The 453,217-nt window shown below is 59.1% G+C and carries 430 protein-coding genes, 11 tRNA genes, 3 rRNA genes, 2 pseudogenes and 1 other annotated feature (2 of these 447 cut by a window edge); of the genes and pseudogenes, 294 read left to right on the forward strand and 152 right to left on the reverse strand.

The window, feature by feature from the left end:
* The 34 genes from tuf to KHA73_RS01150 all read left to right on the forward strand — a co-directional run.
* Nucleotides 1-518 carry the end of an elongation factor Tu gene (tuf, locus tag KHA73_RS00985; RefSeq protein WP_234587542.1) on the forward strand. 667 nt of this gene lie to the left of the window's left edge, so 518 of the gene's 1,185 nt are visible here — the last part of the coding sequence; its start codon lies beyond the left edge, outside the window; it ends in the stop codon at nt 516-518.
* Nucleotides 519-651: 133 nt separating this feature from the next.
* The gene (bfd, locus tag KHA73_RS00990; protein WP_071919937.1) at nt 652-846 is read left to right on the forward strand and encodes a bacterioferritin-associated ferredoxin; all 195 of its coding nucleotides are present in this window, start codon (nt 652-654) and stop codon (nt 844-846) included.
* A gap of 74 nt (nt 847-920) precedes the next feature.
* Complete coding sequence (bfr, locus tag KHA73_RS00995; RefSeq protein WP_234587544.1) at nt 921-1,400, forward strand: bacterioferritin; 480 nt, start codon at nt 921-923, stop codon at nt 1,398-1,400.
* Nucleotides 1,401-1,780: 380 nt separating this feature from the next.
* Entirely contained in the window at nt 1,781-2,092 is a 312-nt protein-coding gene (rpsJ, locus tag KHA73_RS01000) for a 30S ribosomal protein S10 (RefSeq protein WP_001181005.1), read from the forward strand.
* Nucleotides 2,093-2,124: 32 nt separating this feature from the next.
* Nucleotides 2,125-2,754 (forward strand): 50S ribosomal protein L3, encoded by a 630-nt coding sequence (gene rplC / locus KHA73_RS01005; RefSeq protein WP_234587546.1) that lies wholly within the window; start codon nt 2,125-2,127, stop codon nt 2,752-2,754.
* A 10-nt stretch (nt 2,755-2,764) separates the two neighbouring features.
* Nucleotides 2,765-3,370, forward strand: a complete 606-nt coding sequence (rplD, locus tag KHA73_RS01010; RefSeq protein WP_004929779.1) for a 50S ribosomal protein L4 — start codon at nt 2,765-2,767, stop codon at nt 3,368-3,370.
* The gene (gene rplW / locus KHA73_RS01015) at nt 3,367-3,669 is read left to right on the forward strand and encodes a 50S ribosomal protein L23 (protein ID WP_004951179.1); all 303 of its coding nucleotides are present in this window, start codon (nt 3,367-3,369) and stop codon (nt 3,667-3,669) included. The genes rplD and rplW overlap by 4 nt, the downstream gene beginning before the upstream one ends.
* Nucleotides 3,670-3,687: 18 nt before the next feature.
* The gene (gene rplB / locus KHA73_RS01020; RefSeq protein ID WP_073534774.1) at nt 3,688-4,512 is read left to right on the forward strand and encodes a 50S ribosomal protein L2; all 825 of its coding nucleotides are present in this window, start codon (nt 3,688-3,690) and stop codon (nt 4,510-4,512) included.
* Between the two features lie 14 nt (nt 4,513-4,526).
* Nucleotides 4,527-4,805 (forward strand): 30S ribosomal protein S19, encoded by a 279-nt coding sequence (gene rpsS / locus KHA73_RS01025; RefSeq protein WP_004929772.1) that lies wholly within the window; start codon nt 4,527-4,529, stop codon nt 4,803-4,805.
* A 14-nt stretch (nt 4,806-4,819) separates the two neighbouring features.
* Complete coding sequence (rplV, locus tag KHA73_RS01030) at nt 4,820-5,152, forward strand: 50S ribosomal protein L22 (RefSeq protein ID WP_002223844.1); 333 nt, start codon at nt 4,820-4,822, stop codon at nt 5,150-5,152.
* Nucleotides 5,153-5,169: 17 nt separating this feature from the next.
* Nucleotides 5,170-5,868, forward strand: a complete 699-nt coding sequence (gene rpsC / locus KHA73_RS01035) for a 30S ribosomal protein S3 (RefSeq protein ID WP_004956187.1) — start codon at nt 5,170-5,172, stop codon at nt 5,866-5,868.
* Nucleotides 5,869-5,880: 12 nt separating this feature from the next.
* Nucleotides 5,881-6,291 (forward strand): 50S ribosomal protein L16, encoded by a 411-nt coding sequence (rplP, locus tag KHA73_RS01040; RefSeq protein ID WP_004929764.1) that lies wholly within the window; start codon nt 5,881-5,883, stop codon nt 6,289-6,291.
* The gene (rpmC, locus tag KHA73_RS01045) at nt 6,291-6,482 is read left to right on the forward strand and encodes a 50S ribosomal protein L29 (protein WP_234587547.1); all 192 of its coding nucleotides are present in this window, start codon (nt 6,291-6,293) and stop codon (nt 6,480-6,482) included. Before rplP ends, rpmC begins: the two co-directional genes overlap by 1 nt.
* The gene (gene rpsQ, locus KHA73_RS01050; protein WP_234587549.1) at nt 6,483-6,737 is read left to right on the forward strand and encodes a 30S ribosomal protein S17; all 255 of its coding nucleotides are present in this window, start codon (nt 6,483-6,485) and stop codon (nt 6,735-6,737) included. It begins immediately after the preceding gene.
* Nucleotides 6,738-6,907: 170 nt separating this feature from the next.
* The gene (gene rplN / locus KHA73_RS01055; RefSeq protein ID WP_000613954.1) at nt 6,908-7,279 is read left to right on the forward strand and encodes a 50S ribosomal protein L14; all 372 of its coding nucleotides are present in this window, start codon (nt 6,908-6,910) and stop codon (nt 7,277-7,279) included.
* Between the two features lie 10 nt (nt 7,280-7,289).
* On the forward strand, nt 7,290-7,604 hold the full coding sequence (rplX, locus tag KHA73_RS01060) for a 50S ribosomal protein L24 (protein ID WP_061800463.1): 315 nt from the start codon (nt 7,290-7,292) through the stop codon (nt 7,602-7,604).
* Nucleotides 7,605-7,618: 14 nt separating this feature from the next.
* Nucleotides 7,619-8,158: a 50S ribosomal protein L5 gene (gene rplE / locus KHA73_RS01065; RefSeq protein WP_061800465.1), complete on the forward strand. Its 540-nt coding sequence runs from the start codon at nt 7,619-7,621 to the stop codon at nt 8,156-8,158.
* Between the two features lie 13 nt (nt 8,159-8,171).
* On the forward strand, nt 8,172-8,477 hold the full coding sequence (gene rpsN / locus KHA73_RS01070; protein ID WP_234587550.1) for a 30S ribosomal protein S14: 306 nt from the start codon (nt 8,172-8,174) through the stop codon (nt 8,475-8,477).
* A 30-nt stretch (nt 8,478-8,507) separates the two neighbouring features.
* Nucleotides 8,508-8,900 (forward strand): 30S ribosomal protein S8, encoded by a 393-nt coding sequence (gene rpsH, locus KHA73_RS01075; RefSeq protein WP_137761959.1) that lies wholly within the window; start codon nt 8,508-8,510, stop codon nt 8,898-8,900.
* A 14-nt stretch (nt 8,901-8,914) separates the two neighbouring features.
* Nucleotides 8,915-9,448: a 50S ribosomal protein L6 gene (gene rplF / locus KHA73_RS01080; RefSeq protein ID WP_234587552.1), complete on the forward strand. Its 534-nt coding sequence runs from the start codon at nt 8,915-8,917 to the stop codon at nt 9,446-9,448.
* Between the two features lie 9 nt (nt 9,449-9,457).
* Entirely contained in the window at nt 9,458-9,811 is a 354-nt protein-coding gene (rplR, locus tag KHA73_RS01085; protein WP_021182221.1) for a 50S ribosomal protein L18, read from the forward strand.
* A 14-nt stretch (nt 9,812-9,825) separates the two neighbouring features.
* A complete protein-coding gene (gene rpsE / locus KHA73_RS01090; protein ID WP_004956164.1) occupies nt 9,826-10,326 on the forward strand; it encodes a 30S ribosomal protein S5 in 501 nt (166 codons plus the stop codon).
* A gap of 6 nt (nt 10,327-10,332) precedes the next feature.
* Nucleotides 10,333-10,512, forward strand: coding sequence for a 50S ribosomal protein L30 (gene rpmD / locus KHA73_RS01095; protein WP_073970395.1), 180 nt, complete (start codon nt 10,333-10,335; stop codon nt 10,510-10,512).
* A 3-nt stretch (nt 10,513-10,515) separates the two neighbouring features.
* Complete coding sequence (gene rplO / locus KHA73_RS01100) at nt 10,516-10,950, forward strand: 50S ribosomal protein L15 (protein ID WP_061800470.1); 435 nt, start codon at nt 10,516-10,518, stop codon at nt 10,948-10,950.
* 7 nt (nt 10,951-10,957) lie between these two features.
* Complete coding sequence (secY, locus tag KHA73_RS01105) at nt 10,958-12,289, forward strand: preprotein translocase subunit SecY (RefSeq protein ID WP_004929740.1); 1,332 nt, start codon at nt 10,958-10,960, stop codon at nt 12,287-12,289.
* 33 nt (nt 12,290-12,322) lie between these two features.
* The gene (gene rpmJ / locus KHA73_RS01110) at nt 12,323-12,439 is read left to right on the forward strand and encodes a 50S ribosomal protein L36 (RefSeq protein ID WP_002227352.1); all 117 of its coding nucleotides are present in this window, start codon (nt 12,323-12,325) and stop codon (nt 12,437-12,439) included.
* Nucleotides 12,440-12,585: 146 nt separating this feature from the next.
* Nucleotides 12,586-12,942 carry a 30S ribosomal protein S13 gene (rpsM, locus tag KHA73_RS01115; protein ID WP_061800472.1) on the forward strand — a complete coding sequence of 119 codons (357 nt, stop codon included), beginning with the start codon at nt 12,586-12,588 and terminating at the stop codon, nt 12,940-12,942.
* Nucleotides 12,943-12,958: 16 nt separating this feature from the next.
* On the forward strand, nt 12,959-13,348 hold the full coding sequence (gene rpsK, locus KHA73_RS01120; protein ID WP_004929731.1) for a 30S ribosomal protein S11: 390 nt from the start codon (nt 12,959-12,961) through the stop codon (nt 13,346-13,348).
* A gap of 33 nt (nt 13,349-13,381) precedes the next feature.
* Nucleotides 13,382-14,002: a 30S ribosomal protein S4 gene (rpsD, locus tag KHA73_RS01125; RefSeq protein ID WP_061800475.1), complete on the forward strand. Its 621-nt coding sequence runs from the start codon at nt 13,382-13,384 to the stop codon at nt 14,000-14,002.
* Between the two features lie 25 nt (nt 14,003-14,027).
* Nucleotides 14,028-15,017, forward strand: a complete 990-nt coding sequence (locus KHA73_RS01130) for a DNA-directed RNA polymerase subunit alpha (protein ID WP_002919219.1) — start codon at nt 14,028-14,030, stop codon at nt 15,015-15,017.
* Between the two features lie 40 nt (nt 15,018-15,057).
* A complete protein-coding gene (gene rplQ / locus KHA73_RS01135; protein ID WP_004929726.1) occupies nt 15,058-15,447 on the forward strand; it encodes a 50S ribosomal protein L17 in 390 nt (129 codons plus the stop codon).
* A 147-nt stretch (nt 15,448-15,594) separates the two neighbouring features.
* Nucleotides 15,595-15,969, forward strand: coding sequence for a DnaJ family domain-containing protein (locus KHA73_RS01140; protein ID WP_234587554.1), 375 nt, complete (start codon nt 15,595-15,597; stop codon nt 15,967-15,969).
* Nucleotides 15,969-16,400 (forward strand): Zn(2+)-responsive transcriptional regulator, encoded by a 432-nt coding sequence (gene zntR / locus KHA73_RS01145; protein ID WP_234587556.1) that lies wholly within the window; start codon nt 15,969-15,971, stop codon nt 16,398-16,400. The genes KHA73_RS01140 and zntR overlap by 1 nt, the downstream gene beginning before the upstream one ends.
* 75 nt (nt 16,401-16,475) lie before the next feature.
* Nucleotides 16,476-16,682, forward strand: coding sequence for an alternative ribosome-rescue factor A (locus tag KHA73_RS01150; protein WP_234587558.1), 207 nt, complete (start codon nt 16,476-16,478; stop codon nt 16,680-16,682).
* Between the two features lie 57 nt (nt 16,683-16,739).
* Here the strand turns inward: KHA73_RS01150 and mscL are convergent, their stop codons facing one another.
* The 5 genes from mscL to def all read right to left on the reverse strand — a co-directional run bounded on the left by mscL (nt 16,740) and on the right by def (nt 21,543).
* Nucleotides 16,740-17,156, reverse strand: a complete 417-nt coding sequence (mscL, locus tag KHA73_RS01155; RefSeq protein WP_174355450.1) for a large-conductance mechanosensitive channel protein MscL — start codon at nt 17,154-17,156, stop codon at nt 16,740-16,742.
* Nucleotides 17,157-17,295: 139 nt separating this feature from the next.
* Nucleotides 17,296-18,672, reverse strand: coding sequence for a Trk system potassium transporter TrkA (gene trkA / locus KHA73_RS01160; protein WP_061800485.1), 1,377 nt, complete (start codon nt 18,670-18,672; stop codon nt 17,296-17,298).
* A gap of 55 nt (nt 18,673-18,727) precedes the next feature.
* Nucleotides 18,728-19,999 carry a 16S rRNA (cytosine(967)-C(5))-methyltransferase RsmB gene (gene rsmB, locus KHA73_RS01165; protein WP_234587560.1) on the reverse strand — a complete coding sequence of 424 codons (1,272 nt, stop codon included), beginning with the start codon at nt 19,997-19,999 and terminating at the stop codon, nt 18,728-18,730.
* Between the two features lie 72 nt (nt 20,000-20,071).
* Nucleotides 20,072-21,016: a methionyl-tRNA formyltransferase gene (gene fmt / locus KHA73_RS01170; protein WP_234587562.1), complete on the reverse strand. Its 945-nt coding sequence runs from the start codon at nt 21,014-21,016 to the stop codon at nt 20,072-20,074.
* A 17-nt stretch (nt 21,017-21,033) separates the two neighbouring features.
* Nucleotides 21,034-21,543, reverse strand: coding sequence for a peptide deformylase (gene def / locus KHA73_RS01175; RefSeq protein ID WP_061800488.1), 510 nt, complete (start codon nt 21,541-21,543; stop codon nt 21,034-21,036).
* 132 nt (nt 21,544-21,675) lie between these two features.
* Between def and dprA the strand changes: the two genes are divergently transcribed.
* The 5 genes from dprA to aroE are packed head-to-tail and all read left to right on the forward strand — an operon-like array spanning nt 21,676 to nt 25,224.
* Entirely contained in the window at nt 21,676-22,797 is a 1,122-nt protein-coding gene (gene dprA, locus KHA73_RS01180) for a DNA-protecting protein DprA (protein ID WP_234587563.1), read from the forward strand.
* Entirely contained in the window at nt 22,769-23,242 is a 474-nt protein-coding gene (gene smg / locus KHA73_RS01185) for a DUF494 family protein Smg (protein ID WP_012147203.1), read from the forward strand. The genes dprA and smg overlap by 29 nt, the downstream gene beginning before the upstream one ends.
* Before the next feature lie 25 nt (nt 23,243-23,267).
* A complete protein-coding gene (locus tag KHA73_RS01190) occupies nt 23,268-23,813 on the forward strand; it encodes a DNA topoisomerase family protein (protein WP_234587565.1) in 546 nt (181 codons plus the stop codon).
* Nucleotides 23,814-23,820: 7 nt separating this feature from the next.
* A complete protein-coding gene (gene tsaC / locus KHA73_RS01195) occupies nt 23,821-24,390 on the forward strand; it encodes an L-threonylcarbamoyladenylate synthase type 1 TsaC (RefSeq protein WP_234587567.1) in 570 nt (189 codons plus the stop codon).
* Between the two features lie 15 nt (nt 24,391-24,405).
* The gene (gene aroE, locus KHA73_RS01200; RefSeq protein ID WP_234587568.1) at nt 24,406-25,224 is read left to right on the forward strand and encodes a shikimate dehydrogenase; all 819 of its coding nucleotides are present in this window, start codon (nt 24,406-24,408) and stop codon (nt 25,222-25,224) included.
* A 33-nt stretch (nt 25,225-25,257) separates the two neighbouring features.
* Here aroE and KHA73_RS01205 read toward each other — a convergent pair whose 3' ends face one another.
* A complete protein-coding gene (locus tag KHA73_RS01205) occupies nt 25,258-25,800 on the reverse strand; it encodes a gamma carbonic anhydrase family protein (protein ID WP_234587570.1) in 543 nt (180 codons plus the stop codon).
* A gap of 506 nt (nt 25,801-26,306) precedes the next feature.
* Between KHA73_RS01205 and KHA73_RS01210 the strand changes: the two genes are divergently transcribed.
* From KHA73_RS01210 to rrf, 4 genes are all read left to right on the forward strand, one after another.
* Nucleotides 26,307-27,846: ribosomal RNA gene (locus KHA73_RS01210) — 16S ribosomal RNA — on the forward strand.
* Nucleotides 27,847-28,051: 205 nt separating this feature from the next.
* Nucleotides 28,052-28,127 (forward strand) — tRNA-Glu (locus KHA73_RS01215).
* Nucleotides 28,128-28,361: 234 nt separating this feature from the next.
* Nucleotides 28,362-31,270 (forward strand): 23S ribosomal RNA (locus KHA73_RS01220).
* Nucleotides 31,271-31,376: 106 nt separating this feature from the next.
* Nucleotides 31,377-31,492: ribosomal RNA gene (gene rrf / locus KHA73_RS01225) — 5S ribosomal RNA — on the forward strand.
* Together the 16S, 23S and 5S rRNA genes with 1 tRNA gene alongside form the textbook arrangement of a ribosomal RNA operon.
* Nucleotides 31,493-31,924: 432 nt before the next feature.
* Here the strand turns inward: rrf and actP are convergent.
* From actP to acs, 3 genes are all read right to left on the reverse strand, one after another.
* Nucleotides 31,925-33,577, reverse strand: a complete 1,653-nt coding sequence (gene actP, locus KHA73_RS01230) for a cation/acetate symporter ActP (RefSeq protein ID WP_234587571.1) — start codon at nt 33,575-33,577, stop codon at nt 31,925-31,927.
* A complete protein-coding gene (locus KHA73_RS01235; protein ID WP_004930047.1) occupies nt 33,574-33,885 on the reverse strand; it encodes a DUF485 domain-containing protein in 312 nt (103 codons plus the stop codon). The genes actP and KHA73_RS01235 overlap by 4 nt, the downstream gene beginning before the upstream one ends.
* Before the next feature lie 92 nt (nt 33,886-33,977).
* Nucleotides 33,978-35,936, reverse strand: a complete 1,959-nt coding sequence (gene acs / locus KHA73_RS01240) for an acetate--CoA ligase (RefSeq protein ID WP_234587573.1) — start codon at nt 35,934-35,936, stop codon at nt 33,978-33,980.
* An 890-nt stretch (nt 35,937-36,826) separates the two neighbouring features.
* Between acs and gltP the strand changes: the two genes are divergently transcribed.
* Together gltP and KHA73_RS01250 are read left to right on the forward strand one after the other, a co-directional pair.
* Nucleotides 36,827-38,143 (forward strand): glutamate/aspartate:proton symporter GltP, encoded by a 1,317-nt coding sequence (gltP, locus tag KHA73_RS01245; RefSeq protein WP_234587575.1) that lies wholly within the window; start codon nt 36,827-36,829, stop codon nt 38,141-38,143.
* 246 nt (nt 38,144-38,389) lie between these two features.
* Nucleotides 38,390-39,721, forward strand: coding sequence for a condensation domain-containing protein (locus KHA73_RS01250; protein ID WP_234587577.1), 1,332 nt, complete (start codon nt 38,390-38,392; stop codon nt 39,719-39,721).
* 44 nt (nt 39,722-39,765) lie between these two features.
* Here the strand turns inward: KHA73_RS01250 and KHA73_RS01255 are convergent, their stop codons facing one another.
* Nucleotides 39,766-42,861, reverse strand: coding sequence for an amino acid adenylation domain-containing protein (locus KHA73_RS01255; RefSeq protein WP_234587579.1), 3,096 nt, complete (start codon nt 42,859-42,861; stop codon nt 39,766-39,768).
* 42 nt (nt 42,862-42,903) lie between these two features.
* Nucleotides 42,904-44,514 carry a condensation domain-containing protein gene (locus KHA73_RS01260; RefSeq protein WP_234587581.1) on the reverse strand — a complete coding sequence of 537 codons (1,611 nt, stop codon included), beginning with the start codon at nt 44,512-44,514 and terminating at the stop codon, nt 42,904-42,906.
* A 536-nt stretch (nt 44,515-45,050) separates the two neighbouring features.
* On the opposite strand from KHA73_RS01260, the gene KHA73_RS01265 reads away from it, so the two are divergent.
* From KHA73_RS01265 to KHA73_RS01275, 3 genes are all read left to right on the forward strand, one after another.
* Entirely contained in the window at nt 45,051-47,144 is a 2,094-nt protein-coding gene (locus KHA73_RS01265; protein ID WP_234587583.1) for a TonB-dependent receptor, read from the forward strand.
* A 72-nt stretch (nt 47,145-47,216) separates the two neighbouring features.
* Complete coding sequence (locus KHA73_RS01270) at nt 47,217-50,111, forward strand: condensation domain-containing protein (protein WP_234587584.1); 2,895 nt, start codon at nt 47,217-47,219, stop codon at nt 50,109-50,111.
* Between the two features lie 47 nt (nt 50,112-50,158).
* Nucleotides 50,159-51,391 (forward strand): YncE family protein, encoded by a 1,233-nt coding sequence (locus tag KHA73_RS01275; RefSeq protein ID WP_234587586.1) that lies wholly within the window; start codon nt 50,159-50,161, stop codon nt 51,389-51,391.
* Between the two features lie 847 nt (nt 51,392-52,238).
* On the opposite strand, the gene KHA73_RS01280 is transcribed toward KHA73_RS01275, so the two are convergent.
* Nucleotides 52,239-54,521 carry a TonB-dependent siderophore receptor gene (locus tag KHA73_RS01280; RefSeq protein WP_234587588.1) on the reverse strand — a complete coding sequence of 761 codons (2,283 nt, stop codon included), beginning with the start codon at nt 54,519-54,521 and terminating at the stop codon, nt 52,239-52,241.
* 284 nt (nt 54,522-54,805) lie between these two features.
* Between KHA73_RS01280 and fes the strand changes: the two genes are divergently transcribed.
* The 12 genes from fes to KHA73_RS01340 all read left to right on the forward strand — a co-directional run bounded on the left by fes (nt 54,806) and on the right by KHA73_RS01340 (nt 70,889).
* Nucleotides 54,806-56,194 (forward strand): enterochelin esterase, encoded by a 1,389-nt coding sequence (gene fes / locus KHA73_RS01285; protein WP_234587590.1) that lies wholly within the window; start codon nt 54,806-54,808, stop codon nt 56,192-56,194.
* A complete protein-coding gene (locus KHA73_RS01290) occupies nt 56,169-56,375 on the forward strand; it encodes an MbtH family protein (RefSeq protein WP_234587592.1) in 207 nt (68 codons plus the stop codon). The genes fes and KHA73_RS01290 overlap by 26 nt, the downstream gene beginning before the upstream one ends.
* Nucleotides 56,376-56,454: 79 nt before the next feature.
* The gene (locus tag KHA73_RS01295; RefSeq protein ID WP_380738657.1) at nt 56,455-60,351 is read left to right on the forward strand and encodes an enterobactin synthase subunit F; all 3,897 of its coding nucleotides are present in this window, start codon (nt 56,455-56,457) and stop codon (nt 60,349-60,351) included.
* 178 nt (nt 60,352-60,529) lie between these two features.
* Nucleotides 60,530-61,783: an enterobactin transporter EntS gene (gene entS / locus KHA73_RS01300; protein WP_234587596.1), complete on the forward strand. Its 1,254-nt coding sequence runs from the start codon at nt 60,530-60,532 to the stop codon at nt 61,781-61,783.
* Nucleotides 61,784-61,926: 143 nt separating this feature from the next.
* Nucleotides 61,927-63,132, forward strand: a complete 1,206-nt coding sequence (locus tag KHA73_RS01305) for an isochorismate synthase (RefSeq protein ID WP_234587598.1) — start codon at nt 61,927-61,929, stop codon at nt 63,130-63,132.
* A gap of 7 nt (nt 63,133-63,139) precedes the next feature.
* Entirely contained in the window at nt 63,140-64,768 is a 1,629-nt protein-coding gene (locus KHA73_RS01310) for a (2,3-dihydroxybenzoyl)adenylate synthase (protein ID WP_234587600.1), read from the forward strand.
* Between the two features lie 3 nt (nt 64,769-64,771).
* Complete coding sequence (locus KHA73_RS01315; RefSeq protein ID WP_234587637.1) at nt 64,772-65,632, forward strand: isochorismatase; 861 nt, start codon at nt 64,772-64,774, stop codon at nt 65,630-65,632.
* An 89-nt stretch (nt 65,633-65,721) separates the two neighbouring features.
* The gene (yncE, locus tag KHA73_RS01320; RefSeq protein ID WP_380738660.1) at nt 65,722-66,777 is read left to right on the forward strand and encodes a 7-bladed beta-propeller protein YncE; all 1,056 of its coding nucleotides are present in this window, start codon (nt 65,722-65,724) and stop codon (nt 66,775-66,777) included.
* Between the two features lie 570 nt (nt 66,778-67,347).
* On the forward strand, nt 67,348-67,995 hold the full coding sequence (locus KHA73_RS01325) for a carbonic anhydrase (protein ID WP_234587639.1): 648 nt from the start codon (nt 67,348-67,350) through the stop codon (nt 67,993-67,995).
* On the forward strand, nt 67,973-69,445 hold the full coding sequence (locus KHA73_RS01330; protein ID WP_234587641.1) for a SulP family inorganic anion transporter: 1,473 nt from the start codon (nt 67,973-67,975) through the stop codon (nt 69,443-69,445). The genes KHA73_RS01325 and KHA73_RS01330 overlap by 23 nt, the downstream gene beginning before the upstream one ends.
* 189 nt (nt 69,446-69,634) lie before the next feature.
* A complete protein-coding gene (locus KHA73_RS01335; protein ID WP_234587643.1) occupies nt 69,635-70,420 on the forward strand; it encodes a winged helix-turn-helix domain-containing protein in 786 nt (261 codons plus the stop codon).
* A 1-nt stretch (nt 70,421) separates the two neighbouring features.
* Entirely contained in the window at nt 70,422-70,889 is a 468-nt protein-coding gene (locus KHA73_RS01340) for a hypothetical protein (RefSeq protein WP_234587645.1), read from the forward strand.
* 70 nt (nt 70,890-70,959) lie between these two features.
* Here the strand turns inward: KHA73_RS01340 and KHA73_RS01345 are convergent, their stop codons facing one another.
* The gene (locus tag KHA73_RS01345; protein WP_234587647.1) at nt 70,960-71,721 is read right to left on the reverse strand and encodes a winged helix-turn-helix domain-containing protein; all 762 of its coding nucleotides are present in this window, start codon (nt 71,719-71,721) and stop codon (nt 70,960-70,962) included.
* A gap of 430 nt (nt 71,722-72,151) precedes the next feature.
* On the opposite strand from KHA73_RS01345, the gene KHA73_RS01350 reads away from it, so the two are divergent.
* The 14 genes from KHA73_RS01350 to KHA73_RS01415 all read left to right on the forward strand — a co-directional run bounded on the left by KHA73_RS01350 (nt 72,152) and on the right by KHA73_RS01415 (nt 85,765).
* Nucleotides 72,152-72,697, forward strand: coding sequence for a fimbrial protein (locus KHA73_RS01350; protein ID WP_234587649.1), 546 nt, complete (start codon nt 72,152-72,154; stop codon nt 72,695-72,697).
* 94 nt (nt 72,698-72,791) lie between these two features.
* Entirely contained in the window at nt 72,792-73,337 is a 546-nt protein-coding gene (locus KHA73_RS01355) for a fimbrial protein (RefSeq protein ID WP_234587650.1), read from the forward strand.
* A 46-nt stretch (nt 73,338-73,383) separates the two neighbouring features.
* Entirely contained in the window at nt 73,384-75,918 is a 2,535-nt protein-coding gene (locus KHA73_RS01360) for an outer membrane usher protein (RefSeq protein WP_234587652.1), read from the forward strand.
* Nucleotides 75,919-75,975: 57 nt separating this feature from the next.
* The gene (locus KHA73_RS01365) at nt 75,976-76,716 is read left to right on the forward strand and encodes a fimbria/pilus periplasmic chaperone (RefSeq protein ID WP_234587661.1); all 741 of its coding nucleotides are present in this window, start codon (nt 75,976-75,978) and stop codon (nt 76,714-76,716) included.
* Nucleotides 76,717-76,753: 37 nt separating this feature from the next.
* Nucleotides 76,754-77,416: a fimbrial protein gene (locus tag KHA73_RS01370; protein WP_234587663.1), complete on the forward strand. Its 663-nt coding sequence runs from the start codon at nt 76,754-76,756 to the stop codon at nt 77,414-77,416.
* Nucleotides 77,417-77,613: 197 nt separating this feature from the next.
* Nucleotides 77,614-78,507, forward strand: coding sequence for an MrpH family fimbial adhesin (locus tag KHA73_RS01375; protein ID WP_234587665.1), 894 nt, complete (start codon nt 77,614-77,616; stop codon nt 78,505-78,507).
* Nucleotides 78,508-78,746: 239 nt separating this feature from the next.
* Nucleotides 78,747-79,259, forward strand: a complete 513-nt coding sequence (locus tag KHA73_RS01380; RefSeq protein ID WP_234587667.1) for a fimbrial protein — start codon at nt 78,747-78,749, stop codon at nt 79,257-79,259.
* A gap of 11 nt (nt 79,260-79,270) precedes the next feature.
* Nucleotides 79,271-79,759 carry a fimbrial protein gene (locus tag KHA73_RS01385; RefSeq protein ID WP_234587669.1) on the forward strand — a complete coding sequence of 163 codons (489 nt, stop codon included), beginning with the start codon at nt 79,271-79,273 and terminating at the stop codon, nt 79,757-79,759.
* 55 nt (nt 79,760-79,814) lie between these two features.
* Complete coding sequence (locus KHA73_RS01390) at nt 79,815-80,339, forward strand: fimbrial protein (protein WP_234587670.1); 525 nt, start codon at nt 79,815-79,817, stop codon at nt 80,337-80,339.
* A gap of 291 nt (nt 80,340-80,630) precedes the next feature.
* Nucleotides 80,631-81,437, forward strand: a complete 807-nt coding sequence (locus KHA73_RS01395) for an MrpH family fimbial adhesin (protein WP_234587672.1) — start codon at nt 80,631-80,633, stop codon at nt 81,435-81,437.
* Nucleotides 81,438-81,701: 264 nt separating this feature from the next.
* Nucleotides 81,702-82,244: a helix-turn-helix transcriptional regulator gene (locus KHA73_RS01400; protein WP_234587674.1), complete on the forward strand. Its 543-nt coding sequence runs from the start codon at nt 81,702-81,704 to the stop codon at nt 82,242-82,244.
* Between the two features lie 421 nt (nt 82,245-82,665).
* Nucleotides 82,666-82,956, forward strand: a complete 291-nt coding sequence (locus KHA73_RS01405) for a hypothetical protein (protein ID WP_234587676.1) — start codon at nt 82,666-82,668, stop codon at nt 82,954-82,956.
* 362 nt (nt 82,957-83,318) lie between these two features.
* A complete protein-coding gene (locus KHA73_RS01410; protein WP_234587678.1) occupies nt 83,319-84,851 on the forward strand; it encodes a PglL family O-oligosaccharyltransferase in 1,533 nt (510 codons plus the stop codon).
* Between the two features lie 500 nt (nt 84,852-85,351).
* Nucleotides 85,352-85,765: a hypothetical protein gene (locus tag KHA73_RS01415; protein WP_234587680.1), complete on the forward strand. Its 414-nt coding sequence runs from the start codon at nt 85,352-85,354 to the stop codon at nt 85,763-85,765.
* 38 nt (nt 85,766-85,803) lie between these two features.
* Here KHA73_RS01415 and KHA73_RS01420 read toward each other — a convergent pair.
* The 6 genes from KHA73_RS01420 to aspA form a co-directional block, all read right to left on the reverse strand.
* A tRNA-Phe gene (locus tag KHA73_RS01420) sits at nt 85,804-85,879 on the reverse strand.
* Nucleotides 85,880-86,038: 159 nt separating this feature from the next.
* Nucleotides 86,039-86,614 carry a division control transcriptional repressor DicD gene (dicD, locus tag KHA73_RS01425; protein WP_234587682.1) on the reverse strand — a complete coding sequence of 192 codons (576 nt, stop codon included), beginning with the start codon at nt 86,612-86,614 and terminating at the stop codon, nt 86,039-86,041.
* Nucleotides 86,615-86,640: 26 nt separating this feature from the next.
* The gene (locus KHA73_RS01430; protein ID WP_234587684.1) at nt 86,641-88,347 is read right to left on the reverse strand and encodes a protein-disulfide reductase DsbD; all 1,707 of its coding nucleotides are present in this window, start codon (nt 88,345-88,347) and stop codon (nt 86,641-86,643) included.
* A complete protein-coding gene (gene cutA, locus KHA73_RS01435; RefSeq protein WP_234587686.1) occupies nt 88,323-88,646 on the reverse strand; it encodes a divalent cation tolerance protein CutA in 324 nt (107 codons plus the stop codon). The genes KHA73_RS01430 and cutA overlap by 25 nt, the downstream gene beginning before the upstream one ends.
* A 110-nt stretch (nt 88,647-88,756) precedes the next feature.
* A complete protein-coding gene (locus tag KHA73_RS01440; RefSeq protein WP_234587688.1) occupies nt 88,757-90,058 on the reverse strand; it encodes an anaerobic C4-dicarboxylate transporter in 1,302 nt (433 codons plus the stop codon).
* A gap of 125 nt (nt 90,059-90,183) precedes the next feature.
* Nucleotides 90,184-91,620 (reverse strand): aspartate ammonia-lyase, encoded by a 1,437-nt coding sequence (gene aspA, locus KHA73_RS01445; protein ID WP_234587690.1) that lies wholly within the window; start codon nt 91,618-91,620, stop codon nt 90,184-90,186.
* Between the two features lie 350 nt (nt 91,621-91,970).
* On the opposite strand from aspA, the gene KHA73_RS01450 reads away from it, so the two are divergent.
* The 5 genes from KHA73_RS01450 to KHA73_RS01470 all read left to right on the forward strand — a co-directional run bounded on the left by KHA73_RS01450 (nt 91,971) and on the right by KHA73_RS01470 (nt 97,008).
* Nucleotides 91,971-92,462 carry an FxsA family protein gene (locus KHA73_RS01450; protein ID WP_234587692.1) on the forward strand — a complete coding sequence of 164 codons (492 nt, stop codon included), beginning with the start codon at nt 91,971-91,973 and terminating at the stop codon, nt 92,460-92,462.
* Between the two features lie 190 nt (nt 92,463-92,652).
* On the forward strand, nt 92,653-92,946 hold the full coding sequence (locus KHA73_RS01455; protein ID WP_004952634.1) for a co-chaperone GroES: 294 nt from the start codon (nt 92,653-92,655) through the stop codon (nt 92,944-92,946).
* A 44-nt stretch (nt 92,947-92,990) separates the two neighbouring features.
* Entirely contained in the window at nt 92,991-94,637 is a 1,647-nt protein-coding gene (groL, locus tag KHA73_RS01460) for a chaperonin GroEL (protein ID WP_234587701.1), read from the forward strand.
* Nucleotides 94,638-94,860: 223 nt separating this feature from the next.
* Nucleotides 94,861-96,486, forward strand: a complete 1,626-nt coding sequence (locus KHA73_RS01465) for a methyl-accepting chemotaxis protein (protein WP_234587703.1) — start codon at nt 94,861-94,863, stop codon at nt 96,484-96,486.
* Nucleotides 96,487-96,663: 177 nt separating this feature from the next.
* Nucleotides 96,664-97,008: a DUF4156 domain-containing protein gene (locus KHA73_RS01470; RefSeq protein WP_234587705.1), complete on the forward strand. Its 345-nt coding sequence runs from the start codon at nt 96,664-96,666 to the stop codon at nt 97,006-97,008.
* A gap of 73 nt (nt 97,009-97,081) precedes the next feature.
* Here the strand turns inward: KHA73_RS01470 and epmB are convergent, their stop codons facing one another.
* On the reverse strand, nt 97,082-98,110 hold the full coding sequence (gene epmB, locus KHA73_RS01475; RefSeq protein ID WP_234587707.1) for an EF-P beta-lysylation protein EpmB: 1,029 nt from the start codon (nt 98,108-98,110) through the stop codon (nt 97,082-97,084).
* A 42-nt stretch (nt 98,111-98,152) separates the two neighbouring features.
* Between epmB and efp the strand changes: the two genes are divergently transcribed.
* The 4 genes from efp (at nt 98,153) to sugE (ending at nt 99,687) form a co-directional block, all read left to right on the forward strand.
* Complete coding sequence (efp, locus tag KHA73_RS01480; RefSeq protein WP_234587709.1) at nt 98,153-98,719, forward strand: elongation factor P; 567 nt, start codon at nt 98,153-98,155, stop codon at nt 98,717-98,719.
* A 72-nt stretch (nt 98,720-98,791) separates the two neighbouring features.
* Nucleotides 98,792-98,923 (forward strand): entericidin A/B family lipoprotein, encoded by a 132-nt coding sequence (locus KHA73_RS01485; protein ID WP_061800517.1) that lies wholly within the window; start codon nt 98,792-98,794, stop codon nt 98,921-98,923.
* 119 nt (nt 98,924-99,042) lie between these two features.
* Nucleotides 99,043-99,174 (forward strand): entericidin A/B family lipoprotein, encoded by a 132-nt coding sequence (locus KHA73_RS01490; RefSeq protein ID WP_234587711.1) that lies wholly within the window; start codon nt 99,043-99,045, stop codon nt 99,172-99,174.
* A gap of 195 nt (nt 99,175-99,369) precedes the next feature.
* The gene (gene sugE, locus KHA73_RS01495; RefSeq protein ID WP_061800513.1) at nt 99,370-99,687 is read left to right on the forward strand and encodes a quaternary ammonium compound efflux SMR transporter SugE; all 318 of its coding nucleotides are present in this window, start codon (nt 99,370-99,372) and stop codon (nt 99,685-99,687) included.
* A 57-nt stretch (nt 99,688-99,744) separates the two neighbouring features.
* Here the strand turns inward: sugE and frdD are convergent, their stop codons facing one another.
* The 4 genes from frdD to frdA are packed head-to-tail and all read right to left on the reverse strand — an operon-like array spanning nt 99,745 to nt 103,048.
* Complete coding sequence (gene frdD, locus KHA73_RS01500) at nt 99,745-100,104, reverse strand: fumarate reductase subunit FrdD (protein WP_234587721.1); 360 nt, start codon at nt 100,102-100,104, stop codon at nt 99,745-99,747.
* Nucleotides 100,105-100,116: 12 nt separating this feature from the next.
* Nucleotides 100,117-100,509, reverse strand: coding sequence for a fumarate reductase subunit FrdC (gene frdC / locus KHA73_RS01505; RefSeq protein ID WP_234587723.1), 393 nt, complete (start codon nt 100,507-100,509; stop codon nt 100,117-100,119).
* Nucleotides 100,510-100,524: 15 nt separating this feature from the next.
* Nucleotides 100,525-101,259, reverse strand: coding sequence for a succinate dehydrogenase/fumarate reductase iron-sulfur subunit (locus tag KHA73_RS01510; protein WP_234587732.1), 735 nt, complete (start codon nt 101,257-101,259; stop codon nt 100,525-100,527).
* A complete protein-coding gene (gene frdA / locus KHA73_RS01515; RefSeq protein WP_234587748.1) occupies nt 101,252-103,048 on the reverse strand; it encodes a fumarate reductase (quinol) flavoprotein subunit in 1,797 nt (598 codons plus the stop codon). The genes KHA73_RS01510 and frdA overlap by 8 nt, the downstream gene beginning before the upstream one ends.
* Before the next feature lie 386 nt (nt 103,049-103,434).
* On the opposite strand from frdA, the gene epmA reads away from it, so the two are divergent.
* Nucleotides 103,435-104,412, forward strand: a complete 978-nt coding sequence (gene epmA / locus KHA73_RS01520) for an elongation factor P--(R)-beta-lysine ligase (RefSeq protein ID WP_234587750.1) — start codon at nt 103,435-103,437, stop codon at nt 104,410-104,412.
* Nucleotides 104,413-104,471: 59 nt separating this feature from the next.
* On the opposite strand, the gene mscM is transcribed toward epmA, so the two are convergent.
* The 3 genes from mscM to rsgA form a co-directional block, all read right to left on the reverse strand.
* A complete protein-coding gene (mscM, locus tag KHA73_RS01525) occupies nt 104,472-107,819 on the reverse strand; it encodes a miniconductance mechanosensitive channel MscM (protein WP_234587752.1) in 3,348 nt (1,115 codons plus the stop codon).
* A 13-nt stretch (nt 107,820-107,832) separates the two neighbouring features.
* Complete coding sequence (gene asd, locus KHA73_RS01530) at nt 107,833-108,729, reverse strand: archaetidylserine decarboxylase (protein WP_234587763.1); 897 nt, start codon at nt 108,727-108,729, stop codon at nt 107,833-107,835.
* A 75-nt stretch (nt 108,730-108,804) separates the two neighbouring features.
* Nucleotides 108,805-109,854, reverse strand: coding sequence for a small ribosomal subunit biogenesis GTPase RsgA (rsgA, locus tag KHA73_RS01535; RefSeq protein ID WP_234587765.1), 1,050 nt, complete (start codon nt 109,852-109,854; stop codon nt 108,805-108,807).
* Between the two features lie 151 nt (nt 109,855-110,005).
* On the opposite strand from rsgA, the gene orn reads away from it, so the two are divergent.
* The 4 genes from orn (at nt 110,006) to KHA73_RS01555 (ending at nt 111,091) form a co-directional block, all read left to right on the forward strand.
* Nucleotides 110,006-110,551, forward strand: a complete 546-nt coding sequence (gene orn / locus KHA73_RS01540; protein WP_234587767.1) for an oligoribonuclease — start codon at nt 110,006-110,008, stop codon at nt 110,549-110,551.
* 193 nt (nt 110,552-110,744) lie between these two features.
* A tRNA-Gly gene (locus KHA73_RS01545) sits at nt 110,745-110,820 on the forward strand.
* Between the two features lie 64 nt (nt 110,821-110,884).
* A tRNA-Gly gene (locus KHA73_RS01550) sits at nt 110,885-110,960 on the forward strand.
* 55 nt (nt 110,961-111,015) lie between these two features.
* Nucleotides 111,016-111,091: transfer RNA gene (locus tag KHA73_RS01555), tRNA-Gly, on the forward strand.
* A 311-nt stretch (nt 111,092-111,402) separates the two neighbouring features.
* Here KHA73_RS01555 and queG read toward each other — a convergent pair.
* Nucleotides 111,403-112,542 carry a tRNA epoxyqueuosine(34) reductase QueG gene (gene queG / locus KHA73_RS01560; RefSeq protein WP_234587769.1) on the reverse strand — a complete coding sequence of 380 codons (1,140 nt, stop codon included), beginning with the start codon at nt 112,540-112,542 and terminating at the stop codon, nt 111,403-111,405.
* Here queG and nnr point away from each other — a divergent pair.
* The 16 genes from nnr (at nt 112,541) to KHA73_RS01640 (ending at nt 131,184) form a co-directional block, all read left to right on the forward strand.
* Nucleotides 112,541-114,055 carry a bifunctional ADP-dependent NAD(P)H-hydrate dehydratase/NAD(P)H-hydrate epimerase gene (nnr, locus tag KHA73_RS01565; RefSeq protein WP_234587771.1) on the forward strand — a complete coding sequence of 505 codons (1,515 nt, stop codon included), beginning with the start codon at nt 112,541-112,543 and terminating at the stop codon, nt 114,053-114,055. The genes queG and nnr overlap by 2 nt on opposite strands.
* A gap of 10 nt (nt 114,056-114,065) precedes the next feature.
* On the forward strand, nt 114,066-114,536 hold the full coding sequence (tsaE, locus tag KHA73_RS01570; RefSeq protein WP_234587773.1) for a tRNA (adenosine(37)-N6)-threonylcarbamoyltransferase complex ATPase subunit type 1 TsaE: 471 nt from the start codon (nt 114,066-114,068) through the stop codon (nt 114,534-114,536).
* 7 nt (nt 114,537-114,543) lie between these two features.
* Nucleotides 114,544-116,340 (forward strand): N-acetylmuramoyl-L-alanine amidase AmiB, encoded by a 1,797-nt coding sequence (amiB, locus tag KHA73_RS01575; RefSeq protein WP_234587775.1) that lies wholly within the window; start codon nt 114,544-114,546, stop codon nt 116,338-116,340.
* 22 nt (nt 116,341-116,362) lie between these two features.
* On the forward strand, nt 116,363-118,231 hold the full coding sequence (gene mutL, locus KHA73_RS01580) for a DNA mismatch repair endonuclease MutL (RefSeq protein ID WP_234587776.1): 1,869 nt from the start codon (nt 116,363-116,365) through the stop codon (nt 118,229-118,231).
* Nucleotides 118,224-119,165: a tRNA (adenosine(37)-N6)-dimethylallyltransferase MiaA gene (gene miaA, locus KHA73_RS01585; RefSeq protein ID WP_234587778.1), complete on the forward strand. Its 942-nt coding sequence runs from the start codon at nt 118,224-118,226 to the stop codon at nt 119,163-119,165. The genes mutL and miaA overlap by 8 nt, the downstream gene beginning before the upstream one ends.
* 114 nt (nt 119,166-119,279) lie before the next feature.
* Entirely contained in the window at nt 119,280-119,588 is a 309-nt protein-coding gene (gene hfq / locus KHA73_RS01590; RefSeq protein WP_004955988.1) for an RNA chaperone Hfq, read from the forward strand.
* A gap of 98 nt (nt 119,589-119,686) precedes the next feature.
* Complete coding sequence (gene hflX, locus KHA73_RS01595) at nt 119,687-120,967, forward strand: ribosome rescue GTPase HflX (RefSeq protein ID WP_234587787.1); 1,281 nt, start codon at nt 119,687-119,689, stop codon at nt 120,965-120,967.
* A 68-nt stretch (nt 120,968-121,035) separates the two neighbouring features.
* Complete coding sequence (gene hflK / locus KHA73_RS01600) at nt 121,036-122,286, forward strand: FtsH protease activity modulator HflK (RefSeq protein ID WP_234587789.1); 1,251 nt, start codon at nt 121,036-121,038, stop codon at nt 122,284-122,286.
* A 3-nt stretch (nt 122,287-122,289) separates the two neighbouring features.
* Nucleotides 122,290-123,294: a protease modulator HflC gene (hflC, locus tag KHA73_RS01605; RefSeq protein ID WP_061799878.1), complete on the forward strand. Its 1,005-nt coding sequence runs from the start codon at nt 122,290-122,292 to the stop codon at nt 123,292-123,294.
* Between the two features lie 63 nt (nt 123,295-123,357).
* Entirely contained in the window at nt 123,358-123,558 is a 201-nt protein-coding gene (locus KHA73_RS01610) for a DUF2065 domain-containing protein (RefSeq protein ID WP_061799880.1), read from the forward strand.
* A 98-nt stretch (nt 123,559-123,656) separates the two neighbouring features.
* Complete coding sequence (locus tag KHA73_RS01615; protein ID WP_234587791.1) at nt 123,657-124,955, forward strand: adenylosuccinate synthase; 1,299 nt, start codon at nt 123,657-123,659, stop codon at nt 124,953-124,955.
* A 232-nt stretch (nt 124,956-125,187) separates the two neighbouring features.
* Nucleotides 125,188-125,613, forward strand: coding sequence for a nitric oxide-sensing transcriptional repressor NsrR (nsrR, locus tag KHA73_RS01620; RefSeq protein WP_234587792.1), 426 nt, complete (start codon nt 125,188-125,190; stop codon nt 125,611-125,613).
* 59 nt (nt 125,614-125,672) lie between these two features.
* Nucleotides 125,673-128,159: a ribonuclease R gene (gene rnr, locus KHA73_RS01625; RefSeq protein ID WP_234587794.1), complete on the forward strand. Its 2,487-nt coding sequence runs from the start codon at nt 125,673-125,675 to the stop codon at nt 128,157-128,159.
* A 60-nt stretch (nt 128,160-128,219) separates the two neighbouring features.
* Entirely contained in the window at nt 128,220-128,951 is a 732-nt protein-coding gene (rlmB, locus tag KHA73_RS01630) for a 23S rRNA (guanosine(2251)-2'-O)-methyltransferase RlmB (RefSeq protein ID WP_234587796.1), read from the forward strand.
* 118 nt (nt 128,952-129,069) lie between these two features.
* Complete coding sequence (locus KHA73_RS01635; protein ID WP_234587806.1) at nt 129,070-130,698, forward strand: isovaleryl-CoA dehydrogenase; 1,629 nt, start codon at nt 129,070-129,072, stop codon at nt 130,696-130,698.
* Between the two features lie 87 nt (nt 130,699-130,785).
* A complete protein-coding gene (locus KHA73_RS01640) occupies nt 130,786-131,184 on the forward strand; it encodes a DUF350 domain-containing protein (protein WP_234587816.1) in 399 nt (132 codons plus the stop codon).
* Here KHA73_RS01640 and KHA73_RS01645 read toward each other — a convergent pair.
* Together KHA73_RS01645 and bsmA are read right to left on the reverse strand one after the other, a co-directional pair.
* On the reverse strand, nt 131,181-131,456 hold the full coding sequence (locus KHA73_RS01645) for a YdgH/BhsA/McbA family protein (protein ID WP_234587818.1): 276 nt from the start codon (nt 131,454-131,456) through the stop codon (nt 131,181-131,183). The genes KHA73_RS01640 and KHA73_RS01645 overlap by 4 nt on opposite strands.
* A 105-nt stretch (nt 131,457-131,561) precedes the next feature.
* Complete coding sequence (gene bsmA / locus KHA73_RS01650) at nt 131,562-131,870, reverse strand: biofilm peroxide resistance protein BsmA (protein WP_234587820.1); 309 nt, start codon at nt 131,868-131,870, stop codon at nt 131,562-131,564.
* 125 nt (nt 131,871-131,995) lie between these two features.
* Here bsmA and yjfP point away from each other — a divergent pair, with 125 nt between their 5' ends.
* Complete coding sequence (yjfP, locus tag KHA73_RS01655; protein ID WP_234587822.1) at nt 131,996-132,748, forward strand: esterase; 753 nt, start codon at nt 131,996-131,998, stop codon at nt 132,746-132,748.
* A gap of 104 nt (nt 132,749-132,852) precedes the next feature.
* Here the strand turns inward: yjfP and KHA73_RS01660 are convergent, their stop codons facing one another.
* Nucleotides 132,853-133,119 (reverse strand): YdgH/BhsA/McbA family protein, encoded by a 267-nt coding sequence (locus KHA73_RS01660; RefSeq protein WP_234587824.1) that lies wholly within the window; start codon nt 133,117-133,119, stop codon nt 132,853-132,855.
* A 455-nt stretch (nt 133,120-133,574) separates the two neighbouring features.
* On the opposite strand from KHA73_RS01660, the gene rpsF reads away from it, so the two are divergent.
* The 5 genes from rpsF (at nt 133,575) to KHA73_RS01685 (ending at nt 135,487) form a co-directional block, all read left to right on the forward strand.
* Nucleotides 133,575-133,973, forward strand: a complete 399-nt coding sequence (rpsF, locus tag KHA73_RS01665; protein ID WP_004933634.1) for a 30S ribosomal protein S6 — start codon at nt 133,575-133,577, stop codon at nt 133,971-133,973.
* 8 nt (nt 133,974-133,981) lie between these two features.
* Nucleotides 133,982-134,299, forward strand: a complete 318-nt coding sequence (gene priB / locus KHA73_RS01670; RefSeq protein ID WP_234587825.1) for a primosomal replication protein N — start codon at nt 133,982-133,984, stop codon at nt 134,297-134,299.
* A gap of 4 nt (nt 134,300-134,303) precedes the next feature.
* Nucleotides 134,304-134,531 carry a 30S ribosomal protein S18 gene (gene rpsR / locus KHA73_RS01675; RefSeq protein WP_000135199.1) on the forward strand — a complete coding sequence of 76 codons (228 nt, stop codon included), beginning with the start codon at nt 134,304-134,306 and terminating at the stop codon, nt 134,529-134,531.
* 39 nt (nt 134,532-134,570) lie between these two features.
* Nucleotides 134,571-135,023 carry a 50S ribosomal protein L9 gene (gene rplI / locus KHA73_RS01680; RefSeq protein ID WP_061799898.1) on the forward strand — a complete coding sequence of 151 codons (453 nt, stop codon included), beginning with the start codon at nt 134,571-134,573 and terminating at the stop codon, nt 135,021-135,023.
* A gap of 110 nt (nt 135,024-135,133) precedes the next feature.
* Nucleotides 135,134-135,487 carry a DUF488 domain-containing protein gene (locus KHA73_RS01685; RefSeq protein ID WP_234587827.1) on the forward strand — a complete coding sequence of 118 codons (354 nt, stop codon included), beginning with the start codon at nt 135,134-135,136 and terminating at the stop codon, nt 135,485-135,487.
* On the opposite strand, the gene KHA73_RS01690 is transcribed toward KHA73_RS01685, so the two are convergent.
* Complete coding sequence (locus KHA73_RS01690) at nt 135,484-136,137, reverse strand: OapA family protein (protein ID WP_234587829.1); 654 nt, start codon at nt 136,135-136,137, stop codon at nt 135,484-135,486. The two genes, KHA73_RS01685 and KHA73_RS01690, sit on opposite strands and share 4 nt — an antisense overlap.
* 258 nt (nt 136,138-136,395) lie before the next feature.
* On the opposite strand from KHA73_RS01690, the gene fklB reads away from it, so the two are divergent.
* A complete protein-coding gene (fklB, locus tag KHA73_RS01695) occupies nt 136,396-137,016 on the forward strand; it encodes an FKBP-type peptidyl-prolyl cis-trans isomerase (protein WP_061799901.1) in 621 nt (206 codons plus the stop codon).
* Nucleotides 137,017-137,061: 45 nt separating this feature from the next.
* Here the strand turns inward: fklB and KHA73_RS01700 are convergent, their stop codons facing one another.
* A complete protein-coding gene (locus tag KHA73_RS01700) occupies nt 137,062-139,014 on the reverse strand; it encodes a bifunctional 2',3'-cyclic-nucleotide 2'-phosphodiesterase/3'-nucleotidase (protein WP_234587830.1) in 1,953 nt (650 codons plus the stop codon).
* A 247-nt stretch (nt 139,015-139,261) separates the two neighbouring features.
* Between KHA73_RS01700 and cysQ the strand changes: the two genes are divergently transcribed.
* The gene (cysQ, locus tag KHA73_RS01705) at nt 139,262-140,002 is read left to right on the forward strand and encodes a 3'(2'),5'-bisphosphate nucleotidase CysQ (RefSeq protein ID WP_234587832.1); all 741 of its coding nucleotides are present in this window, start codon (nt 139,262-139,264) and stop codon (nt 140,000-140,002) included.
* A gap of 1 nt (nt 140,003) precedes the next feature.
* On the opposite strand, the gene KHA73_RS01710 is transcribed toward cysQ, so the two are convergent.
* Nucleotides 140,004-140,561 carry a YtfJ family protein gene (locus KHA73_RS01710; RefSeq protein ID WP_234587834.1) on the reverse strand — a complete coding sequence of 186 codons (558 nt, stop codon included), beginning with the start codon at nt 140,559-140,561 and terminating at the stop codon, nt 140,004-140,006.
* Nucleotides 140,562-140,888: 327 nt separating this feature from the next.
* Between KHA73_RS01710 and KHA73_RS01715 the strand changes: the two genes are divergently transcribed.
* Nucleotides 140,889-141,095, forward strand: coding sequence for a DUF1107 domain-containing protein (locus KHA73_RS01715; protein WP_234587835.1), 207 nt, complete (start codon nt 140,889-140,891; stop codon nt 141,093-141,095).
* 70 nt (nt 141,096-141,165) lie between these two features.
* Here the strand turns inward: KHA73_RS01715 and KHA73_RS01720 are convergent, their stop codons facing one another.
* Nucleotides 141,166-142,497, reverse strand: a complete 1,332-nt coding sequence (locus KHA73_RS01720) for a hemolysin family protein (RefSeq protein WP_234587837.1) — start codon at nt 142,495-142,497, stop codon at nt 141,166-141,168.
* A 177-nt stretch (nt 142,498-142,674) separates the two neighbouring features.
* Entirely contained in the window at nt 142,675-143,313 is a 639-nt protein-coding gene (gene msrA / locus KHA73_RS01725) for a peptide-methionine (S)-S-oxide reductase MsrA (RefSeq protein WP_234591165.1), read from the reverse strand.
* Between the two features lie 309 nt (nt 143,314-143,622).
* Between msrA and tamA the strand changes: the two genes are divergently transcribed.
* Genes tamA through KHA73_RS01740 form a run of 3 tightly spaced genes read left to right on the forward strand, consistent with a single transcriptional unit; the run spans nt 143,623 to nt 149,509 of the window.
* On the forward strand, nt 143,623-145,341 hold the full coding sequence (tamA, locus tag KHA73_RS01730) for an autotransporter assembly complex protein TamA (protein WP_380738453.1): 1,719 nt from the start codon (nt 143,623-143,625) through the stop codon (nt 145,339-145,341).
* The gene (tamB, locus tag KHA73_RS01735; protein WP_234587841.1) at nt 145,338-149,159 is read left to right on the forward strand and encodes an autotransporter assembly complex protein TamB; all 3,822 of its coding nucleotides are present in this window, start codon (nt 145,338-145,340) and stop codon (nt 149,157-149,159) included. Before tamA ends, tamB begins: the two co-directional genes overlap by 4 nt.
* A gap of 2 nt (nt 149,160-149,161) precedes the next feature.
* On the forward strand, nt 149,162-149,509 hold the full coding sequence (locus tag KHA73_RS01740; protein ID WP_061799913.1) for a gamma-glutamylcyclotransferase family protein: 348 nt from the start codon (nt 149,162-149,164) through the stop codon (nt 149,507-149,509).
* Nucleotides 149,510-149,562: 53 nt separating this feature from the next.
* Here the strand turns inward: KHA73_RS01740 and ppa are convergent, their stop codons facing one another.
* Nucleotides 149,563-150,093, reverse strand: a complete 531-nt coding sequence (ppa, locus tag KHA73_RS01745) for an inorganic diphosphatase (protein WP_061799915.1) — start codon at nt 150,091-150,093, stop codon at nt 149,563-149,565.
* A 254-nt stretch (nt 150,094-150,347) separates the two neighbouring features.
* Between ppa and KHA73_RS01750 the strand changes: the two genes are divergently transcribed.
* Nucleotides 150,348-151,901: a methyl-accepting chemotaxis protein gene (locus KHA73_RS01750; RefSeq protein ID WP_234587843.1), complete on the forward strand. Its 1,554-nt coding sequence runs from the start codon at nt 150,348-150,350 to the stop codon at nt 151,899-151,901.
* A 44-nt stretch (nt 151,902-151,945) separates the two neighbouring features.
* On the opposite strand, the gene fbp is transcribed toward KHA73_RS01750, so the two are convergent.
* Nucleotides 151,946-152,950, reverse strand: a complete 1,005-nt coding sequence (gene fbp, locus KHA73_RS01755; protein ID WP_234587845.1) for a class 1 fructose-bisphosphatase — start codon at nt 152,948-152,950, stop codon at nt 151,946-151,948.
* A 170-nt stretch (nt 152,951-153,120) separates the two neighbouring features.
* Here fbp and mpl point away from each other — a divergent pair, with 170 nt between their 5' ends.
* Nucleotides 153,121-154,500: a UDP-N-acetylmuramate:L-alanyl-gamma-D-glutamyl-meso-diaminopimelate ligase gene (gene mpl / locus KHA73_RS01760; RefSeq protein WP_234587847.1), complete on the forward strand. Its 1,380-nt coding sequence runs from the start codon at nt 153,121-153,123 to the stop codon at nt 154,498-154,500.
* A gap of 207 nt (nt 154,501-154,707) precedes the next feature.
* Here mpl and yhcN (KHA73_RS01765) read toward each other — a convergent pair whose 3' ends face one another.
* The 3 genes from yhcN (KHA73_RS01765) to argR all read right to left on the reverse strand — a co-directional run bounded on the left by yhcN (KHA73_RS01765) (nt 154,708) and on the right by argR (nt 156,231).
* Nucleotides 154,708-154,971, reverse strand: coding sequence for a peroxide/acid stress response protein YhcN (gene yhcN / locus KHA73_RS01765; protein WP_234587849.1), 264 nt, complete (start codon nt 154,969-154,971; stop codon nt 154,708-154,710).
* A 119-nt stretch (nt 154,972-155,090) separates the two neighbouring features.
* Complete coding sequence (gene yhcN, locus KHA73_RS01770; protein WP_234591167.1) at nt 155,091-155,354, reverse strand: peroxide/acid stress response protein YhcN; 264 nt, start codon at nt 155,352-155,354, stop codon at nt 155,091-155,093.
* Between the two features lie 406 nt (nt 155,355-155,760).
* Nucleotides 155,761-156,231, reverse strand: coding sequence for a transcriptional regulator ArgR (gene argR / locus KHA73_RS01775; RefSeq protein ID WP_234587850.1), 471 nt, complete (start codon nt 156,229-156,231; stop codon nt 155,761-155,763).
* Between the two features lie 466 nt (nt 156,232-156,697).
* Here argR and mdh point away from each other — a divergent pair, with 466 nt between their 5' ends.
* On the forward strand, nt 156,698-157,636 hold the full coding sequence (gene mdh / locus KHA73_RS01780; protein ID WP_234587852.1) for a malate dehydrogenase: 939 nt from the start codon (nt 156,698-156,700) through the stop codon (nt 157,634-157,636).
* A gap of 66 nt (nt 157,637-157,702) precedes the next feature.
* Here the strand turns inward: mdh and KHA73_RS01785 are convergent, their stop codons facing one another.
* Nucleotides 157,703-157,969: a helix-turn-helix domain-containing protein gene (locus KHA73_RS01785; protein ID WP_234587854.1), complete on the reverse strand. Its 267-nt coding sequence runs from the start codon at nt 157,967-157,969 to the stop codon at nt 157,703-157,705.
* 159 nt (nt 157,970-158,128) lie between these two features.
* On the opposite strand from KHA73_RS01785, the gene KHA73_RS01790 reads away from it, so the two are divergent.
* Nucleotides 158,129-158,479, forward strand: a complete 351-nt coding sequence (locus KHA73_RS01790) for a DNA-binding protein (protein ID WP_234587855.1) — start codon at nt 158,129-158,131, stop codon at nt 158,477-158,479.
* 50 nt (nt 158,480-158,529) lie between these two features.
* On the opposite strand, the gene ispB is transcribed toward KHA73_RS01790, so the two are convergent.
* Entirely contained in the window at nt 158,530-159,501 is a 972-nt protein-coding gene (gene ispB, locus KHA73_RS01795; protein WP_234587866.1) for an octaprenyl diphosphate synthase, read from the reverse strand.
* Nucleotides 159,502-159,771: 270 nt separating this feature from the next.
* Here ispB and rplU point away from each other — a divergent pair, with 270 nt between their 5' ends.
* The 4 genes from rplU (at nt 159,772) to cgtA (ending at nt 162,630) form a co-directional block, all read left to right on the forward strand.
* On the forward strand, nt 159,772-160,083 hold the full coding sequence (rplU, locus tag KHA73_RS01800; RefSeq protein WP_004933561.1) for a 50S ribosomal protein L21: 312 nt from the start codon (nt 159,772-159,774) through the stop codon (nt 160,081-160,083).
* 17 nt (nt 160,084-160,100) lie between these two features.
* Nucleotides 160,101-160,358, forward strand: a complete 258-nt coding sequence (gene rpmA / locus KHA73_RS01805; RefSeq protein WP_004933559.1) for a 50S ribosomal protein L27 — start codon at nt 160,101-160,103, stop codon at nt 160,356-160,358.
* 111 nt (nt 160,359-160,469) lie between these two features.
* On the forward strand, nt 160,470-161,441 hold the full coding sequence (locus KHA73_RS01810; protein WP_234587868.1) for a DMT family transporter: 972 nt from the start codon (nt 160,470-160,472) through the stop codon (nt 161,439-161,441).
* Between the two features lie 16 nt (nt 161,442-161,457).
* Nucleotides 161,458-162,630, forward strand: a complete 1,173-nt coding sequence (gene cgtA / locus KHA73_RS01815) for an Obg family GTPase CgtA (protein WP_234587875.1) — start codon at nt 161,458-161,460, stop codon at nt 162,628-162,630.
* Between the two features lie 33 nt (nt 162,631-162,663).
* On the opposite strand, the gene pmrB is transcribed toward cgtA, so the two are convergent.
* Genes pmrB through dacB form a run of 3 tightly spaced genes read right to left on the reverse strand, consistent with a single transcriptional unit; the run spans nt 162,664 to nt 165,826 of the window.
* Complete coding sequence (gene pmrB / locus KHA73_RS01820; protein ID WP_234587890.1) at nt 162,664-163,725, reverse strand: two-component system sensor histidine kinase PmrB; 1,062 nt, start codon at nt 163,723-163,725, stop codon at nt 162,664-162,666.
* Complete coding sequence (gene pmrA / locus KHA73_RS01825; RefSeq protein WP_234587899.1) at nt 163,722-164,384, reverse strand: two-component system response regulator PmrA; 663 nt, start codon at nt 164,382-164,384, stop codon at nt 163,722-163,724. Before pmrA ends, pmrB begins: the two co-directional genes overlap by 4 nt.
* An 8-nt stretch (nt 164,385-164,392) precedes the next feature.
* A complete protein-coding gene (gene dacB, locus KHA73_RS01830; RefSeq protein ID WP_234587901.1) occupies nt 164,393-165,826 on the reverse strand; it encodes a serine-type D-Ala-D-Ala carboxypeptidase in 1,434 nt (477 codons plus the stop codon).
* 256 nt (nt 165,827-166,082) lie between these two features.
* Here dacB and greA point away from each other — a divergent pair, with 256 nt between their 5' ends.
* Nucleotides 166,083-166,559 carry a transcription elongation factor GreA gene (gene greA, locus KHA73_RS01835; protein WP_234587903.1) on the forward strand — a complete coding sequence of 159 codons (477 nt, stop codon included), beginning with the start codon at nt 166,083-166,085 and terminating at the stop codon, nt 166,557-166,559.
* A 114-nt stretch (nt 166,560-166,673) separates the two neighbouring features.
* On the opposite strand, the gene yhbY is transcribed toward greA, so the two are convergent.
* A complete protein-coding gene (yhbY, locus tag KHA73_RS01840; RefSeq protein ID WP_004933536.1) occupies nt 166,674-166,967 on the reverse strand; it encodes a ribosome assembly RNA-binding protein YhbY in 294 nt (97 codons plus the stop codon).
* Between the two features lie 143 nt (nt 166,968-167,110).
* Here yhbY and rlmE point away from each other — a divergent pair, with 143 nt between their 5' ends.
* The 19 genes from rlmE (at nt 167,111) to yedF (ending at nt 186,820) form a co-directional block, all read left to right on the forward strand.
* Nucleotides 167,111-167,740, forward strand: coding sequence for a 23S rRNA (uridine(2552)-2'-O)-methyltransferase RlmE (gene rlmE / locus KHA73_RS01845; RefSeq protein ID WP_061799941.1), 630 nt, complete (start codon nt 167,111-167,113; stop codon nt 167,738-167,740).
* A gap of 56 nt (nt 167,741-167,796) precedes the next feature.
* Entirely contained in the window at nt 167,797-169,728 is a 1,932-nt protein-coding gene (gene ftsH / locus KHA73_RS01850) for an ATP-dependent zinc metalloprotease FtsH (RefSeq protein ID WP_234587905.1), read from the forward strand.
* 82 nt (nt 169,729-169,810) lie between these two features.
* Entirely contained in the window at nt 169,811-170,647 is an 837-nt protein-coding gene (gene folP, locus KHA73_RS01855) for a dihydropteroate synthase (protein ID WP_234587907.1), read from the forward strand.
* Nucleotides 170,648-170,651: 4 nt separating this feature from the next.
* Entirely contained in the window at nt 170,652-171,989 is a 1,338-nt protein-coding gene (glmM, locus tag KHA73_RS01860) for a phosphoglucosamine mutase (RefSeq protein ID WP_234587909.1), read from the forward strand.
* A 221-nt stretch (nt 171,990-172,210) separates the two neighbouring features.
* A complete protein-coding gene (gene secG / locus KHA73_RS01865; RefSeq protein WP_061799947.1) occupies nt 172,211-172,546 on the forward strand; it encodes a preprotein translocase subunit SecG in 336 nt (111 codons plus the stop codon).
* A 78-nt stretch (nt 172,547-172,624) separates the two neighbouring features.
* Nucleotides 172,625-172,711, forward strand: a tRNA-Leu gene (locus KHA73_RS01870).
* A gap of 60 nt (nt 172,712-172,771) precedes the next feature.
* Nucleotides 172,772-172,848 (forward strand) — tRNA-Met (locus tag KHA73_RS01875).
* 217 nt (nt 172,849-173,065) lie between these two features.
* Nucleotides 173,066-173,518 (forward strand): ribosome maturation factor RimP, encoded by a 453-nt coding sequence (gene rimP, locus KHA73_RS01880; RefSeq protein WP_004952852.1) that lies wholly within the window; start codon nt 173,066-173,068, stop codon nt 173,516-173,518.
* Between the two features lie 21 nt (nt 173,519-173,539).
* A complete protein-coding gene (gene nusA, locus KHA73_RS01885; RefSeq protein WP_234587911.1) occupies nt 173,540-175,048 on the forward strand; it encodes a transcription termination factor NusA in 1,509 nt (502 codons plus the stop codon).
* 24 nt (nt 175,049-175,072) lie between these two features.
* Nucleotides 175,073-177,760 (forward strand): translation initiation factor IF-2, encoded by a 2,688-nt coding sequence (infB, locus tag KHA73_RS01890; protein WP_234587913.1) that lies wholly within the window; start codon nt 175,073-175,075, stop codon nt 177,758-177,760.
* Nucleotides 177,761-177,830: 70 nt separating this feature from the next.
* Nucleotides 177,831-178,241: a 30S ribosome-binding factor RbfA gene (rbfA, locus tag KHA73_RS01895; protein WP_061799862.1), complete on the forward strand. Its 411-nt coding sequence runs from the start codon at nt 177,831-177,833 to the stop codon at nt 178,239-178,241.
* Nucleotides 178,241-179,185: a tRNA pseudouridine(55) synthase TruB gene (gene truB / locus KHA73_RS01900; RefSeq protein WP_234587933.1), complete on the forward strand. Its 945-nt coding sequence runs from the start codon at nt 178,241-178,243 to the stop codon at nt 179,183-179,185. Before rbfA ends, truB begins: the two co-directional genes overlap by 1 nt.
* A gap of 135 nt (nt 179,186-179,320) precedes the next feature.
* Nucleotides 179,321-179,590 carry a 30S ribosomal protein S15 gene (rpsO, locus tag KHA73_RS01905; RefSeq protein ID WP_004933502.1) on the forward strand — a complete coding sequence of 90 codons (270 nt, stop codon included), beginning with the start codon at nt 179,321-179,323 and terminating at the stop codon, nt 179,588-179,590.
* A gap of 256 nt (nt 179,591-179,846) precedes the next feature.
* Nucleotides 179,847-181,964 carry a polyribonucleotide nucleotidyltransferase gene (gene pnp, locus KHA73_RS01910; protein WP_234587935.1) on the forward strand — a complete coding sequence of 706 codons (2,118 nt, stop codon included), beginning with the start codon at nt 179,847-179,849 and terminating at the stop codon, nt 181,962-181,964.
* Between the two features lie 128 nt (nt 181,965-182,092).
* Nucleotides 182,093-182,977: a lipoprotein NlpI gene (nlpI, locus tag KHA73_RS01915; protein WP_099064500.1), complete on the forward strand. Its 885-nt coding sequence runs from the start codon at nt 182,093-182,095 to the stop codon at nt 182,975-182,977.
* Between the two features lie 247 nt (nt 182,978-183,224).
* Nucleotides 183,225-183,299, forward strand: a complete 75-nt coding sequence (gene yrbN / locus KHA73_RS24625) for a protein YrbN (protein WP_223499600.1) — start codon at nt 183,225-183,227, stop codon at nt 183,297-183,299.
* A complete protein-coding gene (locus tag KHA73_RS01920; protein ID WP_061799853.1) occupies nt 183,289-185,223 on the forward strand; it encodes a DEAD/DEAH family ATP-dependent RNA helicase in 1,935 nt (644 codons plus the stop codon). Before yrbN ends, KHA73_RS01920 begins: the two co-directional genes overlap by 11 nt.
* A 146-nt stretch (nt 185,224-185,369) precedes the next feature.
* Complete coding sequence (gene yedE / locus KHA73_RS01925; protein ID WP_234587937.1) at nt 185,370-186,584, forward strand: selenium metabolism membrane protein YedE/FdhT; 1,215 nt, start codon at nt 185,370-185,372, stop codon at nt 186,582-186,584.
* The gene (gene yedF / locus KHA73_RS01930; RefSeq protein ID WP_061799849.1) at nt 186,581-186,820 is read left to right on the forward strand and encodes a sulfurtransferase-like selenium metabolism protein YedF; all 240 of its coding nucleotides are present in this window, start codon (nt 186,581-186,583) and stop codon (nt 186,818-186,820) included. The genes yedE and yedF overlap by 4 nt, the downstream gene beginning before the upstream one ends.
* Nucleotides 186,821-186,828: 8 nt before the next feature.
* On the opposite strand, the gene KHA73_RS01935 is transcribed toward yedF, so the two are convergent.
* Nucleotides 186,829-187,695, reverse strand: a complete 867-nt coding sequence (locus KHA73_RS01935) for a helix-turn-helix transcriptional regulator (protein WP_234587939.1) — start codon at nt 187,693-187,695, stop codon at nt 186,829-186,831.
* Nucleotides 187,696-187,816: 121 nt separating this feature from the next.
* Here KHA73_RS01935 and KHA73_RS01940 point away from each other — a divergent pair, with 121 nt between their 5' ends.
* Nucleotides 187,817-189,259: an MFS transporter gene (locus KHA73_RS01940; RefSeq protein ID WP_234587940.1), complete on the forward strand. Its 1,443-nt coding sequence runs from the start codon at nt 187,817-187,819 to the stop codon at nt 189,257-189,259.
* A gap of 33 nt (nt 189,260-189,292) precedes the next feature.
* Here KHA73_RS01940 and KHA73_RS01945 read toward each other — a convergent pair whose 3' ends face one another.
* A complete protein-coding gene (locus KHA73_RS01945) occupies nt 189,293-190,306 on the reverse strand; it encodes a luciferase-like monooxygenase (RefSeq protein ID WP_234587942.1) in 1,014 nt (337 codons plus the stop codon).
* Nucleotides 190,307-190,535: 229 nt separating this feature from the next.
* On the opposite strand from KHA73_RS01945, the gene KHA73_RS01950 reads away from it, so the two are divergent.
* The 3 genes from KHA73_RS01950 to KHA73_RS01960 are packed head-to-tail and all read left to right on the forward strand — an operon-like array spanning nt 190,536 to nt 193,779.
* Entirely contained in the window at nt 190,536-191,507 is a 972-nt protein-coding gene (locus KHA73_RS01950) for an HlyD family secretion protein (protein WP_234587944.1), read from the forward strand.
* Nucleotides 191,489-192,643 carry an ABC transporter permease gene (locus tag KHA73_RS01955; RefSeq protein WP_234587946.1) on the forward strand — a complete coding sequence of 385 codons (1,155 nt, stop codon included), beginning with the start codon at nt 191,489-191,491 and terminating at the stop codon, nt 192,641-192,643. The genes KHA73_RS01950 and KHA73_RS01955 overlap by 19 nt, the downstream gene beginning before the upstream one ends.
* Complete coding sequence (locus tag KHA73_RS01960; protein ID WP_234587948.1) at nt 192,640-193,779, forward strand: ABC transporter permease; 1,140 nt, start codon at nt 192,640-192,642, stop codon at nt 193,777-193,779. Before KHA73_RS01955 ends, KHA73_RS01960 begins: the two co-directional genes overlap by 4 nt.
* A gap of 843 nt (nt 193,780-194,622) precedes the next feature.
* Here the strand turns inward: KHA73_RS01960 and KHA73_RS01965 are convergent.
* The 3 genes from KHA73_RS01965 to ubiU all read right to left on the reverse strand — a co-directional run bounded on the left by KHA73_RS01965 (nt 194,623) and on the right by ubiU (nt 197,541).
* Nucleotides 194,623-195,021, reverse strand: coding sequence for an Ltp family lipoprotein (locus KHA73_RS01965; RefSeq protein WP_234587950.1), 399 nt, complete (start codon nt 195,019-195,021; stop codon nt 194,623-194,625).
* Nucleotides 195,022-195,655: 634 nt separating this feature from the next.
* A complete protein-coding gene (locus KHA73_RS01970; protein ID WP_234587961.1) occupies nt 195,656-196,534 on the reverse strand; it encodes a U32 family peptidase in 879 nt (292 codons plus the stop codon).
* A gap of 11 nt (nt 196,535-196,545) precedes the next feature.
* The gene (ubiU, locus tag KHA73_RS01975; protein ID WP_234587971.1) at nt 196,546-197,541 is read right to left on the reverse strand and encodes a ubiquinone anaerobic biosynthesis protein UbiU; all 996 of its coding nucleotides are present in this window, start codon (nt 197,539-197,541) and stop codon (nt 196,546-196,548) included.
* Nucleotides 197,542-197,796: 255 nt separating this feature from the next.
* Here ubiU and ubiT point away from each other — a divergent pair, with 255 nt between their 5' ends.
* Entirely contained in the window at nt 197,797-198,318 is a 522-nt protein-coding gene (ubiT, locus tag KHA73_RS01980) for a ubiquinone anaerobic biosynthesis accessory factor UbiT (protein ID WP_420877807.1), read from the forward strand.
* Complete coding sequence (locus KHA73_RS01985; protein WP_234587975.1) at nt 198,312-198,815, forward strand: GNAT family N-acetyltransferase; 504 nt, start codon at nt 198,312-198,314, stop codon at nt 198,813-198,815. The genes ubiT and KHA73_RS01985 overlap by 7 nt, the downstream gene beginning before the upstream one ends.
* Here the strand turns inward: KHA73_RS01985 and KHA73_RS01990 are convergent.
* Nucleotides 198,802-199,098 carry a GIY-YIG nuclease family protein gene (locus KHA73_RS01990; protein WP_234587977.1) on the reverse strand — a complete coding sequence of 99 codons (297 nt, stop codon included), beginning with the start codon at nt 199,096-199,098 and terminating at the stop codon, nt 198,802-198,804. The two genes, KHA73_RS01985 and KHA73_RS01990, sit on opposite strands and share 14 nt — an antisense overlap.
* Before the next feature lie 83 nt (nt 199,099-199,181).
* Here KHA73_RS01990 and KHA73_RS01995 point away from each other — a divergent pair, with 83 nt between their 5' ends.
* Together KHA73_RS01995 and KHA73_RS02000 are read left to right on the forward strand one after the other, a co-directional pair.
* Entirely contained in the window at nt 199,182-199,622 is a 441-nt protein-coding gene (locus tag KHA73_RS01995; protein WP_234587986.1) for a YhbP family protein, read from the forward strand.
* A 30-nt stretch (nt 199,623-199,652) separates the two neighbouring features.
* A complete protein-coding gene (locus tag KHA73_RS02000; protein ID WP_234587988.1) occupies nt 199,653-200,291 on the forward strand; it encodes an NAD(P)H-binding protein in 639 nt (212 codons plus the stop codon).
* Here KHA73_RS02000 and phnP read toward each other — a convergent pair.
* Genes phnP through phnF form a run of 11 tightly spaced genes read right to left on the reverse strand, consistent with a single transcriptional unit; the run spans nt 200,242 to nt 208,545 of the window.
* A complete protein-coding gene (gene phnP / locus KHA73_RS02005; RefSeq protein WP_234588006.1) occupies nt 200,242-201,024 on the reverse strand; it encodes a phosphonate metabolism protein PhnP in 783 nt (260 codons plus the stop codon). The two genes, KHA73_RS02000 and phnP, sit on opposite strands and share 50 nt — an antisense overlap.
* 13 nt (nt 201,025-201,037) lie before the next feature.
* On the reverse strand, nt 201,038-201,640 hold the full coding sequence (locus tag KHA73_RS02010; RefSeq protein WP_234588008.1) for a DapH/DapD/GlmU-related protein: 603 nt from the start codon (nt 201,638-201,640) through the stop codon (nt 201,038-201,040).
* Entirely contained in the window at nt 201,637-202,206 is a 570-nt protein-coding gene (phnN, locus tag KHA73_RS02015; protein WP_234588009.1) for a ribose 1,5-bisphosphokinase, read from the reverse strand. Before phnN ends, KHA73_RS02010 begins: the two co-directional genes overlap by 4 nt.
* Nucleotides 202,206-203,342 carry an alpha-D-ribose 1-methylphosphonate 5-triphosphate diphosphatase gene (gene phnM / locus KHA73_RS02020; RefSeq protein WP_234588011.1) on the reverse strand — a complete coding sequence of 379 codons (1,137 nt, stop codon included), beginning with the start codon at nt 203,340-203,342 and terminating at the stop codon, nt 202,206-202,208. The genes phnN and phnM overlap by 1 nt, the downstream gene beginning before the upstream one ends.
* Nucleotides 203,342-204,046 carry a phosphonate C-P lyase system protein PhnL gene (phnL, locus tag KHA73_RS02025; protein ID WP_234588013.1) on the reverse strand — a complete coding sequence of 235 codons (705 nt, stop codon included), beginning with the start codon at nt 204,044-204,046 and terminating at the stop codon, nt 203,342-203,344. The genes phnM and phnL overlap by 1 nt, the downstream gene beginning before the upstream one ends.
* Nucleotides 204,047-204,062: 16 nt before the next feature.
* Nucleotides 204,063-204,851, reverse strand: a complete 789-nt coding sequence (phnK, locus tag KHA73_RS02030) for a phosphonate C-P lyase system protein PhnK (RefSeq protein ID WP_234588022.1) — start codon at nt 204,849-204,851, stop codon at nt 204,063-204,065.
* The gene (locus tag KHA73_RS02035; protein ID WP_234588033.1) at nt 204,851-205,711 is read right to left on the reverse strand and encodes an alpha-D-ribose 1-methylphosphonate 5-phosphate C-P-lyase PhnJ; all 861 of its coding nucleotides are present in this window, start codon (nt 205,709-205,711) and stop codon (nt 204,851-204,853) included. Before KHA73_RS02035 ends, phnK begins: the two co-directional genes overlap by 1 nt.
* Nucleotides 205,704-206,789: a carbon-phosphorus lyase complex subunit PhnI gene (locus KHA73_RS02040; protein ID WP_234588035.1), complete on the reverse strand. Its 1,086-nt coding sequence runs from the start codon at nt 206,787-206,789 to the stop codon at nt 205,704-205,706. The genes KHA73_RS02035 and KHA73_RS02040 overlap by 8 nt, the downstream gene beginning before the upstream one ends.
* Nucleotides 206,789-207,370 carry a phosphonate C-P lyase system protein PhnH gene (gene phnH, locus KHA73_RS02045; RefSeq protein ID WP_234588036.1) on the reverse strand — a complete coding sequence of 194 codons (582 nt, stop codon included), beginning with the start codon at nt 207,368-207,370 and terminating at the stop codon, nt 206,789-206,791. Before phnH ends, KHA73_RS02040 begins: the two co-directional genes overlap by 1 nt.
* A 2-nt stretch (nt 207,371-207,372) precedes the next feature.
* Nucleotides 207,373-207,816 carry a phosphonate C-P lyase system protein PhnG gene (phnG, locus tag KHA73_RS02050; protein ID WP_234588038.1) on the reverse strand — a complete coding sequence of 148 codons (444 nt, stop codon included), beginning with the start codon at nt 207,814-207,816 and terminating at the stop codon, nt 207,373-207,375.
* Complete coding sequence (gene phnF, locus KHA73_RS02055; protein WP_234588040.1) at nt 207,817-208,545, reverse strand: phosphonate metabolism transcriptional regulator PhnF; 729 nt, start codon at nt 208,543-208,545, stop codon at nt 207,817-207,819.
* Nucleotides 208,546-208,890: 345 nt separating this feature from the next.
* On the opposite strand from phnF, the gene KHA73_RS02060 reads away from it, so the two are divergent.
* The 3 genes from KHA73_RS02060 (at nt 208,891) to KHA73_RS02070 (ending at nt 210,626) form a co-directional block, all read left to right on the forward strand.
* Nucleotides 208,891-209,949 (forward strand): permease, encoded by a 1,059-nt coding sequence (locus tag KHA73_RS02060; protein WP_234591168.1) that lies wholly within the window; start codon nt 208,891-208,893, stop codon nt 209,947-209,949.
* Nucleotides 209,950-210,054: 105 nt separating this feature from the next.
* Complete coding sequence (locus tag KHA73_RS02065; RefSeq protein ID WP_013811307.1) at nt 210,055-210,342, forward strand: type II toxin-antitoxin system RelB/DinJ family antitoxin; 288 nt, start codon at nt 210,055-210,057, stop codon at nt 210,340-210,342.
* Between the two features lie 8 nt (nt 210,343-210,350).
* Complete coding sequence (locus KHA73_RS02070) at nt 210,351-210,626, forward strand: type II toxin-antitoxin system RelE/ParE family toxin (RefSeq protein ID WP_061799809.1); 276 nt, start codon at nt 210,351-210,353, stop codon at nt 210,624-210,626.
* 5 nt (nt 210,627-210,631) lie between these two features.
* On the opposite strand, the gene nrdG is transcribed toward KHA73_RS02070, so the two are convergent.
* The 3 genes from nrdG to KHA73_RS02085 form a co-directional block, all read right to left on the reverse strand.
* Nucleotides 210,632-211,096 carry an anaerobic ribonucleoside-triphosphate reductase-activating protein gene (gene nrdG, locus KHA73_RS02075; RefSeq protein ID WP_234588049.1) on the reverse strand — a complete coding sequence of 155 codons (465 nt, stop codon included), beginning with the start codon at nt 211,094-211,096 and terminating at the stop codon, nt 210,632-210,634.
* Nucleotides 211,097-211,291: 195 nt separating this feature from the next.
* The gene (gene nrdD / locus KHA73_RS02080; RefSeq protein ID WP_234588051.1) at nt 211,292-213,430 is read right to left on the reverse strand and encodes an anaerobic ribonucleoside-triphosphate reductase; all 2,139 of its coding nucleotides are present in this window, start codon (nt 213,428-213,430) and stop codon (nt 211,292-211,294) included.
* Nucleotides 213,431-213,635: 205 nt separating this feature from the next.
* On the reverse strand, nt 213,636-214,550 hold the full coding sequence (locus tag KHA73_RS02085) for a LysR family transcriptional regulator (RefSeq protein ID WP_234588052.1): 915 nt from the start codon (nt 214,548-214,550) through the stop codon (nt 213,636-213,638).
* A 104-nt stretch (nt 214,551-214,654) separates the two neighbouring features.
* On the opposite strand from KHA73_RS02085, the gene KHA73_RS02090 reads away from it, so the two are divergent.
* Nucleotides 214,655-215,179, forward strand: a complete 525-nt coding sequence (locus KHA73_RS02090) for an NAD(P)H-dependent oxidoreductase (RefSeq protein WP_234588062.1) — start codon at nt 214,655-214,657, stop codon at nt 215,177-215,179.
* A 35-nt stretch (nt 215,180-215,214) separates the two neighbouring features.
* Here KHA73_RS02090 and treC read toward each other — a convergent pair whose 3' ends face one another.
* The 3 genes from treC to treR all read right to left on the reverse strand — a co-directional run bounded on the left by treC (nt 215,215) and on the right by treR (nt 219,506).
* Entirely contained in the window at nt 215,215-216,879 is a 1,665-nt protein-coding gene (treC, locus tag KHA73_RS02095; protein ID WP_234588064.1) for an alpha,alpha-phosphotrehalase, read from the reverse strand.
* A 120-nt stretch (nt 216,880-216,999) separates the two neighbouring features.
* Nucleotides 217,000-218,415: a PTS trehalose transporter subunit IIBC gene (treB, locus tag KHA73_RS02100; RefSeq protein WP_234588074.1), complete on the reverse strand. Its 1,416-nt coding sequence runs from the start codon at nt 218,413-218,415 to the stop codon at nt 217,000-217,002.
* Between the two features lie 143 nt (nt 218,416-218,558).
* A complete protein-coding gene (gene treR, locus KHA73_RS02105; protein WP_234588076.1) occupies nt 218,559-219,506 on the reverse strand; it encodes a trehalose operon repressor TreR in 948 nt (315 codons plus the stop codon).
* Nucleotides 219,507-219,922: 416 nt separating this feature from the next.
* On the opposite strand from treR, the gene mgtA reads away from it, so the two are divergent.
* Both mgtA and KHA73_RS02115 read left to right on the forward strand, forming a co-directional pair.
* Entirely contained in the window at nt 219,923-222,631 is a 2,709-nt protein-coding gene (gene mgtA / locus KHA73_RS02110; protein WP_234588077.1) for a magnesium-translocating P-type ATPase, read from the forward strand.
* Nucleotides 222,632-222,784: 153 nt separating this feature from the next.
* Nucleotides 222,785-225,178, forward strand: a complete 2,394-nt coding sequence (locus KHA73_RS02115; RefSeq protein ID WP_234588079.1) for a beta-N-acetylhexosaminidase — start codon at nt 222,785-222,787, stop codon at nt 225,176-225,178.
* A gap of 36 nt (nt 225,179-225,214) precedes the next feature.
* Here the strand turns inward: KHA73_RS02115 and KHA73_RS02120 are convergent, their stop codons facing one another.
* The 9 genes from KHA73_RS02120 to argF form a co-directional block, all read right to left on the reverse strand.
* The gene (locus KHA73_RS02120; protein WP_234588081.1) at nt 225,215-225,943 is read right to left on the reverse strand and encodes a proteasome-type protease; all 729 of its coding nucleotides are present in this window, start codon (nt 225,941-225,943) and stop codon (nt 225,215-225,217) included.
* A 75-nt stretch (nt 225,944-226,018) separates the two neighbouring features.
* A complete protein-coding gene (locus KHA73_RS02125; protein ID WP_234588082.1) occupies nt 226,019-226,813 on the reverse strand; it encodes a transglutaminase family protein in 795 nt (264 codons plus the stop codon).
* Nucleotides 226,810-227,739: an alpha-E domain-containing protein gene (locus KHA73_RS02130; protein WP_234588084.1), complete on the reverse strand. Its 930-nt coding sequence runs from the start codon at nt 227,737-227,739 to the stop codon at nt 226,810-226,812. The genes KHA73_RS02125 and KHA73_RS02130 overlap by 4 nt, the downstream gene beginning before the upstream one ends.
* Nucleotides 227,733-229,169, reverse strand: coding sequence for a circularly permuted type 2 ATP-grasp protein (locus KHA73_RS02135; RefSeq protein WP_234588086.1), 1,437 nt, complete (start codon nt 229,167-229,169; stop codon nt 227,733-227,735). Before KHA73_RS02135 ends, KHA73_RS02130 begins: the two co-directional genes overlap by 7 nt.
* Nucleotides 229,170-229,409: 240 nt before the next feature.
* Complete coding sequence (gene ridA / locus KHA73_RS02140; RefSeq protein ID WP_095095529.1) at nt 229,410-229,796, reverse strand: 2-iminobutanoate/2-iminopropanoate deaminase; 387 nt, start codon at nt 229,794-229,796, stop codon at nt 229,410-229,412.
* Nucleotides 229,797-230,071: 275 nt separating this feature from the next.
* Nucleotides 230,072-230,536 (reverse strand): aspartate carbamoyltransferase regulatory subunit, encoded by a 465-nt coding sequence (pyrI, locus tag KHA73_RS02145; RefSeq protein ID WP_094142362.1) that lies wholly within the window; start codon nt 230,534-230,536, stop codon nt 230,072-230,074.
* Between the two features lie 12 nt (nt 230,537-230,548).
* Complete coding sequence (gene pyrB, locus KHA73_RS02150) at nt 230,549-231,484, reverse strand: aspartate carbamoyltransferase (protein ID WP_234588088.1); 936 nt, start codon at nt 231,482-231,484, stop codon at nt 230,549-230,551.
* Nucleotides 231,485-231,782: 298 nt separating this feature from the next.
* Nucleotides 231,783-233,351 carry an ABC transporter substrate-binding protein gene (locus tag KHA73_RS02155; RefSeq protein WP_234588090.1) on the reverse strand — a complete coding sequence of 523 codons (1,569 nt, stop codon included), beginning with the start codon at nt 233,349-233,351 and terminating at the stop codon, nt 231,783-231,785.
* A gap of 224 nt (nt 233,352-233,575) precedes the next feature.
* Nucleotides 233,576-234,595, reverse strand: coding sequence for an ornithine carbamoyltransferase (gene argF, locus KHA73_RS02160; RefSeq protein ID WP_234588092.1), 1,020 nt, complete (start codon nt 234,593-234,595; stop codon nt 233,576-233,578).
* Between the two features lie 162 nt (nt 234,596-234,757).
* On the opposite strand from argF, the gene rraB reads away from it, so the two are divergent.
* Nucleotides 234,758-235,186 (forward strand): ribonuclease E inhibitor RraB, encoded by a 429-nt coding sequence (rraB, locus tag KHA73_RS02165; RefSeq protein WP_234588094.1) that lies wholly within the window; start codon nt 234,758-234,760, stop codon nt 235,184-235,186.
* A gap of 42 nt (nt 235,187-235,228) precedes the next feature.
* Complete coding sequence (miaE, locus tag KHA73_RS02170) at nt 235,229-235,993, forward strand: tRNA isopentenyl-2-thiomethyl-A-37 hydroxylase MiaE (protein WP_234588096.1); 765 nt, start codon at nt 235,229-235,231, stop codon at nt 235,991-235,993.
* Nucleotides 235,994-236,009: 16 nt separating this feature from the next.
* On the opposite strand, the gene KHA73_RS02175 is transcribed toward miaE, so the two are convergent.
* Nucleotides 236,010-237,617 (reverse strand): GMC family oxidoreductase, encoded by a 1,608-nt coding sequence (locus tag KHA73_RS02175; RefSeq protein WP_234588097.1) that lies wholly within the window; start codon nt 237,615-237,617, stop codon nt 236,010-236,012.
* Between the two features lie 563 nt (nt 237,618-238,180).
* Here KHA73_RS02175 and KHA73_RS02180 point away from each other — a divergent pair.
* Nucleotides 238,181-239,200 (forward strand): acyltransferase family protein, encoded by a 1,020-nt coding sequence (locus tag KHA73_RS02180; protein ID WP_234588098.1) that lies wholly within the window; start codon nt 238,181-238,183, stop codon nt 239,198-239,200.
* A 192-nt stretch (nt 239,201-239,392) separates the two neighbouring features.
* Here the strand turns inward: KHA73_RS02180 and KHA73_RS02185 are convergent, their stop codons facing one another.
* The 4 genes from KHA73_RS02185 to pepA form a co-directional block, all read right to left on the reverse strand.
* Nucleotides 239,393-239,896, reverse strand: coding sequence for a GNAT family N-acetyltransferase (locus KHA73_RS02185; protein WP_234588100.1), 504 nt, complete (start codon nt 239,894-239,896; stop codon nt 239,393-239,395).
* A 202-nt stretch (nt 239,897-240,098) separates the two neighbouring features.
* Nucleotides 240,099-242,975, reverse strand: a complete 2,877-nt coding sequence (locus tag KHA73_RS02190) for a valine--tRNA ligase (protein ID WP_234588111.1) — start codon at nt 242,973-242,975, stop codon at nt 240,099-240,101.
* A 13-nt stretch (nt 242,976-242,988) separates the two neighbouring features.
* A complete protein-coding gene (locus KHA73_RS02195) occupies nt 242,989-243,438 on the reverse strand; it encodes a DNA polymerase III subunit chi (protein ID WP_234588120.1) in 450 nt (149 codons plus the stop codon).
* 210 nt (nt 243,439-243,648) lie between these two features.
* Nucleotides 243,649-245,160 carry a leucyl aminopeptidase gene (gene pepA, locus KHA73_RS02200; protein WP_061800569.1) on the reverse strand — a complete coding sequence of 504 codons (1,512 nt, stop codon included), beginning with the start codon at nt 245,158-245,160 and terminating at the stop codon, nt 243,649-243,651.
* Between the two features lie 281 nt (nt 245,161-245,441).
* Between pepA and lptF the strand changes: the two genes are divergently transcribed.
* The 7 genes and pseudogenes from lptF to KHA73_RS02230 all read left to right on the forward strand — a co-directional run bounded on the left by lptF (nt 245,442) and on the right by KHA73_RS02230 (nt 254,185).
* A complete protein-coding gene (lptF, locus tag KHA73_RS02205; protein ID WP_234588122.1) occupies nt 245,442-246,536 on the forward strand; it encodes an LPS export ABC transporter permease LptF in 1,095 nt (364 codons plus the stop codon).
* Entirely contained in the window at nt 246,536-247,606 is a 1,071-nt protein-coding gene (lptG, locus tag KHA73_RS02210) for an LPS export ABC transporter permease LptG (RefSeq protein WP_234588124.1), read from the forward strand. Before lptF ends, lptG begins: the two co-directional genes overlap by 1 nt.
* A gap of 232 nt (nt 247,607-247,838) precedes the next feature.
* A tRNA-Leu gene (locus KHA73_RS02215) sits at nt 247,839-247,923 on the forward strand.
* A gap of 307 nt (nt 247,924-248,230) precedes the next feature.
* Nucleotides 248,231-249,265: a DNA cytosine methyltransferase gene (locus KHA73_RS02220; RefSeq protein ID WP_234588126.1), complete on the forward strand. Its 1,035-nt coding sequence runs from the start codon at nt 248,231-248,233 to the stop codon at nt 249,263-249,265.
* Nucleotides 249,266-249,531: 266 nt separating this feature from the next.
* Nucleotides 249,532-249,858, forward strand: a pseudogene (locus KHA73_RS24630) (ATP-binding protein); the annotation flags it as partial.
* A 1,965-nt stretch (nt 249,859-251,823) separates the two neighbouring features.
* Complete coding sequence (locus KHA73_RS24635) at nt 251,824-252,471, forward strand: ATP-binding protein (protein ID WP_380738668.1); 648 nt, start codon at nt 251,824-251,826, stop codon at nt 252,469-252,471.
* Nucleotides 252,464-254,185 carry a response regulator receiver domain gene (locus tag KHA73_RS02230; protein WP_234588130.1) on the forward strand — a complete coding sequence of 574 codons (1,722 nt, stop codon included), beginning with the start codon at nt 252,464-252,466 and terminating at the stop codon, nt 254,183-254,185. Before KHA73_RS24635 ends, KHA73_RS02230 begins: the two co-directional genes overlap by 8 nt.
* Before the next feature lie 91 nt (nt 254,186-254,276).
* Here KHA73_RS02230 and KHA73_RS02235 read toward each other — a convergent pair whose 3' ends face one another.
* Together KHA73_RS02235 and KHA73_RS02240 are read right to left on the reverse strand one after the other, a co-directional pair.
* Entirely contained in the window at nt 254,277-255,038 is a 762-nt protein-coding gene (locus KHA73_RS02235; protein WP_234588132.1) for an HNH endonuclease, read from the reverse strand.
* 182 nt (nt 255,039-255,220) lie between these two features.
* On the reverse strand, nt 255,221-255,532 hold the full coding sequence (locus tag KHA73_RS02240; RefSeq protein ID WP_234588134.1) for a hypothetical protein: 312 nt from the start codon (nt 255,530-255,532) through the stop codon (nt 255,221-255,223).
* 514 nt (nt 255,533-256,046) lie between these two features.
* Here KHA73_RS02240 and KHA73_RS02245 point away from each other — a divergent pair.
* From KHA73_RS02245 to KHA73_RS02255, 3 genes are read left to right on the forward strand one after another with little or no spacing between them, the layout of a single operon-like run.
* Entirely contained in the window at nt 256,047-256,583 is a 537-nt protein-coding gene (locus KHA73_RS02245; RefSeq protein ID WP_234588136.1) for a type IV secretion protein Rhs, read from the forward strand.
* A 10-nt stretch (nt 256,584-256,593) separates the two neighbouring features.
* Nucleotides 256,594-257,019: a putative T6SS immunity periplasmic lipoprotein gene (locus tag KHA73_RS02250; protein WP_234588138.1), complete on the forward strand. Its 426-nt coding sequence runs from the start codon at nt 256,594-256,596 to the stop codon at nt 257,017-257,019.
* 13 nt (nt 257,020-257,032) lie between these two features.
* A complete protein-coding gene (locus KHA73_RS02255) occupies nt 257,033-257,452 on the forward strand; it encodes a putative T6SS immunity periplasmic lipoprotein (RefSeq protein ID WP_234588139.1) in 420 nt (139 codons plus the stop codon).
* Nucleotides 257,453-257,498: 46 nt separating this feature from the next.
* Here the strand turns inward: KHA73_RS02255 and KHA73_RS02260 are convergent, their stop codons facing one another.
* Nucleotides 257,499-258,929 carry a 6-phospho-beta-glucosidase gene (locus KHA73_RS02260; RefSeq protein ID WP_234588141.1) on the reverse strand — a complete coding sequence of 477 codons (1,431 nt, stop codon included), beginning with the start codon at nt 258,927-258,929 and terminating at the stop codon, nt 257,499-257,501.
* Between the two features lie 150 nt (nt 258,930-259,079).
* The gene (gene ascF, locus KHA73_RS02265; RefSeq protein ID WP_234588142.1) at nt 259,080-260,522 is read right to left on the reverse strand and encodes a PTS cellobiose/arbutin/salicin transporter subunit IIBC; all 1,443 of its coding nucleotides are present in this window, start codon (nt 260,520-260,522) and stop codon (nt 259,080-259,082) included.
* A gap of 283 nt (nt 260,523-260,805) precedes the next feature.
* Here ascF and KHA73_RS02270 point away from each other — a divergent pair, with 283 nt between their 5' ends.
* On the forward strand, nt 260,806-261,840 hold the full coding sequence (locus KHA73_RS02270; protein ID WP_234588152.1) for a LacI family DNA-binding transcriptional regulator: 1,035 nt from the start codon (nt 260,806-260,808) through the stop codon (nt 261,838-261,840).
* Here KHA73_RS02270 and KHA73_RS02275 read toward each other — a convergent pair.
* Entirely contained in the window at nt 261,837-262,604 is a 768-nt protein-coding gene (locus tag KHA73_RS02275) for an AraC family transcriptional regulator (RefSeq protein ID WP_234588154.1), read from the reverse strand. The genes KHA73_RS02270 and KHA73_RS02275 overlap by 4 nt on opposite strands.
* 104 nt (nt 262,605-262,708) lie before the next feature.
* On the opposite strand from KHA73_RS02275, the gene KHA73_RS02280 reads away from it, so the two are divergent.
* A complete protein-coding gene (locus KHA73_RS02280; protein WP_234588155.1) occupies nt 262,709-263,914 on the forward strand; it encodes an MFS transporter in 1,206 nt (401 codons plus the stop codon).
* Here KHA73_RS02280 and yjiA read toward each other — a convergent pair.
* The 3 genes from yjiA to KHA73_RS02295 all read right to left on the reverse strand — a co-directional run bounded on the left by yjiA (nt 263,856) and on the right by KHA73_RS02295 (nt 267,425).
* On the reverse strand, nt 263,856-264,818 hold the full coding sequence (gene yjiA, locus KHA73_RS02285; protein ID WP_234588156.1) for a GTPase: 963 nt from the start codon (nt 264,816-264,818) through the stop codon (nt 263,856-263,858). The genes KHA73_RS02280 and yjiA overlap by 59 nt on opposite strands.
* Nucleotides 264,819-264,841: 23 nt before the next feature.
* The gene (locus KHA73_RS02290) at nt 264,842-265,045 is read right to left on the reverse strand and encodes a YbdD/YjiX family protein (protein ID WP_004953088.1); all 204 of its coding nucleotides are present in this window, start codon (nt 265,043-265,045) and stop codon (nt 264,842-264,844) included.
* A 199-nt stretch (nt 265,046-265,244) separates the two neighbouring features.
* Nucleotides 265,245-267,425, reverse strand: coding sequence for a carbon starvation CstA family protein (locus tag KHA73_RS02295; RefSeq protein ID WP_234588158.1), 2,181 nt, complete (start codon nt 267,423-267,425; stop codon nt 265,245-265,247).
* 34 nt (nt 267,426-267,459) lie between these two features.
* Between KHA73_RS02295 and KHA73_RS02300 the strand changes: the two genes are divergently transcribed.
* Both KHA73_RS02300 and KHA73_RS02305 read left to right on the forward strand, forming a co-directional pair.
* Entirely contained in the window at nt 267,460-267,759 is a 300-nt protein-coding gene (locus tag KHA73_RS02300; RefSeq protein WP_234588168.1) for a hypothetical protein, read from the forward strand.
* A gap of 1 nt (nt 267,760) precedes the next feature.
* On the forward strand, nt 267,761-267,940 hold the full coding sequence (locus KHA73_RS02305; RefSeq protein ID WP_234588170.1) for a hypothetical protein: 180 nt from the start codon (nt 267,761-267,763) through the stop codon (nt 267,938-267,940).
* 169 nt (nt 267,941-268,109) lie between these two features.
* Here the strand turns inward: KHA73_RS02305 and KHA73_RS02310 are convergent, their stop codons facing one another.
* The 7 genes and pseudogenes from KHA73_RS02310 to KHA73_RS24595 form a co-directional block, all read right to left on the reverse strand.
* Nucleotides 268,110-268,385, reverse strand: coding sequence for a hypothetical protein (locus tag KHA73_RS02310; RefSeq protein ID WP_234588171.1), 276 nt, complete (start codon nt 268,383-268,385; stop codon nt 268,110-268,112).
* Between the two features lie 16 nt (nt 268,386-268,401).
* Nucleotides 268,402-268,767, reverse strand: a pseudogene (locus KHA73_RS02315) (S-type pyocin domain-containing protein); the annotation flags it as partial.
* Nucleotides 268,768-268,859: 92 nt separating this feature from the next.
* Nucleotides 268,860-269,132, reverse strand: coding sequence for a colicin immunity domain-containing protein (locus KHA73_RS02320; protein ID WP_234588181.1), 273 nt, complete (start codon nt 269,130-269,132; stop codon nt 268,860-268,862).
* Nucleotides 269,129-270,865: an S-type pyocin domain-containing protein gene (locus tag KHA73_RS02325; RefSeq protein ID WP_234588183.1), complete on the reverse strand. Its 1,737-nt coding sequence runs from the start codon at nt 270,863-270,865 to the stop codon at nt 269,129-269,131. The genes KHA73_RS02320 and KHA73_RS02325 overlap by 4 nt, the downstream gene beginning before the upstream one ends.
* A 21-nt stretch (nt 270,866-270,886) precedes the next feature.
* A complete protein-coding gene (locus KHA73_RS02330) occupies nt 270,887-271,162 on the reverse strand; it encodes a hypothetical protein (RefSeq protein ID WP_234588192.1) in 276 nt (91 codons plus the stop codon).
* Nucleotides 271,163-271,247: 85 nt separating this feature from the next.
* Nucleotides 271,248-272,072, reverse strand: a complete 825-nt coding sequence (locus tag KHA73_RS02335; protein WP_314725578.1) for a tail fiber domain-containing protein — start codon at nt 272,070-272,072, stop codon at nt 271,248-271,250.
* Entirely contained in the window at nt 272,069-272,485 is a 417-nt protein-coding gene (locus KHA73_RS24595) for a phage tail fiber protein (protein ID WP_314725579.1), read from the reverse strand. The genes KHA73_RS02335 and KHA73_RS24595 overlap by 4 nt, the downstream gene beginning before the upstream one ends.
* Before the next feature lie 603 nt (nt 272,486-273,088).
* On the opposite strand from KHA73_RS24595, the gene sfnG reads away from it, so the two are divergent.
* On the forward strand, nt 273,089-274,183 hold the full coding sequence (sfnG, locus tag KHA73_RS02340; protein ID WP_234588194.1) for a dimethylsulfone monooxygenase SfnG: 1,095 nt from the start codon (nt 273,089-273,091) through the stop codon (nt 274,181-274,183).
* A 2-nt stretch (nt 274,184-274,185) separates the two neighbouring features.
* Here sfnG and KHA73_RS02345 read toward each other — a convergent pair whose 3' ends face one another.
* The 3 genes from KHA73_RS02345 to KHA73_RS02355 all read right to left on the reverse strand — a co-directional run bounded on the left by KHA73_RS02345 (nt 274,186) and on the right by KHA73_RS02355 (nt 276,750).
* Nucleotides 274,186-274,887 carry a trehalose-6-phosphate synthase gene (locus KHA73_RS02345; RefSeq protein ID WP_234588196.1) on the reverse strand — a complete coding sequence of 234 codons (702 nt, stop codon included), beginning with the start codon at nt 274,885-274,887 and terminating at the stop codon, nt 274,186-274,188.
* 13 nt (nt 274,888-274,900) lie between these two features.
* Nucleotides 274,901-275,305, reverse strand: a complete 405-nt coding sequence (locus KHA73_RS02350; protein ID WP_234588197.1) for a GNAT family N-acetyltransferase — start codon at nt 275,303-275,305, stop codon at nt 274,901-274,903.
* Nucleotides 275,306-275,379: 74 nt separating this feature from the next.
* Nucleotides 275,380-276,750, reverse strand: coding sequence for a glutamine synthetase family protein (locus KHA73_RS02355; protein WP_234588198.1), 1,371 nt, complete (start codon nt 276,748-276,750; stop codon nt 275,380-275,382).
* A gap of 237 nt (nt 276,751-276,987) precedes the next feature.
* Between KHA73_RS02355 and KHA73_RS02360 the strand changes: the two genes are divergently transcribed.
* Nucleotides 276,988-277,287 (forward strand): hypothetical protein, encoded by a 300-nt coding sequence (locus tag KHA73_RS02360; protein ID WP_061794800.1) that lies wholly within the window; start codon nt 276,988-276,990, stop codon nt 277,285-277,287.
* Between the two features lie 424 nt (nt 277,288-277,711).
* On the opposite strand, the gene KHA73_RS02365 is transcribed toward KHA73_RS02360, so the two are convergent.
* From KHA73_RS02365 to KHA73_RS02375, 3 genes are all read right to left on the reverse strand, one after another.
* On the reverse strand, nt 277,712-278,107 hold the full coding sequence (locus tag KHA73_RS02365; RefSeq protein ID WP_025305147.1) for a hypothetical protein: 396 nt from the start codon (nt 278,105-278,107) through the stop codon (nt 277,712-277,714).
* Nucleotides 278,107-279,111 (reverse strand): hypothetical protein, encoded by a 1,005-nt coding sequence (locus KHA73_RS02370; protein WP_089192531.1) that lies wholly within the window; start codon nt 279,109-279,111, stop codon nt 278,107-278,109. The genes KHA73_RS02365 and KHA73_RS02370 overlap by 1 nt, the downstream gene beginning before the upstream one ends.
* Before the next feature lie 108 nt (nt 279,112-279,219).
* Nucleotides 279,220-280,119: a LysR family transcriptional regulator gene (locus tag KHA73_RS02375; RefSeq protein WP_234588209.1), complete on the reverse strand. Its 900-nt coding sequence runs from the start codon at nt 280,117-280,119 to the stop codon at nt 279,220-279,222.
* Nucleotides 280,120-280,287: 168 nt separating this feature from the next.
* On the opposite strand from KHA73_RS02375, the gene KHA73_RS02380 reads away from it, so the two are divergent.
* From KHA73_RS02380 to KHA73_RS02410, 7 genes are all read left to right on the forward strand, one after another.
* Entirely contained in the window at nt 280,288-280,986 is a 699-nt protein-coding gene (locus KHA73_RS02380; protein WP_234588211.1) for a CoA transferase subunit A, read from the forward strand.
* 11 nt (nt 280,987-280,997) lie between these two features.
* A complete protein-coding gene (locus KHA73_RS02385; protein ID WP_234588220.1) occupies nt 280,998-281,651 on the forward strand; it encodes a CoA transferase subunit B in 654 nt (217 codons plus the stop codon).
* A gap of 14 nt (nt 281,652-281,665) precedes the next feature.
* A complete protein-coding gene (locus tag KHA73_RS02390; protein ID WP_234588222.1) occupies nt 281,666-282,856 on the forward strand; it encodes an acetyl-CoA C-acetyltransferase in 1,191 nt (396 codons plus the stop codon).
* Between the two features lie 15 nt (nt 282,857-282,871).
* On the forward strand, nt 282,872-283,795 hold the full coding sequence (locus KHA73_RS02395; protein ID WP_234591170.1) for a 3-hydroxyacyl-CoA dehydrogenase family protein: 924 nt from the start codon (nt 282,872-282,874) through the stop codon (nt 283,793-283,795).
* Nucleotides 283,796-283,840: 45 nt separating this feature from the next.
* The gene (locus KHA73_RS02400; RefSeq protein WP_234588224.1) at nt 283,841-285,232 is read left to right on the forward strand and encodes a GntP family permease; all 1,392 of its coding nucleotides are present in this window, start codon (nt 283,841-283,843) and stop codon (nt 285,230-285,232) included.
* Nucleotides 285,233-285,244: 12 nt separating this feature from the next.
* On the forward strand, nt 285,245-286,015 hold the full coding sequence (locus KHA73_RS02405) for a 3-hydroxybutyrate dehydrogenase (RefSeq protein ID WP_234588226.1): 771 nt from the start codon (nt 285,245-285,247) through the stop codon (nt 286,013-286,015).
* A gap of 363 nt (nt 286,016-286,378) precedes the next feature.
* Nucleotides 286,379-287,515: a porin gene (locus tag KHA73_RS02410; RefSeq protein ID WP_234588235.1), complete on the forward strand. Its 1,137-nt coding sequence runs from the start codon at nt 286,379-286,381 to the stop codon at nt 287,513-287,515.
* A gap of 32 nt (nt 287,516-287,547) precedes the next feature.
* Here the strand turns inward: KHA73_RS02410 and KHA73_RS02415 are convergent, their stop codons facing one another.
* Nucleotides 287,548-288,369: an AraC family transcriptional regulator gene (locus tag KHA73_RS02415; protein ID WP_234588236.1), complete on the reverse strand. Its 822-nt coding sequence runs from the start codon at nt 288,367-288,369 to the stop codon at nt 287,548-287,550.
* A 120-nt stretch (nt 288,370-288,489) separates the two neighbouring features.
* Here KHA73_RS02415 and KHA73_RS02420 point away from each other — a divergent pair, with 120 nt between their 5' ends.
* From KHA73_RS02420 to KHA73_RS02440, 5 genes are all read left to right on the forward strand, one after another.
* Nucleotides 288,490-288,867, forward strand: coding sequence for a hypothetical protein (locus KHA73_RS02420; protein ID WP_234588245.1), 378 nt, complete (start codon nt 288,490-288,492; stop codon nt 288,865-288,867).
* A gap of 10 nt (nt 288,868-288,877) precedes the next feature.
* Entirely contained in the window at nt 288,878-289,753 is an 876-nt protein-coding gene (locus tag KHA73_RS02425; RefSeq protein ID WP_234588247.1) for a helix-turn-helix domain-containing protein, read from the forward strand.
* 172 nt (nt 289,754-289,925) lie between these two features.
* The gene (locus KHA73_RS02430) at nt 289,926-290,846 is read left to right on the forward strand and encodes a L,D-transpeptidase family protein (RefSeq protein WP_314725580.1); all 921 of its coding nucleotides are present in this window, start codon (nt 289,926-289,928) and stop codon (nt 290,844-290,846) included.
* Between the two features lie 254 nt (nt 290,847-291,100).
* On the forward strand, nt 291,101-291,481 hold the full coding sequence (locus KHA73_RS02435; RefSeq protein WP_234588249.1) for a type II toxin-antitoxin system RelE/ParE family toxin: 381 nt from the start codon (nt 291,101-291,103) through the stop codon (nt 291,479-291,481).
* Nucleotides 291,444-291,767 (forward strand): helix-turn-helix domain-containing protein, encoded by a 324-nt coding sequence (locus tag KHA73_RS02440; protein WP_234588251.1) that lies wholly within the window; start codon nt 291,444-291,446, stop codon nt 291,765-291,767. The genes KHA73_RS02435 and KHA73_RS02440 overlap by 38 nt, the downstream gene beginning before the upstream one ends.
* Nucleotides 291,768-292,156: 389 nt before the next feature.
* Here the strand turns inward: KHA73_RS02440 and KHA73_RS02445 are convergent, their stop codons facing one another.
* Together KHA73_RS02445 and KHA73_RS02450 are read right to left on the reverse strand one after the other, a co-directional pair.
* On the reverse strand, nt 292,157-292,639 hold the full coding sequence (locus tag KHA73_RS02445) for a hypothetical protein (RefSeq protein ID WP_234588261.1): 483 nt from the start codon (nt 292,637-292,639) through the stop codon (nt 292,157-292,159).
* Complete coding sequence (locus KHA73_RS02450; protein ID WP_234588263.1) at nt 292,636-293,382, reverse strand: winged helix-turn-helix domain-containing protein; 747 nt, start codon at nt 293,380-293,382, stop codon at nt 292,636-292,638. The genes KHA73_RS02445 and KHA73_RS02450 overlap by 4 nt, the downstream gene beginning before the upstream one ends.
* Nucleotides 293,383-293,754: 372 nt before the next feature.
* Here KHA73_RS02450 and KHA73_RS02455 point away from each other — a divergent pair, with 372 nt between their 5' ends.
* The 17 genes from KHA73_RS02455 to KHA73_RS02535 all read left to right on the forward strand — a co-directional run bounded on the left by KHA73_RS02455 (nt 293,755) and on the right by KHA73_RS02535 (nt 310,120).
* On the forward strand, nt 293,755-294,285 hold the full coding sequence (locus tag KHA73_RS02455; RefSeq protein WP_234588265.1) for a fimbrial protein: 531 nt from the start codon (nt 293,755-293,757) through the stop codon (nt 294,283-294,285).
* Nucleotides 294,286-294,375: 90 nt separating this feature from the next.
* Nucleotides 294,376-294,903: a fimbrial protein gene (locus KHA73_RS02460; RefSeq protein WP_234588267.1), complete on the forward strand. Its 528-nt coding sequence runs from the start codon at nt 294,376-294,378 to the stop codon at nt 294,901-294,903.
* Nucleotides 294,904-294,965: 62 nt separating this feature from the next.
* Complete coding sequence (locus KHA73_RS02465) at nt 294,966-297,539, forward strand: outer membrane usher protein (protein WP_234588269.1); 2,574 nt, start codon at nt 294,966-294,968, stop codon at nt 297,537-297,539.
* 69 nt (nt 297,540-297,608) lie between these two features.
* Nucleotides 297,609-298,397: a fimbria/pilus periplasmic chaperone gene (locus tag KHA73_RS02470; protein WP_234588271.1), complete on the forward strand. Its 789-nt coding sequence runs from the start codon at nt 297,609-297,611 to the stop codon at nt 298,395-298,397.
* Nucleotides 298,398-298,433: 36 nt separating this feature from the next.
* Complete coding sequence (locus KHA73_RS02475) at nt 298,434-299,090, forward strand: fimbrial protein (protein ID WP_234588273.1); 657 nt, start codon at nt 298,434-298,436, stop codon at nt 299,088-299,090.
* A gap of 28 nt (nt 299,091-299,118) precedes the next feature.
* Nucleotides 299,119-299,613, forward strand: a complete 495-nt coding sequence (locus tag KHA73_RS02480; protein WP_234588275.1) for a fimbrial protein — start codon at nt 299,119-299,121, stop codon at nt 299,611-299,613.
* Nucleotides 299,614-299,624: 11 nt separating this feature from the next.
* Nucleotides 299,625-300,116, forward strand: a complete 492-nt coding sequence (locus tag KHA73_RS02485; protein ID WP_234588277.1) for a fimbrial protein — start codon at nt 299,625-299,627, stop codon at nt 300,114-300,116.
* A 10-nt stretch (nt 300,117-300,126) separates the two neighbouring features.
* Nucleotides 300,127-300,663: a fimbrial protein gene (locus KHA73_RS02490; protein WP_234588279.1), complete on the forward strand. Its 537-nt coding sequence runs from the start codon at nt 300,127-300,129 to the stop codon at nt 300,661-300,663.
* Between the two features lie 676 nt (nt 300,664-301,339).
* The gene (locus tag KHA73_RS02495; protein ID WP_234588281.1) at nt 301,340-301,735 is read left to right on the forward strand and encodes a hypothetical protein; all 396 of its coding nucleotides are present in this window, start codon (nt 301,340-301,342) and stop codon (nt 301,733-301,735) included.
* A 279-nt stretch (nt 301,736-302,014) separates the two neighbouring features.
* Complete coding sequence (locus tag KHA73_RS02500) at nt 302,015-302,629, forward strand: helix-turn-helix transcriptional regulator (RefSeq protein WP_234588283.1); 615 nt, start codon at nt 302,015-302,017, stop codon at nt 302,627-302,629.
* 32 nt (nt 302,630-302,661) lie between these two features.
* Nucleotides 302,662-303,048 (forward strand): hypothetical protein, encoded by a 387-nt coding sequence (locus tag KHA73_RS02505; RefSeq protein ID WP_234591171.1) that lies wholly within the window; start codon nt 302,662-302,664, stop codon nt 303,046-303,048.
* Nucleotides 303,045-304,361 (forward strand): FKBP-type peptidyl-prolyl cis-trans isomerase N-terminal domain-containing protein, encoded by a 1,317-nt coding sequence (locus KHA73_RS02510; protein WP_234588289.1) that lies wholly within the window; start codon nt 303,045-303,047, stop codon nt 304,359-304,361. The genes KHA73_RS02505 and KHA73_RS02510 overlap by 4 nt, the downstream gene beginning before the upstream one ends.
* Before the next feature lie 380 nt (nt 304,362-304,741).
* Nucleotides 304,742-305,149, forward strand: coding sequence for an ExbD/TolR family protein (locus KHA73_RS02515; protein WP_234588290.1), 408 nt, complete (start codon nt 304,742-304,744; stop codon nt 305,147-305,149).
* Between the two features lies 1 nt (nt 305,150).
* Entirely contained in the window at nt 305,151-305,882 is a 732-nt protein-coding gene (locus KHA73_RS02520) for an energy transducer TonB (RefSeq protein ID WP_234588292.1), read from the forward strand.
* A gap of 39 nt (nt 305,883-305,921) precedes the next feature.
* Nucleotides 305,922-308,165 (forward strand): TonB-dependent receptor family protein, encoded by a 2,244-nt coding sequence (locus tag KHA73_RS02525; protein WP_234588294.1) that lies wholly within the window; start codon nt 305,922-305,924, stop codon nt 308,163-308,165.
* 61 nt (nt 308,166-308,226) lie between these two features.
* On the forward strand, nt 308,227-308,877 hold the full coding sequence (locus KHA73_RS02530; RefSeq protein WP_234588305.1) for a MotA/TolQ/ExbB proton channel family protein: 651 nt from the start codon (nt 308,227-308,229) through the stop codon (nt 308,875-308,877).
* On the forward strand, nt 308,870-310,120 hold the full coding sequence (locus KHA73_RS02535) for a phospholipase D-like domain-containing protein (RefSeq protein WP_234588307.1): 1,251 nt from the start codon (nt 308,870-308,872) through the stop codon (nt 310,118-310,120). Before KHA73_RS02530 ends, KHA73_RS02535 begins: the two co-directional genes overlap by 8 nt.
* 37 nt (nt 310,121-310,157) lie before the next feature.
* Here KHA73_RS02535 and KHA73_RS02540 read toward each other — a convergent pair whose 3' ends face one another.
* The 4 genes from KHA73_RS02540 to KHA73_RS02555 all read right to left on the reverse strand — a co-directional run bounded on the left by KHA73_RS02540 (nt 310,158) and on the right by KHA73_RS02555 (nt 315,630).
* Nucleotides 310,158-311,267 (reverse strand): DmpA family aminopeptidase, encoded by a 1,110-nt coding sequence (locus KHA73_RS02540; protein ID WP_234588308.1) that lies wholly within the window; start codon nt 311,265-311,267, stop codon nt 310,158-310,160.
* 2 nt (nt 311,268-311,269) lie between these two features.
* Nucleotides 311,270-312,646: an APC family permease gene (locus KHA73_RS02545; RefSeq protein WP_234588309.1), complete on the reverse strand. Its 1,377-nt coding sequence runs from the start codon at nt 312,644-312,646 to the stop codon at nt 311,270-311,272.
* Nucleotides 312,647-312,774: 128 nt separating this feature from the next.
* A complete protein-coding gene (locus KHA73_RS02550; protein ID WP_234588311.1) occupies nt 312,775-314,277 on the reverse strand; it encodes a CoA-acylating methylmalonate-semialdehyde dehydrogenase in 1,503 nt (500 codons plus the stop codon).
* A gap of 12 nt (nt 314,278-314,289) precedes the next feature.
* On the reverse strand, nt 314,290-315,630 hold the full coding sequence (locus tag KHA73_RS02555) for an aspartate aminotransferase family protein (RefSeq protein ID WP_234588313.1): 1,341 nt from the start codon (nt 315,628-315,630) through the stop codon (nt 314,290-314,292).
* A 135-nt stretch (nt 315,631-315,765) separates the two neighbouring features.
* Between KHA73_RS02555 and KHA73_RS02560 the strand changes: the two genes are divergently transcribed.
* Nucleotides 315,766-316,695: a LysR family transcriptional regulator gene (locus tag KHA73_RS02560; RefSeq protein WP_234588314.1), complete on the forward strand. Its 930-nt coding sequence runs from the start codon at nt 315,766-315,768 to the stop codon at nt 316,693-316,695.
* 134 nt (nt 316,696-316,829) lie between these two features.
* Here the strand turns inward: KHA73_RS02560 and KHA73_RS02565 are convergent, their stop codons facing one another.
* Nucleotides 316,830-317,957, reverse strand: coding sequence for an iron-containing alcohol dehydrogenase (locus tag KHA73_RS02565; RefSeq protein WP_234588315.1), 1,128 nt, complete (start codon nt 317,955-317,957; stop codon nt 316,830-316,832).
* A 268-nt stretch (nt 317,958-318,225) separates the two neighbouring features.
* On the opposite strand from KHA73_RS02565, the gene KHA73_RS02570 reads away from it, so the two are divergent.
* The 4 genes from KHA73_RS02570 to KHA73_RS02585 all read left to right on the forward strand — a co-directional run bounded on the left by KHA73_RS02570 (nt 318,226) and on the right by KHA73_RS02585 (nt 322,294).
* Nucleotides 318,226-318,984 carry a helix-turn-helix transcriptional regulator gene (locus KHA73_RS02570; RefSeq protein ID WP_234588317.1) on the forward strand — a complete coding sequence of 253 codons (759 nt, stop codon included), beginning with the start codon at nt 318,226-318,228 and terminating at the stop codon, nt 318,982-318,984.
* Nucleotides 318,985-319,084: 100 nt separating this feature from the next.
* Nucleotides 319,085-320,386: an NAD(P)/FAD-dependent oxidoreductase gene (locus KHA73_RS02575; protein WP_234588319.1), complete on the forward strand. Its 1,302-nt coding sequence runs from the start codon at nt 319,085-319,087 to the stop codon at nt 320,384-320,386.
* 18 nt (nt 320,387-320,404) lie between these two features.
* Entirely contained in the window at nt 320,405-320,770 is a 366-nt protein-coding gene (locus KHA73_RS02580) for a cupin domain-containing protein (RefSeq protein ID WP_234588329.1), read from the forward strand.
* Between the two features lie 30 nt (nt 320,771-320,800).
* Entirely contained in the window at nt 320,801-322,294 is a 1,494-nt protein-coding gene (locus KHA73_RS02585) for an aldehyde dehydrogenase family protein (protein WP_234588331.1), read from the forward strand.
* A 42-nt stretch (nt 322,295-322,336) separates the two neighbouring features.
* On the opposite strand, the gene KHA73_RS02590 is transcribed toward KHA73_RS02585, so the two are convergent.
* Both KHA73_RS02590 and KHA73_RS02595 read right to left on the reverse strand, forming a co-directional pair.
* A complete protein-coding gene (locus KHA73_RS02590) occupies nt 322,337-323,143 on the reverse strand; it encodes an alpha/beta hydrolase (protein WP_234588333.1) in 807 nt (268 codons plus the stop codon).
* A gap of 206 nt (nt 323,144-323,349) precedes the next feature.
* Nucleotides 323,350-323,997: a response regulator transcription factor gene (locus KHA73_RS02595; RefSeq protein ID WP_234588335.1), complete on the reverse strand. Its 648-nt coding sequence runs from the start codon at nt 323,995-323,997 to the stop codon at nt 323,350-323,352.
* A gap of 494 nt (nt 323,998-324,491) precedes the next feature.
* Here KHA73_RS02595 and KHA73_RS02600 point away from each other — a divergent pair, with 494 nt between their 5' ends.
* From KHA73_RS02600 to KHA73_RS02630, 7 genes are all read left to right on the forward strand, one after another.
* The gene (locus KHA73_RS02600) at nt 324,492-326,204 is read left to right on the forward strand and encodes an arylsulfatase (RefSeq protein ID WP_234591173.1); all 1,713 of its coding nucleotides are present in this window, start codon (nt 324,492-324,494) and stop codon (nt 326,202-326,204) included.
* On the forward strand, nt 326,201-327,385 hold the full coding sequence (locus KHA73_RS02605; RefSeq protein ID WP_234588337.1) for an anaerobic sulfatase maturase: 1,185 nt from the start codon (nt 326,201-326,203) through the stop codon (nt 327,383-327,385). Before KHA73_RS02600 ends, KHA73_RS02605 begins: the two co-directional genes overlap by 4 nt.
* 121 nt (nt 327,386-327,506) lie before the next feature.
* On the forward strand, nt 327,507-329,000 hold the full coding sequence (locus KHA73_RS02610) for an APC family permease (RefSeq protein ID WP_234588339.1): 1,494 nt from the start codon (nt 327,507-327,509) through the stop codon (nt 328,998-329,000).
* On the forward strand, nt 328,975-329,562 hold the full coding sequence (locus KHA73_RS02615; RefSeq protein ID WP_234588348.1) for a DUF3156 family protein: 588 nt from the start codon (nt 328,975-328,977) through the stop codon (nt 329,560-329,562). The genes KHA73_RS02610 and KHA73_RS02615 overlap by 26 nt, the downstream gene beginning before the upstream one ends.
* Nucleotides 329,555-330,337, forward strand: a complete 783-nt coding sequence (locus KHA73_RS02620) for an SDR family NAD(P)-dependent oxidoreductase (RefSeq protein WP_234588350.1) — start codon at nt 329,555-329,557, stop codon at nt 330,335-330,337. Before KHA73_RS02615 ends, KHA73_RS02620 begins: the two co-directional genes overlap by 8 nt.
* A gap of 10 nt (nt 330,338-330,347) precedes the next feature.
* Complete coding sequence (locus KHA73_RS02625) at nt 330,348-331,145, forward strand: MoaF C-terminal domain-containing protein (RefSeq protein ID WP_234588352.1); 798 nt, start codon at nt 330,348-330,350, stop codon at nt 331,143-331,145.
* A gap of 4 nt (nt 331,146-331,149) precedes the next feature.
* Complete coding sequence (locus KHA73_RS02630) at nt 331,150-331,941, forward strand: SDR family oxidoreductase (RefSeq protein WP_234588361.1); 792 nt, start codon at nt 331,150-331,152, stop codon at nt 331,939-331,941.
* A 229-nt stretch (nt 331,942-332,170) separates the two neighbouring features.
* Here KHA73_RS02630 and hpaR read toward each other — a convergent pair whose 3' ends face one another.
* Complete coding sequence (gene hpaR, locus KHA73_RS02635; RefSeq protein ID WP_234588363.1) at nt 332,171-332,623, reverse strand: homoprotocatechuate degradation operon regulator HpaR; 453 nt, start codon at nt 332,621-332,623, stop codon at nt 332,171-332,173.
* A gap of 335 nt (nt 332,624-332,958) precedes the next feature.
* Between hpaR and KHA73_RS02640 the strand changes: the two genes are divergently transcribed.
* From KHA73_RS02640 to KHA73_RS02690, 11 genes are all read left to right on the forward strand, one after another.
* Complete coding sequence (locus KHA73_RS02640; RefSeq protein WP_234588381.1) at nt 332,959-333,585, forward strand: fumarylacetoacetate hydrolase family protein; 627 nt, start codon at nt 332,959-332,961, stop codon at nt 333,583-333,585.
* Nucleotides 333,586-333,587: 2 nt separating this feature from the next.
* On the forward strand, nt 333,588-334,352 hold the full coding sequence (locus KHA73_RS02645; protein WP_234588391.1) for a fumarylacetoacetate hydrolase family protein: 765 nt from the start codon (nt 333,588-333,590) through the stop codon (nt 334,350-334,352).
* Nucleotides 334,349-335,803: a 5-carboxymethyl-2-hydroxymuconate semialdehyde dehydrogenase gene (hpaE, locus tag KHA73_RS02650; protein WP_234588393.1), complete on the forward strand. Its 1,455-nt coding sequence runs from the start codon at nt 334,349-334,351 to the stop codon at nt 335,801-335,803. The genes KHA73_RS02645 and hpaE overlap by 4 nt, the downstream gene beginning before the upstream one ends.
* A gap of 37 nt (nt 335,804-335,840) precedes the next feature.
* Nucleotides 335,841-336,914, forward strand: coding sequence for a 3,4-dihydroxyphenylacetate 2,3-dioxygenase (gene hpaD, locus KHA73_RS02655; RefSeq protein ID WP_234588395.1), 1,074 nt, complete (start codon nt 335,841-335,843; stop codon nt 336,912-336,914).
* Between the two features lie 51 nt (nt 336,915-336,965).
* On the forward strand, nt 336,966-337,352 hold the full coding sequence (locus KHA73_RS02660) for a 5-carboxymethyl-2-hydroxymuconate Delta-isomerase (protein ID WP_234588406.1): 387 nt from the start codon (nt 336,966-336,968) through the stop codon (nt 337,350-337,352).
* Between the two features lie 14 nt (nt 337,353-337,366).
* Nucleotides 337,367-338,170 (forward strand): 2-oxo-hept-4-ene-1,7-dioate hydratase, encoded by an 804-nt coding sequence (gene hpaH, locus KHA73_RS02665; protein WP_234588408.1) that lies wholly within the window; start codon nt 337,367-337,369, stop codon nt 338,168-338,170.
* Nucleotides 338,171-338,180: 10 nt separating this feature from the next.
* Complete coding sequence (gene hpaI / locus KHA73_RS02670; RefSeq protein ID WP_234588409.1) at nt 338,181-338,975, forward strand: 4-hydroxy-2-oxoheptanedioate aldolase; 795 nt, start codon at nt 338,181-338,183, stop codon at nt 338,973-338,975.
* An 11-nt stretch (nt 338,976-338,986) separates the two neighbouring features.
* On the forward strand, nt 338,987-340,357 hold the full coding sequence (gene hpaX, locus KHA73_RS02675; RefSeq protein ID WP_234588411.1) for a 4-hydroxyphenylacetate permease: 1,371 nt from the start codon (nt 338,987-338,989) through the stop codon (nt 340,355-340,357).
* Between the two features lie 25 nt (nt 340,358-340,382).
* The gene (gene hpaA / locus KHA73_RS02680; RefSeq protein ID WP_234588412.1) at nt 340,383-341,279 is read left to right on the forward strand and encodes a 4-hydroxyphenylacetate catabolism regulatory protein HpaA; all 897 of its coding nucleotides are present in this window, start codon (nt 340,383-340,385) and stop codon (nt 341,277-341,279) included.
* A 159-nt stretch (nt 341,280-341,438) separates the two neighbouring features.
* Nucleotides 341,439-343,001 (forward strand): 4-hydroxyphenylacetate 3-monooxygenase, oxygenase component, encoded by a 1,563-nt coding sequence (gene hpaB / locus KHA73_RS02685; RefSeq protein WP_234588414.1) that lies wholly within the window; start codon nt 341,439-341,441, stop codon nt 342,999-343,001.
* Between the two features lie 17 nt (nt 343,002-343,018).
* Complete coding sequence (locus tag KHA73_RS02690; protein ID WP_234588416.1) at nt 343,019-343,534, forward strand: 4-hydroxyphenylacetate 3-monooxygenase reductase subunit; 516 nt, start codon at nt 343,019-343,021, stop codon at nt 343,532-343,534.
* Nucleotides 343,535-343,566: 32 nt separating this feature from the next.
* Here KHA73_RS02690 and ampH read toward each other — a convergent pair whose 3' ends face one another.
* Entirely contained in the window at nt 343,567-344,709 is a 1,143-nt protein-coding gene (gene ampH / locus KHA73_RS02695; RefSeq protein WP_234588418.1) for a D-alanyl-D-alanine-carboxypeptidase/endopeptidase AmpH, read from the reverse strand.
* A gap of 128 nt (nt 344,710-344,837) precedes the next feature.
* Entirely contained in the window at nt 344,838-345,590 is a 753-nt protein-coding gene (locus KHA73_RS02700) for a FadR/GntR family transcriptional regulator (protein ID WP_234588420.1), read from the reverse strand.
* Nucleotides 345,591-345,826: 236 nt separating this feature from the next.
* On the opposite strand from KHA73_RS02700, the gene KHA73_RS02705 reads away from it, so the two are divergent.
* The 7 genes from KHA73_RS02705 to KHA73_RS02735 are packed head-to-tail and all read left to right on the forward strand — an operon-like array spanning nt 345,827 to nt 351,972.
* Nucleotides 345,827-346,567: an SDR family oxidoreductase gene (locus KHA73_RS02705; RefSeq protein WP_234588422.1), complete on the forward strand. Its 741-nt coding sequence runs from the start codon at nt 345,827-345,829 to the stop codon at nt 346,565-346,567.
* A 43-nt stretch (nt 346,568-346,610) separates the two neighbouring features.
* Complete coding sequence (locus KHA73_RS02710; protein WP_234588424.1) at nt 346,611-347,456, forward strand: fumarylacetoacetate hydrolase family protein; 846 nt, start codon at nt 346,611-346,613, stop codon at nt 347,454-347,456.
* A 14-nt stretch (nt 347,457-347,470) separates the two neighbouring features.
* Entirely contained in the window at nt 347,471-348,748 is a 1,278-nt protein-coding gene (locus KHA73_RS02715; RefSeq protein WP_234588426.1) for an L-fuconate dehydratase, read from the forward strand.
* Between the two features lie 5 nt (nt 348,749-348,753).
* Entirely contained in the window at nt 348,754-349,617 is an 864-nt protein-coding gene (locus KHA73_RS02720; protein WP_234588428.1) for an amidohydrolase family protein, read from the forward strand.
* A complete protein-coding gene (locus tag KHA73_RS02725; RefSeq protein ID WP_234588437.1) occupies nt 349,595-350,371 on the forward strand; it encodes an L-fucose dehydrogenase in 777 nt (258 codons plus the stop codon). The genes KHA73_RS02720 and KHA73_RS02725 overlap by 23 nt, the downstream gene beginning before the upstream one ends.
* A complete protein-coding gene (locus KHA73_RS02730) occupies nt 350,368-350,727 on the forward strand; it encodes an L-rhamnose mutarotase (RefSeq protein ID WP_234588447.1) in 360 nt (119 codons plus the stop codon). The genes KHA73_RS02725 and KHA73_RS02730 overlap by 4 nt, the downstream gene beginning before the upstream one ends.
* 15 nt (nt 350,728-350,742) lie before the next feature.
* A complete protein-coding gene (locus KHA73_RS02735; RefSeq protein WP_234588449.1) occupies nt 350,743-351,972 on the forward strand; it encodes a sugar MFS transporter in 1,230 nt (409 codons plus the stop codon).
* A gap of 16 nt (nt 351,973-351,988) precedes the next feature.
* Here KHA73_RS02735 and KHA73_RS02740 read toward each other — a convergent pair whose 3' ends face one another.
* Nucleotides 351,989-353,167, reverse strand: a complete 1,179-nt coding sequence (locus KHA73_RS02740) for an MFS transporter (RefSeq protein ID WP_234588451.1) — start codon at nt 353,165-353,167, stop codon at nt 351,989-351,991.
* A gap of 109 nt (nt 353,168-353,276) precedes the next feature.
* Between KHA73_RS02740 and KHA73_RS02745 the strand changes: the two genes are divergently transcribed.
* The gene (locus KHA73_RS02745; protein ID WP_234591175.1) at nt 353,277-354,188 is read left to right on the forward strand and encodes a LysR family transcriptional regulator; all 912 of its coding nucleotides are present in this window, start codon (nt 353,277-353,279) and stop codon (nt 354,186-354,188) included.
* Here KHA73_RS02745 and KHA73_RS02750 read toward each other — a convergent pair whose 3' ends face one another.
* Nucleotides 354,189-355,262 carry a GGDEF domain-containing protein gene (locus KHA73_RS02750; RefSeq protein ID WP_234588453.1) on the reverse strand — a complete coding sequence of 358 codons (1,074 nt, stop codon included), beginning with the start codon at nt 355,260-355,262 and terminating at the stop codon, nt 354,189-354,191.
* A 267-nt stretch (nt 355,263-355,529) separates the two neighbouring features.
* On the opposite strand from KHA73_RS02750, the gene KHA73_RS02755 reads away from it, so the two are divergent.
* On the forward strand, nt 355,530-355,814 hold the full coding sequence (locus KHA73_RS02755) for a DUF1435 domain-containing protein (RefSeq protein ID WP_234588454.1): 285 nt from the start codon (nt 355,530-355,532) through the stop codon (nt 355,812-355,814).
* 82 nt (nt 355,815-355,896) lie between these two features.
* On the opposite strand, the gene KHA73_RS02760 is transcribed toward KHA73_RS02755, so the two are convergent.
* The 4 genes from KHA73_RS02760 to KHA73_RS02775 form a co-directional block, all read right to left on the reverse strand.
* Nucleotides 355,897-355,983 (reverse strand) — tRNA-Leu (locus KHA73_RS02760).
* 42 nt (nt 355,984-356,025) lie between these two features.
* Nucleotides 356,026-356,112 (reverse strand) — tRNA-Leu (locus tag KHA73_RS02765).
* Between the two features lie 36 nt (nt 356,113-356,148).
* Nucleotides 356,149-356,235: transfer RNA gene (locus tag KHA73_RS02770), tRNA-Leu, on the reverse strand.
* A 72-nt stretch (nt 356,236-356,307) separates the two neighbouring features.
* The gene (locus KHA73_RS02775; RefSeq protein WP_234588456.1) at nt 356,308-357,252 is read right to left on the reverse strand and encodes a LysR family transcriptional regulator; all 945 of its coding nucleotides are present in this window, start codon (nt 357,250-357,252) and stop codon (nt 356,308-356,310) included.
* 120 nt (nt 357,253-357,372) lie between these two features.
* On the opposite strand from KHA73_RS02775, the gene KHA73_RS02780 reads away from it, so the two are divergent.
* Complete coding sequence (locus tag KHA73_RS02780; protein WP_234588458.1) at nt 357,373-358,365, forward strand: aldo/keto reductase; 993 nt, start codon at nt 357,373-357,375, stop codon at nt 358,363-358,365.
* A gap of 50 nt (nt 358,366-358,415) precedes the next feature.
* Here the strand turns inward: KHA73_RS02780 and rsmC are convergent, their stop codons facing one another.
* Nucleotides 358,416-359,462 (reverse strand): 16S rRNA (guanine(1207)-N(2))-methyltransferase RsmC, encoded by a 1,047-nt coding sequence (rsmC, locus tag KHA73_RS02785; RefSeq protein WP_234588459.1) that lies wholly within the window; start codon nt 359,460-359,462, stop codon nt 358,416-358,418.
* 186 nt (nt 359,463-359,648) lie between these two features.
* On the opposite strand from rsmC, the gene KHA73_RS02790 reads away from it, so the two are divergent.
* The 14 genes from KHA73_RS02790 (at nt 359,649) to yjjJ (ending at nt 373,464) form a co-directional block, all read left to right on the forward strand.
* Nucleotides 359,649-360,086, forward strand: a complete 438-nt coding sequence (locus tag KHA73_RS02790) for a DNA polymerase III subunit psi (RefSeq protein WP_234588461.1) — start codon at nt 359,649-359,651, stop codon at nt 360,084-360,086.
* Nucleotides 360,031-360,474, forward strand: coding sequence for a ribosomal protein S18-alanine N-acetyltransferase (gene rimI, locus KHA73_RS02795; RefSeq protein WP_234588463.1), 444 nt, complete (start codon nt 360,031-360,033; stop codon nt 360,472-360,474). Before KHA73_RS02790 ends, rimI begins: the two co-directional genes overlap by 56 nt.
* A gap of 161 nt (nt 360,475-360,635) precedes the next feature.
* Nucleotides 360,636-362,225: a peptide chain release factor 3 gene (gene prfC / locus KHA73_RS02800; RefSeq protein WP_234588480.1), complete on the forward strand. Its 1,590-nt coding sequence runs from the start codon at nt 360,636-360,638 to the stop codon at nt 362,223-362,225.
* Between the two features lie 500 nt (nt 362,226-362,725).
* Nucleotides 362,726-363,340, forward strand: a complete 615-nt coding sequence (gene osmY / locus KHA73_RS02805) for a molecular chaperone OsmY (protein WP_234588482.1) — start codon at nt 362,726-362,728, stop codon at nt 363,338-363,340.
* Between the two features lie 158 nt (nt 363,341-363,498).
* Nucleotides 363,499-363,660, forward strand: coding sequence for a DUF1328 domain-containing protein (locus KHA73_RS02810; protein WP_004955572.1), 162 nt, complete (start codon nt 363,499-363,501; stop codon nt 363,658-363,660).
* 57 nt (nt 363,661-363,717) lie between these two features.
* A complete protein-coding gene (locus KHA73_RS02815; protein ID WP_234588483.1) occupies nt 363,718-363,903 on the forward strand; it encodes a CsbD family protein in 186 nt (61 codons plus the stop codon).
* Between the two features lie 10 nt (nt 363,904-363,913).
* On the forward strand, nt 363,914-365,020 hold the full coding sequence (locus tag KHA73_RS02820) for a patatin-like phospholipase family protein (protein ID WP_234588485.1): 1,107 nt from the start codon (nt 363,914-363,916) through the stop codon (nt 365,018-365,020).
* Nucleotides 365,017-365,799, forward strand: coding sequence for a TatD family hydrolase (locus KHA73_RS02825; protein WP_234588509.1), 783 nt, complete (start codon nt 365,017-365,019; stop codon nt 365,797-365,799). Before KHA73_RS02820 ends, KHA73_RS02825 begins: the two co-directional genes overlap by 4 nt.
* Nucleotides 365,800-365,995: 196 nt before the next feature.
* Nucleotides 365,996-367,261, forward strand: a complete 1,266-nt coding sequence (locus KHA73_RS02830) for a NupC/NupG family nucleoside CNT transporter (protein WP_234591177.1) — start codon at nt 365,996-365,998, stop codon at nt 367,259-367,261.
* Between the two features lie 325 nt (nt 367,262-367,586).
* Nucleotides 367,587-368,366, forward strand: a complete 780-nt coding sequence (gene deoC / locus KHA73_RS02835; protein ID WP_234588511.1) for a deoxyribose-phosphate aldolase — start codon at nt 367,587-367,589, stop codon at nt 368,364-368,366.
* Between the two features lie 69 nt (nt 368,367-368,435).
* Nucleotides 368,436-369,761, forward strand: coding sequence for a thymidine phosphorylase (gene deoA / locus KHA73_RS02840; protein WP_234588512.1), 1,326 nt, complete (start codon nt 368,436-368,438; stop codon nt 369,759-369,761).
* A gap of 194 nt (nt 369,762-369,955) precedes the next feature.
* Nucleotides 369,956-371,179, forward strand: coding sequence for a phosphopentomutase (gene deoB, locus KHA73_RS02845; RefSeq protein WP_234588514.1), 1,224 nt, complete (start codon nt 369,956-369,958; stop codon nt 371,177-371,179).
* A gap of 71 nt (nt 371,180-371,250) precedes the next feature.
* Nucleotides 371,251-371,982 (forward strand): purine-nucleoside phosphorylase, encoded by a 732-nt coding sequence (gene deoD / locus KHA73_RS02850; RefSeq protein ID WP_061794879.1) that lies wholly within the window; start codon nt 371,251-371,253, stop codon nt 371,980-371,982.
* Nucleotides 371,983-372,120: 138 nt separating this feature from the next.
* Nucleotides 372,121-373,464, forward strand: a complete 1,344-nt coding sequence (gene yjjJ, locus KHA73_RS02855) for a type II toxin-antitoxin system HipA family toxin YjjJ (RefSeq protein WP_234588516.1) — start codon at nt 372,121-372,123, stop codon at nt 373,462-373,464.
* A 1-nt stretch (nt 373,465) separates the two neighbouring features.
* On the opposite strand, the gene KHA73_RS02860 is transcribed toward yjjJ, so the two are convergent.
* Nucleotides 373,466-374,149: a YtjB family periplasmic protein gene (locus KHA73_RS02860; RefSeq protein WP_234588532.1), complete on the reverse strand. Its 684-nt coding sequence runs from the start codon at nt 374,147-374,149 to the stop codon at nt 373,466-373,468.
* A 118-nt stretch (nt 374,150-374,267) separates the two neighbouring features.
* Here KHA73_RS02860 and serB point away from each other — a divergent pair, with 118 nt between their 5' ends.
* Genes serB through nadR form a run of 3 tightly spaced genes read left to right on the forward strand, consistent with a single transcriptional unit; the run spans nt 374,268 to nt 377,994 of the window.
* Nucleotides 374,268-375,245: a phosphoserine phosphatase gene (gene serB, locus KHA73_RS02865; RefSeq protein ID WP_234588534.1), complete on the forward strand. Its 978-nt coding sequence runs from the start codon at nt 374,268-374,270 to the stop codon at nt 375,243-375,245.
* 43 nt (nt 375,246-375,288) lie between these two features.
* Nucleotides 375,289-376,674 (forward strand): DNA repair protein RadA, encoded by a 1,386-nt coding sequence (radA, locus tag KHA73_RS02870; protein ID WP_234588536.1) that lies wholly within the window; start codon nt 375,289-375,291, stop codon nt 376,672-376,674.
* A 57-nt stretch (nt 376,675-376,731) separates the two neighbouring features.
* On the forward strand, nt 376,732-377,994 hold the full coding sequence (gene nadR / locus KHA73_RS02875) for a multifunctional transcriptional regulator/nicotinamide-nucleotide adenylyltransferase/ribosylnicotinamide kinase NadR (RefSeq protein ID WP_234588538.1): 1,263 nt from the start codon (nt 376,732-376,734) through the stop codon (nt 377,992-377,994).
* Nucleotides 377,995-378,034: 40 nt separating this feature from the next.
* Here nadR and KHA73_RS02880 read toward each other — a convergent pair whose 3' ends face one another.
* On the reverse strand, nt 378,035-379,036 hold the full coding sequence (locus KHA73_RS02880) for a zinc-binding alcohol dehydrogenase family protein (RefSeq protein ID WP_234588540.1): 1,002 nt from the start codon (nt 379,034-379,036) through the stop codon (nt 378,035-378,037).
* A 98-nt stretch (nt 379,037-379,134) separates the two neighbouring features.
* On the opposite strand from KHA73_RS02880, the gene KHA73_RS02885 reads away from it, so the two are divergent.
* On the forward strand, nt 379,135-380,046 hold the full coding sequence (locus KHA73_RS02885; protein WP_234588542.1) for a LysR family transcriptional regulator: 912 nt from the start codon (nt 379,135-379,137) through the stop codon (nt 380,044-380,046).
* A 24-nt stretch (nt 380,047-380,070) separates the two neighbouring features.
* On the opposite strand, the gene KHA73_RS02890 is transcribed toward KHA73_RS02885, so the two are convergent.
* Nucleotides 380,071-381,078, reverse strand: a complete 1,008-nt coding sequence (locus tag KHA73_RS02890; RefSeq protein ID WP_234588544.1) for an NADP-dependent oxidoreductase — start codon at nt 381,076-381,078, stop codon at nt 380,071-380,073.
* Nucleotides 381,071-382,057, reverse strand: a complete 987-nt coding sequence (locus tag KHA73_RS02895; protein WP_234588552.1) for an SDR family NAD(P)-dependent oxidoreductase — start codon at nt 382,055-382,057, stop codon at nt 381,071-381,073. Before KHA73_RS02895 ends, KHA73_RS02890 begins: the two co-directional genes overlap by 8 nt.
* Before the next feature lie 169 nt (nt 382,058-382,226).
* On the opposite strand from KHA73_RS02895, the gene KHA73_RS02900 reads away from it, so the two are divergent.
* Nucleotides 382,227-383,132 (forward strand): AraC family transcriptional regulator, encoded by a 906-nt coding sequence (locus KHA73_RS02900; RefSeq protein WP_234588554.1) that lies wholly within the window; start codon nt 382,227-382,229, stop codon nt 383,130-383,132.
* A gap of 30 nt (nt 383,133-383,162) precedes the next feature.
* Here KHA73_RS02900 and ettA read toward each other — a convergent pair whose 3' ends face one another.
* The 4 genes from ettA to KHA73_RS02920 form a co-directional block, all read right to left on the reverse strand.
* Nucleotides 383,163-384,830 (reverse strand): energy-dependent translational throttle protein EttA, encoded by a 1,668-nt coding sequence (ettA, locus tag KHA73_RS02905; RefSeq protein WP_234588565.1) that lies wholly within the window; start codon nt 384,828-384,830, stop codon nt 383,163-383,165.
* A 135-nt stretch (nt 384,831-384,965) separates the two neighbouring features.
* Nucleotides 384,966-385,463 carry an OmpA family protein gene (locus KHA73_RS02910; RefSeq protein ID WP_234588567.1) on the reverse strand — a complete coding sequence of 166 codons (498 nt, stop codon included), beginning with the start codon at nt 385,461-385,463 and terminating at the stop codon, nt 384,966-384,968.
* 37 nt (nt 385,464-385,500) lie between these two features.
* Nucleotides 385,501-386,748 carry a diguanylate cyclase domain-containing protein gene (locus KHA73_RS02915; RefSeq protein ID WP_234588576.1) on the reverse strand — a complete coding sequence of 416 codons (1,248 nt, stop codon included), beginning with the start codon at nt 386,746-386,748 and terminating at the stop codon, nt 385,501-385,503.
* Complete coding sequence (locus tag KHA73_RS02920; protein WP_234588578.1) at nt 386,745-387,356, reverse strand: YfiR family protein; 612 nt, start codon at nt 387,354-387,356, stop codon at nt 386,745-386,747. Before KHA73_RS02920 ends, KHA73_RS02915 begins: the two co-directional genes overlap by 4 nt.
* Before the next feature lie 666 nt (nt 387,357-388,022).
* On the opposite strand from KHA73_RS02920, the gene sltY reads away from it, so the two are divergent.
* Together sltY and trpR are read left to right on the forward strand one after the other, a co-directional pair.
* Nucleotides 388,023-389,951 carry a murein transglycosylase gene (gene sltY, locus KHA73_RS02925; RefSeq protein WP_234588580.1) on the forward strand — a complete coding sequence of 643 codons (1,929 nt, stop codon included), beginning with the start codon at nt 388,023-388,025 and terminating at the stop codon, nt 389,949-389,951.
* A 54-nt stretch (nt 389,952-390,005) separates the two neighbouring features.
* Nucleotides 390,006-390,335 carry a trp operon repressor gene (gene trpR, locus KHA73_RS02930; protein ID WP_234588597.1) on the forward strand — a complete coding sequence of 110 codons (330 nt, stop codon included), beginning with the start codon at nt 390,006-390,008 and terminating at the stop codon, nt 390,333-390,335.
* 6 nt (nt 390,336-390,341) lie between these two features.
* Here the strand turns inward: trpR and yjjX are convergent, their stop codons facing one another.
* Nucleotides 390,342-390,869, reverse strand: a complete 528-nt coding sequence (gene yjjX, locus KHA73_RS02935; RefSeq protein WP_234588599.1) for an inosine/xanthosine triphosphatase — start codon at nt 390,867-390,869, stop codon at nt 390,342-390,344.
* A gap of 101 nt (nt 390,870-390,970) precedes the next feature.
* Here yjjX and gpmB point away from each other — a divergent pair, with 101 nt between their 5' ends.
* Nucleotides 390,971-391,618 (forward strand): 2,3-diphosphoglycerate-dependent phosphoglycerate mutase GpmB, encoded by a 648-nt coding sequence (gpmB, locus tag KHA73_RS02940; protein WP_234588601.1) that lies wholly within the window; start codon nt 390,971-390,973, stop codon nt 391,616-391,618.
* Here the strand turns inward: gpmB and robA are convergent.
* Nucleotides 391,615-392,484 carry an MDR efflux pump AcrAB transcriptional activator RobA gene (gene robA / locus KHA73_RS02945; RefSeq protein ID WP_234588602.1) on the reverse strand — a complete coding sequence of 290 codons (870 nt, stop codon included), beginning with the start codon at nt 392,482-392,484 and terminating at the stop codon, nt 391,615-391,617. The two genes, gpmB and robA, sit on opposite strands and share 4 nt — an antisense overlap.
* Nucleotides 392,485-392,830: 346 nt before the next feature.
* On the opposite strand from robA, the gene creA reads away from it, so the two are divergent.
* Nucleotides 392,831-393,310: a protein CreA gene (gene creA, locus KHA73_RS02950; protein ID WP_234588604.1), complete on the forward strand. Its 480-nt coding sequence runs from the start codon at nt 392,831-392,833 to the stop codon at nt 393,308-393,310.
* A 49-nt stretch (nt 393,311-393,359) separates the two neighbouring features.
* Here creA and arcA read toward each other — a convergent pair whose 3' ends face one another.
* Nucleotides 393,360-394,076 carry a two-component system response regulator ArcA gene (gene arcA, locus KHA73_RS02955; protein ID WP_234588605.1) on the reverse strand — a complete coding sequence of 239 codons (717 nt, stop codon included), beginning with the start codon at nt 394,074-394,076 and terminating at the stop codon, nt 393,360-393,362.
* 628 nt (nt 394,077-394,704) lie between these two features.
* On the opposite strand from arcA, the gene KHA73_RS02960 reads away from it, so the two are divergent.
* The 6 genes from KHA73_RS02960 (at nt 394,705) to KHA73_RS02985 (ending at nt 401,878) form a co-directional block, all read left to right on the forward strand.
* Complete coding sequence (locus tag KHA73_RS02960) at nt 394,705-395,391, forward strand: tRNA/rRNA methyltransferase (protein WP_234588607.1); 687 nt, start codon at nt 394,705-394,707, stop codon at nt 395,389-395,391.
* A 212-nt stretch (nt 395,392-395,603) separates the two neighbouring features.
* Complete coding sequence (thrL, locus tag KHA73_RS02965) at nt 395,604-395,672, forward strand: thr operon leader peptide (RefSeq protein WP_101815025.1); 69 nt, start codon at nt 395,604-395,606, stop codon at nt 395,670-395,672.
* Nucleotides 395,611-395,728 (forward strand) — a sequence feature (Thr leader region). Its footprint overlaps the gene before it by 62 nt.
* Before the next feature lie 25 nt (nt 395,729-395,753).
* Nucleotides 395,754-398,213 carry a bifunctional aspartate kinase/homoserine dehydrogenase I gene (gene thrA, locus KHA73_RS02970; protein ID WP_234588609.1) on the forward strand — a complete coding sequence of 820 codons (2,460 nt, stop codon included), beginning with the start codon at nt 395,754-395,756 and terminating at the stop codon, nt 398,211-398,213.
* Between the two features lies 1 nt (nt 398,214).
* A complete protein-coding gene (thrB, locus tag KHA73_RS02975) occupies nt 398,215-399,144 on the forward strand; it encodes a homoserine kinase (RefSeq protein ID WP_234588611.1) in 930 nt (309 codons plus the stop codon).
* Between the two features lie 3 nt (nt 399,145-399,147).
* Nucleotides 399,148-400,437 carry a threonine synthase gene (gene thrC, locus KHA73_RS02980; RefSeq protein WP_234588613.1) on the forward strand — a complete coding sequence of 430 codons (1,290 nt, stop codon included), beginning with the start codon at nt 399,148-399,150 and terminating at the stop codon, nt 400,435-400,437.
* Nucleotides 400,438-400,561: 124 nt separating this feature from the next.
* Nucleotides 400,562-401,878, forward strand: a complete 1,317-nt coding sequence (locus KHA73_RS02985) for an IS4 family transposase (protein ID WP_234584928.1) — start codon at nt 400,562-400,564, stop codon at nt 401,876-401,878.
* Between the two features lie 27 nt (nt 401,879-401,905).
* Here KHA73_RS02985 and yaaA read toward each other — a convergent pair whose 3' ends face one another.
* Both yaaA and KHA73_RS02995 read right to left on the reverse strand, forming a co-directional pair.
* A complete protein-coding gene (gene yaaA, locus KHA73_RS02990; protein WP_234588614.1) occupies nt 401,906-402,682 on the reverse strand; it encodes a peroxide stress protein YaaA in 777 nt (258 codons plus the stop codon).
* A gap of 109 nt (nt 402,683-402,791) precedes the next feature.
* Entirely contained in the window at nt 402,792-404,228 is a 1,437-nt protein-coding gene (locus KHA73_RS02995) for an alanine/glycine:cation symporter family protein (RefSeq protein WP_234588616.1), read from the reverse strand.
* Nucleotides 404,229-404,611: 383 nt separating this feature from the next.
* On the opposite strand from KHA73_RS02995, the gene tal reads away from it, so the two are divergent.
* From tal to KHA73_RS03010, 3 genes are all read left to right on the forward strand, one after another.
* A complete protein-coding gene (tal, locus tag KHA73_RS03000) occupies nt 404,612-405,565 on the forward strand; it encodes a transaldolase (RefSeq protein WP_234588618.1) in 954 nt (317 codons plus the stop codon).
* A 149-nt stretch (nt 405,566-405,714) separates the two neighbouring features.
* The gene (gene mog, locus KHA73_RS03005) at nt 405,715-406,302 is read left to right on the forward strand and encodes a molybdopterin adenylyltransferase (protein ID WP_234588620.1); all 588 of its coding nucleotides are present in this window, start codon (nt 405,715-405,717) and stop codon (nt 406,300-406,302) included.
* A gap of 124 nt (nt 406,303-406,426) precedes the next feature.
* The gene (locus tag KHA73_RS03010; RefSeq protein WP_234588630.1) at nt 406,427-407,734 is read left to right on the forward strand and encodes an MFS transporter; all 1,308 of its coding nucleotides are present in this window, start codon (nt 406,427-406,429) and stop codon (nt 407,732-407,734) included.
* A gap of 46 nt (nt 407,735-407,780) precedes the next feature.
* Here the strand turns inward: KHA73_RS03010 and satP are convergent, their stop codons facing one another.
* Complete coding sequence (gene satP / locus KHA73_RS03015; RefSeq protein WP_234588632.1) at nt 407,781-408,380, reverse strand: acetate uptake transporter; 600 nt, start codon at nt 408,378-408,380, stop codon at nt 407,781-407,783.
* A 61-nt stretch (nt 408,381-408,441) separates the two neighbouring features.
* Here satP and KHA73_RS03020 point away from each other — a divergent pair, with 61 nt between their 5' ends.
* The 5 genes from KHA73_RS03020 (at nt 408,442) to nhaR (ending at nt 414,350) form a co-directional block, all read left to right on the forward strand.
* Nucleotides 408,442-408,618 carry a hypothetical protein gene (locus KHA73_RS03020; RefSeq protein WP_234588634.1) on the forward strand — a complete coding sequence of 59 codons (177 nt, stop codon included), beginning with the start codon at nt 408,442-408,444 and terminating at the stop codon, nt 408,616-408,618.
* Nucleotides 408,619-408,704: 86 nt separating this feature from the next.
* On the forward strand, nt 408,705-410,618 hold the full coding sequence (dnaK, locus tag KHA73_RS03025) for a molecular chaperone DnaK (protein ID WP_234588645.1): 1,914 nt from the start codon (nt 408,705-408,707) through the stop codon (nt 410,616-410,618).
* 106 nt (nt 410,619-410,724) lie between these two features.
* Complete coding sequence (dnaJ, locus tag KHA73_RS03030) at nt 410,725-411,852, forward strand: molecular chaperone DnaJ (protein WP_234588646.1); 1,128 nt, start codon at nt 410,725-410,727, stop codon at nt 411,850-411,852.
* A gap of 235 nt (nt 411,853-412,087) precedes the next feature.
* Nucleotides 412,088-413,254: a Na+/H+ antiporter NhaA gene (nhaA, locus tag KHA73_RS03035; protein WP_234588648.1), complete on the forward strand. Its 1,167-nt coding sequence runs from the start codon at nt 412,088-412,090 to the stop codon at nt 413,252-413,254.
* Between the two features lie 196 nt (nt 413,255-413,450).
* A complete protein-coding gene (nhaR, locus tag KHA73_RS03040) occupies nt 413,451-414,350 on the forward strand; it encodes a transcriptional activator NhaR (RefSeq protein WP_234588650.1) in 900 nt (299 codons plus the stop codon).
* A gap of 69 nt (nt 414,351-414,419) precedes the next feature.
* On the opposite strand, the gene rpsT is transcribed toward nhaR, so the two are convergent.
* The gene (rpsT, locus tag KHA73_RS03045) at nt 414,420-414,683 is read right to left on the reverse strand and encodes a 30S ribosomal protein S20 (RefSeq protein ID WP_033637053.1); all 264 of its coding nucleotides are present in this window, start codon (nt 414,681-414,683) and stop codon (nt 414,420-414,422) included.
* A 390-nt stretch (nt 414,684-415,073) separates the two neighbouring features.
* Here rpsT and ribF point away from each other — a divergent pair, with 390 nt between their 5' ends.
* The 5 genes from ribF to ispH all read left to right on the forward strand — a co-directional run bounded on the left by ribF (nt 415,074) and on the right by ispH (nt 420,823).
* Nucleotides 415,074-416,012, forward strand: coding sequence for a bifunctional riboflavin kinase/FAD synthetase (gene ribF, locus KHA73_RS03050; RefSeq protein ID WP_234588659.1), 939 nt, complete (start codon nt 415,074-415,076; stop codon nt 416,010-416,012).
* Nucleotides 416,013-416,077: 65 nt separating this feature from the next.
* Entirely contained in the window at nt 416,078-418,894 is a 2,817-nt protein-coding gene (gene ileS, locus KHA73_RS03055; RefSeq protein ID WP_234588669.1) for an isoleucine--tRNA ligase, read from the forward strand.
* Between the two features lie 13 nt (nt 418,895-418,907).
* Nucleotides 418,908-419,417 carry a signal peptidase II gene (gene lspA / locus KHA73_RS03060; RefSeq protein WP_234588671.1) on the forward strand — a complete coding sequence of 170 codons (510 nt, stop codon included), beginning with the start codon at nt 418,908-418,910 and terminating at the stop codon, nt 419,415-419,417.
* A 1-nt stretch (nt 419,418) separates the two neighbouring features.
* Entirely contained in the window at nt 419,419-419,889 is a 471-nt protein-coding gene (gene fkpB, locus KHA73_RS03065) for an FKBP-type peptidyl-prolyl cis-trans isomerase (RefSeq protein ID WP_234588673.1), read from the forward strand.
* The gene (gene ispH, locus KHA73_RS03070; protein WP_234588675.1) at nt 419,870-420,823 is read left to right on the forward strand and encodes a 4-hydroxy-3-methylbut-2-enyl diphosphate reductase; all 954 of its coding nucleotides are present in this window, start codon (nt 419,870-419,872) and stop codon (nt 420,821-420,823) included. The genes fkpB and ispH overlap by 20 nt, the downstream gene beginning before the upstream one ends.
* 315 nt (nt 420,824-421,138) lie before the next feature.
* On the opposite strand, the gene KHA73_RS03075 is transcribed toward ispH, so the two are convergent.
* Entirely contained in the window at nt 421,139-422,032 is an 894-nt protein-coding gene (locus KHA73_RS03075; RefSeq protein ID WP_261082696.1) for a LysR family transcriptional regulator, read from the reverse strand.
* Nucleotides 422,033-422,224: 192 nt separating this feature from the next.
* Between KHA73_RS03075 and pvcA the strand changes: the two genes are divergently transcribed.
* The 6 genes from pvcA to carB all read left to right on the forward strand — a co-directional run bounded on the left by pvcA (nt 422,225) and on the right by carB (nt 431,363).
* Nucleotides 422,225-423,190, forward strand: a complete 966-nt coding sequence (gene pvcA / locus KHA73_RS03080) for an L-tyrosine isonitrile synthase (protein ID WP_234588679.1) — start codon at nt 422,225-422,227, stop codon at nt 423,188-423,190.
* A gap of 82 nt (nt 423,191-423,272) precedes the next feature.
* Entirely contained in the window at nt 423,273-424,136 is an 864-nt protein-coding gene (locus KHA73_RS03085; protein WP_234588689.1) for a TauD/TfdA dioxygenase family protein, read from the forward strand.
* A gap of 25 nt (nt 424,137-424,161) precedes the next feature.
* Complete coding sequence (locus KHA73_RS03090) at nt 424,162-425,424, forward strand: glycosyltransferase (protein WP_272496178.1); 1,263 nt, start codon at nt 424,162-424,164, stop codon at nt 425,422-425,424.
* 259 nt (nt 425,425-425,683) lie between these two features.
* Nucleotides 425,684-426,505, forward strand: a complete 822-nt coding sequence (gene dapB / locus KHA73_RS03095; protein ID WP_234588699.1) for a 4-hydroxy-tetrahydrodipicolinate reductase — start codon at nt 425,684-425,686, stop codon at nt 426,503-426,505.
* Nucleotides 426,506-426,975: 470 nt separating this feature from the next.
* Nucleotides 426,976-428,124 carry a glutamine-hydrolyzing carbamoyl-phosphate synthase small subunit gene (gene carA, locus KHA73_RS03100; protein WP_234588704.1) on the forward strand — a complete coding sequence of 383 codons (1,149 nt, stop codon included), beginning with the start codon at nt 426,976-426,978 and terminating at the stop codon, nt 428,122-428,124.
* 14 nt (nt 428,125-428,138) lie between these two features.
* Nucleotides 428,139-431,363 (forward strand): carbamoyl-phosphate synthase large subunit, encoded by a 3,225-nt coding sequence (carB, locus tag KHA73_RS03105; protein ID WP_234588705.1) that lies wholly within the window; start codon nt 428,139-428,141, stop codon nt 431,361-431,363.
* 70 nt (nt 431,364-431,433) lie between these two features.
* Here carB and KHA73_RS03110 read toward each other — a convergent pair.
* Nucleotides 431,434-432,791 (reverse strand): IS3 family transposase gene (locus KHA73_RS03110; RefSeq protein ID WP_234585830.1). Its coding sequence is split into 2 segments (ribosomal slippage): nt 431,434-432,314 and nt 432,314-432,791, totalling 1,359 coding nucleotides; the frame shifts between segments, so codons are not numbered across the junction.
* Between the two features lie 202 nt (nt 432,792-432,993).
* Between KHA73_RS03110 and kefF the strand changes: the two genes are divergently transcribed.
* Together kefF and kefC are read left to right on the forward strand one after the other, a co-directional pair.
* Entirely contained in the window at nt 432,994-433,551 is a 558-nt protein-coding gene (gene kefF / locus KHA73_RS03115; protein ID WP_234588707.1) for a glutathione-regulated potassium-efflux system oxidoreductase KefF, read from the forward strand.
* Nucleotides 433,544-435,397: a glutathione-regulated potassium-efflux system protein KefC gene (gene kefC, locus KHA73_RS03120; protein ID WP_234588709.1), complete on the forward strand. Its 1,854-nt coding sequence runs from the start codon at nt 433,544-433,546 to the stop codon at nt 435,395-435,397. The genes kefF and kefC overlap by 8 nt, the downstream gene beginning before the upstream one ends.
* 755 nt (nt 435,398-436,152) lie before the next feature.
* On the opposite strand, the gene KHA73_RS03125 is transcribed toward kefC, so the two are convergent.
* Complete coding sequence (locus KHA73_RS03125) at nt 436,153-436,767, reverse strand: LysE family translocator (RefSeq protein WP_234588710.1); 615 nt, start codon at nt 436,765-436,767, stop codon at nt 436,153-436,155.
* 129 nt (nt 436,768-436,896) lie between these two features.
* Between KHA73_RS03125 and KHA73_RS03130 the strand changes: the two genes are divergently transcribed.
* The 4 genes from KHA73_RS03130 (at nt 436,897) to KHA73_RS03145 (ending at nt 440,853) form a co-directional block, all read left to right on the forward strand.
* Entirely contained in the window at nt 436,897-437,697 is an 801-nt protein-coding gene (locus KHA73_RS03130) for a threonine/serine exporter family protein (protein ID WP_234588712.1), read from the forward strand.
* Nucleotides 437,694-438,158 carry a threonine/serine exporter gene (locus KHA73_RS03135; RefSeq protein ID WP_234588713.1) on the forward strand — a complete coding sequence of 155 codons (465 nt, stop codon included), beginning with the start codon at nt 437,694-437,696 and terminating at the stop codon, nt 438,156-438,158. The genes KHA73_RS03130 and KHA73_RS03135 overlap by 4 nt, the downstream gene beginning before the upstream one ends.
* Nucleotides 438,159-438,301: 143 nt before the next feature.
* A complete protein-coding gene (gene folA, locus KHA73_RS03140; RefSeq protein ID WP_234588725.1) occupies nt 438,302-438,784 on the forward strand; it encodes a type 3 dihydrofolate reductase in 483 nt (160 codons plus the stop codon).
* A 179-nt stretch (nt 438,785-438,963) separates the two neighbouring features.
* The gene (locus tag KHA73_RS03145; RefSeq protein ID WP_234588734.1) at nt 438,964-440,853 is read left to right on the forward strand and encodes a PhoX family protein; all 1,890 of its coding nucleotides are present in this window, start codon (nt 438,964-438,966) and stop codon (nt 440,851-440,853) included.
* Nucleotides 440,854-440,890: 37 nt separating this feature from the next.
* Here KHA73_RS03145 and apaH read toward each other — a convergent pair whose 3' ends face one another.
* The 6 genes from apaH to lptD all read right to left on the reverse strand — a co-directional run bounded on the left by apaH (nt 440,891) and on the right by lptD (nt 447,651).
* Nucleotides 440,891-441,742 (reverse strand): bis(5'-nucleosyl)-tetraphosphatase (symmetrical) ApaH, encoded by an 852-nt coding sequence (gene apaH, locus KHA73_RS03150; RefSeq protein ID WP_234588743.1) that lies wholly within the window; start codon nt 441,740-441,742, stop codon nt 440,891-440,893.
* 2 nt (nt 441,743-441,744) lie between these two features.
* A complete protein-coding gene (apaG, locus tag KHA73_RS03155) occupies nt 441,745-442,122 on the reverse strand; it encodes a Co2+/Mg2+ efflux protein ApaG (RefSeq protein WP_234588745.1) in 378 nt (125 codons plus the stop codon).
* An 11-nt stretch (nt 442,123-442,133) separates the two neighbouring features.
* A complete protein-coding gene (rsmA, locus tag KHA73_RS03160; protein ID WP_234588747.1) occupies nt 442,134-442,952 on the reverse strand; it encodes a 16S rRNA (adenine(1518)-N(6)/adenine(1519)-N(6))-dimethyltransferase RsmA in 819 nt (272 codons plus the stop codon).
* Nucleotides 442,945-443,937, reverse strand: a complete 993-nt coding sequence (pdxA, locus tag KHA73_RS03165; RefSeq protein ID WP_234591179.1) for a 4-hydroxythreonine-4-phosphate dehydrogenase PdxA — start codon at nt 443,935-443,937, stop codon at nt 442,945-442,947. Before pdxA ends, rsmA begins: the two co-directional genes overlap by 8 nt.
* A complete protein-coding gene (gene surA / locus KHA73_RS03170; RefSeq protein ID WP_234588749.1) occupies nt 443,924-445,225 on the reverse strand; it encodes a peptidylprolyl isomerase SurA in 1,302 nt (433 codons plus the stop codon). Before surA ends, pdxA begins: the two co-directional genes overlap by 14 nt.
* 65 nt (nt 445,226-445,290) lie before the next feature.
* The gene (gene lptD / locus KHA73_RS03175; protein ID WP_234588751.1) at nt 445,291-447,651 is read right to left on the reverse strand and encodes an LPS assembly protein LptD; all 2,361 of its coding nucleotides are present in this window, start codon (nt 447,649-447,651) and stop codon (nt 445,291-445,293) included.
* Between the two features lie 230 nt (nt 447,652-447,881).
* Here lptD and djlA point away from each other — a divergent pair, with 230 nt between their 5' ends.
* Nucleotides 447,882-448,703 (forward strand): co-chaperone DjlA, encoded by an 822-nt coding sequence (djlA, locus tag KHA73_RS03180; RefSeq protein ID WP_234588759.1) that lies wholly within the window; start codon nt 447,882-447,884, stop codon nt 448,701-448,703.
* Nucleotides 448,704-448,846: 143 nt separating this feature from the next.
* Here the strand turns inward: djlA and rluA are convergent, their stop codons facing one another.
* The 3 genes from rluA to KHA73_RS03195 form a co-directional block, all read right to left on the reverse strand.
* The gene (rluA, locus tag KHA73_RS03185; protein ID WP_234588767.1) at nt 448,847-449,497 is read right to left on the reverse strand and encodes a bifunctional tRNA pseudouridine(32) synthase/23S rRNA pseudouridine(746) synthase RluA; all 651 of its coding nucleotides are present in this window, start codon (nt 449,495-449,497) and stop codon (nt 448,847-448,849) included.
* A 56-nt stretch (nt 449,498-449,553) separates the two neighbouring features.
* Nucleotides 449,554-452,460, reverse strand: a complete 2,907-nt coding sequence (gene rapA, locus KHA73_RS03190) for an RNA polymerase-associated protein RapA (protein ID WP_234588769.1) — start codon at nt 452,458-452,460, stop codon at nt 449,554-449,556.
* A gap of 219 nt (nt 452,461-452,679) precedes the next feature.
* A protein-coding gene (locus tag KHA73_RS03195) for a DNA polymerase II (RefSeq protein ID WP_234588771.1) crosses the window boundary here: on the reverse strand, nt 452,680-453,217 show its final stretch. 1,826 nt of this gene lie beyond the right edge of the window; 538 of the gene's 2,364 nt are visible here — the last part of the coding sequence; the start codon falls outside the window, past its right edge; it ends in the stop codon at nt 452,680-452,682.

Here is a 453,217-nt window from a genome sequence, read left to right on the forward strand (position 1 = left end):
GTCGTGGTACCGTTGTTACCGGTCGTGTTGAGCGCGGTATCATCAAAGTTGGCGAAGAAGTTGAAATCGTTGGTATCAAAGACACCGTCAAGTCTACCTGTACCGGCGTTGAAATGTTCCGCAAACTGCTGGACGAAGGCCGTGCCGGTGAGAACGTAGGTGTTCTGCTGCGCGGTATCAAGCGTGAAGACATCGAACGTGGTCAGGTTCTGGCTAAACCAGGTTCCATCAAGCCACACACCAAATTCGACTCAGAAGTGTACATCCTGAGCAAAGAAGAAGGTGGTCGTCACACTCCATTCTTCAAAGGCTACCGTCCACAGTTCTACTTCCGTACAACTGACGTGACCGGTACCATCGAACTGCCAGAAGGCGTTGAGATGGTAATGCCAGGCGATAACGTGAACATGGTTGTTACCCTGATTCACCCAATCGCGATGGACGACGGTCTGCGTTTCGCAATCCGTGAAGGCGGCCGTACTGTAGGCGCTGGTGTTGTTGCTAAAGTTATCGCTTAATCGCGTATAATTTTTCGACACAAAAAAGAGGGCACTTCGGTGCCCTTTTTTTATGCAATTTGCGCAAATCTTAATTGAAATAAAAAGCATTCCTATTTAGACTCAGGGTATTGGTTAAGAAGTGAGTCTTTCTATGTATGTATGTCTGTGTAATGCGGTGACTGACAAAGCGATCCGTAAGGCCGTGCGTCAGCACAACCCCCATACCATGAAGCAGCTGCGTGAATTAGTGCCGATTGGTACCGACTGCGGGAAGTGTATTCGTCAGGCAAGGCAGATTATGGTGGAGGAACGCGGAACCATTATTCCGATGCACGAAGTCGCCTAACAAAAGGTAAGGTTGTTTTTTGACTCTTGGCCCACAGGTTCTACACTTTTAGAATCGGTCAGGAGGAGTTACCTATGAAAGGCGATAAAAAAATCATTGCTCATCTCAACAAGCTGCTTGGTAACGAGCTGGTTGCCATCAATCAATATTTCCTGCACGCACGCATGTTCAAAAACTGGGGCCTGATGCGCCTCAACGACAAGGAATACCACGAGTCGATCGATGAAATGAAGCATGCCGACCGCTACATCGAACGCATCCTGTTTTTGGAAGGCCTGCCTAATCTGCAGGATCTCGGCAAGTTGAACATCGGCGAGGACATCGAAGAGATGCTGCGTTCCGACCTGGCGTTGGAGCTGGCTGGCGCCAAGAACCTGCGCGAAGGCATCGCCTATGCTGATTCCATCCACGATTACGTCAGCCGCGACCTGATGATCGACATTTTGGCCGATGAAGAAGAGCATATTGATTGGCTGGAAACCGAGCTGGATCTGATTGCTCGCCTGGGCATTCAGAATTACGCCCAGGCGCAGATACTGGAACGCAAAGACTGAGTTTACCGCTGCTCCTCCGCCGGCAGCCGCCTCTGCGGTGGGGCAGGGGAGCCGTTTCCGAGCGGCATTTCCCTCCCGATTAAAACCCCCCGTTTGCAGCACATCGCCCCTCGGCGTTTAGCCATTCGTTAAAAGTGGCGATATCCTGCGCATATTTTCAACTGTGGCTTGCTTCCCCGCCCATTTTGCGTATAATGCGCGGGCTTACCTAATCTTGGTAAGCCTGATTTTAGCGAATCAGTCGATTGGCAGGTACGTTTTGCCCTTCGAACAATACTCCCGATATGGGGGTTATATGTTGACGATTACACTCCCCCATCAATCGAAATGGGTGTGAGGAGTAATTATTTACGTTTATAAATAATTGGAGCTCTGGTCTCATGCAGAACCAAAGAATCCGTATCCGCCTGAAAGCGTTTGATCATCGTCTTATCGATCAATCAACCGCGGAAATCGTCGAGACTGCTAAGCGCACTGGTGCGCAAGTCCGTGGTCCGATCCCGCTGCCAACTCGCAAAGAGCGCTTTACCGTTCTGATCTCCCCGCACGTCAACAAAGACGCGCGCGATCAGTACGAGATTCGCACTCACAAGCGTCTGGTTGACATCGTTGAGCCAACCGAGAAAACCGTTGATGCTCTGATGCGTCTGGATCTGGCTGCCGGTGTAGACGTGCAGATCAGCCTGGGTTAATCAGGTCATTGAGCGATTGAGAGGTTGAAACAATGATTGGTTTAGTCGGTAAAAAAGTGGGCATGACGCGTATCTTCACTGAAGATGGCGTTTCTATCCCAGTAACCGTGATTGAAATTGAAGCGAACCGCGTGACTCAGGTTAAAGACCTGGCTAACGACGGGTACCGTGCCATTCAGGTCACTACCGGTAGCAAAAAAGCTAACCGCGTGACCAAACCGGAAGCGGGCCATTTCGCTAAAGCTGGCGTTGAAGCTGGCCGTGGTCTGTGGGAATTCCGCCTTGAAGAAGGTCAAGAGTTCACTGCAGGTCAGGAAATTAGCGTAGAAATCTTCGCTGAAGTTAAAAAAGTCGATGTTACCGGTACTTCTAAAGGTAAAGGTTTTGCTGGCACTGTAAAGCGCTGGAACTTCCGTACCCAAGACGCTACCCACGGTAACTCCTTGTCTCACCGCGTTCCGGGTTCTATCGGTCAGAACCAGACTCCGGGCAAAGTGTTCAAAGGCAAGAAAATGGCTGGCCACCTGGGTGACGAGCGTGTAACCGTTCAAAGCCTGGACGTAGTACGTGTTGACGCTGAGCGCAACCTGCTGCTGGTTAAGGGTGCTGTACCGGGCGCAACCGGTGGCAACCTGATCGTTAAACCAGCTGTGAAGGCGTAAGGGGATAGCAATGGAATTAGTATTGAAAGACGCGCAAAGCGCGCTGACTGTTTCCGAAACTACCTTCGGTCGTGATTTCAACGAAGCGCTGGTACACCAGGTTGTTGTTGCTTATGCAGCAGGTGCCCGTCAAGGTACCCGTGCTCAGAAGACCCGTGCTGAAGTGACTGGTTCCGGCAAAAAGCCATGGCGTCAGAAAGGTACCGGCCGTGCGCGTTCAGGTTCTGTAAAGAGCCCGATCTGGCGTTCCGGTGGTGTGACCTTCGCTGCTAAGCCACAGGACCACAGTCAGAAAGTAAACAAAAAGATGTACCGCGGCGCGCTGAAAAGCATCCTGTCCGAACTGGTACGTCAAGATCGTCTGATCGTTGTCGAGAAGTTCTCTGTAGAAGCGCCTAAAACTAAGCTGCTGGCACAGAAACTGAAAGATATGGCGCTGGAAGACGTGCTGATCGTGACCGGTGAACTGGATGAGAATCTGTTCCTGGCAGCTCGCAACCTGTACAAGGTTGACGTGCGCGATGTAGCAGGTATCGATCCGGTTAGCCTGATCGCCTTCGACAAAGTGGTTATGACTGCTGATGCTGTGAAGCAAGTTGAGGAGATGCTGGCATGATCCGTGAAGAACGTTTGCTGAAAGTGCTGCGTGCACCGCACGTATCTGAAAAAGCATCCGCTGCGATGGAAAAAAGCAACACCATCGTTCTCAAAGTTGCCAAAGACGCGACCAAAGCAGAAATCAAAGCTGCAGTGCAGAAACTGTTTGAAGTCGAAGTCGAAGACGTGAACACCCTGGTAGTTAAAGGGAAAGTGAAACGTCACGGTCAGCGTGTTGGTCGTCGTAGCGACTGGAAAAAAGCTTACGTCACCCTGAAAGAAGGCCAGAATCTGGACTTCATCGGCGGCGCAGAGTAAGTCGGAGGAGTAAGAACAATGGCAATTGTTAAATGTAAACCTACATCTCCGGGTCGTCGCCACGTTGTTAAAGTGGTTAACCCTGAGCTGCACAAGGGTAAACCTTATGCCCCGCTGCTGGAAAAACTGAGCAAAAGCGGTGGTCGTAACAACAATGGCCGTATCACCACCCGTCATATCGGTGGTGGCCACAAGCAACATTATCGTCTGGTTGACTTCAAACGCAACAAAGACGGTATCCCTGCTGTGGTTGAGCGTCTGGAGTACGATCCGAACCGTTCCGCGAACATCGCGCTGGTTCTGTACAAAGACGGCGAACGCCGTTACATCCTGGCGCCGAAAGGCCTGAAAGCTGGTGACCAGATTCAATCTGGCGTTGATGCTGCAATCAAAGCGGGTAACACCCTGCCGATGCGCAACATCCCGGTTGGTTCAACGGTTCACAACGTAGAAATGAAACCAGGTAAAGGCGGCCAGATGGCTCGTTCAGCCGGTGCCTACGTTCAGATCGTTGCTCGTGATGGTTCCTACGTAACTCTGCGTCTGCGCTCCGGCGAAATGCGTAAAGTTCCAGTTGATTGCCGCGCCACCCTGGGTGAAGTCGGTAACGCTGAACATATGCTTCGCGTTCTGGGTAAAGCAGGTGCTGCACGTTGGCGTGGTGTTCGTCCTACCGTTCGCGGTACGGCGATGAACCCGGTAGATCACCCGCACGGTGGTGGTGAAGGTCGTAACTTTGGTAAGCACCCGGTAACCCCGTGGGGCGTTCAGACCAAAGGTAAGAAGACCCGTAGCAACAAGCGTACTGATAAGTTCATCGTACGTCGCCGTAGCAAAAAATAATTAGAGGATAAGCCATGCCACGTTCTCTCAAGAAAGGTCCTTTTATTGACCTGCACTTGCTGAAGAAGGTAGAGAAAGCGGTGGAAAGCGGTGACAAGAAGCCTTTGCGCACTTGGTCCCGTCGTTCAACGATCTTTCCTAACATGATCGGTTTGACCATCGCTGTCCATAATGGTCGTCAGCACGTACCAGTGTTCGTTTCCGATGAAATGGTCGGTCACAAACTGGGTGAATTCGCGCCGACTCGTACTTATCGCGGCCATGCGGCTGATAAAAAAGCTAAAAAGCGCTAAGGTAGGAGGAAGAGATGGAAACTATCGCTAAACATCGCCACGCTCGTTCTTCTGCTCAGAAGGTTCGCCTTGTTGCTGACCTGATTCGCGGTAAGAAAGTGTCGCAAGCTCTGGAAACTCTGACCTACACCAACAAGAAAGCTGCTGGTCTGGTTAAGAAAGTGCTGGAGTCTGCCATTGCTAACGCAGAACACAACGATGGCGCTGACATCGATGATCTGAAAGTTACGAAAATCTTCGTAGACGAAGGCCCAAGCATGAAGCGCATTATGCCGCGTGCAAAAGGTCGTGCAGATCGCATCCTGAAGCGCACCAGCCACATTACTGTGGTTGTGTCCGATCGCTGAGACTCTGGAGACTAGCAATGGGTCAGAAAGTACATCCTAATGGTATTCGCCTGGGTATTGTCAAACCTTGGAACTCTACTTGGTATGCGAATACCAAAGAATTCGCTGACAACCTGGACAGCGACTTTAAAGTTCGTCAATTCCTGACTAAGGAACTGGCGAAAGCTTCCGTTTCTCGCATCGTTATCGAGCGTCCTGCGAAGAGCATCCGTGTGACTATTCACACCGCTCGTCCAGGCATCGTTATCGGCAAGAAAGGCGAAGATGTCGAAAAACTGCGTAAGGTCGTAGCGGATATCGCTGGCGTTCCTGCACAGATTAACATCGCCGAAGTCCGTAAACCGGAACTCGACGCTAAATTGGTTGCTGACAGCATCACTTCCCAGCTGGAACGTCGCGTTATGTTCCGTCGTGCTATGAAGCGTGCTGTACAGAACGCAATGCGTCTTGGCGCTAAAGGTATCAAAGTTGAAGTAAGCGGCCGTCTTGGCGGTGCTGAAATCGCGCGTACCGAATGGTACCGTGAAGGTCGTGTTCCGTTGCACACTCTGCGTGCGGACATCGATTACAACACATCTGAAGCGCACACCACTTATGGTGTAATCGGCGTTAAGGTATGGATCTTCAAAGGTGAGATCCTGGGTGGTATGGCTGCAGTTGAACAACCGGAACCGGCTGCTCAACCTAAAAAGCAGCAGCGTAAAGGCCGCAAGTAAGGAGAGTCGCTGATGTTACAACCAAAGCGTACAAAATTCCGTAAGGTGCACAAGGGCCGCAACCGTGGTCTGGCGCAAGGTACGGATGTTAGCTTCGGCACTTTCGGTCTGAAAGCTGTTGGCCGTGGCCGTCTGACTGCTCGTCAAATCGAAGCAGCTCGTCGTGCAATGACTCGTGCAGTTAAGCGTCAAGGTAAGATCTGGATCCGTGTATTCCCGGACAAACCGATCACCGAGAAGCCGCTGGAAGTGCGTATGGGTAAAGGTAAGGGTAACGTGGAGTATTGGGTTGCCCTGATCCAGCCTGGTAAGGTCCTGTACGAAATGGACGGCGTGCCAGAAGAGGTTGCCCGCGAGGCATTCAAACTGGCAGCAGCGAAACTGCCGATCAAAACCACCTTTGTAACTAAGACGGTGATGTAATGAAAGCACAAGAGCTGCGTGAAAAAAGCGTTGAAGAGCTGAACACTGAGCTGCTCAACCTGCTGCGTGAGCAATTCAACTTGCGCATGCAGACAGCCAGTGGCCAACTGCAACAAACTCACCTGTTGAAACAAGTGCGTCGTGACGTCGCACGCGTTAAGACTTTACTGACTGAAAAGGCGGGTGTGTAAATGACTGATATTATCCGTACTCTGCAGGGTCGTGTTGTTAGTGACAAAATGGAGAAATCCCTGGTTGTTGCTATCGAGCGCACGGTGAAGCACCCGATCTACGGGAAATTCATCAAGCGTACGACCAAGCTGCACGTACATGACGAGAACAACGAATGTGGTATCGGCGACGTGGTGGAAATCCGCGAATGCCGCCCACTGTCCAAGACCAAGTCCTGGACGTTGGTTCGCGTTGTAGAGAAAGCGATTCTGTAATAGAGTAGCTGGCTCTCACTTAATAAACGGCTCAGAAAATGAGCCGTTTATTTTTTCTACCCATACTTTGGAAGCGGTGTTATAATGCTGCGCCCTCGGTTATGGGGCTTTTCAACGGCCTAAATTTTCTTAGGTCTTAAAGTAGTAGTTGACATTAGCGGAGCACTAAAATGATCCAAGAACAGACTATGCTGAACGTCGCCGACAACTCCGGTGCACGTCGCGTAATGTGTATCAAGGTTCTAGGTGGCTCGCACCGTCGCTACGCAGGCGTCGGCGACATCATCAAAATTACCATCAAGGAAGCAATTCCTCGCGGTAAGGTGAAGAAAGGCGATGTGCTGAAGGCGGTAGTGGTGCGCACCAAGAAGGGTGTACGTCGCCCGGACGGTTCTGTCATTCGCTTCGATGGTAATGCATGCGTTATTTTGAACAATAACAGCGAGCAGCCTATCGGTACGCGTATTTTTGGGCCGGTAACTCGTGAACTGCGTAATGAGAAGTTCATGAAAATTATCTCTCTGGCACCAGAAGTACTCTAAGGAGCGAACCATGGCAGCGAAAATCCGTCGTGATGACGAAGTTATCGTGCTTACCGGGAAAGACAAAGGTAAACGCGGTAAAGTAAAAAATGTCCTGTCTGCTGGCAAGGTCATTGTTGAAGGTATCAACCTGGTTAAGAAACATCAGAAGCCGGTTCCGGCCCTGAACCAACCAGGCGGCATTGTTGAAAAAGAAGCTGCAATTCAGGTTTCCAACATTGCTCTCTTCAACGCGGCTACCGGTAAGGCTGACCGTGTAGGCTTTAGATTCGAAGACGGCAAAAAAGTCCGTTTCTTCAAGTCTAACAGCGAAACTATCAAGTAATTTGGAGTAATACGATGGCGAAACTGCATGATTACTACAAAGACGAGGTAGTCAAACAACTGATGTCTCAGTTTGATTACAACTCTGTCATGCAAGTCCCTCGGGTCGAGAAGATCACCCTGAACATGGGTGTTGGTGAAGCGATCGCTGACAAGAAACTGCTGGATAACGCAGCAGCTGACCTGACAGCTATCTCCGGCCAAAAGCCGTTGATCACCAAAGCCCGCAAATCTGTTGCAGGCTTCAAAATCCGCCAGGGCTATCCGATCGGCTGTAAAGTAACTCTGCGTGGCGAACGCATGTGGGAGTTCTTTGAGCGTCTGATTTCCATTGCTGTTCCACGTATCCGTGACTTCCGTGGCCTGTCCGCTAAGTCATTCGATGGCCGTGGTAACTACAGCATGGGTGTGCGTGAGCAAATCATCTTCCCAGAAATCGACTACGACAAAGTCGATCGCGTTCGTGGTTTGGATATTACCATTACCACTACTGCGAAATCTGATGATGAAGGCCGCGCGCTGTTGGCTGCTTTTAACTTCCCGTTCCGCAAGTAAGGCAGGGTTACTGATGGCTAAGCAATCAATGAAAGCACGCGAAGTCAAGCGCGTGAAATTAGCTGACAAGTTCTTTGCAAAACGTACTGAACTGAAAGCTATTATCTCTGATGTGAACGCGTCCGACGAAGATCGTTGGAATGCCGTTCTCAAGCTGCAAACTCTGCCGCGTGATTCCAGCCCGTCTCGTCAGCGTAAACGCTGCCGCCAAACTGGCCGTCCACATGGTTATGTGGGCAAATTCGGGTTGAGCCGTATTAAGCTTCGTGAAGCCGCCATGCGCGGTGAAGTACCAGGCTTGAAAAAGGCTAGCTGGTAATTACCAATTGAATCACGGGAGTAAAGACAGATGAGCATGCAAGATCCGATCGCGGATATGCTGACCCGTATCCGTAACGGTCAAGCCGCGAACAAAGTTGCGGTCACCATGCCTTCCTCCAAGCTGAAAGTGGCAATTGCCAACGTGCTGAAGGAAGAAGGTTTTATTGAAGATTTCAAAATCGAAGGCGACGCCAAGCCTGTTCTGGAACTGGTACTGAAGTACTTCCAGGGCAAGGCAGTGGTAGAAAGCATTCAGCGTATCAGCCGTCCAGGTCTGCGCATCTATAAGAAAAAAGATGAGCTGCCAAAAGTTATGGCCGGTTTGGGTATCGCTGTTATTTCTACCTCTAAAGGTGTTATGACCGATCGTGCAGCTCGCCAGGCTGGTCTTGGTGGCGAGATTATCTGCTACGTAGCTTAATTCGGGAGGAAAGAATGTCTCGTGTTGCAAAAGCACCCGTCGTCATTCCTGCCGGCGTAGAGGTAAAACTCAACGGTCAGGTTATTTCGATTAAGGGTAAGAACGGCGAGCTGACTCGTACTGTCCATGACGCCGTTGAAGTGAAGCAAGAAGCTAACGCACTGACTTTCGCCCCGCGCGAAGGTTTTGCTAACGCCTGGGCCCAAGCGGGTACTACGCGCGCTCTGCTGAACGCAATGGTAATTGGTGTTACCGAAGGCTTCACTAAGAAGCTTCAACTGGTAGGTGTTGGTTATCGTGCTGCCGTAAAAGGCAACGTGGTGAATTTAGCCCTGGGCTTCTCTCACCCTGTCGATCACCAGCTGCCAGCAGGTATTACTGCTGAATGCCCAAGCCAAACTGAAATCGTGCTGAAAGGCGCTGATAAGCAAGTTATTGGCCAGGTTGCTGCAGATCTGCGTGCCTACCGCCGTCCTGAGCCTTACAAAGGCAAAGGTGTCCGTTACGCCGACGAAGTCGTGCGTACCAAAGAGGCTAAGAAGAAGTAAGGTAACACTATGGATAAGAAATCTGCTCGTATCCGTCGTGCGACCCGCGCACGCCGTAAGCTCAAAGAACTGGGTGCAACCCGCCTGGTGGTACATCGTACCCCGCGTCACATTTACGCACAGGTAATTGCTCCAAACGGTTCTGAAGTACTGGTAGCCGCTTCTACTTTAGAAAAAGCTATCACTGAGCAACTGAAGTATTCCGGTAACAAAGACGCAGCAGCAGCAGTGGGCAAAGCCCTGGCTGAGCGCGCGTTGGAAAAAGGGATTGCGAAAGTATCCTTTGACCGTTCCGGTTTCCAATATCATGGTCGAGTCCAGGCACTGGCAGATGCTGCCCGTGAAGCTGGCCTTCAGTTCTAAGGAAGAGGTTTAAGATGGCTCACATCGAAAAACAAGCTGGCGAACTGCAGGAAAAGCTGATCGCGGTAAACCGCGTATCCAAAACCGTAAAAGGTGGCCGTATTTTCAGCTTTACCGCACTGACTGTAGTTGGTGATGGTAACGGTCGCGTAGGTTTTGGCTACGGCAAAGCTCGCGAAGTTCCAGCAGCGATCCAGAAAGCGATGGAAAAAGCCCGTCGCAACATGATGAACGTCGCGCTGAACAGCGGCACCCTGCAGCACCCTGTTAAAGGTGCTCATACGGGTTCCCGTGTGTTCATGCAGCCGGCTTCCGAAGGTACCGGTATTATCGCCGGTGGTGCAATGCGCGCCGTCCTGGAAGTCGCTGGGGTGCACAACGTATTGGCTAAAGCTTATGGTTCCACCAACCCGATCAACGTGGTTCGTGCAACTATCGATGCTTTGGCAAATATGAAGTCCCCTGAAATGGTCGCTGCCAAGCGTGGTAAATCCGTTGCAGACATTCTGGGGTAATTGACCATGGCTAAGACTATCAAAGTAACACAAGTTCGCAGCTCCATTGGCCGTCTGCCGAAGCATAAAGCTACACTGCTCGGTCTGGGTCTGCGTCGTATTGGTCACACCGTAGAGCGCGAGGATACTCCTGCTGTTCGCGGTATGGTCAACCTGGTTTCCTACATGGTTAAAGTTGAGGAGTAACAGATGCGTTTAAATACTCTGTCTCCGGCTGAAGGTGCCAAGCATGCGCCGAAGCGTGTAGGTCGTGGTATCGGTTCTGGCCTGGGTAAAACTGGCGGCCGTGGTCACAAAGGTCAGAACTCTCGTTCTGGCGGTGGCGTACGTCGCGGGTTTGAAGGTGGTCAGATGCCTTTATATCGTCGTTTGCCGAAATTCGGCTTCACCTCTCGCAAAGCTATGATCACGGCAGAAGTTCGTCTGTCTGAGCTGGCTCTGATTGAAGGCGACGTAATCGACCTGAACGCGCTGAAAGCCGCTAACGTAGTTGGTATCCAGATCGAATTCGTGAAAGTTATGCTTTCTGGCGAAATCGCTCGTCCGGTTACCCTGCGTGGTCTGCGTGTCACCAAAGGCGCTCGTGCTGCTATCGAAGCTGCTGGCGGTAAAATTGAGGAATAAGTAGCAGATGGCTAAGCAACCAGGATTAGATTTTCAAAGTGCTAAAGGCGGGCTCGGCGAGCTGAAGCGCAGACTTTTGTTTGTCATCGGCGCGCTGATTGTCTTCCGTATCGGCTCTTTTATTCCGATTCCTGGTATCGATGCCACTGTGCTTGCCAAATTGCTTGAGCAGCAGAGAGGCACTATCATTGAAATGTTTAACATGTTCTCTGGTGGTGCCCTCAGCCGTGCTTCTATCTTTGCGCTGGGTATCATGCCGTATATTTCGGCATCGATTATTATCCAGCTGTTAACGGTGGTTCATCCAGCGTTGGCAGAAATCAAGAAAGAAGGGGAGGCTGGCCGTCGCAAGATTAGCCAGTACACCCGTTACGGTACGCTGGTATTGGCCATATTCCAGTCGATCGGTATTGCTACCGGTCTGCCGAATATGCCTGGTATGCAGGGCCTGGTGTTAAACCCAGGCTTTGCATTCTACTTTACTGCGGTTGTGAGCCTGGTGACCGGGACAATGTTCCTGATGTGGCTGGGTGAGCAGATTACTGAACGTGGTATCGGCAACGGTATCTCGATCATTATCTTCGCGGGTATCGTAGCGGGACTTCCGCCGGCAGTGGCCCATACTATCGAGCAAGCCCGGCAAGGCGACCTGCACTTCCTCCTGTTGCTGTTGGTTGCAGTATTGGTGTTTGCAGTAACCTTCTTCGTTGTTTTCATCGAACGTGGTCAACGTCGTATCGTCGTTAACTATGCGAAACGTCAACAAGGTCGTCGTGTTTACGCTGCACAGAGCACACACTTACCGTTGAAAGTGAATATGGCAGGGGTTATCCCGGCAATCTTCGCTTCCAGCATTATTCTGTTCCCTGCCACGATTGCATCATGGTTTGGGGGCGGTACCGGTTGGAACTGGCTGACAACGATTTCGCTGTATTTGCAGCCAGGGCAACCGCTTTATGTGTTACTCTATGCGTCTGCAATCATCTTCTTCTGTTTCTTCTACACGGCGTTGGTTTTCAACCCGCGTGAGACAGCAGATAACCTGAAGAAGTCCGGTGCCTTCGTACCAGGAATTCGTCCGGGAGAGCAAACGGCGAAGTACATCGATAAAGTAATGACGCGTTTAACCCTGGTGGGCGCGATGTACATTACTTTCATCTGCCTGATCCCGGAGTTCATGCGTGATGCAATGAAAGTACCATTCTACTTTGGTGGTACCTCGCTACTGATCGTGGTTGTCGTCATCATGGACTTTATGGCTCAAGTGCAAACTCTGATGATGTCAAGTCAGTACGAGTCTGCATTGAAGAAAGCAAATCTGAAAGGCTATAACCGCTAGTCAGATTCGTTTGAGAAGTTACGGAGAGTAAAAATGAAAGTTCGTGCTTCCGTCAAGAAATTATGTCGTAACTGCAAAATCGTTAAGCGTAACGGTGTCGTTCGTGTGATTTGCAGCGCCGAGCCGAAGCATAAACAGCGTCAAGGCTGATTATCTCGCATATTTTTCTTGCAAAGTTGGGTTGAGCTGGCTAGATTAGCCAGCCAATCTTTTGTATGTAGCTGCAACATTATTTGAGTATCCTGAAAACGGGCTTTTCAGAATGGTGTTGCTGTATAAAATAGTAGGAGTGCATAGTGGCCCGTATAGCAGGCATTAACATTCCTGATCATAAACATACCGTTATCGCCTTAACCGCGATCTTCGGCATCGGTAAAACTCGTTCACAGTCTATCTGTGCATCTACGGGTATTGCTGAAAATGTTAAGATCAGTGAGCTGTCTGAAGAGCAAATTGAACAGCTGCGTGAAGCAGTCGCCAAATTCACCGTAGAAGGTGATTTGCGTCGTGAAGTTACCCTGAGCATCAAGCGTCTGATGGATCTTGGTACATATCGTGGTTTGCGCCATCGTCGTGGTCTGCCGGTTCGCGGTCAGCGTACTAAGACCAACGCACGTACCCGTAAGGGTCCGCGTAAACCGATCAAGAAATAATCGGGGTGATTGAATAATGGCAAAGGCACCTGTTCGTACACGCAAGCGTGTAAGAAAGCAAGTCTCTGACGGCGTGGCTCATATCCATGCTTCTTTCAACAACACCATTGTTACTATTACCGATCGTCAGGGTAATGCTTTGGGTTGGGCAACTGCCGGTGGTTCCGGTTTCCGTGGTTCTCGTAAGTCAACTCCGTTTGCAGCTCAGGTTGCAGCCGAACGTTGTGCTGACGCAGTAAAAGAATACGGTATCAAGAACCTGGAAGTTATGGTTAAAGGACCTGGTCCTGGTCGTGAGTCTACTATCCGCGCTCTGAACGCGGCTGGTTTCCGCATCACTAACATTACTGATGTGACTCCGATCCCTCATAACGGTTGTCGTCCGCCGAAAAAGCGCCGCGTATAACGCCGCTGCTTTTCGGATTGTTGGAGAAAGAAAATGGCAAGATATTTGGGTCCTAAGCTCAAGCTTAGCCGCCGTGAGGGCACAGACCTGTTCCTGAAGTCTGGCGTTCGCGCGATCGATTCAAAATGCAAAATTGAGCAACCGCCTGGTCAACACGGTGCGCGTAAACCGCGTCTGTCTGACTATGGTGTACAGTTACGTGAAAAGCAGAAAGTTCGCCGTATGTACGGTGTTCTGGAGCGTCAATTCCGTAACTATTACAAAGAAGCAGCACGCCTGAAGGGCAACACCGGTGCAAACCTGTTGCAACTGCTGGAAGGTCGTCTGGACAACGTTGTTTACCGTATGGGCTTCGGCGCTACTCGTGCAGAGTCACGTCAGCTGGTTAGCCACAAAGCAATTATGGTAAACGGTCGCGTTGTTAACATCGCTTCTTATCAGGTATCTCCGAATGACGTAGTCAGCATCCGCGAGAAAGCTAAAAAGCAGTCTCGTGTTAAAGCTTCTCTGGAGCTGGCTGAGCAGCGTGAAAAGCCGACTTGGCTGGAAGTTGATGCTGCTAAGATGGAAGGCGTGTTCAAGCGTATGCCTGAACGTACCGATCTGTCTGCGGACATTAACGAACACCTGATCGTCGAGCTTTACTCCAAGTAAAGCTTAGTACCAAAGAGAGGACACAATGCAGGGTTCTGTGACAGAGTTTCTAAAACCGCGCCTGGTAGATATCGAGCAAGTCAGTTCGACGCACGCCAAGGTGACCCTTGAGCCTTTAGAGCGTGGCTTTGGCCATACTCTTGGCAACGCACTGCGCCGTATTCTGCTTTCATCTATGCCGGGTTGCGCGGTGACCGAGGTTGAGATTGATGGTGTACTGCATGAGTACAGCACCAAAGAAGGCGTACAGGAAGATATCCTGGAGATCCTGCTCAACCTGAAAGGGCTGGCGGTGAGAGTTCAAGGCAAAGACGAAGTTATTCTTACCCTGAATAAATCTGGCATTGGCCCTGTGACCGCTGCCGACATCACCCATGATGGTGATGTCGAAATCGTCAAGCCTCAGCACGTGATCTGCCACCTGACCGATGAAAACGCTGCTATCAGCATGCGTATCAAAGTTCAGCGCGGTCGTGGTTATGTGCCGGCTTCTGCCCGAATTCATTCGGAAGAAGATGAGCGCCCGATCGGTCGTCTGTTGGTTGACGCCTGCTATAGCCCTGTAGAGCGTATTGCCTACAATGTTGAAGCAGCGCGTGTAGAACAGCGTACTGACCTGGACAAGCTGGTAATCGAGATGGAAACCAATGGCACGATCGATCCTGAAGAGGCGATCCGCCGTGCGGCTACCATTCTGGCCGAACAACTTGAAGCATTCGTTGACCTGCGTGATGTGCGTCAACCGGAAGTTAAAGAAGAGAAACCAGAATTCGATCCGATCCTGCTGCGCCCTGTTGACGATCTGGAATTGACTGTCCGCTCTGCTAACTGCCTCAAGGCAGAAGCTATCCACTACATCGGTGATCTGGTACAGCGTACCGAGGTTGAGTTGCTGAAAACGCCGAACCTGGGTAAAAAATCTCTTACCGAGATTAAAGACGTGCTGGCCTCACGTGGTCTGTCTCTGGGCATGCGCCTGGAAAACTGGCCGCCGGCAAGCATTGCTGACGAGTAACCGGATCACAGGTTAAGGTTTTACTGAGAAGGATAAGGTCATGCGCCATCGTAAGAGTGGTCGTCAACTGAACCGTAACAGCAGCCATCGCCAGGCTATGTTCCGTAACATGGCCGGCTCTTTGGTTCGTCATGAAATCATCAAGACGACCCTGCCAAAAGCGAAAGAGCTGCGTCGCGTTGTTGAGCCGCTGATTACTCTTGCCAAGACCGACAGCGTAGCTAATCGTCGTCTGGCATTCGCCCGTACTCGTGATAACGAGATCGTGGCAAAACTGTTTAACGAGCTGGGCCCGCGTTTCGCGAGCCGTGCCGGTGGTTACACTCGCATTCTGAAGTGTGGCTTCCGCGCAGGCGACAACGCGCCGATGGCATACATCGAGCTGGTTGATCGTGCTGAGTCTCAAGCAGAAGTGGCAACTGCAGAGTAATCTGTAGACGCGTAAAGAAACCGGGCTTGCCCGGTTTTTTTACGTCCAAAGCCGGCCAAATGTGCTCTCTTTCCCCGCTGGTCTTAAGTTCCCCCTCCCTATCCGCTATGCTATCCCTGTTAATCAGGCTAACTGAGGCTTTATGCCATGTGGTTACTCGATCAGTGGGCGGAACGCCATATTCTCGATGCCCAGGAAAAAGGCGAGTTTGACGATCTGCCGGGCCAGGGGCAGCCGCTGGCGCTGGATGACGACAGCGCGGTGCCGGCAGAATTGCGCAGCGGGTTTCGCCTGCTGAAGAATGCCGGCTATTTGCCGCCGGAGCTGGAAGCGCGCAAAGAGGCGTTAACCCTGGCGAGACTGCTGCAGGAGATTGGCAGCCAGCATGCGGACTATGCCGAGCTCAGCAAACGCATGGCGCTGTTGGAGCACCGCTTGCGTCAGGCGGGAATGAGTACCGATTTCCTGTATGGCGACTATCAGCATGCGTTGGGCGGTAAATTTACCCGGGAGGAAAAGTGATGTTCAAAATAGGCCAGTTGGCCAGGCTCGCGGACGTAACGCCGGACACGGTGCGTTACTACGAAAAGCAGGGCATGATGGATCACAACGTTCGCACCGAGGGGGGGTATCGGCTGTATAGCGATCAGGACCTGCAGCGCCTGCGGTTTATCCGCTATGCGAAACAGCTGGGCTTCACGCTGGAAACGATCGCCGAGCTGTTGTCGATCCGCGTCGATCCTGAACATCATACCTGCCAGGAGTCGAAGTCGATTGTCGACGCTCGTTTGAAGGATGTTGAAAATAAGCTGGCTGAGCTGACCCGCATGCGTGAATCCTTGAAACGCCTGAGCGACGCCTGTTGCGGCACCGCCCACACCAGCAACTACTGCTCTATTCTGGAAGCGCTGGAACAGGGCGCCAGCGATGAGAAGTGCAAGAAAGGCTGCTGATGGAGCTTTAATTTTTATCCCGCCGGCAGTATTATCGGTTCGTTTTATAACCTCAATTTTAATCGGAGATTTATCATGACAAAATACCGTCATACCAAAGGCCAGATCCAGGATAACGCCATCGAGGCGCTGCTGCATGATCCGTTATTCCGTCAGCGGGTGGAAAAAAACGTTAAAGGCAAGGGCAGCTACCGGCGTAAAGACAAACACGCAAAAGGCGGTAACTGGGAGGCCAGTGGTAAAGTATCAGGCGATGATTTACCACTGGCCTTCTGGTTTTAAAGCATTAAAAAAGCCATCTTTATAAGATGGCTTTTTATTTGGCTGGCCTAATCTGTTTTACAGTTTTGGCTGTTGCTGTTGGCTCAGCAAATCACGAATTTCGGTCAGCAGCTTCTCTTCTGCAGTTGGCGCCGGCGGGGCTGCGGGTTCTTCTTCCTGCTTGCGACGCACCTTGTTCATTAATTTAATTGCCAGGAAAATCGCGAAGGCAACAATTACGAAATCAAAAATGGTCTGAATGAATGAACCGTAGTTCATTACTACTGCAGGAACCGCGCCCTGAGCTTCGCGTAATACCAGGTGGAATTGTTTGAAGTCAACGCCGCCGATCAATAACCCCAGCGGTGGCATGATGATGTCCGCAACGAAAGAAGATACGATCTTACCGAACGCTGCACCAATAATCACACCCACTGCCAGATCAACCACGTTGCCACGCATGGCAAATTCGCGGAACTCTTTCATCATACTCATAGAACGCACCCCTTGCAGAATTAATAACTCAAGTTTAACAAAGCAATTTCCCTTTGCCACAAAAGGAGAGAAAAGTTTTATCTCTTTCTAAGGCCGGGAACAACCTCGCAATTATAGACCATCCACCACTGCATTTGTTCTACAAGAAGAATGGGCTTGGCTGGAACAGCCGTTCTACATCAGGCACAAATTTCTTGTCAGTGATAAACATGATGACGTGATCGCCCTGTTCAATTTTGCTGTTGCCGTTGGCGATAATAACGTCGTCGCCGCGCACAATGGCGCCAATGGTGGTACCCGGCGGCAGTTTGATGTCTTCGACTATGCGGCCCACAACTTTTGAGGTGCTTTCGTCACCGTGAGCGATAGCTTCGATAGCTTCGGCCACGCCGCGGCGCAGTGAGGAAACGCTGACGATATCCGCCTTGCGCACGTGGCCCAACAGCGCGGAAATCGTTGCCTGTTGTGGCGAAATAGCGATATCGATGACGCTGCCCTGTACCAGGTCGACATAGGCGCGGCGCTGGATCAGCACCATCACTTTCTTGGCGCCCATGCGCTTGGCCAGCATCGCCGACATAATGTTGGCTTCGTCGTCATTGGTGATGGCGATAAACACGTCCACCTGTTCGACGTGCTCTTCCGCCAGCAGTTCCTGATCGGATGCGTCGCCATAGAACACGATGGTGTCGTGAAGCTGTTCGGCCAGTTCGGCAGCGCGCTGCTGATTACGCTCAATCAGCTTCACGTTGTAAGATTTCTCCAATCGCTGGGCCAGCCCGGCGCCGACGTTGCCGCCGCCGACGATCATGATGCGCTTATAGGGTTTCTCCAACCGCTGCAGCTCACTCATCACCGCACGGATATGCTGAGAGGCAGCGACAAAGAACACTTCATCGCCGGCTTCGATAATGGTTGAGCCCTGCGGACGAATAGGCCGATCCTGGCGGAAAATAGCGGCGACGCGGGTATCGATATGCGGCATATGCTCGCGCATTGAGGACAGTGCGTTGCCGACCAGCGGGCCGCCGTAGTAGGCCTTCACCGCGGCGATGCTGACCTTGCCTTCGGCAAAGTTCACCACCTGCAGCGCGCCGGGGTATTCGATTAGCTTGTAGATGTAATCGATAACCAGCTGCTCTGGGGAGATCAGGTGGTCAATCGGCACCGCTTCCGGCTGGAACAGCTTCTCAGACTCGCGGATATATTCCGGCGCGCGGATACGGGCGATGCGGTTTGGGGTATTGAACAGAGAATAGGCAATCTGACAGGCGACCATATTGGTTTCGTCAGAGTTGGTGACGGCGACCAGCATGTCGGCGTCTTCTGCACCGGCTTCGCGCAGCACGCGCGGGTGCGAGCCGTGCCCCTGAACCACCCGCAGGTCGAATTTGTCCTGCAGCTGCCGCAGGCGGCCGGAGTCGGTATCCACCACGGTGATATCGTTATTTTCGCCCACCAGGTTTTCCGCCAGCGTGCCGCCAACCTGACCTGCACCAAGAATAATTATTTTCATTTGGTTCTCTGCTTCACACCGAAAGACCCAGGGCGCGGGAGCACGCCCTGAAGCATTACATTTTAATCAGCTTAGCGTAAAAGAAGCCATCGCCATCCTCGGGATGAGGGAGGTTCTGCCGGGCCGGCTCAACCAGCCTGGCGTCGGCATGGCTTTGCAGGAAGGCGGCAATCTGCTCGCTGTTCTCTTCAGGCAGTATTGAACAGGTCGCGTAAACCATCACGCCGCCGGATTTCAGATGCGGCCACACCGCCTGCAGGATTTCCGCCTGCAGGGCGGCAAGTTCGGCGATGTCGCGATCGCGGCGCAGCCACTTGATGTCGGGGTGGCGGCGGATCACGCCGGTGGCCGAGCAGGGGGCATCCAGCAGAATGCGGTCGAACTGTTTATCTCCGCACCACTGTTGCGGCGTGCGGCCATCGCCCAGTTTGACTTCGGCATGCAGACGCAGGCGCTGCAGGTTTTCTTTGACCCGCGCCAATCGCTGTTCGTCGATATCGACGGCCATTACGTGCGCCTTGGGCGCAGCTTCCAGAATATGGGTGGTTTTGCCGCCCGGCGCCGCACACAAATCGAGGATCTGTTCGCCGTCTTGCGGCTCCAGCAGGGAGACGCAGCCCTGCGCCGAGGCATCTTGCACGGTAACCCAGCCATCGGCAAAGCCCGGCAGGCTGGTCACGGCGCACGGCGCCAGCAGGCGCAGCGCGTCAGCATACTCGGCGTGCGGTTCTGCGGCGATGCCGGCCTGGGCCATCAGCTGCAGGTAGGCATCGCGGGTGTGATGCAGACGGTTGACGCGCAGCCACATCGGTGGCTTTTGGTTATTGGCGTCGATAATCTGTTCCCACTGCGCAGGGTAAGCTTGCTGAATGCGTTTCAACAGCCAGCTTGGGTGCAGGTAGCGGCTGTCATTATTGGCGGCACGCTGCAGCAGCTCTTCCTGTTGGCGCTGGAACTGGCGCAATACGCCATTGATCAACCCTTTTAGCTGCGGCCGCTTCAGCGCGACGGCGCCTTCCACGGTTTCAGCCAGCACCGCGTGCGGCGGAATGCGCGTATACAGCAGCTGATACAGGCCAACCATCAGCAAATAGTGCAGCGGGCGCTGTTTGCCGGTCATCGGCTTGGCCATCAGCTGTTGAATGCACCACTCGAGCTGTGGCAGCACGCGCAGGGTGCCGAAACACAGCTCCTGCAGCAGCGCGCGATCCTTGTCGCTGATGGTGTTTTGCAGTGCCGGCAGGACAGTGCTGAGCGACTGGCCCTGATCCAGCACCTGGCCGATGGCTTTGGCAGCGTGGCTTCGGAGATTGTAATTGTTTTTCATAGGCTAAAGCTGATAACTATCGGCATTAAGAAAGAAACAGCCCGGCGTTTGACGGCCGGGCGGTGTGGGGGTTTACAGCCGATTGCCCGGGGTAAACCATTCTCGACGTGAATTCAGCAAATCCTGCGCCGACATCGGTTTTTTGCCCGCCGGCTGCAGCTGTGTCAGGTTGAGAACGCCATCGGCGGTCGCCACCTGAATGCCGTGCTTGTCGGCGTGCACTACGGTGCCTGGTTCGGCGTCGGCGGTTACCGCCAACACCTTGGCCTGCCACACCTTCACCGGCTGATCGTCGATGACGAAGTAGCTGACCGGCCAGGGATTAAAGGCGCGAATGCAGCGCTCCAGTTGCGCAGCGGACAGGCTCCAGTCCAGGCGTGCCTCTTCCTTGCTCAGTTTCTCGGCGTAGGTCACCAGCGATTCGTCCTGCACTTCACGGGTGGCGCTGCCGTCTGCCATTTGCCGCAGCGTGGTCAGCAGCCCCTGCGGGCCGAGCTGCGCCAGCTTGTCGTACAGGCTGGCGCTGGTGTCGTCAGCAGCAATCGGACAAGCGATCTTGTGCATCATATCGCCGGTATCCAGCCCCACATCCATCTGCATGATGGTGACGCCGGTTTCGCCGTCGCCGGCCCAAAGTGAGCGCTGGATCGGCGCCGCGCCGCGCCAACGCGGCAGCAGAGAGCCGTGCACGTTAATACAGCCCAGGCGCGGCATGTCCAACACCGCTTTCGGCAGGATCAGGCCATAGGCCACCACCACCATTACGTCGGCGTTAAGCTCGGCAACCAGCCGCTGATTCTCTTCCGGCCGCAATGATTTGGGCTGAAATACCGGCAGCTGATGCTGCTCCGCCAGTACTTTGACCGGGCTTGGCGTCAGCTTGTTGCCGCGGCCGGCCGGCCGATCGGGTTGGGTGAATACGCCGACAATCTGGTGCCCAGATGACAACAGCGCGTCAAGATGACGCGCTGCGAAGTCTGGCGTTCCGGCGAAAATAATCCGTAAGGAGTCAGACACGTTGATTTCCTGATCGATTAGGCGCGGGCGTTAAGCTTGGCCATTTTTTCCAGTTTCTGACGGATACGCTGGCGCTTGAGCGGCGACAGGTAATCGACGAACAGCTTGCCGACCAGGTGATCCATCTCGTGTTGGATGCAGATCGCCAACAGGTCGTCCGCTTCCAGCTCGAAAGGTTTGCCGTCGCGATCCAGCGCGCGGATCTTCACGTTGGCGGCGCGTGGCACCAGAGCGCGCTGCTCGGGAATGGAAAGGCAGCCTTCTTCGATGCCGGTTTCGCCGCTTTTTTCCAGCAGCTCCGGGTTGATCAGCACCAGGCGCTGATCGCGGTTCTCGGAAACGTCAATCACGATAATGCGCTGATGGATATCCACCTGAGTCGCAGCCAGGCCAATGCCTTCCTCTGCGTACATGGTTTCAAACATATCATCCACGATGCGCTGGATATCTGCATTGACTTCTTTTACCGGCGCTGCGACTTTGCGCAGCCGGTCGTCTGGGAAATGTAATACCTGCAAGACTGACATATATCTTTAGATCTGTATCCGAGTGATGAAGAAGGTTTAGCTTCTATTCTAGACATTTCCCAGCCTGATTGACAGCATTGCGCACCAATTGCTCGAATTGGTAATACCACCGCTTTTTGCGAGGGAAAGGTGATGCAGCCAGAAGAAATCGGCATACGAATGCGTGGGGTGGAGGGGCTGGATACGGCGGCAGCCAGCCGGATGATACGGCAGCTGGCGGCGGCCGGCGCCGTGTCTGGCGCGTTGCTGCGGGAGCTGGGCCTGAATGGCCGGCAATGCGCTCAGTTTCAGCAGGCGGATCCGCGTTACCTGGCCGCTACGCTGCGTTGGCTGGAACAGGCGGGATGCCGGATGCTGACCTATGGCGAGGCCGGCTATCCCGAGCGGTTGAGCCATATCGACGATGCGCCGTTATGGTTATTGGTGCAGGGCAATCCGCAGGCGCTGCTGCAGCCGCAAATCGCCATGGTCGGCAGCCGCCAGTTCAGCCACTATGGCGAACGCTGGGCGCAGTATTTTGCCGGTGAGCTGACGCACTGCGGTTTTACCGTCACCAGCGGGCTGGCCATCGGCATCGACGGCATCTGCCACCGCGCCGCGCTGGCGGCCGAGGGTTGCACGGTGGCGGTGTTGGGCTGCGGGCTGGCCAACGTCTATCCGCGCCGGCACCGCCGCCTCGCCGAGCAGATTGTCGAACAGGGTGGCGCAGTCATTTCCGACCACCTGGTGACCGATCTGCCGTTGGCCGATCACTTTCCGCGGCGCAACCGCATTATCAGCGGCCTGAGCCTGGGGGTGCTGGTGATTGAGGCTTCGCTGCGCAGCGGCACCCTGATCACCGCCCGCTACGCATTGGAGCAGGGGCGTGAGGTGTTTGCGCTGCCGGGCCCGCTGGGCAGCCCGATGAGCGAAGGCACGCACTGGCTGATCCAGCAGGGCGCCTATCTGGTCACCGGCCCGAAAGACATCGCCGAACAGCTGGGCAGCGGCCTGAATTGGCTGCCGCTGGACGAAAATACAACTATTTGTGCGTCTGAGGCCGAAGTTGAATTGCCATTTGCCGATGTGTTGGCTAACGTAGGAGATGAGGTGACACCTGTTGACGTCGTCGCTGAACGTGCCGGCCAACCTGTGCCAGAGGTGGTAATCAAATTACTCGATCTGGAGTTAGCAGGGTGGATCGCAGCTGTACCCGGCGGCTATGTCCGAATAAGGAGGGCAGGCCATGTTCGACGTACTCATGTACTTGTTTGAAACTTATATCCACAATGAACCAGAGATGCGCGTCGATCAGGATCAGCTGACCGATGATCTCGCTCAGGCGGGGTTTCATCGGGATGATATCTACAACGCGTTGAATTGGCTTGAAAAACTTGCTGACCTGCAGGAAGGCGAAAATGCGCCTTACTTTATGGATGCCGATCCGCTGGCGATGCGGATCTACACCGAAGAGGAAGGCGTGCGTTTGGATGCCAGTTGCCGTGGTTTCCTCCTGTTCCTGGAGCAGATTCAGGTATTGAACCTCGAAACCCGTGAAATGGTTATCGATCGTGTTATGGCTTTGGATAACACGGAATTCGATCTCGAAGATCTGAAATGGGTAGTGTTGATGGTGCTGTTTAATATTCCCGGATATGAAAGCGCCTATCAGCAAATGGAAGAACTGTTGTTTGAAGTAAACGAAGGTTATCTGCACTGAGCGGGTAACATGCATAGAAGAAGTTATGACAAAAACAGCGATTTTTGCCACCAGGCAAAATGAACCCTGTCCGGAATGCGGGGCCGAGCTGGTGATCCGCAGTGGTCGCCACGGCCCCTTCCTCGGCTGTACCCGTTATCCTGAATGCCAGCATATCCGGCCGTTGAAAGCGCAGGCCGATGGCCATATCGTCAAGATGCTGGATGGCCAACAATGCCCGAAATGCCAGGCGACGTTGGCGCTGCGTCAGGGGCGCTACGGCATGTTCGTCGGTTGCAGCAATTATCCCGAGTGTGACCACACCGAAGCGATCGACAAACCGGACGAAACCAGCATCACCTGCCCGCAATGCGGCCAGGGTAAACTGCTGCAGCGCAAATCACGCTACGGCAAGGTGTTCCATTCCTGCGATCGTTATCCGGAATGTCAGTTCGCCCTTAATTCTAAACCCGTCGCCGGCGAGTGCGCTTACTGCCACTACCCGCTGCTGATGGAGAAGCGTACGGCAAAAGGCCCGACCCTTTGCTGTGCCAGTAAACTTTGCGGAAAACCCGTCGCAACCACAGAATAATCACACCATGACCTCAGAACTTACCTCCGCCTTCGCGTCTATCATTGGCGCTCTCAATAATCAGCAGGTTATCGCTTATCCTACCGAGGCCGTATTCGGCCTGGGATGCGATCCCGACAGCGAGCAGGCGGTCAATGCGCTGCTGGCCTTGAAACAGCGGCCGTGGGAGAAGGGGTTGATCCTGATCGCCGCCGACTATCAGCAATTGCTTCCATACATTGATGACAGCGCGCTGAACGAACCGCAGCGCGCAGCGATCTTTGCCAGCTGGCCAGGGCCGGTGACCTGGGTGATCCCTGCCCGGCCGGAAACGCCGCGTTTATTAACCGGGCGTTTTAGTTCGCTGGCGGTGCGTGTCAGCGATCATCCGTTGGTGCAGCAGCTGTGCAGACAATATGGCAAGCCATTGGTGTCGACCAGCGCCAATCTTAGCGGGCAGGAACCTTGCCGCAACGCAGATGAAGTGATGCAGCAGTTTGGTGCCGCGTTCCCGGTATTGGTCGGCAGCGTTGGCGGCCGTCTTAACCCTTCAGAAATCAGAGATGCCCTGACAGGTGAGCAGATCCGCCAGGGGTAAACAGAGGTAATGTGCATGGAGAAGTTTGCGGTATTCGGCAACCCTATCGGCCACAGCAAATCACCGCGGATTCATGCGCTGTTTGCCGCTCAAACCGGGATTGAACATCCTTATGGCGCCGTGCTGGCGCCGTTGGACGGTTTTGAAACCCGCCTGCAGGCGTTTATCGCTGCTGGTGGCCAGGGCGCGAACGTAACGGTTCCCTTTAAGGAACGCGCCTATGCAGCGGCATCCGAGCTCAGTGAGCGAGCCTCGCTGGCCGGCGCGGTGAATACGCTGAAAGTATTGCCGCAGGGCGGTTTGCTGGGGGATAACACCGACGGCATCGGCCTGTTGACCGATCTTGAACGCCAGCATTTGGTCCGGCCGCAGGATCGTATTTTGCTGGTGGGCGCCGGCGGCGCGGCGCGCGGCGTGATTTTGCCGCTATTGTCTTTTGGCTGTGAGTTGACGATCGCCAACCGGACGTTCAGCCGGGCGCAGGATCTGGCTCAGGCATTCAGCCATCTTGGCGAGATCTCGGCATTGCCGTTGGATCAGCTTGGGCAACGATCGTTTGATCTGGTGATCAACGCTACCGCCTCCGGCATTAACGGTGAAATCCCCGCGTTGCCGAACGGCGTGGTGAATCGCCATACCCGTTGCTACGACATGTTCTATCAACGAGGGCTAACGCCATTCCTGGCCTGGGCGCAACAGCAGGGTGCAACCGACTATGCCGACGGTTTGGGGATGCTGGTGGGGCAGGCGGCCCATGCGTTTCTGCTTTGGCATGGCGTAATGCCGGAAATTGAACCGGTACTGCGTCAGCTGCGCAGCGAACTGGCGGCATAAAGAGGCCCGTTCCCGGCAGGGAACGGGGGCCCGTCAGATATCTTCCGACAGATATTCGTCTTTCCAGCGCACGTAGTTATTTGAAGAGTAGATAAGGCCTTCCAGTTCGGCGGCGGTTAACGGGCGAACCTGGCGCGCCGGGCTGCCCATATAGAGATAGCCGCTGGCCAGTCTTTTGCCCGGCGCCACCAAGCTGCCGGCGCCAATCATCACATCGTCTTCTATTACCGCACCGTCCAGCAGGATCGAACCCATACCGACCAATACCCGGTTGCCGATAGCGCAGCCGTGCAGCATGGCCTTATGGCCGACGGTCACGTCTTCCCCTATCAGCAGAGGGTAGCCTTCGGGATTATGTTCGGATCTGTGGGTCACGTGCAGTACGCTGCCGTCCTGGATATTGCTGCGCGCACCGATCTTTACCGCATTAACGTCACCACGAATGGCGACCAGCGGCCAGATGCTGACGTCATCGGCCAACTCAACGTTGCCGATCACCACGCTGGAAGGATCGATCATGACGCGCTGACCGAGTTTGGGGGAGTAATGAAGGTAAGAACGTACTGCATCGGACATGGTGATAGCCTCACGTCGGGATCATATTTACCGGCAATACTAGACGCTGCTGATGGAATTACAACCAGCCACAGCGGCGGATCCTGTGAAAAACGGGCCTGATCGCGCAAGATCCACCCGAAAGGACTGAAAAGTGTGCAAACGGAAGGAAAAGATCAAAAAAGGGGTTGTGCAAAAAATTCGGATCCCTATAATGCGCCTCCATCGACACGGAGCAAGTGATTCACTTCACGAAGCGGCCGGGAAGAAAGAGAAAAAATCCTGAAAATTAGGGTTGACTCTGAAAGAGGAAAGCGTAATATACGCCACCTCGAGTTAACAAGCGAAAGCGGCTAACTCACTGCTCTTTAACAATTTATCAGACAATCTGTGTGGGCACTCCACAAGACGATATCCAGTACCTTCGGGTACGAAAAAATATCAAGTCTTGAAGAGTGACTAACTGAAGTAAAATTCATGCAGTAACCTTTGAGCATCGCTTCACGAGTTGAAGCAAATCAAGCTTTTAATTGAAGAGTTTGATCATGGCTCAGATTGAACGCTGGCGGCAGGCCTAACACATGCAAGTCGAGCGGTAGCACGGGGAGCTTGCTCCCTGGGTGACGAGCGGCGGACGGGTGAGTAATGTCTGGGAAACTGCCTGATGGAGGGGGATAACTACTGGAAACGGTAGCTAATACCGCATAACGTCTACGGACCAAAGTGGGGGACCTTCGGGCCTCACGCCATCAGATGTGCCCAGATGGGATTAGCTAGTAGGTGGGGTAATGGCTCACCTAGGCGACGATCCCTAGCTGGTCTGAGAGGATGACCAGCCACACTGGAACTGAGACACGGTCCAGACTCCTACGGGAGGCAGCAGTGGGGAATATTGCACAATGGGCGCAAGCCTGATGCAGCCATGCCGCGTGTGTGAAGAAGGCCTTCGGGTTGTAAAGCACTTTCAGCGAGGAGGAAGGGTAGTGTCTTAATACGGCATTACATTGACGTTACTCGCAGAAGAAGCACCGGCTAACTCCGTGCCAGCAGCCGCGGTAATACGGAGGGTGCAAGCGTTAATCGGAATTACTGGGCGTAAAGCGCACGCAGGCGGTTTGTTAAGTCAGATGTGAAATCCCCGCGCTTAACGTGGGAACTGCATTTGAAACTGGCAAGCTAGAGTCTCGTAGAGGGGGTAGAATTCCAGGTGTAGCGGTGAAATGCGTAGAGATCTGGAGGAATACCGGTGGCGAAGGCGGCCCCCTGGACGAAGACTGACGCTCAGGTGCGAAAGCGTGGGGAGCAAACAGGATTAGATACCCTGGTAGTCCACGCTGTAAACGATGTCGATTTGGAGGTTGTGCCCTTGAGGCGTGGCTTCCGGAGCTAACGCGTTAAATCGACCGCCTGGGGAGTACGGCCGCAAGGTTAAAACTCAAATGAATTGACGGGGGCCCGCACAAGCGGTGGAGCATGTGGTTTAATTCGATGCAACGCGAAGAACCTTACCTACTCTTGACATCCAGAGAACTTTCCAGAGATGGATTGGTGCCTTCGGGAACTCTGAGACAGGTGCTGCATGGCTGTCGTCAGCTCGTGTTGTGAAATGTTGGGTTAAGTCCCGCAACGAGCGCAACCCTTATCCTTTGTTGCCAGCGATTCGGTCGGGAACTCAAAGGAGACTGCCGGTGATAAACCGGAGGAAGGTGGGGATGACGTCAAGTCATCATGGCCCTTACGAGTAGGGCTACACACGTGCTACAATGGCGTATACAAAGAGAAGCGAGCTCGCGAGAGTAAGCGGACCTCATAAAGTACGTCGTAGTCCGGATTGGAGTCTGCAACTCGACTCCATGAAGTCGGAATCGCTAGTAATCGTAGATCAGAATGCTACGGTGAATACGTTCCCGGGCCTTGTACACACCGCCCGTCACACCATGGGAGTGGGTTGCAAAAGAAGTAGGTAGCTTAACCTTCGGGAGGGCGCTTACCACTTTGTGATTCATGACTGGGGTGAAGTCGTAACAAGGTAACCGTAGGGGAACCTGCGGTTGGATCACCTCCTTACCTAATGATATTGATTCGAGTGAAGTGCTCACACAGATTGTCTGATAGAAAGTAATGAGCAAACAAAACCTTGTGGTATAGGTAAGTGCCGGGAGATGTGTGACTGTCCAGTACAGTGACAAACAACAATGGCGCTCGATTTTTCACGAAAAATCTCACCTCTACCCGAAATTATCGAATCGGTGATTCGATAAGCCAATTTCGGGTCCCCATCGTCTAGAGGCCTAGGACACTGCCCTTTCACGGCTGTAACAGGGGTTCGAATCCCCTTGGGGACGCCATTCCGATAATGAGTGAAAGACATTATCACCGGTTATTCGTAACCTAAAATCTTAAAGATGACTCTTGCGAGTCGTGTTTAAGATATTGCTCTTTAACAATCTGGAACAAGCTGAAAATTGAAACATGACGGCTGAAATTTATCCCTCCGTAGAAGTACTGGGGTAAAGAGTAACCTGTCATAGAGTCTCTCAAATGTTTGCAATGCGAACGATGGAAACATCTTCGGGTTGTGAGGTTAAGTGACTAAGCGTACACGGTGGATGCCTAGGCAGTCAGAGGCGATGAAGGGCGTGCTAATCTGCGAAAAGCGTCGGTAAGGTGATATGAACCGTTATAACCGGCGATACCCGAATGGGGAAACCCAGTGCAATTCGTTGCACTATCGTTAAGTGAATACATAGCTTAACGAGGCGAACCGGGGGAACTGAAACATCTAAGTACCCCGAGGAAAAGAAATCAACCGAGATTCCCCCAGTAGCGGCGAGCGAACGGGGAGGAGCCCAGAACCTGAATCAGTTCTTGTGTTAGTGGAAGCGTCTGGAAAGTCGCGCAGTAAAGGGTGATAGCCCCGTACACTAAAATGCATTGACTGTGAGTTCGATGAGTAGGGCGGGACACGTGACATCCTGTCTGAATATGGGGGGACCATCCTCCAAGGCTAAATACTCCTGACTGACCGATAGTGAACCAGTACCGTGAGGGAAAGGCGAAAAGAACCCCGGCGAGGGGAGTGAAATAGAACCTGAAACCGTGTACGTACAAGCAGTGGGAGCACCTTCGTGGTGTGACTGCGTACCTTTTGTATAATGGGTCAGCGACTTATATTTTGTAGCAAGGTTAACCGTATAGGGGAGCCGTAGGGAAACCGAGTCTTAACTGGGCGATTAGTTGCAAGGTATAGACCCGAAACCCGGTGATCTAGCCATGGGCAGGTTGAAGGTTGGGTAACACTAACTGGAGGACCGAACCGACTAATGTTGAAAAATTAGCGGATGACTTGTGGCTGGGGGTGAAAGGCCAATCAAACCGGGAGATAGCTGGTTCTCCCCGAAAGCTATTTAGGTAGCGCCTCGTGAACTCATCTTCGGGGGTAGAGCACTGTTTCGGCTAGGGGGCCATCCCGGCTTACCAAACCGATGCAAACTCCGAATACCGAAGAATGTTATCACGGGAGACACACGGCGGGTGCTAACGTCCGTCGTGAAGAGGGAAACAACCCAGACCGCCAGCTAAGGTCCCAAAGTCATGGTTAAGTGGGAAACGATGTGGGAAGGCATAGACAGCCAGGATGTTGGCTTAGAAGCAGCCATCATTTAAAGAAAGCGTAATAGCTCACTGGTCGAGTCGGCCTGCGCGGAAGATGTAACGGGGCTAAACCATGCACCGAAGCTGCGGCAGCGACGCTTAGGCGTTGTTGGGTAGGGGAGCGTTCTGTAAGCCGTTGAAGGTGGCCTGTGAGGGTTGCTGGAGGTATCAGAAGTGCGAATGCTGACATAAGTAACGATAAAGCGGGTGAAAAGCCCGCTCGCCGGAAGACCAAGGGTTCCTGTCCAACGTTAATCGGGGCAGGGTGAGTCGACCCCTAAGGCGAGGCCGAAAGGCGTAGTCGATGGGAAACAGGTTAATATTCCTGTACTCGGTGTTACTGCGAAGGGGGGACGGAGAAGGCTAGGCTAGCCGGGCGACGGTTGTCCCGGTTTAAGCGTGTAGGGGGAGTGACCCGGTAAATCCGGTTGCTTATCAACCCTGAGGCGTGATGACGATGCACTACGGTGCAGAAGTAGTTGATGCCAAGCTTCCAGGAAAAGCCTCTAAGCATCAGGTAACACAGAATCGTACCCCAAACCGACACAGGTGGTCAGGTAGAGAATACCAAGGCGCTTGAGAGAACTCGGGTGAAGGAACTAGGCAAAATGGTGCCGTAACTTCGGGAGAAGGCACGCTGGCGCGTAGGTGAAGTCCCTTGCGGATGGAGCTGAAGCCAGTCGCAGATACCAGCTGGCTGCAACTGTTTAATAAAAACACAGCACTGTGCAAACACGAAAGTGGACGTATACGGTGTGACGCCTGCCCGGTGCTGGAAGGTTAATTGATGGGGTCAGCCGCAAGGCGAAGCTCTTGATCGAAGCCCCAGTAAACGGCGGCCGTAACTATAACGGTCCTAAGGTAGCGAAATTCCTTGTCGGGTAAGTTCCGACCTGCACGAATGGCGTAATGATGGCCAGGCTGTCTCCACCCGAGACTCAGTGAAATTGAACTCGCTGTGAAGATGCAGTGTACCCGCGGCAAGACGGAAAGACCCCGTGAACCTTTACTATAGCTTGACACTGAACATTGAGCCTTGATGTGTAGGATAGGTGGGAGGCTTTGAAGCGTGGACGCCAGTCTGCGTGGAGCCAACCTTGAAATACCACCCTTTAATGTTTGATGTTCTAACTCGGCCCCGTAATCCGGGGTGAGGACAGTGTCTGGTGGGTAGTTTGACTGGGGCGGTCTCCTCCCAAAGAGTAACGGAGGAGCACGAAGGTTAGCTAATCACGGTCGGACATCGTGAGGTTAGTGCAAAGGCATAAGCTAGCTTGACTGCGAGAGTGACGGCTCGAGCAGGTACGAAAGTAGGTCTTAGTGATCCGGTGGTTCTGAATGGAAGGGCCATCGCTCAACGGATAAAAGGTACTCCGGGGATAACAGGCTGATACCGCCCAAGAGTTCATATCGACGGCGGTGTTTGGCACCTCGATGTCGGCTCATCACATCCTGGGGCTGAAGTAGGTCCCAAGGGTATGGCTGTTCGCCATTTAAAGTGGTACGCGAGCTGGGTTTAGAACGTCGTGAGACAGTTCGGTCCCTATTCTGCCGTGGGCGTTGGAAGATTGAGAGGGGTTGCTCCTAGTACGAGAGGACCGGAGTGAACGCACCACTGGTGTTCGGGTTGTCATGCCAATGGCACTGCCCGGTAGCTAAGTGCGGAAAAGATAAGCGCTGAAAGCATCTAAGCGCGAAACTTGCCTCGAGATGAGTCTTCCCTGGGCCTTTAAGGCCCCTGAAGGAACGTTTAAGACTAAGACGTTGATAGGCTGGGTGTGTAAGTGCAGCGATGCATTGAGCTAACCAGTACTAATGATCCGTGAGGCTTAACCTTACAACACCGAAGGTGTTTTAGAGCAGACGATAGATTTTCAGCGAAGTTCTTAGATTGGTTTCAATGGCGACACGAAAGTGAAGCGGTTGGAATGAAACAGAATTTGCCTGGCGGCAATAGCGCGGTGGTCCCACCTGACCCCATGCCGAACTCAGAAGTGAAACGCCGTAGCGCCGATGGTAGTGTGGGGTCTCCCCATGCGAGAGTAGGACACTGCCAGGCATCAAATAAAACAACAAGCCTCATGCGAAAGCATGGGGCTTTTTGTTTTGTCTGCTATCTGGCGTTCTGCTCGAGCATGGGCATGCGAAAGGCCCGTCGGGAACGGGCCTTAACGCCGCGTGCGGCGGCCCCGGAGGGGAGAGTCTCAGGATGAGACGAATTGTGTAGGACAAATCCGCCGGGAGCGGATTTGAACGTTGCGAAGCAACGGCCCGAAGGGGGGCGGGGAGGACGCCCGCCATAAACTGCCAGGCATCAAACAAAGTAAGAAGCCCTGAACGCGAGTTCAGGGCTTTTTGCTGTGTGCGAAAAAGCACAATCTGGCGCAGCTAGGCTGCGCTTTTCAGGGGATCCAATAATAAACGCCGTAAGAGAAAAGGCCCCGCAGGGCCTTTGATTAGGGTGTGTTTGCTTTTTTCACTTATTATTCGGTTAATGTGAACTGCCCTGCGAGATCCCCAACCCGGTTTGCGAGCGGACAAACTGGGAACGGAAGCGCTCGCGCTCCTGCTGCCCGGCCAGCGAACTGTCGGTAACCGAGAACAGCCAGGTGCCGACAAAGGCCACGATCATCGAGAACAGCGCCGGATATTCATACGGGTAAATCGGTTTTTCATGGCCGAGGATCTGCACCCAGATGGTCGGGCCGAGGATCATCAGGATCACCGCGGTCAGCAGCCCCAGCCAGCCGCCGATCATCGCGCCGCGGGTGGTCAGGCGTGACCAGTACATCGACAGAATGATAATCGGGAAGTTGCAGCTGGCGGCGATGGAGAACGCCAGTCCGACCATAAAGGCGATATTCTGTTTCTCGAACAAAATCCCCAGCGCAATCGCTACTATGCCCAGCAACACTACGGTGATCTTGGATACCCGCAGCTCGTCGCGTTCGGTCGCCTTGCCGCTTTTAATCACGCTGGCGTACAGATCGTGAGACACCGCAGAAGCACCGGCCAGCGTCAGGCCGGCCACCACCGCCAAAATGGTGGCGAAGGCGACCGCAGAAATAAAGCCGAGGAAGAAGTTGCCGCCGACCGCGTTGGCCAGATGCACCGCCGCCATATTGGTGCCGCCCAACAGCGCGCCGGTAGCGTCCTTGAACGCCGGATTGGCGCTCACCAGCAGAATGGCGCCGAAGCCGATAATAAAGGTGAGAATATAGAAGTAACCGATAAAGCCGGTGGCGTAGAACACGCTCTTGCGCGCTTCCTTGGCGTCACTGACGGTAAAGAAGCGCATCAGAATGTGCGGCAGACCGGCGGTGCCGAACATCAAGGCCAGGCCCAGCGAAAGCGCCGATATCGGGTCAGACACCAGCCCGCCGGGGCTCATGATGGCGATGCCCTTAGGATGCACCTTCACCGCTTCGGCGAACAGCGTGTTGAAATCGAAGTTGACCGACTTCATCACCATCAGCGCCATAAAGCTGGCACCGGCCAGCAGCAGCACCGCCTTGATGATCTGCACCCAGGTGGTGGCCAGCATGCCGCCGAACAGCACGTACAGCACCATCAGAATGCCGACCAGGATCACCGCCACGTGGTAGTTAAGGCCGAACAGCAGCTGGATGAGTTTGCCGGCGCCGACCATCTGTGCGATCAGGTACAGCGCCACCACCACCAGAGAACCACAGGCCGACAGGGTGCGGATCGGTTTCTGCTTCAGCCGGTAAGAGGCCACGTCGGCGAAGGTGTAGCGGCCAAGGTTGCGCAGGCGTTCGGCAATCAGGAACAGGATGATTGGCCAGCCGATCAGGAAGCCGATGGAGTAAATCAGGCCGTCATAGCCGGAGGTGTACACCAGAGCGGAAATGCCGAGGAAAGAGGCGGCGGACATAAAGTCGCCGGCGATCGCCAGCCCGTTCTGCAGGCCGGTGATGCGCCCGCCTGCAGTGTAATAATCCTGGCGCGAGCGGGTGCGTTTGGAGGCCCAATAGGTGATATACAGGGTGGCGCCGACAAACAGCACGAACATCACGATCGCCTGCACGTTCAGCGGCTGGCGTTGCACCTCGCCGCCAATGGCGTCGGCGCAGGCCAGGCCCGGCAGCGTCAGCAGGGCGGCGGCGGAAAGTAAGCGCTTCATTGTTTCACCTCACGCAGGATTTCCGCGGTCAGGCGATCGAATTCGCCGTTGGCGCGAAACACGTAGATCCCGGTCAACACAAAAGAGATCACGATCAGGCCAACGCCAACCGGGATCCCCCGGGTAATGGTCGATCCCGCGGCGATCGGCGTGCCGAGCCATTGGGGATCGAAGGCGATCAGTAAAATAAAGCCAACGTACAGCGCCAGCGTAATCAGCGAGAGCAGCCAGGCGAAGCGGCCGCGTTTTCTCACCAGCTCCTTAAAGCGCGGGTTTTCTTCAATCCCTTGATAAATGGTGTCATTCATCAGAGTGTCTCCAGTAGGTATTGATAGAGTACGCCGCGCAGTGGGCCGCTCGACGCGGAGTTATCCGGAGGAGCGGCCGGAGGCGGCGAAAATTATGACGGCACTTTCATTGATTGTTTTTCTTCCAACAGCTTGTCGACTACGGCCGGATCCGCCAGCGTTGAGGTATCCCCCAGGTTGCTGGTATCGCCGGCGGCAATTTTGCGCAGGATGCGACGCATGATCTTGCCGGAGCGCGTCTTGGGCAGGGAGTCCGTCCAGTGCAGCACGTCCGGCGTGGCGATCGGTCCTATCTCTTTGCGTACCCAGTTACGCACTTCGGCATAGAGCTCCGGCGTCGGTTCTTCGCCGTGGTTGAGGGTGATATAGGCGTAAATCGCCTGGCCTTTAATGTTATGCGGGATGCCGACCACCGCCGCCTCGGCGATTTTCGGGTGTGACACCAGAGCGGACTCGATCTCGGCGGTGCCCAGCCGGTGGCCGGAAACGTTCAGCACGTCGTCGACGCGGCCGGTGATCCAGTAATAGCCGTCTTCGTCGCGGCGCGCGCCGTCGCCGCTGAAGTACATGCCCTTAAAGGTGGAGAAGTAGGTCTGTTCGAAACGATCGTGGTCGCCGAACAGGGTGCGCGCCTGGCCTGGCCAGGAGTCGACGATCACCAGGTTGCCTTCGCAGGCGCCTTCCTGCGGGGTGCCGACGTTATCGACCAGCGCCGGCTGCACGCCGAAGAACGGCCGCGTGGCGGAGCCGGCTTTCAGCTCGGTGGCGCCCGGCAGCGGGGTAATCATAAAGCCGCCGGTTTCGGTCTGCCACCAGGTGTCGACGATCGGGCATTTGCCGTTGCCGATCTTGTTGTAGTACCACTCCCAGGCTTCCGGGTTGATCGGCTCGCCGACCGAGCCCATGATGCGCAGCGAATCGCGGCGGGTGCCTTCGATCGCCTTGTCGCCTTCGGCCATCAGGGCGCGAATGGCGGTTGGCGCGGTATACAGGATATTGACCTGATGCTTGTCGATCACCTGAGACAGGCGGTTAACGCCGGGGTAGTTAGGCACGCCTTCGAACATCAGGCTGATGGCGCCGCAGGCCAGCGGGCCGTACAGCAGATAGCTGTGGCCGGTCACCCAGCCCACGTCGGCGGTGCACCAGTACACGTCGCCATCGTGGTAATCGAACACGTATTTGAAGGTCAGGGCAGCGTATACCAGATAGCCGCCGGTGGTGTGCAGCACGCCCTTGGGCTTGCCGGTCGAGCCGGAGGTATACAGGATAAACAGCGGGTCTTCCGCGTTCATTTCTTCTGGCGGGCAATCGGCGGAAACGCCGTTAGTCAGCTCATGCCACCACAGGTCTCGCCCTTCCTGCCAGTAGCCCGGCTTGCCGGTGCGCTGGAACACCACCACGTTGGCGACGCTGGTCACGCCGGGGTTCTTCAGCGCGTCGTCGACATTTTTCTTCAGCGGCACGGCGCGGCCGGCGCGCAGGCCTTCGTCGGCGGTGATCACCAGTTTGGCGTTGGAATCAATGATGCGGCCAGCAACCGCTTCCGGCGAGAAGCCGCCGAAGATCACCGAATGCACGGCGCCGATGCGCGCGCAGGCCAGCATGGCGACCGCCGCTTCCGGCACCATAGGCATATAGATAGCCACCACGTCGCCTTTTTTGACGCCCAGCTTTTTCAGCACGTTGGCGAATTGGCAGACATCGTGGTGCAGCTGTTTATAGGTGACTTTCTTCGACTGGGCGGGATCGTCGCCTTCCCAGATAATGGCGGTTTGGTCGCCGCGTTCGGCCAGATGGCGGTCCAGGCAGTTGGCCGCCAGGTTGAGGGTGCCGTCTTCGAACCAGCGAATGCTGACGTGGCCCGGGTCGAAAGAGGTATTCTTTACTTTGCTATAAGGTTTGATCCAGTTCAGGATTTTGCCATGCTCCCCCCAGAACGCCTCCGGGTCTTGCACAGACTGTTGATAATATTGCTGGTATTGTTCCGGATTAATCAGGGCGTGTTCTGCAATTGCAGAAGGAATAGCGTGTTTATGCAGTTGGCTCATAGCTTTTCTCCTTTAAGTTGTTAATAGTATGTCAACTGAAGGTTAAGTATAGTTTGCTATGATTCTTTGTTTCTTTTTTGCGCGGCAGATCACGCAACGAAGATATTGATTTGTAATAGTTCTGTCGTATTTGCAGCAGGTATCTATCTGCTTGGCGGAGAAAAACCGTCAAATAGGCGTTTTTTGTCAAAAAGCGCTATCTAAATAACGAAAAAGAATAACTAACCTGCCAATTATGACGCCGGTTTTAAATAATCATCTGCGTATTCATCATGATTAAAACATTTTTTCCTATTTCTCATTATTAATATTCGATGTCGTTATTAATAGGTGTGAAAATCTGACTGAATGACCTTAATAATTGAGTGACAAATTCCCGCTGGCAGCTTCGGCGGTTTAGATAGGATTGCACGAGTGGGCAACCCCGCTGTTCAATTTTTACGCTTTATTAAAAAGCATCTTTATTCTTGATCTGAAATGTCACTCGGCGTATTCTCATTTTCAAAACCTTTCAGTAACAAAATATAAACAAATCACGCAGACTAAATATGCAAAATGGGCGATAAACGACGCATTTTAATCGCGTTCAAAAAATCATCACCAGGGCAATTATGTGATTCATTTCACGTAAAATTATTCTTTTAATAACAGTAAATTATGTTATCTGATATTAAAACGTAAAAATTTTGTGATGTGATTCAACGCACAAGCCTGACAAATCAAGGCTTGCAGACCAGCCCGTGCAGATGGTACTGATTTATACTGCGTCGCACCAAGGGCAGGTGAACGCGTCCACTGAATTAACATAAGCCTGTATCAAATGATTAAGTATTCTCTTCGTTGTGTTGCGGTTAAATGCGGCGAAAAGAGTCTTTGAGGACTTTTTGGGTATGAAAAGTGTAAAAATTAGCCTTGCTTGGCAAATTCTGATCGCGCTGGTGCTGGGTATTATTGTAGGTGCGGTATTACATAATCAGACAGAGTCACGCGAGTGGCTGGTCAGCAATATTTTGAGCCCGGCGGGCGATATCTTTATTCGCCTGATTAAGATGATTGTGGTGCCGATTGTTATTGCCACCCTGGTGGTCGGTATTGCCGGGGTCGGGGATGCGAAGAAGTTAGGCCGCCTCGGATTGAAAACCATTATTTATTTCGAAGTGATCACCACGATCGCCATAGTGGTGGGGCTGACGCTGGCTAATGTTTTTCAACCCGGTCACGGCATCGATATGTCAACGCTGACCGCGGTGGATATCTCGCAGTACGAGAAAACCACCGAGCAGGTACAAAGCGGTTCGCACAGTCTGGTGGCGACCATCCTGTCGTTGATCCCCTCGAACATCTTTTCGTCGATGGCCAAGGGCGACATGCTGCCAATCATTTTCTTCTCGGTGCTGTTTGGCCTTGGGCTGTCCTCGCTGCCAAAGGAAACCAAAGAGCCGCTGCTGAAGGTGTTTAAAGCCGTTGCAGAGAGCATGTTCAAAGTGACCCACATGATCATGCGCTATGCGCCAATCGGGGTATTTGGCCTGATCTCGGTGACGGTGGCGAACTTTGGTTTCGCCTCGCTGCTGCCGTTGGCCAAGTTGGTGGTGCTGGTGTATTTTGCTATCGCCTTTTTTGCCCTGGTGGTGTTGGGCGCGGTCGCACGCGCCTGCAATCTGCGCATCTGGACGCTGATCCGCATCCTTAAGGATGAGCTGATCCTGGCGTATTCCACCGCCAGCTCAGAGACGGTGCTGCCGCGCATCATCGAAAAGATGGAGGCCTACGGCGCGCCCAAGTCGATCACCAGCTTTGTGGTGCCAACCGGCTATTCCTTCAACCTGGACGGTTCGACCCTGTACCAGAGCATCGCCGCCATCTTCATTGCGCAGCTGTACGGTATTGAGCTTTCGCTGGGCCAGCAAATCATCCTGGTATTAACCCTGATGGTGACCTCGAAAGGGATCGCAGGCGTGCCCGGCGTGTCTTTTGTGGTGCTGTTGGCTACGCTGGGCAGCGTCGGCATTCCGCTGGAAGGTCTGGCGTTTATCGCCGGCGTCGACCGTATCCTCGATATGGCGCGTACCGCGTTGAACGTGGTGGGCAACGCGCTGGCGGTGTTGGTGATCGCCAAATGGGAACACCAGTTCGATCGCAAGAAAGCGCTGGCGTACGAGCAGGAATTCCTCTCGCAGAAAGTCAAACCGGCTAATCAGTCGTAACCTGGCCGTACCTCCTATAAAACGCTCCTGGCCTCGCGGTTGGGGGCGTTTTGCTGTCTGCGTTTCCCCATCTACTTGCATCCCTGCTTAACTGAATCTAAAGTGTTACCGAATTAATAAAAATGATAATAAATGTTATTATCATTTTCATTTCTTTATGTATGGACACATTAAAAAGCATTCGAGACGGGCCTTTCTTTGCTCCGTACCCGGTGCTTTTATTCAGGCTTATCAAAGGTAGGTAACATGTTGGAAACCGCTTTGGCCTCTGAATGGCTGCCGTTGGCGCCAGCGCAGTTCGACTTCTGGGAAGAATTTACCTTACACCCTGACCAGCCCTTCTCCACCGTGGCGCATTGCACTGAGCTGCACGGCGTGGTGAACGAGGCGGCGCTGGGCCGGGCTATCGCCCTGACTGTCGCCGAGACGCAGGCGTTCGCCCTGCGTTTTAACCATCGGCCGCCACGGCTGCGGTATGAGCCGCAGCGTGCGCCGCGGCTACAGCATCGCGATCTGCAACAGCAGGCCGATCCCTATCAGGCCGCTCAGCAGCAGATGCAGGCGGACGTCTCGCAGCCGCTGGATCTGCACCGCCAGCCGATAGCCGCGGTATGGCTGCTCAAATTGGGGCCGGCGCATTTCATCTGGTATTTGCGCGCACACCACATCATCGTCGACGGTTTCGGTATGGCGCTGATAGAGCATCGCTGCGCCACCCTGTATGCCCACTTTATCGGGCAGGGCAGCGCCGGGCAGCCGTTGGGCTCTTTTCTCGCCTTTCATCACCAGGAATTGGCCTATGCCGCCTCGGAACGCGCCGAACGGGATCGCCATTTCTGGCGGGAATATTTGGCGCAGGGGCAGCCGCTGCCGAGCGTGCGCAAGGGTGGCAAGGAATACGGGTTAAAATGCCTGGGCACCAGCCTGTTGTTGCCTGAGGCAATCTCACGGCGGTTGCTGGAGCTTTCAGAGCGCAGCGGCATCGGCTGGCCCGATTTGCTGTTGGCGCTGTCCGCCGCCTGGTTGCATCAGGCGATGCCGCAGCAGATGAAGGTGAAAGATACGTTGCCGATGTGGATGCCGGCGATGAATCGCCGCGGCCAGGCCGCCGCCAACGTGCCGTCGTTGGCGGTCAATACGCTGCCGCTCTTGGTTACGCTGGCGCCGGGAGAGACCCTGGGGCGCTTTCTGCCGGGTTTGGCGCAGACGCTGCGCAAGCTGCGCGGCCATGCCGGTTACCGCCTGCGCCAGCTCGCCGCCGATCGGGGCGTTGGCCCGGATTCACGCTTCTTCATCTCGCCGTTTATCAACGTCCAGCCCTTCGATCCGCCCAGTTTTGCCGGATGCGCCAGTACGCGCCGGGTATTGGCCGGCGGCTCCGGCGACGGCTTCAACCTGACCTACCGCGGGCGCACCGACGCCAGCGATCTGCATCTGGATATCGATATCTTTGTGCAGCAGTTCCCGGCGGCGGGAGCGGCGGAATACGGCGTAGCTTTGCAAGGTTTTCTGTTGCGCGCGCTGCAGCCCGGCGGGTTGGATGTGCCGTTGGATGCGCTGGCTGCGGTTTCAGCCTGAAGAAAGCGGGCAGGACGATCCCTGCCCGGGTGAGTGAGTGCCGGTCAGCTTGCCAGCAGCGCCGCCACTTCGCGCGCATTTTTGCACGGCAGCAGCGCGGTGGTGGCCAGCCGGGTGCCGAAGGCGTCGTTCAGGCGGGCCGCTACCTCTTTGATGTGCGGCAGCTTCAACCCCATCGCCATAAAGGCGGTTTCTTCCCCCCATTCCGGCTGCGGCGCCACGCCGATTGCCTGCCAGTAAATTTTCAGGATCTCGGCGCTGCGCGCCTTCGGCGCACCGGGCGGCGGCGCCGCGCAGGCATTGAGCGCCGGCGCGGCATGCTGGCTCACCAGCAGGGCGCGAATACGGTGGCGATCCGTTTTACCGTTGGCGGACAGCGGCAGCGCATTGGCGTGAATAAAGCGCGTCGGAATGTGCGTGCAGGGCAGGTAGCCGGTAGAGAAGGCGCGAATATCCGACGGCGCCAAGGGTTTGCCGTCATGCGTCAGATACATCGCGCCCAGGGTCGCCTCGGCGTTTTCACCGCTGGGGTAATCCACCACCACCATATCGAGAATGGCCTCATGGCCGCGCAGCACGTCTTCGATCTCGGGCAAAGAAACCCGCACGCCGCGAATTTTCACATAGCCGTTTACCCGGGTCGCGAACATGATGTCGCCGTTCGGTCGATAATAACCCTGGTCGCCGGTGCGGAAGGCGCGCAGCGGCCGCCCGTCGGCATCCGCCAGGGTGACAAAGTCGTGTTGCTTCAGCTCCCCCCGTTCCAGATAACCCAGCGCCAGATTGACCCCCGCCGTGTGGATACGGCCCACCACGCCGGCTGGGCAGTGAATGCCGTCGTCGTGGCAGATGAAATACTGGTTGGCCGGCAGCGGGCGGCCGTAAGGTACGGTGCCGGTATCCTGCGCTGCTATCGGGTGCCAAATGCTCCAGATGGTGGTTTCGGTCGGCCCGCCGAGCGAGAACAGGGTGATATCCGGGCCCAGGGTGCGCAATGCGTGCACCGTCGCCGGCTTGATGTAATCGCCGCCCTGCGCCACCAGGCGCAGTGAGCGCAGGCCGTCCGCCGCTTTGCAGCTGAGCAGCATTTCCAGGATGGCGGGTACCGAACACCACAGCGTAACCCGATGCTGTTCAACCAGCTGGTTCCAACTGATGGCGTCTTTTTCCTGATGCGGCGCCGGCAGCACCAGGGTTGCGCCGGCGCTCAGCGAACCGAATAGGTCGAACATCGACATGTCATGGTGCAGCGGCGTCACCGAGATAAAGACGTCATCGGCGGTCACCGCCCAGCGCTGCAGAGTTTGGCTGAGCACGTTGGCGGTGGCGCGGTTGTTGAGCACCACGCATTTGGGCTTGCCGGTGGTGCCGGAGGTATACAGGTAATAGCCGGCGGCGGCGCTGGCGCTGCGCTCGGTGAGCGTTTGGCTGTCCGGCAGCGCAGGCGCGCTATTGGCGGGAGCCAGCAACGCCGCTGGCGTGACGCCCCGCGGCGTATCCAGCTCCCCCTGATGCACCACCAGATCCGGCTGGCAGTTATCCAGCAGATAAGCGGTGCGCTCGGGGGGAGAATTGATGTCGATCGGCACCCAGATAATGCCCGACAGCGCACAGGCGAGGCTGAACATCACATGTTCCGGGCTGCGCGGCAAATACAGCGCCACTACGCTGCCGGGCTGCAGGCCACGCTGTTGCAGATTGGCCATCAGCGTGGCGACCCGTTGCCCCAGTTCGCCATAGCTCAGCCGCCGTTCGCCGCAGATCAGCGCCGTCTGCGGCGGCCGTGCGCCAAACAGCCGTTCGGCCAGGATCGCCAGATAAGGGTAGGGGGCTGCGTCGGCCTCGCAGCCGTTGTGGCGGTAATGCGCAAGGTCGATAAAGCGCGCCGGCGCGATTTCCAGCTCCCCGTTCTGACAGGCCAGCAACACGTGCCGTTGCAGCGCGGCCAGCACCGCCTGCACCTGTTCGCCATTCAGCGCCTGTTCGGCGTAGTCCACGCACAGCAGCAGGTTTTTTTCGCTGTCCATCGTCAGACGAATATCGATAGCCACCTGCGGCGTTTGCGTCAGCCCGTCATGGTAGCGCACCGGCGCGTCGGCCGGCAGCGTCTCCCAACTCAGGCAGTTGGTGAGGATCACCGGCAGCGCAGGGCCGCCCTGGCTATGGCTCAGCAGTTGCCGCGCCAGATCCACGCCGGAAAAAGCCAGATGATCGAGCGCGCCGAGTACGTCATCCTGCAGCGTCTGAGCGCGGTGAATAAAGTTTTCTCCGTGGCGGGAGTAGCGAACGGCGACAAAGCTGGACGCATTGCCTAATTCCCCTGCGGTGCTGGGGAAGGCGACCGGCACGCCAATGCACAGTTCGCCGTCGCTGGTCCAGTGCGCCAGCGTATCGAGGATCAGCGCCGAAAGCGTGCTGTTGCGCAGCAGCGCATGGGCGGAACCCAGGCGGCCGAGCTGTTTCAGCGTTTCGCGCGGCAGCGTCAGGCTGGCCCGGCGATAGCCGGAGGCCTTCAGATTGGCGAGCGGGCTGAGCCAGGGCAGCGCCGACGGCGTGGTGACGTCTTGCAGCTTGCGTTGCCAATAGGCGGCGTCCGCCTGGCGTTGCGCCGTCGTCGTCGCCGGCGCCGGGCCGCTGGGGGCTATCGGAGCCAGGGGCTGTCGATCGAACAGGCGGGCGATCACCGTGGAAATGCCCTGGCCGTCGAGGATCAGCGCGTCGAAGCTGGTGAAGATCAGGCAGTCGTACGGCGATCCCGGCGGATCCTGCGTTTCGTTCAGTTGAACGATGGCGATGCGCCACAGCGGCTGCGCGGGATCGTGGCGCTGGTGGGAATAGCCTGTGCGCAGCTGGGTTACCTGCCGTTGCGCCGCCTCGTGGCTAAGCGAACGCAGATCGTGTCGATCCAGATTCAGGCTGGCCTCCGGACGCACGCGCTGCGTGAGGCGCAGGGGATCGATGCAGGTGCGCAGGGCGGCGTAATGGCATACCAGTTCTTTTAGCCGCGCTTCCAGCTGCGGCAGATCCAGCTGGTGACCACGGTATTCGCGAAAATCGTGCATCGCCACGCCGCCAAGCGGCCAGCGATCGCTGCGGCCCAGAAGATACGCCTGCTGCAGCGGTGTTAATGGTGTCTCCATGGTACTTCCCTATAGTCGCTAACCGATAAAAGTGAGTCGGCGTCAGGCCTGGGGCGCCAGCGCCTTGAGCAGCGTCCGCGCGCCTTCCGCTGCGCCGGTGGCGCGTTCGCAGATAAGCGCTGCCAGGGCCGCCGGGGTGGGGTGCGCCGCCACGTCCTGCGGGGTCAGCGCCGCCGCCAGATATTTGTTGATCACCCCGAGCAGCGCGTTTAAACCGGCGTCCGGCAGCTGCAGCCGGGCAATATCGTCGTCGTCGTTCAATGCGGCGCCGGGAGCCACCCGCGCCAGCAGCAGGTGCAACAGTTGCCGCACCGGCGTTTGCCGGGCCAGCGCCTCGGGGGTACAGCGGGCCAATAGCTGCGCCAGCGGCAGATCAAAGGCATCGGCGCGCTGGGCGGCCAACTGCAGCAGCGCCCGGTAACAGGCCAGCAGGCGCGGCAGCACCTGCTCCGGGAAGGCATCCAGACGAACGTCCCAGTTGATCAGGATGCCGTCGTCGCTGTGGGCGACCTGGGCGTCCAGCGCCACCTGCGGCCCCTGAGAAATCACCCAGCCCAATGGGCCAAAGGTGCGGGTCACCTGCTCGGAAAACAGCGCTTTGCCCCGAATGCCGAAGCCGGCGGTGAAGACCACCGGTGAAGGCTGCAGGCTGCCGTGCAAACGCGACAGATCGCGCATCACGCTGACGCCGGGGTAATCCGCAAATTCGATCAGCGTGGCCAGCTGCGCCATCAGCCGGTGGCAGAACGCGTTCAGGCTTTCCTGGTGGTCAAGCTCGATCCCCAACAGCAACAGATTGGAGAAATCGCCGATAAGGCTGTCGGTATCGTTCAGGTAAGGATCGCGGTGGAACAGCGGCACGTTGAGCCTGAACCGCGTCATATTCCAGCCATAGCCGACGGCCAGGGCGAACAGCGCCAAAAATAGCGCCGACAGGGTGATGTGCTGCCGTTTGGCGGCGGCGGCCAGCGCCCGACTTTCTTGAGCATTCAGTTGGACGGCCAGGCGATCGCTGCGGCAACTGTCCGGCGTGCGCAGCAACCGCGGCGCCGGCGGCAACTGCGCCAGGCGTTCGCGCCACCACTGTTGGGCGCGGGCGCGTCTTTCCTGCAGCGCCTGGTCGGCAGTGCGCCGCGCCAGATAATCGAAGTAGGCCACCGGATTTTCAGGCGCGGGGGCCGGGGGAAGGCGGTGATAAAACGCCGCCAGATCTTCCATCAGCCGGCGAAAGCTCATGGCGTCGCCGGCGATCATATCCAGATCCACATGCAGACGGCTGCGGCCCGCCGGCAACAGGGTCAGGCTGATATCGCAGGGAACGCCCTGATCGAGAGGCAGGAGCTGGGTGCTTTTCGCCTGGCGTTTAGCGGCCAGAGAGCGCTCGATCCCGGCGGCATCGGCATGGCGCCAGTCGTCCAGATGCAGGCCGTGCTGGGGGCCGGGCGCGGCGATGGTTTGCTGCCCGTCGGGGGTAATGCGCAAACGCAACATCGGGTGATGCAGATACAGGGCCGTCACGGCCTGGCTCAGGCGCCCGACCTCCAGGTCGCCGCCGTCGAATTCCGCATACAGATGAGCGGACATGCCCCCCAACGGCGCTGCGGATTGCCGGCCCACCCAGTAGGCGGCCTGCATGGTGGTCAAGGCTTTCATCGGGTATCCATTTTGATTCAGCTAACGAGACTGCAAGAATATATCCAAATGTTAATAGGAATGAAAAATATTATTATTTGATTTTGTTTGAAAGGAAGTGATATCAGTAGAGCGCCTTGGCGGAACGGCGGATAGATTATCGATGCGTGTAAATGATTTATCTATATTATTCTTAGTATTGCAATAATTCCAACGTGATGAAATGTGCCGATCTTCACGCTGCGCCAGGCGGATTTTCATGGCGGAGGCATAGCCGTTTTTCGCTCTTTATTGATAATGATTTGCATTAAAAAATGCAAAATATTATCATTATTAACATTATTTTACGTTTTGGTACAAAAACTGCCGGCAATCGCGCCGGCAGCCTGGCCGTGCGCGGGGCTGTGTCCGTTGGCCGGGAAGGATGTTGTCTGCTGCAGGGATAAGCAACACAAGGGTCAGGAAGGCCGCGAGCGTCATTGTCTGTGTGAGTGTCGTTTACCTATGTAAAAAAAATTCAAATTTTGTGCACCTCTGGGATGAAGGAGAATACCTCTATGGGCAAGCATTCAGCGGCTCAACGGCATAAAAACGTAGGAAACAGGGAAAAGTCAGGCTTACAAACTATCGGGGCGTTTACCTCATTATTTTTAGGCCTTTGCTCACTGTCGATCGGCGCCGCCGGCGCGGCGGATAACGGCAGCAACGAAACCTCTCAGGATGCGGAAACCCTGCTGGTAACCGGCGAGAAGGTCAAACGCTCCATTTTTGACACTGGCTCCAGCGTGCAGGTGTTCGACAGCAACCGCATCGCCTCTATGCCCAATGCGCTGCAGATCCCCGATCTGCTGCGGATGACCCCCAACGTGGTGGATCTGGGTATCGGCAACGATCTGCCGACCGTGCGCGGCATCGACGGCTCCGGCCCGAATACCGGCGCCAACGCTTTCCTCAGCGGCACCCGCCCGCGCCTTAACCTGTCTCTGGACGGCCGCTCTTTGACCTATAACGAGCAGGCGTTCGGCCCGCAGTCGCTGTGGGATCTCGATCGGGTGGAAGTGTTCCTCGGCCCGCAAAGCTATATTCAGGGGCGCAACGCCATCGCCGGCGCCATCGTGATGGCCAGTAAGGATCCGACCTTCGATTGGGAAAGCGCTTTTAAAGGCGGGGCCGGCAACCAGCATTCATCGCAGCTGTCCGCCATGGTCTCCGGCCCGCTGGTGGAAGATCAGTTGGCGTTCCGCGCCAGCGTCGATCGCCAGCGCCGCCGCAGCGACGCCGATCTGCCGGCCTATGCGCCGGTGGGCGATCCGCGCGAGGTTGAAGCCACCACCGCCCGCGCCAAGCTGTTGTTTAACCCGGCCGGCATGCGCGAACTGACCAGCAAATTGACCTTTAACCACTTCGGCAGCACCGCGCCGCAAAACGAAAGCCTCAACCCGCAGCCGCACCCGACCAACCCACGTTACGATCCGCGCCGTGCGGTGTTCAAAAGCAATATGAACAGCAGCATCTGGGATCTGTCATGGGAGGCTTCCGACGCGCTGGCGCTGGAAAACCGCCTGATCTACACCGATTTCAATATCAACCGGCCTACCGCCTACAACATTCAATACGCCGAGATCGACGGCAAAGAGGTGCACGTGGAGCCGGTGGTGCGCTTTGGCGCGCCGGACAGCCGCCTGCACGGTCTGGCGGGGTTGCGTTACTTCCACGCCAAGCAGGATGAGTTCGTTAACATTTTCGGCGGCGCTTCTTTCAAAGATAACACCGACACCCATTCGGCTTTTGCCGAGATGACCTACGCCCTCACGCCGCAGGTGGATATCACCGCCGCCAGCCGTCTGGAGCGTGAACATCGTCGCCGCATCGGCGGCAGCAATGCGGTGCGCATCGATTTCGACGAGACCTATACCGTATTCCTGCCGAAGCTGGACGTCGCCTGGAAGCCGACCGACGGCCAAACCTACGGCGCCAAGGTGGCGCGCGGCTATAACGCCGGCGGCGGCGGCATCACCATCGGCACGCCGGTAGTCAGCTACACCTATGGCTCTGAGTACGTTTGGAACTATGAGTTGTACAGCCGTCATCACCTGAAAGACGCCAACGTGGTGCTGACCAGCAACGTTTTCTACAACGACTACAAGGACATGCAGCTGCCTTACGCGTTGGGTGAAAACTCCAGCGTGATCCGCAATGCCGACAAGGTGGAAACCTACGGTGCGGAAATCGGCGCCATCTGGCAGCCGCGCTGGGATTTCGAGCTGTTCGGCAACCTCGGTCTGCTGAAAACCGACATCAAGAAATTCTCGGGCAGCGGCGTGGAAGGGCATGAGCTGGCGCGCGCGCCGGCCTATACCGTCAATATGGGAGCCAAGTATCAATTCCTGAAAGGGCTGGAACTCAGCAGCAACGTGGCGTTTACCGACTCCTATTACTCGGCATATGACAACGATTCGCGCGGGCGCATCGGCTCCTACTGGTCGGCCAATGCTCAGCTGGCCTACACCTTCGCCTATGGCCGCGCCACGCTGTATGCGAAAAACCTGTTTGACGCCGATCGTCGCGAGATGGTCAGAGGCAACGACATCTACACGGCGACAGTCCAGCCAGGGCGCTTGATCGGTGCTGCGGTCGAGCTGAATTTTTAAGGCTATCGCAACGTTGGGGGGCTTTTGCCCCCCGTTTTATAACGTGATTCCTCTGCTACAGGAGATACAGCAGTGAGCGGTGATTTCGACGGTATTCTGAGCGATGAAGAGGCCCAGCGTCTGGACAGGGCGTTTCTGGCGCTGGGCGCTGGGGCGGCGGGCGATAGCCTGCCGGTGAGCGAGGCCGAAGAGCTGGCGTGGTTTGCCCACCTGCAGCAGGGCGGCGCCAATGGGCAGCGGGCGCTGGCCTGGCGGCTGAACGGCGACGCCGACATTGGCCGGCTGGCGGGGGCGCTGCAGGCGTTGATGCGCCTCACGCCCGGTCTTGACGTCCGCTATTGCTTCGATGATGAACGCGGATTGTACAAACGCCCGGGCGATTCAGCGCTGCAGCCGGTCAGCATTCAGCCGGTGGCGGATGAGCCGCAGGCGATCCGCCAACTGTTGCAGGCGCAGTCGACGCCGTTCGAACTGGACAGGGAGCCGCCGCTGCGCTGCTTGCTGCTGCTGGCCGAGCGCGGCCCGGCGCTGCTCGGCGTGGTGATGCACGATATCTTGACGCAAACGCTGCCATGGCGGCATTTGCTGGCCACGCTGTCGGCGCTGTATAACCAGCAGGCTGCGCCGCAAAGCGTTATGCCGCTGGCGGCGGCCGCACCGCCGGAAAACGCCGAACTCCAGCTGCCCTGGGCGCGCCAGTCTCTGCCGCTGTGGGATTACCGTCAGGATCCCGGCCTGCCGCAGGCGGGGGCGCGCATCGCCACCCGCATGGCGCGTACGCAACTGCCCGCCGGCGAAACGCCGCTGGCGCTGTTGACGGCGGTGGCGGCGCGCTTTGGCGCTTTTATTGCCGCGCAGGCCGGCGGGCAAGCCGTTCAGCTGTGTGTGCCGCAGTCCGAGGCGGACGACGCCCTCGGGCTGGAGATTGGCCTTACCGCCGTGCCGTTGAAACGCCTGACGGTGCGCCATGACGACCCCCAGGCCGAACATGCCTTGCTGGCGCAAGCGATGGCCGAAACGCCGGATCCGCAGCGGGCGCAACTGCTGGTAAGCTGGCGGGGCGATATCACCGCCGGGCTGCAGCTCGATGGCGTGCGGGTTGAACCGCTGCTGCTGCCGCCGCTGCACACGCCGTTTGAACTGGCCTTGCTGCTGAGCTTGCCGGATGCCGACTCGCTGGCGCTGGAGTTGGTCGCGGATCCGCGTCTTTCACCGCACGCGGCGCCTTTCCTGCTGGAGCAGTTTGTCGCTTTCCTGGCGGGGCAGCGGGTCATCACGGCATCGATTGCCGACGCCAACCCCGTGGCCAGCCAGACCCCGGTGACGGATAACGCCGCCAATGACGACGTTGCCCAGCTGATCCTGAGCGAGTTCCGCGAGGCGCTGGCCGCCCCCGAGATGGGCGCGGATGAAGACTTCTTCGATCGCGGCGGCCATTCGCTGGTCGCCACCCGGGTGATCGGCAGGCTGCTGAGCCTGCATCAGCTCGAACTCAATATTAACGACCTGTTCAGCCACCCGACGGCGCGCGGCCTGTCGGGTTACGCCAAACGCCAGGCGGCGCTGCCGGTCAGCCCGGCGGCGGTTGAAGACGAAGGCGAAGCGGTGCAGGCGCCGCTGTCGCTGGCGCAGGAGTCGCTGTGGAAGGTGTATGAGGCCTTCGGCCACGACGAAATCTTTAACCTGCCGTTTTCTATCCGCTTCTTTGATTCGGTCGATGAAACAGCGCTGCGCCAGGCGTTTATCGACGTCATGACGCGCCACACCGTCTTGCGTTCGCTGTTTGTCGAACAACAGGGCGAAGTGCGCCAGCAGGTGGTGCCGGCGGCCGAACTGCCGGACTATAGCTGGTTCCACTTCTCCCACGAGATTCCGGCCGGCGACGCCAGCGCCCTGCTGGCCCAGGCGGGTCAGCATCGTTTCAACCTGGCCGCCGAGCTGCCGCTGCGTGTCACGCTGCTGCGCGATGCGGCGAACGGGCAACAGCTGCTCTCGCTGCTGTTCCATCACGTGGTGCTGGATGAATGGTCGCTAAACCTGATGATGGATGAGCTGGGCATCGCCTACCGCCATCGGGTGGCGGGGCAGGCGCCGCAGTGGGCCGGTTCGCCGCCGCAGTTTTACGCTTTCGCCCGCCGGCAGCGGGCGTCCGGCGTGCAGCAACGGCAGCTGGATTACTGGCTCGACAACCTGCGCGACGCGCCGGTCGGCCAACCGATCTTCCATCAGGAACCGGCAAATCATCCGGCAGTGCCGGCGCCGGCGGATGTCAACGGCGGCTGGCTGGAGTTTGAGGTCGACACCGCGGTGGCGGAAGGCCTGTATCAGCTTTCGCGCCGCAACAACGCTTCGCTGTTCAACGTGGTCTATGCCGGCATTACGGCTGCGCTGCGCCTGCTCGGCGGGCCGGCGGATCTGCTGGTGGGCACCTCCACGTCCGGGCGCAACGACGCCGAGTTTTTCGACACCGTCGGTTACTTCACCACCGTAGTGGTGCACCGGGTGCGCTTCGGCGAACGGTTGACGCTGGCCGGGCTGATCGACCAGGTGAAGAACACCATCAACGGTTCGATGCCCTATACGGATATCCCGATCGATCTGGTGGAAGAAGGGCTGTTCGGCATAGACGCCGATCGCAAGAACCACATGTTCGAAGTGTTTATCCAGATCCACAGCCGCATCAAGTTGAACGGTGAATTCAGGCTGCAGGACGGCAGCTCGGTGGCCTACCGGCAGGTCGAGCCGGAAAAAGCCGAGTCGCTGCTTGGCCTGCAGTTCGAGGTGATGGAGGAAGATCTGGCGGGGGTGAAATCCCTGCGGGTGATGATGACCTATCGCCAGGATCACTACAGCGCCGAACAGGCGAATCTGATCGCCACCACCGTTCAGCATGTGTTTACCCAGTTTGCCCGACACACTGCCGGCGATATCGCGCTGGCGGCGTTGCCGCCAGGGCCGCGGCAATAATGTTGTTTCACTCTAATCAATCGCATGATTTTCAAGGAGATAAACGGATGTCTGGAACAATAGCAACCCCCCGCGCCTTATTGTCGCTGCTGGTGGCGGCCTCGCTGGTGGTCGCCGGCGCCGCGCAGGCGGAAGACGCCGGGATCAAACCGCAGGACATCAAGCGCCAGGCGCTGTCGTCGGCGGTGGTGGAAATGGCCTACAGCCCGGCGCAGCAGGCGCTGTTCGTCAGTGCACCAGACTGGAAGGAAGAGGCGCGCTCCCGCGTGCTGCGGCTGGATCCGAACACCCTGAGGGTGCAGGCGGAAATCCCGCTGAAGGTGAAAGGCTTCGGCGTGGCGCTGGACGATGCCGGCAACCGGCTGTACCTGACCCAGGGTTTCAACGGTGAAGTCGGGGTGGTGGATACCGCCGCTAACCACGCGTTGAGCTCCATCAAGCTGGTGGATAAGGTGGTGCTGGAGCAGGCTTACAAGCAGGCGGGCATCAGCGGCAAACGCCTGGATTTCCTGCTGGAAGAGCTGAAGAAGTTCAAGATCACCGAAGATTATCAGTACCGCATCCGCGAGATAAAATATGACTCGCACACCGGCCGTCTGTTCCTGCCGGGGTTGGGCTTCGGCGTCGACAGCGTGCTGTACGTGGTGGACACCCGCGCCGGCAAGCTGGAGAAGGTGATCCCCGGTTTCGGCTACAACGCGGTGGGCATTACGCTGGATGAGAAAGGGCGGCGGGTGTTCGTCTCCAACATGCAGGGGCAGGTGATCACCCTGAACGCCGACACGCTGGCGATTACCGCCACCCATGAAGTGCAGGCCGATCAGCTGCTGAACCTGGTGTACGATCCGGCCGGCAACCGCCTGTTGGGGGTGGATCAGGGTATCGATCGCGACAACTATCGCAACACCCACCTGGGGCATGACTACGTGAAGCGCAGCAGCGGCCACCGGGTGTTCGCGCTGGATGCGGACAGCGGCAAGGTGCTGGCCAGCGAGCTGACGGATGAGGTGCCGATTGGCCTGTTGCTCGACGATCGCAATCAGCGTCTGTACGTCGCCAACCGCAAAGGGGTGCGCGTCGAACAGGGCGCGGGCACCCTGACGGTGTTCGACGCCAAGACGCTCAAGCGCCTGCAAACGGTAGATCTGCCGCCGCATCCGAATAGCCTGGCGCTGGATCCGAAAGGCAACGCGCTGTTCGTCACGGTGAAAAACGACGGTGCTTCCACCAAGGCCGGCAAGCCGGAAAGCGTGGTGCGCATTCAACTGCACGCGAAGTAACGGGATTGGGGAAGTAAAAAGGGGCGCTGCGGCGCCTAATGCCGGTCAGTTAAGCCTGACTGGCATTTTTTTATCCAATCTCTGTACGCTCTGCGCAGGATGAATTGCCGTAAATATCCCGCATTTCTCTGCTAGCGCAATGAACGGCAATTGGAGGGGCCGAAGGCGCGGCCCCTCCACCCGCGCCCTCGCTTAACACCGTCTGCCCTGCGGGAATTACTCGGCCCGTCCTGGGCCTCGCCCCTTCGGGGCCGCTGCAAGCAGCGTTCAAATCTGCTCCCGGCAGATTTGTCCTCGCTGCACCCGCGTTGTCGGGCGGGTCGGCTACGACAAACGTCCCTGTTAGTCTCGCCTCAACCGGCCTTCCCTGGCCGGTTGCCCCTGACAACGCCGTCTTGCTCGGCAGCCGGTGATGCGCGCCCAAGGTCAACACCCGGATCTGCCGCCACCGGGCAACCTGTCCCCTCAGTTTGATATTGCGTTATGGAAGACAGTGAAAATAGTGAGATGAGCAGGGTGTTGGGCGCCCTTGAAGACGCCGAACGCAGGAGCGGCGCATAGGCGAAACCGCCAGGGACGGCGGTTTCAGGCGAGACAGGCAGGGACGCCTGTCGTAGCCGGCCGTGATGCGACGGGACGGAGGGAGGGAAGTTGGCGCAGCCAACCGTCTGATTGGGCAAGGGCGCGGGTTGCAAGGGGCCGCGCCTACGGCCCCTTGCTCGGTCGAGGCGCGTGAGTCTCATGGTGCATCTCACCTTTATTGACCGAAAACTTCACGAACGCCCGCAGAAAAACGCTAACTGACAAGCATTACGCCGCAGCGCCCCTTTGCATTGGCTCACTTTTATCAGAAGTGGCTGTTGATGCTCATATAGTAGGTGCGGCCCGGTTCGTTAAAGGTGGCTGCACCCGCACCGGCGATATTGATCGCGCCGGTGATAGGGTCGCCCACGTTCTGCGCGTTGCCGGCGCGGAACTGGCGTTTGTCGAACAGGTTGTCGATACCGGCGGTGATGCTGAGGTTTTTGGTCACGTCATAGCTGGCGCTGGCGCCGACGATGGCGTAAGGGCTGACCTCACGCGTTTCCGTTCCGGTCGCCGGTTTGCCCTGATAGTTGTATTTCTTCGGCTTCTGACGGCCGTACCAGGTCAGGGTGGACTGCATCGACAGATCCTCGGTGGCTTGCCAGCTCAGGGTCGAGTTGATGGTGAACTTAGGGATCACCGACAGATAGTCGCCGGTGCTCTTGTTCTTGTTCTCGATCATGTAGGTGGCGTTATTGCTCCAGGTGACGGCTTCGCTGACCGGCACGTTCAGCGTGCCTTCCAGGCCCTGAACCACCGCCTTCGGTACGTTCTCCCACTGGTAAACCGCCGTGCCGGTGCTGCTGGTGGCGATGCGAGACGTGCCCGCTTCGATCTTGTTGCGGTAGTCGTTGCGGAAGTAGGTCACGCCGGCCAACCAGCCGTCGTTATGGAACTCCAGCCCGATCTCTTTGTTGACGCTGGTTTCCGCCTTCAGATCGTCGTTGCCCAGCAGGTAGCAGCCATTTCTGATATCGCCGCCCGCGCAGCCCTGGCCTTTGCTGTACAGCAAATAGTTACCGTTGGTCTGGAACAGGTTAGGCGCTTTGTAGGCGCGGGCGATGCCCATCTTCAGCGTGAAGTTGTCGCCCAGCTCCTGCGACAGGTTCAGCGCCGGGCTCCAGTTGTTGCCGGCCTCGGAGTGCAGATCGTAGCGCAGACCCGGCGTCAGCATGGTGCTGTCGGTCAGCTCGATATTATCTTCGGCGAACAGCGAGAAGATATGGGCGGAGGCGTAAGGGCTGCGCGTGCCGTTCCCCATGCCGGGGATGGTGCCGCCCATCAGCGTCTGGCTGGTGGAGGTGCCGTCTTTCATCCGCTGCTGGTTCCATTCGGTGCCCAGGGTGGCGGTTTGCGCCACGCCCAGCTCAAACGGCACGCTGACTTCGCTGTGCGCCAGGAAATCGTCCAGCTTGGTGGTGCCGAAGCCGCTGTTTTTGGTATCGAAGATGCCCTCGGTGCCGCCGGCCAGGCCTTCGTTCAAACGGGTGTTGCGGGTGCGCTCGAACTGAATGTAGTTGTTGGTGCTGACGCCGCTGTCCCAGGCGCCGCGGTGGTTCAGGCCGAAGGTTTCGCGGTAGATGCGGTTGGTTTCTTTGCCGTAGTTGCTTTGCACCAGCGCGTTGGTGTTGGTGTTCTGGGTATCGCCGGCGTACAGGTTGCCCTGGCGGCCGTAGGCATATTCAAACTCCAGAGACTGCAGATGGGCGAAGTCCCAGTGCAGCAATGCGTCGATGTTTTTGTCGACCACGCCTTCGCGCCCGGCGGGAATGCTGCTGGCATAGGCGCCTACGCGCTCAGATTTGTGAGATTCGTTGAGGTCCCAGGCGTCGGCCTGGGTTTTGCTGTAGCCGCCGAACAGACGGAAGCTCAGGGTGTCGCTCAGCGGGCCGGACAGGCTGAAGTCGGTGCGCTTGGTGGCGCCTTCCTGCTTGTGCTGCGGCACGTTGAAATAACCGTTCAAGGCGCCGTGCAGTTCTTTGCCGGCCTTCTTGGTGATGATGTTGACCACGCCGCCTGCGGCGCCGTTGCCGTAGCGCGCTGCGGCAGGGCCGCGCAGCACTTCGATGCGCTCGATCATTTCCGGCGGCACCCAGGCGGTATCGCCGCGGGTGTCACGCTCGCCGCGCCAGCCCTGGCGCACCGAGTTGCGGCTGGTGGCCGGTTTGCCGTCGATCAGGATCATGGTGTTTTCCGGCCCCATGCCGCGGATGTCGAGCTGGCGGTTGTTGCCGCGCTGGCCGCTGGTGGAGTTGCCGGTCAGGTTAACCCCGGGCATGGTGCGGATCAGTTCGTTGATGTCGCGCGCCGGCGGGCGTTTTTTGATCTCGTCGGCGGTGATGGTGGAAACCCCCGGCGCCTGCAGGTTCTGCCGGGCGGCGGTGACCACGATGGTGTCTTCCGAACGCGGTTTTTTATCGGCTGCGCCGGCGTTTTCTTCGGTGGCCGTGGTGTCTGTTTGCTGTGCGGCACTGGCCATGACGGACGTGCCGAGTCCTAACCCGATGATGGTGGCTAACGAATAACGAGATAATTTGCTGTTCATTTGAGTTTCCTACCTTGCTGCCATCCCGCGCAGAGTGGGGGAAGGGCGGTTGTAGTTTTTGTGTAGTCGGAAATAGAAAATCGGCTGCGGCAAGGGATGTTGCGTTGCTATCCCCGATCCCTGTCCGTTGCGCGCAAGACCAGCCCGATCTCCAAGCGTCACACACTATTGCAAATGCAAATAATTATCAATAGTATTCGATATACCGTGCGTTTGGGTGGCTCCTGTCGATACGGATATGTCAGCGTTTCTCTGAGCCGCCAACTACAAGATGGGTAGGCGTTGTGAATACAGAATTACAGTCAGAAAGCAGCAAGTTATTGGCCAGTTCCCACGCCGGCAGCCCCGGTTGGTGGTTGAAAGTGGCCCGGCGCGGCACTCCCTGGGTGGAGCCGGCGGGCGATGGCCGGTGGCGAGCCACGTTTTTCTGGCGCGATCCTCAGGGATGCGAACTGACCTCCGCTTACCGGCGGGTATGGATCCACATTAACTGCCTGACCGACCACCATCAGCCGAACCCGCCGCAGAGCCTGCAACGCCTGGACGGCACCGACGTATGGTACTGGCAGACCGAGCTGAACGGCGCCTGGCGCGGCAGCTACTGCTTTATCCCCTGTTTTGACGAGCGCCCGCCGGAATTCAGCGGCGACGACGCGCACGCCAACATGCACAACGTGCGCCACTGGTGGCACCAGGTGTTCGCCAGCGCCACGCACGATCTGCTCAACCCGCACCGTTCCTGGCCAGGCACCAGCGGCAATTGCCTGTCCGGCCTGCATATGCCGGACGCGCCGCCGCAGCCGGCATGGCGCGCATTCGACGAATACGAAATCGCCAGCGGGCGCTGCACGCCGCCGCCGCCGGCGCGCCTGCAGCGCCATACCTGGCACAGCGAGCGGTTGGGCAACAGCCGTAACGTCTGGGTCTACACCACCGGTGAAAGCCGGCCGGGCGAGCGCCCGCTGGCCGTTCTGCTCGACGGCCAGTTCTGGGCGCAGCAGATGCCGGTGTGGGATCCGCTGATGCAGCTGACCCGCGAGGGCGCGCTGCCGGAAGCGGTCTACCTGCTGATCGACATCATCGATCTGAAGCATCGGGCGCGTGAACTGACCTGCAAGGAAGATTTCTGGCTGGCGGTGCAGGAAGAGCTGCTGCCGCAGTTGGCCGAGTGGGCGCCGCACAGCGACAATCCGGCCAGCACTGTGGTGGCCGGGCAAAGCTTCGGCGGCCTGTCTTCCCTGTTCGCCGGGCTGCGTTGGCCGCAGCGCTTTGGCGCGGTGATCAGCCAGTCGGGATCCTACTGGTGGCCGCGGCGCGACATGCTGCAGCAGCCGACTGTCCCGGAAGATGCCTGTTGGCTGATGCAGCAGGTGGAGCTACAGGGGTTGGGCAATCACGGCGCGCTGAAGGTGTTTATGGAAGCCGGCTCGCATGAAAAACTGGTGCACCGGGTCAGCGGCCAGATGGCGACGTTGCTGAGCAACGCCGGGCACCGGGTGCATTACCGGGTGGTGGAGGGCGGGCACGACGCCCTGTGCTGGCGCAGCGGCCTGACCGACGGGCTGCAGGCGGCATGGGCCGCTGCCTTCGCCACCGCCTATCCCACGCAGTCGGAATCGTCTCTTTCAACGGCGCAAGGCGAACATGATGGAAAAGCTGAATCCGTTCGATGATCAACAGCAGCGCAGCCTGGTGCTGCGCAACGTACAACAACAATATAGCCTGTGGCCGGATTTCTGCGCCATTCCCTCTCTCTGGACGGTAGCTTTCGGCCCGGCGGCGCACGCAGAGTGCGTCGGCTGGCTGGAGCAGCATTGGCAGGATATTCGGCCGGTATCACCGCCAATGGCGTGATCGGCACCAGGTAATAACGGGAGCATTAGCAGTGTCACAAACCCCAATTTCCGCCACCGGGCCTCGCGTTGCCGGTGAAATGCCTTTGGTTGCCGCTCAGCCCGGCATCTGGGTGGCAGACCAAATTTCCCCGCACCGCAACGCTTATGCGGTGGCGCACTGTATCGAACTCAATGGCCCGATCGACCCGGCGCTGCTGCTGCAGGCCATTACTCTGGGCCTGAACGAGGTGGATACGCTGCGGCTGCGTTTCGAAGAGCGCGACGGCGTGCCGGTGCAGTGGCTGGACGAAACCCTGGCGGTGCGCGAGCCGGAGCTCGTCGATCTGGCTGATTCACCGGACGCCGCCGCCGCTGCACGGGCGCTGATGGAGATTGATTTGGCCGGCGAACTGCGTGCCGGCAGCGGCATGCCATTATATCGCAACGTGCTGATGCGCCTGGCGGATAACCGCTGGTTCTGGTACCAGCGCTATCATCACATGCTGGTGGACGGCTTCAGCTTTACCGCCATAGCCCGGCGCATCGCCGCGCTGTATAGCCACCTTTGCCGCGACGAGCCGCTGGAGCCGACGCCGTTCACGCCGTTCAGCGAGGTGGTGGCGGAGTATCAGGCCTATCGGCAGGCGCCGGCCTGGCAGCGCGATGCCGATTTTTGGCGCGAGAAGGCGCGCCAATTGCCGCCGGCGGCGACCCTATGCCCGCAGCCGCTGGCCGGACAGGTGCCGACGCCACGCATTCACCGCCTGGAACAGCACTGCGATGAACACGCATTCGCTGCGCTGGTGCAGACCGGGGGCCAACAGAAGCTGAACGCCGCCGATATGGCGGTGGCGCTGCTGGCGCTGTGGGTGTCGCGGTTGAGCGGCCAACCCAGCTTCAGCGCCGGCTTCATTTTCATGCGCCGTACCGGATCGGCCGCATTGTGCGCCGCCGGGCCGGTGATCAACGTGCTGCCGATGGAAATGCACCTCGAGCCGCAGGCCACGCTGTATGAAGCCGCCGCCCGCATCAGCCGCGAGCTGAAAAGCCTGCGCCGCCATCAGCGTTACGACGCTGAACAGGTGCAGCGCGATCTGGGCCGCATTGGCGATGCCGAGCCGCTGTACGGCACGGTATTCAACTTCAAGATGTTTGATTACCAGCTGGATTTCGCCGGCATCGAGGGCATAACCCGCGATCTGGCCTCCGGGCCGGTGCGCGATCTGGAGATTGCGCTGTTCATCGACGGGAACAACCAGCTGAAGGTTGAGCTGCTGGCCAACGCCGAACGTTACAGCCGCCAGGAATTGCAGGCTCACCTGCGGCGCCTGCCGCTGCTGCTGGCGCAGTTTGCCGCTCAGACGGATTTGCCGATCGGCGAAGCCGACATGCTGACGCCGGAAGACCACGCTTTGCTGGCTCGAGTCAATGACACCGCGCATCCGGTGCCGGCTACGACGCTGAGCAGCCTGCTGGCGCAGCAGGCGCAGCGCACGCCGGACGCGCCGGCCCTGGCCGACGCCCACTTCAGCTTCACCTACCGCGAAGCCCGTGAACAGGTTGGCGCGCTGGCGCGTCAACTGGCGGCTCAGGGCGTGCGGCCGGGCGACATTGTGGCGGTTGCGCTGCCGCGCTCGGTGTTTCTTTCGTTGGCGCTGATGGCCATTGTCGAGGCCGGCGCCGCTTACCTGCCGCTGGACACCGGCTATCCGGACGAGCGGCTGGCGATGATGCTGGAAGACGCCGCGCCGCGCCTGATAGTCACCAGCCCGGCCCAGCAGGCGCGCTTTGCCGGCCAGGGCGACATTTTGCTCTACGATGCGCCGCTGCCGGCCGATCGCGCCGCCGGCGTGACGGTCAACGGCCCAACGCCGGATCACGCGGCCTATATCATCTTTACCTCCGGTTCTACCGGCCGGCCAAAGGGCGTGCTGGTCGGCCATCAGGCGATCGTCAACCGCCTGCTGTGGATGCAGCACCAGTACCCGCTGGCGGCGGACGACGTGGTGCTGCAAAAAACGCCGTGCAGTTTTGACGTTTCGGTGTGGGAATTCTTCTGGCCGCTGATGGTCGGCGCACGGCTGGTGATGGCGCCGCCGGAGGCGCACCGCGATCCCGAGCAGTTGCAGCAGCTGATTGCCCAGCATCGGGTGACGACCATGCACTTCGTGCCGTCGATGCTGGCGGCGTTCGTCGCCGCACTGGACGGCGAACCGGCGGTCGCCGCCTGCAGTTCACTGCGCCAGGTGTTCTGCAGCGGCGAAGCGCTGCCGGCGGAGCTGTGCCGCCTGTGGCAGAGCCGCACCGCGGTGCCGCTGCATAACCTGTACGGCCCGACCGAAGCGGCGGTGGACGTGACCTGGCATCCGGCCCACGGCGCAGCGCTGGCGCGGGTGACCGGCGCCAACGTGCCGATCGGCCTGCCGGTATGGAACACCGGCCTGCGCATTCTGGACGCGCGCCTGCGGCCGGTGCCGCCGGGTGTCGCCGGGGATTTATACCTGACCGGCATCCAGCTGGCGCAGGGCTACCTCGGGCGGCCGGAGCTGACCGCCGGCCGCTTTGTGGCCGACCCGTACGGCGACGGCGGCCGCATGTACCGCACCGGCGACGTGGCGCGCTGGTTGCCGGGCGGCGAAGTGGAATACCTGGGGCGCAGCGACGATCAGCTGAAAATTCGCGGCCAGCGCATTGAGCTGAGCGAAATCGATCATGCGCTGTTGTCGCTGCCGGGCGTGCGCCAGGCGGTGACCCATGCGCTGGTGCTGCAGGGCACGCCGGTAGACGCCGGCGGCGACGCGCGTCAGTTGGTGGGGTATCTGGTGGCGCAGCCGGGCGTGGCCTGGGATCTGGACGTGCTGCGCGCGGCGCTGGCCGATCGCCTGCCGCCGCACATGGTGCCGGTGGCGCTGGTGGAAATGGACGCGCTGCCGCTGAGCGCCAACGGCAAGCTGGATCGTAAAGCCTTGCCGCAGCCGCAGGGCGGGGAGCGCAAGGCCGGCCGCGCGCCGCAGGCCGGGCTGGAGGCCGACATCGCAGCGGTGTTCGCCCGTTTGCTGCAGCGCGAACAGGTGTTCGCCGACGACGACTTCTTCGCCCTCGGCGGCCATTCGCTGTTGGCGATGCGCCTGGCGGCGGAGCTGCGCCGCGATCTGGGCAAGGCGGTCTCCGTCGGGCAGGTGATGGTGGCCTCCCGCGTCGAACAGCTGGCGCAGCTGCTGGCCGAGGAGCGCACCCAGGAAGAGGCGGATCGCTGCGGCTTCGACAGCGTGCTGCCGCTGCGCACCACCGACGGGCCGACGCTGTTCTGCCTGCACCCGGCTTCGGGCTTTTCCTGGCAGTTCAGCGTGCTGCCGCGCTATATCGATCAGCACTGGTCGCTGGTCGGCATTCAGTCGCCGCGGCCGGACGGCCCGCTGGCGCTGAGCGAGGATATGGATCAGGTGGTCGAGGCCCACCTGCAGACCGTGCTGCAGGTACAGCCGCACGGGCCGTATCACTTTATCGGCTACTCATTGGGCGGCACGCTGGCGCAGGGCATCGCCGCCCGTCTGCAGGCGCGCGGCGAGCAGGTGGCGTTCCTCGGCCTGCTGGACACCTACCCGCCGGAAACCCAAAACTGGGACGTGATGCTGGACGACAACGTGCTGAAAGAAGTGCAGCGAGAGCGCGAGCAGTTCCTGGCGGTATCGCAGGACACGCTCGATCCGGCGCTGGGAGAAACCCGCGTGGCGATGTTCGACAATATCGAAGCCAACTACGCCGACTCGGTGCGGCTGTTGTCCCATACCCGCACCGCGCGTTTCCATGGCCAGGCGACGCTGTTTGTCGCCAAACGCACCTTGCAGGAGGGGATGGACGTGCAGCAGACCTGGGCGCAGTACGTCGATACGCTGCAGGCGCACGAGCTGGACTGCGCGCATGTGGATATCGTCTCGCCGGCGTCGTTCAAAGTATTGGGACCGTTGCTGAACCGCATACTGCGGGCTTTGTAACCGGCGTTGTTCGCGTCGGCCGCCAAATGTCGGGGGTGATCCCGGCGTTTGGCGGCGCCTGATTATTGAATGTCAATGAGTTTTATTATCATTATTGATACCCCCATCTGTGCTAGCATGAGCGCCCACGCTGTTGCAGCCCTGGCGCAATGTCCTTTTGAAGATTGGTGATGAACCGATGAGTAAACCCTCTATCCTGCTTGATTTTGGCCTGCTGAAGAGCAACCGGTCCTTCCGGGCGGTGTTCTGTGCGCGCTTTATTTCCATTTTGGCATTGGGGCTGATGGCCATCGCCATTCCGGTGCAGATCCAGGCGCTGACCGGTTCGACGCTGCTGGTCGGCCTGGCGGTGACCCTGGCGGGCGGCGGCATGTTCGCCGGGCTGCTGATGGGCGGCGTGTTGGCGGATCGCCACGAGCGCCGCCGTTTGATCCTGTTTGCGCGCTCCACCTGCGGCATCGGCTTTGTCGGCCTGTGCATCAACGCCGCGCTGCCTGCGCCTTCCCTGACGGCGATTTACCTGCTGGCGGTATGGGACGGTTTCTTTGGCGCCGTGGGCGTGACCGCGCTGCTGGCGGCGACCCCGGCGCTGGTGGGGCGCGAAAACATCGTGCAGGCCGGCGCCATCAGCATGCTGACGGTGCGCTTCGGCTCCATTCTTTCCCCGGCGGTCGGCGGCCTGGTGATCGCCAACATGGGCATTGCCTGGAACTACGGCCTGGCGGCATTTGGCACCCTGCTGACGCTGTTGCCGTTGCTGAGCCTGCCGCAGCTGATGCCGCCGCCGCAGCCGCGTGAACACCCGCTGCGCGCGCTGGCGGGCGGTTTTGGCTTCCTGTTTCAGAACAAGGTGATTGGCATGGTGGCGCTGATCGGCGCGCTGTTGACCATGGCCAGCGCGGTGCGCGTGCTCTACCCGGCGCTGGCCGGCGGCTGGCGGGTTGACGCTTCCCATCTCGGCTTTATGTACGCCGCGGTGCCGCTCGGTGCGGCAATAGGCGCCTTCACCAGCGGGCGGGTGGCGCAGGTGGCGCGCCCGGGCTGGGTGATGTTGTTGACCGCCATCGCGGCCTTCGTCGCTATCGGTTTGTTCGGCCTGATGCCGTGGTACAGCCTGGCGCTGCTGTGTCTGGTGGCCTTCGGCTACCTGAGCGCGCTGAATTCGCTGCTGCAGTATGGGCTGATCCAAAGCCTGACGCCGGACAATTTCCTGGGGCGCATCAACGGCCTGTGGACGGCGCAGAACGTGGTTGGCGACGCGCTGGGGGCGCTGCTGCTGGGGGCGATGGGGGCATTTATGCTGCCGGCGATGAGCGCCAGCGGCTTCGGCTTCGGCGCGGCGGCCTTCGGCATCCTGCTGGCCTTCGCCATGGCCGGGCTGCGTCAGGTGACCCTGAACAAACCGCAACCGCAGCCCGTCGCCGAAAAGTAACGGCGTGAAGTCGGCAGCGCGGCGGCTCGAAAGATAACGGGTAGGTTGACATGGCAAATATCGGCGAGTAATTTAGCGCGGAATTAACTTAAATGATAATCATTATTATATTGGTTATCAGTTAACAGCTTGAGGACGTAGCGATGGATATTGCCGTGAAAGGTGCCAACCGAAAGGAACTTCAGGAGCGGGCGGATGAACCGTTCGGCGCTGACTTTTCTCCTGCATCGGGCTTCTTCTTCACCTCCCCGTTCCGCAGCCTGATTACCGCCGGCTGCTTTAGCCGGGTGACCCAGCCGGCTGCGGACGGCGCCGATCTGAACGGCGAGTTCCAGCGGCAGGTGCGCCAGGCGTTTGCCGAGGCGCGAGCCGCCGGGGTAAAGGAGCCGCTGCTGTGCGGCGCCATTCCCTTCGATACCCGCCAGCCTTCGGCGCTGTTTATCCCGCACGAAAGCCGCTGGTTCGACCGCGCCGCCTTTATGGCCGGCGTTTCGCCGGTGGCGGCCGGCCCGGAAATCGCCCGCGTCGCCGAAGTGCCGACGCAGCCGCATTTTATGCAGATGGTGAGCGATGCGGTCGCGGCGATGAAAGCCGGGCGGCTCGACAAGGTGGTGCTGTCGCGGCTGCTGGAGATCGAGACTCGTGAGCCGGTAGACCGCCATGCGCTGATGGCGCGCGTTATCGCCCAGAACCCTAACGGTTTTCACTTCCATGTGCCGCTGGAGCGGGGGGCGCTGTTGGGCGCCAGCCCTGAACTGTTGCTGCGCCAGGCCGGCGGGCATTTCCATTCCAATCCGCTGGCCGGCTCCGCCCGGCGCGAGGCTGACCCTGAACGCGACCTGGCGGTGGGCGAGCGGCTGATGGCCTCCGGGAAAGATCGCCATGAACACCGCATCGTCACCGAAGGCATGCGCCAGGTGCTGGCCGGGCGCAGCCGCTACCTGAACGTGCCGCAAACCCCTGAACTGCTGACCACCACCACGCTGTGGCATCTTTCCACCCCGATTGACGGCGAAGTGGCCTCGCGCGACGAAAGCGCGCTGTCGCTGGCCTGCCTGCTGCACCCGACGCCGGCGCTGTGCGGCACGCCAACCCCGGCGGCGCACGCGTTGATCGGGCGGCTGGAGCCGTTCGATCGCGGCCTGTTCGGCGGCATCGTCGGCTGGTGCGACGCCGAGGGCAACGGCGAATGGGTGGTCACCATCCGCTGCGGCACCGTCGATGGCAGCCGGGTGCGGTTGTTCGCCGGCGCCGGCATCGTGCAGGACTCTTCCCCCGAATCTGAATGGCAAGAAACGGGCACCAAACTCAGCACCATTCTGCGTGCCTTCGGTTTGAATCAAGGATAACGACAAGATGAGCATTGCCTTTACCCCCTGGCCGGCGGAGTTCGCCAGCCGCTACCGCGAACGCGGCTATTGGATTGACCTGCCGCTGACCGATATTCTCGACCGCCAGGCCGACAACGACGCGCCGGCGATCGCCGATGCCCGCGGCAGCCTGAGCTACCGCGAACTGAACCTGCTCTCCGACCGCCTGGCGGCCGCTCTGCAACGCCGCGGCGTACGGCCGGGCGAGACCGCGCTGGTGCAGTTGGGCAACGTGGTGGAGTTCTACGTGGCGTTTTTCGCGCTGCTGAAGATCGGCGTGGCGCCGGTCAACGCGCTGTTCAGCCATCAGCGCAGCGAGCTGAACGCCTATGCGGCGCAGATCAAGCCCGCGCTGCTGATCGCCGATCGCGAACACGGCCTGTTTGCCGATGACGAATTCCTCAACGCCTTCCGCGCCGAGCATCCTTCGCTGCGCCTGGTGGGCTTGCGTAACCAACCGCAGGGCGAACGGGCATTGGCCAACTGGCTGGAAGAACCCTGCGACGGTTTTGTCGCCGCGCCTTCCGCCGCCGACCAGGTGGCGTTTTTCCAGCTCTCCGGCGGCAGCACCGGCACGCCGAAGCTGATCCCGCGCACCCACAACGATTACTACTACAGCATCCGCCGCAGCGTGGAGATCTGCCGCTTTGACCGGCAGACCCGCTATCTGTGCGCCTTGCCGGTCGCCCATAACTATCCGATGAGCTCGCCGGGCGTACTGGGCGTGTTCTACGGCGCCGGGCAGGTGGTGTTCGCCGCCGATCCTGACGCCGCCCAGTGCTTCCGCCTGATCGAACGGCACCGCATCAACGTGACGGCGCTGGTGCCGCCGGCGGTCACGCTGTGGCTGCAGGCGATCGAAGAGTGGGGCAGCAATGCCGCGCTGGCCAGCCTGGAACTGCTGCAGGTGGGCGGCGCCAAGCTGGGGGAAACTCTGGCGGCGCGCATTCAGAACGAAATCGGCTGCCGGCTGCAGCAGGTATTCGGCATGGCGGAAGGGCTGGTTAACTACACCCGTCTGGACGATGACCCGCGGCATATTTTGACTACCCAGGGGCGGCCGATGTCGCCGGACGACGAAGTCTGGGTGGCGGATGAAGACGGCAACCCGTTGCCGGCGGGGGCGGTCGGGCGCCTGATGACGCGCGGCCCTTACACCTTCCGTGGCTACTACCTGAGCCCGGAGCACAACGCCAGCGCCTTTGACGCCGAGGGGTTCTACTGCTCGGGCGACCTGATCAGCATCAGCGAAGACGGCTACATCACCGTCGAAGGGCGCCAGAAGGACCAGATCAACCGCGGTGGCGAGAAGATCGCCGCCGAGGAAATTGAAAATCTGCTGTTGCGCCACCCGGCGGTGATCAACGCCGCGTTGGTGTCGATGCCGGATGCGTTGATGGGCGAAAAAAGCTGCGCCTATATCATCGCCGGCGCACCGCTGAAAGCGGTGGTGCTGCGTCGCCACCTGCGCGAGCAGGGCGTGGCCGACTTCAAGCTGCCGGACCGTTTTATTCAGGTGGACAGCCTGCCGCTGACACCGGTCGGCAAAGTGGACAAAAAACTGTTGCGCCAGCGTCTCGACGCGCAACAACAGACTCAGGCTCAGGGAGATTAATCGATGGCCATTCCAAAACTTAATGATTACGCGCTGCCAGCCGCAGACGAACTGCCGAACAACAAGGTTAGCTGGCAGCTGGAGCCACAGCGCGCGGCGCTGCTGATCCACGACATGCAGCAGTATTTCCTCAATTTCTGGGGGGAAGACAGCGCGCTGATCAAACAGGTGGTGGAAAACATCGCCAGGCTGCGCAGCTACTGCAAACAGCAGGGCATTCCGGTGTTCTATACCGCTCAGCCGAACCAGCAGAGCGATGAAGATCGCGCGCTGCTGAACGACATGTGGGGGCCGGGCCTGAACAAGCATCCGGAACAGCAGGCGGTCACCGCGGCGCTGGCGCCGGACGCGGATGACACCGTGCTGGTGAAGTGGCGCTACAGCGCTTTCCACCGCTCGCCGCTGCAGGAAATCCTGCAGGAATCCGGCCGCGACCAGCTGATCGTCTGCGGCGTGTACGCCCATATCGGTTGCCTGACCACCGCCATCGACGCCTTCATGCGCAACATCCAGCCGTTTATGGTGGCCGACGGCCTGGCGGACTTCTCGCGCGAAGAGCACCTGATGGCGCTGCGCTACACCGCCGGGCGCTGCGGCCGGGTGGTGACCACCGCCTCCCTGCTGCCGTCTGCGGACATCGCCAGCAAAGAGGCGCTGCGCCGGCAAATTCTGCCGCTGCTGGATGAAGACAGCGAAGACATGGGCAACGACGAGAACCTGATCGACTACGGTCTGGACTCGGTGCGCATCATGGAGCTGGCCACCCGCTGGCGCAAGATCCGCGGTGATATCGACTTCATCGCTCTGGCGCGCAACCCGACCATCGACAGCTGGTGGGCGCTGCTCTGTGCCGAGCAAAACTGATTTTAACCATAACGCCGTTGCCGCCGCCCGGCGTTGGCTGGGCGGCAATTTGACTCGATCGATACCTTAGGGAAATTATAATGAATACTATGATTAATAAGGGAAAACGTGCGGCATTCCCGCTGATGCTGCTGTCCTCGCTGCTGTTTTCGGCACCGCTGCTGGCGCAAACCGCGCCGGAGGTGCTGCGCAAGCCGGTTGGCAAGGGCGCCTATGAAATGGTGTACAGCCAGGGCGAGAACGCGCTGTACCTGGCGACCTCGCAAAGCCGCAAGCTGGACAAGGGCGGCGTGGTTTATCGCCTGGATCCGACCACGCTGGACGTGACCCAGATCATCCATAACGACATCAAGCCGTTTGGCGCAGCTATCAACGCCAAAACCGGCACGCTGTTCTTCGGCAACACCGTCAACAACTCGGTGACCGCCATCGACGGCAAAACCGGTGAAGTGAAAGGCCGCCTGGTGCTGGACGAGCGTAAACGCTCCGAGAGCGTGAAGCCGCTGGCGCCGCGTGAACTGGTGGCGGATGCCGACACCGACACCCTGTACATCACCGGGCTGGGTGAATCCAGCGTGGTGTGGGTGGTGGACGGCAAGGATCTGACCCTGCGCGCCACCATCACCGGCACCGGCAAATACGGCACCGGCCTGGCGCTGGACGCCGCCGCCAAACGCCTGTATGTCACCAACGCCGATGGCGAGCTGGTGACCATCGACACCCAGAGCAACAAGGTGCTGTCGCGCAAGAAGCTGGACGAGTCCAAAGAACACTTCTTCCTCAACATCAGCCTGGATAGCGCCAACCACCGCGCCTTCATCACCGATTCCAAGCAGCCGCAGCTGCTGGTGGTGGATACCCGCAACGGCAATATCCTCAGCAAAATCGACGTGCCTGAGTCGCTGGCGGTGCTGTTCAACCCGGCGCGCAACGAGGTTTACGTGACCCACCGCCAGGCGGGTGAAGTGAGCGTGATCGACGCCAAAAGCTACAAGCTGTTGAATACCGTCAAGACGCCGACCCACCCGAACAGCCTGGCGCTGTCGCCGGACGGCCAGACGCTGTACGTCAGCGTGAAGCAGGCCTCCAGCCGCGAGAAAGAAGCCACCGCGCCGGATGATGTGATCCGCGTAGCGCTGAAGTAATCCCGCACGGGCAAGCTAAGCGAACAGGCGCCGCGGCAACGTTGCGCCTGTTTTTTTTCGCCTGAAATCGGCTCACCATTGCCGTCCTGGAGAGATCCTGGCGATCCCCGTCTATCAATCGCAATCATTACCGCTCGTCATCACTCTGTTGCCGTTTGGCGGCTGCAGGAATGGCAAATAAAGGAAAGTAAGATTTAATATTTAGAAAGCGTAATTATTTAAAAATCCGCCTTGTCGCAGGTTTTTATGCCCGCCTTTCAGGAGGTAATGTAAAGAATCTTCAGCGCCGCTTACTTTAGTTTTTTAAGTGGCTGGTTGTATTTTATTTTTTATAAAAATCAAAATGATTATGGTTTTTGTTAAAAAGTTCTCGGTTATTTTCGCTTGTCATAAACGCCTCCGCTTCTATGGTTAATAGTGGGCTTTCCCGATTGTGGGATGGTCCCGTGCGTGTCAAAAACGCCATGTGTCAGCTTCAAGCCACGATGAAAATCATCATTTTTATTCATGTAATCGGCCCTGGGCGGGTAGGCGCGAGCCTGTTTGTCCCCCTACAGAGAGAAGCCTGCTGTGACGATACTTAAACCGCTGTTAGCCAGAAACCGCAGCTGGGCGCTACAACAGCGCCAGCGCAACCCCCAATACTTCCATAAGCATGTCGCCGGCCAGCAGCCGCAGGCGTTGTGGATCGGCTGTTCCGACAGCCGGGTCCCCGCCGAGGTGCTGACCGGCGCACACCCCGGCGAACTCTTCGTGCATCGCAATATCGCCAATATGGTGCTCGAGGATGACGACAGTCTGATGAGCGTTCTGCAATATGCGCTGGAGTACCTGCACGTCTCGGCGATCGTGCTGTGCGGCCATTACGGCTGCGGCGGCGTCCAGGCGGCGGTGGCGCTGCCGCAGATGCCGCTGGCGCAGGAAAACAGCGCGCTGGCCCGGCGCATGGCGCACCTGCGCGCTTCGTTGGCGCATAATCTGCAGACCTATCAGCAGTCGGATGCCGACGACGCCTGCCGCCTGAACCTGCTGATCGAGGCGCACGTGACGACCCAGTTCGCCCACCTGATCGCCAGCGAACCGGTGCGCCGGCGCTGGGCGCAGGGGGCTGCGCTGGACGTTTTCGGCTGCGTTTACGATCTGCAGCAAGGGCATTTGAAAGAGCTTATCCATCAGGACGCGGCGGAGGTGGCCCATGAACTTCAGCACTCTGCGTAATGACATCCCCGCCGGCATAGTGGTGTTTCTGGTGGCGTTGCCGCTCAGCCTGGGCATCGCGCAGGCCAGCGGGCTGCCGCCGTTTGTCGGGCTGTTGACCGGCGTTATCGGCGGCATTCTGGTGACCCTGCTCAGCCCTTCGCGCTATGCCGTCAGCGGCCCGGCGGCCGGTTTGGTCACCATCGTCGTCGGGGCGATGGAAACCCTCGGCTCCTTTTCCCTGCTGCTGGTGGCGCTGATGCTGGCTGGCGCATTGCAGCTGATTTTCGGCCTGCTGCGCGCCGGCCGCTGGATTTCGCTGGTGCCCGGCACGGTGATCCAGGGCATGCTGGCGGCGATCGGTATTTTGCTGATCATGCAGCAACTGCCGGTGGCGCTCGGTTATCAGGGCGAGGAAGGGCTGACGGCGCTGCTGGCCAGGGGCGGCGAACTGCTGTCGCCGGCGTCGATAGTGATAACGCTGGTGGCGCTGGTTATCCTGTGGTTGTGGACCACCGCGCCGATCAAGCGCATCCGGCTGATGAGCTTTATTCCCGGCCCGCTGGTGGCGGTGCTGTGGGGCAGCCTGGCGGTGGTGTTTGGCGAACGGATAATGCCGGAAAGCCTCGGCAATATCCCGCGCATCGCGCTGCCGAAGTTCGACAGCGCCGAAACCTTGGGCGCGCAGCTGAGCCGCCCCGACTGGCAGGGCGCGTGGCGCAACCCGTCGGTCTACCTGATTGCGGTGACGCTGGCGCTGGTGGCCAGTTTGGAAACCCTGCTGAGCCAGGAAGCGTTGAAAAAGCTGAAACCACAGACGCCGGCGCCATCGCCGGATAAGGAAATGCGCGCGCAGGGCGTTGGCAATATGCTGAGCGGCTTTCTCGGCGGCCTGCCGATCACCGCGGTGATCGTGCGCAGTTCGGTCAACGTTAACGCCGGCGCGCGCAGCAAAGCGTCGATTCTGCTGCACGGTGCGCTGCTGCTGCTGAGCGGCCTGTTGTTCAGCGACCTGCTCAATACCATTCCGCTGGCCAGCCTGGCGGCGGTGCTGCTGTATACCGGCTACAAACTTGCCGCCCCGGCGCTGTTCCGCGCGCAGTGGCGGCAAGGGTTGCCGCAGTTTGCGCCTTTTATCATTACCGTCGGTGGCATCATCGTCTTCGGCATGCTGGCGGGCATCGCCCTCGGCCTGATGGCCCAGCTGCTGTGCAGCACCTACAAAAGCCACCGCAATGCGCTGCAGCTGAGCCGCTATGACGATCACTATGTGGTGCGCTTCCACCAGAACCTGACGTTTCTGCATAATCCGCGGCTGCACAGCCTGCTGGCGCAGATCCCGGATAACTGCGTGGTGATCGCCGAGCATGATAACGCCGATTATATCGATCCGGACGTGAGGGCGGTGTTGGCGGAGTTCGGCGCCGGTGCGGCCAACCGCGGGATCCGGCTAAGCCGTTGGCCGGTGTAATGGATATCGACCTTTAATTGCTGATTAATAGCCACTCAACGGGGTGGCTATTAACCGGCTGATTTGATTTATGTGATTGATATTTATTGTTTTATTTAATTTTTATAAGAACTTTCTTATGTGGTAAAATCTCCCCCAGCTTATTGCGGGCTAATTATTGCTTAATTAGCTGATAAATGCGGGAGGGCTATGCGGTATATAATTAACAATAATATTAAATATCATGAAGATAGATCTGAATTGGTCTCGTTACACAAGCATACAGAGCCCCTGCAACTCACGGCGACGCTGAATCGCTTGCTCTCCGCCCTGGTGAGAAACAATAATCAGGTGCTTTCCCGCGAAACGCTGCTGATGCAGGTGTGGGAAGCGCATGGCCAGGTCGCCTCCGGCAACAACCTCAATAATACCATCTCAATCTTGCGCAAGATGTTCGCTTCGCTCGGCGAAGAGGAGATTATCGTCACGCTGCCGCGGCAGGGCTTTATGTTTACCGCCACCACGCTGAAAACGGCGGACAGCCAGGCGGAAAAGCTGGAGGGGCCTGATGTTGAGGCGGTTGCGGCCACTGCGGCATCCACCGTTCGTGGTTTCCAGCGCTTTAAGTTAACTAGCCTGGTGGCACTGGTGCTATTGGCGACGGGCAGCGTCGCCTGGGCCTGGCAGGACGCGGGCTATCTGCCGGCCAGTATGATAGATGCCGGTAGTATCGATAACTGCAGCGTGCGTTTTATCACCTCGTATCATAAGCCGGGAACCCGCCAGATCGATTTGAGCCATTTACGCGACATGCTCAAGCAAAGGCCGCACATTCAATGCCAGGAACCGGCGACGCTGCTCTACTACGACACGCAGACGTTAGCGCCGACCGGTTCCGGGTACAGCCGCGCTTCTTATTTCTATTATTGTCCGCAGGCGAAAATGGCGGATGGCAATGTGCAATGTGAGAATTTCTATGAAAGCTGGGGCATGTAATGTGATGAAGCGCTATGGCTACGGGGTTGTGGTGTTGCTGGCTATCGGCTGTTGCGGCATCTCTGCGTACTTTTTATTTTTCAGGCCGCAAATCCCGGAGTGCCAGGCGGTTGAACATGTGACCGACCACGTTGCCGGGCGCACTATCGAACGTGTGCTGCTGATTAGCCTGGTGCCCGATAGCCGCCGGCGGGTGACGGTGTTGTTGAACGGCAGGATTGCCGACGGGAAAGATCGTTACGTGGTCGAGCGCGCCCTGGTGATGGACTACCAGCGGCAGGGAAACAACTATTTCCTGTTGGTGAAGGAAAATATCAAAAAATCGCAGGACAACGTGGAGCGCGCGGACCTGAACCGCCGCCTGCCGGAGAAGGGCCAGCGCTTGCATTTACGCATTGAGCAGATTGACAACCGGCATTTCCTGGTGGCCGATAACCATGCACCGTTTTACGTATGCGTGGCACCCTAAGAAAAATCCCCTTGGTTAAGCCAAGGGGATTCGGAAGAAAACGGTACCTGGTGGGATAATTCTTACAATATCACGGCTGTTTTTTATTGATGTAATGGTAAATGCATGGGCTGTTGACTTCTCTTGGGCAAAAGGTCAATAACTCTTTATCTTTCTGATTCGCATCATCGCGAATATTATCATAATAATACGCGTCGGCCTTAATCCTGCAGCTAAAACCGGCGTGCTGAATAATCTGCTTTATCTTCGACAGGTCCCCGCCGCCATAATTCATGCTGTAAATCTGACAGCGTTCATAGTTACCTAACGGATACATGCTGACGCGGGTGCTGTTTTGATAAAACATCATAGCGGAAAACAGCATCAGGCCGACGACGAATGTCACGATCATGCGGCGTAATGAACGCTGATTTCCGTTAACGTTACGCTCCAAATTTATATCCGCACGGTGTGATACCTCCTCCGGGGTAAAGTTTTCTTTTGTATCAACCTGGCTACTATCATCGATCTTGTGAATGATCTCGGCGCTAAACTTAAACCCCTGGCGTGGGTAGGTGATAATAATCTCCTCTTCGCCGAACTGCGCCAGCGATTTACGTAACCCGGATATATAATTATTCAGGTTATTATTGGAGGCTTTAAGGCCATGCTCGACCCAAACCTCATTAAGCAGCTTATCGCGCAGCAATAGAACATTATTATTGCGGATAAACAGCGACAGCAATCTGGCGCTGGGCTTGAGCAGAACTATTTTAGTCGTCGAATTATCGATATGCGCCAGCGCGCACTCATCCTCATTGTAGAGGACATTATTGTTTATATGGAAAATCATTTTTTCAACCTATCAACTTACCTGTCGAGAGATGATTCTGAGACCTGTGTGTTCTTTTTTCAATCCTTTGAGGTGGTGGTCAATAGGATTTTTCTATTTCTTCATATAATTACTCTGGTATATGTCTTTAGTTATAAGTTTTTAAAGATAAATGTCTGTCTTTAATTTGTATGTTTTAGAATAAAAACCTATATCTGTATTATTTTCTTTGTATAAATCCTGTGTTTTTGTCTTTTTGCGACATAACGTTTTATTTTTTGTCTTGGCGCGGTAAATTTGTTGCCACTGATACGGAACGCTGAAAAGCAGGTATCAGCGAGAGAATCAACGCTAAGCAATAAAGCCTGGCGTTAATCATCAAGAGAGAATTGTCGATTTAATTGACGTCAATTGGAACCTCTTTACTTACTAAGGAATGTAAGGGATTTATATGAAACTGAACAAAATCATGATGGCAGCGGTATTGGCTTTCGGCGTATCTTCTGTTGCTCACGCGGCACAGGATCAGGGCCACGGCACCGTGACCTTTAAAGGCGCAATTATTGACGCACCTTGCTCAATTACCCCGGAAACCGTAGACCAGACCGTTAACCTGGGCCAGGTTTCTAACGTGGCGCTGAAAGACGGTGGCCAGTCCACGCCGAAAAGCTTCCAGATCAAACTGGAAAACTGTGAGTTGAATGAGAAAGCTCCTGGTAAAAACAATGCCGTTTCCATCAAGTTTACCGGCGCATCTTCGGTAGGTGACGACACGCTGCTGGGCATTACCGGTACTGCCAAAGGCGCCGGCATCGCCATCACCGACGGCTCCGGTAAGCTGGTTGAACTGGGTAAAGCATCTAGCGCACAAACTCTGGGCAACGGGAATAACACCCTGAGCTTCTCCGCTTACCTGCAGGGCAGCAAGGCTTCTGGCGCTGTAATTACCCCGGGCGAATTCCAGTCCGTAGCTGACTTTACCCTGGCTTACCAGTAAGTCCGGTTGTGCAGTAACTATGCAGCATGCGGGCTTGCCCGCATGCTTTTCCAGGAGTTTGAGCGTTGGAAAGTCTGTGAATAGGGAATATTCAATGAGTTATTTTCCTGCAAAATTAATGCTTCCTTGCCTATTGGCCTCACTGTTAATGGCGAATGGCGCTTATGCCGCTCATTCCACTCAGGGATGGGGACGGGTCAATATGCAAGGGGCCATTATCGATACCGCGTGCGCCATTTCCGCCGGCAGCCGGGAGCAGGTGATCGATATAGGAATTACACCGGCAGCGGATATTATGCGTGACGGCAGCGGAGGGGGACGCCATTTCTCTATTGAACTAATTAACTGTGTTCTGTCACGGGCCGAAAGTAAATTGCCGGACTGGAGTGGTTTTCAGGTGACTTTTGATGGGGATGCCGACGGGGAGCTATTTGAGGTACACGGTGGTGCAAAAGGCGTTGGGTTGCAAATCGTCGATGCGGAAGGAAACATTGCCCGGCCAGGAAATCCGCTGCCCATCAGAGAAATACTGCCGGGGCGAATGCTGCTAAATTATCAAATGCGCTTGGTTGCCAATAAACAGCCACTGCGGGCAGGGGGCTATTATTCTGCGGTACGTTTTAAGATGGATTATTACTGAGGCTTATCTCTACCGATAAATAAAATTAAATGACAGGGTCATGGATATGGTTTTTTCTCCTGCATGGAAGCTGTTTCGTCCTCATGCATTAGGCGTTTGTATTTTTCTGGCTTTAGCTAACTTTGTGCCGAAAGCTGAAGCAGAGGACGGCATCCAGTTTAATACCGACATATTGGACGTGAACGATCGGCAGAATATCGACCTGAGCCAGTTTTCGCGCAGCGGCTATATTATGCCTGGCGCTTATACCATGGTTATTCATCTTAATAACAGTGAGCTGCCGGAGCAGAGCGTTGACTTTTATCCGTCAGACGATGATCCGAAAAGCAGCCTGGCCTGTATTTCCCCGGCATTGGTGGAACAGCTTGGGCTGAAGCCGGACGCGCAGAAAGCATTGCGCTGGTGGCACGATAACCAATGTTTGGATATCGCCAGCCTGAAGGGTATGGAGGCGCGCGGTGATTTAGCCACGGCGGCGCTGTATTTAAGCGTCCCGCAGGCCTATCTGGAGTATTCGTCACCGGACTGGGACCCGCCGTCCCGCTGGGACGAGGGTATTCCTGGGCTGCTGTTCGACTATAACATCAACGGCCAGACCCAGCGCCAGCAACGCGGCGGCGGGCAGAACAACAGCCTGAGCGGCAACGGCACCGCCGGCGCCAACCTCGGCGCCTGGCGCCTGCGGGCCGACTGGCAGGGGCAGCTGAACCACCAGACCGGCAGCGGGCAAGGCACCGACCAGCAGCTGGACTGGAGCCGCTACTATGCCTACCGCGCGCTGCCGGCGTTGCGCTCGCGGCTGACGCTGGGTGAGGACTACCTCAACTCCGGCATGTTCGACAGCTTCCGCTTTACCGGCGCAAGCCTGGTATCGGACGACAATATGCTGCCACCGAACCTGCGCGGCTATGCGCCGGAGGTGGTCGGGGTGGCGAAGACCAACGCCAAGGTCACCATCAGCCAGCAGGGGCGGGTGATTTACGAGACCCAGGTGGCGGCAGGGCCGTTCCGCATTCAGGACATCAGCGAGGCGGTATCCGGCGAGCTGGACGTGAAGGTGGAGGAGCAGGATGGCAGCGTGCAGGCGTTCAAGATGAACACCGCCAGCGTCCCGTACCTGACGCGCCCCGGCTCCTGGCGCTTCAAAATGGCGGCGGGCAAGCCTTCGGACTGGCAGCACCGTTCCAATGGCCCGCTGTTCGGCTCCGGGGAGTTTTCCTGGGGGGTGAGCAACGGCTGGTCGCTGTACGGCGGTTTACTGGGCGGCGGCGACTATAACGCGGGGGCGCTGGGTATCGGCCGCGACCTGATGGCGCTGGGGGCGCTGTCGTTAGACGCCACCCAGTCGCGGGCGCGGTTGCCGCAGCAGGACGGCACGCTGAGCGGCGGTTCGTACCGCCTGAGCTATTCGAAGACCTTCGACGAGACCGACAGCCAGGTGACCTTTGCCGGCTACCGCTTCTCGGAGCAGGACTTTATGAGCATGAGCGAGTATCTGGACGCCCGCTATTACGGCGGCCGGGTGGGTAACAACAAGGAGATGTACACCATCACCTTCAACCAGCAGTTCCGGGATATCGGCCTGAGCCTGTACCTGAACTACGACCACCAGACCTATTGGGATCGGCCGGCCAATGACCGTTATAACCTGACGATGTCGCGTTACTTCGATATCGGCCGGTTTAAAAACCTGAACCTGTCGTTGACCGGTTACCGTAACAAATATGAAAACACCAACGATGACGGCATGTATTTGTCTCTGTCGATGCCGTGGGGCAAGGGTGCCAACCTCAGTTACAGCGCGACGGCGAACCGCAACGACAGCAGCCAGCGGGTGGGATATTACGATCGGCTGGATGAGCACAGCAACTATCAGTTGAACGTCGGCAACACCAGAAATGGCGCCAACTTCAGCGGCTATTACAACCGTGAAGGGGATATGGCCCAACTGAGCGCCAACGCCAGCTACCAGCAGGGTAGCTACAGTGCGCTGGGCTTCAGCGCCCAGGGCGGCGCGACCTTAACCGCAGAAGGCGCTGCGCTGCACCGCATCGGCATGCCGGGCAGCACTCGGCTGCTGCTGGATACCGGCGGCGTGGCTGGGGTACCGGTACGCGGCTACGGCAGTACCGTAGACACCAACCGCTGGGGCAAGGCGGTGGTGACGGACGTCAACAGCTACTACCGCAACAAGGCCAGCATCGATCTGAACAAGCTGGGGGAAGACGCCGAGGCCACCAAATCGGTGGTACAGGCAACCCTGACCGAAGGGGCGATCGGCTACCGCAAGTTTGACGTGATAGCCGGGGAGAAGGCGATGGCGGTCATCCGGCTGGCAGACGGCGGTACGCCGCCGTTCGGCGCCACGGTGATGAACGCCAACAAACAGGATACAGGGATAGTGAACGACGGCGGCAGCATCTATCTGAGCGGCATTCGAGCCGGGGAAAGCATGACCGTGCACTGGAACGGCGCGGCGCAGTGCGCCATCAGCCTGCCGAAAACCTTGCCGGCCGACATGATGAGCAGTCTGTTGTTGCCGTGCCAGGCGCTGCCGGCAAATGAGTCAGAGGCGCAATGAGCGCCACACCCTATTTGAATCTGTAAGAGTGATAAACGTATGAAAAAGAACTATGCCATGAGTAAACAAAAGCTGCTGACCGTCGCGCTGTTGGGCGCGCTGCTGGCACCGCAGGCGCAGGCGGCAATCGCACTGGACCGCACCCGGGTGATCTTCGATGGTAGCGTGCAGTCGGTAAGCCTGAACGTCAGCAACCAGAACAAGCAACTGCCTTATCTGGCGCAGGGTTGGCTGGAAGACGAGCAGGGAAATAAAGTTCAAAGCCCGCTCACCGTTCTGCCACCGGTACAGCGCATTGAGCCGGGCAAGCCAAGCCAGGTGAAGATCCAGGCGTTGCCGACGGCCAAACAGCTGCCGCAGGACCGGGAGACGCTGTACTACTTCAACCTGCGCGAGATCCCGCCGAAGAGCGACAAGCCGAACACCCTGCAGATTGCGTTGCAGACGCGCATTAAGCTGTTCTACCGCCCGGCGGCGATTGCGCCGCAGCAGAATGCCGCACCCTGGCAGGAACAGTTGACGCTTACCAGGCAAGGTGACAGGTACGTGGTGAATAACCCGACGCCGTATTACGTGACTATCGTGGATGCGGGTGCCAAGACAGGCGTGGTGGGCATAAAAGGTTTTGAGCCGCTGATGGTGCCGCCGAAGGGCAACGCGCCGCTGGGCGCCAGCGCCGCCGTACTGGGAGCCAGCCCGGTGCTGACCTACATCAACGACTACGGCGGCCGGCCGCAGCTGAGCTTTAACTGCAGCGGCAGCGCCTGCCAGGTGGCGCCGGAAAAGAGCAAATCGTAACGCTATTGGCTGCGGCGGGTAATCGGGAGGAATAAAGATGCAATGGATAAGCGACAGACTGAGAAAACACCTGCCGGAGCGCCAGGACTGGCACTATTACGCCACCCTGGGCGGGCTGGCGCTGATGGCGCCGCTCACCCTCGGTGCGATGCTGTGGCTGCTGCCGGCCGCCCAGGGTCAGGTGGCGGATAACTGGTACACCGACGGCGCCAATGGCGTACTGCAGGTGCGTGGCGCCCTGACGGAAAGCGCCTGCCGGCTGGAGATGGAAAGCGCATGGCAGGACATCAGCCTGGGAGAAGTCGGTACCGGGCGCCTGCAAAACGTCGGCGATCGCGGTACACCGGTGGCTTTCGAGCTGCTGTTGCGGGACTGCCTGCGCAGCCCGGCCGGCAGCCGGGATTCACGCATCGGCGCCTTAACCTGGGCCGACAATCAACCCGCGGTTACGGTGACTTTCCGCGCGGTGCAGGATGCAGATAACCCGCAACTGGTGAAGGCGCAGGGCGTTGCCGGGTTGGGGTTGCGTCTTGAAGATGGCCGCGGTCGGGATGTGCGGCTGGGCAGCCGCGGCGAGCCGCTGCTGCTGACGCCGGGGCAGAACGCCTTGAAGTATAGCGTGGCGCCGGAACGCACGGCGGCGAGCCTCACGGCCGGGGCCTATCGCGCCACGGTGGATTTTAGCCTGAGTTATGACTGAGGCGTTCCAGTAAGAAGATATTTTAAGAGCGGTTACCCTTGAACCAGTAATCAGGGATATACCGTTACAATCGGAAAGCAATCAGTTCATATTTAAGGTTCATAATTGTGATGCGGATGGGCAGTTAAGAAATAAGCTGGCGGTCGGGAATTTTTGACCCCTGGTTTGGTTTTTACAAATTATAGAGTGTTCAATTCATGTGCATCAAATATTTATTTAACCAGATTGTTTTTTTGTTTGTGCTATATTTTTTTTCGCTGATTTACTCTTTTCAGGCACATAGTGCTGTCGAAGTAAACCCCAAGTGGATAAAAGAGACGGAGACAATATACGCATTCTCAATTTCGCCTAGAGGGCAGGTATCCAATCCATATGGTTCTGAAGGCCGGGGGCTCACTTGTAATAGAACCGAAGGGTGTGAAGTGGCGTGGGAGCTTAGAATAGGCAATAACTATTTTCGTACTTGCCCCAATAACTTCACTGTTACTAAAGGTACAACGATTGAAAAGGTAATGCCGCAGATTAACTCGCGTATGATGGTACCTTGCACTTTTGATGCTTATAATTTTAAGGGGAATGAGCAACTCTGTCTTATGCTTGTGGGAAAAGGGGATTGGTTCAGTACGATAACGACACTTTCAACCAGCCTTTCTTTCGTGCGTTACGGGTCGCTGGATGTGTGTTATTTGGGGGGAGGGGGAGGACAAACAGGGGGGCTGACGCCACCGATTCAGCCTGCCAATTGCCAGGTGAACTCACAGAATATCAATTTGCAGCACTCTGCGCTTATTGCTCAGGAATTGAATGGCAACCGTAAAACGGTGGATGTCAATGTATCATGCAGCAGAAACAGCAGCATCAATTTGCGTATGACAGGGGTTGACAATAACGGACGCCTTGCTTTGGTGCGTGATGGAAGTTTGTCATCAGAGCTGGTGATTAATAAGGCTCCCGCACAGAAAGGTATTACTATAAATAATGTGGGGACTGGCGGGGTGAATGTGGTTATAGCATCGACTTTGAGAAGTAATGGGGTGATATCGGCAGGGGCTTATTCAGCATCGGCTATACTGCAAATAACTATTCCATGACGTTGTTATAGGGAGGGAATATATCATTAAAATGTCACTCTGGTACCCTTTCGTAACGACAGCTGAAAGCTTAAGAAATTGCGATATCGGCAGAAACAGTGAGGTGTTAAATATGCATGGCACCTTGCCGGAGAAATTTCGCCGTTGGTAATCACTGTTAGCAGTATTGTACGCGTTTAATTTTTGGCCAGAGCTAGAGCCAGAGCCAGAGCCAGAGCCAGGGCAAAGGAGTTTAGAGAATGAAGTATCACTTCAACCTGACCAGATATTTCATCGTTTTGAACCGTAATGCGGCGGTGTTTCTGCTCTGTGCAGGGATATCGCCACTGACCAAAGCGGCTACTACCGTGACGGTTAGCGTCACGGTGCTGGAAACGCCGGCTTGCGTGATCAATGACAATCGCACCATCGAAGTGGACTTCGGCGAGATCCTGACGGGCGGCGTGAATGGCAGCAATTATATGAAAGATGTGGACTATTCGCTGGCGTGTTCGGACGATAAATCCAATGCCATGCGGATGAAGGTCCAGGGCAATGCGACCCCCTTTGATGCCTCGGCGCTGCAGACCAACATCAGCGACTTCGGCGTGGCGTTACGCGCCAATGGACAGGCGCTTAATGTAAATAGCTGGCTGAAGTTTACTTATCCCGATAAACCGCAACTGCAGGCTGTGCCGGTTAAAAGAGCGGGTAAAAAGCTGCCCGGTGGCGCCTTTACTGCCGGTGCCACTCTACTGGTGTTTTATCAATGAGGAAGGTGGCGATGAAAAAGCTTGGCACGGTTTGCCTTATCCTGTTGGGTATTACGGCTTGCGAGGTTTCGGCGGCGGAAAACATGAGCTTTAAAGGTACTCTGAGAGAGGATGTGCCCTGCGAATTCAACGGCGGGCAGTCGATAAACGTCGATTTCGGGACGGTGGGCATTAATAGAATAGATGGCGAACGCTACAGAAAGTCATTTGCAGTCGATATAACTTGCCCCTCTGGCTTTGACGTTCCCTTTAAAATCAGCTACGTCGGTAAACCGAGCGATTTCGATAGCTCCGCGCTGGCGACCAATATCGATGGGCTGGGGATTAAGGCCCAGGAGCAAATTAATGGTGGTTGGTCAGATCTGGCAGTGGACGGTTATATGAGCGGCGTTGGCAGCATTAAGCGCCATGTGCAAGTGGTACCGGTTAAGAGCCCCAGTGAGGTCTTAACTCCGGGGGTTTTTAATGCTAATGCCTTATTCCGTCTTGAATATTATTAAATGGCACTCACGATGAATGATAAAAATCATCCATGCTATTAACCAGGAGATGAGGATGAAGAAGACTTTGCCGCTGCTGGCGTTATTGTGTATTAGCCATATCTGCTGGAGTGCGGCGCCTACGGTGGCGGTCAGCTACAGCGGCGTACTGGTGGCGGAGCCCTGCGTGATTCCTCCCGGGAAAGAGAATATCGAGCTGGATTTTGGCACGGTGATTGATAAATATCTGTATCTCAACCAGCGCACGCCAGGGAAGACATTTTCCCTGCAATTGACGGAATGCGATCTCAGCCTTGGCGAAACGGTAAGCGTCTCTTTTAGCGGCACGGAAAGTGTTGCGCTGCCGGGGCTGCTGGCCATCAATAGCGGTGGCGCGAGTGGTATCGCCATTGGTCTGGAAAATACTGCCGGAGAATTGTTACCCCTAAATCAACCGGCTGGGAAGCAGCGGTTGCAGGCGGGAAGCAACATAATCACGCTTAGAGCTTATGTGCGTGGTGAGCCTGAAGCGATAAAAAATAGTGCTATCGGCAGAGGGGCATTTAGCGCTGTGGCAACATTTTTACTGCACTATGATTGAATGCTAACGTAATAACGATGCGGTTATGCTAATTCATTAATCTGCGATAATGCCTGGTGCATATTATTACCATTTCTGTGCTCTTGATTTTTAGAGTGTGTTGGATAGCGGGACGTATGCTAACCGAGACTAGTTATTCTTGCGGGCAGGAATCTCAGTTTACTCCCTGTATGGGAAAAAACGTACCAGTGATAAATGATACGAGTGCTAAACGATTTGTCATTAGCTGACAACCTAAAGTCGTGTTGGTGATTTTACAATAAAGAGTAAGATAAGCATAGGTGTAGCTCTATGATATTAAATATATTAAAGAAAGTAATTTATTTTTTTCCGCTTGTGTTGACGCTATTCTTTTCCCCTATTGCATCGTCTTCTCCCTGGACGTTGGAAAGCACTGTTTTGCCGAGGCCGGGGCCCTGGGGGGGGTTTGATTTTTCAGTCAAGATAACCTCGTGGGATATTTTTAATACAACGAGTAATCCGCTTTATCATTGCTCAGAGTGCTACATTAATATTTATTATATTGATACCTGGGGGGTTGGTGGTGTGCCTGTCGGTCGAATTTATACGGGGTATGCAAGGGAATATAAAACGCTGGGGGAGTTGGGAGAGTATTTGATACAGGATGGTATTTTTAAACGAACCTTTACCAGGACGCAGTACGGCGGCGGGGGGAAAACATGCTTTTTCCTTGGAACTGAAGGGAGAAGGCCTTTGCCTGGCGGCGATGAATTTTGTTATCACCGGGTTGACCCCACCTATTGCAATATTTCTATGCCGAATAGTCAGTTGAGGCACGGCACACTCAGCCCTGATAAAATAAATGGAAATACCGTAAGTACGTCGCTATATGTGAAATGCAGTGCCGAAACTGGGGTGCGCATTGCATCGGCAGATCGTTCCGGCAGCATTAATTTAAAGGGTTATGGCGGTTTTCGTAGCGAGCTTAAAGTAGACGGCGTGAATTTGGGCGATGGGAAAGTGGTTAGGGCCACAGCGGCAGGCGTTGAGTTGACCTTGAGTTCTACTCTGGCCGGTTATGACGGTAGCGCCGGTACATTCCAGGGCTCAAAAACCATCATAGTTTATTTACCATAGTCGATGCTTTTCTTTATTTTAGATGAAAATAATCTGGACGGTGAGTTAACAAAAATGAGATTCATAACGGCTGGTTAAAGGGCGATTTTCATATTATGCTCTGGCTTTAGCTTCATGTGCATTTATTCATTGTTTTGTGGAAGATGAGATGGGTATTTAAATCTCCATTATCGTCAACATATCTTTCAGATAAATTTGGGTTTAAATAACCTATGGCCTCCACGATGATCCATCCATGGGATGGATGTAACAGGAGATATAAGAATGAAAAATCTTAATGTCGTCATCGACGATGAGAACCGTTATTTCGCAGAAGGCTTGCGGTTCTGCATTGAACAATATGCGCTAACACGCAATAAAGCCGTCCATTTTTTAACGCCGGGCTGTGCGGAACAGCCGGATATGGTGCTGGCCTCATCCCGGCGGCGCGCCCAGTGCTGGCGCAGGACGGGCCATCGCGGCGCACCGCTGGTTATCACGGTTAAAGAAAGGCCTGTTCCTGTCGCGAACGACAGGGCCTGCGTACTGTACCGAACAGATGAGCAGAACAAGTTGTTTGAGTTGTTGAACGAAGCATTATCTGGCGGCGAGCCAATGCTCTTCAGACGTCAACCCCTGACCTGCCGCGAACGACAAGTGGTGGGCTATCTCCGCAGCGGGCTCGATCAATCGCAAACGGCAAGAATATTGGGGGTCAGCGTAAAAACGGTGCACAGCCATAAACGCTCGGTAATGAGCAAAATGATGTTAAAAAAGCGCCATGAATTTATTTATTGGCTTTTGTCCCAAGAGGGAGAATATGCCTAACCGTGAAGAGGGATGTTATATTTTCATGTTTTTGGTAAGCTCCAATAAGGTTGGCAATAGATAAAGGTCACGAAAGTGATTCGTACCCCTTATCAATAAGTAATGAGTGTCACTGTTTTTATATAGGCCGGGGTGGTTGATGAGTTTAATGCCATAATCTTGGTGAATGTTTTCTATTGGCCCTGTCTTGTAGCGATAAATCAAGGGAATGTAAAGTGAAGCTTATTTGTCTGGCAATATTTTTCCTATTCTTGAGTGCGTATTCGTTTTTTAAACACGGGCAGCTCATGAGGAAAAAGCGGTTGCCGAGTGTGCAGGTAAAGGGTTAGGCGTGACAACATTGTTGACAGACCGCTCGGCCGCACTTCAGGGAAATCCCCCTTTTCCGGGGTATTAAATAAAGTAAAAGGAGATAGTGATTATGAACAAAAACATTCTATTGCTCGGCTGTGCACTGCTGATGTGTTCTCAGCTCTCTTATGCCGGTCTGGTGATCGAGGGCGGCATTAATGGCAACACCGGCAGCGGCGGCACTTCCGTTGATGTGAGCATTAACGGCAGCACCAACGGCAACAATGGCACCGGCGTGAACATTGGCGGCCAAAACGGCGCTCAGAAACCGGGCTCTGCCGCCAGCCAACTGCAAAAAGATATCTATGCGTCTATTTGCGCCAGTCCGTTTATGAAAAAATACGCCTCTATTTGCCAATAATTCTGAAGATTAATGCGGATAAGCTCGCCGCTTGGCGGGCTTTTTTCTTTGAAAACCGGGCATGAAGGCCCAGCCCTACCATCATAATAGGTATGCCATCGTCGAATAGATTATCTGCAGTGATATCACAACGATATAATTTTTTATAAAACGACAATGGCTTCTTAAAAGATTAATAGGCTTAATGGATTATGGTTTTTTGTAAGTTAAAACCTGGAAGCGACCTTCCTTACCTTATTCTGGTCATTTGGTTCGGATTGGTGATGCATCTTTACTTCCCGAATATGGGCGGGATGGGTTTTGCATTGCCGCAGAACTTTATCAGTTGGGGAGGGATGGCGCTGCTGAGCCTGATTATCTGAATGAGCGTCTTGTTCTGCAAGCGGCGTATCATAATAACGCCAACGGTTAAGCTATGTGTTGTCGCTCTAACGCTGCTGGCCATTCCCCTGTTTTATACCCGGCCTGAATGGCGGGAGGCTGCGCTTTGGCGCTGGGGTGGCTTATTTGGTGGATTGATTTTCTATTTTTCATGGCTGCAGACTAACTTTTCAAAACGAGCGCGTTATTGGCTGTTCGGCATTATAGTACTGGCGGTAACGATACAGGCGTTAATGGCGTTGCTGCAGATGTTTAATCTGGGCCACTGGTTGCCGTATCCGGTGGTTGGCGGCCGCCCTTACGGCGTATTCCAGCAGGTCAACCTGTTGGCCAGTTTCGCCGCCACCGTACTGGCTTTAGTGCTGATGCTGTTTCTGCTACCAGATTTTCAACTGCGGGTGGCAGGCCATGAAAAGTGGCGCCGGGTCTTGCTGTGCTTGCTATTGGCGGTATTTCCCGCTCTGCTGGTTTGGTTGCAATCGCGTATTGGCTGGTTGGGCGGCGGTGTTGTCGCACTGTTATTTATGGTGACTTACGCCAGGAAATACCCATGGGGCAGCGTTGTTGCTGCGTTGATGATGCTGTGTGGCGCACTGGCAGGAATAGCGGTACTTGGCTGGAGCGAACAGGTTAATGCCGTCAGTCATGCCGGCTCAGACAGCGCGCGCGGCATTATGCTCAACGGCACGCTGGCGATGATTATGGAAAAGCCGCTGGCGGGCTGGGGCTATGGCGGTTTTGAGTATAGTTTCCAGCATTTTCGTGCGGCATTGGGGGAGTCGACGCTGGGGGTCGGTGTAGCGGTGCACCCTCATAACGAAATTCTCTTATGGTGGGTTGAGGGGGGAGGCGCAGGGCTGCTCGGCATGCTGTTGCTGCTGTTTGCCGGGGGACGGTTGGCGGTTAAAGCGTGGTTACAGCATCGCCAGCGAACGGCCCCGCCCAATCAGGGGGGGATGCTGGCGCTTTGTTTCGCATTATTACCTATGGCCTTGCACACCCAGACCGAGTATCCGTTCTATTTATCTGCGCTGCACTGGGCCGTTTTTCTGCTATTACTGGCGATGCTGGATCAGGGAGTGACTCCTGCCGATGAGCGGAGCGAGTTAAGCGGGAGAACCGCAGGGATCTTGCTACCTGTATGTTCTTTACTTACTCTGGCCGCGATGTTGCTCGGGTTGCAGGGCAGCATTGTCCTAACCCATGCCGAGCGGAATAATTTTGCCGATATGCGTGATGTTGTCGCTATGCCCAGCGCTGTTTCTTGGCTTCAGAGTGAGCGCCGGGAGTTCGATCAACAGGTTTATGCATTGTTGTTATTTAATCAAACACAGGATGAAAGTTTGCTATCCGGTTATACGCAGTGGGCTCAAGATTATTTGAAGAAGCACATAGATAGAAACGTATATGCCACGCTGTATTTGATTCTTAAGCACCAGGGGCAGAGTAGGTCTGCAGAAATGCTGCGTCGGGAGGCCATCGCTTTCTTTCCTGACGATCCGCGTTTTCTATAATCAGGTGGCTATTCAGCCAACCCTGATTTTATATAGGAGATGCCTTGTTCGTCATATAAGGCGTAGATCATCCGCAACAGCGTCCTGATATCTTCCGTCTCATCCAGCATTCGGGTACGGAGTTTATCAATCCGTCGGCAGCAGGAATAAAGCCGAGAAAGGCGACCCTGAAGGATCTGTTCGCCGAGCGCGAGGCTTAAGCACCCTGATGTTTGGGCTGGTTTTTTTCATGTCGCTGTTTGTCATTTACGGCATGACCTCCGGGCTGCCCAAGCTGATACCGCAGGCGGGTTACCCCTTGGGTTCCAGCCTGTCGTTTCTGACCGGGGGACCATTGCCGGGGCGCTGAGCAGTTGCTGGTTGATGGATAGGGTGAACGGAAGGCGCATTCTCATCGGCTATTTTTTGCTGGGGACCGCTACTCTGCAACTGCTGGCATTCAGACGCCGATCCATCTGTTGTATTCGCTGCCGGTTGTTGCAGGGGCCAGCACCATTGGTATGCAAATAGCGATGAGCTCTTATGTCGCCCGTTTTTACCCCGGAACCATGACTTCGACAGGCCTTGGCTGGGGCCTGGGCATTGGCCGCATCGGCGCGATCCTGGGGCCGTTCATTGGCGGTCTGCTTATCGATATGGATCTGACGCTGCAGCAAAACTTTATGGCTTTCGCGCTGCCGTCGCTGCTGGCGGCCGTCTGGCGGCATCCTGAAAATGCCATGGGGGGATGCAGAGTCCAGTCCGTACCTCAGAAAGCAAAAAACCCGCCTTTTGGGCGGGTTCTTCTAAATAGGGCGACCGGACTCGGACAACCGGCCTTGCGCCGTGTTGAACAGCGCTTCAGCGCTGGCCCGCAGGGTGAGGCCTTTGGGCCGAATAATCGAACGCAGTTCGATGGAGAGTCCTGTCCCTGAAAAGCAAAAAACCCGCCATGGGCGGGTTCTTCTAAATATGGTGCCCGGACTCGGAATCGAACCAAGGACACGGGGATTTTCAATCCCCTGCTCTACCGACTGAGCTATCCGGGCAACGGGCAGCATTAAACCGTATTGGCCGGGGGCCGTCAACGGCTTTATGCATGAAATACCTGAAAATGCATCCGGTTGCTGGCTTTTCAGTCAAGGGGCGTAAAAATACGTCCGCACGGGCCGCAAACGGGGGCTGATCGCCCACTGTGGATCTGCCGCTCAGCCTAAAGCGCCGTTTCTGCGGCACTGCGCCACCTGCAAGATGTCCTCGGCCAGCCGTTTGGCCACGGATACGTCCTGGAGTTGGCGTTTTACCAGCAGTTTGCTCAGGCAACCTTCCTGGATCAGCTCCATCTGTTGTGCCACCATATCGGCGTCGTCGGCGTCCATTTCGCGCAGCAGGTCGCGGGTCAGCTCCAGCGAAGTCAGCTTTTGCTGTTCCGCCAACTGGTGGATAGGGTGATCCGTTTCCGGGAAGAAGCTGCAGGCGGCGATAAACAGGCAACCGGGATAGCGGTCGTGCTGCACGTATTCCGCCAGCACGTCATAGCGCGCCAGCAGCTTTTGCTGCGGGCTCAGGTTTTCGTCCAACAGCAGCTGGCGGCGCCAGGTGTCGATCTGCTGGCCGTGATAGCGCAGGCAGTCATACAGCAGCGCTTCGCGGTCCGGCCAAAACCGTTTGAGATCGCTGGGCTGCACCTCGAGTTTTTCAGCCAGCATCTCCAGCGTGGCGGTCGCCAGGCCCTGTTGTTCCAACAGCCCCAGTGCGGTATCAAGAACGTGTTCACGTTGCACTTGTGCTTCCTCCAATTCGATTTTATTTATTGCACCGCTTTCTGCAAATGCGCGTTGAACGCCGGCGCATCCATAAAGCCGGTGACCCGCTGTGCGGGCAACTCTTGGCCGGCGCCGTTGAAGAACAGAATGGTCGGCAATCCGAGGACCTGCAGGCGCTTCAGCAGCGCCGCCTGTTCGGCGTTGTTGGCGGTCACGTCCGCCTGCAGCAGCACCACGTTGGCCAGCTTAGCCTGAACCGCCGCGTCGCTGAAGGTATATTTTTCGAACTCTTTGCAGGCGACGCACCAGTCGGCGTACAGATCCAGCATCACCGGCTTGCCCTGCGCCTGCTGCAGCGCCTGGTCGAGCTGCCCGACGTTCTCGATGCGGGTGAAGCTGAGGTGCGGCAGGTTGGCCTGTTGCGCGCCAGTGGCGCCGAACGCCCAGTCCTGCAGCGGCCGTGCGGCGATCACCGCCGCCGCCAGCAGCAGCAGCTGCAATGCTCTGGCCCAACCGCGTGAGGTTTTCAGGCTCAGGGCGAAGGCCCAGCCGAAGAACGCCAGGCCGAGCAGGCTCCACAACCGCAATCCCCACAGGTCACCGATCACCCGTTCCAGCAGGAAGACCGGCAGCGCCAGGATCACGAAGCCGAAGGCCTCTTTGACATACTGCATCCAGGGGCCGCTGCGCGGCAGCAGGCGGTTGCCGAACAGGGTGACGATCACCAGCGGAATGCCCATCCCCAGCGCGTAAAGATACAGCGTGCCGCCGCCGGCCCACATATTGCCGCTCTGGGCGATATACAGCAGGATGGCGCTCAGCGGCGCGGTGGTGCAGGGCGAACAAATCAACCCGGCCAATGCGCCCATCAGGAATACGCCGGTCAACGAACCGCCGCGCTGGGTGTTGCTCCAGTTGGCTAAGCGGGTCTGCAGCGCGGAAGGCAGCTGCAGCGAGTACAGGCCGAACATCGACAGCGCCAGGGCGATAAACAGCGCCGACAGGCCGATCAGCACATAGGGGTGCTGCAACGCTGCCTGGAACTGCAGCCCGGCGGCCGCAACCACCAGGCCGAGCAGGGTGTAGGTTAACGCCATGCCCTGCACGTAAACGACCGCCAGCGCCAGAATGCGCCCGCTGCCGTGCGGCCGTTCGCGGCCGAGAATGATGCCGGAAATCAGCGGGTACATCGGCAGCACGCAGGGGGTGAAGGCGATGCCGATGCCGATCAACAGCGCCCACAGGGGGGAGAACGGCAGGCTGGCGGGCGCCGGTGCTGCCGGCGCAGGGGTCGGCAATGCGGTGGCGGCGCTCACTGCATCCAGCGGGATCGTTCGGGTTTCCGGCGGGTAGCAGAAGCCGGCTTCGGCGCAGCCCTGATAGGTGACGATCAGGCTGGCGCTGGCTGCCGCCTGCTGCAGCGGAATGTTCAGGTTGAGCTGCTGTTTGAAAATGGCGACCTCGCCGAAGAACTCATCCTTGTGGCTCAGCCCCTCGGGCAGCGTAAAGGCGCCCAGCGTCGCCTGCTGCGGCACCAGCTTGATCTGCTGGCGGTACAGATAATAGCCCGGGCGAATTTGCCAGTTCAGCGTCAGCTGGCGGTCCTGCTGTTTAAAATCGAAGGCGAACGCCCGATCGACGGGCACGAACTGGCTGCCGCCGCTCTGGCCGAACAGCGAGGCCTGCGCCGCCTGCGGCAGGAAAAACAGGCTGCAAAGCAGCAAAATCAGTTTAATGAGGCGTTGATCCATAACAGGTAGTCTTTATCTCCGGCCATCACCGGCAGCACCAGCAGCTCGGGCGTCTGGTAGGGGTGATGTTGTTTCAGGGCGGTGAGCAGGGCATCTTGATGGCGACGATCGCTTTTGAACAGCATCTGCACTTCGTATTCCTGTTCCAGTTTCCCTTCCCAGTAATACAGCGACGTCGCGCCGGGCAGCAGCGTGGCGCAGGCCGCCAGCTTGTCGCCCAGCACCCGCGCCGCCAGTTCCTGGGCGCTGGCTTCATCGGGTGCGGTACAAAGTATGACGACGGCTTCGCAATCAGACATCTTCAACCCTCTCATCGATTGGTGTGGGCAACTATACCCCGAAGGCGGTTTGGCTAGAAGGCGAGTTTATCATCAAAGGAGAAACCGGGGCCGCAGCCCCGGTCGGGGAATTACAGCATCAGGCCACCGAGCAGGAAACCGAATACCACCGCCAATATCACGCCGATGGTGCCGGGGATGAAGAACGGGTGGTTGAACACGAAGCGCCCGATGCGCGTGGTGCCGGTGTCGTCCATTTGCACCGCGGCGACCAGCGTCGGGTAGGTCGGCAGGATGAACAGACCGGAAACGGCGGCGAAGGACGCAACGGCGGTCAGCGGCGACACGTTCAGCGCCAGCGCCATCGGCATCAGCGCCTTGGCGGTGGCGGCCTGGGAGTACAGCAGTGCGGAACAGAAGAAGAAGATCACCGCCAGCAGCCACGGATGCGCCTGGATCACGCTGCCCGCGGTCTCTTTGATCCAGTCGATGTTGGCCTGCACGAAGGTGTCGCCCAGCCAGGCGACGCCCAAAATACAGATACAGGCGCTCATGCCGGCTTTAAAGGTGCTGGAGTTGAGCACCTGGTCGGTGTCGACGCGGCACAGCAGGGTGGTCAGGGTGGCGACGCTCAGCATGATGATCAGGATGGCGTTGGTGGTGTTCATCAGCGGCTTGGCCACCAGGCCCAGGCCCGGGCTGTTGATGATGGCGTAGGCCACCACGCACAGCACCCCCAGCAGGAACAGCAGCACCGAGGCCTTGGCGCGCGGTTTGATCTCCAGCGCCTTGTTGCCGCGCAGGGTGATCAGGCCTTCTTCCAGGCGCTTCAGGTACACCGGGTCGTCAGACAGCTTTGAGTCGAACAGCCAGGTCACCAGCAGCGACATCACCAGCACCGCGCAGAAGGTGGACGGCAGCACCACCATCAGCAAATGCAGATAGCTGACGCCATGGCCTTCCATTACCGAAGACATGTACACCACCGCGGCGGAAATCGGCGAGGCGGTGATGGCTATCTGGGCGGAGACCACGGCGGTCGACAGCGGGCGGCACGGCTTGATGCCTTGTTCTTTCGCCACTTCGGCAATCACCGGCAGCGCGGAGAGCGAGATATTGCCGGTGCCGGCGAAGATGGTCAGGAAGTAGGTGACGATGGGGGCGAGGATGGTGATGTGCTTGGGGTTCTTGCGCAGCAGCTTTTCGGTTTGCTGCACCAGATAATCCATCCCCCCGGCGACCTGCATGGCGGAGATTGCGGCGATCACCGCCATGATGATGGAAATCACGTCGAAGGGGATGCTGCCCGGCTTGACGCCGATCAACGCCAGCACCAGCACCCCCAGGCCTCCGGCGAACCCGATACCGATACCGCCCAGTCTGGCACCTAAAAAGATGGCCAGCAGAACGATAACCAATTCCACGGCTAACATAGTGTCTACTCCTTAAAATAAGCTTATTTGAAAATAAAAAGTTAAAATTTTGTGGGCGCCAGAAAGTAAAAAGGCACGCTATCCAGAGGATTCAGCGTGCCTTTTCGGGCTACCGGGTAGGGCTGTTATTGTTCATTTTCATCCGTATAGCGTTTGGCTTTATAGGCCGGGTGCATCAGGTTCTCCACGGAGAAGATGTCATCCAGCTCGGCTTCGGTCAGCAGGCCGCGTTCCAGCACCACTTCGCGCACGCTCTTGCCGGTTTCGGCGCAGATCTTCCCGACGATGTCACCGTTGTGGTGGCCGATGAACGGGTTCAGATAGGTCACGATACCGATAGAGTTGAAGACGTAGTGCTCGCACACTTCTTTATTGGCGGTAATGCCGTTGATGCATTTTTCCAGCAGGTTATAGCAGGCGTTGGTCAGGATGTGGATCGACTCGAACATCGCCTGGCCGATCACCGGCTCCATCACGTTCAACTGCAGCTGGCCCGCTTCGGCCGCCATGGTAACGCAAGTGTCGTTGCCAATCACCTTGAAACACACCTGATTGACCACTTCCGGCACCACCGGGTTGACCTTGGCCGGCATGATGGAAGAACCCGCCTGCAGTTCCGGCAGGTTGATTTCGTTCAGGCCGGCGCGCGGGCCGGAGGAGAGCAGGCGCAGGTCGTTGCAGATTTTCGACAGTTTGACCGCCAGGCGCTTCAGCGCGCTGTGCACCATCACGTAGGCGCCGCAGTCGGAGGTGGCTTCGATCAGATCTTCCGCCGGCACGACCGGCAGGCCGCTGACTTCCGCCAGTTTCTGCACCGCCAGGTGCTGGTAGCCTTCCGGGGTGTTGAGCGCGGTGCCGATGGCGGTGGCGCCCAGGTTCACTTCCAGCAGCAGCTCCGCGGTGCGGTGCAGGTTACGGGTTTCTTCGTTCAGCAGCACGCTGAAGGCGTGGAATTCCTGGCCCAGGGTCATCGGCACCGCGTCCTGCAGCTGGGTGCGGCCCATCTTCAGGATGGTCTCGAACTCTTTCGCCTTGCGGTCAAAACCTTCGCGCAGCTGGTTGATGGCGTCGATCAGTTTCTGGTTGGAGGCGTACACCGCGATGCGGAAACCGGTCGGGTAGGCGTCGTTGGTGGACTGGCATTTATTGAGATGGTCGTTGGGGTTCAGGTACTGGTATTCGCCTTTCTGGTGGCCCATCAGCTCCAGGCCGATGTTGGCCAGCACTTCGTTGGTGTTCATGTTCAGCGAGGTGCCGGCGCCGCCCTGGAACACGTCCACCGGGAACTGATCCATGCATTTGCCTTTATCCAGCACTTCGTCGCAGGCCTGAATGATGACGTCGGCGATTTTGCGTGGGATGGTTTTTAGTTCTTTATTTGCCATCGCCGCGGCTTTTTTCACCATCACCATGCCGCGCACAAATTCGGGGACATCGCTGATTTTGCTGTTGCTGATGTAGAAGTTTTCAATCGCACGCAGAGTGTGAACACCGTAGTAGGCTTCTGCGGGGACTTCACGTGTTCCTAACAGGTCTTCTTCGATACGAATGTTGTTTGACATGAGAACCTTCTCTATGTGTTGCTGCCGAATTAATAATTTGTCAGGTAACCAAATAATGTTGCCGAAGGCTTGGGGCATGAAACGATTGACCATATCGCCCGTTGCTGCCCAGATCATATGCTGGTCAGTAATAAATGACTGAATCCAGATCACCTTATGGTGCTTATAAAAACGCACTTTTCCGGTTCTGTGATCTCTTTCACGTTTGCTAACTTTAGCAATAAAAAAGGGCCTTTGGTTGAAATGGGCCCGGCTTGTCCCCATTCTATTTAGGTCGGCCATATAGGCCCCCTTTTTTTCGCGCAGGCGCTTCGCGGCGGCTGCGCCTTACCTACCGATAGGAGAACCAGGTGCGCTGGTTACCGCTACTGCTGATATTTCTGCTGGCTTACATAGAAATATCCTTATTTATCAAAGTCGCCGCCGTGCTTGGCGTGGCTGTCACCCTGTTGCTGGTGGTGTTTACCTCCTGCGTCGGCATTTCGCTGGTGCGCAATCAGGGCATGAAAACCTTCGTGCAAATGCAGCAAAAACTGGCTGCCGGCGAAAGCCCGGCGGCGGAAATGGTGAAAAGCGTTTCGCTGGTGCTGGCGGGCTTCCTGCTGCTGGTGCCGGGTTTCTTCACCGACTTCCTCGGCCTGTTGCTGCTGCTGCCGCCGGTGCAGAAATCGCTGACGCTGAAGCTGATGCCGCATCTGTCGGTCTACCGCCCCGGCGGTTGGGGCCAGGGGGGCGATGCCGCCAACGGCAACACCTTCGACGGCGAGTTCCAGCGTAAAGACGACGATCGCTACACGCTGGAGCACCAGCCCGATGAGCACGACAAGCGCAACGATCGCTAAAAAAACGCGGCCTTGGCCGCGTTTTTTGTCTGCGCAGCTCAGGAATATCGCCAAAAACGAAAAATTTTTTTGCTGGCCCCTTGAAGGGGGATGGAATGCCCCCATCTCAAATCCCACGAGGCCGGTAACAACAAAAAAACCGGTGAACAACCCTAAATCTGATAGAGACCTTCTTACAGGAGAGCGTTCAATGAGTATTCGTCCATTGCATGACCGCGTTATCGTCAAGCGCAAAGAAGTTGAATCAAAATCTGCTGGCGGCATCGTTCTGACTGGCTCTGCAGCGGGTAAATCTACTCGTGGTGAAGTGGTGGCAGTGGGTAAAGGGCGTGTGCTGGAAAGCGGCAACATCCAACCGCTGGATGTGAAAGTTGGCGATATCGTGATTTTCAACGACGGCTACGGCGTGAAAGCAGAGAAGATCGACAATGAAGAAGTGTTGATCATGTCCGAAAGCGACATTCTGGCAATTGTTGAAGCGTAATTGCGCTTTATCTTCTGAACTGAACGAGTTGAAGGGAAATACCAATGGCAGCTAAAGACGTAAAATTCGGCAACGACGCTCGCGTGAAAATGCTCCGCGGCGTGAATGTTCTCGCTGATGCAGTAAAAGTGACCCTGGGCCCGAAAGGCCGTAACGTAGTGCTGGATAAATCCTTCGGCGCTCCTACCATCACTAAAGATGGCGTATCCGTTGCCCGTGAAATCGAACTGGAAGACAAGTTCGAGAACATGGGTGCGCAGATGGTGAAAGAAGTGGCCTCCAAAGCGAACGACGCTGCGGGCGACGGCACCACCACTGCAACCGTACTGGCTCAATCCATCATCACCGAAGGCCTGAAAGCGGTAGCCGCCGGCATGAACCCGATGGATCTGAAGCGCGGCATCGACAAAGCGGTTGTCGCTGCGGTTGAAGAGCTGAAAAAACTGTCCGTACCTTGCTCCGACTCCAAAGCCATCGCTCAGGTTGGCACCATCTCTGCAAACTCCGACGAAACCGTGGGTAAACTGATTGCAGAAGCGATGGAAAAAGTGGGCAAAGAAGGCGTCATCACCGTTGAAGAAGGCACCGGCCTGCAAGACGAACTGGACGTGGTTGAAGGTATGCAGTTCGATCGCGGCTACCTGTCTCCGTACTTCATCAACAAGCCGGAAACCGGTTCTGTCGAGCTGGAAAGCCCGTTCATCCTGCTGGCTGACAAAAAAATCTCCAACATCCGCGAAATGCTGCCAGTGCTGGAAGCCGTGGCGAAAGCCGGCAAACCATTGCTGATCATCGCCGAAGATGTTGAAGGCGAAGCGCTGGCTACCCTGGTGGTCAACACCATGCGCGGCATCGTGAAAGTGGCTGCGGTTAAAGCGCCTGGCTTCGGCGACCGTCGTAAAGCCATGCTGCAGGACATCGCTACCCTGACTGCCGGTACCGTTATCTCTGAAGAGATCGGTCTGGAGCTGGAAAAAGCCACCCTGGAAGACCTGGGCCAGGCAAAACGCGTGGTGATCAACAAAGACACCACCATCATCATCGATGGCGTGGGCGACGAAGCGACCATCCAGGGCCGCGTTACCCAGATCCGTCAGCAGATCGAAGAAGCGACCTCTGACTACGATCGTGAAAAACTGCAGGAGCGCGTAGCTAAACTGGCCGGCGGCGTTGCCGTTATCAAAGTTGGCGCAGCGACTGAAGTTGAAATGAAAGAGAAGAAAGCCCGCGTTGAAGACGCCCTGCACGCGACCCGTGCTGCGGTGGAAGAAGGCGTGGTTGCCGGCGGCGGCGTTGCGCTGATCCGCGTGGCGGGCAAAATTGCCGGCCTGAAAGGCGACAACGAAGACCAGAACGTCGGTATCAAAGTTGCGCTGCGCGCGATGGAGTCACCGCTGCGTCAGATCGTGATCAACGCCGGTGAAGAAGCCTCTGTGATCGCCAACAACGTGAAAGCGGGCGAAGGCAGCTACGGCTACAACGCTTACTCCGAAGAATACGGCGACATGATCGCGATGGGTATCCTGGATCCAACCAAAGTCACCCGTTCTGCTCTGCAGTACGCGGCTTCCGTGGCTGGCCTGATGATCACCACCGAGTGCATGGTTACCGATCTGCCTAAAGCCGACGCGCCTGACTTAGGCGGCGCCGGTGGTATGGGCGGCATGGGTGGCATGGGCGGCATGATGTAATCATCCCCTACGCTTGCGTATGCTGAAAACCCCGGTCAATCGACCGGGGTTTTTTTATCTTTAAAATCAACCAAGAGAATGATTTAATAGCACGTTATTAGTTTTGTGAATGAATTATTGCATTATTTTGTTTTTGCCATAAACAGTTGCCGTTTCCTTCCGATATACCCCATACCGACAAGAGGGGGTCCCTTCCTGTGGTTACTGTCAAAGGAGACGACTTATGCTGAAAAATATGAATATAGCCACCTGGCTGATGTTGATGCTGCTGCTGCTGGGCCTGATGCCCATGGGCACCGGCGGCATCGCCTTCTATTTCATGCAGCAGAACGGCAGCAGCATCGGCACCATGGGTGTCTTCTCAGCGGAAGAAGCGGCGCTTAACCGCAGCTGGCGCGCGCTGCTGCAAACCCAGACGCTGATCGACAATATGGCCTTTGAGCGCATGGCACCGACCGCCGCCGCGGATATTCGGCAGGGCATTCACCAGGCGCGCAGCGAACTTCGCAGCGCCGACGTCGCTTTCAACCTGTTTTGGGCTACGCCGGGCCTGACGGTTTCCCGGCCTGAGCTGGGTGAGGCGATGAAGAAGGTTTATCTGGCGCAGCAGAGGGTGCTGAAACGCGAGCTGGCGCTGTTGGAAACGGCGCCGCAGGCGACATTGCTCGACAGCCTGCACCAAATGATGGCCGAGAAAAGCGGGGTGCGCCAGCGGCTGGACGCGCAGTTTGCCGACTATATGAAAGCGACGGTGGTCAATCATCGTCTGGCGCTGGAAGAGGCGCAGCAGACGCAGAGGGTGTTCGCGCGCCTGCTGAGCGGGACCCTGGCGGCGATTTTGGCGCTGCTGGTGCTGGTGCACCGCGATTTCCGCCGGCGGCTTATCACGCCGCTGCGCCAGGTCGCTGACCATCTGCAAAAGGTGGGCCGCGGGGATCTGCGCAGCGAGATTCGGCTGCACAGCCGCAACGAAATCGGCATGCTGTTCGCCAGCCTGCAAAAGATGCAGCAGGAGCTGAGCGCCACCGTCCGGCAGGTGCGCGAAGGGGTCGAGTCCATCAACCTGGGCACCCACGAAATTGCCGTCGGCAACGCCGACCTGTCCAGCCGCACCGAAGAGCAGGCCAGCGCATTGACGCAAACCGCCGCCAGCATGGAACAGATCACCGCGACGGTGCGGCAAAACGCCGATAACGCCGGCCAGGCGGCGCTGATGGTGAATCAAACCTCGGTGATTGCGCACGACGGCGAGGCGCTGATGGGCAGCCTGGTCAACAAGATGCGCGTCATCAACGACAGCGCCCGCCAGGTGGGAGAGATTACCAGCGTGATCGACGGCATCGCCTTCCAGACCAATATCCTGGCGCTCAATGCTGCGGTGGAGGCCGCGCGAGCCGGGGAGCAGGGGCGGGGTTTTGCCGTGGTGGCCGGGGAAGTGCGCAGTCTGGCGCAGCGCTGTGCGGCTTCGGCAAAGGAAATCAGCAGCCTGGTGGACGGCGTCGCCGCCGATATCGGCGAAGGCGTGCAGTTGGTGGAGCGGGCCGGCAATGCCATGAATGAGATCGTGGTGTCGGTCACTAAGGTCAATTCGCTGATGGGCAGCATCTCTTACGCTTCAGAAGAGCAAAGCAAAGGCGTTGAACAGGTGGGCATCGCCATCACGCAAATGGATCAGGTGACGCAGCAAAACGCCGCGCTGGTAGAGGAGGTGGCCACTACCGCCGCCAGCGTGGAGGAGCAGGCGGCGCTGCTGGCGCAGGCGGTGGCGGTGTTTCAACTGACCGGAGAGTTGCTGCGCCAGGGGGCGGAAGAAAGGCCCGCGGAAGAGCCGGTCGGCGGCTGGGCATAGCTGCCGCGCTGTATTTGATGATATTTTTGCAGCCCGGGGTGATTTAACTGATAAACTGATACGTCATCAGCTGTCGCTCAAGACGTTGGCCAGGAATCGGTGGCAACGGATGCTTAAGAGATGGCAACGCTTTCTGATAAGATTTTGCGTAATTCTCAACATCATATGGGGAACAAGATGCGGATTAAAGCCTTACTGGGTCTCTCGGCAGCCGTACTGCTGGCGGGTTGCAGCACGTCTCATGAACTGACCGCCGCGGGTCAGCAGATTAAGTTCACCGACACCAAACCGGCGGCGGAATGCCAGCTGTTGGGTGAAGTGACCGGCACCCAGAGCAACTGGCTGTCCGGCAACGGCGGTGAAGGCAGCTCCATGCGCGGTGCGGCCAACGATCTGCGCAACAAGGCGGCGGAGATGGGCGGCAACGTGATTTACGGCGCCAACAGCCCGACTCAGAATCTGCTCTCCAGCTTTGCGCCGCTGGACAGCAAAATGGTCGGCCAGGTTTATAAATGCCCATAAGGCGCCGATAGCAGCGAATACATAAAAAAGAGGAATGCCCGGGCATTCCTCTTTTTGTTTGCGTCGCGGCGTTTCAGCCCTGCATCAGGCGCAGGTCGATTGGCGTTTTGCTTGGCTCGCCGCCCACTTCGCGGGTCAGGCGCGGCACCATATAGCCGGAAACCTTGCTCAGCAGCGCCTGCATGATGGCGCGCGCTTCGTCGTCGCTGACCATGAAGTGCGCCGCGCCCTGCACCTTGTCCAGCACGTGGATGTAGTAGGGCAAAATGCCGGCGTCAAACAGCGCGTTGCTCAGCGCCGCCAGCGTGTCGGCGTTATCGTTGATGCCGCGCAGCAGCACGCTTTGGTTGAGCAGCGTGACCCCGGCCAGCTTCAGTTGCGCCATGGCGGCTTGCAGCTCGCGGTCGATCTCGTTGGCGTGGTTGATATGGGTCACCATCAGCACCTGCAGGCGCGATGCCGACAGCCTGCGGCAGAGTTCAGGCGTAATGCGCGCCGGGATCACCACCGGCAGCCGGGTGTGAATGCGCAGACGTTTCAGGTGCGGGATGGCCTCCAGCTCGCCGATCAGCCAGTCCAGTTCGCTGTCTTTCGCCATCAGCGGATCGCCGCCGGAGAAAATAATTTCATCCAGTTCCGGGTGTTGGCGGATATAATCCAGCGCCTGGCGCCAGTTGGCCTTGTTGCCCTGGTTGTCCTGATACGGGAAATGGCGGCGGAAGCAGTAGCGACAATTGACCGCACAGCCGCCCTTGACCAACAGCAGCGCGCGATTGCGGTATTTGTGCAGCAGGCCAGGCACCACGCTGCGCTGTTCGTCCAACGGGTCAGTGGTGAAGCCGGGAGCGTTGATAAACTCTTCTTTGACGGTCAGCACCTGGCGCAGCAGCGGGTCATTGGCATCCCCGGGGCGCATGCGTGCGGCGAAGGCGCGCGGCACCCGCAAGGCGAACAGCCGACGGGCATCGCGCCCCTGCGGCAGTTCCGGGTGGGTATTCAGTGACAAAAGCTGCAGTAATTCATCAGGATCGGTAATAACATCGGCGAGTTGATGCAACCAATCTTCTCTATATGCCGTAGTTCGGGTTATAATGTGTGCCATTTTTTTGGCTAAGCTACCAGTTCAAATATTCAGAGGGCCATCATGGCGACTTATTCTAGCAACGATTTCCGTCCGGGTCTTAAAATCATGTTCGAGGGCGAACCTTACGCTATCGAATCCAGCGAGTTCGTGAAACCAGGTAAAGGCCAGGCCTTCGCGCGCGTAAAAATGCGTCGCCTGCTGACCGGCACCCGCGTTGAGAAAACCTTTAAATCTACCGACTCTTGCGAAGGCGCAGACGTAGTAGATACCAACATGAACTACCTGTACACCGACGGTGAGTTCTACCACTTCATGCACCCAGAGACTTTCGAGCAGCATCAGGTTGACGGCAAAACCGTTTCCGACGCGGCAAAATGGCTGCAGGACAATGCGGAATGTATCGTTACGCTGTGGGACGGTCGTCCTATCGCCGTTCAGCCGCCGAACTTCATCGAAGCTGAAATCACCGATACCGATCCGGGCCTGAAAGGCGACACTGCCGGTACCGGCGGCAAGCCTGCAACCCTGAGCACCGGCGCCGTCGTTAAAGTGCCATTGTTCGTACAGATTGGCGAAGTTGTCCGCGTCGACACCCGCTCTGGCGAATACGTATCTCGCGTTAAATAAGTTTCAAGGCAGAGGAACCCCAGTGGTTCCTCTGTTTTATCCCTTCCCGTCGACCGTTGGCAGAAAATCCGCATGATGAAGAAAACTCTGTTGGCCGTGATCTCCCTGCTGTTACTGGCATCCCTAAGCGGTTGTAATACGTTTCGCGGCTTTGGCGAAGACGTTCAGCACCTCGGCGGCGCTATTTCGCGTACGGCCAGCTGAAAGCATTAATTCCTCTAATTTGTTTGGCCAAAAAATCGCCATTTTAAGCAGCAGCGCCCGCTAATCTTTACTAAGCTTAGAAAGCCGTACTTTTTCATCACGACAAATAAGGATTTCCTATGCTGAAGAAAAGTATTATCGCCATTTTCTCTTTGCTAATTTTAAGCTCATTGACCGCATGCAACACCACCAAAGGGGTGGGTGAAGATATCCAGGCCGGCGGCAAAGCCATTCAGCGCAGCGCGGAATAAGCGTTTTTTCAGACCCCTGTGGTATTCCATAAGCAGTAGCGCCAGGCTCGTTTTGTGGAATACCGCTTCATGCCCGCCTTCCCGTGTTTGTCTTGCCACGTTATAATTGCCCGGCATTTGTCATCAAGCTGAACGGGACGACCTGTTCACGCGTCACTGGATTGGGGACGACCCCATGCTTATGGAGGCCGTCTCATGGCCTGGATTATTTTGCTTATCGCCGGTTTGCTCGAAGTGGTATGGGCTATCGGCCTGAAATACACCCAGGGTTTTACCCGCCTGACGCCCAGCATCATTACTGTTGCTGCGATGGTAGTCAGCATGCTGCTGCTGGCCAACGCGATGAAAACGCTGCCCGCCGGCACCGCCTATGCGGTCTGGACCGGCATCGGCGCGGTGGGGGCGGCGATTATGGGGATGATATTGCTGGGTGAGTCGACCAATATCGCGCGCATTATCAGCCTGTGCCTGATCGTGGTCGGGATACTCGGCCTGAAGTTCAGCAGCCACTGATAACCCCAGCCACTTACCTAAAACAGGCGGCCAACGGACATTGGCCGCCTGAGAGGTTTACAGGGTCACGACCCCAATCAGCGTCACTACGCTAAGGATCGCCGCCAGGCCGTAGAACACCCATTTGCCGGCCGGCACGTGGATCTTCAGATCATGCATCGCATGGTGGATGCGGTGCAGGCCGCACCACAGCGGCAGGACGATCATCAGCAGCAGGAACAGGCGACCGATTAGGCTTTGGCAGAACGCCAGCACCCGCTCATAGCCCAGCGCCTCACCGGGGAACAGCCCCAGCGGCAGCAAGATGCCGACCAGCAGCACGATGGCCGGCGCCACTATCGCCCCCCACATGCCGCCGGCGCCGAACAACCCCCAGAAAACCGGCTCGTCAGAGCGTTTAGGTGCTTGGTTTATCATGTTTCCTCCGGATTACATCAGGGCTACGGCCAGAATGATCGCGCTGGCCAGCAGGGTGACCGCCCACAGCCCTTTAACGATCGGTCCAGGCCCCATTTTTTCGCTGTTAACCACGATATTGGCAGCCTTCGGCGCCAGATCGAACCAGGTTTTGGTGTGCAATGCCGCCGCCAGCAGCGCGACGATGTTGATCAGCAACACCAGCGGGTTTTGCAGGAAACCGACGAAGCCGGCCCAGCTTTCCGCGCCGCCTTTCAGCGCGAACACGCCGTACAGCAGCAGGATGCTGAACCACACCGCCAGCACCGAAGTGCCTTCACGCAGCATGTAGAAGCGATAGAAGCCCAGTTTCTGCCACCAGGTGGGCGTCATGGTGCGCACATAGGGCTTACGTTGTGTTGTCATGGCAATTTTTCTCCCTTATTGCGGCTTCAGCATGGCGATCATAAAGTCTTTGGCGCTTTCCACCTTGCCTTGCTGGATGGCGGCGGCCGGATCGACGTGTTTCGGACAGACTTCGGAACAATAGCCGACAAAAGTGCAGCTCCAGACGCCGTTTTGGCCGTTGAGCTGCGGCATGCGCTGTTTTTTGCCGTGGTCGCGGTTATCCAGGTTGTAACGGTGCGCCAGCGTGATCGCCGCCGGGCCGATAAACTCCGGATTGAGGCCGAACTGCGGGCAGGCGGCATAGCACAGGCCGCAGTTGATGCAGCCGGAGAACTGGTGATACTTCGCCATTTGCGCCGGGGTCTGCACGTTCGGGCCTTCTTCCGGTGTGCGGTCGTTGCCGATGATGTAGGGCTTAATCGCCTCCAGGCTCTCGATAAAGTGAGTCATGTCGACCACCAGATCGCGCTCGATGGGGAAGTTGCCCAGCGCCTCGACCTTCATGCCGCCGGTGTATTCCCGCAGGAAGGTTTTGCACGCCAGCTTCGGCACCCGGTTGACCATCATGCCGCACGAGCCGCAGATCGCCATGCGGCAGGACCAGCGGTAGGAGAGGTCCGGCGCCAGGTTGTCCTTGATGTAACCCAGCGCATCAAGCAGCGAGGTCTGCTCATCGTAAGGCACGGCGTAGGTCTCGAAATGCGGCTCGGCGTCGCGTTCCGGGTTATAGCGCATGACTTCGATTTTCAGGGTTTTCATCTCAGCCATTGGCCTGCTCCTTATCCTTTTTCTCCTGCGCATCGGCTTCGGCGCCGTAAACACGTTTGGCCGGCGGCAGCTTGGTGATTTTCACGTCGCTGTATTCCAGCCGCGGCGCGCCGGCCGGGTTGTGGAACGCCAGCGTATGTTTGAGGAAGTTGACGTCGTCACGCTCGGTGCAGCCTTCATCCAGACGTTGGTGCGCGCCGCGCGACTCTTTGCGGTTGAAGGCGGAGTGCGCCATGCATTCGGCGACGTCCAGGCCATAGCCCAGTTCGATGGTGTACAGCAGATCGGTATTGAATACGCTGGAACTGTCGGTGATCCTGACCCGTTTGAAGCGTTCTTTCAGCTCGGCCAGCTTATCGATGGTTTTTTGCATCAGCTCCGGCGTGCGGTAGATGCCGCAGCCTTCTTCCATCGACAGGCCCATTTCGTCGCGGATCTTCGACCAGTTTTCATTGCCTTCCTGTTTCATCAGGTTGCTCAGCCGGGCTTCGACGTCGCGTCCCTGGGCGTCCAGCGCACCGCCGTTGGCCGGGCCGCTTTCCAGCGCCCGGCGTGCGGCGTGCTCACCGGCCACCCGGCCGAACACCACCAGTTCCGCCAGCGAGTTGGAGCCGAGGCGGTTGGCGCCGTGCAGGCCGACGGAGGAACATTCCCCGACGGCGAACAGGCCCCTGATGCGGGTTTCGCAGTTTTGATCGGTTTCGATGCCGCCCATGGTGTAGTGCGCAGTGGGGCGCACCGGGATCGGCTCCTTCACCGGGTCGACGCCGACGTAGGCCTTGGCCAGCTCACAGATGAACGGCAGCCGCTCCAGCAGCTTTTTCTCGCCCAGGTGCCGCAGGTCCAGATAGACCACGTCGCCGCGCGGGGTGGGAAGGGTGCGTCCGGCGCGCCATTCGTGCCAGAAGGCCTGTGAAACTTTATCGCGCGGGCCCAGCTCCATATATTTGTTTTTCGGTTCGCCCAGCGGCGTTTCCGGCCCCATGCCGTAGTCCTGCAGGTAGCGGTAGCCGTCCTTGTTCACCAGGATGCCGCCTTCGCCGCGGCAGCCTTCGGTCATCAGGATACCGGAGCCGGGCAGGCCGGTCGGGTGGTACTGCACGAATTCCATATCGCGCAGCGGTACGCCGTGGTGGAACGCCATGCCCATGCCGTCACCGGTGACGATGCCGCCGTTGGTGTTGTAGCGATACACGCGCCCGGCGCCGCCGGTGGCCATCACCACCGCATTGGCGCGGATCTGCACGCGGGTGCCTTCCATCATGTTCATCGCCACCAGGCCGCGCGCCTGGCCGTCGTCCACCAGAATGTCCAGCACGAAGTGCTCGTCGAAGCGCTGGATCTGCGGGTACTTCAGCGAGGTCTGGAACAGGGTGTGCAGCATATGGAAACCGGTCTTGTCGGCGGCGAACCAGGTGCGTTCGATCTTCATGCCGCCAAAGCGCCGCACGTTGACCGAGCCGTCCGGTTTGCGGCTCCAGGGGCACCCCCATTGTTCCAGCTGGGTCATTTCGCGCGGGCACTGGTGCACGAAATGGTCGACCACGTCCTGCTCGCACAGCCAGTCGCCGCCGGCGACGGTATCGTTGAAGTGGTAGTCGTAAGAGTCGTGATCCTGGGTGACGGCGGCGGAGCCCCCCTCGGCGGCGACCGTATGGCTGCGCATCGGGTAGACTTTAGAGATCAGCGCGATTTTCAGTTGAGGGTTGGCTTCCGCTGCGGCTATTGCTGCACGTAAACCAGCGCCCCCGGCCCCAATAATGGCAAGATCGGCGTTAAAGGTTTGCACTGCATTCCTCCAATGTTCTGTTAAGAACGGCAAGTTAAATATCTATGCTTAAAATTTAATGAAACGCTTCGGGTGCTAACTAATTGAACCAATTGATGTTAATTAAAAGTTAAGGATAGATATCTCCCACCAACTATAGGGAATTAACTATACCTAAAGTTAAGTAGGGGAAATTTGATGTGATCGATTGTTTTGTCGATTAACTGTTAGCCGGCAGGCTCTTCTGCCATAGCGGCACGTTCGGCGTGCGTTCGGCTTTTTATCGGCCTTTTTACCGCCCGTTTGTCGAAAATCGCCGCCGCCGCGGCCCGCCGATCCTGAAGAATTTGTTTGCGTGACAGGATACGAGTAGACTGCATCCCCTGTTTGATTTCGGAGTAATTACCATGAGCGAAACGGCAAGCTGGCAGCCAAGTGCACCTATCGCCAATTTGTTGAAACGCGCAGCGATCCTGGCGGAGATCCGGCGTTTCTTCGCCGATCGAGGCGTGCTGGAAGTTGAGACGCCCACCATGAGCCAGGCGACGGTTACCGATATCCACCTGTTCCCGTTCCAGACGCGCTTCGTCGGGCCGGGGGCGGCGGAGGGCCTGACGCTGTACATGATGACCAGCCCGGAATACCACATGAAGCGCCTGCTGGCGGCGGGCAGCGGCCCGATCTATCAGATGGGGCGCAGTTTCCGCAATGAAGAGGCCGGGCGGCATCACAACCCGGAATTCACCATGCTGGAATGGTACCGTCCGCACTACGACATGTACCGGCTGATGAATGAAGTGGACGATCTGCTGCAGCAGGTGCTGGATTGCGACAGCGCAGAGACGCTGTCCTATCAGCAGGCGTTCCTGCGCCACCTGGATATCGATCCGCTGTCGGCGGAGAAGGCCCAGCTGCGCGAAGCGGCGGCCAAGCTTGATTTGAGCAACATCGCCGATACCGAAGAAGACCGCGATACGCTGTTGCAGCTGCTGTTCACCGTTGGGGTGGAGCCGCACATCGGCCGCGAAAAACCGGCCTTTGTTTATCACTTCCCGGCCAGCCAGGCGGCGTTGGCGGAGATAAGCACCGAGGATCACCGCGTAGCGGAGCGTTTTGAAGTGTATTTCAAGGGCATTGAGCTGGCGAACGGCTTCCGTGAACTGACCGACAGCCGCGAGCAGCGCCAGCGCTTTGAGCAGGATAACCGCAAGCGCGCGGAGCGCGGCCTGCCGCAGCACCCGATCGACAACAACCTGCTGGACGCGCTGCAGCACGGCATGCCGGAATGTTCCGGGGTGGCGTTGGGCGTAGACCGGCTGGTGATGTTGGCGCTGGGCGCCGAGAGTTTGAGTGAGGTGCTCGCCTTCCCGGTAGGGCGCGCGTAGCTTTCTCATCAGCGGATAGCAAAAGGGTGCAGTTCACCATGAACTGCACCCTTTTTTATTTACAGGCCGCCGGATTCGCGTTTGGTGTTCGGCGGCGGCGTGGAAGGCGGCGTACGGCCGTTGGTGGTCAGCCGCGACAGCGTTTCGCTGCGCACCTGGAACGGCGGGTACGGCAGGGTGATGCCGTGTTCGCGGTAGCCCGCCAGGATCAGCTGGTGGATCTCGTGGCGCAGCGGCATGCGGTGGCCCATTTCGGCCGCGTAGATGCGCATCTCGAAGATCTGAATGCCCTGCTGCAGATCGACCAGGTATACCTCCGGCGCCGGGTTGTCCAGCACCAGCGAGCAGCGTTCGGCGGCGTTGGTCAGGATCTTGGTGACCTCTTCGCTGTTGGCGTCGGCCGGAGCCGGCACCGTTAACACCACGCGCGTCAGGTTGTCCGACAGCGACCAGTTGACGAACTGCTCGGTGATAAACGCTTTGTTCGGCACGATGATCTCTTTGCGGTCCCAGTCCGAGATGGTGGTGGCGCGGGTGTTGATCTTGGTGACGGTGCCGGTCAGGTTGCGGATCGTCACCGTGTCGCCAATGCGGATCGGCTTTTCGAACAGAATGATCAGGCCGGAGATGAAGTTGGAGAAGATCTCCTGCATGCCGAAGCCCAACCCCACGCTGAGCGCGGTGACCACCCACTGCAGCTTCGACCATTCGATGCCGATCCAGGAAAAACTGAGAATGGCGCCGAACAGCAGCAGCAAATATTTGGTGATGGTGGTGATGGCGTAGCCGGTGCCCGGCGTCAAATCCAGGTGCTGCAGCACCGCCAGCTCCAACAGCGCCGGCAGGTTGCGCACCAGCTGCATGGTGACGATCAGCACCAGAATGGCGATCAATACCGCGCCGAGCGTGATCGGATGCGCCGTTTCTACGCCGTTGACCGTTGAGGTCACGTCCCACAGCGAGATGTTTTCCAGGAAGGCGAAGGCGGAGTGAATTTCTGACCACAGCACGATCACCGACACCAGCGCGATCATGGTCAGGATCGAACGCACCAGCCGCAGCGACTGGGCGCTGATGGCATCCAGATCGATCTCCGAATAGTCCATGTCCATCGCGCCTTCGGTGCTGTTCGGGGTATGCGGCGTTTCTTCTTCACCGCGGGCGCGCTGGGCCAGAATGTCGGCGCGGCGCTGCTTGGCGCGGTCGAAGGCGATGCGCCGCCGTTGGATCAGCATCCAGCGGCGAATAATATGGTAAATCACCAACAGGAAGAACCAGATCGCCACCGAGGTCTCCAGCCGCGCCAGCAGCGCCTGCGAGGTGGTCAGGTAACCGACGCACGAGGCCAGCGCAGCCAGCAGCGGCGCCGACAGCAGCAGCCCCCACAGCGCGGTGTTGAGCATGTTGTCGCCGGAGCCTTTCTTGTCGAGATACAGCGGGATGCCGGCGCGTTTCAGGCTGTTGGTGACGATGGCCAAGGCCAGGCACAGCAGGATAAAGCACAGCCGGCCCAGGCTATTGGCGAATTCGCGTTCTTTCAGGCTGTCGAAGGTGATCAGCGCCATGATCAGCGGCACGATCAGCCAGATCGACATCTTGTAGTAGCGCATGGCGCGGGAAACCTGCTTCACCGGCCAGCGGAAATGTACGATGAACAGCCCTTGCGGGTGGGCGAAGGCGGCGCAGATCATGCACACCCACAGAATAGGCAGCGTCGCGGTGACGCCTTTGCCGATCGCCTCCGCCACCGGGTAGTTCCAGGCGCTTTGCAGGCCGTAACCGAGCGCCGCCCACAGCACCGGCAGCGGCAGCGCCACCAGAATCGACCAGAATACGGTGCGCACCGTCAGGAAAAACTCGTCCTGCGTGACCTTGCCCACCCGGCTGCTGGCGCGCTCCAGGAAGGCGTGATAGTGCTTGCGCGAGCTGATGCTGAAAATCACCAGCAGCAGGGCGCCGAAGATCGGGATCAGCGTTTCGCGGCTGGTCACCATCATCATGAAGGCGCCGCCGAGCTGCGACAGCGTATCCAGCGACAGCAGGCGGGTCAGATCGTGCGCGACGTTAATCGGATAGGACAGGGTGATCGGGTTGACGTCCGGCACCCAGAACAGGTAGCGGTGGGTGGCGTCCCTGATCTCGTTCAGCGCCTCAATCAGCTGGGTGTTGGCCACCTTCAGCTTGGTCAGCTCGAGAATTTGAGTGTCGCAGCCGGACAGCAGCGAGTTCAGCAGCTCGCGCTGGGTGCGCAGCTGGGCCTCGACGATGCGCTGTTCCGCGTTGGTCAGCTCGCTGCCGTCGTCGCGCTTGAATTCGCGCTGCGGCAGCTTCTCCAGCTGGCTTTCGAACTGCAGCCGCTGCACGCGCAGCTGGGCCATATCGCCGTCCAGCTGCTGCGGTTTGGGCATTTCCGGCAGCGTCGCCACCTGGGCGCGCAGCGTTTCGCCCAGCGCCGAGGACGAACCGAGCCACTGGGCCTGTTCGATAATGGTGCTGAGCGCCTGGCGCACCTGCAGCGTTTGCGCCGCCGCCTGGCGTTGCTGGGACGAAATCAGGTCCATGCGCTGGGCCTGGCTGTTCAGCGCCGCGGAAAGTTCGCGGTTAATCTGCAGCTGCTGGCTGACGCTCTTCGGCAGGTCACCGTTCTGTTCGGCCAACTGCTCGGTTCTTTCCAGCGCCAGTTCGGCCTCACGCTGGCGCTGGGCGTTGAGGTTGTTGCGCAGCGCCTGCAGCTGTACGTCTATCTTCTCGTGGCGCTTTTTGTAAACCTCGGCGCGCATCCGCGCCAGCTCCTGGCGGTTGTTGGCCGACAGCTGCGCCAATTCCAACTCGTCGACCTTGGCTTTGCGCGCGGCGGCTTCCGCCTGCAGCAACGCCAGCGAGGCCTGAGCGTGCGGCGTGGTCGGGTTGGCGGGCTGGGCCTGCAGGCGGCGCTGCACTTCGGTCAGAGAGCGGCGGGCATCGGTCTGTTGCTGCGGCAGCTGCCCCAGCGAATCGCTGATCTCGCGCGTGCGATCCTGTTCCTGTTGCAACAGGCGCGCCTGTTCCAGCAGCAGGCTGCTGGCCTGCAGAATTTGCTGTTCCAGGTCGCTGGCCGGCAGGTTGTCGCCGTTCGGCAGGATTTTGCTTTCTTCCAGCACCAGCTGGCGGCGCAGCTCCTGGGTCATTTTCGGGAAATCATCGATCACCCGCTGGTACTGCTCGGAACGGGTCATCGACTCCTGGCGTTCCGCCAGCCAGTTGAGGGCGCTTTGCAGCGCCTCGGTGGTTTCCGCCTGATTAGGCGCGTTCTTGTTACCCTCTGCCTGCTTCAGCTCTTGTTTGAGCTGAGTCTCAGTGGGTACCGTGGCGGCCAGCGCCGGCTGAAACAGCAAACAACCGAGCAGTAGCGTGATAATCAGGCGCACAGCGTCAATTCCTTTAGATCTGCGGTGATTCGGCAGCGGCCGGCGCGGCTGGGATCTCGGCAAACGCCTCGCCCATGCGGGTGACGGTGCCGTTATTCAGCTGCGGAGCGAACTGCACGCTGCCCGGGGTAAACAGGTTGATCACCGTTGAACCGAGCTTGAAGCGGCCCATTTCGGCGCCTTTCTCCAGCGCGATGGCCCCTTCTTCGCCTTCTGCCGGGTAGGTCCAGCGTTTGATGATGCCTTCGCGCGGCGGCGTGACGGTGCCGGCCCAGACGGTTTCGATGCTGCCGACGATGGTGGCGCCGACCAGGATCTGCACCATGGGGCCGATGGCGGTATCAAACACGCAGATCACGCGTTCGTTGCGCGCGAACAGGTTCGGCACGTTGGCGGCGGTGAGCGGGTTGACCGAGAACAGATCGCCCGGCACGTAGATCATTTCGCGCAGCACGCCGGCGCACGGCATGTGTACGCGGTGGTAGTCGCGCGGCGCCAGGTAAGTGGTGGCGAACAGGCCGTGGCGGAACGGCTCCGCCAGCATATAGTTGCCGGCCAGCAGCGCTTCCAGGCTGTAGTGGTGGCCTTTGGCCTGGAAAATCTGATCGTCGCGGATCGGGCCGAGCTGGCTGATGGCGCCGTCGGCGGGCAGCGCCAGCCAGTTGGCGTCGTCGATGATTGGCCGCGCGCCGTCGCGCAGCGGGCGCACGAAGAATTCGTTGAAGGTGGCGTAGGAAGACAACTCCGGATTTTGCGCTTCCTGCATGTCTACGCGGTAATAGCGGGCGAAACCCTTCAGGACAAGCTGGGTCAGCCAGCCGGCCTGTTTATCCGCACCCCAGCCGGCCAGGCGGGTCAGCGCCAGCTTCGGCAGCCAATACTGCAATTTAATTTTGATGCTATCCAGCACGTTAACCTCGTGAATCGGGGTAAAGGGCGCGCATTGTAACCGTGGCTCCGCCACAGTCAACGCCACCCGGTATGATCAGTCTGCGGCGTCGGTGAGGTTCTTGCGAACCTTCACCTGCGCCATGCTTTCCAAAATGCGGTGATAGTTGTCGAACCGCTCTTTCGCGATGTCGCCTTTCTCCATCGCCGCGCGGATGGCGCAGCCTGGATCGGTATCGTGGCGGCAGTCGCGGAATTTGCAACCGCCTAAATAGTCACGGAATTCGACAAACCCCTGGGTGATTTGTTCCGGCTCCAGGTGCCACAGGCCAAACTCGCGCACTCCCGGGGAATCGATCACGTCGCCGCCGTGCTGGAAATGGTACAGCCGCGCGGCGGTGGTGGTATGTTGCCCCAGGCCCGACACGTCGGAAACCTGATTTACCAGAATTTGCTCTTTGGAAGGCGGCAGCAGCGCGTTCAGCAGGCTGGACTTGCCGACCCCGGACTGGCCGGCGAAGATGCTGATGCGCCCGACCAGCGCCTGTTCAAACGCTTCCATGCCTTCACGCGTCTGGCTGGAGACTTCCAGCACCCGATAACCGATTTTGCGGTAGGTATCCATCATGCCGTCGACCCGCTTGCGCGCTTCGGCGTCCAACAGATCGATCTTGTTCAGGACGATCAGCGGTTCGACTTCCAGCGTTTCGCAGGCCACCAGGTAACGATCGATGATGTTCAGCGAAAGCTCGGGCAGGATCGCCGAAACGATGACGATCTGATTGATATTGGCGGCGATCGGTTTCACGCCGTCATAGAAATCGGGACGGGTCAGCACCGAGGTGCGTTCATGCACCGCTTCCACGATGCCCTTAACCCCTTCATGGGTGCCGACACCGGGGCGCCACACCACGCGATCGCCGGTCACCAGCGATCGCAAGGTGCGGCGAATGTTGCAGCGGTGCTGGGTGCCATCCGCCGCTTCAACGTCGGCGTGCATCCCGAAACGGCTGATCACGATGCCGTCTTGCGGCTCGCCCAATTGGGAATCATCCAGCTCCGGTTTGTTATCAGTGCGCTTCAGGCGGCGCTGATGGTTCGCCTGCACGCGGCGTTGTTGACCTTTGGACAGTTTGTTCTTGCTCACTGCGCCTCACTTGAATCGGCTTTTATCGCCCATGGCGACCAAAAAGACTATGATACACGCTATTTTATATTAAATAACCGTTGTTCGGCGCACTGCGGCCAGCCTCTGGCTCGCGCATTGTTGAGCTTTCGGCTTTTAGGCAGGAAATATCATGACAGGAAATGAAAATAACCTGATTTGGATCGATCTGGAGATGACCGGGTTGGATCCGCAACGCGATCGCATTATCGAGATCGCCACGTTGGTCACCGATGCCAATCTGAACATCCTGGCCGAAGGGCCGGTGATCGCCGTCCACCAGTCTGACGAACAGCTGGCTTTGATGGATGACTGGAACGTGCGCACCCACACCGGCAGCGGGCTGGTGGAGCGGGTGAAGGCCAGCCGCGCCGACGACCGTGCCGCAGAGCTGGAGACCATCGCCTTCCTGCAGCAGTGGGTGCCGGCCGGCAAATCGCCTATCTGCGGCAACAGCGTCGGCCAGGACCGCCGCTTCCTGTTCCGCTACATGCCTGAGCTGGAAGCCTACTTCCATTACCGCTATCTGGACGTCAGCACGCTGAAAGAGCTGGCGCGCCGTTGGAAGCCGGAAATTCTCAGCGGCTTCAAGAAGCAGGGCACCCACCAGGCGATGGATGATATCCGCGAATCGGTAGCCGAACTGGCTTATTACCGCGAGCATTTCATTCAGCTGTAACGGCCGCAGCGCCCCCGTGTGCGGAAAAACGCCCGTTTTCGCCGCTTAATTCGCCAGTTTGGCGCTTTAATCGGCAATCAAACAAAAATCGCGTTTTTTTGCTTTCAGGGGCTTGCGGCAAAAAGGATTTCTCGTATAATGCGCACCCCGTACCGATGAAGAATTTCGTTAAGTTCCGACATCGATACGCCGGGCGGGAGTAGCTCAGTTGGTAGAGCACGACCTTGCCAAGGTCGGGGTCGCGAGTTCGAGTCTCGTTTCCCGCTCCAAATTCAACAATGCTGCTGATGCGGCGTGATGAATAAAAAAAGTGTTAGGCAGTACCCATGCGACGCGGGAATAGCTCAGTTGGTAGAGCACGACCTTGCCAAGGTCGGGGTCGCGAGTTCGAGTCTCGTTTCCCGCTCCAAAAAATTCAAAGGCCATGCTGTTGTTTGATGGCCGGATGCCGAAAGCATCTCAATGCGGGAATAGCTCAGTTGGTAGAGCACGACCTTGCCAAGGTCGGGGTCGCGAGTTCGAGTCTCGTTTCCCGCTCCAATTTTCTCTTCGATTCAAACTTAGTTCAACGCCTTATCCGGCGCGGTTCTCTGTCCTGTTTTACCCACCCCGTAAAAATGTTGTAAACAGACTTATCCACAGTTTGCGTACATAATACCGCCAGTTTAAAAAATCAACGCCACGCAAATGAAATATTTAACATACTGATAATTAATCATATTTATTTATGTGAAAACGTTATACCGATCACTTGCTCTTTTTGTTGCAGTTGAAAGACAACGCCTTTTTATTTTTATGCACAAGTCCACAGACAGACTTTGCCTGCCGGCATCATAGGTCTGCCATTGGCTTTAAGCGTCCCTCGGCAAACCTTTTTCCACAGCCCGTATCAGGCGTTTTTTCTGCGCCGTTTGCACTTCCACGCCCTGGGCTGCACGGCGGGCAAGCTGTTGCTCAAGCGCCCAGTCGATGTGTTCATCCAGCATGGCGTCCTGCTGCAGCCGGGCACGCAGGGCGATCACAATCTCATCCTGATAGGGCGCATTGCCCAGCGCCACGGCGATATTGCGCAGCCAGCGCAGATGGCCGATGCGCCGAATGGCCGAGCCCTCGGTGATGCGCAGAAACTTTTCTTCACTCCAGCCGAACAGATCGATCAGCTGCGGCGCATGCAATGCGGCGCGCGGGCTGAAATCGTCCTCGTCGGTCAACTGCGAGAAACGGTTCCATGGGCAGATGAGCTGGCAATCGTCACAGCCGTAGATGCGGTTGCCGAGCAGCGGGCGAAATTCTTCCGGGATCGCGCCTTCCAGCTCGATGGTCAGATAGGAGATGCAGCGCCGTGCGTCCACAGTATAAGGTGCGACGATGGCGCCGGTCGGGCAGGTGGTGATGCAGGCGACGCAGCGGCCGCACTGTTCCTCTTGCGGGTTATCCACCGGCAACGGCAGATCGATCAGCAGCTCGCCGAGGAAAAACCAGGAGCCGGCCTCGCGGTTTAAAATAAGTGAGTGTTTACCAACCCAACCAATGCCTGCCTTGGCGGCCAGTGCACGCTCCATAACCGGTGCAGAGTCGACAAAGGGGCGGAAATTCAGTTCGCCGCAGTAGGCCTGGATCTGATCGCCGAGCTTTTTCAGCCGCTGGCGCAGCAGCTTATGGTAATCGCGGCCCAGCGCATAGCGGCTGACGTAGCCCAACTGCGGGTTCTGCAGCGTGCTGGCAAAGGCCGCCTTGGCCGGCAAATAGTTCATGCGCACGCTGATCACCCGCAGGGTGCCCGGCAGCAGCTCATGGGGCCTGGCGCGCAGCATGCCGTGGCGCGCCATCCACGCCATTTCGCCGTGGTACTGTTTGTCCAGCCACGTCTGCAGCCTGGGCTCCTCGATGCTCAGATCGGTGTCGCAGATGCCAACCTGCTGGAATCCTAGCGATTGCCCCCATTGCTTGATATGTTGGGCGAGTTGATTGAGATCGAGGGGGTGCGTCATGACGGGCCACATTGAGAAAGCATACGCTGACAGTTTACCACACTCTGTTTGGCCTGCGGACTGGATCCGTCAGGCCGAACCCGCCGCCGCGGCGTCACTCGGTATTTCACTCTACGATTTGATGCAACGCGCCGGTGAGGCGGCTTACGCGCTGGCGCGCGACGAATATCCGGCCAGCAGCCACTGGCTGGTGCTGTGCGGCCACGGCAACAACGGCGGCGACGGTTATGTGGTGGCGCGGCTGGCCGCGGCGGCGGGCGTGCAGGTCACGGTGATCGCCTGCGAAGGCGCAAGGCCGCTGCCGCCGGAGGCCGCCGCTGCTCGTCAGGCGTGGTTGGCCGGCGGCGGCGATATTATGCCGGCCGGTGATCGTTGGCCCGAGACGGTCGATTTGATCGTCGACGGCCTGCTGGGCACCGGGCTGGGCTCTGCGCCGCGCGCCCCTTACGATGCGCTGATTGAGGCCGCCAACCGCCATCGTGCGCCGGTTATCGCATTGGATATCCCTTCCGGCCTGCTGGCTGAAAACGGCGCTGCGCCCGGGGCGGTGATACGCGCCGCGCACACCGTCACTTTTATTGGCCTCAAGCCGGGGCTGCTGACTGGCCAGGCCCGTGACTGGGTCGGGCAACTTCACCAGAGTACGCTAGGATTATCGGGTTGGCTGGCAAAGCAACGGGTGCAGATTCAGCGGGTTACTGCAGAAGCGCTGCCCCAGTGGCTGCGGCCGCGCCGCCCCTGTTCGCATAAAGGCGAGCACGGCCGGCTATTGTTGGTGGGCGGCGATCGCGGTTTCGGCGGGGCGATTCGTATGGCGGCAGAGGCGGCCCTGCGCAGCGGCGCCGGATTGGTGCGAGTACTTACTCACATTGAGCATGTCGCCCCGTTGTTGACGGCGCGGCCAGAGCTGATGGCGCAAGCGCTGGACGATGAAACGCTGCAGCAGGCACTGGCCTGGGCCGATGTGCTGGTGGTGGGGCCAGGGTTGGGCCAGGGAGACTGGGGTAGGAATGCGCTGAAAATATTGCAAGCCAGTGATAAACCGACATTATGGGATGCGGATGCGCTGAACTTGCTGGCATTAAATCCCGAGAAGCGTCAGAATCGCGTGATGACCCCGCATCCAGGGGAGGCAGCGCGGCTATTGGGCTGCCGCACCGCCGATATTGAGAGTGATCGCTTACTTGCAGTACGTGAACTGGTGTCGCGCTATGGCGGCGTGGCGGTGCTGAAAGGCGCCGGCACGCTGATTGCCGATGAGCGGGGCCAGATGGCGATCGCCGACGTCGGCAACGCCGGCATGGCTTCCGGCGGCATGGGCGACGTGCTGTCCGGCGTCATCGGCGGTTTGCTGGCGCAAAAGCTCTCGCTGTATGATGCCGCCTGTGCCGGCTGCGTAGTGCACGGCGCAGCCGCCGATCGCGTGGCGGCAAGGCAAGGAACAAGAGGCATGCTGGCGACGGATCTATTGCCGGACATCCTTCATTTCGTTAACCCTGAGTGGGCAAAATAGACTTTATCGAATGAAAGAACTCGTTTTACCCCTGCCGGATGAGGCAGCGACTGTCGCATTGGGTGCGGCCCTGGCCAAGGCGTGCGATCGCGCCAGCGTCATCTATCTTTACGGTGATCTGGGCGCCGGTAAAACCACCTTCAGCCGTGGTTTCCTGCAGTCATTGGGCCATCAGGGCAACGTGAAAAGCCCGACTTACACGCTGGTTGAGCCGTATGCGCTGGAACCGCTGGCGGTTTATCACTTCGATCTGTATCGGTTGGCCGATCCGGAAGAGCTCGAGTTTATGGGGATTCGCGATTATTTTGCGCAGGATGCCATTTGCCTGGTCGAATGGCCGCAGCAGGGCACCGGCGTATTGCCGGACCCGGATCTGGAGCTGCATCTCAGCTACCAGGATCAGGGCAGAGAAGCTAAGATTCAGGCGGTTTCCGCTTATGGCAGCCAGCTTTTAGACCGTATTCACGGGCCACAGGGATGACGCCGCAATGACGTATGCGTTGAGAAAACTAATCTTAATCGGCCTGATTGCCGTATTGGGGCCCCTGGGGGCGGCCAGTGCGCTGGCGGCGTCCTCGCTGTCGGATATCAAGGTGTCCAACGCCCAGCGCGAAGCGACGGTATCGGTGAGCTTCAACGGCCCGCCGGACTACGCGTTCTTCCCGCTGCACGGGCCGGAGCGCGTGGTGCTGGACGTTAACCAGCAAGGCAAGGTCGGCGGCCTGCCGTTGAACTTCAGCGGCCAGAACCTGGTGAAAAGCATTCGCTCCAGTACGCCAAAAGACGCTCAAAGCGTGCGCCTGGTATTTGATTTGACCCAGCGCGCCAAGACCCGCGTCAGCACGCGCCAGAACGGCAGCGTGCATACCGTGGTATTCACCATCGCCGCCGAGGGCAGCGCTAACGCCAATGTGGTGCGTAAAGCCCCGGTACCGGTTACGGCTCCTGCACCGGTCGCGGTTGCTCCGCCGACGCGCCAGGCACCGCTGGTCACCAGCGAGCCGCCGGTGCGCCAAGCGCCAAGCGGCGCCAATCCGTTCACCAACAAACCTACCGTGGTTTCGGGCACCGCCTCTGAGGTGACGCCGCGCAGCAGCCGCGTTTCCGCCGGTTCCGGCGACCGGGTGGTGGTGGCGATCGACGCCGGCCACGGCGGGCAGGATCCGGGCGCCATCGGCCCGAACGGACTGAAAGAGAAGAATGTCACTATCGCCATTGCGCGCCGCCTGCAGGCGATGCTGAATGACGATCCGCTGTTCAAGCCGGTGCTGACGCGCAACGGCGACTACTTTATCTCGGTAATGGGCCGTTCCGACGTGGCGCGCAAACAGGGCGCCAACGTGCTGGTTTCGATCCACGCCGACGCCGCGCCAAACCGCAGCGCCAACGGCGCCTCGGTCTGGGTGCTGTCCAACCGGCGCGCCAACAGCGAGATGGCCGGGTGGCTGGAGCAGCACGAGAAGCAGTCTGAGTTGCTCGGCGGCGCAGGCGACCTGCTGGCCAACAGCCAGGCCGACCCCTATTTGAGCCAGGCGGTGTTGGATCTGCAGTTCGGCCATTCGCAGCGCGTGGGGTACGACGTGGCGGTGAAGGTATTGCAGCAGATGCAGAGCGTCGGCTCGCTGCACAAACGCCGGCCGGAGCACGCCAGCCTTGGCGTGTTGCGATCGCCGGATATCCCATCGCTGCTGGTGGAAACAGGATTTATCAGTAATAGCACGGAGGAGCGGCTGCTGGGCAGTAGCGCGTATCAGGAGAAGATTGCGGGGGCCATCTATAAAGGCCTGCGCAATTATTTCCTGGCGCATCCGCTACAAGCCGACCCAAAGGTGGAAAACCGACCGCTGGACGTCGCAGCGGCGGTTAACTCTTCCACACCAGACGTCAGTTCCCCCGCGCCGATCGTCAGTTCGGCCGGCGCAGGCCGCAGCGTGAGCAACAAGACCCAGATCCACGTGGTGAAGCGGGCGGAAACGCTGTCCGGCATCGCTGACAGCTACGGCACCACCATGGCCGCGCTGCGTGACCTGAACAAACTGAAAAAAGACGGCGTATGGGTCGGCCAACGCCTGAAAGTGCCGGCGGGTAAAACCGCCGCCGTTGCCTCCGTCGCCAAAGCGCAAGCGCCGGCGCAAAAAGCGTCTAAACATAAAGTGACTCGCGGTGATACGCTGTCGTCCATAGCTTCACGTTATGGCGTCAGCGTCAACGATCTGAAGCGGGTCAATAAATTGAAGTCGGACGTCGCGCCGCTGGATCGGACGCTGACCATTCCGCAGGCCTAGCGCCATCATCACAGGAGTCAGCATGTCTATCCAGGTGTTACCGCCACAGCTCGCCAACCAGATTGCCGCCGGAGAAGTGGTCGAACGGCCGGCGTCGGTGGTGAAGGAACTGGTGGAAAACAGCCTGGACGCCGGCGCAACGCGCATCGATATCGACATCGAACGCGGCGGCGCCAAGCTGATCCGCATTCGCGACAACGGCTGCGGCATCGGCAAGGACGATCTGGCGCTGGCCCTGGCGCGCCACGCTACCAGTAAAATCAGCACGCTCGACGACCTGGAGGCAATTGTCAGCCTCGGTTTTCGCGGCGAGGCGCTGGCCAGCATCAGCTCGGTTTCCCGTCTGACCCTCACCTCACGCACCGCCGAACAGAGCGAAGCCTGGCAGGCTTACGCCGAAGGGCGCGATCAGGCGGTGACGGTCAAACCCGCCGCGCACCCGGTTGGCAGCACCCTGGAGGTGTTGGATCTGTTCTACAACACCCCGGCGCGCCGCAAGTTCATGCGCACCGAGAAAACCGAATTCGGCCATATCGATGAAGTGGTGCGGCGCATTGCGCTGGCGCGTTTCGATGTGGCTATCAACCTCAGCCACAACGGCAAGCTGATTCGCCAGTACCGGGCGGCGAAAGAGGAAAGCCAGCATGAACGCCGGCTGGGCAGCATCTGCGGCCCGGCGTTTTTGCAGCATGCGCTGAATATTTCCTGGCAGCATGGCGACCTCACCATTCGCGGTTGGGTGGCCGATCCCGCAGGGGCGCGCCAACTGGGCGAAATGCAGTATTGCTACGTCAACAGCCGCATGATGCGCGATCGTTTGATCAACCATGCGATCCGCCAGGCCTACCAGGATCAGCTCAAAGACGATCAGCAGCCCGCTTATGTGCTGTATCTGGAGGTGGATCCGCATCAGGTGGACGTTAACGTTCACCCGGCCAAGCATGAGGTGCGTTTCCATCAGGCGCGGCTGGTGCACGACTTTATCTATCAGGCGGTGACCACCGTGCTGCAGCAGGCCGGCTCCGCGCCGCTGCCGCTGGTGCAGACGCCGGGTGAAGATGCGGCGCCGGCCTGGCAGCCGGAAAACCGCATCGCCGCCGGCGGCAACCATTTTTCCCAACCGGCGCCGCGCCGCGAAACGCCAGCGTCTCCGGCCGCGCCAGCCCGCGAACGGGCGCCACAGCCGCCTTACCAGGCAGGGAGCGGCTACCAGAAGCGCGAAGGCGAGCTGTACGGCAAGCTGCTGCAGGCCGCCGAGCCGCAGCGGGAGGCCGTGCCTAAGCAACCGCTGTTCCCGCCGGCGAAGCCTGCGCCGGAAGCGCCGTTGGCGGGCGGGCAGCACAGCTTTGGCCGGGTGCTGATGATTCATCCGCCGTGCTACGCGTTGATCGAGCGCCAGCATCAGCCGGTGCTGCTCAACCTGCCGGTCGCCGAACGCTGGCTGCGCCAGGCGCAGCTGAACCCGCCGGAGGAAGGGCTGCGGCCGCAGCCGCTGCTGATCCCTATCAAACTGACGCTGAACAAAAATGAGGCGGCGGCGATAGCGCGCCATCAGGCGCTGTTGGCGAAAATGGGGCTGGATCTGCAGGCAGGGAGCGGCCGTGTGACGCTGCGCGCAGTGCCTTTACCATTACGCCAACAAAATTTACAAAAACTGATACCTGAACTGTTAGGCTATCTGGCCGAGCATCAGGAGATGTCGCCCGCGCTGCTGGCCACCTGGATTGCCCGCCGTTTAGGCAGCGATCATGAACAGTGGAACACCTCGCAAGCGATACAATTGCTGACCGACGTTGAACGACTTTGCCCGCAGCTGGTCAAATCGCCACCGAGCGGACTTTTACAACCCGTTGATCTACAGGCTGCATTGGCGGCCCTCAAGCATGACTGATACTGAAATGACACCACGTCCCCCGGCTATTTTTATCATGGGGCCGACCGCCTCGGGCAAGACCGCGCTGGCGATCGCGCTGCGCCAACGCTTGCCCGTGGAGCTGATCAGCGTGGATTCTGCGCTGATTTATCGCGGCATGGATATCGGTACCGCCAAGCCGAGCGCCGAAGAATTGGCGCAGGCGCCGCACCGTTTGATCGACATTCGCGATCCGCTGCAGGCTTATTCGGCGGCGGATTTTCGCGCCGACGCGCTGAAGGAGATGGCCGACATCACCGCCGCCGGGCGCATTCCGCTGCTGGTGGGCGGTACCATGTTGTATTTCAAGGCATTGCTGGAGGGATTGTCACCGCTGCCGTCCGCCGATCCGGTGGTGCGCGAGCGCATAGAACGGCAGGCGGCGGAGCAGGGCTGGGAGGCGTTGCACCGTCAATTGCAGGAGATTGACCCGGTTGCAGCGTTAAGAATTCATCCGAATGATCCGCAGAGACTGTCCAGAGCACTGGAAGTTTTTTTTATTTCGGGTAAAACTTTAACGGAACTGACTAAAATTTCGGGTGAATCGTTACCGTATCATGTGCACCAATTTGCGATAGCGCCGTCCAGCCGTGAGTTGATCCATCAACGCATCGAGCTGCGGTACCATCAAATGTTGGCGGCGGGTTTTGAGACGGAAGCGCGTGCACTTTTCGCACGGGGTGATTTGCATACGGACTTGCCCTCCATTCGCTGTGTCGGTTACCGCCAGATGTGGTCATATTTTTCTGGCGAAATTAGTTACGATGAGATGGTTTATCGTGGTATTTGCGCAACACGTCAGTTGGCCAAGCGCCAAATGACCTGGTTACGGGGCTGGAACTCGGTACATTGGCTGGACAGCGAGAAGCCGGGAGAGGCTTTGGACTCGGTAATACAGGTTGTTAGTGCATAGGTCGAGTGATTGTGTACAATTGATCAGTCTTCAGCGCGCAAATTTTTTACGTCGTTTATTTTAGAGCCGACAGGTTCTTAGTTACAAACAACAAGCAAATAAGGAAAAGATAGAATGGCTAAGGGGCAATCTTTGCAAGATCCGTTCCTGAACGCATTGCGTCGTGAACGTGTTCCGGTTTCTATTTATTTGGTGAATGGTATTAAGCTGCAAGGCCAGATTGAGTCTTTTGACCAGTTTGTCATCCTGTTGAAAAACACGGTGAGCCAGATGGTTTATAAGCACGCTATCTCTACCGTTGTCCCGTCACGCCCGGTTTCGCACCATAGCAACAATCCGAGCGGCGGCACCAGTAACTATCACCATGGTAACAACCCGTCTGCGCCGCAACAGCCGCAGCAGGAAAGCGATGACGCTGAATAAAGCGCGTTGCAAGTCAACCATGACGGGGAGCATAAGCGGCCGTGCGCTGTTTATGTCCCCCGCACTAGCGGTTTGTGTCCGTTTGAGAGGTTGCACGCTTGTTTGACCGTTATGAAGCCGGTGAGCAGGCCGTACTGGTTCATATCTATTTCTCGCAAGACAAAGATACCGAAGACCTCAGCGAGTTCGAATCCCTGGTGTCCTCGGCGGGTGTAGAAGCTTTGCAAGTGGTGACTGGCAGCCGCAAAGCCCCGCATCCCAAGTACTTTGTAGGTGAAGGAAAGGCCGAAGAAATTGCAGATGCGGTAAAAGCCAGTGGCGCGTCTGTTGTCCTGTTTGATCACTCCCTTTCCCCGGCGCAGGAGAGAAACCTCGAGCGCCTGTGCGAATGCCGGGTGATCGATCGCACCGGGTTGATTCTAGACATCTTTGCCCAGCGTGCCCGTACCCATGAAGGTAAGCTGCAGGTAGAGCTGGCGCAGTTGCGCCATATCGCCACGCGTCTGGTGCGCGGTTGGACGCACCTGGAGCGCCAAAAAGGGGGGATTGGCCTGCGCGGGCCGGGGGAAACCCAGTTAGAGACCGACCGTCGTTTGTTGCGCGATCGCATCAGCTTGATTCTGCGCCGCCTGGAGCGGGTAGAGAAGCAGCGTGAACAAGGCCGACGGGCGCGTACCCGAGCAGATGTGCCGACCGTGTCGCTGGTGGGTTACACCAACGCCGGCAAATCCACCCTGTTTAACCGAATAACGTCTGCCGAGGTTTATGCGGCGGACCAGCTATTTGCCACCCTGGATCCCACCCTGCGGCGCATCGACGTGGCGGACGTGGGCGATACCGTGTTGGCGGATACCGTAGGCTTTATCCGGCACCTGCCGCACGATCTGGTGGCCGCCTTCAAGGCGACGCTGCAGGAAACGCGCCAGGCGTCTCTGCTGCTGCATGTCATCGACGCCGCGGATGCTCGCGTCGATGAAAACATTGAAGCGGTCAATACCGTGTTGGCGGAGATTGACTCGGATGAAATCCCTACACTGTTAGTGATGAACAAAATAGATATGCTGGATGACTTTGTCCCGCGTATCGACCGCAACGACGAAAATTTACCTATCCGGGTGTGGCTGTCCGCCGCCAGCGGAGAAGGTATTCCGTTGCTGTATCAGGCGTTGACGGAGCGCTTATCGGGGGAAATCGCGCATTATGAGCTGCGCTTACCGCCACAGGCAGGCCGTCTTCGTAGCCGTTTTTACCAGCTTCAGGCAATCGAAAAAGAGTGGAACGAAGAAGACGGCAGCATCGGCGTGGTGGTGCGTATGCCCATCGTCGAGTGGCGCCGCCTCTGTAAACAGGAACAGGACCTGATTAACTTTATCGTATGATCATATCCTGTTACATTTGAGCTTCGCGTAAGCCTGAAGTACCCAATCACAGAATATGGAGCTAAAACATGGCGTGGAATCAGCCCGGTAATAACGGACAGGACCGCGACCCGTGGGGGAGCAGCAATAACAATGGCGGCAACTCTGGCGGTAACAACAAAGGCGGTCGTGATCAAGGGCCACCTGATTTGGACGATATCTTCCGCAAGCTGAGCAAGAAATTGAGCAGCCTGGGCGGGGGCAAAGGCTCCAACAGCAATAGCGGCGGCACCGGCACCTCTGGTCCGGGCTTTAGCGGCCGCATCATCGGTATCGCGGCGGTCGCCGTGGTGGTGATCTGGGCCGCCAGCGGCTTCTACACCATCAAGGAAGCCGAACGCGGCGTGGTGACACGCTTTGGCAAGTTCAGCCACCTGGTGCAGCCGGGCCTGAACTGGAAGCCGACCTTCATCGACGAAGTGCGCCCGGTCAACGTGGAATCAGTGCGTGAACTGGCGGCGTCCGGCGTGATGCTGACCTCCGACGAGAACGTAGTGCGGGTGGAAATGAACGTGCAGTACCGCGTGACCAATCCGGAAGCCTATCTGTTCAGCGTGGTGAATGCCGACGACAGCCTGAGCCAGGCGACCGACAGCGCCCTGCGCGGCGTGATCGGCAAGTACTCGATGGACCGCATCCTGACCGAAGGCCGTACCGTGGTGCGTAACGATACGCAACGCATGCTGGAAGAGACCATTCGTCCTTACAACATGGGTATTACGCTGCTGGACGTCAACTTCCAGGCGGCGCGTCCACCGGAAGAGGTTAAAGCCTCGTTCGATGACGCCATCGCCGCGCGTGAGAACGAGCAACAGTATATCCGTGAGGCGGAAGCCTACGCCAACGAAGTGCAGCCGCGTGCGAACGGCCAGGCGCAGCGCCTGCTGGAAGATTCCAAGGCGTACAAAGACCGTACCATTCTGGAGGCCCAGGGTGAGGTGGCCAGCTTCGCCAAGCTGCTGCCGGAATACAAGTCCGCCCCGGAAATTACCCGCGAGCGTCTGTATATCGAAACCATGCAGAAAGTCCTGAGCCATACCCGTAAGGTGCTGGTGAGTGACAAAGGCAATAATCTGATGATGTTACCGCTGGATCAAATGCTGCGCGGCCAGGCCAATGCGGCGGACGGCGGCAATAAGGACTCTAGCCTGATTCGCCTCAACCCCGCTCCGTCTGCCAGCAGCGGCTCCAGCAGCCAGCGTACCGGCGACGGTTCGGTCATGGACCAACGCCGGGCGAATGCGCAGCGTGACGACACCACTCGCGTAGGGAGAGAGTAATCAATGCGTAAGTCTTTTGTAGTTATCGTCCTCGTGGTGCTGGTGGCGCTGTATGCTTCATTGTTTGTGGTGCAGGAAGGCCAACGCGGCATCGTGCTGCGCTTCGGCAAGGTACTGCGCGACAGCGAAAACAAGCCGCTGGTGTATGCGCCGGGTCTGCACTTCAAGATCCCGTTTATTGAAACCGTGAAGAACCTGGATGCGCGCATTCAGACCATGGACAACCAGGCCGATCGCTTCGTGACCAGCGAGAAGAAAGACCTGATCGTTGACTCCTACCTGAAGTGGCGCATCAGCGATTTCAGCCGTTACTATCTGGCGACCGGCGGCGGCGACGTCTCCCAGGCCGAAGTGCTGCTGAAACGTAAATTCAGTGACCGTCTGCGTTCCGAGATCGGCCGTCTGGACGTGAAAGACATCGTGACCGACTCGCGCGGCAAGCTGATGTCAGACGTGCGCGACGCGCTGAATACCGGCACCGTGGGTGATGGCGAAGAAGTGGCGACCACCGAAGCCGATGACGCTATCGCTTCTGCCGCGGCGCGCGTTGAGCGGGAAACCACCGGCAAACAGCCGCAGGTTAACCCGAACAGCATGGCGGCGTTGGGTATCGAAGTGATCGACGTGCGTATCAAGCAGATCAACCTGCCGGCCGAAGTGTCAGACGCCATTTACCAGCGTATGCGCGCCGAGCGTGAAGCGGTAGCCCGTCGTCTGCGTTCGCAGGGCCAGGAAGAAGCCGAGAAACTGCGCGCCAGCGCGGATTACGAAGTGACCCGTACTCTGGCTGAAGCCGAGCGCCAGGCGCGTATCAACCGCGGTGAAGGCGACGCCGAAGCGGCCAAGCTGTTCGCCAACGCGTTCAGCCAGGATCCGGACTTCTATGCCTTTATCCGTAGCCTGCGTGCTTATGAAGCCAGCTTCAAGAACAACCAGGACGTGATGGTACTGAGCCCGGACAGCGATTTCTTCCGCTATATGAAATCGCCTGAGTCCACGCGCAAGTAATCGCGACAGGTAAATTATCGGGGGCCCGTTTAATCGCGGGCCCTTTCTTGTTTTGGGGGATGCATGAATTCGACGATCTGGCTGGCGCTTGGGCTGGTTTTGGTGCTGGAAGGGCTGGGGCCGATGTTGTTTCCACAGGCTTGGCGCAAAATGATACTGGCGATGAGCCAATTGCCTGACGCCACGCTGCGGCGATTTGGCGGCGGCATAGTGGTTGCGGGCTGCGTGATCTACTACATGTTGCGCAGCCGCACCGGGGTTTAAAGTTTAGCCTAAAAATTACGCAATCGTATGCTAAAAGTGCTGAAAATCGAAAATTACGGTGGTAGAATCCATTTTTAAGCAACCGGTGATTTTGAAAAATGGGTAAGAACGTCGTCGTACTGGGCACCCAATGGGGTGACGAAGGTAAGGGCAAGGTCGTAGACCTGCTGACTGAACGGGCTCAATATGTTGTGCGCTACCAAGGTGGCCATAACGCTGGCCACACTCTGGTTATTAACGGTGAAAAAACCGTCCTTCATTTAATTCCTTCAGGCATCCTGCGTGCAAACGTAACCAGCATCATCGGCAACGGTGTTGTTCTGGCGCCAGACGCCTTGATGAAAGAAATGGGTGAACTCGAAGCGCGCGGCATCCCGGTACGCGAACGTCTGTTACTGTCCGAAGCCTGCCCGCTGATCCTGCCTTACCACGTTGCGTTGGATAACGCGCGTGAGAAAGCGCGCGGTGCGAAAGCCATCGGCACCACCGGTCGCGGCATCGGCCCGGCTTACGAAGATAAAGTGGCTCGCCGCGGTCTGCGCGTCAGCGACCTGTTCAACAAAGAAACCTTCGCCGTCAAGCTGAAGGAAATTGTTGATTACCACAACTTCCAGCTGGTCAACTACTACAAAGCCGAAGCCGTGGATTATCAGGCCACCCTGGACTACGTGCTGTCTATCGCCGACATCCTGACCGGCATGGTGGTAGACGTTTCCGAACTGCTGGACGGCGCGCGCAAGCGTGGCGACCTGATCATGTTCGAAGGCGCTCAGGGCACCCTGCTGGATATCGACCACGGTACCTATCCGTACGTGACCTCTTCCAACACCACCGCCGGCGGCGTGGCGACGGGTTCCGGCATCGGTCCACGTTATGTGGATTACGTGCTGGGCATCGTTAAAGCTTACTCCACTCGCGTGGGTGCGGGTCCGTTCCCAACCGAACTGTTCGACGAAACCGGCGAATACCTGTGCAAACAGGGTAACGAGTTCGGCGCCACTACCGGCCGCCGTCGTCGTACCGGTTGGCTGGACGCGGTGGCGGTGCGTCGCGCAGTGCAGATCAACTCCCTGTCCGGCTTCTGCCTGACCAAGCTGGACGTGCTGGACGGCTTGAAAGAAGTGAAAATCTGCGTGGGTTACCGCATGCCGGACGGCCGCGAAATGACCACCACTCCGCTGGCGGCTGAAGGTTGGGAAGGTATCGAACCTATCTACGAAAGCATGCCGGGCTGGAGCGAAACCACCTTTGGCGTGAAAGAGCACAGCAAACTGCCGCAGGCGGCGCTGGACTACATCAAACGCATTGAAGAACTGACCGGCGTACCGGTAGACATCATCTCTACTGGCCCAGACCGTAGCGAAACCATGATCCTGCGCGACCCGTTCGACGCATAATCTGGCTTTCCGCAATAAACAAACCGGGCGTGTCCCGGTTTGTTTTTATCATTTGTTCTCCCCGTTTGCGGTTTCACGTCAAAAAATCCTTTCTTAATCCCGTCTCAGAGCCTGACATGCGCTAAATAATTAGCGGCGAACTCTCCGGCTGGTTTATTATCCAATGAGTAATCTTTTGAAAAATGCCGAAAAGCGGCGTATCAGACGGGTAAAGTGATACCCAGAGGTAGATGTGCAGTTAACAAGTTTTACTGATTATGGCCTGCGGGCGTTGATCTACATGGCCTCGCTGCCGCCGGACAAAATGACCAACATCTCGGAAGTGACCGAGGTATACGGCGTGTCCCGCAACCATATGGTTAAGATCATCAATCAGTTAAGTCGCGTCGGCTTTGTCACCGCAGTGCGCGGGAAAAACGGCGGCATCCGTTTGGGCAAGCCGGCCGAAACCATTCGTCTCGGCGACGTGGTCAGAGCGCTGGAGCCGCTCTCACTGGTCAACTGCAGCAGTGATTTTTGCCACATAACCCCTGCCTGCCGCCTGAAGCAGGTGCTCCATCAGGGCGTACAGAATTTCCTTGAAGAGCTGGATAACCACACTCTGGCCGAGATGGTCGAAGATAATCCGCCGCTCTACAAGCTATTGCTTGTCGAATAAAGCGTCGTTGAGAAGACAAGGCTCAGCGACACCCTGCTGATGACAACGGAGGAACCGCAATGTCACAAGATCCATTCCTGGAACGAGAAGCAGAAAAATATGAATCCCCAATCCCGAGCCGTGAATATATTCTGGCCCATCTGGCGAAACGTGAAACGCCGGCCAGCCGCGAAGAGCTGGCCAACGAGCTGGGGTTAAGCGGCGAAGAGCCGTTGGAAGCGTTGCGCCGCCGCCTGCGTGCGATGGAGCGTGACGGTCAGTTAATCTTTACCCGCCGCCAGTGCTATGCATTGCCGGAACGCCTGGACCTGCTGCGCGGCACCGTTATCGGTCACCGCGACGGCTATGGTTTCCTGCGCATCGAAGGCAGCAAGGATGACCTGTATCTTTCCGCCGAGCAGATGAAGATGGCTATCCACGGCGACGTGGTGCTGGCGCAGGCGCTGGGCGCCGATCGCAAGGGCCGCCGCGAGGCGCGCATCGTGCGCGTGCTGGTGCCGAAAACCAGCCAGATCGTCGGCCGCTTCTTCATGGACGCCGGCACCGGGTTCGTGGTGCCGGACGACAGCCGCCTGAGCTTTGATATTCTGATCCCGGCCGACGCCGTCAGCGGCGCGCGCATGGGCTACATGGTGGTGGTGGAGCTGACCCAACGTCCGACCCGCCGCACCAAGGCGGTCGGCAAGATCGTCGAAATCCTCGGCGACAAAATGGGCACCAGCATGGCGGTGGATATCGCGTTGCGCACCCATGAGATCCCGCATACCTGGCCGCCGCAGGTGGAAAAACAGGTAGCCGATCTCAGCGAGCAGGTGCCGGAATCAGCCAAGAAAGGCCGTGTTGACCTGCGCAAACTGCCGCTGGTGACCATCGACGGCGAAGACGCGCGCGACTTCGATGACGCGGTGTACTGCGAGAAAAAACGCGGTGGCGGTTGGCGCCTGTGGGTGGCCATCGCCGACGTCAGCTACTACGTGCGCCCGCGCACCGCGCTGGATGACGAAGCGCGCAACCGCGGAACCTCGGTGTATTTCCCGTCGCAGGTGATCCCAATGCTGCCGGAAGTGCTGTCCAACGGCCTGTGTTCCCTGAACCCGCAGGTCGATCGCCTGTGCATGGTGTGCGAGATGACCATCTCCGCCCAGGGGCGCCTGTCGACGGCCAAGTTCTACGAAGCGGTGATGAGCTCCCACGCCCGTTTGACCTACAACAAGGTGTGGCACATTCTGCAGGGCGACCAGGAGCTGCGTGAGCATTATCACCCGCTGGTCAAGCACCTGGAAGAGCTGCATACCATGTACAAGGTGCTGGATAAGGCGCGCGCCGAGCGCGGCGGCATCGCCTTCGAAACCGAAGAAGCCAAGTTTATCTTTAACGCCGAACGCCGTATCGAGCGCGTTGAGCCGACGGTGCGCAACGACGCCCACAAGCTGATCGAAGAGTGCATGATCATGGCGAACGTTGCCGCGGCGCGCTTCGTCGAGAAGAACAACGAGCCGGCGCTGTATCGCGTGCATGACCGCCCGAGCGACGATCATATCACCGCGCTGCGCAGCGTGCTGAGCGAGCTGGGCCTGACGCTCGGCGGCGGCAACAAGCCGCAGCCGAAAGATTACGCCACCCTGATGGATGAAGTGGCCGAACGCCCTGACCACGAAATGCTGCAAACCATGCTGCTGCGCTCGATGAAACAGGCGATTTACGATCCGGAGAACCGCGGCCACTTTGGACTGGCGCTGGCCTCTTATGGTCACTTTACCTCGCCGATCCGCCGTTATCCTGACCTGTCTCTGCACCGCGCCATCAAATACCTGTTGGCCAAGGAGCACGGGCAACCGAAAGAGCGCTGGACGCCAACCGGCGGCTGGCACAGCGAATTCGAAGAGATGCTGCAGCTGGGCGAGCACTGCTCGATGACCGAACGCCGCGCCGATGAGGCCACGCGCAACGTCGCCGACTGGCTGAAATGCGACTTTATGCAGGATCACGTCGGTGAAGTGTTCAGCGGCATCATCGCCAGCGTCACCGGCTTTGGCTTCTTCGTGCGCCTGAACGATCTGTTTATCGACGGCCTGGTGCACGTATCCTCGCTGGATAACGATTACTATCGCTACGATAATATCGGCCAGCGTTTGATCGGCGAATCCTCCGGCGTGGTATACCGCCTGGGCGACACGGTGGAAATCCGCGTTGAAGCGGTGCATATGGACGAACGCAAAATTGACTTCGCGCTGGTCTCCAGCAGCCGCAAACCGCGCGGCGAAGGCAAGACCGAACGCGACCGCGCCAAAAACGGCGGCCAGCGCACCCTGCGCGACGGCGCAGGAGCCGGCCGCGGCCAGGCGCAGCGCAAACGTCGCGGCGGCAAACCGCCGGCCAACTTTGAGCCGGACAGTGCGTTCCGCAAAGACGGCGACAAACCCGCTGACAAGGTGAAAAAGGACAAAAAGGCGAAAGCCAAGAAACCGTCCGACAAAACCCGGAAGATAGCGGCGGCGACCAAAGCCAAACGCGCGTCCAAGAAGAAAGGTGCCGAGCAGGCTTGACCTGCGGCACCTCATTATCACCGGCTGGCAACCCGCCGGCCGCACAGTTAAAAGAGCATCATGAGCGAAATTATTTACGGCATCCACGCCGTCAAAGCCCTGTTAGAGCGCGACCCGCAACGCTTCCTGGAAGTGTTTATCCTCAAGGGGCGCGACGATCGCCGCCTGCAGCCGCTGATCGCCGAGCTGGAAGCCACCGGCATCGTCATCCAGGTGGCGAACCGCCAATGGCTGGATGAGAAGGTCGAAGGCGCAGTGCACCAGGGGATCATCGCCCGGGTGCGCGAAGGGCGTCAGTATCAGGAAAACGACCTGCCGGCGCTGCTGGAAAGCGTCGATACGCCGTTCCTGCTGGTGCTGGACGGCGTAACCGACCCGCATAACCTCGGCGCCTGCCTGCGCAGCGCCGACGCCGCCGGCGTGCACGCAGTGATCGTACCGCGCGACCGTTCCGCCCAGTTGAACGCCACCGCCAAAAAAGTGGCCTGTGGCGCGGCGGAAAACGTGCCGCTGATCCGCGTCACCAACCTGGCGCGCACCCTGCGTTTGCTGCAGGAAATGAACGTCTGGGTGGTGGGCACCGCCGGCGAGGCCGATCACACGCTGTATCAGAGCAAAATGACCGGCCCGATGGCGCTGGTAATGGGGGCGGAAGGCGAAGGTATGCGCCGCCTGACGCGCGAGCACTGCGACGAGTTGATCAGCATTCCGATGGCCGGCACCGTCTCCTCGTTGAACGTCTCGGTCGCCACCGGCATTTGTCTGTTTGAAGCGGTGCGCCAGCGCAGCTGATTTACCTGCGGGGGCCTGTTTGCGCCCCTGCTAATCCACCATCTTGTGATCCCGCCTCCGGCAGAAATCTCCCCACCGACCATAATTACCCCTGACGCCTTAATCAGGGAGCACGCCGATGGTCTGGACTACGCACACCGTTTTCAATCAACCCAAGCCGCTGGGCAACAGCAACCTGTTCCTTTCCGACACTCCGCTGCGCGAGGCGGTGCAGCGCGAGCAAGCGGGCTGGGACGTTGAGGTCCTGGCCTCGCTGGGCCAGCAGTTGGGCACCCAGGAGTCGCTGGAGCTGGGGCGGCTGGCCAACGCCAACCCGCCGGAGCTGCTGCGTTATGACGCCACCGGCCAGCGGCTGGATGACGTTCGCTTCCACCCCGCCTGGCATATTCTGATGCAAGGTCTGATAGCCAACCGGGTGCATAACCTGCCGTGGCAGGATGAGGCGCGCATCGGCTCCTTCGTGGCCCGCGCCGCACGCTTTATGCTGCACGCCCAGGTGGAGGCCGGCACCCTGTGCCCGGTCACCATGACCTTTGGCGCCACGCCGCTGTTGCAGCAGGCGTTGCCGCCGGAGTTCCACGCCTGGCTGACGCCGCTGCTGTCCGACCGTTACGACGCCCATTTGCTGCCGGGCGGGCAAAAGCGCGGGCTGTTGATCGGTATGGGCATGACGGAAAAACAGGGTGGCTCCGACGTGTTGAGCAACACTACCACCGCCGCGCCGCTGGCAGCGAGAGGGCCCGGGGAAGCCTACCGGTTGGTGGGGCACAAATGGTTCTTCTCGGTGCCGCAGAGCGATGCGCACCTGGTGCTGGCGCAGGCCGAGGGCGGCCTGTCCTGTTTCTTCCTGCCGCGCATTCTGCCGGACGGCAGCCGCAACGCCATCCGTTTGGAACGTTTGAAGGACAAGCTGGGCAACCGCTCCAACGCCAGCGGCGAGGTGGAGTTCCAGGACGCCGCCGCCTGGCTGCTGGGCGATGAGGGCGACGGTGTGCGGCATATCCTCAAAATGGGCGGCCTGACGCGTTTCGACTGTTCGCTGGGCAGCCATGGCCTGATGCGGCGCGGGCTGTCGGTAGCGTTGTATCACGCGCTGCAGCGGCAGGCATTCGGCAAGACGCTGATCGAACAGCCGCTGATGCGTCAGGTGCTGGCGCGCATGGCGCTGCGGCTGGAAGGGCATACCGCGCTGTTGTTCCGGCTGGCGCGCGCCTGGGAAAGCCGTGACAGCGAAGGCGAACGCCTCTACAGCCGGCTGCTGACGCCGGCGGCCAAATACAGCATCTGCCGCCAGGGGATGCCTTTTATCGCCGAGGCGATGGAGGTGCTGGGCGGTATCGGCTATTGCGAAGAAAGCGAACTGCCGCGCCTGTACCGTGAAATGCCGGTAAACAGCATCTGGGAGGGTTCCGGCAATATCATGTGCCTGGACGTGCTGCGCAGCCTGCACAAGCTGCCCGGAGCGCTGGAGATGCTGCAGTTTGAGCTGCAGCCGGTGCGCGGCCAGAACCGGCTGTTCGACCACGCCTGGCGCCAGTGGCAACAGCGTGCGCGCCAACCGCGTGAGGAAATGGGACGATTGCTGACCCAGCAGCTGTTCGACCTGTGCTGCGCGGCGCAGCTGCTGCAGCACGCCAGCCCGCAGATCGCCGATGCCTGGTGCCACCTGACGCTGGATCATCGCGGCGAAAGCCTGTTGCCGGACGAAGTCTGCGATTTGCTGCTGAGCCGCGCCATCGGCGGATAGTGAAAACGGTGGCGCCGTACTGGGAAAAGCTTTTTAATTAGGCACATGCCCCGCAAGGGACTGCAACTCCCAACCAGGAAAATTAACATGGATATTCTCAGCGCACTGGCGGCATTCGCCTCGTATTTTTTCAGCGGTTTCGCCATGGTTCTGGTGTTTCTGTTCGTTTATACCCGCATCACGCCGCACGATGAATGGGCGCTGATCAAGGCCGACAATCAGTCCGCCGCCTTTGCATTCATCGGCGCCTGCCTGGGTTATGTGATCCCGCTGGCCAGCGCGGCGGTCAACTCGATCAGCCTGTTGGATTATCTGCTGTGGGGCGTGGTGGCGCTGGTGGTGCAGCTGTTGCTGTTCGCGGCGGTGAAAATCTACATGCCGCGCATCAGCGACAAGATTGAGGCAAACCACCTGGCCGCCGGGATCTTCCTGGGGGGCGTCTCCGTCAGCGGCGGCGTATTGAATGCGGCCTGCATGAGCTACTAAAGATAAAGGATCGCCGAAGCGTGCCAGCCGGGCTGGTGCGCCTGTTCTTCCATGCGCAGAATGCGGTAGTAGCTGGCGCCATGTTCATCGGCCGTGCGGGCAATGACCTGCTCGGCTTCCTGGAGCGAGCCGGGCAGATCCTTTAGCGTGATCTCGGCGATTTCGCTCAGCGGCGTAACGCGATCGGCGGGCGCCAGCTCGGCGGATTGTGCGCCGGCGCTAACTAATCCCATAGACAGCAAGAGGGAGGTGAGGGCGGTGGAGCGTTTCATGGCGTTCCCCTTCGTCAGATCCTGGATGAAATGCTGTCCATCAGTGTGCCGCAGCCCGCGTCAGCCTGCGCAAAGCCAAGGTAAATCTGCTTAAAAAATCGCGGCCTAGCGATACAGGATCGCCTGCGAGTACCACTGCCCGGGCACGATGGTTTCACTGTTCATGATGATCACGTAATAGCGCGCGCCGGCGGCGTTGGCCTTGCGCTGAATTTCCGCTTCTGCATCCATCGGGCTGCCGCGCACCACGGCGCTGGCGGTACCCATTTTTACCAGTTCAGCGGTTTGCGCGCGGGTGATCTCCTGCGCCTGGCCGGTGGGCGGCGGCGGCGCTTTAGGCGTGGTGGCCATGATGCCGCAGGCGGACAGCAGGGCGGAGAGCGTCAAGGCGATGAGCAGGCGGGGAAGCGTCATGGGAACCTCGGGATAGCCGGTTTTATGGCTTCAGTGTAACGCAATATATGCTGGAACATATTGAGCTAACGTTGCCCCGCACAAATTTGCGATGATGAAAGCAAGAGATGGCTGAGGATAAACGGATGATCGAAATACGTGACGAACGGGTGGGGGAAATTGCGGTGATCCACGCGGTGCCGGCGGGGCGCTATCACCAGCCGTTGCCGACGGTGTTCTTCTACCATGGTTATACCTCGTCGAAAGAGGTATACGCCTATTTCGCCTACGCGTTGGCGCGGGTGGGTTTTCGCGTAGTGCTGCCGGACGCCGCTCTGCACGGCGAGCGCTTCGATGGCGATGAGCAGCGGCGCCTGGCCAGTTTCTGGGAAATCCTGCGCAGCAACATCGACGAGCTGCCTGCGCTCAAAACGCATTTCGAACGGCTTGGCCTGGTTGCCGACGGGCGCATCGGCGTGGCCGGCGCCTCGATGGGCGGCATGACCGCGCTTGGCGCCTTCGCGCGCTTCCCGTGGATCCGCGTGGCCGCCAGCCTGATGGGCTCCGGGTATTACAGTTCGCTGGCGCAGACGTTGTTCCCGCCGCTGGACGAACGGGGGCAACCGCTGAGTCCGGAGGCCTTCGAGGCGCGCATCGCCGCGCTGGCGGACTTCGGTCTGGAACAGCAGCTGGAAAAAATCGCCGATCGGCCGCTGCTGCTGTGGCATGGTGAAACGGATGACGTGGTGCCGGCGGCGGAAAGCCTGCGGCTGGCGACCGAGCTGCGCCAGCGCGGCTGGGACAGCCAACTGACCTTTCTCAGCGAGCCGGACGTCAAGCATCGCATCACTCCACTGGCGCTTGGGGCCACCGCCGATTTTTTCCAGCGGGTGCTGTAGCGGCAAAAGAAAAGCCCCCTGCAGGCAGGGGGCCGATAATCACTTTCGCATTTTTCATTCGCCGCTTTTATGTGCGGCTTGTTTCCCTGGCGTCGCTTGTTCGCTTAGCGATAGAGCTCAGCGCTGACGTGCATGGTGCTGTTGTCGCCTGGTTCATGCAGGGCGATGATGCGATAAGATGTCGCGCCGCGTTGGTCGGCAATTTTGCTCACCTGGCTGCTGGCGTCGTCAGGCGACACCAGGTTCTGGTTCAGCGTCACGAAGCCGACGCTTTGCAGCCCGTTGGCCTGATGCGATGTGACCTCAGTGGCGGCCATGGCGTTGGCGGATAACAGCAGAGCAACGGCGCTGGCGAGGATAATGCGTTTCATAGGTGCCTCTCTTAACTGTTTGCTTCAACGGCCTGACAGCCGGTGCCAGTGCAGCAAAAAGTTATTTACATGCATTGAATAAGTTGAAATCTTTTTCGTCGCGCTGTCTGCGGCGGATATGGTTAATTTTAGACCCTTGCGGCGGATTAAAAAGCGGGGGCTTTTGATGTCCTCTTTCAAAAAAAATGAATGACTTTTACGGCTCGATGCTGATTTCATTGAAAGATTTTTGAAATAGATGGATCGGCATACATAGGTTTATCAGGCAGCAAATCGTGCTATTTCCGAACCATATCCTCATTGTGGTGAATAAATCCCACGCGGTCCTTGAGTTTCCCCCCCTGCGCCAGTATGATTACGCGTCATTTTTCAGCCGCACACTAAACACGTTCCTTGCTTCCATGGGCCGCGGTTGACCCTGACAGGAGGCTGAATAATCCGTAAGGAGCAATTCGATGCGTCATTACGAAATCGTTTTTATGGTCCATCCTGACCAAAGCGAACAGGTTCCGGGCATGATCGAGCGTTACAGTGCTACCATCACTAACGCGCAAGGTCAGATTCACCGTCTGGAAGACTGGGGCCGCCGTCAACTGGCTTACCCGATCAACAAACTGCACAAAGCTCACTACGTTCTGCTGAACGTTGAAGCTCCGCAGGAAGCGATCGATGAGCTGGAAACTAACTTCCGCTTCAACGACGCCGTTATCCGCAGCATGGTTATGCGCGTTAAGCACGCGGTAACTGAAGCATCTCCGATGGTTAAAGCGAAAGACGAACGTCGTGGCGATCGCCGCGAAGACTTCGCTAACGAAACCGCAGATGATGCAGATGCTGGGGATTCTGAAGAGTAATTGCCGCCGTGACGGCTAATCGTCTGGTTTTGTCGGGCACCGTGTGCAAGGCGCCGGTTCGAAAAGTGAGTCCTTCCGGGATACCACACTGCCAATTCGTGCTTGAGCACCGTTCGCAGCAGATGGAAGCCGGATACAGCAGGCAATCATGGTGCCGAATGCCCGTGGTTGTCAGTGGACACCAGTCACAAGCACTAACTCAAAGATTAACGGTCGGCAGTCAGATAACCGTGCAAGGCTTCGTCAGCTGCCATCAAGGGCGCAACGGGCTGAACAAACTGGTTCTGCATGCCGAGCAGATTGAATTGATAGATTCTGGAGACTAGCCAAATGGCACGTTATTTCCGTCGTCGCAAGTTCTGCCGTTTCACCGCGGAAGGCGTTCAAGAGATTGACTATAAAGACATCGCTACGCTGAAAAACTACATCACTGAAAGTGGTAAAATTGTACCGAGCCGTATCACCGGTACTCGTGCAAAATATCAGCGCCAGCTGGCCCGTGCTATCAAGCGCGCGCGCTACCTGTCTTTGTTGCCGTACACTGATCGTCATCAGTAATCGGCCACTGTCCATTAACGACTTTGAGAGGATAAGGTAATGCAAGTTATTCTGCTTGATAAAGTAGCAAACCTGGGCAGCCTGGGTGATCAAGTTAACGTTAAAGCGGGCTACGCCCGTAACTTCCTGGTACCACAGGGCAAAGCTGTTCCTGCTACCAAGAAAAACGTAGAGTTCTTCGAAGCACGCCGTGCTGAACTGGAAGCCAAACTGGCTGACGTTCTGGCTGCTGCTGAAGCTCGCGCAACCAAGATCAACGAACTGGCAACGGTTACCATCGCGTCTAAAGCAGGCGACGAAGGTAAACTGTTCGGCTCTATCGGCACCCGCGACATCGCTGACGCAGTTACTGCGGCAGGCGTTGAAGTTGCCAAGAGCGAAGTTCGTCTGCCGAACGGCGTTCTGCGTACCACTGGTGAGCACGAAGTGCACTTCCAGGTACACAGCGACGTGTTCGCACAGCTGAATGTAGTTGTGGTTCCAGAAGCGTAATAACGCTGCTGTTAACCAAGTTAAAACGCCAGCCTCGTGCTGGCGTTTTGCTTTTCTGCGCCCGGCAAAACGCGCTACCCTGGGGTTATCTGTGACGGGGAGCAGCGCACATGGCAACCATTACCTTACAACGAGTTTACGATTTCAGCGCACCGGCGCCGGAACACTGTTACCTGATTGACCGGCTGTGGCCGCGCGGCGTCAGCAAGGAAAGGCTGGAGGGCGTGCAGTGGCTGAAAACGGTGGCGCCGGATACCGCGCTGCGCCAGTGGTTTCATCTGCATACCGACCAGTGGGAAGAGTTTGAGCGGCGTTACCGGCGGCAGCTGGCGGAGAACGACGCCTGGCGGCCGCTGGCCAGCTTGCTGCAGCAGGGCCAACCTCTGACCCTGCTGTATGGCAGTAAAGACACCGAGCACAACCAGGGCGTGGTGCTGCGCGATTTTCTGCTGGCGCAGATTTAACGCTCGCGGCGGTAGCTGCCGTCTGCCTGGCGGCGGAACAGCGCCTGACTGTTATCGACGGTGGTGACCGATAGTGCGCCGATCACGCCGTTGGCATCGCGCTCGATGCGCACTTCCTGGCCGGCCTTCATATTGCTGAGCGGCTTGTCGTTGCCTTCAACCTGCGCCATGGCGAACACTTCATTCACCGGCAGGTTGTTGTCGCGGAACAGCTGCGCCAGCGTTTGGCCGGGCTGGATCTGGTAACGCTGCCAGTTGCCCGTCGGCTCCGCCTCGGCAGGGGATTGCTGCTGGCCATCGGCCTGCAGCGGCACGTTATTGGCCTGCTGGGTTACCGGGAAGCCTTGTTTATCGGGCGAATAGGGCCACAGCAGCGCCAACAGCAGAATGGCGCCAAAGATGAGGGTCCAGCGGCGGTGAAAATGGGGCAGCGGCTCCATCCAGCCAAAGCCGTCCGGCAGATGCCAGATTTTCAGCAGCAATGCTTTGAGTCCCTGTCCTTTACCGTTTTCCGGCGGTTGTTCTGATTCCGGATCGGCCGCCTCCGGCGCAGCGCCGGGTTTCAGGCGCTGGCTGACGTTCAACCAGGCGCGCAGCAGCGGCTGGTAGATGCGGGTGGTTTTCCTTCTCCTGGGCGAGATTCTGCCCATGGTGACCTCTCTTCAACGGCGTAAAAATAACACGATACAAAAGGCTGTAACGTCGTCCCGACTTCCTGCTCTCAGTATATACCGGTCATACCCCAAGCGGCATCTTTGTTGGCCGCCCTCAGGCACCAGGGGCGCGAACAGAGAGTTATTGTTTCTTTTTCTACGACAAAAGTCATCATTCTCCACACAAGATTTTACCCGGCATTCATGCACTGTTATGCTGCGCTTTCGACTTTTTACAGACTTAAGGAAAACCCCATGACAACCCCTTCTTTTGACAGCGTTGAAGCGCAAGCAAGTTACGGGATTGGTTTACAGGTCGGCCAGCAGCTGCAAGAGTCCGGTCTGGAAGGTTTACAACCGGAAGCTTTGCTGGCGGGTTTGCGTGACGCGCTGGAAGGGAATGCCCCGGCGGTTCCGGTTGACGTGGTGCACCGTGCGCTGCGTGAAATCCACGAACGTGCGGACGCCGTGCGTCGTGAGCGCCAGCAGGCGATGGCCGTTGAAGGCCAGCAGTTCCTGGACGAGAACGCCAAGCGCGATGACGTGACGCTGACCGAATCCGGCCTGCAGTTCTCCGTGCTGGAGCAGGGCAATGGCCCAATCCCGTCCCGTCAGGACCGCGTGCGCGTGCACTATACCGGTCGCCTGATCAACGGCGACGTGTTCGACAGCTCCGTAGAGCGCGGCCAACCGGCGGAATTCCCGGTCAGCGGCGTTATCCCGGGCTGGATCGAAGCGCTGACCCTGATGCCGGTCGGCTCCAAATGGCAGCTGTACATCCCGCACACTCTGGCCTACGGCGAGCGTGGCGCCGGCGCATCCATCCCGCCATTCAGCGCGCTGGTGTTTGACGTCGAACTGCTGGAAATTCTGTAATCCATCCTGGCAGTGATCAAGGGCGCCTTTCGGCGCCCTGATTTTTTACTTCTTCTGTAAATCTATCTGATATACCGCAAAACCGATGCTGTCGTTGCCTTCAGCCTTCATTGGGTACTGTGCGTGTTGCTTGATAAACGCCGTCGCCTGGTCTGAAGGTGAGGTCTCGAAGCGAATATCGAGCGGTTGTTTGCTGCTGAAGCTCGCCAGGCGCCAATTATTGTCCGCCTGCGGTTGCACCGCACCGCGCCGTTTGGTCTCCGCGCTGATATAGGCTGCCAGCACCGAACGGTTCTCATCCGGCGAGGCGAAGGCGATGTGTTTATCGCCGGTACCGGCGAACTTACCGCCGTAGGCGCGGTAGTTATTGGTGGCAACCAGGAAGGTGGCATTCGGATCGACAGGCTTGCCGTTGAAGGTCAGCTGCTTGATGCGTTCCGCTTTGTCGTTGATCAACTGGCACTCGCCGTCGTAGCGCGCCGGCTGGCTGACGTCGATCTGGTAATTCACCCCGTCGATCACGTCGAAGTTGTAGGTGCGGAAGCCGTCCCAGTTAATCAGGCCCTGCGGCTTGCCGCTGTTGACGTCGATCTGATTGAACTGCCCGGCGGAGCATTCCAGCCACTCTTTCACCTCTTTACCGCTGGCTTTTACCACCACCAACGTATTCGGGTAGAGATAAAGATCGGCGGCGTTGCGGAAGGTCAGCTGGCCTTTTTCCACTTCGACGAAGCTGGCGGGATCGTTTTTGCGCCCGCCGACCTTGAACGGGGCGGCGGCCGACAGCACCGGCAGGTCGGCCAGGTCAGGATCGCCCTGAATATAGTGCTCGACGTAGGCTTTCTGGGCGTTATTGACGATTTGTACCGTCGGGTCGTCCTGCACCAGCGCCAGGTAACTGTACATGTTGCCGTCAGACTTGCCGATCGGCTGGCTGACGAATTCGCGGGTGCCTTTGTGGTCGTCGGCCAGCACCTTCACCAGATTGGCATCTTCCGCCGCCAGCGATTTCTTGTGCTCTTTATCGTAAATCGGCCGCGCTTCGGCTTTGGCGCCGGTTACCTTCCAACGGCCAGAATCGTTGCTCAGCTGCAGATCGACCACGCCGAGGTGATCGCCCCACTGGCCCGGCATTACTGCCGGCACGCCGTTCAGCAAGCCTTGGTCGATATCCGCGCCTTCGATGTTGGCGAAATCCTTGCTGGGGAAGACCGCATGGGCGTGGCCGAACATGATGGCGTCGATGCCCGGGACCTGGCTGAGGTAGTACACCGAGTTTTCCGCCATCGCTTTATACGGCTCGCTGGACAGGCCCGAGTGCGGGATCGCCACCACCAGATCGGCGCCCTGTTTGCGCATTTCCGGCACGTAACGTTTGGCGGTTTCGGTGATGTCGTTGACCGTCACCTTGCCCTGCAGATTGGCCTTGTCCCACACCAGGATCTGCGGCGGCACAAAGCCGATGTAACCGATGCGCAGCGTATGTGCTTTACCATCACGGTCTTTTACCGGGGTATCGACGATAATGTAGGGGGTGAACAGCGGCTGTTGCGTTTTGGCGTCGATGACGTTGGCGTTGATATACGGAAACTTGGCGCCGGCGATAGCGGTTTTCAGATAGTCTAACCCGTAGTTGAACTCATGGTTGCCGATATTGCCGACCACGTAGTCCAGCGTATTCATCGCCTTGTACACCGGGTGGATATCCCCCGATTTCAGCCCCTTGGCCGCCATGTAATCACCCAGCGGGCTGCCCTGAATGATGTCGCCGTTATCCACCAACACGGCGTTGGCCGCCTGTTGGCGGGCCTGCTGGATCAGGCTGGCGGTGCGCACCAGGCCGAATTTGTCGGTCGGCTTATCCTTGTAGTAGTCGAAGTCCATCATGTTGCTGTGCAGGTCGGTGGTTTCCAGCACGCGCAGATCGACGGTGGCCGCCTGCGCCGAGGCGCAAACCAGCAGGGCGAGGGCGGACAACGCCAGCGGACGCTTGATCATTTTTAACTCTCTCCATTCGAGTGTTATCACAGAGGGAAATGTAATTAACATTGGTTGCCACAGTAAACTGTGAAGTGTGGCAGAAAATGGCCGGATGTAACGCGGGGGAGTTCACAGTTGCAGGGAACAAGACCTGAGGAATTACCGTGGGTTAGCCGGTTGAGATGGATATTCGGCGTAAAAAAAACTAGTCTGCTAGCAGAGACAGGGGGAAATTTCCCACGGAACTGCATATCTGAGGTGCATGATGTTAGAGCAAATTTGCCAACTGTCCCGCGAGGCGGGGGCGGCGATCATGGCGGTATATGACGGTGAGCAACCGCTTGATGTCGCACAAAAAAAAGACGATTCACCGGTAACCGCCGCCGATTTGGCGGCGCACCACATCATCAAGCGCGGCCTGGCGGCGTTGACGCCGGAGGTGCCGCTGCTGTCGGAGGAAGATCCGCCGGCCTGGGAAGAGCGCCAAAATTGGACGCGCTACTGGCTGGTCGATCCGCTGGACGGCACCAAGGAGTTCCTGCATCGCAACGGTGAATTTACCGTCAACATCGCGCTGATTGAGAACGGCGAGGCGGTGATGGGCGTGGTCTATGCGCCGGCGATCGACGTGCTGTATCTGGCGGAGCGCGGCAAGGCCTGGAAAGAAGAAAAAGGGCGGCGTCAGCCGATTGCCGTCAGCAATGCTCAGCCGCCGCTGGTGGTCGTGAGCCGTTCGCACATTGACGACGAACTGAAGGATTATCTGAAGCAGCTTGGCGAGCACCAGACCATTTCGGTCGGCTCATCGCTGAAGTTCTGCCTGGTAGCGGAAGGCAAAGCGCAGCTCTATCCGCGCTTCGGGCCGACCAATATCTGGGATACCGCCGCCGGCCATGCGGTGGCGGTGGCCGCCGGGGCGCAGATCCACGATTGGCAGGGCAAGCCGTTGCTGTACGCCCCGCGTGAATCTTTCCTCAACCCCGGCTTCCGGGTCTCGCTGTTCTGAGTTAGTCCGCCAGGAGCTGGTGCAGCTTGCTCATCACTTGCTGCACCTCTTCCGGCGTCAGCGCGCCGTCTTTGGCGAACTGGATCCTGCCCTGTTTATCCAATACCACGATTGCGGAGCCTTTTGGCTGCAAATCCCAGGCTTTCCGTACGTTGCCGTTGCTGTCGACCACAAACTGCGACCAGGGGAACTCTTTCTTGCTGTCCTCGATGCTGCTGCGCACAAACATCGCGGTGCCCAACAGGGCGTCGTCAGTGTTGACGATTGTCGTCGTTTGGTAACGATCGTGTGGTAGTTTAGCTTTCTTAATGGCTTCTATCAGTGGATCGTTCATGTCTTTTGCCGAGCTGCGCCCAGCGATGTGCTGTATTACGCGCACTTTTCCACTGAGCTGCGAGCTATTCCAGTTTTTATAGCTAAAATTATCATTAGCATAATTTAACTCTCCCTTGTCGCTAACGCCGACCGGCGCCACGCGCTGCTGGAGCTGGAAGTTATGCGCGGAAGCTAAAAAGGGGGTGAGCAGCAGGGATACCATCAGCATGTGACTTTTTTTCATGCTTTCTCCTTGTAGGGGGGAATAGTGCGACAGCACTTTCAACAGCCTAAAGCATAGGTTGTGATCAGAGGTCTGTCCTGTTAACCGGATCGCAGTTTTCCCCTCGGTTCGCTAATCATCAGATTTTGAAGGGATATACTGAAAACGTTATAAATTATCATATACAATTCTGTCAAAAAGTGTAAATCCAGTGCAGATATCCGGGCGGAAGTGAACGTTCTGGTCTTAACTGGGTCTACTACATGCAATCATGTTGCGTTCTGAATTTCGAGGCTGCCACCTTGGCGGCTCGCTGAGCGCATGGATCAACGGGAGGAGCGTAAAAGAATGAGAATCTTCCAGCGTTATAACCCTTTGAAAGTGGCTAAGTACGTTAAGACTCTGTTTCGCGGCCGGCTGTATATCAAGGACGTAGGCGCGTTCGAATTCGACAAGGGGAAAATCCTGATGCCGAAAATTCGCGATAAGCGCCACTTCAGCGTGATGTCAGAGGTCAACCGTCAGGTGCTGTTGCTGCAATCCGAAATGGGATGAGCCGGCCTTGAGACGGGTAAAAAAATTGCGGCCCCGAATGGGGCCGCTGATGTTTGTGCCATAGGGAGCGTCAGGCCGGGGTGGTCTCGTCCGGGGCCTTTGGCAGCGTCGTCACCGGTTTGTCGACCAGCCGGGTAACCAGCAGCTGGTCAATCTTGTAGCTGTCGATATCCACCACTTCAAACTTGTAGCCGGCGTATTTGACGAAGTCGGTGCGTTTGGGGATCTTGCGCAGCATGTACATCATAAAGCCGCCAATGGTCTCGTAGTTGCCCGCCTGCGGGAACTCGTCGATATCCAGCACGCGCATCACGTCGTCGATCGGCGTGCCCCCTTCAATCAGCCACGAGTTTTCGTCGCGCGCCACGATCTGCTCTTCCTGCCCCTGGCCGACCAGGTCGCCCATCAGCGTGGTCATCACGTCGTTCAGCGTGATGATGCCCACCACCAAGGCATATTCGTTGAGGATCACGGCGAAGTCTTCACCGGCGGTTTTAAAGCTTTCCAGCGCTTCCGAGAGCGTCAGGGTATCCGGCACAATCAGCGCCGAGCGGATCTGCACGCCGCTGCTCAACACCAGGCTCTGGTTGCCCAGTACGCGGTTCAGCAGGTCTTTGGAGTCGACGTAGCCGACCACCTGATCGATATGGCCGTCGCACACCAGGAACTTGGAGTGCGGGTGCGTCGAGACTTTCTCGATAATGCTCTCTTCGCTCTCGCGCAGGTCGAAGTACACCACGCTTTCGCGCGAGGTCATCGAGGAAGGCACGGTGCGCGATTCCAGCTCGAAGACGTTTTCAATCAGCTCATGTTCCTGCTTGCGCAGCACGCCCGCCAGGGCGCCGGCCTCCACCACCGCGTAGATGTCGTCGGAGGTGATGTCGTCCTTGCGCACCATCGGCAGTTTGAACAGGCGGAAGATCAGGTTGGCCATGCCGTTGAAGAACCACACCAGCGGCCGGAAGATCATGATCGAGAAACGCATCGGGTTGATGATCCGGACGGCGACCGTCTCTGGTGCAATCATACCGATGCGCTTCGGAGTCAAATCCGCGAACAGGATAAACAGGCTGGTGACCAGCACGAAGGAGCAAATAAAGCTGACCTGCTCCGCCAGTTCCGGTGCGAGGAAACGGTCGAACAGCAGCTTAAAGGAAGGGGAAAAGGCCGCATCGCCGACGATACCGCCGAGAATGGCCACGGCGTTCAGGCCGATTTGCACCACGGTGAAGAAGATGCCCGGGGTTTCTTGCAGTTTGAGCACTCTGGCGGCATTGACGTTGCCTTCGTCAGCCATCAGCTTCAGTTTAATCTTGCGCGACGCAGCCAGAGAAATTTCCGACAGTGAGAAAAACGCACTCACCGCGATCAGAAAAAGAATCAGTAAAATACTGTTTAACATAATCTATCCATACGTGCCGACGGGATGACGGCGCTCTTGAGGAAGGGTAGTACATTGTAAAAAAAGCAGCGATAACAACCAGAAAGGAAGCTATCAGGCCGCAGGTGCGGCCCGCATAGTATAGCAGTTGCCCCACAGGGGCCGCCAGCGGTTAAAAAATTACCGCCGGCCAGGGGGTTAGCCCTGCGGTGGCAGGCAAACGCCGATGCCGCCCAGGCCGCAATAGCCTTCAGGGTTTTTGTACAGATACTGCTGGTGATCGTCTTCGGCGTAATAGAACGGCAGCGCCGGCGTAACGTCGGTGGTGATGACGCGTTTGTCGCCCGCCGCATCCATCGCCTGCTGGAAACGCTGCAGGCTGCTCTCGGCCTCGGCCTGCTGTGCCGGGCTCAGCGTGTAAATCGCCGAACGGTACTGGGTGCCGATGTCGCCGCCCTGGCGCATGCCCTGCGCCGGATCGTGGTTTTCCCAGAACACCTGCAGCAGCTGCTTGTAGCTGACAACCTGCGGATCGAACACCACGCGCACCACTTCGGCATGGCCGGTTTGGCCGCTGCATACTTCGCGGTAGGTCGGGTTCGGCGTGTAACCGCCGCTGTAGCCGGCCGCGGTGCTGTAAACGCCCGGCTGTTGCCAGAACAGGCGCTCCACGCCCCAGAAGCAGCCCATGGCGAACACCGCCACTTCCATGCCTTCCGGCACCTGAGTCATCGAATGCTCGGTGACCACGTTGAGCGTGGCGACCGGCATCGGCGTGGTGCGGCCTGGCAGCGCGCTCGCCTGGTCGACGGTTTGTGATTTATCAAAAGATGGCACCACGGTTGACTCCTGTTGTCAGAGTAAGAATTGACCCTAGTTCGGGGCGGTTCGGTTGTATCTAACCGCGTCTTTGCCCACAATAAGCGGAAGCTGGGGTTTGTACCTAAGCTTAACGCAGTATTTTGAGCGCCAAAAGTGAAGAATGCGCCTGGTGAGCGGTGAGAGTCAAACCGTCAGGCTAGCGTCTGGAACAAGGCTGAAGAGGGCTGCCGTCCTGATAGCGCGGAGTCTGCCCTGGCCCCAGAGCCAATACCATTACAGGAAAGTAAAAATAAATAAGGAGAACGCGTGCCACGATATCGGGTCATGTGTTTATTGTCTGTACTGCTTGCGGCACCTGCGGCGTACGCGGCCAATGTGCGGCTGCAGGTGGAAGGCCTTAGTGGCGAGTTGGAAAAAAACGTTCGGGTACGGCTGTCGTCGATCACGCCTGAAGAAGTCGGCACCGACGGCCGCTTTCGCGCGCGCGTGGACGAAGCGGTGCGCCAGGGGCTGCGTGCGCTCGGCTATTATCAGCCGACCATCAACTTTACGCTGGACAACCGGCCTGGCATGTCGCGCCCGGTGCTGCACGCCAAGGTCGATCCGGGTGAACCGGTTCGCATCGCCGGCACCAATATCGTGCTGGAAGGCGGCGCGAAAACCGACGAAGACTACCTGACGCTGGTGAAGAAAGGGACTCCGGCCATCGGCGAGATCCTCAACCACGGCAAATACGACGACTTTAAAGGCTCGTTGAGCGGCCTGGCGCTGCGCAAGGGCTATTTCGACGCCGACATGACCAAAAGCCAGCTCGGCGTGGCCGAAGACCTGCATAAGGCCTTTTGGGATATCGACTTCAACAGCGGTGAGCGTTACCGCTTCGGCAAGGTCAAGTTCCAGGGCTCGCAAATCCGTGAAGACTATCTGCAAAATCTGGTGCCCTTTCATCAGGGAGATTATTACAGCTCGGAGGATTTGGCCGAGCTGAACCGGCGTTTGTCCGCCACCAACTGGTTTAACTCGGTGGTGGTGTCGCCTGATTTCCAAGATGCCAAAGAGAACAAGATTTTGCCGCTATATGCGCTGGTGACGCCGCGCACCCGCAACACCATCGAAACCGGGGTCGGTTACTCCACCGACGTCGGCCCGCGGGTAAAGGGCACCTGGAAAAAGCCCTGGCTCAACGACCGCGGCCACAGCCTGGAAACCAGCGCCAGCGTTTCGGCGCCGGAACAGCAGCTGGACTTGACCTATAAGATCCCGCTGCTGAAAAACCCGCTGGAGCAGTATTACCTGCTGCAGGGCGGCTTCAAGAACGTCGATCTCAACGATACCAAGTCCGTCACCTCCAAAGTGGTGGTGTCGCGCAACTGGGATCTTTCCAGCGGCTGGCAGCGCGCGCTGAACCTGACCTGGCGTCTGGACCACTTTACCCAGGGTAACGTCACCAACACCACCATGCTGCTGTATCCCGGCGTCAGCGTGAACCGCACCCGTTCGCGCGGCGGCCTGATGCCGACCTGGGGCGACAGCCAGCGTTACTCCATCGATGTTTCCGATACCACCTGGGGATCCGGCGTGGACTTCGCGCTGATGCAGGCGCAGAACGTCTGGATCCGCACCCTGGCCGACAAACACCGCTTCGTGGCGCGCGGCCAGGTCGGTTGGATCGAAACCAACGACTTCGAGAAAGTGCCGCCGGACCTGCGCTTCTTCGCCGGTGGCGACCGCAGCATCCGCGGTTACAAGTACAAGGGCATTTCGCCGCGCGACGACGACGGCAAACTGACCGGCGCCTCCAAGATGCTGACCGGCTCGCTGGAATACCAATACAACGTGACCGGCAAGTGGTGGGGCGCGGTGTTTGTCGATTCCGGTGAGGCGGTAAACGATATCAAGCAGAGCAACTTCAAGACCGGCACCGGCTTCGGCGTGCGGTGGCAGTCGCCGGTTGGCCCGGTGAAGCTGGATATCGCCGCGCCCGTTGGGGACAAGGAGACCCACGGCGTGCAGTTCTACATCGGTTTGGGGCCTGAACTATGAGCCTGATAAAAAAGATTTGCCTCGGATCCCTGATCGTTCTGCTGTTGCTGATCGGCGGGGTCGCCTTCCTGCTGGGCACTACCAGCGGTCTGCATATGGTTATCAACTCCGCGGCGCGTTGGGTGCCGGGGCTGGACATCGCCGGCGTCAGCGGCGGCTGGCGCGATCTGACGCTGAAAGGCGTGAAGTATCAGATGCCGGGCGTAACGGTCAACGCCGGGCAGTTCCATCTGTCGCTGGACCTGTCCTGTTTTAAACGCAGTTCGCTGTGCGTCAATGCGTTGACCGCGCAGGACGTGGACGTGGTGGTGAAAACCAAAGAAATGACGCCGTCCGCGCCGGTGGAGGAAACCAGCGAACCGACCACCAACCTCAGCACGCCGTATCCGATTACCCTGCGCATGCTGGCGCTGAACAACGTCAAGGTCAGCGTCGACGACACCGCCATCTCGTTGGCCGAGTTCCGTACCGGCGCGCAGTGGCAGGAGCGCGCATTGACGTTGATGCCGACCAAAATCAGCTCGCTGCTGATAGCCCTGCCGAAAACCCCGCAGAACCCACTGCCGGAAGCCATTCAGCCAGTGGCCGAGGTGGCGAAACAGGTGGGTGAAAAGGTCATCGATAAGGCGGCGAAACCGGCGCCGCAGCCGGAAGAAACGCCGCTGGGCGAAACGCTGAAGGCGCTGTTCGCCAAGCCGCTGCTGCCGGATCTGCCGGAAATTCGTTTGCCGCTGGATATCACCGTCAAGGAAATCAGCGGCGAGCAGTTGCATCTGACGGGCGATACCGATGTGCTGATCACCAGCCTGCTGTTGCAGGCCAGCACTAAAGATCAACATATCCAGTTGGATAATTTTGACGTCAAGTCACCGCAGGGCACGCTGTCCGCTCAGGGGCTGGCGACGTTGGCCGGCGAGTGGCCGGTCAACATGGTGGCCAACGGTACTCTGAACATCGAGCCGCTGAAGGGCGAGAAGGTCAAGCTGAACCTCGGCGGCGGATTGCGCGAAGAGCTGAAGGTGGCGCTTAACCTGTCCGGGCCGGTCGGCGCGCAGCTCGATGCGCAGACCCGTCTGGCGGAAGCCGGCTTGCCGCTGGCGCTGACGCTGCAGAGCAAGCAGCTGAAATGGCCGCTGAGCGGCGAGCCGCAATATCAGGTCAATGATTTCCGCCTGCGTTTTAACGGCAAGGCGACCGATTACGCGCTGTCTACCCGCGCCAATATCAAGGGCCAGGATCTGCCGCCGGCGGTGCTGACGCTGGACGGCAAGGGGAACGTTGAGCAGTTCAAGCTGGAGCGCCTGCGCCTGGCTGCGCTGCAGGGCAATGCCGATCTCAGCGCGCTGGTGGACTGGAGCAAGGCCATCAGCTGGAATTCGCAGCTGCTGCTTACCGGCATCAACACCGCCAAACAGTGGCCGGAATGGCCGGCCAAGCTCGATGGAAAAATCACCACCCGCGGCAGTTTGTACGGCGGCAGCTGGCAATTGCAGGTGCCGGTGCTGCAGCTGGACGGCAATGTGAAGCAGAACAAGGTCACGGCGCGCGGCTCGCTGAGCGGCAACGCCGCCGGGCAGTGGAAGATACCCGGCATCGACCTGACGCTGGGGCGCAACCAGCTGAACGTCAAAGGCCAGCTGGATGAGAAAAACTGGAATCTGGACGCCACTATCGACGCGCAGCATCTCGACGGCGCGCTGCCGGGCCTGGGCGGCACCGCCAAAGGGTTGGTCAAGCTGCGCGGCAATCTGCAGGCGCCGCAGGTGCTGGCCGATCTGACCGCCTCCGGCCTGCAATGGCAGGCGCTGCGCATCGGCCGGGTGAAGATCGACGGCGACGTGCGCTCTACCGACCAGATTCAGGGCCAGCTGGCGGTGCGGGTTGAGCAACTGAAACAGGACGCGCTGGAGGTCAGCCTGCTGACCCTGGACGCCAAGGGCAGCGAGAAGCAGCATCAGCTGCAGCTGAAAATTGACGGCAAGCCGGTCTCCGGCCAGCTGGCGCTGCAGGGCAGCTTCGATCGCCAGCAGCAGCGCTGGCGCGGCAATCTGAACAACACCCGCTTCGATACCCCGGTCGGCGAATGGCGCCTTACCCGTGCCATTGCGCTGGACTACCTGAATAGCGCGCAGAAAATCAGCATCGGGCCGCACTGTTGGCAGAACCCGAACGCCGAGCTGTGCGTGCCGAAAACCATCGAGGCCGGGCAGAGCGGCCAGGCCAGCGTGGTGCTTAACCGCTTCGATCTGGCGATGATCAAACCGTTCCTCGGCCCGGAAACCGCGCTGAGCGGCGTATTTACCGGCCGGGCCGACGTCAGTTGGAAACCGGGCGGCGCGCTGCCGGAGGCCAAAGTCTCACTGGCCGGCAACGGCGTGAAGGTGGTGCAGCAGGTGCAGGGCAACGCGTTGCCGATCGCCTTCGACACCCTGACCCTCAACGCCGGCCTTAACAATGGCCGCGCGCAGGCCGACTGGCTGATCAAACTGACCAACAACGGCCAGTTCGACGGCAAGATCCAGGTGACGGATCCGCAGGTGCGGCGCACCATCAACGGCAACGTCAACATCACCAATATTTCGCTGGCGATGATCAACCCGGCGCTGATGCAGGGCGAGAAGGCGGCGGGCATGCTGAACGCCAACCTGCGCCTGGGCGGCAGCGCGCAGAAGCCGCTGGTGTTTGGCCGGTTGGCGTTGGACAAGGTGGATATCGACGGCCACTGGATGCCGTTCGACATGACCGACGGCCGCCTGGTGATGAACTTCAACGGCATGACCTCGACGCTGGAAGGGTTGGTCAGCACTACGCGCGGCCAGCTTAACCTGGCGGGCGACGCCGACTGGCGCGACATCAACGCCTGGCGCGCGCGCATCGCCGCCAAAGGGGACAAACTTCGGGTGACGGTGCCGCCGATGATCCGCCTCGACGTGTCGCCGGATCTGGTGTTCGAAGCGACGCCGCAGCTGTTCTCGCTCAACGGCTCGGTGGGTATTCCCTGGGCGCGCATCACGGTGCAGGAGCTGCCGGAAAGCGCGGTGGGCGTCTCTTCCGACGAGGTGATGCTGGATGATCAACTGAAACCGATCCAGCCGAAAACCGCCGGTATCCCGATCAACAGCAACCTGATGATCCACGTCGGCAACGATGTGCGCCTGGACGCCTTTGGCCTGAAGGCCAAGCTGAAGGGCGACCTGAAGGTGGTGCAGGACAAGAAAGGGCTGGGCCTCAATGGCCAAATTGACATCCCTTCGGGCCGCTTCCATGCTTATGGGCAGGATCTGATCGTTCGCAAAGGGCAGCTGATGTTCTCCGGCCCACCGGATCAGCCACTGCTTAACATCGAAGCGATCCGCAACCCAGACGCCACCGAAGACGGCGTCACTGCCGGGGTGCGCGTGACCGGCCTGGCGGACGCGCCTAAGCTGGAGGTCTTCTCGGATCCGGCCAAATCGCAGCAGGAAGCCCTGTCTTACCTGCTTCGCGGCCAGGGATTGAACAGCTCCGGCGCCGACGGCAACGCCATGACCTCAATGTTAATTGGCATGGGGGTTGCGCAAAGTGGTCAACTTGTGGGTAAAATCGGCGAGGCGTTTGGCGTGAGTAATTTGGCCCTGGATACCCAGGGGGTTGGCGACAGCTCCCAGGTTGTCGTGAGCGGCTATGTCCTCCCAGGCTTACAAGTAAAATATGGGGTGGGCATTTTCGACTCTCTGGCCACGCTGACGTTGCGTTACCGCCTGATGCCTAAGTTGTATCTTGAAGCGGTGTCTGGTCTCGACCAGGCATTAGATTTGCTCTATCAGTTTGAGTTTTAGCGATGCGAATAATTGTCTACGGCAGTTTACGACGCAAACAGGGAAACAGCCATTGGATGACCAACGCCCAATGGCTCGGCGAGCATGAGCTCGAAGGCTACCAGATTTATAATCTGGGCCATTACCCGGCGGCGATCCCTGGAGAGGGCACGATACATTGCGAGGTGTATCGTATTAACTCATCGATTCTGGCAGAGCTGGACGAACTGAAAAGCAACACCAAGGACTATAAGCGCGAGCTGATTCAGACGCCTTATGGGAGTGCGTGGATCTACCTGTATAAACACAGTGTGGACGGTTACCCGCGGATCGACAGCGGTGACTGGCTAAAGCGTCTCGACGAAAAGTAATAAAAAAAACACCGCTCACTGAGCGGTGTTTTTTTATCGGACGGCGGCAGGAATTACTTCTTGGCGGCGCGTTCGAAGGAGGCGATGATTTCAGCTTTGGCAGCGGCAGCGTCTGCCCAGCCTTCCACTTTCACCCATTTGCCTTTTTCCAGATCTTTGTAGTGCTCGAAGAAGTGAGCGATCTGCGCTTTCAGCAGTTCCGGCAGGTCGTTCACATCTTTGATGTGATCGTATTCTTTGGTCAGCTTGCTGTGCGGTACCGCAACCAGCTTCGCGTCTTCACCGGCTTCGTCGGTCATCTTCAGTACGCCAACCGGACGGCAGCGAATAACGGAACCCGGCTGCAGTGGGTATGGGGTCGGCACCAGCACGTCAACCGGGTCTCCGTCCAGAGACAGGGTGTGGTTGATGTAACCGTAGTTGCACGGATAGAACATCGCGGTGGACATGAAACGGTCAACGAACAGCGCACCGGTGTCCTTGTCGATTTCATATTTGATTGGGTCGGCATTGGCCGGGATTTCGATAACTACGTAGATGTCTTCCGGCAGGTCTTTGCCAGCGGGGACCAGATTCAAGCTCATGTCGGTTTCCTTTAATCAAACCAGAAATGGAGTGGCGGCTATTATAGCGGACTCTTTTGCGATTTCCTGCCCTTTTCATCACCCAAACCCCGCTGTGGGGCCGCGGCGATAATTTCCAGATTAATCCACCGTCGGCGTGAAGTTTTTCGCCGGGATGCCGATAACTTCAACAAATAATAATGAGCCGGCAAAGGCTGGCTCCGCGTTTTGCCTCCCCTACGTTGATCTCACTATTCTGAAGCCGGGAAGAATTCATGCTAAAAAAGATTACGGTGAAGGCCGGGCTTGTCGCCTTGCTGAGCCTGATGACTATGCTGTTGATTATGGTCAGCATTATCGGCGTTAATGCGATTAACGAAGGATCGCGCTCGCTACATACCCTGAACCAGATCCTCGGCGAAGAGCTGGGCTCGCTGGCCAACAGTTCCAACCTCACGCTGCGTGCGCGCACCGCCGCCTCGCTGGCAGTGCGCCAGCGGGAAATCGGGCAAATTGAGGTGTCCGATGCCACAGTGGGCCGCATCTACGGCTATCTTGAACAGTCGAAGCAGGAAATGACGCGCTTTGTCGGCGTCGGCACCGTGACCGAACGCGGGCGCGAGCTGTCCGGCCGTTTGCAAAATAGCTACCGCGCTTACCTGGAGCAGGGTGTGGCGCCAATGGCCGCGGCGATCAAGGCCGGCAAGGTGGACGATTATTACCACATTCAGGAAACTAGAATTTCCGCGCTGAGCATCGCTTTTGAAAAGGATCTCACCGATTTTCGCAGCTTCGCCATGAAGATTGGCCAGCAGCGGGTCATTGAAGCGGAAAGCAACGCCAACGCCAAAATTACCCTGATCCTGGTGGCGGGCCTGCTCAGCGTGCTGTTGGCGGTGCTGGCCTGGTTTGCGCTGCGGATCATTATCCTGCGCCCGCTGGACGAGTCCATTGCGCAGCTGGAGCATATCGCCGGCGGTGACCTGACTCACCACATCGGCGGTGAAGGGGATACCGAAATGGGCCGCCTGGTGCGAGCGATGCAGCGCATGCAGCAGGCGTTGGCCAGTTCGGTCAGCAAAGTGCGCGACGCCAGCAGCCAGATAGATACCGGCTCACGCGAATTGGCCGCCGGCAACCTGCATTTGGCGCAGCGCACCGAAGAGTCTGCCGCATCGCTGGAAGAGACGGCCGCCAGTATGGAACAGCTGACCTCGACGGTGAAAATGAACGCCGAAAACTGCGAACAGGCCAATCAGCTGGCGCTGAGCGTATCCGATATCGCCAACCGGGGCAGCGACGTGGTTAGCCAGGTGATGAGCAAGATGCAGGCGATCACCGACAGCTCGCGGCGCATCGCCGACATCATCAGCGTGATGGACGGCATTGCCTTCCAGACCAACATTTTGGCGCTGAATGCGGCGGTTGAGGCGGCGCGCGCCGGCGAACAGGGGCGCGGTTTCGCCGTGGTAGCCGGCGAGGTGCGCAGCCTGGCGCAGCGCAGCGCGCAGTCGGCCAAAGAAATCAAAGGGTTGATCGAGGCTTCGCAGAACCGGGTGCAGGAAGGCGAGCAGATGGCGGAATCGGCGGCGAAAACCATGAGCGGCATTACCGGTGAAGTGGGCCGGGTGACGGCGCTGATGCGTGAGATTTCCGCGGCGACCCGCGAGCAAAGCAGCGGCATTGAACAGGTGAACTTGGCGGTGGCGCAGATGGATCAGGTGGCGCAGCAGAATGCGGCGCTGGTGGAGGAATCGGCGGCGGCGACGCGCTCGCTGGAAGAGCAGGCGCGGCTGCTGGCGCAGAGCATGGCGGCATTCAAGCTATAAGGTGAAGTGACAGAGGGCGGCGTACCGCCCTCTGTGCGGAGGCTTTATTCGTCCGGGTTTTCGGCGATAAAGCGCTCGGCGTCTTCAACCATCGACTTGGTGCCGACGAAGAATGGCGCGCGCTGGTGCAGTTTCACCGGGGTGATATCCAGAATACGGTTTTTGCCGTCGCTGGCTTTACCGCCGGCCTGCTCGGCCAGGAAGGCCATCGGGTTGCACTCATACAGCAGGCGCAGCTTGCCTTGCGGGTGGCTGGCGGTGCTTGGGTAAATGTAGATGCCGCCCTTCAGCAGGTTGCGGTGGAAGTCGGCGACCAAAGAACCGATGTAGCGCGAAGTATAAGGGCGTTGGGTCGCCTCATCCTGCTCCTGGCAATATTTGATGTATTTCTTCACGCCGCGCGGGAACTTGATGTAGTTGCCTTCGTTGATGGAATACATGTTGCCGGTTTCAGGGAAACGGACTTTCTCATGGGAGAGGCAGAACACGCCCAGAGAAGGATCGTAGGTGAAGGCATGCACGCCATAACCGGTGGTGTACACCAGCATGGTGGATGAACCGTAAACCACGTAGCCCGCCGCAACCTGGGCGCTGCCCGGCTGCAGGAAATCTTCTTCGGTTACCGGAGTGCCGACCGGAGTGATGCGACGGTAGATCGAGAAAATAGTACCGACCGAGACGTTAACATCGATGTTGGACGAACCGTCCAACGGATCCATCAGAACCACATACTTGGCATTTTCAGCCCGCTCGCCGTCGAATATCACGATTTCATCTTCTTCTTCAGAAGCGATACCCGCGACTTCACCGCGCGCTTTCAACGCCGCTTTCAGCTTTTCGTTTGCGTACAGGTCCAGTTTCATCTGAACTTCACCCTGCACGTTGGATACGCCGCTGGTCCCCAGAATATCAACCAGGCCGGCCTTGTTGATATCGCGGTGGATGATTTTGGCGCCCAGTTTAATTGCGGAAAGTAATGCGGTCAGCTCGCCGGTGGCGTGAGAGAAGTCGTGCTGTTTCTCGACGATAAATTCGCCTAACGTTTTCATGACACAATCCCTGAATCTACGGATGGATAGCGGCTTGTTAACATACCGCCAACGTTTTCGCGAGCAGTGTAGCCCAAAGATGCGCGCTATTCATAGGCAAATCCATTTCTTCTGGAGGATTCTGAGCGTTAGAATAGGCGCTAAATCGAAGCACTCAGATGAGAAACCTAATGCGCATACATATTCTTGGGATCTGCGGCACCTTTATGGGCGGGCTGGCGGTGCTGGCTCGTTCACTGGGGCACGACGTCACCGGTTCAGACGCTAACGTCTATCCGCCGATGAGCACGCTGTTGGAGAACCAGGGGATCGATCTTATTCAGGGCTATGATCCGGCCCAGTTGGATCCCGCGCCGGATCTGGTGATCATCGGCAACGCCATGACGCGCGGCAACCCGTGCGTAGAGGCGGTGCTGGAGCGCGGCATTCCCTACGTTTCCGGCCCGCAGTGGCTGCACGATTATGTGCTGCGCGATCGTTGGGTATTGGCGGTTGCCGGCACCCACGGCAAAACCACTACCGCCGGCATGGCCACCTGGATCCTGGAAGCCTGCGGTTACCAGCCGGGCTTTGTCATCGGCGGCGTGCCGGGCAACTTCGATGTTTCCGCCCGGCTTGGCGGCAGCCCGTTCTTCGTGATCGAAGCCGATGAATATGACTGCGCGTTCTTCGACAAGCGCTCCAAGTTTGTGCACTACAGCCCGCGCACGCTGATCATGAACAACCTGGAGTTCGATCATGCCGATATCTTCGACGATCTGAAAGCGATCCAGAAACAGTTCCACCACCTGGTGCGTCTGGTGCCGGGCAAAGGCAAGATCATTCTGCCGGATAACGACAACCACCTGAAGCAGGTGATGGCGATGGGGTGTTGGAGCGAGCAGGAGCTGGTGGGGGAAGAGGGCACGTGGCGCGCGCAAAAGCTGACCCAGGACGCCAGCCGCTATGCGGTATTCCTCAATGGCGAACAGGTTGGGGAAGTGCAATGGTCGCTGGTAGGCGAACACAACATGCATAACGGCCTGATGGCGATCGCCGCGACCCGGCATGTGGGCGTGCAGCCGGCCGACGCCTGCCGCGCGCTGGGCGATTTCATCAATGCCCGCCGCCGCCTGGAACTGCGCGGCGAAGCCAATGGCGTCACGGTGTATGACGATTTCGCCCACCACCCAACGGCGATCCTGGCTACCCTGGCCGCGCTGCGCGGCAAGGTTGGCGGCACGGCGCGCATTCTGGCGGTGCTTGAACCGCGTTCCAACACCATGAAAATGGGCATCAGCAAGAACGATCTGGCTCCTTCGCTCGGCCGCGCCGACGAAGTGTTCCTGTTCCAGCCGCACCATATTCCCTGGCAGGTGGCGGAGGTGGCGGAGGCCTGCGTCCAGCCGGCGCACTGGAGCGCCGATCTCGATACGCTGGTGGAGATGATCGTGAAAACCGCGCAGCCGGGCGATCATATTCTGGTGATGAGCAACGGCGGCTTTGGCGGCATTCACGATCGCTTGCTGGAAGCCCTGGCAAAGAAGCAGGAGCCGAAGGCCACTTACTGACCGCCTGCGGGTTAGTCTGATCTCCCTATCAGGGCCGCCGGCGAGCGGCCCTTTTTTACGCCCATAAAAAAGCCCTCGCGAGCGAGGGCAACGGGGTTTCGTCGGATAGGACGACGATGGGGTCGCCGGAGAGGCGGCGTTTGCGTCAGAACTCGGCAGTGGCAGTGACGAGGGTAATCAGCTCGGCAAACGCGCTCCCCAGCGTTGTTATTTGTAAATTTCGGCGGTGGCGTGGTAGCCGCCTTCGTTACGCGCTTCGATCACGCGGTAGGCTTTGGCGCCCTGTTGGTCCGCTTTGTCGGACAGCGCCTTGCGGATATCGGAAGGCGCGCCGTCGATGCCGCTCACGGTGATGGTGCCGATGGATTGCAGATTGCTGGCCTGATCGTTAGTGACCAGTTGAGCGGCTGAAGCGCCGAAAGAGACGGCTGACAGCAGGCTGAGTGCGGCGATGGCAGTTTTCATGTTCATGATGTTTTCCTTGCGATAACGGCCTGGAAGGGCTTGGCAGCGGTTTTTATTCTTGAAGACCGTTATCGTTGATGCTGATTCCAGAGATTTATTGCCCGTTTCCGGGTAATGCCGGGTACTTATTTGTAGATTTCAGCGGTGGCGTGGAAGTTGCCATCGTTGCGAGCTTCAATCACGCGGTAAGCGGTCGCCCCTTTGGCGTCGGCTTTATCAGACAGCGCCTGACGGATATCTGAAGGTGCGGCGGCAACGCCACTCACGGTGATCACGCCGGCAGGCTGCAGTTTTTGCGCCTGAGATGCATCAACAGATTGTGCTGCGAATGCGCCGAAAGAAAGCATGGATAGAAGGCTCATGGTTACAACGGTAGCTTTAATTTTCATCATATCACCTCATCGTATTCTTTTATCAGTTCCAGTGAACTGTGATTTACGTCACGGAAATGAGTATACATCTAGTAACGCGAAAAATTAATAGTTCGCTAACAGTTTCTAGTGAAACTTTAACCTGATGATCCTTATTTTTAATAACCGAATGGAATAAAAATCGTCTAAAAAACGATCTTTCCATGTTAAATTTATGTAATTTCAAAGGGGTAAGTGACTTTGACTAAAAGTGCTGAAGATCACAGTCGGTATCACTGGCTACAGCAAAATGTCATGGGAATGTGTTGCGGATGGACGAAAAAGCAGTGGTAAACGTGGTAGGGGCGGACGGGAAGGGTCAAGGCTGCGCTAAAGAAGCGCTAACAAAACGCGACTGCGGGCCGCATTTTGTTAGCGCTGTGTTTCACAGTTCCTGCTCGAACAGCGCCAGGATGGCTTCATACAGCTGGCGGGCGGTAAAGCTGCTGGCCGGCGTGACGAAAATGGTGTCGTCACCGGCAATGGTGCCGAGAATGCCTTCGGATTTCCCCAGTGAATCCAACAGCCGGGCAATCAACTGTGCTGCGCCGGGGCTGGTGTGGATCACCACCACGGCGTCATTGTGGTCGACGTCCAGCACCAGGTTCTTCAGCGGGCTGGTGGTGGTTGGCACACCGAGTTCGGCGGGAAGGCAATACACCATTTCCATTTTGGCATTGCGCGTACGCACCGCACCGAACTTGGTCAGCATGCGCGATACTTTGGACTGGTTAATGTTTTCGAAGCCTTCATCTTGCAGCGCCAAAACGATCTCGCCTTGAGAACTGAATTTTTCTTCTTTCAATAACGCCTTAAACGCCTTGATCAGATCTTCCTGCTTTGCGGGATTTCGCATTTTGCACCGTGGAATGTTGACAATGGAAGTGTTGATTATGCATATAAATGAATTTTTATGCAATATAAGCCGACCCAAAGAAAATAATCATGCCCGGGCGGCGAGGAAAGGGCGGCATTTTAACAAAATCCACCCCTCATGAATATGCCCTTTCGGCGACTGAATTGACGGTCCGCAGGAGTAAAGAAAATGTTATTAAAATGATGTTGTTCTGATGTTGCGTAAGGGTGTAATGTAACCGCCGGTTAACTTGCTCGTGAATAACCGCGCATTATTTTTGATTAGTGTGCGCTATGCCCTTCATGCGTAAGCGATTTAATCTAAAATGGGCGCGACTTCGGCCGTTTTATTGCCCCGGCTCTCAGACAGAACGTTAAGAGATTGTTTTTAAAGGTGTAATAAATTAAGGTCCGTAACCAACATATTCACGGCGCTTTATATATTTAAGATAATAAAGGAGTATAGGATGAAAGTTGCAGTTCTCGGTGCTGCTGGCGGTATTGGCCAGGCCCTCGCCCTTCTACTCAAAACCCAGCTTCCTTCAGGTTCTGAACTCTCTCTCTACGACATTGCCCCCGTTACTCCCGGCGTTGCCGTCGACTTAAGCCACATCCCAACCGCAGTTAAAATCAAAGGCTTCAGTGGCGAAGACGCTACTCCTGCTCTGCACGGTGCGGACGTGGTGCTGATTTCCGCCGGCGTTGCGCGCAAGCCGGGCATGGACCGTTCCGACCTGTTCAACGTCAACGCCGGCATCGTGCGTAACCTGATCGAACAAGTGGCGAAAACCTGCCCGAAAGCCTGTATCGGCATTATCACCAACCCGGTCAACACCACCGTTGCCATCGCGGCGGAAGTGCTGAAAAAAGCCGGCGTTTACGATAAGAACAAACTGTTCGGCGTGACCTCGCTGGATATTATCCGCTCCAATACCTTCGTGGCCGAGCTGAAAGGCAAGCAGCCGGAAGCGCTGAACGTGCCGGTTATCGGCGGCCACTCCGGCGTGACCATCCTGCCTCTGCTGTCGCAAATCCCTGGCGTGAGCTTCACCGATCAGGAAGTGGCGGATCTGACCAAACGCATTCAGAACGCGGGCACCGAAGTGGTGGAAGCCAAAGCCGGCGGCGGGTCAGCGACCCTGTCCATGGGCCAGGCGGCTGCGCGTTTCGGCCTGTCGCTGGTGCGTGCGCTGCAAGGCGAGAAGGGCGTGGTGGAATGCGCCTACGTTGAAGGCGACGGCAAGTACGCGCGCTTCTTCGCACAGCCGCTGCTGCTGGGCAAAAACGGCGTTGAAGAACGCAAAGACATCGGCACCCTGAGCGCGTTCGAACAGAAAGCGCTGAATGAGATGCTGGACGTGCTGCACAAAGATATCGAACTGGGCGAAAAGTTTATCAATAACTGATAACCGCAGGCCTTGTGCTCACAGACGCCGCCGGACTGAGTTCCGGCGGTTTTTTTTGGCTTGCGCTCAGGGTTTTGGTTTGATGCGCGCCTTGCGATCCAACAGGCGATCGCTGTGCGGATCATAATAGCGGCTCGGCCAGATCTCCGAGGGGTGAATGCCCAGCGCATCGGCGATCAGCCACTCACCTTTCGGCCAGGGGCGCGACAGTGCATTGGCCAACGTCGAAGAACTCAATCCGGCGCGGCGCGATACCGCCGCCAGCGTCGTTCCCTTCTTGCGTAATGCCGCGATGATATCCGCCGGGTGCCAATCCTGATTCCTTGAATTCATGTTTACATTCCTTTTTTGATTAGCGAAAGTTCTGTTAGTGGTATAACTAACAGGTCAAGATTAATCGTTTGAACAACATGAAACGCTTATACGGAAATTAGGATAACACTAAATTTCCAAATGGTTTCCATAAAATGACATTGCCCAGAGATTATGGCTATGAAAAACGAGTGGTTCGCCGCCAAGGAACTTACAGGCATCGCAGGATTACCTTCCTCACCACAGGGAATAAATCTCATGGCTCGGCGCGAAGGCTGGATCAGCCGCAGACGTAAAGGCGTGCAGGGAAAAGCGTTGGAGTATCATATCAACAGCCTGCCGCACGGCGCCCGCAACCTGCTGATGCTTAAAGAAGATGCGGCGGTTTATGAAGTGGAAAGGCAAGACCCGCTGACGGTGTGGATTGAATACTATTATCACCTGTCGGAAAGCGAGCGCGAGAAAATGCTGTCGTTTCTGATGCGGGAGGGGATCGGCGGCCTGTTGGCGCGTATTTCCGAGGATAAATAATCAGGCCGCGCAGGGTGAGCGGGCCTGATTTTTATGGAAACTGAATTTTCTTAAAAGTCGCGCTGCACCGCCAGATGGGCCAGGCCTTCCAGTGCGGAGCGATGCGGGGATTCCGGCAACGCCTGCAGCGCGGCGATCGCTTTGTCGGCTTCTTCTTCGGCGCGCTGGCGGGTGTATTCCAGAGAACCGCATTGCTGCATGGCCTGCAGCACCGGCTCCAGCAGATGGCGGCCGTTGCCCTGTTCAATCGCCGAGCGGATCATCGCGCGCTGTGCGTCGTCGCCGTTATGCATGGCGTGCAGCAGCGGCAGGGTGGGCTTCCCTTCATTCAGATCGTCACCGGTGTTTTTGCCCAGGGTATTGCCGTCCGCGCTGTAATCGAGCAGATCGTCGATCAATTGGAAGGCGGTGCCCAGATAGCGGCCGTAATCCTGCAGCGCTTTTTCCTGCGCCTCGCTGGCGCCGGACAAAATCGCCGAAGACTGGGCCGCGGCTTCGAACAGGCGAGCGGTTTTGCTGTAGATAACCCGCATATAGCTTTCTTCGGTGATATCAGGATCGTGCACGTTCATCAGCTGCAGCACTTCGCCTTCGGCAATCACGTTGACCGCCTCGGACATCAGCGCCAGCACGCGCAGCGATTCCAGGCTGGTCATCATCTGGAAAGCGCGGGTATAGATAAAGTCGCCGACCAGCACGCTGGCGGCGTTGCCGAACGCGGCGTTGGCGGTGGCTTTGCCGCGGCGCATATCGGATTCATCCACCACGTCGTCATGCAACAGCGTGGCGGTATGAATGAATTCGATCAGCGCCGCAACCGTCACGTGCTTGTTGCCTTCGTAGCGCAACGCCCGTGCAGCCAGCACGGCGATCATCGGTCGGATGCGCTTACCGCCACCGCTGATAATGTAATAGCCAAGCTGATTGATGAGTGTGACATCGGAGTTCAGCTGTTCGAGAATTGTTGCGTTCACGGCCGCCATATCTTGCGCGGTTAACTCAGTAATTTGCTCTAGGTTCATTGTATTTTTTTCAGCTGTGTTTCTCTTCACCGCGTTGAGATCGCTGCTCACATCGGTACATGGCGGTAACTGTCCCCCTGATTGTACTTGAAAAACGATTCAGATAAACGCCACGAAAGAAACTGTGGTTTTTTTCTTCTTTTTTCTGCTTCTGGTCTTATTCTGCTCTTGTCATGCGTCGGTTTTTTGCGTAGAATTCGCGCCCTATTGTGAATATTTATAGCGCGCTCTGTACTAACACAGTTGAGCACGCGGAAAGCGGAGTTTTATATGTACGCGGTTTTCCAAAGTGGTGGTAAACAACACCGAGTAAGCGAAGGTCAGACCGTTCGCTTGGAAAAGCTGGACATCGCAACTGGTGAAGCGGTTGAGTTTGACCAGATTCTGATGATTGCTAATGGCGAAGATATCAAAATCGGCGTTCCTTTCGTCGATGGCGGTAAGATCAAAGCTGAAGTCGTTGCTCACGGTCGTGGCGAGAAAATTAAGATTGTTAAGTTTCGTCGTCGTAAGCACCACCGTAAGCAGCAGGGCCACCGTCAGTGGTTCACTGACGTTAAAATCACCGGCATCAGCGCTTAAGTTAGGAGAGCGGATTAATGGCACACAAAAAGGCTGGCGGCTCGACTCGTAACGGTCGCGATTCAGAAGCTAAACGTCTGGGCGTAAAACGCTTTGGCGGCGAAGCAGTACTGGCAGGCAGCATCATCGTTCGTCAGCGCGGCACCAAATTCCACGCTGGTACCAACGTGGGTTGCGGCAAAGACCACACTCTGTTTGCTTTGAAAGACGGTAAAGTCAAATTCGAAGTTAAAGGCCCGAGCAATCGTAAATTCATCAGCATCGAAGCTGAATAATTTTTCGAGCCTTACGAAATAGATGTAAGCCCCGCAATTCGTTGCGGGGCTTTTTACATTTATACCCGTCATATTTCAGGCCGCAGGCCCGTCAGCGCTGGCAAAGGGCATATGGATACGAAACAGCAGGTCGGTTTGGGCATTGCCCTGGCGTTAACCACGGCGGTTTGTTGGGGCGCGCTGCCGATAGCGATGAAAGAAGTGCTGGCGGTGATGGAGCCGTTTACCATTGTCTGGTATCGCTTTACCATTGCCGCCATCGGCCTTGGGCTGATCCTGGCGGTGCGCGGCAGGCTGCCGCCGCTGACGATGTTCCGCCAGCCGCGCTGGCTGTTGCTGTTGGCTATCGCCACCGCAGGGCTGTTGGGGAACTTCGTGTTTTTCAGCTCGTCGCTGCAGTACCTTAGCCCGACGGCCTCGCAGGTGATCGGCCAGCTCTCGCCGGTGGGCATGATGTTCGCCAGCGTGCTGATTTTAAAAGAGCGGATGCGCGTCACGCAGGTCATTGGCGCACTGATGCTGATCTGCGGGCTGATGCTGTTTTTCAACGTCAGCCTGTTCGAGATCTTCACCCGCCTGACGGATTACACCCTTGGGGTGCTGTTGGGGGTCTGTGCGGCGGCGGTCTGGGTCAGCTACGGCGTGGCGCAGAAGGTGTTGCTGCGCCGATTGGCCTCGCCGCAGATCCTGGTAATGTTGTACACTTTATGTGCAATCGCGTTATTCCCTCTGGCCCGGCCGGAGGTGATTTTCCAGCTCAGCGGCTGGCAGTTGGCCTGTCTGCTGTTTTGCGGCGCCAACACGCTGATTGGCTATGGCGCGCTGGCGGAAGCGATGGCGCGCTGGCAGGCTGCACAGGTAAGCGCGTTAGTGACATTAACGCCGCTGTTTACCCTGCTGTTTTCAGATTTATTGGCGCTGGCCTGGCCACAGGCATTCGCCGCGCCGACCTTGAACGTCGTCGGTTATGTCGGCGCTTTTGTGGTGGTGGCGGGCGCCATGTTTTCCGCAATTGGTCACCGGTGGTGGCCGCGACGGGCAGAAACCAGCCTGGTTGCTCCTTTGAAGCAGCCCGGTGAATGATTTACGGAGACGGTAAATGAAGTTTGTAGATGAAGCAGCGATTCTGGTCGTTGCAGGTGACGGTGGTAATGGTTGCGTCAGCTTCCGCCGCGAAAAATATATCCCGAACGGCGGGCCGGACGGCGGCGACGGCGGCGACGGCGGCGACGTCTATCTGCTGGCCGATGAAAACCTCAACACGCTGATCGATTACCGCTTTGAGAAATCCTTCCGCGCCGAGCGTGGCCAGAACGGCCAAAGCCGTGACTGCACCGGCAAGCGCGGCAAAGACATCATCATCAAGGTGCCGGTCGGCACCCGCGTGAAGGATCAGGGCACCGGCGAAATCCTCGGCGATATGACCCGGCACGAGCAAAAGCTGATGGTCGCCAAAGGCGGCTGGCACGGCCTGGGCAACACCCGCTTTAAATCCTCGGTTAACCGCGCACCGCGTCAGAAGACGCTGGGCACCGCCGGCGAAGCTCGCGATATCCTGCTGGAACTGCTGCTGCTGGCCGACGTGGGCATGCTGGGCCTGCCGAACGCCGGCAAGTCGACCTTTATCCGCGCGGTATCCGCCGCCAAGCCGAAGGTGGCCGACTATCCGTTCACCACGCTGGTGCCAAGCCTGGGCGTGGTGCGTATGGACCACGAGCAGAGCTTTGTGGTCGCCGACATCCCGGGGCTGATTGAAGGCGCTTCCGACGGCGCCGGCCTGGGTATCCGCTTCCTGAAGCACCTGGAGCGTTGCCGCGTGCTGCTGCACCTGGTGGACATTGCGCCGATCGACGAATCCGATCCGGTGGAAAACGCTAAAATCATCATTAACGAGCTGAACCAATACAGCGAAAATCTGGCGCAGAAGCCACGCTGGCTGGTTTTCAACAAGATTGATGTGATTGGTGAGGAAGAAGCCGCCGAGCGCGCCAAGGCGATCGTAGAGGCCATGGGGTGGGAAGGTCACTACTACATGATCTCCGCAGTCAACCGCGAAGGCGTCAACGCGCTGTGCTGGGACGTGATGAAATTCATCAACACCCAACCGAAAGCGATGGCGATTGAAGAAAGCGCGCCGGAGAAGGTCGAGTTCATGTGGGACGACTACCACCGCGAGCAAATCGCGGAAGTGGAAGCCGAAGCGGAAGACGACTGGGATGACGACTGGGACGAAGATGACGACGAAGGCGTCGAAATCATCTACCAGAAATAAACCGGTGAAGGGGCTCAGCAATGCTGGGCCCTTTTATTTCATGGCGTTTTCCGGCAGCCAGCATTGCGCGTTCAGCCCGCTGGCGTCGCGGCGGTTCTCCAGCGTCAAACGCCCTTGGTGCAGCTGCATAATGCGAATGACGATGTTCAACCCCAGCCCGCTGCCGCCATAGCGTTGATCCATACGGCGAAACGCCTGCGTCAGTTCCCCGACCATATTCTCCTTTATCCCCGGCCCTTCATCGATCACCTGCAGCAGATGGCCGCTATCCTGTGGGCTGAGCGACACTTGAATGGCGCTGCCCTCAGGGCTGTAGCGGTGGGCGTTCTCGACCAGATTGCGCAGCAGCAGGCGCAGCAGCACCGGATCGCCATGCACCGGGGCCGCAGTGGGCAACTGCCAGTACAGCCTCTGCGCACGCTGGGCGACCAGTTCGCCAAGCTCTTCGCGCAGCGGCTTGATCACGTCGGCCACCCAGTCGAAATGCTGGTAATGGCCGCTGGCGAAGTCCTGCCCGGCGCGCGACAGCATCAGCAGTTGCTCGACGGTGTGCATCAGTTGGTCGATGCGGACGATCAAGGGTTCGCTCTGTTTAATGCCTTGTTTCACCATCAGTTCCAGATGCAGCCGGATGCCGGCCAGCGGCGTGCGCAGCTCGTGGGCGGCGTCGGCGGTGAACAACCGCTCCTGCTGGATGGTGTTGTCCAGGCGTGAGAACAACTGGTTGAGCGCGTTGGTGACCGCCACCATTTCCTGGCTGTCGCTGCTGATTGGCAGAGGGGTGAGATTATCGGCGGAACGTTTTTCCAGCCGTTGTTGCAGTTGGTTGAGCGGGCGGATAATCCAGCTGATGGCCCAAAAAGAGGCCAGCAGCGTGACGATCATCATGATCAGCGAAGGGGCCAGCAACGAGGCGATGGCCTCGGCGATTTCGGTGTCGACGCGTTCGGTGCGCACCTTGGCGGACAAGGTTTCATCCACCAGGAAGCTGATTTGCTCCTGGCTCTCGTGCCACAGCCAAAAGGCGCTGATAAGCTGGGTGACCAGAAGGATCAGCGCCAGCATCAGCAACAGACGACGGCGCATGCTGATCATGATGCCGGTTCCAGACGATAGCCGATGCCGCGCACCGTGCGAATGCGATCTTTGCCCAGTTTGCGGCGCAGGTTATGGATATGCACTTCCAGCGTATTGGAGCCTAAATCGTCCTGCCAGGTGTAGAGATCCTGCTGCAGCAGCTCGCGGTTGACCGTCTGCCCGGCGCGCATCATCAGGCGCGACAGAATGGCGAACTCCTTTGGCGTCACCTCCACCGGCTGCTGCTGCAGGTAAACCTGCTGGCTGGAGAGATTGAGCTGCAGGTCGTCCACCTGCATCAGGTTGTCGCTGTGGCCCTGGTAGCGGCGTATCAGGGCGCGCACCCGCGCCTGCAGCTCGACCAACGCGAAGGGTTTGACCAGGTAGTCGTCGGCGCCGGCGTCCAGCCCGTCGACGCGGTCTTCCAGCGCATCGCGGGCGGTGAGGATCAGTACCGGCAGGTCAATCTGCTGGCGGCGCCACTGCCGCAGCAGGCTGGCGCCGTCCATGTCCGGCAGACCGAGATCAAGGATCACCATACTGTACTGGCTGGTGACGAGCAGGCTGTTGGCCTCCGCTGCCGTACCCGCGCAGTCGCAGGCGTAACCGTCGCCGGTCAGCGCCAGCGCCACTCCCTGTTGCAACAGCTCATCGTCTTCCACTATCAGCAGCTTCATGGCGATCCTCAGTTGTTCTGGTAAATATCCCGATACAGGCGGCTTTCGAAACGCACCAGCGGCGCGCGGCGCTGCTTCTGATCTTCCGGCGGTACGGCGTAGCCGGACAGGTATTGCACGAAGGCCATGCGCTGGCCGCTGGCGGTGGTGATAAAGCCGGCCAGGTTGTAGACGCCCTGCAGCGCGCCGGTCTTGGCCGACACTTTGCCGTCGACGCCGGCTTCGTGCAGGCCGCCGCGGTAGCGCAGGGTGCCGTCGTAGCCGGACAGCGGCAGCATCGAGATAAAGTTCAGTTCGTTGTCATGCTGCGCAATGTACTGCAGCGCCTGCATCATGGTCGCCGGCGCCAGCAGGTTGTGGCGCGACAGGCCTGAGCCGTCCACCACGATGCTGTTGCCCAGATCGACGCCGGCCTTCTGGCGTAGCACCTGCCGCACCGCGTCGGCGCCCGCGCGCCAGGTGCCCGGTACGCCGAAGCGCTCGTGGCCGATGGTGCGGAATACGGTATCGGCAATCATGTTGTCCGATTTTTTCAGCATGATTTTCAGCAGGTCATGCAGCGGCGCCGACTGGGTCTGCGCTATCACCTCGCCTTTAAGGCCCGGCTGGGTCTGGCGCTTCAGGTGGCCGTCGATCTGGATGCCCGCCTGTATCAGCTCATCTTTCAGGATAGCACCCGCATAGCTGGCGCCGTCCTGAATGGCGAAGGCCAGCGGCAGCGGCTCGCTGCGCTGCGTCAGGCAGCCGGTCAGGGTAAAGCGGTTCAGCTCGCCCGGCATCACGTCCAGTTCGCAATATTGGGCGTCGGCAGAGCCTCGCGCCAGCGTGCGCACCTGGCTGAACATATTGACCGGGTAATAGGAGGCGACGCGGATAAACGCCATCTCGCCCGGGTTCGGCGCGCTGTACAGCGACACCGAGAAGCAGTTGCGATCGACAATCGCCGCCGCCGGTGGGGCGCTGAAGCACTGCGTCAGGTCGTTCCACGGCCAGCCGGGCGCCTTGTCGTGGCTGGCGAACACCGAGGTGTCGACCAGCACGTCGCCGGTAATCTGGCGCACGCCCTGTTTCTTAAGAACCGCCACCATGTTGCGCAGGCTTTGGCGCTTGAAGGTCGGATCGCCGCTGAAGCGGGCGATCAGGTTGCCGCGCAGCACGCCGTCGCTGATGCTGCCCTGGCTCTCCAGCGTGGTGGTGAAGCGGTAGTCCGGCCCGAGCTGCAGCAATGCCGCCAGCGCTGTCAGCACCTTCTGGGTACTGGCCGGCAGTGCCATTTGCTGAGCGTGATAATCGATGGTCGGCGCGGTGGCGCCGATCTTCTGAACTACCAGGGCAAGGTTGGCCCCATCAGGCAAATATTGTGTGTAATCTTCAACCGGGGCCGCATTCGCATTCAGAACAAATGCGCAAGCCAATGCACTGACAATTCGTGAAAAACGCATAATCTCGGGATAACAGCTGGATAACGTGCCGTCATACTACGGTGCATTCAGGGAAAAAGTAAACGATGACCCTCAAGGAACTCTAGGCTAAAATGCGTATCAAAATGCAAAATCGATCCTGACTTGGGCATAGCCCCGAGTCAGGTTTCTTTTGTTTGTCGCCTGGAGGCGGGGGGCGATAAGCCAACCGTGTTTTCATACGAACACGTCAGGATGACGGCTATTTGAACAGGAAAGATTTAGAGGTATTTATACGATGAAACAGATTCCGATGACCTTGTTTGGCGCTGAAAAACTGCGCGAAGAACTTGAATATCTGAAAGGCGTACGCCGTCCGAAGATCATTGCCGACATCGCTGACGCCCGCGAGCACGGCGATCTGAAAGAAAACGCCGAGTACCATGCCGCCCGTGAGCAGCAGGGATTCTGCGAAGGACGCATTCAGGAAATTGAAGCCAAACTGTCTAACGCGCAGGTAATCGATATCACCAAGATGCCTAATACCGGCCGCGTGATTTTTGGCGCCACCGTTTCGGTGCTGAACCTGGATAGCGAAGAAGAGGTTACCTACCGCATCGTTGGCGACGATGAAGCCGATTTCAAGAAAAATCTGATTTCGGTAAATTCGCCGATGGCGCGCGGTTTGATCGGCAAAGAACAAGACGACGTGGTGGTGATCAAAACCCCGGGCGGCGACGTGGATTACGAAATCCTGAAGGTGGAGTATCTCTGATCGTTCGCCGAACGGTCAGAAATGCGCCAGGGTTTTGTAAAGAAAGGAAAAAGGCCGCTCGCGGCCTTTTATCTGAATCGGGTGCATGGCACCTTTTCGTTAACCTGACGTTTATTAACGCGGTAGACTGATCTTGCGCTCTTTAGACGGGCGGTAAAGAATAAGCGTACTGCCGATGACTTGCACGTTGCAGGCGCCCGTTTCACGCACGATAGCGTCGGCGATCAGGGTTTTGGTTTCGCGATCTTCAGCGGCGATTTTCACCTTGATCAGCTCGTGATGCTCCAGAGCCTGTTCAATTTCAGCCAGCACCCCTTCGGTGAGACCGTTATTACCCAGCATGACAACCGGTTTTAACGGATGCGCCAGGCCTTTCAGGTGCTGTTTTTGTTTATTATTCAGATTCATTGTCTTTTTTACTTAAGTTGGGATTGAAAACGGTACATTCTACCGCCATCTCATGTGTATCACCAAATCGGTCTTCACCGGTGTGAGTCTACGTGAGCAGCGAACCTGACATAAGACTCTTTTTATGATAGTTGGAAAACGAGATGGCTAATAAAAAGCGTTCTGCTAGCTCCAGTCGCTGGTTGCAGGAACACTTTAGCGATAAATATGTGCAGCAGGCGCAGAAAAAGGGGCTGCGTTCCCGCGCCTGGTTTAAACTGGATGAAATACAGCAGAGTGACAAACTGTTCAAGCCGGGCATGACCGTCGTGGACCTGGGAGCAGCGCCGGGAGGCTGGTCGCAATACGTGGTCACCCAAATCGGCGGTACCGGTCGCATCATCGCCTGTGATATTTTGCCAATGGATCCTATCGTTGGCGTCGATTTCCTTCAGGGCGATTTTCGTGATGAACTGGTGCTTAAAGCGCTGTTGGAACGTGTAGGTGAAAGTAAGGTTCAGGTGGTCATGTCCGATATGGCCCCGAATATGAGTGGCACTCCGGCCGTCGATATACCAAGATCGATGTATCTGGTGGAGTTAGCACTGGAGATGTGTCGTGATGTCCTCGCACCAGGCGGAAGTTTCCTGGTGAAGGTGTTCCAGGGAGATGGCTTTGACGAGTACCTACGGGAAATTCGCTCCCTGTTTACGAAGGTTAAGATTCGTAAGCCTGACGCTTCCCGCGCACGTTCGCGCGAAGTGTACATTGTAGCGACAGGGCGCAAGCTGTAGTACCCTAACGCTGTTTGTTAACACAGTTGTAATATGAGGTTAATCCCTTGAGTGACATGGCGAAAAACCTAATTCTCTGGTTAGTCATCGCGGTAGTGTTGATGTCTGTATTCCAGAGCTTTGGGCCCAGCGAGTCGAATGGCCGTAGGGTAGATTATTCTACCTTCATGTCCGAACTGACCCAGGACCAGGTTCGCGAAGCGCGAATTAACGGACGTGAAATTAACGTTACCAAGAAAGACAGTAACAAATACACGACCTACATCCCCGTCAACGATCCCAAGTTGCTGGATACGTTGTTAACGAAGAATGTGAAAGTTGTCGGCGAGCCGCCTGAAGAGCCGAGCCTGCTGGCCTCTATCTTTATTTCTTGGTTCCCGATGCTGTTGCTGATCGGGGTCTGGATCTTCTTTATGCGCCAAATGCAGGGCGGCGGCGGCAAGGGCGCGATGTCGTTCGGCAAGAGCAAGGCCCGCATGCTGACCGAAGATCAGATCAAAACCACTTTTGCTGACGTCGCCGGCTGTGACGAAGCGAAAGAAGAAGTGAGCGAACTGGTGGAATACCTGCGCGAACCGAGCCGTTTCCAGAAGCTGGGCGGCAAGATCCCTAAAGGCGTGCTGATGGTTGGCCCGCCGGGGACCGGTAAAACGCTGCTGGCGAAAGCGATCGCCGGCGAAGCGAAAGTGCCGTTCTTCACCATTTCCGGTTCCGACTTCGTAGAAATGTTTGTCGGTGTGGGTGCTTCCCGCGTGCGCGACATGTTCGAGCAGGCCAAGAAAGCCGCACCTTGCATCATCTTTATCGACGAAATCGACGCCGTCGGCCGCCAGCGTGGCGCCGGTCTGGGCGGCGGTCACGACGAACGCGAGCAGACGCTGAACCAGATGCTGGTTGAGATGGACGGTTTTGAAGGCAACGAGGGCATCATCGTCATCGCGGCAACCAACCGTCCGGACGTGCTTGACCCGGCGCTGCTGCGTCCGGGCCGTTTCGATCGTCAGGTGGTGGTAGGTCTGCCGGACGTGCGCGGCCGTGAGCAGATCCTGAAGGTGCACATGCGCCGCGTGCCGTTGGCGGCCGATATCGACGCCTCCGTCATTGCGCGCGGTACCCCGGGCTTCTCCGGTGCCGACCTGGCCAACCTGGTCAACGAAGCGGCGCTGTTCGCCGCCCGCGGCAACAAACGCGTGGTGTCGATGGTTGAGTTCGAAAAGGCCAAAGACAAGATCATGATGGGTGCGGAACGTCGCTCCATGGTGATGACCGAAGCGCAGAAAGAGTCGACCGCGTATCACGAAGCAGGCCACGCCATCATTGGCCGTCTGGTTCCTGAGCACGATCCGGTTCACAAGGTGACCATCATTCCTCGCGGCCGTGCGCTCGGCGTAACCTTCTTCCTGCCGGAAGGGGATGCGATCAGCGCCAGCCGTCAGAAGCTGGAAAGCCAAATCTCCACCCTGTACGGTGGCCGTCTGGCGGAAGAGATCATCTACGGTCCGGAAAAAGTCTCTACCGGCGCGTCGAACGACATTAAAGTGGCGACCTCCATCGCCCGCAACATGGTGACCCAATGGGGCTTCTCCGAGAAGCTGGGGCCGCTGCTGTATGCGGAAGAAGAGGGCGAAGTGTTCCTGGGCCGTTCAGTAGCCAAGGCGAAACACATGTCGGACGAAACCGCACGTATCATCGACCAGGAAGTGAAGTCGCTGATCGAACGTAACTACGTACGCGCTCGTGCGCTGCTGATGGAAAACATGGACATCCTGCATTCGATGAAGGATGCGCTGATGAAATATGAAACCATCGATGCGCCGCAGATCGACGATCTGATGAACCGCAAAGACGTGCGTCCGCCGGCGGGCTGGGACGATGCGAGCAAGGGCAACAGCTCCGACAACGGCGGCACCCCAAAAGCCCCGACGCCGGTAGATGAGCCGCGCACGCCAAACCCAGGCAATACCATGTCTGAACAGCTCGACAAGTAAGTCTCGCTGTGCAATAACATCAAACCCCGGCATGCCGGGGTTTTTTATTGCCCGGCGGGCAGAACAGTAAGGTGGATAAAGCATGCAGTTAACCGTGCGAGACATGACGCTCAATCTTTCCCATCCTCAGGTGATGGGCATCCTCAACGTGACGCCGGATTCGTTTTCCGACGGCGGCCGTCACAACACCCTGAACCAGGCGCTGCTGCACGCGCATGCGCTGATTTCGGCCGGCGCCACCATGATTGACGTGGGGGGCGAATCGACGCGGCCCGGGGCGGCGGAGGTGAGCGAGCAGGAAGAGATCGCGCGGGTGGTGCCGGTGGTGGAAGCGCTGGCGCAGCGCTTCGAAGTGTTTATCTCGGTCGACACCTCAAAAGCGGGGGTGATCCGCGAATCGGCGCAGGCGGGTGCGCATCTGATCAACGATATCCGTTCGTTGCAGGAGCCGGGCGCGTTGGCGGCGGCGGCGGAAAGCGGCCTGCCGGTGTGCCTGATGCATATGCAAGGCCAGCCGCGCACCATGCAGCAAGCCCCGCACTACGATGATCTGATCGCCGAGGTGAACGCGTTTTTTGCGCACCATATCCAACGCTGCAATGACGCCGGCATAACAAAACAGAAATTGCTGCTCGACCCAGGCTTCGGTTTCGGTAAAAATTTAGCGCACAACTATCAGCTTCTGGCTCGGTTGTCGGAATTTCATCGCTTCGGTCTGCCGCTGTTGGTGGGGATGTCGCGTAAGTCGATGATTGGGCAATTGCTGAACGTGCCGCCTGACCAAAGGGTCATCGGCAGCGTGGCCTGCGCGGTGATCGCCGCGATGCAGGGCGCACAGATTGTCAGAGTGCATGACGTTAAAGAAACCGTCGAGGCGATGCGTGTCGTCGAGGCAACACTTTCAGCTAAAGGACAGTAGAAACATGAGCGAGCGCAAATATTTTGGCACCGACGGCATTCGTGGCAAGGTCGGTGATAGCCCAATTACCCCGGACTTCGTACTGAAGCTCGGTTGGGCAGCCGGCAAAGTGCTGGCGCGGCACGGCTCTCGCAAGATAATCATCGGTAAGGATACCCGTATTTCCGGCTATATGCTGGAGTCTGCGCTGGAAGCGGGCCTGGCGGCGGCGGGGTTGTCTGCCTCCTTCACCGGGCCCATGCCGACGCCGGCGGTGGCCTATCTGACGCGCACCTTCCGCGCTGAAGCCGGCATCGTCATCTCCGCCTCGCACAACCCGTTCTACGATAACGGCATCAAATTCTTCTCGATCGACGGCGCCAAGCTGCCGGATCACGTGGAAGAAGCGATCGAAGCCGAGATGGAAAAGCCGCTGACCTGCGTGGAGTCCGCCGAGCTGGGCAAAGCCAGCCGCATCATCGATGCAGCCGGCCGCTATATTGAATTCTGCAAAGGCACCTTCCCGAGCGAACTGAGCCTGAAGGGGCTGAAAATCGTGGTCGACTGCGCCAATGGCGCCACCTACCATATCGCGCCGAGCGTGCTGCGTGAGCTGGGCGCGACGGTGATCGCCATCGGCGTGGAGCCGGACGGCATGAACATCAACGAAAAATGCGGCGCCACCGACGTTCGCCAGCTGCAGGAGCGCGTGCTGCAGGAGAAGGCGCACGTCGGCCTGGCGTTCGACGGCGACGGCGACCGCGTGATGATGGTGGATCACCTGGGCAACAAGGTAGACGGCGATCAGATCCTGTACATCATCGCCCGCGAAGGCCTGCGCCAGGGGCAGCTGCGCGGCGGCGCCGTCGGCACGCTGATGAGCAACATGGGGCTGGAGCTGGCGCTGAAGCAGCTGGGCATCCCGTTTGCGCGCGCCAAAGTGGGCGACCGCTACGTGCTGGAAAAACTGCAGGAGCTGGGCTGGCGCATCGGCGCGGAAAACTCCGGCCACGTGATCCTGCTGGACAAAACCACCACCGGCGACGGCATCGTGGCCGGGCTGCAGGTGCTGACCGCGATGGTACGCAACCATATGAGCCTGCACGACCTGTGCAGCGGCATGAAGCTGCTGCCGCAAATTCTGGTCAACGTGCGCTTCGCTGGCGAACACAACCCGCTGGAGTCTGACGAGGTGCGTAAAATCACCGAGCAGGTTGAAGCCGAACTGGCCGGCCGCGGCCGCGTGCTGCTGCGCAAATCCGGCACCGAGCCGCTGATCCGCGTGATGGTGGAAGGCGAGGACGAGCAGCAGGTGACGACGCTGGCGCATCGCATCGCCGACGCGGTGAAATCTGCCGGTTAAAACAGGCGGTTATCTCCCGGGCGCCGGCTTGCCGGCGCCCGGAAAAATGATTGTTGATGTTTTTTTCCGCAAACGCGCCGGCGGCGGCAAATTGCCCTTGCGCGGTCTGGCGGCTTTGGTTAGTATTCACACCCGCTTCAGTAGGCAGTTTGTAAAAACGCCTGCTTTATTGGTGAGAAGCATTTGGCATGCGGTGAAGCCGCAAGGATACGGGTACTACTATGTACGAAGCTCTTCTGGTAATTTTCCTGCTGATCTCAATCGGGCTGGTCGCTCTGATTATGCTGCAGCAAGGTAAAGGCGCTGATATGGGAGCCTCTTTCGGAGCAGGTGCATCTGGCACATTGTTCGGTTCGAGTGGTTCCGGTAACTTTATGACGCGCATGACTGCTGTGTTGGCGACGCTGTTCTTCGTCATCAGCCTGATTCTGGGCAACCTCAGCAGCAACCAAAGCAAGAAAGGCAGCGAGTGGGAAAACTTGGGTCAGCCAGTGAAATCTGAGCAGACTACCGCGCCGGCGGCACCAGCCAAGCCGAGCAGCGATATCCCGCAGTAAGCAGCAACGCAGTAACAGAGTTTGAAAACGGTGGTTGTGAACTCGAAGGATCAACGGCCGTTAGCAGTAAGAATCTGTACCGAGGTGGTGGAATTGGTAGACACGCTACCTTGAGGTGGTAGTGCCCTAACGGGCTTGTGGGTTCGAGTCCCATCCTCGGTACCAAATCCCAGAGATAACTTGCAAATTTGCGATTATCGGCGTAGTATTTGCCACGTTTTCGGACGCGGGGTGGAGCAGCCTGGTAGCTCGTCGGGCTCATAACCCGAAGGTCGTCGGTTCAAATCCGGCCCCCGCAACCACTTTCCTTTAAGTGTTTATTTTCAAATACACTTTTCGAATGAAATCCGCTTTTCTCGAACAACATTTGAAAATGACACTTGCTTGAAAGTTGCACCGAAGCCGCTCAGCGGCAAACAGGGTCCAGTTGCATAAAGCCCCGAATTTTCGGGGTTTTTTGTTATTTGGCAACAGAATCACTGGGCTATTAGGCCCTTTTTTTATGTCTTGGGGGTGGGCTTGTCCACATTAGAGCAAAAGTTAACAGAGATGCTTTCGGCACCGGTAGAAGCGTTGGGCTTTGAGCTTGTAGGCATCGAATTTATTCGTGCGCGCCAATCGACGCTCCGCATCTATATTGATAGTGAAAACGGCATCAATGTTGATGATTGTGCTGATGTCAGCCACCAGGTCAGCGCTGTATTGGACGTCGAAGAGCCAATCACGGTCGCTTACAACTTGGAAGTCTCCTCTCCTGGCCTTGATCGCCCAATGTTCACCGCAGAGCACTATACTCGTTTCCTCGGTGAAGAAGTCAGCCTGGTCCTGCGCATGGCGGTACAGAACCGCCGCAAGTGGCAGGGCATTATCAAGTCTGTCGACGGCGAGATGATCACGGTTACTGTGGAAGGGAAAGATGAAGTGTTCGCGCTGAGCAATATCCAGAAAGCGAACCTGGTACCCCACTTTTAAAGTTTGGATGAGGCAACTAGGATGAACAAAGAGATTCTGGCTGTTGTTGAAGCAGTTTCCAATGAAAAATCCCTTCCGCGTGAGAAGATTTTCGAGGCGTTGGAAACCGCATTAGCCACCGCAACCAAGAAAAAATACGAGCAGGAAATCGACGTTCGCGTCAGCATCGATCGCAAAACCGGCGATTTCGATACCTTCCGCCGTTGGGTCGCCGTAGAAGAAGTGACTCAACCAACGCGTGAAATCACGCTGGAAGCTGCCCAATACGAAGAACCGGGCATCGAGCTGGGCGGATACATCGAAGATCAGATCGAATCCGTTACCTTCGACCGTATCACTACCCAAACCGCCAAACAGGTAATCGTGCAGAAAGTGCGCGAAGCCGAGCGCGCGATGGTGGTTGACGCTTTCCGTGAACACGAAGGCGAGATCGTCACCGGCGTGGTGAAGAAAGTTAACCGCGACAGCATTGCGCTGGATCTGGGCAGCAACGCCGAAGCGGTGATTGGCCGTGAAGACATGCTGCCGCGTGAAAACTTCCGCCCGGGCGACCGCATCCGCGGCGTGCTGTATGCAGTACGCCCTGAAGCCCGCGGCGCGCAGCTGTTCGTCAGCCGCTCCAGCCCGGAGATGCTGAAAGAACTGTTCCGCATCGAAGTGCCGGAAATCGGCGAAGAAGTGATTGAGATTAAAGCGGCGGCCCGCGATCCCGGCTCCCGTGCGAAAATTGCAGTGAAAACCAACGACAAGCGCATCGACCCGGTCGGCGCCTGCGTAGGTATGCGCGGTGCGCGCGTTCAGGCCGTTTCGAGCGAGCTCGGCGGTGAACGTATCGACATCATCCTGTGGGATGACAACCCTGCGCAGTTCGTCATCAACGCCATGGCGCCGGCAGACGTCGCCTCTATCGTGGTTGATGAAGATAATTGCACCATGGATATCGCCGTTGAAGCCAGCAACCTGGCACAGGCGATCGGCCGTAATGGCCAAAACGTGCGTTTGGCTTCCCAGCTGTTGAAACAGCATCGTGACGATGACCGTTGGGAACTGAACGTGATGACGGCGGACGATCTGCAGGCCAAGCACCAGGCCGAAGCTCATGCCGCCATTGATACCTTCACCAAGTATCTTGATATCGACGAAGATTTCGCGACCGTCCTGGTTGAAGAAGGCTTCTCCACTCTGGAAGAGCTGGCCTACGTGCCAATCAAAGAGCTGCTGGAAATCGACGGTCTGGATGAAGATACGGTTGAAGCGTTGCGCGATCGCGCCAAAGCTGCATTGACCACGCTGGCCCTGGCACAGGAAGAAAGCCTGGGCGACCAAAAACCTGCTGATGATTTGCTCAACCTGCCGGGTCTTGAGCGCAGCATGGCCTTTAAACTGGCCGCGCGTGGGGTTTGTACGCTGGAAGATCTTGCCGAGCAGGGTGTTGACGATCTGGCTGATATTGAAGGGCTTAGCGACGAGCAAGCCGGCGAGCTGATCATGGCCGCCCGTAATATCTGTTGGTTTGGCGACAACGCGTAATAAACTGTAGCAGGAAGGAACAGCATGACGACAGATGTAACCGTAAAATCGCTGGCAGCAGAGATTCAGACTCCGGTTGATCGCCTGGTACAGCAGTTTGCTGATGCAGGGATCAACAAGTCCGAATCGGACGCTGTGACCCAGCAAGAAAAAGAAACATTGCTGGCGCACCTGAACCGTGAACACGGCAGTGCGCCGGGTAAACTCACTTTGCAGCGCAAAACGCGCAGCACCTTGAATATCCCGAGCACCGGCGGTAAAAGTAAATCGGTGCAAATTGAGGTCCGCAAGAAACGCACTTATGTAAATCGCGATACGCCAGAAGCCCAACAGGCTGAAGCGGCAGAGCAGGCACAGCGTGAAGCGGAAGAGCAGGCACGGCGCGAAGCGGAAGAGCTAGCGAAACGCGAAGCGGAAGCGAAGCGCGCAGCCGAAGAGCAAGCCAAACGTGAGGCCGCGGAGATTGCTAAGCGTAATTCAGCGGAAAAAGAAAAAGTGACCAATCAACATACCGACGAAATGACCAAGCCAGCTCAGGCAGAAAAAGCACGCCGTGAAGCCGAAGCCGCTGAACTGAAACGTAAAGCGGAAGAGGAAGTGCGCCGTAAGGTTGAAGAAGAAGCCAAACGCGTAGCGGAAGAAGCGCGCCGTATGGCCGAAGAGAACGGCGAGAAGTGGGCCGAAGCTGAAGCGGCTAGCGCTGCGGTTGAAACGGCAGACTACCACGTGACCACCTCTCAGCACGCTCGCGCCGCAGAAGATGAAAACGACGCCAAAGTTGAAGGCGAGCGCCGCAGCCGCACCCGTGGCGGTAAAGCGACCAAGCAGAAGAAAGGCAACAAGCTTTCCGAGTCCAAAGCGGACCGCGAAGAAGCGCGCGCCGTTACCCGCGGCGGTAAAGGCAAGCGTAAGCCAAGCAGCCTGCAGCAGGGCTTCAACAAGCCGGCTCAGGTGGTTAACCGCGACGTTATCATCGGCGAAACCATCACCGTAGCCGAACTGGCTAACAAGATGGCGGTTAAAGGCTCTCAGGTCATCAAAGCGATGATGAAGCTGGGCGCAATGGCGACCATCAACCAGGTCATCGACCAGGAAACCGCGCAGCTGGTTGCCGAAGAGATGGGCCACAAGGTTATCCTGCGTCGTGAGAACGAGCTGGAAGAAGCGCTGATGAGCGACCGTGATACCGGTGCCGCCGCAGAGCCGCGCGCGCCGGTCGTGACCATCATGGGCCACGTTGACCACGGTAAAACCTCTCTGCTGGACTACATCCGCTCCACCAAGGTGGCGGCGGGCGAGGCCGGCGGCATTACCCAGCATATCGGTGCTTACCACGTAGAAACCGAGAACGGCATGATCACCTTCCTGGATACCCCAGGCCACGCAGCCTTTACCTCAATGCGTGCCCGCGGTGCTCAGGCGACCGACATCGTGGTTCTGGTGGTTGCCGCCGACGACGGCGTGATGCCGCAAACCATCGAAGCTATCCAGCACGCGAAAGCGGCGCAGGTGCCGTTGGTGGTTGCAGTGAACAAAATCGACAAGCCGGAAGCCGATCCGGATCGCGTTAAGCAGGAACTGTCCCAGTACGGCGTTATGCCGGAAGAGTGGGGCGGCGAAGCGCAGTTCGTTCACGTATCCGCGAAAGCCGGTACCGGTATCGACGAACTGCTGAACGCTATCCTGCTGCAGTCCGAAGTTCTCGAGCTGAAAGCGGTACGCAGCGGCATGGCCAGCGGTGTAGTTATCGAATCCTTCCTGGATAAAGGTCGTGGCCCGGTGGCTACCGTTCTGGTTCAGGAAGGTACGCTGAACAAGGGCGATATCGTGCTGTGTGGCTTCGAATACGGCCGCGTGCGTGCGATGCGTGACGAGCTGGGCCGCGAAGTGACCTCCGCCGGTCCTTCTATCCCGGTGGAAATCCTGGGTCTGTCCAGCGTTCCGGCGGCGGGTGACGAAGCGACCGTGGTGCGTGACGAGAAGAAAGCGCGTGAAGTTGCGCTGTACCGTCAGGGCAAGTTCCGCGAAGTCAAACTGGCGCGCCAGCAGAAATCCAAACTGGAAAACATGTTTGCGAACATGACCGACGGTGAAGTTTCCGAGCTGAACATCGTACTGAAATCCGACGTACAGGGTTCTTGTGAAGCAATTTGCGATTCACTGCTGAAACTCTCTACCGACGAAGTGAAGGTGAAGATTGTGGGTTCCGGCGTAGGGGGCATCACCGAAACCGACGCTACCCTGGCAGCGGCTTCCAACGCCATCATCCTGGGCTTCAACGTCCGTGCCGACGCTTCTGCGCGCCGCGTGATTGAAGCGGAAAGCCTGGACCTGCGTTACTACTCGGTTATCTATAACCTGATCGACGAAGTGAAGCAGGCGATGAGCGGCATGCTGGCGCCTGAATACAAGCAGCAGATTATCGGCCTGGCCGAAGTGCGCGACGTGTTCAAATCGCCTAAATTCGGCGCTATTGCAGGTTGTATGGTTACCGAAGGTAACATCAAACGTCACAACCCAATCCGCGTTCTGCGCGACAACGTGGTTATCTATGAAGGCGAGCTGGAATCCCTGCGCCGCTTCAAAGATGACGTTAACGAAGTCCGTAACGGCATGGAATGTGGTATCGGCGTTAAGAACTACAACGACGTGCGCGTCGGCGACATGATCGAAGTGTTCGAAATCATTGAGATTCAACGCACCATCGCTTAACGATTGCACATCTGCTTAAATCTGTTTACGGGGGGCCTTTGTGCCCCCCGATTTGTCTGGAGAATCCAAAATGGCAAAAGAATTCAGCCGCGGCCAACGCGTGGCGCAAGAGATGCAGAAAGAGATTGCGATCATTCTGCAGCGTGAAGTCAAAGATCCGCGCATCGGCATGGCGACCGTATCCGGCGTCGAAGTTTCCCGTGACCTGGCGTATGCCAAGGTGTACGTCACCTTCCTGAACGTGCTGACCGAAAACCACGATCCGGATCTGGTGACCAACGGCATCAAAGCGCTGCAGGACGCCGCCGGCTATATCCGCACGCTGCTGGGCAAAGCCATGCGTCTGCGCGTGGTGCCTGAGCTGACCTTCGCTTACGACAACTCCCTGGTGGAAGGCATGCGCATGTCCAACCTGGTGACTAACGTGGTGAAGAACGACGCCGAACGCCGTTCCGCATCAGGCGATGACGAGGAGGCTTAATGAGTCGCCCTCGTCGCCGCGGCCGTGATATCCACGGCGTACTGTTGTTGGACAAACCGCAGGGCCTGTCGTCCAACGACGCCCTGCAGAAAGTGAAGCGCCTGTACAACGCCAACCGCGCCGGCCACACCGGCGCGCTCGACCCGCTGGCGACCGGCATGCTGCCGATCTGCCTGGGCGAAGCGACCAAGTTCTCGCAGTTTCTGCTCGATTCCGACAAGCGTTACCGGGTGATAGCCAGGCTGGGCCAACGCACCGATACTTCGGACGCCGACGGCCAGATTGTGCAGGAGCGCCCGGTGAATTTCACCCAGGCGCAGCTCGATGCGGCGCTGGACAGCTTCCGCGGCGATATCCAGCAGGTGCCGTCGATGTACTCGGCGTTGAAATATCAGGGCAAGAAACTCTATGAGTATGCGCGCCAGGGCATTGAAGTGCCGCGTGAAGCGCGCAGCATCACCGTCTACGAACTGCAGTTTATCCGCTGGGAAGGGGATGAGCTGGAGCTGGAAATTCACTGCTCGAAAGGCACCTACATCCGCACCATCACCGACGATCTCGGCGAGCTGTTGGGCTGCGGCGCGCATGTTATCTATCTGCGCCGCCTGCAGGTGGCGACCTATCCAATAGAGCGCATGGTGACGCTGGAGCAGCTGAACGCGTTGCTGGAGCAGGCGCAGGCGCAAGAGATTGCGCCGGGCGAACTGCTTGATCCGCTGCTGATGCCGATGGACAGCCCGGTTGAGAATTATCCGGAAGTGAACCTGCTGCCGGTGGTGGCGGGCTACGTCAAGCAGGGGCAGCCGGTGCAGGTTGCCGGCGCGCCGGCCTCCGGCATGGTGCGCATCACCGAAGGCGAAGCGCGCAAATTCATTGGCGTGGGCGACATCGCCGACGACGGCCGCGTGGCGCCGCGCCGCCTGGTGGTCGAGCATTTCGACTGAGCGCGGGCGCGCTGCTCACCTCCCCGGCAGCTTGAAGGATGACGGGGATCAGAGTAGAATGGCGCAGCTTATGCATTGGGTTGCTGAATTAGAGATCGGCGCCTGTTTTTATTATCTATAATCTGGAGTATTACAATGTCTCTAAGTGTTGAAGCTAAAGCTCAAATCGTAGCTGATTTCGGTCGTGGTACTAACGACAGCGGTTCTACCGAAGTTCAGGTTGCCCTGTTGACTGCGCAGATCAACCATCTGCAAGGCCACTTCTCCGAGCACAAAAAAGATCACCACAGCCGTCGTGGTCTGCTGCGTATGGTTTCTCAGCGTCGTAAGCTGCTGGACTACCTGAAGCGTAAAGATGTAGCGCGTTACACCAGCCTGATCGAGCGTCTGGGTCTGCGTCGCTAATCTAGCAAGTTTCAGTGGAAAGGGGCCTATTTTGGCCCCTTTCTTCTAGGAAGCATAAGCAAATCAGGTTAATGTATTACTGATGTTTCCAAACAGGTTCTTCCGTTACAGAGGTTCGCGCGGCTAATGAGAGGCTTTGTCTCAGGCTTGAGATAAGGATTGTCATTAGTCGCGAGGATGTAGTGAGAAGGCAAATCGAGTCACAGGCGTGTCGAGTCGTCAATACGATTGCGCGCCGTTAATCAAGGATATAATTTTGCTGACACCGATCATTCGCAAATTCCAGTATGGCCAGCACACCGTCACCATCGAGACCGGTATGATGGCGCGTCAGGCCACTGCCGCCGTTATGGTGAGCATGGATGACACCGCAGTTTTCGTTACCGTAGTGGGCCAGAAAAAAGCCAAGCCGGGCCAGAGCTTCTTCCCGCTGACCGTTAACTACCAGGAGCGTACCTACGCTGCCGGCCGTATCCCGGGCAGTTTCTTCCGTCGTGAAGGCCGTCCGAGCGAAGGCGAAACTCTGACCTCGCGTCTGATTGACCGTCCGATCCGTCCACTGTTCCCGGACAGCTTCCTGAACGAAGTTCAGGTGATCGCGACCGTGGTTTCCGTTAACCCGCAGGTTAACCCGGACATCGTTGCGATGATCGGCGCCTCTGCAGCCCTGAGCCTGTCCGGTATTCCGTTCAACGGCCCAATCGGTGCCGCGCGCGTAGGTTACATCAACGACCAGTACGTGCTGAACCCAACCACCGACGAGCTGAAAACCAGCAGCCTGGATCTGGTGGTTGCCGGTACCGCCGGCGCGGTGCTGATGGTTGAATCCGAAGCCGACGTGCTGAGCGAAGATCAGATGCTGGGCGCCGTGGTATTTGGCCACGAGCAGCAGCAGGTTGTTATCGAAAACATCAACTCCCTGGTGGCCGAAGCCGGCAAACCTAAGTGGGACTGGCAGGCGCCTGCGGTCAACGAAGCGCTGCACGCGCGCGTGGCCGAGCTGGCTGAAGCTCGCCTGGGCGACGCTTATCACATCACCGAGAAACAAGAGCGTTACGCTCAGGTAGATGCGATCAAGGACAGCGTGGTCGAAACCCTGCTGGCGCAGGACGAGACTCTGGACGCGTCTGAAATTCAGGACATCCTGGGCAGCGTTGAGAAAAACGTGGTGCGTAGCCGCGTACTGCGTGGCGAGCCGCGTATCGACGGCCGTGAAAAAGACATGATCCGTGGCCTGGACGTGCGCACCGGCGTACTGCCGCGCACCCACGGTTCCGCGCTGTTCACCCGCGGCGAAACTCAGGCGCTGGTTACCGCGACCCTGGGCACCGCGCGCGACGCGCAGAACCTGGACGAGCTGATGGGCGAAAAGACCGACAGCTTCCTGTTCCACTACAACTTCCCTCCGTACTCCGTGGGCGAAACCGGCATGGTCGGTTCACCTAAGCGTCGTGAAATCGGTCACGGTCGCCTGGCAAAACGCGGCGTATTGGCTATGATGCCTAAACCGGAAGATTTCCCGTACACGGTGCGCGTGGTTTCCGAAATCACCGAATCCAACGGTTCTTCTTCCATGGCTTCAGTCTGTGGCGCTTCCCTGGCGCTGATGGACGCCGGCGTGCCAATCAAGGCCGCCGTTGCGGGCATCGCGATGGGCCTGGTGAAAGAAGCGGATAACTTTGTGGTTCTGTCCGACATTCTGGGTGACGAAGATCACCTGGGCGACATGGACTTCAAAGTGGCCGGTAGCCGCGACGGCATCACCGCGCTGCAGATGGACATTAAAATTGAAGGCATCACCCGCGAAATCATGCAGGTGGCACTGAACCAGGCCAAGGGCGCGCGTCTGCACATCCTGGGCGTGATGGAACAGGCTATCAGCACCCCGCGCGGCGATATCTCTCAGTTCGCACCGCGTATTCACACTATCCGCATCAACCCGGATAAGATCAAAGACGTGATCGGTAAAGGCGGCTCGGTGATCCGTGCGCTGACCGAAGAGACCGGTACTACCATCGAAATCGAAGATGATGGTACAGTTAAAATCGCTGCGACCGACGGTGAGAAAGCGAAATTCGCTATCCGTCGTATCGAAGAGATCACTGCAGAGATCGAAGTTGGCCGCATTTACCAGGGTAAAGTGACCCGTATCGTTGATTTCGGCGCGTTCGTCGCTATCGGCGGTGGTAAAGAAGGTCTGGTGCACATTTCTCAAATCGCCGACAAGCGCGTTGAGAAAGTGACCGACTATCTGCAGATGGGTCAGGAAGTGCCGGTTAAGGTACTGGAAGTTGACCGTCAGGGCCGCGTGCGTCTGAGCATCAAAGAAGCGACAGCGCCAGAAGCGGGTTCGCCTGCGCCTGAAGCAGAATAACTGTATAGATAGTTTTACAGCTCCCCGCCATGGGGTTGGGAGCTGTTCGTATCGCGCGGGTAGGATGCCTGCGTATTAGCAAACGGAGGACAGGACGTTCATCCAATGTTTGTCTTCGGGAGTGGGAAATGAAGCCTTTCTTGCGCTGGTGTTACGTTGCGACAGCACTCATGCTGGCAGGATGCAGCAACCATGATTGGCGTAAAGACGAAGTTTTGGCGATCCCGTTGCAGCCTACGTTGCAGCAGGAAGTGATCCTGGCGCGCATGGAACAAATACTTGCCAGCCGGGCACTGACGGACGATGAGCGTGCGCAGCTTTTATATGAGCGCGGTGTGCTGTATGATAGCCTCGGGCTACGTGCACTGGCGCGCAATGATTTCTCGCAAGCGCTGGCGATACGTCCTGATATGCCGGAAGTTTTCAACTACCTGGGCATTTACTTAACGCAGGCAGGCAATTTTGATGCTGCCTATGAAGCGTTTGATTCTGTACTAGAGCTTGATCCAACTTACAATTACGCGCGTTTAAACCGGGGCATCGCATTGTATTATGGCGGCCGCTTCCCGTTGGCGCAGGATGATCTGCAGGCGTTTTATCAAGACGACCCAAACGATCCCTTCCGTTCGTTGTGGCTGTATCTTGTGGAGCGAGAAATCGATCCCAAGAAGGCTGACGTAGCGCTCAAGCAGCGTTATGACAAAGCGAACAGAGGGCAATGGGGATGGAATATTGTCGAATTCTACCTGGGCAACATTAGCGAAAAAACGCTGATGGAACGCCTCAAGGCAGATGCAACGGATAACACTTCGCTCGCTGAGCATCTCAGTGAAACTGACTTCTATTTAGGTAAACACTACCTGAGTCTGGGGGACAAGGACACCGCTTCGGCGCTGTTCAAACTGACGGTTGCTAACAACGTTCATAACTTCGTTGAGCACCGCTATGCATTGTTGGAATTGGCGCTTTTGGGCCAAGAACAAGACGACCTATCGGAATCGGACCAGCAATAGCTGACGAACACCTCTACCCAATAGATTTCAAGTTGCGGCAAGGCGGCAATCGAACGAATCCCTGGGAGCTTAGTTCACTAAGTGACGAGGGTGAGGGAGAGCAGCCAACGCAGCGGCAGCTTGAAAGATGAAGGGTAATCAGCCTGATCGACATTGGTTTTATAGCCAAAGTTATCGCCTTCACGGGCGAGGGCTTTTTTGTTCGTTTTATAATCTAATTTGAGCCGGTTCACACTTTTCAATGAAAATGACTGAAAATTTTCTCGACGAGTTATGTAGACTGGCTGCCATTATTAATGAGGCACGTGTACATGACTACTGAGTTTGAAACCTCTTTTGCTGACCTGGGGCTGTCTGCTCCGATCATTTCCGCCCTGACCGATCTGGGCTATGAAAAACCATCACCGATCCAGGCTGAGTGTATTCCTCACCTGTTGAACGGCCGCGACGTGCTGGGCATGGCGCAGACCGGTAGTGGTAAAACCGCAGCGTTCTCGCTGCCGCTGCTGCATAACCTGCAGGCAGACCTGAAAGCACCTCAGATCCTGGTGCTGGCGCCAACCCGCGAACTGGCGGTTCAGGTTGCCGAAGCAATGACCGATTTCTCCAAACACATGCATGGCGTAAACGTTGTGGCCCTGTACGGCGGCCAGCGTTATGACGTGCAGCTGCGCGCCCTGCGTCAGGGCCCACAAATCGTGGTAGGTACCCCAGGCCGTCTGCTGGACCACCTGAAACGCGGCACCCTGAACCTCTCTAACCTGAGCGGCCTGGTGCTGGATGAAGCCGACGAAATGCTGCGTATGGGCTTTATCGAAGACGTAGAAACCATCATGGCTGAGATCCCGGCTGAACATCAGACCGCGCTGTTCTCCGCCACCATGCCGGAAGCTATTCGCCGCATTACCCGCCGCTTTATGAAAGAGCCGCAGGAAGTGCGCATTCAATCCAGCATCACTACCCGCCCAGACATCAGCCAGAGCTACTGGACTGCGCAAGGCATGCGTAAGAACGAAGCGCTGGTGCGTTTCCTGGAAGCGGAAGATTTTGACGCGGCGATCATCTTCGTGCGCACCAAAAACGCGACCCTGGAAGTGGCCGAAGCGCTGGAGCGCAGCGGTTACAGCAGCGCCGCGCTGAACGGCGACATGAACCAGGCGCTGCGTGAGCAAACCCTGGAGCGTCTGAAAGACGGTCGTCTGGACATCCTGATCGCCACCGACGTTGCGGCCCGTGGTCTGGACGTTGAGCGCATCAGCCTGGTTGTGAACTACGACATCCCGATGGATTCCGAGTCTTACGTTCACCGCATCGGCCGTACCGGTCGTGCCGGTCGTGCCGGCCGCGCGCTGCTGTTCGTGGAAAACCGCGAACGCCGCCTGCTGCGCAACATCGAACGCACCATGAAGCTGACCATTCCAGAAGTTGAGCTGCCAAACGCAGAACTGCTGGGTCAACGTCGTCTGGCCAAGTTCGCCGCTAAAGTCCAGCAGCAGCTGGAAAGCAGCGATCTGGACATGTACCGTGCGCTGCTGGCTAAACTGCAGCCGGAAGAAGAGCTGGAAATGGAAACCCTGGCCGCAGCGCTGCTGAAAATGGCCCAGGGCGAACGCCCTCTGATCCTGCCGCCGGACCCGGTGTTCAAACCGCGTCAGCGCCGTGAGTTCAACGATCGCGACGATCGTGGCAACGACCGTCGTCGCGATGCGCGTCCAGACAGCCGTGACGGTGACCGTCCGCGTCGTGAACGTCGTGACGTTGGCGAAATGCAGCTGTACCGCATCGAAGTGGGCCGTGATGACGGCGTGGAAGTGCGTCATATCGTTGGCGCTATCGCTAACGAAGGCGACATCAGCAGCCGTTACATCGGTAACATCAAGCTGTTCGCTTCTCACTCCACCATCGAGCTGCCAAAAGGCATGCCGGGCGAGATCCTGAATCACTTCACTCGTACCCGCATCCTGAACAAGCCGATGAACATGCAACTGCTGGGCGATGCACAGCCGCATGAACGTCGTGAGCGTCGTGAAGGCGGCGCCGGTGAGCGTCGTGGCAACGGTCGTCCTTTCAACGGCGAACGCCGTGAAGGCGCAGGTGCTCCGCGTCGTTCTTTCGGTGAGCGTCGCGAAGGCGGCAACGCCGGCGGCGAGCGCCGTGGCGGTAACTTCAACCGTGACGGCAAGCCGGCTCCGCGTCGTGATGACTCAGCGCCAGCGGCTCCACGTCGCCGTTTCGGTGATGCATAATCGCTGATTTGACCCTCCGCGGTCAGTCGCACTGAAAACCAGCCTTCGGGCTGGTTTTTTTATACCTGAAATTTGCCGTCAAGCGCCGGTAAATGGCGTATTATTCATAAGGTTTTTTCTTATGGATGATATGCACGGGAGATGCCATGAGTTGGCAGCAATTTAAATCTCAATACCTGGTGCGCTTTTGGGCGCCGTTACCGGCGGTGATTGCCGCCGGGATCCTCTCTACCTACTACTTCGGCATGACCGGCACCTTCTGGGCGGTGACCGGTGAATTCACCCGCTGGGGCGGCCACGTATTGCAGTGGTTCGGCCTGCATCCGGAACAGTGGGGCTATTTCAAGGTTATCGGTCTTGAAGGCACGCCGCTTGAACGCATCGACGGCCGGATGATCATCGGCATGTTCGCCGGCTGCATCGCCGCCGCGCTGTGGGCCAACAACATCAAGCTGCGCCAGCCGCAGCATCGCATCCGCATCGTGCAGGCGCTGCTGGGCGGCATTATCGCCGGTTTCGGCGCCCGGCTGGCGATGGGCTGCAACCTGGCGGCCTTCTTCACCGGCATCCCGCAGTTCTCGCTGCACGCCTGGTTCTTCGCGCTGGCGACCGCCGCCGGTTCTTACTTTGGCGCCAAATTCACCCTGCTGCCGGTGTTCCGCATTCCGGTCAAGCTGCAGAAGGTGAAGGCCGCCGCGCCGCTGACGCAAAAGCCTGAGCAGGCGCGCCGCCGCTTTCGCCTCGGCATGGCCATCTTCGGCCTGGCGCTGGCCTGGTCGCTGTGGACGCTGTTCGAGGCGCCCAGGCTGGGCATCGCCATGCTGTTCGGCATCGGCTTTGGCCTGCTGATAGAGCGTGCGCAGATCTGCTTCACCTCGGCGTTCCGCGATCTGTGGATCACCGGCCGCACCCACATGGCGAAGGCCATCATCATCGGCATGGCGGTCAGCGCCATCGGCATCTTCAGTTACGTGCAGCTTGGCGTCGCGCCGAAAATCATGTGGGCCGGCCCGAACGCGGTGCTGGGCGGCCTGCTGTTCGGTTTCGGCATCGTGCTGGCTGGCGGCTGTGAAACCGGTTGGATGTACCGGGCGGTAGAAGGGCAGGTGCATTACTGGTGGGTGGGGCTGGGCAACATCATCGGCGCCACGCTGCTGGCCTACTATTGGGATGATTTTGCCCCGGCGCTGGCCACCGACTACGATAAAATCAACCTGCTGGATACCTTCGGCCCGATCGGCGGCCTGCTGGTGACCTATCTGCTGCTGGCGTTGGCCTTTGCCGCCATGCTGTGGTGGGAGAAACGCTTTTTCCGCGCCAAACCTGAGGCGCAGGTGGTGAATTTAAGGAGTGTGCCATGAAAGCAACGGCGATAGTGCCGGATTACCGGTTGGATATGCTGGGGGAACCTTGCCCGTACCCGGCGGTGGCGACGCTGGAAGCGATGCCGCAGCTGAAGCCGGGCGAGATCCTGGAAGTGATCAGCGATTGCCCGCAGTCGATCAACAACATCCCGCTCGACGCACGCAATCATGGCTACAAGGTGCTGGATATCCAGCAGGACGGCCCGACCATCCGTTACCTGATCCAGCGTTAATCATCGGGCTATTCCGCGCCGCCGGTCAACTGATGCAGGCGGCGCTCGCTGGCTTCGTCCGCCGGCACATATACCTGCATCCTGTCGCCATTGCGCGGCGCCGACCACCAGTTATTTTGCCGCAGGTTCATTATCCCGACCGACGGATGGCGAAAGCGCTTGATGTTGTTGTCGATGCTGCGCACCTCGTGCCGCTCCCAGAGGGTGCAGAAATCCTCGGAGGCCGCCTGGTAACGCGCCAACTGTTGTTCCCAGAGCGGATCGCCCAAATGTTCCGCCATCTGCGCGCGGAACAGCGCCACCATTTTCGGCATCACTTCGTCCCAGTCCAACTGGCTGGCGCGCCACTGCTCATGGGTGAAGGCCAGGTAAATACAGTTGCGGTCCTGCGGCGGCAACTCGGCCAGATCGACGCCCATCAGCAGGGAATAGGCGCGGTTGAACCCCAGAATATCGAAACGGGCGTTGGATATGATCGCCGGCAGCGGATCGAGCTGGTCGAGGATTTTTTGGCCGTATACCGACAGATGCTCACAGACTTCGCTTTGCGCTGCCGCAGGCAGGCTTTGGCCCGCCAGCCGGAACAGATGGTGGGTTTCCGCTTCGTTGCACTGCAGCGCGTTGGCGATGGCGGTGAGGGTTTTCGGCGAAGCCTGTATCGGCCGCCCCTGTTCCAGCCAGGTGTACCAGGTGATGCTGACGTCGGCCAGCTGCGCCACTTCCTCGCGCCGCAGGCCCGGGGTGCGGCGCTGGCGCATGCGCGGCAGGCCGAGGCGGTTAGGATCCAGGTTCTCACGGCGCGCGCGTAGAAAATCGCCCAGCAGCTTGCGATTGTCGGCATGGACGGTGGCGGATAAGGGGATAGTTACGGGCATAAATAGTTCACTCCTGCAACGAGACCGGTAGTATTTATACCATGATAATCAAGAACTGGTACCCGTGTAATTTAAGGGTGATGCTAGTCACACTCCTGGATTAACACAATGGTTGAACACGATGAACATTGCATCACCTGCGGCCAGGTTGGGCCGCGCAGGGCTGATTATTTTGCTGGCCGGGCAGCTGTTGCCGATGATTGATTTCTCCATCGTCAACGTCGGCCTGGACTCGATGGCGCAATCGCTGGGCGCCAGCCCGGCGCAGCTGGAACTGATCGTGGCGGTGTACGGCGTGGCCTTTGCCGTCTGCCTGGCGATGGGCGGCCGGCTGGGGGATAACCTGGGGCGCCGCCGCCTGTTCCTGTGGGGCGTCCGGCTGTTCGCCATCGCCTCGTTGCTGTGCGGGATGGCGAACTCGGTCTGGCTGCTGTTGCTGGCGCGGGTGCTGCAGGGGGTGGGAGCGGCGCTGATAGTGCCGCAAATTCTCGCCACCATTCACGTGTGCCTGCGTGGCCGCGAACACACCCGGGCGCTGGGGCTGTACGGCGGCATCGGCGGGCTGGCGTTTATCGTCGGCCAGGTGCTGGGCGGGTTGTTGATCACCCTTAACGTGGCGGGCTACGGCTGGCGCAGCGTATTTCTGATCAACATCCCGGTCTGCCTGCTGGTGCTGGCCTGCGCCCATCGCTGGGTGCCGGACACCCGCGGCGAAAAACCGGTGAGCATCGATCTGCCGGGCACGCTGCTGCTGGGGCTGACCATTGCCTGCCTGCTGTTCCCGCTGGCGCTGGGGCCGGTGTGGCATTGGCCGTGGCCGTGCCTGGCGCTGTTGGCCGCCAGCGTGCCCCTGCTGGCATTGCTGTGGCGGGTGGAGCGGCGGCAGGAGCAGCGAAATAACTTCCCGCTACTGCCGCCGGCGCTGCTGCGGCTGGCCAGCGTGCGTTTCGGGCTGATCATCGCCATCCTGTTTTTCTCCTGCTGGAGCGGCTTTATGTTCGTTATGGCGCTGACGCTGCAGGCAGGAGCGGGGCTGAACTCGTTCCAGTCGGGCAACGCCTTTATCGCGCTGGGGGCTGCCTATTTCGCCTCGTCGTTGCTGAGCAGTACGGTGGTTGAGCATTTCGGCAAGGTGCGCACCCTGATGTTCGGCTGCCTGATCCAGATGGCGGGCCTGCTGGCGCTGATGCTGACGCTGCGGCTGGTGTGGCCGCAGCCGGGGATCTTCAACCTGATCCCGGCGACGCTGCTGATTGGCTTTGGCCAGGCGTTTATCGTCAGCAGCTTCTTCCGCATCGGTTTGTCCGACGTGCCGACCGAGCACGCAGGTTCCGGCAGCGCCATGCTGGCTACCGTGCAGCAGACTGCGCTCGGCCTGGGGCCGATTCTGTTGGGCACGGTGCTGGTGCAGGTGCTGCATGTGACGCAGGGAAACTATCTGAGCGCGTTACTGACGGCGGTGGCGGTAGAGTTCGTGCTGATGCTGGCGTTGCTGTCGCGCACCCTGCTGGTGCTGCGCGCCGAGCGGCGGCAGGCGGCGCTGAAGCAGCCTTGCCGTTCATGAAGTGAGGCGGGGGAGACAGGCTCCCCCACCGGCTTAACCTTTCAGTAAATCCCCTTTCACCCCGGCGACAATCTCGAACGAGCGCAACCGCGCATGATGATCGAAGATCTGGCCGTTGACCATGATCTCGTCGGCGTCGGTTTCACGCAGCAGCGCCTGCAGCCCGTGACGCACGGTATTTTCATCACCCACGATCGACATCCGCAGCGCCTGCTCCACGCCATACTGCTCCCCGGCGGTCCACAGCGCGTGGATGTTATCCACCGGCGGCGGCAGCGGGCCGGGCGAACCGCGGCGCAGGTTGATGAACTGCTGCTGCATCGAGCTGAACAGGAAGCGCGCATTGCTGTCGCTGTCGGCTGCCACCACGTTGACGCACACCATGGCGTGCGGTTGCGCGCACTGTTTGGACGGTTTGAAGTTTTCGCGATACAGCTGCAGCGCCTGGAACAGCATATCCGGCGCAAAATGCGAGGCGAAGGCGAACGGCAGGCCGAGCTGCGCCGCCAGCTGCGCGCTGTAGAGGCTGGAACCCAGCAGCCAGAGAGGCACGTGCAGCCCCTGGCCCGGCACCGCCTGCACCGGCTGGCCGGGCTGCGCATCGCAGAAATAATTTTGCAGTTCCTGCACGTCGCGCGGGAAGTTATCCACCTCGCCGGACAGATGGCGGCGCAGCGCCATCATGGTGCGCTGGTCGGTGCCCGGCGCACGGCCCAGCCCCAGATCGATGCGGCCGGGGTACAGCGATTCCAGCGTGCCGAACTGTTCGGCGATCACCAGCGGCGCATGGTTGGGCAGCATCACGCCGCCGGAGCCGAGGCGGATGCTCTGGGTGCCGGAGGCCAGGTAGCCCAGCAGCACCGAGGTGGCGGCGCTGCCGATGCCGGTCATATTGTGGTGCTCCGCCAGCCAGTAACGCTGGTAGCCCCATTTTTCGGCGTGCTGCGCCAAATTCAGCGAGCAGTGAAAGGCGTCGCGCGCTTTGGCCCCTTGCGGAATGGGGGACAGGTCCAGTACCGAAAGCGGTACGGCAGCTTTTTCAGTCATGACATCGTCCATCAGAGGGTTGATCGCTTAAAGGGCGATTGCAGGAGTCTGCAAACTACAAAGCCAAAAAAGATGCTTTTTAGTGTTAAAAGCATAATCCAATTTATAGTTATAAAAGAGGATATATGTGCTTGTGATATCCTTATGAGAATAATGGTTTTTTGGGAGCCTACTGAGATATGGACATGACTACCCCCGCCCGCCGCTTACCCTTCCGGGAGCCGACATAATGAAAAAAAAGACGCTGTTTACCCTGCTATTGATGGTGGTGGCTATCGCGCTGGCGGTCTTGTTCCGCGCGCATAATCAGGATTTGCTGTTACAGGGCGAAGTCGATGCGCCCGAGGTGATCGTGGCCTCCAAGGCCAAGGGGCGCGTGGTCGAACGCCTGATCGAGCGCGGCGACGACGTAAAGAGCGGGCAGTTGATGATCCAGCTCGACAGCCCGGAGCTGGTGGCGCAGCTGCGTTCCGCGCAGGCGTCGCGCGACGAGGCCAAGGCGCAGCTCGAGCAGTCGCTGAACGGCACCCGTGAAGAGAGCATCCGCAACCTGCGCGCCAATCTGGCGCAGGCCGAGGCGCAATACCGCAATGCGCAGAACGACTACAACCGCAATCTGAGCATCGCCGGTAAAGGCTATATCTCGAAGTCCGAACTGGACAGTTCGCGCCGGGCGCGCGATACCGCCTTCCAGCAGGTGCAGGCGGCCAAGGCCAACCTGGATGAAGGCATCAACGGCGACCGCGTCGAGCTGCGGCAGCAATACGCCGCGGCGCTGCGGGCGGCGGAGGAAAACCTGCTGCAGGTTAAGGCCCAAACCGACGATCTGCAGGTCAAGGCGCCGGTCGACGGCGAAGTGGGGCCGATCCCGGCGGAGGTGGGCGAGCTGCTGAACGCCGGCAGCCCGCTGCTGACGCTGATCCGCGTACCGGATGCCTACTTCGTGTTTAACCTGCGTGAAGACATTCTGGCCCACGTGCGCAAGGGCGATAAGGTCAGGCTGCGGGTGCCGGCGTTGAAAGACAAAATGATCGAAACCGAGGTGCGTTACATCGCGCCGCTGGGGGATTACGCCACCAAGCGCGCCACCCGCGCCACCGGCGACTTCGATCTGAAAACCTTTGAGGTTCGCCTGTATCCGTCACAGCCGGTGGACGGCCTGCGCCCGGGGATGAGCAGCTTATGGCAATGGAAAGAATAAGGGCCGGCTGGCGCTGCTTCAGCCACGCGTTTGACAACGAGTGCCGCGTCGCCTTCCGCAGCCCGGTGGTCCACTGGCTGAGCTGGATCTTTCCGCTGATATTGTTCGGGCTGATCAGCAGCAACTTTTCCGAAGGGACGCTGCTCGATCTGCCGGTATCGGTGGTCGACAGCGATCACAGCCCGCTGTCCAAATCGCTGACGCGCCGCCTGGACGCCGGTTCGCACGCCCACGTCGAGGCATACCCCGGCGGGTTGCAGGAGTCGCTGCATCGCCTGCGCAGCGCACAGGATTACGCGCTGCTCTACGTGCCGCCGGATTTTGAAGCCAACGCGCTGGCGGGCAAGCAGCCGAGCGTGGTGATGTATTACAACGCGCTGTTTTACGGCGCCGGGCTGTATTCCACCCAGGACTTCAGCGGCCTGATGAACGAAATCAACGCCGGCTACCGCAGCATCATCGCCGGCGAAATGGGCAAAACGCTGCCGCCGCTGGCGGACGTGACGCTCTCCTACGGCAGCCTGTTCAACGCCAGCGGCAGCTATATTTACTACCAGCAGTTTGCCGCCACCATCCACCTGCTGCAGCTGTTCGTGGTGACCTGCATGATCTACGTGCTGGCGCGCAGCAAGTCGTTGCTGAAGGCCAGGCCGTTCAGCCTGGCGTTGCTCGGCAAGCTGGCGCCTTACACCCTGTGCTTTACCAGCCTGCTGATGGTGGAGATCGCCGCGCTGGTGGGGATTTTCGACGCCAGAGTCAGCGGCAACCCGCTGTTTATGCTGCTGATTGGCTTCTTCTACGTGATGGCGGCGCAGAGCATCGGCCTGCTGTTGTTTACCTTTACCGGCAGCATCATTACCGCCTACAGCCTGATCGGCATCCTGGTGAGTATCGCGCTGACCTTTTCCGGCATGGCGGTGCCGGAGCTGTCGATGCCGTTGCCGGCGCGCATCATCTCCAATATCGAGCCGTTGACCCATGCGCTGTACGCGATGTTCGACGTGTTCCTGCGCCAGGTGCCGGCCAGCGCCATCTTCAGCGTATGCGCGCTGCTGGCGGTTTATCCGCTGGTGACCGCGCTGCTGGTGCGTAAACGGCTGCTGGTGCGGCTGCTGAAAGAAGGGGGCGCGGGATGAAAATCTATTGGCAAACCTTCGTAAAGGTGCTGCTCGGCATGTTGGAGCGGCCGATGTGGCTGATGCTGATCCTGTCGCTGTGCATCATGAGCATGGTGTACGCCAACCGCACGGTGTGGGATCTGCCGGTGGGGGTGGTCGATCAGGATCACAGCACCGCCAGCCGCCAGCTGATCCGCCAATTGGACGCCACCTCCAAGATCGCCATTGAAACCTACGACAGCCTGGAACAGGCGCAGCGCGATCTCGGCTGGCGCAAGCTGTTCGCGGTGATCATCATGCCGGTGGATCTGGAGAAGAAGATCCTCAGCGGGCAGAATATCGTGGTGCCGGTGTACGGCGACGCTACCAACCGCTTGGCCAACGGCCAGATCCAGCAGGACGTGGTGGCGGCCTATCAGCAGTTGCTGGGCGACTACAACAACGGGCTGCTGCTGCGCAGCGGTTTCAGCGAACGCCAGGCGCAGGTGATCATGACGCCGATACTGGGACAGACGCTGGACGTATTCAACCCGGGCATCAGCTTTGCGGCGATTATCTTCCCCGGCCTGCTGGTGATGCTGTTGCAGCACTCGCTGTTGATCGCCTGCATCCGCGTCAGCATCGCCATGAAGAACCTGCCCGGCGGCAAAGCGCCGTTTGCGGCACATCTGGGCGGGCTGACGGCGCTGCTGCCGATTTGGCTGTTCCTGTCGATCGTGCTGTTCGTGTTGTGGCCCTGGGTGCTGGGTTACCGCCAGACGGCGGGCATCGCGGAAATCCTGCTGCTGACCTTCCCGTTCCTGCTGGCGGTGCTGGGGTTGGGCAAGCTGGTGACCGAGTGCCTGCGCAGCGTCGAAATGATCTACCTGACGCTGGCGTTTATCACCACCCCAATCTTCTATTTGTCGGGCACCATCTGGCCGCTGCAGGCGATGCCGGGCTGGGTGCGCGCCATCTCTTACTGCATCCCCTCCACCTGGGCCACCAAGGCGGTCGCCGGGGTGAACCAGATGGGGCTGTCGCTGAATGAGGTGTGGGGTGACGTGGTGATGCTGCTGGTGCTGGGGATCATTTACACCCTGTTGGGTTTCGGCGTCGGTTTTATACGCAACAGCGTGGCGCTGCGCGGGATGTTCAGGAAGCGGCGGGCGTAGGGGATATATATTGTTGTTATAGCGTAAAAATACGGTAACTCTGCTTTATTGCTATTGATGGTTTTTTATTTATTAGATTTCAAATGGTTATGTTGTTTCCCGGATGCTTAAATCGCGGTGAAATCTCGTAGATGTTGAAAATCAATTTAATTCAATTAGATATATTTAGAGTGTTCCCCGCGAGAGCGGGGATAAACCGAGAATTTGTTGTACCGAGCGGCACTCGGCAGGGGGGGATTGCTATTCACTAGGCAGGTATTTTGCGGAAATTCAGCTTTCTCGATGATATGCCAGCCGTTCACTGTGCCGACAAAAGTGCGCCTGAAAATTATTACCTCTCCGCAATCTTCCTAACCTTCACGACGGTGATGGTTCTCCGCAGTTTCCTGCCGTAAATATCATGCACATGATAATAAGTAGCCATATGGCTACTCTGTTGAATTACCGGACACCCGTTTCCGGGTAATCCGACTTTCTGGATTATGGCAACTTTCCGGAAGTGTTCCACGGCGGGAAAATAATCATACCGCGGTTTAAAGAGGTGGAGCAGTCGATCAGGAGGGGCGCTAAACATCGTAGAATTCGTTGATTGGTATCTTGCTGGCCAGGGATCAATAAAGCGTGGGCAATGCGTCGCGAATTACTGTCCCCCCCTGCTACACAACGTGCCTGTGCGACATTCTCGTCGCCAGGCTGACGTAATGTTGAAGTTAACAGGGGGGAGGTCCGCTTGGAAAACGGAAATTATCCTACGTTAACAAAACCAGCATGCGAAGGGAGCAAACACCAGCGCAATGGAATTCGTTGGCTCGAGTGTAACCATCGTTTGAGCCACGCCGTTTTTTAGCAGCCACCTGCCTGTTTTGCACCGTAGGTTGCTTGGTCAACGGTGTATTTGTCTCCGGCACTTGAGGAAAGTTGATGAATGAGGCCTTTGCACGAGAAGCCCATCATACTGAGATACTGCTTCGCAGATTTCACCGCCTCCTGGTTCCAATCAATGTTCAGGCTGTCCACTGCTACCGTAGCGTCAGAAATCTCGTAACCATCCCCTGCATCCGATGAGAGCTGCTGAATAAGTCCGTTCCGTGAGAAGCCCGCCACACTGAGATACTGCTTTGCAGATCTAGCGGCATTTTTTTGAGGTCCAGTCAAATCTCCCGCCCATGTTGGCGCAGCGACAAACAAAGCGACAGTCAGTACTATCTTCAAAAAATTCATTGAAATATCTCCATAATCCATACGGCGCCTCTAACGCCCTCTAAATCCTTGCCTAGAGGGCCAACTTTACAGGGGCCGCGTGCAAAAGGGAAAATATTCTAAGCTAGGGATGTTTTTTAAGCATTGGTGTTTAGCAACGGCCTGAATTGACGATGCTGTGTCGTTTCAGCGTCCGAAACCGAACGATTGCGTACGCCATGCCGATAACTTGTAGATAGTAAGGAAGAGGGGCTTGTACAGATGGAACCCTGCCAGGGTTGCGGAGGATATCGATTGGAAGACCATTGCCGAGAGTGCGACCCTGAAGAGTAAACGCCGCAGCGTAACCAGCAATTTAACATAAGCGCATTATGCGTACGATATGTCTCCAGAGTCGTTCGTTATGCCCGCCATTTTTAGGAGCTGAATAATCCACTATGCGAAGCCAACGTGGACATCTGCTATCTAGATGCTGCTCAGTATCAGGAGCTGGCGATCTCCCTCGGCGTATATGGTTTGCCAACTCCGCGAGTTCTAAATGTACCCAGAACAATGCAGTTAACGGCTTACAGTGCGGGTAAGCGAGAGGGGGCAAAGTGAGCGAAGGTGAAAAGAAAACGGGGAAAAAGTGTGTGGCGCAGCACCGACGGCAGATCGCCGCCGGTGCATTGCATCGCTAAGACACCAACGCCAATCCGGCGACCCGGCGCCAGTAGCCGTTGCAGTCGGCGCCTTCGGTCAGCGCCAGCGGCTGCTCGCCTCGTTCGTTGGCGCGAAAGCGCGCGATCTGCTCCAGCGTCTCGGCGCCCTGTGGCGACAGCCGCACGATGTCCACCAGCCCCTGCATGCTCTGCAGCTCGTTGCCCAGGTTGTAGCAGTAACCGCTCATGGTCTGGATACCGTTGAGCACGAACACCTGCTGCTGCTCCTGGGAACGCATCATGCGGCCCTGCGGATACTTGATGCAGCAGGTCTCGCATTCGTCCTTGCCGCGGTTCTCCGAACGGGCGGTGAAGCAGCGGGCCGAATAGGCCAGCGGCAGGTGGCCGTAGCTCAGGACTTCCACCTCAAAGTCGTGGCGGAAACCCAGCACCTCACATTGCGCCAGCAGATTGGCCAGCCAGTCGCGCGACAGCTCGACCGGCATGCACCAGCGCATCATGCCCTGGCGGCGCAGCAGGCGCAGGGTATAGGCGTTGTAGCAGTTCAGCGCGTGGCCGGCGACGAACGGCAGGCCGCGCTCCGCCGCCATATTTACCGCCCCCAGATCGTTGGCTTCGATCAGGAACTCGCCGTTCTCCACGTAGCGCTTCAGCTCGTTAAGCTCTGAAGGCGCCTGCAGCAGCGCCAGGGTGGAGAGCACCACCTGCTTGCCGCTGCGGGCTATCTCCTGCGCCAGCGCCAGCCAGTCGCCGGCCTTCATCTCGCGCCGCTTGGTGCAGACGCTTTCGCCCAGGTAGATAATCTCGGCGCTGCTGTTTACCGCCTGCTGATAAAACGCCGCGATATCGTTTTTTGGCCAGTAGTAGAGCACCGGCCCCAGTGCGTATTTCATGCTTCCTCCGGCTACTGCCATTTGCGGTGGTAGGCGCCCAACGTGGTCTGGGTGCCTTCGGACATCGCCCCCAGCGTCTCCATCCAGGCGGCGTCGGCCAGATAGGCGGCCGGATCGGCCAGGCAGCGGTCGATCGCCCGGCGCCAGACGCGCGCCACCTGGCTGACGTAGGCCGGGCTGCGCTGGCGGCCTTCGATCTTCACCGAGGCGATATTGGCGGCCAGCAGCTCCGGCAACAGCGCCAGGGTATTCAGGCTGGTGGGCTCTTCCAGCGCGTGATAGCGCAGGTCGTCCACCAGATAGCGGCCCTTGCACAGCGTCGGGTAACCGGCGTTTTCGTGGTCCTGATAGCGGTCGATCAGCACGTCGTTCAGCCGCGACTCCATGCCCTGTGCGGTTTGCTGCCAGCGCACGTAGCGCGCCGGCGAACAGGCACCGACGGTGTTCGGCGATTCACCGGTCAGGTAAGAAGAGAGGTAGCAGCGGCCTTCGGCCATGATGCACAGGCTGCCGAAGGCGAACACCTCCAGCGGCACCGGGCTGGTGCGCGCCAGCTGTTTGACCTGATGCATCGACAGCACGCGCGGCAGCACCACCCGGGCCACGTCGAAGTGGCGCTGATAGAAACGGATCGCCTCTTCGTTGGTGGCGGAAGCCTGCACCGACACGTGGCGCTCCAGCTGCGGATAGCGCTCCGCGGCATATTCCAGCATCGCCAGATCGGCCAGGATCAGCGCGTCGGCACCCAACTGGGCCGCCATATCCACCGCCCGCTGCCAGCGCGCATAGCCGTCCGGATGCGCGAAGGTGTTGATGGCGATGTGCAGCTTGCGGCCGTGGCGGTGTACGTAGTCGGCCGCCTCCTGCAGCTTTTTCTCGGTGAAGTTGAGACCGGCGAAGTGGCGTGCGTTGGTATCGTCTTTCAGGCCGATGTAGACGGCGTCGGCGCCGTTATCCACCGCGGCCTTCAGGGCCGGCAGGTTGCCGGCGGGACAAAGCAGCTCCATAGATTTATCCTGACTCAGCCCGCGCCCGGCCGGGCATGGGCGGTCATAAGGTTGCCGGCGACCCTTTCCCGCCGGCAAACGCGAATCGGGGAGGCAATTTTAGTGAAAGGCGCGTGAACAGGTTTTGATTTGGGGCAGCTTCTGGCGTATTGATAAACATGGCGGCGGAATGCACTATTTGTTGATATAGACCGCTGAAGCGGCGCGCCGTTGTGGCAAAATAGCGTTAGTCTGTGTTGAAAGGAGTGAATGACCGTGTTGGAACAACTACGAGCACGCATTGTGCGCCAGGGGCCGTCGCTGCTGCGCGTACCGCTAAAATTCACGCCGTTTGCTCTGCAGCGCCAGCTTCTGCAACAGGTGCTGGGCTGGCAGTTCCGCCAGGCGCTGGCGGATGGCGATTTGGAATTTCTCGAGTCGCGCTGGTTAAAGATCGAAGTTCGCGATCTGGCGCTACACTGGTTTATGACGGTTGAAAACGACAAACTGGTTGTCAGCCAGCATGCCGAAGCGGACGTCAGCTTCAGCGGCGACGCCAACGATCTGATCCTGATCGCTGCGCGCAAGCAAGATCCTGATACGCTGTTCTTTCAGCGTCGGCTGCAGATTGAAGGGGATACCGAATTGGGCCTGTATGTAAAAAATCTGATGGACGCCATTGAGCTGGAAAGCATGCCTGCGCCGCTGCGCATGGGGCTGCTGCAGCTGGCTGATTTTATCGAAGCAGGGCAGCAGGAGGGCACGGCGCAGGCTTCCCGTGTACCGGTATCATGCTGATCCGCGTAGAGATCCCGGTAGATGCGGCGGGTATCGACGCACTGCTGCGCCGCGCCTTCGGCCGCGATGACGAAGCCGATTTGGTGCAGCAGCTGCGCGAAGACGGCCTGCTGACCCTGGGTATCGTCGCCACCGACGACGAAGGCGGGGTGGTGGGCTACGCCGCCTTCAGCCCGGTCGATGTGGCGGGCGAAGACCGCCAATGGGTCGGTCTGGCTCCGTTGGCGGTGGACGAAAGCCTGCGCCGCCAGGGCCTGGGCGAAAAGCTGATCTACGAAGGGCTGGATTCGCTCAATGAGTTCAGCTACGCCGCGGTGGTGGTGCTGGGCGATCCGGCTTATTACGGCCGTTTCGGCTTCAAACCGGCGGCAGCCTATGGCCTGCACTGCCGTTGGCCGGGCGCGGAAGCGGCGTTCCAGGTTTATCCGCTGGCGGAAGACGCCCTGAACGGCGTCAGCGGTGAAGTCGCATACTCGGCGCCGTTTAACCGGCTGTAACCGCCGGCAGCAAATAGTCCAATGACAGCGGCGGGTGGTTCACCAGCCGCTCTTTTTGCGCTTTGCTCAACTGCTTTACCCGATATTCCAGCCTCAGCGCCGTCGAGCGATCCCCCACCGGGCAGTGAAACGCCAGCGTCAGTTCCCCTTTGCCGCGCAGCGCTTTGGCGCCTTTGCCAGCCTGATGCTGAGCCAATCGCCGCGCCACGTCGGTGGTGATGCCGGTATACAGCATGCCGTTGGGCAGGCGCAGCATGTAAAGGTGCCAGTTATTCTCAGCCATTTGCCAATCAAATCGGGTGAAACAGAACCTAATCGTATCATATCAGGCTATTATCAGGCGCAAGAGACGAGGGGAGAACTGCGTTGAATCAGCCAGATGATTTAGAACACATCCGCCATTTTATCGGCAAGCAGCACGTGCTGACGCTGTGCGCCGGCAACGGCATGGATATGTGGTGCGCCAACTGTTTTTACGTGTTTGACGCCGAACGTATGGCGCTGTGGCTGATGACCGAGCCTCACACCCGCCACGGCGAGCTGATGCTGCAGAACGCCGGGGTGGTGGGCACCATCGCGCCCAAGCCGAAGAGCATTGCGTTGATCCGCGGCGTGCAGTACCGCGCCGAGGCGGTAATGCTGAGCGGTGAGGAGGATGCGCAGGCGCGCGCCCGTTACTGCCGGCGTTTCCCGATCGCCAAAGCGATGAAGGCGCCGGTCTGGCAACTGAACCTGCAGGAGGTGAAGATGACCGACAACACCCTCGGTTTCGGCAAGAAGCTGCATTGGGCGCGGTCTATACTTTAAGCTGAACAATTAATTAGCACGGGAGATCTCATGGCGCGAGCACTGATAGTGGGGGCCACCGGGCTGGTGGGGAAGGCGCTGTTGCAGCTGTTGCAGGACGCTCCGCAGGTGACGGCGATCGTGGCGCCGACGCGCGCGCCGCTGCCGCCGCACGCCAAGCTGACCAACCCGGTGGGCGACGATCTGTTCGAATTGCTGAGCAGCCTGCAGCAACCCGTCGATATTATTTTCTGCTGCCTGGGCACGACCCGTAAAGCGGCCGGCAGCGACGCCAATTTCCGCTATGTCGATTATCAGCTGGTGGTCGAAAGCGCGCTGACCGGGCGGCGGCTCGGCGCGCAGCATTGTCTGGCGGTCAGTTCCGTGGGGGCTAACCCGCGTTCGTCGTTCCTGTATAACCGCACCAAAGGCGAAATGGAGCAGGCGCTGCGTGAGCAGAACTGGCCGCGCCTGACGCTGGTGCGTCCATCGATGCTGCTGGGCGAACGCCCGTCGCCGCGTTTGCTGGAGCGGCTCACCACACCGCTGTTCAAACTGCTACCGGGCAAGTGGCGAGCCGTCGCCGCCGAAGACGTGGCGCAGACGCTGTTGCAGCAGGCATTCAGCCCCGGCAGCGGAGTTACGGTGCTGGAGTCCGACCAACTGCATCGCTATGGCAACGTACACTGAGATTATCGAAAGCCAGCTCCATGCCCGGCGGCAGCTCGTTGTCCATCAGCCACAGATCGAGACGATGGCTGATATGCGTCAACAGCGTGCGCCGCGGCTGCAACCGCCGCTGCGTTTCCAGTGCGCGGGTCAGATCGTTGTGGTTGCGCGGCGCCTGCGGCTGTGGCGGCAGGCTGCAGTCGAGCACCAGCAGATCCAGCGGCGTCCCCTGTAAAAAATCTGCGGTAGCCGGCGGCAGGCCGAGGGTATCGGTCAGGTAGGCCAGGGACTGCCCCTCCGCCTGAATCAAATAGCCGTGGGTCAGTTTGGAATGCTGCAGCGGCAGCGGCGTGATGCGCATACCGCCCAGCTCGACGGTTTCGAAGGCCTGCAGCGGCGGTTGAAACGCCAAAATGCCGGGGTGTTTGAACAGGTCATCGCAGCCCAGCTCATCCGGCGGGCCGTAGACCGGAATGGAATTTCCGCACCCCCAGCGCAAAGGAAATAACCCCTGAACGTGATCCATGTGGTAATGTGTCAGTAAAAAACGTTGAATTTGCCCCGCCGAAAACCGCCGCTCCAGAGACGGCAATCCCGCATCCAGCAAGGTGGTTTCCCCCTGATAGTGGATCATCGCGCTGCACGGCCGCCGCCGGAATGCCGGTTCGCGCCGCGCCCGTTGGCAGACCAGGCAGTCGCAGCCGAACACCGGCACCTGCTGTGCGCCGCCGGTGCCGAGAAAGGTCAATTGCATACATCCTCCCCGCTTAAAGATACTTCTCCGCAAAGCCGTCAATATCGCGGAAATCCGCCAGTCTTTCCTGCAGCGTCTGATGATCCCAGTGCCACCACTGGCTGCGCTCGATGCGTTCAATCAGCGCGTCGTCGAAGCGCATGCCGATCTTTTTGGCCGCTACCCCGGCGACGATGCTGTACGGCGCGACGTCCTTGGTCACCACCGCCGCGCTGCCGATCACCGCGCCGTTGCCGACGCTGACCCCCGGCATCAGGATGGCGTTATGGCCGATCCACACGTCGTGGCCAATGGTAATCTGGTGCTGGCGCCGCCAGTCGAAAAACGCCGCGTCGTCTTCCCCCAGGCCGTAGTCGGAGGCGCGGTAGGTGAAGTGGTGCTGGGCGATGCGCTGATAGGTCGGGTGGTTGCCCGGGTTGATGCGCGCGTAGGAGGCGATGGAGACGAACTTGCCGATGGTGGCGTAAAAAATCTGGTTGTGGCCGGCGGTGTAGGAGTAGTCCCCCATCTCCACCTCTTCCAGAATGGCGTCGTCGGCCAGGTGCACATACTGGCCAAGGCGGGTACGGTTAAGGATCACGTTGTCGCCGATTTTCGGCTGGGCAAAGTCGGTCATGGCATGGCGTCCTGAGGTTGTGCGGCGGCGGCGGGCAACAGCGCCAGCAGCGCCGCCAGGGTATCTTCCAGGTTGCCATCGTTATCCAGCAACCGGCAGCCGGCGGGCAGGCTATGCTGGTACTCCGTCGCCCGCATCAGCCGCCTCTCGATCTGCTCGGCGTTTTCCCGCCCGCGGCGCTGCAGGCGTTGGCGCAGTACCTCAGGGCTGACCTGCAGGCACACCGGCAGCAGCTGCCCGCCGTAGCGCTGCTGCGCCTGCGGCAGGTGGGCGCGCGAGCCGTTGACCACCACGTCGATCCCCTGCAGCAGCCAAAGATCCACCTCGATCCCGAAGGCGTAACGGTGCTGATGTGCCTGCCAGTCCAGCGCGAACAGCCCCTTGGCGCGGCGGCGCAGAAACTCGGGTTCGCTGAGCGCAATATGGTTCTCGCAGCCGGCGTCCGCCGGCCGGGTGATGTAGCGGTGCGCCACCAGCGGCGCGCTGTCGGCGCAGCCGCGCAGCCGCGCGAGCAGGCTGTCCTTGCCCGAACCGGACGGCCCCATCAGATAGATAAGCTGCGCCATCAGAACACCTGCCTGCCCTGGCGCCAGACGTTCTGCACGTAGATATGCTCGCCGTGCGGCCGCGCCAGCACCAGATCGGCCCGCAGCCCTTCGGCGATGGTGCCGCGATCCTGCAGATCCAAGGCGCGCGCCGGGTTGCGGGTGATCATGCGCACCGCCTGCGGCAGGTCATAACCGTTGCGATCGTCCGCCGCGATGCGGAACGCCGCATCCAGCAGGCTGGCCGGGTAATAGTCGGAAGAGAGAATATCCAACACCCCCAGCGCCGCCAGGTGATGCGCCGCCACGTTGCCGGAATGGGAACCGCCGCGCACGATGTTCGGCGCGCCCATCAGCACCTGCAGCCCCTGCCGGTGCGAAGCGCGGGCGGCGTCCTCGGTGGTGGGGAATTCGGCGATAGCGCTGCCCAGCGCGCAGGACTCCGCCACGTGTTCGGCGGTGGCGTCGTCGTGGCTGGCCAGCGAGATATGGCGCGCGCGGCAGTGAGCGGCGATCGCCTCGCGGTTCGGTGCGGCCCAGCGGGCGGAAAGCCCGACCTGCTGCTCTTCGAACTCGCTCATCTGCTGGTCGTTAAGGTGGTATTTGCCCTGATAATACTCACGGTACTTTTCGCGCGAAGCGAACTGGCGCTGGCCCGGCGAATGGTCCATCAATGACACCAGCGACACCCCGGGCTTATCCATCAGCTGCTCGAACAGCGGCAGGGTGCTTTCATGCGGCAGCTCGCAGCGCAGGTGCAGCCGATGCTCGGCGCGGTTCACCCCGGCGCGCTGGCTGTGGATCACCGCGTCGATCATTTTTTGCAGGTTCTCCAGCCGGTGGCCGCCGTCGCGCACGTCGCCGATCGCCACCGCATCCAGCACCGTGGTGATGCCGTTGGCCACCATCAGCGCGTCGTGGCTGCTCATCGCCGAATGTGCCGGCCAGTCGACGTTGGGCCGCGGGGTGAAAAACTTGTCCAGATTGTCGGTGTGCAGTTCGATAAGCCCGGGCAGCAGCCAGCCGCCGTCGCCGTCCAGCGCCTGCGGCAGCTGGCTTGGGGTATCGGCAAAGCTGCGGATCGCGCCCTCGTGCATCTCCAGTGAACCGGCCACTACCTGGTCATCCAGCACCAGCTTAACGTTATTGATGATCATCAGAGGGTCTCCAGCGCCCGTGGCGCCTGCATGTCATATAACCGGTCGGCGACCTGCCGGCGGACGCCTTCGTCATGGAAAATGCCGACGATGGCCGCGCCACGCATCTTGGCCTGTTCTATCAGCGCCACCACCGCCGCGCTGTTGCGGCTGTCGAGCGAGGCGGTGGGCTCGTCCAGCAGCAGGATCGGGTAGTCGACGATAAAACCGCGAGCGATGTTTACCCGTTGCTGCTCGCCGCCGGAGAAGGTAGACGGCGCCAGCTGCCACAGGCGCTGCGGCACGTTGAGCTGGTCGAGCAGCGTTTCGGCGCGCTGGCGGCATTCGGCGCGGTCGACGCCCAGTTCCAGCAGCGGCTGCATCACGACGTCGAGGGCGCTGATGCGCGGGATCACCCGCAGAAACTGGCTGACCCAGCCGAGGGTATGGCGGCGCACCGCCAGGATCTGGCGCGCCTCGGCCTGCACCATGTCCAGCCACTCCCCCTGGTGGTTGACCCAGATATGGCCGCTGTCGGGCAGGTAGTTGGCGTACAGCGAGCGCAGCAGGGTGGATTTGCCGCTGCCGGAGTGGCCGTGCAGCACCACGCATTCGCCGCTGCCGACCGTCATGTTGGCGTCGTGCAGCACCGGCAGCCGGGTGCCGTGCTGCTGGTGCAGCACGAAGGTTTTGCTCAGGTGTTCAACTCGAATTTGAATGGTCATCTGTTATCGCCTTGGGTTACGACAGCACCGAAGAAACCAGCAGCTGGGTGTAAGGATGGTGCGGATCGTCCAGCACCCGATCGGTGAGGCCGCTTTCCACCACTTCCCCTTGCTTCATCACCAGCAGCCGGTGCGCCAGCAGCCGCGCCACGCCGAGATCGTGGGTGACGATCACCGCCGCCAGCTGCATCTCCACCACCAGGTTGCGCAGCAGATCGAGCAGGCGCGCCTGCACCGAAACGTCCAGCCCGCCGGTCGGTTCATCCATAAACACCAGCCGGGGGTGGGTCACCAGGTTGCGGGCGATCTGCAGCCGTTGCTGCATGCCGCCGGAGAAGGTGGTCGGCAGGTCATCGAGGCGCGACAGCGGGATCTCGACGTCCTCAAGCCACTGGCCGGCCTGGCGGCGGATGTCGCCGTAGTGGCGCTGGCCGATGGCCATCAGCCGTTCGCCGATGTTGCCGCCGGCGGAAACCTGCGGCCGCAGCCCGTCGAGCGGGTGTTGGTGCACCACGCCCCAGTCGGTGCGCAGCAGGCGGCGGCGGTCGCTCTCCGCCATGGCGTACAGGTCATGCCGGCTGTCGGCCTGCGGGCGATAGAGGATCTGCCCGCGCTGCGGCGCCAGCCGTGCCGAAATCGACTTCAGCAGCGTGGTCTTGCCGGAGCCGGATTCGCCGACGATGCCCAGCACTTCACCGGGGTAGATATCGAACGACACATCGCTGAAGCCTTTGCCGGGCGCATACAGATGGGTGAGGTGGCTCACCGACAGCAGCGGCGTGGTGCTCAGTGGGGTGGAAGTCATCAGTGCTGCGCCTCTTGCGAAGGTTGCGCCAGCTGTTGCCGGCAGTAGTCGGTGTCCGAACAGACGAACATGCGGTTGCCCTGGTCATCGAGCACCACCTCGTCCAGGTAGCTGTGGCGCGAGCCGCACAGGGCGCAGGGTTCGTCCCACTGCTGCACGCTGAACGGATGGTCGTCGAAGTCCAGGCTCTCCACCTTGCAGAACGGCGGCAGGGCGTAGATGCGCTTCTCGCGCCCGGCGCCGAACAGCTGCAGGGCCGGCATCATGTGCATTTTCGGGTTATCGAACTTCGGGATCGGCGACGGGTCCATCACATAGCGGTCGTTCACCTTCACCGGGTAGGCGTAGGTGGTGGCGATATGGCCGTAGCGCGCGATGTCCTCATACAGCTTCACCTGCATCACGCCGTACTCTTCCAGCGCGTGCATTTTGCGGGTCTCGGTTTCACGCGGCTCGATAAAGCGCAGCGGCTCCGGGATCGGCACCTGATAAATCAGGATCTGGTCCTCGCGCAGCGCGGTTTCCGGGATGCGGTGGCGGGTCTGGATCAGCGTCGCCTCCGGCGTGCGTTCGGTGGTCGCCACCCCGGCGACGCGCTGGAAGAAGCGGCGGATCGACACCGCGTTGGTGGTGTCGTCGGCGCCCTGGTCGATCACCTTCAGCACGTCGGCGCGGCCGATGATGCTGGCGGTGAGCTGAATGCCGCCGGTGCCCCAGCCGTAGGGCATCGGCATCTCGCGGCCGCCGAACGGCACCTGATAGCCGGGGATCGCCACTGCCTTGAGGATGGCGCGGCGGAGAGTGCGCTTGGTCTGTTCGTCTAGATAGCCGAGGTTATAGCCGGTCAATACTTCACTCATCGCGGGCCTCCTGACGCTCGCTGAATTCCTGCCGCAGCCGTTTCAGCAACTCCAGTTCGGCCTGGAAGTCGACGTAGTGCGGCAGCTTGAGATGGGAGACAAAGCCGGCGGCTTCCACGTTGTCGGCGTGGGCCAGCACGAACTCTTCGTCCTGCGCCGGGCCGGCGACCCCTTCGCCGTACTCCGGGCTTTGCAGCGCGCGATCCACCAGCGCCATCGCCATCGCTTTGCGCTCGGCGCGGCCGAACACCAGGCCATAGCCGCGGGTGAAGTGCGGCGGGCGGTCTTGCGGATCGACGAAGCCGTTGACCATCTCGCACTCGGTCAGCAGGATTTCGCCGATATCCAGCGCGAAACCGAGCTCTTCAGGCACCATCTCCAGCGAAACGTAGCCGGTGCGGATCTCGCCGGCGAACGGGTGGTTGCGGCCATAGCCGCGCTGGGTGGCGTAGCCCAGCGCCAGCAGAAAGCCTTCGTCGCCGCGCACCAGCTGCTGCAGCCGCGCCGAGCGCGAGCAGGGGTAAACCGGCGGGGTGCGGGTAATGTCGTCCGGCGCGCTGCCGTCGTCCTGTTCCGCCAGCGCCAGCTGCTGTTTGCCGAGCAGCTCGAACACGTGAGCGCAGCTTTCCGGCAGTGGCTCGTCGGCCTGCGGCGCGCGCGGCGTTTCGCCTTCCGCCAGCAGCGCGAAGTCCAACAGCCGGTGGGTGTAATCGTAGGTCGGCCCCAGCACCTGCCCGCCGGGCAAGTCCTTGTAAACCGCCGAGATGCGCCGCTCCAGCCGCATATTTTCGGTCGCCAGCGGTTCGCTGACCGCCAGGCGCGGCAGGGTGGTGCGATAGGCGCGCAGCAGGAAAATCGCCTCGACCAGGTCGCCGCCGGCCTGTTTGATGGCCAGCGCCGCCAGCTCGCGATCGTAGATGCCGCCCTCGGTCATCACCCGGTCCACCGCCAGCCCCAGCTGCTGTGCTATTTGCTCCACGCCGATCGCCGGCAGGCCGTCGTCGCCGCGCCGCAGCTGTTCCTGCAGCCGATGGGCGGCCTCGATGGCTTTTTCGCCCCCTTTTACCGCTACGTACATCAGCACACCTCCACGCGGGTGGTCCGCGGGATAGCCAGCAGGCGCTCACCGCAGGTCAGTAGAAAATCCAGCCCGAGCGGGAAGCGCTGCGGGCGGTTGATCAGGTAATCCAGCAGCGCCGGCGGCAGCTGCGGCGAGATAATCCGTTGACGTTCGATGCCGGGGCCGGTCAGGCGCAGCGCAGCACCTTGTTCCAGCCCCGCTAGCTGCACCACTACCGTGGCGCCGAGTTCCGGCGAAATTTCGCTGCCGTGCGGCAGCGCCTGCAGATCGGCGGCCTGCAGCTGCGCATCGAACAGCGCAAAGCCGATTTCTTGCGCATTGGCGGCCAGCGGCGCGCCGCTGTGGAAGCGAATGTTTGTTAGCACTTGCTCACTCTTCAGCGCGTCGCACAGCTGAAGCGGGGTTTCCTGATCGGCCAGCGTCAGCAGCGCGGCGGTGCTGGCGGCGTTCAGCGCGCCCCAGGCGGGGCCGCCCTGCAGCGTGATGCAATAGCCTGGCTCGCTTAACGCCTTGAGGATCAAGCGGAAGCTGTGTTGCGATTGCTCTATGGGTTGGTCAAAACCGGTCAATAAACTCATGCTCAATCCCCCCGCACCAGGGTAAAGAAATCCACCCGGCTGGAGGCCACCGCACGGGCGCGCAGCTGGCGCTGCTCGTGCTGCAGCGCGGCCAGCGGTTCTATCAATTGCTGTTGCAGCCGCTCGCCGTGTTCCGGCTGCTGCAGCAGCGCATCGGCCAGCGCACACAGCTCGGCGTGCGCCTTGTCGCGCCCGGCGATATAGCTGTAGCCATAGCCGCCGCTTTCCAGCTGCACCACCGCGCGGGTAATCGTCACGTCGCCCAGCACAAAGCGGCGGCCGGTGGCGCCCATGCGCCCCTGCAGCTGCGCCAGGCCAATCTCCGGCGCGCGGATGTTCCGGTAGCGCGGGCTGAGGTTCAGCGCCTGCCAGTGGCTGCGCAGCTGGGCCGGCTGGCTGTGCGCCAGCACCGACATCCAGCGCTGTCTTGGCTGTAAGGATTGCATTCAGTGCTCCATCGTCAGTTCGATCATGTCGGCGCGGGCCAGGCTGACGGAGTATTCCGCCACGCGGTCGCTGCCGTTGCAGACGTTCAGGGTGCGCACGCACAGCAGCGGCGCGTGGGTGGCGATCGCCAACAGCCGGCTCTCTTTGGCCTGTGCGCGGCGCGCGCTGATGCGCGTCTGGCTGCGGGTCAGCGGCTGGCGAATGTGCTGTTCGATAAACTCATGCAGCGAGCCGCTGTGGAACTGCTGCAGCGCCGGCCACCAGTCGAGATCGGGCAGGTAGTGGTCGATCACGCTCATCGGCACGCCATTGACCCGGCGCAGGGTGCGCAGGTGGATCACCATTTCGCCTTCTTCACGCGACAGCGCGCTGGCGATGTGCCCGTTGCACGGGCGCAATACTGCGAGTAAGCGCTCACTGGTGGGGTGGCTGCCCTGCTCGAGCAGGTTCTGGCTGAACCGCGTATTGGCATGCAGCGGGTAGTCGTAGGGGCGCATCAGCACCAGAATGCCGACGCCGTGGCGGCGCTGCAGCCAGCCGCGTTCCACCAGCTGATCCACTGCGCGGCGCAGGGTGTGGCGATTGACCTGATAGCGCTCCGCCAGCTGCTGCTCGGAAGGCAGATAGTCGCCGCAGCGGTACTGGGTGCGCAGCTCTTGTTCCAGCTGGGCGGCGATCTGCTGGTAACGGGTGGGGTAAGTGGTCGGATGTCTAGATAAGTCCATCATAATAAAAACCTCGTCGTGCCGGATCTGTATGATTTATCAGGATTTCTTACGGTGCTGGTGCTTACCCTATGACTTTCAAATTGTAGCTAGGCGGCCAGCTCGCTCATCGCCAGGCGCTTACTTTAGTAAGTAACTGGGGTGAGCGAGTGCAGCTAACAACGCTACGGCTTGAAAGGCGACGGGTATGCCCTGTGGCTTTCAAGTTGGCATCATGTTGCCGCCGCCAGATGACAATCGCGTTACGCGCCGGTGGCGAACAGATGAACTATTTTGGACAGCCCGGGGATGCGCGGCCGGGCGCGGCGCGCTATGCTGGGCCACCCTGGACTGACTCTGGCCGACACCATGCCGCAACCTTTAACCGCCCCTGACCGCACGCCCCGCGCCTGGCCGCTGTGGAAACCGATCCTGTTCCTGCTGGTGGTGGCCGTCGGCCTCTACTACGTCAAATGGCAGCCTTACTACGGCAAGGCCTTTTTGGCGGCGGACACCCATTCGATCGGCAAATCGATACTGGCCGGAGCCGACGGCAGCCCCTGGCTGGCGGCCTGGCACTATGCGCTGATCTATTTCACCGCGGTGTGGAAGGCGGCGGTGCTCGGCGTCTTGCTGGGATCGCTGGTGCAGGTGCTGATCCCGCGCGACTGGCTGCTGCGCACGCTGGGCCACCCGCGTTTTTCCGGCACCCTGCTGGGCACGCTGATCGCGCTGCCGGGTATGATGTGCACCTGCTGCGCGGCGCCGGTGGCCGCCGGGCTGCGTCGCCAGTCGGTATCCAGCGGGGCGGCGCTGGCCTTTTGGCTAAGCAACCCGGTGCTGAACCCGGCGACGCTGATTTTTATGGGCTTCGTGCTCGGCTGGCCGTTCGCCGCTATTCGGCTGGTGGCCGGGGTGGTGATGGTGCTGGGCATCGCCTGGCTGGTGCAGCGCGTCACCGCCAATGACCCGCAGCCGGCCGCGCTGCAGCAAGCGGCGATACCGCCGGTGAAAACCGAAGATCGGCCGTTCCTCGGCCGCTGGCTGAAGACGCTGTGGGCGCTGTTCTGGTCGACCATCCCGATCTACGTGCTGGCGGTGCTGGCGCTGGGCGCAGCGCGGGTTTGGCTGTTCCCGCACGCCGACGGCGCGGTCGACAACAGCCTGCTGTGGATCATCGGTTTAGCCATCGTCGGCTGCCTGTTCGTGATCCCCACCGCGGCGGAAATCCCGATCGTGCAGGCCATGATGCTGGCGGGCATGGGCGCCGGCCCGGCGCTGGCGCTGCTGATGACCCTGCCGGCGGTCAGCCTGCCTTCGCTGCTGATGCTCAACAAAGTCTTTTCCGCCCGGGCGCTGTGCCTGACCGCGGCGCTGGTGGCGCTGTGCGGCGTAGCGACCGGCGTGCTGGGGATGGGGTTGATGTAAAATGTTCAAAAAATGACCTTTCATCTCGATGTTGTTGTCACAAATGTGCTAACGTGTCTGTTCAATATTCAGTGTCGCCATCGTGCGATTGCAGGAGGAGCAAAGATGGAAAGTCGTATCCAGTTTCGCATCGAAGATGAAACCAAGCGTTTGGCGCAGAAGGCCGCTGAGGCTAAAGGAACGACATTGAGTGAAGCCTGCCGCCGCTTAGCGGAGCAAATGGCTGATGAGCAACGGGCCGCGGAGGAGCACGAAAACTGGCTGAAAGATAAGGTGGATGCAGCTTTTTCCCGTCTGCATGAAGGTAATGCTGTCTACCTTAGCCAACAAGAAGTAGAAGAAAGCATGGATGCCTTTAAGGCAAAAATTAGAGCGAAATACGACCGAAAATAGGGATCGTTATGCGTATCGAATGGGATAATGCAGCGCTACGGGACAGGGAACGTATTTTTGAGTTTCTTTATATTTTCAATCCACAGGCGGCAGAGCAGGCTGATAACGAGATCGATAAAGCGGTAAAGCGCCTGCTGGATCATCCTGAGTTAGGTAAGCCCTGGTATGGGAAGGCACGTAAGCTGCTAATTAACAAGGCCTCCCTGTTGCTGGTGTATATCATCGTTGATGACGTTATTAAGGTTTTCTCGATTGCCCACCAGCGTGAGAAATTTCCAAACTAGCATTGTCATTGCAGCTTATGCACCACCTGGTTGCTGCTGCCGCGCCAGATCAGCGCTGGGTCTTTCAAATCCTGCACAAACTTGCCGTCAATCAATACGTTAATCCTGTCTACCACCTGCATTTGCTGCGCGTCCAGCTCCGCCAGCCGGTAGCCGGTCCACAGCCAGATATCCTTGCCCGGGCACTCGGCGCGCACCCGTTTCACCAGCTTTAAGATGCTCAGCACGTTGGCCGGGTGCAGCGGATCGCCGCCGGACAGCGACAGCCCCTGGCGCGGCACGCGCGCATCGTTCAGATCGGCGATGATGCGGTCTTCCAGCGCCGGGGTAAACGGCTGGCCGGAGTTGAGCCGCCAGGTGCTTTTGTTGTAGCAGCCGGGGCACTGATGCACGCAGCCGGCGACGAACAGCGTGCAGCGGGTGCCGGGGCCGTTGACCACATCTAGGGGATAGTACTGGTGATAATTCATCATTTTTTCTGGTTGCAGGGGTTCAGTGTATGTTTAGTGGCAAAGTTGTCTTTTCGCCCGAGATACCCGGGCTTAGCGCCCCGAGGGGCGCTCCGGCGGCAAGCCGCTACGACCCCTTCGGCACGCTTTCCCTAATAATTGGCTTTATCAGAGCTCTGTATACTGAACCCGCTCATCAGGGTTAAACGGGGCACCTCAGCCGAGCCGCCCGTTGTCGAGGTGCTTCACCCGCCGTTTCACCTCTTCCTGCTTGCCGGCGTTGAACGGCCTGGCGTCCGGGCTGCCGAGGTAGCCGCACACCCGCCGGGTGACCGACACCTTGGACGGCTCGTGGTTGCCGCATTTCGGGCAGGTGAAGCCCTTGCTGGTACAGGAAAACTCGCCGGTGAAGCCGCATTCGTAGCACTCGTCGATCGGCGTGTTGGTGCCGTAGTAGGGCACCCGGCTGTAGCTGTAATCCCACACGTCTTCCAGCGCCTTTAAATTGTGCTGCAGGTTGGGGTATTCGCCGTAGCAGATAAAGCCGCCGTTGGCCAACGGCGGATAGGGCGCCTCGAAGTCCAGCTTGTCGTACGGATTGACCTTTTTCTCTACGTCGAGGTGGAAGCTGTTGGTGTAGTAGCCCTTGTCGGTCACGCCCGGCACCACGCCGAAATCGGCGGTGTCCAGCCGGCAGAAGCGGTCGCACAGATTTTCGCTCGGCGTGCTGTACAGGCTGAAGCCGTAGCCGGTTTCCGCTTTCCAGCCGTCGGTGGCGGCGCGCAGCCGTGCGACGATCGCCAGCGCCTTGGCGCGCAGCGCTTCGTCGTCGTAAACGTGGGTGCCGTTGCCGAACAGCGCGTTGATGGTTTCGTGCAGGCCGATATAACCCAGCGAGATGGACGCGCGGCCGTTCTTGAAGATGTCGGCGATGTTGTCGTCGGCCTTCAGCCGCACGCCGCAGGCGCCTTCCATGTACAGGATCGGCGCCACCCGCGCCTTGATGCCTTCCAGCCGGGCGATGCGCGTCATCAGCGCCTTTTTCGCCAGCTGCAGGCGCTGATCCAGCAGCGCCCAGAAGCGCGCCTCGTCGCCCATCGCCTCCAGCGCGATGCGCGGCAGATTCAGGCTGATCACGCCGATGTTGTTGCGGCCGTCGTGCACCAGCTCGCCGTTCTCCTCGTAGGTGCCGAGGAAGCTGCGGCAGCCCATCGGCGTCTTGAACGAGCCGGTGACCTTCACCACCTGATCGTAATTGAGGATGTCCGGATACATGCGCTTGCTGGCGCACTCCAGCGCCAGCTGCTTGATGTCGTAGTTCGGATCGCCGTACTGGTGGTTGAGGCCGTCGCAGATGGCGAACACCAGCTTGGGGAACACGGCGGTCTTGCGGTTTTTGCCCAGCCCGGCGATGCGGTTTTTCAGGATCGAACGCTGGATCAGGCGCGATTCCCAGCAGGTGCCGAGGCCGAAGCCGAAGGTGACGAACGGCGTCTGGCCGTTGGCGGTGTGCAGGGTGTTGACCTCGTATTCCAACGACTGGAAGGCGTCGTAACACTCTTTCTCGGTGCGCGCCATGGCGTAGCCCTGCACGTCCGGGATCTGCCATTGCTCGGCCACTTCGCGGTGCTTGCGGAAGCTTTCGCTGACGAAGGGCGCCAGGATCTCGTCGATGCGGTTAATGGTGGTGCCGCCGTAAATGTGGCTGGCGACCTGGGCGATGATCTGCGCGGTCACGGCGGTGGCGGTGGAGATCGACTTCGGCGGTTCGATCTCGGCGTTGCCCATCTTGAAACCGTTGGTCAGCATGCCTTTCAGGTCGATCAGCATGCAGTTGAACATCGGGAAGAACGGCGCGTAGTCGAGATCGTGGTAGTGAATTTCGCCGCGCTCATGGGCCAGCACCACGTCGCGCGGCAGGATGTGCTGCTTGGCGTAGTGTTTGGCGACGATGCCGGCCAGCAGATCGCGCTGGGTCGGGATCACCTTGCTGTCCTTGTTGGCGTTTTCGTTCAGCAGCGCGCGGTTGCTTTGTTCCACCAGGCCGCGGATCTCCTGGTTCAGCTGCCCGCGCAGCTCGCGCGCCACGTCGCGATCGTGGCGGTATTCGATGTAGGCGCGCGCCAGCTGCTTGTATTCGCCGGCCATCAGCTGGTTTTCCACCGCCTGCTGAATTTCATGGATATCAACGTGCTGCTGCCGTTCCATGCGCTGAGCGACCGCGCGGGCGACGGTGGCGCAGTAGTCGGCGTCGACCACCCCGGCCGCCAGGGCGGCGCGTTCAATCGCCTGCGCGATGCGCGCTTCGTCAAAAGGTACCTGGCAACCGTCCCGTTTAATCACTACTGGTTTCACGTTGTGACTCCTTGTTTCCCGAGGGATAGGTTATCCACAGGGCGAAGCCGCAGCGCGCAAGGGCTGCGGCGGCATGTGGATGCTTTTGTGGATAACTACTATATATAGGTATTTGAGATTATTAATGCACTATATATAGATGTTGGCGGGGTTCTTTTGATGTAGGACAAGGAAAATTCAACGGCGGGCGCAAGCTGTACAGACGTCAATCGCCCGCCGGCTGCGGGCGGAAATGTTCCAGCAAAAAATCGACCCAGACGCGGACGCGCGGCGGCAGATCCGCCGAGGCGTAATACAGCCACAGCTGAACCGGGCGCGGCCAGCAGGCGGGCAGCACCGGCTGCAGGGTGCCCTGCGCGAAGTGTTTTTCGGCGTACCAGTGCGCCAGGTTGGCGATGCCCAGGCCGGCAAGCGCCGCGTCCAGCAGCATCTCCGGGCGGCTGGCCATCAGGCGGCCATGCAGATCCAGCGTCAGCGGTTGGCCGCGTCGCTGCAGCTGCCACTTTACGCTGCGCCCGTTGGCCGGGTTGCGGTGCAGCAGGCAGTCGTGCTGCGGCAGATCCTGAGGATCCTGCGGCGCGCCGCGCTGCGCCAGGTAGCCCGGCGAAGCCGCCAGCACCATCTGCATCGGGTAGAGCGGCCGGGCCACCAGCCGGCTGTCGGGATCGATCCGGCTGCCGATGCCGACGTCGAAGCCTTCGCCCACCAGATTAACCACCCGCGCATCCAGCGAAAGATCGAGATCGATCTGCGGGTAACGTTGCAGAAACAGCGGGATCAAGGGCATCAGCATCTGGCGGCCGAAGCCGGGGATCATGCTGACGCGCACGGTGCCGGCAGGCGCCTGCCGCACGCCGCCGGCGTTTTCCAGCGTGGCGGACAGCGCCTGCCACAGCGGCGCCACCTGCGCCAGCAATGCTTTGCCTTCGTCGGTCAGCACCACGTTGTGGGTGTTGCGCTGGAACAGACGCAGCGCCAGCTTTTCTTCCAGCACGCGAATGTTTTTGCTGACCGCCGCCGGGGTGACGCCCAACTGGCGCGCAGCGGCGGAAAAGTTTTGCGTCTGGGCGGCGGCGAGAAACGCCGGCAGCAGACGATGTACGTCAAAGGGCAGCGACATGGTGGTTGATACTTTTAGTTGAAATTAATGTAACCCATCACAGCCTACACCCGCGGCGGCGGAAATGGAAAAATGCGTTATCAAATCTCAGCCAAGGATAGTGTATGTCACGCATTTTAGTGTTAACCGCCCACCGCACGCCCGACGAGTCGCGCATTAACCAGGCGCTGATCGAGGCGCTGCGCCCGCTGCCGAACGTTACCCTGCATGAGCTGATCCGCGCTTACCCGGATTACCGCATCGACGTGGCGCGCGAGCAGGAACTGCTGGAGGCCCATGACGCGGTAGTGATGATGTTCCCGTTCTACTGGTACAGCTCACCGGCGATCCTCAGCGAATGGCAGGACGCGGTATTAACCTACGGTTTCGCCTACGGCAGCGAAGGCACCCGGCTGCACGGCAAACCGCTGCAGCTGGTGGTGAGCACCGGCGGCAACGCGCAGGCCTATACGCCGGAAGGTTACAACCGCTATCCGGTCACGGATCTGCTGCGCCCATTCAATGCCATGGCCAACCTGACCGGCATGGATTACCTGCCGCCGCATTTGGTGCAAGGGGTGTTTGACATGAGCGATGAACGGCTGGCGCAAGAGGCCGCCGGCGTAGTGCAACTGCTGCAAAAATTGTAGGGCGCAGCGGGGGGCTGCGCCCGTGGGGGAAGGCTTTAGTCTTCCAGCAGCCACCATACCGCTTCGAACGGCTGCAGAGTAAGCGCCTGCGGTTGGTCCGCCGCATCGGCGTAGTTGCTCATCAGCGGGCGCCACTGGGCGGAAGGCTCCACGCCTTCCGCGCCCCAGGCCTGCGGTTCGCGGCTGAGGTTGGCCACCACCAGCAGGCGCTGGCCGTTCCAGCTGCGCTGGTAGCACCACAGCGCCGGGTGCGACGGCGCCAGATCCTGATAGTCGCCGTGGGTCAGCAGCGGGTACTGCTTGCGCAGGGTGATCAGCTGGCGGTAGGCGTAAAATACCGAGTCCAGATCGGCCAACGCCGCTTCGGCGTTGATCTGCGGATAGTTTTCCGCGCAGCCTAGCCAGGGCGTGCCCTGAGTGAAACCGGCGTTGGCCGCCGCGCTCCACTGCATCGGCGTGCGGCCGTTGTCGCGCGATTTGCTGGCCAGGATCGCCAGCAGCTCGGCGTCGCTTTTGCCCTGGGCGCTCAGCTCGGCGTACATATTCAGGCTTTCCACATCGCGATACTGGCCGATGTCGCGGAAGCCCGGGTTGGTCATGCCGATCTCTTCCCCCTGATAGATATACGGCGTGCCCTGCATGCCGTGCAGCACCATCGCCAGCATTTTGGCGGCCGGCACCCGCAGCTCGCCTTCGTCGCCGAAGCGGGAAACGATGCGCGGCTGATCGTGGTTACACCAGAACAGCGCGTTCCAGGCGCGGCCGTGCATGCCTTGCTGCCAGTGGCGGAAAATCTGCTTCAGCTCCACGTAGTCCGGCGCCGCCAGCGTCCATTTTTCTCCGCCGGCGTAGTCCACCTTCAGGTGGTGGAAGTTGAAGGTCATCGACAGCTCCTCACCGCTCTGCGCCGCATATTGTTGGCAATGCGCCAGCGTGGTGGAGGACATCTCGCCCACGGTCATCAGGCCGCGCGGTTGGAACACCTCGCGGCTCATCTCCTGCAGGAATTCGTGAATGCGCGGGCCGTCGGTATAGAAGCGGCGGCCGTCGCCCTGGCTGTCTGACGGGAAATCCTGCCGTTTGGAGACCAGGTTGATCACGTCGAGGCGCAGACCGTCAACGCCCTTGTCGGCCCAGAACTGGCAGACCTTCTTCAGCTCCTCGCGTACCGGCGGATGCTCCCAGTTCAGGTCTGCCTGCTCGGTGGCGAACAGGTGCAGGTAGTACTGGCCGCTGTCGGCATGCCACTGCCAGGCGTTGCCGCCGAACTTGGAGCGCCAGTTGTTCGGCGGGGCATCGCCTTCGCCGTCGCGCCAGACATAGAACTGGCGATAAGGGCTGTTGCGGTCCTGCGCGGCCTGGAACCAAGGGTGTTCGGTAGAGGTGTGGTTGAACACCATGTCCATCACGATGCGGATGCCGCGCTGGTGGGCGGCGGCGATCAGATTGTCGAAATCCGCCATGGTGCCGTAGGCCGGGTCGATGGCGCAGTAGTCCGCCACGTCATAGCCGTTGTCCACCTGCGGCGAGACATACACCGGCGTCAGCCAGATGGCGTCGACGCCCAGCTCATGCAGATAGTCCAGCCGCCGGGTGACGCCGGCCAGATCGCCGTAGCCGTTGCCGGTGCTGTCCTGAAAGCTCTTCGGATAGATTTGGTAGATGACGCCGTTCTGCCACCAGGGGATTGGGTTACTCATAACTGGATACCTTTGAATCGTGACAACGGGCCGTACCCCTTCATCTTTCAAACCGCGGCGCGCTTGCCGCGGCCTGAAAGCTATAGGGTATTTCCAGCCCCTACATTCATATCGCGTAAATTAAACCGGCAGCTCGCCGCGGGCGGCTTTGCGCTTGTAGACCATGATGGTCAGCAGCATTGGGATCACCACCGCCACCAGGATAGCCAGCGAGTAAATCAGCCAGAACTGCGGCTTGATCGACAGGATGCCCGGCAGGCCGCCGACGCCGATGCCGTTGGCCATCACGCCGTCCAGGCCGCAGATCAGGCCGGCGAAGGCCGAGCCGATCATCGCGCACAGCATCGGGAAGCGGTATTTCAGGTTGATGCCGTACATCGCCGGTTCGGTCACGCCGAGGTAGGCGGAGATCGCCGCCGGCACCGAAATCTCGCGCTCGTTGGCTTTGCGGCTGATGATGATGATGCCCAGCACCGCCGAGGCCTGCGCGATGTTGGAGAGCGCAATCAGCGGCCACACCGGGGTGCCGCCCATGCTCTGGATCATCTGCATGTCGATGGCCAGGGTGGTCTGATGCACGCCGGTGATCACCAGCGGCGCATACAGGAAGCCGAACAGCGCGGCGCCGATCGGCGCGAAGCTGCCGGTCATCACCGCTTTCACCGCCCAGGCCACGCCGTCGCCGATCATGCGGCCGAACGGCCCGATCAGCGCGTGCGCCAGGAACACCGCCAGCAGCAGGGACACCACCGGCACCACTACCAGATACAGGTAGTCGGGCACGATCTTTTTCAGCCGGGTCTCAATCCAACCCAGCGCCATGCCGGCCAGCATGGACGGGATCACCTGCGCCTGATAGCCGACTTTCTGAATGGCGAACCAGCCGAAGTTCCACACTTCCGGGATCTGCTGGCCGAGCTGATAGGAGTTCATCAGCTGCGGCGACACCAGGGTCACGCCCAGCACGATGCCGAGCACCGGCGTGCCGCCCATTTTCTTCACCGTCGACCAGCAAATGGCCACCGGCAGGAACATGAAGATCGCTTCGCCGAGCAGCCACAGGAAGTCGTAGATGGTTTTCCACGCCGGGTGCATCTGCGCCAGCGTTTGGCCGCCGGACATCGGAATGTCGCCGATCACGTTGCGGAAGCCGAGGATCAGACCGCCGCTGATCAGCGCCGGCAGCAGCGGGAAGAAGATTTCGGCGAAGTGGGCGATGGCGCGCTCGCTCCAGGTCATATTCTGACGCGCGGCGACCTTGGCCTGTTCCTTGTCGGCCTCGTTGAGGCCGGTGGTGGCGATCAGCGCCTGGTAGTAATCGCCGACCTCGGGGCCGATCACCACCTGGAACTGCCCGGCGTTGGTGAAGCAGCCTTTGACCATCGGCAGCTCTTCAATTTCTTTCGGTTTCGCCTTATTGGGATCGTTAAGGACGAAACGTAATCGGGTAATACAATGGCTGACGGTGGCGATATTCTCGCGGCCGCCGACCAAAACAATCAGGCGATCAATGTCCTGCTGTTTTACTTTGCTCATTATTGGATACCTTTATTGGCTAACGCGCAGAGGTGTTGACTGAGTAATGATCAAAGCTTAGTCATTCGGCTTTTTTTATGGAATGGGAACGTTCCCGGTTTGGGGCGAGGATCACAAAATGACAAAATATGTGCATTTTTCACTCAGGAAAGTTTGCTGGGCACCAGGATGCGCCGAATGCCTTGCTCGCCGCTGAGCTGAGCCAGCAGCTGCTGCGCCGCCTGCAGGCCGGCGCTGCCGTAGCCGAATTCGACCGACAGGGTTTCGGGGAACAGGAAGCTGAGCAGCGGGGTGTTGCCGATGGCGCATACCTGAATGCGCTGCGCAGGCTGCTGTTGCAGGTATTTGATAGCGCCCAGGGCGATGCTGTCGGAGGCGCAGATCAGCGCGCTGGTTTGCGGGTCAATCACCTCGGCGGCGCGCTGGAAGCCGCTCTGGTAATTCAGTTCGCCCAGGGCCGCGCGCGGTGTCAGCTGCAGGCGCTCGCAGGCGGCGAGATAGGCCTGATAGCGGCGCTGGCCGGTGGTGGCGTCGCTCAGCTGCACGCCAAGGTAGCTGATATGCCGATGCCCCTGCCGATGCAGGCGGTCCATCAGCAGGTTGACCGCGCCGGCGTCGTCGTAGCAAACGGAAGAAAAGCCGTCGTACTCGCGCACCATCACCACCATTTTTTCCCGCCATGGCTTGAGCATCGCCGCGCTCAGCCCGGTGAAGCCGAACAGGATCACCCCGTCGACGTTGCGCTGCTGCAGCACGTGCAGATGTTCCTGCACCAGACGGGTTTCGAACTGGCTCTCCATCACGATCGGGTCGAAGCCCTGCTGATACAGCAGCGGCAGCATGGTGCGCACCGCCTGATTTTCAGACGGCGAATCGAGGCGCGAAACGATAATGCCCACGACCTTGTCGCTTTGGCCGCGCATGGCGCGCGCCGACTTGGAGGGCGTAAACCCCTGCTGACGGATCACCGCCTCCACCCGTTCGCGGGTCTGCGGGCTCACGCTGCCTTCGTTGTTCAACACGCGCGATACGGTGGATTTTCCTACGCCGCTCAGGCGTGCGATGTCCTTGATGGTCAGCCGGTTTTGCATGGTTTACATTTCGTTGAGGTTAACAGGCGTAAACTTGCCGCCTGTGATTAATGCTCGTCAGCATAGCCTATTTTCCCCCTGGGATCTTGATGCAATGCGGCGATTGCGGCACTGCGCTGAACGGCCGCTCTTGTCGTTCGATCTTTTCATTTACCGGAGGTTATCCCCCATATGGACCCCGATCCGACCGCTTTAGACACTCACTCGGTTTACCGGTAAAACCTCTCCGCCTGGCGCTGCTGTTTTACCGGTGATGTAAACGGTAACCGGTAGCGCGCGCTCTGTCGTTCGCTCCTGCTGTTATGAAAAAAGATAAGGATCTGCTCCCGCAGCGGTTTTTGGCGCGTCCAAAACCCGGCCCGGGCGATCCCGCGTTCACCCGCCGCCGTGAGGCGCCGGGCGACGAGGTGCGAATAATGAAACTTAAAAAACTTCCCCGTCAGCTGCTGGGCCTGCTCAGCCGCAACCTGCCGCGCCGCCTGGTGCGGCGCGACAGCCTGCTCGATGGCGTCAGCGGCGCGGCGCAGGCGATGCCGGCCGGCCTGGCGCAACAGCGTCTGGAATGCGCCGCCGCCGATGCCATGGCGCTGTATGAGCGTTTTCACAGCCATCCGGAAGGTATCACCGCCGATGAGGCGGAACGGGTGCGCCGGCGCTGCGGCGAAAACGTCATCGACGATCAGCAGCAAGAGGCCTGGTGGCAGCACCTGTGGCACTGCTATCGCAACCCGTTCAACCTGCTGCTGACCGCGCTCGGCATGATCTCCTACGCCACCGAAGATCTGACCGGCGCGCTGGTGATCGCGCTGATGGTGGCGATCTCCACGCTGCTGAACTTCATTCAGGAGGCGCGCTCCAACCGGGCGGCGGATGCGCTGAAGGCGATGGTCAGCAATACCGCCACGGTTTACCGCAGCGATGCGCTCACCGGCAAAAGCGATCATGTTGAGCTGCCGATCGCGCAGCTGGTGCCGGGCGACATCGTCAAGCTGGCGGCCGGCGACATGATCCCGGCGGATCTGCGCGTGCTGTCGGCCAAGGATCTGTTTATCAGCCAGGCCGCGCTGACCGGCGAATCCCTGCCGGTGGAGAAGGCCGCCGCGCCGGGTGAGCGGGCGGAGGATCCGCTCGACTGCCGCAACCTGTGCTTTATGGGCACCAACGTGGTAAGCGGCACCGCGCTGGCGATGGTGATCGGCACCGGCGGCGGCACCTACTTCGGCCAGCTGGCGCAGCGCGTCACCAGCCAGGACGAGCAGCCGAACGCCTTCCAGACCGGCATCAGCAAGGTCAGCTGGCTGCTGATCCGTTTTATGCTGGTGATGACCCCGATCGTGCTGCTGATCAACGGCTACACCAAGGGCGACTGGTGGGAGGCGGCGCTGTTTGCGCTGTCGGTGGCGGTCGGGCTGACGCCGGAAATGCTGCCGATGATCGTCACCTCGACGCTGGCCAAAGGGGCGGTGAAGCTGTCGCGCCAGAAGGTGATCGTCAAACGGCTGGACGCCATCCAGAATTTCGGCGCCATGGACATCCTGTGCACCGATAAAACCGGCACCCTGACCCAGGACAAAATCGTGCTGGAGCGCCATACCGACGCGTTCGGCGCCGGCAGCGAGCGGGTGCTGCGCTATGCCTGGCTTAACAGCTTCTACCAGACCGGGCTGAAAAACCTGCTCGACGTGGCGGTGCTGAGCTGCGCGGAGCAAAACCGCCAGCCGGAGGCGCTGCAGCAATACCGTAAAGTGGATGAGATCCCGTTTGATTTCGAGCGCCGCCGCATGTCGGTGGTGGTGGCCAGGGACAACGACTATCACGAGCTGGTGTGCAAGGGCGCGCTGGAGGAAATGCTGGCGATCTGCAGCCACGTACGGCAGGGCGATGAGGTTCACCCGCTCAGCGAGGCGCTGCTGGCGCGCATTCGCCGCATTACCGACGATCTCAATCAGCAGGGGCTGCGGGTGGTGGCGGTGGCCAACAAGATCCTGCCGGCGCAGGCGCATGAATACGGCGTGGCGGATGAGTCGGATCTGATCCTCGAAGGTTACGTCGCCTTCCTCGATCCGCCCAAAGAGAGCACCGCGCCGGCGCTGGCGGCGCTGAAGCAAAACGGCATCCGGGTGAAGATCCTCACCGGCGACAACGAGCTGGTGGCCGCCAAGGTGTGCCGCGACGTCGGGCTGGAGGCGGATCATCTGCTGCGCGGGCCGGAAATCGACCAGATGAGCGATGAGCAACTGGCGCAGGCGGCGGCGCACACCACGGTGTTCGCCAAGCTGACGCCGCTGCACAAGGAACGCATCGTTAAACTGCTGCGCAGCCAGGGGCACGTGGTGGGCTTTATGGGCGACGGCATCAACGACGCGCCGGCGCTGCGCGCGGCCGATATCGGCATCTCCGTCGACTCGGCGGTGGACATCGCCAAGGAAGCGGCGGACATCATCCTGCTGGAAAAAAGCCTGATGGTGCTGGAACAGGGGGTGATCGAAGGGCGCCGCACCTTCGCCAACATGCTGAAGTACATCAAGATGACTGCCAGCTCCAACTTCGGCAACGTGTTCAGCGTGCTGATCGCCAGCGCCTTCCTGCCGTTCCTGCCGATGTTGCCGCTGCACCTGCTGATCCAGAACCTGATGTACGATATTTCGCAGATCGCCATCCCGTTCGACAACGTCGACGACGATCAGATAACCCGGCCGCAGCGCTGGAACTCCGGCGATATTGGGCGCTTTATGGTGTTCTTCGGGCCGATCAGTTCGATCTTCGACGTGCTGACCTTCAGCCTGATGTGGTGGGTGTTCAAGGCCAATACGCCGGAAATGCAGACGCTGTTCCAGTCCGGCTGGTTCGTGGAAGGGCTGCTGTCGCAGACGCTGATCGTGCACATGATCCGCACGCGCAAAATTCCGTTTATCCAGAGCCGCCCGTCCTGGCCGCTGTGCATCATGACCCTGGCGGTGATCGTGACCGGCATCGGTCTGGTGTTCTCGCCGCTGGCCGGCTTCCTGCAGCTGCAGGCGTTGCCGCTCGGCTACTTCCCGTGGCTGGCGCTGATCCTGACCGGCTACATGGTGCTGACCCAGTGCGTGAAGGGCTGGTTCGTGCGCCGCTACGGCTGGCAATAATCTCCGCGCCCCTCTTCTGCACGCAAGAGGGGCGATTGTGATCCAGCCCGCTTTTTCACCGCCGCAGTTGGACATCGGTTTTATCCTCAGTCTTTATCTACAGCGTTCACCTTCGCTGTTGATATTGATATTTTTTCCTCTGAGGAATTTCCGATGCATAAAGCCCCACGTTATACGCTATTGGCTTCATCCCTGTTGTTTTCCCTCGGCGCGCTGGCGCAGCCGGCCGGCGAACTGCCGCTGATGCCGTGGCCGCAGCAGGTTGAGCTGGCTCAACCGGCGAGCAGGCTGGTGCTGGATCACCGGCTGTCGCTAAGCCTGCAGGGCGACGATCTGGGCGATGCGCTGCCGCGCTGGCGCCAGCGCATCGAGCTGCAAACCGGCTGGACGTTGGCGCCGCAGGCGGAAAGCGCCGGGGGCGCGGCCATCGACATCGTTATCAAAGATAAGGTGGCGGCGCAGCCGCTGCCGGGCAGCGACGAGAGCTACCGGCTGGCGGTCACCCCACAAGGGGTTGCCCTCACCGCCAATACCCGCTTCGGCGCGCTGCGCGGCATGGAAACCCTGCTGCAGCTGCTGCAGACCGACGGAGAAAACACCTTCTTGCCGCTGGTGAACATCACCGACGTGCCGCGTTTCCCGTGGCGCGGCGTGCTGCTGGATTCGGCGCGCCATTTCCTGCCGGTGGCGGATATTTTGCGCCAGCTCGACGGCATGGCGGCGGCCAAACTCAACGTTTTCCACTGGCACCTGACCGACGATCAGGGCTGGCGCTTCGCCTCGCAGCGTTACCCCAAACTGCAGCAGCTGGCCAGCGACGGCCAGTTCTATAGCCGCGAGCAGATGCGGCAGGTGGTGGCCTACGCCACGGCGCGCGGCATCCGCGTGGTGCCGGAGATCGACCTGCCGGGGCACGCCTCGAGCATCGCGGTGGCTTACCCGGCGCTGATGAGCGCGCCGGGGCCGTACCGCATGGAGCGCCGGTGGGGCGTGCACCCGCCGACGCTCGATCCGACCCGCGACGAGGTTTATCGGTTTGTCGATACGATCGTCGGTGAACTGGCGGCGATCTTCCCGGATCCTTATCTGCATATCGGCGGCGATGAGGTCGACGCCAGCCAGTGGAAGGCGTCGTCATCCATTCAGGCGTTCATGCGGCAACATCAGCTGGCGGACACCCATGCGCTGCAGGCCTACTTCAACCAGCGGTTGGAGAAAATCCTCGAGAAGCACCAGCGGCAGATGGTCGGCTGGGACGAGATTTATCACCCGTCGCTGCCGCGTTCGATCGTGATCCAGTCCTGGCAGGGGCAGGATTCGCTCGGCGCCGGCGCGCAGGAGGGTTATCAGGGCATTCTGTCGACCGGTTTCTACCTCGACCAGCCGCAGAGCACCGCCTATCACTACCGCAATGAAATCCTGCCGCAGCCGCTGGGGGTGGAAACCGCGCTGCAGCCCGGCGAACAGGCGCAGAGCTGGCAGTTCAGCATGCCGCGCCTGAAGGGCAGCGCGGTGGCGGGCAGCTTTACCCTGATCCAGGGCCGGCAGGGCTGGCGCGGTTTTATCGACTTCGACGGCAAGTCGCGCCGCGCGCTGCACGACATCGTCTGGCGCACGCCGCAGCAGGTGACGTTCCGCGTCGATACCTGGATGGGCGACACGCGGCCGGTGTTCACGCTGCAGCAGGACAAGCTCAGCGGCTATACGTTGGTCGGCAACGTGCGTTACCCCACCAGCGGCAACAAACTGGCGGCTACTCCGCCGGGCAAACCGCCGGTGGTGCCGGACGAGAAACGGCTGGCCAATATTCTCGGCGGCGAAGCGGCGCTGTGGGCGGAAAACGTCCGCGCGCCGCTGCTCGATCTCAAGCTGTGGCCGCGCAGCTTCGCGGTGGCGGAGCGGCTGTGGTCGGCCAAAGACGTCACCGACCAAAGCAACATGTACCGGCGGCTGGCGGCGATCGACGCCTGGTCGGTGGTGTCGGTCGGCCTGCAGCAGCACGCCGAAACCGCGCGCGAGTTCACCCGGCTGGCCAACGGCGTGGAGATCGCGCCGCTGCAGATCCTGGCCGAGGCGGTGGAGCCGGCGCAGTACTACACCCGCCAGCACCTGAAGTTCAGGGCGGGCAACTACCATCAGTTCGAGCCGCTCAATCGCTTTGTCGATGCCCTGCCGCCGGAAAGCAACGCAGTGCGCGAGATGGGGCAGCAGGTGGCGGCGCTGTTGCAGGACAACAACAACCGGGCGGCGGCGCAGGCGCTGCGCGAACGCCTGCTGCGCTGGCAGCTGAACGGCGCGGCTGTGAAAACGTTGATTGCAGGCAACCGGGTGATGCAGGCGCTGGCGCCGGTGGCGCAGGACGTCGGCGCGCTGTCGACGCTGGGGCTGATGCTGCTGGAGCGCCGGCAGCAGGGTAAACCGTTGAGCAGCGCCGAGGCCGAACGGGCGCAGCAGCAGCTGGACGCGGCGGCGCAGGCGCGCGACGAGGTGGTGATCGCGGCGGTGTATCCGCTGGAGGCGCTGCTGCGCGGCCTTCGGGTGGAATAACCGCAGGGGGCTCGGCAGGCCGAGCCCCAAAAGTCCTTACAGCGCCAGCGGCGGCAGCTGTTTGAAAATGCTGACCAGCCCTTCGCCCCAGCCTTTGCGGATGGCGCTGAAGTGCGGGTGATCTTCGGTGATGCGGTATTGCTGGGCGCTGCTGAAGCTGCCGCGCGGGTAGATCATCACGTCGAGCGGCAGCCCGACCGACAGATTGCTGCGCAGGGTCGAATCCAGCGAGATCAGCGCGCACTGCATCGCCTGCTCCAGCGGGGTATCGTAGTTCAGCACCCGATCGATGATCGGCTTGCCGTATTTGCTTTCGCCGATCTGGAAGTAGGGGGTGTCGCGGGTAGCCTCGATAAAGTTGCCCTGCGGGTAGATATGGAACAGCCGGGTCTCTTCGCCGCGGATCTGGCCGCCGAGCAGCAGATTGCAGCTGAAATCGGTGGTGCTGCCGCTCTGCTGCGCCTCGCTGTCGCGCTGGATCACTTCGCGCACCGTTTCGCCCACCAGGCTGGCGGCTTCGTACAGGCTGGGCGCGTTCAGCAGGTTGGGGCGCTCGGCGTCCTGGCTGCGGCGCAGCAGCAGGCTGATGATGCTCTGGGTGGTCGCCAGATTGCCGGCGCTCTGCAGCACCAGCGTGCGTTCGCCGTCCTGCTGGAACACGTGCAGTTTGCGGAAGGTGGAGATATGGTCCACCCCGGCGTTGGTGCGTGAATCGGAAGCAAAGACCAGCCCGGACGACAAGCGCATGGCCACACAATAGGTCATACCACAATTCCTCAATACAAGACTGGCACGCCGCCAAACGCCAGCGTGCCCGAAACTTTCGCCGGCGGCAAGCGGCTACTGGCCGGCCGGCATCATCTGCACCGCGGCGATGGTGTGCATGTCCTCGCAGCCGCCGCCCAACCGCATGCCGCGCACCGGGCAGGCGTCCAGATAGTCGATGCCCACCGCCAGCTTAAGGTGCTGATTCGGCAAACGGGTGTTGTTGGTAATGTCGAAACTGTGCCAGCGGTCTTCCACCCAGGCCTCCGCCCAGGCGTGGGTGGCGACGTGGGTGGAGTCTTCGCTGTACAGGTAGCCGCTGACGTAGCGCGCCGGAATGTTCAGGCTGCGGCAGCAGGCCAGAAATACGTGGGTGTGATCCTGGCAGACCCCGCTGCCGGTGGCGAAGGCCTCGACGGCGCTGTCGGTCACCTGGGTGGCGCCCGGGTTATAGGGCATTTTCAGCAGCAGTTCGCCCATCAGCCGTTCCAGCCCGGCCAGCACCGCCTGCGGCTGGTGGTAGCGCAGGGCGAAAGCCTGGATCGCGGCGTCGGGCTGGGTCAGCGGGCTGTGGCGCAGGAACACCAGCGGCGACAGATGGCCCAGCGCCAGATCTTCGACGCCGTCTTCGATTTCCACCACCCCCTGCGCCCGAATGGTGATCGCCTGATGCGGTTCGTCCAGCGTCAGCACGTGCAGCACGTTGCCGAAGGCGTCGGTGGTGCACACTGCGTTTTCCGGCAGCGTCAGTTGCCAGGAGAGAATGCGCTGATGCTGCGAGTTTTGCGGCGTCAACCGCAGGTATTGGGTGCTGCGCTGCACCTGTTGCGCGTAGTGGTAATGGGTGCTGTGCTCAATGTTCAGTTTCATTGCGCCTCCAGATAAGTGTGGTGAATGCTTTCGGCGATGCCGCTGACCTGCCCGAGGAAGGCGTCCAGCCAGTCGCTCAGGCCGATCCGGCTCAGGTCTTTCATGCTGCTGAAGCGCAGCTCGGCGTGCAGGGTGTGCGCCAGGCGGCGCGGTTGATTGGCGCTGTTGCCGCCGATCTGTTCCAACTGCTGCACCATGTCGCCGACGCAGGCCAGCAGCGAACGCGGGATCTCGTTGCGCAGGATCATCAGCTCGGCGATGGTTTCCCGGCTCAGTTGCTGCTTGTAGATGCTGTGATAGGCTTCGCGCGCGCTCACCGCCCGCAGCAGCGTGTCCATACGGTAGTATTCGCGCACCGGGTCGCCGTCGCTGTCCATCAGCGCGTTTTTCACCCCCAGCAGGCGGGCGGTGCCGTCGGCCCGCTCCAGCAGGGTGCCGAGGCGAATAAAGCACATGGCGTCGCTGCGCAGCAGGGTGCCGAACATCGCGCCGCGGAACAGGTGCGAGCGTTCCTTCACCCAGTCGAAGAAGGCGTCGGCGCCGACCGAGCCGATGCCCTGGCGGCGGATCAGCTTCATCTCGATCCAGGTGGCGTTGATGCTCTCCCAGACTTCGGAAGACAGGCTGCCGCGCACCGCGTGGGCGTTGCCCCAGCCCATCTGCAGGCAGCTGTAGATGCTGCTGTGGTTGCGGCTGTCGAGGGCGAAGAAGCTCACCAGGTTGGCCATCGTCAGCTCGGGGTAGGCGGCGGCGTACAGCTGGCCGGTGCCGGTCAGATCGAGCGGCACCTGCAGATCCCGATCGCCGCCGTCGCGGATCGGCATCATCGACAGTTTGTTGGTGACGTCGAGCACCCGGGCGATGCTTTCCGCCCGCTCCAGATAGCGGGCCATCCAATAGAGTTCACTGGCGGTGCGGCTCAGCATGCGTCGTCCTCCAATACCCAGGTGTCCTTGGTGCCGCCGCCCTGCGACGAGTTCACCACCAGCGAACCCTCCGCCAGCGCCACCCGGGTCAGGCCGCCGGGCACCAGGCGGATCTCCGCGCCGCTCAGGGCGAACGGCCGCAGGTCGATATGGCGCGGCGCCAGGCCGTCGTTGACGAAGGTCGGGCAGGTGGAGAGCGCCAGGGTGTTCTGCGCAATGTAGTTCTGCGGCCGGGCCTGCAGCAGCGCGCGGAAGTTGGCGATCTCGTCCTTGCTGGCCGCCGGGCCGATCAGCATGCCGTAGCCGCCGGCGCCGTGCACCTCTTTCACCACCATCTGCTCCAGGTTGGCCAGCACGTAAGACAGCTCGTTTTTGTGGCGGCACTGCCAGGTCGGCACGTTGTTGAGGATCGGCTCTTCCTGCAGATAGAAACGCACCATCTCCGGCACATAGGGGTAGATCGACTTGTCGTCGGCTACCCCGGTGCCGATGGCGTTGGCCAGCACCACGTTGCCGGCGCGGTACACCGACAGCAGCCCCGGCACGCCGAGCATCGAATCCGGACGGAACGCCAGCGGATCGAGGAAGGCGTCGTCCACCCGGCGGTAGATCACGTCGACCTTGCACGGCCCGGCGGTGGTGCGCATAAACACCGCGCCGTCCTTGACGAACAGGTCGGCGCTTTCCACCAGCTCAACCCCCATTTGCTGCGCCAGGAAGCTGTGTTCGAAGTAGGCGCTGTTGAAGCGGCCGGGCGTCAGCACCACCACGGTGGGATCGTTGATCGGCGAGCTTTCGCGCAGGGTCTGCAGCAGGTGCGAGGGGTAGCGCTCCACCGGCGCGATGCGCTGCCGGGCGAACAGCTCGGGGTACAGCCGCATCATCATTTTGCGGTTTTCCAGCATGTAGGAAACGCCGGATGGGGTGCGCAGGTTGTCCTCCAGCACGTAGTACTGGCCGTCGCTGTTGCGCACCATGTCCACGCCGACGATATGCGCATAGATATTGCGGTGCAGATCGACGCCCTGCATGCAGGGCTGATATTGGTCGTTGGCCAGCACCTGCTCCGCCGGAATGATGCCGGCTTTCAGAATGTGCTGCTGGTGGTAGATATCGTGCAGGAAGGCGTTCAGCGCCTGAACGCGCTGGCGGATGCCGCGATCGAGCATCGCCCATTCGGCGGCCGGAATGATGCGCGGCACGCTGTCGAATGGGATCAGCCGCTCGGCGCCGTCGTCGTCGCCATAGACGTTAAAGGTAATGCCCACCCGGTGAAACAGCAGCGCGGCCTCTTCCCGCTTGCGTTGCACGGCCTTGTGGTCGGCCTGTTGCAGCCAATGCCAGTAAGCTGCGTAATGGCCCCGGTGTTTCCCCTCAGCCAGAAGCATCTCATCAAAAAACGGTGAAGCGGACAGATTGATATTCAGCATCGTCACCTCGTCGACATTGCAGGCTGTCAATCAATCGAGCATAAAATGTGCCAAGGTGAGAAAGGGGCGGAAATGGCGCGTAGCGGCGCGTTTCAGGCGGAAAAAGGCACGCTTTTAGTGCAAGGCCGGGTGGAGGCGCCTTAAAAGGGGGCGAATGGGAGCGTGGATGGTCGTTGATGGTTCAGCGTCGGCAAATAAAAACGGCCAGCCGGGGCTGACCGTTATGCGCGCTATCGTGGATTAACGACGAACGGCGATGGCTTCGATCTCGATCTTCACGTCTTTCGGCAGACGGGCCACTTCGACGCAGGAACGGGCCGGGAACGGCGCGCTGTGCTCGCTGAAGAAGGCTTCGTATGCGGCGTTGACGGTGGCGAAGTCGTTCAGGTCTTTGACGAACACCGTGGTTTTCACGATGTCGGCTACTTTCAGGCCGGCGGCTTCGACGATCGCCTTCACGTTCTCCAGCGACTGGCGCGCCTGAGCGGTGACGTCGTCGGCAACTGCGCCGGTTTTCGGATCGACCGGGATCTGGCCGGAAGTGATGATCATGCTGCCCAGATCAACGCCCTGCACGTAAGGACCAATGGCTGCCGGGGCGAGTTCAGTGCTGATGTTACGTGACATTTTTTCTCCTAATATATACCCGTCATACTTGAAGCTGCCTCTGTGTTGGCTGCGCTCACTTACCCGAATCACTTACTCCTGTAAGCTCATCGGGATGCGCTCCCTTGCCGCCTTGATGCAACTCCAATTATTTTGGGTATGCCATTTGTCTTTCAAACCGCAGCGTTGTTGGCTGCGTGCGATCACCGTAGGGGACGAATACATGCGTTCTCTACGGCATTCCATTATAGGGAGTGGCGAGCGGATTAACAGCGCCGTCCGGTAAATGAGCCGATTCAATCCGCCTGCAGCACCACCTGATGCTCGAACTCTTTTTCGCAGTAGCGGCACTTCAGGTGCACCTCGCCGTCGCGCGATTTAACGCTGAAGCTCGAGGCCACCGGCTCGCTGCGGCTGATGCAGTTGCCGTTCGGGCAGGTCAGCACGCCGTCGATATGGTCCGGCAGGCTGAGGGTCAGCTTGCGCACCACCTCGTAGTTGTCGATGCGGTTTACCGTGGCCTTCGGCGCGTACATCGCCAGCTGGTTGGCCTGCTGTTCGGTCAGGAAGGTGTTCTCGATCTTGATCAGGTCTTTGCGGCCCAGCTCGTTGGAGGGCAGGTTCAGGCCGATGGTGATGCGCTGATCGGTGGCGGTCAGCTTGAACAGCGTCAGCAGCTTGAAGCCGACCTGCGCCGGAATATGGTCAATCACCGTACCGCATTTGATCGCTTCGACCTGCAGTTTGTTATCGTGAGTCATGACGGTTCCCCCTTAAAGAGCCAAATCTGCGGTTAATACCAGCGCCAGCAGCGCCTGGCGGGCGAAGATGCCGTTGCCCGCCTGTTGGAAGTAGTAGGCGTACGGCGTGGTGTCCACGTCTGTGGTGATTTCGTCGATGCGCGGCAGCGGATGCAGCACCTTCAGGTTGTCGCGCGCACCGGCCAGATCCGCGGCGCGCAGGACGAACTGCGCCTTCACGTTGGCGTATTCGGAAGGGTCGAGGCGCTCTTTCTGCACCCGGGTCATGTAGAGAATATCCAGCTCCGGCACCACCTCTTCGATGCTGCCGTGCAGGCTGTATTCGATGCCTTTTTCTTCCAGCATCTTCAGGATATAGGCCGGCATCGCCAGCGCTTCCGGGGCGATAAAGTAGAAGCGGTTGCCTTCGAACTTGGCCAGCGCCTGAGTCAGCGAGTGTACGGTACGGCCGTATTTCAGGTCGCCCACCATGGCGATGTTGATGTTGTTCAGGCGGCCCTGGGTTTCCTGAATGGTGAACAGGTCCAGCAGGGTTTGGGTCGGGTGCTGGTTGGCGCCGTCGCCGGCGTTGAGCACCGGAATGCCGCCGGAAAACTCGGACGCCATGCGCGCCGCGCCCTCCTGCGGGTGGCGCATCACGATGGCGTCGACGTAGGTGCCGATCACCGAGATGGTGTCGGCCAGGGTCTCGCCTTTCTTGCCCAGCGAGGTGTTGCTGCCGTCGGCGAAGCCCACCACCGAGGCGCCCAGGCGGTGCATCGAGGTTTCGAACGACAGGCGGGTACGGGTCGAGGCTTCGAAGAAGCAGCTGGCGATCACCTTGTGTTTCAACAGCTCCGGCTGCGGGTGCGCCTTCAGGCTGGCGGCGGTGCGCAGCACCAGCTCCAGATCCTCGCGGCTGAGATCGTTAATAGAGATGATATGTTTGTGATACAGCGGGTTGGCCATTTTTCACTCCTCCTCGACGCGTGCCCGTGGCGCGGGACTTTTCGATATTCTTAAGGCAAAAAAAAGCCCCTCAACGAGGGGCTTGAAACGATCGGTTTAGCAACAGGAGAAACAACGGCAGCTGGCCGCCGATTGGCAGTCGGTTTTGTCGGTTGCGGCTAACAAAACAAACGTCGTTTTTCATGCTTTCTCCTGGCAAATTGTCGCGCATTATACTCGCGCTTTTCGCCACTGCAAGCGCTAAAACGTCGATTTTTGCGCTTTCGCAATCGATTGGCTGGCACCGGCCGCCCGCCGCTTATTTGCTGACGCGATCGTAGTAGACCATGTCGGCGTTCAGCCCCTGCCGGTAGCCCTTGACGTTGTCGCGCAGCACCACTTCGGTCTTGGCCTGGTCGATAAACACGTACGGCGAGCTGCGCTGCAGCTCCTGCTGCATGGCGGTATACAGCGCGCTGCGCTTGGCCGGATCGGCTTCGGCCACCGCCGCCAGCGTTTGCCGGTTCAACTGCGGGATCTGCCAGCCGTTCAGCCCGGCTACCGTGCTGCTCTTGCCGTCGTTGTAGGCGAAGGCGCTGGCGTTCGAGTGGGCGTCGAAGTAATCCGGGATCCACAGGCGGATCGCCGCCTGGTGCTGTTTGGCGCGCACTCGGGAATACACCTGGCTGCCGGCGGCCGGCAGCAGCTCCACCTTCACGCCGGCGGCGGCGAAGCTGGCCTGCAGCGCCTGGGCGATGGTGATGAACGGCGGCTTGTTCTCCACGTCCAGCGTAAAGGCGGCGTTGCTGATACCGGCCTTGGCCAGGATCGCCTTGGCCCTGGCCGGATCGAAGCTGAACGGGTTGGTTTCCAGCGCGCCCGGCAGCCCGACCGGCAGGAAACTCTGGTGCACGAAGTACTGGCCCTTCAGCAGATCCTGGGTAATGCCCTGATAATCGATCAGGTAGCGCGCCGCCTCCCAGAAGGCCGGGTTGTTCAGCAGCGGGTTGGCGCCGTTGCCGGTATTGAACACCAGGTAGTTTTGCTCGGCGGACGGGATCTCCAGCACCTTAACGCCCGGCTGGTTTTTCAGCGTGTCGGTCTGGTCGGCGCCCAGCTCGCGCGCGATGTCGGCATCGCCCTGCTGGATCAGCAGGCGGCGGGTGGCCGGGTCCGGCACGTTCTTAATGATGATGCTTTTCAGCTGCGGCTTGTCGCCCGGCGAACCCGGGTTGGCGTCCAGCACGATCGCCTGATGCGGCTGGTAAACGCGCATCTTGAACGGGCCGCTGCCGGCGGAGTGCATTTTCAGCCAGGCGTTGCCGTAGTCGCCGTCTTTGACGTTGGCCAGCGCCGCTTTGCTGTCGACGATCGAGGCGATCGGCGTAGAGAGAATATTCAGCGCCACCGCCGGGCTGACGTCCGCCGTCCAGCTCAGCTGCAGGGTATGATCGTCGATCTTCTTCAGCTGCGCATCGATATTGTCCGGCTGCCAGCCGAGCACGTTGAGGATAAACGCCGGCGATTTGTTCATTTTCACCGCGCGGCCGTAGGAGAAGATCACGTCGTCGGCGGTAAGCGGGTTGCCGGAGGAGAACGCCGCCTGCGGGCGCAGCTTCACCGTCAGGGTTTTCGCCGCGGCGTCGCTCCGCCAGCTTTCCGCCAGCACCGGCGCCACCTTGGCCGGGTTATCGCGATCCGCCTGCACCAGCCGCTGATACAGGCTCGGCACCGTCTGGATGCTGGAGAGTTCGTTGGCTTCCGCCGGATCGAGGCTGACGATGTCGTCCAGCGATTGCACCACCACCAGGGTGTTCGGCGGGGTCGCGGCCAGCGCGGCGGCGGGCAGGGCGGCAAGCATTAACAGCGGCAAGATTTTGGCTTTCATCGATGTGTATCCCCCGAAGGCGCCACGCATGGCGCTGAGAAGTGTTTGTTATCGTTGGTTTTCGCACCAAGGTCCGAGGTTGGCAAAGGTCAATCGGTTATTTGATATGCCGGGAATAGCCTGGACGCCCTGGAGAAGGTTGCCGGAATGGCTGAAGGGGGTGGGGAGCGCGATGTCGCCTGCGCTCCCCATTGCCTGTGCGTGACGCGCCCCGGCAATATGCTTTAAATCGTGTCGCTGAGGGTGGCGACCAGCACCGCCTTGATGGTGTGCAGCCGGTTTTCCGCCTGATCGAACACCACGCTGTGCGGCGATTCGAACACTTCGTCGGTGACCTCCATGCCGCCGTGCAGGCCGTACTGCTCCGCCATTTGCTTGCCGAGGGTGGTCTGGTCGTCATGGAAGGCCGGCAGGCAGTGCAGGAACTTGACGTTCGGGTTGCCGGTCAGCTTCACCATCGCCATGTTGACCTGATACGGCCTCAGCAGCGCGATGCGCTCGCGCCAGGTTTCTTTCGGCTCGCCCATCGACACCCACACGTCGGTATACAGGAAGTCGGCGTCTTTCACCCCTTCGGCGATATCTTCCGTCAGGGTGATCCTGGCGCCGGTCTGCTGCGCCAGCGCCCGGCATTCGGCCACCAGCTCCGCCTGCGGCCAGCAGGCCTTCGGCGCCACCAGCCGCAGATCCATGCCCGCCAGCGCGGCGGCCTCCAGCAGGGTATTGCCCATGTTGTTGCGCGCGTCGCCGACGTAGGCGAACTTCACCTGGTTCAGCGCCTTGCCCGGCAATTGCTCCTGCACCGTCAGCAGGTCCGCCAGCAGCTGGGTCGGGTGGAACTCGTTGGTCAGCCCGTTCCACACCGGCACGCCGGCGTGGTTGGCCAGGGTTTCCACCAGCTGCTGGCCGTAGCCGCGGTACTGAATGCCGTCGTACATGCGGCCCAGCACCCGGGCGGTGTCCTTCATCGATTCCTTATGGCCGATCTGGCTGCCGCTCGGGCCGAGATAGGTCACCTGGGCGCCCTGATCGAATGCGGCAACTTCGAAAGAGCATCGGGTGCGGGTCGAGTCTTTTTCGAAGATGAGCGCGATGTTTTTGCCCTGCAGCCGGCGTTTTTCCTGGCCCTGCTTCTTGGCCAGCTTCAATTCGGCCGACAGCCGCAGCAGCGCCTGCAGCTCTGCGGGGGTGAAATCCATTAACCTCAGAAAGTGACGTCTGTAGAACGGGTTGCTGGTGCTCATTGGCGTATATCCCGATTGCTTAATTGAATTAAAATTCACTTTATATGTATGAATATTCAATTTCAACCCCGCGATAGAAATCTTTCACGTTTATCGTGGAAGCAATGTCGGCGCTGTGTGAAAATAGAAGGAATGAAGGCCATTTGACTTGAGGATATAGGCATGGCAAACCGCGAATTGCTGGAAGAACAACGTGAAGAGACCCGCCTGATCATCGAAGAACTGCTGGAAGACGGCAGCGATCCGGACGCGCTCTACACTATCGAGCACCATCTCTCCGCCGAGAAGTTTGAGGTTCTGGAGCAGGCCGCCGTTGAAGCCTTCAAGCTGGGCTACGAAGTGACCGACGCCGAAGAGCTGGAAGTGGAAGACGGTTCACTGGTGATGTGCTGCGACGTGATCAGCGAAGTCGGCCTGAACGCCGAGCTGATCGACACCCAGGTGGAGCAGCTGGTGGCGCTGGCGGAACGCTGCGGCGTCAACTACGATGGCTGGGGCACCTACTTTGAAGATCCGAACGGCGAAGACGAGGGTGAGGATGACGAAGACGGTGACTTCATCGACGAAGACGACGACGGCAAACGCCACTGATTAATCCTGCGGGCCGGCTCTCGTCGGCCCCTGATAAACGACATGAAATACCAATCCCTGTTAGCCCCAATTTTAAACTTCCTGCACTGCGAAACCCCCGACGCCTGGATCGATGCCGCGCGCCGCCCGGAAAACCTGCAGCTGCTGCTGACCGACCATATGGTGTGCGAGCTGAAGGCGGCGCAGACCGGCATGTGGCTGATCCGCCGCTACGTGGCGGACAAAGAGAGCGGCGACGCGCTGCTGGCGCTGCTGCGGCCCTACGAGGCGTTTCTGCACGAAGCGCAGGGCGTGCCGGACGCGTTGTTCCAGCAGGGCCAGTTCACCCGCAAGATCCTGCCGAAAAACGGCTCGGCCTACGGCCAGGAGCTGGCGGACAAAATGGTGCTGTTGATCAAAGAAGAGCTGCATCACTTCTCGCAGGTGCTGGAGATCATGCAGGCGCGCGGCATTCCGTACCGCAAGATCACCGCCAGCCGCTACGCCAAGGGGATGATCCGCGAGATCCGCACCCACGATCCGGCCACGCTGATCGACAAACTGATCTGCGGCGCCTATATCGAGGCGCGATCCTGCGAACGCTTCGCCAGGCTGGCGCCGCACCTGGACGACGAGCTCAACCGTTTTTACGTCTCGCTGCTGCGATCCGAGGCGCGCCACTACCAGGATTACCTGCAGCTGGCGGAACAGATCGCCGGCGGCGACATCAGCGAACGTGTGGCCCACTTCGGCCGCATCGAGGCAGAGCTGATCCTGTCGCCGGACGGCGAGCTGCGCTTCCACAGCGGCGTGCCCGCCGCCGCCTGATTGCCCGGGCGCTCCGTTACTGCGGGGCGCCCAGCAGCAGGTCCACCGCCTTTTCCGCCAGCATGATGGTCGGCGCATTGGTGTTGCCGCTGGTCACCTGCGGCATCACCGAGCAGTCGATCACCCGCAGCCGTTCAAAACCGTGCACCCGCAGCTGCAGATCGGTTACTGAGTCCTGCGGCGACTGGCCCATGCGGCAGCTGCCCACCGGGTGATACACCGTCTTGCAGAAGTTGCGCACGAACTCCTCCAGCTGCGCCTCGTCGCGGGTCCATTCCGGCTGTGGCATCAACAGGTCTTTGATCAGCGGTTTCAGCGCTGCGGTCTGCAGGAAACGCAGGCCGAACTTCACCGCGCGCACGCTGCCGGCCAGATCCTCCGGATGGCCGAGGTAGTTGGCCTGCAGTTTGACCGGATCGGCCGGGTTGCGGCTGCGCAGCTGCACCTGGCCGCGCGCCTTCGGCTGCAGATAGCCGACCTTCAGCGTGAAGCCGTGGATATTCGGCAGCGGCTCGCCGGGCACGTCGTCCCAGCTGTCGAGCAGCGGCAGGAAGTGGATCTGCACGTCCGGCCGGCCGTCGCCCAGGCTGTCGCTGAAGGCGGCGCCTTCCAGCACGTTGGAGCTGAGCACGCCGCTGCGGAACGCCAGCCACTGCGCGCCGTGCCCCAGCGCCTGCAGGCCGCGATCGGCGCCGAACAGGCTGATGGGCTCGCGGGTACTGACGTTGATCGACATATGCAGATGATCGTGGAAATTCTTGCCGACCGGCAGATCCGCCCGCACCTCGATGCCCAGCTGCTGAAGGTGCTCGCGCGGGCCGATGCCGGACAGCAGCAGCAGCTTCGGCGAGCCGACCGCCCCGGCGCTGACGATCACTTCCCGCGTGGCCTGCGCGCTCACCTCGGCGCCGCCGTTCTGGCTGTAGACCACGCCGGTGGCGACGTTGCCGTCGAAGGTCAGCCGGTGCACCAGCGCGTTCAGCTTCACCACCAGCCGCCGCTCGTCGCGCACCGCCTGCAGGTAGGTGCGCGCGGTGCTGGCGCGTTCGCCGTTGCGGGTGGTGGTCTGGTAGAAGCCGACGCCGTGCTGGCTGTCGCCGTTGAAGTCGTTGCGGTAGGGCAGGTTCAGCTCCTGGCCGGCGCGGATAAACGCCATGCTGAGCGGGTGGCGGTAGCGGTTCTCGCTGACCGGCAGCAGCCCCTCGCCGCCGTGATAGCCGTCGGACAGGCTTTCGTTGGCCTCGGCGCGCTTGAAGTAGGGCAGCAGATCCTGATAGCCCCAGCCGGTGCAGCCGTAGCGCTCGGCCCATTCGTCGTAATCCTGCCGCTGGCCGCGGATGTAGATCATGCCGTTGACCGAGCTGCTGCCGCCCAGCACCTTGCCCTGGGCGATTTGCATGCGGCGGTTGTTGGCGTGCGGCTCCGGTTCGGTCTCGTACGGCCAGCTTTTCTTGGCGATGATCTTCGCCACGCCGGCCGGCATTTTGATAAACAGGTTATTGTCGTCGCCGCCCGCTTCCAGCAGCAGCACCCGCGCCTGGGTGCGGCGGATCAGCTGTGCCGCCAGCACGCAGCCGGCGGAACCGGCGCCAACGATAATGTAATCAAATGAGTTTTCCGACATGACAGCTCTCCGTGCGCGATAGGGATGCTGGCAGAGTAACGCAGCATTATTCTGGGTCAAATTCCAATCGTTAAAATGTTAATGAATGTCACATATTTTTTGTGATTGTTTTATTTTTTGATTAAAAATCATATTGTTATTTTTTGTTTTTCATATTAATAAAGTTGTCTTTTTTGCTTGAGACGTCTGTGAGCCTGGCGATAGGTGCCAGGGGAATGGGATGAATCCAGCGTATTATCACCGTGGTTGGTCGATGAATTGATATAGCAGGCAGGGTGAAAAAGCTCGTTAATATCATTACATTAAATAAGTTTAATTCAGTAGGTATGTTGCGTTAGTGTCTTTGGTTTAATATATTGAAAATAAATGAATTTTTATTTTTTTAGGCCTGATGCAAGTTTGCTCTGCTTATGCAGAGAAAAGATTAGCATGCAGAAATTGTCCATTTGATTATTCTTAATATCGCCATGGTGAGCTTGTTGTCCCCTCGTTAAGGGGGGGTGGAATGAAAATTTTTATACTGTATGATACTTCTACCAAATCACATTGATACCATATTAATCATGAACATTTCGATAGAGAAGTCGAACTACCTGAAAGGGATAGCCATTATCTTAATGCTGGTTCACCACCTTTTCGCCTTTCCAGATAGAATTAGTCCTGATGTCACCGTGAAATATATCGGCATGCTCCCGGGTACCGGTATGTATATTGAAACCTATATCGGTTTGTTTGGGAAGATTTGCGTTTCCATGTTTTTATTTCTTTCCGGCTACGGTTTTTCTTTAAGAAGAGAGGTTTCGGCTAAATATATTTATGGGAAGTTGAAGAATCTTTATATCAGTTACTGGCTGGTTCTTTTTATTTTCTTCTCTATCGGCATCGTTTTTTACTCTGGAGCAAGGTTCTCGACGTCCATTCCGACGTTCCTGGAAAACTTTATTGGTATTAAGTCAACATATAATGGTGAATGGTGGTTCTTCAAGCTCTATGTGCTTTATGTACTGTCTTTACCACTGTTTGTCAGGCTGAACAACTACGCTATCTTGGTTATCGTATTCTTAGGTACCGGGATCGGCAAGGTATTATCCGGGTATGATTTTGTGCCTACATTCATTACTGATTACCTGATTTGGCTGCTGCCGTTTGGCCTCGGGATCGTGTTTGGCCGTGCCGGTAATTTCCCGGAAACTTCTTTTATTTCAAAAATGTTACGTAAAGTTAACGGCGTTCATGCGATTTGGCTTTTCATCCTGACAATTATTGCTTTCGTTGGAGGGAAAGGTTTAGGGCTTGTGCTAGCCACGCCGTTCTTTATTCTCGCTTTGGTTAAGGTTTCCGATAAATCAAATGCAAAAGTGAATGGGGTTATCAGCGAATTGGGACGCAACTCGATGTACATGTGGTTGACGCATACCTTCTATTGCTACCATTTTGCTCCCAAAGTAATTTATTACCCGGAATACACACCGTTAATACTGATTCTCTTAATTGTGATTTCGTATCTGACAAGCCTTGTGCTTACCCGAATTGAGCAGTTTATAAAAAAGCCATTTGAATTAAAGGCAAATAGCGCCGGTTGAGTTTAACGTGTCGATAAAATGGGTGGCGTGTGGGCCGCCCATTTTTTTTACCATTTATCGTGATGATATTGGCCATAACTCACAGCCCGAGGCTTTTCCTAAACATACAATAGCCGATTGAAACATCAGCAATGCATACTCCCCTGGATAACAGCAAAGATATTCAGCAGGGAGCCATGCATGGTTAAGGAGTTAAAGGCTCTTCAGCATGGTGACTTCGCAGTCGACGTGGCCGGTGGCGCCCATGGCGTGGCCGATGTGCTCGAAGCCCAAATGCTCATACAGCCCGACGGCCTGCGTCAGGCTGGCGGTGGTTTCTAAATAACAACGGCGGAAGCCGTGCTGGCGGGCGAAGTCCAGCGCCTGCAGCGCCAGGCGTTTCGCCAAACCCTGGCCGCGCAACATCGGCAGGAAATACATTTTCTGCAGCTCGCAAACGTCCTCTTCACCGCCCTGCAGCGGCGCGACGCCGCCGCCGCCGGCGATCCGGCCGTCGACCTCGATCACCCAGTAGGCGCTGCGCGGCAGGCTGTAGAGCTGGTACAGGCTGTCCAGATTGGGATCGGAGACGGTATAGCCTTTATCCGCCGTCAGGCCATGCTCGGCGGAGACTTCGCGAATGACGTTAGCAATAGCGGCATTATCTGCAGCCGTTATTGGGCGCACCAGAAGACGCACTGGGGTTGCTGTTGTCATGTTTACACTCGCCATAAATTAACAGAGCTCAGGTTTGTTTTTATCGCAGCGCAAAACGCGCCAGGTTTATTTCCCGGCAGCGTCCATGCGGCATTCATTCGTACTTGCTTTGTAATAACACTGAAGCTGGGCCAGATGCAACGGCGATAAAAAAACAGCGGGGAAATCCCCGCTGTTTTCAACCGTTGGCGCAAGCCGTAAATTACAGCGCGGCGATGGTCGCCTGCTGTTCCTGCAGCTTCACCTTGCCTTCTTTGCAGGCCGCCAGACGTTCGCGCTCTTTGGCGACTACCACTTCCGGCGCGCGCGCCACGAAGCCTTCGTTGGCCAGTTTGCCTTCGATGGCGGCGATTTCCGCATCCAGCTTGCCCATCTCTTTCGCCAGACGCGCGATCTCGGCGTCTTTGTCGATAAAGCCGGCCATCGGGATCAGCAGCTCGGCGCCGTCCACCAGTTTGGTGACGGACACCGGGCCTTTTTCACCGGCCGGCAGCGGCGCGATGGAAGACAGGCGCGCCAGGCGGGCGATAAAGCTCTGGTTTTCCTGCAGGCGGCGCTGGGCGTCGGCGCTGCAGTTGCGCAGCAGCACGTCCAGCTGCTTGCTCGGCGCGATGTTCATCTCGGCGCGGATGTTGCGCACCGCGGTGATCGCCTGCTTGATCCACTCCAGATCGTTCAGCGCCTGCTCGTCTTCCAGCGCGGCGTCGTAGGCCGGGAACGGCTGCAGCATGATGGTGTCTGCGGCGGCGCCGGTCAGCGGCTTCACGCGCTGCCAGATGGTCTCGGTGATGAACGGAATGATCGGGTGCGCCAGACGCAGCAACGCTTCCAGCACGGTGATCAGCGTGTGGCGGGTGCCGCGCTGTTCCGCTTCGCTGCCGTTGCTCACTACCGGCTTGGTCAGCTCCAGGTACCAGTCGCAGAACTGGTTCCAGGTGAATTCGTACAGGATGTTGGCCGCCAGGTCGAAGCGGTAGGTGTCCAGCGCTTCGCGGTAGGCTTTCACCGTGCGGTTGAATTCGGCCAGGATCCAGCGGTCCGCCAGCGACAGCACTTTCTCGCCGCCGTTGAAGCCGCAGTCATGCTCTTCGGTGTTCATCAGCACGAAGCGGCTGGCGTTCCACAGCTTGTTGCAGAAGTTGCGGTAGCCTTCCAGGCGCTTCATGTCCCAGTTGATGTCGCGGCCGGTCGAGGCCAGCGCCGCCAGGGTGAAGCGCAGGGCGTCGGTGCCGTGCGGCTCGATGCCGTTCGGGAACTGCTTCTCGGTGCGCTTGCGGATTTTCTCCGCCAGCTGCGGCTGCATCATGTTGCCGGTGCGTTTTTCCAGCAGATCTTCCAGCGAGATGCCGTCGACCATGTCCAGCGGATCGATGACGTTGCCCTTGGACTTGGACATCTTCTGGCCTTCGTCGTCGCGGATCAGGCCGGTCATGTAGACGGTCTTGAACGGCACCTGCGGCTTGCCGTTTTCATCCTTGATGAAGTGCATGGTCAGCATGATCATGCGCGCGATCCAGAAGAAGATGATGTCGAAGCCGCTGACCATCACGCTGGTCGGGTGGAAGGTTTTCAGCGCTTCGGTCTGCTCCGGCCAGCCCAGGGTGGAGAAGGTCCACAGGCCGGAGGAGAACCAGGTGTCCAGCACGTCTTCGTCCTGGGTCAGCGCCACGTCGGCGCCCAGGTTGTTCTCGCTGCGCACTTCTTCCTCGCTGCGGCCGACGTAGACCTTGCCGTTCACGTCGTACCAGGCCGGAATGCGGTGGCCCCACCACAGCTGGCGCGAGATGCACCAGTCCTGAATGTCGCGCATCCAGCTGAAGTACATGTTTTCGTACTGCTTCGGCACGAACTGAATGTCGCCTTGCTCGACCGCTTCCACCGCCACTTTGGCCAGCGGCGCGGTGCGCACGTACCATTGGTCGGTCAGCATCGGCTCGATCACCACGCCGCCGCGGTCGCCGTAGGGCACCGTCAGGTCGTGCGGTTTGATCTCTTCCAGCAGGCCCTGCTGCTCGAAGGCGGCAACCACCGCCTTACGCGCGGCGAAGCGCTCCAGGCCGCGGAACTCGGCCGGGATCTCGCTGCAGTAGTCGGCGCAGACTTCGCCCAGGGTGTTGAACACCTCGGCTTGCTGGCGGATATCGCCGTCGAAGGTCAGGATGTTGATCATCGGCAGGCCGTGACGTTTACCGACTTCGTAGTCGTTAAAGTCGTGCGCCGGGGTGATCTTCACGCAGCCGGTGCCCTTTTCCATGTCGGCGTGCTCGTCGCCGACGATGCGGATGCGGCGGCCGACCAGCGGCAGAATGATCTCTTTGCCAATCAGGTCTTTGTAACGCGGATCTTCCGGGTTGACCGCCACGCCGGTATCGCCCAGCACGGTTTCCGGACGGGTGGTGGCCACCACCAGATAGTCTTTGCCCTCGGCGGTTTTGGCGCCGTCGGCCAGCGGGTAGCGCAGGTGCCACATGGAGCCTTTGGACTCGCGGTTTTCCACTTCCAGATCGGAGATGGCGGTGCGCAGTTTAGGATCCCAGTTCACCAGGCGCTTGCCGCGGTAGATCAGGTCTTCTTTGTGCAGACGGACAAACACTTCGCGCACCGCGTTCGACAGGCCTTCGTCCATGGTGAAGCGCTCGCGCTCCCAGTCCACGGAGTTGCCGAGGCGGCGCATCTGGCGGGTGATGGTGCCGCCGGATTCCGCTTTCCACTGCCAGATTTTTTCGATGAACGCATCGCGGCCGTAGTCGTGGCGGGTTTTGCCTTCTTCCGCGGCGATCTTGCGCTCCACCACCATCTGGGTGGCGATGCCGGCGTGGTCGGTACCGGCCTGCCACAGGGTGTTTTTACCCTGCATGCGCTGGTAGCGGATCATGGTGTCCATGATGGTCTGCTGGAACGCGTGGCCCATGTGCAGGCTGCCGGTGACGTTCGGCGGCGGGATCATGATGCAGAAGCTTTCCTGGCTGGTGTCGCCGTTCGGCTTGAAGTAACCCTGGCCTTCCCAGTGATCGTACAGCTTCTGTTCGATCTGTTTTGGGTCGTATGCGGTGTCGAGCTGACTGTTTGTCTTTTCCATTTTATATCGTTGTTCAGTGAGTTGGCGGCGTAGCCGTGGTCAAATGGAAGCCGACGCTGCGATAGGCTTTGTAACGGTCGCGCGCCAACTGTTTCAGGGTGTCTTCGTAAGGGACGAAGTCTACCACTTCATGGAAAGCGGTAGCAAAATCTGCAAACTCTGGCAGCAGGGCGATCAGCAGATCGCGCGGGGCGTTGCCGCGTTTGCCGGGCCAGCACAGCTCCACCGGGGCGCCGTAGTGCGGCCCCTCGCCGGCCAGGTTGTGCGGCACGAACTGGTGGGGTTCGCGCTGCCACAGCGCTTCGTCCAGCCGCTGGGCCTGTTCCTGGCTCTCGCAGGCGATCAGCACCCGCTTGCCGGCACGCCAACGTTCGGCGGCGACGGCGCAGGCCACCGCTTCATGCGCGCTGAGCGCGCCCGTCGGTTCTGCGTGTTCGATAAGATAGAACGTTGCCTGCTTCATATAACCCCTTCATCTTTCAAGCTGCAGCTGTGTTGGCTGCCCTCCCTCACCCCAGTCGCTTACCGGTGTAAGCTCCTGGGGATCCTCTCGGTTGCCGCCTGGCTGCAACTCGAAAGCTATCGGGTTTATAAAATTGTGCACCATTACTAAAAATACAAGGGTACAGCATGCTGTACCCTTGAGGGATTATACCTGAATTACCGCTCAGATTTAATCGTCGCCGTTCAGTCCTGCACGGTTGAGCAAGAACTGCGACAGCAGCGCGACCGGGCGGCCGGTGGCGCCTTTGGCCTTGCCGGAGCGCCAGGCGGTGCCGGCGATGTCCAGGTGCGCCCAGCTGTACTTGCGGGTGAAGCGCGACAGGAAGCAGGCTGCGGTGATAGCCCCGCCCGGACGGCCGCCGATGTTTGCCATATCGGCGAAGTTGGAGTCCAGCTGCTCGTAGTATTCGTCGGCCATCGGCAGGCGCCACGCGCGGTCGCCGGCCTGCTCGGAGGCGCCGATCAGCTCGTGCGCCAGCGGGTTGTGGTTCGACATCAGGCCGGTGATGTGGTGGCCCAGGGCGATCACGCAGGCGCCGGTCAGGGTGGCGATGTCGATCACCAGCTCCGGATCGAAGCGCTCGACGTAGGTCAGGGTGTCGCACAGCACCAGGCGGCCTTCGGCGTCGGTGTTCAGCACCTCGACGGTCTGGCCGGACATGGTGGTCAGCACGTCGCCCGGGCGATAGGCGCGGCCGCCCGGCATGTTCTCACAGCCGGCCAGCACGCCGATCACGTTCAGCGGCAGGTTCAGCTCCGCCACCACGCGCATCACGCCGTACACCGTCGCGGCGCCGCACATGTCGTACTTCATCTCGTCCATGCCTTCGGCAGGTTTGATCGAGATGCCGCCGGAATCGAAGGTCAGGCCTTTACCCACCAGCACGATCGGCTTAGCGTCCGGGTTTGGGTTGCCCTTATATTCCATCACCGACATCAATGATTCGTTCTGCGAACCTGCGCCAACCGCCAGATAGGCGTTCATCCCCAGCTCTTTCATCTGCTGTTCGCCGATGACGCGGGTGGTGATGTTGGTGCTGAAGGCGTCCGCCAGCTGGCGCGCCTGCGAGGCCAGGTAACCGGCGTTGCAGATGTTCGGCGGCATGTTGCCGAGATCTTTGGCCGCCTTGATGCCGGAAGCCACCGCCAGGCCGTGCTGGATGGCGCGTTCGCCGCTGGTGAGCTCGCGGCGGGTCGGCACGTTGAACACCATTTTGCGCAGCGGGCGGCGCGGCTCGACCTTGTTGCTTTTCAGCTGATCGAAGGTGTAGAGCGTCTCTTTGGCGGTTTCTACCGCCTGACGCACCTTCCAGTAGGTGTTGCGGCCTTTCACGTGCAGCTCGGTGAGGAAGCAGACCGCTTCCATGGAGCCGGTATCGTTGAGGGTATTGATGGTTTTCTGAATCACCTGCTTGTACTGGCGTTCATCGAGCTCGCGCTCTTTGCCGCAGCCGATCAGCAGGATGCGTTCAGAGAGAATGTTAGGCACATGGTGCAGCAATAACGTCTGCCCGACTTTGCCTTCCAGTTCGCCGCGGCGCAGCAATGCGCTGATATAACCATCACTGATTTTGTCGAGTTGTTCTGCGATAGGTGACAGGCGGCGCGGTTCGAAAACACCGACTACAATACAGGCGCTGCGCTGTTTTTCCGGGCTACCGCTTTTTACACTGAACTCCATGCACTCTCCTGAATCTTAAAGACAAAGGCGGAAGCTACGGCTAGAATGACCAACTCCGTAACGATCTCCCGCCATTTGAGTTAACTAACTATGTTAACCTGAACGGCGTAAATTGCTCTGTTTTGGCGACTATAAGCAAGTTCCTATAGGACACCCAAATGCTAGATGTTGTAATACTATTTTAGCTGTGAAGGTTGCCATATGATGAGAATAAATGGCGGATTAGCGATGAAACTATCGATTTTCCTGCAAAAAGACAAGTTTTCACAGGCGTAATAAGCGTGATCATCATAAGATATCTGGTACGGGAAACGCTGAAGAGCCAAATCGCCATCCTGTTCATCCTGCTTCTGATCTTCTTTTGTCAGAACCTGGTCAGGGTGTTGGGCGATGCGGTGGACGGCGATGTCCCGACAAACTTAGTACTTTCTCTGCTCGCATTAGGTGTGCCGAAGATGGCGCAGCTAATCCTGCCTTTAAGCCTGTTCCTCGGCTTGTTGATGACGCTTGGGCGGTTGTATACCGAAAGCGAAATCACCGTTATGCACGCCTGCGGGCTGGGCAAACGCACCCTGATTATCGCCGCCATGATACTGGCGCTGCTCACCTCCGCGGTTGCCGCGGTGAACGTGTTTTGGGCCGGGCCGGTGGCTTCGCGCTATCAGGACGTGGTGCTGAGCGAAGCGAAGGCCAACCCGAGCATCGCCGGGCTGGCGGAAGGGCAGTTCAAGCCTTCGCAGGACGGCAACGCGGTGCTGTTCATCGGCAACGTGAAGGGCAGCACCTTCAATGACGTGTTCCTGGCGCAGCTGCGGCCGAACGGCAACCAGCGCCCTTCGGTGGTGGTGGCCGAGCACGGCAACATCAATCAGCTGAAGGACGGCTCGCAGGTGGTGACGCTCGACAAGGGCACCCGCTTCGAGGGCACCGCGCTGCTGCGCGACTTCCGCATTACCGACTTCAACGACTACAAGGCGGTGATTGGCCACCGCACGGTGGCGGTGGATAACAGCCAGGCCGAACAGATGTCGATGAAGACGCTGTGGGGATCCGACGATCCGGACGCGCGCGCCGAGTTCCACTGGCGCCTGACGCTGGTGGTCTCCGTGGTGCTGATGGCGCTGCTGGTGGTGCCGCTCAGCGTGGTGAACCCGCGCCAGGGCCGCGTGCTGAGCATGCTGCCGGCCATCCTGCTGTATTTGATTTTCTTCCTGCTGCAGACCTCGCTGCGTTCCAACGCCGGCAAGGGCAAGCTGGACCCGATGATCTGGCTGTGGGCGGTTAACGCCGTTTACTTCGTCATCGCGCTGGCGCTGAACCTGTGGGATACCGTGCCGATGCGCAAGCTGCGCGCACGCCTGAGAGGAGCCGCCTGATGTTTGGCGTACTGGACCGTTATATCGGTAAAACGATTTTCAACACCATCATCATGACGTTGTTCATGCTGGTGTCGTTGTCCGGCATCATCAAGTTCGTCGATCAGCTGCGCAGAGTGGGCCAGGGCGATTACAGCGCGCTGGGCGCCGGCATGTTTACCCTGCTGAGCGTGCCGAAAGACATCGAGACCTTCTTCCCGATGGCGGCGCTGCTGGGCGCGCTGCTCGGCCTGGGCCAGCTGGCGACGCGCAGCGAGCTGGTGGTGATGCAGGCCTCCGGCTTTACCCGCATGCAGATCGCCGGCTCGGTGATGAAAACCGCCATTCCGCTGGTATTGCTGACCATGGCGATCGGCGAGTGGGTGGCGCCGCAGGGCGACCAGATGGCGCGCAACTACCGCGCGCAGCAGATGTACGGCGGTTCGCTGCTTTCCACCAAGAGCGGGCTGTGGGCGAAGGACGGCAACGACTTCATCTACATCGAGCGCGTCTCCGGCGAGAAAGAGCTTTCCGGCGTGAACATTTACCACTTCAACGACCAGCGCAGGCTGGAGACGGTGCGCTACGCCGCTACCGCCAGCTTTGAAGGCGGGGTGTGGAAGCTTTCGCAGGTGGATACCTCCGACCTGACCAACGAAAAACAGGTGACCGGCACCCAGACGCTGACCGGCGAATGGAAAACCAACCTGACCCCGGACAAGCTGGGCGTGGTGGCGCTGGATCCCACCTCGCTTTCCATCAGCGGGCTGCACAACTACGTGAAGTACCTGAAGCAGAGCGGCCAGGAGGCCAACCGCTACCAACTGAACATGTGGAGCAAAATCTTCTCGCCGCTTTCCGTGGCGGTGATGATGCTGATGGCGCTGTCGTTCATCTTCGGCCCGCTGCGCAGCGTGCCGATGGGCATCCGCGTGGTGACCGGCATCAGCTTCGGCTTCCTGTTCTACGTGCTGGACCAGATCTTCGGCCCGCTGAGCCTGGTGTATAACATGCCGCCGGTGCTGGGCGCGCTGCTGCCGAGCATGCTGTTCCTGTTGATTAGCGTGTATATGCTGCTGAAACGCCGGTAACGGGGCAACAGGGCATTGTTGAAAGGCGCGGCCGTTGGGCTGCGCCTTTTTTGTTTGAGGGGCGCAGCGGGGGCCGTGGGGCGAATTTGGGGCTAGCGGCGATATTGGGCAAAGCGCCCGATGCGGCCCGACCGGCGCTTTTTTCAACACTTAACTCATTGAACAACGGATAAGTGTTGCGCGCGGATCGCTGGAAGGTATAATGCACCCGTTTTCCGCATACTACTTCAGTGCCGAAGTGGCGAAATCGGTAGACGCAGTTGATTCAAAATCAACCGTAGAGATACGTGCCGGTTCGAGTCCGGCCTTCGGCACCATTAGTACAGCGCGAACAAGAAGCCACCGAAAGGTGGTTTTTTGTTTATAAGCATTATTACTCTAAATTGTTAGTTTGATGACGTTTTGATTATGCGTATGTACACAGAGGCTGTGTCGTCGATAAGTCCGCTTCTTTTGCAAACAGTAACATTGCGATTCTTTGTCTCTTAGCCGCGATAATCTTAGCTGGCTAAAAATCTAGACTCTCCAAACACTTTTGCTTATATTTATCGAATCAAAAGCTTATTTTCATTTTTATCATGACTTTTAGGTGTGGGAAGCACACTAATAATTAGGGATCTTCTCATGGCACACTCCTTACGAAAACCAATTGCACTCGATTTATTCTGCGGGTCTGGAGCCGTTTCTCTAGGGCTTAGACAAGCAGGTTTTAATGTTGTCGGGGCTGTAGATTTCGATGTTGGGGCTTGTCATACCTATCGTGCAAATCATCCCACTGTCCGTCTTTTAGAAAAGGATATACGGGATGTTGATCCTGATGATTTTGAAGATCTCATCCAGGGGGCATTAGATTTACTTGTTGTCTGCGCACCTTGCCAGCCCTTCAGTAGTCAAAATCAGTACAAGCGCAAGGACGATAGTCGAAGAAATCTTGTAGGAGAGTCTAAAAGATTTATTGAACGCTTTAACCCGTCACTAGTTTTTTTAGAAAATGTGCCTGGTTTAGCATCGACAGAGATTTTCGATGAGTTCAGGGGATGGTTAAAGCAAGTTGGATATAATGTAGCTGAGCCTATGCGTGTTGATGCTGCAGATCTTGGAGTACCACAGCGCCGTACTCGTATGATACTAGTTGCGGCCAAAGGGGTGTCTTTGGTTAACGCTATTGATATTGCCTATCAGGATAAAAAAACTGTTGCTGAGGCTATACAAGATCTAACTGTTCCTCCTGTGGGGAGAGAAGCTGCAGGAGCTGACCCCCTACATTATGCACGTAAACATTCTGTTATTAATATCGAGCGTCTTAAGCATACCCCGATCGATGGTGGAGGCAGAGACTCTCATCCTCCTCATTTGCAACTTACATGTCATATAAATACAAAAAATACATCTTTTTCAGATAGTTATGGGAGGATGCGATGGGCTGATGTTGCACCTACTCTTACTACAGGTTGCACTGATATTACGAAGGGCCGTTATGCGCATCCTGTTCAACATAGGGCCATCACTTTACGTGAGGCAGCTAGGCTACAATCTTTTCCTGATGATTATGTATTTTGGGGAAATTCAAGTCAGATTGCGACTCAAATTGGTAATGCGGTGCCCCCCGCAATGATGAAAACTATTGCTTTAAGCTTAAAGAAGGCACTTGAGTCATAATTATATCATTGTATGAGTTATGATATTTGTATAAAAATAATTAATTCAATTAATTAGCGGTGTCTTAAACATTTTTAATTAATTTCTAAAATTTTTTTGTTTATTTCGATAAAGCGCGCTAGGATATTTCAATATGTTAGCAATTAATTTTATTTTTAGTTACTATTAGTGTGCTAATATTTTAATGAGAATCAATAATATAACCGAATTATAAACGATTAGAGGTCTTTATGACGCAGCTCAGGGTTAGAGCCAGAGCTGTCGATATGTTAGGTCGACAGCAAATTGCCGGGATTCCCACCGCGATCCATGAACTATTCAAGAATGCACATGATGCTTATGCAGAAAGAGTCGAAGTTGATTATTTTAGACGAAATGGTGTGCTTATTTTAAGAGATGACGGTTATGGTATGACCCGCCATGATGTCGAAACTAGATGGTTAACTTTGGGGACTGAGTCACGTATTAATGCCAATAAAAATTCATCCGAAGATGTGCCTGATTGGCGTGGCCCTAAAAACCCACCGAGACGTTCAATTATGGGAGAGAAGGGTATTGGCCGACTCGCTATAGCAGTTATAGCTCCAATAACCTTACTTATGACTAGAGCGGTGCGCCCAGATGGTTTGAAAAGTTTGGTTGTTGTGCTCGTTCATTGGGGTATTTTTGAACAGCCAGGTTTGGATGTTAGCTCTATTGATATACCTATTGAGGAGTTTGAAGAGGGTTTATTACCAACGAAAGATGATATTGGGCGTTTAGCTGATCGTATAGTCGAAAATTTAAAAAAATTAAAAAATGAAATCAACCCACTTGATTTTTCAAGGCTTAATGACGACCTTCTGCGTATTAGAAATATCAGTCCTGATATTTTAGATAAAACTCTTAATAAGGAAAGTAAAGAGCCCTTAACTCTTTCTGGTGATGGGTATGGAACTCACTTTATTTTGTTACCCGTTGCTCCTGAACTTGATGATGATATTGATGGCGGTAGTGATAAAGAGTCATCAAAGCTGGAAAGAAATTTACTTGGTTTCTCTAATTTGATGGCTATTAGTGATCCACTAATAAAAACTGAATTTAGAGATCATAAAGTTGATGGGATTTTTGAACGTATAGGGGAAAAGAGTTTTTTCAATAATGATGATTTTAAAAGAACTGATCAGTACTTTGAAGGTGAGTTTGACGAGTATGGGCAATTTGTCGGTTCGGTTTCAATCTATGGAAAACCGAGAAAGTTTGTATGTAATTGGACTGATGGTCAAGGAAGAATAGCAAAGTGTGGGCCTTTTTCTCTTCGGTATGGATACGTTCAAGGTCGTTCAACTGAAACCAGACTCACACCTGATGATTGGTCAGAAATTACGTCCAAAACAGATAAGGTTGGTGGTTTATATATTTATCGTGACGGGATTCGTATTTTACCATATGGCAACTCGGATGTTGACTGGCTAGATATAGAGAAAAGAAGAACATTAGCAGCTAAAGATTGGTATTTTTCTTATCGTCGTGGTTTTGGTTATGTTGCGATAAAACACTCGCTAAATGGTGCATTGACAGAGAAGGCAGGGCGTGAAGGCTTTAGAGAAAACCAAGCATACCGTGATTTTCGTGGAATTCTTGTCAATTTTTTTAGGCAGTTGGCGTATGAATTTTTTAGGACGGGATCTCCTCAAGGTGATGATTTTAATGAAGGAAAAACATTATACTCAACCCAAGCTGCGATATTGAAAAAACAGCAAGAAAAAGCCGATGGTAGAAGGGCAAATTTCCAAAATGAACTTAACTCATTCTTTAAAGAATATAATGAAGGATTTTTCGAAACAGAGGCAAGCAAGATAGTCTCAGATTTAAATATTAAGGTAAATAATTTAATATCTAATTTTGACTTGGGAGATTTTGCATCAGGAATTAGATTGATTGAACAAGAATCGCAGAAAAAATTACACCGTTTAGCTAACAAGTTTGCATTGTCAATTCCTAGAGGGCTTGCATTAAGCAATAAAATAAAAAAAGACTGGGTGGCTTATGAAGCGATATATAATCAGTTGAAGGACGGAGTATTTGAACCTCTCAGAGCTGAAATTGACAATGTTTTATCTAATTCTAAAAAAGATAGGATTACAATTTCAGAGCGCCGAATTACCGCGCTTCAAGATGTAGAGCGCGAAAAGGATAATACTGTTCGTGAGCTCTCAGGATTACGGAGAGAAACAACTGAAGCTTTGGAGAATATGCATCGCTCAGTTAAAGAGGTTTTAAAAGAAGAATTTTCTGAACTCAAATATAATATTGAATTGCTCGTTGATGAGTTTACTAAACGTTCTGCAGAGAAGCCTGATGAAATTGAGAATGCTAGATATGAAGCAGAACAGAAGATTGCAGAACTTCGCTTGCGTGAAACTGAGCTTTTAGATTCGTTTAAACGGCAACTTATTGATTTAGCCTCAGAGGTCAAAGATCGTGAAACACTTGATGATCGTTTTGCAGCACTTGAAGCTAGAAATCAAGTTCTAGAAGAACAAGTGGAGTTTTATTCCGATTTTGCTCAAATGGGAATGTCTGTGGGAATTCTACAACATGAATTTGAATCTGCAGCACGTGGAATTCGTTCCTCTATGTCAGAGCTAAAGCCATGGGCCGATAGGAATCCGCAGTTAGCTCCCCTTTATAAGAATTTACGCGCCCACATAGAACACTTAGATGGGTATTTAAAGGTTCTAGACCCACTTGGTCGTAGAATGCATCGAACAACTATAGAGTTGTCAGGCAGTGAGATACTTAATGTAATTCGTAATGTTTTTAGTGAACAGTTTTTGTCTTCAAATATATATCTAGAGGTGACCCATGCCTTTCGTGGCTTTAAGGCTAAGTGTAAGTCTTCAGCATTGATGGGGGCATTTATTAATGTCATTGATAATGCTATATATTGGTTGAACAGTCGTGCTCAAGGGGATAAAAAGATATATCTTGATGCAGATGAGTCTGGTTTTTTTATATCAAACAATGGCCCTGGAATAGAGGAAAGAATTTCTCATCGCATTTTTGATTTTGGCGAAACAATGAAACCTGGTGGCAGAGGAATGGGGTTGGCGATCACTAAAGAAATATTAAGAAGAGAAGGTTTTGATATAATTTTGGTAAACCCTGGGATTGAAATTCCTCCTCAGTTTAAAATTTTTTCCAAGGAAGAGAATTATGAGTGATATAGTTAACTTAGAGTCTGTGGTACGTGAGGAAAACCCCACTGATATTTGGAATAAACATATACAAGGTGCTGTTGGTAAGTTTTTAAAGACTGCTGTGGTCATAGATAATCAACCTTGGGTACGGCAAAGCACTTCAGAAGAAATTATAGAAGTTGATACGGTAGAGGAGTCTGGTTTTGGCGATGAGCCATCAGAGCTAATCTCTCCTGATATTGTACCGATTGAAAGTATACATGATTTAGATTTACGTTCTGTATCTGATGTTTTTTCAGAAAGAGGGATTGCTTGCGCCTTTGTTTTGCCTGATGATTTGAACAAAAATCAACAAGAGAAAAAAAATCGTGCACTTCTGGCTGCAAAAGTTTCTGATTTAGTTGTTATTGATTGGTACCTTGAATCGAAGGACTCATCACTTACGTTACAAATTCTTGAGGATATTGCCAGGGCAGATACGCAAGAGAATGGTCGTTTAAGACTTATTTGTATTTATACTGGTGAGCCATTGAATGAAGCAATTTTTAATGATGTGAAAGAACATCTTCAAAGAGGTGGTGTATCTCTTGAAAATATGCAAGGTGTAGAACTGTGTGCTCATAGTTCATCAACTATTGTTGTGATTAAAAATAAGGTCGCAACATCAGCAAAAAAATTACCTGATGAATTAATTAAATTGTTTTCAAATTTTGCTAATGGTCTAATACCATCTTTCGCTCTGGCTGCAGTTGGGGCAATAAGAAAAAATACGCATCATATGTTAACTCGGTTTGGTGCTTCGATTGATTCTGCCTATATTTCAAATAGACTTATTACAAACCCACCTGGGGATGTGGCAGAGCTAATGAGAGAATTAATGGTAGCTGAGTGTGATAATGCTCTTGGATTGGAGAGAATAGCCGATGAGTATTTAGAAAAAAAGACTGTATCTCTTTGGCTAGATGCATTTTCAGATAGATTACAGCCTGTTAGCTATGATGTCAAAAGTGGCGATGAGAATAAAAATATAACTATAAACAGAGAGGTGTTAGATTGTTTGCTACATCATGGAATAGGTGATAATGATTTTAGAAATAATGATGGTGAAAAAATTAGATTCCCTGAAATTAAAAGAAATAAGGTTTCCGAAGCCATATCTGGGGATATTGAAAAGTCAAAAAAAGCACAAAACGAATTTTCAAGACTAGTCGCTTTTCGCCGTGAGGCGTATGGTTCTACTACCAGATTGATGAATCCTGGATGGTTTCCATCGTTAACCACTGGCACGATTTTAAAGTTTAACGAGGGAGGGAATGAACGATATTTAATGTGCTTTACTCCTGCATGTGATACTTTGAGAATTCAAGGGTCTCGTCCATTTGTATTTATTGAAGGTAGTGAGTGTAGGAAAAAGTATAATTTAGTTGTGACTAATTCAGAAGGGGATAGTGTCGGGATATATTTTGATAAAAAATATCCAGTTGTCAAAACATTCCATTTCAATCCGGATAATGAAACTCAACGAGTGAGAGCTACTAGGGAAGTAAACGAGTTTGAAGCAACTAAGTTCTTTCTCAACTCTGTTGGTGATATACCAATAAAGTTCGAATGGGTTGGTGAAATTAGATATAGTAGGGCAACTAGTGAAATGGCTAGTCTTGCTAATATATGGATGAGAATTGGCATCGTTGATTCTGAATATTTACGTTTGGCAGCAAAAGGGCATTTCAAGTTTTAGATGGAAAGTGCGTTGTACATATTTTTTCTGGCAATCATTTTCCTTTAAGTGGTTGCCAGGATTTTATTTTATGATGTAAATTGTTGATAACTTAATAAGCGATAAAAATATTTTCTTTATGGTATTTTAAATACTTATGGGAAGGTTTGAAAATATTTGGTAAACGCAGTTTTTTACCCTCATATTTTTCAAAATTTTCCACACAAAAACTACTCTTTAACCTCTTGAGTTGCGGCGATAATACTAGCTCAAAGTTCTCGTCGAACGTGATTAATCCTCTATCAAAAGCCTTGTCATGTAAACTAGATAGACACAACCCATTACTGGGATTAAGACGCTGTTCTATCGAGTGACTCCAGGGCAGGATATGGCTAGCAACGAGTAGAACAGGTTCTTCCAACCCTGTAATGCAGCAACGATACCCATAAGCTTCCAATACATTCTTGCGAAACAGGTTTTGGTCCACACGTGTTTTGACCGTAGAAAATCTATCTCTGCCACTGAAATCTTTTGGCTCTTCATCAAAATCAGATCTGGCCGGTGTTTCCAGTTGTTCTATTGCTCTTTTGCATTGCTGAACGAACAAGTCCATATCTTGGCTCAATTCTTTCCACAACTCCCGGTCAGCATTGGATGCCCCTTTCAAACCACCGCGGCCAGATTCGGTGATGAATGGATCCAAACTGGCGAGATTCACTAATTTCATGGCTAACGCCGACGGCGTACGGTCAATCAGTTTTGCATAGTGGATTATCTCGGGATTCTTCGAGTGGAGCTTGCCAAACGGAATTTGGCTATACAGCGTGAAAGCGACCAGTAATTCTTCCCGATTCCAAAGTTTTGCGGTGGCCATGCGTCAATACCTAGCAGTTAACTCATCGAATTATCGAATGTGTTAACTATGCCAGGCTGGGGAGAAAATGCCTACCTTGATGAATACTTTTGTCGTGATCTCTAGGCCAGATCTATTGAAAACGGCAGGGAGGGAGTGGGAGGGCGGTGCAAACAGGCATCGCCCTGGCAGGTTGTTCTATGTTAGCCGCAGGCTTCCATTTCCCGCAGCGCACGCCCATACAGATTACACAGCGCAGGAACCAGATGAGCGGTAGCGTTGAGATAGTGATTCAGCTGTTCCCAACCGTCGGCATCGAGCTGCGGGTTCTTTTGCAGCAGGCCGCCGAACAGCATCAGACCATGGCATAACCCTTCTGCCTGCTCGGCAGATAAGGCGGCTAGATCTAAGAGCTGCGTAGTATTTAAGGCGTCGAGGTCGAGCAGGTTAAACAGTTCGCGATAGAGGGTTAGGGTGTTCTCAGGGTGGGGCTTAGAGGTGAAAGTATCAGCCATGATTACATCTCCGTATGTCATTGGATAATGACTATCACCAGAGACGCTAAACTCGGGTGGTAGCTCAGATGGGGTTAGCGTCACCGGGACATAGGAACCAGCGCTTCTTGCGAAGCCCCCGCCTGAGCTACCATAATTTGAGGTAAGCTAAAGCTGCGGCATTATTACACAACGCCACTGTATTATGTCAGATTCGGAACGCTAACTCCGGCTGCGGATTTTGCCGCAGCAAGAAAACTATAACGTTATCGATAGAATGAAAGAATAAGCTGTATGGAATTACAGTTGATTTACTTTTAGGACTGGAATACAGATCTCAATTATTTGGTTATACATCACCATTAATTATTTATCGAACCAATATAATATTTTAATTTTATTTAATTGATTTTCTATTTTATGGTTAAAGGTGCGTTTTATCATTTTGTAAGCATATCTCGAAAGTGCTAGAGTGAAGAGTTCCGTTAACATACGGGTGAGACATATTCTATTGTTGTGATGAAGAGGGAACGTAATGATGGCGCAAGAAGAAGGAACGTTAAGGCTACTTACCCCTGGTGAGATTGGCCTCGCAAGGACAGTGTTCGGTGGCTCAATTATCTATGGGAAAATTTGGATCCATCATGGCAGCTATCTTCCATTCGGCCTGCAAAATCGTAATACGGCCATGTCACCTAACGGTGAACTATATTTTCGAGACTGGTACACACCAGATTTTTCAAAACAGGACTACAGTTATAAGCATCTCTTTATCCATGAAATGGCTCATGTATGGCAGTACCAGCGCGGGATGTGGGTAAAAGCACGTGGCCTTTATAGCTGGCTTGCAAACTACACTTACGAACTTGATGAATCAAAAACCTTAAAGCATTATTCTATGGAGCAACAGGCTCAAATCATTGCAGATTATCATTTACTGACCTCTTCAGGGTATGCTGTCTGGAGAAATAGCTTCGGGAAGGAAGTGACTTATAGCGGCAATGACTATGCCGATGTGAGAAAAGTAAAAGAAAAATATGGAAAAGTATTAGCCGGTTTTCCTTACAGATAGAGGAGGGGTCATGAAGGATAAGCTTTTGTGTGTCGTTGTTGGCGTAACTCTGTTAAGCGCCTGCGTAGGCGATCGTCTGGACCAGCGTTATGCGCCGGATATCTCTATAACAGCCCAGGCTAAAGATAATGGTGATATCTGTATTTACCCATCGCCAAAGGAAAACGAAAAGCAGGATACGCTTTATATCAGCGGTGATACGGGGGAGAAACTGATTGAAGTGGCGAATCAGGATCTGAAAAAGGGTATCTGCGTTACCCCAAATGATTACACGTTTCAGGAAAATCATCTCTATAGCATGAGACTAAATTTTGTCCCGGTAGAGAAGCGCAGGAATCTGCAGGATGTTTCCGGTAGAGCCTTTATATCTCACTTCAAAGTGAAAAAGCTCAATGGTACTTACGTTATTGAAAACGTCGTACAGGGCAGCAGGTAGCGCAGGGGTAATAATGAAACGGATTTTCCCCCTCGCCATCCCTTTCCTACTCGCTGGCTGTCCGTCGATGGCCGATCGTATTCCTGTAGACTACCCCGCAACAGTCAGCCTGCGTGCTGGCGCCCTGTGCGTGACTGTGATGCCGGAAGGGGACGAAAGGTTAGCGGGCATCTCGATCTACCGATTGGATGAGGCTCAGAGCCGCACATTCAAATTCTTCGACCCGCTGCGTGATATCACGGCGGGTCAGTGCGTCCCTGACGAAGGCTACGTATTTGCTCCAGGGCAGCAATATCATTTCTCCGTGAAACTGCTATCCCCTAAAAAGCTGCAGGCGGGGGATTTTCCCTCTGCGCGTGAGTTCGTAACCACATTCTCGGTCGCGCACATAAACGGGTCGTTGCAGATACAAACTCTCCCAATCCCACACTAACCCCCCCAGGCGCCCGAAGTTCTCAGGCCCTGGGGGCAAAGCCAACCTACCCCAAATCCACCCCATTGCTGGCAATCACCTTTTTGTACCACCAGAAGGATTTCTTGCGGGTGCGGGCGAGGGTGCCGTTGCCCTGGTCGTCGCGGTCGACGTACACAAAGCCGTAGCGCTTGCTCATTTCGCCGGTCGAGGCGGCCACCAGGTCGATGCAGCCCCAGGTGGTGTAACCGATCACCGGCACGCCGTCGGCGATGGCGTCGGCCATGGCGCGGATGTGTTCGCGCAGGTAGCTGATGCGGTAGTCGTCTTCTATCTCGCCGTTGGCGTTGATCTGGTCGTGCGCGCCCAGGCCGTTTTCCACCAGGAACAGCGGTTTTTGGTAGCGGTCGTACATCATGTTCATGGTGATGCGCAGCCCCAGCGGATCGATGCCCCAGCCCCAGTCGCTGCGCGGTACGTGCGGGTTCGCCAGCGATTTCACCACGTTGGCGGCGCTGCTGTTGTTGTCGTTCATGTCGGCGGAGGCGCAGCGCGAGGCGTAATAGCTGAAGGAGACGAAATCGACGGTGTTCTGCAGGATCTCGGCGTCTTCCGGCTCCATGGCGATGCGCACGCCTTTTTCGCGGAACACCCTGGCGGAGTAAGAGGGGTAAGCGCCTCGGGCCTGCACGTCGATAAAGAACAGGTTCTCGCGGTCTTTCTCCAGCGCGGCCCACACGTCTTCCGGCTTGCTGGACCAGGGGTAGAAATTGCCGCCGGCCAGCATGCAGCCCACCTGGTTGGCGGGGTTCACCTCATGGGCGATGCGCGTCGCCAGCGCGCTGGCCACCAGCTCGTGGTGCGCGGCCTGGTATTTCACCTGCTCGGGGTTTTCGCCCACTTCGAACACCAGCCCGGCGCCGGAAAACGGGCTGTGCAGCAGGATGTTGATTTCGTTGAAGGTCAGCCAGTATTTCACCAACCCGTCGAAGGCTTTGAAGCAGGTGCGGGCATAGCGGGTGAAAAACTCCACCATCTTGCGGCTGCGCCAGGAGCCGTATTCGGTCACCAGGTGCATCGGCACGTCGAAGTGGCACAGGGTCACCAGCGGTTCGATGCCGTATTTGCGGCACTCTTCGAACAGGCTGCGGTAGAAGGCGATGCCCTCGGGGTTGGGCGTTAGCTCGTCGCCGTTGGGGTAAATCCGGCTCCAGGCGATGGAGGTGCGGAACACGCTAAAGCCCATCTCCGCCATCAGCGCGATGTCGTCGCGGTAGCGGTGGTAGAAATCGATGGCGTCGTGGCTGGGGTAGAACTCGTCGTCGCGCAGGCTAAAGCGCTTCTCCAGGCCGAGTTTGACCGCCATGCGGTTGGCGCCGTGCGGGATCATATCGACGGTGGTCAGCCCTTTGCCGCCCTCGCGATAGCCGCCTTCCGCCTGGTTGGCGGCCAGTGCGCCGCCCCATAAGAACCCTTGCGGGAATGTTGAATCAGACATGCAATCCTCAATAATTACCCGTCATACTTGAAGCTGCCTCTGTGTTGGCTGCGCCCGCACACCTCAGTCACTTAGCTGACTAAGCTCCTGGGGATATACGGCCTTGCCGCCTTGATGCAACTCCAATTATTTAGGGTAAAAAATAGTGCGTTAATGGGTCGCGTTGGCGGTATTCGCCGCCGGTGCGGTGGTCGTTGGGGCCGCTTCGCTTTCCGGAATGTCTTCGAAGCCCAAAATCAGCGTGAGTACGAAAGACAGCACCACGGAAAGCGCCATCACCGCCACCACCCACACCATGCTCATCGGGTTGGCCGGGTCGAAGAACTGCACGCTGGTGAACAACCCGGGCGAGGCCATCGAATGGCTGGCCAGCCCGCCGATGCCGGCGACCGCGCCGCAGACAAAGCCGCTGATCAGGCTGGCGATCAGCGGGCGTTTCAGCCGCACCGCCACGCCGTACAGCGCCGGTTCGGAGATCCCCGCCACTATGGCGGAGGCGGCGGCGGCCAATGCGGTCTGGCGCAGCTCGCGGTTTTTGGTTTTGAACGCCACCGCCAGCGAAGAGCCGCCGAGCGACAGGTTGGCGCCAATCTCCGAAGGCATCACCATGCCCTCTTTGCCGGTTTCGGCGATGGTCTGGATGATGGTCGGGGTGAACACCCGGTGCATGCCGGTGATCACCAGCAGCGGCCAAATCGCCCCCATAATGGCGACGGAGAGCCAGCCCAGGTAGCCGTGCACGGTATACACCAGCGCAGAGATGCCGCTGCCGATCCAGATGCCGAGCGGGCCGATAATCAGGATGGCGATCGGCGCGGCAATCAGCACGATCAGCATCGGCTTGAGGAAGTTCTTGGTCACCGCCGGGGTGATGCGATCGACCCCGCGTTCGATGTGCGACAGGATCCAGGTCATCACCAGCGCCGGGATCACCGTGTAGGTGTATTTCACCGCCGTCACCGGGATGAAGGCGAACTCCACCGCCTGGCCCTGCGCCGCCTTGGCCATCAGATCGATAAAGTTAGGGTGCACCAGCACCCCGGCGATGGCGATCGCCAACGACATGTTGGTTTTGAACTTCAGCGCCGCAGAGGCGGCGACCATCACCGGCAGGAAGAAGAACGCGCCGTCGCCGATCACGTTCAGGATGATCAGGGTCGAGGAGCCTTTTTCGAAGACCCCGGCCATGTCCAGGATCATCGCCAGCAGCTTCACCATAGAGCCGCCGATGATGGCGGGGATGAGCGGCGACATGGTGCCCACCAGCGCGTCGAGAATGCCGGCGCCGATGCCTTTCAGGGTGAGCTGGCGTTTTACCGGGGCGGCGGGGGCCGCCGCACCCGGCATGCCGAGCGCCTGCACCGCCTGGTAAGCCTTGGAAACCTCGTTGCCGATGATCACCTGGCACTGCTCGCCGCTGTGCACCACGCCCAGCACGCCGTCGATGGCTTTCAGCGCGGGGGCGTCTACCAGCGCCTGGTCTTTAACAACGAATCTCAGGCGGGTCATGCAGTGCGTTACGGCGTCGATATTGCCGAGGCCGCCCAGCGCATGCACGATGCGGCGCGAGATCTCTGCGTAGTTTTTCGGCATAAAGTTGTCGTCTCTTTTCAGGAATTCGGATTGCCTAAAGGCGAATTTTTACTGCCTGGGCGATCCGCCGTTCCATCTGAATGAAACGCCCATAAGAAACCGGTTTCACAAAATCATGAATCGGTATTATTTGTCTGGCAAGAATTATGATTTTTTGGTTTTCATTTTCGTGATCTGGATCGTTGGCGGGAATAGGGTCAGGGGGAAGACGGGAGTGAAAACGTTTCAAACCCGGGGCGTCTTGGGTAGACTGCGTTGAACCATGGATTTTAGCGGCGCACAGATGGCAACAATACTTGAGGTGGCGAAAAAGGCCGGCGTTTCAAAGGCGACGGTGTCGCGCGTTTTGTCCGGCAGCGGCTATGTCAGCCAGGAAAAGCGTGCGCTGGTGGATCGGGCCATCGCAGAGACCGGCTACCGGCCCAACCTGCTGGCGCGCAATCTGGCGACTAAAACCACCCAGACCATCGGCCTGGTGGTCACCAACACCCTCTACAGCGGCAACTACTTCAGCGAGCTGATGGCGCAGTCGGCGCGCATCATGGAAGAAAACGGCCGCCAGCTGATCCTGGCGGACGGCAAGCACACCGCCGAAGAGGAGCGCGCCGCGATTCAATTCCTGCTGGATCTGCGCTGTGACGGCGTGATCATCTACCCGCGCTTTTTGTCGATCGCGGAAATGGACGAGATCGTTTCCCGGCACCGGCAGCCGATACTGGTCATCAACCGCCGCCTGCGGCTCAACGACAGCTACTGCATCTTCAGCGATCAGCACGCCGCCAGCGCGGCGGCGGTGGCGCACCTGATTGCGCGCGGCCACCGCGATATCGCCTTTATCACCGGCTCGCTGGATTCGCCCACCGGGCTGGAGCGCCTTTCCGGCTATAAATCCGCGCTGGCTCAGCAGGGCATTGCGCTCAACAACGCGTTGATTGTCGAAGGCAAGTGGAACGCGCAAAGCGGCATGGCGGCGGTCGATGCGCTGTTGGCCGGCGGCCAGGCGTTCAGCGCCATCGTCGCCGGCAACGACGAAATGGCCATCGGCGCGATCAAGCGCCTGACCGAATGCCGGATCCCGGTGCCGTCCGCGGTGTCGGTCATCGGCTTCGACGACATCCCGCTGGCGCCCTATACCGTGCCCTCGCTGTCCAGCATGAAAATGCCGGTGACCGAGATGATCAAGGAAACCATCAACCGCCTGCTGTCGATGCTGGACGGCGGCGAGCTGAGCAAGCGGCCCAGCTTCCCGGCCAGCCTGATCGAGCGCGAGTCGGTGGCGGCGGGGCCGCACTGGCTGGCGGATAAGGCGCGCGGTTAACGGCGGTTCGGCATGTAGGCGCGCGGCGAGCTGCCGGTCATATTTTTAAAGAAGGTCGAGAAGGCGCTGTCGCTGGAGAATTCAAGCTTACCGGCGATATCGGACAGGCCGCATCCCTCCGCCAGCAGCTCGATGGCTGTGATCAAACGCCATTGCTGGCGCCACTGCTGGTAGCTCAATCCGGTCTCCTTGCGAAAGATGCGGCTGATGGTCTTCTCCGAAGCGCCGCTGTAGCGCGCCAGCTCATTGAGCGGCGGCACCTCCTTCATGCCGGCCAGCTGCCGTAGGCGGCGGTCCTTGGGCAGCGGCAGCAAGGTCGGCTCGCGCTGCGCATGCCGTATTTCGTCCAGGCATACGGCAAGAATATTGGCGCTGGGGCCGCTTTCCCACCGGGTGGCGAAGTCGGCGAGGGCGATCCGCTCCAGCACTTCCCGCAGCAAAGAAGAGGCCGAAAGCACTTCCAACTGGGGCGAAAGGCCGGGGTGGCGCCGGGTGTCGAGATAAACCGAGCGATAACCGGCCACGCCGGTAACCTGAACGCGGTGCACCACCTTGGGTGGGATCCAGGCAATGCGCGCCGGCGGCAGCAGGCAAATGCTTTCATTGAGCGTGATGCGCATACAGCCCCGCTGGCTGAACAGCAGCTGCCCCATGTGGTGCCAGTGCGGCCCGGAATCATGCTGCGCCAGCTCGGCCGCAATGCCTAACACGCTATTGTCGATAGCATCGGGGTCAAATTCGTCCTGTGCGCTGAGCCATGCCATAAGTTTGTCCGATTTTATAAGTTTTTTGTCTTTTATATTGTAATGGCCGGGGCGGGGAAGGTGCTACTTTGTGGCCTGCTTTCTTTGTGGATACGGGATGTACCATGCAACGCAGACTGACCCTTACCCTGGCGACACTGATGATGATGTTTCCCCAGATTGTGGAAACAATCTATAGCCCGGCACTCACGCACATTGCCGAAGGTTTTCACGTCAGCGCGGAGGCCGCGGCGCAAACCTTGTCCTGTTACTTTTTCGCTTTTGCTTTCGGGGTGGTCATCTGGGGCCGGTTGTGTGACGTGATCGGCCGGCGCCCCACCATTTTGGCCGGTCTGGCGCTGTATCTTTTGGCGTCGATCATCGCCCTCTTCAGCAGCGGCTTTACCCTGCTGTTGGCGGCCAGAGTGCTGGCGGCGTTTGGCGCGGCGGTGGGCTCGGTAGGCACCCAGACCGCCATTCGCGATCGGTTCGACGGCTATGCGCTGGCGCGGGTGTTTTCCGTGATGGGGATTGCGATGGCGGTCAGCCCCGCGGTGGGGGTGCTGAGCGGCGCCCTGTTGACCCATTACTGGGGCTATCAGGGGGTGTTCGCCGGGCTGGCGGCGTTGGCCGCCTTGCTGCTGGCCTATGCCGCATGGCAACTGCCGGAAACGCGCCCGGCGCAGGGGAGGAAAAGCGCTTTCTTCGGCACGTTTGGCAGAATGGCGAAAGACGGCGATATCTGGCGCAGCGCATGGCTGGTGGCCCTGTTCAACGTCTGCATGTTCAGCTATTACCAGCTGGCGCCGTTTCGGTTTGAAGCGCTGGGCGTTCCGCCGCAGTGGTTTGGCTATAGCGGGTTGGTACTGGCCGCCGGCGTCGGGATCGGCGCGGCAATCAACAAATTTCTCATCGCCAGGCAGTGGCTGTTTACGCCGCTGCTGATGCTGGCCTGCGTATTGGCGCTGCTCGGCGGGGGCCTGGTGTTCCTGTTGGAGGATGAGCTGTGGTTCGTGCTGCCGATGATGCTGGTGGTGATGGCCTACGGCATCGCGATCCCCAATATTCTGGCGCGGGCGCTGCGGAATTATAAGGATTGCATGGGCACCGCGGGCGCAATCCTTGGCCTGATGTATTACCTGATGCTGGCGGCGGGGCTGGTGCTGGCCGGGGTGACGCAGCGGCCGGGCATCGTGCTGATGGCGAGCAGCGCCTGCGCACTGCTGCTGGCGTGGACCCTGGTACGCGGCGAAAACCGTGCCGCATGTGCACTCAACCCAAGCCGCCAATCCGCTCCCGGATCTCCTCCTCCGGCAAGTCCACGCCGATAAACACCAGCGTACTGCGGCGCTCCTCATCCGGCAGCCACTCGCGGTCCCAGTCGGCGTTATACAGCCGCTGCACGCCCTGGAACAGCAGGCGACGCGGCTCGTCTTCGATAGACAGAATGCCCTTATAGCGCAGCAGGTTGTCGGCGTATTCCAGCAGCAGGCCTTCCATCACCTCGGAAATTTGCATCAGCTCCAGCGGGCGGTCGTGGTACACCACGATCGAGCGGATGTTGTTCTGCGGCTGCGGAATGCGGCGGAACAGCCGGGCGGGTGGCGCCAGGTTCAGCCGGTCGTTGAGCGTAAAGCCTTCGATGTCGAACAGCAGGCCCAGCTCGATATCGCCGTGTGTCACCTTGTGCACCGGCGCGCGGGCGTTCATCAGCTGCAGGCGCTGGATCAGCGCTTCGCAGTCCGGCGCCACGTCGGTTTTGCTCAGCAGAATGCGGTCGGCGTAGCCCACCTGCGCCTGCGCGATGCTGAACTGGTTCAACTGCTGCTCGGCGTGTGCCGCGTCTACCAGGGTGATGATGCCGTCCAGCAGGAAGCGTTCGCAGAGGATCGGGTGCGAGAAAAAGGTCTGGGCGATCGGGCCGGGATCGGCCATGCCGGTGCATTCGATGATCAGCCGATCGAAGGCCAACTGGCCGCTGTCTGCGCCGTCCAGCAGATCCAGCAGCGCGTCCGCCAGCTCGTTGGATTTGCTGCAGCAGATGCAGCCGTTGCTCAGGGTGGTGATGCGGCTGGCGCGGTCGCCGATCAGCGCGTTGTCGATCGGCACTTCGCCGAACTCGTTCTCGATGACCGCAATCCGGTAGCCGTGGTCGGCGTTCAGGATATGGCGCAGCAGGGTGGTTTTGCCTGCGCCCAAAAAGCCGGTCAGGATGGTGACTGCGATGGGTTTCATTACGGGTCCTTATTCACTGCAAATCAACAGCAGCGCATGCCGCCTTTGCCGTCGCCGCCGTAGCGCGCCTGCTGGCGTTCGCGGAAAAATTCTTTATAGGTCATCACCGGCTTGTCCGGGTGGTTGTCTTTCATGTGCTGGACGTAGGTATCGTAGTCGGGCACGCCCACCAACATGCGCGCCGCCTGCCCGAGATACTTACCCGCCTGGCCGAGATTTCCGAACATAGCCTGTCCTTATTGATTGAAGAGAATACCCTGCGTAATAGATCTCATTATACCCAATAGATTTCAAGTTGCAGGTAGGCGGCAACTGAACGAGTCCCCAGGAGCTTGGTCCACCAAGTGACTGGGGTGAGCGAAGGCAGCCAACACCCCTGCGACTTGAAAGATGAAGGGTATATGCAGGGTATCCGTTAAATCACCATCAGTGCTGCGGCGAAACTTTGACGTCCCCCTCGGTTACGCCGTTGGAGGGCGTTTCTTTGGGCACCGGCACGTATGGCGTTTCCTGGTCGGTGCGTTTCGGGTTCTTGTGCGCCGCCATGGCGGTTTTCACCCCGAAGAAGATGATGCTGTACACCACCAGCAGGAACAGAATGCTCAGCCCGGCGTTGGTGTAGTTGTTCACCACGATGTGGTTCATGTTGGCTATCTGCTGCGCGCTCAGCTCGGCGCCGCCCTCGGCGATTTTGCGCTTATACTCGCCGGCCAGGAAGAAGAAGCCTTCCAGCTGCGGGTTGTCGCTGAACAGCTTCAGGCCCAGCGCGTAGGTGGTGCAGATAAGCAGCCACACCGCCGGCACCAGGGTCACCCAAACGTATTGGGTGCGCTTCATCTTAATCAGCACCACGGTGCCCAATACCAGCGCCACGGCGGCCAGCATCTGGTTGGAAATGCCGAACAGCGGCCACAGGCTCTTCACGCCGCCGAGCGGATCCACCACCCCTTGATACAGCAGGTAGCCCCACAGCCCCACGCAGCCGGCGGTGCCGACGATGCCGGCCACCAGCGAGTCGGTTTTCTTCAGGAAGGGCACGAAGTTGCCCAGCAGATCCTGCAGCATAAAGCGGCCGGAGCGGGTGCCGGCGTCCAGGGCGGTCAGGATGAACAGCGCCTCGAACAGAATGCCGAAGTGGTACCAGAAGCCCATGTTGGCGCCGGGGATTATCTGGTGGAACACGTGGGCGATGCCCACCGCCAGCGTTGGCGCGCCGCCGGCGCGGTTCAGCACCGAAGGTTCGCCGATGTCGGTGGCGGTTTGCAGGATCTGTTCCGGGCTGATGACGAAGCCCCAGGAGCTGACGGTCGCCGCCGCGTGCGCGGTCACGTCCTTCAGCGAGGCCATGATCATCGGCGCGTCTTCGGTGCCCAGCCGGTGCAGGTCCGGCATGGTGATGCCCAGCGCCGCCGGCGGGGTGTTCATGGCGAAGTACAGGCCCGGCTCGATGATCGAGGCCGCCACCAGCGCCATGATGGCGACGAAGGATTCCATCAGCATCGCGCCGTAGCCGATAAAGCGCGCGTCGGTTTCATTGGCCAGCAGCTTCGGCGTGGTGCCGGAAGCGATTAATGCATGGAAGCCGGAGACCGCGCCGCAGGCGATGGTGATAAACAGGAACGGGAACACCGTGCCTTTCCACACCGGGCCGGTGCCGTCGACGAACTGCGTCACCGCCGGCATTTTCAGCTCTGGGTTGAGGATAACGATGCCGATCGCCAGCCCGACGATCACGCCGATTTTCAGGAAGGTCGCCAGATAGTCGCGCGGCGCCAGGATCAACCATACCGGCAGCAGGGCGGAGACGAACGCGTAGCCGATCAGCGTGAAGGTAATGGTGGTGTCTTTAAAGGTCAGCGCCGGGCCCCAGAACGGGTCGTGGGCGATCACGCCGCCGAACCAGATGGAAGCCACCAGCAGCACGATGCCGATAACCGACACTTCGCCCACCCGGCCGGGGCGCAGGTAGCGCATGTAGATGCCCATAAACAGCGCGATCGGCACGGTGGAGCAAACGGTGAACACGCCCCACGGGCTTTCCGCCAGCGCTTTCACCACGATAAGGGCCAGCACCGCCAGGATGATGATCATGATCAGGAAGCAGCCGAACAGCGCGATGGTGCCCGGTATCGGCCCCATTTCCTTTTTGATGATCTCGCCGAGCGAGGCGCCGTTGCGGCGCGAGGAGATGAACAGCACCATAAAGTCCTGCACCGCCCCCGCCAGCACCACGCCGCCCAGCAGCCACAGCGTGCCGGGCAGGTAGCCGACCTGTGCGGCCAGCACCGGGCCCACCAGCGGCCCGGCGCCGGCGATGGCGGCGAAGTGGTGGCCGAACAGCACGTTCTTGTTGGTCGGCACGTAGTTCAGGCCGTCGTTGTTGACCACCGCCGGGGTGGCGCGGCCGGCGTCCAGCCTCATCACCTTGCTGGCGATGTACAGGCTGTAGTAACGGTAGGCCACCAGATACACCGCCACCGAAGCGACGACGATCCACAGTGCGCTGATGCTTTCACCGCGGCGCAGCGCCACCACGCCCAGGCAGGCGGCGCCGAGTATCCCCAGCAGCATCCAGGGCAGGTGCTTTAAAATCCCCTCTCGTTTCATTGAGGTATCCTTAATTCCAGTCTGCAAAAAATGAATGAGTTCATCCGCTTATAAGATGTTTCAGGATTTGGTGCGGATGTCGGTCGCGGGTTTGGTTCAGCGACAGCTCATCATCGCCGGCGGCGTGCAGGGAAGACATGCGAATTTCAGTCAGCGGTTCAATCCGCCGGGTGAACGGTTGCAAATGCGCGGTGAGCGGTTTGCTGAAGATTGCGTCATTAACTACCCTGGCGCCAGGCACGCCAGTTGGGTATGCGAAAAGCAACGCATGCGGCTCCACGAATCAACTATGGGCACCCTGCTATGCATTCATTTCAGGGCGGAATGGAGGTGAGATGAAGTACGTCTTGATGTCTGTGCCGGAAAGCGGCCTGCTGTTGCCGACCCTGTGCCTCAAGCTGCCGACGGACACTTTCGCCGCGCTCAAGGCAAATCTGCAGAACCAGCTGGATAGCCCGGCGGTGGTGGAGGCTGCAGAGCAACATCTTAAGATCTATCCAATCAGCATGGTATGAGTGTCCCTTTATCACGTTAAAAATCAATATAATCGAACGTAGATAATGGGGTGGATTAAAAAGACAATGAATATCAAAGTGTTGGGAGAGAACGCCACAAGGAACAACGTCCAACAAACCCTCGTTTGCTGGACGTTGTTTAAAACGCACTTATCGGAAAGTGCCGCGGTTATTCGATACCGTATTTTTTCTCGGTTACGAATGCGGGGGCTTTCCAGTTCGGGCCTTTTTTATAACCACCTTTTCCATTAGATGAAATATAGCCTTTTTCGCGCATATTTTTCACTAAAGAAATAAGTTCAATATTTGATATGCGACTATTTCCATGCGTGGTGCAGTAACCATCTAATTGAGGGTGTGATACCCCATCATCTCTTCGCCCAGATAGGAATAAAACTATCTCCTGGATTTGTTCATTTTCAAACATCGATTTGAAATCAATCATAATTCTTCCTCTAAATTTATTCATCACCGGCTTTTAGTGCTTCTGGAGTGTATAGCAGAGAGCGGTCGCTACTTAATTTGTAGTCTTCCAACGTCGCTGTATGGGTGTTATTCCAAGTAGCACCGTCATCCTCAGGAGACACTCCGTCAGATACACCCAGTGCACGATAACGTTCCAGCTCCCTGATTTCGTGAGTATAAAAACGTTTGTCGATATCGGTGGGCTGCAGTTCCCCCGTTAGGATTTTCTCCAGACGGTCGATCATCACTTTGTTATCGGGGGATTCGCCAAACCGCCCGGTATGCAGTTTCACCTTGTCCACGTCGGCGCGGTCAATACTGGCGCCTTTCCAGTCCAGATTCTGGATGGGGCCGCCAGCCTTTGGCCCTCAGATCCCATTACCAAAGAAAATGTCCAGCAAACCCTCGTTTGTTGGACGTTACTCGAAACGTAATTTTCAGAAAAAACAGTAGATTAAAGCAGCTTGAATTTTTCTAGCGTTGCTTTTACTTCCTTTCTTAATCCGGCCTCGTCTAGCTCATAATTTTCACGATCGGAATCAGGATTATAACAGTCAGCTAAACAGAAAATAGTAGACGATGCTTCATCTACGTCTTTACCATCGATTGATAATTTTCCCATATCTCTCTCTGCTTTCCACATTGAAATATATGGATCAGCAAATTTGTTTGCGTCAATACTTGAACTGACAAATTCTTTTGCTAAATCAGTTAATTTTTTACTCATCTCAGTATTCCTTTCTCTATATAATTTTTATACTGCTGGCTGTTTACATCTAGTTTCCACCCAGAAATAAACGAACCATCTTTACTAGTAACAACCACTTTATTGGTTTTGTAATTAAAAAAGACCTTGGAATCTTCAACCAGTAAATAAGTGCCTTTTTCTACTGTACCTTTATCCTCTAAGTGTGCCTCTAGAGCATCACGAAATTTAGTCAATGTTTCACGATTTTTCTTCGTATCATTGATACCAAAATCACTAGCATGCTTAAGATACTTTTTATCCAATTGTTTCCGGGTAAAACGACCCGAATCTAAAGGATCGCTCACCATCACATAGATGGCTTCTACGCCCGCCTCCGTCGCATCCGGCTGCCACAGGATAAAGTCCTGCAAATCCTGCACCACATCCGCCGGGAAGGTCGTGACCACGATACTGTCCGCCTGCCTGACATCGGTGCCGGTATGCACGGGCGACGCGGGCACCGGTGAACCGTTGCCGGTATGTGATGGCGCTGCCGGCCCGGTTGGCACCGGATTTATAAGTATCGTCCGCGCAGGCACGTCTCCGATGGCCGGCAACGTGATTGTATCCAGTCCCGTCTGTTCGTCACGCACCGTTCTGAATATTGGCACGCCCGGCGACACACCGCCAACGCCGGTTCTGACAAAGTTTACACGCTGACTGCCATTATCGTCAGTGGTGATAAACCCGCGTACCGGCAAATTGACCGAGGTCATGCCGGGCTGGATTGTCGTCGTACCTGCCGCCAGGCTCGCCTGCAGGGCAAACAGATTGACATCCCGGCCTGGAACCTGGGCACTTCCTGCTCCGGCTTCAGTCGGGTAGAAGCCGAGTGCAAATGCACCGAGCACCGCCCCTGCCGCGACTGCGGTACCGGCTCGGATACTGCCCACCTCACTGGCTCCCCGCCACAATGCGCTCGAGGCCCAACCGGCCAGTTCGCTCGAGGTCGTCATCACGCCTTGTCCAAGCGTCGACATCTGAAGTACCCCTGGAGCACGATTGAGCACCATGGCGCCTGCGGCCGACAGTACGGCCGTGGCCGCTCGGGCTTTTTCGGGCGTGTACGCCGGGGTGTCCAGCAAACCCACCTTGCCGAACAGGGCTTTCCTGGCTTCTTCGGCCTTGCGGGCTTCCTCGGCCTTGCGGGCTTCCTCGGCCTTGCGGGCTTCCTCGGCCTTGCGGGCTTCCTCGGCCTTGCGGGCTTCTTCGGCCTTACGAGCAGCCTCCGCCTTAGCTGCAGCATCAGCAGCCTGATGCTTGCTTAGCGCGTTTTGAATATCGTCGGTGACCTGGACAACCGCTTTGGCCTGCGTTTGTTTTGCCTCATTGGGCAAGGTTTTTATCACCGTGCGATTATTGTTGCTGCCCCCGGTTTCATACCGCGTTGTGACCGTATCAGGCATCAGGTTATGCGATTTTTGCCAGGCGTCAACGATTTGCTTTTGGGATGACGGTTGCTTATCGAGAGGCTGTTTGTCAAACGCATTGCGCATTACCTTATACGTTGGTGTGGACGTCGCGGCGAGCGTGCTCGTGGGAAGGGATTGCCTTACCGCATCGCCAATCGCCGCATTGATAAGCGTCCCGTCGATAGGCCCGTCGCCGGCCCAGCTGCCACCGGAAATATGGTTTTCCGTTTTTATCTGCGCCTCAGTTTTTGTGCTGCCGGGAGTGTGGGTGGTAGGCGATGATTTGACCAGGGAACTCAAAACACGGATAGACCTTCCGTTTTAATCGACAAATGAAGTGTTTTCCGCTGTCATGACGATGCCATTCATGGTGGGATGACCATTCCTGTCAATCACCACAGGCCCAAACGGGGTCATGTAGCTGTCACCGACATTTAGGGTTTCCACCCCCGTCGAAGAGCCGGAATTATCGCGATCGCCACCATTATTACCCGTTGACTCTGTTGGCCCGGGGCGGTCCCGGTCACCAGAAACCGTCATGTTCTCTTCACCGTCCGGCGACTGCAGGCTGAATCTTGCATTCACATTAAAAAACATAAAGTGCCTCTTTTTATCAACGCATTATAAATATCCTGTTATGTGGGCAGCGCGAAAAAATGAGCCCACGATAAACAAGTGACACTCAGGTATTTAAAATGGCTTTTTCCAGCGCCGTCAGCCGCACTTCAAAGGCGTCTCGCTCGGCCTCCCGGCGTGAACGCTCGTCCTTGAGTGCCTCAACCAACAACGCCACCACGCCGTTGATATTGATGCTGCGGGCATCATTCAGCACGCTACCGTCATTGAGTTTAATGTCGGTCTGGGTCACCGACTGCGGCAGAACCGCTTCCACTTCCTGGGCAATCACCCCGGCTTCCGGCATGCCCTGTTTGAGATAGGTGTAGCCGCCAATTTTGCCGAGTTTGTCCAGCGCGCTGTCAATGGGGGTGATTTCCGTTTTCATTCGGGCATCGGAACTGATATTCCAGCCACCGCCGGTGATGGCGTAGCCGTCTTGCTTGAAGACGAACCAGTTATTTTTACTGCCATCGCCAACGTGCATCACGAGCTCGTTGTGGCTCACGCTGTCCTGGTGGTAAATATTGGCCTGTTTGTTATTCGGTCCCTGCAGATACAGTCCCTTGGTACTCGATTCTTTGCTGCCATCGGCATTCTGGGGGCGGTTGGCGAAGAACCAGGCGTCAGCGTTGCGCTTGGTCAATTGCCCAGCGGAAAGCTCGGCGTTGGCTTTAACCTGAATTTCATTCCAGTTTCCGTTCATGTCACGGTAAGAGAGCAGACCATAGTTATCACCATCACCGGTCATCCGCGATTGCATCAGCATGATTGAGGTTTTATCGCCGCTGGTGAATTTGCTTTCGATGGCGGCTGAATAATAGATTTGCCCTTTGATGAGCGGCGAGGGGCCGGTCATCGTTGTAGTGATACTGGCGTTGTGCGAAATCATTGCACCGCCGGAGATATCAACGCCATTGAGTAATGCTGCTCTGCCCGAGGCGAGGGGCCGGTCATCGTTGTAGTGATACTGGCGTTGTGCGAAATCATTGCACCGCCGGAGATATCAACGCCATTGAGTAATGCTGCTCTGCCCGAGGCGAGGTTAAATCCGAAAGGCCGTAACGTGCTCCACTGTCCATCCTGAGCCTGACCTTCCGGCGTGGTCATCATATAAAAATTTTGGCCGTCATTACGCAGTATCACACCGGTTTTGCCGGTGGCCAGGCGGAAGCCGTTAGCCGATGTGGAGACGATTTCACCGTCGCTGACGATACGTTTGCGCAGCGTGGTGAGGGATTTGAGCTCGGTGATGTCGTCATTGACACCGTTCAGTACCTGCGCGTTTTTGTTTTGTTCTGCCATGATAACTCCTCGATTTATTAATAACTTCCTGCCATGTAATTAGTTCAGGCTCGCACTTGATAGGTCGTTAACTGCGTGGCGCCTTCAGGGCGAACTTGCCTGCAAAGAACATAAATACTGTATTTATATACAGTAAAATAAGTGTGCCGGGATATAAATGTCAAATGATGATGGTTATCATTTGTTGTGTGGTGGCGGATACAAAAGGGGGGAAAGCCGGCCTGCGCTCAGTCCAGGCTGCTTTACAACACTGTGATGGTTAAGGATGAAAAGTTGACGTCTGAGGGGCTCCAGATGAATCGGCGTTGCAGCGTCTGCATATGGTCAGTACTAACGACAGAGCAACACAGGAGGATGCTGTAGCCCCTTCCTTATTATTGCTGCATAGGCAACACCCGCCCGACAGCCGCTGCTGCCAATGCAGCAGCCGGTATATGCCGTTCTTGCTCAACCTGCGGTTTTTCAACCACATCCCTCCAGCGGGCGGTTGGCACGCATCCTGCTAAAGGATTTATAACCAAAACACTGATTGCATTATCTGTAAATCAATAATGGTTATATGCACGCCGCATAACGGCGCCGACATTCAGAGGGAGAGGAAGCATGTCAGCAGCAAACAACTCGCAGCAGCCCATACGGTTCGCCTACTGGGTGCCGAACGTGTCCGGCGGGCTGGTGATCAGCAACATTCCGCAGCGCACCGGCTGGGATATCGGCTACAACCGCAAGCTGGCGCAGATCGCCGAGCGCGCCGGTTTCGATTACGCGCTCACCCAGATCCGCTTCACCGCCGGTTACGGCGCCGACAATCAGCACGAGTCGGTGTCGTTTTCGCAGGCGCTGCTGGATTCCACCGAGAAACTGAAGGTGATCGCCGCGCTGCTGCCGGGGCCGTGGAACCCCACGCTGGCGGCCAAGCAGATCGCCACCATCAGCCACCTTTCGGATGCGCGCATCGCGGTCAACATCGTCAGCGGCTGGTTCCGCGGCGAGTTCAAGGCCATCGGCGAGCCCTGGCTGGACCACGAAGAGCGCTATCTGCGTTCGGAGGAGTTCATCCGCTGCCTGCGCGGCATCTGGACCGAGCCCAGCTTCACCTTCGCCGGTGACTTTTACCGCTATCGCGATTACTCGCTGAAGCCCAAGCCGCTGGATCCGCTGCCGGAGATCTTCCAGGGCGGCAGCTCGCGGGCGGCGCGCGACATGGCGGCGCGGGTGTCGGACTGGTACTTCACCAACGGCAACAGCGTGGAGGGCATTCGCCAGCAGGTGGACGATCTGCAGACCAAGGCCAGGGCCAACCATCATCGGGTCAAGGTGGGGGTGAACGGCTTCGTCATCGCGCGCGATAGCGAGCAGGAGGCGCAGGCGGTGCTGCAGGAGATTATCGACCACGCCAACCCGGAGGCGGTGCAAGGATTCGGCCACGAAGTGAAAAACGCCGGGGCGGCTTCGCCGGAGGGCGAGGGCAACTGGGCCAAATCCTCGTTCGAGGACCTGGTGCAGTACAACGACGGCTTTAAAACCAACCTGATCGGCACGCCGCAGCAAATCGCCGAGCGCATCATCGCGCTGAAAGACGCCGGGGTGGACCTGATGCTGCTGGCGTTCCTGCACTTCCAGGAGGAGGTAGAGTTTTTCGGCCGCGAGGTGATCCCGCTGGTGCGCGAACTGGAGCGCCGGCGGGCCGCGGCCTGAGATCAGTAAATCTTCCTGGCGTTGATGCCGGCGGGGAAAATGCCGGTGGCGAAGATGTGCCCGTCCACCTGGATATGGTCGTCGGGCAGCATCTCCAGCGGGTATTCCCCGGCCAGATAGTTGAGGAAGTTGTTGCGATCGTCGATCGAAGGGAAGCCGAGCAGATCGTAATAGAACAGCGACGCGATCAGCCCGTGATGTTCGGGGATCCGCTTCAGCAGCGCCGCCGACGGGAACGGCAGGTGGAAGAAGAACGCGCAGGCGTTCAGCAGCCCCTGCTCCTTCAGCGCCTGGCCGCAGGGCAACAGCTGATAGTCGTCGATGCAGATGATGTCATCCGGGCACAGGTATTCGCTGGCGATATCGGCGAAGCGCCGGTTGAGCTGGCGGTAGGCGCGGTAGTTCTCCGGCGTGAAGTGCGCTTTCTCCGGCTGGTTATGGAACACCGGCCACAGGCCGTCGTGGTAGTAGCCCTGATAGTGGCGGCAAAATTCCTCTATCGACAGCGGGAAGGTCACCTGCTCATAGCCGGCGCTGTGCCGGTAGCTGATCGGGCGCCGGCCGAAGTTCTGCACCTCGCCGTTCCAGCCCAGCCACAGCCCCTGATCGTCGTCCACCAGGCCGCCCGCCGACAAGGTTTGGCTGGCGCAGGCCAGATCCTGGCTGTCGCACTGCTTATTCGAGATCAACACCAAACGAGACATGGTCGCTTCCTTCTCAGTGAATGGATCGGGCGGTTTGCAGCGCGCCGCAGGCCCGCCACGGCGTCAGGCCGGCCGGCGAGCTCACGCGCAGGCCGCGCATCGCCGGGTGCGCCAGGCAGCAGCGCATCAGCCAACTGCCCAGCCCGACGCCGCGGTATTCGGCGCTGATGAACAGCAGGCTGACCGACGCCCGGGTGGCGTAGTCGGTCACCACCCGGGCGAAGCCGAGCTGGTGGCGTTTGCGATACAGGCCAAAGCACAGGTTGCGGCTATCCAGCGCGGCCGGATCGATGTCCTGCCGCAGGCAGCGGCGCAGGAAATCGGCGTCCAGTAATCGCCGGTCGGTGCTGATATGAAAGGCGCCTTTGCGCCAGCACAGGATGGGCTGATGTTCAGTGAAGATCGGTAGCGACTGCATGTTGATGGTTATCCTTTTTCGGGCAAACATATCCTGCCGCCCGCAGCGAAAACGGGCGGCGCAACAAGGGGGCGTTAAAGCATCCAGCCGAGCTCCGCGGCGGTCACCTGCTCTTCAAAGCGGTGCAGTTCGGCGCTTTTGCAGGTGTGCCACAGGGTGCAGAACGCCGGGCCGAGCAGCTCGCGCAGCGGCTGGCTGTGGCGGAACAGCGCCAGGGCCTCTTGCTGGCTGAGCGGCAGCGGCGCGGCGCCGTCGTTCTCGTAGCCGTTGGTGGCCGGCGGCAGCGGCAAAGGCTGTTCCAGCCCGTGCAGCAGGCCGCCGAGTATCGCCGCCAGCGCCAGATAGGGGTTGGCGTCGGCGCCCGCCAGCCGGTATTCGATGCGCTGATTGGCGCCGTCGGCGCAGGGCAGGCGCAGCGCCACCGTGCGGTTGTTGTGGCCCCAGGAGGCGCGCAGCGGCACGTGCATGCCGGGGCGGAAACGGCGGAAGGCGTTGATATTGGGCGCCAGGATCGCCATCGACGCCGGCATCAGCACCAGCATGCCGGCCATCGCCTGCTGCATGTTGTCGCTCAGCTCGCCCGGCGCGCCGGTCAGCAGATTCTCGCCATGCTCGTCCTGCAGGCTGATGTGGAAATGCAGCCCGCTGCCGGCGGCGTGCGCGCAGGGCTTGGCCATAAAGCAGGCGTGCTGGCGGTGCCGTTCCGCCATCTGCCGCGTCAGCCTTTTCAGCGCCAGGATCTGGTCGCAGGCCTCCAGCACCCGCGGGCTGTGGTGCAGATTCAGCTCGTACTGGCCGGAGGCGGCCTCGGCCACCACCCCGCTCAGCGGCAGCCCCTGCAGGCGGGCGTGCCGTTCGATGTCGTGCAGCAGGGCGTGGTGGCGCTCGGGCGCATCCACCGCGAAGCTCTGCGTCGGGCATGGGTCGGCGTCCGCCGGTTGCTGCGGATCCTGCAGATAAAACTCCAGCTCGGCCGCCACCACCGGGAAGCAGTTGCGGGCGTGCAGGCGCTTCAGCACCTGCTGCAGCACCACCCGCGGTTCCAGCTCGCAGGCGCCGCCGTCGGCGTTTTGCATCGTCAGCAACAGCTGCGCATGGCGCTGCGGATCGCGGGCGCAGGGGCGCAGCGTGCCGGGCACCGGCAGGCACAGGCGATCCGGTTCGCCCGCCAGCTGCCCCAGCCCGCTCTCTTCAATCACCCGGCCGTGCAGGTCCATGGCGTAAATCGACAGCGGGAAATAGCAGCCTTTCTCCAGCGAGAACGCCTCGGCGATCGGCAGCCGCTTGCCGCGTAGCTGGCCGTTGAGATCGTTGAGGTAAATATCGAGCTGTTCGGTATCCGGATAGCGCTGCAGATATTGCTCCAGCTCTTTACGGAATGAACGGCCGTGCAGGGCGGGGATCTCCGCCAGCATAGGGTTGAAACCGATGATATTAGCGTGCATGGCGCCCTCCTAATCGGAGGCGAACAACGACCAGCGGCAGGGATAAACGCATGAGACAACCACTCTTGTGAGGCCATATTGGCGATGTGAAAAGGGTATCTGCGGCGTGCAAAACTGTCTGTAAAAACGCCGTAACGTTAACGGGCCGCGGAATAAAAATGCCGTAAAGAGCGCGGCGGGTTGACCGGGTCGGCACGGTCTATACTGGCGAGACGGGCCGTAGAAGGAGAGATAACGATGAAGAGAATAGGGCTGCTTATCGCCGCGCTGGCCGCGTTCAACGCCACTGCGTCTTCCCCACAGGCGTGGGCCAAGAGCGAACGGGCGATGCGCGCCGCCTGCCTGAAAGCCAGCGGGCTAAAAAACGCCAGGGTGGAAGGGGAGATTATTCACTACGGTGACGACGTCGGTTATTCGGCGCTGTTTATCGGCGGCCGCTACCCGCAGCCGTTTATGAAGAATAAGTCGGGCAGGGAGCTGTGTTTATATCAGCGCGCCACACAGAAGGCGGCGGTGCAGGCGGTGGAGGGGGATTAGACCGACTTCAGGAGATAGTTCAGGAGACACATGATGATTAAGAGTGCTCCTTGTAACATTAATAATCTGAAATCATTACGGATCCAATTTTTTAACCTTGGTGATGAAGCTGCTCGAACGAAATCGTAGGTTTTGGGACTTAGCCAAACGTTGCGAGTCAGTTTTAATTTCCGGTTGTTCAAAATCCAACGAAACCACTGGGCTTTTAGTGAAACACCGATGAAGTTAAGGTTGTCCGCTATCACGACAAAAAGTGGAACAGGGTGTTTACTCACCACATAGTGTTGATAAAAGAGATCAAACTCTTTTTTATGAAGTCGATAGTAAATAAATTGGATAATAGCGATAAGAAGGAAAAGAAAGAATAGTAATACCACTAAGAGTTTTATCTCTTTTATGTAAGACTCAATATAATTGATCATTTTTATACGCTGATTTTGATGAGATAAATAAAAATACAGCCCACGGTGGTAATAATGGCTTCTACGAGCAAAAGTATAAAGTCCATCGCCAGCCACTTCTGTAGCTCAGGAGAGGCGGTTTTTTGCACGAAATCGTAGGTTTTCGCATCGAGCCAAACTTGATCCCTTATTTTTATTTTTTTCCTTTTCAGAATCCAAAGAAACCACTGTGCTTTCAATGAGGTTCCAAGCATGCCGAGGCTATCGGCAAAGGCGACGTAGGGCGGAATAAAATGTCCGCTGCCGGCGTAACGTTGATAGAAAGCATCAAACTCTTTTTTATGGCGACGGTAACCAATGAACTGGATGAAGGCGCTTAAAACCAGCAATATCAAACACGATATGACGATAAATTTCATCATTCACCTACCACTAACGTCGTCAAATAATCGGAACCCATGCCACCCAGTGTGGATCCTGCTGCGCCGCCTATAGCGGCTCCAGCGATACCACAAACGATCGCACCTGTTCCTGCTGTTGCTGCACCTAACACAATTGAACAGGCTGCAATCGCAAGACCTGCACCTGCATTCCCTACCCAAATCCCCGCCGCAGTACTTGCCGCAAAATGACTGTATCCCTTCACCGCGATCTTGGCGCACTCCTGTTCGCGACCGGTGGTGCAGGCGTTGTAGACGTCGTTGGTGGTATTCAGCCCACTCAATCCGATGCCGATCCAGCCGCCGGCTTTCATAAACTTGGCCGCCCGGCTGGCGCTGTCGACGTAGTTCGAATAACCCTTGATGGCGCCGACGCCGGCGGTGCTCCATTCATGCACCAGCGATTTACTGGAGAGCCCTAGCGCGTGTTTGATTTGCGCATACTCTTTCATATTGAGTTGAGCACGAGTAAGGCGATTCAGTAACGGTTTTAATGTACCGAACAGCCGCGCTCGTTCCACCTGAAACTGGGTGCCAATCAACGCGCCACTCGTGCGGAACTGATTTTGGTAGGTTTTTTCAATCTCGACCAGGATATTTTTGATCTGGCTGAAGTAGCGTTCTCCGGCATCCGAAGCCAGCCCGACGACCGTTTCCCCATAGCTGGTGAAGGCGGCGATAGCGGCGTAATTGCGGTGCAAGAAGGTGGAGAAATCGCTGTCACCAGCTTTCACCGCTTTGCTGGTGCGGCTCTTGGCCTGCATCAGGGCGGCGATCTGCGTAGATTGGTTATGATTGCGCGGATCGGCGACGATCAGCATTTGCCCCGGTTGAACCAGCGGCGTATCGGCATTGAGCTGCATAAAAAAGCGTGCCGCTTCCGATGGCTTGCCACCGAACAGATAGTTGGCGTGGAAGGCGAGCGGGCCGGTTTGTTGGGCGATGCAATAGCCCGGTGCAATGCTGCTGGACTTCTGTTCCATGTCGAAAAGCCTCCTTATTTTTAGGAAACTTAACATTTTCTACAGGGTGGTAACAGGTTCTGGCTCACGCTCTCGATCGGAGAATCATCTGAAAATGCTGGTGCCGCTTTACCCGCCACTCCCCGCCATCTCCCGTTCGATTACCGTCGCCAGCGCCTGGGCGGCGGAAGAGAGCTGATGCTGCGCCAGGCGGATCAGTCCCACCCGCCGTTCGATGATCGGGCCAAACAGCGGCACGCACACCGCCCCCAGTTCGCCCATCTGCCGTTCGCACAGCGCCGGCACCGCGCTGGCGCCGAGGCCGTTGGCCACCATGCGGCCGACCGTCACCAGCTGATGGCTTTCAAACGCCACCTCCAGCGTTCTGCCGCTGCGCGCCAGCTCCTGCTCCAGCAGCAGGCGCACCGCCGAAGGGCGCTGCAGGGTGATGAAATCCAGCGTCAGCAGCTCCTTCCAGCTCACCTGCGCCCGGTGCGCCAGCGCCGAATCCTTCGGCACCACCGCCACGAATCGGTCGCTGCACAGCGGGGTGAAGTGCAGGCTGTCGCTTGGCTCCGGTTCGAAGGCGATGCCCATCTCCACCCGGCCTTCGCGGATCATTTCAAACACCTGCTCGTTAATCACGTCGTGCACCGCCACGTTGATGCCGGCATAGCGATCGCGGAACGCCTTGAGGATCGGCGGCAGCGGGTTGCCGGCGAATGACGGCATGGCGGCGATTGCCACCTTGCCCCGCTGCAGGGTGAAACGCTGGCGCATCGCCTCTTCCGCGTTGTCCCAGTCCGCCAGCAGCTGGCGCGCCATCGGAAAGAAACTTTCCCCCTCCGGCGTCAACGCCACCCGGCGGGTGGTGCGCAGCAGCAGCGGGCCGCCCAGCGCCTCTTCCAGCCCGCGGATCGCCAGGCTGAGCGCCGGCTGGGAAATATTCAGCCGCTCGCTGGCCTGGGCGAAGTTAAGAGTGTGAGCTACCGCTAAAAACGCGCGTAACTGTTTGATGCTCATTTTCATTTTTGTTTTGGTTAACTCTTTGTAAATTTAAGGTTAACGATTGATTAATAAAAATTCTAAATGAATGGGGCATAAAAACAAAATTAACAAATCATTTTTGTGACCTGAAGATGCCTTGGCGTAAGCAAGGGCATTTCGCCCTGCGCCACAGAATTCAGGGGCAAGGATATGGCAGGGTTCGACAAACGCGTCGGCAGCTATCAGGAAGCGCTGGATGGCCTGACGGACAACATGACGGTGCTGGCGGGCGGTTTCGGCCTGTGCGGCATCCCGGAAAACCTGATCAATGAGATTCGCCGCCGCGGGGCGCGCGGCCTGACGGTGGTCTCCAACAACTGCGGCGTCGACGGCTTCGGCCTTGGGCTGCTGCTGGAAACCCGCCAAATCCGCAAGGTGGTCGGTTCCTACGTCGGCGAGAACGCGCTGTTCGAACAGCAGGCGCTCAGCGGCGAGCTGGAGGTGGAGCTGACGCCGCAGGGCACGCTGGCGGAGAAAATCCGCGCCGGCGGCGCCGGTATTCCGGCGTTCTTCACCGCCACCGGCTACGGCACTCCGGTGGCGGAAGGCAAGGAGGTGCGTGAGTTCAACGGCCGCCCCTACATCATGGAAACCGCCATCACCGGCGACTTCGCCATCATCAAAGGCTGGAAGGCCGACCACTTCGGCAACGTCATCTATCGCCATACCGCGCAAAACTTCAACCCGCTGATGGCCACCGCCGGGCGTATCACGGTGGTGGAGGTGGAAGAGATCGTCGCGCCGGGCGAGCTGGATCCGGCGGCGATCCACACCCCGGGCATTTACGTCGACCGGCTGATCCAGGGCAGCTTCGAAAAGCGCATCGAGCAGCGCACCCTGCGGGCATAAGGAGAACAGGCATGCTTACCCGTGAACAAATGGCGCAGCGCGTGGCGCAGGAGCTGCAGGACGGTTACTACGTCAACCTGGGCATCGGCATCCCGACGCTGGTGGCCAACTACGTGCCGCCGGGCATGGACGTGATGCTGCAGTCGGAAAACGGCCTGCTGGGGATGGGCGAGTTCCCGACCGAACAACAGCTGGACGCCGACATGATCAACGCCGGCAAACAGACCGTGACCGCGCGCATCGGCGCGTCGATCTTCGATTCGGCGCAGTCGTTCGCCATGATCCGCGGCGGCCACGTCGATCTTACCGTGCTGGGGGCGTTCGAAGTGGACGTCGAGGGCAACATCGCCTCGTGGATGATCCCCGGCAAGATGGTCAAGGGCATGGGCGGCGCGATGGATCTGGTGGCGGGGGCGGAGAACATCATCGTGGTGATGACCCACGCCTCCAAGGGCGGCGAATCCAAGCTGCTGCCGCGCTGCACGCTGCCGCTGACCGGCGCCGGCTGTATCCGCAAGGTATTGACCGATTTGGCCTATCTGGAAATCGAGGACGGCGCCTTCGTGCTGCGCGAGCGCGCGCCCGGCGTCAGCGTGGAAGAGATCGTCGCCAAAACCGCCGGCCGGCTGATTGTGCCGCCGACGGTGCCTGAAATGCGTTTCTAGAACTGGAGGTGAATGTGCAACAACGTGAAGTGGTTATTGTGGCCGCCACCCGCACCCCGGTGGGCGGCTTTCACGGCGCGCTGGCGCCGCTGACGGCGGTGGAACTCGGCACCGTGGTGGTGAAAGCGCTGCTGGAACGCAGCGGCGTGCCGCCGCAGCAGGTGGATGAAGTGATCCTCGGCCAGGTGCTGACCGCCGGCTGCGGCCAGAACCCGGCGCGGCAGACGGCGTTGAACGCCGGGCTGCCCGATGCGGTGCCGGCGCTGACCGTCAACAAGGTGTGCGGCTCGGGCCTGAAGGCTGTCCAGTTGGCGGTGCAGGCCATCCGCTGCGGCGACGCCGAAGCCGTCATCGCCGGCGGCCAGGAGAGCATGAGCCAGTCGCCCTACCTGATGAACGGCGCGCGCGCCGGTCTGCGCCTCGGCCACGCCCAGCTGGTCGACAGCGTGATCCACGACGGCCTGTGGGACGCCTTCAACGATTACCACATGGGCATCACCGCCGAGAATCTGGCGGAGAAATACGCCATCAGCCGCGAAGAGCAGGACGGGTTTGCGCTGGCTTCGCAGCAGAAGGCCCAGGCGGCGCAGCAGGCCGGGCGCTTTGCGCAGGAAATAACCCCGGTCACGGTGCCGAAGCCGAAGGGCGAAGCGCTGCGCGTCGAGCGCGACGAACAGCCGCGCGGCGACACCAGCCTGGAAGGGCTGGCGCGGCTGCGCCCGGCGTTTCGCCAAGAGGGGACGGTGACCGCCGGCAATGCGTCATCGCTGAACGACGGCGCGGCGGCGGTGCTGCTGATGAGCGCCGAAAAGGCCGCCGAGCTGCAGTTGCCGGTGCTGGCGCGCATTGCCGGCTATGCCGCCGCGGGCGTCGATCCGGCGTTCATGGGCATCGGCCCGGTGCCCGCCGCGCGCCGCTGTCTGGAGAAGGCCGGCTGGTCGCTGGACGAGGTCGATCTGATCGAAGCCAACGAAGCCTTCGCCGCGCAGGCGCTGGCGGTGGGTAAGGAGCTGGGCTGGGATGCGGAGCGGGTTAACGTCAACGGCGGGGCGATAGCGTTGGGCCACCCGATCGGCGCTTCCGGCTGCCGCATTCTGGTCACGCTGCTGCACGAGATGCAGCGCCGTGAAGTGAACAAGGGGCTGGCGATGCTGTGCATCGGCGGCGGGCAGGGCGTGGCGCTGGCGGTTGAGCGCGTTGGATAACCCGAGGAGATCATGATGCGTTCACCTGAGTATGTGGTGCTGGGCGCCGGGCTGATGGGGGTTGGCATCGCCAGCCACTTTGCCCGCCACGGCCACGCGGTGCTGCTGTATGACCCGGATCCGCAGCGGCTGGCGGAAGCGCCGGCGGTAGTGGGCGGCATTCTGGCGGAGCTGAGCGCGGTGGGGCAGTTCGCCGCCGCCGATCGTGACGCCGCGCTGGCGCGGCTGAGCGTGAGCGGCCAACTGAACGACGTGGCGCGCGCCCGGCTGCTGATCGAAGCGATCCCCGAGCGGCTCGAGCTGAAGCACGCGCTGTACGAGCAGCTGGAGGGGCTGATCGCCGACGACGCGGTGATCGCCAGCAACACCAGCGGCCTGCCGCCGGACGAGCTGGCGGTGCGCATGACCCATCCGCAGCGGCTGCTGATCGCCCATTTCTGGAACCCGCCGCACCTGATCCCGCTGGTGGAGATCGTGCCCGGCAGCGCCACCGAGCCGCGTCATCTGGCGGCGGTGCAGGCGCTGCTGAGCGGCATGGCGCTGGAGGCGGTAGTGCTGGATCGCGCCGCGCCGGGCTTTGTCGGCAACCGGCTGCAGTTTGCGGTGCTGCGCGAGGCGCTGCACATCGTGTACAGCGGCATCGCCAGCGCCGAGGTGGTGGATCAGGTGATGCGCGCCTCGCTGGGGCGGCGCTATGCGATGGTCGGCCCGCTGGAGGCCGCCGACATGACCGGGCTGGAAACGGTGGCGGATATCGCCCGCCACCTGCTGCCGGAGCTGGCGACCGATAGCGGCATGATGGCGCTGGTGGCGCAGCGCCTGCAGCAGGGCGATACCGGGCTGCGCAGCGGCCAGGGGTTTTATCGCTGGGATGAAGCGCGCAGGGAGCGCATCCAACAGAGGCGGGCGCACCAGCTGCGCTTTGCCCTGAAACCTTAATTTCTCACTCCGTACCTGACAATAACAATGAGACTGAGGTGACCGATGAGCGTTTTGATTGCCCTGGCAGCACTGGGATTACTGATGCTGGCCGCCTACCGCGGCTACAGCGTGATTTTGTTCGCCCCGATCGCCGCGCTGGGCGCGGTACTGTTGACCGACCCCGGCGCGGTGGCGCCGACCTTCACCGGGCTGTTTATGGAAAAAATGGTTGGCTTCGTCAAACTCTACTTCCCGGTGTTCCTGCTGGGGGCGGTGTTCGGCAAGCTGATTGAGCTGTCCGGTTTTTCCCGCTCGATCGTAGCGGCGGCGATCAACCTCCTCGGCCGCCGCCACGCCATTCCGGTGATCGTGCTGGTGTGCGCGCTGCTGACCTACGGCGGGGTATCGTTGTTCGTGGTGGCGTTCGCGGTGTATCCGTTCGCCGCCGAGCTGTTCCGCCAGAGCGGCATTCCCAAGCGGCTGATCCCGGCGACGGTGGCGCTCGGCGCGTTCTCCTTCACCATGGATGCCTTGCCCGGCACGCCGCAGATCCAGAACATCATCCCGACCAGTTTCTTCGGCACCAACGCCTGGGCCGCGCCCTGGCTGGGGCTGATCGGCTCGCTGTTCATCATTGCGGTCGGGCTGCTGTATCTTGAACGCCAGCGGCGCAAGGCGCAGCTGAGCGGCGAGGGCTACGGCACCGAACTGCAGAACGAACCGGAAACCCCGGACAACATCAACCTGCCCAATCCGCTGATCGCCATTATGCCGTTGATCCTGGTCGGGCTGCTCAACCTCGGTTTCACTCACTGGATCCCGCAGTGGTATGGCGCCAGCCACCAGCTGCTGCTGCCGGGGCTGGCCAAGCCCATCGTCACCGAAGTCGGCAAGATCACCGCCATCTGGGCGGTGGAGGCGGCGCTGGTGTCGGGTATTCTGCTGGTGGTGGTTTTCGGCTTGCGCAATATTCGCGGGCGGCTGGCGGAAGGCAGCAAAACCGCGGTCAGCGGGGCGATTCTGGCGGCGATGAACACCGCCTCGGAATACGGCTTCGGCGCGGTGATCGCCGCGCTGCCGGGCTTTATGGCGCTGTCGCACGCGCTGGCGGCCATTCCCAATCCGCTGCTGAATGAGGCCGTCAGCGTTACCCTGCTGGCCGGCATCACCGGCTCGGCCTCCGGCGGCATGAGCATCGCGCTGGCGGCGATGTCCGACAGCTTCATCGCCGCAGCCCATGCGGCGCAAATTCCGCTGGAAGTGCTGCACCGGGTGGCCGCGATGGCCAGCGGCGGCATGGATACCCTGCCGCACAACGGCGCGGTGATCACCCTGTTGGCGATCACCGGCCTCAGCCACCGGCAGGCCTATGGCGGCATCTTCGCCATCACCCTGATCAAGAGCGCCGCGGTGCTGTTCGTTATCGGCGTGTTCTACCTGACCGGCATTGTTTAAAGGAGCGATACCATGAGTTTACAAGGCAAAACCGCGCTGGTGACCGGCTCGACCAGCGGCATCGGCCTCGGGCTGGCGGCCAGCCTGGCCGCCGCCGGCGCACGCGTGATCCTCAACGGCTTCGGCGACGTGGAGCAGGCGCGGGAACAGATCGCCCGGCTGGGCGCGCAGCCCGGCTATCACGGCGCCGATCTCAGCGATCCCGAACAGATCGCCGACATGATGCGCTATGCCGAACGGGAGTTCGGCGGGGTGGACATTCTGGTGAATAACGCCGGCATTCAGCATGTGGCGCCGGTGGACCAGTTCCCGGTCGACAAATGGAACGCCATTATCGCCATCAACCTGTCGTCGGTGTTCCACACCAGCCGGCTGGCGCTGCCCGGTATGCGCCGGCGCAACTGGGGGCGCATCATCAACCTGGCCTCGGTGCACGGGCTGGTGGCCTCGAAGGACAAATCGGCCTACGTGGCGGCCAAGCACGGCGTGGTGGGGCTGACCAAAACCCTGGCGCTGGAAACCGCGCGCACGCCGATCACCTGCAACGCCATCTGCCCCGGCTGGGTGCTGACGCCGCTGGTGCAGCAGCAAATCGACCAGCGCATCGCCGCCGGGGTGGAACCGCTGCAGGCGCGTAACGATCTGCTGGCGGAGAAGCAGCCTTCGCAGGAGTTCGTTACCCCGCAGCAGCTTGGCGAACTGGCGCTGTTTCTGTGCAGCGAGGCGGCGGTACAGGTGCGCGGCGCCGCCTGGAACATGGACGGCGGCTGGCTGGCGCAGTAATTTCCCTTCCGGAGCGCGCCGCCGCGCTCCGTTATTACCGCTATAAATAATATCAATTCGTGATGATTTACCCTGAGTAATAATATTTATTTGTTATTAACTATGAAAAAACGCGGGTAACAGTTCGGGTATTTTTCCGATTCAAAAGAGCGAATTGGTTTATTAAATGTTCGATAAATTACATTTTATTTCCCTGGGTTACAATTAAATACCTTTGTGGCGAAAATCAATCCCGTTTCAGATAACGACAGGCTATGACATGAAATTTTAACTCTTGCGCCATTTGCACACATCGGGTAATTGTTTATGCGTGGCTTAAGACCACCGTATTAATAAAAATAACTTATTCGGGCAGGGGTAATAATGAGAAACATAAGAACGCCAATATTTATTGGCGGCGTCGTGCTGTCGGCGTTATCCGGCGGCGCGCAGGCTGAGATCACCATTTTAGATAAAAACCCGCAGAGCAATGTGTTGCTGGCGCCGCTCAGTTTAAAGGTGGGCGGCAGCATTCGCCCCGAGTGGATCTTCAATAACGGCCCGGAACCGGGCTATTACAAAAACGGCCACGACGGCGGCACCCGTTTCCGCTTCAGCGGCGACTATGCGCTGACGCAGGACACCTCAATTATCGGCTACTACGAGTGGGGCGTCGATCTGGCGCACGCGCTGAGCTGGGACGGCCACTACAACGAAGACGGCCAGCGCGACTATCAGCGCCAACTCTACGCCGGCTTTAAAGACGACCGCTACGGCACCTTAACCTATGGCCATCAGTACGGCATTTATTATTCCGTGGTGGGCATTAAAAGCGACGTCTGGGATAACGACGGCCATGCGGGCGGCACCGGCATCGGTATTTCCGGCGACTACGACGGCGGCAATAAACCGAAGAACAGCATTAAATACACCAACGATTTCGGCCCGGTTACCTTATACGCTAACTATTTATTGCCGGAAGACGATCTGCATACCGCCGATAATCTCAGCTATCGCCGCAAGGGCGGCGGCGGGTTGGGCTTCGACTATAAGGTGACGAAAGAATTAACCTTCAGCGCCGCCTACAGCTACACCGACGCGAAGATTAAAGACAACCTGTATAACGAGAAAGATTACCACCAGCAGCTGTCCGGCACTGCGCTGACCTGGCAGCCGAACAACTGGTATATCGTCGGCACCGCCAGCTATTACAAAGACTACGTGCCGAGCACCCGCGAACGCACGCTGTCGCACTTCTTCGCCGGCGACGGCTATGGGGTGGAGGGATTTGTCGGCTATACCTTCAACATCGACAAGCCGTTCCTGAAGTCTATCCAGCCTTACGTGGCGGCGGATTCGCTGCAGTTGAAGGGCGACGAGGAATACCACGCCAACCACGTTTACCTCGGCGCGGGCACCACCATCGGTTACGGGCTGTCGGTGTACGTCGAACGCACCCTGGCCCACAGCAGCGACAAAGAGCCGGACTCCACCTGGGTCACGGTGTTCTACGACTTCTGATGCGTGACTCAAGCCGGCGAAAGCCGGCTTTTTTACATGGTGATAATGCCGCCGGCCGTTGGGCCAGAGGCGTTTCTCTCCGCCAGATAGCGCGCCGGGGGTTTGCCCACCGCTTTCCTGAACATGGTGACGAAGCCGCTGGCGCTCTCGTAACCCAGATCCAGCGCGATCCGCTGCACGCTTTCCCCCTGAGTTAACCGCTGCAGCGCCAGCATCACGTGCAGCTGGCGCCGCCAGTGGCCGAAGCTCATCCCCATTTGTTGCTGCAGCGTACGGCTGAGCGAGCGCTCGCTCATGCCGATGCGCTGCGCCCACTGGCTGAGGGTCGATTTGTCCGCCGGGCTTTGCAGCATGCGCTCCATCAGCTGGCGGATGCGCGCATCGTCGGACACCGGCAGGTGCAGGTTTTCTATCGGCGCGGCCGCCAGCTGATCCAGCAGCACCGCCGTCAGCCGCCCCTCCGGCCCCTGTTCGTCGTAGAAGGGATCGAAGGTGCTGGCCTGCAGCAGCAGCTCGCGCAGCAGCGGCGATACCGACAGCGTGCAGCAGCTCTGCGGCAGGTGAGCGGCGGCCAGGGGATCGACAAACAGGCAATAGGCTTCGGTCGAGCCGGCCCCCTGCGCATTGTGCAGTACGTTGCCGGGCATCCACAGCGCGCACTGCGGCGGCACCAGCCACAGGCCGTTCTCCACCTCGCAGCGGATCATGCCGCGCACGGTGTAGATCAGCTGCGCCTTGCGATGGCGATGCGGGGCCACTTCCCAGTCTTCATCAATAGTCGAACTTTGCGCCGCGAAGATGGCGCGCGGCACCTGGTCGATATCAAAGCGCGGGCGGGTGATGTGTACTGTCATGAGAATTATTCTCACTTTGGCGTAAATGAAAAATATTATGTCCTGATTGCGCAATGCGGTCTAGCGTCGCCGCCGATAAAGTAAGCGTCTGTGCCAAGTGCCTTTTCAAGGATGCCTATAATGTCTCTAGATTCCGCTAATTTTCCGCTGGTGTGGATGCGTCGGAACGGGCGCGATACTCAGGCCGAACTGGCCGCGTTCAGCGCGCTGCTGGCGCGCGCCGAACCCTTCGTCATTTTATCCGATCGCCGCGTGGGGGACGCCGGGGAAGAGCCCAACCGCGACCAGCGCACTCAGGTGGCGCTGTGGAAGCGCGATAACCGCGAGGCGCTGAAGCGGTGGGTGAAGGGCATGATCATGCTCGAGCCGGACGCGGCACAATGCGCGGCGGCCGAAGCCTTTGCCGAATACGCCGCCAAATTCTGGGGCTACCCGGTGCTGGTCGCCGCCGATGAGGCGCGGGCACGGCTGCTGGCCGTCACTTTACTGAGCGAATGAGGAGATGCCGATGCATCAGCAACAGGTAATTGCGCAACTGCTGGCCTGGATCGAGCAGAGCCTGGATCAGCCGTTGACGCTGGACGATATCGCCGCCAAATCCGGCTATTCCAAGTGGCACCTGCAGCGCATGTTCAAACAGCAGACCGGACATATTCTCGGCACCTACGCCCGGCGCAGAAGGCTGACCGCCGCCGCGCGCGAGCTGCGGTTGACCAGCACCAGCGTGGCCTGCATCGCCGATACTTACCAGTTCGATTCGCAGCAGACCTTTACCCGCGGTTTCCGCAAGCAGTTCGGCCTGCCGCCGGCGGTCTATCGCCGCAGCCAGGACTGGTCAAGCTATGGTCTGCAGCCGCCGCTGCGCCTGACGGGCGAGCCGCTGCCGCCGGGCGATATCATCACGCTGCCGGCGATGCGGCTGGTCGGCCACACCCAGCGCCGCAGCTGTACGCTGGGGCAGCTGCCGCACTCGAAATGCGAGCTGCGCCGCCACGCCTGGCGCCAGATGCAGCGCCCGCAGACGCCGCCGGCGGTGGTCTACGGCCTTACCAGCCTGGAGGCCGATCGCCAGCGCAGCGGCAGCCAGCGCATGGCCTATACCGTCGCGCTGCCGGACGAAGGCGCGGAAGGGGAGCGGGTGCTCATCGAACAGGGCGACTACGCCAGCTTCGCCTACCAGGGGCAGGCCGAAGGGCTGCAAGACTTTATCGCCCGGCTGTACGACACCGCAATGCCGCAGATGAACGCCATTCGGCGCCCGGGGCAGGATATCGAGCGTTTCTACCCGGCGCAGGGGGGAAGCTGCCCGTTTGGCGGCGCGGCGATCCGCTGCGAATACCTGATCCCGATCCGCCGCGCAGAGCCGCTGGCCGCCGCCGGTTAGCGGCGTTTTTCACATTATTTCGTCTTGGTATCGCCTCAGGTTACAAAAAATTGCGATATTGTTTCGGTAATGGTTCACACTTTTGCCGATGTGCACATATAATGCGCATCCGGTCATTCATGGCCGCAGAAACCTATACCCATAACTGCCAGTGGCCTCCACCAACACGAAGATGAAAATGAGCATTCGCGCGTTATTAACCCTGTTTACGGCACTGGTTGCATTCAGCCAGGCTGCCTTCGCCGTTGTATACCCTCTGCCGCCTAAAGACAGCCGTCTGGTGGGGGAAAACATCCAGATCACCGTGCCGGAAGACAGCAAGCTGCCGCTGGAGAGCTTCGCCGCTCAATACCAGATGGGCCTGAGCAACATGCTGGAAGCCAACCCGGGGGTGGATCCTTTCCTGCCGAAGGCCGGCAGCACCCTGACCATCCCGCAGCAGCTGATCCTGCCGGACGCGCCGCGTGAAGGCATCATCATCAACAGCGCCGAGATGCGTCTGTACTATTACCCGAAAGGCACCAACACCGTTATCGTGCTGCCAATCGGCATCGGCCAGCTGGGTAAAGATACCCCGCTGAACTGGACCACCACGGTGCAGCGCAAGAAAGACGGCCCAACCTGGACGCCAACCGCCAAGATGCGCGCAGAATACGCCGCCGACGGCGAGATCCTGCCGGCGGTGTTCCCGGCCGGCCCGGACAACCCGATGGGCCTGTATGCGCTGTACGTCGGCCGCCTGTACGCCATCCACGGCACCAACGCCAACTTCGGCATCGGCCTGCGCGTGAGCCACGGCTGCGTGCGCCTGCGCGCCGACGACATCAAATTCCTGTTCGACAACGTGCCGGTCGGTACCCGCGTGCAGTTCATCAACGAGCCGGTGAAGGCCAGCGTGGAGCCGGACGGCTCGCGTTACCTGGAAGTGCACAACCCGCTGTCGGCTAACGAAGAGCAGCTGCAGTCCAAGGATCCGGTCCCGCTGACCCTTTCTGCCCCGGTCGGCAAAGTGCTGATGGACACCGCGGTTAACCAGAGCGAAGTGGACGCGGCGATCAAAGCCCGTTCCGGCATGCCGGTTAAAGTGAACTGATAGCCGCAGGCTTCAGTGAGAGTGATAAAAAGACGCCTGCGGGCGTCTTTTTTTATGCCTGTAAAACATGTTGTTGTGTGTGCGTTCGCAATGATGTCCTCAGCGTTGCACAGAAAGAAGTCATTATGCGCGTCATCATGCAAACCGGGTTTCTCATGGTGGTCATCATCAACGTTTGAAGTGATGCTGGCGGGGAGGAATGCTCTGGAAAAGTATTTCACTCAGTGCTATGTTTTTACAGGAAGCCCGTCGCAATGCGTACATTTAAAACTTGTTGGTTTAGCAGGAAAGCTCGGGCTCACGGCATCACCGATAAGGCGTTGTGTCGGGCAGTAAAAGATGTGCAACGCGGTTTGGCTGCGGATTTAGGCGGTGGTGTATTTAAAAAACGTCTTAATCATAATCGCGACCGGGCATTGGTATTAGCGAAAAACGGTCGGCACTGGGTGTTTGTTTTTTTGTTTTCCAAGCAGGCCCAGGCCAATATCACTGGGGTGGAATTGCAAGCTTTTCGCAAGCTAGCGATGCAATTTGGCGCGTTGAGCGACGACCTGGTCGAGTCCCTGGTTGTGAAAAAAGAATGGATGGAGATTTGCCATGAAGCAGGAAAAAACGTTTCGGAGCCCGGCCTTTGAGGCGATTCACAGCGCCGCTGAAGGATTGCATCGTACTGGCGCCATTTCTCTGGAAACCCTACGTAGCTTTAATGAGTCTTGTCTTGCTCCGGTCGAGATATTGCAGCCTCAAGAGATCAAAGCCTTGCGTGAGCAGTTACGTTTAAGCCAACCGGTTTTTGCCCGTTATCTGAATACCAGCGTGTCGACCGTACAGAAATGGGAAACGGGGGTGAAACGGCCGAGCGGCGTGTCGCTCAAGCTGCTTTCGGTCGTACGCAAACATGGGCTTCAGGTTTTGTTGTAGTGGCCGTTTGGGTTGTCACTATTTTAACATTGCCCTCTCTGGCCTTGTTTTTATGAAATGCCGGCCCGCGATTATTCCGATAAAACTATCGCCAATTAATAAGTTATATCTCCGCGTTCACCACCCGTCATTGAAAAAATCCTCGAAAAAACGCCACACTGTGAGAATAAGATCATCAAAGCGTAACGGAAGGTAAACAAACGCCTCTTAGTTGGCCGCTTTGCTTTTGCAAAGGGGGGGCATGCGCAACTGGAACGAACCGAAGAAGAAGGCCATCGTCCCCTGGGCGCCGATGAGCGGCTGGTCGTAGGGTAGTGGCGTGAGGTCAAAGTGGAAATGAAAAGTGAGTATTAGCCGGGCACAACCCGGCTAATATTTAATGTGAAAAATTAGTTTAATAGGCCGGCTTTTTTTCCGCATATAACATAAGGAAGAGATCTTTCCTGTATATAGTACACATCATTTCCTATTTTATTAAAGCTTATATAGTTTTTGTTTTTGTACTTAGAACTGGATGAAACTAATCCCCGTGGACTGTTGTCGTTCCTCCTTCTATTTTCCTTTGAAACGGAAACCGTATAAACGCCATCATGATCCATATCGGAGTAAGTAAATATAAGATCTCTGTCTATAGTGTATCTTTTATCATGGGAAATAAAGCTGCCTATTTCAGTTTTAAATCCAGTGTTGTCACTGTATAAGAAGTAATTAACGCTCAATCTGATGGTTTCTTTGGTTAATATGTTTGTTTCTTGCAAATAGAAATGACAAGAACCTACTAATTCCCTTTTCGTTTTATAGTAGGTAAGTATTAAGCCAAGTGAAATCACCATAAAAGAAATGGCGATGATTATCTTTGCATTTCTAATCATTTAATCACTCTCGTTGTCACACAATTTTCATGATTATTATTTTTGTTGACCTCGCAATGTCCAATTAGTATGTAGTTACTCATGTTTTCATTTACGGCATAAAAGATATCATAGCGTTGCGATTTGCAAGAGTTTATAATATCAGTGTGTATCGATATATTTTCCAAAACTTGCTCTTTTGTTGTTTTTATTAAGTTCCCTAAGGCGTATACGTTGCACTTCCCAACTTTCTCTATTACAGGTGCGGTGTATTCCTTCATTTTTATTTTTTTATCCCATTTGAAATAAGTTAACGACATTGCACTTAAAGAAAAAAGCAAGACTGTAAAAATAAAATAAACCCTACTATTGTTAATAGCCTTGTTTTTAGTTTCTTTTTTTTGTTCAACTCCTTCGCTTTCAATAAAGTCACTCTCTATTAAGGTCACGTTAGTTGCCAATTGAAACCCGACCTTATGGATGGTAACGATCAGCTTTTCATTTTCTCCTAAACTAATGAATGCCCGTCTCAACTCGCTGGTGGCAGAGTAAAGATTATTATTAGACGGCGTTAGGCCAAAATTCTCCCAAACGTTTTTTAACAAATGCTCCCTACTTAAAACCGCATCACCATGCTGAATGAACTCCATCAGCAATCTGGCAGACTGATTTGATAAGGAAATTTCTATCTCTTCATCTTTCAACGAAGATAGCTGTTTTGAGTCAGGTGTGAATCTAATCCAGTCATTTATTATATAAAACATTTTATCTCTCTTTCAGTTTTTTCTGATGGGTTTTAACGTTGTTATGATGGTTAGTCAACCGACAGAAAATATACGGTGTATTCAAACTAAGTGGATTAGTTTAAATAACGTTGTTTATTTTTGTTATTTTTTTGTTTTTTTCTGTTTTTGTTTGTTTTGTAGTTTTAAATTCTATTTTTTTGATAATTTTTAATACAAATACCTTTTTTTAGTTTTAATGTTTAATCTTTGTCTCGTCGGTAGGGAGGCGGGGCATCAGCTCTCATTAGTCTTTACAGGCTTCCTGAGAAAGGAAGAGGGCCGACATACACATACGGATACACCGTGTTTATTCGCATGTTTATTTAAATATCATCAAGGAATAACTAAAGAATGAAACTGAACAAAATCATGTTAGCCACCGTTGTGACTCTGGGTCTGTCTTCTATGGTGGCACAGGCTGCGAATCAGGGGCAGGGGGCTGTAAAATTTACTGGGGCGATTATTGATGCACCTTGTTCAATTTCTCCTGAGTCGGTAGATCAGACCGTGGAGCTGGGCCAGGTTTCTAATTCTTTGTTGAAGAAAGGTGGTAAGTCCACACCAAAAGCATTCACTATCGATCTGGAACACTGTGAGGTTGAAAATGGTAAAAATAATGTTTCCGTGACCTTTACCGGCATTGAATCAGCCACTCAGAAAGGCATGCTGAGCATTTCTGGCCAAGCCTCTGGCGCCAGCGTCGCTATTACTGACGCCGGCGGTAAAATCGTCGAGCTTGGTAAATCCAGCCCGCTGACTGGCGTTAACGAAGGCAATACCGCGCTGCGCTTTGCTGCTTATCTGCAGGGGGATGGCGCATCATCAACAGTCGTTCCTGGCGATTTCACCGCCGTTGCTGACTTCACCTTAGCCTACCAGTAATTGTTTTAACGATTATTTCTTAGTGCGATTTGGCATGCGGGCAAAGCCTGCATGCCAACTTAAACAGCGCGAGGAATGAGGGAGATATAAATGCGTATCATAGTGTTTACTTGCATATTTATAACCAGCTTGATGCCCGCTATGGCAGGGAATACCTATTTTGGTTGGGGAGTGGTAAATATGCAAGGAGCCATTATTGATACGGCCTGTGCCATCGCCATTGAGAGTCGCGATCAGTCTATCGATATGGATGTGGTGCCACTGGCCGATATTACGCGCGACGGACAAGGACGAAGAAAACCTTTTTCTATCGAATTGGTTAATTGTGAGCTTGAACGTCAGCAGGGTAAAAAACCGAGTTGGACGCAATTCCAGGTGACCTTTGATGGTGATGCGGAAGGTGACTTATTTGGTGTTCGTGGCGAAGCCTCTGGCATCGCTCTGCAAATTACTGATGAGCTCGGGAATATTGCGCTGCCGGGTCGCCCTTTGCCGCGGGAAGATATTTTTTCGGGAAATATGAGGCTGAATTATAACCTCAGGCTGGTCGCTAACCAGCATGCACTGAAATCCGGAGATTATTTTTCTTCTATCCGCTTCAAACTTGATTATTTCTGAAGGGAATAAAGCGACGCCAATATCGGCGGGACAGGGCGAATAACGATTAAAGGTTGAAAGGTATGAGAGTGTCGCTTTCTGGGAAATGGGTGCGCCTTCAGACGCTGGGGCTGTGTATTTCTCTGGCGCTGGGGACGCCGTCGACAGTGGTGTTCGCTGCCGAAGAGATCCAATTCAACACCGACGTGCTGGACGTTAATGACCGGAAAAATATTGACCTGAGCCAGTTTGCGCGCGGGGGATACATCATGCCGGGCGCTTACGGCATGGTGGTGCACATTAATAAGAATGAGCTGCCGGAGAAGCCGATTCAGTTCTACGTGCCGGAAAATGATCCGAACGGCAGCCGGGCCTGTATCAATAAGGCCCTGGTCGAACAATTGGGCCTCAAAGAGAGCGCAATGAAGGGCCTCACCTGGTGGCATCAGGGGGAGTGCCTGGATGAGGGCAGCGTGGCGGGCATGTCGGTAAAAGGGGATCTTTCCACTTCTTCTCTCTACCTGAGCATTCCGCAGGCGTTCCTCGAGTATACCGACGAGAACTGGGATCCGCCGTCGCGCTGGGATGAGGGCATCCCTGGGCTGCTGTTCGATTACAACCTCAATGCCCGGACGCAAAAGAACCAGCGTAGCGGAACCAACGGCTACTCGCTGAGCGGCAACGGCACCGCCGGCGCCAACCTGGGTGCCTGGCGACTGCGCGCCGACTGGCAGGCCAACCTGGATCACCAGACCGGAGCGGGCTTATCGACCAGCAAACAGCTGGACTGGGGCCGCTACTATGCCTACCGGGCAGTGCCGTCGCTGCGTTCGAAAATGACGCTGGGAGAAAGCTACCTTGACTCCGGCATGTTCGACAGCTTCCGTTTCACCGGGGCCAGCCTGGTCTCGGACGACAACATGCTGCCGCCCAACCTGCGCGGTTACGCGCCGGAAGTCTCCGGCGTGGCCAGGACCAATGCCAAAGTGACCGTCAGCCAGCAGGGGCGGGTGCTGTACGAGACCACTGTGGCGGCCGGGCCGTTCCGTATCCAGGACATCAACGATGCGGTTAGCGGCGAGCTGAACGTGCGCGTGGAAGAGCAGGATGGCGGCGTGCAGGAGTTTGTGATGAACACCGCCAGTATCCCGTACCTGACGCGCCCAGGCTCGGTGCGCTTCAAGCTGGCGGCGGGCAAGCCTTCCGACTTCGGGCACCATGCGCGCGGGCCGCTGTTCGGCACCGGCGAGTTTTCCTGGGGGGTGAGCAACGGTTGGTCACTGTACGGCGGTGCGCTGGCGGGCGGCGACTACAACGCGCTGTCGCTGGGTATCGGCCGGGATCTGATGGTGCTGGGAGCGCTGTCGTTCGACGCCACCCAATCGCGGGCGCGGTTGCCGCAGGAGGGCGGTACGCTCAGCGGCGGTTCTTACCGTCTGAGCTACTCAAAGAACTTCGACGAATACGACAGCCAGGTAACCTTCGCCGGCTATCGCTTCTCGGAGCAGAACTTCATGAGCATGAACGAGTATCTGGACGCCCGTGACTACGGCGAGCGCACCGGCGGTGGCAAGGAGATGTACACCATCACCTTCAACAAGCACTTCCGCGACTGGGGGCTGAGCAGCTATCTCAACTACAGCCACGAGACGTACTGGGATCGCCCGGCCAACAACCGCTACAACCTGACGCTGTCGCGCTATTTCGACGTGGGGCGGTTCCGCAACGTGAGCCTGTCGCTGTCGGCCTACCGCAACGAATACAACGGCACTAAAGACGACGGCGCGTACCTGTCGCTGTCGATGCCGTGGGGGGATCGCTCGACCCTGGGCTACAACACCACGCTCAACCGCAGCGACGCGACGCATCGGGTGAGCTATTACGACCGGGTCGACGAGCGCAACAACTACCAGCTGAGTACCGGCGCGTCGCGCAGCGGCGCCAGCCTGAGCGGGTATTACACCCACGATGGCGATCTGACTCAGATGAGCGCCAACGCCAGCTACCAGGAGGGGCGTTACCGCGCGGTCGGGCTGTCGGCCCAGGGGGGCATGACGCTGACGGCCGAGGGCGGAGCGCTGCACCGCAGCGGTTCGGGGGGAGGGACTCGCATGCTGATCGACACCCACGGCGTGCCGGAGGTGCCGGTGCGCGGCTACGGCAGCGTCAGCCGCACCAACGCCTGGGGCAAGGCGGTGATTGGCGATGTGAACAGCTACTACCGCAACAAGGCCAGCATCGACCTGAACCAGCTGGGTGACAACGCCGAGGCTATCACTTCAGTCGTGCAGGCGACGCTGACAGAGGGGGCGATCGGTTACCGCCAGTTTGAGGTGATTGCCGGTGAGAAGGCGATGGCGGTGATCAAACTGGCCGACGGCAGCGAACCGCCGTTCGGCGCCAGGGTGTTGAACGCCCGCAAGCAGGAGACCGGCATCGTCAGCGAAGGCGGCAGCGTATATCTGGGCGGCATCAACGCCGGCGAGACGATGAGGGTGCACTGGAACGGCGGGGCGCAGTGCGAGGTGCGCCTGCCGGCGCCGCTGCCGGCAGATATGCTGATGAACACCTTGTTGCTGCCGTGCCATCCGTTGGATAAGCCGGCGATGGAGCCGAGACAGGATGCAAAATCGTCATCGCCGAGTGATGACGTTTAACCCGCAATCAATAATGTTGCCAGGCCGCAGGGCCTGGAATGAGAAGAGAGGCGCAAGAGCGAAGTGATGATGACGAAACACAGAGAACAGGGCTCGGCGGCGTTCGTGAGCAAACGCAGCTTAAGCAGGGCGGCGTTGGCCGTCGCCCTGTTGGGCGCGGTGGCGCAGCAGCAGGCCCAGGCGGCGATCGCGCTGGATCGCACCCGAGTGGTGTTCGACGGCGGCCAGAGGTCGGTGAGCCTGAACGTCAGCAACCAGAACAAGCAGCTGCCATACCTGGCGCAGGGTTGGATTGAGGATGAGGAAGGCAGCAAGATCCAGAGCCCCCTGACGGTGTTGCCGCCGGTGCAGCGCATCGAGCCGGGCAAGCCGAGCCAGGTGAAAATCCAGGCGTTGCCGGCGGCGAAGCTGCTGCCGCAGGACCGTGAGACGGTCTATTACTTCAACCTGCGGGAGATCCCGCCAAAGAGCAATAAGCCGAATACGCTGCAGATTGCGCTGCAAACGCGCATCAAGCTGTTCTACCGGCCGTCGGGCATTGCGATGGAGAAGAACGCACCGCCGCCGCAGGAGCAGCTGACGCTGAGCCGGCAGGGCGACAGCTACCTGGTGAACAACCCGACGCCGTACTACGTCACCCTGGTGGATGCGGGTAACAAGAAAGGTGGTCCCGGCGTCAAAGGCTTCGCACCGATGATGGTGCCTCCGAAGGGCAGCCTGCCGCTGACGGTCAGCGCGGCCAGCGTGGGGAACAGCCCGGTACTGACCTACGTCAACGACTACGGCGGCCGCCCGCAGCTGAGTTTCAGCTGCAGCGGCGCTACGTGCGCGGTGGTGCCGGAGAAGAAAGGCGGGTAACCGCTCCAGACAATAGCAGTGACGCGGGAGGCGACAATGGCAAAGAACACGGGCAGCAAGGCGCAGTTCGTCCCCTGGCTCAGTGAGTTGCGTTATTACGGGACGCTGGGCGGGCTGGCGCTGATGGTGCCGCTGACCCTGGGGATGACGCTGTGGCTGCTGCCGTCGGCGCAGGCGGTGGACAACTGGAACGTCGACGGGGCGAATGGCACTTTGTATGTGCACGGTGCGCTGACGGAGAGCGCCTGCCGGCTGGAGATGACCAGCGCGCGCCAGGATATCGCGCTGGGCGAAACGGGTACGGGGCGGCTGCAGGCGGTCGGTTCCCAGGGCGAGCCGGTAAGGTTCGAGCTGCGTCTGGCGGACTGCCTGCGCAACTCGGCGGGCAGCCGCGACCTGCGCCGCGGCGGCACGGTCAGCGCGGACGGCCAGCCGGCAGTAACGGTGAGCTTTCGGGCCGTGCGCGATGCGGATAACTCGCAGCTGGTGAAGGCGGAGGGCGTTTCCGGGCTTGGATTGCGCCTGGAAGATGCGCGGGGCGACGATGTCCGGCTGGGCAGCCGCGGCGCGCCGCTGCTGCTGATGCCAGGGCAGGATACGCTGACCTATAGGGTTATCCCTGAACGGACGCCGGCGAATCTGATGGCGGGGAGCTATCGGGCCGTGGTGGACTTTCATCTGAGCTATGACTGAGGCGGGCAGTACGATGGAGAGAGCCGTAATGACGCTGAACGACCGGCTGGTCCGGCGTGGTCTGGCGGGCCTGCTGGCCGCCCTGCCGCTGCTGGCCCAGGCGTCGAACTCGGTCACGGTGACGGTGAAAGTCACCGTAGTTGAGCAGCCGCCGTGCGTTATCAATAACGACAGGGTAATTGAAGTGGACTTTGGTGACATTATCGCACCGCGGGTGGATGGCAACCAATATCTGCAAACGGTCGATTACAGCCTGGAGTGCAAGGGACAAATGACCAACGCGATGAGGCTGGCCATCCAGGGTAACCCCACCCCGTTTGATAACACGGCCCTGCAAACCAATGTGGCGGACTTCGGCATTGCGATACGGGCTGACGGTCAGCCGCTGCCGCTAAACAATTGGATGAATTTCACTTACCCGAACAAGCCTGTGTTGCAGGCGGTGCCGGTGAAACGAGCAGGGGTAACCTTGCCGGGCGGGGATTTTAGCGCCGGCGCCACGCTGATGGTGCATTACCAGTGAAGGAGGGGATCATGAAGACAACGCCCATTCTCACGTTCATCGCGGTCATGCTGAGCGGCGCATCGCTGCAGGCGGCGGAAAATATGAGTTTCCGGGGGACATTGCTGGAGCATCCGCCCTGTGAAATCAATGGGGGGCAGCCGATAGCGATTGATTTTGGCGATGTCGGCGTCAATAAGGTTGATGGCGAGAATTACGCACAGACGTTCCAGATAATATATGACTGCAAGGGCACCAGTACCGACAAAATATTACGTTACGTCGGCAATGCCACCGCCTTTGATCCGGCGGCGGTGCAGAGCAATATTCCGGATTTTGGTATCCAACTCCGGCATACCTCTCTTCAAGGCGTAACCTCGCCGTTTGCCGTGGGGAGCACGTTGCCTATCCCCGCCTATGTGGGCTCATCGACATTTATCGCCACGCCGGTAAAGAAGGCGAGTGCTGAGCTGCAGGACGGCGCCTTTACCGCGGGTGCGACGTTGCAACTTGAATACCCGTAAAGGAGTGGAGATGCGTATCAAAAATGTGACCTGCGCCCTGCTGTTGCTGGGAGTCAGCGCTCATGCGCCGGCCGCGGCGCCGCCGTCGGTGAATATTTCGTATACCGGTAACCTGGTGACGGATCCCTGCACTATCTTGCCGGGGGATGAAGAAATCCAGCTGGATTTCGGTACGGTTATCGACAAATACCTGTACCTGAATAGCCGCACGCTGGGGCAGCCGTTTGAGATACGTCTGGCCGAGTGCGATCTGGAATTGGGCAAAACGGTAAAGGTCACCTTTACCGGCACGGAGAATACGGCGTTGCCGGGGCTACTGGCCATCGACGCGGCCAGCGAAGCAACGGGCATCGCGATAGGGCTGGAGACGCTGGAAGCGAAACCGCTGTGGCTCAATAAAGAGAGCGGCGACTATCCGCTGCAGGCGGGCAATAGCCGGATCGCGCTGAAGGCCTATGTGCGGGGAGAGCCGAAGGCGATAACGGACAAAACGATAGGGCGTGGGCCATTCAGCGCGGTGGCGACGTTCAACCTGGAATATGAGTAAAGCAGCACTGCGGTGAGAGAGGATTGAACTTCATTTATTTGGAGACAGTTCAGGATAATAAAACAGGTTTTTTGCGGCACGGCGAATATGACAGCTCCGTTGCTAGCAGAAAATATTATAGGAACATCGTGGATCGGCTGTCGGCATTATTTAAAATCCGGCGGTCGGTTTTTTTCTCGATGATTTTCTCATTAAAACCGGGCATTAATGAATAAACCAGGTTACAGGAGTAATTATGCGATACGCCCTCATTTTCTTGAGCGCTATGTGTATCTGGCCAGCGTATGGCGAAACGCTAAAATGGCCGCGCCTTACCGATCCGAAAATAACATCATGTTCTAACAGTAGCGGCGGCTATTGTGATTCCAGTGTCAGCTATTCCCATTCGGGGACCGGCTTCGACTACGGAGAGCCCCAGATGTCAAAGCCGACGACCACGGCGACCTCGATCAGAGCCTATGGCGTACACTGTGATTACGGGAGTTCTGTACCTGGATATGAAAAACCGTTTTCCGGCTGTGTTTGGAGAACTGATACTGGCTCACATAACCCGACATTAACCGGGAAATGCCAAACCATTGCGGGCGGCAGCTGGGCGCTTACCCAGGACAGCACCTGCGCGACCAGCACGACCTGGACTGGGCACACTGGGGCAGGGCCGGGGGGCGAATGCGTCATGTTTGGCTATATGTCCGGGTCGAGCCTGTATACCCCGTACGGCGTGATAAGCGCGTTGAGCGCAGCGAATGGCGGGGACCGATTCTGCCAAAAGCCGTTGCCGCCCGGTGTAACCTGCGATATCGAATTGCCGAGCCCGCTGCTGGACCATGGGGTGATGGTGCCGACGGCGCGCAGCGTTCGCAAGATCAATGGCACTGTCGAATGTGGCACCAAGCCGAAAATCAGTTTCGTTGGTGGGGATGAGCTCAATCTCGCCGTGGGCATACGCACCAAATTAACGGCACAGCTGACCAATGGCACCCAGCTGGAGATAAGTTCCGATCTCACGACAACGAACGCCGCCGCCGGAGATCATCGCGCCTCTACGGTCCTGGTTGTTTCCCCTTGGTGATGTATTTAAGTTATTTATTCATTGTTTTCTTAGCGTCGATGCGGCTCACCCGATCACGATTGAATGAGATGAATATATTTCAGTTATTGTAACCGTGATTTTTAATCATATTAATCGGGTTGATTAAGTAGGCTATTTTTATTCGTCAGTTATGAGTGCGAACCCCTATTGGGCATCGGCATGACGAAGGGTATGCCACGTTAGTGGTGCCTGCTATCGCGCAGGTCAATATCGTCGTGGAAATTAGCCGCGAAAAATAAGGTCTCTAGAGGAATTGAAATGAATCACCGTTTTATTGTCGCGATTCAGGACAACAACCGTTTTTTTGCTCAGGGGGTAGAACACCTCTTGCGCGACTATTTTACGCGGCACGGTAGGGAGGTGCAGTTCGTGAGGGCGCCTTATAGCGAAATAGTTGACTTGCTGATCCTGACCGAATCGGGAAGGGGAGCATTGCCGCCCTGTCGTCTGATGGATGTTCCCTGGCGTGATGGGCAGACGGCGATCATCACCATCAGGGAGCCGCAGCACCGGCCAGGGATTTCCATGTCTCCGTGTCGTAGTCGCAGGGGGGTTATCGGCCGGCGGGACAAGATATCCACAGTGACCCACCTGATAGATCGGGCGCTGGAGTGGCGGGCCGATGGGGCATTCTTTCAAGCCAGGTGCGAACGCTGCACCCGAACGCTCACCCCCCGAGAGTTTGAGGTGCTGCGCTGCATACACTATGAGCTCGAGCCGGCCCGGGTCTGCCGGCTCCTGCACTTAAGCCCAAAGACGCTCAGCAGCCATAAACGCACGGCCATGCGCAAGCTGGGATTTCAACGTAACCATGAGCTGTATCGATGGCTGCGCCAAGGCGGCCTGGATTTTGAAAAGAGAGTGAAATCGTGAACAGAAGCCTGAGTCCAACACGTTCTATCCTGATGCTGCTGGCAAGCGTCGTCCTGCTGAGCGGCTGCGCCAAAGGCAAGCCGTCCCCCGCAGTGACCCAAAGCGCCGCGGCCGACGAGGTGGTTCAAGCAGAGACGGATCAAACCAAAGCGCAGCGTGAGGCAGACAGACTGACGCAGTGTCAAAAGGAGCTCGAGGCGCTCGAGGGTATCGACCCGGAACGGCAAAAAACGCTGCGCCAGGAATTTGACCGGCTTATGAGCGGGGCGGCGCAGTACGCCGGGTTGCGAACGCGGGTCAACTCGGAGACGCAGGATACGGTGGATGCGCTGTACCGTTACAAGGTTAATCGCATGTGCGCCAACATTACGCAGGCCATGCTGAACGGGCTGGCTGAGCGCGGGGAGCGGCTGAAATGATCCCTGTGCACAATGGGCTCCGTCTGCGCCGGCTGGCGGCTGCATTGGCACTGATCTGTCTGCCGGGTGGCGCGGTGCGTGCGGAGGATGGCGTGCCGGCGTTGCTGCAGTTTGCCGAACAGTACCGCAGCAGCCAGCAGCCGGCGGCGCCCGCGAATCAGCCGGCGGCAGCGCAGAGCAATGCGCCGGCGGCGAGTGATAAGGGTTGGCGCAGCACGCTTAAGCAACGCGAGGAGCAGCTCGGTCAACTGAAGGGCGCGCTTCGCGAGCAGGATAAACAGTTGGCGGCATTGCGCCAGGCGCTCGCTGTAGCGGAAAAAAACGCGCGCCCGGAATCAACGCCGGGCGTCAAACCGGCCGATTTTGTTCCGTTGCGCCAATGGGTCAGTCAGTTGAGTACGGCGGTGCGGGGGACTCCGGATGCTCAGCGAAGCGCCGAGCTTATCACGCAGGCTCGCCAGCAGATGGCGCACAGCCAACAAGCATTGGCCGCCAGTCAGCAGCAGTTGGGGGCATTGAAAATGCGCCTGGATGATATGAAAACGCAGTTGCAGCAGAATAGCGCTCGTGAGCAGCAGGCGCTGGCGCGCGAGGCGGAACAGGATCGGCAGGTGCTTCAGCTGCAGGACGATATAAAAGGGCTGCGCGAACGGGCGAAATGGCTGGTTAAGCCAGAGGAGCTGGCCAAACCCGAGAGGCGCCAGGCCTATGCCGCCGGCAGTGCGCTTGGGCGCGACATCATCGAGATGCTGACTGAGCGCCAGATGTGGGGGATAACTGCCGATCGCCAGACCGTGCTGGCCGGTGTGATCGACGCCTTTTCCGGGCAGTATCAGTTGACCACCGATGTGTTGTCCAGAGCGTTGACGGAGTCGGAGACCGCCGTCGATCGCGCAAGAAGCGCGTTTGGCGAGACTCAGCGGCAAAAGAACGATGCCTTCATCAACGCGTTCAAAAAGGAAAAAGGCGTCATCCAGGCGCCATCCGGCTTTTGGTATCGGGTGGATTATGCCGGTGATGCAGCGCTTGCCGACGATGCCGTCGTCGATGTGGTGGTCAGGGAGTCTTTGACCGATGGCACGGTGATCCAGGACATGGATTTGACGGGGAAGGTGCTGTCGCAGCCGTTGACGGATTTCCCGCCGCTGTTCCGCGAGGCGATTGGCCTGCTGAAAAACCATGGCTCGCTGACGATGGTCGTGCCGCCGGCGTTGGCGTATGGCGAGGCAGGCTATCCGCCCAAGGTGCCGGCGAATGCCACCATGGTATATGAGTTGCGCATCGACAACAGCCGGCCTGCAGATAAGCGATGAGCTTGGGATAACAAGGAGATTGGCAAGGAGAGCGCCCAGGTGATGCCGGTTGCGCGATGCGCCGGCCTTGCTCGGGTATGGCACCAGGGGTGAGAGCGGCGGCGGTTCGACGGGCGTCAGCCGCCGCCCGTAATCATTGCCGTCATTTCTGTCACTATTATCACATAGGCGCCTCGCTGGCCTGTTCCCCGGTAGGCCGGCTCCGCGATTATTCCGATAAAAACTATCGCCAATTAATGAGTTATATCTCCGCGTTCACCACCCGGCATTGAAAAAATTCTCGCAAAAACTCCACACTGTGAAAATAAGATCACAAAAGCGTAACGAAAGGTAAACAAACGCCTCCTATATTGGCTGCTTTGCTTTTGCAAGGGGGCGCCATGCGCAACTGGAACGAACCGAAGAAGAACAAAGCGCACATCGAGCTGATCCCGATGATCGACGTGATGATGTTTTTGCTGGTGTTTTTTGTCTTGATCAGCCTGAACGTCATTCCTGCTCTGGGGCTGAAAACCCAGCTGCCGTCCGCCGGCAGCGCGCAGCAGCTTAAGCCGCAGAAGAAGGCCATCATCACCCTGGGCGCCGATGAGCAGCTGCAGCTGGACGGCCAGCCGATCGCGCTTGACGCGCTGGTCAGCACGCTGAAGCAGCAACAGCAGCAAAATCAGACCACCACCATTATCGTCAACAGCGACAAGGGCGTGGCGGTTGAGCGGCTGGTGGCGGTGATGGACAACCTGCGTCAGGGCGGTTTCTTCTCCGTCTCTATCGCCACCCGGAAGCTGTGACATGTATCTGCTCTATCGTTCACGTCACCTCTTCAGCTGGCTGCCGGCCCTGATCGTCGCCGGCTTTTTGCTGTTCGCCAGCCAGCAGGCGGCGCTGAAAATCCAGCCGCACTATGATGAAACCACCATGGAGCTGGCGTTGGTCGAGCCTGAACCTGCGCCGGCGCCGGAAACGCCGCCGGAGCCGCAGCCCGAGCCGCCGCCGCCGGAGCCTGAACCTGTCCCTGAACCGATCGTGCCGGCCCCGGAGCCGATCGTCGAGGCCAAGCCGGTGCCAAAACCGCAGCCGAAGCCGAAGCCAAAACCGGTAAAGGAGAAGACCAAACCGGTGGAGAAAGCGAAACCGGCGCCGGTGCAGCCCGCGCCGCGCGCTTTGGTCAGCAAGCCGGCGGCACAGCCCGCCCCGGCCGCGCCGAAGGTTAACGCCCAGGCGATCGAAAACGGCTATCTGCAGGCGCTGCGCCGCGAACTGGAACAAACCAAACGCTACCCCAGCGGGCGCCAGGCTTCGCTGGAACGGCCGCAGGGCAACGTCGAGGTGTGGCTGGAGGTCGACCGCAGCGGCCGGGTGTTGTCTTCCGGCATCGCCAGCAAGGCCGCCAACATGCTGCTGAACCGCGCCGCGATGAGCAGCCTGCAAAGCATCAGCCAGGTTAAGGCGTTCCCCAGCGAGGCCTTCGCCGGGCAAACAACCAAAAGATTTACGGCAACATTCAATTATCAGGCGCCTTAGCGCCAGGGTTAATCGTTTGATTTTTATGGGATGCACACAATGAAATCTTTTAATCGATCTGGGATTTATCTGGCGGTGATGTCGGCCATATTACCGGGCGCGGCGCTGGCGGCGGAAGGCACCGACGTCGGCACCATCAGCGTCAAGGGGCAGTCGCTCGGCGGCGGCATGATGGTGCAGGACGACAGCGCCAAGGCGCGATCCACCGTTACCAAAGAGGCGATGGACAAGATGCCGGCGGCGGCCAACGCCATCGACAAGCTGAAGTACACGCCGGGCCTGAACGTCAACAGCAACGACGCCAGCGGCCTGAGCGGCGTCGACTACACCATGCGCGGCATGAACTCGGATCAGATCGGCCTGTCGATGGACGGCATCCCGATCAACGACTCCGGCAACTACGCGGTGTATCCGAACCTGCTGGGCGACTCGGAAAACCTGGAGGAGGTGTTCGTCACCCAGGGCTCCTCCGAGGCGGACGGCCCGCACATCGGCTCCAGCGGCGGCAACATCGGGCTGGTGACGCGCCGGCCGGCGAAAGACTTCGGCGGCTTCCTCAAGCAGACGCTGGGCAGCAACAACCTGAGCAAAACCTTCGCCCGTCTGGATACCGGCGAATACAACGGCTTCAGCAACTGGCTCTCTTATTCGCACACCGAGGCCAAAAAGTGGCGCGGCGAGGGCCGCCTGTACTCCGACAAGTTCGAGATGAACTCGCTGTACGAAGACGGCAACGGCAACAGCAGCAATCTGATCATGAAGTACAACCGCCAGGACAACACCAACTACAACACCCTGAGCAAGGCGCAGTTTCAAAACGACGGCCGCGACACCGACTACGCCACCACGCCGGAATACAACAGCAAGGGGCAGTTGAACAAATACTACAAAATCGAGCGCAACCCGTTCGAGACCTTCACCCTGTCGTTCAGCCAGAAGCTGCAGCTGCGCGACAACCTGTCGCTGACCCTGCAGCCTTATTACTACTGGGGCAACGGCGGCAGCTTCACCGGCCAGACCGCTTCGGTGCTGTCCAGCACCTCCAGCAAGGCCGGGCAGTACGATCTCAGCAACCTGAAATCCAACACCTATTACCGCCCGTCGTGGACCCAGACCTGGCGCCCGGGCATCACCACCAAGCTGAAGTGGGACATCAACGACCAGCACAGCCTGGATATCGGCTACTGGTATGAGCGCGCGCGCCAGCTGCAGACCCAGCCGTTCATCAGCATCAAGGACGACGGCAACCCGGCGCAGATCTCCGGCAAGCCGGGCGGTTCCGATCAGGTGAAAGACGCCAACGGCAACACCGTTCAAGGGCGCAACCAGTACACCATCACCCCGGCGCAGAAGGTGTGGCTGCAGGACACCTGGTACGCCACGCCGGACTGGACCTTCGTCGGCGGGCTGGCCTATCAGTACGTCGAGCGTAAAGGGGATAACCGCGGCAGCCTGACCAACCGGCCGGAAAAACGCGACGCCAAATATCACGAATTCCTGCCGAACTTCAGCGCCAGCTACAAGCTGAACCAGCAAAATCAGCTGTTCTACAACCTGACGCGCAACATGCGCACCCCGCCAAACTACGTGCTGTATAACGTCGGCGATTCGATCAGCACCAAGCCGGAGCTGAGCTGGAACCACGAGCTGGGCTGGCGCTTCCAGCAGGAAGACATGCTGCTGAGCGCCACGCTGTTCTACATGCGTTACAGCGATCGGCAGATCTCCACCACCAACTCGTCCGGCGATTTCGAGATGATGAACATCGGCAACGTGGAGAACAAAGGCCTGGAGCTGGAGTGGAGCGGCCAGCTGCCGCACAACTTCAATTACTACACCTCTTATACCTACACCCAGTCGAAGCAGAAGAGCGATATCGTCAGCAACGGCGGCCTGCCGCTGCCGACCTCCGGCAAGGAAGTGCCGAACGTGCCGAAAAATCTGCTGAACATGACGCTGGGCTATGACGACGGCCTGTACTACGGCAGCGTCAGCGGCAAATACGTCAGTGCGTTCTACGGCGATCTGACCAACGACGAGAAGATCGGCGGCCGTACGGTGTTCGATCTGGCGGCGGGGGTGCATCTGCCGGTAGACAAAAAGATCGTCAAAAGCGCGGCGCTGCGTTTCGGCATCAGCAACCTGTTTGACAAGGAATACCTGACCTCGGTGCGCACCACCACCTTCAACGCGGTGCCATACGGCGGCGTGAAGGCCAGCACGCCGTATTACAACGTCGGGGAAGAACGTACCTTCAGCGTCTCGCTGGAAGCCACCTTTTAACTGAATACCCCGTCGTCTTTCAGGCTGCGGCCTGCAAGACGACGGGCAAGAGGGCCATTGAATGAACGCTAATCTGCTGCACGACATTATTTTCTACGTGATGTACGCCGCGCTGGCGATTGCGCTGGTGATCATTATCGAACGCACGCTGTACTTCGCCTACACCCAGCGCCAGGCGCGCCGCCTGGAACAGGCGCTGACGCCGGAGGTGCGCCGCGCCGCCGATCTGCCGGATGAGGTGACCCAGCGCAACAGCCTGCCGCTGGCGGTGATCGTGCCGGTGCTGGAGCAGAAACACCGCGCCGGCGACCGCGAAGCGATCGGCGATCTGATCGACGCCCAGTACCTGCTGAGCAAGCCGCTGATGGCGCGCGGCCTGTGGCTGCTGGAAACCGTGGTCACCGCCGCGCCGCTGCTGGGGCTGCTGGGCACGGTGATGGGCATCATCGAAACCTTCAAGGCGCTGGCCGCGTCCGGCGTCTCCGAGCCGAGCCTGGTGTCGGCCGGCATGGGTACCGCGCTGTACGCCACCGGGCTGGGCATCGCCATCGCGCTGCTGTGCCTGGTGGGCAACAACTTCCTGCAGAGCCGCATGGAACGCATCAACGAACTGCTGAAGGTGCTGCTGATCCGCGCCGGCGCGCCGGCCAGCCGCCCGGAAAACGACGGCCGCGAGCAATGGGTTGACAGCGGGGCGCCGCGCTATGCCTAATGGCCATCCATCACGGCGGCCGCTGGGCCGCCTTTATCGGGCATTGTGGGGCAGCTGTTTGTTGATATTGAGCCAGAGCGCCGCGGCGCGCTTTGAGATCCCCGGCTATGAGCTGGTCTATACCGCACCGGCGGAAACCGCGTTGCAGGCCGATGACCTGCGCAACACCGCCGAGGTGTGGCGGCAGATGTTCGATGCGGCGAAGACCCGCATCGATCTGGGGCAGTTTTACGTGGCGAACCAGAGCGGTTCGCTGCTGGACGGCGTGTTGCAGCATCTGAAAGCGGCCGGTGAGCGCGGGGTGAAAATCCGCTTCCTGATGGAAGAGAAGGGCGTGCGCCTCTCCACGCCGGAAACGCTGGAACAGCTGAAGGCGATCCCCAATCTGGAGCTGCGCATCATTCCTTACGCGCGGCTGAGCGGCGGCATACTGCACGCCAAGTATCTGCTGGTGGACGGCGAACAGGCGTTTGTCGGCAGCCAGAATTTCGACTGGCGCGCATTGGCGCACATTCACGAAACCGGGCTGCGCATCAGCGACGCCAGGGTGGTGGGGCAGATCCAGACGATCTTCGAACAGGACTGGCAGGCCCAGGCGCTGCTGGCTCAGGATAAGCCGGTGCCGGCGCTGCCGTACCGGCCCGCCGCGGAAACGCCGCAGGGCAACTACCTGGCCGCCAGCCCGCGCGACTATAACCCGGCCGGGGTGATCGATTCGCAGGTGGAGCTGCCGCGCCTGTTGGCTAACGCCAAACAGCGGGTGCGGGTGCAGGTGATGGACTATGCGCCGTTATCCTATGGCGCACAGCACAGCCGGCCTTATTATGCGACCATCGACAATGCGCTGCGCGCGGCGGCGGCGCGAGGCGTGCACATCGAGCTGATGGTGGCCAACTGGAACACCAAAAAGCCGGATATCGCCTGGCTGAAGAGCCTGGCGCTGGTGCCTAACGTACAGATCAAGGTGGTGACCATTCCGCCGGCCAGCGGCGGTTTTATTCCGTTCGCCCGGGTGATCCACAGCAAGCTGATGACCATCGACGGCGAAATCGCCTGGATCGGCACCAGCAACTGGACCGGCGGCTATCTGGACAACTCGCGCAATTTGGAGCTGGTGCTGCACAGCGCGGCGATGAGCCAGCGGCTGGATACGCTGTACAGCCAGCTGTGGGGCAGCGTCTACGCCGAACCGCTGAGGCTGGACTATGACTATCCGGCGCCGAAGCCGGGCGGCGAGTCCTGATTATCAGGGCGCGGTTTACCGCCGCGCCCGTGGTTTTTCACCGCTGCCAGCCGGCCTTTTCCAGCGCCGTCAGCAGCTGTTCGGCGCTCAATCCTTCCGCTCGATGGCCGTTGCCGCTGACGGTATTGGCCGCCAGCAGCGCATTCACGATAGCCTCTTCCACCGCCTCCGCCGCCGCGGCGAACAGCGCCGAAATATAGTCGTTGTTCAGCATGCGCAGCGGGGTGGTGAACGCCCCCTTGTTGGCGTAATCGGCGGGCGGCAGGCCGTCGTTGCCGGTGGCGAAGGCGATGAAGATGTCGCCGCTCGAGTCCTCGGTGCCGCCGCCGGTGCGGGCGATGCCGATGCCGGCGCGCTGCGCCAGCCGCGCGCACTGGTGCGGCAGCAGCGGCGCGTCGGTCGCCAGCGCCACCACGATCGACCCCATGCCCGGGTGCGGCAGCTGCGGCTGGAACGGTGAATGAAGGTGCTTCAGATGCCGCCCCACCGGGTAGCCGCCCACCAGCAACGCATCACGCTTGCCGTGGTTGGCTTGCACGATGGCGCCGACCGTCCAGCCGCCCTGCTCGGCGGGCAGACGCCGCGACGCGGTGCCGCTGCCGCCTTTGAATTCATGGCAGATCATACCGCTGCCGCCGCCCACCGCCCCTTCCTGCGGCAGGCCGTCGCCGGCCGCCGCCAACGCCTGGCGCACGTGCTCGGGTTTGACGTGGAAGCCGTTGATGTCGTTAAGCAAGCCGTCGAAGGTTTCCATCACCACCGGCATATTCCAGTACAGCCCCCGATCGTCTGCCGGCAGCGCTTCGCGCTCCAGTGCGATCAGGCTGTCGCGCACCACCCCCACGCTGTGGGTGTTGGTGAAGGCGATCGGGCTGGTCAGCAGGCCGGCTTCGCGCACCCATTCCAGGCCGGTGGCGTCGCCGTTGCCGTTCAGCACGTGCACGCCGGCAAAGCAGGGCGACCGGCGCGCCAGCCCGGCGCGCGGTTCAATCACCGTCACGCCGGTGCGCACGCTGCGGCCGTCCGCCAGATCGGCATGGATGCTGGCGTGGCCGACGCGCACGCCGGGCACGTCGGTGATGGCGTTAAGCGGGCCGGGCGTGCCCTGGCCGATGGTGATGCCCAGATCCTGCGCGCGTTGCGTCATGGTCATTCTCCTTCTGGTGTAGGTTCAGCTAAGGGGGCCGGCTGGCGGCCGCGCATATAGCTCAGCGTCAGGCCAAAGCAGACGATGCCGGCAATGATAATAAAGTCTTTCGGGCTGCTGGCGATCAAAATCGTCCACAGCACGTACAGGCAGGCGAGCAGCGCTATCGCCACCGGCAGCGGCCACAGCGGCATCAGGTACGGGTGGTGGAAGCGCCGGCGGCGGCGGCTGATCAGCGCGGCGATCGCCATGATGATGTACACCAGCAGCAACAGGATCACGGTAAAGGAGGTCAGATCGCCGAGGTTGGAGCAAAACGCCAGCAGCGCCGAAGGCACGCCGAACAGCAGGGTGGCGACCCAGGGGGTGCCGAAGCGCGGGTGGATGATTTTCAGCGCCCGGTTGACCGCCGGCAGCCAGAAACCGTCGCGGCCGCTGGAGAACATCATGCGGCTGAACTGCGCCACGATGGCGATGATGGCGTTGAACACCGACAGGTAAATCGCCCCGCTGACCACCCGCGCCAGCGTCGGCCCGCCGAGCTGGGTGACCACGTAGCCGACCGGATCGGCTTGCCTGGCCATTTCGCTCAGCGACGGCGAGCCGATCAGCAGCGCGGTGAAGGGCACCAGCTCGACCAGCACCACGATGAACAGCGTCAGCATAATGGCCAGCGCCATCGGCTTGCCCTGTTCGCGCATGTCTTCCGCCATATACACCGCCGCGCCGTAGCCGTTGTAGGAGAACAGCGCCACGCCGACCATCGCGACGATCAGGGGCAGAGAAACCGGCGACAATACCCCTTGCTGATCCAGCATCACCGGCGCGGTGAGGATTGCGCTGCTCTGGTGCGGGTTGCTGAAGCCCAGCCAGGCGATCAGCGCCAGCACCGCCACTTCCACCACCAGGAACGCGCCGGTCAGCAGGGCGTTGGCCTTGATGTTGAAAATGGCGCAGGCCCCGCCGACCAGCACGGTGAGCATACCGGCGGTGGAGGCGTCAAAATCGCTGCCCAGCGCGGTGTTCAGGTAGGGCACAGCGCCGGTGGCCAGTACCGCCGGTACGAACAGCGATGCGCTGAGGATAAACAGATAGGTCTGCAGCCCGCACAGGGTGCCGAACAGCCGCTTGATGATGCTGTATTCGCCGCCGGCGCTGGGGTGTGCGGCACCGAGTTCGGCATAGCACAGGGCGATGGCGGCGGCGACCAGGGCGGCTATCAGAAAAGAAAGGAACGCGCCGCTGCCGGCGCTGGCGATCGCCAGCGGGGCGATGACGAAGATCGAGCTGGCGGGCGTAACGCCGGAGGCGGTAATCATCACCACGTCGAGGACGCTGAGATTACCTTTGAAAGTCTGTTCTGCTGCGGGCTCTTTCATTGTGAATGACTCCATTAACGCGTTAGTGAGTTGTTTTTGCTGTCGGGCACTGTGCAGGAATTAAATGGAGCGCGCGGATCCCAAGCCGCAGCCGGAAATCCATGGGGGATAGTCTTGTTGGCCTCCCCTTAGCCAGACGGGAAGCTGAAGCTGGCGTGCCGGGCGTCGCCGGATGAAGGCCAGCGTTGGGTAATGGTTTTGCGTTTGGTGTAGAACCTGACCGCGTCTGGGCCATAGGCATGCAGATCGCCAAACAGCGAGCGTTTCCAGCCGCCAAACGAGTGGTAGGCCACCGGCACCGGCAGCGCGACGTTGATCCCCACCATGCCGACCTGAATGCGGCTGGAGAAGTGGCGCGCCGCCTCGCCGTCGCGGGTGAACAGGCAGGTGCCGTTGCCGTATTCGTGGGCGTCGATCAGGTCCATCGCCTCCTGCAGCCGGTTGACGCGCACCACGCCCAGCACCGGGCCGAAGATCTCCTCCTGATAAATCCGCATGCCGGGCGTAACCCGGTCGAACAGCGTCGGGCCGAGGAAATAGCCCGCGCCGGGCCGCCCGTCGGCGCCCTGCACCTGCAGTTGCCGCCCATCGACCAGCAGCTCGGCGCCTTCGGCCACGCCCTGATCGATATAACCTTTGACCTTCTGGTAATGCTGCAGGGTGACCAGCGGCCCCATATCGTTGCCGCTGTCGTTGCCCGGCCCGACGCGCATTGCGGCCATCTGTCGGCGCAGCCCGGCGATCAACGCCGCGGCGGTGTCGTCGCCCACCGCCACCACCAGCGGAATGGCCATGCAGCGCTGGCCGCAGGAGCCGAAGGCCGCGCCCATCAGCGCGCTGACCGCGCCGGCGATATCGGCGTCCGGCAGCACCACCGCATGATTCTTGGCGCCGCCCAGCGCCTGCACCCGTTTGTTCTGGCCGCAGCCGGTGTGATAGACGTGCTCCGCCACCGGCGTCGAGCCGACGAAGCTGACGGCCTTGACGCGATCGTCATGCAGCAGCGTTTCCACCGCTTCGCGATCGCCGTTGACCACGTTCAGCACCCCCGGCGGCAGCCCGGCCTCCGACGCCAACCGGGCGATATACAGCGTAGAGGAGGGCACGCGTTCGGAGGGTTTCAGCACGAAGGTATTGCCGCAGGCTACCGCCATCGGCCACATCCACAGCGGCACCATCGCCGGGAAGTTGAACGGCGTAATGCCCGCCACCACCCCCAGCGGCTGGAACTCGCTCCAGCTGTCGATGCCCGGTCCCGCGTCCTTGCTGTGCTCGCCTTTCAGCAGCTCCGGCGCGTAGCCGGCGTATTCGATGTTCTCGATGCCGCGCTGCAGTTCGCCCATGGCGTCGCTGTGCACCTTGCCGTGTTCGGCGGTGATCAGGCGGCAGATGGCGTCGGCATGCTGTTCCAGCAAGGTCTTGAGCTTCAGCATGATGCGCGCGCGCTTCAGCGGCGGGGTGTCGCGCCAGGCCGGGTAAGCCCGTTCGGCGGCGGCGATTGCCCGCTCCACCGTGGCGCGGTCCGCCAGCTGCACTTCCTGCCGCGATTGGCCGGTGGCCGGATCGAACACCGGCTGGCTGCGGGCGCCGCCGTTGGCGGATTCCCCGTTGATCCAATGGGCAATGGTCATGGCGTTTTCTCCTTATTCGGTGGCGTTAATGGCGTCGCCGAGGGCGTTGATCAGCGCATCGATCTGCGCTTCGCTGCTGATGAACGGCGGCGCCAGCTGCAGGGTGTCGCCGCCGTAGCGCACGTAGAACCCCTTATCCCAGCAGCGCATCGCCGCTTCATAAGGCCGGCGCGCCGGCTCGCCCGGCCGCGCCGCCAGCGTAATGCCCGCCGCCAGGCCGAGGTTGCGGATGTCGCTGATGTGCCGACAGCCCTGCAGGCTATGCACCGCCCGCTCAAAATAGGGCGCCAGCGCCTGCACGCGCTCCACCATATGTTCGCGCTGAATGATATCCAGCGTCGCCAGCCCGACGGCGCAGCCGACCGGATGGGCGGAATAGGTGTAACCGTGCGGGAATTCGAGCTGATATTCAGGTTCGTCGGTGGCCATAAAGGTCTGGTAAATATCCGGCCGCACCACCACCGCGCCCATCGGCTGCGCGCCGTTGGTCACCTGCTTGGCGATATTCATGATGTCCGGCGTCACGCCGAACGCTTCGGCGCCGGTCAGCGCGCCGCAGCGGCCGAAGGCGGTGATCACTTCGTCGAAAATCAGCAGGATGTTGTGCTGGGTGCAGATCTCGCGGATGCGCTGCAGGTAGCCGACCGGCGGCACTATCACCCCGGCGGAGCCGGAGAAGGGTTCGACGATCACCGCGGCGATGGTCGAGGCGTCGCGCAGCGCGATAATGCGGTTCAGCTCCTCCGCCAGTTCGGCGCCCTGCTGCGGCATGCCGCGCGAAAAGGCATTGCTGGCCAGCAGGGTGTGCGGCAGATGGTCGGCTTCGGCGCCGGCGCCGAACGCCTTGCGGTTGCCGGCGATGCCGCCGACCGAAATGCCGCCGAAGTTAACCCCGTGATAGCCTTTTTCCCGGCCGATAAAGCAGGTTTTGCCGGCCTGACCTTTGGCCCGCCAGTAAGCGCGCGCCATTTTCAGCGAGGTGTCGGCCGCCTCCGAGCCGGAGCCGGTGAAAAACACGTGATCCAGCCCGGCCGGAGTCATCGTTTTAATCTTGTTGGCCAGCTCAAAGGAGAGCGCATGGCCGAATTGAAACGCCGGCGAATAATCCAGCTGCGCCAGCTGGCGCTGAGCGGCGTCGGTAATTTCCTGGCGGCCATGCCCCAATCCGCAGCACCACAGCCCGGACAGCCCGTCAAAAATCTTGCGGCCGTCCTGGCTGGTATAATAAACCCCCTCAGCCCGGCTGATGATGCGCGGGTTGGCTTTAAAATTTCTATTACCGGTAAAAGGCATCCAGTGCGCCTCTAACCATTCGGCATCGAGTCTATTAATCGGGTGATTTTCAGCAGCCATGTTTTCCTCCGGACAGGAAAATAATGTCGATATATTCAATAACCTGAAGTGTTAATGAAATGTTGTGCAAAATTGACTATGTTCCGCTTCTTCTCTAATGTGAATAATCATATGTCGAAACTTACTTAAGGTTTTATGCAAGTAAAAAAGCGCGCGCTGCTGGGGCAATTGTCGGATATGGATCTGCGTTTGCTGCGGGTATTCAAAGCGGTGGTCGACTGCGGCGGCATGAGCGCCGCCGAGCTGGAGCTGAATATCAGCCTGTCGACCATCAGCAAGCACATCAAGGACCTGGAGCAACGGCTGGGGCTGACGCTGTGCCAGCGCGGGCGCGAGGGCTTTGCGGTTACCGATGAGGGGCTGCTTATCTACCAGGAAACCGTCAACCTGCTGGCGGCCACCGAGGCGTTCCGCCGCGGGGTGGACGAGGTGCACCAGCGCATGGGCGGCCAGCTGCACGTGGCGATATTCGACCATACGGTCAGCAACCCGCAGGCGCAAATAGGCCGGGCGATCGCCTTATTCAGCGAGCGCGCGCCGGAGGTTTCTTTGCAAATGTACGTTGAGCCGATTAATACCATCGAGCGCGGGGTAATTGACGGCCAATTCCAAATCGGCATTATTCCCATGCACCGCAGTGCGGAAAGTTTAGCTTATAGTTCGTTATTTAATGAGAGGATGTTCTTATATTGCGGCGCACAGCATGAGTTATTTTCCGCCAGTCACGACGCGTTAAATTGGGATCTATTGCACAATTACGCCTTTGCCGGATTAGGCTATCATTCGCCGAATATGGAATTAAGCCTGCAGCAGCATTTGCACCGTAAGGCGACGGGGTTTGCCCAGGAATCTATTGCTACCTTAATCCTTTCCGGCAAGTACGTCGGCTTTTTACCGGATCACTATGCGGCCTTTTTTGTCGCGCAGAATATGATGCGGGCAATAAAACCGGCGCTGTTCCGCTACCACTGCGAGTATTCCAGCGTGCTGCGGCGCTCGCCGATCCCGCAGCGGGTGGTGAAGCTGTTCCACGAGTGCCTGCTGGCGGCCCATGGAACAGCCTAGCCTTTACTGGTCTTTCTTCTTGCCGAAAATCTTGAGCAGTACGCCAACCAGAATGCCGATTGCGATGCCGGTGAAAATCCAGCTGATGATACCCATGTCCGATCTCCCGCTATTGCTTTGATCTGATTATATAATCATTCGACGCGGAAAGCCCCCTCGATCATCAGCTGCCGCTGCGGTGGCGAATAGGCGATCAGTGAATTTTTGCTGTTGGATTTCTCCAGCGCAATCGCCAGCTCATCGGCGGTAATCGGCAGGTCGTCCTGCCAGAACGGCGCGATGGCGTTACGGGTAATAAAGTCAATGAGATAGCGCTCCGGGCTGTCGCGCTGCTCCGGGAACAGGCGCGCGGCCAGCTCGGCCATCAGCGCGCGCTGCTGCGGCTGTTGGCTGTCTGCCAGCAGTTCAAGGAACGGCAGCAGCAGGCGGCCGCACACCTGGCCGTGGTGATAGTCGCGCAGCGCGCCGATCTCGCCGGCGATGCCGTGGATCACCCCCAGCCCGGCGGCGCTCAGCGTCAGCCCGCCCAGATAAGAAGCCTGCATGATCGCTTCGCGCGCCGCCTCACTGCGGTTGAGCGCCGGCCAGGCATTGAGGAAGTGGCGGATGCCGGTCAGCGACATTTCACGCGTCATGGCGCTGGCGGTCTTCGACAGATAGGCTTCAAACAGGTGGGTAAAGGCGTCGATGGCGCAGTAGGCCAACACCTGGTCCGGCGCACCCGTCAGCAGCTGCGGATCGAGAATGGCGGTGTGCGGCACAAAGTTGTTGTGGCGCAGCGAGGCCTTCACCTTGCTGACCTGGGTGTCGGTGATCACCGCGTTCTGCGTCACCTCGCTGCCGGTGCCTGCGGTGGTCGGGATGGCGATCAGCGGTAAGGTGGCGCCGCTGATGTTGCTGTCGCCGACCTTTTCCATGTAGCGCAGCGTCGGCAGCGGATGCTCCACCAACGCGGCGAATGCCTTGGCGGCGTCCAGCACGCTGCCGCCGCCGATGGCCACCACGCGCCGCACTTTGCCGCGCCAGCGCGCTACCCAGGCGTCCAGCTCCTGCGGCGAAGCCTCGTGGCTGACGATCTCCGTGCCTGCCAGCAGCGGCGTCAGCTCATCCGCCAGCTCCGCATATACCGCGCCGTTGAGGAACGAGCGGCAGCTGAACAGCAGCGTCGGCTGCGGGTCGGCGAGCAGCAGCGGCATCAGCTGCCGGATGCTGCCGTGGCCGAACCAGGTTTGACGATTGGCGACTATCTGGCTGGTGGACATGGTTTCTCCTTGGCGGGTGGGGGCAAAACCACAGCATAAGCCAGCCCCGGTGAAGGAACCACCGCTTTTCGCGCCAGGCGACAATCATTAACACATTAATCATTTCGGGCTTCCCGCGGCGTCAAGTTGTGATTTGTTTAACATGTAAACAATCCCGCCCTTGCATTTCCCCCATACGAATGCTTTTTATAGAGAGACAGGCCGCAGTCAGGCAAAGGCTATCCGAAATCAGTTGATTGTTAATTTGTTAATGATGGCGAGGGCGGGTATGGACATTCAGGTAGAGCGGTTGTCAGCGGTTGTCGATGCGGTGGCCAGCCCGCGCTTCTATCCCAGCCTGTTGGCCTGGCTGGAAGGGTTCTTCGCCTTCGATAGCGCCATTGTCTACGGTTTCGAACGCGGCCAGGCGCCGCGCTGCCTGATGAAAGCGGAGCGGGAAAACAGCGACGCGGTCAACCAACTCTACCAGCAGGGCGCTTACCTGCAGGATCCGTTTTACCAGGCGCTGAACGGCGGCGGTTCGCATGAGGTGTGCACGCTGCGCCAGCTGGCGCCCTGCGGCTTTTACCACAGCGATTATTACCACAACTTTTACCGCAAAACCGGCTGGCGCGATGAAGCCGGCGTTCTGCTGCAGCTCACGCCGCAGCGCGGGTTGGGGGTGTTCTTCGGCTCGGCGCACCGGGCGGTGGGGGTGCGTTATCCGCAACTGGCGGCTCTGCGCGGCGCGCTGACGCTGGTGAAAAGCGTGGCGCGTTTGCACGGCGAAGTGGTGGCCGCGCCGGCGCGGGCAGAGAGCCAGGATGAGGGCGGTGCGCAGGCGCGCTATTTGCTGACGCCGCGCGAGCGCGAAATCGTCGATCTGATCCTCGCCGGCCACGGTTCGCAGCAGATTGCCGAGCGGCTGTTCATCAGCCTGGGCACGGTGAAAAATCACCGCAAACACATCTACAGCAAGCTGAATATCGCTTCGCAGGCCGAGCTGTTCAGCCTGCTGCTGTCCACCCCGCAGCGGCGCAGCGCCTGAATGTTAAGTTTTGGTATCAAATGTCCCCAAGGGGACATGGCGGCGGCGCTGGGCGCTCCTGATAATCCGATGTTATGGCTGAGGGTAACGGGAGTGTGCAGTGAATAACGAAATCGAATCTTTAACCTACTACGCGGCGACCAAAAAATACGATCTGCGCTTCCCGACGCTGGAAGAGGATCTGGACGTTGACGTGGTGATCATCGGCGGCGGCTTTTCCGGCATCAACACCGCGCTGGAGCTGGCGGAGAAGGGCATTACCAACATCGCCATCCTGGAGGGCCGCCATCTGGGCTACGGCGGCACCGGCCGCAACGGCGGGCAGGTGATGGCCGGCATCGGCCACGATCTCGAGAAGATCAAGCGCCATGTCGGCCCGTCCGGGCTGGAAACCATCTTTAAAATCAGCAACCTTGGCGCCGGCATTATCCGCGAGCGCATCAAGAAGTACCGCATCGACGCCGACTTTTGCTTCGGCTACGGCTACCTCGGCAGCAATGCGCGCCAGGAGAAAACCCTGCGCGGCTGGCTGAAGGAGTTCAAGGCGGTATCGCCCGACGAAGAGATCGAGCTCTACACCGGCGCAGAGGTAAAACAGGTGGTGGGCTCCGACGCCTATACCTGCGCGCTGAAGCACATGGGCGGCGGGCACGTGCATTCGCTCAATCTGTTGTTGGGTGAGGCCCAGGCGCTGAGCGGCTACGGCGTGAAAATCTTCGAAAACAGCAGCGTGCTGAACGTGGAATACGGTTCGCGCATCACCGTGCGCACCGCGATAGGCTCGGTGCGCGCCAACAAGATGCTGTGGGCGTGCAACGGTTTCCTCAACGGCATGGACCCTTATATTTACGGCAAAACCATCAACACCTATGCTTTCCAGCTGGCGACCGAGCCGCTGCCGGACGAATTGATCCGCCGGATCAGCCCGATCCGCGGCGCCTACAGCGATATCCGGCCGGTGATCGATTACTACCGGGTGACCAATGAAAACCGGCTGCTGTTCGGCAGCGCCACTCGTTTGATCGAGTATTTCCCGTCGGATCTCAAGGCCTGGAACCGCAACCTGATGCTGAAGGTGTTCCCCTATTTGCAGGACGTGAAGATCGATCTGGCCTGGGGCGGCCCGCTGTGCTGCAGCGCCAACTTGTTCCCGCAGATCGGTACGCTGCCGGACCACGACAACGTGTTCTACGTGCAGGGGTATTCCGGCTTCGGCGTGACGCCGAGCCATATCGTCTGCAAGGTGCTGGCGGAGGGCATGAGCGAAGGCTCCGATCGTTACGATCTGATGAGTTCGATCCCGCACGTCAATATCTTCGGCAAGGACAAGCTGCGCCGGGTGATGACCACCGCCGGCAAAGTTTGGCACCAGACATCCGGCTATTGGAAAGGCCGCCGTTAACCCTCAGAGGAGAGAAACATGCAACCCTTACTGCTCAAGCAACCGCTGCCGGAACTGCTGGAAATCGGCAGCGTCAGCAACCTGGGCGCCACGGTGATCGCCGGTACGCCGAACGTCGGCGTGGCCAGCATCTTTGGCGAACCGACCGACAACCTGAACTGCGGTATTTTCAGCTGCACCCGCGGCACCTTCGTGATGGAGTATCCGTTCGCCGAGCACGCCACCGTGTGGGAAGGCAGCGCGACGCTGACCGACGAACGCACCGGCAAATCGGTGCAGTATCGGGCCGGCGACTCCTGGTTTGTGGAGAAAGGCACCCCGGTGCGCTGGGAGATCACGTCGGATCGTTTTGTAAAACACTACCTCGCCATTGTGGCGGGGTGATCTTTCACCGCTTGATACGAGGGCACGCAAATGGGCGATATTACGCTGTTGCCGCAGGTGACGGCATTTCTCGGCCGCCGTCACGGCCACTATATTCAGGGCCAGGCGCAGCCCGGCCAGGGCGCAGAAAGCTTTGCGGTGATCAATCCGGGCACCGGGCAGGCCATCGCGCAGGTCAACGAGGGCGGGCAGGCCGAGGTAGACGCGGCGATGCAGGCGGCGCGGGCGGCCTTTGAGGGCGCCTGGGCCCGGGTGTCGCCGATGGAGCGCGGCAACTGCCTGACGCGGCTGGCGGATCTGCTGCAGGCCAACCGTGAAGAGCTGGCGCAGTTGGAAAGCCTGTGCTCCGGCAAAACCATTCAGCTGGCGCGCGGCCTGGAGATCGACATGGCCGCGCAGTTTCTGCGTTATTTCGCCGGCTGGTCGAGCAAGATCAGCGGCGAAACCCTCAACGTTTCTCTGCCGTCGTTCAACGGCGAACAGTACACCGCTTTCACCCGGCGCGAACCGCTGGGGGTGGTGGTAGGCATCATCCCGTGGAACTTCTCGATCATGATCGCCATCTGGAAGCTGGCGGCGGCGCTGACCTGCGGCTGCACGGTGGTGCTGAAGCCGAGCGAATACACGCCGCTGACCATGCTGCGGGTGGCCGAGCTGGCGAAGGAGGCGGGCATTCCCGACGGCGCCATCAACGTGGTGAACGGCTCCGGCGCGCGCCTTGGTCCGGCGCTGATCGCGCATCCGCACTGCGCCAAGGTCACCTTTACCGGCTCGGTGCCGACCGGCATTGCGGTCGGCAAGGCGGCGATGGAGCAGGGCATCATCCGCGCCACGCTGGAGCTGGGCGGCAAGAACGGCGCGGCCTTCCTGGCGGACGTCTCGGTGGAGAAAATGGTCGACGGCATCATCGAGGCCGGTTACCTCAATCAGGGGCAGATTTGCGCCGCGGCCGAGCGTTTTTACCTGCCGAAAAGCCATATCGATGCGGTGCTGGAATTGCTGGCCCAGCGGCTGGGGGCAATGAAGGTCGGCTCTTCGCTGGATGAAAGCACCGAGGTCGGCCCGCTGGCCAACGAGGCGCACTACCGCAAGGTGCTGAGCCTGTTCGATCGCGCGCGCGCCGACGGCAGCCAGATTGTCTGCGGCGGCCATGCGCTGGCCGGCCCGGGGTTCTTCGTGGCGCCGACCGCCATCCGCGCCAACGGACCGAACGACGTGCTGATGCGCGAGGAGACCTTCGGCCCGGTGGGCACCTTCCTGGCCTACGAAGACGAAGAGCAGATGATCGCCATGATGAACGATTCGCCCTACGGGCTGGCGGCCAGCCTGTGGACCAACGACCTCAGCAAGGCGATGCGCATGATCCCGCGCATCCAGGCCGGGACGGTGTGGGTCAACATGCATACCTTCCTCGATCCGGCGTTGCCGTTCGGCGGGGTGAAGTCGTCCGGCATCGGCCGTGAGTTCGGCAGCGCCTTTATCGAGCATTACACCGAGCTGAAATCGGTGATGGTGCGTTACTGACGGCCCTGGCCTCTCTCCCGCCCGGGGGAGAGGCGTTTTGCGTTATCCCAGCGCCCGCGCGATAAAATCGGTGATCCGCTTCAGGATCTGATCCCTGTTGATCTCGTTAAAGCTTTCATGACGCCCGCCGGGGTTGATCATGCGTTCCAAATCGCTGCCTTTCAGAATATCGATGGCGGTTTGCGTTTCGGCCGGCAGCACCAGGCGATCGTCGTCGCCGTGGATCCACAGGGTGGGCAGGGCGCCGAAGCCCGGGCCGGCGTTGATGTTGGCCAGCATCTGCTGCATGGCGCGCAATGTGGGGCGTTTGAACGGCCCGTGCCACACCAGCGGATCGGCCTGATAGGCGGCGCCGACCGCCGGATCGCGCGACAGGGTGGCGATATCCAGCGGCGTATCGGGGATCTCCGCCAGCGCAAGCAGATCGGAGATCTGTGTTTTTCTGCCGATCAGCGGGCCGGAGAGCACCAGTGCGCGCACGCCGTCGCCGTAGCGCTGCACGTAGCGGGTGGCGATCATGCCGCCCATCGAGTGGCCAATCACCACCAGCGGCAGATCGGGATGTTCTTGCCGAACATGGCTCACTATGCGCTCCACGTCGTCGACCACCGCGTCGTAGTCTTCAATCAATACGCGTTCGCCCTGCGACAGCCCGTGGCCGAGATGGTCGGGGCCGAACACCCGCGCGCCCTGCGCCTGCAGCGTGCGCGCCACATACTGATAACGACCGAGATGCTCGCCGTAGCCGTGCACCAGCAGCGCCAGATAGCCAGGGCGGTCATTGCCCCAGTCGTGCAGCGCAATATCGCCATGGCCGCCTTTGATAAAGCTGACTTTCTGTTCGTACATATTATTTTTCTCATGCGAGGGGGCATCGGAAGTCATATTCAGCGTAGCGGTGACGGGGCAGGTTGTCAGGGGCGCTTGATGCGGCGACAGCGTCAGCCGGTTAATGCGGCCAATCCACCACCAGGCCGACAGCCGGAGGCCGCGCCATAAATGGCGAATTGGACTACAGGGTAAGTTCCTCCGCCATAAGCCGGGCGGTGAGGGTTTCAGCCGTGGGCGATAAAACCGCTGGAAACCAGCTCGGTGCGGTTCACCACCTCGGTCTTGGCGAAGATATTGCGCATGTGGGTTTTCACCGTCGACAGGGAAATGCCCAGCTTGAGCGCGATGCGTTTGTTGCTGGCGCCTTCGCGCACCATATTGACGATTTCCTGCTCTTTGGCGGTCAGCAGCTGCGCTTCGCCCCCGGGCAGCAGATCGCGCGTCGCCAGTTCGATCAGCGGCAGCACCGCCCGCAGGCGGCCGCGCTCCACCTCGGTAAACGGCGTATCGCGGATCAGCGACACCCCGGCGATAATGCGTTTGCGCTGGCGGATGAAAATCTCGGTAATGTCGCGCATGTCATTTGGCAACATAAAGTCATGATAGTAATGACGATTGTCGGCGATCATCGCCGAACTCATGGCGACCATGGTGGTGTCTTGCCGGTGGAAGTTGGCCGGTTTCATCGGATCCAATTGCTGGAAGTGGTTCAAATACTGGTGATGGGTTTGGTCGGAGATGCCGTGCAAAATATAGTGATCGGGCCGCAGGTCCGGATCGACCAGATAAAACACCCCGGCGGACACTGGGATCAGATGCGCAATGGTCGCCAGACAGCTGTTGATAAAGGCATCGGAAGCTGTGGTGTGCATGATTACTTTCCTCCCTTTATCATTCAATCTGAGAGTATTTGTGGTCAATATATGAACGATACAAGCATAGTTGCAGCAAATCGGCAACACAATAAAAACATATTAACAACGTGAGCCCGATTGCAATAAAATACATAAATAACAAGATGACAGCTGGCCTTATATCGGCATAACACCCTGGCCTATTGTCAGTTTCATTAATACATTAATGAAATTTTGTGCCTTTTTGTGCCCTTTTCCCACTGAATTTACAGCGGTTTCCTATTATTAACCCATTGCGGTAGCGCCAGCGTTCGGCGTGCTGCATTCCACCGTTACCGTTCCGGCTCCTCGTTCTTAAGAACGATAGCCAGGCTTTTCCGTTGCTTCCTAGACTGCAAATGAAGATAACGGCAGCCGGCGGCAAAAGGGTAAGACGAAAAAACTATGACCTTTCTCGGTTTGAGGGGTTCGGTTGTTCAACCCGCATGGCAATTGCAGGGAACGAGATGATGATGAAGAAGAAAACGCTGGCGGTGGCGCTGGGCGGTGCACTGGGCGGCATGGCGCACGCGGCGGACGCCGAGCGGCCCAACGTGCTGATTATTTTGGTCGACGACATGGGGTATTCCGACATCAGCCCGTTCGGCGGCGAGATCCCCACCCCTAACCTGCAGGCGCTGGCCGAACAGGGCGTGCGCATGAGCCAGTATTACACCTCGCCGATGTCCGCACCGGCGCGTTCGATGCTGATGACCGGCAACACCAATCAGCAGGCCGGCATGGGCGGCATGTGGTGGTATGAAAGCACTGCGGCGCAGCCGGGGTACGAGATGCGCCTGACCGACCGGGTGACCACCCTGCCCGAACGTTTCCGCGATGCCGGCTACGCCACCATGATGGCGGGCAAATGGCATCTGGGGTATGTCGATGGCGCCAAGCCGACCGACCGCGGCTTTGAGCGCGCGTTCGCCTTTATGGGCGGAGGCACCAGCCATTTCGACGATGCCAAGCCGCTGGGCACCGTCGAAGCCTTCCATACTTTTTACACCCTGAACGGCAAGCGCGTCTCGCTGCCGCAGGATTTCTATTCCAGCAAGGCCTACGCCACCCAGCTGGAGCAGTGGATCCGCGATACGCCGCAGGATAAGCCGATCTTCGCTTACCTGGCCTTTACCGCGCCGCACGATCCGCTGCAGGCGCCGGACGACTGGATCGCCAGGTTCGACGGCAAATATGACGCCGGTTACCAGCAGGCCTATCAGCAACGCATTCAGCGGCTGAAGGCGTTGGGGATCATTTCCGACCATACGCCGATGCCGACGCTGACGCTGGATAAGGAATGGCGGGCGATGACGCCGGAGCAGCAGAAATACGCGGCGAAAACCATGCAGGTGTATGCGGCGATGATCGCCTATATGGACGATCAGGTCGGCGAGGTGTTGAAGACGCTGAAACAGACCGGGCGCGACAAGAACACGGTGGTGATTTTCGCCACCGACAACGGCGCCAATCCGGCCAGCGGTTTTTACTACGGCTCGGACCCGGCGTACTGGCGGCAGTTCGACAACAGCTACGCCAATATCGGCCGCAAGGGCTCCTTTATCTCTTACGGCCCGCACTGGGCTAACGTCAGCGATGCGCCTTACGCCAACTACCATAAAACCACCAGCGCGCAGGGCGGCATCAATACCGATTTCATCATCTCGGCACCGCAGCTGAAGGGGCGTGGCGGCATCGATAAAACGCCGATGGCGGTGTATGACATCGCGCCGACGCTGTACGAGTACGCCGGTATCGATGCCGGTAAGCCGTTGAAGGGCAAACCGACGTTGCCGATGGTGGGGGTCAGCTTCAAGCGTTATTTCAGCGGCGATGCCGACAGCGTGCCGCGCTCGACCTACGGCGTGGAGCTGCATAATCAGGCGGCCTATGTGGACGGCATCTGGAAGCTGCGCCGGCTGGTGAAAGCCGGACCGACGGCGCAGATGGCCCCCTGGGGGCTGTTCAACCTGCAGGACGATCCGCTCGAGACGCGCGACCTGGCCGCCGCCCACCCCGAGCGGGTTAAGCGGTTGAGCGAGGCGTATCGGCAGTACGCCGACAAAGGCATGGTGATCGAAGCCAAGGGCGCCAAGATCGATTACCGCGGGGTGGACGCTAAAACCGGCGGCTACATTGGCCTCGATCCCGTCACCCATAAGCCCTTGCCGCAGGCGGCGGAATGAACCTGGCCCAGCTGCGCGCGCAGCAGATCCCGATCGCCGCTGAACCGCGCGCGACGGCGCCTTTCCACCTGCTGGTGAAGCCTATTGGCGCCGGCTGCAATCTGGCCTGCAACTACTGCTACTACCCGCAGCGACAGGGCGAGCGAACGAAAAAGATGGACGACGGGCTGCTGGAAGATTTTATCCGCCGCTATATCTCCGCCCAGCCGCGCTACAGCCGCGAGATTAACTTTGTCTGGCAGGGCGGTGAGCCGCTGCTGGCGGGGATCGGCTTTTACAAGCGGGCGTTGGCGCTGCAGCAAAAGTACGCGCCGCCGGGCGTACGCATCAGCAACAGCCTGCAGACCAACGGCACGTTGCTGAACGCCGCCTGGTGCCGGTTGTTCAAGCAGCACGAGTTTATTATCGGCGTCAGCCTTGACGGCGACCGGCAGATTCAGGATGCGCATCGGCCGGATAAGCGCGGCGGCGGCAGCTATGAGGCGGCGCTGCGCGGCATCGCGCTGCTGCAGCAGTACCGCATCGAGTTCAACCTGCTGGTGGTGGTGCACGACGGCGTGGCGGATCGCGCGCAGGCAATGTACGACCATTTTGTCGCCCTCGGCGCCCGTTACCTGCAGTTTCAACCGCTGATGCTGGAGGGCGACGCCCCGGCCGCCGGGTACGGGCTGAACGCCGCCAACTGGGGGCGCTTCATGCTGGCGGTCTACCGCCGCTGGCGCGGGCAGGGGCATTGGGGCAAGGTGTTCGTGATGAACATCGAGCACGTTTACGCGCAGTATTTCACCCAGGTCAGCCCCAGCTGCGTGCATGCCGAGCGCTGCGGCGGCAATCTGGTGATGGAGCCGGATGGCCGCCTCTATGCCTGCGATCACCTGATCGACGCGCAGCACTATCTGGGGCATTTCGATCTGCGCACGCCGTTCGCGGACCATGCCGCGGCGGCGGCCGCGATGGCGTTCGGCCAGGATAAAAGCCTGCGCCGCGAATGCCAGAGCTGCAGCGTGAAAAGCGTCTGCCAGGGCGGCTGCCCGGCGCACGTCGGCGCCGATCGCTACAATCGGCTGTGCGCCGGTTATTACGCCTTCTTTTCCGCGCTGCTTGAGCCGCTGCGCGCCTATCCGCGCAGCCCGCAGGGCGCCATGCAGTGGCGCGCCGCTGTGAGCGGCAGCACAGGTTGAGCCCCGCTCGTCCTTAAGGACGATAGTCAGCATTTTCCTTTCCTCTCTATAGTGAGATTACCGCCGCTGGCGGTGAAAAAACCTGCAAACAGCAGGGCGAAAACTATAAGAGGAAATAACCATGAACCTGTCGTCGCGGCTGCACGCCCATCTTGAACGGGGCAAGGTCGGATTCCCCACCACGCTGGCCAGTTCGGTCGGCGTGATTATGGCCAGTCCGGTGATCCTGACGGTCACCAGCGGCTTCGGCATCGGCGGCGACACCTTCGCGCTGGCGATGCTGATCGCCTTCATCATGATGCAGGCTCAGCTCACCACCTTCTCCGAAGCGGCGGCGATGCTGCCGACCTCCGGCTCGGTATATGACTATATCGCCTGCGGCATGGGGCGTTTTTTCGCCATCACCGGGGCGCTTTCCGCCTACCTGATCGTGCACATCTTCGCCGGCACCGCCGAAACCATCCTGTCCGGCATCATGGCGCTGGTGAACTTCGAGCACCTCAACACCCTGATGGAAACCCACAACAGCTCCTGGATGGTCGGCGTCGGGCTGGTGATTATTTTTGGCCTGCTCAATGCGTTCGGCATCGAAGCCTTCGGCAAGGCGGAGATCGTGCTGACCTTCGCCATGTGGAGCACGCTGGTGGCTTTCGGCGTCGTCGGCCTGCTGTCGCCGCACGCGGTGCCGCTGGAAGGCTGGTTCGGCAGCACGCTGAGCCTGAACGATCCCTTTGCGGTGTTCAGCCTGATCGGTATGGCGATGTTCATGTTCGTCGGCTGCGAACTGGTGACGCCGATGGCGCCGGAGATCAAACGCTCGGCGCAGGTGATCCCGCGCGCCATGGCGTTGGGGTTGTGCGGCGTGGCGGTATGCATGGCGCTGTACGGCGCGGCGCTCAGCCATCAGGTGGAAAACGTGGTGGTGGACGCCGCCGGCGGCGTGCGGCTGCTGGATACGCCGATGGCCATTCCGGCCTTTGCCGGCCAGGTGATGGGCCAGTTCGGCAAATATTGGCTGGGCATCGGGCTGCTGCTGGCCGGCGCGGCGACCATCAACACGCTGATGGCGGCGGTGCCGCGCATCTTGTACGGCATGGCGCTGGACGGTGCGCTGCCGCGTATGTTCGCCTATCTGCATCCGCGCTTCAAAACGCCGGTGGTCGGCATTCTGGTGGCGGTGCTGATCCCCTGCGTGCACGCCTTCGCCATCCAGGGCAACCTCGATCGCATCATTCCGTTGGTGCTGGCGGCGGTGTGCGCCTGGGGCGTGGCCTACCTGCTGGTGACCTGCTCGGTGGTGATCCTGCGCATTCGTCGCCCGGACCTGCCGCGCGCCTATAAATCGCCGTGGTTCCCGCTGCCGCAGGTAGTCTCCAGCGTCGGCATCGTGCTGGCGATCTTCTATATCACCCCGCCGGGCATGAACCCGCGCGACGTCTACATTCCCTTCGGCTGGATGCTCGGCCTGACCGCCGCCTACGCGCTGTTCTGGACGCTGTGCGTGCAGAAGGTCAATCCGTTCAAACCGGTGCCGGTCGAGCAGGTGTTGGAAAACGCCTTCGCCAAAGCGGAAAAAGGGGAGGCGCAGTTTGATCGGCTTACTTCCCTCACTTAACCGCGCCTGGCGGCGGGCGCCGACGGGCTACCAGCCGGGCGCCACCCTCGACCGGCTGGCGCAGAGCCTGCGGCCCTATGCCTGCGAACGTTTGGCGCCGTGCCTGCTGCGGCTGCAACTGCCGCAGGGGCCGCTGATTGAGATCAGCGAGCAGGTTCAGGCGCTGTTTATGGCGCACATCGTCAGCCATCGTTTTCGGCTGCAGGGGAACTGCGTTTTGCAGACGCCGCTGGCGCTGAACGTGATTGCCGGCGGCTGGCTGCGGCGGCGCGGGGTTATCTACCGCAGCCGCCAAAAGCATCCCGACGCGCAGCGGCTGCATGATGCGCTGCAGCGCTACCCGCAGATTGGCGAAACGCTGGCGCAGCTGGATTTTCGCCGCGTTCGGCTGGCGGTGGACGCCGGGCGCTGGACGCTGGATATCGAACATTTTGCCGCGTCGGAGGTGGTCAGCCGTTTGCCGGCCGGCCGCCGCTACCTGCGGCTGGACGCCGAACAGCGGCGGCTGCTGTTGAGCAGCCTGCTGATGTTCGGCCAACTGATGGAGAAGCTCAATGAGTAGAGTCGTAGTGATTACCGGCGGCGGCACCGGGGTGGGCGCCGCCTGCGCCCGCCTGCTGGCCGCGCAGGGCGATCGGGTGTTTATCATCGGCCGCCGGCCTGAACCCCTGGCGGCGCTGGCGAAGGAGATCGGCGCGCAGGCGCTGGTGGGCGACGCCTCGAGCGGCGAAAGCTGGACCACGCAGCTGCTGCCGGCCATTTTGCGGCAGGCCGGGCGCATCGACTGCCTGATCGGCAGCGCCGGCGGCATGGGGTTCAAGCGCATCACCGAGATGACCGACCAACAGTGGCAGCAGGCGATGGACAGCAACCTCAACAGCGCCTTCGCCAGCGCGCGCGCCTGCCTGCCGGAGCTGGTGAAAAGCGGCGGCAACCTGCTGTTTGTGGCCTCTATCGCCTCGCTGGCCGCCGGCCCGGAGGTGTGCGGCTACGTCACCGCCAAGCATGCGCTGATCGGCCTGATGCGCTCCATCGCCCGCGATTACGGTCCGCAGGGCGTGCGCGCCAACGCAATCTGCCCGGGCTGGGTCACCACGCCGATGGCGGATGAAGAGATGCAGCTGCTGATGGATGCCCATCAGATTTCATTGGAGCAGGCCTACCGCATGGTGTGCCGCGACGTGCCGCTGCGCCGCCCGGCCAGCGCCGAAGAAATCGCCCGCGCCTGCCGTTTTCTCTGTTCGCCGGACGCTTCAATCATCACCGGCGCGGCGCTGGTGGCCGACGGCGGTTCCACCATCGTCGACGTGCCGACGCTGGCTTTCACTTCCCTGTAAGGAGCGGCAAATGAGTTCAGAAGCGGTATTTATTCAGGTCGGCGCGCTGGCGGAGGGCTTTGCGCCGCACGGCAACACGCTGGAACAGCAGCACGGGTTGGCGGGAACCCTGTTGACGCTGCGCTTTAGCGACGGCGAATCGCTGCGCTGCCGGTTCAGCGACGACCAAACGCTGGACTGGGGCGAGCAGCGCGGCGTCGCCTACCGCGCCACCAGCATCCGCCCCGGCGTGCTGTTTATCGACTTCCTCGATCCCCTGCGGCCCAACGCCAGCGTTACGCTGGTGTGCGATCGCAATCAGGGCAACTTCACCGCGGTGTACGGCCAACTGCCGAACGAGAGCCAGACGCGGCTGGACGCCTTCAGCCGGGTGGAGCAGGGGCTGCCGCTGACGGCGGTAGAAGCCGGGTTCCGTTTCGGCACGCTGGACGACGCGCAGGCCGCGCCACCGGGCTTTACCGACGAGCTGATCGGCATGCGCAACATGTACACCTACAGCCCGAGCGAACGTTACGAGCACATTTACCTGAACGACAACTTCTACGCCTGGCAATGCCTGGACGGGGTGGAGAAAGGGCTGGCGGACGTCGATCGCTGCCACTACGTGAAGGTGGCCGACCAACTTTACCTGTTCGTCTGGCGCGAGAAGATTATCCCGACGCTGGGGGTGGTGATGATCGATCTGCAGGCCATGCGTACCGACGGCAAGATCCTCGGCTACCAGGGCAGCGATTTCAGCGCGTTGAGCAATTTTGCGGTTGGCGCCCACGCACAGGTGCTGAATACCACCCGCCATCCATGGGGATAAGCCGATGAACGCAACCTATGCGGCTGATGCATTCCTGGGGCAGACGGTGCTGGTGACCGGCGGCGCTCAGGGGATCGGGCTGGCGATCGTCGGCGCCTTTGCCCGGCTGGGCGCCAATGTGGTGATGGCGGACCTGCAGCTGCCGAAGGCGCAGGCGGCGGCGGAAAGCCTGCGGCGCGAGGGCTGGCGGGTGCAGGCGCTGGCCTGCGATCTGGCTGAACCCGGGCAGATAGCCGAGCTGGTGGCGGCAGCGGGTGAGCGGCATCAGCGGCTGGACGTGGTTATCCACAACGCCGCCTATTTCCCGCTGACGCCCTTCACCGACATTGACGCCGCGCTGTTGCAACGCACGCTGAGCGTCAACCTGATGGCGCCGTTCTTTCTGGCGCAGGCGGCGTTGCCGTGGATGCGCCGGCAGGGCGGCGGCAGCATTCTGGTGACCTCGTCGGTGACCGGCCCGCGGGTGGCCTATCCGGGGCTGGCGCACTACGCGGCGTCCAAGGCCGGGGTGAACGGCTTTATCCGCGCGGCGGCACTGGAGCTGGCGGCGGCGGGCATTCGAGTCAACGGGGTGGAGCCGGGGATGATCCGCACCCCGGCGATGGCCAATCTGGGCGGCGCCGAGGTCAATCGGGCGATTGCGGCCGCGGTGCCGCTCGGGCGGCTGGGGGAGCCGGAAGACATCGCCGCGGCGATGGTGTTTCTCGCCTCGCCGGCGGCAGCCTATATCACCGGCCAGACGCTGGTGGTGGACGGCGGCGCACTGCTGCCGGAAGCGAATTCTCTGCTTACTTGACGCTGCAGCGTTGTTGGCTGCAGGCGCGCACTCCAGTCACTTACCTGAGTAAGCTCCTGGGGATTTACGCCCTGGCCGCCTAGCTGCAACGCCAATTAATTTGAGAATTCCGGTGATTGAATCATTGGAGGGCAGCGCACTGCTGTCGGAAGCGAGTTCTCTGCTTACTTGACGCTGCAGCGTTGTTGGCTGCAGGCGCCCGTTCATTTGAGGATGCCGATTCATTGAATCATTTCTTGGCGGGATGGGCGGTCACGTTGGCGGGCATTTGCTCGCCCAGGGTGATCAGCTCATCCAGCAGCGTCATCAGCTGCTCCATCTTCTGCTGCGAGAACGCGGCTTCAATCTCGGCATATCCCTGTTCCACCTGATGGCGCGCCACGTCGTACAGCTCCTGGCCCTGCTGGGTCAGCGAGACGTACAGCTTGCGCTGATCGTTGACCGGCTTCAGGCGGAAGATCAGCTTGTCGCGCTCCATGCGCGACAAAATGCCGGTCAGGCTGGGGCGCAGGATGCAGGTTTCCGCCGCCAGCTCGTGAAATTCTATCGAGCGGCTGTTGGCCAGCACGCGGATGATGCGCCACTGCTGTTCGGTCAGGTTATGGCTTTTCAGGATCGGGCGAAAGAACCCCATGGCTGTTTCACGCGCCTGCAGCAGGGCGATGGTTAAGGACTCATGCATAAGTTTATGCCTTAGCTATCAAGGTGTTCGGTCCGCGCCGCCGGCCGCCGGAAAACGGAGTGACGGCGCGCAGGCGTTCGATTTTTATTAATAACTTAATAATAGCCAAATTTGCCCCGGCGGATAAAGCGAAAATGCCTCCGGCGATGAAAAAGAGCGCTAAAAATGATTAACAGCTTGAATAATCACGCTTATGTTTCTGTTTTGTGAATATTTTGTTATCGCGATCACAAATCAATCCACGCGCATTGCGTAAAAGCTGAACAGCGTATAAAAGTAATCATTAACATATTAATGAATGCCGGTTGTCATGTTCTGTCACTAAAGGAGTTTGCATGAAAGGCACCGTATTTTCCGTTGCGCTGAACCACCGCAGCCAGATTGACGCCTGGGATCAGGCGTTCCACCAGCCGCCGTATAAAACCCCGCCCAAGACCCCGGTGTGGTTTATCAAACCGCGCAATACCCACCTCGCCAACGGCGGGGCTATCCCGTTCCCGGCCGGCGAAACGGTGCAGAGCGGCGCCACGCTGGCGGTGATCGTTGGCGATACCGCGCGCAAAGTACCGGCCGACAAGGTGAGCGAGTATCTGGCCGGCTATGCGCTGGCCAACGACGTCAGCCTGCCGGAAAGCAGCTTCTACCGCCCGGCGATCAAGGCGAAGTGCCGCGACGGTTTCTGCCCGCTGGGGGATATCGGCCAGCTGGCGGCGACCGACCGGCTGGAGATCGTCACCGAGATCAACGGCGTGGAGCGGGACCGCTGGTCGACCGCCGATCTGCTGCGCTCGGTGCCGGAACTGATCGCCGCCATCAGCGATTTCATTACCCTGCGGCCGGGCGATGCGGTGCTGATCGGCACCCCGCACCAGCGGGTGGAGATCAAACCGGGGGATGAGGTGACGGTGCGCGCCGCCGGCCTGCCCACTCTGACCAACCGCGTGAGCCAGGCAGGAGAATAACCATGAGACACGCCCGTATTCGCCATCATGGCCAGATTGTTAACGTCAGCGTGGACGAGCAGCTGCACGTGACCCTGCCAGACGGCAACATCCTGAATGAGCACGACGTCGAGTGGCTGCCGCCGGCGCAGGGCACGGTGTTCGCCCTGGGCCTGAACTACGCCGATCACGCCAGCGAGCTGGAATTCAAGGCGCCGGAGGAGCCGCTGGTGTTCCTCAAGGCGCCGAACACGCTGACCGGCCACCGCCAGGTGTCGGTGCGGCCGGCCGGGGTGGAATACATGCACTACGAGGCCGAGCTGGTGGCGGTGATCGGCAAAACCGCGCGCAACGTCAGCCGCGAAGACGCCATGGACTATGTGGCCGGCTACACCCTGTGCAACGACTACGCCATCCGCGATTACCTGGAAAACTACTACCGCCCGAACCTGCGGGTGAAGAGCCGCGACACCCTGACGCCGATCGGCCCCTACATCGTCGATCGCGACGACGTCGCCGATCCGCACCGGCTGGCGCTCAGCACCTACGTCAACGGCGAGCTGCGCCAGCGCGGCAATACCGCCGACATGATTTTCGATATTCCGTTCCTGATAGCCTACCTGAGCGAATTCATGACGCTGCAGCCGGGCGACATGATCGCCACCGGCACGCCGAAGGGGCTGGCCGACGTGCAGCCGGGCGACGAAGTGGTGGTGGAGATCGAGGGCATCGGCCGTTTGGTTAACCACATCATCAGCGAAAAAGATTACGAGGAGAGCCTGCGATGAAAACCATCAACCACTGGATCGACGGCAAGAACGTCGCCAGCCAAGACTATTTCACCACCAGCAACCCGGCCAACGGCGAGGTGCTGGCCGAGGTGGCGTCCGGCGGCCAGCTGGAGATCGATCAGGCGGTGGCCGCCGCCAAAGCGGCTTTCCCCAAGTGGGCCAACACGCCGATGAAGGAGCGCGCGCGCCTGATGCGCCGCCTGGGCGAGCTGATCGATGAAAACGTGCCGCAAATCGCCGAGCTGGAAACCGCCGACACCGGCCTGCCGATCCACCAGACCAAAAACGTGCTGATCCCGCGCGCGTCGCACAACTTCGAATTCTTCGCCGAAATTTGCCAGCAGATGAACGGCAAAACCTACCCGGTGGACGACAAGATGCTCAACTACACGCTGATCCAGCCGGTCGGGGTGTGCGCGCTGGTGTCGCCGTGGAACGTGCCTTTCATGACCGCTACCTGGAAAACCGCGCCCTGCCTGGCGCTGGGCAATACCGCGGTGCTGAAGATGTCCGAGCTGTCGCCGCTGACCGCCGATCGTCTGGGCGAGCTGGCGCTGGAAGCCGGCATCCCGGCCGGGGTGCTGAACGTGGTGCAGGGCTACGGCGCCACCGCCGGCGACGCGCTGGTGCGCCATAAGGACGTGCGGGCGGTGTCCTTCACCGGCGGCACCGCCACCGGCCGCCGCATCATCGAGAGCGCCGGGCTGAAGAAGTTCTCCATGGAGCTGGGCGGCAAATCGCCGGTGCTGATCTTCGAGGATGCCGACATCGAACGCGCGCTGGACGCCGCGCTGTTCACCATCTTCTCGATCAACGGCGAACGCTGCACCGCCGGTTCGCGCATCTTCATTCAGGAAAGCATCTACCCGGAATTCGTTAAACGCTTCGCCGAGCGCGCCAACCGGCTGCGGGTGGGCGATCCGCAGGATCCCAACACCCAGGTGGGGGCGTTGATCAGCCCGCAGCACTGGGAAAAGGTCTCCGGCTATATCCGCCTGGGGATAGAGGAAGGGGCGACCCTGCTGGCCGGCGGCCCGGACAAGCCGGCCGGCCTGAGCCACGGCAACTTCCTGCGCCCGACGGTGCTGGCGGACGTCGACAACCGGATGCGCATCGCGCAGGAGGAGATCTTCGGGCCGGTGGCCTGCCTGCTGCCGTTCAAATCCGAAGAAGACGGCCTGCGCATGGCCAACGATGTGGAGTACGGCCTGGCATCGTACATCTGGACGCAGGATGTGAGCAAGGTTCTGCGCCTGGCCCGCGGCATTGAGGCGGGCATGGTGTTCGTCAACACCCAAAACGTGCGCGATCTGCGCCAGCCGTTCGGCGGCGTCAAAGCCTCCGGCACCGGCCGCGAGGGCGGCGAATACAGCTTCGAGGTGTTCGCCGAGATGAAAAATGTGTGCATTTCCATGGGTGACCACCCAATCCCGAAATGGGGCGTCTAAGCCTCAGGCCACAACAAAAACGAAAGAGATGAGAACGATGACGACAAAACTTACCACCCAGGCTGTCCCCGCTCCCGACGTTGTGCGCTGCGCCTATATGGAAATTCAGGTAACGAACCTTAAAGCGGCGCGCGAATTTTACGTCGATATCCTTGGCCTGGTGGTCACCGCCGAGGATGAGAAAACCCTGTACCTGCGTTCGATGGAAGAGTTTATCCACCACAACCTGGTGCTGCGCGAAGGCCCGGTGGCCGCCGTTGCGGCCTTTGCTTTCCGCGTGCGCACGCCGGAAGACGTCGACCGCGCCGAAGCCTATTTCAACGCCTTGGGCTGCCGCACCGAGCGCCGGGTGAAGGGCTTCGTCAAAGGCATCGGCGATGCGGTGCGGGTTGAAGATCCGCTCGGCTTTCCGTACGAGTTTTTCTACGACGTGCAGCACGTCGAACGCCTGGCCTGGCGTTACGATCTCTACACGCCGGGCGCGCTGGTGCGCCTCGATCACTTTAACCAAATTACGCCCGACGTCCCGCGAGCCGTGGAATACATCCAGGGGCTGGGCTTCCGCGTAACGGAAGATATCCGCGATGAAAACGGCGTGGTTTACGCCGCCTGGATGCGCCGCAAAGCCACGGTGCACGATACCGCGATGACCGGCGGCGCCGGGCCGCGCATGCACCATATCGCCTTCGCCACCCATGAAAAGCACAACATTCTGGCCATTTGCGACAAGCTCGGCGCGCTGCGCAAATCCGATTTGATCGAACGCGGCCCCGGCCGCCACGGCGTCTCCAACGCCTTCTATCTCTATCTGCGCGATCCCGATGGCCATCGGGTGGAGATCTATACCCAGGACTACTACACCGGCGATCCGGATAACCCGACCGTGACCTGGGATGTGCACGACAACCAGCGCCGCGACTGGTGGGGCAACCCGGTGGTGCCGAGCTGGTACACCGAAGGATCGCAAGTGTTGGATCTCGACGGCCAGCCGCAGCCGGTTATCGAACGCAGCGCGCCAAGCGAAATGGCCGTCACCATCGGCGCAGACGGTTTTTCCTACACCCGCGAGGGCGATACGGAAAAAGGCTTCAAGCTCGGCAACACCCTGTAACCACCGCCGCGCGGGCGCCAGCCCGCGCAAATTCGCCGTTCGGAGATTGCTATGCCGCATTTTTATGCTGAATGCACCAATAACATCCGCGAAGAGGCCGATCTTCCCGCCCTGTTCGCCAGGGTCAATCAGGCGCTGGCGGACACCGGCATTTTCCCGCTGGCCGGGGTGCGCAGCCGCGCCATCTGGCTGGACACCTGGCAGATGGCCGACGGCAAGCAGGATTACGCCTTCGTGCATATGACGCTGAAGATTGGCCACGGCCGCAGTCTGGAAAGCCGCGAACAGGTCGGCGAGATGCTGTTCGCGCTGATTAAGCAACACTTCGCCGCGCTGATGGCGCAGCGTTATCTGGCGCTCTCTTTCACCATGGAAGAGCTGGATCCGGTGCTGAACTACAAGCAGAACAACGTTCATGCGCTATTTCGCAAAGCCTGAGAAAGGGGTCGTACATGCTGGATAAACAGCTGATTAACCGTGCGGTGCAGCGCCTGCATCAGGCGGAGCAAAACCGTGAACAGATCCGCGCGCTGTCGCTCGATCATCCCGAGATAACCATCGAAGACGCCTACGCCATTCAGCGCCAGTGGGTGGCGCTGAAGATTGCCGAGGGGCGCACGCTGAAAGGCCACAAGATTGGCCTGACTTCGCGCGCCATGCAGGTCAGCTCGCAGATCTCCGAGCCGGACTACGGCGCGCTGCTGGACGACATGTTCTTCAACGACGGCAGCGATATTCCTTTCGATCGCTTTATCGTGCCGCGGGTGGAGGTGGAGCTGGCTTTCGTGCTGGCCAAGCCGCTGCGCGGGCCGAACTGCACGCTGTTCGACGTGTATAACGCCACGGACTACGTCATCCCGGCGCTGGAAATTATCGACGCGCGCAGCCACAACGTCGATCCGCAGACCCAGCGGCCGCGCAAGGTGTTCGACACCATTTCCGACAACGCCGCCAACGCCGGTGTGGTGATGGGCGGGCGGCCAATCAGGCCGGATGCGCTGGATCTGCGCTGGATCTCCGCACTGCTGTATCGCAACGGGGTGATCGAAGAGTCCGGCGTGGCGGCGGCGGTGCTCAATCATCCGGCCAATGGCGTGGCCTGGCTGGCCAACAAGCTGGCGCCTTATGAGGTGGAGCTGGAGGCGGGGCAGGTGATCCTCGGCGGTTCCTTCACCCGGCCGGTGCCGGCCAGGCGCGGCGACACCTTCCACGTGGACTATGGCCCGATGGGCTGCATCAGCTGCCGCTTCGTTTAGGAGAAAATCGATGTTAACCAACCACTTCAAACGGGCGCTGCAGGAAAAACGCCCGCAGATCGGCCTGTGGCTCGGCCTGTGCAGCAGCTACAGCGCCGAACTGCTGGCCGGCGCCGGTTTCGACTGGCTGCTGATCGACGGCGAACATGCGCCCAACAACGTGCAGACGGTGCTGGGCCAGCTGCAGGCGATAGCGCCTTATCCGAGCCAGCCGGTGGTGCGCCCGCCGTGGAACGACGCGGTGATGATCAAACAGCTGCTGGACGTCGGCGCGCAGACCCTGCTGATCCCGATGATCCAAAACGCCGAGCAGGCGCGCGAAGCGGTGCGCGCCACCCGCTATCCGCCGCAGGGCATCCGCGGCGTCGGCAGCGCTCTGGCGCGCGCGTCCCGCTGGAACCGGGTGCCGAATTACCTGCAGCAGGCCGACGAGGAAATGTGCGTGCTGGTGCAGATTGAAACCCGCGAGGCGGTGAAAAACCTCGACGCCATTTTGCAGGTGCCAGGGGTGGACGGGGTGTTTATCGGCCCGGCGGATCTGAGCGCCGACATGGGCTTCGCCGGTAATCCGCAGCACCCCGAAGTGCAGCGCACCATCGACGACGCCATCGCGCGCATCAGCGCCGCCGGCAAGGCGCCGGGCATTCTGATGGCCAACCGGGAGCTGGCGCAGCGCTATCTGGCGGCCGGCGCGCTGTTCGTCGCCGTCGGCGTAGACACCACCCTGCTGGCGCGCGCGGCGGAATCCCTGGCGAGCGACTTCAAGCAGGGTAGACCGGAAGCGCCATCCCCGAGCGTTTATTAATCGGAGCCACCATGAACCACGTCGATTCGCTGCCGCCGGCCAACCCGGCGCAGCAACATAAAGCGTTAACCGCCGCCGAGCAATCGGTGATTAAAAAGTTATTTCGGCGCCTGATTATTTTCCTGTTTGTGCTGTTTGTTTTCTCTTTCCTCGACCGCATCAATATCGGCTTCGCCGGGCTGACGATGGGCAAGGATCTTGGTCTCAGTTCGACCATGTTCGGCCTGGCGGCGACGCTGTTCTACGTCACTTACGTGATCTTCGGCATTCCGAGCAACATCATGCTGGGCATCGTCGGCGCGCGGCGCTGGATCGCCACCATCATGGTGCTGTGGGGCATCGCCTCCACCTGCACCCTGTTCGCCACCGGGCCGACCAGCCTGTACCTGCTGCGCATGATCGTCGGCATTACCGAGGCCGGCTTCCTGCCGGGCATTTTGGTCTACCTTACCTACTGGTTCCCGGCATTTTACCGCGCCCGCGCCAACGCGCTGTTCATGATCGCCATGCCGGTCACCATGGCGATCGGCTCGCTGGTCTCCGGCTACATTCTGGCGCTGGACGGGGTGATGAACCTGAAGGGCTGGCAGTGGCTGTTCCTGCTGGAAGGCATTCCGTCGGTGCTGCTGGGCGTGGCGGTGTGGTTCTATCTCGACGACACCCCGGCCAAGGCCAGGTGGCTGACCGACGAAGAAAAAGCCAGCCTGAAGGCGATGATGGACGCCGACAGGCTGCAGCTGGTGCAGCCCGGCGGCCCGAGCAGCCAGCACGCGCTGCAGCAGCGCAGCCTGTGGCGTGAGGTCTTCACGCCGGTGGTGCTGATGTACACGCTGGCCTACTTCTGCCTGACCAACACCCTGAGCGCCATCAATATCTGGACGCCGCAGATCCTGCAGAGCTTTAACCAGGGCAGCAGCAATATCGTGATCGGCATTCTGGCGGCGATCCCGCAGATCTGCACCATCGCCGGCATGGTGTGGTGGAGCAAGAGATCCGATCGTCTGCAGGAGCGCAAGCACCATACCGCGCTGCCGTACCTGTTCGCCGCCGCCGGCTGGCTGCTGGCTTCGGCCACCGATCACAGCCTGATCCAACTGCTGGGGATCGTGATGGCCTCGGTCGGTTCCTTTACCGCCATGGCTATCTTCTGGACCACGCCGGATCGGTCGATCAGCCTGGAGGCGCGGGCGGTGGGGATCGCGGTGATCAACGCCACCGGCAACATCGGATCGGCGGTCAGCCCGCTGTTGATCGGCTGGTTCAAGGACGTGACCGGCAGTTTCAACTCCGGGCTGTATTTTGTTTCGGCGCTGTTGATTGTCGGCGCCGTACTGGTGTGGCGCATTCCGATGACGGGATCTCGCCCAAGGGCGACGCCTTAATCGACAGGATCTTGAGGAGGATGGCGTGCAGAAAAGTACCGGCTTTATCGCCAATATCGATATTTGCAAAGAGTACGACGCGCGTTACGCCGCTGATGAGGTGCATTACGAAACCTTCGCCGGGCTGGCGGCGTTCTTTGGCCGCGACATGCAGGTGCACTGGCACGACTGCTTCTTTCAGGTGCACTTTCTGGAGACCGGCAAGATAGAGCTGCAGCTCGACGATCAGCACTATTCGGTGCAGGCGCCGCTGTTTATCCTCACGCCGCCGTCGGTGCCGCATGCGTTTTTCACCGAACCGGACAGCGACGGCCACGTGCTGACGGTGCGCCAGGAGCTGATCTGGCCGCTGCTGGAGCGGCTGTACCCCGGCAGCAACCTGGCGCTGGACATGCCGGGCATCTGCCTGTCGATGGCCGACGCGCCGCAGGAGCTGACGGCGCTCAGCCATTACTGGGCGCTGATCCGCCGCGAGTTCAGCCAGGGGCTGGCCGGGCGCGAGCAGACGCTGGCGCTGCTGGCGCAGGCGGTGTTTACCCTGCTGCTGCGCAACACCGCGCTGGAGGACAGCGCCAACAGCGGGGTGCGCGGCGAGCTGAAGCTGTTCCAGCGCTTCAACAAGATGGTGGACGAACGCTTCCGCGAGCATCTGCCGGTGCCGGAGTATGCGCAGGCGCTGGGGGTGACCGAATCGCGCCTCAACGACCTGTGCCGGCGCTTCGCCAACCGCCCGCCGAAGCGGCTGATCTTCGACCGCCTGCTGCGCGAGGCCAAGCGCATGCTGCTGTTCAGCGCCTGTACGGTGCATGAAACCGCTTATAGCCTCGGCTTCAAGGATCCGGCCTATTTCGCCCGCTTTTTCAACCGGCTGGAAGGCTGTTCCCCCTCGACCTACCGCGCGGCGCAGCACGCCCTTTCGTAACCGCGATCACAGTTTGCAGCGATGGCGGCAAGCCGGCCTGAAAAGTACCGGCGATTGCCGCAAAAGTCTCTTCTCGAAACCGGCATTGGGGGCTTCAATTAAGCAACCAAAGGAAAACATTTTTTTAACAAAATCGAATCCATTGCCGAGGATCATCAGATGAAACCAGAAGACTTTCGTGCCGACAGCAAACGCCCGTTCACCGGCGCCGAGTACCTGAAAAGTTTGCAGGACAGCCGCGAAATCTACATTTACGGCGAGCGGGTGAAAGACGTCACCACCCATCCGGCGTTCCGCAACGCGGCGGCCTCGGTGGGCCAGCTGTACGACGCGCTGCACGATCCGGCCAGCCAGGATCGCCTGTGCTGGAACACCGACACCGGCAACGGCGGCTACACCCACAAATTCTTCCGCTACGCCCGCAGCCCGGAAGAGATGCGCCAGCAGCGCGACGCCATCGCCGACTGGTCGCGCCAGAGCTACGGCTGGATGGGGCGCACCCCGGACTACAAGGCGGCGTTCGGCTGCGCGCTGGGCGCCTATCCGGAATTTTACGGCCAGTTCGCCGACAACGCCCGCCACTGGTACAAGCGGATCCAGGAAACCGGGCTGTACTTCAACCACGCCATCGTTAACCCGCCGATCGACCGCCACAAGCCGGTCAACGAGGTGAAGGACGTCTACATCCAGGTGGAGAAAGAGACCGACGCCGGCATTATCGTCAGCGGCGCCAAGGTGGTGGCCACCAACTCGGCGCTGACCCACTACAACTTTATCGGCTTCGGTTCGGCGCAGGTGATGGGCGATAACCCGGACTTTGCGCTGATGTTCGTGGCGCCGATGGACGCCGAAGGGGTGAAGCTGATCTCGCGCGCCTCCTACGAACTGGTGGCCGGCGCTACCGGCTCGCCGTTCGACTACCCGCTTTCCAGCCGCTTCGACGAGAACGATGCGATCCTGATAATGGATCATGTGCTGATCCCCTGGGAAAACGTACTGATCTACCGCGATTTCGACCGCTGCCGCCGCTGGAGCACCCAGGGCGGCTTCGCCCGGCTGTTCCCGCTGCAGGCCTGCGTGCGCCTGGCGGTGAAGATGGACTTCATCACCGCGCTGCTGCAAAAGAGCCTGTCTTGCACCGGGGTGCTGGAGTTTCGCGGCGTGCAGGCCGATCTGGGCGAAGTGGTGGCCTGGCGCAACCTGTTCTGGTCGCTGAGCGACGCGATGTGCGCCGAAGCCACCCCATGGGAAAACGGCGCCTACCTGCCGGATTCCGCCGCGCTGCAGACCTACCGGGTAATGGCGCCGATGGCCTACACCAAGGTGAAGCACATCATCGAGAAGAACGTCACCAGCGGCCTGATCTACCTGCCGTCCAGCGTGCGCGACATGAACAACCCGGAGATCGACAAGTATCTGTCCCGCTATGTGCGCGGATCGGACGGCATGGATCACGTTGAACGCATCAAGATCCTCAAGCTGATGTGGGATGCCATCGGCAGCGAATTCGGCGGCCGCCATGAGCTGTACGAGATCAACTACGCCGGCAGCCAGGATGAGATCCGCCTGCAGTGCCTGCGCCACGCGCAGGGATCCGGCACCATGGATCGGATGATGCAGATGGTCGACAAGTGCCTGGCGGACTACGATCAGCACGGCTGGAAGGTGCCGCACCTGCATAACAATGGCGATATTAATCAGCTGGATAATCTGCTGAAGTAATTCAGGAGGAGGTTTATATGTCTCAGGAAAATGAACAGCGCTTACGCTTTCGCGACGCTATGGCCAGCCTGTCTGCGGCGGTGAACATCGTCACCACCGACGGCCCGGCGGGGCGCTGCGGCATCACCGCCACCGCGGTGTGCTCGGTGACCGATACGCCGCCGACGCTGATGGTGTGCATCAACCGCAACAGCGCGATGAACCCGGTGTTTCAGGGCAACCGGCGGCTGTGCGTCAACGTGCTGAACCATGAGCAGGAGCTGATGGCGCGCCATTTCGCCGGCATGACCGGCGTCAGCATGGAAGAGCGTTTCCGGCTGGAAGAGTGGCAGCGCGGCCCGCTGGGCCAGCCGGTGCTGCGCAATACGCTGGCCAGCCTGGAAGGCGAGATCGAGCAGATCCAGAGCATCGGCACCCACCAGGTGTATCTGGTGCAGATCACGCAAATCACTCTGAGTGAAACCGGCAACGGGCTGATCTACTTCAAGCGCAACTTCCATCCGGTGATCCATCAGATGGCGGCGCTGGCGTAAACGATAGGGGCGCCGCGCTGCGCCCCTTGGCCTCAGCTCTTGTTGGCCGCCAGATCGCCCACCAGCCGGTTAACCGGATCGCTCATGTTGGTGAATTTGCTCAGTTCCGAGCGGGTCACCACCACGAATACCCCCACGTTTTTCTGCGGGATCATCGCCATATAGGTGATGAAACCGCCGCCGCCGCCGGTCTTCTGAATAATGCCCGGCAGGCCGTCCTTCGGCGCCATATACACCCAACCCAGGCCCAACGCGTCCGCCTGCCCAGGCACGTCCATGCCTTTCAGCGACACCAGATCGTTACGCTGGAAATACATGGTCTGTTCGCTGGCGGCGGTGGACTTGCGCGGGCCGCCGGCGTTGGAGGAGAGGAACTGCTGCATCCAGCGCTGCATGTCGCGCGGGGTCGAGTAGACGCCGCCGCTGCCCGCCGCCGCGGTGGTGTCGCGGCAGGCGCTCGGGCCGGCCGAAGCCACCATCAGGCGCGAACATTGTTCGGCGCTGGGCGTCAGGGTGGTATCGACCATCCCCAGCGGTGCGGTGATTTTCTCCTTCAGCAGCAGGCTGTAGGGTTTGCCCGCGGCGCGCGACAGCGCGTCGGCCAGCAGGTCATAGGCCAGGTTGGAATAGGAGGCGCGCACGCCCGGCGGCACCGTAACGTTGGCGTGCTCCAGCCACTGCCAGCGCTGCGCCTTGGTCGGCCAGGTGAATACCGGCGTCTTCGGCGGCTTTTTGCCCGGCTGTTCGCGCGGCAAGGCGCTGGTGTGGGTCGCCAGGTTCAGCAGAGTGATCGGCTGGCGCGCGTTGTAGGCCGGCACGTTGGCGCCTTTAGGCGCGTATTTGCGCAGCGGGTCGGTCAGTTTGACCTGGCCATCCGCCGCCATTTTGACCATCACTTCGCTGGTCATCAGCTTGGTGATTGAGGCGATGCGGATCAGCGAGTCCGGGCGCGGGCGCAGGTTGTTGCCCGGGCTGGTGTCGCCAAAGCTGCGGTTAACCACCTGATTGCCGTCGATGACCACCAACGCCATACCGGTGGCGCCGCTGTTATAGAAAATATGTTCGGCATACTGGTCGACGATTTGCGACGCCAGCTGCGGGGGCGCGGCCTGCACGGCCAACGGCGCGGCGCACAGGCCCAACGCCAGCGCTAAAGCGGAGAAAGAGTTCTTCAACGGTCGTTATCCATTTAAAAATGCAGCGGGGAAAAGGCGAAATCCATGGCCCAGTGTAATGCGCCCGGTGCCCGGCTGCATGTGGAAAAAAGAGCGATTTGGCGAAAATTTTTTTGACGGTTTCCGGCCTACTGCGCGCGGGCGAAAATGGCGATCACTTCATCCAGATGCGCCTTCATCGCCTTGCGCGCGCCGCGCACGTCGCGGGCCTCGATCGCCGCCAGGATCGCCCGGTGCTCCAGCTCGGAACGGTGCGGCATGTCGTCCGGCGTGTAGTGGCGTTGCAGCACGCGGAACATGCTGCCGTAGCGGTGGCCGAGCAGGTGGCCGATGATGAACGCGTAGGCCGGGTTACCGCTGGCCTGAGCGATGCGGATGTGGAACAGGCGATCGCCAGGATGGGTGGCGGAGTTGGCGCGGTTATCGCGGCAGTTCTGCTCGTAAGCGGCGCGGATGCCGGCCAGCTCTTCGTCGGTGGCGTGCCGGGCCGCCAGCGCGGCGGTTTCCGGTTCGATCAGCAGGCGCGTTTGCAGCAGCGAGAACGGCGGCAGCTCGGCGTTGAAATCCAGTTCGATGTTCAACTCGTCATCGATCTCCGCCCACTGGTTACGCCCGGCCTGCGCCATGACCGGCTCCTGCGACGCCGCGGTTTGCGCGCGAACGATCACGCCGTTGCCGACTTTGACATCCACCAACCCAATCACTTCCAGCGCGATCAGCGCCTCGCGCACAGAGGCGCGGCTGACCTGCAGCTGCTGGGCAAGATCGCGTTCCGAAGGCAGACGGCTGCCGGGCGGAAATTCGTTGTTCTCGATCAGCCGCTTTAACTGGTCGGCTATCTGTCTGTAAATACGCGGGTTTTCCAGTCGGGTGATCGGCATTTTTTACCTTTGGCTATTCGATGTTAAGTGATATGGCGCACAAATATTGCTCAAGCCGCTTGAGTAATGGTTATTCAAGTGTAAAAAATTGGTTAATCGAAATGCTGTTTCAAATGTTTTTCATTGACTGCTTACCCAAACGATAACGCGTAAAGCGTCTTTTGTCATGTTAAAGGCCTGACCTTTAAACGCCATTAGTGGCCTGACCATTAGACCTTTAAAGCCAAGGAGACGAGATGGACTTAACCGGGAAACGCGTGCTGATCACCGCCGCCGGGCAGGGGATCGGTTTCACCACCGCCAGGCTGTTCGCCGCCGCCGGCGCCGAGGTGATCGCCAGCGACATCAACACCGAACGGCTGCAGGGCAGCGCCGGGATCCGCGCGCTGCAGCTGAACGTCACCGACCCGGCGGCCATTGCCGCGGCGGCGGAAAGCATTGGCCCGATCGACGTACTGTTCAACTGCGCCGGGGTGGTGCACAGCGGCTCGATCCTCGAGTGCAGCGAGGAGCAGTGGGCGTTCGCCCTCGATCTCAACGTCACCGCGATGTTCCGCACCATCCGCGCCTTCTTGCCCGGCATGCTGGCGCGTGGCAAGGGCTCGATTATCAACATGTCTTCGGTGGCTTCCAGCATCAAGGGCGTGCCGAACCGCTTCGCTTACGGCGCCAGCAAGGCGGCGGTGATCGGCCTGACGCGCTCGGTGGCGGCGGATTACGTCACTCAGGGCATCCGCTGCAACGCCATCTGCCCCGGTACGGTGGAATCGCCGTCGCTGCGCCAGCGCATCCATGAGCAGGCGCGCGAACAGGGCCGCAGCGAACAAGAGGTGTATCAGGCATTCGTCGCCCGCCAGCCGATCGGCCGCATCGGCACCACCGAAGAGATTGCCCAACTGGCGCTGTATCTGGCTTCCGACGCCAGTTCCTACACCACCGGCACGGTGCAGATTATCGACGGCGGCTGGAGCAACTGAGGGATGGGCCATCAGGCTATTCATTTTCTGGAGAGAGGAACGCATGAAACTTTTACGCTATGGCCAACCCGGGCAAGAACGCCCGGGCATTCTCGATAAGCGCGGCCAAATTCGCGATCTTTCGCAGCATATCGCCGACATCGGCGGCGAAGCGTTGCTGCCTGCCGCACTCGACAAGCTGCGCGCGCTGGATCTCAGCAGCCTGCCGCTGGTGGCTGGCCAGCCGCGGCTGGGGGCCTGCGTCGGCAACATCGGCAAGTTTATCTGCATCGGCCTGAACTACGCCGACCACGCGGCGGAAACCGGCGCGGCAATTCCCAGTGAACCCGTGGTGTTCAGCAAATGGACCAGCGCGGTGGTCGGGCCGAACGATCGGGTCGAAATCCCGCGCGATTCGCTCAAAACCGACTGGGAAGTGGAGCTGGGGGTGATCATCGGCCAGGGCGGACGCTACATCAGCGAACAGGACGCCATGAGCCACGTCGCCGGTTACTGCGTGATCAACGACGTCTCCGAGCGTGAGTTCCAGATTGAACGCGGCGGCACCTGGGATAAGGGCAAGGGCTGCGACACCTTCGGGCCAACCGGCCCCTGGCTGGTGACCGCCGACGAAATCGCCGATCCGCACGGCCTGAACCTGTGGCTGGAGGTGGACGGCAAGCGTTATCAAGACGGCAACACCAGCACCATGATTTTCCGCATTCCGCAGATCGTCAGCTATCTGAGCCGCTTTATGAGCCTGCAGCCGGGCGACGTGATTTCGACCGGCACGCCGCCGGGCGTCGGCATGGGGCAGCAGCCGCAGCCCGTTTATCTGCGGGCGGGCCAGACGATGCGTCTGGGTATCGAAGGGCTGGGCGAGCAGTGCCAGCAGACCGTACAGGCTTAACCGGGAGCAGCCTCATGACCACCATTACCGCACTGCGGGTTGAAGACATTCGTTTCCCCACCTCGTTGGGGCTGGACGGCTCCGACGCCATGAACCCGGATCCCGATTACTCCGCCGCCTATGTGATCCTCGAAACCGATCGCGCGGATCTCAGCGGCCATGGGCTGACGTTTACCATCGGCCGCGGCAATGAGATCTGCTGCGCGGCGATCCGCGCGCTGGAGCACCAGATCGTCGGCGTTAGCCTGGAAGAGATCGCCGCCGATATGGGCGCCTTCTGGCGGCGCTTCACCAGCGACAGCCAGCTGCGCTGGATCGGGCCGGACAAGGGGGCTATCCATCTGGCTACCGGCGCGGTGATCAATGCCGTCTGGGATCTGTGGGCCAAATCGCTCGGCAAGCCGGTGTGGCGGCTGGTGGCGGAGATGACGCCGGAGGAACTGGTGCGCTGCATCGACTTCCGCTATATCACCGACTGCATCACGCCGCAGGAGGCGCTCAGCCTGCTGAAACAGCGGGCGGCCGGCAAGGAGCAGCGCCTGGCGCGGCTGCTGGAGGAAGGCTACCCCTGTTACACCACCTCGGCCGGCTGGCTGGGCTACCCGGACGACAAGCTGCGCCGGCTGTGCCGGCAGGCGGTCGACGCCGGTTTCTCTTACCTAAAGCTGAAGGTCGGGCGTGACCTGGAGGATGACATTCGCCGGGTGCGTATCGCCCGTGAAGCGATCGGCCCGGATCGTCGGCTGATGATCGACGCCAATCAGGTGTGGGAAGTCGGGGAGGCCATCCCCTGGGTCAACCATCTGGCGTTCGCCAAGCCCTGGTTTATCGAGGAGCCGACCAGCCCGGACGATATCGAAGGGCATCGCCGCATCCGCGAAGGGGTGCATCCCATTAAGGTCGCCACCGGCGAGATGTGCCAGAACCGCATCATGTTCAAACAGTTCATCATGCGCGAGGCGATCGACGTGGTGCAGATCGACGCCTGCCGTCTGGGCGGCGTCAACGAAGTGCTGGCGGTGATGCTGATGGCGGCCAGGCATAACCTGCCGGTGTGCCCGCACGCCGGCGGCGTTGGGTTATGCGAGTACGTGCAGCACCTGTCGATGATCGACTACCTGTGCATCGCCGGCACGCACGATGGCCGAGTGATCGAGTACGTCGATCATCTGCACGAGCACTTTGTCGATCCCTGCGTCATTCGGGGCGCGGCCTATATGCCGCCGAGCCGGCCCGGCTATTCGATCGAGATGCATGCGTCGTCGATCGAGCAGTACCGGTTCCGCGGTTGAAGGCCATGTTGCGCATTGACGCTCACCAGCATTACTGGCGCTACCGCCCGCAGGACTACGGGTGGATCGGCGAATCGATGGCGGCGCTGCGGCGGGACTTTGGCCCCGCGCAGCTGCAGCCGCTGCTGCAACGGCACGAGCTCGACGGCGCGTTGGCGGTGCAGGCGCGCCACAGCGAGCAGGAAACCCTGACATTGCTGGCGCAGGTCGAGGCGATCGGCGGCCCGAACGGCGTGGTGGGCTGGCTGGATATCGCCGCGCCGCAGCTGGCGCAGCGGCTGGAGGCGCTGGCGCAACGGCCTGCGCTGCGCGGCCTGCGGCATCAGGTGCAGGATGAGGCGCAGCCGGCGGAATGGCTGGCGCGGGCCGAAGTGCAGCGCGGCATGCGGGAGCTGCAGCGCCGGGGGTACGTGTACGAGATGCTGGTGACGCACCGGGATCTGGCGGCCGCAGCGCAGTTCGCCGCCCGTCATGACGATTATTGGCTGGTGCTGGATCACCTGGGCAAACCGGATATCGCCCGTGGCGCGCAGCACTGGGCGCAGCAGATACGGCCGCTGGCGGCGCTGCCGCACGTAGCCTGCAAGCTGTCGGGGCTGATCACCGAAGCGCCGGGCGGCCAGTGGCAGGCACGGCAGCTGCTGCCGTTTTTCGAGGCGGCGCTCGAGGCGTTCGGTCCGCAGCGGCTGATGTTCGGTTCCGACTGGCCGGTGTGCCTGCTGGCGGGGGATTACCGCCAGGTCTACCAACTGTGCGAACAGGCGGTCGCGGCGCTGGGGCCTGCGCAGCAGGCGGCGATTTGGGGCGGCACCGCCGCTCGGGTTTATGGTTTAACGGAGTCTGGTTATGGATCTGTACCTGCAAAATAACGTGGTGATTGTCACCGGCGGCGGCTCTGGCATCGGCGCGGCTATCTCTCAGCTGCTGGCCGAAGAAGGGGCGATCCCGGTGCTGGTCACCAACGCGGCGCCGGATGCGGCGTTTCTCGCCGGGCTGCAGCGGCTGCAGCCCAAAACTGAGGTGATCCTCACCGAACTGTGCGAAGAGGCGAGCTGCCGCCAGGCGGTAGACCAGACGCTGGCGCAGTTCGGCCGCATCGACGGGCTGGTGAACAACGCCGGGGTCAATGACGGCGTCGGGCTGGAAGCGGGGCGTGAGGCCTTTGTCGGCTCGCTGGAGAAAAATCTGGTGCACTATTACCTGATGGCGCATCTGTGCCAGCCGGCATTGCAAAGCAGCCGCGGCGCCATCGTCAACATTGCCTCCAAGACCGCGCTCAGCGGCCAGGGCGGCACCAGCGGCTATACCGCCGCCAAGGGGGCGGTGCTGGCGCTGACGCGCGAGTGGGCGGTGTCGCTGCGCCATGAAGGCGTACGGGTGAACGCGGTGGTGCCCGCCGAGGTGATCACCCCGCAGTACCAGCGCTGGATCAACAGCTTCGAACAGCCGCAGCGGCAGTTGGAGAAGATCACCGCCCGCATTCCGCTTGGCCAGCGCATGACCACGCCGCAGGAGATCGCCAACACCGTGGTATTCCTGCTCTCATCGCGCTCATCGCATACTACCGGACAATGGCTGTCGGTAGACGGCGGCTATCTGCACCTCGATCGGGCGATTACATGAGCGGCGCGGCGGCAGGACGGCGGCGCTTCTGCCAGGCGCTGGATCTGGTCGACTCGCCGACGCTGATCGACGAGTACCGGCGCCATCATCAGCGCATTTGGCCGGAAATCGCCGACCATTTGCGCCGGCACGGCATCCTGGATATGGAAATTTACCGGCTGGGCACCCGGCTGTTCATGGTTGTGGAGGTCGGCGCCGATTTTGACGCCGCGCGCTTCGCCGCCGCCGGGCTGGACAATCCGCAGGTGCAGCGCTGGGAAGCGCTGATGTGGCACTACCAGGCCGCCACCCCCTGGACGCCGCAGGGCGAAAAATGGGTGGCGATGGAGCGGATATTCTCGTTGCAACAACAATAATCTGAGGATACATCAATGCTTGCTGAAAAAAGTGCGGCCTCAGTGCAGCCGGGGGTCAGTGCGACCGCCAACCTGCGCTGGGCATTTATCCTGGTCACCAGCCTGTTCTTCATGTGGGGGCTGTCTTACGGCCTGCTGGACGTATTGAACAAACATTTTCAGGAGACGTTGCACGTCACCAAAGCGCAGTCGGGGCTGCTGCAGGCGGCCTATTTCGGCGCTTACTTCCTGGTGGCGTTGCCCGCCGGGTATTTTATGGACAAGAAGGGGTACAAGGCGGGCATTCTGGTGGGGCTGTGCCTGTATGCGCTGGGCGCGCTGCTGTTTGTGCCGGCGGCGTCGGCCAACAGTTTCGGCGCGTTCCTGTTCGCGCTGTTTGTCATCGCCTGCGGTTTGGGCTGCCTGGAAACGGCGGCCAACCCCTACGCCACGGTGCTGGGGGACGCGCGGGGCGCCGAGCGCCGGCTCAATCTTTCCCAGTCGTTTAACGGCCTCGGGCAGTTTATCGGCCCGATGATCGGCGGCACCCTGTTCTTCTCCGCCAGCCAGCCGAGCGGCGGCGGCGATCAGGGCATGGTGAAGATGACCTACGTGGCGATCGCCGTACTGGTGCTACTGATCGCCTTTTTGTTCAGCCGCACCCGTTTGCCGGACATCCGCGAGGAGGAAAAACCGGTGCACGGCGTGATCGCCCAGGGGCTATGGCAGCACCAGCACTTCGTCGGCGGGGTCATCACCCAGTTCTTCTACGTGGCCGCGCAGGTCGGGGTGGGGGCATTCTTTATCAACTACGCCACCGAGCACTGGCGCGACGTTTCCAACCAGAGCGCTTCTTACCTGCTGTCTATCGCCATGATCTGTTTTATGGTCGGGCGTTTCTTCAGCACCTGGCTGATGGGGCGCGTCAAACCCGCCACCCTGCTGATGGTTTATTCGCTGATCAACATTGCGCTGTGCGGCGTGGTGATGCTGAGCCTTGACGGGGTATCGGTGGTGGCGCTGATCGCGGTGTTCTTCTTTATGTCGATCATGTTCCCCACCATTTTCGCCCTGGGGGTGAAAAACATGGGTAAGCACACCAAGCGCGCCAGCGCCTTCATGATTATGGCGATCGTCGGCGGCGCCATCATGCCGTACTTTATGGGCGCGCTGGCCGACCGCTACAGCACCGCGCTGTCTTATCTGCTGCCGCTGCTGTGCTTTGCGGTGGTGTTCTTCTACGGGCTGCAGCAGCGGCGTCATTGAGGCGCCACCGCCGTTGTCAGGCCGGCGCTCTGGCGCCGGCGAGCAGCGTTAATGCCAGCGCCATGCAGATCCCGGCGCCGGCGGCGCAGGCGATCAAACCGCTGTGATCGACCAGTTGCCCTCCCGCCAGCGAACCGCAGCAAATCGCCAGATTGAACAGGGCGATATAAAATGCGGAGGCAACCTCAACCGCGTTGGGCGCGGCTTTGAGCATCCAGGCCATCAGGGAAACGGAAACGCCGCCGTAGGCGATGCCCCAGAGCAGGATCGCCGCGCTGCCGCTCAACGGCGTGCCGCCGGCCAGGGCGAAAAAGGTGACGGCCGCCGCCAGCCCGATGGCGATCAACGCCAGGGTGGCACGGAGATGTTTGGCGGCGGCATGGCCAGCGATAAAATTCCCGACGATGCCGGCCAGGCCGTAGGCGAACAGCAATGGCCCTATCCAACGGCCATCGACGCCGGACAGGCTTTGCAGCATGGGGCGCACGAAGGTATAGGCCATAAAGTGGCCGGCCACCAGCAGGAACGTTAGCAGCAGCCCGGCCAACAGCCGGCGGTTAGCGAGCTGTTCGGCGAATTGCCGTATCCGGGCCGGGCTTTCCACCGGCAATGAGGGCAGCGTGGCCAGCTGCAGAATAAGCGTCAGTGCGACCAACCCGGCCACGGCCAGAAACGCCGCTCGCCAACCCAGCGCAGCGCCTATAAATACGCCGATCGGCACGCCGAAAACCGAAGCCGCCGCCACGCCGCCAAAGATTATCGACAGCGCCAGGGCGACCGACGTCGGTGGCACCAGGCGGCCCGCGATGCTGCCTGCAATCACCCAAATGCCGCCGATGCAGAACCCGAGCATGACGCGCGCCGCCAGAAGCGCATTTAAGCTGGTCGCCACGGCCGACAGAAGGTTGGTGGCGATCAGCAACAGCAGGAAGCCCGCCAGCAGAGCGCGGCGGTTCATGCTGTTGAAGATCAGCACCACCAGCGGCGCGAAGGCGGCGGCAAATAGCGCCGGCAGGGTAAGCATCAACCCGGCGCGGCCCAGGGTGGCGTGAAAGTTGTCGGCGATCGGGTTCAACAGCCCGATGGGCAGGATCTCGGCGGTCACGACGCTAAAGGTGGATAAACCGATCGAGGCGACCGCCAGCCAGGGCTTTACGCCGCCGGCAGGCGCTGCTGCAGCCCTTGTGTGATTCATGGTGTTGCTCCCAACGATGCGAATGGCCACAGTGTATCTGCGCCGTATTGGATGATAAACTGGCCAAAATGCGCAACATTGGGGAAAATTCGTGGCTAATATGAAGCAAATGCCGCTGGATAACCTGACTGACCTGTTGGTGTTTGTCCGGGTGGCCGATGCCTGCAGTTTTACGCTGGCGGCAGAGAAGTTGGGCATATCCCGTTCGCTGGCGGGGAAGTGCCTTAATCGTTTGGAAGAGCGGCTGGCGACCCGGCTGTTGCACCGAACCACGCGGAGCGTGCGCCTGACCGAGGACGGGCAGGTGTTTTATGAACACGCGCTGCGAATTTTGTCAGAGGTGGATGAAGCGGAAACGGCGATCAATACGCGGCGGCGGACGCCGAGAGGCAGGCTGCGCCTGGATCTTCCGGTGGCGTTCGGGCGTTTGCACATTTTACCTATCCTCGGGGATTTTCTGCGGCAATGGCCTGAAGTTGACGTTGACGTCACCTTTTCCGACGATTACAGCGATCTGGTGCGCGATGGCATCGATTTGGCCATCCGCATTGCCGGCAACGACGACAGCCGTTTGGTGCGCAAAGTGCTTGCGCCGCACCGGCTGATCACCTGCGCCTCGCCGGATTATCTGGCGCAGCGCGGCGAGCCGCAGACGCCGGACGAGCTGGCGGATCATCATACCCTGCTCTTTACGCATCAGGGCGTGCCGGCTCCCTGGCGTTACGAGCTGAACGGCCTGCAGCGCGAGTATCAGATAAGGGGCAGGACGCGTTTCAACAACGTCGAAGCGCTGCGGGATTCGGCGATTGCCGGGGCCGGGCTGTGCCAGGTGGGCGCCTTTTTGGTTGGGGAACAGATTGCCGCCGGGACGCTGGTGCCCGTTCTGGAGCGCTATTGCCGCCGCGGGCCGCCGATTTGCGCCGTTTACCCGACCAGGCGCTATCTCTCCCCCAAAGTGCAACGGTTTCTGGAGGCCATCGAACGCCGCTGGCAAGGCAAGGCCATTTGGGAGGCCGCTTAGTCACGCGGTGGCGGGCTGTACGTTTTGCGCCAGCTGAATGTTGTTGCGGCCGTTGTTCTTCGCCAGATACAGCGCGGCGTCGGCCGCGCCGATCGCCGAATCGACATCCAGCTTATCCAGCGCCGAGATGCCGGCGCTGAGGGTGACGGTGGTGGTCTCCAGCTGATTGAACTGATGGGGGATCTCCAGCGCCAGCACCCGTTGCCGCACCCGCTCGGCCAGCTGAGCGGCGTAATCTTCGTCGACGTTGGTCAGCAGCACCAGAAACTCTTCCCCACCGTAACGCACCACGATATCCCGCGAGCGCACCGCGTCGCGAATGGCGGCCGCCACCTGCACCAGCGCCCGATCGCCCATCGCATGGCCGTAGTTGTCGTTATAGGCCTTAAAGCGATCGATATCGAGCAGCAAGACAAAATGGCGCCCGGACTGCGGCTCCGACAGCATATTTATCTTGTTTTCCAGCCCGCGGCGGTTATATAGGCCGGTCAGGGGATCGATCATGCTTAAATTATTGAACCTGTCTCTTTCATGGTACAGGTTGGCGACCAGCGTTTGGGTAAAGATCTCGCTGCGTTTCAACATCAGATGATGGATTGAAAAAGCGATAATCGGTAATACCGTAGTGAATAATATCCGCGTGGTATTATGCATATCGTCCAGTAATAAGATCACCATGGCGGAAGGCACGGAGTGCAAACAGAAAGCGATGAAATTATCCGTCAGCGCGATGGCGCTGATAAAGAATATGCTGAACAGGCTAATCAATAAAAAGCTTTGGTTGTTTGGCGCGCAATACTGACTTTTAACGTAAATATGTGCTGCCCACAGCACGCCCACCACGACGGCGAACAGGTTTAGCTTGCCAATGTATTGCCGAGGGAACTGCAGAGAAAATAGCAATGCACCCAGACAAAATAGCGGTATGCCTAATAAAGGCAGGGTAAAAGATGGCTTATTGTTAAACGGGACCAATAACGTAAATACGGAAGAGGCGGCATTCATCACCAGGAAAAGAAATAGTGATAAGCGCTGCTTGCTGTTTAGCAATTCCTGATAAGAACGGGCGTTCATACGGAGTTCACTCTTTACAAAATCGATCTGTCGAATAATTGAGGTTGAGAAATATTCCTCCGGCGTGAACCAAATAGACACCCGAATGGCATGCTTGTTGATTGTGATTATTCACATGCGAATGAGACTAGGAATTTTCTTATGTCAAACTAGCATTTTTTCATGCGGGTGTCATCTGGGTTTGGCTGCCGCGGCGAAAATGATGCGCAGCCCAAAAAAGTGATATATGATATTGGTTATCATTATCACTTGAAGGGTAGGGTTATCATGATTGCAGCCATGATTGCCGCATGCGGCCTGTGGGGCGTCAGCTGGTGCCTGGGCGATCGCTTGGCCAGCGCCTGGGGCGTGCTGTTGCCCTGCGCCCTGATGCCGCTGTTGGCGTTGATTGACCTGGACATGATGCAGCTGCGCACGCTGATTGTGATTGCCATGTTGGCGACGCTGGTGATGCTGTTCAACAGCCGCCTGCGCCACTACCTGCTGTTGCCTTCCTGTATGGCGCTCGCGGGGGGATTGGCGGCGATCGGCCTGAACTTCAGCTTTAGCTGAAAACGCAAAAACCACGCTATGGCGTGTTATTCATCGTATCTTGGGGATTTGCTTCGGAGGTCTTGCCGGAGAGATCATCAATTGGTGCGAAGAGAGGGACTTGAACCCTCACGTCCGTAAGGACACTAACACCTGAAGCTAGCGCGTCTACCAATTCCGCCACCTTCGCACAGTCGATGTTGTTGCTTTGATTTATATTACGGCGCCAGCTTGGTGCGAAGAGAGGGACTTGAACCCTCACGTCCGTAAGAACACTAACACCTGAAGCTAGCGCGTCTACCAATTCCGCCACCTTCGCATCGATGCTGCGTGCAATATAAATCATGTGGTTATTTGGTGCGAAGAGAGGGACTTGAACCCTCACGTCCGTAAGGACACTAACACCTGAAGCTAGCGCGTCTACCAATTCCGCCACCTTCGCATACCAGAAACATTACCGGAGTAACGTTACCACGGAGGCGAATTCTAGAGATTTTGGCGGGTACGTCAATAGTTATTTCCCCTGTTTGCGGGCGTTTGCTGGAAAAACAGCCATATCGCTGCTTTTGTGGTTCTCAAACAGCGAAATCAGCCAGTCAATCAACACCCTGACCCGCGGCGCAAGGAAGCGTCCGGGCGGATACATGATGTAAATCGGCATCGGCGGCGGCGGCGTTGCCGCCAGCACCTCGACCAATTCCCCCGTTTGCAACCAGGGCGCCAGCGAATAGCGCGCCGCCTGAATCAGCCCCATACCGGCCCGGGCGCCGCTGGTGTAGGCGTCCGCGCCGCTCACGCTCAGCCGGGTGGGCAGTTCGCGCAGCTCCACCTTGCCGTCACGGCAGAATTCCAGCGGGTAATCCCGATTATTGGCGAGGGAGAAATACCCGACCATTTGATGATGTTCCAGGCTATCAAGGGAATGCGGCACGCCGAAGTTTTGCAGGTAGGCCGGGGAGGCGCAGGTCAGCTGCGGCAGCTGGGCGATGCGGCGCGCCACCAGGCTGTCGTCTTCGGTTTCCCAGGCGCGCAGCACGCAGTCCACCCCCTCGCGCAGCAGATCGACGTGGGTATCGTTGGCGCCCAGCGCGAGGGTGATGTCGGGATAGCGCCGGTAAAAATCGTCCAGCGCCGGGATGACGATTTCGCGCGCCAGCGAGTGCGGCATATCGATGCGCACCTTGCCGGCGGGTTGCAGTTTGTGGTGGCTGAACAGGGTGTCCGCTTCTTCCAGCGCGCCCAGTAGCTGCACGCAGCGCTGGTAATACAGCGCGCCTTCGCTGGTGATTTGCACCTGCCGGGTGGTGCGGATCAGCAGCCGCACGCCGAGACGCTGTTCCAGCCGTTTCAGCGCGTTGCTGACGGTGGCGCGCGGCAGCTGCAGGCGCTCGGCCGCCCGGCTGAAGCTGCCCAGCTCCACGATGCGGGTGAAAATGCGCATGGCCTGAATCTGATCCATCTTGCTGCCCCGTATTGTTAGCGATTTTTGAACAGTGATGAGCTATCTGCATTATTTATCTTTGCAGCGTAAACAACCAGACTTTGTTGCGTTATCCATTCACGGCATGAGGGCAACACAATGCAACAACGCAAATTAGGCAGCCAGGGTCCCGTCGTTTCCGCTTTGGGGTTGGGCTGCATGGGGATGAGCGATTTCTATTCGACCGGCGCCGATGAGCGTGAAGCCATCGCCACCCTGCATCGGGCGCTGGAGCTGGGCGTCACCCTGCTGGACACCGCCGACATGTACGGCCCGCACACCAATGAGCAACTGGTGGGCAGGGCGATCAAGGGCAAGCGGCAGCAGGTGTTTTTAGCCACCAAATTCGGCATCCTGCGCGATCCGTCCGATCCTGCGGTACGCGGCGTCAGCAGCCGGCCGGACTATATTCGCCGCTCGGTCGAGGGCAGCCTGCAGCGGCTGGGGGTGGATGAGATCGATCTCTACTACCAGCATCGGGTCGATCCGCAGGTGCCGATCGAAGATGTGGTAGGCACCATGGCGGATCTGATCCGCGAAGGCAAGATCCGTCATATCGGGCTGAGCGAAGCCTCGGTCGCGACGCTGGAGCGGGCGCACAAGGTGCATCCGATCGCTGCGCTGCAAACCGAGTATTCGCTGTGGACGCGCGACGCCGAAGAGGGCGCGCTGGCGGCCTGCGAACGGCTGGGCATCGGCTTCGTGCCATACAGCCCGCTGGGGCGCGGCTTCCTTACCGGCGCCATTCAACGGCCGGAGGATCTGGCCGCCGACGATTTCCGCCGCAGCAATCCGCGTTTTCAGGGGGAGAATTTTGCCCGCAATTTGGCGCTGGTGGAGAAAGTCGGGGAGCTGGCGGCGCAGAAGGGCGTTAAACCTTCGCAGCTGGCGCTGGCCTGGGTGCTGGCGCAGGGCGAGCATATCGTGCCGATCCCGGGCACCAAGCGCCGTCGTTATCTGGAGGAGAACATCGCCGCGGCGGATCTGACGCTGAGTGCAGAGGAACTGGCGGCAATCGAAGCGGTGTTCCCGCGGCAGGCGGCGGCGGGCGATCGCTACGGCGCAGAGTCGATGACCTTAATCAACGGCTAAAAAAAGGGCGCAGCCTGCAGCTGCGCCCCGTTTGCCTGCGGCGAAAAAGATTATTTCTTTTTCTTCTTCGGATCGCGCGGCGGCCGGCCGACGGTGGCCTGATAGACTTTAAAGCGGCCGTTTTGCGCCAGCACTTCGTGGCTGCCGAAGGTGGCGTCCAGAATATCCGGGTACGGCAGGAAGGCGTTGGCCACGATGCGCAGGCTACCGCCGATCGGCAGGTGTTTCAGCGCGCCGCGGATCAGGGTTTCCGCCGCGGTCAGGCTGGTCTGCAGACCGTCGTGGAACGGCGGGTTGGAAATGATCATGTCGAAGCGGCCGGTAATGTCGGAGTAGACGTTACTGACGATCACTTCACCCTCGATGCCGTTGGCGGCCAGGGTCGCACGGCTGGATTCCACCGCGGCGGCGTTCACGTCGCTCAGGGTCAGCTTAACCTTCGGCGACAGTTTGGACAGCACCGAAGCCATCACCCCGGCGCCGCAGCCCACGTCCAGCACTTTGCCCTTCATGTGTTTTTCCAGGGTCGACAACAGCAGCGAGCTGCCGACGTCCAGGCCGTCGCGGCTGAACACGCCCGGCAGGGTTTTCACTTCCAGATCGTGCAGCTGATAGCTGTCCCACCAGTCGGCCAGGTCGAATTCGGCCTGTACGTCCAGGCGGCCGTGGTACAGGCCGCAGCGGCGAGCGCTGTCGACCTTCACCAGCCTGGCGTAGCCCTCCACCATTTGATCCGCGCTGCGCACGCCGCTGCGGTTCTCGCCCACCACGAACACTTCCGCGCCCACCGGCAGCAGCGCCAGGATGTTGCACAGCTGGAACTGCGCTTCCTGCTTGCTCTTCGGCCAGTAGTAAATCAGCGTGTCGCAGCCGGCAACGAATTCGGCATCGACGGTCAGGCCGAACTGCACGTTGTCGCCCATCGCCCGGTTCAGTAACTGCCAGTGATGGTATTGCTGGGTATGGACACGCACATCCGCGGCCTCGAATTGGGCCGGCAGGGTATCCTGCAGGTCACCGGCGAACAGAACGCGGCGTTCGATAAACTCATCACTGTGGCGCAGCATGACTTCACTGGCGGGGGTTAATGCAGACATCAGGTTTTGGCTCCTAGAAATTAGACCGGGGATTATAGAGCTTTGCGGCGATATGTTCGACGGGTTTATACCCAATAGCTTGCCGGCCCCCGAAAGATGCAGGGGATGTTGGCGCGGGCTGCGCGGGTTTGTTAGCATAGCGCGGCGCATGGCAGGCATGGCGCACCACAACGGGTAAGGATCGGCATGGCATCAAAACGCGACTGGCTGTTACAACAACTGGGTATCACGCAGTGGACATTGCGCCGCCCGGCGGCGTTGCAGGGCGAAGTGGCGGTCAGCCTGCCGCCCGGCGCGCGTTTGCTCGTTGTGGCGCAGGCGCAGCCCGATCCGCAGGATCCGCTGTTTTGCGACGTGCTGCGCAGCCTGGGGCTGACGCCGGCGCAAACCTACGGCCTGACGCCGGAGCAGGTGGCGATGCTGCCCGAAGATACCGAATGCAACAGTTGGCGGCTGGGCGTAGCGGAGCCGCTTGCGGTGACCGGCGCGCAGCTACACAGCCCGGCGTTGGCCGAGCTTTCTCAAGATGCGGGGGCCAAGCGCGCCCTCTGGCAGCAGATTTGTCATCATGAACAGTATTTCTACCCTGACGGCGGCCGATCTGGTCACGGCGTTCAAGATTGAGCGGGCCAGCCACGCCTTTCCCTGGACGGAAGCCACCTTCGCCAGCAACCAGGGCGAACGTTACCTTAACCTGAAACTGAGCGCCGAAGGGCAGATGGCGGGCTTCGCCATCACCCAAATCGTGTTGGACGAAGCCACGCTGTTCAACATCGCGATTCATCCGGACTGGCAGCGCCGGGGCTTTGGCCGCACCTTGCTGAACGCGCTGATTGAGCAGCTGGAAAGCCGCGGCGTGGTCACGCTGTGGCTGGAAGTGCGCGCCTCCAACGGCGCGGCTATCGCGCTGTATGAAGATCTCGGTTTCAACGAAGTGACCCTGCGCCGCAATTACTACCCCAGCGCCAACGGCCGCGAAGACGCGATCGTGATGGCGCTGCCGCTGGCTTAGCCGGCGCCGGATGTTTCTCGCCGGGAAAAGCATTGATTGTCACCGGTTGGCAAATCAGCGAAAATGCCCGGCTATTATCTTTTATTTACCGCTTTGCCTGGCGCCGCTGTGGCGCGTTCTGATGATGTCGCAGGGCGGACTAACCGTAGAACCTGAAAAACATGTCTCCTAGTGAATTTGCCCGCGAAGTCTCGAAAAGAAGAACTTTCGCCATCATCTCGCACCCCGACGCCGGTAAAACCACCATTACCGAAAAGGTGTTGTTGTTCGGACAGGCGATCCAAACCGCCGGTACGGTAAAGGGCCGCGGCTCGAACCAGCACGCCAAGTCCGACTGGATGGAAATGGAAAAGCAGCGTGGGATCTCGATCACCACCTCGGTGATGCAGTTCCCGTATCGCGACAGCCTGGTTAACCTGCTGGATACCCCGGGGCACGAAGACTTCTCTGAAGATACCTACCGCACCCTGACCGCGGTCGACTGCTGCCTGATGGTGATCGACGCCGCCAAGGGCGTCGAGGATCGTACCCGCAAGCTGATGGAAGTCACCCGCCTGCGCGATACGCCGATCCTGACCTTCATGAACAAGCTGGACCGCGACATCCGCGATCCGATGGAAGTGATGGACGAAGTCGAGCGCGAGCTGAAGATCGCCTGTTCGCCGATCACCTGGCCCATCGGCTGCGGCAAGCTGTTCAAAGGGGTTTATCATCTGTACAAGGATGAAACCTACCTGTACCAGACCGGTAAAGGCCACACCATTCAGGAAGTGCGCATCGTCAAAGGCCTGGACAACCCGGAGCTGGACGCGGCGGTGGGCGAAGAGCTGGCGGCGCAGCTGCGCGAAGAGCTGGAGCTGGTGCAGGGCGCTTCCCACGAATTCGATCGGGAAGCCTTCCTGAGCGGCGAACTGACGCCGGTGTTCTTCGGCACCGCGCTGGGCAACTTCGGCGTGGATCATATGTTGGACGGTCTGGTGGCCTGGGCGCCTGCGCCGATGCCGCGCAAAACCGACACCCGCGAAGTGGTGGCGGCGGAAGAGAAATTCACCGGCTTCGTGTTCAAGATCCAGGCCAATATGGATCCGAAACACCGTGACCGCGTGGCCTTTATGCGCGTGGTGTCCGGCCGTTACGAAAAAGGCATGAAGCTGCGCCAGGTGCGCACCGGCAAAGACGTGGTGATTTCCGATGCGCTGACCTTTATGGCCGGCGACCGTTCACACGTGGAAGAAGCCTACCCGGGCGACATCATCGGCCTGCACAACCACGGCACCATTCAAATCGGCGACACCTTCACCCAGGGTGAAGACATGAAGTTCACCGGCATCCCGAACTTCGCCCCTGAGCTGTTCCGCCGTATCCGCCTGCGCGATCCGCTGAAGCAGAAGCAGCTGCTGAAGGGCCTGGTGCAGCTGTCTGAAGAAGGCGCGGTGCAGGTGTTCCGCCCGATTGCCAACAACGACCTGATCGTCGGCGCAGTCGGTGTGCTGCAGTTTGACGTGGTGGTGGCGCGCCTGAAAAGCGAATACAACGTGGAAGCGCTGTATGAGTCGGTCAACGTGTCGACCGCCCGCTGGGTCGAGTGCAGCGACGTGAAGAAATTCGAAGAATTCAAGCGCAAGAACGAGCTCAACCTGGCGCTGGACGGTGGCGACAACCTGTCCTACATCGCGCCGACCATGGTTAACCTCAACCTGACGCAGGAACGTTATCCTGAAGTGGTGTTCCGCAAAACGCGCGAACACTAACAGCACCGCCGGGCGCCTCAGGGCGCCCTGTTTTTATTCCGCTAATTAATAAACCTCTCTCACCAGTCCCCCGCAGACCCGCGGCGCTGCCGCCGGCACCCGTCGTCTGCTGCATTTTCTGTCCTATGGTCTATATTTAATAGGGCGCCCTGCGTCGACCAAGATTAAATCACTGCTATTTTTTGAATATTTAGCGAGTTATTCGGCAGTGTTGCCGATTGGCGACAGGGTGTTTGTTTTAATATCAATAAGTTATGTTTTTTTCCGTATCGGACCCGGATGGTTGTCGCCAAATGGCGACGGTTTTTAGTCTGTATATTGAACGATTATTTCTATGTTTTTGATTTTAAATTAAATTTAAAAATTGGCACAGGCATTGCAAAAGTTCTGGTGTGAACGCTTGATTGTATAGAAATCGTGAAGTGTTTACCGAATGGGCCGCGTTATGGCGGCTGACGGCTTCCAGCCGATTTGGGAGCCACAACAAAAGGAAGAGATCGATGAAAAATACTAAATTTGCACAATCGCTGATGGCTGTCGTTTTGGGTTCTGTTCTGGTGAGCGGCAGTGCGCTGGCTGAAGACGGTTTGCTCAACAAAGCGTCAAGCGCCGCTGATAGCGCGGGTGCCAAAATCGATAGCTCCATGAAAAAAGTTGACGGCTATATGGATGACAGCGCCACAACGGCTAAAGTTAAAGCAGCGCTGGTGGATGATAAAGCCATCAAAAGCACCGATATCTCGGTGAAAACCGAAAAAGGCGTGGTGACCCTGAGCGGCTTTGTCGGCAGCCAGGCGCAGGCCGAACAAGCGGTTGCCGTGGCCGGCAAAGTGGAAGGCGTTAAGTCCGTCAGCGACAAGCTGCACGTGAAAGACGAAGCCAAGCAGTCGGTGAAGGCTTACGCCGGTGATACCGCCACCACCAGCGAACTGAAAGCCAAGCTGCTGGCCGATGACATCGTGCCTTCACGCAATGTGAAAGTGGAAACCACCGACGGCGTGGTGCAGCTTTCCGGCGAAGTGAAAACGCAGGCGCAGTCCGATCGCGCAGAAAGCATCGCCAAGGCGATCGACGGCGTGAAGAGCGTGAAGAACGACCTGGCGGTTAAACCTTAATATTGACGTAGACGGTTAACGACGAGCACCAAATTCCGGGCTGGCCGTGCGGCTTGCCCGGAATGCACCACCAAAAAAAGAAACTGACCCGCAACCTGCGCCACTCTGTGAAGAGTGCCGGCTGCGATGTGTTTTTTCACTATGGTAAGGAGAGGCTTATGTTTCGTTGGGGCATTATCTTTTTAGTTATCGCGTTGATTGCTGCGGCATTGGGGTTCGGGACGCTGGCGGGCACCGCCGCCTGGGCCGCTAAAATTGTCTTTGTCGTGGGTATCATCCTGTTCCTGGTCAGCCTGTTTACCGGCCGTCGACGTCCTTAGCTTTCCTTCAAAGTGTAACAAAGCTTAATTCCTTTTCTCGCAGCAGGGGGGCAAGTCATGAACAGCGACATCATCCTCGGACGCTGGAAACAGCTGAAAGGCCAGGTATGGCAGGCATGGGCGGAATGGTCCGGCAGTGACTGCGCCTGGCTGGCCGGGAGCAATGACTTCCTCTCTGGCGTACTGCAGGAGGATTACGGAAGAGAGCAAGACGCGGTATCCTCGGAGAAAACGTCTCACTGAGGATGCTGCGTTGGGATACAGAATACCCATCACGCTCGGCAATATAGAACCGCTGGCGTATAAACCTTACCGGCCCGGCAAGATGGCGCTGGTATGTGAAGGGGGCGGGCAGCGCGGCATTTTTACCGCCGGCGTGCTGGACGAGTTCCAGCGAGCCCGCTTTAACCCCTTCGATCTGATGATCGGCACCTCCGCCGGTGCGCAAAACCTGTCGGCTTATATTTGCGGACAGATGGGCTATGCGCGGCGGGTTATCACCCGCTACACCACCTCCGCACAATTCTTCAACCCGCTGCGCTTTGTGCGCGGCGGTCATCTTATCGACCTCGACTGGCTGATCGACATCACCTCGCAGCAGCTGCCGCTGGCGATGGACGCGGCGGAAAAGCATTTGACCGACGGCCGCGAGTTTCTGATGTGCGCCTGCCGCAGCGACGACTTCGAACCAACCTACTTGCCGGCGCATCGCGACAGCTGGCTGCCGGCGATCAAAGCCTCCAGCGCCATTCCCGGCTTTTATCGCATGGGGGTGGAGCTGGACGGCGTCAGCTATCAGGACGGCGGCATCAGCGACGCTATCCCGGTCGAAGAGGCCTATCGCCGCGGCGCGGACACCATCGTGGTGATCCGCACCGTGCCTTCGCAGATGTACTACACGCCGCAGTGGATGAAGCGCATGGAGCACTGGCTCAGCGAAAGCAGCCTGCAGCAGATGGTGCGCATCCTGCAGCACCATGAGCAAAGCTATCACCGCATTCAGCAGTTTATCGAGAAGCCGCCGGGCAAGCTGCGCATCTTCGAGATCTTCCCGCCGAAGCCGCTGGCCAGCAATGCGCTTGGCAGCCGGTTGACCTCGCTCAATCAGGATTATCACCTGGGGCGCCGCTGTGGCCGCTACTTCCTGGCGACCGTCGGCCACTGGCTGTTGGAGCAGGAGAAGCTGGACGGCATGAAGGTGAAAAAGGCGCTGTCGCGCCGGCTGATCCAACCGGAAAATGTCAGGATGCCGTCGCCGATCGTCACCGATATCAGCCTGCCGCAGGATCTTGCCGTGCAGCCGGAAGCCAATCTGGCGGCGCCGAAAATCATTCTGCCGGGTGACGGCGGCACGCCATGAGCCGCGTGTTCACCGATACCCATTGCCATTTCGATTTCCCGCCGTTCAGCGGGCACGAGGCAGCAAGCCTGGCGCTGGCCGGGCAGGCCGGGGTGCGGAACATTATCGTGCCGACGGTCACCGCCGACCGCTTCGTGCGGGTGCTGAAGCTGGCGCACGACCACCCGCCGCTGTTTGCCGCGCTGGGGCTGCACCCGCTGTATATCGCCCAGCACGGTGAGGCGCAGCTGGAACAGCTGGCGGCGTTTTTGGCCAGCCAGCCGCCCAAGCTGGTGGCGGTCGGGGAAATCGGCCTCGATCTGTATATGGAAAACCCGCAGTTTGATCGCCAGCAGCGGCTGCTGGCAGCTCAGCTGAAGTTGGCGAAGAAGCACGATCTGCCGGTGATTTTGCACTCGCGCCGCACCCACGATCAGCTGGCGGCGGCGCTGCGTCGCCTGGCCGTACCGCGCCGCGGCGTGGTGCACGGTTTCGCCGGCAGCCTGTCGCAGGCGCAGGCGTTCGTTCGTCTCGGCTATTTTATCGGCGTGGGCGGCACCATCAGCTACGCGCGGGCGCAGAAAACGCGCGCTGTGATGGCGCAGCTGCCGCTAAGCGCGCTGTTGCTGGAAACCGATGCGCCCGATATGCCGTTGGCGGGCTATCAGGGGCAACCGAACCGCCCGGAGCGCGCCGCTGAGGTGTTTCAGGCGTTGTGCCAATTGCGGCCCGAACCGGCGGACGAAATCGCCGAGGCGCTGCAGCGCAACGCGCAGACGCTGTTTGCGCTTCCCGCATAAACGTGACAATAACGTGATGATTATCACGTTATAAGATTTTCATTTGCTTCCTGTTGTATACATTTGTGACATAAATCGGGGCGAGTGACGCCTCGCCCAGTATAATCCCCCCGAAACCTCTTATTGGCAAACCTCCCGCCACGGGCAGGGATGCATTTCATTTTTCGCAACAGGGATACTTTGCATGCAACTCATCATGAGCCTGGTCGGCATGGCGGTGCTGATCGCCATTGCGGTGCTGCTCTCCAGCAACCGCCGCGCCATCAAGATGCGCACCGTGGTCTGGGCGTTCGTCATTCAGGTCGCCATCGGCGCGCTGGTGCTGTACGTGCCGCTTGGCCGCAGCATTCTCGGCGGCATGTCGGCCGGGGTGGCCAACGTGATCGCCTACGGCAATCAGGGCATTTCGTTTATCTTCGGCGGCCTGGTGTCCGACAAGATGTTCGAGGTGTTCGGCGGCGGCGGCTTCGTGTTCGCCCTGCGCGTGCTGCCGGTGATCGTGTTTTTCTCCTCGCTGATCGCCGTGCTTTACTATCTTGGCATCATGCAACTGGTGATCCGCGTTCTGGGCGGCGGCCTGCATAAGTTGCTGGGCACCTCGCGCACCGAATCGCTGTCGGCGACCGCCAATATCTTCGTCGGCCAAACCGAAGCGCCGCTGGTGGTGCGCCCCTATATCGCCACCATGACCCAGTCCGAGCTGTTCGCCGTGATGTGCGGCGGCCTGGCCTCGGTGGCCGGTTCGGTATTGGCGGGCTACGCCCAGATGGGGGTGCCGTTGGAATATCTGATTGCCGCCTCCTTCATGGCCGCGCCGGGCGGGCTGCTGTTCGCCAAGCTGATGGTGCCGGAAACCGAAAAAACGCACGACAAAGACGATGCGATGAAGCTGATCGCCGAAGAGGATCGCCCGGCCAACGTGATCGACGCGGCGGCATCCGGCGCGGCTTCCGGCATGCAGCTGGCGCTGAACGTCGGCGCGATGCTGTTGGCGTTTATCGCGCTGATCGCCCTGCTGAACGGCATTCTCGGCGGCATCGGCGGCTGGTTCGACTACCCGCAGCTGTCGCTTGAGCTGATCCTCGGTTGGGTATTCTCGCCGATTGCCTTCCTGATTGGCGTGCCCTGGAGCGAAGCCATGACCGCCGGCTCGTTTATCGGCCAGAAGATCATCGTCAACGAATTCGTCGCCTACATGAACTTCGGCGCCTATTTGCGCCCGGACGAGGTGGTGGCGGCGGAAGGGTTGCAGGTGCTGTCTGCCCATTCCAAGGCGATTATCTCCTTCGCGCTGTGCGGCTTCGCCAACCTGTCGTCGGTGGCCATTTTGCTCGGCGGCCTGGGCAGCATGGCGCCGAATCGCCGGCATGACATCGCGCGCTTTGGCCTGAAAGCGGTGGCGGCGGGGACGCTCTCCAACCTGATGAGCGCCACCATCGCCGGGTTCTTTTTGGCGCTGTAAGCTAAACTCTAAAACACGGGCGTGCGCTGCGCGCCCGTTATCTTCAGCGGTTTCTTTAGCGAATTTGTGAACGATATCGCGTTATTTTGTGATGTTCTTCACATATAATTCCTGTCTGTTACAGTGGTATTTCATATAGTGTGACGCTGAACGCGAATTGCCCCAGGCATTCCTGTTCAAATAGCTATTACTGGCCAGCCGCGAGGCGGATGGCCATGTGCGGTGAGAAGGATCTCAGTTGCCGCCGTGGGAACCCGTTCCCCAGCGCTATCTTCATGGAACCAAGTCCGCTCGCCAACACCCAGGTTCTCAGTTGGAGAGTTTTATGACCGAATTAACCGCAGCGGCGCAACGTGCGCTGAACTTAATGGATTTAACCACGCTGAATGACGACGACACCGACGATAAAGTGATCGCGCTGTGTCGCCAGGCCAACAGCCCGGCCGGCCATACGGCGGCCATCTGCATCTACCCGCGTTTTATCCCGGTGGCGCGCAAGGCGCTGCGCGAGCAGGGAACGCCGGATATTCGCATCGCGACCGTGACCAACTTTCCGCATGGCAATGACGACATCGACATCGCGCTGGCGGAAACCCGTGCGGCCATCGCCTATGGGGCGGACGAAGTGGACGTGGTGTTCCCGTATCGCGCGCTGATCGCCGGTAATGAACAGGTTGGCTTTGAGCTGGTCAAAAGGTGCAAGCAAGCCTGCCAGGCGGCTAACGTGCTGCTGAAAGTGATCATCGAGACCGGTGAGCTGAAGCAGGCCGATTTGATTCGCAAGGCGTCCGAGATCGCTATCAACGCCGGCGCTGATTTTATCAAGACCTCTACCGGCAAAGTGCCGGTCAACGCCACCCTGGAAAGCGCCGAGCTGATGATGTCGGTGATCCGCGATATGGGCGTCGCCAAGACGGTGGGCTTCAAGCCGGCCGGCGGCGTGCGCACGGCGGAAGATGCGCTGCATTATCTGCAACTTGCCAATCGTATTCTGGGCGAGGGCTGGGCAGATGCGCGCCATTTCCGCTTCGGCGCCTCCAGCCTGTTGGCCAGCTTGCTGACCACGTTGGGCCACAGCGCTCAGGCCAGCGGCAGCGGCTACTGATCGATTCCGATGGCCAGGCGCCGTGCGGCGCCTGCCTTCATCCGACTCTAGGTTACACAGGGGGATGCCTTGTTCCTGGCACAAGAAATCATTCGTAAAAAACGTGACGGCCAGCCGTTGAGCGAAGCCGAGATCCGTTTTTTCATCAACGGCATCCGCGATAACGCGGTGTCCGAAGGGCAGATCGCCGCGCTGGCGATGACCATTTACTTCCATGACATGACCATGCCGGAGCGCGTGGCGCTCACCATGGCGATGCGCGATTCCGGCACCGTGCTGGACTGGAAGAGCCTGTCGCTGAACGGCCCGATCGTCGACAAACATTCGACCGGCGGCGTGGGCGACGTCACTTCGCTGATGCTTGGCCCGATGGTGGCGGCCTGCGGCGGCTATGTGCCGATGATCTCCGGCCGCGGCCTGGGGCATACCGGCGGCACGCTGGACAAGCTGGAAGCCATCCCGGGCTTTAACATCTTCCCGGACGACAACGCCTTCCGCAAAATCATCCAGGACGTGGGCGTGGCGATTATCGGCCAGACCAGCTCGCTGGCGCCGGCGGACAAGCGTTTTTACGCGACCCGCGACATTACCGCCACCGTCGACTCCATTCCGCTGATCACCGCCTCTATTTTGGCGAAGAAGCTGGCGGAGGGCCTTGACGCGCTGGTGATGGACGTGAAGGTCGGCTCCGGCGCCTTTATGCCAACCTATGCGGCTTCGCAGGATCTGGCGCAGGCGATCGTCGGCGTGGCCAACGGCGCAGGCTGCAAAACCACCGCGCTGCTGACCGACATGAACCAGGTGCTGGCGTCCAGCGCCGGCAACGCGGTGGAAGTGCGCGAAGCGGTGCGCTTCCTGACCGGCGAATACCGCAATCCGCGCCTGCTGGAAGTGACCCTGGCGCTGTGCGTGGAGATGCTGCTGTCCGGCGGGCTGGCGAAAGACGACGCCGATGCGCGCGCCAAACTGCAGGCGGTGTTGGACAACGGCAAGGCGGCAGAGGTGTTTGGCCGCATGGTGGCGGCGCAGCAGGGCCCGGCGGATTTCGTCGAGCGCTACGACAGCTACCTGCCGGCGGCGACCCTCAGCAAGCCGGTCTTCGCCGAGCAGCCGGGCATCATCAGCGCCATGGATACCCGGGCGCTGGGCATGGCGGTGGTGTCGCTGGGCGGCGGCCGCCGTCGCGCGACCGACAATATCGATTACAGCGTTGGCCTGACCGAAGTGGCGCGCCTGGGCGACCGAGCCGACGCCCAGCAGCCGCTGGCGGTGATCCACGCCAATGACGAAGAAAGCTGGCAGCAGGCCGCCGATGCGGTGCGCAGCGCCATGACGCTGAGCGACCAGGCGCCCGAAGCGACGCCGGTAGTTTACAAACGAATTACTAAAGAGTGATTCCCTTCGTCTTTCAAGCTGTAGCGTTGTTGGCCGCACGCGCGCACCCCAGTCACTTACTTGAGTAAGCTCCTGGGGATACACGCGCTAGCCGCCTAGCTACAACTCGAAATCCATTGGGTATAAATTTAGAGAATTAAGGGCGATTGCAGTTTTGCAGCCGCAATAGCGTGAGAACACGCAGGAGAGCACAGATGAAACGTACATTTATTATGGTCTTGGACTCATTCGGTATCGGCGCCAGCGAAGACGCCGAGCGTTTTGGCGACAAGGGTTCCGACACCCTGGGCCACATTGCCGACGTTTGCGCGCGCGGTGAAGCCAACGTGGGCCGCCAGGGCCCGCTGACGCTGCCTAACCTGAGCCGTCTGGGCCTGGGCAAAGCGGCGGAAGAATCCACCGGTAAATTCCCGCAGGGGCTGGACCGCAACGCGGACATTATCGGCGCCTATGCTTACGCCAGCGAGCTCTCCTCCGGCAAGGACACGCCGTCAGGCCACTGGGAAATCGCCGGCGTGCCGGTGCTGTTCGACTGGGGCTATTTCAAAGACGAGCACAACAGCTTCCCGCAGGCACTGCTGGACAAGCTGGTTGAGCGTGCCAAGCTGCCGGGCTACCTGGGCAACTGCCACTCTTCCGGCACGGTTATCCTCGATCAGCTGGGCGAAGAGCACATGAAAAGCGGCAAGCCGATTTTCTATACCTCCGCCGACTCGGTCTTCCAGATCGCCTGCCACGAAGAGACTTTCGGGCTGGACCGCCTGTATGAGCTGTGCGAGATCGCCCGTGAAGAGCTGACCGAAGGCGGCTACAACATCGGCCGCGTTATCGCGCGCCCGTTCGTCGGCGACAAGCCGGGCAACTTCCAGCGCACCGGCAACCGTCACGATCTGGCGGTCGAGCCGCCGGCGCCCACCGTGCTGAAAAAGCTGGTGGACGAGAAGGGCGGTGAAGTGGTGTCGATCGGTAAAATCGCCGATATCTACGCCAACGTCGGCATCACCAAGAAGGTGAAGGCCACCGGTATCGACGCGCTGTTCGACGCGACCCTGACTGAAATGGCACAGGCCGGCGACAACACCATCGTGTTCACCAACTTCGTCGATTTCGACTCCTCTTACGGCCACCGCCGCGACGTGGCGGGCTATGCCGCCGCGCTGGAGTTGTTCGACCGCCGCCTGCCGGAGCTGCTGAAGCTGGTGAAAGACGAAGACATCATCATCTTTACCGCCGACCACGGCTGTGATCCAACCTGGCCTGGTACTGACCACACCCGTGAACACATTCCGGTGCTGGTTTACGGCCCGAAAGTGAAGCCGGGCTCGCTGGGCCACCGTGAAACCTTCGCCGACATCGGCCAGACCGTGGCCAGCTATTTTGGCGTGTCGCCGATGGACTACGGCAAATCAATGCTGTAACACTTTGCTGGCGCCGGGCGGTTGCCCGGCGCATTTTTTTATTCATGACGACGATTTGAAGGAAGAGAATTATGGCTACGCCGCACATTAATGCTGAAATGGGTGATTTCGCTGACGTAGTACTGATGCCGGGCGATCCGCTGCGCGCAAAATACATCGCCGAAACCTTCCTGGAAGGCGCGGTGGAAGTGAACAACGTGCGCGGCATGCTGGGCTTCACCGGCACCTACAAGGGCCGCCGCATTTCCGTCATGGGCCACGGCATGGGCATCCCGTCGTGCTCCATCTATGCGCGTGAGCTGATCGCCGAGTTCGGCGTGAAGAAGATCATCCGCGTGGGTTCCTGCGGCGCGGTACGTGACGATATCAAACTGCGCGACGTGGTGATCGGCATGGGCGCCTGCACCGATTCCAAGGTGAACCGCCTGCGTTTCAAAGACCACGACTATGCGGCGATCGCCGACTTCGACATGGTGCGCAATGCGGTAGACGCCGCGGCGGCGCAGGGCATCCCGGCGCGCGTGGGCAACATCTTCTCCGCCGACCTGTTCTACACGCCGGATCCGGACATGTTCCAGGTGATGAAGAAGTACGGCATCCTGGGCGTGGAAATGGAAGCGGCCGGCATCTACGGCGTGGCGGCTGAGCTGTACGAAGAGTTCGGCTGTAAGGCGCTGACCATCTGCACCGTGTCCGACCACATCCTGCGTCACGAAGCGACCACCGCCGCAGAGCGCCAGACCACCTTTAACGAGATGATCGTTATCGCGCTGGAATCCGTACTGCTGGGCGACAAGGCCTGATAATCAAACGGGCGCAGCCTGCTGCGCCCGCTTATCAATCTATTCATCTCGCCCTGGACAAGCCCGCCCAATACTTTACCTTTCCGCTGATTAGCGCTATTACTTCAGTCACAAATCTATTCACCGATCTATTCACCGATGAGCAATCTCGAACAGGTTTTACGCCGCGGCCCGGCCACTGCACATCAGCTGATCGCGGCGCTGGGCATCAGTCAGCCGACGCTGTCGCGCCGCATCCGCGAGCTGGCGGGAGCAGTATTGATCCTCGGTAAAGGCAAGGCGACGCGCTATGCATTGCGGCGCGGCGTCGGTGGCGAGAGGCAATTCCCTCTGTATCGGGTCGATGAACGGGGAAAGGCGCATCTGTTCGCGACGCTCTGTCCGTTGTATCCGGCCGACAGTTGTGCGGTGTGCTATGAGCGCAGCGGCGAGTGGCGCCTTTATGACGGGTTGCCGTGGTACCTGAACGATCTGCGCCCGGTCGGTTTTCTTGGGCGCGCCTGGGGTAAGGCGGCGGCGCTGGAGCTGATGTTGCCAGAGACGGTGCGGCTGTGGAACGAAGAACAGCGATTGCTGGCGCTTTGCCACTATGGCGAAGATATGAGCGGCGATCTGCTGCCCGGGGCCGGCAGCTATCGGCGCTGGCTAACGCGCAACTCCGCCGCGCCGATAGCGCTAGCGGATAAGGCAACCCGTTATGCCGATCTGTCCATCCGCGCGTTGGCCGGGGAGTTGGTGGGGTCTTCCGCCGGAGGCGAGCAGCCGAAATTTACCGCCTGCGCCGAACTGGCGTCGGGGCGGTGTGCCCATGTGTTGGTGAAATTCAGCCTCGCGCCGAACAACCCGGTGGCTCAACGCTGGAGCGATTTATTGATCGCCGAATCGCTGGCGCTGCAGACCATCGCAGAGGCTGGGCTGCCGTCGGCGTCGACGCAGCTGCTGTTTGGCAGGGATCGGCAGTGTTTTCTCGAGGTTGAACGCTTCGATCGCCGCGGCGAGTATGGCCGGGTCGCCATGGTGTCGCTGGAGGCATTGGACGCTGAATTCAGCGGCAGTGGTGCCGCGAATTGGGTCACTGCGGCGCAGAGGTTGCGGGAGCGGAGCGTGATAAACCAGCAGACCTGCGAGAGGATTGCCCTGTATTGGGCGTTCGGCAGGTTGATTGCCAACAGTGACATGCACCAGGGCAATTTGTCGTTCCTGCGGCCGGAGCAGCGCCCGGTGGCCTTGGCTCCGTTGTATGATATGTTGCCGATGGCGTTTGCGCCCACCGGCAGCGGCAACATGCGCCGGGAAGCGCCGGACATCGGGTTGAGCCATGACGTCAGCGGCGGCATATGGCGGCAGGCTGAGTTATTGGCGCTTGAGTTTTGGCGGCGCACGGCGTTGCATCCGCAGATCGGCGATGAGTTTCGCGCGCTTGCCGCACAGATGCCGGCGCGGCTGCAGCAGCTTAGCGACCGCATCCAACGCCTGGCCTGATTCAGGCCTTCTTCGCCTCGTCCTTCGGCTGCGGCGTTTCGTCGTCGTCTTCCACCGTGTTGCCTTCTTCCAGCGGCGTACTGGCGGTCAGCAGGTACGGCGACTGTTGCCAGCGGCTGCGGCGATGCTGCAACAGGGTGCGCGCCAGAATAATGCCGATCGCCAGCGCCAGCAGGATCATCAGGCGCAGCAGGTTGGTGGTGTTGTCCACCTGCTTGGACTCGGTCGCCAACACGTGGGTATCCAGGGTAATGCGGATAAAGCCGATCGGGCCGTCTTTGCCCTGGATCGATTCAACCAACTGGTGGTTGAAATAGCTGCCGGCGCGTTTTCCGTCGAGCGACAGGCGATCGCGTATACTTATCTGTTCACCGGCGTGGGAAACCAGGGTGCCGTCCAGCTGATAGACGCTGGCGTCCAGAATGCGGCTGTGGTCGGTCAAGCGTTTTAGGATAGCGTCGACGCGCTGGTTGTCGACGTCGCTGTCGTCGTCCAGCATCGGCGCCAGGCTGTAGGCCACCTGGCGGGTCAGGGTTTGCGCCAGTTCTTCCACCTGCTCGGATCGCGCCATTTGGTGGCTCAGGCTAAAATAAGAGGCGCCCTGCATCAGCAGCACCAGCAAAGCCAGGCAAATCAGGATAATAGCGGTGCGGTGCAGGCGAAATTTCAGTTTAGCGCGAGCCATGCAGGTTCCTTGGGCATCTTGGACACTTTATGTTGCCAGAAGCGCTGGCGATAGGATAGCTTGATGCGTCGTTTTATCATGCAGCAGCAGGGTGCGCCCCATTATTCAGGAGTTAATGATGTCGAACAGTCTGACCTATTGCGATCTTCCGGCGGAGATCTCTCAATGGCCGGGTCTTCCCCTTTCGCTGAGCGGTGACGAAGTGATGCCGCTGGATTATCGGGCGGGCCATACCGGGTGGCTATTGTACGGCAAGGCATTGGACAAGACGCGCATTACTCAGTTCCAGCGCAAGCTGGGCGCGGCGATGGTGATCGTTACCGCCTGGGCCGTGGAGGATTATCAGGTGGTGCGTTTGGCGGGCACCCTGACGCCGCGCGCCAAACTGCTGGCGGCGGAGAGCGGGCTGGACGTGGCGCCGCTGGGCAAGATCCCGCATTTGCGCACGCCGGGCCTGCTGGTGATGGACATGGACTCGACCGCGATCGAGATCGAATGCATCGACGAGATTGCCAAGCTGGCGGGTGTCGGCGAGCAGGTGGCGGAAGTCACCGAGCGCGCGATGCGCGGCGAGCTGGACTTTACCGCCAGCCTGCGCCAGCGCGTCGGCACGCTGAAAGGCGCCGACGCCAATATTCTCAAGCAGGTGCGCGACCAGCTGCCGCTGATGCCCGGCTTGACCCGCCTGGTGGGCAAGCTGCAGGCGATGGGCTGGCATGTGGCGATCGCCTCCGGCGGCTTCACCTACTACGCCGAATACCTGCGCGACCGGCTGAAGCTGGTGGCGATTGCCGCCAACGAGCTGGAGATCCGCGACGGCAAACTGACCGGCGAAGTGCTGGGCCCGGTGGTGGATGCGCAGTTCAAGGCCGATACGCTGGTGCGGCTGGCGGAAAAGCTGGGCATTCCGCCGCAGCAGACCGTGGCCATCGGCGACGGCGCCAACGATTTGAAAATGATGCAGGTGGCGGGGCTGGGCATTGCCTACCACGCCAAACCCAAAGTGTATGAAAAGGCGCAGGTGTCGATTCGTCACGCCGACCTGATGGGCGTGCTGTGCGTATTGACCGGCAGCCTGAAACACGAAGTGCGATAACCCCATAATTATTCAGGGGATAAACCAAAGATTGAGGTAATACGTGGCAAAAGCGGCAAAACGGGCGTTTGTATGTAATGAGTGCGGCGCAGACTATCCGCGCTGGCAGGGTCAGTGCAGCGCCTGCCACGCCTGGAACAGCATTACGGAAGTTCGTCTGGCGGCATCCCCCGCCGCCGCGCGCAACGAGCGCCTCAGCGGCTATGCCGGCGACGCCGGCATCAGCAAGGTACAGAAGCTGTCGGAGATCAGCCTGGAAGCGCTGCCGCGTTTCACCACCGGTTTTCTCGAGTTCGACCGGGTGCTGGGCGGCGGCGTGGTGCCCGGCAGCGCCATTCTGATCGGCGGCAACCCCGGCGCCGGTAAAAGCACCCTGCTGCTGCAGGTGCTGTGCAAACTCTCCGAACAGATGAAAACCCTGTACGTCACCGGCGAGGAGTCGCTGCAGCAGGTGGCGATGCGCGCCCACCGTCTGGGGCTGCCGACCGGCGGCCTGAACATGCTGTCGGAAACCAGCATCGAGCAGATCTGCCTGATCGCCGAGCAGGAACAGCCGAAGCTGATGGTGATCGACTCGATCCAGGTGATGCACATGGCCGACATCCAGTCTTCGCCGGGCAGCGTGGCGCAGGTGCGTGAAACCGCCGCTTACCTGACGCGCTTCGCCAAAACGCGCGGCGTGGCGATCGTGATGGTCGGCCACGTCACCAAAGACGGCTCGCTGGCCGGGCCGAAGGTGCTGGAGCACTGCATCGATTGTTCGGTGCTGCTGGACGGCGACGCCGATTCCCGCTTCCGCACCCTGCGCAGCCACAAGAACCGCTTTGGTGCGGTCAATGAGCTGGGCGTATTCGCCATGACCGAACAGGGCCTGCGCGAGGTCAGCAACCCCTCGGCGATTTTCCTCAGCCGCGGCGACGAGGTGACCTCCGGCAGTTCGGTGATGGTGGTGTGGGAAGGCACCCGGCCGCTGCTGGTGGAGATCCAGGCGCTGGTGGATCACTCGATGATGTCCAACCCGCGCCGGGTGGCGGTTGGCCTGGAGCAGAACCGCCTGGCGATCCTGCTGGCGGTGCTGCATCGCCACGGCGGGCTGCAGATGTCCGATCAGGACGTGTTCGTCAACGTGGTGGGCGGGGTGAAGGTCAGCGAGACCAGCGCCGATCTGGCGCTGCTGATGGCGCTGGTGTCCAGCCTGCGCGATCGGCCGTTGCCGAACGATCTGGTGGTGTTCGGCGAGGTGGGGCTGGCGGGCGAGATCCGCCCGGTGCCGAGCGGCCAGGAGCGCATTTCGGAAGCGGCCAAGCACGGTTTCAAACGCGCCATCGTGCCGCACGGCAACATGCCGAAGAAGCCGCCGGCCAACATGCAGGTGTTCGGGGTGAAGAAGCTGGCGGATGCGCTGGACGTGCTGGAAGAGTTTTATTAATCGCCACAGCGCGTGCGGAATATGATATTTTGTTTATCATACTAAACAGGAGGGTTTATGCCGCAGTTTGATTACCTGAAGACGTCGATTAAGCAGAAAGGCTGTACTCTGCAGCAGGTGGCGGATGCCAGCGGCATGACCAAGGGCTACCTCAGCCAACTGTTGAACGATAAAATCAAAAGCCCGAGCGCGCAGAAGCTGGAAGCGCTGCACCGTTTTCTCGGGCTGGAGTTCCCGCGGCGCGAGAAAAAGGTCGGGGTGGTGTTTGGTAAATTTTACCCGCTGCACACCGGCCACATTTACCTGATCCAGCGCGCCTGCAGCCAGGTGGACGAACTGCACGTGATGCTGTGCCACGATGAGCCGCGCGATCGCGAGCTGTTCGAGAACAGTTCGATGTCGCAGCAGCCGACGGTCAGCGATCGGCTGCGCTGGCTGCTGCAAACCTTCAAGTACCAGAAAAACATCCATATTCATTCGTTCGACGAGCAGGGGATCGAGCCATATCCGCACGGCTGGAACGTGTGGAGCGACGGCATGAAGGCCTTTATGGAACAGAAGGGCATAGTGCCGAGCTTTATCTATTCCAGCGAAGCGCAGGACGCCCCGCGTTACCGCGAGCATCTGGGTATCGAAACCATTCTTATCGACCCCGAGCGTTCGTTTATGAACATCAGCGGCAGCCAGATCCGCCAGGATCCATTCCGCTACTGGGATTACATCCCAACCGAGGTAAAACCCTTCTTTGTGCGCACCGTGGCGATCCTCGGCGGCGAGTCGAGCGGCAAATCGACCCTGGTGAACAAGCTGGCGAACATCTTCAACACCACCAGCGCCTGGGAATATGGCCGCGATTACGTGTTCTCGCACCTTGGCGGCGATGAGATGGCGCTGCAGTATTCCGACTACGACAAAATCGCGCTTGGCCAGGCGCAGTACGTCGACTTTGCGGTGAAGTACGCCAACAAGGTGGCGTTTATCGACACCGACTTCGTGACCACGCAGGCGTTCTGCAAAAAATATGAAGGGCGCGAGCACCCGTTCGTGCAGGCGCTGATCGACGAATACCGTTTCGACCTGGTCATCCTGTTGGAGAACAACACCCCCTGGGTGGCGGACGGCCTGCGCAGCCTGGGCGCACCGACCGATCGCAAGGCGTTCCAGCACCTGCTGGAAGAGATGCTGCGCGCCAATAACATCGAGTATGCGCACGTCGAGTCCAGCGATTATGAAGAGCGCTTCCTGCGCTGCGTGGAGCTGGTGAAGCAACTGCTGGCGGCGGACGCCAGCCGGCTGGCGCCGGAGCGGGTCATCGGCTGAGGGCCGCGCACCGTTAGCAAAATGTTCCGCCGCAACAGGCTCAGTAAAGGATAACCAGCTTGCCCTGCATGTGCCCGTCGAGCAGCGTCTTATGCGCGGCGGTCAGCGTTTCCACCGTCAGCCCGTGCAGGGTTTCACTCAGCGTGGTGCTCAGCTTGCCGTCGTCCAGCAACTCGGCCACCTGCTGCAGGATCTTGCCCTGCTGCGCGATATCCGGGGTGGTGAACATGCTGCGGGTGAACATCAATTCCCAGTGCAGCGCGGCGCTTTTCAGCTTCAGCGCGCTCTGGTCCAGCGGCTGCGCGTTTTCGACGATGGTGCAGATGTGCCCCATCGGTGCGATCAGGTCAGAAATGGTTTTCCAGTGGCCGTCGGTGTCGTTCAGGCACAGAATATAATCCACCTGTTCAATGCCCTGCTGCGCCAGGTTGGCCTTCAGATCGCGATAATCTACCACCAGATCGGCGCCGCGTTCGCGGCACCAGGCGGCGGACTCCGGCCGCGAGGCGGTGGCTATCACCCTGAGGTTGCTGCGCAGCGCGGCGAGCGGTATCGCCAGCGAACCGACGCCGCCGGCACCGCCGATGATCAGCAGGGTTTTGCCTTCCGCCGCGTCCTGGATATTCAGATGCTCGAACAGCGCTTCCCAGGCGGTGAGGGCGGTGAGCGGCATGGCGGCGGCTTCGGCCCAGTTCAGGCTGCGCGGCTTGTGCGCCGTGATGCGCGAGTCGATCAGCTGAAGGCTGCTGTTGCTGCCGGGGCGGGTGATATCGCCGGCGTACCAGACTTCGTCGCCGGGTTTGAAACCGCTGACGCCGCTGCCCACTTCAACCACCACGCCGCTGGCGTCCCAGCCGAGGATGCGCGGCTGCTGCAGGCCGCTCTTTTGCAGGCCGGCGTGTACTTTGGTATCAACCGGGTTGACCGAGGCCGCTTTCACTTCCACCAGCAGATCGTATTGGCCTGGCGTTGGCTTCTCCGGCGTGATTTCAATGAAACCGGCGGGGTTTTTCGGGTCTACGGCAATGGCTTTAATCGGCATGACTGGGCTCCTTTCGAATGAATGCCTTCAGTGTAGACGCTCGGCAGTAGAGTGATAAGATGGACAATAGCTAACTGAGTGTTCGTATGAGGTGAACAATGAGGTTTAAACAGCTGCAGGACATGGCGCTGTTCGCGCTGGTGGCCGAATGCGGCAGTTTCACCGCCGCCGCCGAGCGCGCCGGGCTGCCGAAGTCCAGCGTCAGCCAACGCATCAGCCAGCTGGAGCAGGCGCTGGGGTTGCGATTGCTCAATCGGACCACCCGGCAGCTGAATCTGACCTTCGCCGGTGAGCGTTATCGCGAGCATTGCCAGGAGATGCTGTCCGCCGCCGAGCGCGCCGATCTGGCTCTGCAGCGGCTGCGCGACAACCCGAGCGGCCGGTTGCGCATCTCGACCCCGGCCGGGCTGGGGGCGACGCTATTGGCGCGGCTGGCGGCGGATTTCCAGCGCCAGTACCCGGACGTCTCGCTGGAGGTGTCGGTGTCCGACGCCATGGTGGATATGGTGCAGGAGGGGTTTGACGCCGCGCTGCGCACCGGCAAGCCGCAAGATTCTTCGCTGATCGGCCGGCGGCTGGGGCACGCGCCGCGCTATCTGCTGGCCGCGCCGGGTTATCTGGCGCAGCACCCGCCGATCCTGCATCCGCAACAGCTGCAGCAGCATCGCTGCATTGCCCACCGCGCCTGGGCGGCCTGGAGCCTGCGCCGCGGCGACGAATACTACCGCTGGCAGTTGCCGATGCTGCACACCACCGACAACCTGCTGTATGCGCGCGAGTGCGCGATTTCCGGCGCCGGCATTACCCTGCTGCCGGCGTTTCTCAGCCGCGAAGTGGTGGCGCAAAAGCAGTTGGTAGAGGTGCTGCCGGAGTGGCGAGCGGAGGGCAATGAGCTTTATCTGGTCTACCCGAGCCGCAAGCTTAACTCGCCGGCGCTGGCCTGCTTTATCGACGTGGTGCTGCAGCATCCGGTATTCGACGATTACGCCCGCGAACTGGCGCGGGAATAAAGCAGGGGGCACGGCTCGGCCCGATCAGGCAACGGGTTCCGCCACCTGAACGATGCGTTTCCCGATATTTTCGCCTGCCAGCAGGCCGACCAATGCGGCGGGCAGCGCATCAAAACCCGTGATCAGGTCTTCGAGCACCGTTAATTGCCCCGCAGCAACCCAGGCGGTCAGCGCCGCCAGAGCGCGCTCCCGCTGGTGAAGGAAATCGGCCAGCAGGAAACCCTGCATCGTCAGGCTGTTGACGATCAGCAATCCGGGGATGCCGGCGGGCGCGGCCGGTGGAGAGGCCGCATCATACTGCGACACCGCGCCGCAGCAGACAATGCGCCCCTGTTTCGCCATGTGCGGCAGGCAGGCCGCCAAAATATCGCCGCCGACGTTGTCGAACAGCACATCGATACCTTCAGGGCAGGCGCGGCGCAGCGCCTCGGGCAGATTTTCCGCCTTATAATCTATGGCTGCGTCAAAGCCCAGCCGGTCCGTCAGCAGCGCCGTTTTGGCGCTACCGCCGGCGATGCCCACCGTGCGGCATCCGTTAAGCCGGGCAATTTGTCCGGCGAACGATCCTACCGAACCGGCGGCGGCCGACACCACGACGGTCTCACCCGCTCTGGGGCGGCCGCATTCCAGTAAACCGAAGTAGGCGGTCAGCCCGGCAACGCCGTAAACGCTGAGCAGGTGCGTGCGGGGGGCGATGTCCGGTTGTTTGACTGCGTTTGCGGCGGGCACGACGGCAAAAGTTTGCCAGCCGGTTTCCGCCAACACCAGGTCTCCGGCAGCCAGCAGCGGCGAGTGCGATTTCACGACTTCAGCCAGCGTCGTCGCGGCCATGATATCTCCCGCCTGCAACCCAGCCCGGTAGGTGGCGCCCTGCATCCAGGCCCTGCTGGCCGCATCGAGAGGCGCGTAAAGCGTGCGCAGCAAAACGTCCCCGGGGCCGGGGATCGGCATTGGCGCCTGGCGTGCCAGGAAGCAATCGACGGTGAGTTTTCCCTGCGGGAGTTTGCTGAGGATGATTTGGCGGTTATGCATGAGGTTGGCCTCCGGTGCCGGCATGTGGAAAGGCGTCGATACCGGTAAGCTGCGCCGACAGCGCCCACAGGCGTTCGGCCTGATAGGGATCGATGGCGTGAGCTTTTACGCCGCTGAAGCCTATTTGATCGCTCGGATCCCGATGAGCAATGTCGCAGTCTTCACAGTACAGCCCGCCCAGCCCTGCCAGCTGGGGTGAGGTCGCCGCCCAAACCTGCGTTGCCGCTCCCTGCTGCGGCGTTTTCAGCATTTCCGGATGGGCGGGGTTCCCTTCGGCATCGGTCCATCCCAGCATGACCATTTCTTCAGGCGAGATATAGCGCTGCAGCGGGGTGGGGATCATGCCGGGATGCAGGGAAAATGCGCGTACGCCGGCGGCTTGCCCCAATTTATCCAACTGGACGGCGAACAGCGCATTGGCGGTTTTCGCCTGGCCATAGGCCAGCCACTTGTCATACCCCTGGCTGAACTGAACGTCGTGCCAGCGCATGGCGGAGGCGTGGTGGCCGGATGAAGAGACGACGACGACCCTGGCTCCGCCCTTCAGCGCCGGCCAAAGCAGGTTAACCAGCGCGTAGTGACCCAGATGATTGGTGGCGAACTGCGCTTCCCAGCCCGGCCCGACCCGGGTTTCGGGGCAGGCCATAATGCCGGCGCTGCAGATCAGGGTATCGAGATGAACGCCGGTCTCGAGGAGGCGCTGCGCCAAATGCCGGACGCTGTCCAAATCGGCCAGATCCAGTGGGTAAACCTCAACGTTGCTCAGCTCGCTAAGCCGGGCGCGGGCGACGGCGGGATCGCGGGCGGCGACGATAACCCGCGCGCCCGCTTGCGTCAGAGCGCGGGTGGTTTCCAGTCCCAGCCCGGAATGGCCGCCGGTCACCAGCGCCGTCGTTCCGGCAAGCTGGCGGTCTTTAAGCACCTCGGCGGCGGTGGTCGCCGCGCTGAAACCTGAGTGTAGGGGCGTCTGTCTGCTCATCTGCTGTTCCTCTGCGTTCGGTTTGCCTTGATGCAGGCAGTGTACGTCGCCGTTTTCGGCGATTGAATGCAACAAAAGCCTATTTTGTGTCGCGATCGTCCTAACTTTGACGATTGGCGCGCGCACCGGCTATGCCCTAAGATGGTATTTTCTCGTCGCGGTGGAACCCATGGATCCTTTATCTGAAGTGCTTGCTCCTTTGAGCAGCCAAAATGCTTTCTTCGGCGGCCTGAAAGCCGGCGGCGACTGGGCCGTGCACTTTCCTGCGCTGCAGGGCGGGAAGTTCAACGCGGTGGTGCGCGGCGGCTGTTGGCTGGCGGCGGAAGGGCTGGCTACACCGCTGCGGCTGGAGGCGGGGGACTGCCTCTTGCTGACCCGCAGTCTGCCGGTAACCATCGGCAGCGATCTGTCGCTGCCGGCGCTCGATGCCGACGCGCTCTATTTTCAGGCGAAAAACGGCGTGGCGACCTGCGGCGAGGGGGAGACGTGTTTGTTTATCGGCGGCCGGTTTGCCTTCGGCGAGGAGGTTGAGCGGCTGTTCGGCGCACTGCCGGCGCTGATGGTCATCCGCGGCGGCACGGAAGAAGCTGCGGTGCTGCAGTGGGCGCTGCAGCGCCTGGCGGACGAGCTGTTGACCCCTTCACCGGGCAGCGCGCTGATGACCCATCATCTGGGGCACATCATGCTGACGCAGGCGCTGCGCATTTATCTGGCGGAGCACGGCGACGGCGCTTCGGGCTGGCTGTCGGCGCTGTTCGAACCGCGCATCGGCGCCGCCATTCAGGCGATTCACGCCGATCCCGCCCGGCGCTGGACGCTGGAGGCGCTGGCCGATGTGGCGAGCGTTTCGCGTTCGACGCTGGCGTTGCGCTTCAAGCAGAAAGCCGGGATGAGCCCGCTGGAATACGTGCTGCGCTGGCGCATGCTATTGGCGGCGCGGGCATTGCGCAGCGGCGCTGAATCGGTGTCCGCGATTGCGCAACGTTTGGGGTACGATTCTGACAGCGCATTCAGCCACGCTTTCAAGCGAGTCATGGCGCGTTCGCCGAGCGACTATCGCCGGGCGGCAGAATAAAAAAAGGCGCCGCATGCGGCGCCTTCCGGGTTACTTGGCTATCTTCTTGTACTTGATGCGGTGCGGCTCCAGCGCCTCGGCACCCAGAGTACGCTTCTTGTACTCTTCGTATTCGGTGAAGTTGCCTTCGAAGAACTCGACGTTGCCCTCGTCCTGATAGTCCAGGATGTGGGTGGCGATGCGGTCGAGGAACCAACGGTCGTGCGAGATCACCATGGCGCAGCCTGGGAATTCCAGCAGGGCGTTTTCCAGCGCGCGCAGGGTTTCGATATCCAGGTCGTTGGTCGGTTCGTCGAGCAGCAGCACGTTGCCGCCAACCTGCAGCAGCTTGGCCAGGTGCAGACGGCCGCGTTCACCGCCGGACAGCTCGCCCACGCGTTTGCCCTGATCGACGCCTTTGAAGTTAAAGCGGCCGACGTAGGCGCGGCTTGGCATTTCGGTGTTGCCGATGCGCATGATGTCCTGACCGCCGGACACTTCTTCCCACACGGTTTTTGAATTGTCCATGCTGTCGCGGAACTGATCGACCGAGGCCAGCTTGACGGTGTCGCCCAGCACGATGCTGCCGGAGTCAGGCTGTTCCTGGCCGGACATCATGCGGAACAGCGTGGATTTACCCGCGCCGTTCGGGCCGATGATGCCGACGATGGCGCCTTTCGGCACCGAGAAGGAGAGGCCGTCGATCAGTACGCGGTCGCCGTAAGACTTGCGCAGGTTGCTGATTTCAAGAACCTTATCACCCAGGCGTGCGCCAGGCGGAATAAAGAGTTCGTTGGTCTCGTTACGTTTTTGGTATTCGGTGTTGTTCAGCTCTTCAAAGCGCGCCAGACGGGCCTTGCCCTTGGACTGACGGCCTTTGGCGCCCTGACGCACCCACTCCAGCTCTTTCTCGATCGACTTGCGGCGAGCGGCTTCGGCGGAGGCTTCCTGCGCCAGGCGTGCGTCTTTCTGCTCCAGCCAGGAAGAGTAGTTGCCTTCCCATGGGATGCCTTCGCCGCGGTCCAGCTCGAGGATCCAGCCGGCGACGTTGTCGAGGAAGTAACGGTCGTGCGTGATCGCCACGACTGTGCCTTCGAAGTCGTGCAGGAAGCGTTCCAGCCAGGCCACGGACTCGGCGTCCAGGTGGTTGGTCGGTTCGTCCAGCAGCAGCATGTCCGGTTTTTCCAGCAGCAGGCGGCACAGCGCCACACGGCGGCGTTCACCGCCGGACAGGTTGGCGATTTTCGCGTCCCACTCCGGCAGGCGCAGCGCATCGGCGGCGCGCTCCAGCTGGGCGTTCAGGTTGTGGCCGTCGTGGGCCTGGATGATCTCTTCCAGGCGGCCCTGCTCGGCGGCCAACTTGTCGAAGTCGGCGCCTTCTTCCGCGTACAGCGCGTACACTTCATCCAGGCGTTTCAGCGCGCCGACCACTTCCGCCAGCGCTTCTTCTACCGACTCGCGAACGGTATGTTCCAGGTTAAGCTGAGGTTCCTGCGGCAGGTAACCGATCTTGATCCCCGGCTGCGGGCGCGCTTCCCCTTCGATATCGGTATCGATGCCGGCCATGATGCGCAGCAGGGTGGATTTACCGGCGCCGTTCAGGCCCAGCACGCCGATTTTGGCGCCGGGGAAGAAGCTCAGGGAGATGTTTTTCAGAATGTGACGCTTCGGCGGAACCACTTTGCCGACGCGATGCATGGTATAGACGTATTGAGCCACGTTGCTCTTAGCCTCTCTATATCAGTTTTTATAGGATGTCTGGCTGCGGAGTGTAGCCCGTTTCAAGCGAGGATCCCAGCCGGTAGCTAAGTATAACCCTTTATGCGCCCATCCAGGCGCATAAAGGGGGAGGTGTTATGGCGTGACGACGATCGCGACGCGGCGGTTTTCCGCGCGGCCGCTGGAGGTGCGGTTGTCGGCGACCGGATCGCGTTTGCCCATGCCGCGGGTTTCAATATTGGCGCGCGGAATGCCTACGCTGGCCAGCAGGTCAGCCACCGCATCGGCGCGGCGCAGGGAAAGCTGGTCGTTATAGCCGTCTTCACCGTAGTTGTCGGTATGACCGTCCAGACGGAACTTGGTGATGCCGACGCTCAGCAGCGCGCGGCCCATCTTTTGCACCGTCTCGGTGCTTTCAGGGTTCAGTTTGCCGATGTTGTTGCCGAACAGCACCTTGTCGGACAGGCCGAACTCCCAGCCGTTATCCGTCAGCTTGAACCCTTGCGACTGCAGCAGCGCTACCTGTTCTGGCGTCAGGCCCTGCGGTTTGCTCTGGCAGCCGGCCAGCGCCAGCAGGGCGATAAACATCATCGTCAACAGTGAGAAACGGCGTTTTAGTGTTTGCTGTATCATAATCAAATCCCTAGTTTAAGTTTTATGGCCGGGGGGCTTATTTATGTATTGCCAGCCGCCAGCCTCCGTTATAACGATGCTTTGCTTGATACATCGCATCGTCAGCTTCGTGCAAAAGCCCCTGAGGCGTTGCCGCGTGATCGGGGTAAAGTGCAATGCCGATGCTCAGAGAGGTCGTCACCGCCTCGTCGTTCGGCAAAATTATCGGTTGTGTCATGCAGTCGATAATATTATCGGCGATCTGCAACACATCTTCCGTACAGTGGATCGGCGCCAGCAGCACGGCAAACTCATCTCCTCCCAGCCGCGCCACCAAATCGGTCTCGCGCAGCTGCGCGCGAATGCGCCCGGCGATGGTGGTGAGTACCGCGTCGCCTGCGGCATGGCCGTAGCTGTCGTTCACCTCCTTGAAGCGGTCGCCGTCGATAAACAGCACCGCCAGTTTTTCCGTCGGCGCGGTATCTCCCAGAGCGCGGCTTAGCCGGCCCTCGAAGAAGGCGCGGTTCGGCAGCCCGGTCAGGCTGTCGTGCGTCGCCCGGTGGGTCAGCGAGTCGTTTTCCTGTTTCAGATGGGCCTGCCAGGCCTCCAGTTCGTCGAGCAGCCCGTTGAAGTCGCTGCTCAGTTCATGCAGTTCGGCGATCGGCGCCGAAGGCACCCGCAGGCCGAAGGCGCGATCGCGGCGCACCGCGTGCGCCACGTTGGCGATATCATCCAGCGAGCTGACGATGCCGACCAGCATCCGGCGGGACAACACCAGTGCGCACAGGGTACTGAGCATCAGGCAGGCTATCATGCCCACCATGCCGCGCAGCAGAAAGCGCAGCAGGCTGCCGCCGTGGCCGCTCAGCCATACCTTGCCAACCTGCTTGCCCTCGTGGGAGATGGGCAATACCACCGGCTCCGGCAACGCCCAGTGGGCGACAACCTGCTCCATGCCGTGCAGCGGGCCGTCTTTGGGATGGCGCCAACTGGCCAGCACCTTGCCGTTGTTATCCAGGATCCTGGCTTCCGACACCTCTTCGTTGGACGCGATCAGCATTAGGGCTTCGCGTGCGGCGCTGCGGTCTTCAAACACCACGGCGGCCTCGACGGTATAGCTGATGGAGCGCGCGATCAGGTGCAGGTTGTGGTTGGCATAGGCGCGTAGCGCAAACAGCGCCACCAGCGTCAGAAAAATGCCGGCGGTGCCCACGGCGATCAGCGCCAGGCCAATATGCACCCGCTGCAACACCCGGCCCAGCGTAGGACGCGAATTGCCGGAGCGGTTTCTGCGCAGCAGCCTCATAGCGGCGGCGCCTGTTTGCGTGCCAGCTGCAGCACGTTAGGGTGAACGCGCACCCCGCTGCGCGCCAGAGCATCCAGGTTGACCTTGAAGCTGGCCAGATCGCCGTCGATCTGCAGGCAAAACGCGCTGCCGGCAGAACATTCGATATCGTCCTCGCTGATGGTGAGGATGGCGTGGCCGGAAAGGCGCTGCATAAGATTCTGCCTTTGTGCGGGGGTGAGTTCCCCGAGATAGACCACGTCGCAGCTGGTACCCAGCAGCGGGCTGTCAAAGGGCACGTGCTCGGCCTTGATCGGGCGGGGAGCGCTGAGCAGAACAGGATCGAACAAGCCCTCGGCGTAGCGGGGCGAGGCGGTGACGCACAGCCGGATAGGATTAGGATCATTGGACCAACGCGCATAGCTGATAATGCCCACCACGACGGTGGTTACCGCGTGAATACGCTTTTGGTAGGGGTCGCCGGTGCCGGGGCGGGCATACCCAGGGAAAGCCAGCAAGATCAGCAGGACGACTAACAGGCGGCCGGAATTCGGGCGTGCGCCAAGGAAAGCCAGCCATGAGCTTTTTGCGCAACACGCCAATATAGCGGCATTTTTTGCCATCTTCATTTGCCATTCCTGCCTGGGGTCGCCGCCCGCAGGCGGTGACCTAACAATGAGATATCTGGCCCGGCCGAAGGGGTAATCGTCTTGCTGAAAACTGTCGTTCGCACTGTTTAATGAACACTATCTAACCCATAACTGGCGCGGATTGTATTATAAGATGCATCAGTTGCGCGCTTTACGAGCCGTTTTCTCGGAATTATCCTACTTCTTTTTTGACAGTATAAAAATGCCTTGCAAGGTTTGCCACCGCTTTTCGGAAAAGTTGGCGCGTTTGGCGAGGCGTCCGGCAATTTGCGCAACACGGATTATTTTTATTCTCAATCCTTATATAATTCGGATGCTAATAATTGAAAATTATTTCAGTGAATTATTCATCGGCACGTAAATAATAATATCGCCGTAATTTGTCAGCGAAGGTAAACGTTTTTTACCTGCCCCCATCGTGGCGATACACTTCTTCTTCTACAGTATTGAATGGATAAGCGTTTGCGCTGTCTATGATAGATATCTGCGTCCGGGCCCAGGGCCCGGCTTTATTTTGCCCTGTGGCGCCCAGGCGCGGCAGGTGACTCCCGGGGCATTGGGCTCATCCATCCGCTGGCCGCTGAGGCAGCGCGGCAGGGGAATGAGCCGGCTCCCGGCAGCATAACCAGCGAGGAAACAGCAAGTATGGTCAAGGTAGACAAACGGCGGATTTTGGCGGTGGGACTGTGCCTGACGGCGTTTTCCGGCGCCGCGCTGGCGGATTCCCTGGATGCCCAGCGCCAGCGTTACCAGCAGATCAAACAGGCGTGGGACAGCAACCAAATGAGCGTGGTGGCGCAGCTGATGCCGACGTTGCGCGATTACCCGCTTTATCCTTATCTGCAGTACCGCGCGCTGACGCAGGATCTCAGCCAGGCCGGGTTCTCGGAAGTGAACGATTTTATCAAGCAAAATCCGACGCTGCCGCCGGCGAAATCGCTGGCGCCGCGCTTCGTCAATGAGCTGGCGCGCCGGGAAGACTGGCGCACCCTGCTGGCGTTCAGCCCGCAGGCTCCCAAACCGGTGGCGGCGCGCTGCAACTATTATTACGCCAAATGGACGACCGGTGACCAGCAGGCGGCCTGGAACGGCGCCGATGAGCTGTGGATGAGCGGCAAAACGCTGCCGGGCGCCTGCGACAAGCTGTTTAGCGTTTGGCAGGGGGCGGGCAAGCAAACGCCGCTGAACACCCTTGAGCGCATGAAGCTGGGGCTGAAAGAGGGCAACAGCGTGTTGGTCAACAGCCTGTATCGCCAGCTGCCGTCGGAATACCAGACCATGGGCGATGCCCTGGTACGCCTGCAGAATGACCCGAGCACGGTAGAGGCCTTCGCCCGCAGCGTGGGGCCGACCGATTTTACCCGCGCCGCCGCCGCCATCGCCTTTGAGCGCCTGGCGCGGCAGGATGCGGAAAACGCCCGGGCGATGATCCCGACTATCGCCCGGCTGCAAAAGATGAGCGACAGCGAACGGTTGGGGCTGGAAGAGGCGGTGGCGTGGCGCCTGATGGGCAGCGACGCCACCTATGAACAGACCCAGTGGCGCGATCGGGTGATCTTGCGCAGCCAGTCGCCGGCGCTGCTGGAGCGGCGGGTGCGCATGGCGCTCGGCAACGGCGATCGGCAGGGCGTGGCCACCTGGCTGGATCGCCTGCCGGCGGAGTCGCGCAATAAGGATGAGTGGCGCTACTGGCGCGCCAGCATGCTGCTGGACGAGGGCAAGCGCAGCGAAGGTGAGGCTATCTTGCGCAGCCTGATGACCGAGCGCGGTTTCTACCCGATGGTGGCGGCGCAAAAGCTGAACGCCACCTATCCGGTGATGGTGGCGGTGGCGGCCAAGCCGCGCGCCTCGCTGGTGGACGGCCCGGAAATCGCCCGGGTGCGGGAGCTGATGTATTGGAATATGGATAACCTGGCGCGCAGCGAGTGGAGCTCGTTTGTCGCCAGCCGCAGCCGGCCTGAGCAAGAGGCGCTGGCTCGTTACGCCTTCGAGCAGAAATGGGCCGATCTCAGCGTGCAGGCGACCATTGTCGGCAAACTGTGGGATCATTTGGAAGAGCGTTTCCCGGTCGCCTGGCCGCAGGAGTTCCGCCGCGCCACCGATGACAAGGGGATAACGCCGAGCTATGCGATGGCGATCGCCCGCCAGGAGAGCGCCTGGAACCCGAAAGCGCAGTCGCCGGTGGGCGCCAGCGGGCTGATGCAGGTGATGCCGCGCACCGCGCAGCATACGGTGCAGATGTTCAATATTCCGGGTTATGCGGGCCCGAGCCAGCTGCTCGATCCGCAGACCAACATCACCATCGGCACCAGCTATCTGGAGTACGTTTACCAGCAGTTCGGCCGCAACCGCATCTTGTCCACGGCGGCCTACAACGCCGGCCCGTCGCGGGTGAATACCTGGCTGGGCAACAGCGCGGGGCGGGTCGATCCGGTGGCGTTCGTTGAGAGCATCCCGTTCTCTGAAACCCGTTCCTACGTCAAGAACGTGCTGGCATACGACGCGTTTTACCGCTACCTGACGCACCGGCCTGCCAAAGTGCTGACCGATGCCGAGTGGCAGCGGCGTTATTGATTTTTGGCGCCCTATGGTATGCTGCTGTACTAGTTAAATAGTATGGTGGCTGCCATGACGCAATTATCGCTAAACGACCCCGCTCTTTCAGAACAAGGCAATGAGGATTGGCTGCGCTTCGTTGCGCTGCTGCAAAATTCGTTCGCTCAAGATTTGCATCAGCCGTTGATGCAGCTGATGCTGACGCCGGATGAACGCACCGCGCTGGGTACGCGGGTGCGGATCATCCAGGAGCTGATGCGCGGCGAAATGAGCCAGCGCGAACTGAAAAATGAGCTGGGGGCGGGAATAGCCACCATCACCCGGGGTTCGAACAGCCTGAAAGCGGCCTCGCCGGCGTTGAAACAGTGGCTGGAACAGCAGTTGCTGGACGGCGCGCAATAGCGTGCGTTATTGGTTGTGCTGTTGGTAAATCGGATTGTGGAACGGCACCAGCGCCAGCAGCAAGGCCTGATGGTAAACGCTGGTGCGGCTCAGGCGGCCATCGGTAAAGATGCCGATCGCGCCGCCCTGGCGCTTCACTTCGGCGTTGCCGGTGATGTCGGCCATTTCGCTGCCCAGTTCGCGGCCGGCGCGAATACCCTGTAAAATGGTTTCGGGCAGCATCAGGCTGGCGGAACGTGACTCGCCGCGGGTATGCGGATTTTCTATCGTCATCCAGGCGAAGGTCATGTTTTCTTCAATTCCGGCTTCGACGCCGACCCAAAAATCGGCTTCCGGCCGCACCTGACGCGCTTCCATCACCCGCTGGCGCGCGCCGGTGCGGGTTTCGTGGTTGCCTATCGGCTGCAGCGAAACGCCGCTGGCGACGTCGACGGATTCAATGCGGCATTGGCCTGCGCCAAAGGCGTCGTCGAAGGCCAATTGAATAGCCTTGATCTTTGCCGGGTTGGTAGTTGCAGCGACAACATGGTACATAACGGGTTCAACATCCTTCTATCCGATACGCCGGGCGATTGCGCAAGCGGCCGCCGGGCGGAGATAAACTCAAGTTTCACGCAGTATAACGGAAAACAAAAATGTTACAGGTATACCTCGTTCGCCATGGCGAAACGGAGTGGAATGCGGCTCGCCGCATCCAGGGCCAGTCTGACAGCGCGTTAACCGCTATGGGTGAACACCAGGCCCATCTGGTTGCCCGGCGCGTCAGCAAAGAGGGCATCACGCACGTTATCACCAGCGATCTGGGGCGCACCCGCCGCACCGCGCAAATCATCGCAGACGCCTGCGGCTGCGAAGTGATTAACGATCCGCGTTTGCGTGAATTGCATATGGGGGTGCTGGAGGAGCGCCTGATCGACAGCCTGACGCCGCAGGAAGAACAGTGGCGCAAGCAGATGGTCGATGGTACTCCTGACGGCCGCATCCCTCAAGGCGAATCCATGGTCGAGCTGGGCGAACGGATGCGCGCTGCGCTGGAAAGCTGCCTGATGTTGCCGGAAGGCAGCAAACCGCTGATCGTCAGCCATGGTATCGCGTTGGGTTGCCTGATCGGCACGGTGTTGGGGTTGCCGGCTTACGCGGAGCGCCGCCTGCGTTTGCGCAACTGTTCGCTGTCGCGCGTCGATCACCAGCAAAGCCCGTGGCTGGCTTCCGGCTGGATCGTTGAAACCGCGGGCGATGTCACGCACCTGGACATGCCCGCGTTGGACGAACTGCAGCGTTAACGACGAATCGGGATCAGATAGTCGCAGTTGATCTCGGTTGGCGGCTGGGGTGGCCGCCGGTCACCCTTCGGATAAAAGCGCTCGATGTCGTGCCCCTTGCGGCGCGTCAGCTTGAGCGTCGGCAGGCAGGTGCCATAGACCATCAGGATAAACTCCTGCAGGCCGGACGTCGGCCCCTCGTAGCTGAACATGGCATACTCGCCGCCCTGCAGCACCAGCGGTTGACCTTCCTGCACTTTCTCCGGCACGTGATGCGGCTCCAGCGCCGTGGTGTACAGCACTTCCTGCTCATCGTCCTTTTCGGGGCTCGGATGTGAATGGTGCAGCCCGTAAAGCACCGGCGGCAGCGTTTCGGCCTCGCCCAGGTACTGGCGCCAGAACTGCGAACGCAGCTCGGTGCGGAATGTGGAGATCTGTTCCAGCGTACAGGAGTAGCTTTGCGTCAGGCCGATCAGATGCTGCTCCGGCAAGGTGACGAATTCCGGCTGCGGCAGGGTAAAGGCCCCCAGACGGATGGGCGGGCAGATACCGAATGAATTCCAGTCTTCGGCGCGGCGATACAGCGCCGGCGTTTGCGCAAACTGTTTCTTGAATGCGCGTGTGAAGGTCTGCTGCGAGTCGAAGCGGTACTGCAGGGCGATATCCAGAATGGGCCGGCTGGTGAGGCGCAGCGCCACGGCAGCCTTGGACAGCCTTCTGGCCCGGATGTAAGCGCCGATGGCGTTACCGGTAATATCTTTGAACATCCGTTGCAGATGCCATTTGGAGTAGCCCGCTTTCGCCGCTACGTTATCCAGCGACAAAGGTTGGTCCAAATGGCTTTCCAGCCAGCTAAGCAGATCACGAATGATACCGGCTTGATCCATAGATCTTCCTCGTAGAGCTTTAGGGTAGGAACCCGAACTGTTGATTCATCACGCTGGTGCTTGCGCTATCAGACCGATCCATGAGCCATTATGCGTTGCACTCTTTGCCTCTTACTACGCGCGTTGCGCTAGAGTTGGATTGGGGCACACCTGGGTGGGCGCAAAGAAAATAACGACGCCGCATAATAGCAATTTTTTTCCTCCGCGACTCTCAAAGATTTTTTCTACGCGTTGTGCTAAAACGGGCGGTGCGGACCAGAAAAATACCGATTCTGTGAGCTAAAACATAAATAATTTTGATCGCCGAGGCTGTTTTTGCAGGCCGGTTTTTGTTGGAGTTAAGTAAATGAAAAAAGGATGGATATTTTTGTTTGGTTTAGTTTGCGCAACGGTAAACAGCGCGCAGGCGGAACAGGTAGGGTCCGTTGATACTGTGTTTAAACTCTTTGGCCCGGACCACAAAATCGTGGTGGAAGCCTTCGACGATCCGGACGTTAAAAATGTAACTTGTTATATCAGCCGCGCCAAAACCGGCGGCATCAAAGGCGGGTTGGGATTGGCGGAGGATACCGCCGATGCGGCCATTTCCTGCCAGCAGGTAGGGCCGATCGCGCTGAGCGACAAGATCAAGACCGGCAAGGCGGAGGGCACGGTGGTGTTCCAAAAGCGCACATCGCTGGTATTCAAGAAGCTGCAGGTCGTGCGTTTTTATGATGCCAAACGCAATGCGCTGGTGTATCTGAGCTACTCCGATCGGGTGGTCGACGGTTCACCGAAGAACGCCCTGAGCGCGGTGCCGATCATCCCCTGGGGTGAAGCCAAATAAAAAAACGGGGTTCAGCATGCTGAACCCCGTTCGTTTTGCAACGGGAAAATTACTCTTCCAGATCGCCGCAGAAGCGGTAGCCTTCGCCGTGAATGGTGGCGATGATTTCCGGCGTGTCCGGCGTCGATTCGAAATGCTTGCGAATGCGGCGGATGGTCACGTCAACGGTGCGGTCATGCGGCTTCAGCTCGCGCCCGGTCATTTTCTTCAGCAGTTCGCCGCGGGACTGGATCTTGCCCGGGTTTTCGCAGAAGTGCAGCATGGCGCGGAATTCACTGCGCGGCAGCTTGTACTGTTCACCGGTCGGGCTAACCAGCGAGCGGCTGTTGATGTCCAGCTCCCAGCCGTTGAACTTGTAGCTCTCAACCAGGCGGCGCTCTTCGCCGACGCTGCCCAGGTTCATGGTGCGCGACAGCAGGTTGCGGGCGCGAATGGTCAATTCACGCGGATTGAACGGTTTGGTGATGTAATCGTCGGCGCCGATTTCCAGGCCGAGGATCTTATCGACTTCGTTATCGCGGCCGGTCAGGAACATCAGCGCGACGCTGGCCTGCTCGCGCAATTCGCGCGCCAGCAGCAGGCCGTTTTTGCCTGGCAGATTGATGTCCATGATGACCAAATTGATATCATTTTCAGACAGGATATTGTGCATCTCTGCACCATCATTGGCTTCATGAACAATGTAGCCTTCCGCCTCGAAAATGCTCTTCAGGGTGTTACGAGTGACTAACTCGTCTTCGACAATCAGAATGTGCGGGGTCTGCATATTTGCTACCTAAAATTGCCAACAAAATAGAAAATAGGAAGTACAGAAGTCTTTGTTTTCTCAGAGGAGGGCAGAGTTCGCGCCGCGTTCCCTCTTACCAAATGACTAAAGTACGTAAACTCGTTCTTGATGCGCTTTCCATCTCATGTCAACAAGATCGCTAGCTTGGTGGGGATGCTACTCCCTACAACCCCAAAGGTGCCAAAACGGCGCATATCCTAACCCTATTAACAGCAATATAACAGCGCGTGCCGAATTCATCACCCAACAAAACTACGGTTTGTTGACATATATCAAATTCAATTGTAGCACGTTAACAGATTTGTGAAAAACACTTACAGATATGCCAGCTTAAGTCACAGAAGCTTAAATTCTGTGAACGATTCAGCATCGCCGGGCCCGATAGGGTACAATTAACCGCTTATTGCTTGGTACGCTTTTTTAACATGTTGATTAATAAAGACAGTAAAACATAAGCGATAATAATGTCCATTACGTAAGGTTTATTCGGCCAATAACCTGTTTAATGTTGTTTGTAGCAATTAAGGCTTTCTTTGTTGCGCAATTGTAAATATAAGCGGGCTGTGCTGAACAGTCAAAACCGCGATCCCTTTTCCGTGGAGTATTGATGCAGCTTCATATTGTTTTAGTCGCGCCGGCCCGGCCGGAAAACGTCGGCGCCGCAGCGCGGGCGATGAAAACCATGGGCTTTACTTCGCTGCGCATCGTCGACAGCGAAGCGCACCTGCAGCCGGCGGCGCGATGGGTGGCGCACGGCGCCGGAGAGATCCTCGACGGCGTGCAAACCTTCGCCACGTTGGCGCAGGCGCTGGCGGATGTCGATTTCACCGTCGCCACCACCGCCCGCAGCCGCGCGCGCTTTCACTATTACTGCACGCCGCCGCAGCTGCTGGAGCAACTGACCGAACGGCGGCAGTGGGTGGGCCAGGCGGCTCTGGTGTTCGGCCGCGAAGACTCCGGCCTGAGCAACGAAGAGCTGGAGCTGGCGGATTTGCTCACCGGCGTGCCGATGCAGGCGGACTACCCTTCGCTGAACCTCGGCCAGGCGGTGATGGTGTATTGCTACCAGCTGGCGCAGTTGATGAACGTCAGCGCGCCGCAGGAACCCGTGGCCAATGCCGGCCAGCTCAATGCGCTGCGTCAACGCGCCGAGGGATTGCTGAGCGCGTTGGGGGTGAGCGACGATCAAAAATTGCGCGATTGGCTGCACCAGCGGCTTGGCGCGCTGCAGCAACGGGATACGGCCATGCTGCACACTTTATTGCACGACATCGAAAAAAAACTCACCAAGTGATCCCCACATGCCCCGGCGGTTATGTAGTGTGATTCACTGCAAAACCGCCGGCAGGCCGTTTTTTTGTTCTGACATTTCGCTTTTCCGCTGTTGCATTGCCCAATTGCGCCGCTGGACAGGAAATAAGCAAAAAAAAGAAATAATTTGACTTGGGATAGCGATTGCTTTAACCAATAGAGGGGACAGAGTATTTAATGAGACAGACAGACGCCATGCGACACATCAGCCTGAACACAACAATTATTACCACCACCGATACCACAGGTAACGGGGCGGGCTGACGCGTACAGGAAACACAGAAAAAAGCCCGCACCTAACCAGTGCGGGCTTTTTTTTCGGCTTAAATTCGGGAGAGATCATAAATGCGAGTGCTGAAATTTGGCGGAACCTCGGTAGCGAATGCGGAACGTTTTCTGCGCGTTGCCGACATCATGGAAAGTAACGCCCGTCAGGGACAGGTGGCCACGGTATTGTCCGCGCCCGCTAAAATCACCAACCATCTGGTGGCGATGATTGAAAAAACGGTAGCGGGTCAGGATATTCTGCCGAATATGAGCGACGCCGAACGCATCTTTGCCGATCTGTTGAGCGGCCTGGCTCAGGCCCTGCCGGGCTTTGAACTCGAGCGCCTGAAAAGCCTGGTCGATCAGGAATTCGCCCAGCTCAAGCAGGTGCTGCACGGGGTGGCGCTGTTGGGGCAATGCCCGGACAGCGTAAACGCCGCAATCATCTGCCGCGGCGAAAAGCTCTCCATCGCTATCATGGAGGGCGTGTTCCAGGCCAAGGGTTTCCCGGTAACGGTGATCAACCCGGTGGAGAAGTTGCTGGCGCAGGGCCATTACCTGGAGTCCACGGTGGATATCGCCGAGTCCACGCTGCGTATCGCCGCGGCGGCGATCCCGGCCGACCACATCGTGCTGATGGCCGGCTTTACCGCCGGCAACGATAAAGGCGAACTGGTGGTGCTGGGGCGCAACGGCTCCGACTATTCCGCCGCGGTGCTGGCCGCCTGCCTGCGCGCCGACTGTTGCGAAATATGGACCGACGTCGACGGCGTTTATACCTGCGACCCGCGTACCGTACCGGACGCCAGGTTGCTGAAATCGATGTCCTACCAGGAGGCGATGGAACTGTCCTATTTCGGCGCCAAAGTTCTTCATCCCCGCACCATCGCCCCCATCGCCCAGTTCCAAATCCCTTGCCTGATCAAAAACACCGCCAATCCGCAGGCCCCCGGCACGCTGATCGGCGGGGAAAGCGTGGATGAAACCATGCCGGTGAAGGGCATCACCAACCTGAACAACATGGCGATGATCAACGTCTCCGGCCCAGGCATGAAGGGCATGGTCGGCATGGCCGCCCGGGTGTTCGCCGTGATGTCGCGCGCCGGCATCTCGGTGGTGCTGATCACCCAGTCCTCTTCCGAATACAGCATCAGCTTCTGCGTGCCGCAAAATGAGCTGCTGCGCGCGCGCCGGGCGCTGGAAGACGAATTCTATCTGGAGCTGAAAGACGGCGTGCTGGAGCCGCTGGACGTGATGGAGAAGCTGGCCGTCATCTCGGTGGTCGGCGACGGCATGCGCACGCTGCGCGGCATCTCCGCCCGCTTCTTCTCTGCGCTGGCGCGCGCCAACATCAATATCGTCGCCATTGCCCAGGGCTCTTCCGAACGCTCCATTTCAGTGGTGGTCAGCAATGATTCCGCCACCACCGGCGTGCGCGTCAGCCACCAAATGCTGTTCAACACCGATCAGGTGATCGAGGTGTTCGTTATCGGCGTCGGCGGCGTCGGCGGCGCCTTGATCGAACAAATTTATCGCCAGCAACCCTGGCTGAAGCAGAAACATATCGACCTGCGGGTATGCGGCATCGCCAACTCGCGCGCCATGCTGACCAACGTGCACGGCATTGCGCTGGAAAGCTGGCGCGACGAGCTGGCGGGCGCGCAGGAGCCGTTCAACCTCGGCCGCCTGATCCGCCTGGTGAAGGAGTACCATCTGCTGAACCCGGTGATCGTCGACTGCACCTCCAGCCAGGCGGTGGCCGATCAGTATGCGGATTTCCTGGCCGACGGTTTCCACGTGGTGACGCCGAACAAGAAGGCCAACACCTCGTCGATGAACTATTATCAACAGCTGCGTACCGCAGCCGCCGGCTCGCGCCGTAAGTTCCTGTACGACACCAACGTCGGCGCCGGTTTGCCGGTGATCGAAAACCTGCAAAACCTGCTGAACGCCGGCGATGAGCTGACGCGTTTTTCCGGCATTCTGTCCGGTTCGCTGTCGTTTATCTTCGGCAAGCTGGACGAAGGCATGTCGCTGTCGGCGGCCACCCAACAGGCCAAGGCCAACGGCTATACCGAGCCGGATCCGCGTGACGATCTGTCCGGCATGGACGTCGCCCGCAAGCTGCTGATCCTGGCGCGCGAAGCCGGTTACAAGCTGGAGCTGAGCGATATCGAGGTTGAATCGGTGCTGCCGCCGTCGTTCGATTCTTCCGGCGACGTGGCAAGCTTTATGGCGCGCCTGCCCGAGCTGGACAAGGAGTTTGCCCGCAACGTGGCCAACGCCGCTGAACAGGGCAAGGTGCTGCGCTACGTCGGGGTGATTGAAGACGGGCGTTGCCAGGTGCGCATCGATGCGGTCGATGGCAACGATCCCTTGTATAAAGTGAAGAACGGCGAGAACGCACTGGCCTTCTACAGCCGTTATTATCAGCCGCTGCCGTTGGTGCTGCGCGGCTATGGCGCCGGTAACGATGTGACCGCGGCGGGCGTATTCGCCGATCTGCTGCGCACACTGTCATGGAAGTTGGGAGTTTAATATGGTTAAGGTGTATGCACCGGCCTCGATTGGCAACGTCAGCGTCGGTTTTGACGTGCTGGGCGCGGCGGTTTCGCCGATCGACGGCACCCTGCTGGGCGACTGCGTCAGCGTTGAAGCCGCCGACGCGTTCAGCCTGCAGAACGCCGGCCGCTTCGTCAGCAAGCTGCCGGACGATCCGAAAGAAAACATTGTCTACCAGTGCTGGGAGCGCTTCTGCCAGGAGATTGGCCGCGAGATCCCGGTAGCGATGCGGCTGGAGAAAAACATGCCGATCGGTTCGGGGCTTGGCTCCAGCGCCTGCTCGGTGGTCGCCGGCCTGATGGCGATGAACGAGTTCTGCGATCGGCCGCTGGACAAAATGACCCTGCTTGGCCTGATGGGCGAGCTGGAAGGGCGCATTTCCGGCAGCGTGCATTACGACAACGTCGCCCCTTGCTACCTGGGCGGCCTGCAGCTGATGCTGGAAGAAGAAGGCTTCATCAGCCAGGAAGTGCCATGCTTTAACGACTGGCTGTGGGTGATGGCCTACCCGGGCATCAAGGTCTCCACCGCCGAAGCGCGCGCAATCTTGCCCGCACAGTACCGTCGTCAGGACTGCATCAGCCATGGCCGTTATCTGGCGGGCTTTATCCACGCCTGCCACACCCGGCAACCGCAGCTGGCCGCCAAGCTGATGCAGGACGTGATCGCCGAACCGTACCGCACCCGCCTGCTGCCGGGCTTTGCCGAAGCGCGCAAGGCCGCGCAGAGCATCGGCGCGCTGGCTTGCGGTATCTCCGGCTCCGGCCCGACGCTGTTCGCCGTGTGCAACGACGGCGCCACCGCGCAACGCATGGCCGACTGGCTGACGAATCACTATCTGCAAAACGACGAAGGTTTTGTTCATATTTGCCGTCTGGATACCGCAGGCGCACGACTACTGGGATAACGCATGAAACTGTACAACCTTAAGGATCACAACGAGCAGGTCAGCTTCGCGCAGGCGATCAAACAGGGCCTGGGCAAGCAGCAGGGGCTGTTTTTCCCGCTGGATCTGCCGGAGTTCGAACTGACTGAAATCGACCATCTGCTGGAGCAGGACTTTGTCACCCGCAGCAGCCGCATTCTGTCGGCGTTTATCGGCGACGAAGTGTCTGAAGAGGCGCTGCATAAGCGCGTGAAGGCCGCATTCGAGTTCCCGGCGCCGGTGGCGCAGGTGGAAGATGACGTAGCCTGCCTGGAGCTGTTCCACGGCCCGACGCTGGCGTTCAAGGACTTCGGCGGCCGTTTCATGGCGCAGATGTTGGCGGAAGTGGCCGGCGATCAGCCGGTGACCATCCTGACCGCCACTTCCGGCGACACCGGTGCCGCCGTGGCGCATGCCTTCTACGGCCTGAAGAACGTGCGCGTGGTCATTCTTTATCCGCAGGGCAAAATCAGCCCGCTGCAGGAAAAACTGTTCTGCACCCTGGGCGGCAATATCCACACCGTGGCGATCGACGGCGACTTCGATGCCTGCCAGGCGCTGGTGAAACAGGCGTTTGACGATGCGGAGCTGAAAGAGGCGCTGCACCTGAACTCGGCTAACTCGATCAACATCAGCCGCCTGCTGGCGCAGATTTGCTACTACTTCGAGGCGGTGGCGCAGCTGCCGCAGGAAGCGCGCAATCAGCTGGTGATTTCGGTGCCGAGCGGCAACTTCGGCGATCTGACCGCCGGCCTGCTGGCGAAATCGCTGGGCCTGCCGGTAAAACGCTTTATCGCCGCCACCAATGCCAACGACACCGTGCCGCGCTTTTTGACCAACGGCCAATGGCAGCCGCACGCCACCGTGGCGACGCTGTCCAACGCCATGGACGTCAGCCAGCCGAACAACTGGCCGCGAGTGGAAGAGCTGTTCCGCCGCAAAATCTGGCAGTTGAAAGAGCTGGGCCACGCGGCGGTGAGCGACGAAACCACCAAGGATACGATGCGCGAGCTGGCCGAACTGGGCTATGTTTCAGAACCGCATGCGGCGATTGCCTACCGCGCGTTGCGCGATCAGCTGCAGGAAGGGGAGTTCGGCCTGTTCCTCGGCACCGCGCATCCGGCCAAGTTTAAAGAGAGCGTGGAAGCGATCCTCGGCCAGGAGCTGCCGCTGCCGAAGGCGCTGGCGCTGCGGGCCGATTTGCCGCTGCTGTCCCACAGCCTGCCGGCCGGCTTCGGCGAACTGCGCAAGTTCCTGATGGCGCTGCCTGCCTGAATCCCTGAGCCATAATGAAAAAGCCGTCTTGCGACTAACACCGATCGGTTAAGCAAAATGATCGGTTGAACGATCCGGTGGGTAGACGACAATAGCCTCATCAATTCTCTGATGGGGCTTTTTTATGCTTTCAACCTGGCTTGACGATACCCAGACCTGGGCTGAACCCGTTTCACTTTCCTGTTTTCAGCGTGCCATTCCCCTTGAGTGGATTTCTCAGGTCCTTGATTCCACGAATAAAGCCAGTATCCGTAAACGTAAACTCCCCGCAGAACTCGTGGTCTGGCTGATTGTGGGCATGGGCCTGTACCGCGACCGCTCCATCACGGACGTTGTGACAAAACTCGACCTCGTCCTGAGTTCGCAGGAAGGTGAGACTCTCGCTGCCAGCTCCATTGCCCAGGCACGCCAGCGGTTGAGCGATGAACCGCTTCGGGAGCTCTTCACCCTGACGGCCAGCCACTGGACTCAACAGGAAGATAAGGATGACCTCTGGCACGGACTGCGGCTGTTCGCCGTTGATGGCACCCTTTTTCGCACACCCGATACGCCCGAACTTGCAGACCATTTTGAGTACATAAAGCATCGTCCGGACAGACACACTGAGTACCCGATGGTCAGGCTGTGCGCCATGATGTCGCTGCGCAGCCGGTTGATCCATGACGTGAAATTCGGGCCGGCAAATACCGGCGAAGTCAGTTACGCGAAGCAATTATCGCCGCAGGCGAAAAGCCTGACGCTGTTTGACCGCTGCTATTTATCCGCAGAGTTACTGATTAACTGGCAACGCAGACAGAACGATGCGCACTGGCTGGTTCCCCTGAAGGGAAACACGAAATACCGTGTAGTGGAAACGTTCGGAGAAGGAGACCATCTGGTGGAGATGCAGGTCTCACCGCAGGCCCGAAAACAGGACAGCTCGCTGCCTGAATACTGGCAGGCCCGGCTAATAGAATGTGAAGATGAATCAGGCCATTACAAAGGTTTTATCAGCTCTTTGAGCGAGCCGGAGCTGTATCCGGCAGACTCGCTGCGTTATGTGTATCAGGAGCGGTGGAGCATAGAAAATGGCTACGGAGAGCTGAAACAGTTCCAGCTGAGCACAGCGACGTTGCTGCGCAGCCAGAAAGTGAGCGGGATTTACCAGGAAATCTGGGGTCTGTTGACGGCCTATAATCTGGTCAGAATGGAGATGAGTCAGATAGCACGGGAAGCAAAAGTGCCGCCACTGCGGATAAGCTTCGTGATGGCGATGAGACTGATCCAGGATGAACTCATCTGGTGTTCACTGAGTAAACCAGGGACGATCCCGACGAAGCTGAAGAAAATGCGGGAGAATGTGAAGCAATTTATCCTGCCAGAAAAGAGAAAACGGCCCAAAAAGAGGACCGTTCGAATCTCAAAAACCCAGTATCCCGTTCACTCAAAACATCTTAAGTGAACGGTGTTAGTCTTGCGACGGCTTTTTTTATTGCCGTTCGGGGCGTTTGAACACCAGCTCGTTGCCCTGTGAGCCCGCTTCGTCGAAGGCGTAACCTTCCAAATTGAAATCCGCCAGCTGGTCGCTGCGCGTCAGGCGGTTCTTGATGATAAAACGGCTCATTAGCCCGCGCGCCTTCTTGGCGTAGAAGCTGATCACTTTGTATTTGCCGTTCTTCTCATCGAGGAACACCGGCTTGAGCAGCGTGCCGTGCAGCTTGGCCGGCTTCACCGACCTGAAGTACTCGTCGGAAGCCAGGTTCACCACCACGTCGTCCCCCTGCTGCGCCAGCGCTTCGTTCAGCTTTTTGGTGATGTGATCGCCCCAGAAGCTGTACAGATCCTTGCCTTTGGCGTTTTCCAGCTTGATGCCCATCTCCAGCCGGTAAGGCATCATCAGATCGAGCGGGCGCAACACGCCGTACAGGCCGGAAAGCATGCGCAGGTGCTGTTGGGCGAAATCGAAGTCGGCTTCGCTGAAGTCATGCGCCTGCAGGCCGGTATAGACATCGCCCTTAAACGCCAGCAGCGCCTGGCGGGCGTTGTCCGGGGTGAATTTGGGCTGCCAGTCGCTAAAGCGCGCGGCATTCAGCCCGGCCAGCTTGTCGCTGATGCTCATCAGGCTGGAAATTTGCGCCGGCGTCAGCGTGCGGCAGATTTTGATAAGCGCCTTCGACTTATCCAGCAGCTCAGGTTGCGTGAAGCGTTCTGTCGCCAGCGGGCTTTCATAATCAAGTGTTTTAGCAGGTGAAATAATAACGAGCATGGCCAGATCCTGTTTATCCAAGTGCGGATACTGTAGCAAAAAGCGCGGCAAAAAGGGGCAATTGGTCTGATAGGCCGGGCGCGTGCGGTTCGCGCCCCGCCTATATCAATCAGCGTGGCGGCTGGTGGTGGTCCCAGACGCCGGGCGCCAGCTGCGACTTCAGCTCCGGGTAGCGGCTGACGTCGAAGGTGGGCAATTTGCCGATGCGGCGCTGGTGGTTGTAGTCATCGGCCAGCTTCAACGCCACCCGCGACAGCAGCAGGATCGCCGTCAGGTTGGTGATGGCCATCAGCGCCATTGAGGTATCCGCCATCTTCCACACCAGCGGCAGCTCGGCCAGTGCGCCGAACATCACCATCCCCAGCGCCACGCAGCGGAAAATCAGCAGCCCGCCCGGATGATTGTGCTCGAGGAACACCAGATTGCTCTCGGCGTAGGCGTAGTTGGCGATGATCGAGGTAAAAGCGAAGAAGAAAATGGCGATGGCGACAAAGGGCGAGCCCCAGCTGCCGACGGCGGCGGACAGCGCCCGCTGGGTCAGGTCGATGCCGCTGACCGGGGCGTCAGGCTGGGCCAGCATGCCGGAAGAGAGAATAATCGCTGCGGTGGCGCTGCAGATGACGATGGTGTCGATGAACACGCCGAGCATTTGCACGTAGCCCTGCGAGGCGGGATGAGGCGGATAAGGGGAGGCGGAGGCCGCCGCATTGGGCGCCGAGCCCATGCCGGCTTCGTTGGAGAACAGCCCGCGCTGCACCCCCTGAGTCATGGCCTGGGAAATGCCGTAACCGACCGCGCCGGCCGCCGCTTCCTGCAGGCCGAAGGCGCTCTTGAACACCAGCATCAGGATGGCCGGCATATGTTCTATGTTGTGGCCAATCACCCAAAACGCCAGCAGCAGGTAGGCCCCGGCCATCAGCGGCACCACCAGCTCCGCCACCCGGGCGATGGAGCGGATGCCGCCGAAGATCACCACGCCGCTGAGCACCGCCAGGCCGATGCCGACGTGCAGCGGTTTCAGGTTGAAGGCGACGGCGGAAGCCTGGGCGATGGAGTTGGCCTGCACGGCGTTGAACACCAGGCCAAAGGCGATTATCAGGAAGATGGAAAACAGCACGCCCATCCAGCGCATGCCCAGCCCTTTTTCCATATAGTAGGCCGGTCCACCGCGATAGCTGCCGCGGTCGTCCTTGGTTTTGTACAGCTGCGCCAATGTGCTTTCGACAAAAGAGGTGGCCATGCCGATAAAGGCCACTACCCACATCCAGAAGATGGCGCCTGGGCCGCCGGCAGTGAGGGCGATAGCCACGCCGGTCAGGTTGCCGGTGCCGACGCGCGCCGCCAGGGTGGTGCACAGCGCCTGGAAGGAGGAGATGCCGGCGCTGTCGCTCTTGTTGCTGTTTTTCAGCACCGAGAACATATGGCTGAAGTGGCGCAGCTGGATAAAGCGCGTGCGCAGCGTAAAGTAAATGCCCGTGCCGAGCAGCAGATAGATCAGTACCGAACCCCACAAGATATTGTTTATAAAATTCATCAGGTCCGTCACAGGATCCCTCCTTCATCGAAATTTAATGCACGCCACACGGCATCCACCCTGGGCGAAAATACATTGGTTCAGTTTTTACAAGAGCTTAGCCGAACAGAGGCCGGCTTTTAGGAATTGAGATTTTTCTCAGATTCTCAAACGAATTGCATCATTTTTTGCGAATTTAACATAATTTCTTCTACCGATAGCACGTTATTGCCTTTTCATCAGCTCGGTAATGACGAAAGATATCAGCGTAAACGGTTGCTCGACCACGGATAAAACAGACGCCGCCAGGCCGCGACTTTCCAGCCTTGCACCGGGCCTTGCGCATGTTATTATCAGGGAAGGGCATGGTTGAACAATGCCAAAAGTTCATGCACAAACGATGAGATAATGCCAACATGACCGATAAATTAACTTCCCTGCGCCAGCTCACCACGGTGGTTGCGGATACGGGCGATATCGCGGCAATGAAGCTGTATCAACCGCAAGACGCCACAACCAACCCTTCGCTGATCCTCAACGCAGCCCAAATTCCTGAATACCGCAAACTGATTGATGAAGCCATCGCCTGGGCGCGCGAGCAGAGCAGCGATCGCGAGCAGCAGATCGCCGACGCCGCCGACAAGCTGGCGGTCAATATCGGTTTGGAAATCCTGAAGCTGGTCCCAGGCCGCATCTCCACCGAAGTGGACGCGCGCCTGTCTTACGACACCGTGGCCAGCGTCGCCAAGGCCAAGCGCCTGATCAAACTGTACAACGAAGCCGGCATCAGCAACGATCGCATCCTGATCAAACTGGCCTCTACCTGGCAGGGCATCCGCGCGGCGGAGCAGCTGGAGAAAGAAGGCATCAACTGTAACCTGACGCTGCTGTTCTCCTTCGCGCAGGCGCGCGCCTGCGCCGAAGCCGGCGTTTACCTGATCTCGCCGTTCGTCGGCCGCATCCTCGACTGGTACAAAGCGAACGGCGACAAGAAAGAGTTCGCGCCGCACGAAGATCCGGGCGTGGTTTCCGTTACCGAGATCTACCAGTACTACAAACAGCACGGTTACAACACCGTGGTGATGGGCGCCAGCTTCCGTAACGTCGGCGAGATCATCGAGCTGGCCGGTTGCGACCGTCTGACCATCGCCCCCGCATTGCTCAAAGAGCTGGCGGAAAGCGAAGGCGCGCTGGAGCGTAAACTGTCTTACACCGGTGAAGTGAAAGCGCGCCCAACCGCGCTGACCGAGCCTGAGTTCTACTGGCAGCACAACCAGGATCCGATGGCGGTTGAGAAACTGACCGACGGCATCCGCAAGTTCGCCGTAGACCAGGGCAAACTGGAAAAAATGATCGCCGACCTGCTGTAATTTCGGCAGTCAGCGCAATAAAAGGCGGCTCAGGCCGCCTTTTTTTATGCCTGCAGATCCTTACGGCAGGCTGACGCTTTATACTTTCAGCATCATTAACAGGGCGGGAGCGAACCCGCCCGGACCCCATCAGGCTGTAGAGGTTACGCATGGACATATTACGTATTGGTTTGGTTTCCGTTTCCGACCGCGCTTCGGGCGGCGTTTACCAGGACAAGGGCATTCCGGCGCTGGAAGAGTGGCTGACGAGCGCGCTGGCGACGCCGTTCAAACTGGAAACCCGCTTGATCCCCGACGAACAGACGCTGATCGAGCATACGCTTTGCGAGCTGGTGGATGAGATGGGCTGCCACCTGGTGCTGACCACCGGCGGCACCGGCCCGGCGCGGCGCGACGTGACCCCGGACGCCACCCTGGCGGTAGCCGATCGCGTGATGCCCGGCTTCGGCGAGCAAATGCGGCAAATCAGCCTACACTATGTGCCAACGGCGATTCTTTCACGCCAGGTGGGCGCGATCCGCAAGCAGGCGCTGATCGTCAACCTGCCCGGGCAGCCGAAGTCAATCAAGGAAACGTTGGAAGGGGTGAGGGATGAGCAGGGCAAGACGGTAGTGCACGGCATTTTCGCCAGCGTGCCTTATTGCATTCAACTGCTCGAAGGGCCTTACGTGGAGACGCAGCCGGCGGTGGTAGCAGCATTTCGCCCGAAGAACGCGCGCCGCGAGATAAACCTCTAAATTTCAGCGATCTGTGAGATTAGCTTCAGTCCGTCTGGTGTGAAAATAATTTGCCGCTATAGTAAGGATTCGTTTACAGAAAGCCTGCGGCTTTTATTTTTACAGCCTTCTCCGACGGTACCCTATGCCTCACGACAATAATCGCCGGTTAAACCGGCAAGACTATAAAACGCTGACGCTGGCCGCGCTGGGCGGCGCGCTGGAGTTTTACGACTTCATCATTTTCGTCTTTTTTGCCGCGGTGGTCGGCGAGCTGTTCTTCCCGGCGGATATGCCCGACTGGCTGCGGCTGGTGCAAACCTTCGGCATCTTCGCCGCCGGCTATCTGGCCCGGCCGCTGGGGGGCATCGTGATGGCGCACTTCGGCGATCTGGTCGGCCGCAAAAAGATGTTTACCCTGAGCATACTGCTGATGGCGTTGCCGACCCTGGCGATGGGCCTGCTGCCAACCTACGCCGGCATCGGCATCGCCGCACCGCTGCTGCTGCTGCTGATGCGCGTGTTGCAGGGGGCGGCGATCGGCGGTGAAGTGCCGGGCGCCTGGGTGTTTGTCGCCGAACACGTGCCGCGCCGCCGCATCGGCTTCGCCTGCGGCACCCTGACTGCCGGGCTGACCGTCGGCATTCTGCTCGGCTCGCTGGTAGCGACGGTCATCAACACCACGCTCAGCCAGCAGACCATCCTTGACGGCGGCTGGCGCATTCCTTTCCTGCTGGGCGGCATGTTCGGCCTGGTGGCGATGTACCTGCGCCGTTGGCTGCAGGAGACGCCGATCTTCATCGAAATGCAGGCGCGTAAAGCGCTGGCGGAAGAGCTGCCGCTGAAATCGGTGGTGCTCAACCACAAGAAAGAGGTGGCGGTATCGATGCTGCTGACCTGGCTGCTGTCGGCCGGCATCGTGGTGGTGATCCTGATGACGCCGACCTACCTGCAAAAACAGTACGGCATCGCGCCGGCGCTGACGCTGCAGGCCAACAGCATCGCCACTATTATGCTGATCGCCGGTTGCATCATCGCCGGGCTGGCGGCCGATCGCTTTGGCGCCAGCAAAACCCTGATCGTCGGCAGCCTGCTGCTGGCAGGCTGCAGCTGGCTGTTCTATCAAACGGTGGGCGTTCACCCGGAAATGCTGTTCGCCTGCTATGCGCTGGTGGGCTTCAGCGTAGGCGTGGTGGGGGTTGTGCCCTACGTGATGGTGCGGGCGTTTCCGGCGGAAGTGCGATTTACCGGGATTTCGTTCTCATATAACCTTTCGTACGCCATTTTTGGCGGTTTAACCCCAATATTTGTGACCCTGATCATGAAGTTGACCCCGTTAGCACCCGCTTACTATGTGCTGGCGCTGTCGGGTATCGGGCTGCTGCTCGGCTTCTACCTGCATCGCGATCTGAACGGCGAAGCCGGCGGGCGGCGAGCCGGCTCCTACAGCTGAAAAAAAGCCCTGCGATGCAGGGCTTGTTGGTTTGGACGGGCGGTGATTACGCCAGCGCGGGCGCCGCGTCCACCGGTTGAGCGGCCATCTCGCCGATCGGCAGCACCTTGCGGCCCAGCTGTTCGTTGAGCACCTCGGCCATCGCCAGATAAATGGCGCTGGCGCCGCAGATAATGCCCTCGTAACCGGCGAAGGCCAGCAGCGCGTGGTTGCCGGTGATGTTGCCGACGGCCAGCAGGGCGAACAGCAGCGTCAGGCTGGCGAACACGAACTGCAGCACGCGGTTGGCGCGCAGGGTGCCGAAGAACATGAACAGGGTGAAGACGCCCCACAGCGCCAGGTAGATGCCCAGCACGTGGGCTTCGGTGGCCTCAGCCAGGCCCAGGCGCGGCAGCAGCAGCAGGCCGACCAGGCTCAGCCAGAAGCTGCCGTAGGAGATAAACGCGGTCATGCCGAAGGTGTTGCCCTTCTTGTATTCCAGCAGCCCGGCCATAATCTGGGCCAATCCGCCGAAGAAAATCCCCATGCTGATAATGGCGGAGTTCAGTGGGAAAAAGCCCGCGTTGTGCAGGTTCAGCAAGACGGTGGTCATCCCGAAGCCCATCAGGCCGAGAGGGCCGGGATTCGCCAACTTGTTGGTGTGCATAAGTCCTCTGCGATAACAGAAAGTTAACGGAAATAGCTAAGTAAATTCATAAATGGTCTGAATGGCCGAAAAACCGCTAACTTCCATCAGAGCGCGCGGCATCATAATGATCCCCGGAACAGGAAACAATGATCTGGATGACGATAAAAAAGAAATTTTTTTCGCCTTGCCCCTTGATGCTGAGTTGGATGGCCCCATCTTATTTGCAACCGCAGTTGCTGACCGCGGGCAAGGCTGAGATAGCGGGCAGTTGAAAACTAAAGAATCGCCCGCATATAGGTTAGCAACCTGACCGATTATGAATTTATTAGTGGAGACGTTTAGATGGGCAAAATTATTGGTATCGACCTGGGTACTACCAACTCTTGCGTAGCAATTATGGATGGCGCCAAGGCGCGCGTGCTGGAAAACGCCGAGGGCGACCGCACCACTCCTTCTATTATCGCATATACCCAGGATGGTGAGATTTTGGTTGGCCAGCCGGCTAAGCGTCAGGCTGTCACTAACCCACAGAACACCCTGTTCGCGATCAAGCGCCTGATTGGCCGCCGCTTCCAGGACGAAGAAGCGCAGCGCGACAAAAGCATCATGCCGTACAAAATTGTCGAAGCCGACAACGGCGACGCCTGGCTGGAAGTGAAAGGCCAGAAAATGGCACCGCCGCAGATCTCTGCCGAAGTGCTGAAAAAAATGAAGAAAACGGCGGAAGATTACCTGGGCGAGCCGGTAACTGAAGCGGTTATCACCGTACCTGCATACTTCAACGATGCACAGCGCCAGGCGACCAAAGACGCCGGCCGCATCGCGGGTCTGGAAGTAAAACGCATCATCAACGAACCGACCGCTGCGGCCCTGGCTTACGGCCTGGACAAAGAAGTCGGCAACCGCACCATCGCGGTATATGACCTGGGCGGCGGTACTTTCGATATCTCCATCATCGAAATCGACGACGTTGACGGCGAAAAAACCTTCGAAGTTCTGGCGACCAACGGGGATACCCACCTGGGTGGCGAAGACTTCGACAGCCGCCTGATCAACTACCTGGTGGAAGAGTTCAAGAAAGAGCAAGGCATCGATCTGCGCAACGATCCGCTGGCGATGCAGCGTCTGAAAGAAGCCGCTGAAAAAGCGAAGATCGAGCTGTCTTCCGCTCAGCAGACCGACGTTAACCTGCCGTACATTACTGCAGACGCGACCGGTCCAAAACACATGAACATCAAGGTGACCCGTGCGAAGCTCGAGTCGCTGGTAGAAGATCTGGTTGCGCGTTCCATCGAGCCGCTGAAGGTAGCGCTGAAAGACGCAGGCCTGTCGGTTTCCGACATCCAGGACGTGATCCTGGTGGGCGGCCAGACCCGTATGCCAATGGTGCAGAAGAAAGTCGCAGACTTCTTCGGCAAAGAACCGCGTAAAGACGTTAACCCGGACGAAGCGGTTGCCGTGGGCGCTGCGGTTCAGGGCGGCGTGTTGGCCGGCGACGTGAAAGACGTTCTGCTGCTGGACGTTACCCCGCTGTCGCTGGGTATCGAAACCATGGGCAGCGTGATGACGCCGCTGATCACCAAAAACACCACTATCCCGACCAAGCACAGCCAGGTGTTCTCTACCGCTGAAGACAACCAGTCTGCGGTAACCATCCACGTGCTGCAGGGCGAGCGCAAGCGCGCCAGCGATAACAAATCGCTGGGCCAGTTCAACCTGGACGGTATCCAGGCTGCACCGCGCGGCATGGCGCAGATCGAAGTCACCTTCGATATCGATGCCGACGGCATCCTGCACGTGTCCGCCAAAGACAAGAACACCGGTCGTGAGCAGAAGATCACCATCAAGGCGTCTTCCGGTCTGAACGAAGAAGAAATCCAGAAAATGGTGCGCGATGCCGAGCTGAACGCCGAGTCTGACCGCAAGTTCGAAGAGCTGGTGCAGACCCGCAACCAGGCGGATCACCTGATCCACGGTACCCGTAAGCAGCTGGAAGAAGCAGGCGACAAACTGCCGGCGGAAGACAAAACGGCGATCGAAGCGGCGCTGAAAGATCTGGAAGCGGCGGTGAAAGGCGAAGACAAAGCCGAGATCGAAGCCAAGACCCAGGCGCTGGTGCAGGTTTCCGGCAAGCTGCTGGAGATGGCTCAGGCGCAGCAGGCTCAGCAAGGTGCTGACGCCGGCGCAGACAACGCGGCGCAGAAAGATGACGACGTGGTCGACGCTGAGTTCGAAGAAGTTAAAGATAAAAAATAATCGCCCTTAAGCGGGCACGGAGCGGCCGCAAGGCCGTTACCGGAAACCAGCACGGGCGTCGAGGCAACTCTGCGCCCGTGCACGCATGTTAAGGGTAAGCAAAAGAATGGCCAAGAAAGACTATTACGAGATTCTCGGCGTCAGCAAGACGGCGGATGAACGTGAGATAAAAAAGGCGTATAAACGCCTGGCGATGAAATACCATCCTGACCGCAACCAGGAAAAAGACGCCGAGACCAAATTTAAAGAGATCAAGGAAGCTTACGAAGTCCTGACCGACGATCAAAAGCGCGCTGCCTACGATCAGTACGGGCATGCGGCCTTTGAACAAGGCGGCATGGGCGGCGGCGGTTTTGGCGGCGGCGGTGCCGACTTCAGCGATATCTTTGGCGACGTGTTTGGCGATATCTTCGGCGGAGGCCGCCGTCAGCGCGCCAGCCGCGGTTCGGATCTGCGCTATAACATGGAGCTGTCCCTCGAGGAAGCGGTGCGTGGCGTCACCAAAGAGATCCGCATCCCGACCCTCGAAGAGTGTGACGTCTGCCACGGCAGCGGCGCCAAGCCCGGCAGTTCGCCGGTCACCTGTCCGACCTGCCACGGCCAGGGCCAGGTGCAGATGCGTCAGGGTTTCTTTACCGTGCAGCAGGCGTGTCCGCACTGTCACGGCCGCGGTCAGATAATCAAAGACCCGTGCAACAAATGCCACGGCCATGGCCGGGTAGAGAAATCCAAAACGCTGTCGGTGAAAATCCCGGCCGGCGTAGATACCGGCGACCGCATCCGCCTGGCGGGTGAAGGCGAAGCGGGCGAGCACGGCGCACCGGCGGGCGATCTGTACGTTCAGGTGCAGGTTAAGGCCCACCCGATCTTCGAGCGTGAAGGCAACAACCTGTACTGCGAAGTGCCGATCAACTTCGCCATGGCGGCGTTGGGCGGCGAGATTGAAGTGCCGACGCTGGATGGCCGCGTGAAGCTGAAAGTACCGGCGGAAACCCAAACCGGCAAGCTGTTCCGCATGCGCGGCAAGGGCGTCAAGTCGGTGCGCGGCGGCAGCCAGGGCGACCTGCTGTGCCGCGTGGTGGTGGAGACGCCGGTCAATCTGAACGACAAGCAGAAACAGCTGCTGAAAGAGCTGGAAGAAAGCCTTGGCGGCCCTTCCGGCGACAAGAACAGCCCGCGTTCGAAGAGCTTCTTCGACGGGGTGAAAAAGTTCTTTGATGACCTGACTCGCTAAGCTGCTGTTTTTATTAACGCGCTACCCAACCCCGGGCTTATCCCCGGGGTTTTTATTTTCGCCAAGTCGGAGATATCCCTGCGGTTGATGTGACTTGTGACCTCAATTGCTCGGTTTTTTCGATTTTTATAGCATTTATAAACGTGTTTTTTCGAGTTAAAACGCCCTCTATACTCATTCCATTATTTTGCATGCAGGGTTGCTGAACCCCTGCACAAATAGGGAGAGGCGTATTGTGACCAACATTATTCGTCAGTTTTTACGTCAGGAAGCCGCGGGCGGCATCATTCTGATCGTGGCGGCAATCGTCGCCCTGATCATGGCCAACAGCCCGCTGCAGGCGATTTACCAGGCCTTCCTGAACCTGCCGGTGCTGGTGAAGGTTTCCTCGCTGGAGATTGGCAAACCGCTGCTGCTGTGGATTAACGATGGCCTGATGGCGATCTTCTTCCTGGTGGTGGGGCTGGAGGTCAAGCGCGAACTGATGCAGGGATCGCTGGCCGGGCGCGACAAGGCGGTATTCCCGGCGATCGCCGCCTTGGGTGGCATGCTGGCCCCGGCGCTGATTTACCTGCTGTTCAACGGCGCGGATGAGGTTACGCGCCAGGGCTGGGCTATTCCGGCGGCGACCGATATCGCCTTTGCGCTGGGCGTGATGGCGCTGCTGGGCAACCGGGTGCCGACCAGCCTGAAAGTGTTCCTGCTGGCGTTGGCGATTATTGACGACCTCGGCGTGATTGTGATTATCGCGCTGTTCTACACCCACGAAGTGTCGCTGGCGGCGCTGGGCGCAGCGGCGGCGGCCATCGCGCTGCTGGGGCTGATGAACTGGCGCGGCGTGGGCAAGACTTCGCTGTACATGATTGTCGGGCTGGTGCTGTGGGTGGCGATCCTCAAGTCCGGGGTGCATGCCACGCTGGCCGGGGTGATTGTCGGCTTTATGATCCCGCTGCAAGTGAAGAAAGGCCCTTCGCCGTCCGAGACGCTGGAGCATGGGCTGCACCCCTGGGTGGCGTTCCTGATCCTGCCGCTGTTCGCTTTCGCCAACGCCGGTGTTTCATTGCAGGGCGTGTCCTTGGATGGCCTGACCTCGCTGCTGCCGATGGGCATCGCGGCCGGTCTGTTTATCGGTAAGCCTTTGGGCATCTTCATCTTTAGCCTGGCGGCGGTGAAGATGGGCATTGCCCGCCTGCCCGAAGGAATTGGTTTCAAACAGGTGTTTGCCGTTTCCGTGCTCTGTGGTATTGGTTTCACCATGTCGATTTTCATCGCCTCGTTGGCGTTTGGCGATGCGGATGCCGCACTCAGCACCTATTCCCGTCTGGGGATCCTGTTGGGCTCCACCGCCGCGGCGGTGGCCGGATATGGTTTGCTGCGGATGTCGCTACCGCGCGTCAGATAACCCTTTCGGGTGTGCCCCGTGAGGGACGGCGCGCAATACAATGGCTGGTCGGAGTTGTGCAGTATAAAATATGTGCAATTTCGGCCGTTCCATGTTGGGACTAATGGGGCAATAGGGTGTCTGATACAGGGAAAGGAAGTTTGTCGCTCGTCACGGCAGACCGTCTGTCGATGCGAAACGTTAAGGAGAGCCGTTCGTGAGGATGTCGCATATCAACTTTAATCACCTTTACTACTTCTGGCAGGTCTGCAAAGAAGGTTCTGTGGTCGGCGCCGCCGAAGCGCTGTTCCTGACGCCGCAAACCATCACCGGCCAGATCAAGGCGCTGGAAGAGCGTTTGGACGGCAAGCTGTTCAAACGTCAGGGGCGCGGGCTGGTGCCGTCCGAGCTGGGGCAGCTGGTTTTTCGCTACGCCGACAAAATGTTCATGCTCAGCCAGGAAATGCTGGATATCGTCAACTACCGCAAAGAGTCGAACCTGCTGTTCGACGTTGGCGTGGCGGACGCCCTGTCCAAACGCCTGGTGAGCCAGGTGCTGGAAACGGCGGTGGTGGTAGACAATGAGCAGATCCACCTGCGCTGTTTCGAATCGACGCACGAGATGCTGCTGGAGCAGCTCAGCCAGCATAAGCTGGATATGATCCTGTCGGACTGCCCGGTGGATTCCAGCCAGCAGGAAGGCCTGTTTTCGCTCAAGCTGGGCGAGTGCGGCATCAGCTTCTTTTGCCGCCAGCCGGCGCCGGATCTGCCGTTTCCCGCCTGCCTGGAGCAGCGTAAGCTGCTGATCCCCGGCCGGCGATCCATGCTGGGGCGCAAGTTGCTCAACTGGTTCAATACCCAGGGCATCCAGGTGGAAATCCTTGGCGAGTTCGACGACGCGGCGTTGATGAAGGCGTTCGGCATGTACCACAATGCTATCTTCGTGGCGCCGACGCTGTATGCGCAGGATACCTACAGCGATGACAACGTGGTGGAAATCGGGCGGATTGATAGCGTGCAGGAAGAGTATTACATCATCTTCGCCGAGCGCATGATCCAGCACCCGGCGGTGCAGCGGGTATGCAACAAGGATTTCTCGGCGCTGTTTTCCTGCTGACGGGGGCAAACTCGGGGCGTAAAAAAACCGGCCAAGGCCGGTTTCTTTAACAAGCAGTTAACGAAATGCTTATTGCATTGCGTTGATGCGTGCAGTCAGGTTTGACTTATGACGCGCTGCTTTGTTCTTGTGGATCAGACCTTTAGCTGCCTGACGGTCCACAAGTGGTTGCATTACCAGGAATGCGGTTTGTGCTGCTTCTTTGTCGCCAGCTGCGATAGCTGCGTCTACCTTCTTGATGAAGGTACGCACCATTGAGCGACGGCTAGCGTTATGCTTGCGGCGTTTCTCAGACTGTACGGCGCGTTTCTTAGCTGATTTGATATTAGCCAAGGTCCAACTCCCAAATATATTCTATTGAGGACAATTCAAAGGCCGAGGAATATGCCCTTTTAGCCTTCGTTTGTCAATGGATTTGTGCAAATAAGCGCCGTTTGTACGGGCGGCACTTGCTACGTTGTGATGGCGCAGGATTTTACCAGCTTCGCTCATGGGAATACAGTGTTTCGCGAGAAAATTCGCCAATGATTTGCCGCGATGGGCGCAAGCCGTTGCCGGCAGTCGATTATCGGCGTTACGAGGCGGGATAAACTGCGGCGAAGCCGTTTCACCCGCAGATTATCTCCGGTATGGTATGTCTATTACATAAAGGCACCAATCGCGGGTTAACCTTACCGGCTGTACAAGGTATAATCCGCCGATTTCCACTGTTTTGAGCCAGCTATGCAGCTAATTCGCGGCATCCACAATATTCGGGCGCGCCACCATGGTTGCGTGCTCACCATCGGCAACTTTGACGGCGTGCATCGCGGTCATCAGGCGTTGTTGGAGCAGTTGAAACAAGAAGGGCGACGCCTCGGGCTGCCGGTGGTGGTCATGATCTTCGAGCCGCAGCCGCTGGAAATGTTCGCAGCGGACAAGGCGCCGGCTCGCCTCACGCGTTTGCGTGACAAGGCCAAATACCTGGCGCAGGCGGGGGTAGACTACCTGCTGTGCGTCAAATTCGATCCGCGTTTTGCCGCCAACACCGCACAGGCGTTCGTCGCCGAACTGCTGGTAGAAAAACTCGGCGTTAAATTCCTGATGGTCGGGGATGATTTTCGCTTTGGCGCCGGGCGCCAGGGCGATTTTCCGCTATTGCAGCAGGCCGGCAAAGGGTACGGCTTCGAGGTGGTCAGCACGCCCACCTTCCGCGAAGACGGCCAGCGCATCAGCAGCACCGCGATCCGCAATGCGCTGCGCGACGACGACCTGCCGCTGGCGGAAAAGCTGTTGGGCCATCCGTACAGCATCTCTGGCCGGGTCGTGCACGGCGATGAGCTGGGCCGCACCATCGGTTTCCCGACCGCCAACCTGCCGTTGAAACGCCTGGTTGCGCCGGTGAAAGGGGTGTATGCGGTGGAAGTCTACGGCCTGGGGCCCGATCCGCTCCCGGGCGTGGCCAATATCGGCACGCGGCCGACCGTTGCCGGCGTGCGCCAGCAGCTGGAAGTGCATCTGCTGGATGTCACGATGGATCTTTACGGGCGCCATATTGACGTGGTGCTCCGCGCGAAATTGCGCAATGAACAGCGTTTTGCTTCGCTCGATGCCCTGAAGCAGCAAATCGCCAATGATGTGGTGACGGCCCGGAAATTCTTCGGGTTAAAAACACTGGTTTAATCGTTTACCCCGCGCAAGCTGAGCAGTGCGACGGGTAAATAGCCGAAAACGGAAACGAGAATCTCATGAGTGACTACAAGAATACCCTGAACTTGCCGGAAACAGGGTTCCCGATGCGCGGCGATCTCGCCAAGCGTGAACCTGGCATGCTGCAACGTTGGTATGAACAGGATCTGTACGGGATGATTCGTACTGCCAAAAAGGGCAAAAAATCCTTCATTCTGCATGACGGCCCTCCGTATGCGAACGGCAGCATTCACATTGGTCACTCGGTTAACAAGATTCTCAAAGACATTATCATCAAGTCGAAAGGGATGGCCGGTTTCGACTCGCCTTATATTCCCGGCTGGGACTGCCACGGCCTGCCGATCGAACTGAAGGTCGAGCAGCTGTACGGCAAGCCGGGCGAGAAGCTGACCGCGGCAGAATTCCGCCAAAAATGCCGCGAATACGCCGCTGAACAGGTTGAAGGCCAGAAGAAAGACTTCATCCGCCTGGGCGTGCTGGGTGACTGGGATCGTCCGTACCTGACCATGGACTTCAAAACCGAAGCCAACATCATCCGCGCGCTGGGCAAGATCATCAGCAACGGCCATCTGCTGAAAGGCGCCAAGCCGGTGCACTGGTGTACCGACTGCGGCTCTTCGCTGGCCGAAGCGGAAGTGGAATACTACGACAAGACGTCGCCGTCTATCGACGTGGCGTTCCACGCCGCCGACGCGGCTGCGGTCGCGGCCAAGTTTGGCGTGAGCCACTTCAACGGCAGCATTTCGCTGGTGATCTGGACCACCACCCCGTGGACCCTGCCGGCCAACCGCGCCATCTCGCTGCACCCTGAGTTCAGCTACCAGCTGGTGCAGGTCGACGGCCAGTGCCTGATCCTGGCCGCCGAGTTGGTGGAGAGCGTAATGAAACGCGCCGGCATCACCGAATGGACGGTGCTGGGCAGCTGCAAAGGCGCCGATCTGGAACTGCTGCGCTTCCAGCATCCGTTTATGGGCTTCGACGTGCCGGCCATTATGGGCGAACACGTGACGCTGGATGCCGGCACCGGTGCGGTGCATACCGCCGGCGGTCACGGCCCGGACGACTTCGTCATCAGCCAGAAATACGGCCTGGAGATCGCCAACCCGGTGGGGCCGAACGGCTGCTACCTGACCGGCACGCACCCGCTGCTGGACGGCAAGTTCGTGTTCAAGGCCAATGACCTGATCGTGGAGCTGCTGCGTGAGAAAGGCGCGCTGCTGCACGTGGAAAAACTGGTGCACAGCTACCCGTGCTGCTGGCGCCACAAAACGCCGATCATCTTCCGCGCCACGCCGCAATGGTTCATCAGCATGGATCAGAAAGGCTTGCGTCAGCAATCGCTGGAAGAGATCAAAGGCGTGCAGTGGATCCCGGACTGGGGCCAGGCGCGCATCGAAATGATGGTGGCCAACCGCCCTGACTGGTGCATCTCACGCCAGCGCACCTGGGGCGTGCCGATGTCGCTGTTCGTGCATAAAGATACCGAGCAGCTGCACCCGCGCAGCGTTGAGCTGATGGAAGAAGTGGCCAGGCGCGTCGAGCAGGACGGCATTCAGGCATGGTGGGATCTGGACGCGGCCGACATCCTCGGCGCCGACGCCGCCGATTACGTGAAAGTGCCTGATACCCTGGACGTGTGGTTCGATTCCGGTTCGACCCACGCCTCGGTGGTCGACGTGCGCCCTGAGTTCAACGGCCACGGCGCCGATATGTATCTGGAAGGCTCCGACCAGCACCGCGGCTGGTTCATGTCATCGCTGATGATCTCCACCGCGATGAAGGGCAAGGCGCCTTACAAAGAAGTGCTGACCCACGGCTTCACCGTCGACGGCCAGGGCCGCAAGATGTCCAAGTCGATCGGCAACACCGTCAGCCCGCAGGACGTGATGAACAAGCTGGGCGGCGACATTCTGCGCCTGTGGGTGGCCTCTACCGACTACACCGGCGAAATCGCGGTGTCCGACGAGATCCTCAAGCGTTCCGCCGACTCTTACCGCCGCATCCGCAACACCGCGCGCTTCCTGCTGGCCAACCTTAACGGTTTTGATCCCAGCACCGACTGCGTGGCGCCGGAAGACATGGTGGTGCTGGATCGCTGGGCGGTCGGCCGCGCGCTGGCGGCGCAACAGGACATCGAGCAGGCTTACGCCAGCTACGATTTCCACGAAGTGGTGCAACGCCTGATGCAATTCTGCTCGGTCGAGATGGGTTCCTTCTATCTCGATATCATCAAGGACCGTCAGTACACCGCGAAGAGCGACAGCGTCGCCCGCCGCAGCTGCCAGACCGCGCTGTACCACATCGCGGAAGCGTTGGTACGCTGGATGGCGCCGATCATGTCGTTCACCGCCGATGAAATCTGGGGCTTCCTGCCGGGCAAACGCACGCAGTACGTGTTTACCGAAGAGTGGTACGACGGCCTGTTCGGGCTGGCGGAAGGCGAAAGCATGAACGACGCCTTCTGGGCCGAGCTGCTGAAAGTGCGCGGCGAAGTGAACAAGGTGCTGGAGCAGGCGCGTGCGGACAAACGCCTCGGCGGTTCGCTGGAAGCGGCGGTGACGCTGTACGCCGACAGCGAGCTGGCTGAACGTCTGAATAGCCTGCAGGACGAGCTGCGCTTTGTGCTGCTGACCTCCGCAGCGCGCGTTGCGCCTCTGGCCGATGCGCCGGCGGACGCGCAGACTGCGGAATCGCTGAAAGGCCTGAAAATCGCCTTCAGTACCGCTGAAGGGGAAAAATGCCCGCGCTGCTGGCATTACACCACCGATATCGGCCTGGTGGCGGAGCACGCAGACATTTGCGGCCGCTGTGTAAGCAACGTCGCCGGCGACGGTGAAAAGCGTAACTTTGCCTGAGAACGCGAACCTGATGAGTAAATCAATCTGTTCGACCGGCCTGCGTTGGCTGTGGGTGGTAGTGGCGGTGCTGGTGCTGGATTTCGCCAGCAAACAGTGGATCCTCGGTAACTTCGTGCTGGGTCAGTCCCAGCCGTTGATCCCGTCGTTCAACCTGTTCTATGCGCGCAACTACGGCGCTGCGTTCAGCTTCCTGGCCGATCACGGCGGCTGGCAGCGCTGGTTCTTCGCCGGCATCGCCATCGCCATCGTGGCGGTGCTGTTGGTGATGATGTACCGCAGCAGCGCGCAGCAGAAGCTGAACAATATCGCCTATGCTTTCATTATCGGCGGCGCGCTCGGCAATCTGTTCGATCGCCTGTGGCACGGCTACGTGGTCGACTTTATCGATTTCTACGTCGGCACCTGGCATTACCCGACCTTCAACCTGGCGGACAGTTTTATCTGCGTTGGGGCGGCGATGATCGTGTTGGAAGGTTTCCTGTCGCCGGCGAACAAAGGCGCAAAGAGTAAAGGTGAGTAATATGACGGCTCAGGTTATTGGTGACAGCGCAGTGCTGGTTCACTTTACGCTGAAACTGGAAGACGGTTCGACCGCCGAATCCACCCGCAGCAGCGGCAAGCCGGCGCTGTTCCGCCTGGGCGACGGCAGCCTGTCGGCGCCGCTGGAAGCGCATCTGCTCGGCCTGCGCGCGGGCGACAAGTGCGCCTTTACCCTGCAGCCGGAAGCGGCGTTCGGCGCGGAGAACCCGGATCTGATCCAGTTCTTCTCACGCCGCGACTTCGCGGAAACCGGCGTGCCGGACGTAGGCACCATCATGCTGTTTACCGCCATCGACGGCAGCGAAATGCCGGGCGTGGTGCGTGAAGTGGCGGAAGATTCGATTACCGTTGATTTCAACCATCCGCTGGCGGGGCATCCTGTGAGCTTCGATATCGAAGTGCTGGAGATCGACCCGCAGCAGGAGGAAACGCATGCAAATATTGCTGGCTAACCCGCGCGGCTTTTGCGCCGGGGTCGATCGCGCGATCAGCATTGTCGAGCGCGCGCTGGAGATTTACGGCGCGCCGATCTACGTGCGGCATGAGGTGGTGCACAACCGCTACGTAGTCGAGAGCCTGCGCGAGCGCGGCGCGGTGTTTATCGAAGAGATTTCCGAAGTGCCGGATGGATCGATTCTGATCTTCTCGGCGCACGGGGTATCTCAGGCGGTGCGCGCCGAAGCCAAGGCGCGCGATCTGACCATGCTGTTTGACGCGACCTGCCCGCTGGTGACCAAGGTGCATATGGAAGTGGCGCGCGCCAGCCGCCGCGGCACCGAAGCCATTCTGATCGGTCATGCCGGCCACCCGGAAGTGGAAGGCACCATGGGCCAGTACAGCAATCCGAAAGGCGGCATGTACCTGGTGGAATCGCCGGAAGACGTTTGGCAGCTGCAGGTGAAGGATGAAAGCAACCTGTGCTTTATGACGCAAACCACGCTGTCGGTGGACGATACTTCCGACGTGATCGATGCGCTGCGTCAGCGCTTCCCGAGCATTATCGGGCCGCGCAAAGATGATATCTGTTACGCCACCACCAACCGGCAGGAAGCGGTGCGCAGCCTGGCAGGCGATGCGGATGTGGTGCTGGTGGTGGGGTCGAAGAACTCTTCCAACTCCAACCGCCTGGCGGAGCTGGCCCAGCGGGTCGGCAAGCCCGCTTATCTGATCGACTCCGCGGCGGATATCCAGGAGGCCTGGCTGAGCAGCGCGCGCAACATCGGCGTCACCGCCGGGGCTTCGGCGCCCGACGTGCTGGTGCAGGACGTCATCCGTCGCCTGCAGGCGCTGGGCGGGCTGGAAGTGCATGAAATCAGCGGCCGTGAAGAAAACATCGTGTTCGAAGTGCCGAAAGAGCTGCGGGTAGATATCCGGCAGGTCGATTAACGCGACGAATGCAGCACCACAACGGGGAGCCAAGGCTCCCCGTTTTACGTTTGGCAACGGGAAACTTGCGGCGGAATAAATAATGATGAGGGAGGCATTCAAATTTTCTGCTAACTAAAGTCAAATTCATTCTGAGTATTTGAATCAAAGGCGAGAAATTCATTATATGCCTGGATGAAAAGTTATTAATATAAAAATCATTAGCCTGCAATCTAAGTATGGCCTGACGTTGGCAAGGTAAAAACAATAATTACAATAGTCATGTTACAGATGTTTCTTATTTTATTTTATGTGGCTATGGTCTACGGCAGTGCGTTATTTATTTTGCAAATAGATTTTCATATGCTCCAGCAAACGGCGAACCTTTAATGGCTGGATCTCTCTACGCGGCATAATCGCATAGCAATTAATTTCCGGCAGCCGCCACTCGGGCAATATCTCAATCAACTCACCGCTGCGCAATTCCCGTTCGACGTTGGCGAAAAGATTGCGAATGATGCCTTTTCCCGCCAGCGCCAGCTCTTTCATCGCCATGCCGTTGTTGGTGAAGATACGCCCGGTCAACCGCAGCCGGTGTTCGCCGCCCCCATGATGCATCAGCCTGACGAATTGCGGATTGCCCAGCGGCGTAAAGGTCACCCACTGATGCTGCGACAACGCCTGCGGCGTATCCGGCGTGCCGTGGCCGGCCAGGTAGGCCGGCGAGGCGCACAGCACTTCGCGCAAGCGCGCCAGGCGGGTGGAAACGTAGCTGGAATCGGCCAGTACGCCGCCGCGGATCGCTAAGTCAATGCGTTGGCCTATCAGGTCGATCTTCTCATCCTGGATCTCCAGCCGCAGCGTGATGCGCGGGTGCTCGTCGAGAAAGCTTTGCAGCGCCGGCACCAGATAGTGGGTAGCGAATTCGGTCGAGGTGGCGACGCGCAGTTCCCCCACCAGCTCACCGCGCAGCGCGGCAATCCGCTGCTGGCCGCGTTCGGCGGCGTGGATCATCAGCAGGCAGTCCTCATAAAAACACAGCCCTGCCTCGGTCAGGCTGAGTGAGCGGGTGGAGCGCAACAATAATTGAATGCCCAGATGATCTTCCAGCTGGCGAATGTGTTGGCTGACGGCGGAAGTGGTAATGCCCAATTCTTTCGCCGCCATGCTGAATGCTCCGCAGTCGACAACTTTAGAGAAAATGGCCATGCGTTTTAGAATATTACTCATAGTTTGTTAAGCACAACTTAACCAAGATTGTAAATTATAAGGACTAATAATATAGCATCATCTCTTCTATATTGTCTGGAGCATAGAAACGTCGGGTTAATCATTATTTTGCTTTCGTTTAGTTTCTTTTTTGAAAAGCCTTATTGCGTTTGCCAATAAATTACCCGAACCACATCGCAACAGGAGTTAATTGTGGACAGCGCCCAGACAGAAAAAATAGCCTTAAAGATCCTCCATGAATTATTGCAATACCGCCGTCGTTTCCCCGGTGCAGAAACCTCCATGACGGAGGAAGAACAGCGGGTCACCCAGGTGCAATTACCGCGCATCCGGGCATTTATTGAAAACGGCCAACGGATTGAATTCGTGCTGCCGGCCTTCCCGACCAAGTCACCCAATGCCAATAAGGTGATAGGTGCGGTGCCGGACATGGCGGAGCGGCTGTCGCTGATCTTCCTCAACTCACTGTGCCAGCGCATCCAGCTCTATTATGCGCCTGGCGCGCATATCGTGATCTGCTCCGACGGCCACGTATTCGGCGACCTGATCCGCGTCAGCGATGAGGCGATCAACCACTATCAGCGCGAAATAGAAAACTTGCTGCACGAAGTCGGGGCCACGCACCTGAGCGTGTTTAACCTCGGCGACGTCGAAGGGCTGGCGGAACATACCGGCGACTACGATCTGCTGCGTCAACTGTTGGTGGACGGCTACGCCGAGCCGGAAGAGGCGATTAAGCAGCAGCTGATGCAGGACGAGCAGGGCCTGATGCTGTACCGCGCCATCACCCGCTTCCTGTATGAGGACAGCCAGCTGCCGGGCTACAGCGGTTCCAACGCCGCACTGCAAAAGGACGCCAAGCAGCGCGCCTGCGGCGTGATCCAGCGCAGCTGGGCCTGGGGCAATTTGCTGGCCCAGCATTTCCCGGCGGCGATCCGGCTGTCGATCCACCCGCAGCCGGTCGACAGTCTGAAAATGGGCATTCACATGATGCCGACCAAGGATGACTGGCTGACGCCGTGGCACGGCGTGGCGGCCAAGGTCAACGGCCAGTTTGTGCTGATGAAGCGCAAAGACGCGCAGCAGATGGCCGGCGAGCTGGTGGAAATTCGCGGCGAACCTAGCCATTACCTGATTGAACAGCCGCAAGTGGCTTGATTTGCGCCCGTACTCCTGACGGGGGCGTTTTTAACGGCGCGTTGCCGTGTGAGCAGCCAATTCGATGCAAGGAGAAAGACCGATGAACCAACGACCGCTTAATTGCCATATTCAGCCGAACGCACCCTTCGGCGCGATACTAACCCCACAGCACCCCGGGCAGCAGATAGCCTCGCTGCCGGTTGAGGCGCTGCGCGCGCTGGCGCAGGAACATCACCTGCTGGTGCTGCGCGGTTTCGCCTCCGGCTTTACCGATCCGCAGGTGTTGACCGGCTACGCCGATCAATGGGGCGAGATCATGATGTGGCCGTTCGGCGCAGTGCTGGACGTGAAAGAGCATCCGGACGCCAAAGACCACATCTTCGACAGCAGTTACGTGCCGCTGCATTGGGATGGCATGTACAAACCGACCATTCCGGAATTCCAGCTGTTTCACTGCGTGGCGGCGCCGTCGCAGGACGAGGGCGGGCGCACTACCTTTGTCGACACCACCCGGCTGTTGGCCAACGCGGACGAAGCGCAGCTGGCGCAGTGGCTGGCGGTGTCGATCACCTATCGCATCAAACAGGTAGTGCATTACGGCGGTGAGGTCTGTTCGCCGTTGGTGGTGCAACACCCGGGCGGCAGAGGGTTGATCATGCGCTATAACGAGCCGCCGACCGAGGGCAAAAAATTCCTCAATCAGCATGCGCTGGAGTACCACGGCGTACCGGCGGAGCAGCAGGAAGCGTTTCACCATACTCTGCAACAGCACCTGTACGATCCGCGCCACTATTATGCCCATCAATGGCAGCAGGGCGACGTGGTGGTGGCGGACAACTTCTCGCTGCTGCATGGGCGCGAAGGTTTCACCGCTCGTTCCGCGCGCCATCTGCAGCGCGTACACATTCAGAGCAACCCGGCGTGCGCCAATCTGGCGCTGAAGCCGGCTAACGCAGAGGCTTAACGGGGCAACTATGGCAAGGATACTGATGGCGGCGGTCGCCACCCCGGGGCACGTTTACCCGATGCTGAGCATCGCCCGCTACCTGATCGCGCAAGGGCATCAGGTGCGGGTCATGACCGGCGCGCTGTTTCGTGAACGCGCCGAAGCGATCGGCGCGCAGTTTGTTCCCTTCGACGCGCAGGTGGATTTCGATTACCGCCACCTGGAGCAGCATTTTCCCGAGCGGGCCGCGCTGCCGCCGGGCAACGCGCAGATGGCGCTGGCGCTGAAAGACTTCTTCGCCGCGCCCATCCCGCTGTTGGACAGCCAACTGCGGGCGGCCATTGCCGCCGAAGCCACCGATCTGCTGATGGTGGAAAACTGCTTCTATGGGGTGCTGCCGTTGCTGCAGTCGAGCGATCGGCCGCCGGTATTCGGCATTGGCGTAACGCCGCTGTCGTATTCATCGCGTGATTCTGTCTTCTACGGGCCGCGTATTCCGCCGGCGCTGCTGCCGCAGGATTTGCGCCGTGAGCAGTTGGTGGACGAAACGACCCAGAGGCTGATTGACGAGGTGCAGCACAGTTTCAACGCTGCGCTGGCGCAATCGGGCGGTGGCCCGCTGGAGCGTCAGTTTACCGATGCGCTGATCGGCGGCTGCGACCGTTTCCTGCAGCTGTCCACTACGGCGCTGGAGTATGAGCGTGACGATCTGCCGGCCGGCGTGCGCTTTGTCGGCCCGCTGCGCAGCGGCGCGCAGCTGGTGACGGAAGAGGCGGGCTGGGACGAAAACGACGATCGTCCATTGGTTATTGTCACACAGGGCACGCTGGCGAATGTCGATCTGCACCAGCTGATCGTACCGGCGCTGAAAGCCCTGGCGCAGTTGCCGGTACGGGTATTGGCCACCACCGGCGGTCGCGCGGTCGACGGGCTGATGGCCCCGTTGCCGGCCAACGCCAGGTTGCGGGAGTTTATCTCCTTCGAGTACTGGCTGCCGCAGGCGGCGCTGCTGATCACCAACGGCGGTTACGGTTCGATCAACTACGCACTCGATAGCGGCGTGCCCCTGATCGTCGCCGGCACCGGCGAAGACAAGCAGGAGGCTGCGGCGCGCGTGGTGGCGGCCGGTTGCGGCGTCAACCTGCACACCAGCCATCCGGACGAAGGCCAGCTGCAGGCGGCGGCGAGCCGCATTCTGCAGCAGCCGGCCTACCGGCAGCGTGCGGCGTTGGTGCGGGAAGACTATGCCCGGCATAACGCGCTGGCGTCTATCGCTCATGAAGTCGCCGCCATCACGGCGCAGTGATGTTTTTCCCGGTTCCCAGGCGCCGTTCGCGGCGCCTTTTTTATGCTTTTTTCTGAATGGAAACTGCATGATTATGTACAATCACCCCAGGGCCCTGGCATCGGCTGAATGTTAACCTATTGACAGCGTTGCTGATGAAAAGTGGGGGATATCATAATTTTCTAATTATGAAATGAATCCTCTGGCGATGGTAAGGTGGGGCAGTTACCCTGACGGGATAGGCCTAATGGGCAGGCGTTAAATCAACAAGAGAGCAAGCATGACTGATTCACACATCCGCATTGCGATTGCGGGCGCCGGCGGCCGTATGGGCCGCCAATTGATCCAGGCGGTGCAGCAGGCGGAAGGCGTGGTGCTGGGGGCGGCGCTGTCTCGCCCCGGCTCCAGCCTGATCGGCGTCGACGCCGGTGAGCTGGCGGGCATTGGCGCGCTAGGCGTGGCCGTCAGCGACGGTCTGGACAAGGTGGTTGACGACTTCGACATCTTGATCGACTTCACCCGCCCGGAAAGCACTCGGGGGTACCTGGAGTTCTGCGTGGCGCATCGCAAAGCGATGGTCATCGGCACCACCGGCTTCGACGATGCCGGCAAGCAGGCGATCCGCGATGCGGCGCAGCATATTGGCATCGTGTTTGCCGCCAACTTCAGCGTCGGCGTCAATCTGGTGCTGAAGCTGCTGGAAAAAGCCGCTCAGGTGATGGGTGACTATACCGATATCGAAATCCTTGAGGCGCATCACCGCCATAAAGTGGATGCCCCTTCGGGGACTGCGCTGGCGATGGGCGAGGCGATTGCCGGGGCGCTGGGCCGTGACCTGAAAGACTGCGCGGTGTATGCGCGTGAAGGCCATACCGGCGAGCGCGATCCGAAAAGTATCGGCTTCGCCACCCTGCGTGCCGGGGACATCGTCGGTGAACATACGGCGATGTTCGCCGACATCGGCGAGCGGGTGGAAATTACCCACAAAGCCTCCAGCCGCATGACTTTTGCCAGCGGCGCGGTTAAGGCGGCTATTTGGCTGCATGGCCGTGATAAGGGGCTATTTGATATGCGAGACGTGCTCAATCTAGACCAGTTATAACTAACCTGAATACCATTGTGATGTGGTTGTGTTGATCATAATGCTATGATAATAGGGCAATAATTTTATTGTCCTTTTTTTTAACATTAAAAATAAGGTGTATGAATAGTTTTTTGTGAGAGAGTCGTATTTTTATCTGTTTATGTTGGATTTAATCGTGTTTTTTCGCAGGGGAGTTATTTTTTAACCTTATTTTAGCCCGTGAAACTGCGAATTTCTGTCATTGTACCTCGCAACCGTTTACCCACCCGAGTTTAGCTGTGTTTTTATGGCTGCTGGCCCCATTAAACAGCGAAAACAGCAAAAATAAGAGAAAAAAAGGCGCTTTGGGTAGACAAGGCGGGCACTCATCATTAAAATGCGCCCAATTTGCCAAAAATTGGCCTCGCGGACGGTTTTTGCATTGATTTAGATCGCGATATCTGAATTAATATGCAAATATTGTGATTGATTATTCCTTGGAGGGTGTTTTGATTAAGTCAGCGCTATTGGTTCTGGAAGACGGAACCCAATTCCACGGTCGGGCCATCGGGGCAGAGGGTACGGCAGTGGGGGAAGTGGTCTTCAATACGTCGATGACCGGCTATCAAGAAATCCTCACTGATCCTTCCTACTCCCGCCAGATCGTTACTCTTACTTATCCTCATATCGGCAATGTCGGCACCAATGCTTCCGACGAAGAATCCTCCGCTGTTCACGCCCAAGGCCTTGTCATTCGCGACCTCCCCCTGATTGCCAGCAACTACCGCAACGAAGAAGGCCTGTCCGAATACCTCAAACGCCACAACATCGTGGCGATCGCCGATATCGATACCCGTAAGCTGACCCGCCTGCTGCGTGAGAAAGGCGCCCAGAACGGCTGCATCATCGCCGCAGATTCGCCGGACGCCGCGCTGGCGCTGGCCAAGGCGCAGGGTTTCCCGGGCCTGAAAGGCATGGATTTGGCGAAGGAAGTGACCACCCGAGAAGCTTACAGCTGGCAGCAGGGCAGCTGGACTTTGGAAGGCGAGCTGCCGGAAGCCAAAACCGCCGCAGAGCTGCCGTTCCACGTGGTGGCCTACGACTACGGCGCCAAGCGCAACATCCTGCGCATGCTGGTGGATCGCGGCTGCCGCCTGACCGTGGTGCCGGCGCAAACCCCGGCCGACGAGGTGCTGAAGATGGATCCGGACGGCATCTTCCTGTCCAACGGCCCGGGTGACCCGGAGCCGTGCGACTACGCCATCGCCGCCATCAAGGCGTTCCTGAACACCGACATTCCGGTGTTCGGCATCTGCCTGGGCCACCAGCTGCTGGCGCTGGCCAGCGGGGCGAAGACCGTGAAGATGAAGCTTGGCCACCACGGCGGCAACCACCCGGTCAAAGACCTGGACAACGATACCGTGATGATCACCGCGCAGAACCACGGCTTTGCGGTAGACGAAAACAACCTGCCGGCTAACCTGCGGGTGACGCACAAATCGCTGTTCGACCATACGGTGCAGGGCATCCACCGCACCGACAAAGCGGCGTTCAGCTTCCAGGGCCACCCGGAAGCCAGCCCGGGCCCGCACGACGCCGCGCCGCTGTTCGATCACTTTATCGAACTGATTGAGACTTACCGTTCTAACGCCAAATAATCAGGAGCAAAAAAATGCCAAAACGTACCGATATAAAAAGCATCCTGATCCTCGGCGCTGGCCCGATCGTCATCGGCCAGGCGTGTGAGTTCGACTACTCGGGGGCCCAGGCCTGTAAGGCGCTGCGTGAAGAGGGTTACCGCGTCATTCTGGTCAACTCCAACCCGGCCACCATCATGACCGACCCGGAAATGGCCGACGCCACCTACATCGAGCCGATCCACTGGGAAGTGGTGCGCAAGATCATCGAGAAAGAGCGCCCGGATGCGGTGCTGCCGACCATGGGCGGCCAGACGGCGCTGAACTGCGCGCTGGAACTGGAGCGCCAGGGCGTGCTGGCCGAGTTCGGCGTCACCATGATCGGCGCCACCGCCGATGCGATCGATAAAGCCGAAGACCGCCGCCGTTTCGACGTGGCGATGAAAAAGATTGGCCTGGACACCGCGCGCTCCGGCATTGCCCACACGATGGAAGAAGCGCTGGCGGTTGCCGCCGACGTGGGCTTCCCGTGCATCATCCGCCCTTCCTTTACCATGGGCGGCACCGGCGGCGGCATCGCCTACAACCGCGAAGAGTTCGAAGAAATCTGCGAACGCGGGCTCGATCTGTCGCCGACCAAAGAGCTGCTGATCGACGAATCGCTGATCGGTTGGAAAGAGTACGAGATGGAAGTGGTGCGTGATAAAAACGACAACTGCATCATCGTCTGCTCGATCGAAAACTTCGACGCCATGGGCATCCACACCGGTGACTCGATCACCGTGGCGCCGGCTCAGACCCTGACCGACAAAGAATATCAAATCATGCGTAACGCCTCGATGGCGGTGCTGCGTGAAATCGGCGTGGAAACCGGCGGTTCCAACGTGCAGTTCTCGGTCAACCCGAAAACCGGCCGTCTGATCGTCATCGAAATGAACCCGCGCGTGTCGCGCTCTTCGGCGCTGGCGTCGAAAGCCACCGGCTTCCCGATCGCCAAGATCGCCGCCAAGCTGGCGGTGGGCTACACCCTCGACGAGCTGATGAACGACATCACCGGCGGCCGCACCCCGGCGTCGTTTGAACCGTCCATCGACTACGTGGTAACGAAAATTCCTCGCTTCAACTTCGAGAAATTCGCCGGCGCCAACGACCGCCTGACCACCCAGATGAAATCGGTCGGCGAAGTGATGGCCATCGGCCGCACTCAGCAGGAGTCGCTGCAGAAAGCGCTGCGCGGTCTGGAAGTGGGTGCCACCGGCTTCGACCCGAAGGTGAGCCTGGATGACCCTGAAGCGCTGACCAAAATCCGCCGCGAGCTGAAAGACGCCGGTTCTGACCGCATCTGGTATATCGCCGACGCCTTCCGCGCCGGCCTGTCGGTCGACGGCGTGTTCAACCTGACCAACGTCGACCGCTGGTTCCTGGTGCAGATTGAAGAGCTGGTGCGCCTGGAAGAGCAGGTGGCCGAGGCCGGCATCAACGGCCTGACCAAAGACTTCCTGCGTACCCTGAAACGCAAAGGTTTCGCCGACGCGCGCCTGGCCAAGCTGGCCGGCGTTGCCGAGAGCGAAATCCGCAAGCTGCGCCACAGCTATAGCCTGCACCCGGTTTACAAGCGCGTGGATACCTGCGCGGCGGAATTCGCCACCGACACCGCCTACATGTACTCCACCTATGAAGAAGAGTGCGAGTCCAACCCGACCAATGACCGTCCGAAAGTGATGGTGCTGGGGGGCGGGCCGAACCGTATCGGCCAGGGCATCGAATTCGACTATTGCTGCGTGCACGCTTCGCTGGCGCTGCGCGAAGACGGCTACGAGACCATCATGGTCAACTGTAACCCGGAAACCGTCTCCACCGATTACGACACCTCCGATCGCCTGTACTTCGAGCCGGTGACGCTGGAAGACGTGCTGGAAATCGTGCGCATCGAGAAGCCGAAGGGCGTGATCGTGCAGTACGGCGGCCAGACCCCGCTGAAGCTGGCGCGCGAGCTGGAAGCCGCAGGCGTGCCGATCATCGGCACCAGCCCGGATGCCATCGACCGCGCCGAAGACCGCGAGCGCTTCCAGCAGGCGGTCAACCGTCTGGGCCTGAAGCAGCCGGCCAACGCCACCGTGACCGCCATCGAGCAGGCGGTAGAGAAAGCGGCCGGCATCGGTTACCCGCTGGTGGTGCGTCCTTCTTACGTGCTGGGCGGCCGGGCGATGGAAATCGTCTATGACGAAGTCGACCTGCGCCGTTACTTCCAGAATGCGGTCAGCGTTTCCAACGACGCGCCGGTGCTGCTGGATCGCTTCCTGGATGACGCGGTGGAAGTGGACGTCGACGCCATCTGCGACGGCGAGCGCGTGCTGATTGGCGGCATTATGGAACACATCGAACAGGCGGGCGTGCACTCCGGCGACTCAGCCTGTTCACTGCCGGCCTACACCCTGAGCAAAGAAATTCAGGACGTGATGCGCCAGCAGGTAGAAAAACTGGCGTTCGAGCTGCAGGTGCGCGGCCTGATGAACGTGCAGTTTGCGGTGAAAAACAACGAAGTTTACCTGATTGAAGTCAACCCGCGCGCCGCGCGTACCGTGCCGTTCGTCTCCAAAGCCACCGGCGTGCCGCTGGCCAAGGTCGCGGCGCGGGTGATGGCGGGCAAAACGCTGGCCGAGCAGGGCGTGACCGAAGAGGTTATTCCGCCGTACTACTCGGTGAAGGAAGTGGTGCTGCCGTTCAACAAATTCCCGGGCGTCGACCCGATCCTTGGGCCGGAAATGCGCTCTACCGGGGAAGTGATGGGCGTGGGCCGCACCTTCGCCGAAGCCTTCTCCAAAGCGATGCTCGGCAGCCAGTCAGGCATGAAGAAACAGGGCCGTGCGCTGCTGTCGGTGCGTGAAGGCGACAAGGCGCGGGTAGTGGATCTGGCCGCCAGCCTGCTGAAGCAGGGCTTCGAGCTGGATGCGACCCACGGCACTGCGGTGGTGCTGGGCGAAGCGGGCATTAACCCGCGCCTGGTCAACAAGGTGCATGAAGGCCGTCCGCACATTCAGGACCGCATCAAAAACGGCGAGTACACCTATATCGTCAACACCACGGCCGGCCGCCAGGCGATTGAAGACTCCAAGCTGATTCGCCGCAGCGCGCTGCAGTACAAGGTGCACTACGACACCACGCTGAACGGCGGCTTCGCCACCGCGATGGCGCTGAAAGCGGATCCGACCGAGCAGGTGACGTCGGTACAGGAAATGCATGCGCGCATCGGCAAGTAACATCGCCATGCCGTAACCTCAGAGGGCGCTGCAGATGTGAACTGCACCCCAGAAGTTGGACGGTGTAAATTCACGCAGCCTTCGAGGCCTGAGTTCGGTACTCCACCGGACTCAGGCCTTTCAGTTTCTGCCTGATACGATGAGAGTTGTAGTAATCAATGTAAATGTCTATCTCTTGCGCCAGGTGTTCCACACTCTCAAAACGCTGCAAGTAATACAGCTCCGCTTTCAGATGTCCGAAGAAGTTCTCCATCACGGCATTGTCCAGGCAATTTCCCTTGCGAGACATGCTCTGCTTTATCCCGTTAACCCGCAACGCATGCTGATAAGCCGCCATCTGATAGTGCCAACCCTGGTCACTGTGCAACAGCAACTGCTCACCCGGCTTCATCCTGCTTACCGCCTTGTCCAACATCCTTTTAACCAGCCTAAACTCTGCCCGGCGAGCCACTTCATAAGCGATGATTTCACCGTTGTACAAGTCGAGCACCGGTGATAAATACAGCTTATCCTCACCAACCCGGAACTCCGTTACATCCGTTACCCACTTTTGATTGGGGCATTGAGCGGTAAAATTACGCTGCAGGAGATTGGGTGCCAACTTGCCTGTATTCCCCTTGTATGAGCGGTACTTTTTACGGCGAACCGGTGACTTCAGCTGCAGCGCTGTCATCAGTTTTTGCACGGTTTTATGATTTAAACCGTACCCTTCCTTTCGCATTACGCAGGTTATGCGACGATAGCCGTAACGGCCTTTATGGACGTTAAAGACTTCGGCTATTCGTTGTTTAGCCTCACGGTATTTATCCGGCACTCGACCGACTTTACAGCAATAATAGTACGTGCTGCGCGCCAGCCCACCGGCATGCAACAGCCTGTCTAAACGGTGCTCTTGCCTTAATGCCGTGACTATTTTTGCCCTTTCCGCCGTGCCCGGGCATCGTTTTCCTGCATCAAGGCTCTCAGCTTTTTTATGTAGTCATTCTGAGCGCGTAAAAACTCGATTTCCTCCCGCATCTCTTCGGGGGTCAACTCATCTGGCGACTTATCCGCATGGGGTGTTTTGGGATGCTGATACATTCGGCGACCACGCTGGTTCCGGTTGAGGGCTTCGGCCCCATTCTCCTGATAGAGCTTAACCCAGTGTTCCAGCGTCGTGTATGAGGGGATATCAAATTGTGCGGCAACGTCCGCTAAAGAAAAAGGATTGGAGAGGGCAAACTCGACGACAGAGAGCTTAAATTCGGGTGTGTAATGTCGTTGCCGTCCGGGTTGCAGCCCTGGCTCACCATGATGTTGATAGGCCGCAATCCAGCGACGTAGCTGGACATGGGCGACAGAGAATTTTCTCGCGGTCTGCCTTTGGCTGCCGTGTCCGGTAAGATAGTACCGGACTACGTCGAGTTTGAACGGGAGTGAATATTTCATAAAAACTGCACCTCCAAATGTCAGATGACCTGTCCAACATTTGGGGTGCAGTTCAATGCAGCGCCCTTTTTTTATCTTATTCAGCCAATTTGTTTCCCCGAGTTAAAAATTTCCGCTATCAATCAATCTGCGAACTGTCACTCTGGTGATTGGTATATGCTTGAAGTATTGGCAAGGAACGAACGAAGGAACGACGACAACAATGATTTTGATTATTTACGCCCATCCCTATCCCCGGCATTCTCATGCCAACCAGCGGCTGCTGCAGGCGGTGAGGGATCTTCCCGAGGTAGAGGTGCGCTCGCTGTATGAGCTGTACCCCGATTTCAATATCGATATCAACGCCGAACAGCGCGCTCTGGAACGTGCCGACATGGTGGTGCTGCAACACCCGATGCAGTGGTACAGCTTTCCGCCGCTGCTGAAGTTATGGATCGACAAGGTGCTGGAACACGGCTGGGCCTACGGCCACGAAGGCGATGCGCTGGTGGGCAAGGACTGCCTGTGGGCGGTGACCAGCGGCGGTGATGAACAGCATTTCGAACTGGGAGACTTCCCGAATTTCGCCGCGCTGGCGCAGCCGCTGCAGGCGACCGCGGTCTATTGCGGTATGAACTGGCAGCCCTATTTTGCGGTGCATAATACCTTTACCTGCAACGAACCGGCGCTGATTGCCGCCGGGGAGGCCTACCGCCAACGGCTGGTCGAGTATCTGATGGAACACAGCGAACCGGTAGAACAGGGAGCCAGCCATGGATAACCACAACATGATGATCGAGGGGCTGATCTATCTCGGCTCCGCCGCGCTGTTCGTGCCTATTGCGGTGCGCCTCGGGCTGGGTTCGGTATTGGGCTACCTGATCGCCGGCTGCATCATCGGCCCCTGGGGGCTGAAGCTGGTGTCAGACGCCGAGTCGATCCTCACTTTCGCCGAAATCGGCGTGGTGCTGATGCTGTTTATCATCGGGCTGGAGCTGGATCCCAAACGGTTGTGGACGCTGCGCGCCTCGGTATTCGGCGGCGGCAGCATCCAGATGGCCGGCTGCGGGCTGGCGCTGAGCGCTTTTTGCTACTTCCTCGGGCTCGACTGGAAGGTGGCGCTGCTGATTGGCCTGACGCTGGCGCTGTCTTCCACCGCCATCGCCATGCAGGCGATGAGCGAGCGCAACCTGACGCCGTCGCCGATCGGCCGCAGCTCGTTTGCCGTGCTGTTGTTCCAGGATATCGCGGCGATCCCGCTGGTGGCGATGATCCCGCTGCTGGCCAGCAGCGGCGCCACCACCACGCTGGGCGCTTTCGCCATGTCTGCCGGCAAGGTGGTGGGTGCGCTGATGATCGTGGTGCTGCTTGGCCGCTATGTCACTCGCCCGTTGCTGCATTTTGTCGCCCGTTCGGGCATGCGCGAGGTGTTCAGCGCCGTGGCGCTGTTTTTGGTATTCGGCTTCGGCATTCTGCTGGAGATGGCCGGGTTGTCGATGGCGATGGGGGCTTTCCTCGCCGGGGTGCTGCTGGCCAGCTCGGAGTATCGCCACGCGCTGGAAAGCGATATTCAGCCGTTCAAAGGTTTGCTGCTGGGGCTGTTCTTTATCGGCGTTGGCATGTCGATCGACTTTGGCACGCTGTTCCACCATCCGCTGCTGATCGCTTCGCTGCTGCTGGGCTTTATGCTGATCAAGGCGGCGCTGCTGTGGCTGATTGGGCCGTTGCTGGGGGTGCCGAAGCGCCAGCGCGGCATGTTCGCCATTCTGTTGGGCCAGGGCAGTGAGTTCGCCTTCGTGATCTTCGGCGCGGCGCAGCTGGCGGGCGTGCTGCCGCCGGACTGGGCCAAGTCGCTGACGCTGGCGGTGGCGCTGTCGATGGCGGCTACGCCGCTGCTGTTGGTGATCGCCACACAGCTGGAGAAAAACGCGCCGAAGGAAGAACGCCCGGCGGACGTGATCGACGACGAGAACGCCAGCGTGATCATCGCCGGTTTCGGCCGTTTCGGCCAAATCGCCGGCCGCTTACTGTTGGCCAACGGCGTGCACACCGTGGTACTGGATCACGATCCGGACCATATCGAAACGCTGCGCAAGTTCGACGCCAAGGTGTTCTACGGCGACGCCACCCGCGCCGACCTGCTGGAAGCCGCCGGCGCCGCGCACGCCAAAGTGCTGATCAACGCCATTGACGATGTGGAGGCCAACCTGCAGCTGACCGAGTTGGCCAAGCGCCACTTCCCGCACCTGAAGGTGGTGGCGCGCGCGCGCGACGTCGACCACTGGTACCAGCTGCGCCAGCTGGGGGTGGAGAGCCCGGAGCGCGAGACCTTCGAGAGTTCGCTGCGCATCGGGCGCGAGACGCTGGAGCTGCTGGGGCTGGATGCCTACGAGGCGCGGGAAAAGGCGGATACCTTCCGCCGCTACAACCTGAAGATGCTGGAAGACACGCTGGAGAATTACCAGGATACCGAATTCCGCATCGCCAGCCTGCAGCGGGCCAAGGAAATGCTCAGCGCGGCCATCGAGCAGGATCAGAATCGGCTGGCGCGGGTGCAGCAAACCGGCTGGCGCGGCAGCATCGACGGCAAAGCGCCGGAAGACGAGGTGGTGGAAGCGAAGGGATAAGGGAAGGGGCGCCGCGATGGCGTAATGCTGGTCAGTTAAGCCTGACTGGCATTTTTTTATCCAATCTCTGTACGCTCCGTGCAGGAAGAATTGCCGTAAATATCCCGCATTTCTCTGCTACCGCAATGAACGGCAATTGGAGGGGCCGAAGGCGCGGCCCCTCCACCCGCGCCTTCGCTTAACACCGTCTGTCCGCTGCGCGGATACCCTCGCTGCACCTGCGTTGTCGGGCGGGTCGGCTACGACAAACGTCCCTGTTAGTCTCGCCTCAACCGGCCTTCCCTGGCCGGTTGCCCCTGACAACGCCGTCTTGCTCGGCAGCCGGCGATGCGCGCCCAAGGTCAACACCCGAATCTGCCGCCACGGGGCAACCTGTCCCCCCCATTTGAGATAACCTTATTAAAGACAGTGAAAATAGTGAGATGAGCAGGGTGTTGGGCGCCCTTGAAGACGCCGAACGCAGGAGCGGCGCATAGGCGAAACCGCCATGGACGGCGGTTTCAGGCGAGACAGGCAGGGACGCCTGTCGTAGCCGGCCGTGATGCGCAGTGACGGAGGGAGGGGAGTTGGCGCAGCCAACCGGCTGATTGGGCGAGGGCGTGGGTTGCAAGGGGCCGCGCCTACGGCCCCTTGCTCGGTCGAGGCGCGTGAGCTTCATGGTACATCTCATATTCATCGACCGAAAACTTCACCAACGCCCGCAGAAAAACGCTAACTGACAAGCATTAGGCCGCGATGGCGCCCCATTTTTTTGCTTAACTTAGCGCGACCTTGATGCCCAGCGCGATCAACATGCCGCCCAGCAATTTGTCGACGATCTTCTGGGTCTTTTCCAGCCCGCGGCGCACCGGGCCGCTTTGGATCAGGAACACCAGCAGCGGCCACCAGATGACCGACAGGCCGAGAATAATCCCCGCGTACCACAGCTTCTCCCCCAAACCGGAATCGATCTGCAGCACCTGGGTAAATACCGCCAGGAAGAACAGCGTGGCCTTCGGGTTCAGCAGGTTGCACAGATAGCCCTGCACAAAGGCGCTCTTCAGGCTGACCTGTTGGCGCGGCAGGTTGCTGACGTTCATCTTGCCGCCGCCGCGCGACAGCAGCGCCTGGATGCCGACCCAAATCAGGTAGGCCGCCCCGGCGTATTTAAGCAGGTTGAACAGCCACGGCGTGGTGGTGATCACCACCGCCAGCCCGGCGACGCAGTAGGACATATGAGTGGCGACGCCGCAGATCACCCCGCAGGCGGTCATCATTGCCGCCAGGCGCGGATAGCGGGCGGCGTTTTTGATCACCAGGAAAAAATCCGGGCCGGGTGACAGCATGCCGAGAGCGGCGATGCCGGCGACGAACAGCGAAGTTTCAAGCATGGTTGGCGTCTCTGCGCAAAAGGCCTAATGCCGACGATAATAACGCCGCTTCCCCTGATGCGCATCAACCCAATGAGGTAATGTTTGCCACTATGATGAATATTCACTCAGCGCGAACGATGGGGCTCTATGCATCAGACTACCCTTACAGACAGGCCGGAACCGCACCGGCTGCAGCGTGAAATTACCCGGCTGTGTATTCAATGCGCTTTGCTGCTGCTGCAGCACGGCGCCGAGAGCACGGTAGTGGAACAGCTATCGACCCGGCTGGGGCTGGCGCTGGGAATGGACGGCGTGGAAAGCTCCATCTCGGCCAATGCGGTGGTGCTGACCACTCTCAGCAACGGCGCCTGCGTGACCACCACCCGCAAGAACGTCGATCGCGGCATCAACATGCAAATGGTGACCGAGGTGCAGCATATCGTGATCCTCGCCGAACATCGGCTGGCGGACGCGCACGATGTGGCGCGGCGCTTCGAGAAGCTGCGGCCGCTGCGCTATCCGCGCTGGCTGGTGGTGGTGATGGTGGGGCTGTCGTGCGGCTGCTTCAGCATGCTTAACGGCGGCGGCGGGGATGCGTTCGCGGTCACCTTTATCGCCAGCGGCGTGGCGATGCTGGTGCGTCAACTGCTCACTGCGCGCCATATGAATCCGCTGATCAACTTTTGTCTGACGGCGTTCGTCGCCACCTCGGTATCCGGGCTGTTGCTGCGGCTGGCGGCCTTCAGCCACACCTCCAGCGTGGCGATGGCCGCCAGCGTTCTGCTGTTGGTGCCGGGCTTTCCGCTGATCAACGCGGTGGCGGACATGTTTAAAGGCCACGTGAATACCGGTCTGGCGCGTTGGGCGATGGCCAGCCTGCTCACGCTGGCCACCTGTATCGGCGTAGTGATGGCGATGTCGCTGTGGGATTTGCGGGGGTGGTCATGAGTCTGTGGTGGGCTTTGCTGCAGGAGATGCTGCTGGCGGCGGTGCCGGCGCTGGGCTTCGCCATGGTGTTCAACGTGCCGGTGCGTGCGCTGCGCTATTGCGCCCTGCTTGGCGCGGTGGGCCGCGGTTCGCGCATGCTGATGATGCATGTCGGTATGAACATCGAGTGGGCGTCGCTGTTGGCGGCGATCCTGATCGGCATCATCGGCATTTACTGGTCGCGTTGGCTGCTGGCGCATCCGAAGGTGTTTACCGTGGCGGCGGTGATCCCGATGTTCCCCGGCATTTCCGCTTATACCGCCATGATCACCGTGGTGGAGATTTCGCACCTGGGCTACAGCGAGGCCCTGATGGAGGCGATGGTCACCCACTTTCTCAAGGCCAGTTTTATCGTCGGCGCGTTGTCGATCGGCCTGTCGTTGCCGGGGCTGTGGTTATACCGCAAACGCCCTGGAGTATGAATTTCTGCGGCTATAAATCGTTGGTTATTAGATATACTGATAAGAGCTATCTTATATATTCATCTTGCTTGATTCGCCTATCGACGGCAGATTGGCCTTTACGTATAGTGTCAGCAATTTTGCTGCCTATACAGGGTTAAACAATGATTATCAGCCTGATCGCTGCCTTGGCGGCGGATCGCGTTATTGGCATGGAAAACGCCATGCCGTGGCACCTGCCGGCGGACCTGGCGTGGTTTAAACGCAACACGTTGAATAAGCCCGTTATTATGGGCCGTAAGACCTTTGAGTCTATTGGCCGCCCGCTGCCGGGCCGCCACAATATCGTTCTGAGCAGCCGCCCGGGCAACGAAACCGGGGTGACCTGGGCCACTTCGTTGGATGAAGCCCTGGCCGCGGCGGGCGACGTGGCAGAAGTGATGGTGATGGGCGGCGGGCGTATTTACACCCAGTTCCTGGCGCGCGCCAACCGCATGTACCTGACGCACATCGACGCCGAAGTCGGTGGCGACACTCACTTCCCAGACTACGAGCCGGACGAGTGGGAAACCTCGTTCAGTGAATTCCACGACGCGGACGAGCTGAATTCTCACAGCTACTGCTTCGAGATTTTAGAGCGCCGCTGATTTTTTAGGCGTTAACCGTTTCTCCTGAGGGCGCAAGCAATTGCGCCCTTTGTCGTTTTTGCCTCTTCTGCCTGTAACATTTCCGTCACACTTCCTGATTAGTATGAAGCCCAACTCTGAGCGCCCCGGCAACTCTGGTGAATCTCGATCGTGGCGCCATTACAAAAGGAAAGTGAGCTATGACGACCAAAATTGAGCAATTAGATGCCGACCGCCTGATAGATCCCACCCGTCGCAAACTGCTGCTCGGCAGCGCCGGCGCCGTCGGCCTGGCCGGTTTTCTTGGCGGCGGTATCTGGACGGTGTCCGCCGAGGCGTTGGCCGAAGATCTGCCGCCCAACAAGCTGCTCGGCTTCAAGGGCATTGCCGCCTCCACCGCCGACGAGGTGGCGATTGCGCCGGGCTACCGCGCCGATGTGTTGATCTCCTGGGGAGAGCCGCTGGTGGATGGCGCGCCCGCCTTCGATCCGCAGGGCAACAACAGCGCCGCCGATCAGGAAAAACAGTTTGGCGATAACAACGACGGCATGAGCTTTTTCCCGATCGACGACGGCCACGGCGTGATGGCTATCAACAATGAATACGTCAATGAGCAATACCTGTTCGCCCACGGCGGCGCCAAGGCCGCCAGCCTGGAAGAGGTGCGCAAATCCCAGGCGGCGCACGGGGTTTCCATCGTGGCGGTGCGCCGGACAGGCGACGGCCAGCGCTGGGAGGTGGAGCGCCCGTCGCGCTATAACCGCCGCATTACCGCCAACACAGAAATGCAATTCAGCGGCCCGGCCGCCGGCCACGCGCTGCTGCAAACCGCCGCCGACCCCAGCGGGCGCAAGGTGTTGGGCACCTTCGGCAACTGCGCCAACGGCAAAACGCCGTGGGGCACCTACCTGACCTGCGAAGAGAACTTCGACACCTATTTCGGTACTCACCAGGCCGATTACCAAACCACCGCGGAGCAGAAACGTTATACGCTGAAGGCCGGCGAACCGGAGCGCAACTGGCCGGATTACGATGAACGTTTTGACGTGGCGAAGAACCCGAACGAATTCAACCGCCACGGCTGGATCGTGGAAATCGATCCGTTGAACCCCACGTCGACGCCGATCAAACGCACCGCGCTGGGCCGTTTCAAGCATGAGAATGCGGCGGTTACCCTAGCCAAAGACGGCCGACTGGTGGTGTACATGGGCGATGACGAGCGTGGCGAGCATATCTATAAATACGTTTCCAAAGGCGTGGTGGACGTCGCCAACCCGGCGAACAACTGCAGTCTGCTGGACGAGGGCACGCTGTACGTGGCGCAATTCGACGGCGACGCCGGCGGCACGCCGCTGAAGGGCACCGGGCGCTGGATAGCGCTGGAGTTCGGCAAGAATGGCCTGACGCCGGAAAATGGCTTCCGCGACGAAGGAGAAGTGCTGATCTTCGCCCGCAAAGCGGCGGCGCAGGTGGGGGCGACCAAAATGGATCGCCCGGAATGGATCGCGGTCAATCCGCATGACGGACGCGCTTACTGCACCCTGACCAATAACAGCAAACGCGGCGAGGAAGGGATGCCGCTCAATGCCGCCAACCCGCGGCCAAACAACATTTACGGCCAGATCATCCGCTGGGACGAGGGCGGCGACGCCACGGCGGAGAGCTTCGCCTGGGATATCTACGCGCTGTGCGGCAACCCGATCGCTCACCCGGAAGGGGTCAACCGCGGCACGCCGAACATCACGGCGGACAACACCTTCAACAGCCCGGATGGCTTGGGCTTTGACCAGGCCGGCCGCCTGTGGATCCTGACCGACGGCAAATACAGCAACAAGGGCGACTATGTCGGCCAGGGCAACAACCAGATGTTGGTGGGCGACCCGCACAGCGGTGAGATCCGGCGCTTTATGGTCGGCCCGAAATCCTGCGAGCTGACCGGCATCACCTTTACCCCGGACTATAAGACGATGTTCGTCAACGTGCAGCATCCGGGCGAAGAGGGCGATTCCCACTTCCCGAACAACAGCCCGCGGCCGCGTTCATCGGTGCTGATGATCACGCGTGAGGATGGCGGAGTGATAGGGGCGTAATACAATAATGAGGCGGCCGCTTTGGCCGCCTTAACGATCAGGATGCAGCCAGGCGGGTGGTCGTGTCGGGCATGGCGCCGCGGTTGGCGGGTTGGGTAAAGTAGCGGCGGTCTTCCCAGCGCAGCATGGTCAGATCCCCGCCCCAGCAGCAGCCGGTATCCAGCCCGATAATGCCTTCCGGGGTGCCTTTGCCTTCCAGCGAAGCCCAGTGGCCGAAGATAATGGTGTAGTCGGCCTCCACCAGGCGCGGTAACTCGAACCAGGGCTTCAACGGCGCAGGCGCAGTGCCCGGCGCATCTTTGCAAATCATGTCGAGCTGCCCGTTGGGGAAGCAGTAGCGCATGCGGGTCAACGCATTGGTGCTGAAACGCAGGCGCGCCAGGCCGCTCAGCTCCGGCGACCAGTTGTTCGGCATATCGCCGTACATGGCGTCCAGGAACAGCGGATAACTGTCGCTGCTCAGCACCGCCTCCACCTCACGCGCGCAAGTTTTTGCCGTCTCGATGTCCCACTGCGGGGTAATGCCGGCATGCGCCATCACCAGCTTCAGCTCATCGTCTACCTGCAGCACCGGCTGGCGACGCAGCCAGTTGATCAGCTCATCGGCGTCCGGCGCTTCCAGCAGCGGGGTGATGCGGTCTTTGGGTTTGTTGCGGCTGATGCCGGCGTAGACCGCCAGCAGGTGCAGATCGTGGTTGCCCAGCACCATGCGCACCGCCGGGCCGAGCGAACGCACGTAGCGCAGCACGTCCAGCGAACCTGGCCCGCGGGCCACCAGATCGCCGGTCAGCCAGAGCCGGTCGCGCTGCGGATCGAAAGAAACCTGGGCCAATAGCGACTGCAGTTCATCGAAACAGCCATGAACGTCGCCGATAAGGTATGTCGACATATTTAATGGATCAGCGTTGGAATAGCTAAGCGGAACACGGGAATAGCGGTCTGGAACGGTTGACCCTGATGGTCAACCATTTCGTAGTGGCCTTCCATGGTGCCCAGCGGCGTCTCGAGGATCGCGCCGCTGGTGTATTGGAATTCGCCGCCGGGCGGGATCAGCGGCTGTTCGCCGATGACCCCTTCACCCTGGACTTCGGTCTGGCGGCCGTTGCTGTTGGTGATCAGCCAGTAACGGCCCAGCAGCTGCACGTTGAAACGCCCCAGATTGCGGATGGTGATGGTATAGGCGAAGACATAACGCTCTTCTTCAGGAATCGACTGTGATTCCACATAGATGCTCTGAACCTGAATACATACACGGGGCGAATCAATCATGAAACAACTCCTTATTGCTGCGGTGCTGGGTTAGCTGAAAGCCAGTTTGCCAGCTTGCAGTACTGCGCCACAGAAATATTCTCTGCTCTGAGCGAAGGATCGATGCCTAACTCCGTCAGCTGTTCCGGAGTGAACAGATCGCCCAGGCTGTTGCGGATGGTTTTCCGACGCTGGTTGAACGCCTGAGTGGTAATGCGGCTCAGCATGCGCACGTCACCCACCGGGTTTGGCATCACGCCGTGCGGCACCAGACGCACTACGGCGGAGTCGACCTTCGGCGCCGGAGTGAATGAAGTTGGCGGCACTTCCAGCACCGGGATGACGTTGCAGTAATACTGCGCCATCACGGTCAAACGCCCGTAAGCCTTGCTGTTCGGGCCGGCGACCAGACGGTTTACCACCTCTTTCTGCAACATGAAGTGCATGTCGCGGATTGCCTGAGTATAGCTGAAAAGGTGGAACATCAGCGGCGTCGAAATATTGTAGGGCAGGTTACCAAATACGCGCAGCGGTTGGCCTGCCTGCTCGGCCATTTCGGCGAAATTCACCGTCATGGCGTCTTGCTGGTGAATGGTCAGCTTGTCTTTCAGCTGCGGATGGTTCTCCAGCCGGGCGGCCAGATCGCGGTCCAGCTCGATCACCGTCATGCGGTCCATGCGCGCGCCAACCGGCTCGGTCAAGGCGCCGAGGCCCGGGCCGATCTCTACCACCGCTTCGCCCGGTTGCGGGTGAATGGCGGAGACAATGCTATCGATGACAAACTGATCGGTTAAAAAGTTTTGTCCAAAGCGTTTGCGGGCAAAGTGCCCTTGGTGGACTCTGTTATTCATTACAATTGATTATCATTTTAATGGCGAGATTCAAGGCCGTTTTGAAACTGCCCGCATCGGCGGTGCCGGTGCCGGCCAGTTCCAGAGCGGTACCGTGGTCGACCGAGGTACGAATAAAAGGCAAACCGAGGGTGATATTCACCGCACGGCCGAACCCCTGGTATTTTAGCACCGGCAGACCCTGATCGTGATACATCGCCAGCACCGCATCGGCATGTTGCAGATATTTGGGCTGGAACAGGGTGTCCGCCGGCAGCGGGCCGATCAGATGGATGCCTTCGCCGCGCAGCGCCTCGAGCGCCGGCGTGATGGTGTCTATCTCTTCGCGCCCCATATGGCCGCCTTCCCCGGCGTGCGGGTTAAGCCCACAGACGTAAATCTGCGGCTGAGGAATGCCAAATTTGGTTTTCAGATCCCGATCGAGGATATGGATGACTTCGAACAGGCTTTGACGGGTGATGGCGCCCGGCACCGCCAGCAGCGGCAGATGGGTGGTCGCCAGCGCCACGCGCAGCTCTTCGGTCGCCAGCATCATCACGACCCGATCGCAGCCGCTGCGATCGGCGAAAAACTCGGTATGGCCGATAAAAGGGATGCCGGCGTCGTTGATCACGCCCTTGTTCACCGGCCCGGTGATCAGCGCGGCGAATTCGCCGTTCAGGCAGCCGTCGCAGGCGCGGGCCAGGGTTTCCACCACGTAGGCGCTGTTGCCGACGTTAAGCTCTCCTGGGGTGACCGGATGCGCGGCCGCTACCGGCAGCAGGGTCAGCGTGCCGGCGCGCTGTGGCTGAGCCGGCTGCTGAGGTTGATAGTCGCGCAAGGTCAGCGGCAGGTTCAGCTGCCGGGCGCGCTCAAGCAACAGGGCCGGATCCGCGCACACCACCAGTTCAACAGGCCAATCCTGTTGCGCCAGCGCTGCCACCAAATCCGGCCCCACCCCGGCGGGTTCGCCGGGGGTAATCACAATACGTTTATTGCTGTGCATTGCTGCCATCGAGGATCTTCACGTAGGCCTGAGCACGTTGTTCCTGCATCCAGGTCTGCGCTTCTTCAGCAAATTTACGGTTGAACAGCATGCGGTAAGCGCGATCTTTCTGCGCCGCGTCGGTTTTATCCACCTGGCGCGTATCCAGCAGCTGGATCAGGTGCCAACCGAAGGAAGAGTGCACCGGGGCGCTGATTTCGCCTTTGCTCAGCTTAAGCAGCGCGTCGCGGAACGCCGGATCGTAGATGTCCGGAGAGGCCCAGCCCAGATCGCCGCCCTGCATGGCGGAACCCGGATCCTGAGACAGCTGTTTGGCTTCATCGGCAAATTTGGCGCTGCCGTTTTTGATCGCTTCCGCGACAGACTGCAGCTTGGCGCGCGCCTGATCGTCGGTCATCACCACCGAAGGTTTCAGCAGGATATGGCGGGCATGCACCTCGGTCACGGAAACCGACTGGCTGGCGCCGCGGATATCGTTAACCTTCAGAATATGGAAGCCAACGCCGGAACGGATAGGGCCGACGACGTCGCCTTTCTTGGCGCTAACCAAACGCTCGGCGAACAGGGTAGGGATCTCCTGCAGCTTGCCCCAGCCCATGTTGCCGCCTTTCAGCGCCTGAGAATCCGCCGAGTAGGTGATTGCCAGCTTGCCGAAATCGGCGCCGCTGTTGATCTCGCCCACCAGCTTTTTGGCCAGCGCTTCGGCTTCGTCAACCTGCTGCTGCGACGGGTTTTCCGGCAGCGGGAGCAGAATGTGGCTGATGTTCATTTCGGTATCGCTGCCGTTCTGAGCCCCAACCTGCTTGGCCAGCGCATCCACTTCCTGCGGCAGGATGGTCACGCGGCGGCGCACTTCGTTGTTGCGCACTTCGGAGATCAGCATTTCCTTGCGGATTTGCGCGCGATAGGTGTTGTAGTTCAGGCCGTCGTAAGACAGACGGCTGCGCAACTGATCGACGCTCATTTTGTTTTGCGCGGCGATGTTGGCGATGGCTTTGTCCAGGTCGGCGTCGGACACGTTGATGCCCATTTTCTTGGCCATCTGCAGCTGGATATTGTCCATCACCAGACGTTCGATGATCTGATGGCGCAGCGTGCCGTCGTCCGGCAGCTGCTGGCCGGCTTGCTGCGCATTCAGCTTCACTGACTGCAGCAGGCTGTTGACGTCGCTCTCGAGTACCACGCCGTTATCCACGACGGCGGCGACTTTATCCACTTCTTGGGGTGCTGCGAACGCGGTATTGGCGCAAACCACCAATCCGAGAATAAGCGTTCTCCAGTTCTTCATACATTTCCCATTATGTAATCCGCAAATGCGGGTGAAAGTTTTCGTTTTCAAAGTGTTACCAATCATCAGAACGCACGCTGATACGGCAGGATGCCGGAGCGCAGCATTTCCGCGGAACCGAGGCTGTGATCGCTGCTCAGGCCACGCAGTTCGACGTTGAACGAAACTTTGTTGTCGTAAACGCTGGTATTGTTGCTGTTGTTCCATTCGGTGACCTTGCGCTCATAGCCCAGGGTTACCGCCCAGCAGCAGGTGTTGTACTTCAGCCCCACCAGTTGATCGGCAGACTGCTTGGCGCGGGTGTCGTAATAATACGCCCCAACCACCGCCCAGCGATCGGCAATCGGCCAACTGCCGGTGACGCCAACCTGAGAGATACCGTCCTGATAGGCCGGCACCGTTTTGGTGTTCAGCGCCGTCTGGATATATTCCGGCGTGGCGTAGCGGTAGTTCAGCTGCACCACGCGTTCGGCGTCCTGACGGTATTCCACCACGCCGTTGCCCAGCGAAACGCTGTTCAGGCGGGTGTCGTACTGCAGGCCGCCGCGCAGGCCCCAACGATCGTCGATCTTCCAATAGGTATCGCCGGCCCAGGCCAGGCTGCCGGTATCGTCGTTGTTGTCGTAACCCGTCATCTGGTCACCGGTGCGTGACCGGCTGAAGTAGTAGATTTGACCTACGGAAGCGTTAAAACGTTCAACCAGCGCATCATCATAAATTCGCGTGGTCAAACCGGTGGATACGCGGTTCTGCGAAGCGATGCGATCCAGGCCGCTGTAAGTGCGGTCGCGGAACAGGCCGCTGTAGTCGGTTTGCAGCAGCGTGGTGTCGTAGGTATAGATGTTGCTTTGATCACGGTATGGCACGTACAGGTACTGCACGCGCGGTTCCAGCGTTTGGGTGGCCCCTTCAGACCAGATCATCGGGCGTTCGAACACCAGCTTGCCGTCGACCTTGAACTGCGGCAGCACGCGGTTGACCGAGTCGTCGAGATTCGGCGCGTCGACCCCTTTGCGGCGCTGATAGTTGGCGGCGAAGCCGTCTGGAATATCCTGCTGGTAGTGGGTCGCCAGCAGCTTGGCTTCGGTGTTCAGGCTGGCCCAGCCGTTGGTCAGCGGCAGGCTCAGCGTAGGTTCCATATGCAGACGGGTGGCGTCCGGGCTGTATGGGTTGACGCTGGTGAACTTGGCCGCCTGGCCGTAGATGCGGAAGTCGAACGGGCCGAGGTCGTTCTTGTAGTAGTTCAGATCCAACTGCGGCTGAACCTTATACGAGTCCGACTGGCTGCGGTCGGTATCGTCGTAGATCTGGAACTGCTTGGAGCTCAAGGTGGCGTCCCAGTTCTCGTTGGCGTAACCCAGGCTGAACTTCTGCGTGGCGTAGCCGTCGGTGGTGGAGCCGTATTTGGAGTCCAGATCGGTAAAGTATTTGGAGTCGCTGACCTTGGTGTAGTCGACGTTGAAGCGCCACACCTGATCCATCACGCCGTTGTGGTTCCAGTAGAACAGCCAACGGGTGCTGTCGTCATAGTCCTTGCCGTATTCCTTGTCGTCCGGCAACCAGTCGAACTCCATCAGGCCGAGGCCCGGCTGCACCAGGTAGCGGAATTCGGTCTGCCACTGCAGGCCGCGCTTCGACATATAGTGCGGCGTGATGGTGGCGTCGTAGTTCGGCGCGATATTCCAGTAGTACGGCAACATGAACTCGAAGCCGTTGTTGCTGCCGTATTTCGCGTTCGGGATCAGGAAGCCGGAGCGGCGCTTATCGCCGACCGGCAGCTGCAGATACGGGCTGTAGAACACCGGCACGCCGCCGATGCGGAAGCGGGCGTTCCAGATTTCCGCCACCTGCTCTTCGCGGTCGTGGATCACTTCGGAACCGACAACGCTCCAGCTGTCGTCGCCCGGCAGGCAGGAGGTAAAGGTGCCGTTCTCCAAAATGGTGTAGCGATTGGCGCCGCGCATTTTCATTTTGTCGGCGTCGCCGCGCCCCTGACGGCCGACCATCTGGTAGTCGCCCTCATAGACGTCGGTATCTTTGTTATTCAGGTTCGACCAGGCCTTCGGGCCTTTCAGCTTGATCTGGTTGTCGCTGTAGTGCACGTCGCCGGTGGCGGTCACGGTGCGCACCGGATCGGCCTGCCCCGGCTCCTGAGTTTGGTTCAGTTCCACCTGCTTGGCGGTCAGGGTGCTGTTGCCCTGCTCGATATTGACGTTGCCGGTGAACAGCGCGCTCTTCGGATAGTCAGTGCGCGAGTCATCGGCATTGATGGTAACCGGCAGGCTGTTGGGATCGCCGCTGACCAAAGGCTTGGTATAAACAGGAACGCCAAGCATGCATTGCTCGGCCAGATCAGCCAGCGCATGCTGACTGTAGAGTGCCGTCCAAATCATCGTGGCCAGCAGTGTTGGGAAACTTTTTTTCATACGCGGTTTTGGTGTTCCGTCATCAGAGGCGTCATGTCCGGCAAACGGTCAGAGACTATATCACTCATCTGCGTTGCGCTAGTGTTAAATCCTGCCGTTTACTTGCGTCGTCGTTAGGCGCAAAGATAAATGACAGGTATGATAATCCAAATCCTGGGAAAAATCGCCTTAACCCTTACCTGAGATGGCAGGGATCTTGTGCGGCTTTCGGCATGATAATTGAGGAGTATATGCAGTATTGGGGAAAACTGCTCGGGGTCATCGTCGCCATTTGGTCTGGCGCGGGGTTCTGGGGTGTAGTTTTGGGGCTGATTATCGGTCATATGATCGATACTGCGCGCAGCAACAAGCGCAGCCGGGGTTTCTTCGCCGGCCAGCAAACGCGGCAAACGCTATTTTTCCGCACCACTTTTCAGGTGATGGGTCACCTGACCAAATCAAAAGGGCGCGTTACCGAGGCGGATATTCAGATCGCCAGCCTGTTTATGGATCGTCTGCAGCTGCACGGCGAAGCGCGCACCGCGGCGCAGCAGGCGTTTCGCGAAGGCAAGCAGAGCCAGTTTCCGCTGAGAGAGACGCTGCAGCAGCTGCGCAGCATCTGTTTCGGCCGTTTCGACCTGATTCGGATGTTTCTGGAAATTCAAATCCAGGCGGCGTTCGCCGACGGTTCGCTGCATCCGAACGAGCGGCAGGTGCTGTATGTGATCGCGGAAGAGCTGGGCATCTCGCATGCGCAGTTCGATCAGTTCCTCAGCATGATGGAAGGCGGGCGCCAGTTTGGCGGCGGCCGGCAGGGCGGTTATTCGCAGGGCGGCTACCAGCAGGCGCAGCGCGGGCCAACGTTGGAAGATGCCTGTAAGGTGCTGGGCGTCAGCAGCGGCGACGATGCCGCCGCTATCAAGCGCGCCTACCGCAAGCTGATGAGCGAACATCATCCGGATAAACTGGTGGCGAAAGGCCTGCCGCCGGAAATGATGGAGATGGCCAAGCAAAAAGCGCAGGAGATCCAGGCGGCATACGATCTGATCAAACGCGAGAAAGGCTTCAAATAACGATACCCGTCATACTTCGAGCCGCAGGTGTGTTGGCTGCCTGCGCTTACCCCGGTCACGTACTTTTTGTACGCTTCCGGGGCTGCGCTTAGTTGCCGCCTTTCTGCAGCTCCAATTATTTAGGGTATCCGTTGGCGATGAGCTCAGAAATCCGGCTCGGCGCGAAAATGCATCGGCGTCTGGAAGGCGGGGTGGGTGATGCGCAGCTCCTGCGCATGCAGCTGCAGCCGTGGCGCCATCGCTTTCGCCTGTGGATGCGCGTAGAAACCGTCGCCGAGGATCGGATGCCCCAGCGCCAGCATATGTACCCGCAGTTGGTGAGAGCGGCCAGTGATCGGCGTCAGTTTTACCCGCGTGCTGCCGTCGGCGTCGCGCGACAGCACCTGATATTCCGTTTGCGCCGCTTTGCCGGTTTCAAAACACACTTTCTGCAGCGGCCGGTTCGGCCAGTCGCAAATCAGCGGTAAATCCACCCATCCCTCATCCTGCTCCAGGTGGCCCCAGACGCGGGCGATATAGGACTTCTTCGGCTCGCGTTCGCGGAACTGGCGCTTCAGCTCGCGCTCGGCGGCCTTGTTCAGCGCCACCACGATCACGCCGCTGGTGGCCATATCCAGCCGATGCACCGATTCGGCGGCCGGGAAGTCGGCCTGAATGCGCGTCATCAGGCTGTCTTTGTTTTCCGGCGCGCGGCCAGGCACCGAAAGCAGGCCGCTCGGCTTGTTGACCACCATGATGTGCTCATCCTGATACAGGATATGCATCGGGTCCTGTGGGGGATTGTAGGGTTCCATCTTGGCTCCGCTGAAAAAGGCCGTGCGGGGAACCATTGCCCCCCGCGCTGCGCCGGTTACTGGTGGGTGACGACCACCAGACGAATGGCGTCCAGACGCCAACCGGCTTCATTGAGGTTAGCCAGCACCTGACGGCGGTTGAACTCCAGCGCTTCGACTTCGTCGTCGCGGATGTTCGGGTTAACCGCCTTCAGCGCTTCCAGGCGCGCCAGCTCGGTGCTCAGCTTGTCGTCCGCTTCCTGTTTCGCCTGCTCAATCAACGCGCGAGCCTGCGCTTCAACCAGGCCTTCCGCCTGCTGCAGCATGGCGTGCACGTCCTGCTGCACCGCGTTGACCAGCTTGCTGGAGGTGTGGCGGTTGACGGCATTCAGCTGGCGGTTGAAGCTTTCGAACTCCACCTGCGCCGCCAGGTTGGTACCTTTGCGATCCATCAGCATGCGGATTGGCGTCGGCGGCAGGAAGCGGGTCAGCTGCAGGTGCTTCGGCGCCTGCGCTTCCACCACGTATACCAGCTCAACCAACAGAGTGCCGACCGGCAGCGCCTTGTTTTTCAACAGGGAAACCGCACAGCTGCCGGTATCGCCCGACAGGATCAGATCCAGGCCGTTGCGGATGATCGGGTGTTCCCAGCTGACGAACTGTGCGTCTTCACGCGACAGCGCCTGATCGCGGTCGAAGGTCACGGTACAGCCGTCCTGCGGCAGGCCCGGGAAGTCCGGCACCAGCATGTGGTCGGACGGCGTCAGCACGATCAGGTTGTCACTGCGATCGTCCTGATTGATGCCGACGATGTCGAACAGGTTGAGCGCAAAACCCACCAGGTTGACGTCGTTGTCCTGCTCGGCGATGGCGTCCGCCAGCGCCTGGGCCTTGTCGCCGCCGTTGGAGTGCATTTCCAGCAGGCGGTCGCGGCCCTGCTCCAGCTGCGCTTTCAGCTGGTCGTGCTGCTGGCGGCAGGCGTGAATGAATTCGTCCAGCCCTTCCTGTTCGGTCGGCGCGGCCAGATACCCGATCAGCTGCTCATAGCTGCTGTCGTAGATGGTGCGGCCGGTCGGGCAGGTGTGTTCGAAGGCGTCCAACCCCTCATGGAACCAGCGGCCCAGCACCGCCTGCGCGGTGTTTTCCAGGTACGGCACCATGATCTGGATGTCGTGCATCTGGCCGATACGATCCAGACGGCCGATCCGCTGCTCCAGCAGATCCGGGTTGAACGGCAGGTCGAACATCACCAGTTGGCTGGCGAACTGGAAGTTGCGGCCTTCGGAACCGATTTCGGAACACAGCAACACCTGCGCGCCTTCTTCTTCGGAAGCGAAGTAGGCGGCGGCGCGATCGCGCTCGATGATCGACAGCCCTTCGTGGAACACCGCGGCGCGGATCGCTTCACGTTCGCGCAGCACTTGCTCCAGCTGCAGCGCGGTTTCCGCCTTGGCGCAGATCACCAGCACTTTCTCGTGGCGGTTGGCCACCAGGTAGTCCAGCAGCCATTCCACGCGCGGATCGAAGTTCCACCAGGTGGCGTTCTCGCCCTCGAATTCCTGATAAATCTGCTCCGGGTACAGCATGTCGCGCGCGCGCGCCTCGACGGTTTTCTTGGCGCCCATGATGCCGGACACTTTAATCGCGGTCTGGTACTGGGTCGGCAACGGCAGCTTGATCTGATGCAGGTTACGGTGCGGGAAGCCCTTTACGCCGTTGCGGGTGTTGCGGAACAGCACGCGGCTGGTGCCGTGGCGATCCATCAGCATGGTCACCAGTTCCTGGCGCGCCTGCTCGGCGTTGTCGCCGTCGCTGTTGGCGGCTTTAAGCAGCGGTTCGATGTCCTGCTCGTCGATCAGTTCGCCCAGCAGGTTCAGCTTGTCGTCGGCCAGGCGTTCGCCGCTCAGCAACAGGGTGACTGCGTCGGCAACCGGGCGGTATTTTTGCTGCTCGGCCACGAACTCGTGATAGTCGTGGAAGCGGTTCGGATCCAGCAGGCGCAGACGGGCGAAGTGGCTCTGCTGGCCAAGTTGTTCCGGGGTGGCGGTCAGCAACAGCACGCCGGGAACGTGTTCGGCCAGCTGTTCGATCACCTGGTATTCGCGGCTCGGGGCTTCTTCGCTCCAGGCCAGGTGGTGGGCCTCGTCGACCACCAGCAGATCCCAGTGGGCGTCCGCCAGCTCTTCCAGGCGCTGCTTGTTGCGGCGCACGAAGTCCAGCGAGCAGATCACCAGCTGTTCGGTTTCGAACGGGTTGCTGCTGTCGAGCTTGGCTTCGGCGTAGCGGCTGTCGTCGAACAGCGAGAAGTAGAGGTTGAAGCGGCGCATCATCTCGACCAGCCACTGGTGCTGCAGGGTCTCCGGCACCACGATCAGCACGCGTTCGGCGCGGCCTGCCAGCAACTGCTGGTGAATGATCATGCCGGCTTCGATGGTTTTGCCCAGGCCGACCTCGTCCGCCAACAGTACCCGCGGCGCATGGCGCTGGCCCACTTCGTAGGCGATATGCAGCTGGTGCGGGATCAGGCTGGCGCGCATGCCGCGCAGGCCGGCGAACGGCAGGCGATATTGCTCGCTCTGATATTTACGCGCGCGAAAGCGCAGGGCGAAGCGATCCATACGGTCAATTTGGCCGGCAAACAGCCGGTCCTGAGGCTTGCTGAAGGTCAGCTTGCTGTCCAGCAGCACTTCGCGCATCGCCACGCCGCTTTCCTGGGTATCCAGGCGGGTGCCGACGTAGGTCAACAGGCCGTAATCCTCTTTTACTTCCTCCACCTGCAGCTGCCATCCTTCATGGCTGCTGATGGTATCGCCCGGGTTGAACATCACGCGGGTGATCGGCGAATCGTTTCTGGCATAGAGGCGGTTTTCACCGGTGGCGGGGAAAAGCAGGGTAATCATGCGCGTATCCAGCGCCACGACGGTTCCCAGACCTAATTCGCTTTCCGTATCGCTGATCCAGCGTTGACCAAGAGTAAAAGGCATATATTGTCGGCTCGATTCTTTGTAAGTAAGTCCGTCACTGCGGCGCAGCGACCTGTAGTAAACCCGGTTTATTTTAATTTGGCGGGCAATAGCTATAGCTCCCATGCCGGGGTCATAAGACGGCGCGGGGGATGATTCAGAAATTGGGAAGGGCGCTATGGTAATGGAAGGCGGCGCGTTCGTCACCTGCAAAACCTGATGATTTTTCTTAACCCAATATCAGAACAACCCCATCTGCCCGGTGACCAGCGTGGTGAAATCGTCGTGCAGAAAAGGCAGTATAGCGTCTGCCACCGGTTGTAGCTGGCGCTCCAGATAATGTTGGTAATCGATGGCCGAATGGCGCGTCTCCAGCGGCTCCGGCCCGGCGACGGTCATCACGTAACTGATCCAGCCGCCGTTCTGGTACTGCAGCGGCCGGCCGTGTTGGCGGTTGTAATCGTCGGCGATGCGCGCGGCGCGGACATGGGGCGGCACGTTGCGCTGGTATTCGTCGAGCCGCCTGCGCAGCCGCTTGCGGTAAATCAGCCGGTCATCGAACTCGCCGCCCAGCGTTTTGCTGACGTAGTCGCGCAGGTAGTCCTGATAGGGCTGCCGCTTGAAGATCAGCTGATACAGCTGCTGCTGGAACTGCTGCGCCAGCGGCGTCCAGTCGGTGCGTACCGTTTCCAACCCTTTATACACCATCTCTTCACCGCCGTCCGGGCGAGCGATCAGGCCGGCGTAGCGTTTTTTGCTGCCCTGCTCGGCGCCGCGG

Source organism: Serratia entomophila (assembly GCF_021462285.1).
Taxonomy (GTDB): Bacteria; Pseudomonadota; Gammaproteobacteria; order Enterobacterales; family Enterobacteriaceae; genus Serratia; species Serratia entomophila.

Excerpts from the sequence above, each read along its gene's own strand:
- rraB (WP_234588094.1), top strand. The coding sequence starts at position 234,758 with ATGGCAAACCGCGAATTGCTGGAAGAACAACGTGAAGAGACCCGCCTG.
- KHA73_RS01345 (WP_234587647.1), bottom strand. The coding sequence starts at position 71,721 with ATGATTTTCCATATAAACAATAATGTCCTCTACAATGAGGATGAGTGC.
- KHA73_RS02120 (WP_234588081.1), bottom strand. The coding sequence starts at position 225,943 with ATGACCTATTGTGTGGCCATGCGCTTGTCGTCCGGGCTGGTCTTTGCT.
- rpsC (WP_004956187.1), top strand. The coding sequence starts at position 5,170 with ATGGGTCAGAAAGTACATCCTAATGGTATTCGCCTGGGTATTGTCAAA.
- smg (WP_012147203.1), top strand. The coding sequence starts at position 22,769 with ATGTTCGACGTACTCATGTACTTGTTTGAAACTTATATCCACAATGAA.
- KHA73_RS02335 (WP_314725578.1), bottom strand. The coding sequence starts at position 272,072 with ATGATTTCGCACAACGCCAGTATCACTACAACGATGACCGGCCCCTCG.
- KHA73_RS02135 (WP_234588086.1), bottom strand. The coding sequence starts at position 229,169 with ATGCTGAATATCAATCTGTCCGCTTCACCGTTTTTTGATGAGATGCTT.
- rsmC (WP_234588459.1), bottom strand. The coding sequence starts at position 359,462 with ATGTCTGCATTAACCCCCGCCAGTGAAGTCATGCTGCGCCACAGTGAT.
- rplP (WP_004929764.1), top strand. The coding sequence starts at position 5,881 with ATGTTACAACCAAAGCGTACAAAATTCCGTAAGGTGCACAAGGGCCGC.
- KHA73_RS02700 (WP_234588420.1), bottom strand. The coding sequence starts at position 345,590 with ATGCCGATCACCCGACTGGAAAACCCGCGTATTTACAGACAGATAGCC.
- KHA73_RS01365 (WP_234587661.1), top strand. The coding sequence starts at position 75,976 with ATGAGTAAACAAAAGCTGCTGACCGTCGCGCTGTTGGGCGCGCTGCTG.
- KHA73_RS01360 (WP_234587652.1), top strand. The coding sequence starts at position 73,384 with ATGGTTTTTTCTCCTGCATGGAAGCTGTTTCGTCCTCATGCATTAGGC.
- nusA (WP_234587911.1), top strand. The coding sequence starts at position 173,540 with ATGAACAAAGAGATTCTGGCTGTTGTTGAAGCAGTTTCCAATGAAAAA.
- yjfP (WP_234587822.1), top strand. The coding sequence starts at position 131,996 with ATGATCGAAATACGTGACGAACGGGTGGGGGAAATTGCGGTGATCCAC.
- carB (WP_234588705.1), top strand. The coding sequence starts at position 428,139 with ATGCCAAAACGTACCGATATAAAAAGCATCCTGATCCTCGGCGCTGGC.
- surA (WP_234588749.1), bottom strand. The coding sequence starts at position 445,225 with ATGAAGAACTGGAGAACGCTTATTCTCGGATTGGTGGTTTGCGCCAAT.
- kefF (WP_234588707.1), top strand. The coding sequence starts at position 432,994 with ATGATTTTGATTATTTACGCCCATCCCTATCCCCGGCATTCTCATGCC.
- creA (WP_234588604.1), top strand. The coding sequence starts at position 392,831 with ATGAAAAAAGGATGGATATTTTTGTTTGGTTTAGTTTGCGCAACGGTA.
- KHA73_RS02065 (WP_013811307.1), top strand. The coding sequence starts at position 210,055 with ATGGAAAGTCGTATCCAGTTTCGCATCGAAGATGAAACCAAGCGTTTG.
- KHA73_RS02130 (WP_234588084.1), bottom strand. The coding sequence starts at position 227,739 with ATGCTGAGCCGCACCGCCAGTGAACTCTATTGGATGGCCCGCTATCTG.
- KHA73_RS01700 (WP_234587830.1), bottom strand. The coding sequence starts at position 139,014 with ATGATCAAGCGTCCGCTGGCGTTGTCCGCCCTCGCCCTGCTGGTTTGC.
- KHA73_RS01715 (WP_234587835.1), top strand. The coding sequence starts at position 140,889 with ATGAGAATCTTCCAGCGTTATAACCCTTTGAAAGTGGCTAAGTACGTT.
- KHA73_RS02725 (WP_234588437.1), top strand. The coding sequence starts at position 349,595 with ATGGATCTGTACCTGCAAAATAACGTGGTGATTGTCACCGGCGGCGGC.
- KHA73_RS24595 (WP_314725579.1), bottom strand. The coding sequence starts at position 272,485 with ATGGCAGAACAAAACAAAAACGCGCAGGTACTGAACGGTGTCAATGAC.
- KHA73_RS02530 (WP_234588305.1), top strand. The coding sequence starts at position 308,227 with ATGAACGCTAATCTGCTGCACGACATTATTTTCTACGTGATGTACGCC.
- KHA73_RS02435 (WP_234588249.1), top strand. The coding sequence starts at position 291,101 with ATGCGTACATTTAAAACTTGTTGGTTTAGCAGGAAAGCTCGGGCTCAC.
- KHA73_RS02910 (WP_234588567.1), bottom strand. The coding sequence starts at position 385,463 with ATGATACAGCAAACACTAAAACGCCGTTTCTCACTGTTGACGATGATG.
- rplD (WP_004929779.1), top strand. The coding sequence starts at position 2,765 with ATGGAATTAGTATTGAAAGACGCGCAAAGCGCGCTGACTGTTTCCGAA.
- KHA73_RS02115 (WP_234588079.1), top strand. The coding sequence starts at position 222,785 with ATGCATAAAGCCCCACGTTATACGCTATTGGCTTCATCCCTGTTGTTT.
- KHA73_RS02365 (WP_025305147.1), bottom strand. The coding sequence starts at position 278,107 with ATGAAATTTATCGTCATATCGTGTTTGATATTGCTGGTTTTAAGCGCC.
- satP (WP_234588632.1), bottom strand. The coding sequence starts at position 408,380 with ATGCACACCAACAAGTTGGCGAATCCCGGCCCTCTCGGCCTGATGGGC.
- hpaX (WP_234588411.1), top strand. The coding sequence starts at position 338,987 with ATGAACCACGTCGATTCGCTGCCGCCGGCCAACCCGGCGCAGCAACAT.
- KHA73_RS01945 (WP_234587942.1), bottom strand. The coding sequence starts at position 190,306 with ATGACTGAAAAAGCTGCCGTACCGCTTTCGGTACTGGACCTGTCCCCC.
- lptD (WP_234588751.1), bottom strand. The coding sequence starts at position 447,651 with ATGAAAAAAAGTTTCCCAACACTGCTGGCCACGATGATTTGGACGGCA.
- rpsS (WP_004929772.1), top strand. The coding sequence starts at position 4,527 with ATGCCACGTTCTCTCAAGAAAGGTCCTTTTATTGACCTGCACTTGCTG.
- KHA73_RS01790 (WP_234587855.1), top strand. The coding sequence starts at position 158,129 with ATGAAAAACGAGTGGTTCGCCGCCAAGGAACTTACAGGCATCGCAGGA.
- KHA73_RS02610 (WP_234588339.1), top strand. The coding sequence starts at position 327,507 with ATGAACCTGTCGTCGCGGCTGCACGCCCATCTTGAACGGGGCAAGGTC.
- KHA73_RS02595 (WP_234588335.1), bottom strand. The coding sequence starts at position 323,997 with ATGCACACCACAGCTTCCGATGCCTTTATCAACAGCTGTCTGGCGACC.
- KHA73_RS02960 (WP_234588607.1), top strand. The coding sequence starts at position 394,705 with ATGCAGCTTCATATTGTTTTAGTCGCGCCGGCCCGGCCGGAAAACGTC.
- KHA73_RS01720 (WP_234587837.1), bottom strand. The coding sequence starts at position 142,497 with ATGTTAAACAGTATTTTACTGATTCTTTTTCTGATCGCGGTGAGTGCG.
- rlmB (WP_234587796.1), top strand. The coding sequence starts at position 128,220 with ATGAGCGAAATTATTTACGGCATCCACGCCGTCAAAGCCCTGTTAGAG.
- KHA73_RS02255 (WP_234588139.1), top strand. The coding sequence starts at position 257,033 with ATGAAACGGATTTTCCCCCTCGCCATCCCTTTCCTACTCGCTGGCTGT.
- serB (WP_234588534.1), top strand. The coding sequence starts at position 374,268 with ATGTCGAACAGTCTGACCTATTGCGATCTTCCGGCGGAGATCTCTCAA.
- rsmA (WP_234588747.1), bottom strand. The coding sequence starts at position 442,952 with ATGAATAACAGAGTCCACCAAGGGCACTTTGCCCGCAAACGCTTTGGA.
- truB (WP_234587933.1), top strand. The coding sequence starts at position 178,241 with ATGAGTCGCCCTCGTCGCCGCGGCCGTGATATCCACGGCGTACTGTTG.
- KHA73_RS02495 (WP_234588281.1), top strand. The coding sequence starts at position 301,340 with ATGTTTGGCTATATGTCCGGGTCGAGCCTGTATACCCCGTACGGCGTG.
- KHA73_RS02660 (WP_234588406.1), top strand. The coding sequence starts at position 336,966 with ATGCCGCATTTTTATGCTGAATGCACCAATAACATCCGCGAAGAGGCC.
- KHA73_RS02445 (WP_234588261.1), bottom strand. The coding sequence starts at position 292,639 with ATGATTAGAAATGCAAAGATAATCATCGCCATTTCTTTTATGGTGATT.
- KHA73_RS01950 (WP_234587944.1), top strand. The coding sequence starts at position 190,536 with ATGAAAAAAAAGACGCTGTTTACCCTGCTATTGATGGTGGTGGCTATC.
- KHA73_RS01205 (WP_234587570.1), bottom strand. The coding sequence starts at position 25,800 with ATGTCCGATGCAGTACGTTCTTACCTTCATTACTCCCCCAAACTCGGT.
- groL (WP_234587701.1), top strand. The coding sequence starts at position 92,991 with ATGGCAGCTAAAGACGTAAAATTCGGCAACGACGCTCGCGTGAAAATG.
- tal (WP_234588618.1), top strand. The coding sequence starts at position 404,612 with ATGACCGATAAATTAACTTCCCTGCGCCAGCTCACCACGGTGGTTGCG.
- KHA73_RS01385 (WP_234587669.1), top strand. The coding sequence starts at position 79,271 with ATGAAAAAGCTTGGCACGGTTTGCCTTATCCTGTTGGGTATTACGGCT.
- KHA73_RS01940 (WP_234587940.1), top strand. The coding sequence starts at position 187,817 with ATGAACATTGCATCACCTGCGGCCAGGTTGGGCCGCGCAGGGCTGATT.
- fklB (WP_061799901.1), top strand. The coding sequence starts at position 136,396 with ATGACAACCCCTTCTTTTGACAGCGTTGAAGCGCAAGCAAGTTACGGG.
- KHA73_RS01280 (WP_234587588.1), bottom strand. The coding sequence starts at position 54,521 with ATGAACAGCAAATTATCTCGTTATTCGTTAGCCACCATCATCGGGTTA.
- osmY (WP_234588482.1), top strand. The coding sequence starts at position 362,726 with ATGAAAAATACTAAATTTGCACAATCGCTGATGGCTGTCGTTTTGGGT.
- entS (WP_234587596.1), top strand. The coding sequence starts at position 60,530 with ATGAGTAAACCCTCTATCCTGCTTGATTTTGGCCTGCTGAAGAGCAAC.
- KHA73_RS02035 (WP_234588033.1), bottom strand. The coding sequence starts at position 205,711 with ATGAGTGAAGTATTGACCGGCTATAACCTCGGCTATCTAGACGAACAG.
- acs (WP_234587573.1), bottom strand. The coding sequence starts at position 35,936 with ATGAGCCAACTGCATAAACACGCTATTCCTTCTGCAATTGCAGAACAC.
- KHA73_RS01140 (WP_234587554.1), top strand. The coding sequence starts at position 15,595 with ATGTGGTTACTCGATCAGTGGGCGGAACGCCATATTCTCGATGCCCAG.
- KHA73_RS02450 (WP_234588263.1), bottom strand. The coding sequence starts at position 293,382 with ATGTTTTATATAATAAATGACTGGATTAGATTCACACCTGACTCAAAA.
- phnK (WP_234588022.1), bottom strand. The coding sequence starts at position 204,851 with ATGACTTCCACCCCACTGAGCACCACGCCGCTGCTGTCGGTGAGCCAC.
- prfC (WP_234588480.1), top strand. The coding sequence starts at position 360,636 with ATGTCTCCTAGTGAATTTGCCCGCGAAGTCTCGAAAAGAAGAACTTTC.
- apaH (WP_234588743.1), bottom strand. The coding sequence starts at position 441,742 with ATGTCGACATACCTTATCGGCGACGTTCATGGCTGTTTCGATGAACTG.
- KHA73_RS02895 (WP_234588552.1), bottom strand. The coding sequence starts at position 382,057 with ATGAGCAGACAGACGCCCCTACACTCAGGTTTCAGCGCGGCGACCACC.
- KHA73_RS02720 (WP_234588428.1), top strand. The coding sequence starts at position 348,754 with ATGTTGCGCATTGACGCTCACCAGCATTACTGGCGCTACCGCCCGCAG.
- rpsN (WP_234587550.1), top strand. The coding sequence starts at position 8,172 with ATGGCTAAGCAATCAATGAAAGCACGCGAAGTCAAGCGCGTGAAATTA.
- KHA73_RS02780 (WP_234588458.1), top strand. The coding sequence starts at position 357,373 with ATGCAACAACGCAAATTAGGCAGCCAGGGTCCCGTCGTTTCCGCTTTG.
- mutL (WP_234587776.1), top strand. The coding sequence starts at position 116,363 with ATGTCTATCCAGGTGTTACCGCCACAGCTCGCCAACCAGATTGCCGCC.
- KHA73_RS02755 (WP_234588454.1), top strand. The coding sequence starts at position 355,530 with ATGATTGCAGCCATGATTGCCGCATGCGGCCTGTGGGGCGTCAGCTGG.
- rpsQ (WP_234587549.1), top strand. The coding sequence starts at position 6,483 with ATGACTGATATTATCCGTACTCTGCAGGGTCGTGTTGTTAGTGACAAA.
- KHA73_RS02195 (WP_234588120.1), bottom strand. The coding sequence starts at position 243,438 with ATGAAGCAGGCAACGTTCTATCTTATCGAACACGCAGAACCGACGGGC.
- KHA73_RS02880 (WP_234588540.1), bottom strand. The coding sequence starts at position 379,036 with ATGCCGATTAAAGCCATTGCCGTAGACCCGAAAAACCCCGCCGGTTTC.
- KHA73_RS01305 (WP_234587598.1), top strand. The coding sequence starts at position 61,927 with ATGGATATTGCCGTGAAAGGTGCCAACCGAAAGGAACTTCAGGAGCGG.
- KHA73_RS02740 (WP_234588451.1), bottom strand. The coding sequence starts at position 353,167 with ATGAATCACACAAGGGCTGCAGCAGCGCCTGCCGGCGGCGTAAAGCCC.
- rpmC (WP_234587547.1), top strand. The coding sequence starts at position 6,291 with ATGAAAGCACAAGAGCTGCGTGAAAAAAGCGTTGAAGAGCTGAACACT.
- yedE (WP_234587937.1), top strand. The coding sequence starts at position 185,370 with ATGAGTTGGCAGCAATTTAAATCTCAATACCTGGTGCGCTTTTGGGCG.
- hflC (WP_061799878.1), top strand. The coding sequence starts at position 122,290 with ATGCGTAAGTCTTTTGTAGTTATCGTCCTCGTGGTGCTGGTGGCGCTG.
- ileS (WP_234588669.1), top strand. The coding sequence starts at position 416,078 with ATGAGTGACTACAAGAATACCCTGAACTTGCCGGAAACAGGGTTCCCG.
- yhbY (WP_004933536.1), bottom strand. The coding sequence starts at position 166,967 with ATGAATCTGAATAATAAACAAAAACAGCACCTGAAAGGCCTGGCGCAT.
- trkA (WP_061800485.1), bottom strand. The coding sequence starts at position 18,672 with ATGAAAATAATTATTCTTGGTGCAGGTCAGGTTGGCGGCACGCTGGCG.
- KHA73_RS02300 (WP_234588168.1), top strand. The coding sequence starts at position 267,460 with ATGAGTTCATCCGCTTATAAGATGTTTCAGGATTTGGTGCGGATGTCG.
- KHA73_RS03020 (WP_234588634.1), top strand. The coding sequence starts at position 408,442 with ATGGCCGAAAAACCGCTAACTTCCATCAGAGCGCGCGGCATCATAATG.
- KHA73_RS01690 (WP_234587829.1), bottom strand. The coding sequence starts at position 136,137 with ATGGGCAGAATCTCGCCCAGGAGAAGGAAAACCACCCGCATCTACCAG.
- pyrB (WP_234588088.1), bottom strand. The coding sequence starts at position 231,484 with ATGGCCAACCCGCTGTATCACAAACATATCATCTCTATTAACGATCTC.
- rplO (WP_061800470.1), top strand. The coding sequence starts at position 10,516 with ATGCGTTTAAATACTCTGTCTCCGGCTGAAGGTGCCAAGCATGCGCCG.
- KHA73_RS02415 (WP_234588236.1), bottom strand. The coding sequence starts at position 288,369 with ATGACAGTACACATCACCCGCCCGCGCTTTGATATCGACCAGGTGCCG.
- KHA73_RS02375 (WP_234588209.1), bottom strand. The coding sequence starts at position 280,119 with ATGAAAATGAGCATCAAACAGTTACGCGCGTTTTTAGCGGTAGCTCAC.
- KHA73_RS02790 (WP_234588461.1), top strand. The coding sequence starts at position 359,649 with ATGGCATCAAAACGCGACTGGCTGTTACAACAACTGGGTATCACGCAG.
- kefC (WP_234588709.1), top strand. The coding sequence starts at position 433,544 with ATGGATAACCACAACATGATGATCGAGGGGCTGATCTATCTCGGCTCC.
- KHA73_RS02600 (WP_234591173.1), top strand. The coding sequence starts at position 324,492 with ATGAAGAAGAAAACGCTGGCGGTGGCGCTGGGCGGTGCACTGGGCGGC.
- folA (WP_234588725.1), top strand. The coding sequence starts at position 438,302 with ATGATTATCAGCCTGATCGCTGCCTTGGCGGCGGATCGCGTTATTGGC.
- arcA (WP_234588605.1), bottom strand. The coding sequence starts at position 394,076 with ATGCAGACCCCGCACATTCTGATTGTCGAAGACGAGTTAGTCACTCGT.
- greA (WP_234587903.1), top strand. The coding sequence starts at position 166,083 with ATGAAACAGATTCCGATGACCTTGTTTGGCGCTGAAAAACTGCGCGAA.
- KHA73_RS01380 (WP_234587667.1), top strand. The coding sequence starts at position 78,747 with ATGAAGTATCACTTCAACCTGACCAGATATTTCATCGTTTTGAACCGT.
- rpmJ (WP_002227352.1), top strand. The coding sequence starts at position 12,323 with ATGAAAGTTCGTGCTTCCGTCAAGAAATTATGTCGTAACTGCAAAATC.
- epmB (WP_234587707.1), bottom strand. The coding sequence starts at position 98,110 with ATGGCACACATTATAACCCGAACTACGGCATATAGAGAAGATTGGTTG.
- KHA73_RS01315 (WP_234587637.1), top strand. The coding sequence starts at position 64,772 with ATGGCCATTCCAAAACTTAATGATTACGCGCTGCCAGCCGCAGACGAA.
- tsaC (WP_234587567.1), top strand. The coding sequence starts at position 23,821 with ATGACCTCAGAACTTACCTCCGCCTTCGCGTCTATCATTGGCGCTCTC.
- nadR (WP_234588538.1), top strand. The coding sequence starts at position 376,732 with ATGCCGCAGTTTGATTACCTGAAGACGTCGATTAAGCAGAAAGGCTGT.
- mscL (WP_174355450.1), bottom strand. The coding sequence starts at position 17,156 with ATGAGTATGATGAAAGAGTTCCGCGAATTTGCCATGCGTGGCAACGTG.
- nnr (WP_234587771.1), top strand. The coding sequence starts at position 112,541 with ATGACGGGCCACATTGAGAAAGCATACGCTGACAGTTTACCACACTCT.
- hpaD (WP_234588395.1), top strand. The coding sequence starts at position 335,841 with ATGACGACAAAACTTACCACCCAGGCTGTCCCCGCTCCCGACGTTGTG.
- mdh (WP_234587852.1), top strand. The coding sequence starts at position 156,698 with ATGAAAGTTGCAGTTCTCGGTGCTGCTGGCGGTATTGGCCAGGCCCTC.
- secG (WP_061799947.1), top strand. The coding sequence starts at position 172,211 with ATGTACGAAGCTCTTCTGGTAATTTTCCTGCTGATCTCAATCGGGCTG.
- treR (WP_234588076.1), bottom strand. The coding sequence starts at position 219,506 with ATGCAAAACCGGCTGACCATCAAGGACATCGCACGCCTGAGCGGCGTA.
- rimI (WP_234588463.1), top strand. The coding sequence starts at position 360,031 with ATGAACAGTATTTCTACCCTGACGGCGGCCGATCTGGTCACGGCGTTC.
- KHA73_RS02985 (WP_234584928.1), top strand. The coding sequence starts at position 400,562 with ATGCTTTCAACCTGGCTTGACGATACCCAGACCTGGGCTGAACCCGTT.
- KHA73_RS02630 (WP_234588361.1), top strand. The coding sequence starts at position 331,150 with ATGAACGCAACCTATGCGGCTGATGCATTCCTGGGGCAGACGGTGCTG.
- thrB (WP_234588611.1), top strand. The coding sequence starts at position 398,215 with ATGGTTAAGGTGTATGCACCGGCCTCGATTGGCAACGTCAGCGTCGGT.
- sltY (WP_234588580.1), top strand. The coding sequence starts at position 388,023 with ATGGTCAAGGTAGACAAACGGCGGATTTTGGCGGTGGGACTGTGCCTG.
- KHA73_RS02710 (WP_234588424.1), top strand. The coding sequence starts at position 346,611 with ATGAAACTTTTACGCTATGGCCAACCCGGGCAAGAACGCCCGGGCATT.
- KHA73_RS01645 (WP_234587818.1), bottom strand. The coding sequence starts at position 131,456 with ATGAAACGCTCCACCGCCCTCACCTCCCTCTTGCTGTCTATGGGATTA.
- KHA73_RS02345 (WP_234588196.1), bottom strand. The coding sequence starts at position 274,887 with ATGTCTCGTTTGGTGTTGATCTCGAATAAGCAGTGCGACAGCCAGGAT.
- queG (WP_234587769.1), bottom strand. The coding sequence starts at position 112,542 with ATGACGCACCCCCTCGATCTCAATCAACTCGCCCAACATATCAAGCAA.
- treB (WP_234588074.1), bottom strand. The coding sequence starts at position 218,415 with ATGAGCAAAGTAAAACAGCAGGACATTGATCGCCTGATTGTTTTGGTC.
- argR (WP_234587850.1), bottom strand. The coding sequence starts at position 156,231 with ATGCGAAATCCCGCAAAGCAGGAAGATCTGATCAAGGCGTTTAAGGCG.
- infB (WP_234587913.1), top strand. The coding sequence starts at position 175,073 with ATGACGACAGATGTAACCGTAAAATCGCTGGCAGCAGAGATTCAGACT.
- rlmE (WP_061799941.1), top strand. The coding sequence starts at position 167,111 with ATGGCTAATAAAAAGCGTTCTGCTAGCTCCAGTCGCTGGTTGCAGGAA.
- KHA73_RS02560 (WP_234588314.1), top strand. The coding sequence starts at position 315,766 with ATGCAAGTAAAAAAGCGCGCGCTGCTGGGGCAATTGTCGGATATGGAT.
- pyrI (WP_094142362.1), bottom strand. The coding sequence starts at position 230,536 with ATGACTCACGATAACAAACTGCAGGTCGAAGCGATCAAATGCGGTACG.
- KHA73_RS02640 (WP_234588381.1), top strand. The coding sequence starts at position 332,959 with ATGAAAGGCACCGTATTTTCCGTTGCGCTGAACCACCGCAGCCAGATT.
- phnL (WP_234588013.1), bottom strand. The coding sequence starts at position 204,046 with ATGACCATTCAAATTCGAGTTGAACACCTGAGCAAAACCTTCGTGCTG.
- actP (WP_234587571.1), bottom strand. The coding sequence starts at position 33,577 with ATGAAGCGCTTACTTTCCGCCGCCGCCCTGCTGACGCTGCCGGGCCTG.
- KHA73_RS01375 (WP_234587665.1), top strand. The coding sequence starts at position 77,614 with ATGTGCATCAAATATTTATTTAACCAGATTGTTTTTTTGTTTGTGCTA.
- KHA73_RS01335 (WP_234587643.1), top strand. The coding sequence starts at position 69,635 with ATGCGGTATATAATTAACAATAATATTAAATATCATGAAGATAGATCT.
- KHA73_RS02830 (WP_234591177.1), top strand. The coding sequence starts at position 365,996 with ATGAGCCTGGTCGGCATGGCGGTGCTGATCGCCATTGCGGTGCTGCTC.
- secY (WP_004929740.1), top strand. The coding sequence starts at position 10,958 with ATGGCTAAGCAACCAGGATTAGATTTTCAAAGTGCTAAAGGCGGGCTC.
- sugE (WP_061800513.1), top strand. The coding sequence starts at position 99,370 with ATGGCCTGGATTATTTTGCTTATCGCCGGTTTGCTCGAAGTGGTATGG.
- miaE (WP_234588096.1), top strand. The coding sequence starts at position 235,229 with ATGAAATACCAATCCCTGTTAGCCCCAATTTTAAACTTCCTGCACTGC.
- ridA (WP_095095529.1), bottom strand. The coding sequence starts at position 229,796 with ATGTCACGTAACATCAGCACTGAACTCGCCCCGGCAGCCATTGGTCCT.
- phnH (WP_234588036.1), bottom strand. The coding sequence starts at position 207,370 with ATGAGTTTATTGACCGGTTTTGACCAACCCATAGAGCAATCGCAACAC.
- KHA73_RS02920 (WP_234588578.1), bottom strand. The coding sequence starts at position 387,356 with ATGAAGATGGCAAAAAATGCCGCTATATTGGCGTGTTGCGCAAAAAGC.
- KHA73_RS02485 (WP_234588277.1), top strand. The coding sequence starts at position 299,625 with ATGAAGACAACGCCCATTCTCACGTTCATCGCGGTCATGCTGAGCGGC.
- KHA73_RS01130 (WP_002919219.1), top strand. The coding sequence starts at position 14,028 with ATGCAGGGTTCTGTGACAGAGTTTCTAAAACCGCGCCTGGTAGATATC.
- KHA73_RS01985 (WP_234587975.1), top strand. The coding sequence starts at position 198,312 with ATGCTGATCCGCGTAGAGATCCCGGTAGATGCGGCGGGTATCGACGCA.
- KHA73_RS02825 (WP_234588509.1), top strand. The coding sequence starts at position 365,017 with ATGAGCCGCGTGTTCACCGATACCCATTGCCATTTCGATTTCCCGCCG.
- KHA73_RS01635 (WP_234587806.1), top strand. The coding sequence starts at position 129,070 with ATGGTCTGGACTACGCACACCGTTTTCAATCAACCCAAGCCGCTGGGC.
- KHA73_RS01455 (WP_004952634.1), top strand. The coding sequence starts at position 92,653 with ATGAGTATTCGTCCATTGCATGACCGCGTTATCGTCAAGCGCAAAGAA.
- KHA73_RS02290 (WP_004953088.1), bottom strand. The coding sequence starts at position 265,045 with ATGTTCGGAAATCTCGGCCAGGCGGGTAAGTATCTCGGGCAGGCGGCG.
- folP (WP_234587907.1), top strand. The coding sequence starts at position 169,811 with ATGCAGTTAACCGTGCGAGACATGACGCTCAATCTTTCCCATCCTCAG.
- rplC (WP_234587546.1), top strand. The coding sequence starts at position 2,125 with ATGATTGGTTTAGTCGGTAAAAAAGTGGGCATGACGCGTATCTTCACT.
- apaG (WP_234588745.1), bottom strand. The coding sequence starts at position 442,122 with ATGATTGATTCGCCCCGTGTATGTATTCAGGTTCAGAGCATCTATGTG.
- KHA73_RS01410 (WP_234587678.1), top strand. The coding sequence starts at position 83,319 with ATGAGCGTCTTGTTCTGCAAGCGGCGTATCATAATAACGCCAACGGTT.
- amiB (WP_234587775.1), top strand. The coding sequence starts at position 114,544 with ATGACGTATGCGTTGAGAAAACTAATCTTAATCGGCCTGATTGCCGTA.
- deoB (WP_234588514.1), top strand. The coding sequence starts at position 369,956 with ATGAAACGTACATTTATTATGGTCTTGGACTCATTCGGTATCGGCGCC.
- rpmD (WP_073970395.1), top strand. The coding sequence starts at position 10,333 with ATGGCTAAGACTATCAAAGTAACACAAGTTCGCAGCTCCATTGGCCGT.
- KHA73_RS02625 (WP_234588352.1), top strand. The coding sequence starts at position 330,348 with ATGAGTTCAGAAGCGGTATTTATTCAGGTCGGCGCGCTGGCGGAGGGC.
- KHA73_RS02155 (WP_234588090.1), bottom strand. The coding sequence starts at position 233,351 with ATGAAAGCCAAAATCTTGCCGCTGTTAATGCTTGCCGCCCTGCCCGCC.
- KHA73_RS02085 (WP_234588052.1), bottom strand. The coding sequence starts at position 214,550 with ATGTCGCTGCCCTTTGACGTACATCGTCTGCTGCCGGCGTTTCTCGCC.
- KHA73_RS01390 (WP_234587670.1), top strand. The coding sequence starts at position 79,815 with ATGAAGAAGACTTTGCCGCTGCTGGCGTTATTGTGTATTAGCCATATC.
- KHA73_RS01250 (WP_234587577.1), top strand. The coding sequence starts at position 38,390 with ATGTTGGAAACCGCTTTGGCCTCTGAATGGCTGCCGTTGGCGCCAGCG.
- cysQ (WP_234587832.1), top strand. The coding sequence starts at position 139,262 with ATGTTAGAGCAAATTTGCCAACTGTCCCGCGAGGCGGGGGCGGCGATC.
- KHA73_RS03135 (WP_234588713.1), top strand. The coding sequence starts at position 437,694 with ATGAGTCTGTGGTGGGCTTTGCTGCAGGAGATGCTGCTGGCGGCGGTG.
- thrC (WP_234588613.1), top strand. The coding sequence starts at position 399,148 with ATGAAACTGTACAACCTTAAGGATCACAACGAGCAGGTCAGCTTCGCG.
- KHA73_RS01640 (WP_234587816.1), top strand. The coding sequence starts at position 130,786 with ATGGATATTCTCAGCGCACTGGCGGCATTCGCCTCGTATTTTTTCAGC.
- KHA73_RS02060 (WP_234591168.1), top strand. The coding sequence starts at position 208,891 with ATGCCGCAACCTTTAACCGCCCCTGACCGCACGCCCCGCGCCTGGCCG.
- KHA73_RS02735 (WP_234588449.1), top strand. The coding sequence starts at position 350,743 with ATGCTTGCTGAAAAAAGTGCGGCCTCAGTGCAGCCGGGGGTCAGTGCG.
- hpaE (WP_234588393.1), top strand. The coding sequence starts at position 334,349 with ATGAAAACCATCAACCACTGGATCGACGGCAAGAACGTCGCCAGCCAA.
- rpsD (WP_061800475.1), top strand. The coding sequence starts at position 13,382 with ATGGCAAGATATTTGGGTCCTAAGCTCAAGCTTAGCCGCCGTGAGGGC.
- ubiU (WP_234587971.1), bottom strand. The coding sequence starts at position 197,541 with ATGGAGCTGCTTTGTCCCGCCGGCAACCTGCCGGCCCTGAAGGCCGCG.
- KHA73_RS02400 (WP_234588224.1), top strand. The coding sequence starts at position 283,841 with ATGAGCGTTTTGATTGCCCTGGCAGCACTGGGATTACTGATGCTGGCC.
- KHA73_RS01430 (WP_234587684.1), bottom strand. The coding sequence starts at position 88,347 with ATGGATCAACGCCTCATTAAACTGATTTTGCTGCTTTGCAGCCTGTTT.
- KHA73_RS02730 (WP_234588447.1), top strand. The coding sequence starts at position 350,368 with ATGAGCGGCGCGGCGGCAGGACGGCGGCGCTTCTGCCAGGCGCTGGAT.
- bfr (WP_234587544.1), top strand. The coding sequence starts at position 921 with ATGAAAGGCGATAAAAAAATCATTGCTCATCTCAACAAGCTGCTTGGT.
- tamA (WP_380738453.1), top strand. The coding sequence starts at position 143,623 with ATGTGTTTATTGTCTGTACTGCTTGCGGCACCTGCGGCGTACGCGGCC.
- zntR (WP_234587556.1), top strand. The coding sequence starts at position 15,969 with ATGTTCAAAATAGGCCAGTTGGCCAGGCTCGCGGACGTAACGCCGGAC.
- epmA (WP_234587750.1), top strand. The coding sequence starts at position 103,435 with ATGAGCGAAACGGCAAGCTGGCAGCCAAGTGCACCTATCGCCAATTTG.
- trpR (WP_234588597.1), top strand. The coding sequence starts at position 390,006 with ATGACGCAATTATCGCTAAACGACCCCGCTCTTTCAGAACAAGGCAAT.
- dnaK (WP_234588645.1), top strand. The coding sequence starts at position 408,705 with ATGGGCAAAATTATTGGTATCGACCTGGGTACTACCAACTCTTGCGTA.
- KHA73_RS02270 (WP_234588152.1), top strand. The coding sequence starts at position 260,806 with ATGGCAACAATACTTGAGGTGGCGAAAAAGGCCGGCGTTTCAAAGGCG.
- KHA73_RS01660 (WP_234587824.1), bottom strand. The coding sequence starts at position 133,119 with ATGAAACGCATTATCCTCGCCAGCGCCGTTGCTCTGCTGTTATCCGCC.
- KHA73_RS02185 (WP_234588100.1), bottom strand. The coding sequence starts at position 239,896 with ATGACAACAGCAACCCCAGTGCGTCTTCTGGTGCGCCCAATAACGGCT.
- rplF (WP_234587552.1), top strand. The coding sequence starts at position 8,915 with ATGTCTCGTGTTGCAAAAGCACCCGTCGTCATTCCTGCCGGCGTAGAG.
- KHA73_RS01440 (WP_234587688.1), bottom strand. The coding sequence starts at position 90,058 with ATGTTAGCCGTGGAATTGGTTATCGTTCTGCTGGCCATCTTTTTAGGT.
- pmrA (WP_234587899.1), bottom strand. The coding sequence starts at position 164,384 with ATGAAGCTGCTGATAGTGGAAGACGATGAGCTGTTGCAACAGGGAGTG.
- KHA73_RS02250 (WP_234588138.1), top strand. The coding sequence starts at position 256,594 with ATGAAGGATAAGCTTTTGTGTGTCGTTGTTGGCGTAACTCTGTTAAGC.
- phnF (WP_234588040.1), bottom strand. The coding sequence starts at position 208,545 with ATGATGGACTTATCTAGACATCCGACCACTTACCCCACCCGTTACCAG.
- yjjX (WP_234588599.1), bottom strand. The coding sequence starts at position 390,869 with ATGTACCATGTTGTCGCTGCAACTACCAACCCGGCAAAGATCAAGGCT.
- rpsO (WP_004933502.1), top strand. The coding sequence starts at position 179,321 with ATGTCTCTAAGTGTTGAAGCTAAAGCTCAAATCGTAGCTGATTTCGGT.
- KHA73_RS01685 (WP_234587827.1), top strand. The coding sequence starts at position 135,134 with ATGGCAACCATTACCTTACAACGAGTTTACGATTTCAGCGCACCGGCG.
- ribF (WP_234588659.1), top strand. The coding sequence starts at position 415,074 with ATGCAGCTAATTCGCGGCATCCACAATATTCGGGCGCGCCACCATGGT.
- pepA (WP_061800569.1), bottom strand. The coding sequence starts at position 245,160 with ATGGAGTTCAGTGTAAAAAGCGGTAGCCCGGAAAAACAGCGCAGCGCC.
- hflK (WP_234587789.1), top strand. The coding sequence starts at position 121,036 with ATGGCGTGGAATCAGCCCGGTAATAACGGACAGGACCGCGACCCGTGG.
- yaaA (WP_234588614.1), bottom strand. The coding sequence starts at position 402,682 with ATGCTCGTTATTATTTCACCTGCTAAAACACTTGATTATGAAAGCCCG.
- KHA73_RS02500 (WP_234588283.1), top strand. The coding sequence starts at position 302,015 with ATGAATCACCGTTTTATTGTCGCGATTCAGGACAACAACCGTTTTTTT.
- ascF (WP_234588142.1), bottom strand. The coding sequence starts at position 260,522 with ATGCCGAAAAACTACGCAGAGATCTCGCGCCGCATCGTGCATGCGCTG.
- ppa (WP_061799915.1), bottom strand. The coding sequence starts at position 150,093 with ATGAGCTTGAATCTGGTCCCCGCTGGCAAAGACCTGCCGGAAGACATC.
- cgtA (WP_234587875.1), top strand. The coding sequence starts at position 161,458 with ATGAAGTTTGTAGATGAAGCAGCGATTCTGGTCGTTGCAGGTGACGGT.
- pmrB (WP_234587890.1), bottom strand. The coding sequence starts at position 163,725 with ATGATCAGCATGCGCCGTCGTCTGTTGCTGATGCTGGCGCTGATCCTT.
- yhcN (WP_234587849.1), bottom strand. The coding sequence starts at position 154,971 with ATGAACATGAAAACTGCCATCGCCGCACTCAGCCTGCTGTCAGCCGTC.
- KHA73_RS02295 (WP_234588158.1), bottom strand. The coding sequence starts at position 267,425 with ATGAAACGAGAGGGGATTTTAAAGCACCTGCCCTGGATGCTGCTGGGG.
- nrdG (WP_234588049.1), bottom strand. The coding sequence starts at position 211,096 with ATGAATTATCACCAGTACTATCCCCTAGATGTGGTCAACGGCCCCGGC.
- KHA73_RS01355 (WP_234587650.1), top strand. The coding sequence starts at position 72,792 with ATGAGTTATTTTCCTGCAAAATTAATGCTTCCTTGCCTATTGGCCTCA.
- KHA73_RS02470 (WP_234588271.1), top strand. The coding sequence starts at position 297,609 with ATGACGAAACACAGAGAACAGGGCTCGGCGGCGTTCGTGAGCAAACGC.
- rpsK (WP_004929731.1), top strand. The coding sequence starts at position 12,959 with ATGGCAAAGGCACCTGTTCGTACACGCAAGCGTGTAAGAAAGCAAGTC.
- KHA73_RS01350 (WP_234587649.1), top strand. The coding sequence starts at position 72,152 with ATGAAACTGAACAAAATCATGATGGCAGCGGTATTGGCTTTCGGCGTA.
- rluA (WP_234588767.1), bottom strand. The coding sequence starts at position 449,497 with ATGGAACCCTACAATCCCCCACAGGACCCGATGCATATCCTGTATCAG.
- KHA73_RS01405 (WP_234587676.1), top strand. The coding sequence starts at position 82,666 with ATGAACAAAAACATTCTATTGCTCGGCTGTGCACTGCTGATGTGTTCT.
- KHA73_RS03125 (WP_234588710.1), bottom strand. The coding sequence starts at position 436,767 with ATGCTTGAAACTTCGCTGTTCGTCGCCGGCATCGCCGCTCTCGGCATG.
- KHA73_RS01740 (WP_061799913.1), top strand. The coding sequence starts at position 149,162 with ATGCGAATAATTGTCTACGGCAGTTTACGACGCAAACAGGGAAACAGC.
- KHA73_RS02320 (WP_234588181.1), bottom strand. The coding sequence starts at position 269,132 with ATGAGTAAAAAATTAACTGATTTAGCAAAAGAATTTGTCAGTTCAAGT.
- KHA73_RS02360 (WP_061794800.1), top strand. The coding sequence starts at position 276,988 with ATGAAGAGAATAGGGCTGCTTATCGCCGCGCTGGCCGCGTTCAACGCC.
- KHA73_RS01610 (WP_061799880.1), top strand. The coding sequence starts at position 123,358 with ATGAATTCGACGATCTGGCTGGCGCTTGGGCTGGTTTTGGTGCTGGAA.
- rplW (WP_004951179.1), top strand. The coding sequence starts at position 3,367 with ATGATCCGTGAAGAACGTTTGCTGAAAGTGCTGCGTGCACCGCACGTA.
- KHA73_RS02260 (WP_234588141.1), bottom strand. The coding sequence starts at position 258,929 with ATGTCTGATTCAACATTCCCGCAAGGGTTCTTATGGGGCGGCGCACTG.
- rbfA (WP_061799862.1), top strand. The coding sequence starts at position 177,831 with ATGGCAAAAGAATTCAGCCGCGGCCAACGCGTGGCGCAAGAGATGCAG.
- fkpB (WP_234588673.1), top strand. The coding sequence starts at position 419,419 with ATGACGGCTCAGGTTATTGGTGACAGCGCAGTGCTGGTTCACTTTACG.
- KHA73_RS02425 (WP_234588247.1), top strand. The coding sequence starts at position 288,878 with ATGCATCAGCAACAGGTAATTGCGCAACTGCTGGCCTGGATCGAGCAG.
- KHA73_RS02125 (WP_234588082.1), bottom strand. The coding sequence starts at position 226,813 with ATGAAACTGAACATTGAGCACAGCACCCATTACCACTACGCGCAACAG.
- rnr (WP_234587794.1), top strand. The coding sequence starts at position 125,673 with ATGTCACAAGATCCATTCCTGGAACGAGAAGCAGAAAAATATGAATCC.
- KHA73_RS02230 (WP_234588130.1), top strand. The coding sequence starts at position 252,464 with ATGAGTGATATAGTTAACTTAGAGTCTGTGGTACGTGAGGAAAACCCC.
- KHA73_RS02515 (WP_234588290.1), top strand. The coding sequence starts at position 304,742 with ATGCGCAACTGGAACGAACCGAAGAAGAACAAAGCGCACATCGAGCTG.
- KHA73_RS02690 (WP_234588416.1), top strand. The coding sequence starts at position 343,019 with ATGTCTCAGGAAAATGAACAGCGCTTACGCTTTCGCGACGCTATGGCC.
- KHA73_RS02810 (WP_004955572.1), top strand. The coding sequence starts at position 363,499 with ATGTTTCGTTGGGGCATTATCTTTTTAGTTATCGCGTTGATTGCTGCG.
- KHA73_RS02605 (WP_234588337.1), top strand. The coding sequence starts at position 326,201 with ATGAACCTGGCCCAGCTGCGCGCGCAGCAGATCCCGATCGCCGCTGAA.
- cutA (WP_234587686.1), bottom strand. The coding sequence starts at position 88,646 with ATGTCTGATTGCGAAGCCGTCGTCATACTTTGTACCGCACCCGATGAA.
- bsmA (WP_234587820.1), bottom strand. The coding sequence starts at position 131,870 with ATGACGCTTCCCCGCCTGCTCATCGCCTTGACGCTCTCCGCCCTGCTG.
- KHA73_RS02000 (WP_234587988.1), top strand. The coding sequence starts at position 199,653 with ATGGCGCGAGCACTGATAGTGGGGGCCACCGGGCTGGTGGGGAAGGCG.
- hpaB (WP_234588414.1), top strand. The coding sequence starts at position 341,439 with ATGAAACCAGAAGACTTTCGTGCCGACAGCAAACGCCCGTTCACCGGC.
- dapB (WP_234588699.1), top strand. The coding sequence starts at position 425,684 with ATGACTGATTCACACATCCGCATTGCGATTGCGGGCGCCGGCGGCCGT.
- KHA73_RS01295 (WP_380738657.1), top strand. The coding sequence starts at position 56,455 with ATGCCTTTGGTTGCCGCTCAGCCCGGCATCTGGGTGGCAGACCAAATT.
- KHA73_RS02010 (WP_234588008.1), bottom strand. The coding sequence starts at position 201,640 with ATGACCGACTTTGCCCAGCCGAAAATCGGCGACAACGTGATCCTTAAC.
- KHA73_RS02505 (WP_234591171.1), top strand. The coding sequence starts at position 302,662 with ATGCTGCTGGCAAGCGTCGTCCTGCTGAGCGGCTGCGCCAAAGGCAAG.
- KHA73_RS02220 (WP_234588126.1), top strand. The coding sequence starts at position 248,231 with ATGGCACACTCCTTACGAAAACCAATTGCACTCGATTTATTCTGCGGG.
- KHA73_RS01235 (WP_004930047.1), bottom strand. The coding sequence starts at position 33,885 with ATGAATGACACCATTTATCAAGGGATTGAAGAAAACCCGCGCTTTAAG.
- tsaE (WP_234587773.1), top strand. The coding sequence starts at position 114,066 with ATGAAAGAACTCGTTTTACCCCTGCCGGATGAGGCAGCGACTGTCGCA.
- KHA73_RS02240 (WP_234588134.1), bottom strand. The coding sequence starts at position 255,532 with ATGGCTGATACTTTCACCTCTAAGCCCCACCCTGAGAACACCCTAACC.
- KHA73_RS03085 (WP_234588689.1), top strand. The coding sequence starts at position 423,273 with ATGAACCAACGACCGCTTAATTGCCATATTCAGCCGAACGCACCCTTC.
- rplQ (WP_004929726.1), top strand. The coding sequence starts at position 15,058 with ATGCGCCATCGTAAGAGTGGTCGTCAACTGAACCGTAACAGCAGCCAT.
- mgtA (WP_234588077.1), top strand. The coding sequence starts at position 219,923 with ATGAAACTTAAAAAACTTCCCCGTCAGCTGCTGGGCCTGCTCAGCCGC.
- KHA73_RS02535 (WP_234588307.1), top strand. The coding sequence starts at position 308,870 with ATGCCTAATGGCCATCCATCACGGCGGCCGCTGGGCCGCCTTTATCGG.
- KHA73_RS02540 (WP_234588308.1), bottom strand. The coding sequence starts at position 311,267 with ATGACGCAACGCGCGCAGGATCTGGGCATCACCATCGGCCAGGGCACG.
- KHA73_RS01400 (WP_234587674.1), top strand. The coding sequence starts at position 81,702 with ATGAAAAATCTTAATGTCGTCATCGACGATGAGAACCGTTATTTCGCA.
- yncE (WP_380738660.1), top strand. The coding sequence starts at position 65,722 with ATGATTAATAAGGGAAAACGTGCGGCATTCCCGCTGATGCTGCTGTCC.
- KHA73_RS02310 (WP_234588171.1), bottom strand. The coding sequence starts at position 268,385 with ATGATTGATTTCAAATCGATGTTTGAAAATGAACAAATCCAGGAGATA.
- KHA73_RS02715 (WP_234588426.1), top strand. The coding sequence starts at position 347,471 with ATGACCACCATTACCGCACTGCGGGTTGAAGACATTCGTTTCCCCACC.
- glmM (WP_234587909.1), top strand. The coding sequence starts at position 170,652 with ATGAGCGAGCGCAAATATTTTGGCACCGACGGCATTCGTGGCAAGGTC.
- ispB (WP_234587866.1), bottom strand. The coding sequence starts at position 159,501 with ATGAACCTAGAGCAAATTACTGAGTTAACCGCGCAAGATATGGCGGCC.
- KHA73_RS02750 (WP_234588453.1), bottom strand. The coding sequence starts at position 355,262 with ATGAACGCCCGTTCTTATCAGGAATTGCTAAACAGCAAGCAGCGCTTA.
- KHA73_RS01935 (WP_234587939.1), bottom strand. The coding sequence starts at position 187,695 with ATGCCCGTAACTATCCCCTTATCCGCCACCGTCCATGCCGACAATCGC.
- KHA73_RS02565 (WP_234588315.1), bottom strand. The coding sequence starts at position 317,957 with ATGTCCACCAGCCAGATAGTCGCCAATCGTCAAACCTGGTTCGGCCAC.
- KHA73_RS02915 (WP_234588576.1), bottom strand. The coding sequence starts at position 386,748 with ATGAGGCTGCTGCGCAGAAACCGCTCCGGCAATTCGCGTCCTACGCTG.
- aspA (WP_234587690.1), bottom strand. The coding sequence starts at position 91,620 with ATGTCAAACAACATTCGTATCGAAGAAGACCTGTTAGGAACACGTGAA.
- mog (WP_234588620.1), top strand. The coding sequence starts at position 405,715 with ATGGACATATTACGTATTGGTTTGGTTTCCGTTTCCGACCGCGCTTCG.
- lptG (WP_234588124.1), top strand. The coding sequence starts at position 246,536 with ATGTTTGGCGTACTGGACCGTTATATCGGTAAAACGATTTTCAACACC.
- djlA (WP_234588759.1), top strand. The coding sequence starts at position 447,882 with ATGCAGTATTGGGGAAAACTGCTCGGGGTCATCGTCGCCATTTGGTCT.
- KHA73_RS01490 (WP_234587711.1), top strand. The coding sequence starts at position 99,043 with ATGCTGAAGAAAAGTATTATCGCCATTTTCTCTTTGCTAATTTTAAGC.
- gpmB (WP_234588601.1), top strand. The coding sequence starts at position 390,971 with ATGTTACAGGTATACCTCGTTCGCCATGGCGAAACGGAGTGGAATGCG.
- KHA73_RS02245 (WP_234588136.1), top strand. The coding sequence starts at position 256,047 with ATGATGGCGCAAGAAGAAGGAACGTTAAGGCTACTTACCCCTGGTGAG.
- KHA73_RS01470 (WP_234587705.1), top strand. The coding sequence starts at position 96,664 with ATGCGGATTAAAGCCTTACTGGGTCTCTCGGCAGCCGTACTGCTGGCG.
- def (WP_061800488.1), bottom strand. The coding sequence starts at position 21,543 with ATGTCAGTCTTGCAGGTATTACATTTCCCAGACGACCGGCTGCGCAAA.
- rplR (WP_021182221.1), top strand. The coding sequence starts at position 9,458 with ATGGATAAGAAATCTGCTCGTATCCGTCGTGCGACCCGCGCACGCCGT.
- phnN (WP_234588009.1), bottom strand. The coding sequence starts at position 202,206 with ATGGCGCAGCTTATCTATCTGATGGGGCCGTCCGGTTCGGGCAAGGAC.
- KHA73_RS01395 (WP_234587672.1), top strand. The coding sequence starts at position 80,631 with ATGATATTAAATATATTAAAGAAAGTAATTTATTTTTTTCCGCTTGTG.
- KHA73_RS02550 (WP_234588311.1), bottom strand. The coding sequence starts at position 314,277 with ATGACCATTGCCCATTGGATCAACGGGGAATCCGCCAACGGCGGCGCC.
- KHA73_RS02525 (WP_234588294.1), top strand. The coding sequence starts at position 305,922 with ATGAAATCTTTTAATCGATCTGGGATTTATCTGGCGGTGATGTCGGCC.
- deoD (WP_061794879.1), top strand. The coding sequence starts at position 371,251 with ATGGCTACGCCGCACATTAATGCTGAAATGGGTGATTTCGCTGACGTA.
- ispH (WP_234588675.1), top strand. The coding sequence starts at position 419,870 with ATGCAAATATTGCTGGCTAACCCGCGCGGCTTTTGCGCCGGGGTCGAT.
- frdD (WP_234587721.1), bottom strand. The coding sequence starts at position 100,104 with ATGATAAACCAAGCACCTAAACGCTCTGACGAGCCGGTTTTCTGGGGG.
- KHA73_RS02745 (WP_234591175.1), top strand. The coding sequence starts at position 353,277 with ATGCCGCTGGATAACCTGACTGACCTGTTGGTGTTTGTCCGGGTGGCC.
- KHA73_RS24635 (WP_380738668.1), top strand. The coding sequence starts at position 251,824 with ATGTCTGTGGGAATTCTACAACATGAATTTGAATCTGCAGCACGTGGA.
- KHA73_RS01960 (WP_234587948.1), top strand. The coding sequence starts at position 192,640 with ATGAAAATCTATTGGCAAACCTTCGTAAAGGTGCTGCTCGGCATGTTG.
- rpsE (WP_004956164.1), top strand. The coding sequence starts at position 9,826 with ATGGCTCACATCGAAAAACAAGCTGGCGAACTGCAGGAAAAGCTGATC.
- KHA73_RS01260 (WP_234587581.1), bottom strand. The coding sequence starts at position 44,514 with ATGAAAGCCTTGACCACCATGCAGGCCGCCTACTGGGTGGGCCGGCAA.
- KHA73_RS02475 (WP_234588273.1), top strand. The coding sequence starts at position 298,434 with ATGGCAAAGAACACGGGCAGCAAGGCGCAGTTCGTCCCCTGGCTCAGT.
- pdxA (WP_234591179.1), bottom strand. The coding sequence starts at position 443,937 with ATGCACAGCAATAAACGTATTGTGATTACCCCCGGCGAACCCGCCGGG.
- frdC (WP_234587723.1), bottom strand. The coding sequence starts at position 100,509 with ATGACAACACAACGTAAGCCCTATGTGCGCACCATGACGCCCACCTGG.
- KHA73_RS02040 (WP_234588035.1), bottom strand. The coding sequence starts at position 206,789 with ATGTACGTAGCGGTAAAAGGGGGCGAAAAAGCCATCGAGGCCGCCCAT.
- KHA73_RS02280 (WP_234588155.1), top strand. The coding sequence starts at position 262,709 with ATGCAACGCAGACTGACCCTTACCCTGGCGACACTGATGATGATGTTT.
- miaA (WP_234587778.1), top strand. The coding sequence starts at position 118,224 with ATGACTGATACTGAAATGACACCACGTCCCCCGGCTATTTTTATCATG.
- ftsH (WP_234587905.1), top strand. The coding sequence starts at position 167,797 with ATGGCGAAAAACCTAATTCTCTGGTTAGTCATCGCGGTAGTGTTGATG.
- KHA73_RS02420 (WP_234588245.1), top strand. The coding sequence starts at position 288,490 with ATGTCTCTAGATTCCGCTAATTTTCCGCTGGTGTGGATGCGTCGGAAC.
- rpsH (WP_137761959.1), top strand. The coding sequence starts at position 8,508 with ATGAGCATGCAAGATCCGATCGCGGATATGCTGACCCGTATCCGTAAC.
- rplI (WP_061799898.1), top strand. The coding sequence starts at position 134,571 with ATGCAAGTTATTCTGCTTGATAAAGTAGCAAACCTGGGCAGCCTGGGT.
- phnG (WP_234588038.1), bottom strand. The coding sequence starts at position 207,816 with ATGCAATCCTTACAGCCAAGACAGCGCTGGATGTCGGTGCTGGCGCAC.
- deoC (WP_234588511.1), top strand. The coding sequence starts at position 367,587 with ATGACCGAATTAACCGCAGCGGCGCAACGTGCGCTGAACTTAATGGAT.
- KHA73_RS03090 (WP_272496178.1), top strand. The coding sequence starts at position 424,162 with ATGGCGGCGGTCGCCACCCCGGGGCACGTTTACCCGATGCTGAGCATC.
- KHA73_RS01750 (WP_234587843.1), top strand. The coding sequence starts at position 150,348 with ATGCTAAAAAAGATTACGGTGAAGGCCGGGCTTGTCGCCTTGCTGAGC.
- rpsJ (WP_001181005.1), top strand. The coding sequence starts at position 1,781 with ATGCAGAACCAAAGAATCCGTATCCGCCTGAAAGCGTTTGATCATCGT.
- treC (WP_234588064.1), bottom strand. The coding sequence starts at position 216,879 with ATGAGTAACCCAATCCCCTGGTGGCAGAACGGCGTCATCTACCAAATC.
- KHA73_RS02395 (WP_234591170.1), top strand. The coding sequence starts at position 282,872 with ATGCGTTCACCTGAGTATGTGGTGCTGGGCGCCGGGCTGATGGGGGTT.
- KHA73_RS02380 (WP_234588211.1), top strand. The coding sequence starts at position 280,288 with ATGGCAGGGTTCGACAAACGCGTCGGCAGCTATCAGGAAGCGCTGGAT.
- KHA73_RS01310 (WP_234587600.1), top strand. The coding sequence starts at position 63,140 with ATGAGCATTGCCTTTACCCCCTGGCCGGCGGAGTTCGCCAGCCGCTAC.
- rplX (WP_061800463.1), top strand. The coding sequence starts at position 7,290 with ATGGCAGCGAAAATCCGTCGTGATGACGAAGTTATCGTGCTTACCGGG.
- KHA73_RS02545 (WP_234588309.1), bottom strand. The coding sequence starts at position 312,646 with ATGAAAGAGCCCGCAGCAGAACAGACTTTCAAAGGTAATCTCAGCGTC.
- rpmA (WP_004933559.1), top strand. The coding sequence starts at position 160,101 with ATGGCACACAAAAAGGCTGGCGGCTCGACTCGTAACGGTCGCGATTCA.
- KHA73_RS02430 (WP_314725580.1), top strand. The coding sequence starts at position 289,926 with ATGAAAATGAGCATTCGCGCGTTATTAACCCTGTTTACGGCACTGGTT.
- KHA73_RS01970 (WP_234587961.1), bottom strand. The coding sequence starts at position 196,534 with ATGAAATACGCACTGGGGCCGGTGCTCTACTACTGGCCAAAAAACGAT.
- KHA73_RS02815 (WP_234588483.1), top strand. The coding sequence starts at position 363,718 with ATGAACAGCGACATCATCCTCGGACGCTGGAAACAGCTGAAAGGCCAG.
- KHA73_RS03130 (WP_234588712.1), top strand. The coding sequence starts at position 436,897 with ATGCATCAGACTACCCTTACAGACAGGCCGGAACCGCACCGGCTGCAG.
- hpaI (WP_234588409.1), top strand. The coding sequence starts at position 338,181 with ATGTTAACCAACCACTTCAAACGGGCGCTGCAGGAAAAACGCCCGCAG.
- phnP (WP_234588006.1), bottom strand. The coding sequence starts at position 201,024 with ATGCAATTGACCTTTCTCGGCACCGGCGGCGCACAGCAGGTGCCGGTG.
- KHA73_RS02305 (WP_234588170.1), top strand. The coding sequence starts at position 267,761 with ATGAAGTACGTCTTGATGTCTGTGCCGGAAAGCGGCCTGCTGTTGCCG.
- KHA73_RS02090 (WP_234588062.1), top strand. The coding sequence starts at position 214,655 with ATGTCACGCATTTTAGTGTTAACCGCCCACCGCACGCCCGACGAGTCG.
- orn (WP_234587767.1), top strand. The coding sequence starts at position 110,006 with ATGACAGGAAATGAAAATAACCTGATTTGGATCGATCTGGAGATGACC.
- KHA73_RS02620 (WP_234588350.1), top strand. The coding sequence starts at position 329,555 with ATGAGTAGAGTCGTAGTGATTACCGGCGGCGGCACCGGGGTGGGCGCC.
- KHA73_RS02405 (WP_234588226.1), top strand. The coding sequence starts at position 285,245 with ATGAGTTTACAAGGCAAAACCGCGCTGGTGACCGGCTCGACCAGCGGC.
- KHA73_RS02860 (WP_234588532.1), bottom strand. The coding sequence starts at position 374,149 with ATGGCTCGCGCTAAACTGAAATTTCGCCTGCACCGCACCGCTATTATC.
- KHA73_RS02440 (WP_234588251.1), top strand. The coding sequence starts at position 291,444 with ATGAAGCAGGAAAAAACGTTTCGGAGCCCGGCCTTTGAGGCGATTCAC.
- KHA73_RS02570 (WP_234588317.1), top strand. The coding sequence starts at position 318,226 with ATGGACATTCAGGTAGAGCGGTTGTCAGCGGTTGTCGATGCGGTGGCC.
- KHA73_RS03010 (WP_234588630.1), top strand. The coding sequence starts at position 406,427 with ATGCCTCACGACAATAATCGCCGGTTAAACCGGCAAGACTATAAAACG.
- KHA73_RS02070 (WP_061799809.1), top strand. The coding sequence starts at position 210,351 with ATGCGTATCGAATGGGATAATGCAGCGCTACGGGACAGGGAACGTATT.
- KHA73_RS02355 (WP_234588198.1), bottom strand. The coding sequence starts at position 276,750 with ATGCACGCTAATATCATCGGTTTCAACCCTATGCTGGCGGAGATCCCC.
- KHA73_RS03075 (WP_261082696.1), bottom strand. The coding sequence starts at position 422,032 with ATGAGTAATATTCTAAAACGCATGGCCATTTTCTCTAAAGTTGTCGAC.
- KHA73_RS02460 (WP_234588267.1), top strand. The coding sequence starts at position 294,376 with ATGCGTATCATAGTGTTTACTTGCATATTTATAACCAGCTTGATGCCC.
- KHA73_RS01255 (WP_234587579.1), bottom strand. The coding sequence starts at position 42,861 with ATGGAGACACCATTAACACCGCTGCAGCAGGCGTATCTTCTGGGCCGC.
- KHA73_RS01955 (WP_234587946.1), top strand. The coding sequence starts at position 191,489 with ATGGCAATGGAAAGAATAAGGGCCGGCTGGCGCTGCTTCAGCCACGCG.
- KHA73_RS01190 (WP_234587565.1), top strand. The coding sequence starts at position 23,268 with ATGACAAAAACAGCGATTTTTGCCACCAGGCAAAATGAACCCTGTCCG.
- hpaH (WP_234588408.1), top strand. The coding sequence starts at position 337,367 with ATGCTGGATAAACAGCTGATTAACCGTGCGGTGCAGCGCCTGCATCAG.
- KHA73_RS02465 (WP_234588269.1), top strand. The coding sequence starts at position 294,966 with ATGAGAGTGTCGCTTTCTGGGAAATGGGTGCGCCTTCAGACGCTGGGG.
- mpl (WP_234587847.1), top strand. The coding sequence starts at position 153,121 with ATGCGCATACATATTCTTGGGATCTGCGGCACCTTTATGGGCGGGCTG.
- KHA73_RS02890 (WP_234588544.1), bottom strand. The coding sequence starts at position 381,078 with ATGCATAACCGCCAAATCATCCTCAGCAAACTCCCGCAGGGAAAACTC.
- KHA73_RS01810 (WP_234587868.1), top strand. The coding sequence starts at position 160,470 with ATGGATACGAAACAGCAGGTCGGTTTGGGCATTGCCCTGGCGTTAACC.
- rsmB (WP_234587560.1), bottom strand. The coding sequence starts at position 19,999 with ATGAAAAACAATTACAATCTCCGAAGCCACGCTGCCAAAGCCATCGGC.
- nlpI (WP_099064500.1), top strand. The coding sequence starts at position 182,093 with ATGAAGCCTTTCTTGCGCTGGTGTTACGTTGCGACAGCACTCATGCTG.
- tamB (WP_234587841.1), top strand. The coding sequence starts at position 145,338 with ATGAGCCTGATAAAAAAGATTTGCCTCGGATCCCTGATCGTTCTGCTG.
- KHA73_RS02385 (WP_234588220.1), top strand. The coding sequence starts at position 280,998 with ATGCTTACCCGTGAACAAATGGCGCAGCGCGTGGCGCAGGAGCTGCAG.
- KHA73_RS02510 (WP_234588289.1), top strand. The coding sequence starts at position 303,045 with ATGATCCCTGTGCACAATGGGCTCCGTCTGCGCCGGCTGGCGGCTGCA.
- KHA73_RS01510 (WP_234587732.1), bottom strand. The coding sequence starts at position 101,259 with ATGGCTGAGATGAAAACCCTGAAAATCGAAGTCATGCGCTATAACCCG.
- KHA73_RS02590 (WP_234588333.1), bottom strand. The coding sequence starts at position 323,143 with ATGTACGAACAGAAAGTCAGCTTTATCAAAGGCGGCCATGGCGATATT.
- KHA73_RS02175 (WP_234588097.1), bottom strand. The coding sequence starts at position 237,617 with ATGTCGGAAAACTCATTTGATTACATTATCGTTGGCGCCGGTTCCGCC.
- fbp (WP_234587845.1), bottom strand. The coding sequence starts at position 152,950 with ATGAAAACGTTAGGCGAATTTATCGTCGAGAAACAGCACGACTTCTCT.
- KHA73_RS02900 (WP_234588554.1), top strand. The coding sequence starts at position 382,227 with ATGGATCCTTTATCTGAAGTGCTTGCTCCTTTGAGCAGCCAAAATGCT.
- rplU (WP_004933561.1), top strand. The coding sequence starts at position 159,772 with ATGTACGCGGTTTTCCAAAGTGGTGGTAAACAACACCGAGTAAGCGAA.
- KHA73_RS02585 (WP_234588331.1), top strand. The coding sequence starts at position 320,801 with ATGGGCGATATTACGCTGTTGCCGCAGGTGACGGCATTTCTCGGCCGC.
- yhcN (WP_234591167.1), bottom strand. The coding sequence starts at position 155,354 with ATGAAAATTAAAGCTACCGTTGTAACCATGAGCCTTCTATCCATGCTT.
- rpsF (WP_004933634.1), top strand. The coding sequence starts at position 133,575 with ATGCGTCATTACGAAATCGTTTTTATGGTCCATCCTGACCAAAGCGAA.
- KHA73_RS01965 (WP_234587950.1), bottom strand. The coding sequence starts at position 195,021 with ATGGATTATGGAGATATTTCAATGAATTTTTTGAAGATAGTACTGACT.
- KHA73_RS01275 (WP_234587586.1), top strand. The coding sequence starts at position 50,159 with ATGTCTGGAACAATAGCAACCCCCCGCGCCTTATTGTCGCTGCTGGTG.
- hpaR (WP_234588363.1), bottom strand. The coding sequence starts at position 332,623 with ATGCATGAGTCCTTAACCATCGCCCTGCTGCAGGCGCGTGAAACAGCC.
- hfq (WP_004955988.1), top strand. The coding sequence starts at position 119,280 with ATGGCTAAGGGGCAATCTTTGCAAGATCCGTTCCTGAACGCATTGCGT.
- KHA73_RS01265 (WP_234587583.1), top strand. The coding sequence starts at position 45,051 with ATGGGCAAGCATTCAGCGGCTCAACGGCATAAAAACGTAGGAAACAGG.
- KHA73_RS01465 (WP_234587703.1), top strand. The coding sequence starts at position 94,861 with ATGCTGAAAAATATGAATATAGCCACCTGGCTGATGTTGATGCTGCTG.
- KHA73_RS02520 (WP_234588292.1), top strand. The coding sequence starts at position 305,151 with ATGTATCTGCTCTATCGTTCACGTCACCTCTTCAGCTGGCTGCCGGCC.
- KHA73_RS01415 (WP_234587680.1), top strand. The coding sequence starts at position 85,352 with ATGCAAATAGCGATGAGCTCTTATGTCGCCCGTTTTTACCCCGGAACC.
- aroE (WP_234587568.1), top strand. The coding sequence starts at position 24,406 with ATGGAGAAGTTTGCGGTATTCGGCAACCCTATCGGCCACAGCAAATCA.
- KHA73_RS02350 (WP_234588197.1), bottom strand. The coding sequence starts at position 275,305 with ATGCAGTCGCTACCGATCTTCACTGAACATCAGCCCATCCTGTGCTGG.
- KHA73_RS02580 (WP_234588329.1), top strand. The coding sequence starts at position 320,405 with ATGCAACCCTTACTGCTCAAGCAACCGCTGCCGGAACTGCTGGAAATC.
- KHA73_RS02235 (WP_234588132.1), bottom strand. The coding sequence starts at position 255,038 with ATGGCCACCGCAAAACTTTGGAATCGGGAAGAATTACTGGTCGCTTTC.
- KHA73_RS02330 (WP_234588192.1), bottom strand. The coding sequence starts at position 271,162 with ATGTTTTTTAATGTGAATGCAAGATTCAGCCTGCAGTCGCCGGACGGT.
- robA (WP_234588602.1), bottom strand. The coding sequence starts at position 392,484 with ATGGATCAAGCCGGTATCATTCGTGATCTGCTTAGCTGGCTGGAAAGC.
- rapA (WP_234588769.1), bottom strand. The coding sequence starts at position 452,460 with ATGCCTTTTACTCTTGGTCAACGCTGGATCAGCGATACGGAAAGCGAA.
- rpsR (WP_000135199.1), top strand. The coding sequence starts at position 134,304 with ATGGCACGTTATTTCCGTCGTCGCAAGTTCTGCCGTTTCACCGCGGAA.
- sfnG (WP_234588194.1), top strand. The coding sequence starts at position 273,089 with ATGTCAGCAGCAAACAACTCGCAGCAGCCCATACGGTTCGCCTACTGG.
- yjiA (WP_234588156.1), bottom strand. The coding sequence starts at position 264,818 with ATGAAACCCATCGCAGTCACCATCCTGACCGGCTTTTTGGGCGCAGGC.
- KHA73_RS01615 (WP_234587791.1), top strand. The coding sequence starts at position 123,657 with ATGGGTAAGAACGTCGTCGTACTGGGCACCCAATGGGGTGACGAAGGT.
- lspA (WP_234588671.1), top strand. The coding sequence starts at position 418,908 with ATGAGTAAATCAATCTGTTCGACCGGCCTGCGTTGGCTGTGGGTGGTA.
- KHA73_RS02885 (WP_234588542.1), top strand. The coding sequence starts at position 379,135 with ATGAGGTTTAAACAGCTGCAGGACATGGCGCTGTTCGCGCTGGTGGCC.
- dprA (WP_234587563.1), top strand. The coding sequence starts at position 21,676 with ATGCAGCCAGAAGAAATCGGCATACGAATGCGTGGGGTGGAGGGGCTG.
- KHA73_RS01710 (WP_234587834.1), bottom strand. The coding sequence starts at position 140,561 with ATGAAAAAAAGTCACATGCTGATGGTATCCCTGCTGCTCACCCCCTTT.
- KHA73_RS01150 (WP_234587558.1), top strand. The coding sequence starts at position 16,476 with ATGACAAAATACCGTCATACCAAAGGCCAGATCCAGGATAACGCCATC.
- yedF (WP_061799849.1), top strand. The coding sequence starts at position 186,581 with ATGAAAGCAACGGCGATAGTGCCGGATTACCGGTTGGATATGCTGGGG.
- dnaJ (WP_234588646.1), top strand. The coding sequence starts at position 410,725 with ATGGCCAAGAAAGACTATTACGAGATTCTCGGCGTCAGCAAGACGGCG.
- rplB (WP_073534774.1), top strand. The coding sequence starts at position 3,688 with ATGGCAATTGTTAAATGTAAACCTACATCTCCGGGTCGTCGCCACGTT.
- KHA73_RS01370 (WP_234587663.1), top strand. The coding sequence starts at position 76,754 with ATGCAATGGATAAGCGACAGACTGAGAAAACACCTGCCGGAGCGCCAG.
- KHA73_RS01785 (WP_234587854.1), bottom strand. The coding sequence starts at position 157,969 with ATGAATTCAAGGAATCAGGATTGGCACCCGGCGGATATCATCGCGGCA.
- KHA73_RS01485 (WP_061800517.1), top strand. The coding sequence starts at position 98,792 with ATGATGAAGAAAACTCTGTTGGCCGTGATCTCCCTGCTGTTACTGGCA.
- KHA73_RS02555 (WP_234588313.1), bottom strand. The coding sequence starts at position 315,630 with ATGGCTGCTGAAAATCACCCGATTAATAGACTCGATGCCGAATGGTTA.
- rplV (WP_002223844.1), top strand. The coding sequence starts at position 4,820 with ATGGAAACTATCGCTAAACATCGCCACGCTCGTTCTTCTGCTCAGAAG.
- efp (WP_234587709.1), top strand. The coding sequence starts at position 98,153 with ATGGCGACTTATTCTAGCAACGATTTCCGTCCGGGTCTTAAAATCATG.
- bfd (WP_071919937.1), top strand. The coding sequence starts at position 652 with ATGTATGTATGTCTGTGTAATGCGGTGACTGACAAAGCGATCCGTAAG.
- KHA73_RS02490 (WP_234588279.1), top strand. The coding sequence starts at position 300,127 with ATGCGTATCAAAAATGTGACCTGCGCCCTGCTGTTGCTGGGAGTCAGC.
- KHA73_RS02180 (WP_234588098.1), top strand. The coding sequence starts at position 238,181 with ATGAACATTTCGATAGAGAAGTCGAACTACCTGAAAGGGATAGCCATT.
- gltP (WP_234587575.1), top strand. The coding sequence starts at position 36,827 with ATGAAAAGTGTAAAAATTAGCCTTGCTTGGCAAATTCTGATCGCGCTG.
- KHA73_RS01920 (WP_061799853.1), top strand. The coding sequence starts at position 183,289 with ATGACTACTGAGTTTGAAACCTCTTTTGCTGACCTGGGGCTGTCTGCT.
- argF (WP_234588092.1), bottom strand. The coding sequence starts at position 234,595 with ATGAGCACCAGCAACCCGTTCTACAGACGTCACTTTCTGAGGTTAATG.
- KHA73_RS02410 (WP_234588235.1), top strand. The coding sequence starts at position 286,379 with ATGAGAAACATAAGAACGCCAATATTTATTGGCGGCGTCGTGCTGTCG.
- KHA73_RS03145 (WP_234588734.1), top strand. The coding sequence starts at position 438,964 with ATGACGACCAAAATTGAGCAATTAGATGCCGACCGCCTGATAGATCCC.
- KHA73_RS01290 (WP_234587592.1), top strand. The coding sequence starts at position 56,169 with ATGGAAAAGCTGAATCCGTTCGATGATCAACAGCAGCGCAGCCTGGTG.
- dacB (WP_234587901.1), bottom strand. The coding sequence starts at position 165,826 with ATGCGTTTTTCACGAATTGTCAGTGCATTGGCTTGCGCATTTGTTCTG.
- KHA73_RS02370 (WP_089192531.1), bottom strand. The coding sequence starts at position 279,111 with ATGGAACAGAAGTCCAGCAGCATTGCACCGGGCTATTGCATCGCCCAA.
- KHA73_RS02705 (WP_234588422.1), top strand. The coding sequence starts at position 345,827 with ATGGACTTAACCGGGAAACGCGTGCTGATCACCGCCGCCGGGCAGGGG.
- KHA73_RS01990 (WP_234587977.1), bottom strand. The coding sequence starts at position 199,098 with ATGGCTGAGAATAACTGGCACCTTTACATGCTGCGCCTGCCCAACGGC.
- KHA73_RS02275 (WP_234588154.1), bottom strand. The coding sequence starts at position 262,604 with ATGGCATGGCTCAGCGCACAGGACGAATTTGACCCCGATGCTATCGAC.
- KHA73_RS02480 (WP_234588275.1), top strand. The coding sequence starts at position 299,119 with ATGACGCTGAACGACCGGCTGGTCCGGCGTGGTCTGGCGGGCCTGCTG.
- phnM (WP_234588011.1), bottom strand. The coding sequence starts at position 203,342 with ATGATCATCAATAACGTTAAGCTGGTGCTGGATGACCAGGTAGTGGCC.
- KHA73_RS02190 (WP_234588111.1), bottom strand. The coding sequence starts at position 242,975 with ATGGAAAAGACAAACAGTCAGCTCGACACCGCATACGACCCAAAACAG.
- KHA73_RS02775 (WP_234588456.1), bottom strand. The coding sequence starts at position 357,252 with ATGGATCAGATTCAGGCCATGCGCATTTTCACCCGCATCGTGGAGCTG.
- yjjJ (WP_234588516.1), top strand. The coding sequence starts at position 372,121 with ATGAGCAATCTCGAACAGGTTTTACGCCGCGGCCCGGCCACTGCACAT.
- rplE (WP_061800465.1), top strand. The coding sequence starts at position 7,619 with ATGGCGAAACTGCATGATTACTACAAAGACGAGGTAGTCAAACAACTG.
- thrA (WP_234588609.1), top strand. The coding sequence starts at position 395,754 with ATGCGAGTGCTGAAATTTGGCGGAACCTCGGTAGCGAATGCGGAACGT.
- rplN (WP_000613954.1), top strand. The coding sequence starts at position 6,908 with ATGATCCAAGAACAGACTATGCTGAACGTCGCCGACAACTCCGGTGCA.
- KHA73_RS02645 (WP_234588391.1), top strand. The coding sequence starts at position 333,588 with ATGAGACACGCCCGTATTCGCCATCATGGCCAGATTGTTAACGTCAGC.
- KHA73_RS01330 (WP_234587641.1), top strand. The coding sequence starts at position 67,973 with ATGAACTTCAGCACTCTGCGTAATGACATCCCCGCCGGCATAGTGGTG.
- KHA73_RS02455 (WP_234588265.1), top strand. The coding sequence starts at position 293,755 with ATGAAACTGAACAAAATCATGTTAGCCACCGTTGTGACTCTGGGTCTG.